This window comes from uncultured Tateyamaria sp. (assembly GCF_947503045.1).
In the GTDB taxonomy this organism is placed as follows: domain Bacteria; phylum Pseudomonadota; class Alphaproteobacteria; order Rhodobacterales; family Rhodobacteraceae; genus Tateyamaria.
On record NZ_CANNCF010000001.1, the window covers coordinates 54,864 to 494,070 of the forward strand.

The window sequence follows — 439,207 nt, forward strand, 5'->3', positions numbered from 1 at the left end:
CAAGATCGGGCGTCTGGCCGGACTGAGTGCGGATACAATTGACGGCTGCCTGAACAATGCGGATTCCCTGCGCACGCTGGTGGCGTGGTATCAGGAAAACGCAGCCGAGGACGGCATCCGCTCCACCCCCAGCTTTGTCATCAATGGCACCACCTACAACAACATGGCCTATCCCGAGATGGCCCGCCTGATCGACGAAGCGGCTGGCAGCTGATGACGAACGAGGGCTTGCCGCACCCCAAGTCGGGCGCGGCAGGGCCTCTGGCCGGGCTGCGCGTCATTGAAATGGCGCGGGTGCTGGCGGGCCCATGGGCAGGTCAGACGTTGGCCGACCTCGGTGCCGAAGTGATCAAGGTCGAGGCCCCGCGCGGCGATGATACCCGCCAGTGGGGCCCGCCCTTTGTGACGAGGGGTGAAGATGTCTCGGCCTCGTATTTTCATTCCACCAATCGCGGCAAGGCCTCGGTCACCATCGATTTCCGCGACGCAGCGGGCAAGGCGCGCCTGTTCGAGCTGCTGGATGGCGCCGATATCCTGATCGAGAACTACAAGGTCGGCGGCCTTGCGAAATACGGGCTGGACTATGACAGCCTCAAGGACCGGTTCCCGCGGCTGATCTATTGCTCGATCACCGGGTTTGGCCAGACTGGCCCCTATGCCCGCCGGGCGGGCTATGATTTCATCATTCAGGGCATGTCCGGGTTGATGTCCGTCACCGGCGATCCCGAGGGTCAGCCGCAGAAATCCGGCGTGGCGATCACCGATCTGTTCACCGGGGTCTATGCGACCACCGCTATTCTGGCGGCCGTCCATGCGCGCGCCACCACGGGCAAGGGGCAACAGGTGGACATGTCCCTGCTGGACACGGCGGTCGCGATGACGTCGAACCAGGGGATGAATTACCTGACCAGCGGCACGGTGCCGGGGCGGATGGGCAATGCCCATGTGAACCTCACCCCCTATCAGGTGTTTGACTGCGCCGACGGGCATATCATCATCGCGACCGGCAATGACGGTCAGTATCAGCGTCTGTGCCATCTGCTGGGATTGGAAGAGATGGCAGAAGCGCCGGAGTTCCTGCGCAACTCCGACCGCATCGCGAACCGGGCCGAGATGACCCGCCGACTGACCGAAGCGACCCTGCAGCGCAGTCGCGCCGACTTGCTGGCCGCCTGCGAGGCCAGCGGTGTGCCCGCAGGGCCGATCAACGATATGGCCGAGGTGATGGCGGACCCGCAGGTCATTGCCCGGGGCATGCAGATCGACACGGATGGCGTGCCCGGCGTGCGCACACCGATCCGGTTTTCAGACAGTGATCTGGTGCTGGGTCGACCCGCGCCGAAACTGGGCGAAGACGACGCCTGAGCGATCTGTTGAAATGAGGCGCTGACGCGCCACGCGTTTTTTTGCAGCCACCTCCGGCGGCTGCGCCCTCCGGGGGGGATTTTTTTCAATCAGAGAAGCTCAGGGTTTGGGTAGGGAGGCCAGTGCTGTGTCCAAAGCTGTAGCGTCATCGAACGCGAGCCGCACGGGCAGTGTGATGACCTTTTGGCGAAAGGCCGGGGGCAGGCGCACCGCGTCCTTTTCGGTGGTGACCAGTTGCGCGCCTCTCAGCTTGGCCTCGCCTTCCAGTCGGGTGAGAAAGGTCGCTGACAGCGGTTGATGATCAGCCAGGGCCTCGGCCCGGATCAGGGTCGCACCCAGACTGTGCAGGGTGTCAAAGAACTTTTGCGGGCGACCGATCCCGGCAAAGGCAATGATCGGTGCATCGGCCCAATCCATGCCGGTCTGCAAGGGCGCGAGATGGGCGCGGATGCGAGGCAAGCCTGCTGGCAGGGGGGTGGCATCGAATGCGACCTGCGCTGCCTCAGGCCCGATGGAGATCAGCAAGTCGGCCCGTTGCAACCCCACCTCGGCTGGTTCGCGCAAAGGGCCTGCAGGCAGGCACAGCCCGTTGCCAAAGCCTGTTTCGGCGTCCACCACCACGATAGACAGGGCATGGGTCAGGGCCGGGTTCTGGAACCCGTCATCCAGCACGATGACGCTCGCCCCGGCCTCTTTCGCGGCCTTGGCCCCGGCTGCGCGATCGCGCGCCACCCAGGTGTGGGCAAAGGCCGACAGCAGCAGCGGCTCGTCCCCGACCTCCGCGGCGCTGTGTTTGGCCGGATTGACTTCGACAGGGCCGGTCAGGCTGCCGCCATAGCCCCGGCTGACGATATGAGGTGTATGAAAGGCGCCCTGCAACCGTTCGATCAACGCAATCACGGTGGGGGTCTTGCCGGTTCCGCCCGCATTGATGTTGCCCACGCAGATCACCGGCACGCCGGGATCAAGACGCGCGCCCGTCGCAAGACGGCGTGCCGTTGCCCGCCCATAGAGAAGCCCCAGCGGCGCCAGCAGCCGCGCGCGCCAATCCCGCGCGCCCCGGTCCGAAGCCCAGAAGGCGGGTGTGCGCATCAGGCCGCGCCGCCGTCGATGGCATCCAGATGCGACTGGGTCAGATCAATCACCCGATCAAGGCTGAGGGCGGCCTGCGTGACCACATCCCATCCCGCCATCGCCATCATCGCCGCCTGATCCGGGGCGGTCATCTGGCTGACGGCGCGGCCCAGCGACTTTTTGTCGTTCACCATGCGCGCGGCGCGGGCCTTGACCAGCCGGGCAAAGGCATCGCCGTACTTGCCGACATGCGGGCCATAGATCAGGGCCGTGCCGTGGCTGGCGGCGATATAAGGATCGTAAACCTCATTGCCCGGATGCATGGACCCGCCCAGAAAGGTGACGGGCGCAATGCGCAACCACAGGCCAAGCTCGTCATCGGCGTCTGCCACCAACACCTGACAATTGTCATCGGGCAATTGACCTTCGCCCCAATAGACCGCGCGCATGCCCGCCGCGTGGGCCAGATCCATGGAATGGGCACTGTCGGCGGCAGATGTGGCGTGCAGGATCAGCAGCAAGCGGTGCGATGTGCTCACCGCCAGTTTGTGCGCGCCCAGCAAAACACGCTCTTCGGCGCGGGTGGTCTGGGCGGCAAGCCAGGTGGGGCGGCCAGCCAGGGCCTCGGTCACGTCCGCGATATCGCTGTCATTGGCCAGCAGCATCCGCCCCGAAGGGTGCAAAGGCGCGGCCAGCTCAACGCGCGAGGCCGGGCGGCCCAATTGGATCAGCCGCGCGCGCGAGTCCGCATCGCGGGCAATCACATGATCAAACGCCCCAAGAAGGCGGCGGGGCACATCCGGCAACCAGCGGTCGCGGCGCCCGTCGAACCCGTCGCTGGCGGCATCCACCAGCAACATGTGGGCGCCGGACCTGTCGGCCTCGTGCACGAGGTTGGGCTGCAGATCGCCCCAGGCCCAGATCACCACATCAGGTTGCCAGTGGTGGATAAAGGCGCGGGCGGTGGCCGGGTGATCCTCGGGGGCTGCGTCGACCAGTATGCCGTCGACACAGAACGGGTCAAACCCGCCCTCGGTGGCGGTCAGCACCACATGGGTGCCGTGGCGCACGGTGATCAGACGCTGTGCAAGGTCAGCGATGGCGCGGTTGTTGCCCGCTTCGGCGGCGTGGATCCAGACGACTTCGCCGGAGGGGCGGGGATGCGCGGGTGCATAGGCCGGGACAGCGCGCCGACCGGACAGGCTCCGGTATGCGGCCAACCCGATGGACTCGCGCATCGGTCTGCTCAGCCCAGTTCTTCGGTGGGCGTGGCGGCGTTTTCCTCGTCTCGCAGACGGTGCAGGTGCGCGATGAAATAGCGCATATGGGCGTTATCCACGGTCCGCTGGGCCTCGGATTTCCACGCATTGTAGGCGGTGGCGTAATCGGGAAAAATCCCCACGATGTGCAGCGCGTCCACATCCTTGAACACGTTTTTCGAGGGGTCCACCAATTCACCGCCAAAGACGAGGTGCAGGCGCTGGGTCATGGGAAATTCCTTTGATGACAGGGGTTGAGACCGACAAGCGACAGTTTGCCTATATGGCCCGGAGGGTCAAGAAGACTGCGGGATCAGCCTGTCGACAAGAGCGCCGTGCAGGCTGTGCCCACCGGCCACAACACCGTTCAGGGTCGGGTGCGGATTGTTGAACTGCAAGGGTGCGCCATTGCGGTCAGTGATAGTGCCCCCCGCCTCGGATACGATCAGCGCACCGGCCGCAATGTCCCATTCCCAACTGGGGCGCAGGGTCAGCATCCCGTCAAAGCGGCCCTCGCCCACCAGCGACAACCGATAGGCCAGTGACGGGCGGTAGTGGCGGTCGATCTCAGGCGCGCCGCCCTGCCAATGGGCGGCCTCGAAATTGGGACGCGCGGCCAACACTTTGCTGCCCGGGGACATCGGCGAGGCACTGGCGCTCAGGGTTGCACCGTTCAGGGTGGCCCCGATCCCGTGCCCTGCGGCATACAGCTTGTCGCGCCGGGGCAAGTACACCGCCGCAGCCGTCACCGTACCGCGATGGGCCACGGCAATGGAAATGGCCCAGGTCCGCCCGCCTTCGACAAAACTGCGGGTGCCATCGATCGGGTCGATGATGAACACGGTGTCCTGCGCCAGGCGCTGCGCGGAATCCTCGGTCTCTTCGGACAACCAGCCATAGTCGGGCCGGGCGGTGCGCAGGGTCGACATCAGCACATCGTTCACCGCCAGATCGGCCTCGGTTACCGGGCCTGCGCCACCGGGCTTGTCCCAGCGCTGCGCGGCGGGGCCAGTGAAACTGGTCGCCACACGGCCCGCGACCCGGGCCGCGTCGATCAACAGGGGAAGGTCAGCTGCCGGCAAGGGTCATTCCCGACACAAGCAGGGATGGGACAACGCGGCTGAGGTGGGTGCGCGCGTCATTGGCAGGCACGATGCTGCGCAGCATGTCGGGCAGGCTGCCTGCGATGGTGCATTCGTTGACCGGATAGGCGATCTCGCCGTTCTCGATCCACAAGCCGGAGGCACCACGCGAATAATCCCCGGTGTTGTGGTTGATGGTCGAGCCGATCATCGACGTGACCAGCAGACCCGTGCCCATATCGCGGATCAGGTCCATCCGGCTGGCCGTGCCCTGATCCAGCGCCACATTCCAGATCGACGGGCTGGGCGGAGAGGCGGTGCCGCGCGCCGCATTGCCGGTCGATTCCATGCCCAGCTTGCGCGCGGTGGCCAGATCCAGTGTCCAACCGGTCAGAATGCCACCGTCAACGATGGTGCGCGGTCGTGTGGGCAAACCTTCGGCGTCAAAGGGGCGCGTCCCGGCGGCGCGGGGGCGGTGCGGGTCTTCGATCAGGTTCAGACCTTCGGGCAGGACCTGCGTGCCCAGACGGTCGCGCAACCACGACGCGCCACGGGCGATGCTGCTGCCGTTGGCGGCCACCAACAGATGGCCGATCAGCGAGGACGAGATGCGTTCGTCAAACAGAACAGGGTAGGACCCGGTGGGCGGTTTGCGCGCGCCCATACGTTCGACCGCGCGGGCGCCGGCGCTGCGGCCAATATCCTCGGGCGCGCGCAGATCGGACTGAAAGATGCGGCTGTCGCCGTCATAGTCCCGCTCCATATCGGTGCCGACGCCGGAGATGGCCACGCAACTCAGCGCCCGGTCGGTGCGGCGGTAACCGCCGGAAAACCCGTTCGACGCGGCCAGCCAGATGTCGCGGGCGCCATAGGCCCCGGTGGACTGCTGGACCTGTGCGACGCCGGGAACGGCAAGGGCGGCGGCTTCGGCCTCAAGCGCGTCACGTTGCAGATCGGCAGGCTGCGGTTCGGGACTGTCATCGGACAGTTCCAGCACGGCCACGTCCCACTCGGTGGCCAGTTGCGACGGGTCGGCAAGACCGGCATGCGGATCATCGGGCGCCTCGCGGGCCATGGCCACGGCGCGGGCGGCCATTTCGGCCAGTGTCCGCTCCGAAGCATCGGACGAAGATACATTGGCCTGTTTCTGTCCCACAAACACGCGCAGCCCCAGATCGATCCCTTCGGACCGTTCGGCCTGTTCCAGCGCCCCGGCGCGCACATCCACGGACACGGACGTGCCCTGAATCGCGATGGCATCGGACGCATCCGCGCCCGCATCTTTGGCCGCAGCCAGCAGGCGGGCCGTAAGGTCGGAAAGATCGGATGGGGTCATTGGGCTGCTCCGCACGATTGAGCCCTCAGGTAACGGCGCGGGCAGCCCTGTGCAAGGGCAGGCCGGATCAGCCTGCCCTGCAAGGTCAAATCAGCGGATGCGCTGCCCGTTTGCGAGCACATGGCCCTCGTTATTCACCTCGATGCGGGAATTCAGCGTGTCAGGCGCCTCGCCGGGGACGGCAAACAGACCCATCATCATGCGCGCACCCATGGCCTGATCCTGCGGCACGAGGCCCATGCCCACCAGCTTGTCCAGCAGCCCGTTGCCGCCCACCAGCTTGAGGTCGATCCCACCCTCGGGCCGTGGCATGCCATCAAAGGTCACCACATCGCTGTTGTCAAAGGTGAACTCGCCGGCCCCGGTCAATTGCGCACCAACGGCGTTCAGTTCCAGCTTGTTCAGGGTCAGGGCGTTCAACTCACCCGGCGCGGCCCCGGTGGTTTCCAGAATGGCGGCCTGCGAGGGGTCGAGAAAGTTGAACAGCACCTTGGCCTGCCCGCTCAGATCAACGATCAGCGTGGCGGGATCACGGGGCAACTGGCCCGTGGGGTCAAACAGGCCCCAGATCATGTCGGACATGGTGAAATCACTCAGCGACACACCCAGCCCGAACGGCTGATCTTCGGCGGATTTCTGAACCGGCATCAGGAAACTGGTCCCGATCTCGGCTGCGGAAATGGACAGGGGCAGCGGAAATTCCGTAATCAGCATGTTGAAGTCAACATTGCGCTGCAACACGTCGTAGCTGAGGCCGGCCATGCTCATCGCAAAACCAAACTCGCCGCCTTCAGAGGTGCTGTTGGCTGTGCCGCTGCCGTCCGGGCCGTTGAAGGTCAGCTCGTAATTGCCGCCGGTCGAGGTGAAAGTCCCGTCAAAGTCGAGGCCCGCGTTCAGCATCGCGTTCATGTCCTGCGGGTCGCTGTCCAGCGGCAAATCACCGCTGGCGTCCATCGCGATGCCCGTCATGGCGCCAAGCAGTTTGAACGACCCTTCGCCTTCGGGATCGGTAAAGGCGATATCGTAGTCCATTGCGTCCACCGTGATGTCCTGCTGGATGGTGCGCAAGGTGCCGACCGTGGTTTGAACCACGTAAGCCATGTTCGACATCTTCAGATCAAACTTGGCAATGTCCTGCGGGATGGGCAGGCCGTTGACGGTCAGCCCGTCCATCGCCATGACGGCGGATGCGGACGCATAGGTATAGGTCAGATCGCCCGGATCACCTGCCGCACTCATCACCGGGTCTGTCTGATCAAAGCGGATGGTCAGATCGACCTTTTCGCCATTTGGCGGCGTCATGTTCACCACAATCGAGGTTTGCGTGGGCAGTTCGATGGACACCGACCCGTCCCCCTGCTCGACAAAGGTGATGTCGGGCATGACGATGCGTGCCGTGCCTTCTCCGACATCCTCACCCAGTTCCATCGCCATGTTCAGGTTCGTCACTGTCAATGTGCCGCCATTGGTAGCCTCGGATGCGGTAAGATCATATCCGGCCGAGGTCATGTAGGATTTCCAGTCTGACCAGACGTCGGCGCTGGTCAGGTCGGCGAAAGCGGCAGACGCCGGCAGACACAGCGCAATGGCGCTGCTGCGGATCAAAAGAGAAATGCGAGGCATGACAGAATCCTTAGGGTCAGAATAGGCCCCTTATCGTCTGGCAGCGCGCCAGAGGCGTCAAGGGCTTGTGCTGAACTGTAGGTATCTGCAATTGACGTCAGTGCAAGACAGCTCAATGCGAAAGGGGTGCAACATGCAGGACATGACAGGACAAACGGTGCTGATCACCGGGGCAAGCCGGGGGATCGGGGCGGACACGGGCCGCATCTTTGCCAAGGCCGGGGCCAATGTGGTGCTGCTGGCACGCTCGGCTGATGCCATCACCGACCTCGCGGCCGAGATCGGAGAGCGCGCACTGGCCCTGCCCTGCGATGTCAGCGACTATGACGCGGTGGCCGGGGCGGTTCAGCAGAGCGTCGATCGCTTTGGCAGCCTCGACGTGCTGATCGGCAATGCCGGTGTCATCGAACCCATCGCACACCTTTCCGAAGCTGACCCCGCCGCATGGGGCCACGTGATCGACATCAACCTCAAGGGCGTCTTTTACGGAATGCGCGCCGCCTTGCCCGTGATGCTCAAGGCCGGGCGCGGCACGATCCTCACCATCAGCTCGGGGGCGGCGCACGGCCCGGTCGAGGCATGGTCGCATTACTGCGCCTCCAAGGCGGGGGCCGCGATGCTCACCGCCTGCGCGCACAAGGAAAACGGCGATGCGGGCATCCGCGCCATGGGCCTCAGCCCCGGCACCGTCGCCACCCAGATGCAGCGTGAGATCAAAGCCAGCGGCATCAACCCGGTCAGCCAGCTCGACTGGTCCGATCATATCCCTCCCGACTGGCCCGCACGAGCGCTCTTGTGGATGTGCTCGGACGGCGCGGACCCATGGCTGGGGCAGGAAATCTCGTTGCGCGATCCCGAGATTCGGACAGCCGTGGGGCTGGCATGATCGACGTCACAACCGATGGCCCCGTCACCACCCTGACCCTGAACCGCCCCGACAAGGCCAACGCCCTGACCGAGGCGATGCTGCGCGACCTGCACGATGCGGTGCAGGACGCCAAAGACGCCGCCGCCCTCATCCTGACCGGCACAGGCAAGGTGTTCAGTGCAGGTGCCGATCTGGATGCCGCGCGCGCAGGCCTTGCCACCTCGCCCCTGTGGGAGGAGCTGTCCGGCGCCATCGCTGCCCATCCGGGGCTGACCATCGCGGCCCTCAACGGCACGGTGGCGGGCGGGGCCAACGGCATGGTGCTGGCCTGCGATCTGCGCATCGCCGTGCCGGGCACCAAATTCTTTTACCCGGTGATGAAGCTGGGCTATCTGCCCCAACCCAGCGATCCGGTGCGCATGGCCGCCCTGATCGGCCCGGCACGGACCAAATGGATGCTGTTGGCCGGGCAAAAGATCGCCACGGATCAGGCGCTGGCCTGCGGCCTGATCGACGAGATAGTGAGCGCAGAGACGTTGATGGACCGTGCCCGCGCGCTCTGTGCTGACTGCATGTCGGCGGACCCGGAAACCGCACAGGCGATCAAACGCCTATGCAACGGCGCGGCGGCCCCCGATACAGCTTAAGGGAATCGCGCGTCCATGCTAGGCTCGGCCTCGAACCATGGCGCGCGACAGTTTCATAATCAGACCTGACCGTCAGCCCCAAAAACCAGTGGCGACGATCAAGGCCCTCACCCGAAACGAGCGGGTGACCCTGCTTGTGCGGCAGGTTTTGCCCCGCGTCATCGCCACACTCGAGGCCAAAAGCCCAAAACCTCCCTCGGCCCGCAAGCGCTAACGCGCGCGCCGCTTGCCTGGAATTTTCGACGCAAAGCCGGGCGGACGCTTGGCGATCCATGCCGCAAACTTGGCAAGACGGGGATGGGCACGCAGCGCTTCGGGCGTGTTGTAGGTGCGGGCCAGGTCCGCCTCACTGAGGGTGGCATGCACCTCGCGATGGCAGATGTGGTGCATCAGCACAGTTGGCCCACCCTTGCCGCCTTTCAGCTTCGGTATCAGGTGATGCAGGCTTTGCGGGACATCTTCAGGGATCGGACGGTCACAGAGCGGGCAAATCGGATCCGGCATATCGCGTCCTCCCTTGCGCTACGGGCCACCCTCATGACAATTGAACCCCATCGGGAGCAAGGCAAGGGTGGCCCATGGAATTTGATCTGGAAAGCCAGCCGGAGATCGTTCAGACGATCGCCGGTTACGCCATCCAAGGCTATGAACTGGCCCTGTCCTGGCTGCTGAGCCCGGCAGCGTGGTCGCAATTCGGGCTGCTGATCGTCGCCTATGTGGCGGCGGTGCTGGTGACCCGTCGGCTGCGCCCGACACTGGCCAGCCTGCTCGATCCCGGTGAAAGCGACAGCATCATTGCCCAGTCCCGGCGGTTTATCGCCCAGTTCCTGCCGCTGCTGCTGCCGGTGCTGGCCTATGCGTTCACCGGCATCGGCGAAAGCGTGGTGCGCTCGATCTTTGACAGCGGCGCGGTGATTGCATTCGGCAAGCGGGTGTTCCTGTTTCTGGCGGCGCGCGCGCTGGTGCGCGACATCATCCACGACCCATTCCTGAAACTGCTGGGACGATTCGTTCTGGTGCCCATCGCGGCCATCTACGCGCTGGGCCTGCTTGATACGGTGTCGGCGACGCTGACGGAAACAGTGGTGGGTGTCGGCAACATCCGCTTTTCGCTGATGACCATCGCACGCGGGGTGATTGCCGGGTCGCTGCTGTTCTGGCTTGGCCAATGGTCCAACAGGCAGACGGCCACCATCATCGCCCAGCAAGAGGAAATGCGCCCCTCGATCCGGCAATTGCTGATCAAGACAGTCGAATTCGCGATCTTTGCCGTCGCCTTTCTGCTGCTGATGAACATCATGGGCATCAACCTTTCGGCCTTGGCGGTGATCGGGGGTGCGATTGGTGTCGGCCTTGGGTTCGGCCTGCAAAAGATTGCGTCGAACTTTATCTCGGGCGTGATCCTGCTGGTCGAAGGGCAGGCAACCGTGGGCGACTATGTCGAGCTTGACGGGGGCGAGGCCGGGATCATCGTCAAGATGACGGCCCGCGCGGCGATCCTTGAAACCTACGATGGCCGCTGGATTGTCGTCCCGAACGAGGATTTCATCACCACCCGCGTGGTCAACTACTCCGATTCCGGCTCGGCCAACCGCTACGAGGCGCCGTTTTCGGTCAGCTATGACACCGACATCAACACCATTCCGGCCATTATCGAGGCGGCGGTGGCCAAGCATCCGGATGTGCTCAACGAACCCTATCCGCCCGATTGCGAATTGCGCGGCTTTGGCGACAGCGGCATCGATTTTGCCGTCGAATTCTGGGTGAACGGCGTCGATGACGGGCCGAACAAGTACACATCCGACGTGCTGTTCCTGATCTGGAACGCGCTCAAGGACAACGACATCACCATCCCCTATCCGCACCGCACCATCGAGGTGTCGGGTGAACTGCGCACGCGCACAGAATGAGCCACGTTGCCGTCATCGGCGGTGGCCCGGCGGGGCTGGCCGCAGCCGAAGTGCTGGGCACGGCGGGCCTGCGCGTCACCATCTACGACGCCAAGCCGTCGCTGGGGCGCAAGTTCCTGATGGCGGGCAAATCGGGTCTGAACCTCACCAATGCAGGCGAGATGGACCATGTGATGGCGCAATATCGCGAGGCCGCCCCGTGGCTTGCCCCCGCGATGTCGGACTTTGACAATCAGGCCATCGTCGACTGGGCGACGGGCTTGGGTCAGGACATGTTCGTCGGCACCACCAACCGCGTGTTTCCGCGCGCGATGAAGGCCTCGCCACTGCTGCGCGCATGGCTCGCGCGCCTTGATGGGCTGGGCGTTACCCGCCGCACCCGCTGGCGCTGGACCGGGTGGGATGACGCAGGCGGTTTGCGATTTGACACGCCGGACGGGCCTGTCGTGGAACCGCATGACGCGTCCATTCTCGCGCTGGGCGGGGCGAGTTGGGCACGGCTCGGCTCGAACGGGGCATGGGCGGATGTGCTGAAGGATACCGGCGTCGATCTGACCGCCTTCGCGCCCGCCAATGCGGGCCTGTCGGTGATGTGGTCCGAACACATGTTCCGCCTGCTCGGCCAGCCGCTGAAAGGCGTGGCGTGGCGGGCAGGCGGGTACAAATCGCGGGGCGAGGCGGTGCTGTCCAAACGTGGGCTCGAAGGCGGTGGCATCTATTCCGTCTCGCGCGGCGTGCGTGAGGGCGCGCCGCTTTATGTCGATCTGCTGCCCGACCTCAGCGTGGATGATCTGGCCGCACGCCTTGCCCGGCCCCGTGGCAAGGCGAGCTTTGCCAACCACTTTCGCAAGGTTGCAAAACTCGACCCGCTGCGCCTTGCACTGGCGCAGGAATGGGGACGGCCCTGGCCCGAGGACGCCACAGCCATCGCGCGGCGGTTGAAAAAGCTGCTGGTGCGCCATGACGGGCTGCGCCCGCTGGACGAGGCAATCTCGACCGCCGGGGGGGTGCCGGCCACGGCGCTCGATGATCAACTGATGCTGAGGGCCAAACCGGGCGTGTTCTGCGCCGGCGAAATGCTCGATTGGGAGGCGCCGACCGGGGGCTATCTGCTGACGGCTTGTCTTGCGACCGGGCGGCATGCAGGGCAGGGCGCGGTGCATTGGCTGGCGAATACGGTGGGGTGAAACCCCACCCTACCGATCAATGATCCTGCGCCGCTCGGAATTGCGGGCGGGCACGCAGGCGCTTGGAATAGGCCTTGACGGACTCCGGCAGCGCCGGGAATTGCGCACCAAAGGCCCAGCCGAAACAGTGGACCGCCAGAATGTCGGGCAGGGTGATCTGATCGCCCATGATGAAGTCGCCGCCCGCCTGTTCCAGCATGCCCGCAAACGTGTCGGCATTGCGCGAGAATTCCTTATGCAGGGTCGGGGCAAAGCCGGACACACGCAGCTTTTCAGGCAAAACAAACGTATGCTTGGCATTGAGCCAGAGGGGGGCGTCCATCTCGTCGATCAACCAGCAGGTCATCGCATCCTGCCGCGCGCGGGCGGGCGTGCCAGCCGGGGCCGTCACTGCGCCGTGCTTGTCCGCAAGATAGGTCATGATCGCCACGCTGTCGGTCAGCACCGCATCGCCGTCCACAAGGGCCGGGATCTTGCCCAGCGGATTGTACTGACGCGCTTCGTCCGTGCGCGGCCCTGCGGGCACAAGCTCATAGGGCTGGCCAAGCTCTTCGAGCATCCACAGCACCCGAAAGGCGCGGCTTTTGACGGTTCCGATCACGCGGTACATAGTGGCTCCTGTCACTTGGGTCGGGCCGACGATTGCAGCCCTTGCGGGGCGGCGCAATGTGCAAACCACACTGCTGCCAGAAATTGTCACCTATACCCGTCAGCCTGAACCCAACACAGAATCGGCAAAAGGAGAACATCATGGCCAGAACTGGATCCTGCATATGCGGCGCTGTTTCCTACACGGTCACATCCGACATCGACAAAACAGGCGCCTGCCACTGTTCGATGTGTCGCAAATGGTCGGGGGGCGTCTATTTCGGCGTCAAGGTGCCCAGCGACGGGATGGAGATCACGGGCAAGGATCGCCTCGGCATCTATGCATCCTCACCCTGGGCCGAGCGGGCGTTTTGCGCCACCTGCGGCAGCAGCATGTATTACCGCGTCACCGCCGAGGGGCCGATGCAGGGCGAATACCACATCGGGCTGGGCACGCTCGACGATGTGAGCGGCATCGACTTTGACGGTGAGTTGTTCATCGATCTCAAACCGGACGCCTATGAATTTGCCGGAGAGGGACGCACGCAGCTGACCGACGCGCAGGTGATGGCCATGTTTTCCGGCGAGGGTTGATCCAAAGGACGCTGGCGCGACGCCATTTTGTGAGGGGGCTTTGCCCCCATCGCCTATCGGCGATTCCCCCAGGATTTTTTTAAATCAGAGAATGAGCAGGCTTCTCGGAAGCCTTTCGGGGGAAGGTTGCGCTGGCGAACGGGCGGAGCCCCAGGACCGTCTCGGAAAGCCTCCGGCCAGAGCCCCAAGGCCGCTCAGCGCTGCGCCAGCATCGCCAGCCGGATGAACGTCCGCTCAACCAGCGCCAGCGCGGGCGCGTGCTGACCGGCCGAGCGCAATTGCAGATCCGTGTCGGTCAACTCGCTCAATGCCTGTTCGAGCTTGACCGCCCCCCATTTGCGCGCCTGTGCCATCATCTTGTCCCTGTTCGGCCCCCAGATCTGGGGCCGTCCGCTGGTGTCCACCGCCACCCGGTGCAGGGCGCGGAAATGGCGCATCGCCCCGATACACAGGGTCACCGCGTTCACCCCTTGCGCGGCAAGGCGCTGCATCACCGGGCCGATCTCGCCCGCTTGCCCGTCACCCACCACAAACAGCACATCATCCACCGCCGCCTCGATTGAGGCCGGGGCGCAGGCGGTGATGTCTTCGGCACTCAGCGGCGCGGGATCGTTCAGCTTGTAAAGCCCGATCTTGGTCAGGGTCTGGCGAAAATCCCCCGGCTCAAGATCGCGCGCCAGACCCAGCAGCAGTTGCATCGCATCCTGCGGCGGGTCGGCTATCCCGGCGGCCTTGAGGTCACGCTCGATCTCGTCGCGGGTGGGGGGCGTGTCGTAAATGCCAGCGGCATAGGCCTGCGCATGGCCCTCAAAGGCCTTGCGCAGCTTTGATGTGGGTTTGAGCGCGCCTGCCGTCACCACGATCTGTGCATCCCCCGGCGCCCACGCGCCAAGGGCCTCGATCACCGTGGCGGCCACCGTTTCGTTGGCATCCTCGATCAGGGCGACGCGGGGCCCCGGAAAGAAACCCATCGCCTTGACTGCATCAAGCGCAAGGGCCGGTGTCTTGCGCAATTCGGCGCTTGCGATCCGGGTCAGGCGCATCTCTTCCTCGCCCGATGGGCCGATCAGGGCTGCGATCACCTGTTTGCGTTTCAAGGCGATGCGCATCGGATCAGCGCCATAGATCAGCACCCCCGCCGCATCCGGATCGGGCTTGGCGAAATAGGCCCCCGCCTGTCCGGTCGACAGTTTCACAGCGCGCTGCCCTGCAGTTGCAAGACGATCTGGTCGGCCAGAATGGTCATCAGCCGCTCTTGCGCGTCGCGCCGGGCGGCGAGCGTGGCGACCGTGGTGCCGGTGGCGGAATAGCCGACAAAGGTGTCGACCACATCCCCGACCAGCACCGTACCGGTGTCAGCGGAAGTGAGAGAGTAGGCCGCCGTGCCGATCAGGTGAAAGCGGCGGATATCGCCATCCGGGTCGATGGCCCGCGCCTCTTCGCGCACTGCCAGATCGACGGCGAGGCGAAAGGCGGGCGTGTCGGCCCGGCCCAGCCGTTCCTCCAATCGCCGCACCAGCAAGAATCCGATGCGATCATCGGGCTTGTCCACCAACACCCGGTTCTGCAGCACCGTGCCCGCCCCGCTGGGGCCATAAACGGGGGTGAACCCGCAACCCGACAGAGTCAGGCACAAAAGCAGCGCGCAGATGCGGGTCATGAACTATACCACCACGTTGACGATCCGGCCCGGCACGACGATCACCTTTTTGGGCGAGCCGCCGTCCAGCGCCTTTTGCACAGCATCCGTTGCGAGGCTCAGTTTTTCAACCTCTGCCTTGTCCATGTCCGCAGGCACGGTGATCTCGCCGCGCCGCTTGCCATTGATCTGGATGGGCAGGGTGACAGTGTCAGAGACCAGCATCGCCTCATCCGCCTTCGGCCACGGGGCGGTGGTGACAAGGCCCACACCACCCTGTTGCGCCCAGATGTCTTCGGACAGGTGCGGAGTCATGGGTGCCATGAGCTGCGCAAGGGTCATCACGGCGGCGCGCTGGGCAGCAAAGCCGGCCTTGGATTTCTGCAAAGTGGCGGTAAAGCCATAGAGTTTCGCAATGGCCGCGTTAAAGCCAAAGGATTCCACGCCCATGGTCACGTCATGGATCGTCTTGTGCATGGCGCGCAGCAGGTCGTCATCGCCGGTTCCGGGCGCGTCCTTGTCCATCTCGGCAATCCGGTCGCTGATGGTGTGCACGCGGGTGAGATGCTTATAGGCGGCCTCGGCGCCGCTGGCGGTCCATTCGACATCCCGTTCGGGCGGAGAATCAGACAGCACAAACCACCGCGCCGTATCCGCGCCGTAGCTTGCGATAATGCCCAGCGGGTCGACGACGTTTTTCTTCGACTTGGACATCTTGGCCGACGGGATAATCTCGACCTCGGATCCATCCGCAAGTTTTCCGTCCGTCACATCCTCGGGCAGGTGATAGACAGGCCGCCCCTTGGTGTCGCGGGTCTGATAAATCTCGTGCGTCACCATCCCTTGGGTGAACAGCGCGTCAAAGGGCTCGATGGCAGAGGCAGGCAAATGCCCAGTAATCCGCATCGCGCGGGCAAAGAAACGGGAATAGAGCAGGTGCAGGATCGCATGCTCGATCCCTCCGATATATTGATCGACATTCATCCAGTAGGCGGCGTCGCCCAGATCGGTGGGCGTTTCGGCACGCGGTGCGGTGAAGCGGGCAAAGTACCAGGACGAATCGACAAAAGTGTCCATCGTGTCGGTCTCCCGCTTGGCTGGCTTGCCACAGGACGGGCAGGGCACATCGCGCCATGTCGGGTGACGGTCCAGCGGGTTGCCGGGAATATCAAAACTGACATCGTCAGGCAGCACGACAGGCAGGTTTTCCTTTTTCTCGGGCACTACGCCGCAATCATCACAATGCACCACGGGAATCGGGCAGCCCCAATAGCGTTGACGGCTGAGGCCCCAGTCGCGCAGGCGATACTTCTTTTGCCCTTTGCCAAGGTCGCGGGCTTCGAACCAGTCGATGGTGGCGTCGATGGCCTCCTGGCTTGTGACCTCACGCACCCCGGCGAAATGGTCGATGAAGACCACCTTTTCCGTCTTTGCAGGCACAAGCGCGTCGTTTTCCACCTCGACCTCGTCTCCGGGCATGTAAAAGGCGTTGCGCACATCCAGATCGTATTTGCGCGCGAAATCCAGATCGCGCTGGTCATGGGCCGGACAGCCAAAGACAGCGCCCGTGCCGTAATCCATCAGGACAAAGTTGCCGATCCACACGGGCAGCTCCTGATCCGGGTACACCGGGTGCTTGACCCGCAGTCCGGTGTCCATCCCCTTCTTTTCAGCCTTTTCCATCGCCGCTTCGGTCGTGTCCATGCGGCGGCATTCGTCGATAAAGGCGGCAAGGTCGGGGTTTTCAGCCTCCAGCGCCTTGGCAACGGGATGGTCGGGCGAGACGGCAACAAAGGACGCACCGCGCATCGTGTCGGGGCGGGTGGAATAGCACAGGATCGTTCCATTCCCATCCGTACGGACAAAGGGAATGTCGATGCCGCGCGACTCGCCGATCCAGTTCTCCTGCATGAGGCGCACCTTGGCGGGCCAGTTCTCCAGACCATCGAGGGCCTCTTTCAATTCTCCGGCCATGTCAGAGATTTTGAAAAACCACTGCGTCAACTCGCGCCGCTCGACATCCGCGCCGGAACGCCAGCCCTTGCCGTCGATCACCTGTTCATTGGCCAGCACGGTCATATCGACCGGGTCCCAGTTCACCTGCGCGTTCTTGCGATAAACAAGTCCCGCCTCAAGCATATCGAGGAACAAGGCCTGCTGCTGGCCGTAATATTCAGGATCGCAGGTCGCGAATTCGCGGGACCAGTCGATGGACAGACCCAGCGGCTTCATCTGGCCGCGCATGTCGGCAATGTTGCCATAGGTCCAGGTCTTGGGGTGGCCACCGATGGCCATGGCGGCATTTTCGGCAGGCATTCCAAAGGCATCCCAGCCCATCGGGTGCAGCACGTTATGGCCCGTGGACATCTTGTAGCGCGCGATCACGTCGCCCATCGTGTAGTTGCGCACATGGCCCATATGGATGCGGCCCGAGGGGTAGGGGAACATCTCAAGCACGTAATATTTTGGCTTGTCCGCGCTGCGCGTGGCGCGAAAGATACCGGCCTCGTCCCAGGCGGCTTGCCAGCGGGCTTCGATTTCGGACGGTGAATAAGTGGCCATGAGCAACGATCCTGGTCTTGAACATGAAAACGCCGGGCGTGAGGCCCGGCGCATGTCTTAGTGCGGAATGGTCTGCGCCGAAAGGCCCCTAAAGGCGGTTGTCGGCAACGCGAAGCTGGCGGGCGCGGGTCAGGATCGCATCCTCGACAGCGCGCACGGTGGCTGCACTGGCCGGACCGCCCTGTGTTTGAAGGGCGACATTCAGCGATCTGGCATCCAATGCGGGGTCGCTGATCAGCACCGTGGCGCGATAGGCGCGGCCACCACCTGGCGGTGTGCCAAATCCGGTCACGATCACCCCGGTGAACGGATCGACCGACTGGATCGGCAAAAAGTCGAGAACCTGCAGGCTGGCGGACCATATATAACGGTTGACCTGCACGATTGATTCTTGGTTGCGGCCGGCGCGCAATGCGTCACGCAGGGTCGTATCCGAAGATGATTGTGTCCCGCGTGATGTCGTTCGGTCATCATCTGTCCCTGTTGGCGGCCCCAATCGGAACGACTGGCCGCAACCACTCAACAAGACTGCGCAAAGGAAAACAACGGCATAGGTTGCTGTGCGCGGCGCTGACGGAATGCTTTTCATATGCTGGCCCCAACGTTTGTTATTTAACTCCAACTCATAGCCAAGTTGAATTGGGCCCGCAAGACATCGGTCGCTGGCGCGGGTTTGCCACGCCAAGAACACGAGTGTGGCAAAGCTGCACCAACATCGCCGGAATTCAAGCGCATCGCCATGCGTCGCTTGAGATGAGCGCGCAAATGAACGAAACACCCAGCATCCCCTCACTAGATTGGCTGGTAAGGGCGTGTGAATAGAAACCCGAGGGAAAACACATGAAAAAATTTCTGATCGCTTCGACAGCCTTGGTTGCGACGGCTGGCGTAGCAGCAGCAAACGGGATCACATTCGACGGCGAAGCCCGTTTTGGTCTTGGTTATAACGAAAGCAACGTCGCTGGCGCAGATGAGACGCGCATCGAACAGCGTTTCCGTTTTAACATCCGCGGTACAGCGACTTCTGACAACGGCATCGAATTCTCGGCCCGTATCCGTCTGGAAGCCAACGAGAATGCCGACAGCTCCATCGATGGACGTGGTCCAGGCGCTGCTGAATTCTCCGTTGAAACAGGTGGCTTCCGTCTTGACGTTGGTAACACTTCCGACGTTGCAGACTCCGGCGACGTAATCAACTACTACGGCGCAGGCATCGGCCTCACAGCATTCCTCGAGCAGAACTCCGCGTTCTACGACGCCGGCGATGTTGCAGGTACTGGCCTGGGTCAAACTCTGCCAATCGGCGGCTTCGGCGCTGGCTTTGCTGACGCGACAACCATTAAGTTGCGTTATGCTGTCAACGACTTCACAGTTGCGGTTTCGTACTCCGAAGACAACGTGAATGATCTGGACGAGTTCCAAATCGGTGCCGGTTACAACTTCGGCAACTACTCTGCCGGTATCGTGTTCGGTGACGAAGACGGCCCAACAGGTGTGGGCGAATTCGTCATTGCATCGTTCTCCGGTGATCTCGGCGCATTCGGCTTCTCGATTGTTGTCGGCGACGCGGACTCGTTTTCCGACGTAGCATACGGTGCATCGGTGACATACGATGTGGGCGCTGCAACTGAACTGCGCTTTGTTGTATCCGGTGGTGGCGCTGACGTTGTCGACGTAAGCGACGACACAGCCTACGGGCTTGGCTTCCGTCACAGCCTGGGCGGCGGTGTATCGCTGCGCGGTGGTATCGGTTCCAACACTGCTGGTCTGACACAAGCTGACCTGGGTGTGTTCTTCAGCTTCTAAGTTGATCCACATCTGACAGATTTGGGGCGGTCCTTCGGGGCCGCCCCTTTTCATTTGGCCCCACCTGATGTTTCCTGCGCCCAGCACGTTACAGTTCACGGTGGCCCGCCCATGTCCCTCTCCGACATCTCCCAACAGATCGCCGCAGCCGAAGCCGATGCAGGCCGCGCCGCAGGCTCGGTCAAGCTGATCGCAGTCAGCAAGGTGCAGCCCAATGAACGGGTCTCTGCCGTTCTCGATCAGGGACACCGGCTCTTTGGCGAAAACCGGGTGCAGGAAGCGAGCGACAAATGGTCCGCCTTCCGGGAAACCTATGGCGACATCGACGTGCACCTGATTGGCCCGCTGCAAACCAACAAGGCACGCCAATCCATGGCCCTGTTCAACGCCATCCACACGCTCGACCGACCCAAACTGGCCAATACCATCGCCCGCCTCGCCCAGGAAATGGGGCACTGTCCGGAGCTCTTCATTCAGGTCAACACCGGGGAAGAGGACCAAAAAGCCGGGGTCCTGCCCGCTGGCACGGACGCGTTTGTGGCGACCTGCCGCGATCTGGACCTCACGATCTCTGGCCTCATGTGCATCCCGCCCATCGACGAAGAACCCAGCCTGCACTTTGCGCTCCTGAAAAAGCTCGCTGACCGCAACGGGCTGACAGGCCTGTCGATGGGGATGAGCAGCGATTTCAAATCCGCCATCGCGCTGGGGGCCACCCATGTGCGCGTCGGCTCTGCTATCTTTGGTGAAAGAAAGGCAACCTGATGCGACATCTTCTCGCCCTCCTTCTTCTTTGCCCCACGCTCGCCTTTGGCCAGTCGGTGCAGCCCGGGCCAATAACCCCAACGGCGTGGACGGATTACCAACGCGCCGCCGAACTGTTCAATGCAGGCGAACGGGTGCAGGCTGGCTGTGTCATGTATCGCGGCCAGTTCCGGGCCCGCCTGTTGCTGCTGGCCAACCCGAACCAACCGCCCGACGGCGCCCCGGCCCTGTTCGCATCCCTCAGCGAAGTGGTCGCGCGTCCCATCAACGAATGGCTGGGCGGTGACCGCAGGGACTGGATCGCCGCCATGGAATGCGCACGCGACTGGGCGCAGAACAACAGCGACCCGGACTATCCGCGCCGCCGCTACGGCAAGCAACACGCCGAGGTGCTGAGCGGGCTCAACCAGCTGATCGCCTCGATCCCGCCCGCCGCCGAATTGCGCAAACAGCGCCGCGCCAACGGGCTACCAAACCGCTAGGCGACAATCAGGCGGGTGGAAAACCGGATGCGCCCGGCCATCCAGCGCAAATCCGCAGGCGCCAAGGCCACGCAGCCCTCGGTGGGATAACCGGGCCTGCGCCAGCGGTGAATGAAGATCGCCGACCCACGCCCCGGCACCGCATAGGGCCAGTTCCAATCAGTGAGAATCACCAGATCATACAAAGGATCGGCGCGGCACAGCACTTCATGGCTGAACGGGTAGGGGGCGCGGACCATCTGGTTGTAATCCTCGGCCTGCCCATCATCGGACCACAAATCGCCCGGACGGATCGGCACCGCCCAATCGGTGGGGCGCGCCATCCGGTCAGGGCGATAGAGCATGCCAACGATGCGATGCACGCCTTTGGGCGTCGCCCCATCGCCCTCGCGCTTGTGCGCACTCAACCCGCCCTTGCCAATCGAGCAGGGCAGAACCCGCCCGAACGCGCGCAGCCCGCGCGGGGTCAGAACCAGATCGGTGGGCTTCATTTGCGGGGCGGGACCGACTCTTGAAATTGCGGCTTATCTTCGGGGACCAGATGAAACGGCTGACTGTCTTTCATGAAAATCGCCATGTCCGGGCCACCGAAATCCCCTGCCGGATCGTCCAGAGTACCGATCTTGATCACCGTCAAACCGCGCCCGGGCAGAATCGTCGTCAGATGGGTGCCGCAATTGCCGCAGAACTGGCGCGTACGCGGCTTTTCAAGATCGCTGCGGGTAAACGAGCTGGGTGTGCCCTTGGTGATCGTGAACCCGGCATCCGGCACAAGCATCGCATAGTTCGGACCCCCACCGCTGATATACTGGCACTCCCGGCAATGGCATTGCAGTTTGAGAACCGGATCCTCGGTCACCTCATATGTAATGTCGCCGCAATAACATCTGCCCTTCATGTGCTCTCCTCCTGTTATAGTAAATGGCCGGACTTCGCGGCCTTGGTCGCCAGATAATCGGCGTTTTGCGGCGTCTGCCCCACCTTGAGAGGGACACGCTCGGTCACGGACACGCCGCTTTTTTCCATCATCGCGATCTTTGCCGGGTTGTTGGTCAGCAATCGGACCGATTTGAACCCAAGCGATTTCAGAATGTCCGCGCCAAGGCGGAAATCACGCTCGTCATCGTCAAAGCCAAGGCGGTGATTGGCCTCGACCGTGTCGAATCCCTGATCCTGCAGGGAATAGGCGCGCATCTTGTTGGCAAGGCCAATGCCGCGCCCCTCCTGATTTAGGTACAGCAGCACGCCCGTGCCCTCAACGCCCATCTGGGCAAGGGCGGCGCGCAGCTGCGGACCGCAATCGCACTTGAGGCTGCCCATCAGATCACCGGTGAAACAGGCCGAATGCAGGCGGGCCAGCACCGGGGCCGCGCGATCCGGGCGGCCAATTTCGATGGCATAATGTTCTTCTCCACCATCTTCGGGGCGGAATACATGCAGGCGCCCGGCCTCTGACACCTCCATGGGCAGGCGGGCGGAAACAACCGCATGCAGCGGGCTCTGCGCGCCCAGCAACGGGGCGGCAAGGGCCAGCGGCACCGCCGTCAGCCCGTTTTCAGCGGCAAAGGCCAAACCATCTGCAACTTCGGCGCACAGGGCGGCAGGCAACAGCCGGGCAGCCTTGCACATCTGCACAGCCGCGCGGTGCGGGGCCGCATCGCCCTCGCGCACGGAATTCAGGGGCCCCTTCATCGGGGTCGACAGATCATCCGCGGGGTCGGCCAGCGCCTGCAACCAACCCAAGGCCACGGCATCGGGGACAGCGATGCGCGCCACGTCCCCGTCATAGGCCCGCGCCTTGAGGGTCTGGGCCCGCCACCCGGTCAGGGCCAGCACCACATCCGACCCAAGGGCGCGAATGGCAGCCAGCCGCTCGGGCGACAGCGTTTCGACCGCGACGGCGATCACCGACACCGGCCCGGTCAGCACAATCGGCACCCCCATGCGCAGATCAGCCCGCGCCCGGGCCAGGGTTTCAACGATGTCCGGCGCAAGGCCCATGTTACAAAATCCAAGCAGTGATCCGCCCGACATAAGCAAAACGGGCCGGAATTGAAACATTTGCCGCACAACCCACACATGGGCGTGAAACAAAACTCACAAAACTTGCCCGCAGCCCGCAATGCGCACATCTATGCTGCAACGAAAAGGGAGATGACCCATGGCACAGCTAAAGAAAATCCTACTGGTCGACGATGACGAAGACCTGCGCGAAGCGCTCAGCGAACAGCTGATCATGACCGAGGATTTCGACGTCTTCGAGGCCGGTAACGGTGGTGATGCGCTCGTCAAAGCCAAGGAGGCGATCTACGACCTCGTCATTCTCGACGTGGGCCTGCCCGACACAGACGGGCGCGAATTGTGCCGGGTGATGCGCAAGCAGGGGGTCAAATCCCCGATCCTGATGCTGACCGGGCACGACACCGATGCCGACACGATCCTCGGCCTTGATGCGGGCGCCAATGATTACGTCAGCAAGCCCTTCAAATTCCCCGTCCTTCTGGCCCGCATCCGCGCCCAGCTGCGCCAGCACGAACAGTCCGAAGACGCGGTGTTCACCCTCGGGCCCTACACGTTCAAGCCAAGCGTCAAGATGCTGATCACCGAGGACGACAAGAAAATCCGCCTGACCGAGAAAGAGACGAACATCCTCAAGTTCCTCTATCGTTCGACCGATGGCGTGGTGGCACGCGACGTACTGCTGCACGAGGTCTGGGGCTATAACGCAGGGGTCACGACCCACACGCTGGAAACCCACATCTACCGCCTGCGCCAAAAGATCGAACCCGATCCCTCCAACGCCCGCCTGTTGGTGACCGAATCCGGCGGCTACCGACTGGTGGCCTGAGTTTGACCTGCATCAAGGCGGACCCGTATCGCCCTGATGTATCAAACCGGAAACACCCGCACATGTCGGGGCCCCAGCGGCAAACATGTACCTCCCTGTTGGACTTGCCCGGGCCCGTGTGCCCGGGTTTTTTTGGGCCGGACGGATGTGTGTTCGAGGCCCAATCCACAAGTGCTGCTGGGTGCATCAATCGCGTCGCCGGGTCAGGACATCAAACAGTGCGCAAGCGTCCTGAACGATCTTGATTCGCCTTTGCGGTCTCAAGAGCAGTTCCGATTGCCTGCAACCGCCAAAAAACAAGACGCGCGGGCGATTGTTGGTCTAAGGTCGGTGGAACGCGTTAAGAACGAAGGGCGGCGACATGCGCAACAGTCTTTGGATCATTGCATTGGCGATCATGAGCCTTGCGGCCTGTGTGTCCGCGCCCCCACCAGGGAAAATCAGCGATACTCCCGTCGCTCAGGGCACCCTCTCGGTCGCTGAGCAGGCAGTTGATATCTGTGGCCGTACCTTCCCGAACGTGAACCGCGCGCTCGATGGGATGCTGGGCGCCGGATTTGAAGAGACCGAAGAGAGATATGAAGATGGCGGCAAGGAGTTGGATGATGCCAGCCGTCAGGTCCGCGTTCAACTGGGGGAACAGCGCGCAGACCGTGGTCGCAAATCGTACGTGTGCCTGATCTCGGTTATCGGAATGACGCCAGAACAAGGCTTTGCGTTGGTTCAGCCGTGGGTACAGCGGTACGGCGCGATTACCAACGCCGAGGCGGGTCAGGGGCTGTCGCCACGTGCAGTGCAGGCCTGGCAAAGCATGACGCCCGCCCGCATCGCCTTTATTTCGGCAAGCAAGGCAAACGAGACATTTCGTGAGGCCGGGGCATCGGTCCGTTTGATCATTATCCAATAACCTGCCGATGGCAGTGGTGTCATGTCGCGGGCTATGCCCTAGGAGTGCGGCACGGTTCGATACACAAGCCCGGCCAAAGCGTCATTCCGCAAACCAGACCCACCGCACCAGTTAGGCAAACCAACAGAAAAAAGGCCCACCGTCACCGATGGGCCCTTCTCAAAATTCTGTTCGCTTCGCCCCGAAAGGCGCAGGCTTACGCCAGTGCGATGTTGGCAGCGCTTTCGCGGCCGTCGCGACCAGCTTCGATGTCGAAGGTCACTTTCTGGTTGTCGGCCAGACCGGTCAGGCCTGCGCGCTCAACGGCAGAGATGTGCACGAACACGTCTTTGCTGCCACCGTCGGGTGCGATAAAGCCGAAGCCTTTAGTAGTGTTGAACCATTTGACTGTGCCTGTGGCCATGTCATTTTCTCCTAGATATGCTGCCCGCAGGATGCGGCAGGTCGGCTAAGTCAGTGCAAGATCGAGAGACTGTGCCGTTAGGAGCAGTAAGGCCGATAGTGGTAACGTCGCCCGTTCCCTCTACGCGCGAGTCGTCTCAATAGCAAGCGCTTCGCCGCAGGGCAGCGAAACCCCGCCTATTGGGGCTGGCGGCCAAACAGACCCGCCGCTAGGGTTCGCGGGCTTGCAAAAGGAACCGCGCCCATGCCCTTCACACTTGCCACCTGGAACATCAATTCTGTCCGCCTGCGCGAACCCATCGTGCTGAAACTGCTGAAAGAACAGGGGCCGGATGTGCTGTGCCTGCAAGAGTGCAAAAGCCCGGTCGACAAGATCCCGCGCGAGGGTTTTTCGGCCCTTGGCTACACCCACATGGTGGCGCGCGGCGACAAGGGCTACAACGGCGTGGCGATCCTGTCCAAGCTGCCGATGGAAGAGGCAGGCGCGATGGACTTCGCGCGCCTCGGCCACGCCCGCCACATCGCCGGACGGCTGGAAAACGGCGTGACCATCCACAATTTCTACGTCCCTGCAGGCGGCGATGTGCCCGACCGGACCAAAAACGAAAAGTTCGGCCAGAAACTCGACTACCTGACGGACATGCGCGACCATTTCGCCGCCAATGCCCCGGAAAAGTCGATCCTCGTGGGCGACCTCAACATCGCCCCGCGTGAGGATGACGTCTGGTCCCACAAGCAGCTGCTGAAAATCGTCAGCCACACGCCGGTCGAGGTCGACCACCTCGCGGCGGTGCAGAATTCCGGCAACTGGGTCGACATCACGCGGCAGGACATCCCCGAAGGGCTGCTCTATTCGTGGTGGTCCTACCGGGCCAAGGACTGGGACGCTGCCGACAAGGGCCGCCGCCTCGACCATGTCTGGTCCACCTCCGACATCGCACCAAAGGCGCACAGCAGCCGCATCCTGCGCGACGTGCGCGGCTGGGAAAAACCCAGCGACCACGCGCCGGTCTTTGCTACATTTGACGTGTGACCAACACCACGTAGGGTGGGCATTCTGCCCACCAAGGCTGCAAAACCCGCTACGGCAACCCTGCAAACGCGCAACAAAAGTTGCCTTTGGTGCTGTGCCGTCACGGTGACGCCGACACCCGGTCAGCCGTTGCCCTCACGCGATTTCGCCAAACAGCAGGCGCCGCAGGACCCCCAACGCAAGGTTGCCAAAATGCGCCCTCGCGAAAAATCCTTGGGAAACGCCAAAGCACCTCGTACAACTTATCAAAACAGGGGGACATATGCTTACTTCAATCATCTCATTCGGGGTCATTCTTGCGTTTGCGCTGGTGATCTTTTGCGTCATCAAATGGTGGGACCTTCCATTGACAGGGGTGACGCCGGTACCGCTTTTCACCTTCATTGCCATCCTGTTCACATCAGGGCTGGATGTCGGTCTGATCATGTTTCCCCTCGCGTTCGACTATCCGCTTTATGCAGATACGGCGGCAGAACCGGCCTATGCTTTCACCAACCCGCTGGCACTCGAATTCGGGTTCTGGGGCTTTTTGATCTGGGCGTTCTATTTCCTGACGACGTTCTATTTCTGCGCGATTGAGCCGCGCGTGGGCTTCTTCAAAATCCCGGCCGTCAAAATCCTCAACAACATCGTGATCATCACAACCTGTGCCTTCACCGGGGCGCTGTTCCTGATCTACATGCCATATTACATCGCAGAAGTCGGCGATGGAGAAACCATCCTGCCGGTGTTCTACCTGATCTGCTTCCTCGTCATTCTGGTTGCAGCCTTCAGCTCGACAGACTTGAAATTCGTCAAGCTGCTCTCGGTCAGCTCGACTGTCCTTTTCCTGTTGTTGATCCTCTACATGTTCCTGAACGCAGGGATGAGCGTGGGTGATCTGGCCTCGACGTCCAGCAACATCGGCGGCTATTTCGCCAACATTCACAAGTTCATCATCCCGCTGACCGACTACCACGAGTTCTATCTGTTCTGGTGGTTTGCATGGTCCATCATGATCGGACAATTTGTCAGCCGCTTTGTCGGGGGGCTGAAAACATGGCAATTGCTTGCGTCTTTGCTGGTGTTCCCATCCATCCCGTTGGCGCTGTGGTTCTCGGTTCTGTACTACTACCACCTCAACGGGATCGGCACGGCAGGTCTGCCAAACTGGGCGATGACAATTGTCGGGATCGTGTTTGTGATCAACTCGTTTGATTCACTGATCCGGCTCTATACCGACAACCTGAACCTTACGACGGAACGCTTTGGCACCGCATCCTATGTTCTGGCAAATACCGTCGGCCTCTTTGTGCTTACACTCCTGTTTCAAAGCCAGTGGCTGCAAATCCAGTGGGTCGGCACAATTGTCATCGGCATCTATCTGTTGGCGTTGGCGTATATGTTCTTTGGCAAAAGGGACAAGTTGTCCCAACTGGATGGCAACCCGGCGGTCGTCGCGGAATAAAGCCGTCCATCAATATGGACCTGCCCCAAAAGGTGGCAGGTCCATAGCAACAGTTTCAGCAGCAGGGGGCCCATCGGATCTGCTGACAAACCGACCGTGGCTTTGTGCGCCGCAAAAAGGGAACTGGGCTGAAAACAGGTCTGCGCTGCACCTAGACGTATGACCAGATCAAAGCCAAGGCGCGGGTGGCAAACCCCGGATCGGGACGTGTCCTGCCCTGCATTCGACGGGCTTAAGTCCGCGCGCAATTCCAATGTGCAAGGCGTGTTTTGCCACCACAAACCACCGCGTCCCCGCCCCAGACCGGCATGAGGCAGCGCACCGGTCCCCCTCAATTCCTTAACAAACCCCTAAACCGCCTCTGTAAGCCCTTGATTTTCCATGGGCCCCCACCTGTCCCAGCGTGGGACACTTCCACACCCCCTTGGCAGCCCCTCCATTCCCATCCATATAACGCCTGAGAATTCACAAAAGGATCAGAACCATGGATTTGGGATTGTCCGCCGCCCCCGCCCCCGCCGACCTGATCAAGGACAGCACCGAAGCAACCTTCATGGCCGACGTGGTTGAAACCAGCCAGACCGTGCCGGTGATCGTCGATTTCTGGGCCCCGTGGTGCGGGCCGTGCAAGACCCTCGGCCCGATGCTCGAAGACGCGGTCAAAGCCGCCAAGGGCGCGGTCAAGATGGTCAAGGTCAACGTGGACGAGGCCCAGATGCTGGCCGGACAGCTGCAGATCCAGTCGATCCCGACCGTCTATGCCTTTTGGCAGGGCCAGCCCGTGGACGGGTTCCAGGGCGCGCAGCCCGGCTCTGAAATCACCGCCTTTGTCGAGCGTGTGATCAAGGCCGCAGGCGGCGAAAGCCCCGAGGACGGCCTGAACGAAGCCGTCGCCGCTGCCGAGGAAATGCTGGGCGAAGGGGCGGCGGTCGACGCCGCCCAGACCTTTGCCGCCATCCTCGAAGAACAACCCGACCACGCCGCCGCCTATGGCGGGTTGGTGCGGGCCCACATCGCCATGGATGACCTCGATCAGGCCGAGGCGATCCTGAACGGGGCACCGGCCGAGATCTCGGAAACACCCGAACTGGATGCAGCCCACGCGCAGCTCGAACTGGCGCGACAGGCAGCGGACGCAGGCCCGGTGGCCGAACTGCGCGCCAGCGTCGAGGCGGACCCGGACAATCACGAGGCGCGGCTTGAACTGGCCAAGGCCCTGCATGCCAGCGGTGAGACGTCCGCGGCCGTGGACGAATTGCTCGAATTGTTCCGCCGGGATCGCGACTGGAACGACGGGGCGGCCAAGGCGCAGATGTTCACAATCTTTGACGCGCTCAAGGCCAATGACCCGATTGTGCTGAACGGCCGCCGTCGCCTCAGCTCAATGATATTTGCCTGATCGCATTGGCGGGCTAGCTGGCATCATATGATCAAGGTGACTGACCTTCCCGGAACGATCCCGGTGTTTCCATTGCCGGGGGCGCTCCTGTTGCCGCGCGCACGCCTGCCTCTGCACATTTTTGAACCGCGCTACCTGCAAATGCTGGATGACGCGCTGAAGACGCCGGGCCGCCTGATCGGCATGGTGCAACCCAACGAGGTAGCGGGGCGCGGCGGCAATGGGCTGCACACCATCGGCTGCGCAGGGCGGATCACCCAGTTTTCCGAAACCGAAGACAATCGCTATCTGATCACGCTCAGTGGCATTTCGCGGTTTCGGGTGCTCAAAGAGATCGAAGGGTTCACGCCCTATCGGCGCTGCGACGTGGCCTGGGACGGGTTTGAACGGGATCAGGGCAAGACCGAGGATGACACGGCCTTCAATCGGCCCGCCTTTCTCGACCTTTTGGGGCGCTATTTCGAGGCCCGCGCCCTGTCTGCGGATTGGGAGACGCTGAAAGAGGCGGATGACGAATTGCTGATCAATTCGCTGTCGATGATGCTCGATTTCGACCCCGAGGACAAACAGGCGCTGCTTGAGGCGCCATCGCTCAGCACGCGGCGCGAAACACTGGTGACGCTGATCGAATTTGATCTGGCCGGCGGCGAAGGGGACATGTTGCAATGAATACAAACGCGGACCGCCGGATGCTCGAGGCGCTGATTTGCCCGCAGACCCACGCCACGCTGCGCTATGACGCCGAGGCGCAGGAATTGATCTCGGAAAGTGCGAACCTTGCCTATCCCATCCGCAACGGCATCCCGGTGATGCTGGTGGACGAGGCACGCAAGATCGACTGACCCGGGCGTACGAGAGGTCCGCCTTACAGGGGCACACCCCGCATCAGCCGCGGCAGATCGCCCGTCAGTCCCGCAGCCTCGCGAATAAAAGCACGGCGTAGGGTGGGCAATTTGCCCACCACCCCCATGCCGAGGTCTCGGATACCTCGCACCAGGGCATTGTCGTTCGAAAAAAGCCGGTTAAAGCTGTCCGTGGCGAGCGCAAGCGCAGTGTTGTCAAAACGCCGCCATTCCTCGTACCGGGTCAGCACAGCGATGCTGCCGGGATCTTCGCCCCGGCGAGTGGCGTCGGTGATGACTTCGGCGAGGGCGGCAATATCACGCATACCCGCGTTCAGCCCCTGGCCGGCGATGGGGTGCACCCCGTGGGCGGCATCCCCGATAAGTGCTGTGCGGTCCGCCACCAGCCGCGCGGCCAGCGACAGGGACAGCGGGTAGGTGAAGCGTTTGCCGGTCAGACTGATCTCCCCCAGAAAATCGCCAAAGCGGGGGCGCAGCATAGTGAGGTATTCATCCTCCGGCAGGGCGTGAAAAGCGGCTGCCGTCTCGGCCCGCTCGCTCCAGACGATTGAGCTGACATTGCCGGGCAGGGGCAGGATGGCCAGTGGCCCCGGCGGCATAAAGAACTGATGCGCGATGCCGTGATGTGGTTTTTCATGGGCGATGGCGCAGACAAGGGCCGTCTGGCCATAACCCCAGCCCGTGCGCTTGATGCCGGCACGCGTGGCCGTGCCACTGCCGCGCCCATCGGCGCCGACCAGAACGGCACCGCTCAGGGTCTTGCCCGAGGCCAATGTCACCGTGATCCCACCGGGCGTCGCCTGTTGCGCGGTCACCGTCTCACCGGCCAGATGGGTGACGCCGTCGCTGGCGGCCATCGCGTCGAGCAGCGCGCGGCGCAAATGGCGGTCCTGCACCATATGGCCCATCGGTCCTTCCTCGATCTCGGCATGGTCAAAATGCATGAAAAACGGCGAGGGCCCTTCGCCCGCGCGACCGTCTGACACCTTGATTTCAAGGATCGGCTGGCTGTGCTTGGCCACCGCGTCCCAGACGCCAATGCCCGCCAGCAGGCGCTGCGAGGTCAGCGCCACGGCATAGCTGCGCCCGTCAAACGCGGCGTCCTTGCGGATCTCTTCGCTCAGGGCGTCAATCACCGTCACGTTGTGCCCGCTTTGGGCCAGCGCAAGGGCGAGGATCGGGCCCGACAAACCACCGCCGACAATCAGGATATCGCTGTCTCTGCTCATGGGCCGCACTATGGCGCCTGACTTGGGATTGTCCATGCGTTGCGACGTCGCTACCGTCAGGACCAACGAGCAGCGGAGAAGTGATGATGCAGGACTGGCTGAGCAAAAGCGCGTGCGATCTGGGGCGGGCGATCGGCGCAGGCGAGGTGGACCCGGTCAATCTGGCCCACGCCTTTTTCGACAAGATCGAGGGCCACGCGCTCAAGGACCGCATCTATGCCCGCCTGACCAAGGATCGCGCGATGGCCGAGGCCCACGCCGCCTCTGAGCGCGCCCGTTCGGGACAGCGCCTGTCGCTGCTCGATGGGGTGCCGATCAGCTGGAAGGACCTCTTTGACACTGCCGGTGCGGGGACCGAGGCGGGATCAAAGCTGCTCGCCGCCCGCGTGCCGGAGGCAGACGCCGTGGTGGTGCAATATTCCAGCGCCACAGGGCTTGTCTGTCTGGGCAAGACGCATATGAGCGAACTGGCCTTTTCGGGCCTCGGCTATAACCCCTCCACCGCCACACCGCCTTGCGTGAACGATGCCGACGCAGTGCCCGGGGGCTCGTCCTCGGGGGCGGCGGCCTCGGTCGCGTTCGGGCTGGCCCCGGCTGCCATCGGGTCGGATACGGGCGGGTCGGTGCGAATTCCGGCGGCGTGGAATGACCTTGTGGGCATGAAAACCACCCATGGCCGCCTGTCGCTGGAGGGCTGCGTGCCGCTGTCGCTCAAATTCGATACGGTGGGGCCATTGACCCGTTCGGTCGAGGATGCGGCGCTGTTGACGGCACTGATGCAAGGGGCACCTGCGCCGGATTTGCGTGGCGCCACGCTGAAGGGGCGTCGCTTTGCGGCGCTGCAGACCTCGGTGCTGGAGGATGTGCGCGACGCGCCTATGGCGGCCTATGAAACGGCCATCGAACGCCTGCGCGCGGCCGGGGCAGAGATCGAACCGCTCGAGGTGCCTGCGGTGGCTGAGGCCTTGGCGCTTGCCGGACCCTTGTTGCCGGGCGAGGTCTATGGCCTCTGGCGCGACGTGATCGAGGCCAATCCGGAGGCAATGTATGTCGAAATCCTCGAACGGTTCAGGCTGGGCAAGGGCTTTAGTGCGCCGGACTACAGTGCGGCATGGGCCAAGCTGGACGCCGCCCGCGCCGCATGGGACGCCGCCACTGTCGCCTATGACGCGGTGCTGGCCCCCACGGCTCCGATCCTGCCACCCAATCTGGAGCGGCTGAACGCGGATGGGGACTACTACAAGACGGAAAACCTGTTGGCCCTGCGCAACACGCGGATTGGCAATCTGCTTGGCATTTGTGCGCTGACCCTGCCCACAGGGGTGGCCAGTTGCGGGATCATGTTGTTCGGTGCGCGGGATTGCGATGCGGCGCTGTTGCGGGTGGGCGTTGCGGCCGAAGCGGCACTGGCGTGATCCAATGGCCGCCTTGCGGCGACACCATGTTTTAGGGGGCTTTGCCCCCGTCCTTCGGACCCCCCATGGTATTTTTGGTCAGAAGAAACGGGTGGGCTGGCCGAATTGCCACGACTGGCCGACTTTGGCGTGGTTTTTCTGGACGCGGGAGTCCTGCTTGGGGTAACCTGATGGAAACGGGGCATGAATGATCCCGAACCTGAGGCAGTTTGATGAAGTTTCCCGAGCGGTTTTCGAACCTTCCGGCTTATGCGTTCCCGCGTCTGCGCGCGCTTTTGGATCATCATCCTGCGGGCGGTGACGTCGTTCACATGACCATCGGAGAGCCCAAGCACGCCTTTCCGGCGTGGGTGACGGATGTGATTGCCGAACACGCCGCCGGGTTCAACCGCTATCCCCCGAACGAAGGTATCCCCGAATTGCGCGGCGCCATTTGCGACTGGCTGGCGCGCCGCTACGGCGTCGACAAGGACCCGGACGTGCACGTGATGCCTCTGAACGGCACGCGTGAGGGGCTTTACAATGCCGGCATGGCCCTGTGCCCCGAAACGAAGAACGGGCAGCGCCCGGTCGTGTTGATGCCCAACCCGTTTTACCAGGTCTACATGCTGGCCGCGATTTCAGCCGGAGCAGAGCCTGTGCTGGTGGCCGCCACGGCCGAGACCGGGCATCTGCCCGATTTCGCAAGCCTTGATCCCGGCATCCTGAACCGGGCGGTTGCGTGCTACATGTGTTCGCCCGCCAACCCGCAAGGCGCGGTGGCCAGCGCTGACTATTGGCGTGATCTGATCGCACTGGGCGAGCAATATGATTTCCAGATATTCGCCGATGAATGCTATTCCGAGATCTACCGCGACACCCCCCCGACCGGCATCCTGGAATGCATGGACGGGGTCGATCCCGAACGGGTTGTGGCGTTCCATTCGCTCTCCAAACGCTCGAACCTGCCGGGGCTGCGCTCAGGCTTTATCGTGGGTGGGCCAAAGACGATGCGCGAAGTGCGCCAGTTGCGCACCTATGCAGGCACGCCGCTGCCTGCACCGCTGCAACACGCCGCCGCCGCCGTATGGGCCGACGAGGACCACGTGATCGACAACCGCGCGCAATATCACGAGAAATACGAGATGGCCGACCGCATCCTTGGCAATGTGCCGGGTTATGTCGCGCCCGAGGCCGGGTTCTTCCTGTGGCTTCCGGTTGCCGATGGCGAGGCGGCGGCCCTGAAACTCTGGCAGGCGACGGGCGTGCGGGTGCTGCCCGGCGAATATCTGTCACGCAATATCGACGGGGTGAACCCCGGTGATCCATATATCCGGGTGGCTCTGGTCGCCCCAAAGGCAGAGACGGAGCGGGGGTTGATGGCCGTTCGCGACACGCTCTATGCCGCATAAATAACGAGAGGCAAGGTATGGCATATCAAACCCGGCGGGACCCACTTTTTGACCAGAACGTGCAGGCAGCGATTGAAAAACGCGGCCGCGAGTTGATCGGTATCGCCCTGCTGATGGTGGGGCTGATGGCGGCAGCGATGATGCTGAGCTACACGCCGCATGATCCCAACTGGATGGCCTCGACCGATGCACCCGTACAGAACTGGATGGGCCGGACGGGGGCGGCGCTGGCGGCACCCATGTTCATGATCGCAGGCTGGGGCATCTTCGGCATCGCTGTGGTGCTGATCGTCTGGGGCGTGCGCTTTGCCCTGCATCTGGGGCGGGAACGGGCGCTCGGGCGGTTGATCTTTGCGCCGATCGCGATTGCCTTTGGTTCGATCTATGCCGCCACACTGCAGCCGGGTCCGGAGTGGAGCGCGACCCACGGGTTCGGCCTTGGCGGGCTGTTTGGCGACACCGTCATGGCGTTTTTGCTGACCGCCCTGCCGATTGGATCGACCTTTACGGTCAAGCTGATGTCGCTGATGATGGGCGTCGGGATCGTGGTGTTCGGGGCTTTTGTGCTTGGTTTCACCAAGGCCGAAGTGGCACGTCTGGCGCGCTTTTTGCTGGTCGGACTTGTGGTCGCCTATGCCGCACTGATGACCGTGCTGGGCCGTGGTGCCAGCGGGGCGGTTCAGGCCGCACGCGCGCTGCAGGACCGCCAGGCCGAGCGGCGGGCGCAGCGCGAGTTGGCCGCGCAAGAGGCCGACGCATATGCAATCTCGATCCCGCTGACGGACGAACGCGCACCGGAGTATGAGCCGGATTATGAACCGGCCCGCACCGGTCTGTTGGCGCGCATGCCTGCGCTGATCAAACGGGCCGAGCCTGCGGTGCAGACCATGCCTGACATGGAACTGGTCGAAACCTACCCGAACGCAGATATCGCATATGAGGACGGGCAGGGCGACGCGCGGATTCGCAACAAGATTGCGGACGTGATCAAATCGCGTGTCCGTGCCGCACCTGCCGGGCAACCCAACCCGCACGCCCCGCTGACCAGGGGGCGCGGGCGTGGGCCCGACCCGCTGCTGGTGCACGGCGCACCCCATCACGCGCTGCCGCCCGAACCGCCCCTGACAGGTGGGCTGGTGGCACGCCGGGCCGAACCGCCGTTGACCGCGCCCGAGGGCTACGAGGACGTCATCGAACCGGTTATGCCCGACATGCCGATACCCGACCCGATTGTGGCCAGCCCCGTGGCCGAACCGCGCAAGGTGGTCCAACAGCCCGCCCGCAAGCCCGTGCAACCCAGCACCCGCGCGCGTGAAGAGGCCCAGCCCAAACTGGCCTTCGAGGACACGCATCCCGGCTTTGAACTGCCACCGCTGAACCTGCTGGAAACCCCGACCGAGGTGCAGCGTCACCACCTCAGCGACGAGGCACTCGAAGAAAACGCGCGCATGCTGGAATCGGTGCTGGATGACTATGGCGTCAAGGGCGAGATCGTTTCGGTCCGTCCGGGTCCCGTGGTCACCATGTACGAGCTTGAACCCGCGCCGGGCCTCAAGGCCTCTCGCGTGATCGGGCTGGCGGACGATATCGCGCGCTCCATGGCGGCCCTGTCCGCACGGGTCAGCACCGTGCCCGGTCGCTCTGTCATCGGTATCGAATTGCCCAACGAAAACCGCGAAAAGGTGGTGCTGCGCGAAATCCTCGCCTCGCGCGACTTTGGCGACAGCAACATGCGCCTGCCGCTGGCTTTGGGTAAGGATATCGGCGGTGACAGCATGGTCGCCAACCTCGCCAAGATGCCTCACCTGCTGATCGCGGGGACCACCGGCTCGGGCAAGTCCGTGGCGATCAACACGATGATCCTTTCGCTGCTTTACAAGCTCACGCCCGAAGAGTGCCGCCTGATCATGATCGACCCCAAGATGCTGGAACTCAGCGTCTATGACGGCATCCCGCACCTGCTCTCCCCCGTTGTGACCGACCCGAAAAAGGCTGTGGTCGCGCTCAAATGGACCGTGGGCGAGATGGAAGAACGGTATCGCAAGATGTCCAAGATGGGCGTGCGCAACATCGAGGGCTACAATGGCCGCGTGCGCGAGGCGCTGGCCAAGGACGAGATGTTCTCCCGCACTGTGCAGACCGGATTCGATGACGAGACGGGTGAACCCATTTTCGAGACCGAAGAGTTCGCACCCGAGGCGCTGCCCTACATCGTCGTCATCGTGGACGAGATGGCCGACCTGATGATGGTGGCTGGCAAGGAAATCGAGGCCTGCATCCAGCGTCTTGCGCAGATGGCGCGGGCCTCAGGCATCCACCTGATCATGGCCACACAGCGCCCCTCGGTCGATGTGATCACCGGCACGATCAAGGCGAACTTCCCCACGCGGATCTCCTTCCAGGTGACCAGTAAAATCGACTCGCGCACCATTCTGGGTGAGATGGGGGCCGAACAGCTTTTGGGCATGGGCGACATGCTTTACATGGCAGGCGGCGCCAAGATCACGCGTTGCCACGGCCCCTTCGTGTCGGATGAAGAGGTCGAAGAGGTTGTGAACCACCTCAAGGCCTTTGGCACCCCCGATTATGTCAGCGGCGTGCTCGACGGGCCGGACGAGGACAAGGAAAGCAGCATCGATCAGGTGCTGGGCCTTGGTGGCAATACGGACGGTGAGGACGCGCTTTATGACACCGCCGTCGCCATCGTGATCAAGGACCGCAAATGCTCGACCTCCTACATCCAGCGCAAGCTGGCCATCGGCTATAACAAGGCCGCGCGGCTGGTCGAGCAGATGGAGGACGAGGGCGTCGTCAGCAGCGCCAACCACGTCGGCAAACGCGAGATTCTGGTGCCCGAACACGGCTAAGGCACACAATCGGTGCACAGCCTGTGCACAGTGTGTGTACGGGGTGTGCATCGCCTGATTTGGGTCGCAGTTTTCAAATCTTGAAAACTGTTGGCCTCACGCGGGCGGTGCGTTCAGCAGGGATTAGCCGGGGTTGGACGGCGTGCTATCGCATATCACCGCGCCGCGCTCTATATCAGGATCAACGACACTGATCCCAAGGACGCACGCCACAATGATCCGCATGACACGTATCGCCACTTTCGCACTGGCCCTGCTGACCGGGCAGGCGGCATGGGCTGACAAATTGCCGCTGGGCACGATCTCTGGCTATCTTAATGACCTGAAAACCGCGCAAGGGTCATTCACACAGATCAACGACGATGGCTCGATCAGCACCGGCACGATCTACATCAAACGACCCGGTAAAATGCGGTTCGAATATAACGCTCCGGACTCTGCGCTTGTCGTGGCGTCGGCCAACGCGGTCTACGTCGCGGACTCAAAATCCAACCAACCGCCCGAGACCTATCCCCTGCGGCGCACCCCGCTGTCCCTGATCCTCGCGCGCAATGTGAATCTGGGCAAGGCAAACATGGTGGTGGGTCACGATTTTGACGGCACAGCCACGATTGTGACCGCGCAAGACCCTGAAAACCCTGAATATGGCAGCATCCAGATGAAGTTCACCGACAACCCTGTGCAGCTGCGCCAATGGGTGGTGAACGATGACGGCGGCGGTCAGACCACCGTCATTCTGGGCGAGATGAAGGTCGGCGGCTCGCTCTCCAACCGCCTGTTCGATGCGCCGCGCCGCAATACGGACTAGGCGCTCGCCTCAGGTGCAGGACCGCAGTTGCACCGCATACATGTCAGCGCGCTGATCAACTTCTCCGGCGACGCGGACAAGCCACGGCTTGGAGTTGTATGACCCGCGGGTGAACCCGGTGCGGCCCTCGTGATAGGCCAGATACTGGTTGCGCGCGTCCGATACGGGCACGCCCAGCCGCGACTGGGTTTCCAGCATGTACCAGCCCATGAAATCGGTCGCATCGCGGATGCGGTCACGGCGGGCCGAACGCTTGCCGGTCTGATCCAGGTATTCCTCCCACGTGCCATCGAGGGCCTGCGAATAGCCATAGGCGCTGGACTGACGGCCCAGTGGGATCACCCCGGCCGCATAACGGTAGGGGGTGCGCGCATCAGAAATGAATTTGCTTTCCTGATAGATCGTCGCCATTTGCACGTGCACAGGCACGCCATATCTGCGTTCCACTGCACGGAATGCGTTCAGGTATCCGGGACGCTCGGACAGGATCGAACAGGCGTTGTCCAGCTGACGGGGGGCCGTGCCCGACCCGCCACCACAGCTGGCAGCCAAAAGAACCAATGCCAAAGCGCGAAAGAGTCTGCTCATCTGCCTCACTCGCTTTTGTTTTTTATTTTGCGAGGACTATAGCGAAAAACAGCGCCCGTGGAAATCACGAATTGTTAAAGGACGGCTGCAAGGATCAGGGGAAGGGCCGCGACAGACATCAGGGTCGAGGCAACAACAAGCCCCGCAACGGACGGCGCATCTGCCTCGTACTTTTCAGCAAGCAAATATGAGGTGACGGCGACCGGGGTGGCGACTTGCAAAACCAGCACTCCAAACGCAACCCGGTCGAGGCCGAACAGCGTCCCGACGCCCCAGGCGATGCCGACACAGAGGCAGAGCTTAACAAAGGATAAACCCACCGCGCGCGCCATCCCCTTGGCCGACAGGCGGGCCACCGCGACCCCCAGCGTGATCAGCATAACAGGGATCGCGATTTGCCCGATCAGTTCCAGGGTGTTGGTCAGAAAGGTCGGTGTTTCCCAGCCCTGCCACATGAACAGCGCGCCCAGCACCGTGCCCCAGACCAGCGGTTCGCGCAGCACCTTGCCGATGGAACCCGCCCCCGCCACCAGCCAGATGCCATAGGTGTAGGACCACAGGGCCATGATCGCAAAGACGATGATCGCATAGCTGAGACCGACGTCGCCGAACGCAAACAGCGCCAGCGGCAGGCCCAGATTGCCGGTATTGCCGAAAATCAGCGGCGCCGTATAGGTCCGCCGCTCCAGCCTCAGCAGTTTGACCAGCATCAAAAAGGCCAGCGTGACAAACCCATAGGCCATCACCGAGGCCAGCGACAAAGCGGTCAGCGCGGCGGGGTCGATTCGGGTCTGCATGAGCGAGACAAAGATCAGGCAAGGCAGCGACAGCGTCATCGCCAACTGGGTGACAAACTGGATCCGGTACTCGAGACCCACCTTGACCCAGACGAAACCGATGCTGGCCAGCAAAAAGACGGGGGCGACGATTTGAAGGACTGTTACTGTCAGGTTCACAGACTGTTTCCAGCAAAAATGCGCTCAATTATTGGACAAATGTCCCTTGCACCGTGTAGTCACGGACGGTAGGGGGCGCAACGCCATGCTGAGAACTCGCGCAAAATACCACCTGGGCCAAGTCGTACGGCACAAGAAACACCCCTTCCGGGGCGTGGTCTTTGACGTGGACCCCGAGTTTTCGAACACGGACGAGTGGTACGAGGCGATTCCCGAAGACAGCCGCCCCAAGAAAGCGCAGCCGTTTTATCACCTGCTGGCCGAGAACGATCAAAGCTATTACGTGGCTTACGTCTCTGAACAGAACCTTGTTGCGGACTACTCCGGTGAACCTGTGGACCACCCGGACATCCCTGATCTGTTCGGCCCGTTCCAGGACGGCACCTACCCGCTGCATTTCCAGCTGAACTGAGGGAAGATGGGCAGATTGCCCATCCTACTTGGCGCTCCGTAGGTTAGGCTGTCTGCCCACCGCACCTCAATACCCCAACGCACAGCCATCCTTGCGCGCATCGCTCGCCCCTTCCAGCACGCCGTTGTCATGCATCTCGATCGCCTGCGCGCCGCCAATGGCCGTTTCGCGGATCACGACGTTATGGCCCAGATCGGACAGTTCGGCACGCACAGCCTCGCTATAGCCCCGCTCGATCTTGAGGTCCCCCTGATCCGTAAAGGTGCGCGGTGCGTCGATGGCGGCCTGCGGGTCCATCCCGTAATCCACAAGGTTGGTGACAAAGCGGGCATGGCCCATCGGCTGATATGCCCCGCCCATCACACCAAATGGCATGATCGGTTTGCCATCCCGCGCCAGCATGCCGGGGATGATGGTATGCATGGGGCGCTTGCCACCCTTCAGCTCGTTCGGATGCCCTTCTTCGAGGGTAAAGCCTGCGCCGCGGTTTTGCAGCAGGATGCCGTATTTCTCGCTTGCGATGCCCGACCCAAACCCGTTGAAGATCGAATAGATCAGCGACACAGCCATCCGGTCCTTGTCGACCACGGTGATATAGATCGTGTCCTTGTGCACCTGCTCGGACAGCTCCGTGGCGCTTTGAATTGCACGGGTCGGGTCGATCAACGCGGCCAGTTTTGCCGCTGTGTTCGGGTCCAGCATGTGATCCAGGCGGGTGGTATATTCCATGTCCGCCACAAAGCGATTGCGCGCGTCATAGGCCAGTTTCGCCACCTCGGCCTCGATATGGGCACGCTGGCTGCCAAACGGGTCCATGCTCGCAAGGTCGAAATGGGTGAGCATGTTCAGCATCAGATTGGCCGTTGCGCCATGGCCGTTTGGCGGATGCTCGAACAGTTCGGTGCGCTTGTAAGTGCTGCTGATCGGGTCCGTGTCGGTGCAGGCGGTTGTCGCGAAATCCTCGGCCGTGTGCTTGCCACCAAGGGCTGAAAGGGCCGCCAGCATGTCGTCGGCCACTTCGCCAGTGTAAAACCCGTCGCGCCCGTCCGCTGCGATCCGGCGCAGCACTTCGGCCTGTCCGGGCGCGGCGAACACCTGTCCGGCCGAGGGCACCTTGCCATTCACGAGGTAGTAATCCCGCGCCGCACCTTGCAAAACCTCGGCATCGCGCACCCAGTCAAAGGCGACGCGATCCGACACCGGCACGCCGTGCTCTGCATAGTGGATCGCGGGGGCAAGGACGCGGTCGAGGCCCAGCGCGCCCACCCGCTCGGACAGGGTGCAAAAGGCGTCTATGGCGCCGGGGATGGTCACGGCATGCGGGCTTTGGATGGGAACCACGCTCTGACCCTTTGCGCGCAGGTCTGCGGCATCAAGGGCGACTGGGGCGCGACCCGACCCGTTGAGCGCGTTGATCTTGCCGCTGGCATCGGACCACAGCACGAAACAGTCGCCGCCGATCCCGGTCATTTGCGGCTCGCAAATGCCCAGCAGTACAGCGCCCGCAATGGCCGCATCCATCGCATTGCCGCCCGCCTTGAGCGTCTCGACGGCGACCTGCGCCGCCAGCGGGTGCGAGGTTGCGCACATGCCAGAGGTTGCCAGAACGGGCGAACGCCCCGGAAAATGGAAATCACGCATGTCGGAAGGCCCCTTTGCTCAGCGCAGTGCCCCGCAACCTAGTTGCGTCAGCGGCCATGTCTACTGGATTATGGGGGGAGTAAGTTCCTCGGTGCCGCGCACTGGGTGGGGGCAATTAAACGCGACACCGAGGGAAGCCATATGCAGCTACAAGGAATGGTATGCCGTTTGATCAAGGCATGAATGTGGTCGCTGCGCGGCAGTTTTGCGGAATCTGGCGGATGGGTAAGATTGCATGGCCGAAGGTGCGCATCCGAATAGGCAGGCAGAAGGTGCGCGGGGCCTTCAGCGGCAGATCACCTCGACGGCCATCTCCGCAAGGAAAATACGAAACACCAAAGGATCAATGCGAACCCAGCACACTCCACCCGCGTACCGCCCTGCGGGCGATCAGCTGATGGCGACGGCCAGACGCAGGCTCAGGTGGTTTTCTGAATTGATCCGGTCATAGGTTACATCCTTGGCCAGGTCCTTGATCAGGAACCAGCCAAACCCGCCCTCGGGCATGTCATTCAGTGCGACATCGGTTTCCACAGGGGTCCCCAGCGGCGTGCGCCCGTCCGGCATCGCGCGGCCCGCATCGATCACCGTCATATGCAGACCGTCGCGGGCGTGGCTGCAGGTGATGTTGATCGGCCCCTCAGGGTCGCCTTCGGGGTAGGCATGCTCGACAATATTGTTCAGCGCCTCGGCCATGACCAATTCCACTGTTCCGGCTTCTTCGACGTCCAGCGACAATGGCGTCAGCCCCTCCATCAGCTTTTTCAGGGCTTCGCGCACGGCCATTGTGCCGCTTTGGATCGAGATGTTGAAGGCAGGGAAGGTTGAGACGGCGGACATGGAGCAGTCTTTCATAAGGAGCGACAAGTCAGGTCTTCAATGCGTCAAGGGCCCCGTCGAGGGTCGAAAACACACTGAAAACACTGTCCATTCGGGTCAGGCGAAACACTTTTTCCACCGTTGGCGTCAGTCCGGCCAGCGCAAGCTTTCGCGACGCACCCATATGTTTCATTGAGGCCACGATCGCCCCCAACCCACTGGAATCGATGAATTGTACCTCGCTCAGGTCCAGTACCACTGTGTCGCTGCCCCCTTCGGTCGAGGCGCGCATCGCATCCTTGAATTCGATGGCAACAGCGGCGTCGATCCTGTTATCCAGTACGGAAACCACTTGCAGGTTGTCTTCTGATCGGCTGCGAAGATCCATGTCCGCCCTCATGCAGGTTCAGGTTACATTGCGTGTCTAAAAGCCAATCCTTACTATTAGGTTGCCACCTGCCCACAAAGGAGCCCGCCTCATGAAACCAGTTGTCATCGCCGGTGCCGCGCGCACCCCAATGGGCGGATTTCAGGGCGCCTTGTCCGATATGCCCGCCGCAACTCTGGGCGGGATTGCCATCAAGGCGGCAATGACGGCGGCAGGGGCCGCATCCGTGGACGAGGTGTTGATGGGCTGTGTGCTGCCTGCGGGACAAGGTCAGGCCCCCGCGCGTCAGGCCGGATTTGCTGCCGGACTGAGCGAGGATGTGCCTGCGACGACGCTGAACAAGATGTGCGGCTCTGGCATGAAGGCGGCAATGATGGCCTTTGACCAGATCGCCCTGGGCCACGCGGACACGATGATCGCAGGCGGGATGGAAAGCATGTCAGGCGCGCCCTACCTGCTGCCCAAGATGCGCGGCGGCGCGCGGCTGGGCCATGCACAGGTTGTCGATCACATGTTTCTTGACGGGCTTGAGGATGCCTATGACAAGGGCCGCCTGATGGGCACTTTCGCCGAGGATTGCGCGGAGACCTACCAGTTCACCCGCGACGTTCAGGACGAATACGCCCTCGCCTCGCTGTCGCGCGCGCAGGCCGCGATTGAAAGCGGCGCGTTTGAGGGTGAGGTGACCCCGGTCGAGGTCACCTCGCGCAAGGGCACGACAACCGTCGCTACGGATGAACAACCCGGCAGCGCGCGTCCCGACAAGATCCCCCACCTGAAACCCGCCTTTCGCGAGGGCGGGACGGTGACGGCGGCCAATTCCTCGTCCATTTCGGACGGGGCCGCGGCCCTGTTGCTTGCCTCCGAAGAGGCGGCCGTGGCGCAGGGCCTGAGCGTGCGGGCGCGCATCCTCGGCCATGCCAGCCATGCGCAGGCGCCGGGTCTGTTCACCACGGCGCCTGTGCCCGCCGCGCAAAAACTGCTGGCGCGGATCGGGTGGACCAAGGAGGACGTCGATCTGTGGGAGGTGAACGAGGCCTTTGCCGTGGTGCCGCTCGCCTTCATGCGGGAAATGGGGCTGGACCACGATGTGGTTAACGTCAACGGCGGGGCCTGCGCGCTGGGGCATCCCATTGGGGCCTCTGGCGCCCGGATCATGGTGACGCTGCTGAACGCACTGGAAAAACGCGGCCTCAAACGGGGTGTTGCCGCCATCTGCATCGGCGGGGGCGAAGGCACAGCCATCGCCATCGAGCGGGTTTGACCTTCTCTGTTTTCAAAAATCCTCGGGGGAGTCGCGCCAGCGACGGGGGCAGACAGCCCCCCCCGCGACCCCGTCCAGAAAGACCAAACCTATGCCTGACTACCAAACGCTTGCCAAAACCATCGCCGCACTGACCGAGGGCGAAGACGACGCCGTCGCGCTCATGGCCACCATCGCCTGCGAAGTACACCACAGCGATCCGCGTTTTGACTGGACCGGGTTTTATCGGGTGACAGGGCCGGAGATGCTCAAGATCGGACCCTATCAGGGGCGGCATGGCTGTTTGCACATCCCATTCTCGCGCGGGGTCTGCGGGGCGGCGGCGCGCAGCGGTGAGGTGCAACTGGTGCCGGATGTCGACGCCTTCCCCGACCATATCGCATGCGCATCCTCAACCCGTTCTGAACTTGTGTTGCCGGTGTGGAACGGTGCGGGGGACCTCATCGCGGTGTTCGATATCGACAGCGACCAGCCGGATGCGTTCACACAAGAGGACGCCACAGCACTCGCGCAAATTCTGGCGGATAGCTTCGCCCTCACGTGAAAAAATGGATTGATTTTTCACCGATTCTGCATTTACCTGAAAATCAGCCAAGGATTTTCACGGACCATGCTGCAATCCGACCCTTCTACCGCCACCAGCCTCGGGGCTGACCTGCGTGCATTGCGCAAGGCGCGGGGGATGACGTTGCAGGATATGGGGGCGGTGCTGGGGCGCTCGGTTGGCTGGCTCAGCCAGGTAGAGCGGGATCTGTCCGAACCCTCAATCACCGATCTGCGCCACATCGCAGCAACGCTCGACATCGCGGTGTCAACGCTGTTCCGGCGCGGCGCCGCCCCGGTCGAAGAAGAAGGTTACGTGGTGCGCAGCGCCGCACGTCGACCCATTGGGTCGCGCACCGCCGGGCTGGTCGAGGAACTGCTGTCCCCGGACCTCACCGACGACTTTGAAATGGTCCACTCGACCTTTCAGGCCCATAGCGAGATTCCCGTGGCCGTCACACGCCCCACGCAAGAGGTTGGTTACCTGATCTCGGGTCGGCTGGACCTCGAAATCGCGGACCGCGTTTTCACCCTCTCCCCCGGCGACAGCTTTCGCGTGCGGGGCGAGCCGTTTCGCTGGATGAACCCCTATGACGCCCCGGCCGTGGCGATCTGGGCCATCGCGCCCCCGATCTACTGATGTCGCTGGAGGGGTGGATCATATTCGCGCTGTTCTGGACGGTGTTTGTGACCACACCGGGCCCCAACGCAGTCAACTGCATCACCAACGGCATGACCATCGGCTTTCGCCGGGCGATGATCGGGGTGCTGGCGATCCTCACGCAGGCCACGCTGTTCCTGATCCTGTCGGCGCTGGGGATCACGGCACTGATCGCGGCCTCACCGACGGCATTCTGGGTGGCCAAGCTGATCGGGGCCGGGTTTCTGGTCTATCTCGGGATCCGGGGCTGGATGAACGCGACCAAGCCGCCGAAAATCGCGCCCGTATCCGGCAGATCGGTCTATCTGCGCGCACTCGCCATTGCCACGATCAACCCCAAAAGCGTGGCAGGCTACCTCGCCGCCTTTTCGCAATTTGTCCAACCCGACGTCCCGGTCTGGGATCAGATGTGGCTGATTGTGCCCACTGCGCTGACGATCACTGCGCTCAGCTATACCGGGTTCACCGCCCTTGGGGCCGGGATCGGCAAGGCCGCACTCGGAGCCGTCTTCAACGCATGGGTGCGCCGGGTCATGGCGGTCTGTTTCATTATCTACGGCGTCCTCTTGGGGGCCGCCGCAACCCCGGGGAGGGCATGATGCAAAAGGGCAGCTGCCTGTGCCGAGGGGTCACGTTTCACCTGACCGGGCCATTGCGCCCATCCGTTGGGTGCCACTGCATCCAGTGCCGCAAAACCAGCGGGCACTATGTCTCGGCCACGCAGGTTGGCCCGGATGATCTGCACATCACCAACGATGACACCTTGGCATGGTATCAATCGTCACCCGGTGCGGCGCGCGGTTTCTGCAAGGTCTGCGGATCGTCGCTGTTCTGGCGCTCGGATGCTGACAACGGGGCAACATCGGTCATGTCCGGCACGCTGGACGGGGCCACCGGTATGGTGACCGGCGAACATATCTTCACCGCCTTCAAGGGCGACTATTATGAAATCGAAGCGGGCGTTCCGCAACGAGAGGACTGACATGAGCGATTTTCCAACAACGGCCCGCGTGGTCATCATCGGCGGCGGGGCCGTCGGCACTTCGACCCTGTACCATCTGGCCAAGGCAGGCTGGAAAGACTGCGTTCTGCTGGAAAAGAACGAGCTAACGGCGGGTTCGACATGGCACGCGGCGGGCAACTGTCCGAACTTCTCCGGCTCCTGGGCCGTGATGAACATGCAGCGCTATGGGCTCGAAATGTACCGGACCCTTGGCGATGACGTCGACTATCCGATGAACTACCACGTCACCGGCGCGCTGCGTCTGGCCCATTCCAAGGAACGGATGCAGGAGTTTGAGCGGGTCGCGGGCATGGGCCGTTATCAGGGCCTCGAGATGCAGATGTGCACGCCCGCCGAGCTCAAGGAATTCAACCCGTTCATGGAAACCCACGACCTTGCGGGCGGTCTTTGGGACCCGCTGGACGGGGATATCGACCCGGCCCAGTTGACTCAAGCGCTGGCAAAAGGCGCGCGCGAGGCTGGCGGGCGGATCGAACGGTTCTGCCCGGCCACAGGGATCGAGCGCGATGGCGACGAGTGGATCGTGAAGACGCCCAAGGGCGATATTCGCTGCGAGTTTGTCGCCAACTGTGCAGGCTACTACGCCCAACGCGTGGGCGAGATGTTCAAACCATTCGGCGGGCGCACCGTGCCGATGGTCGTCATGTCCCACCAGTATTTCCTGACCGAACCAATTGCCGAGCTAGAGGCGTGGACCAAGGAAAAGGGCCACAAGATGCCGATGATCCGCGACGTGGACATCAGCTATTACCTGCGGCAAGACAAGTACGGCCTGAACCTCGGCCCCTACGAGCGGAATTGTAAGGCACACTGGGTCACGCCCGACGATCCGATGCCCGAGGATTTCTCGTTCCAGCTCTATCCCGACGATCTGGAACGGCTGGAGTTCTACATCGAAGACGCGATGGAGCGTGTGCCTGCACTTGGGACTGCCGGTGTCGGGCGCAACATCAATGGCCCGATCCCTTATGCGCCTGATGGTCTGCCCCTGATCGGCCCGATGCCGGGTGTCAAGAACGCGTTTGAGGGCCACTGCTTTACCTTCGGGATCGCCCAAGGGGGCGGCGCGGGCAAGGTGCTGTCCGAATGGATCATGCATGGCGAGACCGAGTGGGACATGTGGGCCACCGACCCGCGCCGTTACACCGACTATGCCGATCACGACTATTCGCTGGCGAAGGCGCTGGAAACCTATGGCCACGAATATGCGATGCACTTCCCGCATCACGAATGGCCCGCGGGGCGCGACAAGAAATTGTCGCCGGTCGATGATCGTATCCGCGCGATGGGCGGCCAGATGGGCGCCTATAACGGTTGGGAACGGGCCAACTGGTTTGCCAAGGACGGCGACGACACGTCCGAGGAATCGACCCACACTTGGGATCGCAACGGCCCATGGGCCCCCCGGGTGAAGGAAGAGGTTGAGGCGGTGCGTGACGGCGTTGGCGTGCTGGATCTGCCCGGGTTCTCCCGGTTCAACCTCGAGGGCGAAGGGACCGCCGAATGGCTGCGGGGCCGCATTGCCGGTGCGCTGCCCAAGGCGGGCCGCATGACGCTGGGCTATTTCCCCGACAGCCGGGGGCGTATCCTGACCGAGATGTCGCTGATCCGACACGGCGAGGATCACTTCACCCTGATCACTGCTGCGCCTGCGCAATGGCACGACTTTGAAGTGTTGAAAAAGGACCTGCCCGAAGGGCTGAGCCTGACCGATCACACCACCGAGTTCTCTACCCTGATCGTGAGCGGACCGAAATCGCGCGCGCTGTTCGAAGGGCTGGGAACCGAGGCAGACCTGAGCCTTGGCTGGCTGACCCATCAGGACGCCGTTGTGGCGGGCAAGGCGTGCCGGATGCTGCGCGTGTCCTTTGCGGGCGAACTGGGCTGGGAGGTGCACGCGCCGATGGCTGACATCCCTGCGATTTACGACGCGATTGTCGGGGCTGGGGCAACGCCCTTTGGCATGTACGCGCTGAACTCCATGCGTCTCGAAAAAGGGTACCGCGCATGGAAAGGCGACCTGAGCACGGACTACACTCTGTTCGAAGGTGGTCTGGACCGCTTCATCAAGCTGGACAAGCCTCAGGACTTCCCCGGCAAGGCCGCCTTGCAGAACGAAAAACAACGAGGGCCCAAGAAACGCTTTGTCACGCTGCTGGTCGAGGCGGGTGATCAGGACGCGCCTTACATGTCCACGATCTGGAGCGGCGATACGGTGGTTGGTGAAACCACGTCGGGCGACTGGGGCTACCGCATCGACGCGTCCATCGCGCTGGGTGTGGTGCGCACCGATCTGTCCGAACCGGGATCCGAACTCGAAGTCGAGATGTACGGCAAACGCTACAAGGCGACCGTGCAGCCCGACCAGCCCCTGTGGGACCCTGCCAACGAACGGCTGCGGGCGTGACGACGCGCGCGCAGCCCGAGGGACGCAGCCATGGCTGATATCACCCTGCTGGATGGCGGGATGGGGCAGGAACTGGTGCACCGCGCCGGGGACAAACCCACGCCGTTGTGGTCGACACAGATCATGCTGGATCACCCCGGTCTGGTCACGCAGGTGCATGCGGATTTCTTTGCCGCAGGTGCCACCATCGCGACCACCAACAGCTATGCGATCCACCATGATCGCTTGACCGGCACGCCGGTCGAAGGCGCGTTTTCAGCACTGCACCAAAGCGCACTGTTCGAGGCGCGTACTGCGCGACGCGAACACGGATCGGGGCGGATTGCAGGGGCCATTGGGCCGCTCAGGGCCAGCTATCGCCCTGACCTGCACCCGGCCCCGGATGTGGCGGTGCCGCTGTTCGCTGAGGTGGCTGGCTTGCTGGCACCGGCTTGTGATCTGTTGATTTGCGAAACCGTGGCGTCATTGGCCCATGCGCGTGACGTTCTGGCCGCCAGCGTTCCGCTGGGTCTGCCCGTCTGGCTTGCCCTGTCCGTCGATGATCTGGATGGATCAAAGCTGCGTTCGGGCGAGCCGGTCGCCGATGCCGTACCCGTGGCGCACGCGGGCGGGGCCAGTGCGCTGTTGATCAATTGCTCCACCCCCGAAGCGATCCCTGCGGCCCTTGCAGGCATCCGCGAAACGACGCTGCCTTTCGGCGCCTATGCCAATGGGTTCGAACAGATCAGCGACGGCTTTCTGGGCGACAAACCCACCGTCGACAGCCTGTCCGCCCGCCGTGATTTCACGCCCGAACTCTATGCCGACCACGTCATGCGCTGGGTCGCGAGCGGCGCCACCATTGTCGGGGGCTGCTGCGAAGTCGGCCCGGCCCATATTGCTGAAATCGCCCGTCGCCTGCGCGACGCTGGCCACACCATCGTCTGAGGACCCAATATGCCTGATCTTCCCTCCTCTGCCCGCGTTGTCATCATTGGTGGCGGCGTCATTGGCTGTTCTGTTGCCTACCACCTGACCAAGCTGGGGTGGAAAGACGTGGTGCTGCTGGAACGCAAGCAGCTGACCTCGGGCACCACGTGGCATGCTGCGGGCCTGATCGCACAACTGCGTGCAACGGCGAATATGACCAAGCTCGCGCGCTATTCCCAAGAGCTGTATGGCGAACTCGAAGCCGAAACTGGCGTGGCCACGGGTTTCAAACGGGTGGGGTCGATCACCGCCGCTCTGACCGACGAACGGCTCGAAGAGTTGCGCCGCCAAGCGGGCATGGCCCGCGCCTTTGGCGTCGAGGTCGAAGAAATCTCGCCCAGCGAGGTCAAGGCCCGCTATGAGCATCTGAACATCGATGGTGTGACCGGGGGCGTTTACCTGCCGCTCGACGGGCAAGGCGATCCGGCCAACATCGCGCTGGCACTGGCCAAGGGCGCGCGCCAACGCGGGGCCAAGGTTCAGGAACGGGTTGCTGTGACCAACATCGTGCGTGAAGGCCGCAAGGTCACCGGCGTGGACTGGAAAGGCGAGGATGGCAGCGACGGCCACATCGCCTGCGATATGATCGTGAACTGCGCGGGCATGTGGGGCCACGAGGTTGGGCGCATGGCGGGCGTGAACGTGCCGCTGCAGGCCTGCGAACACTTCTATATCGTGACCGAAGCGATCAAGGACCTGACGCAATTGCCGGTCCTGCGCATCCCGGACGAGTGTGCCTATTACAAGGAAGATGCAGGGAAAATCCTGCTGGGCGCGTTTGAGCCCAACGCCAAACCATGGGCCGTGGACGGCATCCCGCGCGACTTTGAATTCGACCAACTGCCCGAGGATTTCGACCACTTCGAGCCGATCCTTGAGGCGGCCGTAAACCGTCTGCCGATGCTGGCAGAGGCGGGGATTCACACGTTCTTCAACGGGCCGGAATCCTTCACCCCTGACGACGCCTACCACCTTGGCCTTGCACCCGAGATGGACAATGTCTGGGTCGCGTGCGGCTTCAACTCCATCGGCATCCAGTCGGCGGGCGGCGCGGGCATGGCATTGGCGCAGTGGATGGAAGATGGCGACAAACCCTTCGATCTGGGCGATGTTGACATCTCTCGCATGCAGCCCTTCATGGGCAACAAAACCTACCTCGCCGATCGTTCGACCGAGACTCTGGGCCTGCTTTATGCCGATCACTTCCCCTTCCGCCAAAAGGTCACGGCACGCGGCGTGCGGCGCACACCGTTCCACAACCACCTGATCGAACGTGGGGCTGTCATGGGCGAGTTGGCGGGCTGGGAACGCGCCAACTGGTTCGCCCATGAAGGGCAGGAACCGGCCTATGACTACAGCTGGTCGCGCCAGAATTTCTTTGACAACGTGCGCGAAGAACACATGGCCGTGCGCCAGAACGTTGGCATGTATGACATGTCATCCTTCGGCAAGATCCGCGTCGAAGGGCGCGATGCCGAAGCGTTCATGAACTATGTGGGCGGCGGCAACTATTCGGTGCCAAATGGCAAGATCGTCTATACCCAGTTCCTGAACAATTCCGGCGGGATCGAGGCGGATGTGACCGTGACCCGGCTGAGCGAGACCGCCTATCTGGTGGTGACCCCGGCGGCGACTCGTTTGGCCGACCAGACGTGGATGATGCGCCATGTGGGCGACTTCAACGTGGTCATCACCGATGTGACGGCGGGCGAGGGTGTTCTGGCCATCATGGGTCCGCGCTCGCGCGAGTTGCTGAACGCGGTGAGCCCTGCGGATTTGTCCAACGAAAACAACCCGTTTGGCACCGCGCAAGAGATCGAGATCGGCATGGGCCTCGCCCGTATCCACCGCGTGACCTACGTGGGTGAGCTGGGCTGGGAGGTCTATGTGGGCGCCGATATGGCAGGCCATGTGTTCGAAACGCTGCACGAGGCGGGCCAAGGCATGGGCCTGAAAATGTGCGGCATGCATATGATGGACACCTGCCGGATTGAAAAGGGCTTCCGCCACTTTGGCCATGACATCACCTGCGAGGATCACGTGATGGAGGCGGGCCTCGGCTTTGCCGTCAAGAAGGACAAACCATCCTTCATCGGGCGCGAGGCGGTTCTGCGCAAGCAGGAGGAAGGGCTGAGCAACCGAATGCTGCAATTCAAGCTGACCGACCCGGAGCCGCTGCTGTATCACAACGAACCGATTGTGCGGGACGGCGAGATTGTCGGCTACCTCAGCTCTGGCGCCTATGGGCACCATCTGGGGGGTGCGATGGGCCTTGGCTATGTGCCTTGCAAGGGCGAGACGGCAGCGGATGTTCTGGCCTCGACCTACGAGATCGACGTGGCGGGGACGCGGGTGCGGGCCGAGGCGTCATTGAAGCCAATGTACGATCCGAAATCCGAGCGTGTGAAGGCGTGACGCGCCTCTAAACCGGTGCTAGGGAGGGATCGAAAGGACCCCTCTTCATGTCTCAGGATTCCGGTGATACGCCTGCGGGCCTTGGCTTTGCGATGGGGGCCTATGTTCTGTGGGGCTTTCTGCCGCTCTACATGAAAATGCTGAGCCACGTTGGCCCGGCCGAGGTTGTCGCGCACCGCATCATCTGGTCGGTGCCCTTGGCCGGTATCCTGTTGATTTTGCTACGCCGCACGCGCGATCTACGAGCGGCTTTGACCAGCCCGCGCACATTGGCGATGGGCTGTGTAACGGCGGCGCTGATCACCGTGAACTGGGGCATCTACGTCTGGGCGATCGCGTCCGATCGCACGCTGGACGCTGCGTTGGGGTACTACATCAACCCGCTGTTTTCCGTGGCTTTGGGCGCCATCCTGCTGCGGGAAAAGCTCACCCGCGCGCAATTGCTGGCCATCGCATTGGCCGCTTGTGCGGTGGTGGTCCTGACCGTGTCGGCAGGCACCTTGCCCTGGGCCGCGATTGGCTTGACGGTCACCTGGGGATTTTATGCGCTTGCCAAAAAGCAGCTTCCGATTGGGCCGAACCAGGGGTTCTTGCTTGAGGTTTTGATCCTGCTGGTGCCAGCTCTTGCCTATGTTGCGTGGCTGGGGTGGACCGGGAGCGGGGCATTTCTGGTGGCAGACGCATCAACCGATTGGCTGTTGCTGGGCTGCGGTGCGGTCACGGCCATCCCGTTGATTCTATACGCAAACGGGGCCAAGGGGCTGCGCCTGAGCACCATCGCGGTCCTGCAATATGTCGCCCCCACGATGATCTTTCTGTGCGCGGTGATCGTGTTCAAGGAACCCTTTGGACAGGCGCGCATGATCGCCTTCCCGATGATATGGGCAGCCCTCGTGATCTACTCGATTTCGATGTTCCGCCAGATGCGCGCGGCGGCCTAGCGGCCCTCGAACCAGTCGCGGGCGAGGGTGGTCCAGCCGCGCGGCATGCCGTGGCCGCCATCGTGTTCGCAGAACCGTATCGCGCCCGCTTCGCAGCTGTCATTCCAGTCGCGACAGCGAAACTGCGCGCCGATGGCGATGGTGTCGGGATGGCTGCGGCACTGGTTGGCGCGGCGCGCAAGGGCGAGGCTGTCCCACAGGCTGCCCTGATGCCAGTCGCGAATCGCGCGCCCCTCGAACGGCACCTGATTGTCGCCAAAACCGTGGATTTGCAGGAACTTAACCGGCCCGGAGGGGCAGTCGGCCGTGTCATTGGGCTGGCGCAGCGCACCCGAGATCGACACGAACGCGGCGAACTCGTCCGCCGCCTTGCACGCCATCAGCCACGCCATCGACCCACCGGCCGAGAACCCGGCCACATAGATGCGCTCCGGGTCGATGGAGGCCTTTGTGCGTGCATCCGCGATCACATCGAGGGTAAAGGCGACGTCGTCGCGCGTACCCCCCTCGCGTCCGGCCCATCGCAGCGTGCGGCGCCCCTGAATGGGCGTGCCGTTGGGCGCGATCACCACATATCCGGCACCCGCAAATTCCGAGCGGATACCACCACGAAAGATCATGCCGCCGGTCGCATTGTGGCCGTGATAAAACACCAGCGCAGGCATGTTTTCCTGAGCGTTTTCAGGGACAAGCATATGGTAACTGCCCCCGTCAATCTCACAGGGCGCATCCGCCCCGCAGGCGGATTGCGCCACGGCGGGCAGGGCGAAAAGGGCAAACAAAGCAATGATATATCTCATGGCGCCGACACAAGCCGACTGCGCCGGGATTGCCAAGGGGGAAGGGGGCACATCGCCGGATCGTGAAGCCCGGGCTTGCACGTGCGCGCGGTTTTTGACAGGCGGGGGCATGGATGACGCCTACGCCCCCCCGGATGTCCCGCTGGACGTTCTGCATGACGATGCCGAGATGCTGGTGGTCGCCAAGCCCTCGGGTCTGCTGAGCGTGCCGGGCAAGGGTGAACATCTGTCCGATTGCCTGATCGCGCGGGTGCAGGCGGTCTGGCCGCAGGCGCTCTTGGTGCACCGGCTGGACCGGGACACAAGCGGGGTGATGGCGTTCGGCATCACGCCCCATGCGCAGCGGTTCCTGTCCAAGCAGTTTGAGCTGCGCGCGGCGAAAAAGACATATATCGCAAGAATTTGGGGGCGGCTGACCCCCAAAACCGGGCGCGTCGACCTGCCCCTGATCGTGGACTGGCCGAACCGGCCCAAACAGCATGTGGACCACGAAAACGGCAAGCCGGCAGTGACCGACTGGCGCGTCTTGCGCGACAGCGCGACGGAGACCCGCGTGCGCCTGATGCCGCAGACCGGGCGCAGCCACCAGTTGCGGGTGCACATGCAGGCCCTCGGCCACCCGATCCTCGGCGATCCGTTTTATGCGGACGGGGAAGCGCGCGCATTCGAGCGGCTGATGCTGCATTCCGAAGAGCTGAAGATCAAACACCCGGATTCGGGCCGGATGATGCGGTTTCGGCAAGGCGCGCCGTTCTGATCACGCAACGCCCGGTGGTCCGGATTTTCCGATGGGGCCGAATCAATGCGTCAAGGGCATGAAAACAAGGGGTTTGGGTGATGCACAACCTGTACACAGGGCGTGCACAACCTGTGCACCGATTTGTGCGCTTTTCACGGATTTTCGAAAGTTAACGCAGCGCGCGGTGGGGTTTGTTAAGGAGAGGTTAATGTCCGTTTTGCGGGACTTTCCCGACTTTCGCTGCACCTGCTCCAACGTCTTCTTTGTAAGCTTCTCGACCTGTGCTACTTGGGCAATATGTTGATTGAGTTTTTTAAGAAGCTAGGAAAGTCGAAGTGGTTGCATTGGGTTGGCACAGCACCGTTCATTCTCATTCCTATCGTTATTTTTTTCGGCGGTGACGTATCGCGAGGAGTGGGAATCCTCGCAGTCCTTGCCAGTATGTGGATAGGGGTCATCCTAGGCGGCAAGTTCGCCCTCATCATTTCTACTTTTCTCCTGAAATCCTCCGAGGACATTGGCAAACGGTTGGAAGTTGCGTTCTGTGCCTTCGGCTTCCTGTTCCTTCCTGTGCTCGTAGGTACGTTTACAAATGCCAACCTGGGTACCGACATAGAAATGAGCTCTATGGCCGCTCATTTTCTGGGGGCTTGCATTGGAGCTGGAATATTCTTCTGCATTAGCCCCGAGGACTCTGATAACGTCAGTTGAAACCGGACGTTTGATCGCCGCTCGCCAACAGTCGCTCAGGGCTCCAGACCGGACATCCGACGATTTTCGTCAGGTTCGGAGCCGCCGTGAATGGCCCCAAGGTCGGCTGTGCGCGACAAAGCTGCCCTTCGCGTGACTTCCTCTCTAATGTTTCAAGAACGGAGGAACGGCGATGTCAGAGCGAGTTTCTGGTGGATGTAAATGTGGATCAGTTCGTTATGAAGGCACCCGTTTGGATGCCCCCATGTTTCGCTGCCACTGTCGTGATTGCCAGCAACTTACCGGCTCGGGTCATTCCGAGATGATGCCGCTCGCACTTGAAGGTTTTACGATCACCGACACCTGCAAGACATACGAGATGTCGGGCGGATCGGGTCAGTCAACCTTCAGCGGTTTCTGTCCGACATGCGGGTCTCAGATCACGCGGAACAGCCAACGGATGAGTGACCGGATATACGTACACGCGTCTTCATTGGACGACCCAAACATGTATGAACCGGAAAAATCGATTTGCGCGAACTCTGCACCGATGTGGGATGAAGCCTCGATAATCAAAGGATAGTTTGGGCCCCGGACATACCTATGCTGCACTTGCAATGGGTTCCAATCGGATGATGAAATGGGTCATACCCGGGCTGCTTTGACAAGAATGGGGCGCTCATTTCTCGGCTCGGCTTTCGACTGACAATGCGTGCCATTTGACTGGATTCATTGAAGCCTTGTCGAATGCTGTCAGTGGGCTTCTCAAGAAAAAATTTCACTAATTTCAATATACTTTGGTGGGCTCAAAGGACCAGCATTCAAAGAACTTTAGTGGCTCCATCAGTAGAACACCCATGCGTCCAAGGAGGGCGGAAAAAGGTGGGTTTGCGATAACCATGACACTAAGGTCTGTTCTTTCAAATGCGTACCATGCGCTCGGGTTGAATGAGATTGCCCCGGAGAACCTGCCCAAGGGCGCGGCAAGTCGCCTGCGAAAACTGCAAATCCGCGGCGCGATCGAACAGATGCGCGTGTTTGTTATCGGCAATACGCTGTTTGCACCAACCCTGGCATTTCAGGCTTGGGGTGCGGGCGTGAACGGGGTTGTTATCGCCTGGACCAGTCTGATGCTCGCGTTCTCATGGTGGCTGTTTTGGACGTGGCGCACCAGTTATCTAACGGACGGACAAGCCTCGGACATGACCCGGTTTGTCAACGAAACAATAGTCAACTCGTTCCTTTGGTGTCTGGGGTGCGCGCTGTTTTATCCATTCGTCGACGGAAACGCGAAAACCGTTCTGGTATCTGTTATGGTGGGCAGCCTTGCACTGGGCACGGTGGGGTTTTCTCAGGCCCCAAAGGCCGCGTTCTGGTATCTTGCCATCCAGGCCAGTACGCTTGTCCTTGTCCCGACCTTGTATGCGTTCACCGTTGGCTCATCTCAGGATCTTTTGCTTGGAGTTCTTGCGGTGGTCGTGTCAGCCGCTGTTTTCAACGCCGTGTTAGAGCGCGCGAAGAACCAAATGCGGGCGTTTAGAAACCACGAAGCTCTCGCACAAAAAACCGAAGTCGTTGACCTTCTTCTGAAGGACTATGAAGAACAGGGAAACGAGTGGATATGGCGAACGGATGCCGATGGGCGTTTGATCAGTTGCCCGCGCCAGGTTCTCGAGCTCATGTCGTTGAGTGAGGATGATCTGCACGAAACAAGCCTTGTTCTGGCCATCGATAAAACGGTCGAAGAAGAGGGCCAAAGCGAAATCAGCAAGATCAGCAAGGCATTTGACGAGCAGATTGACCTCTACGATATCACATTGCCGCTGCGCAATCCTTCGGACAAATCCGTGAAATGGATCGTAATGAAAGGCCGCCCACAATACGAAGATGACAGATTTGCGGGCTACAGAGGTATTTTTGCGGATGCCAGTGCCGCAGTCGAGGCCAAGAAACACATCGAATTCCTCGCCACGCATGATCCTCTTACAAGAACGTACAACCGCAATTATGTGCACTCAAAACTCGAGGCGCTGGATGCCAAGCAACATAAGGCATTGATTTTCCTGATCGATCTTGATGGCTTCAAACAAGTCAACGATGGCTACGGGCACTTTGTCGGGGACAAATTATTAAAACTGGTGGCCGAAAGACTGCGTGCGGTCGTCGGGAAAACGGGCATGGTCGCCCGGCTGGGAGGCGATGAGTTTCTGGTCTTGTATGTACTCGAAGCCGACGAAACGCACATTCTGAGTGACAAATCAGGGCACGAGATACTCGAAAGCCTGTCAAAACCGTTTGTCATAGATCATTTGGACATCGGGATCTCTGGATCCGTTGGAATCGCCAAGTTTCCAAACGATACGGACCACGGTTTGACCCTGCTCAATCAGGCTGATCTCGCCCTTTATGCGGCAAAGCGGAGTGGACGCAATAAATGCGTCACCTTCGTCAAAAAGATGATGGATGGGTTGCAAAAGCGGATCATTTTGACCGAAAGGCTGCGCAAAGCCATTCAGGAGGGTGAGATCTTGCCCTTTTACCAGGCACAACACTGTGCCCAGAGCGGGAAGCTTGTTGGTGCCGAGGCTCTTGCAAGATGGACTGATGCCGAACTTGGTTTCGTTGGCCCGGATGTATTTATCACCATCGCAGAAGAAACAGGCCTTATTCACGACCTTGGTGAACAAGTTTTGCGACGCGCGTGTTTAGACGCCCTCGACTGGTCACCGGGGATAGATGGTGAACCTTTGATGCTTGCTGTCAACCTGTCCCCTGTTCAGGTGATGCGTGGAAATATCGCGAAAACGGTAAAACGCATCTTGAAGGAAACCGGGTTTCCTCCGGAACGCCTTGAAATCGAGATCACAGAAGGCGTGCTTATCGATGATGTCCCCGCGACGCGTTTCCTTTTGGAAGAGCTGGCCGACGCTGGCATTGCCATCGCCTTGGACGATTTTGGAACGGGGTATTCATCGCTCAGCTATGTGCGTGCCTTGCCACTCAATCGACTCAAGATCGACCGTTCCTTCATTTTCGAGATCGAAGAGCCCGAGGCGCAGTCAATCGTTTCTGCCATTGTCAGCCTGAGTAAGCGTTTGAATCTGGAGGTTGTTGCGGAAGGTGTCGAAACGCAACGATCCGTTGAAATACTTGCCGAGTTGGGGTGTGACGTGTTGCAAGGCTATTTCTTTTCGCGCCCCGTCACAGCGAGCGATTTTCAGAATTTGACTTTGGGCAACAGACGACAGGCATCCGGCTAGTTGTCACACAAGGCGTGCTACCTTGCGGCTTTCAGGCCGGGATTGCCTTGCCGTCTTGAAACGGCGCCACCATCCCGCTTGATCCGCAGACACCAAACGACGCCTACTGGCGCGGTTTTGCGCCACCGCACCCCGCCTGCCCTACCCGTGGTCTCGGATATAGAGGGCTCCAACCCGCCCTTCGCTACCCTTCCCTTTAGAACCCGGATCGGACCCAAGCCAAAAGGCGCCGCTCCATCCACCGCTCAGCCGGCGATTTGGTTGAGCTTGGTGCGACAGGTTTGCGTTGCGATATCCTCGATCCAAAAACTGCCCGGGAAATAGCGTTTTGTCGTCACCCAGTGGACTGGCAATTGAGCGGCGCGGCGCCGTTTCAAAGTCTGCTTTTAATAGCGTCTGTGCTATTCGGTCGGGCATGCGCGCAACAGAAAACCTTCGGTCTGCTTTGTCACACGTGTGCTGGATTGGCGGCGGCAGCGGTGCGGGCAAGTCCACCGTTGCGCAAGAGTTGGTGGTGAGGCGCGGTGCTGTTCTTTACGATACCGATGCCGCCATGGACGAGCATGTGAGCCGCTGCCACATGGCGCGCTGCCCCAAGCTGCGCGCGTTTATGAACATGGACATGGACGCGCGTTGGGTTCACCGGACGCCGCAGGTTATGCTCGACAGTTTTCATTGGTTTGAGGGCGAAGGGTTTGAGCTGATCGTGGACGATCTCCTGGCGCTTCCGCGCGACAGGCCGGTGATTGCCGAAGGGTTCCGGCTGTTGCCGAAACGTGTCGTACCGCTTCTGCAGGCACCCCGCCGCGCGATCTGGTTGCTGCCGACTCCGACCTTCCGCCGCCGCGCCTTTGATGCGCGGGGGACGACGTGGGATATCGCGCACAAGACCAATGACCCCGAGAAAGCGCTGGCGAACCTGCTTGCGCGGGATGCGCTGTTTACGGCGCGCCTGCGTGCGGAGATTGCGGAGCTTGGGCTGCAGGCGATCAGGGTGGACGGGAGCCTGAGCCCGGATCAACTGTGCAAGGACGTCGATGATCGGCTGTTTGGTTAGGTGCCGCACACGGGCTCCGGAGGGAGGAGCGTCAGGTGTCAAACCCTGCAACCAGATCAACCTCGTGATCGGAAAAGCCAAAGCTCGCGGCTATTGCGCGATGTGCGTCGGTTCCGAGGTAGTGTGAGAGTACGGCATTCACGTCCCGCAAAAACGCGGTGTCGTCCAGACAGAAGGCGAATGAGCCAAAGGCTGGAGGTTTTTCGCGCGGCGGCACCGGGACCAATTCAATCGGCCATGCGCTGTTTTGCGCGATGAAGCCTGCATGGGCCATACCGACGCTGGCATAGGCGTCGACGGCTTGGTCTTTCACCGCCTTGGCCGCCTCGGTGTAGGTTTCAAACACGGCGATGCGGTCCTCTGGAAGGCCAAATTCCACGGCCGAGCGGTGCTGGAATTGGTCGCGAATGACGGCCAATCGGGCGTGCGGATGATCTGCCAGCGATTGATAGCCGCTTAGGCCCAATGGATTGCCTTTTGCCACCAGCAACCCGTCCGGCAACGCCCATATGGGGCGACTGAATTGCGCGGTTTGCCTGCGTTCGTCTGTCCCGAATAGGCCGGTTGTCATGCGCCAGCGTCCCTGCGCTAGCCCGGGCAGCAACGCGCCGAACTCGGTTTCGACGGGTTCAAACTCCGCAATTCCGAGTTCGCAAAACACATGCCGCGCAAGTTCCACATCGCAGCCGGTAACGCGGCCCGTGGCATCGATGCAATTGAACGGAGGCTCGATCAGGTAGGCAAATTTCATGGGTCCTCCGTGGGGCCGTAGCTCGCGATCTTGATGGCGAGGATGCGTTCGCATTTTTCGAGCGTTGCGCGCTTGGCCCTGAGCGTGTCCGCGTGATCGGCGAGGATTTTGCGCCGCTCGGGCATCCCGGCATCCCCCGCTTTGGCAAGGGCCGTGAATTGGCGCATCTGCGCCAGCGGCATGCCGGTTTCGCGCAGCCAATAAAGCAGCGTCAGCCATTCGATCAGCGGCGGCGTGAACCGCCGATGCCCATCCGGGCCGCGCTCGATCCGGGGCAACATGTCCGATTTTTCGTAAAACCGGATTGTGTGCGCGGACAGTCCGCAGGCCTTGGCCGCCTCTGCAATTTTCATGGTTGGATGCCTTCCTTAGATCGTTGCCTAGCGGGTTAGAGCAACTCTAAGTCAACGCCGAGTTATGAAAAAGTGACCCTGCACCGCCACGGTCAGTACCGCGTTTTCCGGAGATGCCCGACATAACAGTTTCAATTGCAGGTTTAGCGAATCGGAATTCAGCACTAGGCTCGGTTGTGACGTCTATCAGGAAATTCGATGGCCACTCTCACCCAGCAGCAACGTGAATTCATAGAACGCTATATTTTACGGGCTCCGAGTCGCATCGAAGAAGTACTGACAGACCAGTTGCAGCCCGAAAGCCCGAGCGCTGCGGTGCGGGCGGAAGATACCAAGTTCCTGATGGACGAAATCGTGCGGCTTGCACCGCCTGCCGCAGCCTCGGACACGGAAATCAAGGACATCAACGATCAACGCCGCGAATTGCGGCGCATGGTCGACGCCGACATGTCGCAGGCGGATTTGCGCGCCGCGTCGGTCGGGCTTGAAGCGCTTGTGGAACTGCACGAGCAGGTCGCCAGTGCCATCGCGGGTCGGGTTACGCAACGGACCAAGCTGTTGAAAAGTGCCTCGGATATTGAAGAAGACATTGAGGAGGCATTCCGCAAAGAAGATCGCGCGGCGATTGAGACAAAAATTGAAGCGATCAGAACGGCCCTGCCAGATCCCAGCAGCATTGAAAACATCGCAGAGGCGACCGGCCTTGAGCCCGAGCTTGCCCCGCTTCTCAAAACGGCGCAGGACAATCTGGCCGCCGACTGTGCCGAACGTCGCACTGCGATCCTGGGTGAAACCCAAACCCTCGCCGAAAGCCTGAAAGAAGAGGATTTTATCGAGAGCGAAGGCACCAAATTGAGCGATGCGCAGGAGGCGGTGCGATCCGCGCTGCCCGACCCCTGTGGACCGGGTGACATTGGCCGCGCGGAAGACAAGCTGAAGGCGCTTGGCACCCTTGTGACGGCCATCAAGGCGGCGATCCTTGAACGCGCAACCAAACGGGCAGAACGGCGCGCCGAAATGCTGAAGACGGTCGAGGATGCCATGGAAACCTTGCCGCAGGACGTGCGCAGCACCGACAAGAAGACCGCCGGGGATATGGCGGAGTCGATCCGCAAGGCCCTGCCGGACCCCTGCAGCGACTCTGACTTGGAGGCGGCGGCCCTGCTTGCTCCGCAACTGCCCCCCCTTGTCAAAACGGCCATCGAAAACGCCACCACCGACCGCGAAGAACGCGCGACATTCCGGGCCGAAGCCATTGTCTATCGCGACGAGATACAAGACAGCCTCACCACCAAGGATATGAGCGAAGAAGAGCGCAAATCCCTCGAAGACGGTATTGCTGCGCTGACCACTGCCTTGCCTGAACCGGTGCTGCCCGCAGGTTTCGAAGCGGCGCAGACCGCGAAAAAAGCCCTTGAAACGCTGGTGAGCGACGTCGATGCCGCCATCGAAAAACGGGTGCTGGAACGTGCGGCCAAGCGGCTGGCGCTGTTGCAGGAGGGCCAAGACCTTGTCGACTCGGTCGATGCCGAATGTGCAGGCGACGACACGGCGCTGGTCGAGGCTGCCCAAAAAAACCTGAGCGACGCTTTGCCGGATCCATCGTCCGAGGCCAATCTGGGCACGGCTGGCGATCTGATCGCACCTCTGCGCACGGCAGTTGAAAACGCCAAAAAGTATCTGGAGCAACGACAGGATCTGCTGAAAAAGGCGGCCGCTGTGGTTGCGCGGTTGAAATGGGGTGAAGGTAAACTTGCCCCGCATGCCAAGGCACCGGCAGGCAAGAGCGATCCGCTGAAACTGGAGGCTGAGGGCATTGCCGGCCCGCTGGCAGCACTCGCGGACTGGGCGCAACTCAAGGAATTGCCGGCGGCCGAAATCGCCGCCAAAACCAAAATCGTTGAAGACGCGGACACGGCGACGACCACGCTGGAAGGCAAGCTTGAAACCCTGAACGAAGAGATAACACAGGCGCTTGCGGATCTGGCGCTGCTTGTCACCTCCGCTCGGGACGCGGTTGGGGAGAGTTCGGTCACCGCATTGACCGATGTGCAGAAACAGCCCTTTCTGGATCGCATCACGACCGCCGAAACGGCGGGTGAGGCGTCTCTGGACGATCTTTCGGCGGTCACCACGACGCTGGCTGACATTGCCAAAGAGGCGCGCAAGCTGAGCGCGGCCATCCGCCCGTTGCGGGCCCGTTTGGGCAAGGTGGGGCCTGCCCCCGGCGCTGCGTTGGCGGCCGAAGCCACCATGCTGCTCAAGCTGCGCAAGGCGGCTGAGGATGCGTTGAATGGAGCGTTGGAACCATGAAGCTGACCGCCGCCGAAGCTGCCGTTGCCGCGCTGGAACGCTATATGTTGCAAGTGGCCCGGAACATCGCGGATCGCGAAAAGATCAAGACCGACCATGATCAGGCAACGCTTGATTCTCTGGTGGGCGCGTTTCCCGATCCGGACAAACTGAGCGCCTTTGCCGATGCCATGCCAGCGACACCCGACCTGAAGGCGCTGATGGCGGCCTTCCCGAACCCGGTTGTTCTTGGGACGATGGTGAATGACACGCTGGGAGGTGACATCAAGCTGTTTGCGGTTCTCGCCGAAAAGGGCTGCAAACGCGATCCGGCGCTTTTGAAGACACTGGCGGATAAGCTGCAAAGCGATCCCGGGATTCTGGCGAATTTCAAGTCCATGCTGAGCGAAGGGGGTTTGGCCAAGAACCCGGATGCGCTGGCGGCCATGCTGCAAGGCGGTTGTGACGGCAACGCGGACAGGTTCGCCACCGTCTGCGGCAAGTTTGCAAACCCGGGTGAACGGGCCGCCCTGGACGCCGTGTTGTCGGCAGGTGGCATGGGCACGGCGCCAGAAGCGTTTGGCGCGCTGGCCGGGCGTGGGGACGGGGACGTGCTCAAGCAACTGACTGTCGATTTTGCCGCACCCGCCGATCAGGCCAAGCTGAGTGGGCTGATGACCAAGGGCGGCATGGACGGGCGCGCCGCCGGGCGGCCTGACATGTTGGCGGATGTGATCGAACATGGTCTGGGCAACAACCCGGCAAGGCTTGTCGAGCTTTACGACGGGTTTGCCCCGTCGCCGCCTGCCGCCGAGGATCTGGGCAGTCTCGAGGCGATGCTGACCGCATTTGACGGCACCGATAAACGGGCAGGGCAGCGGCTGAACAGTGCGATCACCGGGTTCCTGAACCGCTACAATACCGGACCACCCCCGCCGGTGCCGCTGATGACCGAAGCGCAGGCGGCAGCCAGATTGCGCACCCCGTTCATGACGAACCTCAACGCGCTGTGCGGCACGGCGGGTGCGCCGGATGTCGTGGCCAATGCCGCCAGCAGTGGCGCAGGAGTGGCCAGCGCAAGGCCGCTGCCGCCGCAACAGGTCGGCACGGGCGCGGTCGAGGCGAGCCTTGACGGACCTGCCGCCGCACGCCTGCTTGACGGAGCACTGGCAGAGCCGGACAGAACGCAAGCCGCGATCCTGTCGGACGCCTCAACCATCCTGAAGGGCGCCGCCGACGACCTTGGCGCAAGTGTGGCCGGTGATGCAGATGCCGAACGCACGACGCAAACCACTGATGCGACAGCCGCGTTGAAGGATTTGACCGATGCGCTGGTGGCCAAGCTTGAGGGGGCCACGCTGGCCGAAATCGAGGCGGTGCGCGTGGCCACGCGCCAACTTCTTCCGCTTGCAGACACGGAGCCGAATGTCGCCGCACGGGACGCGGCGATTGTGCAGATCAAGGCGTCCGGGGACGCCATTGACCTCGCTCTCAAGCGGCTGGCGGCGGCCACGGCAACTGCGGCTGGCCCGGCAGGTGTTGCAACCCAGGCCCTTGGGCTGACGCTTGCCCGCGCCGCAGGTGCCCCCGCCGCGGAACAGGCCGCACTGAAGGGTCTGATGGAGACGGCTCAACTGGCTGCCGGTGCCAGCGCTGCCTCTGCCGGTGACCCGGCTGCCCTGGCGGCGGCGGCGAAAAAGGGGGTGGACGACGTCACACCCGGTGGGGATCGCGCCGCCGCCTACAAGGTACTTGATGACGCCGCAGAGCGGTGCACCGCTGCCGCAAATGCAGCCACCGCGACCCTGATGGCGGCACCGCGCCCGGTTGAGATTGCGCTGATCGATCATGCCGCGCGATGTGCGGATGAGGCCGCCCGCGCCGGGCAAGCCGCCGTTGATCAGACCAAGGGGCAGGCGGCACTGAAGGCCGCCAAGGCCGCCGCCGACGCGGTTGCACTGGCCGTGCGCACAACAGCGGCGGCTGCGGACACGGCGGCTGCCTTCCGGTCGGCCACGGCCAAGCCCATGATGGCCGCAGCGACGCAAGCCAACGCCGCGCGCGACGCGATTGAACGTATGCCTGCCAACACGGTGGGGCGTGACGATATGCAACTCGCCGCCGATGTGGCCGCGGCCTCTGCCCGGTTCGCGGCTCTCACCGAGGCTGATCGTGCAGCGCTTGTCGCCACAGGTGACCCGGCGCTGGAACAGGCGGCCAAAGACGCCGCCTACCGCAAAGCGGCCGAAACAAAAGGCAGCCCGCCTGATGCGGGCGAGGTCACGGCACAGATCACCACGGCCAATCTGGCCGCCGTCACTGCGGCCACTGCGGCAGACACAGCGCGCGTTGCGTTGACGGCGTCTGCCCTCCCGGCGGTTCTGCCTGCGCTCTATGAGAATCTGATCGAGGCCTGTGCCGTGGCGGCAGAGGCCGCACTTGGCGCAGCACGTGAGGCCGAGAACAAGGTGAACCGGGATACCGCGCTTACGGCAGCCGGTGCTGCGGCAACCGCTGCAGCGGAAGGCGCGCGCAAGCTGGCCGAGTATCAAATCACCCAGGCCAAGACCATCCTGTCTGCCCAGCAGGGCACTGCCAATGGCGTCACAACCGCTGCCCGCACAAATGGCGAGGCGGATCTGGTCGCGGGCAATCCCGTCTCACCGGCCCACAAGTCTGCGCTGATCACGAGCACCGGAAACGCGACGCGGGCCATGGCTGACAGCGGGGCAGCACTTTTGTCCGAACTGATGGCACCGCCCGTTCCGCCTGCCGCAGCCTCCGCGATCCATACTGCATTTTCCGATGCGGCGGAAAAAACAGCCCTGGCCGCCGCGCCCGGCGCCTCGTGCATTGCGCAGATCGAGGCGTGCGAGGCCTATCGCGCCGCTCAGGACGCGCTGTCTGCCAAAGCGATCACCGATTTCGGGGTGGCTGTCGGCGTTGCCGCATTGACGCCCCCGGGCGGAGCAAACGCCGGGGCGATCCAGCCCGCCGCCCGCGCCATCGAGGCCGGGCAGGCCGCCGCCAAAGCCGCAACCTCGTCCTGCACGGCCTTCAAGGAAGCGGCGCGGAAAGTGAAAATCGAGATTGCGCGGCACGTGGCACGGTTGCAGCAAATTGACGTGGCCAAGCGCACCGTCACAGAAACCGCTGATCTGAATGCCCTTCAGAACAGGCCGGTGGGTGTGGACCAGAAGATCGCTGATGCGGATGCCCGCCAATTGGCGTGCACGGCCAGCCTCACGGCTCTGGACGCCAGATGCCGGGACCTGATGATGTGGATCAACCAACATCACCAAGGTGCCGCCAACAGCGAAGAAGTTGTGACAGCCGCAGGGATGACCAATATCCTGAAGGGCGAAAAACACAAACATGCCGGGGCCATGGGTAAGGATGACCTGATCCGAAATGCAGCATCCCTTGTGGCCGCGCCCTACACCGGGGCTGCCGCGGCGCAGACACCGCATGCGGCCGTTTTGGCACCAAACCCAAACCCGTATCCGGCCGAAACCACGAGCGCCGACCTTGCCCACATCGCCGAACGTCACGTCTATGAAACAATGGAGCGCAATGGGCGGTCCTTCCCGCCGCAGGAAGAGTACATCGTCGGCGCGCTGTCCAAGGCGGACTGGATCGGTGCTCAGCACCCGCGTGTCAGGCCGCAAGCCGTCAAGGACCTCGCCAAGGCCACGGACGCCGCCAAGACGACGTCGATGCTGCCCGAAACGATCACGGGGGCCAATATGGCGGCATTTGTGACGTCAGCCATTCAAAAGGCAAAGGAAGCGGCCAACCCGAACACGCTTTTGGCGGCAATGACGGCCGGACTGCCGCCCGTGCCGGGAGGGCCAGCCGTCCTGCCAAACGCATATCAAACCGCCGTGAACGGCGTTTGGGATGAATATGACGTGAATGTTGACGTGCCCTCACCGCCCCCGCCAACGATTAGCATCCATCTCGGGTTCGAGCTGAATACCCGCAAGTGGACCCCGCCACCGGGGCCACCGCCAGCGCCGCCCCAAGCCGTCCCGACCGAGGCCGTTCTGGGCCAGATGTATCCAAATCCGGGACCTGACGTTGATTCCATAATCCCCAGCGATATGTTGACCATTGGTCGCGCAATCGGCATCTAAGACAAAAGGACTTCAAGTCACCATGACAGACCCCGCCTCGCTGCTCGAAGTTTACCTGCGTGTCCCCGGCCCGGACGGTCGGCTCACCTCGGACGAAGCACTGCTCGATGTTCCGGACTTTGTGCGTGACATGGGCCTGAACAGTGTCGGCACCGGGGGGATCGTGTTTGATGATGAGAGGGACAGCGTCGTGGTGACGGATGATCTTTTCTCGGTCTATCAGGCGCTGGTGATCGACGCCCCTGCCGCGCTGAAAGCAGGCGAGACCGTACGCTATCGTCTGCGTGGTGATCCGTCGGAACTGGTCATGACACCGAGCGGGGACCAGACCGTCATCGTGCTGGACGATGATGAGACAATCACCATCTCGACCGAGCTGCTGTTGGACAAGCTTGCGCAGACCGCAGAACGGTTTGAACGGCTGCAAAAGATGGCCGCTGGCGAGGGGTGAGAGGGCCGCCGTGTAACGGCGCGCTTCAGATCCCGGTTGGTCGTGGCCCCCTCGTCGGCGCGGGCGGCTTGCACCTGCAGACCTCAGCCAAGGGCACAGGTGTTTGCGGAACCGCCAGCCTGTCGTAGGGTCACGTGGATCATACGGAACGAGGTGCCCAATGACCGATCCATATTCCGATCTCGGCGCGCAAGATATCGCCCTTCAGGAGCGTATTGCGGCGGCCATGGAAGCCCGCTGCCTGGAGCCTGCCCAGATCGCAATTCGCAAGGCCTACATGGAAGACCTGCACCTGCCCGAAGGCGCCCGTGCGCTAGAGCTTGGGTCGGGCACCGGACACGTCACACGCGATTTGCTGGAGCTTGCAGGTGCGGCCACCGCGCACGGGCTCGAACCATCGCCCGTCATGGTGGACCGGGCCAGGAACAGCTTTGACGGTGATGACCGGCTGAGCTTTGACATCGGTGACGCCAAGGCCACGGGGTTTGCGGATGAAAGCTTTGACCTCGTGTTGATGCACACATTGCTGTGCCACGTTCCGGGGCCCGAAGACGTGGTGCGCGAAGCATTCCGGATTCTGAAACCGGGTGGCGTGCTGGCGATCTGCGATGGTGATTACAGCACCGCGACGGCGCAGATCGCGGATTTCGATCCGCTCGATCAGCTGATCAAGTTCATGATCCATCAGAATGTGACCAACCTCTGGATCATGCGGCAAATCTCAGGGATTCTGGCAGAGACCGGGTTTCAACTCGGCGCCCGGACGGGCCACGGATATGTGGCGGAGGGCGAGGCAGCCTACTTTCTCACCGTGATTGACCGGGGTGCGGATCGCATGGTTGAGGACGGTTTGCTGTTTGCCGAAACCGCAGAGGCATTGAAATCGGAAGCAAGGCGCAGGGTGGCTGCCGATACGTTTTTTGGTTTCATGTCCTATGTGAGCCAGATCGCAACAAAACCACATAGCCTATGATTTGGCCTCCGCCAAATCTGCCGAGAAGGACCAGCCCGTCCCGTCGCACCACAGGTGCGCCAACAACAGGTCGGCATGCCTGTGGCATGACGGGATGGCGATATGGTATCCGTCGCAAACAATGGGTCGCGAAGATGTCCTTGGCAGCCATAAAGCGCAGTAGCCGTTGGTTCGGATCGCCCTCCCACGGGCTGTCGATCACCCGTCTCGCGTCAGTGCGAGGCCAACGTCGCTATTCCGCCGCCCAGCCGCTCACCGCCTTCACTTCGAGGAAATCCTCGATGCCCCAGACGCCGCCTTCGCGGCCATTGCCGGACTGTTTCATGCCACCAAAGGGCGCGCCCGCCGCGCGGGATGTGCCGTTCATTTCGACCATACCCGAGCGCAGTTGCGTGGCCAGCCGGTTGGCGCGGCCCGTGTCCTGCGTCTGAACATAGTTCGTCAGCCCATAGGGCGTGTCATTGGCGATCTCGACGGCCTCTTCCTCGGTCTCGAACGGGATGATCGACAGCACGGGGCCAAAGATTTCCTCGCGCGCGATGGTCATGTCGTTGCGCACATCCGCAAACACCGTGGGGCGCACATAAAACCCCTTGTTGAAGCCTTCGGGGCGACCCGGACCACCGGCGACAAGGCGTGCGCCCTCACTGATGCCCTTGTCGATCAAGCCCTGGATCTTGGTCCATTGCGCCTCGTTCACCACGGGGCCGATATGGCGGCCCGCGTCGCTGGCAGGGCCCACGGTGACCTTGCCTGCAATCGCCGCCGCCTCGTCCACCACGCGGTCATAGATGCCGCGCTGCACCAGCATACGGCTGGGTGCGTTACAGGACTGGCCGGTGTTGTTCATCATGTGCAGCACGCCGCGTTTCACCGCCTTTTCGTCGGCATCTTCAAAGATCAGATTGGCGCCCTTGCCGCCCAGTTCGAGGTGTACGCGTTTCAGCGTGTCGGCGGCATTTTTGGAGATCAACGTGCCCGCACGGCTTGATCCGGTAAAGCTGACCATGTCCACGTCCTTGTGCCCGGACAGGGTGGTGCCCACACCGGCGCCATCGCCATTCACGAGGTTGAAGACACCGGCGGGAAAGCCCGCCTCGTCCATCAGCTCGGCAAAGATCATCGCGTTAAGCGGGGATTCCTCGCTGGGTTTCAGCACCATGGTGCAGCCCGCGATGGCGGCGGCCCCGACCTTGAGACTGACCTGGTTCATCGGCCAGTTCCATGGCGTGATCAGGGCGGCGACACCGACAGGTTCATAGATGATCCGGTCGTTCGGGGCGTGATCGCCTAGCGGACGGTTGAACTGGAACCCCTTGGCCGCACGCACGAAATTCTTCAGATGCCATGTGCCTGCACCCACCTGGCTGCTGCGCGACATGTCGATGGGGGCGCCCATTTCGGCGGACATGGCCTGGGCCAGATCCTCGGCCCGGGTCTCGTAGATGGCGATCAGTTTTTCGACCAGCGCGATGCGTTCGGCCGGGTCGGTGCGCATCCATGCGGGCAATGCGGCCTTGGCGGCAGCAATCGCCGCCTCAGCATCTTCGGCCCCGCCCAGCGAGATCGTCGCGCAGGGCTCTTCGGTTGAGGGGTCGATCACGTGATGGTCGGTGCCGCCGCGCGGGGCGACCCACTGGCCGTTGATGTAAAAGTCGCGTTTGACGAGCATGGTGATGCCTCCCGAAAGAACTGAGTCGCGCGGACTGTGACACCGAGTTTCAGCAGCAGCAAGACGGGGGATGAAACTGCGCTTCGGATCGATTAGGTATGTGTTAACGCCAATCATCCCTCAGGAGGACACCATGGGTTTGCGCATCAACGACACGATCCCCGATCTGACAGTGACGACGGATCAGGGCACTTTTTCCCTGCATGAATGGATTGGCGACAGTTGGGCCATCCTGTTTTCCCACCCCAAGGATTTCACCCCCGTCTGCACCACCGAATTCGGAGCCGTCGCGCAACTGGCGGACGAATGGGCCAAGCGTGGCACCAAGGTGCTGGGCGTCTCCGTGGACGGGGTCGAGGACCACAAGAAATGGAAGGGCGACATCGAAAAGGTCGCCGGGGCGCCTGCCGGTTTCCCGATCATCGCCGATGACGGGCTGGAAATCTCCAAAGCCTTCGACATGCTGCCCGCCGAGGCCTATCTGCCCGATGGCCGCACCCCTGCCGACAGCGCCACGGTGCGTTCGGTGTTCATCATCGGCCCGGACAAGCAGCTCAAGCTGAGCATGACCTACCCGATGACCGTGGGGCGCAACTTTGCCGAAGTGCTGCGTGCGCTGGACGGATTGCAGATGTCGACGGGCAACGGCGTGGCCACACCTGCAAACTGGGTGCCGGGTGACGACGTGATCATCCCGCCTGCGGTCTCGAACGAGGACGCCAAGGCGAAGTTCGGCGAATTCACGACCGTGCTGCCCTACCTGCGCACGACAAAGGCGCCGGGCTGATCTTTGGCCACGTTTCTGAAACTCGATACCGGCGTCATTGGCAACTTTGACGCCGCTTTGGGCGATTGTGTCACGGTGGTGGACACTGCCCTACTGCGTGTCTTGCAGCGTTTGGCCCGTGGGCGGGGGTGGCCTGCCGCACTGGCGCTGTGGGTGCGTTCGAAACTAGCACCCGGTTCCGCGGCCCGCGCTATGGTTGCGGGCAATGTGGACCGCAAACGCATCCGCTTGCCCGCCGTCTTCGGCAATTCTGTGGTGTCGGGGATCTATGAGCATATCAAGGCAGGTCAGGCAATGCTGTTGCACGCAGCGCTACAGGATACCTTGGCGACCACCGAGCCCGATATCGTCATCGTATACAACGGGTCGGTGTACCCTGAATCCGTGCTGGCCGACGTCAGCGTGGGGCGCACCCGCGTTTTTGTCGAGGGCGGTTTTTTCCCCGGGACTTTGCAGATTGACCCTGCGGGGCTGAATGGCGCAAATTCCGTGCCCCGCGATCCGGCATTCTACCTTGAAACTGCAGATGACTTTGCTGCGGGGGGCCTGCCTGACGCCGTCAACAACCGCGCCTCAAAAGCGTCCGGGGATGGCGCTATCGTGCTTGAACCGGGCTTTGTCTTTGTTCCGTTTCAGGTGCCGTCTGATATGCAAGTGACACTGCATTCGCCATGGGTGCGGGATATGGAGATGTTTCTGGACGTGGTCATTGCTGCGGCTGAACGGAACCCTGACGATACTTTCGTGATCAAGGAACATCCAAGCTTCAAGCGGTCGGTCAAGGGGCTGCGCCCCGGTCACCCCCGCGTGATTTTTGCCAATGACAACGTTACATCGGACCTGATTCGCGATGCGCGCGTTGTGGTGACGCTGAATTCGACTGTCGGTATCGAGGCGTTATTGTTTGATCGCCCCGTCATCACGCTGGGCAAAGCATGTTACAATATTGAGGGTCTGGTCCTGCACGCCGAGGGGCCCGAGGCTTTGGACAAGGCTCTGACGCAGGCGCGCGGCTGGAGCCATAACGAAAGGCTGCGCCACCAGTTTCTGGGTTATTTGTGGCAACGTTACCTTGTGCGCGGGCGCTACGATGATCTGCCCGACGACCTTGCCACTCAGGTAGAGGCCCGCGCCGAGATGGGCGGAAACCTGTTGCTTTCTGGGAGCCCAGGCGTGCCTGTGTCATTCCAACCCAAAAGCTCTGCCTGAACAATAGGGTCAAAGCCCGTGTGATAGGCCCCGGCGATGACGGCATCACGTTGAAAGTAATAGTGATATTCGCGGCTTTTCTTCAGGAACGGCGCGTCGAGATATTTGAACAAGACGAGCGGATGCGCGTCGATGAAGTAGTAGCGAAAACGGCTTTGCGTGATGGCCTTGTTGCGGATCTGTTGCCAGTCCGGCTGTGACGGGTCACTGGCCAGGACGGGTGCAAAGATGGTTTGCCCGCGCAGCGTCGTCTGGCCGTGATAGGTCGCCACCGCAAGCAACTCGTCGTCGCTGAGGGCCATGCCTGCGGCCATCACTTGTTCGGGTGTGATCCGTGCTGCCACGGAATAGCCCATCGCGGAAAAGGCCCCTGTCAGCTTGACCTCAAGCTGGCGGATGATCAGGTGTTTGGTGTCGAAAAATGGCATATTACGCCAAAAATCCTGAAACCGAACGTCGGCGACCACATGCCCTTTGAACCGGTAGAAATAGGATTGCAGGTGGTGATGTTTGGCCTGTCGGTTCTTGGTGTTCTGGAAAATGCCGTAAACGTCTGCGGATGACTCCTTGGCCTGATCGATTAATTGGCATGTCCGTGTCAACGGGAACCAGACACTATCGTTGAGCACAAACAGCGTGTCAGGGGTTATCCCGCGATCCAGAATCGTCAACACCCCTTCGCGGTAACCTCCGAAATCATACCCCACATTTGGGCGTTGCACGATAAGGGAGCAGTGCGGCGTTAGCCGTCCGATATCAGCGTCGGAAAGTGGGTGATTGGCGACCAGAACCACCGCGACACCCTTTTCGCCCAAATGTTCCAACGTCAGAAAAAGCGAATTCAAAAGTCCGTCCGGCTGATAGATCAACAGAATGGCGACGTCCTTGCCCACGCTGATGGCCCCGTCGGTTGTGATAACCTTGGGCCGCTCGAACCGGTCATAACGTTTGCGATTGGCAGGCCCTTTAGACAACCGTCTGAGTTCGCGCACTTGCGATACAAGGCGGCGCAGCTCTCGTTTGATTTTCCACATCTTGGGCATGCGTAGGGATCTTTGTTAGTCGGGTTGTGCCGACAGACATGCGTCGCCCTTCGGCCCCTTAACACAATTGAACTGGCCCGGGGACTATCCACCCGGGCCAGTTCAGCATTTTTCGACCGGCGCTTAGCCTTCTGCCGCTTCTTCTTTCTTCACTTCTTCGCCGGTTTCCTGATCGACAACTTTCATCGACAGGCGGACCTTGCCGCGATCATCAAAGCCGAGCAATTTGACTTTGACTTCCTGGCCTTCCTTCAACACGTCCGAAGGATGGTTCAGGCGGCGGTTTTCGATCTGGGACACGTGCACCAGACCATCACGCTTGCCAAAGAAGTTCACGAACGCACCGAAATCGACAATCTTGACGACTGTACCGGTGTAGATCGCGCCTTCTTCAGGCTCAGCCACGATGGACCAGATCATGTCATAGGCTTTCTTGATCGAGTCGCCGTTGGGCGAAGCAATCTTGATGATGCCATCGTCGTTGATATCAACCTTGGCGCCCGACACTTCGACGATTTCACGGATCACTTTACCGCCCGAGCCGATGACTTCGCGGATTTTATCCGTTGGCACCTGCATGGTTTCGATACGGGGCGCATGTTCAGAGAATTCGGCAGCACCTGTGATGGCTTTGTTCATCTCGCCAAGGATGTGCATCCGGCCCTCTTTGGCCTGTGCCAGCGCTTTTTCCATGATCTCGGGCGTGATGCCGGCGATCTTGATGTCCATCTGCAGCGAGGTGATGCCGTTTTCGGTCCCTGCCACTTTGAAGTCCATGTCGCCAAGGTGGTCTTCATCCCCAAGGATGTCGGACAGGATCGCGTATGATCCGTCCTCTTCGAGGATCAGACCCATGGCCACACCGGCCACCGCGTTTTTCAGCGGCACACCGGCATCCATCATCGACAGCGAACCGCCGCAGACGGAAGCCATCGAGCTGGAGCCGTTGGATTCGGTGATTTCCGACACCAGACGCACGGTGTAGGGGAAGTCGGTCGAGGCGGGCAGCACGGCTTGCAGCGCGCGCCATGCCAGTTTGCCGTGACCGATTTCGCGACGGCCGGGAGGGCCCACGCGACCCGCTTCACCCACCGAATAGGGGGGGAAGTTGTAGTGCAGCAGGAAGTTGGATTTGAAGTTGCCGTGCAGGGCGTCGATGAACTGTTCATCATCGCCGGTGCCCAGCGTTGTGACCACGAGGCCTTGGGTTTCACCACGGGTGAACAGGGCCGAACCGTGGGTCCGGGGCAGAAGACCCGTCTGGCACACGATGTCACGGATTTCATCCGTTTTACGACCGTCGATGCGCTTGCCGGTTTTGACAACATCACCGCGCAGGATGGACGCCTCAAGACCTTTGAGGGCGGAACCGAGGTTTGGATCTTCGGCCTGCTCTTCGCTCAGGGCCTCAAGGATCGCGGTGCGGGCAGCGGCAACAGCCGACGTGCGCTCTTGCTTGTCCGAAATCGCAAATGCGGCGCGCATCTGCGTTTCACCGGCGGCTTTGACAGCTGCGGACAACTCCGAATAGTCAGGCGCCTGGAAGTCAAACGGCTCTTTCGCGGCATCTTCGGCAAGGCTGATGATCAGTTCGATCACCGGCTGGAACTGCTCGTGGGCGAATTTCACCGCACCCAGCATCTCTGCTTCGGACAGCTCATAGGCTTCGGATTCCACCATCATCACGGCGTCCTTGGTCCCGGCAACAACCAGATCAAGGCGCTGTTCAGGGTTCAGGCGCAGGTCCTGCATGTCGTCGACGGTGGGGTTGAGGATGTAATCGCCATCTTCAAAACCAACACGGCAGCACGCGATCGGGCCCATGAAGGGGGCACCGGAAATGGTCAGCGCGGCGCTCGCCGCAATCATCGCCACCATGTCGGGGTCATTGACCAGATCGTGGGACAGAACGGTACACATCACCAGCACTTCGTGTTTGAAGCCGGAGACGAACAGCGGGCGGATCGGACGATCGATCAGGCGGGCTGTCAGGGTTTCCTTCTCGGTGGGCCGCGCCTCACGCTTGAAGAAGCCGCCGGGGATCTTGCCCGCAGCGTAGTATTTTTCCTGGTAGTGGACGGTCAGGGGAAAGAAATCCTGACCCGGTTTTGGTTTCTTGGCGAATGTCACGTTCGCCATGACGCTGGTTTCGCCCAGCGTGGCAATGACGGATCCGTCCGCTTGACGGGCGACCTTGCCGGTTTCCAGTGTGAGCGTCTCTTCGCCCCACTGCATCGATTTTTTCACTTCGTTGAACATCTAGGTTTCCTGTGTTGGCCCGTTTGGCCATTTGCATAGGGGGCGTATTCCCCCTGACCTCTCTCATCTTCTTTTGCGGGCGCTGAGGTCCGGGCGCCATGCTTTCAGATTGTGCGCGCATACAGGAGTTTGAACTCAATTGAAAGCGTTGTGGCCTGTGACCATTGCGCGCCGCGCACCACGGCTTTTTCGGGGGTTTGGCAAAGGCGATGGAGCATTTGGGCAAGCCAATCGGGTCAGGGCTGGTCCACGGCCTCGGACGATGTATGTTTGCGCCAACAACCAAAGGATCAGACCATGCGTATCTTGTTTACAGGCGGCTCAGGCAAGGCAGGGCGGCACGCCTGCGCCTATCTGCGGGATCAGGGCCACCGGGTGGTGAATTTCGACCGGGTGCCGCTGAATATGGAAGGGGTCGATGACCGCATCGGCGACATGACGGACCTCGGCCAGGTCTATGACGCGCTCACCAGCATCGCCAATTTCGACGACTTGCTGGCAGGCACCGGCGTGCCGCGCTTTGACGCGGTGGTGCACTTTGCCGCCGTGCCGCGCATCCTCGTGACAGGGGATGCGGAATGCTACCGCACGAATACGCTGGGCACCTACAACGTGATCGACGCTGCCCTGAAAACGGGGGTGCGCAAGATCATCTTTGCCTCGTCCGAAACCACCTACGGCATCTGTTTCGCGGATGGAGAGCGCAAGCCCGACTACCTGCCCATCGACGAAGAGCACCCCGTGATCCCCGAAGACAGCTATGCCATGTCCAAGGTCTGCAACGAGGTGACAGCGCGCAGTTTCCAGCGCCGCTCAGGCGCGGATATCTACGGCTTGCGGATCAATAACGTGATCGAACCGCACGAATACGAGGCCAACTTTCCCGCCTATATCGACAATCCCGACCTGCGGCTGCGCAACATCTTCGCCTATATCGACGCGCGCGATCTGGGGCAGATGGTGCAATGCTGCCTCGACACGGACGGGCTGGGGTTCGAGGTGTTCAATGTGGCCAATGACGACCACTCGGTCGCGCTGGACACGGACGCATTGGCCTCCCGCTACTATGACGGCGTGCCAATGGCCGACATGGCCCCGCGCGAGACGTTCTATTCCAACGCCAAGGCCAAGCGGCTGGTGGGGTTCAAACCGGCACATCACTGGCGGATGTACCTGCCGGACTGACCCCACCGTGTCAGCGCGTCAGGCGGTGTGATGCACCTCCTGCAGGCCATAGACGGGGGTGGGAATCCCCTCCATCCGGGCCTTGATCTGCAGGGACAGGAACTGCGAATAATGGCGCGATTGATGCAGGTTGCCGCCATGCATCCACAGGTTTGGCACCTGCGTGGGCTTCCACATGTTGCGCTGCTCGCCTTCCCACGGGCCGGGGTCCTTGGTGGTGTCTGATCCCAGACCCCAGCATTTGCCCAGCCGGTCGGCCATATCCTGCCCCATCAGGTCCGCCACCCAGCCATTCATCGAATTATAGCCCGTGGCATACACCACCAGATCAGCCTCCAGATGGGTGCCATCGTCCAGCAGCACCCCCGTTTCATCCAGCGCCGTCACCTGACCGCGTTTCAGCTTGATCTTGCCATCGATGATCAACTGGCTTGCGCCCACATCGATGTAATAGCCCGATCCGCGGCGCAGGTATTTCATGAACAAACCGCTCTCGTCATCCCCCCAATCCAGCCAGAACCCGGCCTTTTCCAGACCGTCATAAAACGCCTTGTCCTGCTCTTTCATCGCCGCATAGGCCGGGATCTGGAATTCGTGCAGAATGCGATAAGGCAGCGAGGCAAAGACCAGATCGGCCTTTTCCGTGGTCATGCCCGCGCGCACTGCGCGTTCCGAATACAGATCACCCAACGCGACCTCCATCAGCGTCTCCGAGCGCACGATATGGGTCGAGGAACGCTGCACCATGGTCACGTCCGCGTCGCCCTCCCACAGCGCGGCGCAGATGTCATGGGCCGAGTTGTTGGACCCCACCACAACCACCTTCTTGCCCGCCCATTTGTCTGGCCCGTCATGTTCGGACGAATGCTGCTGCACCCCCTTGAAGGTCTCCATGCCGGGAAAGTCGGGCATGCGTTTCTTGCCGGACATGCCGGTGGCCATGACCAATTGCTTGGGTTTCAGCACCACCTCTTCGCCGTCACGGTCCACCACGATCGTCCACTCGCCCTTGGCCTCGTCAAAGCTGGCGGATTTGGCGGTGGTGCGGGTCCAGTAATTCAGCTCCATCACCTTGGTGTACATTTCCAGCCAGTCGCCGATCTTGTCCTTGGGCGAGAACACGGGCCAGTTTTCGGGGAACTTGATGTAGGGCAGGTGGTCGTACCAGACCGGGTCATGCAGGCACAGCGACTTGTAACGGTTGCGCCAGCTGTCGCCGGGGCGTTCGTTGCGCTCGACGATAATGGTGGGCACACCAAGTTGGCGCAGGCGCGCGCCCATGGCGATACCGCCCTGCCCACCGCCGATGATGACGCAATAGGGTTGCGTCTTGTAGCCCAGCTCCGCCTCTTGGCGCGCGCGCTCTTCGGCCCAGGTTTCGCGGTGCTTGGCCGCCCCATGCTTGGCGCCCATGGGCCGGTTGAACCCGGCGGGTTCCTCATGGCCTTTCAACTCAACGAGGGTGGTCAGCAGGGTCCAGATCTTGTCCCCCTTGAGGCGCAAAAGGCCATAGCCCCGGCCGACCTCTGTCTCGAATTCGATCCAGACTGTCGTGACACCACCGTCCTCGGCCGGAACCTCGCCTTCAGCGATTTTCCACGCCTCGGGCTTGGTTATGGCAAGCTGTTGGGTCAGCATGTCAGCGACCTGGTCCTTGCCCTCCACGGTCTTGATATTCCACGTAAAACTGACAAGGTCGCGCCAGTAGCAATCCGCGTCGAACATGTCACAGGCCGCCGCGATATCCCCTTTGGACAGGGCCGCGCCGAACTCGTCCAGAAACGCCTGAGTTTGGTCCGTAAGTGTGGTGTCGAGCATGTGTTCCTCCCAGATTCACTTTATAGTTGTCCGAGCCTAGCACACAGCGCGATTCGATCTACTTTGGCGCGAATTGATCAGCACAGAGCCGCGCGTGTCGGCCTTCTTGCAGTGGGGCGCGCTGCGGTCTCGTAACAGGGCTGCTCCGTATGATTTGGGCGCGCCGGGTTGCTGTGGATTACGGGTCGAAACCGGTGGCGATCATAAATGACTGAGCAGTCTGTCGTATAAGTTCGCTTCGGCAAGAGGTGACCTGCACAAAGCCGTGCCCGTCAGCCACTCCGATGAGGGGCGCATTGCGGTCCTGTCGTTGTGTTGTTCGATGCGATTTGGGTCCGCCATGTCGCCACCGATTTCAGGCCGGAACACGCGATAAGCACGAACGACTGGGCAGTCCGTCGCGAGTGTCATTGGAATTTGCCAGTTCGATCCACATCGGCGCTAGATGACCAGTTCGAAGTGGTGCCCGTCGGCTGCTCAGAGGCGGGGCGTTCTGCCGTCCTGCAACAGGTCTGTTCGATGCGAATTGGATGCGCTGGATTGCCATGGATTACGGGTCGAAAGCGGCGGCGGACATGAATGAAAGCTTAACCCTCCGCTGCAAGCCGTCAAAATAAAAAAGCTCGATCTTCTTCGGCACGAAATGACCCGTACAAAGCCGTGTCCATCGGCTGCTCAGAGGCGTGTCGCTATGCGGTCCTGTCGTTGTGTTGTTTGATGCGATTTGGGCGCGCTGTGTCGCCGCGGATTTCAGACCGGAACCCGCAGCAAGCGTGAACGAATGGTTAATCCGCCGCTGTAAGCCATTGAAATATATGAAGCAGAAAGCTGTCCCAGCGTGGGACACCCAACAGACCCGCCCAGCGACGGGTCACAAAAAAACCGCGCCTCAGGGGCGCGGTTTTTCCGAAATTCTCTCTGGCAGGCCGGGTTAGCGGCGCAGGCCCAGACGCTTGATCAGGTCCTGATAGCGGGCCTCGTCCTTGGCTTTGGTATAGTCCAGCAGCTTGCGGCGCAGGGCGACCATTTTCAGCAGGCCACGGCGACCGTGGTTGTCTTTTTTGTGGGTCTTGAAGTGCTCGGTCAGCGTCGCGATTCGCGAGGACAGGATGGCAACCTGGACTTCGGGCGAACCGGTGTCGCCTTCCTTGGTTGCGAATTCTTTCATGATGCGGGCTTTTTCTTCAGCAGTGATCGACATCGGGATCTCCTTTTCAACTAGAGTGAGACGCCGCCGGCCGGGATGTCGTCCAGCACGGGGCCAAAAATCTCCGGATCACTCCGGAAGTGGGGCATATAGGAAAGAATCACCGGGATGGCAAAGCCTATTTTCGCGAACACGGAGCCTTTGCGGCCGCCCGGTCAGGCCGGGGCCATTCCCGCGGACTGAGCAAGGCTGAGCGGCATGATCGAAATATCCTCGATCGTGATGCCTGCACTGTTCAGGATGTTGGCCACGGCCACACCGTCCATGAGCACCTGTGTGATGTGCGGATTGTCTGGATCGGACAGCAGCTGGATATCTGGAATCTCGGTGTCGTCCTCGTAGATCAGTAGGATATTGTCGTCTTCGGAATCAAAATCGATGATGTCCATCGCGTGGCCTTCGGTGATCCAGCTGCCACCGACAATGGTGTCTGCCCCGTCGCCAGAGGTCACCACGTCGTCATTGCCCGCAATGATGATGTCGTCACCACCGCCGCCATTGAGGTAATCTGCCTCGTCGGTGTCATCGATATCGTCTGTATCGGGATCGTCCTCAACTCCGTTGACCAGATCATCGCCCCAGCCGCCAAACAGCGTGTCGCTGCCCGCACCGCCCGAGAGTGTGTCATCGCCCAACCCGCCCTGCACTGCGTCGTTGCCCGCGCCGCCGTTGATCACGTCATCCCCGGCAGAGCTCTGCAGTGTGTCATCGCCGGCGCCGCCGTTCAGCGTGTCGTCGCCATTGCCGCCGAATATCGTGTCATCGCCATCCTCGCCCGACAGCAGGTCATCGCCGTCTTCGCCATTCAGGCTGTCATTGCCGCCACCTGCCGCGATGGTATCTGCGCTGTCGGTGCCGTGCAGAATATCATTCCCGTCAGTACCTTCGGGGGCATCGTCGGGCGTTGAGGACTCCAGCGCCGCGGCGGTGATTTCACCGTCCTCGTCTTCCACGCTTTCAGGAGTCTCGTCGTTTTCCGACTCATCCTTGGGGTCGCCATCCAAGTCGATCACGCCAAGCGCGCCGACTGCCAAAAGTCCCATCAATCCCGCAAGCCACAACATTGCGCTATCCCATCACCGGGCGAACTGCCCCAAGCGAGGTATAAATGGATTGGACCTCTCAAATCAAAGTGTTTTAGATCAAATGGTTAACGCCCGCTTAAGCCCTTGGGGTCGGCGGCGTCCACGGCTCGGGCGATTGCGTGTACGGCAGGTAGAGCGGGTGTTTGGGGTGGCCCGCCTTGGACAATCCAAGGTGAAACAGGGGCCGTGCGACGCTTGCGAGCGCCTCCGCAACCTGTGCCCCGCGGTCCAGATGGGCGCCATGGGTGCCCCAGGCGGCGATGACGTGATCTGCCCATGTGGCCCGTTCGCGAATGGCCGCGTCATTGTCCGGGCCAATCGGGTCCGCGGCGGCCCGCATCGCCTTGGGGTCGGTGTCGCGCCAGGCAAAGATGTTGGTCACTGCAAAGCTGCCAAATCCCAGCGCCCTTGCGCGCCGCTCGCAGCGTTCGACCGTCGGGTCGTTCTGCACCTCGGTCGCGGTCGAGGGGTTGAGCATAACGAAATTCACCCGTTTTCCATCGGCATCCCACACCCGTGTCAGGCTGTAGCGATAGCGTTCGCAATCCGAATAGATGGCGGTCGAGGGCGCGTCGCCCTTGGTATGGGTGCGGGTGATCATGGGTGCGTTGTGCCAGCGGTGCCAGGTTTGCGCAACGCAAAGAAGCGGGCCGCCCCGGCGTCGGGACGGCCCTGCAGTGCGATTACTCGGCAGGCACGGCCACGGGGTCGCGGCGCAGGTCGAGCACGGCGCACTTGGCCTCCATGATCGCGGCGGCGACAAGGGCGTAGACGATATGCCCCCAAAGCGCGACCCAGGTGATCCCGGTCCAGCCGAGGAACGGTTTGTTGCCGGTCACCAGATGCGCCATCACATACAGCGCAAAGAACCAGAGGGTGATGCCGTAAACCACCGCCGTCACCGACCAGTGCAGACGCGGGGCGACCATCAACTGGACCGGGCGGGCGATGGCGAAATAGCCCACCGCGTAAAAGACGAGGCCAGTCAGGGCGTGCAGCAGGTGTGCCGCACCCGACGGGTTGGCACCAAAGATCGCCTTGAGCGAGGAGCCTGCCAACCCGACAGGGGCCAGCTTGGCATAGCCGAACAGGGGGCTCAGGGCCTGGCCGAAAGCGTCAAAGGCGATGGTGGCAAAGGCCCCTGCGGTGAGGACGGTGCCGACGGTGCGGAGTGTGATCTGTGTCATATCTGTCAGTCCCTTTGGATTGGGTTCGGGTGTGATGACCCCGATATGGACTGGGCAGTTCCCAACTGAAAGGGACCTCACGCAGGGCTGATCCGCCCCTGCTTTTTTGTAACAATTTGTTTGCTCTAGAGTCGTAAGACGCACCTCATGGTGCGCCGGGGTCAGAGGTTGAACACCCGGGCCGGGTGCAACTCACCCGCCTTGTAGCGGCCCACGGCGACCGGGATCCCATCCAGCGAGGCCCAGCATTCGTCGCCGTATTCGACGTCGCTGGCCAGCACCATGCCGGGATTGCCGTTGCGCATCCGCGTGGCCCCCTCGGGTGTGGCGCGCAGTTCGGGCAGGTCGGCGAGGCCTTCGGCCACCGGGCGCAAATGGGCATCGAGTTCGGGCGTATGGGCGAGTGCTTCGACCTCCTCCAAGCTCAGCCCGTCCTCGGCAACAAACGGCCCGGACCAGATCCGGCGCAACTCGCGCACATGGCCAAAACAGCCCAGTGCCTGCCCAAGATCGCGGGCAATGGCGCGCACATAGCCGCCCTTGCCGCAGGTCATTTCCAGCGTCACGTGATCGGGATCGGGGCGGTCGATCAGCAGCAACTCCTCAACCCACAGGAGGCGGGCCGCGATCTCGACCTCTTCCCCACCGCGCGCGAGCTTGTAGGCGCGCTGGCCGTCAATCTTGACGGCGGAGAACTTGGGCGGGACCTGCATGATCTCGCCAACAAAGCCGCCAAGGGCGTCCTTGATCTGTGCATCCGTGGGGCGCGCATCCGAAGTGTCGATGACTTCGCCCTCGGCGTCATCGGTGTTGGTGGATTGGCCCAGCCGCACGGTGAACCGGTAGGCCTTGAGCGCGTCGGTGATGTAAGGCACCGTTTTGGTCGCCTCACCCAGGGCCACAGCCAGCACGCCGGTCGCATCCGGGTCCAGCGTCCCCGCATGGCCTGCCTTTTTCGCGCCAAACGCCCAGCGGACCTTGTTCACCACGGCCGTCGAGGTCGGACCCGCCGGTTTGTCGATGATCAGCCAGCCGGAAATGTCGCGCCCTTTGTGTGTGCGGCCCATGGGATACCTTTTCGCTCTTGATGAAGGCTGCCGCCTAGCGCAGGGCCTGCGCCCTTGTCAATCAGCCGCCCGGACTGTGCCGATGATCGGACCAAGGGAAAAGCCGAAATCACTGCGGTTCAGCTGCGGCGCATAGAGGCGCGAGATATTGCCATCCAGAAACAGCGCATTGGGCAGGGAGAGGTGGTCGCGAAACAGCCGCCCGAACTGGTGAAAGGTCACCGGGCTGTCCGAGATCGCAAAGACGGCCGTTTTGCCATCTGCGCTGGTGCCCACCCCGTTGCGCACATAGCGCGACGTGCTGTCCACCAGAAAGCGTGGATGCAGGTCGCCGTCGATCACCAGCATCGGCCCCGATTGTGTGGCGTGGAGGCATTCGGGTGCCTGATCCACAAAACGCAGCGTTTCGATGACGTCCGCACGGCCCTCGCGCAGGCACAGGATGCCGTTGGGCAGCAGCCCGAAATTGCCGGGCCCCGCATTGGGGATCACCCGCATGACCTCTTTGCCATCTTCAACATAATGGCCCACCGGCGCGCGGTCGTCGTGATACATCCCGGCATTCATGGCAAAGCCAAGTTGCTGGCCCTTTTCCTCAAGCGCGCGGTCAATGGCGCTGAACTGGCCATAGGGCGCGCCGCTGTCATCATAGAGAAACAGGCGCAGCGTGTCCGTGCTCAGATCAACGGTGCAGATGGTATAGCTTGCGCCGTCATGGTCGATGTTTTCGCACTCCTCCGCCCATGCGGGTGCCGCCCAGGCCAGCAGGGCCAACAGGGCGGCGCGGATCATGCGTCGGTGTCCCTGCGCACGTCGTCCTGATCCAGCATCCGGCGCGTGTCGTCCATCCGGTCAAAGGTTTCATCCAGTTGAAACCGCAGATCGGGCGCGAATTTCAGCGCCAGTTTCTTGGATACGGCGCGACGCAGCTCGCTCTTGTTGCGGGCCAGCAGCTTCAGCACATCCTCTTGCCCGCGCCCGCCCAGAGGCAGCACATAGGCGGTCGCGATCTTGAGATCGGGCGAGGTGCGGACCTCTCCCACCGTGATCGACATTGCATTCAGCTCGGGGTCATGCACGTCGCCGCGCGCCAGCACTTCGGCCAGCGTCCGCCGGATCAGTTCGGCCACGCGCAGTTGCCGCTGCGAGGGGCCGCTGCCCTCATGAAATCTGTTCTTTCCCATATCCCCCATCTAAGGGGGCCGCGCCCCTTTGCCAAGCGGGCCTGCGCAGGCTAGGACAGCGGGATATTGCCAAGCGAGGGCCAGAGACATGTCAGAATTGCCGGGGATCGTGATTGCAGGGGCGTCGGGCCGTATGGGCCAGATGCTGATCCGCTCTGTTCAGGACAGCGACAAGATGCGTCTGGTGGGTGTGCTGGAGCGTGAAGGGCACGACTGGGTTGGCCGCGACGTGGGCGAGGCCATGGGCGGACAGCCCATTGGCGCGCAGGTCTGGGATGACCCGCTGGAACCCATGGCCCGCGCCCGCGCCGTGATTGATTTCACCGCCCCCGAGGCGACCATCGCGCTGTCTCACACCGCCGCGCAGGCCCGCGCCGCCCATATCATCGGCACCACCGGCATGACGGAGGACCAGATCGCACAGCTGGAACCCGCCTCGCGCCACTGCGCCATCGTGCGCGCCGGCAACATGAGCCTTGGCGTCAACCTGCTGGTGCAACTCACCAAACAGGTGGCCGCCGCACTGGACGAGGATTTCGACATCGAAGTGATCGAATCCCATCACCACCACAAGGTCGACGCGCCTTCGGGCACCGCGCTGATGCTGGGCGAGGCCGCCGCCGAAGGGCGGGGCATTGCGCTTGCGGACGTGCGCGATGCGGCCCGGGACGGAATCACCGGCGCGCGCAAACGCGGGGACATCGGCTTTTCAGCCATCCGGGGTGGGGACATCGTGGGCGAACATGACGTGCTCTTTGCAGGCGATGGCGAGCGGATCGTGCTGCGCCACATGGCCACGGACCGCGCACTGTTTGCCAAGGGGGCGCTCAAGGCAGCCCTGTGGGCGATGGACCGCGCGCCGGGGCAATATGACATGCTCGATGTGCTGGGACTCAAGGGCTGAGTATCTGCGTGTAAAAAAATTCCACACGAAATGTGAACCAATCCCGGCGCTGCTGCGTAAGCGTTCATAGACCAGCCAAAGCCACGGGAAACCTGTCCATGCGTATGATGATTGCTGCTGCTTGTGCCGCCCTAGTAGCAAGCCCTGTCTGGGCCGAATTGCGACCCATCACGGATCAAAGCCAGTTTGTGCAGTTGATCAACGGCAAGACGCTGACGCGGCCCATGGTCAAACTGACCGTTTCGCCCAATGGTCAGATCGCCGGGCGCGGATCGTTCTGGGATGTCGAGGGCACGTGGTCCTGGCAGGACGGCTATTTCTGCCGCGACCTGTTCTGGGGCGGCGATGCGCTGGGCTATAACTGTCAGGAAGTGCAGGCAAGCGCGGACGGGCAGATCAAGTTCACGTCTGACCGTGGCGCGGGCGACAGCGCTATGTTCAGTTTGCGGTAGGACCGCGCGCGCATCTGGCTGGCCAGCCGCAATCCGAGATGCCATGTTGATCCCGAACAACGGGATGACACCATGATTGAACGCCTCGACTACGTGTCCATAAACGGCACGGCCATCGCGCATATGGCGCAGGCTAAGGACGATATGCCGTCCATTGACCGCAAACTACGCGCTGTCATCGAACTCAGGGTGTCGCAGATCAACGGCTGCGCCTATTGCGTCGACCTTCACACACACGAGGCACGGCAGGCGGGAGAAACCCGGCAGAGGCTGGATTGCCTGACCGTCTGGCGCGAGGTGCCGTTCTTCGATGCAACAGAAAGGGCAGCACTCGATTGGGCCGAGGCGGTCACGTTGATTGCAGACAAGGGCGCGCCGCCCCGTCTGTTTGACGCGCTCTCGGCGCATTTTTCGGAACAGCAGATTGTCGACCTGACGCTGATTGTCGCACAGATGAATGCGTGGAACCGGTTGGCGATCAGCTTTGGTCACAAGCCCGAAGCAAGAGACGAATAAAGCGGGATCGTTTTGGCCTGATCAATTTGCCCTCATTGATATCTGCGGGCGCGAAGATCACAGCAGCAGGGGAAACACGTTTAGATGGAGGAACACGCGCGCCTCATTTTCATCGTGATGCTTGTGTGCGGGTTTGTACCGATCCTGCTGATGGCTCTGTTCCTGGTTCTGACGGGACGCGCGCGGTTGTTGTTTTCCAAGACCGATGACGCGGAAAAGCTATTGAACGACTCCCCAACGCTCAGGGCTCTCGGAAAGCTGACACTGTGGCTGTTTCCGGTCTACGTGATCCTGCTGGGGGTCTTTGCATGGCTAGGCACGAGTTGACGGCTTAGGGTACGATCGGACGCCGCGCGCATTCAGACGGCGACGGAGCGGCCCACGCCCCCTCAAAAATCCACCGCAATCCCCTTCTTCTCCCAATCGCCATAGCGCACAGGCTCGGGTCCGTCGCGCCCGCCCAGCTCCTTTGGCAGGTCCAGCGCCTTGGCGGCCTTGCGCCGTTCTTCGGCCTCGGCCAGTGCGCGCCGGGCGGCGGGGGGCAGGTCAGTGTGATCGGGATCGTCGCTCATGGGCTTCCTCTTGGGCTATAGCGTTGATATACGCCCGATCCTGATCCCGGCAAGGTGCGGGCGAGATATCAAGGACCCTTCCATGAGCGACATTGGCTTGGCCGCACGGCGCAGCGCGATCTATCTGCTGGATCAGATCATGGGCGAGGGCAAGCTGATGTCCGAAGTCATCGGGGCAGGGGCGCTTGATCGCCTCGACCCAGCCGACCGCGCCCGCGCCCAGCGTCTCGCGACCGAAACCCTGCGCAGCATGGAACGCATCGACCGCCTGTTGCAGCGCCATTTGCAGAAATACCCCGCCACAACCGTGCGCAACGCCCTGCGCGTCGGCACATACGAGCTGTGTCAGGGCGAGGCCGCGCATGGCGTCGTCAACGCGATGGTCACCCTCATTTCGAAACACAAACGTTATGGCCACCTCAAGGGGCTGGTAAACGCGGTGCTGCGCAAAGTGGCCGACAAAGGCCCCGAACAGTGGCCGACCCTGCGCACGCCCCGCCTGCCGTCCTGGCTGCGCAAGCCACTGGTGCAGGCCTGGGGGGCTGAGGCCGTATCGGGCATGGAGACTGCGTTTTTCGCCGCCACCCCGCTTGATCTGACACCAAAGGCGGATGCAGCGGCGGTGGCTGCGGCAACAGGTGGTACCGTTCTGCCCACCGGGTCCGTGCGGCTGGTCGATGCGGGCCAAGTCTCGACCCTGCCCGGTTTCACCAGCGGCGACTGGTGGGTGCAGGATGCCGCCGCTGCGGTTCCGGCGCGGGTTCTCAATGCGCAAAACGGCGAGGCGGTGCTGGATCTGTGCGCCGCGCCGGGCGGCAAGACGATGCAACTCGCCGCCAGTGGAGCAAACGTCACAGCCGTCGATATCTCTGCCGGACGGATGGAGCGGGTGTCGCAAAATCTGATCCGCACGGGGCTGAGCGCCGAAACACAAGTGGCGGATGTGTTCGACCTCACTGGCCAATATGACGCCATCCTGCTGGATGCACCCTGTTCGGCGACGGGCACGATTCGGCGTCACCCCGACCTGCCCTTTGCCAAGGATGGCTCGGAGTTCGGGATGCTGATCGAATTGCAGGGGCGGATGATCGATCACGCGCTGACCCTGCTGAAACCCGGCGGGCGGCTGGTGTTTTGCACTTGCTCGCTGCTGCCGGACGAGGGCGAAGTGCAGATCGAAGAGGCGCTCGAACGCCACTCCGGCCTGCAGGTTGAGCGCACCGCACTGGACCTGCCCGGCATCGATCCCGACTGGATCACAGAAGAAGGTGGCCTGCGTTTGCGCCCGGATCTATGGGCGGAACTCGGCCACATGGACGGATTTTACGTCGCGGCCCTGCGCAAATCTCCCTGAGGTTGCGTGACTCGGGCCGTGGTGCAAGTTATGGTGCGCGCAAACGCGCATGAAGACGCATCGAGGCAGTGACCATGACCACCATCTACGGGTTTTCCGCAAGAAAGGCCCGGTTCCTGAACCGCTGGCATGCGGCACGCTCGACCCGCGCAGGGGCGGTCACGGCCTTTGTCTCGGCGCCGGAACCGCGCACCATCGGCAGTTTTGCGCGCGGACGTCAGTTGGTGGCGGGCAATTACCTGTTTGCAGGGGCGCTGGTCGAAGCGCCGGACACCGATCTGTGGGACGTGCGCGCACCTGATCGCGCTTATGAGGATGCGCTGCACGGATTCGCATGGCTCGACGATCTGGCGGCTGTGGGCGATGTGCGCTGCCGTACAGTGGGGCAACGCTGGCTGTGGGGCTGGATTGACCGCTATGGCAAGGGGCGCGGGCCGGGTTGGACGCCTGATCTGACAGGGCGCCGCCTGATCCGCTGGATCAACCATGCGCTGTTCCTGATGCGTGGGCTGGACGGGCAGGAACCGGATGCGTTCTACCTGTCGCTGGGCCAGCAGACCCGCTTTTTGTCCAAGCGCTGGCATGCCGCCGCCCCCGGATTGCCCCGGTTCGAGGCCCTGACGGGGCTGATCTATGCCGGGCTGTCGCTCGAAGGGATGGAAGACCTCGCGCCACCGGCCATCGCCGCTCTAGCGCGCGAATGCGAACAGAAAATCGACGCCGAGGGCGGTCTGCCCACCCGCAATCCCGAAGAGCTGCTTGATGTCTACACGTTGCTCACCTGGGCCGCCGCCGCGCTTGAGGATGCCAGCAAACCTGTGCCCGAGGCCCACATGGCCGCCATCGAGCGGATCACGCCGACCTTGCGCACCTTGCGCCATTCGGACGGGGGGCTCGCGCGCTTTCACGGCGGCGGGCGCGGGCAGGAAGGGTGGCTCGATCACGCACTTGCCTCCTCCGGCGTGCGCACGCGGCAGGCGGACGGTCTGTCGATGGGCTATGCGCGCCTGAGCGCCGGGCGCACCAGTGTCATCATCGATGCGGCCAAACCCCCGGCCCCCGAGGCGAGCCACAACGCCCATGCCTCGACCCTCGCCTTCGAGGTGACATCGGGGCGGCGTCCGCTGATCGTGAACTGCGGCTCGGGCGCCAGTTTTGGCGCGAACTGGCGGCGCGCCGGGCGGGCCACGCCCTCGCATTCGGCGCTGACACTGGATGGCTATTCCAGCGCGCGGCTGGGCGATGCGGGGCGTACTGCCTCCAGCGACATCCTGATCGACGCGCCGGATCATGTTCCGATCGAGGTCAGCCAGGCCCCGGATGGGATGCGGTTTCAGGGCGGGCACAACGGCTATAGCCGCACCCACGGCCTGACCCATGCCCGCCAGCTGGAACTGACCTTTGACGGGCGCGGCATGGCGGGCGAGGATATGCTGCTGGCACTGGAAGAACACGAGAAACGGCAGTTTGACCGGGTGATGGATGCCAAGACGCTGGGCGGGATTCCCTATGACATCCGCTTTCACCTGCACCCCGAGGTGGACGCGGAACTTGATATGGGCGGCACCGCCGTATCCATCGCCCTCAAGAGCGGCGAGATGTGGGTGTTCCGCCATGACGGGACGCAGGAAATGTTCCTTGAACCAAGCGTTTACCTCGAAACCGGGCGGCTGAAACCGCGCGCCAGCCAGCAAATCCGCCTGTCGGGGCGGGCAATGGGATATGCAACCCGCGTGCGCTGGTCCTTGTCCAAGGCGCAGGAAACTGCCATGGGCATCCGCGACCTGAACCGGGATGAACCGGCCGAGATGTTCGACTGAAAAGGATTGCTGCCCACCATGACCGACCTGAGCCCCGTGCGCCGCGCGCTTATCTCCGTATCCGACAAGACCGGGCTGGTGGCCTTTGCCACGGCCCTTGCCGGACAGGGCGTCGAATTGCTGAGCACAGGCGGCACGGCGCGCGCCCTGCGCGAGGCGGGTCTGACGGTCAAGGATGTGTCAGAGGTCACCGGTTTCCCCGAGATGATGGATGGCCGGGTCAAGACACTGCACCCAGTCGTCCATGGCGGCCTGCTGGCGCTGCGCGACAATGACGACCACGTGGCGGCGATGACCGAGCACGCCATCGCGCCCATCGATCTGGTGGTGGTGAACCTCTATCCGTTTGAAGACACCGTGGCCAAGGGTGCGCCCTACGCCGAGGTTATCGAAAACATCGACATCGGCGGCCCCGCCATGATCCGCTCGGCAGCCAAGAACCACGGCTTTGTCACCGTGGTGGTGGATGTGGCCGACTACGACGCGGTGTTGGCTGAATTGAGCGCCAATGACGGCCATACCACCTACGCCCTGCGCCAGCGCCTCGCCCAGACTGCCTATGCCCGCACGGCCGCCTATGACACCGCCGTCAGCACGTGGATGGCGGGCGAGGCCGAAGGCACACCCCGCCGCCGCACCTTTGGCGGGGCACTGGCCCAGACCCTGCGCTATGGCGAAAACCCGCACCAGGCGGCGGCGTTCTACACTGATGGTTCGGCCCGTCCGGGTGTGGCAACGGCCACCCAGCATCAGGGCAAGGAACTGTCCTACAACAACATCAACGACACCGACGCGGCCTTTGAACTGGTCAGCGAATTTGCAGGGCAGGGCCCGGCCTGCGCCATCATCAAACACGCCAACCCCTGCGGCGTGGCAACCGGTAAAACGCTGGCCCAGGCCTATACCCGCGCCTTTGACTGCGACCGCACCAGCGCATTCGGCGGCATCATCGCGCTGAATCAGCCGCTTGATGGCGAAACGGCAGAGGCAATTTCCGGCATCTTTACCGAAGTGGTTATCGCACCCGGCGCGGACGCGGATGCCATTGAAGTCTTTGGTAAAAAGAAGAACCTGCGCCTGCTCACCACCGACGGGCTGGCCGACCCTGCAGCGGCGGCACTGGCCGTCAAACAGGTGTCGGGCGGGTTTCTGGTGCAGGACAAGGATGTGGGTCGCATTGCCCGTGATGACCTCAAGGTCGTGACCAAACGCCAGCCCACCGAACAGGAACTGGCAGACATGCTGTTTGCCTGGACCGTCGCCAAACACGTGAAATCCAACGCCATTATCTATGTCAAAGACGGCGCGACAGTGGGCGTCGGCGCCGGGCAGATGAGCCGGGTCGACAGCACCCGCATCGCGGCGCGCAAGGCAGAGGACATGGCCGAGGCGATGGACCTGCCCGCGCCGCTGACCCAAGGCTCGGTTGTGGCCTCGGATGCGTTCTTTCCCTTTGCCGATGGGCTGATCACGGCGGCCGAGGCGGGGGCGACTGCCCTGATCCAGCCGGGCGGGTCGATGCGCGATGACGAGGTGATTGCGGCGGCGGACGCCGCGGGGCTGGCCATGGTCTTTACCAGCATGCGCCATTTCCGGCATTAGGGACGACATGAAACTTCTGTGGATCAGCGCAATACTGGCCTTTGGCCTCGATCAGATATCGAAATATCTGGTCATCCATGTGCTGGGCGTGTCGCAGTTCAAGCCGATCGACGTGCTGCCACCGATCCTGAACTTTCGCTATGGCGAGAACCGGGGGATCAACTTTGGCCTCCTGGGGGACGGCACCAGTGTCTGGGCGCTGATCGGGATCGCGCTGGTGATCTGTGTTGGCGTGCTGTGGTGGGTGATCAAACATCCGCAACCGCCACTGGCGCGCGTCAGCGCGGGTTTGCTGATTGGCGGAGCGCTGGCCAATGTGCTCGACCGGCTGATTTACGGCTATGTTCTGGATTTCCTGAATATGTCCTGCTGCGGCATCGACAACCCGTTTGTGTTCAACGTGGCGGATATTTTCATCTTTGCCGGGGCCATCGGCCTTGTGTTCTTTGGGCAGGAAGGGTCGCCTGCCAAAAAGAAACCGACCAAAAAGGGCACGTGACAAGCGGGCCCAAGCTGCGATAATGCGGCACGAGTTGAGGAGAGTTCGTCCATGCGTGTGATCGCCTGTGCCCTGATTTCAGTTCTTGTGCTTGCCGCCTGCGAGAACAAGGGGCTGCGCCAGATCCAGCCACGCGGCGAGGGACCGGATGAATTCATCATCGTTCCGGCCAAGCCGCTGGAAGAACCCGAAAGCTTTTCTGCCCTGCCCGAACCGACGCCAGGCGGCTTTAACCGCACTGACCAGCGCCCGCTGGAAGACAGCGTGGCAGCCCTTGGCGGGCAGCGCACTTCGCCCAACGGGCCGATCCCGGGCGGTGACGGGGCCCTTGTGAACCATGCCAGCCGCTTTGGACGCGACGCCAATATCCGCGCCACGCTGGCGGCAGCGGATGCACAGTTTCGCAAGCGCCAGGCCCGACTGACGCAGATCCGGATCTTTCCGGAAGACAGCTACGCACAGGCCTATCGCCGCGAAGCGATCAAGCCGGGACGCGTCGCCGAGCAGTTCCGCCGCGCTGGCATCCCCGTGCCCACGGCGCCGCCATCGGGCCGTCGGCGCTGACCACTTATCACTTTCGTTTCCTCACAAAGCCGACAGCGTCGCTTGAAGGGGGGGCCTGTCGTCGTATCTGTTACACACATTCTTCCTAATCAGGATTTGCCATGACCCGTTTGCGTGCCGCACTTGCCGCCATTGCCCTGACTGCCACTGCTCTGCCCGCCTCGTTGCGCGCGGAACAGGACGGGGTGACGACCTTTGAACTCGACAACGGGATGCAGGTGGTTGTGGTCGAAGACAACCGCGCCCCTGTCGTCCAGCACATGGTCTGGTACCGCGCGGGGTCCGCGGACGAACCTGTCGGGTCCTCAGGCGTGGCCCACTTTCTGGAACACCTGCTGTTCAAGGCCACCGACACGCTGGCCGATGGCGAGTTGTCGGCCACGGTCGCGGCCAATGGCGGACGCGACAATGCATTCACCAGCTATGACTACACCGCCTATTTCCAGCGCGTCGCTGCCGACCGGCTTGAGTTGATGATGCGGATGGAGGCGGACCGGATGCGCAACATCCGTTTCACCGAACAGAACGTCGCCACCGAACGCCGTGTGATCATCGAGGAACGCAACCAGCGCACCGAGAACAACCCGCGCGCCCTGTTTGGCGAGCAGATGAACGCCGCCCAATACCTCAACCACCGCTACGGCGTGCCGATCATCGGCTGGATGCACGAGATGGAAAGCCTCGACAAGGCGGACGCGCTGGGCTTTTACAACACCTACTACTACCCCAATAACGCGATTCTCGTGGTGTCCGGTGATGTGGATGCAGACGAGGTCAAGCGCTTGGCCGAGACTTATTACGGTGTGATCCCGGCCAATCCCGACCTGCCCGAACGCATCCGCTCCGAAGAGCCACCCCAGACCGCCGAACGCCGCGTGATCTTTCGCGATGCGCGGGTCGCACAGGAATATGTGAGCCGCTCTTACCTCGCCCCGGAACGCGATCCGGGGGATCAGACGGCCGCCGCCGCCCTGACCCTGCTGGCCGAAGTGCTGGGCGGTGGGCAGACCAGCTACATGACCGAAAAGCTGCAATTCGAAGAGCAAAAAGCCGTTTGGTCCGGCGCGTTCTATCGGGGCACATCGCTGGATGACACGACCTTCGACGTGGTGATCGTGCCGGTGCCGGGGCTGAGCCTGCAAGAGGCCGAAGACGCAATGGACGCGGTTCTGGCCCAGTTCCTGATCGACGGCGTGGACCCCGAACAGCTTGAGCGGATCAAGTACCAGCTGCGCGCCAACGAGATTTACGAACGCGACAATGTCGACCGCATTGCCCGTCGCTATGGCGCCGCGATGTCCGTGGGGCTGCGGGTCGAAGACATTCAGGCCTGGCCCGACATTCTGCAGGCCGTGACCGCCGACGATATCATGGCCGCTGCCCGCAGCGTGCTGAACCGCGATGCCTCGGTGACCGGGTGGCTGACCCGGCCCGTGACCCCAGAGGAGGTGAGCCAATGATCCGCTTTGCCATGGTCCTTGCCATTGCCTTTGCCGCCGCATTGCCCGCCCGCGCCGAAGTGCAGATCGAAGAAGTGGTCAGTCCCGGAGGCATCACCGCATGGCTGGTGCGCGAACCCTCGATCCCGTTTCTGGCGCTGGAGCTGCGCTTTCGCGGTGGGGCCTCCCTTGACGCGCCCGGCAAGCGCGGGGCCATCAACCTGATGACAGGCCTGCTTGAGGAAGGGGCCGGGGATCTCGATGCCCGTGCCTTTGCGCGCGCGCAGGAAAGCCTTGCGGCCTCTTTTGGTTATGACATCGGGGATGATGCGCTGTCGGTGTCAGCCAAGTTTCTGACCGAGAACCGGGATGAAGCCATCGAGTTGCTGCGCGCCTCGATCATCGAACCCAGCTTTGCCCCCGCCGCTCTTGAGCGCGTGCGCGAGCAGGTGCTGACGGGTCTGCGCTCGGATGCCAAGGACCCTGACGAGATCGCCCGCCGTACCTTTGATGCGATGGCCTATGGCGATCACCCCTACGGGTCGCAATATGAGGGCACGATTGACAGTGTCGCCGCCCTGACGCGCGAGGACATGCTGGCCGCCCACGGCGCGGTCTTTGCCAAGGACCGCCTTTACGTCGGCGTGGCCGGCGATATCACGCCCGAAGAGTTGGGCCCGATGCTCGACGCGCTGCTGGGCGCTTTGCCCGAGGAAGGCGCGCCCATGCCCGAACGGGCGCCGATCCTGATCAAGGGCGGGACAACCGTGGTGCCGTTTGAGACCCCGCAATCGGTTGCGATCTTTGGCCAGAGCGGTATTGCGCAGGACGACCCGGACTATTTCGCGGCCAGTGTACTCAACCAGGTGATCGGGGCGGGTGGATTTGAAAGCCGCCTGATGACCGAAGTGCGTGAAAAGCGCGGGCTGACCTATGGGGTCTATTCCTTCCTTGTGCCGCAGGACTATGCCGAAACGGTGCAGGGGCAGGTGGCATCGGCCAATGACAGCATTGCCGAGGCGGTGTCGGTGATCCGCGACGAATGGGCGCGTGCGGCGGATGAGGGCATCACCCAGGAAGAACTGGACGCGGCCAAGACCTATATCACCGGGGCCTATCCGCTGCGGTTCGACGGCAATGGCCCGATTGCCCGCATCATGGTCGGCATGCAGATGCTGGGCCTGCCCATCGACTATATCGCCACCCGCAACGACAAGGTCGAGGCGGTGACGCTGGACGATGTGGCCCGTGTGGCAGGTGAGTTGCTGGACCCCGAGGGGCTGCATTTCGTCGTGGTGGGTCAGCCTGAAGGACTGGAAAGCTCCGTCGCCAATTGAGTGCTTGCGCACACGCGATTTCAGGTGGAATGGGGGCTCTGCCCCCAAACCCCCGTGGTATTTCTGGTCAGAAGAAACTCTATTCGCCGTAGGGCACCCAGACGGTCTTGACCTCGGTTGCGGCTTGCAGAAAGGCGCGTCCTTCGCCCTGCGCGCCGACCCAGTCACGGGCCTGTCCGTTGTTCACCCAAGTCCGTTTGAGGTTGCCTGCTGCGGCGCTTTCGATCTCTTTTGACAGGTCTTTGCTCGAAAAGGACCAGACCGCATCGACGTTCAGGTGTTTGGCCATGTGCGGTGCAAGCTCGGCGTGATCGCCGGTCAGGATGTTGATCACCCCGGCGGGGACATCGGAGGTTTCCAGCACCTGATAAAAGTCCGTCGCCGCCAGCGGGAAGGGTTCCGAGGCCGCCAGCACAATCCGGTTGCCCATGGCGATGGCAGGCGCAATGCACGAGATCAGCCCAAGCAGTGGCGCATCATCCGGGCACAGGGCCGCGATGATGCCGGTGGGTTCGTTCATCGCCAGCGCAATGCCGCGCAGAGGCACGCCCTTGGCAGCACCGTCGTATTTGTCAGCCCAGGCGGCATAGGTGAACAGGCGCCTGATCGACGCCTCGACCTCTTTCTGCCCGAACTTGCCCCCCTGCAGCGCGTCGATCCGGGCGGCGAATTCGTCGCCCCGGGCCGAGAGGTTTTCGGCGATGTAATAAAGGATCTGCGCGCGCAAGTGCCCCGTGGTCTTGCCCCAGCCCTTGGCCGCCTGCGCCGCCTCGACCGCGTTGCGCACGTCCTTTCGGTTGGCCAGACTCGACTGGCCCAGCAGCGCGCCATTCTTGCCATAGACGTTGCGCGAATAGCCCCCATCCGGGCGCGCCTGCTTGCCGCCGATATAGAGCTTGGCCGTGCGATCCAGCGGATCGGTTGGTTCATCCTTGCCCGCAAAGGCGGCGATCGGTTTGATCGCTCTGGGGGAGGCAACGGGCTTGGTATAGGCCATCAGCCCTTCCCAGCCGCCCTCGCGCCCGAACCCGCTTTCGCGCACGCCGCCAAAGCCTGCGGCGGCGTCAAAGAGGTTCGTGGCGTTCACCCAGACCACCCCTGCGGCCAGTTTCGGTGCGATGTCGAGGGCGAGGTTGACGTTCTCGCTCCACAAGGTGGCGGCCAGCCCGTAGCGGGTGTTGTTGGCGAGTTCCACCGCTTCGGCTGGCGTGCGGAATGTGGTGGACACCAGCACGGGCCCAAAGATCTCCTCCTGCATCAGCGTATCGGCGCTGTTGAGGCCGGTGATGAGCGTGGGCGGGTAATAGCAGCCCGTGGCGGGCAGCGGTGTCTTGGCCTGATAGGTCTCGCCACTGCTGTTGTCGGCGACCATTTTGCTGATCGTGTCCAGCTGGATCGGGTCCACCACCGCGCCCACGTCGATGGATTTGTCCAGCGGATCGCCGATACGCAACTTGTCCATGCGGGCGCGCAGCTTGGTGTAAAAGGCGTCGGCCACCGGTTCCTGCACCAACAGGCGCGAGCCCGCGCAACAGACCTGCCCCTGATTGAACCAGATGGCATCCACCAGCCCTTCGACCGCGGAATCGAGATCAGCGTCGTCAAAAACGATGTAAGGGGATTTGCCGCCCAACTCCAAGGTCAGCGCCTTGCCGGTGCCAGCCGTCGCCTCGCGGATGCGACGGCCGACAGCGGTGGAGCCGGTGAAGGCGATCTTGTCCACATCCGCGTTCACGATCATCTCGCCCACGGCACCATCGCCGGTCACGATGTTGACGACCCCCTTGGGCACGCCCGCCTGACGGCAGATGTCGGCGAACAGCAAAGCGGTCAGCGAGGTATATTCAGCCGGTTTCAACACCACCGTGTTGCCCATGGCCAGCGCTGGCGCGATCTTCCATGCGAGCATCAGCAAGGGGAAGTTCCATGGCACGATCTGGCCGCACACGCCAAGGGGCGCACGGTCGGGCAGTTCGGCCTCCATCAACTGGGCCATGCCCGCGTGATAGTAGAAATGGCGTTGGGCGAGGGGGATGTCGATGTCGCGGCTTTCACGGATCGGTTTGCCGTTGTCGAGCGTTTCGAGGACCGCGAACAGGCGGCTGTGTTTCTGCAAGGCACGTGCGATGGCGTAAAGGACGCGGGCGCGGGCGTGGCCGCCGGATTTGGCCCATTTGGGCTGGGCAGCGCGGGCGGCTTTGACGGCGGCGTCGATGTCGGATTGCGTGGCCTGGCTGAGGGTGGCGAGGACCTCGCCTGTGGCCGGGTTCTTTGACTCGAAATCCTTGGTGGGCTTGGTGAAATCGCCGTTGATGAAGTGGCCAAAGCTGGCGCCCTGATCGACGATCCACGCCAGCGCGTCGCCTGCCGCCTCGGGAGCGAGGCCGTAGTCCATGGTTTCGAAGATGTCTTTGACGGTCATGGATTATCTCCTGAATTTCCCGGTTTCGCACCAGTACCTTACTTGAACGCCGGGCTTGTCTTGGAACAGCTCCGCAGCAATCCAGCAGTTTTCAAAGTTGTATTGTTTGCCGTCTGAGGCATCGAAGGTCGCAACATGTATTCGCATCAGAGGATGAAGCGGGGAGTTTCGGTACAGTGTGAATACTGGGCTGTCGGTTTCCGCGCCAACCGGAGCGGCGGAAATTACAAACACACCAAGGCAGTGAGCATAAAACGCAGATGCTCGCACGAGCACGCCTACCCTATTCGCAATACGGCCGCGCGCTTGTCGAATCGCCTCATCCGATCGCATGGCGGTATCCGGAGGAATAGGCGCCGGTCAGGTGGTGTTCGAGTTGCCGTTCGATATCGCCCAAGAGGGACGAGGCGCCAAAGCGGAACAGGTCCGGCTGCAACCAGCGGTCCCCCAGCTCTTCCTTGATCAGCGACAGGTAGACCAGCGCGTCCTTGGCCTTGGAAATCCCGCCCGCAGGTTTGTAGCCCACGCGGTATCCTGTCGCCTCGTAATAGTCGCGGATCGCGCGGATCATCACGAGACTCACGGGCAACGTGGCATTGACGCTTTCCTTGCCGGTCGAGGTCTTGATGAAATCCGCTCCGGCCATCATGCACACAAGTGAGGCGCGCGCCACATTGCGCAACGTGCCCAACTCGCCCGTGGCGAGGATCGCCTTGACATGCGCCGCCCCGCAGGCCGCGCGCATCTGCGCCATTTCGTCGTAAAGTGCGGCCCAGTTGCCTTCCAGCACGTGGCGGCGCGAGATGACGATGTCGATCTCGCCCGCCCCTGCCGCAACACTTTCGCTGATTTCCTGCAGGCGCAGGTGGAACGGGGACAATCCGGCCGGAAAACCGGTCGAAACCGCCGCCACCGGAATGCCCGATCCTTGCAAGGCGGCGACCGCAGCCGTGATCATCTCGTGATAGACGCAGACCGCTCCCGTGGTCAGTCCCTCCATCCCCAATGCCTCCAGCATCTCGGCCCGCACCGGCTGACGCGCCTTTGCGCACAGCCGCTGTACGCGGCGCACCGTGTCGTCGCCCGACAGGGTGGTGAGATCGATCAGGCTGATCGCCTTGAGCAGCCACGCGGCCTGATGCTGCTTCTTGATCGAGCGTCGCCCGGGCAGGGTCGCGCAGCGCCGCTCAATGGCCGAAGTGTTCGCCTGCACCCGTCGCACCCAGTCCATATCCAGCGCCATGCCGGGATTGCGTGGCTCAACCGCCTGCGGCAGTTGCGTCGAGGTCTGGGTCGGTGACTGTGTGGTCGTCTCGTGCATCTTTTGGGGATCCTTTCGGACTTGCGCGGGTCTCTGACGTGGCATGGCGCGCTGCGTTTGGCAAGCACTGCCGCCGCGCAAAGCCCTGCACATCTTCTGCACAAACGGGGTGCGACCCTCTGCACGCGGGCCTGTCAGCCTCGCATTCAAACGAGGCCGACAACAAAGGGACAGGCAATGACGACACGGATTTTTCGCGGTGTGCCGCTATCGATGCAGCAGGACGGGTGGTGGCTGGACGGGCCCAAAGAGCCGTCCGAAGACAGGCAGCGCAGCCGCCGCCGGGACGGGATCAAGGCGGGCCTGCTGGTGGCCCTGATCGCGTGCGGCGACATGCTGGTCTGGTCGGTGGTGCCCGCGCTCAGCTTTGCCCTGCTTGCGTTGCTCATCGTGTTGGCGGGGCTGGCGCTGGCCTGGCCGCGCCTCAGCACACGCGCGCGGTTTGGCATCGGGGCAGGCGCGGTCCTGGCTGTCCTGCCCCTGATCGAGTTGGTACAACCCCTCTCGGTCCTGATCGCGCTGCTTGGCCTGTCGGGTGTGTGCGCGGCCCTGGCAGGGCTTGCGCGCGGCGATCTGCTGCGCGGCGCGCTGCGGCTATGGTGGGTGGCCCCGGCCCAAACCGTGTCAGACGCGGCCCTTGGCGCGCAACGGCTTGGACACATAGGCCGCGGCCCCATCGATATCCGTGCCCTTCTCCTCACATGGGCACTGCCCGTCGCCGCCACTGCTCTGTTCGCGTTGCTGCTGATCGGAGCCAACCCGGTGCTGGATCAAGCGCTGTTGCACATAATGACCTGGCACCCGCCCGTCCCGAACATGTGGCGGCTGTGGTTCTGGGTGACCCTCGGGATACTGATCTGGCCCTTGCTGGTGGCCCCGGCCATGCGCGAACGCCTGCGGGCGCGCCGCGCCACCCGCGCCACTGTACGGCGGCAGGGGATCATCAATGCAGGCTCCGTTGCGCGTTCGCTGATCGCCTTCAACGCGCTGTTTGCCGTGCAGACGGTTATGGATGTCCTGTTTCTCTACGGCAATGTCGGCCTGCCCGAGGGGATCAGCCCGGCCACTTACGCCCATCGCGGGGCCTATCCGCTGCTGGTCACGGCGCTGCTGGCGGGGCTGTTCGCGGTGCTGGCGCGCCCGCATCTGGCCGGACGGCCGGTCTTGCGCTGGCTCATGTTGCTGTGGCTCGCGCAAACACTGGCGCTGGTGGCCGCCTCGCTCTTCCGGCTCGACGCTTATGTCGATGTCTACGGCCTCACCCGGCTTCGGGTCGCGGCCTATATCTGGATGGGGCTGGTCGCGGCCGGGCTTGGCATCGTGCTGTGGCAAATCTGGCGGGACAAGCCTGCCGCATGGATGCTGTTGCGCAGCGGGGTGCTCGGGGCCGGGGTGCTCTACGTCACAGCCTTCATCAACATAGACGGGTTGATCGCGACGCATAACCTGACCCATCCGGTGGTCGAGGATCGGCGCACCATCTGCGCCCTCTCCGAAGGGGCACTGCCCGCGCTGCACCGCCATCTCGACATCCCGCCGCACAGGTACTGCGCCAGCAGCAGCCCCCACCTGTCCCACCCCACAGACTGGCGCGAATGGGGCTTTCGCAACTGGCGGGTGCGCCGTAGCCTTGTGGCCATGACCACAGACGCCCACGCCCCATGAGCACACACCATTTGCTGATCGTCGATGACGATCCCCACATCCGCTCGGTCCTGCGCATCGCCTTGCAGCGGGCAGGCTATGAGGTGAGCGAGGCAGGCGACGGGGCCGAAGGGCTCAGCAAGGCACGCTCGGGCCGGTTCGATCTGATCGTGCTCGACATCGGCCTGCCGGAAATAGACGGGCTCGCGGTCTGTCGGACCTTGCGCGCCAATGACGAAACGCCAGTGCTGTTCCTGACCGCACGGCAGGACGAAATCGACCGGGTGCTGGGGTTTGAACTCGGCGGGGATGACTATGTGACCAAGCCGTTCTCGCCGCGCGAGCTGGTGGCGCGGATCGGGGCGATCCTGAAACGGGCGCGACCCGCGACCTCAAGCGCACCCACCCTCAGCCGCGGCGTGCTCAGCGTCGATCCCGCCGCCCATCTGTGCCGGGTGAATGGCGCGCCGGTGACCCTGACAGCGCGCGAGATGGATATCCTGTCCCACCTGATTGCCCATCCCGACCGGATCGCGGCGCGCCCGGCGCTGACGGATGCGGTCTATGGCCACCACGCCGGGGTCAGCGACCGCACCCTCGACAGCCATCTGCGCAACCTGCGCTCCAAACTGGCCGAGGCCGGATGCGGCGACGCCATCGAAACCGTGCATGGCATCGGCATCAGGATGGGCCCATGCACCGGCCCGTAAAACCTATTAGGCAAAAATGGCGCCCCCCCTTGGCGCTGGTCATTGGCGGCACGCTTGCGGCTGTGTTGTTGCTGCCCCTGTTCGGCATCACGTATCTGCGGCTCTGGGGCAATATTCTGGGCTGGGGCGAGGCGGCGTGGCTTGTCGGCTGGATGGCCGTTGTGGCCACCTGCGTGCTGGGGTTTCTGCTGTGGCGGCTGGTGCTGCGGCCGATCTATGCGCTGACCGCCTACGCCCGCGCGATGAAGGCGGGGCAGGCGGCCCCCGCTCCGGCCCATTTCGGCACGCCGGAACTGGGCGCGCTGGGGGCGAGTGTGATGGCCATGGGCGACAGTTTGAACAGCCGGGCCGAGGGGATGAAGGCCTATGCCGATCATGTCGCGCACGAGCTGACCTCGCCCCTGACAGCGATACAAGGCGCTGCCGAATTGCTGCAGGCCGGGGCCAGCGGCGCAGACGCGGCCGAGTTGCAACGCACCATCACTGAGGCCACAACACGGATGCAGGCGCTGCTTGATGATCTGGGCCATCACGCGCAGGCCGCCAGCAGTGCCGGGGTCGGCACCTGCCTCCTTGGCGAGGTCGCAGCGCTTTTGGATGTGGGCCTGACAGTGGACGTGGCTCAGGACGGTCAGGTGCCACTTCTGGCCGCCGATCTTGCAACCATCCTGACCCAACTGGGGCGCAATGCGGCGGAACACCGGGCCCGGACCCTGACGCTCAGCGCGCTGCGGGATGGGGTGCGCATCGCCGATGACGGGCCGGGGATCAGTGCAGGCAACCGGGATCGCGTGTTCGATCCGTTCTTTACCACCCGGCGCGAAAACGGCGGCACCGGCATGGGTCTGAGCATTGTGCGCAGCCTTGTGCAGGCCCGTGGCGGGCGGATTTCGCTGCTTGAGGACGGTCCGGGCGCCGTTTTTCTCATCGATTTCGGCTGAAACCCCCTAAATCACGCGTCTGTTATTGCGAGTCATTCGCATTCTCATTGACTTTCTGCGAATGACTCGCATATACAACTAAGTCATTCACAGCCAAGCCATCCCGAGAGGATCCAATGCCCGTTTCACGTCGTTCTGTTCTGGCCGGACTTGCCGCTATGGCGGCCACACCGTCTTTTGCGGCGTCGCGGATCAATGCGGTGGCAAGCACGGCCATGATCGCTGACCTTGTGCGCCAGATCGGTGGCACCGGGGTCGAGGTGCGCGCGCTGATGGGTCCGGGCGTCGATCCACACGCCTATCGCCAGACCCGCAGCGACATCGTCGACATGACCCGCGCGGACACGGTGTTCTGGCACGGCCTCTATCTCGAGGCGCAGATGGAAGAGTTCCTGCTGGACCTCTCCCGCAAGCGCCCTGTCCATGCCGTCGCCGAAAGCGTGGATCAAAGCCTGCTGATCGGCAGCGAAGATTACGAAGACCGCTTTGACCCGCATATCTGGATGGATCCGGAGTTGTGGGTGAAATGCGTGCCAGCCGTTGTGCGCGCGCTGACCACGCTGCGCCCCAAGGGCAAAGAGATGTTCGAGGCCAACGCAGCCGCCTTCATTGCCGAGGCCGAGGCGCTGTCGATCTACAGTCGCGATGTGCTGGGCGCCGTACGGCCCGAGGCGCGCGTGCTGCTGACCGCCCATGACGCATTCGGCTATTTCGGCGCAGCTTACGATTTCGAAGTGCTCGGCATCCAGGGCATCTCCACCGAAAGTGAGGCGGGGCTGAACCGCATCGGCACGCTGGTCGACATGCTGGTCGCACGTCAATTGCCCGCCGTATTCGTCGAAACCTCCGTCTCCGATCGCAACATCCGCGCGCTGATCGAAGGGGCGGCCGCCCAGGGCCACAGCGTCAGCATCGGCGGGTCGCTGTTTTCCGACGCCATGGGCCCCGAGGGCACCTATGAAGGCACCTGGCTCGGCATGATCGATCACAACGTCACCACCATCGCCCGCGCCCTGGGTGCGGATGTGCCAGCCACAGGCCGACTGGGCCTGTTGAAGGGGGCCGCATGAGTATCCAACTCGTCACCGACGCCGCACAGGCCGAAGCCGAAGCGACACGGGTCGCAAGCCCGCTTGCGGTGCGCGGCCTGACGGTCTCTTACGGTCAGACGCCTGCGATCTTTTCGGTCGACATGACCCTGCGCGCAGGTGCGATGACGGCCATTGTCGGCCCAAACGGCGCGGGCAAATCCACGCTGCTCAAGGCCGCGCTGCAAGTGATCACACCGCTTGCGGGCACCGTCACCGTCTTTGGCCAGCCGCTCGAGCGGATGCGCGACCGCATCGCCTATGTGCCGCAACGCGCGAGCGTCGACTGGGATTTCCCCACCCGCGTCATCGACGTGGTGCTGATGGGCATGTACCGCCAGCTCGGCCTGCTGGGCCGGGTGCGGGCCAAACACCGCGCCCAGGCCATGCGCGCGCTTGAGCGGGTCGGCATGACCGACTTTGCCACCCGCCAGATCGGCCAGCTTTCGGGCGGGCAGCAACAGCGGGTCTTCCTCGCCCGTGCGCTGGCGCAAGATGCCGATATCTACGTGCTGGATGAACCCTTTGCCGGGGTCGACGCGGCCACCGAAAAGGCGATCATCGCGGTGCTCAAGGACCTGCGCGACACAGGCCGCACCGTTCTGGCCGTGCACCACGATCTGGCCACCGTGCCGGACTATTTCGACGATGTGGTGCTGCTCAACACCCAAGTGATCGCCGCAGGCCCGGTCGCCGAGGCCTTTACCGAGGACAACCTGCAAGCCGCCTACGGTGGCCGTCTAACCACCGCGCGGGTCGACCCAGAAAGCGCCGTGGGCTAGGCCATGCTCGCCGAGGCGCTGTTTCTGCAGCTGGGCTATAACGCAACGCTGGTCACGCTGGGCGCGGCCCTTCTGGGCATCGCGGCAGGGGTGGCGGGCACCTTCCTATTCTTACGCAAACGGGCACTGGTCAGCGACGCGATCAGCCACGCGACCCTGCCGGGGGTTGGCCTTGCTTTCGTGGTGATGGTGGCACTTGGCGGGGACGGGCGCTGGCTGCCTGGCCTACTGATGGGCGCGGCGGTCTCCGCCGCAATCGGCCTCCTCTGCGTGCAATGGCTGACGACACGCACGCGGCTGGGCGAGGACGCGGCGATCGGCGCGATCCTGTCGGTCTTTTTCGGCCTCGGCATCGTGATCCTGACGGTGATCCAGACCATGCGCGTCGGCCAGCAAGCGGGGCTCGAAGGGTTCCTCCTCGGCTCCACCGCAGGCATGCTGCGCAACGATGCGATCCTGCTTGCGGTTTCGGCGGCGGCCGTACTGGCACTGGTCCTCATCTTGCGCCGCCCACTGGAACTGGCCGCATTCGATCCGGGCTATGCCGAGGCGACGGGCTGGTCGCTGGGGCGCATTGATCTGGCGATGATGGGCATCGTGCTGGTGGTCACGGTGGTAGGGCTCAAGGTGGTAGGGCTGATCCTGATCGTGGCCCTGTTGATCGTGCCTGCGGTCACCGCACGGTTCTGGACGGACCGGGCCGGGCACGTGGTCATCATCGCGGGCGCCGTGGGCGGCGTGTCAGGCTATGTCGGCGCGGCCACCTCGGCCATCGCCCCGGCCCTGCCCACAGGGCCAATCGTGGTGCTGGTGGGCTTTTCCATCTTCCTGATGTCACTGCTCTTTTCACCGGGGCGGGGCGTGCTGGCGTCGGTCCTGCTGCACCGCCGCTACCAGCGCCGGGTGCATATGCGCCAAGGGCTGCTTGCACTCGCACAGGGCCAGCCGATCTTCGAGGCGCTCACCCGGCGCCTCATGTGCCGCGACGGGCTGATCCTGCCTGACGGCGTCGCCACAGCCGAGGGTCAGGCGGCCGCCGCCAAGGCGCTGCTCGATGAAACCCGCTGGTCGCTGGTGCGCGCCGATAACAGCTTTGCCGTGGCCGCAACCCGCTATGACGGCCTCACCCCGATCGAAGACGTGCTGACCCCCGACCAGCTACGCGATGTGGACAGCCGCATCGCCGCACCCAAGGCGGTGACGTGATGGGGCCCGAATTCGTCGCCCTGTCGCTGACGCCATTGCTGATCGGCATTTGCGTCGCCGTGGCCTGCGCCCTGCCGGGGAATTTCCTGTTGCTGCGCCGTCAGGCCCTGATCGGCGATGCGATCAGCCATGTGGTTTTGCCGGGCATCGTCGTGGCCTTCCTGCTGACGGGCATGGTCGCAACAGGGCCGATGCTGCTGGGGGCCGCAGGGGCGGCGGTGCTGGCAGTGATCGCGATCGAGGCGATCCGCCGTCTGGGCAAGATCGAGGCGGGCGCGGCCATGGGCGTCGTCTTTACGGCCATGTTTGCAGGCGGCGTGCTGCTGCTTGAACGCTCGGACACGTCCAGCGTCCATCTCGACGTCGAACACGCGCTGTATGGCAATCTGGAAAGCCTGATCTGGCTGGACGCAAATGGCTGGACATCGCTCACCGACCCCGCCGCCCTTGCAGGCCTGCCGGTGGAGCTGCCACGCATGGCGCTCGCCCTGCTGGTCGTGGCGGCGTTCATCTTTCTGTTCTGGCGACCACTGGCCTTGTCCACCTTTGACGAAGGGTTCGCACGCGGAGTCGGTCTGCGCACAGGGCCGCTGGGTCTGGCGCTGGTGGTTGTGTCGGCGATTGCAGCGGTGGCGGCGTTCGATGCTGTGGGCTCGATCATCGTGATTGCGATGTTCATCTGCCCGCCCGCCGCGGCGCGGATGATGACCAACCGGTTGGGCCATCAGGTGGCATGGTCGGCAGGCTTTGCCGCGCTGGCCGCGATCCTTGGCTATGTGCTGGCAGGCTACGGGCCGCTTTGGGTCGGGGCCTCGGCCTCGGTCAGTGCGGCGGGCATGATTGCAACGGTGTCAGGGATCATTCTGGCGGTGACGGCAGTTGCCGGGCCACATCGCACGCGCGGCAGCTGATGCTTGGGCGGATCGAGATCCGCCCTGTTCAGCCTTCAAAACGTGGGATGAAACTTGCCCGTGGGCGAGGGGGTAAAGATTTCGACCCCACTTTCCGTCACACCAACCGAGTGCTCGAATTGCGCCGACAGGGACTTGTCCCTCGTCACGGCAGTCCAGTCATCGGCCAGTGTCTTGGTCTCGGGGCGACCCAGATTCACCATCGGCTCGATGGTAAAGATCATGCCCGGTTGCAGCACGGCCCCGGTGCCGGGACGGCCATAATGCAGCACATTGGGCGGCGCGTGAAACACACGGCCCAGCCCGTGCCCGCAGAAATCGCGCACCACGGACATGCGGTGGCTTTCCACGAAACCCTGAATGGCGTGGCCGATGTCACCAAAGGTGTTGCCGGGTTTGGCTGCCTCGATGCCCAGCATCAGCGCGTCATGGGTGACCTGAATCAGACGCTCGGCCTTGCGGGGCAGTTTGCCAGCCACATACATCCGGCTTGTATCGCCAAACCAGCCATCGACGATCACGGTCACGTCGATATTGAGGATATCCCCATCCTTCAGCACCTTGTCCCCGGGAATCCCGTGGCACACCACGTGGTTGACCGAAATACAGCTCGCGTGCTTGTAACCCTTGTAGCCAATGGTGGCCGATTTCGCGCCCGCATCATCGACCATTTCGGTGATCACGCGGTCGATCTCTCCCGTTGTCTGGCCCGGAAAGACCAGCGGCGCCATGGCGTCCAATATCTCGGCTGCAAGCTTGCCAGCTGCGCGCATCCCGGCAAAGTCGGCGTCGTTGTAGATGCGGATCCCGTCCTTGGTCAGACGGGCGCGGCTTTCGTGTTTCACGCTGTGCTCCATTGGCGGCCCTTCGCCTGCGATCATACTGCAGTGCGGCGTGAAGGGCCAGTGGGTGTCAGATGTGGATCGCGATGGGGTGACCCACCGTGACGGCTTTGGGCGTGATGTAGGTGCCCAGACACATCGTTTCCACCCCTGCGCGCGTTGCGGCCTGATATGCGGCGGCATAGGCAGGATCAATGTCACCCGCCAAAGTGAAGCGGTCGCAATCCGTGCGCTGCACCAGATAGAGCATGACGGCCCGGTGCCCCAGCCCCACCATCTTTGCCAATTCACCCAGATGTTTCGCGCCGCGCGCCGTGACGGAATCCGGAAACTCGGCCAGCCCCGCCGCGCGGCTCAGCGTCACTGATTTCACCTCGACATAAGCGTCGGGCAGGCCCTCCCCTTGCAACAGGAAATCGATGCGGCTGTTTTCGCCGTATTTCTGTTCGGGCCGCACGGTGGTGTATCCGTCAAAGCCCGGCACCTCACCCACCTCGAACGCCGCACGCAGCGCGCGGTTCGGCACCGAGGTATCCACCCCCGTGAAATGCCCGTCCCCATGCTCGACCAGCCGCCAGCCAAATTTCAGCTTTTTCTTCGGATCGTCATTGGGCTCCAGCCAGATGCGCGCACCCGGTTCCGCCAGCCCCATCATCGAGCCGGGATTGGCGCAATGGGCCACCACTTCGCGCCCATCCGCCAGCCGACAATCGGCCAGAAAGCGTTTATAGCGGCGGATCAGCTCGGCAGGGACAAGTTCGGTTTGAAAGCGCATGAGCGCAGCCCTATACCGTGACAGGTTCATGCTCAAGGAGGCCCCGACATGCCCAATCCCACCGCAGCCATGCTGGTGATCGGCGACGAAATCCTGTCCGGGCGGACGCGCGACGCCAACATGCACCACCTTGCAGGCGAACTGACCCGCGCAGGCATCACCCTGGCCGAAGTGCGCATCGTCAGCGACGAGCCACAGGCGATCATCGGTGCCGTGCAGGCGCTGTCGGCCGCCCACGACACCCTCTTCACCTCCGGCGGCATCGGGCCCACCCATGACGACATCACCGCCGACTGCATCGCGGCGGCCTTCGGCACCCATATCGACGTGCGCGAGGATGCGCGGGCGCTGCTGGCCGCGCATTACGCCAAGACCGGCAGCGACCTCAACGCAGCGCGCCTGCGCATGGCACGCATCCCCGACGGCGCCACCCTGATCGACAACCCGGTCTCGGTGGCACCGGGCTTTACCTTGCGCAACGTCCACGTCATGGCCGGCGTGCCTGCCGTCTTTCAGGCGATGGTCGCCACCGTCCTGGCCACGCTGACAGGGGGCGACCCGCTGGTCTCCAAAACCCTGCGGATCGAGCGGGGCGAGGGGGACATCGCAGGCCCTCTGGGCGAACTGGCGGCCACCTATCCGGACCTCTCCATCGGCTCCTACCCGTTCCAGAAGGACGGCAAGTTCGGGGCCAACATCGTGATCCGGGGCACGGACGGCGCCATGGTGGACACAGCCCTCGCCGCCCTTGAAACCCGGTTCCCCGGATGATCAAGGCGCAGGCCCTTTACGACGCGATTGACGGCACGTGGCCTGCGGCAACGCTGTCGCATGCGGGGCCCTGGACCATCCGCGACGGGCAGGGGGGCGGCAAACGGGTCAGCGCGGCAACCGCCAACCAACCAACACAAGACAGCGATATCCCGATGGCCGAGGCCGCGATGCGCGCACTGGGACAAGACCCGCTTTTCATGCTGCGCCAAGGCGAAACCAGGCTGGACGCACAACTCGCGGCGCGGGGCTATGACATCGTCGACCCGACCAACGGCTACGTGACCCCGGTCGAAACGCTCACCGACATCCCCATCCCCCGCGTCACCGCCTTCGCCATCTGGGAACCCCTCGCGATCATGGCAGAGATCTGGGCCAAAGGCGGCATCGGTCCCGCCCGGCTGGCGGTCATGGCGCGGGCACAGACCAAAACGGCGATCCTCGCGCGGTGGAACGAAAAACCCGCCGGGGCCGGTTATGTGGCAATCCACAACGGCCTCGCCATGGTCCACGCGGTCGAAGTGCTGGAACACCAGCGCCGACAAGGCGTTGCACAATGGATCATGCGGCGCGCGGCCTTCTGGGCGCGGGACAACGGTGCTGAACATCTGGCCCTTCTGACCACCGCCGACAACATCGCGGCCAATGCGCTCTATCAACGGCTGGGTTTTGCCAGCATTGGTGGCTATCATTACCGCAAGCTTGCCAAACAGGACACCAGCGCCCCATGAGCGACCAGCCCACTGCCCTCGATCTGCCCATGGTCGATCCACTGCCTGCTCAGACGCAAAAATACTTTGATATCTGTCAGGAAAAACTGGGCATGGTGCCCAATGTGCTCAAGGCGCACGCCTTTGACATCGACAAACTCAATGCCTTCACCACGCTCTACAATGACCTGATGCTGGCTGACAGCGGACTGACCAAGCTCGAACGCGAGATGGTCGGCGTTGTGGTCAGCGCCACCAACCGCTGCTTTTACTGCCTGACCGCGCACGGGGCGGCGGTGCGGCAGCTCTCCGGCAACCCGGCCTTGGGCGAGGCGTTGGTGATGAATTGGCGCGTGGCCGAGGTGACGGAGCGGCAACGGGCGATGCTGCACTTCGCCGAAAAACTCACCCTCGCCTCCGCCCAGATCGAGGAGGGCGACCGCGAGGCCTTGCGCGGCCACGGCCTCAGTGATCGCGACATCTGGGACCTGATCAACGTGGCGGCCTTTTTCAACATGTCCAACCGGGTGGCGAGTGCGACAGCGATGCAGCCGAACCCGGACTATCACGCGCAGGCCCGCGAGGGATGACGCAGGCGGGGCGCTGTCTGGCGATATTTCTGTTTTGCATGGCCGGGCCGCTGGCGGCGCTTGAATTGGCCTTACCACCCAACGCACAGGCAACAGCGTCGCGCGACCGGGCACTGGCGCAAGAGGCGGTGCCCGACGGCCCTTACGTCGATGGCAACCTGTCCACGCGCCTGTTCGAGGGGCCGATCACCCACCGCGCCTATCGCATCCCGTCCTCTGGCCTCACGCCGCTGCAAATCCTTGCGCCACTACGCGCGCAACTGGACGATGCGGGCTATAAGGTGCTGCTTGATTGCGACGATGATCGTTGCGGCGGCTTCGATTTTCGCTTTGCGATCAATGTGCTGCCCGCGCCCAATATGTATGTGAACATCCGCGACTACCATTTCCTGAGCGCCGAAACGCCCGATGGCAAAACGGCCGTGGCCCTGCTGGCCAGCGCCGCCGCCGGGTCAGGATATCTGCAGGTGATACAGGTGGGCACAGCCCAAGTGGTGGTGCCGGATGTGGCGCCAAGCGCCCCGGTCGCAGCACCATCCCCGCCCACCGGTGATCTGGCCGCGCGGCTGCTGCGCGACGGTCACGCCGTGCTGCAAACGCTGGATTTTGCGGTGGGGTCCACAGCGCTCAGCAGCAGTCAAAGCCCGGAACTGGCCGCGATTGCCGCCATCATGCAGGACCGCCCGGCCCTGCGGATCGCAGTGGTCGGGCACACCGACACGGTCGGCGCGCTCGAGGCCAACATCGCCGTGTCCCGCGCCCGCGCGGCCTCGGTGCGCACGGCGCTGATCAACGGCTACGACGTCGCGCCCGACAGGATCGAAGCGGGCGGTATGGGCTACCTCGCCCCCATCGCCTCGAACCTCAGCCGCGAGGGGCGCGAAGCCAACCGCCGGGTCGAGGTTGTCGTCATCGGCGAGGACGGATAGGCGCACGGGTCCGCGCCTGCGCTGACAGCTGCTCCGGGCGGTGTTAGCATTGGGCGCAGGAAGGGCCAAAACTGTCACGATACTGGCCCTCACGGACATTGGGAGCGCACCGACATGACGGGATTTTCCGGACTTTCCAAAACAAGCAGCCTTTCGGACGTCTTGCAGCGCTTTCCGCGCCATTCGGAACGGTTGCTGCGCCTGTTGGATGTCATCATGTGCGACGACGGCGCGCTGGGCCGGGGCGAGCGCGAGGCCATCGCCGCCTTCGTGTCGCAGCAAACCACGACGCCTTATTGCGTGATCTATCACACCGTCTTTTCTGAGGCGTTTTCCGGCCCGATCGCGGCAACAAACGAGTCGATCCGGCCGCTCCTGACCTATGCCGGGGCCGTGCTTGGCCCGGACAGGGATCGCATCAGCGCGGCGTTTGATGCGGCCCGACATGCGGGCTGGAGCGAGGATGCGCTTCACGAGGTGGTTGAAGTGTGCGGCCTTTTTTCCTTGATCAACACGATTGTGCGCGCCGCCGGGATCGACCCGCCCAAGGCGATCTCGCCACAACCCACCGCGGACGGGCTGGCCCGGGCCTATGCCGCCATGGCGGACGCGATCCCAACCCAAGACACGACGTGAATTGGGGGGCTGGTCGTTCTGTCCGGCACAGGCAGAGGGACGCCCGCTGGTCCTTGGACCCATTGAAAAAGTCCGGGCAAAACCGCGCCCTGAGCCTGCGCGATTTGTGAACAGGTCGTTAATTCGCCTCTGTAAGCTATTGAAATTGTTGGGGTGGCGATGTGTCCCAGCGTGGGACACCATAAAAAATGCCCCGATGTTTGCACACCGGGGCAGGTAACCGACTGATCGGTCTGGGGAGAAATCGTTACCAGTCCGCCGGACCCTTATCGGCGAAAGTGTGAACTAGAAAATCGATGAATGCGCGGACCTTGGGCTGGGTAAACCGGCCCGGAGGATAGACGGCATAGATGCCCTGGGTTTCCATTGGCAGATCAGGGATCGCGTCCACAACCAGCCCTTTTTCCATGGCGTCCGCATAAAGAAAGCTGGGCAGGTAAGCGATGCCAAGCCCCGAGATGGCGGCATTCAGCAGGGATTGCCCGTCATTGACACTCAGCCAGCCCGCGGTGCGGACCTGACGTTTTTCGCCCGAGGGTGCGGTCAGCTTCCACATATTGCCCGAAGACTGGTTGGAATAATGCAAGAGCTTGTGTTCGTTCAGATCGTCGATCTTTTCCGGTCGACCATACTGTTCGAAATATTTCGGTGCGGCGATCATCCGCTTGGTGGTTTCGGTCAGCTTGCGGGCGCGCAGAGTGCTGTCTTCCAGCTCGCCGATGCGCACGGCCATGTCAAAGCCTTCAGAGATCAGCTCTACATAGCGGTTGTTGAGGACCATATTGACGGTGATGTCGGGAAAGTCGGCGAGGAATTCAGAAAGGCAAGGAGACAGGTGATTGACGCCGAAATCCGTCGCAACCGAGATGCGCAGCAGTCCGGACGGGGCCGATTGCATGGAAGTGACCAGCGAATCCGCTTCGCCTGCGTCGTTCAGAACGCGGCGGGCCCGGTCGTAATAGGCCAGGCCAATTTCCGTGGGCGACACCCGGCGCGTCGTGCGATTGAGTAGACGCGCACCCAGACGGGCCTCAAGCGACGATACGTGTTTCGAGACGGCGGATTTTGAAATCCCCATCTTCTTGGCGGCGTCCGTAAACCCGCCCTGGTCCACGACCATCGCGAATGCTTCCATCTCGGTGAGGCGGTCCATGCCCGTCCCTTTCTGCTCTTTGCTTCGAGGAACAGGTATCGTGCCCAATCAGGGCACAAACAGGGCAGGGATGGGATAATATCGGGGTGATTGTGGAATCGTTCATGGCATGGAAACGACCAAATCGGGCTCAGATGGCGATATCCTGCGACCATTCCTGGAACGTCTGGGCCTCGCGTTCCAGTGGCTCACCCTCTTGTCCGCCAATCAGAAGAAAGCCGTAGCCCGGCGTATTCCAGCGTGCCACATCCAGCCCTTCGGCCGATCCCATGTTCAGCCCTTTTGAGTCCGGACCAGCAGGGATGATGCACAGGGCCACGGGCGTGCCGTCCTCGCGCAGATAAGAAATCTGCACCAGCGGCTTGCCGTTAAAGCCAAGCAGTTGCGCCCGTTTGAAGGTCAGCCCCTCGGCCTGTGGCAGGTTGGCGAGATCAATGCCGATGCTTTCGGACACAGATGCCAATTGCAGGGCGGCCTCTTGCTGGCTTGGGTTGACGTCCGTCAGCGTGGCCGTCGTGTATAGCGTCTGATAGCTGGCCACAAAGCTGACCCAGCCGCGCGGCGCCGGTTCGGGGGTTCCAAAGCCGGTAAAGAGCGCAACAGCGAGACCGGCGGCAAGGCCGGTGCCGAAGGTACCAAAACCCCAGGCCCAGCTGAGCCGCGCATTGGTATTGGCCGGTTCGGGCATCGCAGGGGGGAGTGCGGGCATCGGCGGGGCGTTGGCAAGCAATTCTTCGAACGCGCCGGCAATCGCGGCCATAGGGATTTCCAGCCCGGCCATGCGGTCGGCCAGCGCCTCGTCCGTTTCCAATGCCGCAGAAATCTCCGCCTCAAGCGACGCATCCGCCTCGCCATCGAGGAAGGCGGTGAGTTCTTCGTCGCTGAAATCGCGCACGGTACTCATTGCTGGCCTCCCGCCGGGTCGGCCATCACTGTGTTCAGCTTTTTGCGCGCGCCAGCCAACCGGCTCATCACGGTGCCCACGGGGATCTCCATTATCTCTGCAGCTTCCTTGTAGCTGAACCCCTCCACATAAACGAGCAGGACGGACTGTCGCTGCGCCTCGGGAAGGGCCTTCACATGAGATAACACCTGTCGGGCTAAAATATTCACTTCGGTTCCGGGGGCATTGTCAGCGAGGTCAATTTCCTCGACAGGCATCACCCCGGCCCCGGTCCGGACCTTGCGCGATCGCAGTTCGTTCAGCCAGACCCGTTGGCACATCCGGAACATCCAGCGGTCCAGATGTGTGCCGACTTCGAACTGGTCCGCCTTGTCCAGCGCCCGCAAACAAGTCGTTTGCGCAAGGTCATCCCCCCAGTCACGCCGACCGGTCAGGGCAACCGCATAACGCCAGAGGCGCGGGTATACCTCACCCATGCCATCGCGCACGACAATTTGAGCAGAAGTTGAAATGAATACGATCCCGTTGCGCTAAGTTCTTCAACACACAATCTTTAACTGGAGTAAATGTACAATGAAACCATTTGTGATCACCCTGAGCGCGACTTTGCTAATGGCAACGTTCGCCCAGGCGCAGGACACGCCCGCCCCGGCGGACGCGCGCGTCTATTTCGTCAACCTTGCCGACGGCGATACCGTACAATCCCCGGTGACGGTTGTGTTTGGCCTTGAGAATATGGGCGTGGCCCCTGCTGGCACCGAAAAGGAAAACACAGGCCACCATCACCTGCTATTGAATCGTCCACCCCTTGGACAAGGCGAAGAAGGGGCGGAAGAGCTGGAATATGGGCTGCCTGCCGATGACAACCACATCCACTTTGGTGGCGGCCAGACACAGGTGACCATCGATCTGCCTGCCGGAGAGCATACGATGCAACTGGTCATGGGTGACCTCAATCACGTCCCCCACGCCACGCCCATCACCAGCGACGTGATCACCGTCACTGTGAAATAGGCAATATAGTGCGTCAGATCCGGTCCAACGAGTCTGGCGCAAAACACACAACAGCATCCGCGCGGCCCATCAGATCAGTATGGGCTGCGCAGTTTTCCCGCCACCGAAGTTGAAAAACCCGCGCAGGCTTACAGCGTGGCGGCCAACCGCGTGCCCTGATCAATCGCGCGTTTGGCGTCGAGTTCTGCCGCCACATCCGCGCCACCGATGATGTGATGCGATATGCCGGCGGCCTCCAGCGCCTCGGCAAGGCTGCGATCGGGCACCTGTCCGGCACACATCACGATATCATCAACCTCGATCAGCGTCGGATTCTCGCGCGCCTCACCAAAGGAGACGTGCAGGCCTGACTCATCGATCCGTTCGTAGTTCACGCCGCCCACAAATTGGACGTCTTTCATGTTGAGTGCGGCGCGGTGGATCCAGCCGGTGGTCTTGCCCAGCCGCTTGCCATGTTTCTCGGCCTTGCGTTGCAGCAGGGTGACGGCGCGCGCAGGCGCTTCGGGCTTTGGCCCGTCCGGGGCCAGACCGCCCCGGTTTACGGCCGGGTCGCTGACACCCCATTCGACCATCCATTCGGGCAGGTTCTCGGTCGGGCTGTCGCCTTCGTGCACAAGGAACTCGGACACATCAAACCCGATGCCGCCCGCGCCGACCACGGCCACACGTTTGCCCGGCGTTTTGCGCTTTTTCAGCACGTCGATATAGGAATGCACATTGGCCCCGTCCTGCCCCGGAATGCCCGGATCACGCGGCAGCACGCCGGTGGCGATGATCACGTCGTCAAAGCCACTGAGGGTGTCCACGCTCGCTTCGGTGTTCAGGCGCACGTCGATGCCCACTTCGGCCACCATGGTACGATACCAGTCGACCAGTCCCCAGAACTCTTCCTTGCCCGGCACTTGCTTGGCCATGTTGAGTTGCCCGCCGATCTCGTCGGCTCGGTCAAACAGGGTGACCTTGTGCCCACGTTCGGCAGCGGTCATCGCTGCGGACAGACCGGCAGGGCCTGCGCCAACCACGGCAACGTTTTTGGGCGCGTCGGCAGGCGTAATCACCAGTTCGGTTTCCGCACAGGCACGCGGGTTCACAAGGCACGAACTCAGCTTGCCCGAGAATGTGTGATCGAGGCACGCCTGATTGCACGCGATGCAGGGCGCGATCTGGGCCGCCTTGCCCGCCATCGCTTTGGCCACGAAATGCGCATCGGCCAGCATCGGTCGCGCCATCGACACCATGTCCGCACAGCCCGTGGCCAGCACATCCTCGGCCACCTCGGGCGTGTTGATCCGGTTCGATGTGATGACCGGGATCGACACCTGCCCCATCAACTTTTTCGTCACCCATGCAAAAGCGGCGCGGGGCACCGAGGTCGCGATGGTTGGAATGCGCGCCTCGTGCCAGCCGATGCCGGTGTTGATGATGGTCGCACCAGCCTTTTCGATCTCGCGGGCGAGTTGCACCACCTCGTCAAAAGTCGAGCCGTTGGGCACAAGGTCGATCATCGACAGGCGGTAGATGATGATGAAATCGGTGCCCACGGCCTCGCGCGTGCGGCGCACAACCTCGATGGGCAGACGCATCCGGTTCTCGTAAGTCCCGCCCCAGCGGTCGGTGCGCTTGTTGGTGTGGGTGACGAGGAACTGGTTGAGGAAGTACCCCTCGCTGCCCATGATCTCGACCCCGTCATAACCCGCTTGTTTGGCGCGCGCGGCAGTGGCCACGATGTCACTGATCTGTTTCTCGATACCCTCTTCGTCCAGCTCTGCCGGAGGGAAGGGCGAGATCGGAGACTTCACAGGCGAGGGCGCAACGCATTTCGGCCCATAAGCGTAGCGCCCCGCATGCAGGATCTGCATCGCGATCTTGCCGCCCGCGGCGTGGACCCGGCTGGTCACGATCGCATGGTTCTCGACATCCTGATCCGTGGTCATCATCGCCGCACCGGGCAGCACGGAGCCTTCAAGGTTGGGCCCGATCCCGCCGGTCACCATCAGCCCCACTTCGCCCCGCGCGCGTTCGGCATAGAATTCGGCCACGCGGTTCCAGTCCTTCGTTTCCTCGAGACCGGTGTGCATCGACCCCATCAGCACGCGGTTTTTCAGCGTGGTAAAGCCAAGGTCAAGAGGGGCGAGCAGATGTGGGTACGCGGTCATGTTATCCTCCCGAACGCATTTGGTCTTGGTGTCATGTATAAGGTGCGCGATGTCACGTGCAACGCGGCGTCATGGGGACAGGCGAGATGGTAGACGTGAGGCGGATGGGCGCTGGCGAGGCAGAGGCCTTGGGTCGGGTGATGTGGGACGCGATCCACAACGGGCCCAGCCTGTATACGCAGGCCCAGCGGAACGCGTGGCTGCTCGCCCCTCCGCAAGGCAAGGCGTGGGAGGACAAACTAACAGGGCCAGAGGTCTGGGTGGCGCAAGACGGGGCGCTTCTGGTCGGTTTTGTGACGCTCGGCGAAGGTGGCTATGTCGATCTGGCCTTTGTCGCCGCTGATGCACAGGGGCAGGGCGTGTTCTCCGCCCTTTTGGCGGTGCTGGAAACCTACGCTCTCGCGCAATCCTGCCCGCGCCTCTGGACCCATGCCAGCCTGATGGCCGAGGGCGCTTTCGCCGCGCGCGGCTTTCATGTTATCGCCCGTGAAACGGTCGAACGTGCAGGGCAGATGCTGGCACGCGCCAAGATGGAGAAGGTGCTAACATGACCCCCGAAGACATCGCCAAACTGCCCTATCGCCGCAATGTGGGCGTCATGGTGATCAATGCTGCGGGCGACGTCTGGGTTGGTCAGCGCAATGACCGCTACCGCGATGCCTGGCAAATGCCCCAAGGCGGCATCGACAAGGGCGAAGACGCCCGCGCCGCCGCCCTGCGCGAGTTGGAAGAAGAGACCGGGATCACCCCCGATCTGGTCGACGTGGTCGCCGAATCCGCCGACTGGATTCCCTACGAACTGCCCCACGACCTGATCCCCAAGCTGTGGAACGGCAAATATCGCGGGCAGGAACAGAAATGGTTCCTCTTGCGCTTTACCGGCGCCGACGCACAGGTGAACATCGAGACCGAGGATCCGGAATTTTCGGCCTGGCGCTGGATGCCGCCCGCCGAGTTGCCCGACGCCATCGTGCCGTTCAAACGTGACGTCTATGTTGCGGTGCTCAAGGCCTTTGCCGATCACCTCTAGCGCCCTGCCACCCCCTGTTATTGCATAACAACAGCCCCCATATCAGGTTGGAACACGGTTGAATGGACCTTACTCCGTTCCAGGGTGAAGGAAGGTGAAGTATGCGTTTTTTGGTTCTTGCGTTGATGGTTTTGCCCTTGCCGGCCTTTGCCCTGTCTTGCATGTCCCATGGGGTCAGCGATGCCTATCTTGAGGCGGCCAATGCCGAAGAGGGCTATGTGCCGGTGCTGGGCGAGCTGAGCTTTGATCCCGAGATGCTGCCTAAAGTCGATTGGGAAAAGCAGACCGAAGTGCCACCTACAACCCTGATCCCGGCCACCTTCAAGGGCAAGGCTCTGGGTCCGCGCGGCGTACCGCAGATCTTTGAGACCGATGTCGTGCTTGAGGTGCAGTGCGCAGGTCCGTGGTGTCCGTCGCCCGCGCCGGGCGAAATGCTCGGCTTTTTGCGCAAAACCTCGCACAGCTATGTGCTGCACACGAATGCCTGCGGCGGGTTCCTGTTTGGCAATCCCCAAGAAGAACAGATCACGGAATTGCAGGACTGCCTCGCGGGGCGGCAATGCGAATCCTCGGCTCTGCGCTAGGGGTCGATGATCGGCACATGCGGCGCGAGGCTGCGGTCATAGCCATGCGCGACCCTTGGGTCGTCATCAATCTCGATCTTTTGCATGACGGGGACAAACCCGGATCGCTGATAGAACGAAAGTGCCTGCGGGCTGTCGATGCTGCAGGTGTGGACGTGAAACCGTTCGATCGGCGCGGCAAAGGCGTGTTCCACCGCGCGGTCCATCAGATAGGCCCCCGCCCCTGACCCGATCAGCGCCGGGGTCAGCCCGAAATAGGCCAACTCACAGGCGCCACCTTCGCGAAAATCAAGCTCGAGAAGGGCCTCGGCCCGTCCGTCTTTCATCAAGGTAAAGAGGCGGACGAGCGGATCTTCAAGAATCGCGGCCAAGGCAGCATCAGACAACAACGTGCGCCCGTACCACAGCCAGTCCTCGCCAACCCGGCGAAACAGATCGCGATAGGTGGCGACGTCCGGCTTTAATTCGACGAACTCCAACCCGGCGGGCAAGGATGCGCCCCGGCTCTGCGGTGCACGCATCTCCAGATAAGTGACGACCATCGCCACCTTGCCCGGGGGAACGTCGTGAAACCCGTCACTCAGCATCGCTTCATTGTTCCAAAAATATGCAAATCCAACCGCGCAGCTTGGCTGACCCGCGCCTATTCCAGACCGGCCGCCGCGAATTGTTGTCTCATATCGATTTGCGGGCGTGGGCCGACATGGCTGATCACCTCGGCCGCACACAGGTTGCCCATCCGCCCGCAGGTGGCCAGATCGCGACCCGTTGCGAGGCCATAGATGAACCCGGCGGCAAACTGGTCGCCCGCGCCGGTGGCATCAACAGGGGTGACCGTCTCGACCGGGATGTCATGGCGTTCGCCGCGACCCATGATCGTGACGCCATCGCCCGAGCGGGTGCAGACCATCAGGTCGATCATGCCTGCAGTCTTGGCCATCGCGGCCTCAAGGTCGTCGGTCTCGAACAGGGACATGATCTCGTGCTCGTTGCCGATCACATAGTCAAGCTCGTTGCCGATCATGTCGAGGAAGTCCGCGCGGTGACGGTCTACGCAGAACGGATCGGAAATGGCGATCCCCGCCTTGCCACCCGCAGCGCGGGTCAGGCGCGAGGCCTGACGGAAGGCCTCTTTGCCCTTGTCCTTGTCGAAGAGATACCCTTCGAGAAACATCATCTCGGCGTTTGAGGCAACCGCATCCGGCACGTCCTCGGGACCGAGTTCGGTTGAAATGCCCAGATAGGTATTCAGAGACCGCTCGCCATCCGGCGTGACAAAGATCATGCAGCGCGAGGTGGGCAATTCGCCGCCCGGCACGGGGGCGTTCACGAAGTCGGTGCCGCTGTCCTGCATGGATTGGGCATAGAACTTACCCAGCGTGTCGTCATGCACGCGCCCGATAAAGGCCGTGGGCAGACCCAGCGCGCCGACGCCCGCCACGGTGTTGGCCACCGCGCCACCCGGAGTCTGCAACCGGTCGTCCATCGCACCGTAAAGCACCTCACCCCGGTCCCGTTCGATCAGTTGCATGATCCCTTTTTCGATCCCCATCAGGTCCAGAAAGGAATCGTCGGCATGAGAGATCACATCGACAACGGCATTGCCGATGCCCACCAGCGTGTATTTGGTCATTCAGTTTTATCCTCAAAGGGGCAGAGATCGCGGATGATGCAGGCGCCGCATTTGGGCTTGCGCGCCACGCATGTATACCGGCCGTGCAGGATCATCCAGTGATGGGCGTGCAATTGAAAATCGGCCGGGATGTTGTCTTCGATGGCGCGCTCGACCGCGTCCACGGTCTTGCCCGGCGCGATGCCGGTGCGGTTGCCGAGGCGAAAGATGTGGGTGTCGACGGCCTGCGCGGGATGGGACCACCACATGTTCAGCACCACGTTGGCGGTCTTGCGCCCCACGCCGGGCAGGGACTGCAGGGCGGCGCGGGAGTTGGGGACCTCGCCGCCGTAGTCATCCACCAGGATCTGGCTCAGCTTCATCACGTTCTTGGCCTTCTGGCGGAACAGACCGATGGTCTTGATGTGCTCGGTCAGCCCTTCAAGTCCGAGGTCCAGCATTTTCTGCGGCGTGTCGGCCACCTGGAACAGGGCGCGGGTGGCGTTGTTGACGCCGGCATCGGTGGCCTGCGCGGACAGGGCCACGGCCACGACGAGGGTGTAGACGTTCACGTGCTCCAGCTCGCCCTTGGGTTCGGGGTCGGCGGTCTGGAACCGGGAAAAGATCGCGCGGATCGTGTGGTAATCGAGTTGCTTGGCCATGGGGCGTGGTATGGGGATTTTTGCCCCGCGCGGCAAGAGAGGGCTGCTGCGGCACGTCAAATGAGGTGTCCCACGCTGGGACATGAGGTGGGGTAAGCAATTTCAAGGACTTACAGAGGCGGATTAGTCATTTGTTCATAATTGCCCCGCCAGCCAGCGCGGATACCCCGGCCATATGGCGAATTCTCAAGGCAGGTATATGCCCAGAGCGGGGGTCGTGAAATCCGCCTGTGTTGCCCGAAACGATGGGTAGACACCCGTGTCGTTTGGGCGGGCGTGTCGTGGCTCAGAGAGCGCGCACGCACGCGCGCGATGTATCGGGAGAACCGGCGTGTCTTGGCGTGTCGCGATGCAGCGCCTTCCCGCAGGGCGCGAATGCAGACGTGTGACTGTTTCGCAACCGCTGATCCGCGTTAACATTGTTTCGTAAACAATCATTGCGTCACGCGGTTCAAGTCGTGTACCGATCATAGACTATGGTAAACAAAGGGTTACAATTAATGGGTTATTTCAGAACACTTAGCGCAACCGTTTTGGTTTCTGCCGCAATGGCGACCTCCGGATTTGCAGCAACTCTGCTTGCGGTCAACGACGCGTCGAACACGTTGGTTTCCATCGATACGGACACCAGCGCAGTCACCACAATTGGCGCATTGGGCACCGGCCTCAGCTTTGGCGGTCTTGCCTATGACGGCAATTCGGGCACGCTTTACATGGTTGGCGGGCGCAGCAACAACAGCCTCTATACCGTTGACACCGGGACTGGTGCAGCCACGCTGGTTGGATCGCATGGCATCACGGATATGTTCGGGTTGGCCTTCGACACCACGAACAATGTGCTTTACGGGTCCGTATTCGGCGGAAACACTCCGCTATACACAATCGACACAGCGACCGGTGCAGCGACTGCATCTACACCTGCAATGTCGGCGCGTATCGGTAGCCTTGGCTACAACTCGACAAACGACACATTGTACGGCCTGTCCGCGGGCTCGGGCGATCTGTTTGAAATCGACCGTACATCCGGCGCACAGACCCTGTTGGGGAATGGCGGATTTGTAAACAATGCGGGTCTGGCTGTTGATGATTCCACTGGTATCGTGTTTGCGGCGGATCATTCGGGCAACCTGTTTTCCTATGACCCGAACAACGCCTTCGCGCGGACAACTCTGGCGACGGGTCTTGGCCAATTGACAGGCCTGACCGTTCTGGCCGAAGCGCCACCTGCGGTGCCACTGCCTGCCGGTCTGCCCCTTCTGATTGGTGGCATTGCCGCCTTTGGCTTTATGCGCCGTCGCAAGACCGCCTGATCGCCTTACAGCTTTGAAAAGACGCCCGGAGGTTTGCCTTCGGGCGTTTTTCGTTTGTGCGCCATTGGAGCAGGTACGTGATGGATGTCTGCGGGACCCGCTGCGCGTATGGTGCCGATCCGGGCGCCCCGCCGCCGTTGCGAGGCCAAGGACGGCGCGGCCTCAAGTTTGAGGGATGGCGTGCACAGGACGGCTGTTCGCGCCCATGCCCATCGGGAGCCTTGCGCTCGCCAGTTTTGGGCAGCGAAACGGCCCCTCTGCGCTGAGCGACAGTTCCGTCCGGTTTCGGCCGTGTACGATTTGGGCAATCTTGCCCAATCCCGAAAAGCGAATCTTTCCTAACGTCAATCCATCGACACTTTGACAGGGAAAAGACCAATGACTCATTTCACAAAGAACATTCTTCGCATGATTGCAGCGACATGCATCGTTTCGGTTTCGGCGCTTAGCGCGCCTGCTTTTGCACAAGGTTACGGCAACCCGTTTCCGCCAAATTTGACCTTCCCCGAACCAGTGGCCTTTGAGGGCAAAACCTTCTGGTGCATGCTCACGCATTGTCAGTCTGCCGCCACCTCCACCGTGACAAAGGCCCGCACGCCGCGCGTGCCCAAGGCCGGAGAATGATCATGAAGATGTCTTTCTTTATCGCAGCCGCTCTGATCGCCACAGGCGCAAGCGCAGATACGACAATTGACATGACGACGGCGCTGAAAGGCACAACCGCGCGTCAGATGACCGTGTTTTCCGAGGGCCACATGGCTGGGACGCTGGCCAGCACATATGAGCGTATCGAGGCCGGAGACGGCCATCCGATGACAGGGATGACAGGCACATGCACGGGCCACATGATCGTGCAGCTGCCGGCGGGGTCGGGCGGCGGTCTGTGCGCGTTCAGCAATGACGCGGGCGACCGGATGGTGATCACCTATGATATCACGGGTCTGAACCGCGATGGCGGAGTTTCGGGATCATGGATCGCCCATGGCGGCGGCGGCACGATGGCAGGCGTTCAGGGCGGCGGCAGCTTTGTGAACGGGCCGGACGCGGAGGACGGGACATTTGATCAACAGGTGACAGGGGCCATCACGCTTCCCTGAGCAGAGGTCGCGACCTTTGCGGAGTTGCCGGGACCTTAGGGACCCGGCAATTTTTGTGCTTCGAACAGATGCGGGTCGTCGCCGTCGAACATTGCCCCCACCGTGCGGAAGACCGACAGGGCCTCGGACAGTTCGCGGGTCGAGGACACGCCGACCTTGTCATGCACGGCCTGAATCTGGTTGCGGATGGTTTTTTCTGCCCGGTTCTGGGCTTCGGCGATCCGGGCCGGGGATTGGCCTGCGACCAGGGCGCTGCACACTTCGGCCTCGCGTCCCGTCAAGCCAAAGACATCCTGCAGAAGGCCGGTATTGACCGCTGTTTCGCCCATTGTCCCGACGAATACAGCGTAGAGTTGCCCGCATTCGAAAACGTCCTGCTCGCTTTTTATGTTCGTCATCATCGAGGGGCTGAATGGCGTGATGCACAGCGACACAGGTCCCTCCATAAGGTCCACGCGCAGCCCGCGCGGTTCGCGGTCGCGGTCGGCATCGCGCAGAGCCCTTTGGAAATCAGTGTTGTCATGATCCTCGATCATGGCGATGCGGTTCACAGGCGAGCAGGCAAACAAGGACATGCGATCAATCAGTCGTTGCCCCGCCGCATTTGTCATTTGCAACACACCGCCCGCGTCGATGATGATCAGCGGCAGCGCAATTGCGTCAAGGAACCCCTTGTAGGTTTCGGCCACTTCCTTGGCCATGTAGAGCGCCCGTGCAATCCGTGCACCGCGCACGATATGGGGGGAAAGCAATCTGAGCAGCTTGGTCAGCCCGTCGTAATCAGGCGCGGGCTCTGCATGTTCGATCTCAAAAAAGTTGAGCGTGGCATAGCGGCTGCTGCTGACTGCGAAAATGACGCCCGTCCAGTGGCTGCATCCCATGTGCTTGAGGCCGTTTTTGTAGAGTGCCGAGTTTCGCAATTCCTCGTCTGTCATGACATTGCGGGAGATGCGCGGAGCGCCCGGAGCAGGTGTGTCGTTTCGCGTGATTTGGCGAAATGACTCCGTCATGTCATCGGGCGCCTCGTACCGTCCATCGTCTGTCAGCGTTTCGTAGACGCTTTGCAATGGCTGCGCGACGAAGTTGCCGGGGCTGTAGGCCCCGATGACTTTTGGCCCGTCAAATGTCTGGCACATGCTGAGGAAACCGGGAAAGAGGCCGTGGATACGCCGTTGCAGGCTCGACCATTGGTTCGTCTCAAGCGCGCTGTCATAGACGAGGCCGATCAGGTCGCTGAGATCTTGGTGTGAGAGGGTGTTCATGGATCGCAGTTTTTCCTGATGCCCGCAGCGTAGCGAGGACGCCGTCGTCTTGTCCAGTCTTGAGCCCGTTTGGTGCTGTGGCATCCGCCGCGTGCGCTGATCTCGTGGGCCCGGTACATTTGGCGCAGGAATCGGGTCGCACGAGGGCTGGGCGTGGCATAAGTATGGGGCATGGAACAGTCTGCATATCTCACCCCCGATCAGGGCTATCATTTCAACGTCATGCGCCGTGCCATCGACCTGATCGATGCTGCCGAGGACCCGCTGAGCCTTGATGCGCTGGCGAGTGAGATGGGCATGAGCCCGGCCCATTTTCAGCGCATCTTTTCCCGCTGGGTGGGCGTGTCGCCCAAGCGGTACCAGCAATATCTCGCGCTGGGGCACGCCAAGGCCCTGTTGTCGGAACGTTTCACCACGCTTGAGACCGCCCATGCCTCGGGGCTGAGCGGGTCGGGGCGGCTGCACGATCTGTTCCTGCGCTGGGAGGCGATGAGCCCCGGTGAGTTTGCCAAGGGCGGCGCGGGTCTGACCATCTATTGGGGGTGGTTTGACAGCCCCTTTGGGCTGGCCCTCGTGATGGGCACCGACAAGGGCATCTGCGGCCTCGGCTTTGCCGCCGAGATGGGCGAGGACTGGGCCATGCAGGACCTTGTGCGCCGCTGGCCCCGCGCCGATTTCGTCGAGGACCCGATGCGGCTGCGCCCTTGGGTGCTGGCCGCCTTTGGCGCGGAGGAGGCCGAGTTGAGCCATGCGCCGCTCTACCTGATTGGCGCGCCCTTTCAGATCAAGGTCTGGGAGGCGCTGTTGCGCATTCCAAGCGGCCACGTGACCACCTATTCCGAGATCGCAGGCTCCATCGGCAATCCCCGTGCCGTCCGCGCCGTGGGCACCGCCGTGGGCCGCAACCCGGTCAGCTGGCTGATCCCCTGCCACCGCGCCTTGCGCAAGTCGGGCGGCCTTGGGGGCTATCATTGGGGGCTGCCGGTCAAGCGGGCGCTGCTCGCCTATGAATCGGCGCGCGCCGAGGCCTGAGAGGCCAGCATAGATGCGCATCCGCACCAAATTTGCGTGCGCAAGATGCCGCTTATGTGAAATTCCCCCTATTTTGTGGGAACCTGTCATGCCTATCTTGTGTTCATCATAAGGTGCCCCGCCCGAACGGGGCCCGTTTTCGAAGGCAGTAGGATAGACCAATGATGAAACTTCCCTTTTCCCTCGCCATGGGCGCCGTTCTGGTGCTGGGCGCATGTACCGAACCGGGCGCACTGGGCACAGGCCCGGACAATCCCAACCAAAAGCGCAATCAGGGTGCCATTATTGGCGCGACTTCGGGCGCTGTGCTGGGCGCGCTGATCAAGGATGACAACCGCGGTGACGGAGCCCTTGTCGGCGCCATCGTGGGGGGCGCTGTGGGCGCGGGCATCGGGTACAACCTCGACCAGCAAGAGGCCGAGCTGCGCCGCGATCTGGACAATGGCGTGACCATCACCAACACCGGGGACCGGCTGATCGTGTCCTTCCCCGAGGCGATCCTGTTCGCCACCAACAGCTTTACCGTCCGTCCCGGTCTGAACAACGACATGGCCGCACTGGCCCAGAGCCTGCAGCGCTATCCGCAATCCACGATCCAGATCGTGGGCCACACGGATTCCGATGGCGATGCGGCCTTTAACCAGCAGCTGAGCGAGCGCCGCGCCAATGCGGTCGCCGACGTGCTGCTGAACCAGGGCGTGCCATTCAACCGCGTGCGCACCTTTGGCCGTGGCGAAAGCCAGCCCATCGCGTCGAACTTTACCCCCGAGGGCAAGGCCCAGAACCGGCGGGTCGAGATCGTGATCCTGCCCAACGCCTGAGGCACAAACGATCCTCAAAATGATGCAAAGGCCCGCGATATCCTCGCGGGCCTCTTGCTTTGGTGGGGCAATGCATCATCTTGGCGGGCAAGCATGGGAGAATGATGATGACGACACTGCTGGGCCTGTCCGGATCGCTGCGCAAGGCCGCCACCAACCGCAAGCTGTTGCGCGAAGCCGCCCGCCTATTTGGCCCCTGCACCTATGTCGAAGCTGACTTGCAGATGCCGCTTTATGATGGTGATCTGGAACAGGCCGAAGGGGTGATCCCGCAGGCCGCCACCCTCGCCGAACAGATCGCAACTGCGGATGCGGTGCTGATTTCGACCCCGGAATACAACAAGGGCCCCTCGGGTGTTCTGAAAAACGCGCTCGACTGGATCAGTCGGGCCGAGGGCAATCCCTGGGCGGGCAAGCCGGTTGCGGTCATGTCCTCGGCTGCGGGTCGTGCGGGCGGTGAACGCGCGCAACTGATCCTGCGCACCTACATGGTGCCCTTTCGCCCCCGTCTGCTGATGGGGCCAGAGGTGCATCTGGCCGCCGCACAAAACCAGTTTGACGAAGACGGGCACCTGACGGGCGAGATGTATATCAAGGACCTTACGGCACTGATGGAGAACTTGCGCGCCGAGATCAGCCGCTGAGCGTGCTGACCTCGATCAGGTTGCCGTCCGGGTCGCGCAGATAAAGCGATGTGATTGGCCCCTGCGCGCCAGAGCGGGGCACGGGGCCGTCCTCGATTGCAACACCTTGGGCGCTCAGATACGCCTGCCAGATGTCCAGCGCGGTGTCGGTGAGAAAGCACAGGTCTGCACTGCCGGGCACTGGGGTTTGCGCCTTGGGCTCGAACTCCGCCCCGGCCGCATGCAGGTTGATCTTGGAAGCGCCAAAGATAAGCGCGTGCCGCGTGCTGCCATCCGCCACCTGAAAGGGCGTGTGTGTCATGCCAAGCACTTGGGTGTAGAACGCAATCGTTGTGTCGATATCCGCCACGGTCAGGACAAGATGATCGAGGCTGGTCACTTTGGGCTGTTCCACGCGGTGTCCTTTGCGCATGATCCGACCTATGCAGGATGACCTTTCCCTCACGGCGCGTCAAAGCGATGTGCTGGACCCCGCCCGCGCGCGGGCGATGCAAGTGGCGTTGGGCCAAGCCGCGACGCTGGGGCCGGGCGATGCGTTGCCGCCGTTTTTCCATCAGCTTTATTTCTGGACGCCGGTGCCTGCTGAGGGTCTGGGCCGGGATGGGCATCCCCGCGTCGGCGGGCTGATCCCCGATATGGGGCTGCCGCGCCGGATGTGGGCCGGGGGGCGGTTGCGGTTTGATACGTCTCTGCGCCTTGGGTTCGAGGCTGAGCGGGTTTCGGTCTGCGAGGCCGCGACCCGTAAGGAGGGGCGCACCGGGCCGTTGGGTTTTGTCACACTGCGCCATGAGGTCTGGCAGCACGGTGCGCTGTGTCTGACGGAGTGGCAGGATCTGGTTTATCGCGCGGATATGGGCGCGGACGCGCCCCGCCCGGTGCCGCCTGTTGCTGAGAGTGATGAAGAGGTGGCGCAGGTCGTGCAATTCGATGCGACGCTGCTGTTTCGCTATTCCGCGCTGACCTTTAACGGGCACCGCATTCACTATGATCAGCCTTATGCGCGCGCGGTTGAGGGCTATGACGGGTTGGTAGTGCATGGTCCGTTGCTGGCGCAGCATCTGATGCTGATGGCCGAAGCTGCGCTGGGGCCGTTGACCGCGTTTTCGTTCCGCGCCACAGCCCCCTTGATGCATCACGAGGCGGCCACGCTGTGCCGCAGGGGGCGGGAGTTGTGGGTGCGCGGCCCTGATGGGCGGATGTGCATGAGCGCTCGCGCCTAGAGCGAGTCGGCGACGTCAAAGCCCGGTGGGATGGTGTTGTGTCCCTCAAGGATCAGGTCGGCCATCACGTAGGCGACCTTGGGGGCCATGCCAAAGCCGATCTTGAACCCGCCATTTGCGATGAAATGCCCCGGGCGGTCGGGCCATGCACCGAGCATTGGTGCGCGGCTGCGGCTGCGCGGGCGCAGGCCGGCCCATCTTGCGATCACTTGGGCATCACGCAGGGCAGGCACGGCGGCGCGGGCGCGGGTGATGATGTCGTCGAGTTGCGCGTCGGTGGTGGTTGGGTCGTCGTAGTCCCGCTCGGTCGTGGAGCCGATGGCGGTGGTCCCGTCCGCGTGCGGGATGATGTGCAGCGTGTCGGCAAAGAGTTGCGGGGCGTCCGGGGCGGAGATGTCGAGCAGGGCGGCTTGCCCTTTGATCCCGGTGCCGATGAGGCGAGGGTGCTGCGCGTTGAGCGCCTCAAGCCCCGCGACGCCGGTGGCGTGGATGGTGATGGCGGTTTCGGGTGCGTCGGCCTGCACTGTGACGCCTTGGGTGGCCAGCGCGGCGGCGAGCGCTGTGCAGGCCTGCCTTGGGTGGATGCGGGCGCTGAGCGTGTCGTGGATTTCGAAGCCTGTGGGGCTGTGTGCGGCCCAGTCTGTGTTTTGGGTGGGCCGAACGGTCCATGTGGCGGCGTCGCGCCAGAGCGTTTTGGCCGTCTCGGCGCGCGCATGGGCGAGCGTGAGTGCGGCGTCATCCGCGATGGGTTGCAGACGGCCGGTGCGGGCATAGCCCGGCGATTGGCCTCCGGCCGCTTCGACCTCGTCCCAGAAGCTCTGCGCCATCAGGAGGCTTTCCAGTTGGAACTGCTTTTTGGGGTTCCAGTTTTCCGGCACATGCGGGGCGAGCGCGCCGACGATGCCGCCCGAGGCTCCGGCCGCCAGCCCGTGCGGGTCGATCAGCTGGACCGGCGCGCCGCGCCGGGTCAGCACCCACGCGATGGAGAGGCCGAAAATGCCCGCGCCGCGCACTGTGATCTTGTCCGTTGCCAAGGGTGGGCCCTTCCGCCAATGTCGCCTCATTCAGGCGCACTTCTTACAGGGACAGGCGATGCGGGACCAGCGGGCAGAACTGGAATGGCGCGAGGGTGCGGTCCCTGTTTCGTTACGCTTTGACGATCCCTATTTCAGCCTCGACAACGGGCTGGCCGAAACGCGGCATGTGTTTCTGGACGGCAATGACCTGCCGGTGCGGTTTTGTGACGGGTTTCATGTGGCCGAGTTGGGGTTCGGGACAGGGCTGAACTTTCTGACCACATGGGCAGCGTGGCGGGTGGCAGGTGTACCGGGGCGGTTTCATTTCACCAGTTTCGAGGCCTATCCGATGGAGCGCGGCGACATGGCGGTGGCACTTGCGGCCTTTCCCGAACTGGCGGAGCTGGCTGAGGCCTTGGTGGTGGGCCTTGATGATGATGGCTGTGCCGCGTTCGATGATGCGACCCTGCGCGTGATTGCGGGGGATGCGCGAGAGGCTTTGCCCGCATGGGACGGACAGGCGGATGCGTGGTATCTGGACGGGTTTTCCCCGGCCAAGAACCCCGAGATGTGGGGCGAGGCGTTGATGGCCGAGGTTGCGCGCCATACGGCACCAGATGGCACAGCGGCGACCTACACGGCGGCGGGGTTTGTGCGCCGGGGCCTTGAGGCGGCGGGGTTCGCGGTGACCCGGGCACCCGGCTTTGGGCGCAAGCGTCACATGACCCGCGCGGCCTTGCGATGAGCGCGGGCAACAACACGCGCCTTGGCATTGCGCTGATGATCGCGACCTCGGTTGTGTTTGCCGCACAGGACGGGATCTCGCGCCATCTGGCGGGGGAGTACAACGTCTATATGGTCGTGATGATCCGCTATTGGTTTTTTGCGGCCTTTGTCATCACCATCGCGGCGCGCAAGGCCGGGGGGATCATGGCCGCCGCGCGCACGGCGCGCCCGGTGATCCAGATCACGCGGGGGACGCTGCTGGCGGCGGAGATTTGCGTGATGGTGACCGGGTTCACCATTCTGGGTCTGGTGGAAAGCCATGCGGTCTTTGCCGCCTATCCGCTGCTGGTGGCGGCCCTGTCCGGGCCCATTCTGGGCGAACGGGTGGGTTGGCGGCGCTGGGCGGCGATCGGGGTTGGATTTGTCGGCGTGCTGTTCATCCTGAAACCGGGCTTGGGCGTGTTCAACCCGGCGGCCATTATCCCGCTGATCGCGGCGGTGATGTTTGCAACCTATGGCCTGCTCACCCGTTACGTGGCGCGGGATGACACCACCGCCACCAGCTTTTTCTGGACGGGCACCACGGGGGCGGTGATGATGACCGCCGTGGGTCTGTGGTTTTGGGAGCCGATGACCGGGCGCGACTGGCTGCTGATGGGGGCCTTGTGCCTGACGGGTTCGCTGGGCCACTGGCTGCTGATCCGCTGTTACGAGGTGGCCGAGGCGAGTGCGGTGCAGCCGTTTGCGTATTTCCAGATGGTGTTTGCCGCGAGCGTCGGCATCCTGATCTTTGGCGAGGCATTGCAGATCAATGTGCTGATTGGCGCGGGCATCGTCGTGGCGGCGGGCCTATTCACCCTGTGGCGCGAACGGCAGCAGGGTTGAGCCGATGAGTTCTTCGCTGAACGGGATCGGCAGCGCCTCTTTGCCCAGCCGCGCGCGGTAGATCGGCAGGCTTTCGGCGACCCGCATCACGTAGTTTTGGGTTTCGCGAAAGGGGATGTGTTCGATCCAGTCGATCATGTCGAAATCCTGCGCCCCCTCGCGCGGATCGCCAAACAGCCCCATCCAGCGGATCGGGCGGCTGGGGCCTGCGTTATAGGCTGCTGACATCAGCACTACGTTGCCGTCAAAGCGACCGGCAAGCTGGCTGAGGAAGGTCGCGCCAAGTTCGGCATTGTAGACCGGATCGGCGGTCAGGCGGTCGGTTGTATGTTCGGCGCTGCGCCCGAGCGAGGCGGCGACCTCTTTGGCGGTGGCGGGCATGATCTGCATGAGGCCGCGCGCGCCGACGCCGGATTGCACCACCGGGTCAAATTCGCTTTCGCGCCGGGCAATGGCGAGGTTCATTTCGGCGGCCATGGGCAGGTCGGCCTCGGCCAGCGGGTGCAGGGCGTAATAGGGCGCGTGCAGGGTCAACCCGCGGCGCGCGGCACGTTTGCCGATCATCACGGCCAGATGGGGCTGATCCATGTCGATGGCGGCCTGTCCCAATTGGCCGAGTTGTTCCCGATCAAGGCTGTCGGCGAGGTGGGTCCAGAACCGTTCGGCGACGCTGATCTCGCCCGAGGCCTGCAGCAGCATGCCCGCCTCGAACAGGTCGCGGGCGGCAAGATCGGAGTCGCGCCAGTCGGGGAAGGGTTCGGACCCGTCGAGATAGGGGTCGACCGGCAGGCCGCCGCGTTCAGCAGCGAGGAGGCCATAGAAGGCGGTCTGGTATTGTGCGCCGTCTGTGTAGGCGGCAAGCGCGGCCTCTTCGTTGCCCATCGCCTCGTGGGCGCGCCCGATCCAGTAGCCTGCGCGGCCCCGCGAGATGGGTGACGCGGTGGCATCGCGGTGGGCGGTGAAATGGCCCAGGGCCAGTTCGGGATCGTTCAGCTTGCGCAGGGCGATGTAGCCCGACAGCCATTCCAGATCGGCAAAGTCGGAGCCTTCGACCAAAAAATGCTGGGAGGCGATGGCATAGGCGCGGGCCGCGTCGCCCTCGCGCATTTCGTCGCGGGCCATGGCGCGGCGGCGGTTGCCCCATTTGTCGGGGCGCCCGAGTGCGTCGGCCGAGACCGAGCGTTCAAGCAGCAGCGCCTTGGCCTCGGCCCAGCGTCCCTTGCGGATGCGCCATTCAAAGCGGTCATGGGCGAGGCCTGCATCCTCTTGCAGCGGTTTTGGCACGGCCTCGATCAGCGCATCCACATTGCCCGCGCGTTGTTGCAGGCCGATGCGGGCGCTGGCGAGGGCGACCTGATCTTTGTCGAGCAGATCGAACATATCCTGCGCCTCATCCCGCGCGCGCGCCCAGAGCATCGCGGTTGCGCGGGCCTCGTGATGCGGGGCGAGCAGGTCGCGGTAGAGGGTGATGTAGATGCTGCGGGTCGCATCCCGCATCGGCAGGGTGCGCCAGGCGAGAACGACGCTGGCATGGGCCTCGCCGGTGTTGCCCGCGCCGATCTGTGCGGCGGCATATTCGAGCACACCCAGCGGGGTTTGCGGCGGTTGGTCGGCGTAAAAGGCAAGGATGGCGTCCTGTCCCGCCTCGGCCACAGCCGGTGCGGCGCGGCGGCGCAGCGCGGCCTCGCCCGGCCAGTCGGGGCGACGGTCGAGAAAGGCGGTGATGTCGGCATAAGTGCCCCGCCCGGCGCGCAGGCGATGCCATTCGATCACGTCAACAGCCACCGGGCCGTCCCGTGCGGCCAGCGTCGCTGCGATGTCCCAATCGCCATTGCGCATCGCCTCCATCGCCCAGCCGAGGGGGCGGGGGCGTTCGGCCAGCGCAGCCACAGCTGTCAGGAAAAGCGCGATCAGGGCGGCGGCACATCGGCTCATCTCTTGCAATTCCCTCATCTGCACGGGTAGAGGCACTTAGCTTATCCCGGCATGGTGACGTTTCAACTGAACTTTCCGGGATCAGCGGAAATTCATCCCAGGCCCTCTGCCTGCCACACGTAAAAAAGGAGCGTGAAAATGCTAAAAGGTTCCATACCTGCCCTCGTCACGCCGTTTCGTAACGGCGCTTTGGATCTGGACACGCTCAAGAAGCTGGTCGAGTGGCATATCGAGCAGGGCAGCCATGGGCTGGCCCCTGTCGGCACCACCGGCGAAAGCCCCACGCTGAGCCATGAGGAACATGAGACGGTCATCGAGACGGTTGTGACAACCGTTGCGGGCCGTATCCCGGTGATTGCCGGGGCCGGGTCGAACAATACCGCCGAGGCGATCCGTTTCGTGCAGTTTGCAAAGAAGGTGGGGGCGGATGCGGCCCTTGTCGTGACCCCCTATTACAACAAGCCCACGCAACGCGGGTTAATCGCGCATTACACGGCCCTGCACGAGTGTGCCGAAATTCCGATTGTCATCTACAACATCCCGCCCCGTTCGGTCATCGACATGAGCCCGGCGACGATGGGCGAGCTGGCCAGGATGCCCCGCATCATAGGCGTCAAGGACGCCACCGGCGATCTGGCCCGTGTGTGCGACCAGCGCATCTCATGTGGTCGGGATTTCATCCAGCTGTCCGGTGAGGATGCGACGGCCCATGGGTTCAATGCCCAGGGTGGGACGGGCTGCATCACGGTGACGGGCAACGTCGCCCCGGGCTTGCTCAGCCGCATGCAAGAGGCCTGTCTGGCAGGCGACTACGCCACGGCGCTGGAGATTCAGGACAAGGTGATGCCGTTGCACAAGGCGGTCTTTACCGAGCCGGGTCTGGCGGGTGTGAAATACGCGATGTCCCGTCTGGATCTGTGTTCGGACGAGGTGCGTTTGCCGCTGACGACCCTGACGGATGAGACCAAGGCGCTGGTGGATGACGGGTTGCGGCACGCAGGTTTGCTGAACTGAGCGGTGGTGGGCAGATTGCCCACCCTGCGCCTGTGCGAAAAGTAGGGTGGGCAATCTGCCCACCTTTGCCCTAGCGTTTGCCGTAGTAGAGGCCAACCACGTGCTCTGCCTCGGCAAAGAAGAGCCAGCGTGAGGCCAGCACACCCGCCACATGGCTTGCCACCGCAAGGGCCGCAAAGATGTGCGAGAACGGCAAGAGCAGCAGCACGATGGGCAGGCCTGCCATCAGGCCGATCGAGATCAGCCGCAGTTTCTGGCTGTGTTTGCGCCCGACGGTAAAGGCAAATTCGCGCAGCAGGTAGTTGGTGCCGGTATGGGGCGGTTCAAACGCCTTGACGCTGCCCCGTGGGCCGAGGCCTGTGGCCGTGGCAAGCGTCGTCCCTGACCCGGCCAGTGCGCCGTCGCCTTGCGCCCACAGCAGCACCTGCACCACGGCCGCAATAGACAGCAGCAACAGCGCCCATGTCACCTGACCCGACAGCAACGCGCCGCCTGCCAGGGAAAAGCTGAGGAACATGACGGGTGTCAGCGGTGAATTCCAGCGCGGGATGGTCTTGAGCTGGGTGTAGATCATCGATGTGGTGAACACGGTCAGCACCGAAAACACCGACCCGACCAGCCCCAACAGCGTCCAGCGCTGGTCAAAGAACACAAGGCCAAGCCCGTAGAGACCCATGGTGATCAGTGCGATCACGGCGCACCAACCCTCGCGACTGAGCCAGGATGAGCGCCACTGGGTGAAGGCCTTGAGCGCCCGTTCGGGGTGGCCGAGGTGGAAGGTCGAGGAGATCAGACCGCCCACAGCTGCCAGAAAGGCGATGGCAAAGAAGGCAAAGGCGGTAAAGCCGGTCACGGCGGGAAAGCCAAGGCCAAGAAAGGTCAGCAGACCAAAGCCAATGCCGCTGAACACGGTAAAGAAGATGACAGACGGAGCAGGATGCATCAGAGCTTCTCCAGCGTTTTGTCGAGCCAGCCGAGGAAGCCCTTGGCGTCCTGACCGACCGGTTCGAGATAGGGGGCGAGAATGTCGATGTCGCCTGCGGGCGCGGACAGCGTGTCCTTGGGCCGGGGCGGCAGGTACTTGTTCACCGGTTTGGTGCCCTGTTCGGGCATGAGGTTCATGCCACCGCGCTCGGCACTCAGCTTGGACACGTTGCTTTCTGGATCGGCGAAGTCACCAAAGTGACGCGCGCCTGCGGGGCAGGTGCGCACGCAGGCCGGTTCGCGGTCAATCTCGGGCAGGTTTTCGTTGTAGATGCGGTCGACGCACAGCGTGCACTTCTTCATCACCTTTTCGACCGCGTCCATCTCGCGTGCGCCGTAGGGACAGGCCCAGGCGCACAAGCCGCAACCGATGCAGTCGCTTTCGTTGACCAGCACGATGCCGTCCTCGACCCGCTTGTAGCTGGCGCCTGTGGGGCAGACGGTAACGCAAGGCGCGTCCTCGCAATGCAGGCAGGATTTGGGGAAGTGGATCAGCTGCGCCTCGGGTGCGGGCTGATCGCTGGTCGGGGTCGGCTGCACCTCGTAGCTGTGCACGCGGTTCAGGAAGGTGCCCGACGGGTTGGCCCCGTAGGCATCCGTATCTGACAGGGCGGCACCGTAGTTTTCGGTGTTCCAGCCCTTGCACGAGATCACGCAGGCATGGCAGCCCACACAGGTGTCAAGATCGATGACAAGCCCGAGCTTTTTTTGGGTCTTTTCAGGAAGTGTCGTCATGGTCGGCGGTCCTCCGCTGAGCGTATTTGGCGAGTCAAAGTGAAGTTGCTAACGTTATAAGTGCGTATTTTGAAAGGATGAGCATTATGACTTTGAAGGCAATGGTCGCGTGTGCGGCATTGATGATTGCTGGGGGTGCGGCGCAGGCCAGCACCCTTTCCGAAGACTTCAACAACGGGATGCTGAACGGCTTTGGCGTGATCAATGTCGGCAGTGGGTCTATCGTCAATGGCGGCCCCGGCGGCGACACTGATCCCTACCTGAACGTGGTGGACGATGGCAGCGGGTTTATGGCTGTCACCTTTGGTCCCAGTTGGGTCGGCGATCTGAGCGCCTTTGATGGAGCGACCTTTTCCGTGGACTACATCCAGACCGAACAGGCTGCGGGTGGCTATATCGAGAGTTTCGGCACGCTGCTGCTGACGGGCGCGGGCCGCACCATCGGTGCGGATGTGATCGGCCCCGATCCGATTGCCTCGTGGCAGTCCGCCTCGGCGGTGCTGGATGCGGCACTGTTCGGCGTCACCCAGGAGATCTGGGAAGAGGTGCTGGCCGACATCACCGAATTCAACATGCGCGCCGAAAGCTGGAGCAACCCAAGCGAGACCGTCGGCTTTGACAACTTCTTGCTGGTCGGCGCGATGCCCCCGGCTGTGCCCCTGCCCGCGGGCGGTGTGCTGTTGCTGACTGGTCTGGGCGCCTTTGCGCTGACCCGGCGCCGCAAGCGTTGAGCCGTTCAATCGGGGGGCGGTTAGCGCCCTCCGGTCCTGACGGTGTGAACCCGTCATTTGCCGATTTGCTACGCCAGAGCGCCCGGCTCCTTGCCCACGGGTGACAGCACGGGCGGTCAGACAGACCAGACAGGTCGTTCCATTGCAAAATAGTGGTAATTGGTCTCGTTCACCGCGGCGCGATAGACCATCGGCAGCCCTGCCACATGTGCGGCAAGCTTGGTCAGGTGCCAGGCCTCGTGCGCATTGACCAGCAGCATCCGTTCGGTGCCCGGTGTCCAGCCCTGCGTGGCGCAGTGGTCGTGACACTGCTCGGCAATCCGCAAGACGGACTGCGGCATCCAGTCCTCGGGAAACCCCCAGCCCCAAAGCCAGCTGTGCGTGTTCTGATTGTAGGACCCGATCACGCCGTAGCGGGCAAAGCTGGTGGTTCCGTCGGCTTGCGTGAACTTGAACAAAGCCTTTTCCGGATCGACGTTCCAGAACCCGTCCGGCTCGCCGATGCGGAATTCCTTGTAAAGCGCATCCGAGCTGTTGCCGATCTCGCAGCACAGCTGTTCGATCAGGATGCGAAACTGCGCGGATTCTTCGATCTTGTGCACGGTGCCACAGTCCAGACACTCGCGCCACATCCCGTCCCCGTCGTAGTCCGACCGGTCCATCCGGGGTGGGGATTTGGGTTTTCCAAACCCTGCGAAGCTCTTGCGAAACTGAAACATCTGGCCGCCTTTGGTCTGCCGTGACGGCAGCCACAGTGCCTTGCAAACTTGGCAAGACTGTGGCGCAGGCAGGGATATCTTGGCGGCGGTGGATCACTTACCCACCTTCCAGACCAGATCGCCGGGGTCCTTGCCAACCGGGGATTTGATCGGCGGCAGATTTGGCTGGCTTTCGGTGGGCGCGTCGGTTTTCTCGATCCGCACCTTGAGGTCGAACCACGCCGCCTGGCCGGTGATCGGATCCGAGTTGGCCCAGCGCAGCCCGTCGCCCTTGGGGGGCAGCAATTCGTGGATCAGGTGGTTGAGCAAAAAGCCCTTGGTCGCCTCGGGTGCCTTTTCATCCAGCGCCCATGCGCCTTTGCGCTTGCCGATCGCGTTCCACGTCCAGATCGTGTTTTCGTTCAGCGCGGCCATTTCCAGCACCGGCACGGTGATTTCGCCGTGCGGCGAGGTGACCCGCGCCCAGTCGCCGTCCTTGAGGTTGTTGTCGCGCATCAGTTTGGTCGGCACATAAAGCGGGTTGTGCCCGTGCAACTGCCGCAGCCATGCGTTCTGGCTGCCCCAGGAGTGGTACATCGCCATGGGCCGCTGGGTGAGTGCGGTGATGGGATAGTCATCGACCCGGTTTTCCGGCGCCGGATCGTACCAGATCGGCAGAGGGTCCATCGTGTCCTTGATCCGCTGGCGCAGATGTTCGGGCGGCTGGCGGTCGCCATGCCCTTCGGCGGCCAGCTGGAAGCGGCGCAGCGGTTCGACATAGAGCGAGAACAGGTAAGGCTGAGGCGCATCAAACAGCCCCATTTTCACCGCCCAGTCCTGATAGGCGGCGTTCCAGGGCTTGTAGTACTGCGCACCGTCCGGGATGTGTTCGACGAAAAAGCCGCCGTTCTTGATGTAGCTGTCCAGTTGCCCTTCGTTCACGCCACCACGGCCCGAAGTCAGCCCCTTTTCGCCCATGCGCCAGCCTGCAAGCGGGCCGATGCCGGGGCGGCGTTCGTGGTTGACGATGTAGTCGGCGTAATCGGCATATTTCTGGCTGCCATCGTCGTTGGTGAAGGCCGGCAGCTTCAGCTTGGCCCCCAACTCGCACAGCACAGACTGGAACCCGCGCACATCGCGGTCTGGTTCGATCACCGGCCAGCGGATCGCGTCTGCCGCCGCATCCGCCTCGCAGATGGGCCGGTCAAGCAGCGAGATACAGTCGTGGCGTTCCAGATAGGTGGTGTCAGGCAGGATCAGGTCCGCATAGGCCACCATTTCCGAGCTGTACGCATCCGAATAGATGATCCGGGGGATGATGTACTCGCCGCTGTCATCCTTGTCGGTCAGCATCTTCATGACGCCGCCGGTGTTCATGGACGAGTTCCACGACATGTTGGCCATGTACATGAACAGCGTGTCGATCTTGTAGGGGTCCCCCGCATACGCGTTCGAGATCACCATGTGCATCAGCCCATGGCTGGACATCGGGTTTTCCCATGTGAACGCCTTGTCGATGCGCGCGGGCGTGCCGTCTTCGTTCAGGGCCAGATCGTCGGGGCCGTGGGTAAAGCCCAGGTGCGGGCCGTTGAGCGGTGCGCCCTTGGTCACGCCCACGTGGGGCTTGGGGTGAGCCGTCGCAGGCTTGGGGTAGGGTGGTTTGAAGCGGAAGCCGCCGGGCACTTCGACGCTGCCCAGCAGGATCTGCAGCACGTGCAGCGCGCGGCAGGTCTGGAAGCCGTTGGCGTGGGCCGACACGCCGCGCATGGAGTGGAAAGACACCGGGCGGCCTTGCATTTTCTTGTGCTTTTCGCCGCGGAAATCGGTCCATTCCTGATCAAGCTCAAACGCCTCGTCAAAGGCGACGCGCGCGATTTCGCCTGCGATATTGCGGATGCGCTTGGCCGAGATGCCAACCCGTTCGGCAACCGCCTCGGGGCTGTATTCGTCCTTGAGGTAGCGTTCGGCCATGTGCTGCATCACGGTGCGATGGCTGATTCCTGCGTGACGGTGCGTCGCCGACAGGTCGGGTTTCACGCCTTTTTTGTCGAACGGCGTCAGCTTGCCGGTCTTGCGGTCGATCACCAGTTCCTTGCCCGCATCATCGCGCAGCAACAGGCCGAACTCGGGCGATTTTTCATCGCCGTTCACAAGGCAGGGGGCGTTGGTGTATTGGGCGAGGTAGGTGAGGTCGATCTTGCCCGCTTTCATCAGGCAGTGGACAAGAGCGAGGATGAACAGCCCGTCGGTGCCGGGGGTGATCCCGACCCAGTCGTCGGCCACGGCGTTATAGCCCGTGCGGATCGGGTTCACCCCGATCACACGCGCGCCGCGCGCCTTGATCTTGCCGATGCCCATCTTGATCGGGTTGGAGTCGTGATCTTCGGCAACGCCGAACAGCATGAACAGCTTGGTGTGGTCCCAATCGGGCTGGCCGAATTCCCAGAACGCGCCGCCCATCGTGTAGATGCCTGCGGCGGCCATGTTGACCGAGCAGAACCCGCCATGGGCTGCGTAGTTGGGGGTGCCAAAGCTTTGCGCCCAGAGCGAGGTGAAGGATTGCGACTGATCGCGGCCCGTGAAAAAGGCCAGCTTTTCGGGGTTGTCACGGCGCACGGGTTCCAGCCAGTCGGTGGCGATCTGCAGCGCCTCATCCCAGCTGATTTCCTCGAATGCGCCCGATCCGCGCGGGCCGACCCGTTTCAGCGGGGCCTTGAGGCGCGAGGGGGCGTTGATCTGCATGATCCCCGCAGAGCCCTTGGCGCAGAGCACGCCCTTGTTCACCGGGTGATCGCGGTTGCCTTCGATATAGGCGACCTTGCCCGACTTGAGGTGCACGTTGATGCCACAGCGACAGGCGCACATGTAACAGGTCGTCTTGCGGATCTCGTCAGAGACCTTGGGCGACAGATCAAGCTTGGGCTGGTTCATGTGCTCTCCTTTAGCGCGGCGGCTTGCAGCGCGGTCACGGCGATCATGTGCACCACATCATCGGCAGTGCACCCACGTGACAGGTCATTGGCGGGCTTGGCAAGGCCTTGCAGGACCGGGCCGATGGCCGTGCAGCCGCCGATGCGCTGCGCGATCTTGTAGCCGATATTGCCCGCATCGAGGTTGGGAAAGACCATGACATTGGCATGGCCTGCCACGTCTGATCCCTTGGCCTTGGATGCGCCGACCTCTGGCACAAAGGCCGCGTCGAACTGCAATTCTCCGTCCGATGCGAGGCCGGGGTGGGACTGTTTCAAAAGCGCTGCGGCCTCTGACACTTTGGTGACGGCGGCGTGGCGCGCGCTGCCCATGGTGGAAAAGGACAGCATGGCGACCTTGGGTATGTCCCCCAGCAGTGCGGTGAGGGATGCGGCCGATTGTGCGGCGATGGCGGCGAGTTCCTCGCTGCCGGGGTCGATGACCAGCCCGCAATCGGAAAAGATCATCGCCTCACGCCCCGAGGCATGCCCCTCGGGCAGAACCATCAGGAAAAAGCTGGAGACAAGCGCGGCATCCTTGGCCTTGCCAATCACCTGCAAGGCGGCGCGCACCGTGTCGGACGTGGTGGCCACAGCACCGCCGACCGTGCCATCTGCGTGGCCCTCGCGCACCATCATGGCGGCAAAGACAAGCGGGTCGGGTACGATTTGCGCGGCCTTTTCGGGCGTGACGCCCTTGTGCTGGCGCAGGGCGTGGAAGGCGTCGATGAACCCGGCGGTGAGTTCGGATTGTGCGGGGTCGGCGATCTGCAGGGCCTCTGACGGGGCGGCGCCTGCGGCAGCCAGCGCATCGGTCAGGGTTGCGGTCTCTCCGACAAGGGAAATGCGGGCCAGTCCTTCGGACGAGGCCTTGATGGCGGCGGCGATGATCCGGGGATCACCGCCTTCGCTCAGCACAATATGTGCGGGTTGGGCCGCTGCGCGGCTCTGGAGGGTGTCCAGTACGCTCATGCGGCCCATCCTGTTCGTTCAAGAAAATCCACGTGGATCAAACAACCTGCGGACGCATGTCGTCTTTGCTGATGCCAGCGACCTGAACCGGCTTCTTCATCGCGTCGCGACGGAAGGGGTCACCGAGTTCCTGGTTGATCATGGCTTCGATCAGGGTGGTGATGCCATTTTCCATCTGGTCCTTGATCGCCTGATCCAGCGCCGCAGTCAGCTCTTCCTGTGTGCGGGCAACGACGCCTTTGAGGCCACAGGCATTCGCGATCCCCGCATAGGAGACATCCTCGTCCAGCTCGGTGCCGACAAAGTTGTCATCAAACCACAGGGTCGAGTTCCGCTTTTCCGCGCCCCACTGGTAGTTGCGGAAGACGATCTGCGTGATGGCAGGCCAGTCGCCGCGACCAATGGCGGTCAGTTCGTTGACCGAGATGCCAAAGGCGCCGTCACCGGCAAAGCCGACAACCGGTACATCGGGCTTGCCGATTTTCGCGCCCACGATCGAGGGCAGACCATATCCACAGGGGCCGAACAGGCCTGGGGCCAGGTACTTGCGGCTTTCGTTGAACGACGGATAGGCGTTGCCGATGGCGCAGTTGTTGCCGATGTCGGAGGAGATGATCGCCTCGACGGGCAGAGCGGCCTGAATGGCGCGCCATGCCATGCGGGGGGCCATCCAGTCAGGCTTGGCCGCGCGCGCACGCTCGTTCCAGTTGGTGCCCGGATCGTCCTGTTCCTCGGTCATCGAAGTCAGTTCCTGCGCCCATGCGGATTTCTTGGTCGCGATGGCATTCTTGCGCTCGGCGCGGTTGGTGTCTCCTGCGTCATCGCTGAGTTGCGCGGTGATGCCCTTGGCGACCTTGGCCGCGTCGCCGACGATGCCGACGGTGACCTTTTTGGTCAGGCCGATACGGTCGGGGTTCAGGTCAACCTGAATGATCTTGGCGTCTTTGGGCCAGTAGTCGATGCCGTAGCCGGGCAGGGTCGAGAACGGGTTGAGGCGTGTGCCGAGGCACAGAACCACGTCCGCCTCGCTGATCAGCTGCATGCCGGCCTTGGAGCCGTTATAGCCCAGCGGACCTGCGAACAGCGGGTGGTTGCCGGGGAAGGCGTCGTTGTGCTGGTAGCCAACGCAGACCGGGGCGTCGAGACGCTCGGCCAGAATGCGCGAGGCTTCGATGCCACCTTTGGACAGAACCGCACCGGCGCCGTTCAGGATGACAGGGAATTTCGCTTCGCTCAGCATCTTGGCGGCTTCGGCCACGGCGGCGTCGCCACCCTGGGGCAGTTCGAAGTCCACGATGACGGGCAGTTCGATGTCGACCACTTGGGTCCAGAAGTCGCGGGGGATGTTGATCTGTGCGGGGGCCGAGGCGCGCTTGGCCTGCATGATCACCCGGTTCAGGGTTTCGGCGATGCGCGACGGGTCGCGGACCTCTTCCTGATAGGCGACACAGTCGGCGAACAGGTTCATCTGCTCCATTTCCTGGAAGCCACCCTGACCGATCGTTTTGTTGGCGGCCTGTGGCGTAACCAAAAGTACAGGAGTGTGGTTCCAGTATGCGGTTTTCACGGCTGTGACGAAGTTCGTGATGCCGGGGCCGTTTTGCGCGATCATCATGCACATCTTGCCAGTGGCGCGGGTAAACCCGTCGGCCATCATGCCGCCGGATGTTTCATGGGCACAGTCCCAGAATTTGATTCCGGCATCGGGGAAGATATCGGAAATCGGCATCATGGCCGAGCCGATGATCCCGAAAGCGTTATCGATGCCATGCATCTGCAGTGTTTTAACAAAGGCTTCTTCGGTGGTCATTTTCATGACGGCGCTCTCCCAAAATGAAAAGGGGGAGTCGAATCCCCCCGGTTGTGTTGTGCTCAGGGTAGTGTTCCATGCGACGTGGCGTTAGGGCCAGTTGAAATCGCCGTTTAGGTCCAGACTAGTTACCGATCACTTTGGCGATGCGGGCAATTCCCTCGGCGATGCGGTCCGACTGGATCGAGGAATACCCAAGCCGGTAGTAATTGCGCGGCGTGTCCTGACCGGAAAAGAACGCATTGCCCGGTTCGATCAGCACGCTGGCCTCTTGCAGGTCGGTGGCGAGTTGGCGGGCATCCGTTCCGGCGGGCCCCCGCATCCAGAAGGACGAGCCGCCAAACCCGCCCAGCCCCGCGATCTCGAGCCCATGGGCGTCGATGGCCGTCTGCATGGCGGTGCGCCGAGCGTGCAGGGCGGCCCCCATCTTGCGGATCTGGGAATCGTAGTGTCCCATCGACAAAAAGTAGGCGGCGGTGCGCTGGATATGTCCGGGCGGGTGGCGCAGCACCGAGGCGCGCAGGGCCCGGGCTTCACGGATAAACGGTTCAGAACCCACGAGAAATCCAAGGCGCAGGCCCGGAAACAGCGACTTGGAAAAGCTGCCCACATAAATCACGCGCCCGTCCACATCCATCGACTTGAGCGCGGGCGAGGGCGGGTCGAGAAAGGACATCTCGAACTCGTAATCATCCTCGACAATCAGCGCATCAAGGCTGCGGGCCTGATCCAGCAGGTCCTGCCGCCGCTCCATCGGCATGGTCGAGGTGGTCGGGCACTGGTGGCTGGGCGTGGCAAAAATCACGTCTGCCTGGGGCGGGATCGCATCCGGCGGCAGCCCTTTGTGATCCACCCGCACAGGCGCCATATGGCACCGGGATTGCATCAGAATTTCACGCAAGGCCGGATAGCACGGGTCCTCGAATGCAGCCGTGCGGCGCTGGGTCAGCAGCACCTGCGCCGTCAGCCAGAGCGCGTTCTGGGCGCCCATGGTGATCAGAATCTGATCAGAATTGGCCGAGATTCCACGCCGGGGCAGGGTATTGCGCTGGATAAACTCGATCAGTTGCGGGTCGTCGCGGTCATAATAATCAGCCGTCAGCGCGGAAAAGTCGCGCTGCCCGAGGGCCTGCAGGGCGCATTGCCGCCAGTTGGCGTGGTCAAAGAGCTGCGGGTCGGTCTGTCCGTAGATGAAGGCATAGCGGAAGCGGGCCCAGTCCTTGGGTTTGCTGAGGGTGCGACCACCGGAATAGCGCTGCCCGATGGCGCGGGCCCAGTCCACCGACTCGGCCGTCATGGGCTGGGGCTGGTAGATCGGCGGCACCGGCGCGTTGTCCGACACGTAATAGCCTGACCGGCCCCGCGCGGTCAGATAGTCCGACGCCACCAGCTCGGTATAGGCGAGGGTCACGGTGATCCGGCTGATGCCCAGATGGGCGGCCAGTTTGCGGGTCGAGGGCAGCTTTTCCCCGGTGCCGAAACGGCCCGACAGGATGCCATGCGCGATCATTTGCTGCACCTGGCTTTGCAACGTGCCCTGATGGTTGGGGGACAGAAAGAATGTTTCGATAGGCAGCGCCATAAGGGCACTGTAATCTGGACTTATCAACAATTCAATCTGGTAATATTTGCGGCCAGAAACTGCCCAGTCCGGCGCGGGCAGACTGAGTCGTTTTCATCGGCTCCTGATGATTAGTGAGACGTTTTGTATCAAAAAAACGCGCGATTGCAAGACCTGTTTTGAAAAAGAGCGATACACCATGCGTACACACACTGTGCACAGGCTGTGCACCGTTCTGTCACATCATCCGCTCTTAACCTTGAAAACGCAAAATTGCCGGGTGCCGAGACATGACAGGAGACACCCCGAGATGACCCATTCCACACGCACCGGCCACAAGGCTGACATGACAACCGAGCTGGAGCGTCTGCAGGACGATCTGTTTGTGAACTGGATCGACCGGAGCCTGCCGGACGATTGGGACGGTCTGGACTATCGCGAGCCGGTGGCGCGCCACAGGACCCGGATCACCATGCGCGTGGACAGCGACATGCTGCGCTGGTTTCGCAAGCTGGGCCCCGGATATCAGGCGCGAATGAACCGGGTGCTGCGGATCTACTGGACGTCGCTGCTGGCCGGGCACATCAAGGGCTATCCCGATGACAACGTCTTTCCCCGCGTGCATGCCGAAGCGATGCGCGTGCTGGAAGGGATGAAGGCGGACCGGGGCGGGCGTGACCTGACGGAGTGAGTGCGCACAGGCCTTGAGCGGCGAGGCCTGCCGCCCTGCGCACAATGACACCCATATGCAGACCCAAGTGCGCGCCCTTCGCCCGACCGCTTGCGGGACGCAAAGAAAAACGGGTGACCGTAAGGGGCGCCCGTTCAAAACCGATGGGTCACATGGGTTTGGTCAGTTGGCCTTGCGGGGTTCGCGGACCACAAGGCCAAAGATTCCGAGCACCGTCCGCACCAGAGGCATGGGCTGAGATGTTGTTCCTTGCGTCAGGTCGAGGTTCCTGAACACGCCGGTCTGGCTGTCGGCATAGACACCGGCGCGGCCATCGCCGGAACGTGTCGCCATGATGGTTTGCGCCCCTGTGGCCGGGGTACTGTGTGCCCCCTGTTTCCTGCGGTTTCGAAGGGGTGCGCCTATTGCGACTTGAGCGCGTCGATCTGCTCTGCCGCCTTGTCGGTCGGCACGAACTGGTCTGGCCTTTGAACGGAATAGAGCCCGTCCCGCTGGGTCTTTTGCAGATACCAAAGGCCTGACTGGCCGTCCGCGATCTGCACATCCGCGCTGGAGATCAGCCCGCCCGGCCGGGTTGGCGCAAGCAGGACACGCACGCTTTGGCCTTGCGTGCTGCCCTTGAGGACCTCGCCGATGTCCACTGTGCCGATGGTTTCAAGATTGTCAGACCCGGCGATCTCATGGGTGGTCCGCCCGGTCAGGACGCCGGTCACGATCAGGTCGGACGCCGCCTGGATTTCGGTAGGTGTGCGGTATTCCCAGTCACCCATCGCGGTGCTCGCTGTGCTGACAAGGGCAAGGCACAAAAAAAAAGACGCCAGAAGGCGTCCAATGCGTGAGGGTCCCATTTGTTTTGTGATCAAACGGGGCCCTCGCATGGTTCGGTTCGCCCTCAGGCGGCCTTTTTCGTGGACCGGCGGCCATAGGCACCAAAGCCTGCGCAGACCGCCAGCAGCGCCCAGCCCATTGCGGGCAGTGGCACGGGGTTTGGATTTGGCGTGACCTGCACATCGCGCAGACCGACGGCACCAATCAGCTGGCCGAACTTGGCATATGTGAATTCGCGATCCAGTACGCGCTGGCTGTTCGGCATGGATGTCGCGCCGGACCCCATCACGCCCCAGGCGGACTCGCCGGGGTTCGCGGCTTGGGCACCTGCGTGCTCAAGCGACAGGGCGTGGGCGATTTCGTGCGAGGTTGTGCCCGCGATCAGGTTGAAGAGCTGGTCGTTGTCGGCGGCAAGGCCGGCAATGCTCGAAATGGCGTCGGTGTAGATGGAGCCGACAACTGCGCCTGTTGTCACACCGAAGTTTGGGCCAGAGCCGGCAGCGTTGCGCACGCAGGACAGGCAAGCCTGACCAAAGAGCCCGGGGTTGGCCGGAACGGCGGTCCCGATTTGCATGAAGTAGTATTCGGTGTCCATGTTGGACGGCGCATTGCCGATGGAGCCGATCACGAAGTCAATGTCGAGTTCCTGGCCGACGGGCAGGGGGCTGCTGGGATTGAGGCCAACAGTCGGGTACTGGCGGAAGTGGTTTTCGACCTTCTGCAGAACGCCGTTCTTGATCTCGGTGTCGTTCAGGCCGGAAAAGCCGAACGGGGTCGAGTTGAAGGCGTTGGTGGTTGATCCGAAGATGTCACTGCTGCCGATGGTGTCGAAATCCAGCACGAATGTCAGTGCAGACGCAGGGCTGGACAGAGCGATGAAAACGCTCGCTGCCGCTGCTTTGAGAAAGTTGCGTTTCATAAGTTTACTCCTAATGACCTTAACAAATAGCCGTGGTCGGGACAGAATCCCACATTTCCGTTACCGGGATAGGGTGCCAGCCAAACGCCTTCAAAGCAATCCCAGACTGGGTGGTGGCTGAAATTTTCAATGCATTTCACTACAATTGCGCGAAATTTTTGGAAATTGTCCCGGCCCTGGCGCTAATAATCGGACGTCGGGCGTGTTTCTTGCAACTTTGTAACGCTGCGCGACTCACCCTGCGGTGCCGTCTGGTCCGTCCTTTGGGCCCGATTGTGCAGGTGAGGTCAGAGGGGCGCGCAACCCTTGCCCGCCTTGATTGAATCGTCGCAGGATGAGCCATGGGCAAGCATCTGTCATTCTGGATCGGGTTCTTTGCGGCGGCCTTGCTGATTGTCCCCATCGCTGCCGGGATCATGGGCGTGGCCGAAGAGCGGTTGCGTCAGGCGGCTGTCTTTATCTTTGCCGGGGTGTCGGCGCTGGTCGTGGTTCTGGTCATCGCACTGTTTTTTCGCGACCGGATCCTGCGCCGTCTGGTCGGGCGTGCCGAAACCACGCTGGAAGAGGTGAGCGGATCGCTGGTGGATGCGGTGACGGCGGCCAGCAAGGGCGACGCGGACGCGGCGGCGCGCCATGCCCGCGCCTTGGTGCAGGGCGGAGTCGGCTGGTATGCGTGGTCTAACTTTTACCGCTGGGTGATTGGTGCGGCCCTTGGGCTGTTGCTGGCCTTTGGCGCCTTTGTCGGCACTGTGCTGCTGTTTGAACAGACCCGCACCCTGCGCGTGCAGACCGAACGGATCGGCGAACAGACCGAGGTGATGGCGGCGCAGACCAGATGGTTGAGCGAGCAAACCGCAGAAGCAATAACGCAAAATGAGATATCTACCATAGAGCTGGAGAATGATCTCCGAAATCAGATGCTTGCTTCGATTGAAACCCGGTCTTTGACAGAATGGTTAAACACGATTGGCCGCCGCGGAGTTGGCAAGCCAATCGTCACTTACGCTGCGGAGACTGAGGCCTGCGGGTTGGGCTTTCATCCAGTGCATGTTCTGTTTTCCCGTCCAAGTGATGCAACTTTGGGTGCAATCGCGAATCTGGCCAAAAGCCCGGCACTTGGTGAACGAACGAAAACTGCCTTGGAGCTACTTACACAAGACAGAAATGGTGGCGTAGCGCTCGGTGCACTTTTGGTGCTTGAATCGATTGATCAACCCTACATGGACGAAGTGACGCTCAGGCAAGTTATGCTGGCTGAACCGTTTTCGTTTCGATCGCAGGGGTATCGATTGGTGTTCGCCGGCTCTTACATCCATGATCTGGATTGCGACGGCTGCACAATTCATTTGGCGGCGTCGGTGATGCTGACGCAAGGTTCTGAATCTGTTTCTGGGTTCGCCAGTGTTTTGGCCAATCGCAAAACTGTTCAGCGAAAGGCAGAAGAACCGTGGGACGGACTGTTATTGGCGCGAGATGAAGACATGTCCCAACTTGATCAAGGCGCGGTGTCTTTGAAGAATGGCCCGTTTTTTTCACAAACGATGAAGGCTTGGACAACACCAGACGAAGGCGCGACCATCTGCGACCAGTTTGAGAAACTGGCCCGAATTAACCCCATGCTCAATGCGGTTTCACTTGGTACGACAGGCGGCGGGACTGAGTAAGGCGGGCGTGTCGCCCGCCCGTTTGGCGCGCTGTCCGGATCGTGGACTTCAAATTCAGCGCGAAACCCGTTACGGTCGCATCATTAGGAAAACTGAATTTGGGGACTGTTATGACTATTCTGACGCATAATTTCCGTCTGCTGGCCTTGGCCGCATCACTGTCACTGGGATTGGGAAGCACGGCCTTTGCGGCCAGTACCACCGTCCTTTACGATCAGGATTTCGAGAATCCGAACGCCTTTATCGGCAGCAGGCGATCCGATGTGGACGCCCAGAAGGTCAACGTGAACTATGGCAACCAGCCTGCCGGGTTCACCTTTGGCAACACGTTCACGGTCGAGACCATCAACGTCACCGACAGCACAAATCCCGGCGGTGACCGGCAGTTCAACTCGATTGGCGGTTACACCGGCGATCTGGCCCAATCCGGAGATTTTGTGATCGGGATGCTGTCGACCGCACAGGACGATCTGCTGGGCCTGACCTTTGATGTCACCGGGTTTGATTTCCTGAACGTGCAGATCGATCTGACCAACCTTGATCTGGAATGCTGTGGTGCGCCATTTCATTCCGGCAGTTTTGACACCACGCCCGATTTCCAGTTCTCGCTGTTTGACGGGCAGGGCACGGGCGGGATTGGTGGCGGCACCTTGCTGGACCGCAAGGTGTTTTCCCCGGACGCCTCGGCGCGGCACGTGATCGACTTTTCGACCTTTACCTTTGGGCTGGATGCCAAGGACACCACCGACGGTCTGGTGACCCTGCAGATTGACCTGTTGTCGGGGGGCTATGCGGCCTTTGACAACCTCCGCATCGCGGCCTCGGACACCGAAGGCAATGTGGGCGTCGTCCCCCTGCCCGCGGCGGCGTGGTTCCTGTTGGCGGGGATTGGAATGCTGGCTGGATTGCGCAGACACGCGGTCTGACGCACCTGCCCCGATTATGCAAAAAGGCCCCGGCGATGACCGGGGCCTTTTTCATTGCGTTTCAAGCTGTTGAGGCTTAACCGAAGACCTCTGTCAGCGCCTTGTCCACGGCGCCCACAATGTGGTCGATGTTGTCCTTGGTGGCGATCAGCGCAGGCGAGAAGCACAGCGTGTTGTTCCGACCCGGCAGGGACCGGTTGGTCGCCCCGATGATCACCGCCTGCTTCATGCAGTTGCCGACCACCGCCTGCACCAGTTTCTCATCCGCCGGTTCGCGGGTGCTGCGGTCTGCGACCAGTTCGGCACCGAGGAACAGGCCCTTGCCACGCACGTCGCCGATGGCTTCGTGCTTGTCCTTGAGCGCGCGCAGTTGGTCGAGCATGTAGTCGCCCATGGCCACGGTGTTGCCCAGCAGGTCCTCGTCTTCGATGATCCGCATGTTTTCGATGGCCGCTGCGGGCCCGGCGGTGCAGCCGCCAAAGGTCGAGATGTCGCGGAAGTAGTTCATGTTGTCCGAGGTGTCGTCCTTGAACATGTCGAACACGTCGTTGGTGGTGACCATGCAGGCAATCGCCGCATAGCCCGAGGCGACGCCTTTGGCCATCGTCACGAAGTCGGGTTTGATGCCGTAGTGCTGGTAGCCGAACCATTCGCCGGTCCGACCAACGCCACAGACGACCTCGTCGATATGCAGCAGGATGTCGTATTTCTTGCAGATTTCCTGCACCCGGGGCCAGTAGCCGTCGGGTGCCTCGATCACGCCGCCGCCTGCGGTGACCGGCTCAAGGCAGAGCGCGCCCACGGTGTCGGGGCCTTCGCGCAGGATGATTTCCTCGATCTGGTTGGCCGCCCATTCGCCGTAGTTCTGATCGGGCGCGCCGTCCTGTTCGTGCTTGCGGTACTCAAGGCAGTGCGGCACGCGCACGAAACCCGGTGTGTAGGGCCCGTATTGTGCGTTGCGTTCGTCCTGGCCACCTGCAGACAGGCAGGCAATCGTGGTGCCGTGATAGTCGCGGTCGCGGTAGAGGATCTTGTGTTTCTTGCCGCCATAGCGCTTGTGCGCGATCTGGCGCACCATCTTGAAGGCTTTCTCGTTCGCCTCGGAGCCGGAGTTGCAGTAATAGACCCGGTCCATGCCCGGCATCTTGGTCAACAGCTTTTCGGCAAAGAGCGCGCCGGGGATCGAGCCCACGGTGCCGCCAAAGAAGTTCATCTTCACAATCGCGTCGCGCACCGCGTCGCCGATCGTTTCACGGCCGTAGCCGACGTTGACCGTCCAGACGCCGCCGGACACCGCGTCGATATGTTCGATGCCCTTCTGGTCCCAGACATTGATTCCCTTGCCCTCGACGATGATCTTGGGGTCGGCGCCCGTAAAGAAGGGCTGGTGCTGAACCAGGTGGTGCCACACATTCGCGCGATCCGCTTCGATCACACGGCTGATATCGTTTTCGTTGAACGTGCCGTCCATGGGTTTGGAACCTTTCGATGAAGAGCGGGGCCAATGTTCAAAAGGAATCTGGCCCCCGCGTGGCGGCATAATCGCTGAGAATCTACGCGCCACCATAGGGCCAGTTTAGGCCAGTTCATACGGCCAGATGACACCCTTTGGAGCGGTGCTTTTGCGGGTGTATCGGACAAATCGCCTTATTTTCAGGCACCTGCCATCCTTTTCGATATTCCAAAGGTTCACATCACACCTTCGTCATTGTGATCGTTTCTTTGAATAAACATTGATCCTAGGCGCATTATCGGCTCGGATCGCGCCAGCGCTACAAGCAATTGTGTGCCACGAGAGGCGGATCACCGCCCGAAACCTAATCCAGAACGCGCGGTCCAACGGGCTGTGCGAACCACGGGAGTAAACATATGACCTTCAAATCCAAGCTGATGGGTGCTGTTGCAGCCACTGCAATGCTGGCAGGTGCGCAGGGCGCATTTGCCGACGGCCACGGTGAAATCACTGTTGGCTATTTCCTCGAATGGCCCATGCCGTTCCAGTTCGCCAAAGAAACCGGCATGTATGACGAAGCCATGGGCGTCAAAGTCAACTGGGTCAGCTTTGACACCGGTACGGCGATGTCTGCGGCGATGGCCTCGGGCGACGTTCAACTGTCTGTAAGCCAGGGTATCCCACCCTTCGTCGTCGCCACATCCGCGGGTCAGGACCTGCAGGTTGTCGACGTGGCCGTGTCTTATGCGGACAACGACAACTGCGTTGTGCGCGCCGATCTCGAGATCGACAAGTCCTCGGCCTCTGAACTGGCGGGCAAGAAAGTCGCCGTGCCGCTGGGCACCGCCGCCCACTACGGCTTCCTCAAGCAGATGGAGCACTTCAACGTCTCTATCGACAGCCTTGATGTTGTCGACATGGCGCCTGCCGAAGGTGAAGCGGCCCTGAGCCAGGGGTCCGTGGACATGGCCTGTGGCTGGGGTGGCGCGCTGCGTCGCATGACCGAGTCCGGCAACGTGCTGCTGACCGGCGCGGAAAAGACCGAGCTGGGCATTTTGGTGTTTGACGCGACAACTGCGCCGACATCCTTTGTCGCCGAAAGCTCTGATCTGGTTGCGGCCTTCCTTGACGTGACGGCAGAAGCCAACGCGATGTGGGCGGACGAAGCCAACCGCGCCAAGATGCTGCCCGTGATCGCGAAAGACGCCGGTATGTCCGAGGATGACGCGGCATCGACCCTGTCCACCTTCGTCTTCCCGACTGTCGAAGAGCAGCTGTCCCAAGCCTGGCTTGGCGGCAACGCGGCCACCTTCATGAAAGGTGTCGCCGACGTCTTTGTGGCGGCAGAATCCATCGATGCGGCCAAGGCCTCTTACGAGGACAACGTGAACACCGGGCCTCTGTCCCAGTAAGCACGATCTACTAACGCGGGCGCCCCTTGCGGGCGTCCGCACCTTATGGCGCCGCACAGCCAGTGGCAGACCATCCTGACAAGAAGGGGACACCCGTGGGCGGGCTTTCAATAAACAATATTTCAATGCGGTTCGATCTGCCGAATGGCGGACACGTGCAGGCCTTGCAGGGCGTATCGCTGGACATTCAGTCCGGAGAACTGATGAGCGTCCTAGGCCCTTCGGGCTGTGGCAAAACAACATTGCTGAACATCGTGGCGGGTTTTCTCGCCCCCACCGAGGGCGAGATCGTGCTGAACGACCATCAGGTCTTTGGACCCAGTCCCGAACGCGGGATGGTGTTCCAGCAGGGCGCGCTGTTTGAATGGATGAACGTCAAGGAAAACGTGTCCTTCGGCCCTGACATGAAGGGTGTGTCCCGTGCCGAAAGCCGCGAGAAGGTGGAGCACCTACTTGAGGTGGTCGGTCTGCAGGACTTTCATGAAAAGGCCATCTACGAACTGTCCGGCGGGATGCAGCAGCGTGTGGCCCTGGCCCGCTGCCTTGCCAACGATCCGGACGTCATCCTGATGGACGAACCGCTGGGCGCGCTGGATGCGCTGACCCGCGAAAAGATGCAGAGCCTTGTCCTCGATCTGTGGAAGGACACCGGCAAGACCATCATCCTGATCACCCACTCGGTCGAAGAGGCGTTGCTGCTGGGCGAGCGTTTGCTGGTCATGGCCCCGCGTCCGGGCCGCGTGCACAAGGAATACCGTCTGCCCTTTGCGGATCTTGGTGTGGGCAATGACTTGCGCGAAGTGAAGAAACACAAGGATTACAACAAGACCCGGGAAGAAATTCTCGAAATGATCTGGAACATGGAAGAAGAAATCATGGGCCGGACGGAGGAAAGCGCATGATTGGCCTGCTTGTCATTGTTCTTTATGTCGGTGCCTTTTTCGGCTCGTTCTTTCTGGCGCGGATGGCGTTCAAGAGCGCCTTCGAAAAGAAGGGTTTCAACAAGCTGAAAACCGTCACCTTCGGGGACGAAAGTGCGATCACCGCAAACCGCGTGGCCTCGGTCATCTCGGTCATCACGGTGTTCTGGCTGTGGGTGGCCTTTACCAACTCGGCCATTCCGCTGCCCAAGTTTCCGGGTCCGTTTTCCGGCGACATGAACTTTACCTACACCGCGCAGCTTGAGGATGGGTCGACCGACGATGCCACCGTCACGATGCGCGTCTATCGCGAAGACATTCAGCTGACCCTCGACGAAGAGGGCAATCCGGGCCGTGAACCGGATGAGGCCGAGGTCGAGCCCGGCGACGGGTTTGCCAAGAACGACACGCTCACCGTGGCCCGCTATGGGTTCAAGGTGGTCAATGTCTGGCAGAACGACGATGTGTCCAAGGCCGATGGTTCGTCCATCATTGCCCTGAATGGCCAGCCGGTGGAGCCGGGCGACAAGATCAAGGTGCCTGAGGGCACCATCGGTCTGACCGACAAGGGCACGCCCACCTTCGAGCCAGCAGTTGGTCTGCGCATGGCCCGCCTGTACCTGCCCGCGCCGGAGGTCGTTTTCCAGCGCTTTATCTGGCTGAACAAGGAGGGCTATCAGGGCTACACCCTGCTGGAGCACACCCGCTATTCGTTGCAGCGCGTTTTGCTGGGCTTTATCATCGGGGCACTGGTTGGCATTCCCATCGGCTATGCGATGGGTCTGACAAGCTGGTCGCGTGGCTGGTTCGATCCGATTGTGGAATTCATGCGCCCCGTGCCGCCCTTGGCCCTGATCCCGCTGATCATCATCTGGTTCGGGATCGGAGAGGTCGGGAAGGTCGTGCTGCTGTTCCTGGCTGCCTTGTGGATCATGATCATTGCCGCCCGCTCCGGCGTGTCCGGGGTGGCCATCACCAAGGTTCATGCCGCTTATTCGCTGGGGGCCTCCAAGTGGCAGATCCTGAGCAAGGTCATTGTTCCCAACTCGCTGCCTGACATCTTTACCGGTGCCCGCGTGGCCATGGGTGTCTGTTGGGGTACGGTTGTGGCCGCCGAGCTTGTGGCTGCCAACGTGGGCTTGGGCAAGATGATCGTGACCGCCTCCAAGTTCCAGCTGACCGACATCATCATCGTCGGCATCATCGTGATCGGCGTCATCGGCTTTGCCATCGAAGTCGGCATGCGCAAGCTGGAAAACTGGCTGATCCCATGGAAGGGCAAGGTCTGATCCGGGCTTGGCCCGGCAATCGCTCCGGGGGAGCGATTGAAGACCTTGCGCCCGACTTCGGCAAACGCATTTGCCTCTGTCGGGTGACGCGCCGCGATTTGGCGCGACGCTGAGGCGGAGCCCCGGGGGTCTGATCCGGGCTTGGCCCCGGGGGGTGCGACCACCCTCAAACTGAACACCAAAGCGGCACCTTCGGGTGCCGCTTTTTCGTTGTGCGGTGCAGCGGAAATGGGATCATACGGGCCTGTGTACAGGCGGCATACTCATCTGGCTGGCCATATCATCTGCGCCCCTCTAACGTGAAGCAAATTTGTATGAATTTGGATGACCAGTGGCAAAGCAAGGGGACATCGCCGACAGCCACGCGCTGCATGATGCGCGCGCGCATCTTGCGGCGACCCATGAGATTCTGGACGTCATGGCCAGGAACCGCGACGACGAGGCGCCCGTCTTTCGCGCCATTCTAGAGCGTGCCGAGCGGCTGTGCGATGCCGAAGGGAGTGGTCTGCAACTCCTGAATGCCGCAGGCACTCATCTGGTGATCATGGCCATTGGCAGTAAGGACTCGGACGGATCGTTCCCGGTCGACACCACCTTTGCCATTGATGAGCCGGCGGCCATGTGCGTTGCCGTGCGCGAGGCACGCGTCGTCCATGTCGAGGACATGCGCGAGACCGAGGAATACAAGCAGGGCCAGCCCGGGCGCCGCAAATTCGTGGATGAGGACGGCGTGCTGGCCCATCTGTGTGTGCCGCTGCTGCAGGACGGCGTAGCCTTTGGCAACATCACCTTGTCACGCCGCGCGCCGCGCCCGTTTTCGCCTTCCGAGATCGCGCTGGTCGAAACCTTTGCCGCCCAAGCCGTCATCGCCATCGAAAACGTCCGTCAGTTCCGCGAGGTGCAGGAGCGGCTGGCGCGCGAGCGGGCTTCGTCCGAAATCCTTGGTGTTATCAGCGAAAGCCGTGAGGATCAGGGCCCGGTGTTCGATGCGATTCTGCGCAATGCCTGTGCCCTGTGCAACGCCCCGCTGGCCGGGCTGATCCTGGGCACCGCGCAGGACGCAGCGCAAGAGCTGGCAGCGCATGTGGGCATGTTCCCCGAGGCCATCGAGCTGTTCCGGACGGGTCAGATGAAAATGGACGCCGATCTGTCCTATGCCGCCCGTTCGATCATAGAAGGGCGCCTCATCGCCTTTGACGACATGCAGCAAAGTGATCTCTATGCGGCGGGCAGCCCCGTGGTGCGGTCGATGGTTGATTCGTCGAATATCCGCAGCGTCCTGTTTGTGCCCTTGTTGCGGGACGGGATGGCCATCGGCAACCTGACCCTGTTCCGCCGCGACGTTCAGCCGTTCGATCCATCCGAGATTGCGCTGGTCGAAACCTTTGCCGCACAGGCCGTGATCGCCATCGAGAACGTCCGCCAGTTCCGCGAGGTGCAGACCCGGCTGGAGCGTGAGCGGGGCATGGCCAAAGTGTTGAGCCTGATCAGCCGGTCGCGCGAGGACGAGGTGCCGGTCTTTGATCTGATCCTGAAACAGGCCGCCGAGTTGTGCGGAGCGGATGCCGCCGGGCTCGCCATGGGCCGCACAGGCGAGGCGCACCAGTCGCTGGTGGCGGGCTATGGAATCGAGGCGGCCACCCAGAAGGTCTATGATGACGGGTTGGTCAGCATGGACCCCGACGTGTCGCTGGTCGCCCGCGCCATTGTGACGGGTGAACCGGTTCATGTGCACGACATGGCCGATACCGATGGCTATCGCGCGGGCGTGTCTCATTTTCTAAGCGTGGTCGAGGACTCCGGCATTCGAACCAACCTGTTTGTGCCACTGATGACCGATGCGGGAGGGATCGGAGCCCTGATCCTGTTCCGCAAGCAGGTCAAACCCTATACCGACGATGAAATCGCGCTGGTCGAAACCTTTGCTGCCCAAGCCGTCATTGCCATCGAGAACGTGCGCCAGTTCCGCGAGATCGAGGCGCGTCTTGAGCGTGAGGCGGCGGCGCGCGAGGTGCTGGGTGTCATCAGCCGCTCGCGTGATGATGAGATGCCGGTGTTCGAGGCGATCCTCGAAAACGCGTCGCGTCTCTGCAAGGCGCCGCTCGCCTTTCTGCCCATGGCCAATGCCGAACGCACCCATGTGAGCGTGCCTGCCTTTCGCGGCGTCAAACCGGATTTTGCGACCGCCCTGAACGAGTTCAACGAACCCATGGCCGATTCCGGGCTGGTTGCCGTGCGCGCCGTCGCCGAGGCCCGCATCATCCAGAGCGCTGATCTGGTCAACGACCCTGAATTCCCGGCCTCGGGGCGATGGCGGTACGAATTGGTCGAGACCGAGGGTGCCCGCTCGGTTCTGCTGGTCCCGCTGATGCAAGGCGACATCGCCATCGGGGCGATCATGCTCTACCGGCGCGAAATTGCGCCCTTTGGTCCGGACGATGTGGAACTGGTCAAGACCTTTGCCGAACAGGCGGTGATCGCCATCGAAAACGTTCGCCAGTTCCGTGCTCTTGAGGCGCTGAATGCCGATCTGGGGGATCGGGTCGAGGCGCAGGTGGGCGAGATCGAGCGGATGGGCCTTCTGAAACGCTTTTTGCCCGCAGCGGTGGCCGATACGGTGGTCAGTCAGGGGTCGGAATCGCTGCTCAAGAGCCATCGCGCGCTTCTGGGCGTGTTGTTTTGCGACATCCGCGGCTTTACCGCCTTTTGTGAAACTGCCGAGCCCGAAGAGACCATCGAGGTGCTGCAATCCTATCACGAAGAGATGGGGGTGCTGATCGCCGAACACGGGGCGGGTGTGGACACGCGCGCCGGTGACGGGATCATGGTGCTTTTCAATGACCCGCTGCCTTGTGATGATCCGGCGGGCGATGCGCTGCGCCTTGGTCTCGCGATGCGCGCCCGCATGGCGGAGCTGTCCCAGAAGTGGCGCAGGCACGGGCATCGGCTGGGCTTTGGCGTCGGGATATCGCTGGGCTATGCGACCGTCGGCATGGTCGGATCGGCGGGGCGTTATGACTACACCGCCAGCGGCACGGCGGTGAACCTTGCCGCGCGCCTGTGCGATCAGGCCAAGGACGGTGAGATATTGCTGAGCCCGCGCGCCTACACGGCTGTCGAGGACAGTTTTGCCGCTGAAACGGTGGGCGAATTGTCCCTCAAGGGCATCCATGCCCCTGTCGAGGTGTTTCGGGTTGTGACCGGGGACTGAGCCCGATGGGCGGCTGCTGAATATAATTCCCGGCTGTGGGGTTATCTGTTAGTGTCGCTCGCAGGTTGGCCCATGTGCCGGTCAGACGAATTTGAACACTGAATAGAATCCGCATTCACGGAGCCAAGATGACTTGTTTTTGCCCACCTCGCGTTGCGCCTCTCGGGGCTTTGACTGCGCCCAAGGCCAGTCTGGCTGTCGGCGCTGTGCCGATACAGATGCCAACCATGGTTGCGATGCTGGGCCTGCCGATGCCGGAGTCTGCACCCGCCCCGCGCATCGACATGAAGATGGCCGCCGTTCTGACCCCGATGGTAGGCCAGTCCTGGGTGCCCCCCAAGCCGCCGGCGCTGATGGGCAAGATGGCGTCCCTGTCTTCTTTGGCGGCCCTGTTGCCGCTGACGGATATTGCCGCCCTGATGCAGGAATTGCAGGAGATGGTGTCGTCCCTTGCCGAGAACGTGCAGCCTGTTTTGAGTGCGGCGGCCTATATGCCCAAGAAACCCATGTTCAACATGGTGATGGCGGCGCGAATGACCTTGTCCATGCGCGCCCAGGGTTTGTGCCCGATGGATTTGTCCGGCCTTGACAGCACCTTTGCTCAGGCCGAGGGGCTGCCGCCCGCACCCGGCAAGTTCAACGCGACCATGGGCGCTGTGCGCGGCATGGGTCCGATCCCGAAATTTGCACTGCCGATTCCGATGCAGACCATGGCCATGACACTGGCGAGCCTTGGCCCGCTGGAAACGATCCCCACGTCTCTGGCCATGCCGCCGGTGAGTTCGACCAGCTTTGCCGGGGCCGCAATGGCCTTGCTGGCAAAGCTGGCGACCCTGCCACCCTTGCCCATTGATGCCAGCAAGCTGTTGTCCGAATTGGCCACGCTGACCGATCTGGCCGCCATTCAGGCCGCCTTTGGCGAAGGGGCCATGACCACGGCCGGTGTGGGCAAGGTGCAGGCGATGCTGAATTACATGGCCCGGTTGCCTTTGCCACCGATCCCGCCTTTGGCGCTGGGCCTGCAGCCCAAGCTCGACATGCTGCCCCCGCTTCCAGCGGTCGAGGCCGGGGCGCGGGTTGCGAGCCTGAACGTGCAGACCTTCAACCAGACAATGTCCCTGAGCCCACCGCGCGTTCCGATCCTGACGCCCCTGATGGCGCTGAATGCGCTGAAAAATGTCCTTGCGGATATTCTGGGTGTTGAGCCGCATTCGGGGTGTCCGGTCTGTATGGGGTGACACGCGGGTCGCTGTGTGGCTGTACGGAGACTGGCGTTGGTGTAGGATGACGCCTCTTGCTGGGGTTCGTGGCGTTCTTTTCCAAAAATCCGATCCACTGGATCGAATTTTTTTTGCTGCGCAGAACGGAAAAGAATGGTGGAGCATAGCGGGACGTTCGCCGCAGGTTTAAGTCCGAGAGAAGGCGTCGAAAAGTGGTGTGCGGTTGGTTGTGCGGCTCGATTTTTGTGTCAGAGTCTTCGGGATATCCACTCCCCGGCAGGGTATTGCGCAGCAATGTTCCGAGAGGGGCATCCTCAAGGCCTACGACCTGATCACCAATCTGGCCTACGCGGTTTGGTCGGCGGCAGACGATTTCAGGCAAAAGACAACACAGCCAAACCAGCTCTTGCAGACTGTCTTCTCCTACCTGAATCATTGGCTGGGGCTGGGGCTATCTCAGCATGATCTTGGGCGGACGCCGCCGTTAAAAGATAAGGATGCCGCTCGCCCCTGCATCTCAGGCGCTGCTTGTGCGGCGATATGGCCAAACTCGGCAAATCTTGAACGTGTTCTGGATCGAGCCATTCGTGTTGTTCGCGACAGGATGCAGCAAGATTTCCCGGCCCGAAACGGCGAAGCGGAGCGCTCCGCAAGGAACGCTCCGCTTTCAGAAATTCAGCGTCTTCAGTTGCTGATTTTTTCGGCCAGTTTTGTCATCGGATCCTGAACCCAAACCTCCACGCGGCGGTTCACGTTCCGGCCGGGGCGGGTTTCGTTGCAGGCCAGAGGCGACAATTCACCATACCCGATGGAGCGAGCACCGACACGGTCGGCAAGCTCGGGGTAGCGCGACACCAGGGCCTGGCGCACGATCTCAGCACGTTGCAGGGCAAGGAACTGGTTCAGTTCAGCGCTGCCGATCGAGTCCGAAAAGCCCATGAAGTAAAAGTGCGAGCGCTCATATTCGGGCGAGCGGATCAGCGTGGCCAGCTCTTCGAGGTCTTCGTAATCCGTGCTGTCCAGATCGGTCGAGCCATTGTCGAACCGGATCGTTGTGGACAGACGATCAGAGCGCGACATCAGTTGCAGCATGCTCTTTGTGCCCGAAATGTTGTCATAGGCTTCGTCACGCATGATGGTGTGCGATACCCGCAGACCCTGATCGTTCAGCGGTTTGGAGATCACTTCGCGGTCCACGAAACCAGCCTCGCGGATCACCTTGCGGGCCTCGGGCGAGGTCAGGAAGTTGGCAAAGCCGGTCACGCCGTCATGTGCGATTTCAGTGTTGTGGTAGAAGTAGACCGGACGGGACAACAGGTATTCACCGGTCTTGATGGTGAATTCGTTGGCTGGGATGCGAATGCCGCAGACCCCTTCGATTTCCAGCGCATTGACACCTTCGCGGTGGACAAAGCTGGTCAGACCAATCGCATCTGGGTTGTCACGGACCGCGTCCGCAATCTCGGCATCAGAGCCCAGAACAACCACATTCTGCGAAAGCGTCGTCTTGTGCGGCTCCAACAGAACCTGCCGCAGCAGATCACGCGAGTTGCTGGCTTCTTCGCGGGCATAGACCATGATCGGTCCGGGTTCGCGTCCGAACGCGTCCCAGTTGTCGATCTCGCCGGAATAGACCTTGGCGATGTCCATCTCGGTCATGGCGCGCACGGGATTGTCCGGGTGGGTCACCATCATCAGCCCGTCATAGGCAATGACACTTTCCTGTGCTTCGGTGCGCAGACCCTTCATGCCGGCATCCTTGGCGGCAACCTGTTCCTCGTCGTTGGCAGGCCGCGTGGTAAAGGCCGCGTGCAAATCGCCTTTGACCAGCTCGGCAAAACCCTTGGACGAGTTGGAATGCACCAGCGTCATCAGCAGATCGCTGCCTTCTTCGCGACCGATCTCGAAATATGTGGTGCCGCCTGATGCGTCCTCGCGTTGCAGCGAGTCGCCGATTTTCCCAAAGTAGGCTTCGGTGAGCTGCGGGATCAGATTGGCGGTGACCGTGCCGGAACCGGCAATCGAAAGGTTGGTGGTTTCCGCCACAAGGGCAGGGCAGGCGTCGCCTTCGCAGATCGCTTCGCTTGCGCCCAGGATGAGATCACCTAGCGACGTGCGCAACGTATAGTTCTGACCATCATAGTCCAGCAATTCGCCACTAAGCGTTGTGCGTCCATCGATGGTGCTGAGCATGACCGTGTCGGCAAACGATACCTGTGCGGCCGCGATAGCCACGGTCGAAACCGAAAGTGCCTTGAGTGCCGTTTTCGAAAGCTGTTTCATATTTCTGTCCTCAATTGCAATCTTAGTTGCTTACTTTGTTCCACAGCGACTGCGCGCGCTGTCTGGCATTCAACGAATGCGCATAGATTCGAACGTTCGGGATTTCGGCGATTTCGCTGGCCATGAACCAGTCGACAGCGGCCAAAGCCCCGTTGTTGCAGTAGGTGATGACGTCTGTGTACTGCCAATCCAGATCCGCCTTCTTGATGCGCATGAAGATTGAATTGTCATCAACTGCAGTGGCGCCTGCGCCGGCGACCAGTTCTTCGGCGTTGAGCGCGAAAGAACCGTCAAGCGACGCGTTTTCCATGATCTGATGCAAAGGGCGCGCATCCAGAAGCTGCGCAGAACTCGTACCGTCCAACACCGCATCCACGTCTTCATGCGTTGCCAGCCACTCGGTGTTCAAAGTGACCTGGGTCGCGGATGGTGTAATCTTTGTCGCCTTCTTGGTGACGGTCAGCTTGGCGTCTTTCCAGCCCTTGATGCCGCCGTTCAGAATGGCCAGGTTCTTGAAACCCGCTGATTTCAGCGTCCAATACACAAAAGCAGCCGAACCAAAGTTACCCTTGCCCGCACTGGAATGCACGATCACGATCGGAGCACCGTCCGATTGCAATCCCGCGCGCTGAATGAGAGCCGAAAGATCCGCGTCGCTGGGTACGGAAAGCGGATCGTTCCAAAGGGCGCGAAACTCGCCATAGGGTACATTGACCGATCCCGGAATGTGACCCGCGCTATAGCTGTAGAGCGCGCGCTTGGCCTTTTTGTTGCGAATGTCCAGCACGTAGGGTGTGCTGACGCTCATCAGGCTTGTCAGGTCATTGGGACCCAAAAGCGGCGGCACCTGCACCTGTGGAACAACGGGAGCCACGGGAACGGCCTCAAAACTGATAGCGGCGCGGCTTTGTGCGAATGCTGGCATTGTGGAAATCGCAAGACTGCTTGCGAACAGGGCCAGGAATTTTCGTTTTTGCACGTTCGGCACTCCTTGGAATGTGTCTCTGCTAGGAACAACTTGCCGTTGAAAAGCGGTGGAATTCAGGCAAGGGCGCAGAGATTTTAAGACTTTGTTAATGTTTTCTTCGGGCGAGGTTGGCCGGGGCGGTCACTATGTGCATTGCACGCGACCGCCCCGATCAGATTACGTTGGCTTCAGAGACCGAGTTTGGAATCGTCGTTGTACATGCCGACGATCTTGTTCATCTGCCCGGTCAGGCTGTTCATCGCGTTGTACGTCGTGGCCAGCTGCGTTTCGCCGATGTCTTCACCCGCCTTGACGCTGTCAAGAATGGGTTGCACGTCGGCCCACAGGGCAAGCACGTCGTCCAGCTTGGCCAGAATTTCGGCGTTCTTGGTCGCTGTGATCCCCGCTTCGGGCATGCCAAAGCGCAGGGCGTTTGCAGAGGCGTCATAGATGCCACGCGCACCTTCCAGCTCTTTCATCGCCCGTTCGGTGTCAAAGCCGGAGCTGATCAGACAGACGTTTTTGGAAATCCGCTGGGCGAGCATGCGCTGGCGACCGGCGATGTCGATTGTCAGGGCGTCCGCCTGCAACAGCGCTGTCGGATCGGCATATTCGCCGACCAGAACCGACACGAGGTGTTTGGCGATATCGAGTGCCTGATGGCTCTCGTCGGCGATATGAACCACCTCTTCGTCAGTGCCGCCATTGTCGACGATATGCGCAATTTTGACGTGCAAACTGTCCCAATGCTCGTACATTTTCTCCAGGTCGACCAAGACCTTGCGGTCTTTTTCCGGACCGATGATGCCAAGGCTTTCTTCGCCGTATTGCAGACCATTCAGGATCAGGTCGAACTCGGCGGTCGCGGCTTGCAGCAGTTTTGCGCTGGCCTCTGTTTCGATCCCGGCATGGGAATAGCAGGCGGCGGCGGGGATACGTTGGCTGAGCATCCGGAGCTTGCCGGAATAATTGATACGCTCACTTGCGCCAACTTCTTCAATAAATCCAGCTTCCACAACCATTTCTGCGGTGTCTTCGGCTGTGGCAAAAGAAGCGGCACCCATCAAAAGAGCGGCTCCGAGGGCGAGGGGTTTGCAATCAAAAGGCATGTTGTCTCCAGTCGAAAGGCCAGCGGCACATCAGCGCCAGGCTTGAAAATTTGCGTCAAGGTCACGGGACCTTGGTGGCTCTTCGCGGGGACAACGTCGGCGGGGGTTTCGATCAGGATGATCTGGCGAAAATGCGACGACATGTGTGCGGGGGGCACAAGGCATGACGATGGTGAACGCGGCGTTGTGAACCTGCGAAATGGTAGGGGGTCGTAGCAGGGGGAGAGCAAACCCTCCCCCCATGGTCACAGGCGGATCAGCTGTTTGTTGGAACAGAGATCCACACTTCGACACGGCGGTTGATGCCGCGACCGTTTTCGCTGCTGTTGCAGGCGGACGGTGCGATTTCACCGTAACCGGCGGAGGCCAGCTTGATGCCTTCCAGACGTGTGCCAGCGGCGTCAACCATCTGCTGCATCACGCTGTTTGCGCGGCGCTTGGACAGGTCACGGTTGCTGTCAAAGGCACCTACATCGTCGGTGAAGCCCACGAACAGAACCTCGGTGCCCTTGGGCGATTGTTCGAGGAAATCTGCCAGACGTGCCATGTCCAGGCGCGCCCGCTCGTCCAGACGCGAAGACCCGGATCTGAAACGGAAGGTTGAGGACAGACGATCATAGTCCGACATCATGCCCAGCATGTCTTGAACAAGGCTGCCTTCATAGGCGTCGTAATCACCTGCCAGCAATGTGCGCGCACGGTTGCTGTCGGCGGTTTGCTCGACCTGATCGATGCCAAGGCTGATGAACCCCGCCTTTTGGATGACGTCATCCGCGTCGGTCGATTTGGCAAAGTCCAGCAGAGCCTTCGACGTGTCGCTGATCGCATCGTCGCGGTTGTAGAGATACAGGCGACGCTGCAGAGCGTATTCCTCGGTCCGGGCCGAGAACGCATCAGGTGTCATTGTGATGCCGCACTCGTTGACCAGCGGCAGCGCCTTGGCACCGCGCTGGAACGCATAGGACACGTAGCCGATGGCGTGGGGGTCCGCGTTGACGGCAATTGCCATTTCAGTGCTGTCCGTGATGACAGTTGCAGAGGCCGCAACGGGTGCTTCCTCGCCGCGGTTCACGGCCTTCTGGAACACCGACCGGGTGTCAGACCCTTCTTCGCGGTCATAAAGCTTGATCTCGGCATCTGTGCCGCCCAGATCTTTCCAGTTGGTGATTTTGCCAGCAAAGATGTCAGCCACCTGTTGCGTGGTCAGTTCCTGAACACTGTTTTCGGGGTTCACGATGACGACGAGGCTGTCGACCGCCACGATGTGTTCCTGGGAGGGCGAGATCATGTTGCCCGCACCATCCTTCTTGAGCGCACGCGCTTCGTCAGGAGTGATCCGGCGCGATGCCATGCCAATCTCGGATTCTTTTTTCATCAAAGCCTGGAAGGCGTCGTTCGAATTTGTCGACGAGACAAGGAACGAACCCATCGGGTCGCCAAAGCCTTGGTCGCCAATCATTTCGGCGATGATTTCGCCGACGTTCACGGTCGATGTTACGGTGCTGTCCGCATCGTTGAAGGCTGCATAGCCTTCGAGAAGCAGCGGCATCATGCCCAGACCAATAGTTTCCGAACCGGCGATGACGACGTCTGCGGTGGCTGTTTCAAATACGGGGCATGCCTCGCCTTCGCAGCGGACACGTTCCGCCGAAATGCGCAGATCGCCGAGGCCCGTCTTGATGAGATAGGCGTTTTCCTCAAAGCCCATGAACTCACCAACAATGTTGACGGTGCCGTCTGCTGATTTCAGCGTGACGTCTTCTGCAAATGCAAATGTGGGCGCAAGAAGTGCGCCGGTAATGGCCAGTGCGCGCAGGGCGGTTGTGCCCTTGAGTGCGGTACTCTTGATCATGACGGTCTCCTCTAAATTTGCTCGACACAGGCGACGAGCGGACTCCATCCAGAGGCCTACCCAGCGCATTGCGCGTTCAAGATCAATTTAACTCGGTCAAGTTCACCGCGAGGTGGGGCGAATTTGAGGCAAATTGTCGGTTAATAAAGGATGAATGCGGGCATTTTTGCGGAGCGCCGGCCTTTGGCCAGGTCGCTTTTGCAGATCGAGTTGCGGCGCTGGCTTGCGCTCAGAGCACTTGGGAAAACGACTGGCTGGCCTTGGCCACTTCGCTCGTGGGCAGCGAAAAAAGAACGGCCTGTTCGCCGAAAATGGCGAGACCCAGGGTGACCCCGGGTGCGGTGACGTCCCTCAGCAAGGTCAGCGACGGATCGCTGTGGGAGGGGCAGTTTTCGCTCCGCGCGTCGATAAATGCGGACAGTTGGGTGCTGATCACGATCTTGAGTTGCGCGAGGTCCGCACTGCTGCCCGTCATGTCCTGGGCAGCCTTGTTTTTCAGATGGATCGCGGCCGTTATGTCGCCAGTCATACGGGTCAGAAACCGGTCATAGGGCGAGGCGTCAGGATCATCTATGTACCGCCCGAGGGCGGCATTGAGTTTCTGCACGGACACACGGCCCGACATGCTGGCCTCGTGCGCTGCCACGGGCGCATGGGCCACACGCAATTCAACAGCATCGGCTGCAAAATCCTGCAGGGTCTGCGCGGCAGACTTGATCAACGCCCCATCGTCGGGGTCCAAAGCGCGGTCCAACACGTCATCCGGCGCGCCCGCAGTGATCATGTGCAACCGCCGCCCGGTCACCAGAACACTCAGGGCGCCGCGCTCTGTGTGAAATGTCATCGCCGTGGACAAGATGGCCGCGTCGATCTCGTTCAGGATTGCGCCAAGGGCGTCGGAATGGTCGAGCACCCGTGCGCCGTCGACAAATGTGGGCTCTTCGCTGCTGAGCGCTGCGAGATGGGCGGCAAAGGCTGCGTGGGTCATGCCGTTCCCTCCGCCGAAGGGTCCGAAAGACAGGCGCGCGCGGCCTTCAGGAAGGGTGTGATTTCAACCGTCGGGCGGCACATGCAAATCAGCGCATCTGTCGCCTCGTCCGGCGCGCGCAGATAGAGAAACAGCGCTGTGTCATCCACCTTGATCGCCTCGTTACACGGCATCCCGCCAAGGGGCGGGGCGTCCGGCGTTCCAAGTGTCAGCGCGGCCTCGACACATAATTCGTCCAGCGCCTCGCGCGGGAAAGAGAGATTGGAATTGGTTAGAAGTGTGACACCTGTTTCGATGTCAGCATAGGCTGCAATAATGCAGTCCGGGTGCGTTGATGTCAGTCCGTCCAGATCTTCGGTCCGCATGGATGTGCTCTTGCCTCGGCCGTGTTTTTTCCTTGTCTACGGCATCAAACGCGGCAGGGCCAGAGAAACAGATCGGATCATGCACTGATGGCAGTCGGCCGCGCGCGGCGGGGTGTTCCGCTAAGGGTGACCCGACGTGGCAAAACCCTTGGTCCGCTTGGTGTTTCGGGCGTTTCGTCCTTGACCGGTTGCGCAGGTCCAACCGTTTTGACGGACACAGGTGCTGGGCGCGGGGTAAGGGTTTTGTCCCCATCTTCCGAGGCTTCGGGTGCATCTGCCGTCGCGAGATCGGTGATCAGGTCGGTCAGGTGATCCATCACCTCGACAACACCGCTTGCCGCCCATTTGTCATAATCATCCCGCGCCGCCATCGCATTGGTCAGCGAAATCGGGAAAACGCCGGCAAAATGCGGTCCGGCCTCTCTGTTGAGACGCTGCATGACGCGGGTGCGGTCCTGTTCGGACACAACCTTGTCAAAGCGGGTGGCCAGCAGAATGCTTTTCTTGCGCACCTCTTCGGGGACGATGTCCCAGACGGCGGCTTCGGACTGGCGCCAGGCCTGGGTGGCGTGGGTCAACCAGATCACGGCATCCGCCTCGACCAGCACACGGGCCCAGACGTCGGGATCCATGTTGGGGTCGGAAATACCGGGAAAATCAATGAAATCGCAATGATCCAGAATGTCAGCCTCAAGGCGCAGGCGGATATAAAGCGTGTCCTCGAACGGAATCTCGCCGAGTTTGCCGATCGTCACCGGTTCCTCGGTGCCATCGGTGGTGACGCGCATGTGCTCGCCCGGCCCTTTGGTCATCCAGACCGGGGCAAGGCGGGTCGCCGTCACCTTTTCAGGCAGGGCGCGCATGTTCATCAGCAGGTTGCACAGGGTGCTTTTGCCTGCACTGAATTCGCCCATGATCGCGATGCGGGGCGTGCGCTCGGTGCTGTCTTGAGAAGAAGTCATGCGTCGTCTCCCGCGTCTTCGTCCAGATCAATGTCCAGTTCTTCAAAAATGATGTCGAACAGTTCTTCGCGCTCTTCCTGAGAGGTCACGCCGAACAGGCCGTGCAGGTCTTCGGTCTTGATCTGCGCCTTGTCGCAGATGTCAGACAGGACACTGCGCTGTTCGCTGAGAAATTCGTTGAGGTTCTCGTGCGCGAGGGCGCGAATATCCTCGAGTTGCGTGACCTTCAGGTCCTGGACCATGGGCAGTGTTTCAGCCTCGATCAGCTCGCGAAATCCGTCCGAATGGGCGCGCCAGCCTTTACGCTGACCCCACCAGCTTTTCCACCACGAGGTTTTCACATCCAGAATGATCATCTGGGCGATGGTCACAGGTTGGGGCAGGTCGGGCAGGGTGGGAGTTTCCACGCTGAAATTCTCGGGCGCGACGTTGAAGATCCGGCCATAGGCCTCTGTCAGATCCGCCGCCGTCGCCTCGAGTGCCTTGGTGCATTGCTTGTTAAACCGCGAGCGCATCACCTGATAGGCGGTGCGCATCAGCATGCGCAGCCCGTCGGCACTGTAGCTCCAGACCTGGTCGTCGCCATTGTTTTCGAAATGCTGCAACAGCGCGTCAATCGCCCGCTCCACAAAGCGGTAATGGGCCTGATCGACACGTTCGCCAAAGCTGGAAAATACTGTGTTCAGAGACGCATTCAGCCGTTCCGTGGCATCGCTGGCAATGCGCGACATCAGCAGTTCGATTTCGGTGTCTTCCATGTTGCGGATCGTGTCGCTGGTGGCCTTGATCGTCACAATCGAGGACGAGGCGCGCAGTCCCGACACGATGTTTGTGGCGCGGCGGCGTACGCTGGAAATGGCCTTGCGACCCGCCCCTTCGGCAATGCGTTCGCCAAGGGCCGTATACAGCGCAGGCACACCAGACAGCGCCCATACGGCACCACGTTCATCCATGTCCTCGATACCGGGAACCGTGGCGTAAGAGCCGTAATCCTCAAGCGCGGCAATGCTGTCGGGCGGCAAATCCGCGATACAATCGCGCTGTGCCGCATCGCCCCAGATTGCACTGCCAAAGATGATTTGCGGCCCCTCGGGGTCGTCCCTGTTGGTCAGGGTCTTGAGCAGGCTGGCGTGAATTTCGGGGATCTGTTCGTGCGGGCAGGACAATTCATCCACGCGGTTCACAAAGATCACGACTTGCCGGGATTTCACGCTCGAAATCATCCGGATGATGCCCATGTCAACGGCGTTCAGCGCCTGATGGGCCGACAAGACCACGCAACAAATCTTGCTGTCGCGGATCGATCGGATGGTGATCTGTTCGCGCATCATGAACGTGTCGTTCATGCCGGGTGTGTCGCGCAGCGTCAGGGCCACCGGCAGGTGCGGGGCGCTCAGATACAACTCGGCCGAGCGGGTGATATCGGCAAACTGGCCCTTGCGCTCACGCGACGACGCGGTTTCGAAATCATCGCCCAAGCAGACGTAACGCTGGATCAGGTCATTGGCCATCGTCTGATAGCTGTGGGTCTGGCCCAGCAGCAGTTCGAACTTGCGCCCCAACCGTTCCTTGGTCTTTTCGCGCATCTCGGCGATCTGGACCCGCAGGCGCTCGGCCTCTTTCTCGGCACCGGTCCGTTCGGACAGTTCGCCGATGCGACCCCCGTTCTTGACCAGGTGATCCCACTCTTCAGCGTCGAAAAAGCTGAAAGTGGCCACGGGCGCGTCCTTGCTGCGCGGGTGACCCAGATGCATCGAGGTTACCACTGACGTCCACGGATTAACGTCCGCCGGCAACAGGCCGGGCCGCCCGGACATGGTGTTGACCAATGTCGTCTTGCCCGATTTGACCTGACCGATAAAGGTGATCGCTGGTGCAAATGCGTCCAGTTCATGCATCATGCGTTGCGTTTTCTTGGCGACCTGTGTGCCGCCGATGGCCTGAATGTCGGCCAGCGATTCCTGAAGGTCTTCGATCTGCGAGCGCAGGGTTTCAAGCGGTTCCAGACCCTGGCGCATGAATGCAGGCCACGTGGGTTCAACCTGAGCCGCGGCGACGGACTCTGCCTCGCTCTCTTGAATTAAGTCCTTCATCCTGCTCGCTGCCCTTTGTTTCGGCCCAGTCCCTAACGGGTGTCGCCGCATGTCCTTTGTTTCGAAAACACCACATCAATTCGTCGAAAATGTGTCGTGCAATTGAATAAACTTTGGTGGGTCTTATGCCGCCAAAGTTGTCTGGAACCCGCGTTTGAGTTGCAAAAGCGCAAGAATCGCGTCGGTACGCGCCGTCTGTGTGCCCTCGATCCGCATCAGTTGAACCAGATCTTCGGCGTCCTGAGTCATCGCCACCGCCTGAGACACCGCCGGTGTGTCAGGCAGATCGGAATCCTCAAGATGCGCGCCAAGCCAGCCAAGGGCTGAAATGCTTGCATCCAGAACGGTGTCTGTGTCCGGCTCTTCGGTTTCGCTCAACTCAGCGCCAAGTTTCGACAGCCGCGCAACGGCGGCTTTGAAGGCGACAACAACTGTATCAGGCGTCGCTTCGACGACTGGTTCCGGCTGGACCTCGGGTTCAGGTGCGGGCGCGGGTGTCTCCACCGGATCGGCCGTGGCGGCCCCAGAGGTCGGAAATTGGGTTACTTCGGGATGCATGCGCAGCAGAACCTGCGCCTGATCGATCATGTTCTGACGACCGTTCTCGATCTCTTTCAGAATGGTCGAAATCAGCTTCATTCCACCCGAGGCGCGCATCATCTCCTTGTCGATGCTGCCTTGCGCGGCGGCGGCATTGGCCTCGTGCACCGATACGCCAAGCACATAGGCAAATTCCGAGCCCGCCGCTTGGTGCAGTTGTGCCAGCCGCTCGTTACGCTCTGCGTCCAGACGGTCGGTCTGGGTCAGCAACAGGAAGCCGTGGTCGCGCATCCGGTCGGGGGTGGTCTGCCACAGCGCATCCTCGGCTTGCGTAAAACCGGTCGTACACCAGATGGCCATATCGGTCTGTTTCGCCGCCCACTTGATGGCGCGGGCCTGACCGGTGGGATCGGTGCCAAAGCTGACTTCCATCAGGTTGATCTGGGTCAGGGCGGGCATCGGCAGAAATACCTGCGTCAGCGCCGGCTGCATACCGGACAGCGCGTCAGGATCAGGTAGACCGTCCATCGCCAGCGTTTCACCGCTGGCCAGGGTCACTTCGGTCTTTTCCTGTTCACCATAGGCGACGCGAACGGTCCCCAGAGCCATGTGATCGGGCACCGCACGGCCGCCCGCCAACAGGTTGAGAACGCCAGTCTTTCCCGCGCCCGGCATCCCGAACAAGGTGATGCGTGCAGGCGATGTCAGTGTCTCGCACAGACCTTGGGCCTGCGGCACGACACTGGCCGGAAATCTGTCGGCCGCAATCGCAGCCGACAGGTCCTCGTATATTGTATCCAGCGTCATGGTTTAACTTGCTCCGACGGCCTTTTTGGGAACCGGAGTATCCAGTTCGGTGTCTTCGTCCTCTGTTTCCGGCTTCAGCGGAATGACGCGGCTCAGACTTGCGTTGCCTTCGCCGGATTTACCAATCGGCTTCGGCTTGATCTTGCGCTCCACGGCTTTCATGTGGTTCAGCTTGATCACGGAAAAGGACAGGTTGTCCTGATCGGGATGGTTCAGGGCCGCGACCGCTTCCAGCAGGTGGCCTGCGATTTCGGCGCTTTTGCGGCGGCGATACCGGTGCAGAACCTTCTGGATCTTGTCTTCGCCCAGATATTGCAGCCCATCCGAAGACAGCACCACGATATCGCCCATCTTCAACTCGAACGGCTTGAGCGGGCAGTCGATCTTTGGAATGCGACCGCCGATGATGACCGATGTCAGGCAATGACGGTCCGGGTGATCGCGTCCGGCCTCTTCGCTCAGCACGCCTTGTTTGACCATAAAGTCGATCTGGGGCGCCATCGAGTGATCCTCGTTCAGTTGGATCAGCGCGCCGTCCCGCAGGACGTAAAGAGGGCTGTCACCCACAGACATCCAGAACATGCGGTTTTCCATCAGAATGACAGAGCAAAGCGTTGCGCCCATGCTGTAGGCGTCGGGATTTTCCTTGACGTAGTCCCGGATCGTCGCGTTCGCGCCAGCCGTGGCCTGCGCCAGGTACTGAGGGATATTTGTTTCGTCCTCGGCAAAGTTGGCCGAGCTGAACTTGAGTTCGGAATAGACTTCGGTCACCACGATTTTCGAGGCAACGTCGCCTGCTTCGTGACCGCCCATCCCGTCGGCAAGGACGGCAATGCCGCTGTCCATCCCAAAAGGAAAATCGGTGACAATCGCGTCTTCCTGGTAGTCGCGCGCGCCCTGGCTCAGGCCGGAGGCGACGTCGTAGCGGGGCTCAGGCGATCGCCACATCTTCACGCTCCTTGTTTCCGTCATCGTCGGACCAGTCAAAGGACTCGCCACACAGTGCTTTCAGTTGGATCAGGGTCTCGCCGATCTTGATCTGGTCACCATCCGACAGGTCTTCGTTCGAGATCACCGGCTGGTTGTTCAGGCGCACGATGTTTGCCTTGCCGCCATGGCCCAGAATGAACTTGCGGGTTTCGGAGTCGTAAACGATAGCGGCGTGGTTGGTGCGCGAAATCGTGTTGTCGCCAAAGTCGAGGCGCACGGCCTGATCTTCGCCACGTCCGATCTGTGACATGCCTGCGACCAGCGGGATCGCGTGACCACGGCCCGGTCCCTGCACAACCAGCAGCCAGCCCACGGGGAACTGAACGGTGCCGGTTGAAGCTGCCGCTTGCGGCGTGTCTTCGAACAGATCGACCACATCGCCGCGCGACGTGTCAAAACCGATCAGGCGGGTGCGATTGCGTCGCTCGCGGGATGTCGTGCGGTCCGGTGCTGCGGCAACCGGGGCAGCCGGGGCAATGGCTGCGTCCTCTTCATCGTCGTCGAGTTCCCAGATGTTGACCACGGCCGGGGCGGCTTCCTGAGGTGTTTCGACCTCGGACTCCACGTCGGCTACAGCTTCTGATTCCGATTGCTCCTCAAGCGGAGCAGGCTCCGGCACGCTGTCGACTTCGTCGACTTTCAGCATGTCGACACGATTGGGGCCTTCCCGCATCACCGACAGATCGTATTCGACCTCATCGGCGACACTGGCCTTTGCTTTGCGACCAAAAAGTCCTGAGAAGATTTTCATTTCCTGCCCTTTCTTGATGTGATGGGCCTGGCCCGATCTTGCGTCATTTCTGTGGTTCTAGTTCGAATTTGAGTCGCCCAGCATCAGGCCAAGCCCAAGTGTGTTGCCGTCCCGGTTGACCGCGAAACTGAGGTCGATCTCGCCCCGAGCGGCCCGTTCCGCCAATTCAGGAAGCGTCGTGCGACCATTCATCAGCGTCGTGGTCTGGATATGTCCGAACAGGACATCACCAACTGCGACGCCGGTTGCGTCTGTATCAGGCACGGACACAACCGTTGTTGCCCATGCCCCGTCCTTCTGGCGTGCTTCAAAGCTGAGGCCACCCGGGAACGTTGTTTTCTGAATGACGGGCAGAACCCAGTCTTCGACCTGCGCGTCAGCTGCTGTTTCACCGATGCTCAACGTGACGGTCAGTTCGCCACTTTCGGGGCGTTCGATGGTCTCGCGCAGCAGCGCGTCAACCGCATCAACCGATGCAACCGGGGTGCCGTTGACGGCAAACACGGTGCCTTGGTCTGGCAGCGCAACCGACCACGCCGATTGCATGCCCGGCACGTCAAATGTTTCGAGCACAATCGCGGGCTTTGCCGCTTCGGGGGCCGGGGCAGGCGGTACAACCTGCGATGTGGCCTCGATCTGTGCAAATGCGGCAAGCGCCGCTTCGATTTCTGGTTTGACTGCTTCCGTCACTTCGGCGGGGGCCTCGACGATGGCGGCCGCCTCGATGCGGGCAAAGGCCGCCAGGGCTGCGGCAACCTCGGGCTGCACGACTGGCGCCGCCTCTGCGGGTGCCTCGACAGGTGCAACCTCTGTCACCGCTTCAATTTCGGCGGTGGCCATAACTTCGGCGACGGGCGCTGCGTCGGCAACAGTTGCCTCGGGGGCAATGGTTTCGACCTCGGGAATAGCCTCGGCAACAGCCGGGGCGGCCACTACGGCAGAAGATGCGTCAGGGGCAACCTCAGCTGCATCCACTGCCGGTGCGCTAGGTGCCTCGATTTGTTCAGGTGCAGCGACCACGGATTCCAGCAAGCTCAGTGCGGCACTTACATCAAGTGCGTCCGCATCGGCCACGACCGGTTCGGCACTGACAACAACCGCCGGCGCGGCATTCCCGGAAACCGATGCGTTCACCTCGGGTGTCTCGGCCGCCACGGCAGATGTTTGCGCGCCTTCGTTGGCAAGGAACATATCGCTTTGCGACACAACCACTCCGGTTGCGATCACGGCAATGATCGCGCCAGAGGCAAGCAAAATCGACTTATTGGACTTTGGAGCCGCCTCCTGTTTTTTGGATGCACCACCTTTGGCCACAGCCGCTGGCTTGGCCGCAGGGGCGGCGCCATCCAGCATCAGCAACCACTGTTCGGCATCGGCGATGCGGTTTTTCGGCAAGATTTCCATCGCCTTATCGAGGCTTTCGAGAAAGCCTTTTCTGTAGGTCGGTGCGCGATTTGCCAGCGGGCGATAAGGATCCGGATCGCCTGAAGCGACGGCAGACAAACGAGTCTGCGCATCCGGGGGCAACTGACCCGTGATCAGGTGATAAAAGGTCGCGCCCAAAGCATAGAGATCGCTGTAGGGGCCCTGTTCGCTGCCCGAGATATAGAATTCCTGCGGGCTGTAGCCGTCTTTGACGACGCGCAGGGCGGACAACACACGGCTTTTCTTGGAGGCCTGCTCGCGCGCCGCGCCGAAATCGATCAGCACGGGGTTCTTGTCCTTGTCGATCAGAATGTTGTCTGGCGAAATATCGCGGTGCAACAGCCCCTGCGTGTGCACAAAACCAATGGCATCCAGGATCTTGCGCAAAATGGATTCAACTTCGGGCGGGGTCAGCGTCAGCTTGCCAGCCTCGATAACGTCCAGAAGGTCGCGGCCCTCAACGAGATCAAGCGCCATATAGGCGGTGTTGTTTTCCTCAAAGACCTGATGCACGCCCACGATGTTGGGATGGTTCAGCTTGGCGAGGCTGCGCGCCTCTTGCACAAACAGACGCACAATCGAGGCCAGCTCACTCTGGTGCGCGCGGCTGCGGGCCGTGACCAAAGCGGTCGAGCGGCGACAAAACGCGCCGGGAAAGCACTCCTTGATGACAACTTTACGGTCCAGACTGTCGCGCGCGCTGTATGTAATGCCGAACCCGCCAGCGTTAATGAACGCTTCGATTGTGTATTGCCCGTGCATCAGCTTGCTGCCCGGGGCCAGTTCGTCCGAAAAGCTCAGACTCTCGTCCAGATCATCTTTTAGCTTTGCATTGCCCATCTTGCGCTTCCAAATCCCTATGCCAATTGCGGCGTGCTCGTTGTCGCCATATGAGTTTGGAAAATTGTCCTAAAAATGGCGACAAATGGGTGATATTCAGCAAATTGGTCAGTCGGGACACGGCATTACGCTCTGTTCTTAAAGGTAAATTTGCCAAACGGGGTCCACTGCGACGCATGCCCAGAGGAGACAAAAGCGATTTTGTCGCGTCCGTGCGCCTGAATGTCGGATTGGATAATTCATTGTTTGGACCGGCCGAAAAATGGGACGCATCTTGTCACCCGGCGGCGTCGTGCTGGTTTCAGATTGTCAAATTTTAATACGATTTTGCATTCGCAACTCTGACATTCGTGGGAACACTTGCGGGCACAACTGGGTGACTAGGCCAAATGTCAAGCGACAACTGCTGGCTAACACGTTGCTTTACAATGGACAGCACAACCGCGCATCCAATCAATTTTCCTACCATTGATATCAAAGCTTTCTATGTCATTGGCCGCAGTTCCTTCAACCTGAGCTAGGGGTCAGATCATGATTTCCGCAATCAATCATAAGATTAAAACGATGCATTGCTTCGATCGGTCATACTGGCGGGAAGATGCAGAATGAAAAATGAAGGTTTGTGAAGTACTATGGGTCTTCGACAGATGGATTGGAGACCGTTACTGTGTCCTTGCATCTAAAATGGATAGTCCACTTTGTCCGACAGAGGGTCGGTTTGGTAAGGCGCGGTCTGTGTCCTTTTTACCGAAAAACAGGTCTTCGAACCGCTAAAATAACTATATTTTGCAATAATTTAGTTGGTAATGCCACCGCTGGATGCGGTATGGCGGAGCATAGCGGGATCGAACCACTGCACTCAGCGTAGCGGCACAAGCCGATGCGCGTCAGTCAGCGCCCGGCTTTGCAGGCAGCGCGACGTTTCGTTGGGAAGATCAAGAAGAATGGTGGAGCATAGCGGGACCGAACCGCTGCACTCAGCGTAGCGGCGCAAGCCGATGCGCGTGAGTCAGCGCCCGGCTTTGCAGGCAGCGCGCGACGTTTCGTTGGGAGGATCAAAGAGAATGGTGGAGCATAGCGGGATCGAACCGCTGACCTCCTGCATGCCATGCAGGCGCTCTCCCAGCTGAGCTAATGCCCCATTCTTCAGGGTCGGCTGTTGCCAGCCGTGCGCCGCTGATTAGGCGCTTTGCCGAACGGGATCAAGTGAAAAAGACCCCGTTCGGATCGACTGTATTACTCGTCGTCGTTTGTGGTGACGTCGGCGATTTCTTCGAGGGGGACTGTATCCTCGTCATCCTCGTCATCATCCAGCAGGTCGTCATCCAGATCCACATCGACGTCATCGTCATCAACCACTTGGTCGTCATCTTCCGTGGCTGTTGCGGCCTTGGCCTTGGCTGTCACGGCATCTTCGGCGTCCGCCGCGATCATGCGTGTTTTGGAGCTGTCCAATTCCACAACGTCGCCTGTGTAGGGGCTGACGATGGGCGAACGGTTCATGTCATAAAACCGTTTGCCCGTGGTGGGGCAGAGGCGTTTCGTGCCCCATTCTTCCTTTGGCATCGGGTATCCTTGTCTGTCTGGCGGACCGGCGCGCGCAGGCGTGCAGGCCGTCTTATATTGCAGCGATTCTGGGCAAGTGCCATAAGGCCGGGACGGAGTCAAAGCCTTATGGCCAGATAGGGGAAATGGGATGTCGATGCGAGTCCTGCAAGGGGATCCGGATATCGCGCTGACCTTGCGCCGCTCGGCCCGGGCCCGGCGCATGACTTTGCGCATTTCCCGCATTGATGGCCGGGTGACGCTGACCCTGCCCACACGCGCCTCCGAACGCGAGGCGCTGGCCTTTGCCCGCCAGAAACAGGACTGGATTCGCGCCCACCTGGCCGATTGGAACGGCAATGTCCCTGTCGGTCCCGGTGTAGCACTGCCTGTTGAGGGCGAGATGTGCCAGATCACGCCCGGTGCGGGCCGGTCCGTGCAGATGTCGCCAGGTCTGCTGGCTGTGCCGGGCGCCGAGGACCGTGTGCCTGCGCGTGTGCTTGGCTTTCTCAAGACCCGGGCGCGGGACCGTCTGGCGGCGGCCAGTGACCATTACGCGGCCCGGCTGGGGCGCAGCTATAGCGGGATCAGCCTGCGCGACACCCGGTCCCGCTGGGGGTCCTGTTCCAGTGCGGGGCGGCTGATGTTCTCGTGGCGCCTGATCATGGCCCCGCCGCCGGTGCTGGATTATGTCGCCGCCCACGAGGTTGCGCATCTGGCGCAGATGAACCATTCGCCCGCCTTCTGGGCCGAGGTGGCCCGCATCCACGGCCCCTATGACGCCCCCCGCGCATGGCTGCGCAACGAAGGCAATGATCTGCACCGCTACCGCTTTGGTGATTGACCGAAGCTGGCGGATGTGATCACAAATCCTTATGCAACCTGCCCTGCGCACCAAAGAGGCGGTGTCCTCCGCCCATGACCGCGTTTATCGCCGCTTGCGCACGCGCATCATGCATGGCGACATTGCCCCCGGCACAGCCCTGACCCTGCGCGGAATCGGCAAACAATATGATGTGTCGATGACCCCGGCCCGTGAGGCGGTGCGGCGTCTGGTCGCCGAGGGCGCACTGACCCTGTCTCCGTCGGGCCGCGTGTCGACGCCGGAACTGTCCAACGAACGGATCGAGGAATTGGCCGCCCTGCGCGCCCTGATCGAGGTGGAACTGGCCACCCGCGCCCTGCCACGCGCCCACCTGGCGCTCATCGAACGTTTACAGACCATTAACGGTGCTGTGGCCGAAGCGGTCGCCCATCGGGACGGGGTGAGCTATCTGCGCACCAATCTGGAATTCCACCGCACGCTTTATCTGCGCGCGCAGGCGCCCGCGATGCTGGCCATGGCCGAAACGGTCTGGTTGCAGATGGGGCCTACCATGCGGGCGCTCTATGGGCGTTTGCGCCGGACCGAGCCGCCGCAATACCACCGCCACATCATAGCTGCCCTGCGTGCGGGGGACGAGCCGGGCCTGCGCATTGCCGTGCGCTCAGATGTGACCCAGGGATTAAGGATGTTGGCAAGTTAGCCAGCCCGCTTAAGACTTTGGTAGCGCAGGATGGTTTAGATGGGCCGTGCTCGAAGGGAACGGCTATGCGTTGGGAAGATTTTTCCGTTTTTGATTATGTGAAACACCCGGTTTTTGTGCTGGTGGCAGACAGTGAGGATCGCCCGGTCTATCAGTTTGTGAACAAAGCCGGTCGCGAACGTCTGGGCAAGACGCGCGAAGAGATCGTCGGGCGCCCGGTGTACGAGGTGATGAGTGGACGCACCGCCTATTCGATGTATCGCCGTCAATGTGCGGCATGGGCCGCGGGCGAGGAAATCGAGTTCGAGACCACCTTGCAACTCGGCTCTGATACCATCTGGATTCGCACCAACCTGGTCCCCGTCCATGACGAAAACGGGAAGTTGACCCATATGGTTGGCGCCGCGCAGGACATCACAAAAGAACGCGAAAAGCTCTATGACCACGTTCTGTCCGCCGCCGTGGCCCAGGACATGGAAGACATGATTTGCATGGCTGCTCACGACCTGCGCAGCCCGCTGTGCAACCTCAAGACACTGGCGGCCATCATGCGCGAGGATTTCATCGACCATGGTGACGGCAAATCCGAGTTGATCGACATGATCGACGCGATTTCCGACAAGGCCTTGTCGGTGGTGAGCGGCATCATGGGCCAGGCCATGGCCGTTGGGTCGGGTGGCGGTGTTGCCGCATTTGATATGGGAGAGATGTGTGACGAGATCATGGTCCTGCTTGACCCGACCGGCGCACACAGCGTGTCCTATCCGCGCCAGGGGGTTGAGGCGGAAATGACTGTGGTGCACATCGTCTTGCGCAACCTGATCGACAATGCGCTCAAGCATTCCGGGCAGTCCACGGTCAAGATTTCGATCGAGCTGGTGGCGATGAATGCAGAACGGTTGCAGTTCAAGGTGCGCGACAATGGCGTCGGCTTTGAAAGTGCCGCGCTACAGGATCAGCGCAGTGCTGGCGGCCCCGGGTTTGGCGGCTTTGGCCTGCGCGGTGTTGGGCGGTTGGTGCGCTCCCGCGGTGGACAGCTGATCTTGTCCAAGCCCGCTGATGGTGAAGGCGCCGAGGTGTTCGTTGAACTGCCGGGTCGGCTGGTTCAATCGCAGGCTATGCCCGCGCCGACTCTCAGGGTCGGATAAAGGGTTTCGACTTCACATCGAGACGCACTTGATCCTTTGTCGCGCACCCGAAGAACGCGGCCGCAAACAATTCAGTTACAGTTCAGTCGAAACGCGACAGGCGTCAGGCCGCGAGCCCTGACTGTCCGAGGTTCATGAACTTTTCGCGCCGCTGGGTGATCAGGGCCTTTGCGTCCATCTGGTCCATCTCTTGCAACATCGCGGCTATGGTCTTGCCCACCGACGCCATGGTTTCAGCCGCAAACCTGTGCGCCCCGCCCAGAGCCTCAGGGATGATGCGATCAATCACGCCCAGTTGCTTGAGATCCTGCGCGGTCAGGCGCAGCGCCTCGGCCGCTTCGCGCATTTTCTCGGAATCCTTCCACAGGATCGATGCACAGCCCTCGGGGCTGATTACCGAATAGACCGAGTGTTCGAGCATCGCGACCTTGTTGGCGGTGGCAAAGGCGACGGCCCCGCCGGATCCGCCTTCACCGATGATGACCGAGGCGATGGGCACGCCGATCTGCAGGCACTTCTCGGTCGAGCGGGCGATGGCCTCGGACTGGCCGCGTTCTTCGGCGCCCTTGCCGGGATAGGCGCCGGGCGTGTCGACCAGCGTGATCAAAGGCAGGCCAAAGCGGTGGGCGATGTCCATCAGGCGGATCGCCTTGCGATAGCCTTCGGGCCGGGCCATGCCGAAATTCCGCGCAATGCGCGATTTCGTGTCATTGCCCTTTTCGTGCCCCAGTACCACGACAGGGCGGTCATTGAACCGCGCAAGCCCGCCCATCACCGCGTGATCATCGGCAAAGTTGCGATCCCCGGCGAGCGGCGTGTATTCGGTGAACAGCGCGTCGATATAGTCAACGCAATGGGGCCGGTCGGGATGGCGCGCCACCTGACATTTGCGCCACGGCGTGAGGTTCTTGTAGAGATCCTGCAACAGGGCGGTTGCTTTGCCGTCAAGCGCTGCGGCCTCGTCGGCCACATCCATGTCCTCGTTTTGCCGTGCCAGGGCGCGCAGTTCCTCTGCCTTGCCCTCGATCTCTGCCAGCGGCTTTTCGAATTCCAGATATTGCGTCACGCGCGCACTCCTGATGCGGTTTTCCGGGTTATGGCCGGGTGTCGCAGCATTTGCAATGTTCAGGGAAAGAGGACGGGGTAGAGCGAGGCGACCAGAAGGGCGGCCATGGTCCAGTTGAATGCGGTGAGCCGTGCGGTGTTTGTCAGAATCCGCGCCATCTGCTGGCCCAGCAACGTCCATGAACTGACCGCAGGCAAATTTATCGCCCCGAACACCAGAGCAACCAGTCCGATGGCCGCCAGCGTTGTATCCGGCGTGTAGGCGGTGACGGCCGTCAGCGCCATGCTCCACGCCTTGGGATTGACCCATTGAAAGGCCGCCGCCTGCAGAAAGGTCATGGGCGTGCCCTTGCCCTCGCCGCCCTTGATCGGGGCCGCATTGGCAATTTTCCAGGCCAGGTACAGCAGGTAGAGGACCGAGAATACTTTGAGGATCTGGTGGCTGATCGGATAGGCGTCAAAGACCTGCACGAGCCCCGCGCCGACCAGCAGCACCATGAGGCAAAAGCCGATCCCGATGCCCAGCATATGCGGAATGCTGCGCCGAAAGCCAAAATTCGCGCCGGACGCCATCAGCATCAGGTTGTTCGGCCCCGGCGTGATCGAGCTGACAAAGGCAAAGGCGGCGAGGGCAGGGAGAAGATCAAAGCTCATGCCGCAATGATTGACGTGTTTTTTACGGAAAAAGATTGCAAAGTTGTCGACTCCGTGGCTATTTTTGCAACGAATGAGTGAAATTGATCAAATAAGTGAACGAATCCTGCACGAGCTGTCGCGCGATGGCCGTTTGAGCAACATTGCTTTGGCCGAGCGCGTCGGTCTGTCCCCCTCGGCCTGTCTGCGCCGGGTGCAGGAATTGGAGCGGCAGGGCATCATCACCGGATACCGTGCGGTGCTGGACCGCACCAAGCTAGGGGCCGGGTTTGTCGCTTATATCGGTGTCGGGTTGAACGAGCATTCTAAGGCGTCTCAGCTTGCCTTTGAGCGGGCCATATCGCGGGCCCCCGAGGTGCGCGAGTGCCACAATATCACCGGCACGATCGAATACCTGTTGCGCGTCGAATGTGCGGATATTGCCGCCTACAAGTCCTTTCACACGGATATGCTGGGCGCCTTGCCGCACGTGAACAGCATCACATCCTATGTGGTGATGGGGTCGCCCAAGGACGAACGGGCCTAAGGGTCGATGCAGTGCAAATGCATATTTTGGGAACAATGAAGGGTCACCGGGTCGCCTGATCTGAAATTGCGGCGAAGATGGCATCGAGCTCGTTTGCCAGTGTGGCGAGCTCTGGTCCTGCCTCTTCCATGTAGGGCGCAAAGACGGTTGTGGGCAGTTTGTAGCTGAGCGTGGCGGTGCCGTCCGCGTTTTCGGTGACATACATCCGAATGGGTGCTTCGATCATCGCAGCCGTGGACAGGTTCAGGATGTTGACCGCATAGACGTTGTTGAAGAGGCCAATGACCCGATTGCCGGGGATGGTGATGCCGCGTTTGGCCGCAGCAGCTGTGGGGCCGGCCTGTGTGACGACGCCCATCTTGTTGGCCTTGGCCGCTGATTTCACGTCCGCCACCAGCTGGTCATGGGATTTGCTTGTCTGGGTGACGGACCAGCCGTCGCGCGGCGCCATCTCGGCCAGAGCCAGTTGGGGTGAGAGAAGCAGCAGGAACAGAGCAAGGAACAGGCGCATGGGGACCTCTTTGGAGAATTTTGCAGACGATGCATGACGTCGCCGTTTTTTCCCAATCACGTCTATGTGCGCGGCGGATTGCCGATTTGCGTCGCTCCGCTCGCATCCGGGCTGGGCGCGCACGCCGGATTCGGTGTAGGCGGGCAGGCAATTGCAACAACCGTGGCGCCTGTTTGATGAGACTTCTAATCCTGATTGTGGCCCTTGCCCTTGCTGCCTGTTCGCAACCAGCGCCTGAGGTGGTGGCACCACTTGTTCCGCTTTATCCCAACGAGACGCCCCAGTTGCGTGCGCAGATCGAAGCGGCCGCAGCAGAGAACGACATCCCCGTCGCCCTTGTGCAGCGGGTTGTCATTCGCGAAAGCACCCATCGCCCCGAGGCCCGCAACGGCCCCTATTATGGTCTGATGCAAATCCTGCCTGCCACCGCGCGCAGCATGGGATTTCGCGGACAGCCCAATGATCTGCTCGATGCAGAGACCAACCTGCGCTATGCCACCCGCTATTTGCGTGGGGCGTGGCTGGTGTCGGATGGGGATATGGATACGGCGGTGATGTGGTACGCGCGCGGCTATTATTTCGAGGCCAAGCGGCGCGGTCTGATCGCCGAAACCGGCGTGGACGGGCGCAAGGTCTGGCCATCCTGACCCGCGCCCGATCCTTGTTCAGTTGCCTGCAAGCATCTCGGATTGCTTTACAATCACTTCGGCCTGTTTGATCGAGGCGATGTCGACCAGTCGCCCTTTGTAGACCGTGGCCCCTGCGCCCTTGGCCTTGGCCTCTTCCATGGCGGCGAGGATTTCGCGGGCCTCGGCGACGGCGGCGTCTGAGGGGGTGAAGACCTCGTTCGCGATGGCGACCTGTTTGGGGTGGATCGCCCATTTACCGACCATACCCAGCGTAGCCGAGCGCCGCGCCTGTGCGCGAAAGCCGTCATCATCCGAGAAATCGCCGAACGGGCCGTCAACCGGCAGCACTCCGTGGGTGCGGCAGGCGGCGACAATGGCGGTTTGTGCCCAGTGCCAGGGATCGGACCAGTGTTTCTGGCCCTCATGCAGCATGTAGTAGTTTTCCTGCGTGCCGCCGATTCCGGTGGTTTGCATGCCCATGGAGGCGGCGAAATCTGCGGCCCCGAGGCTCATCGCAGCCATGCGGGGCGAGGCAGCGGCGATCTCTTCGACATGGGCGACGCCTGCGGCGGATTCGATGATGACCTCGAAGGTGATCGGCTTGCTGCGCCCCTTCGCGGTCTCGATCGCCGTGACCAGCGCGTCGACCGCGTAGACGTCGGCGGCGTTGCCCACCTTTGGGATCATGATCTGGTCCAGCCGGTCGCTGGCCTGTTCCAGCAGGTCCACCACATCGCGGTACCAATAAGGGGTGTCGAGCCCGTTGATGCGCACTGACAGCGTCTTGGTGCCCCAGTCGATGTCATGGGTGGCGGCTATGATGTTGGCGCGCGCGCTGTCCTTGTCCGAAGGCGCCACCGAATCCTCAAGATCGAGGTTGATCACATCCGCTGCCGAAGCCGCCATCTTTTCAAAGATGGCCGGGCGCGATCCGGGACCGAACAATTGGCAGCGGTTGGGGCGGGCCGGAGGCGTGGGTTGCAGGCGGAAGGACATGGGGCGCAGCCTTTCAGTAAGATTATTGCGTCAGAACTTATGGGGTGGTTATTAAATTACTCGCCCGCCCACAAGCCGCATTGTGCAGTTGCAGCATGGTTGTGTTTGCGGCCCGAAATTGCCCCATGTGGCCAAGATGGAGCGCATCGGCGACACTTTTCTGCGCAAAACTGTGCCCGGATGCCGGATTTGCACTGTCCTGTCCGCGAAATTTCGCCATTTTGCGCCAAACTGTTCGATAGAAAGACTGATCCATGATTCAGACACCTTACCTCTTGTTTCTGGGCGATGCCCCGGATCAGCTTGCCGCCAAGGTTGCGCAGGGCATAACCGACTGGCGTCCCGAGAACGCCGTGGGCCAGTTGCGGCTGCCCGGATGCGGTGCCGATATGGGCCTGACCGACATGACGCTTGAGGAAGGTCTGGCCGCCGGCGCCAAGACCGTCGTCATTGGTGTGGCCAACCGCGGCGGCATCATCTCGGACGAATGGAAGGTCGTTTTGGTCGAGGCCCTGAAGATGGGCTATGATCTGGCCGCAGGCCTGCACAATCTGCTGCGCGACGAGAACGAATTGCAGTCGGCCGCCAAAGTGAATGGTGGCACATTGCATGACGTGCGTGTGCCCACGGTGGCCTATCCCATCGCCAACGGCGTCAAGCGCAGCGGCAAGCGGGTGCTGGCCATCGGCACCGATTGTTCCTGCGGCAAGATGTACACGGCCATGTCGATGGATGCCGAGATGCAGGCGCGCGGCATGAAGTCCGATTTCCGTGCCACCGGGCAGACCGGCATTCTGATCACCGGGCGCGGCGTGCCGCTGGACGCGGTCATTGCCGATTTCATGGCCGGTGCGGTTGAATATCTGACTCCCGACAACGACGACGATCACTGGGATCACATCGAAGGGCAGGGCAGCCTGTTCCACGTGTCCTATTCCGGTGTGACCATGGCGCTGATCCATGGTGGTCAGCCTGATGCGCTGGTGCTGTGTCACGAGCCGACCCGCACCCATATGCGCGGTCTGCCCCATTTTGGTCTGCCGACCCTTGAGACGTTGCGCGACACCGCCCTGCCGCTGGCCCGGCTGGCCAACCCGGCCTGTCAGATCACCGGCGTGTCGGTCAATACCAAGGCGCTGGACGAGGCAGAGGCCAAGGCGTGCCTTGCCGAGATCGAGGATCGCATGGGTCTGCCCGCGACCGACCCTTACCGGTTCGGCGCTGGCAAGCTGGTGGATGCACTTGTTTCCTTGTGAGGCATTGGGTCTGGGGCTGTCCCTGATGGGGCGGCCTGCGTCACGAAATGAAGGTGGATCATGCGCATAGAAGTAAGCCGCGATGTGTTTCGGCTGGCACAGGTGTTTACCATCTCGCGCGGGTCACGCACCGAGGCGCAGGTGCTGAGCGTGTCGCTGAGCGATGGTGCGCATCGTGGCTGGGGTGAATGTGTGCCCTATGCCCGGTACGGCGAGACCTTGGACAGTGTGACGGCCGAGATCGAGGGCCTGCCTGCGGATATCACACGTCAGGCGCTCTATGATCTGCTGCCTGCGGGGGCGGCGCGTAATGCGGTGGATTGTGCGCTTTGGGATCTGGAGGCAAAACGGGCGGGCAAACGGGCCTGGGAACTGGCCGGGCTGGCAGCACCGGGTCCCGAGATCACCGCCTATACCCTGTCGCTGGACACGCCTGAGGCGATGCAGGCGCAGGCCGCGCAACATGGCCATCGCCCGTTGCTCAAGATCAAGCTGGGCACACCCGATGACATGCCCCGCCTTGAGGCCGTGCGCAAAGGTGCGCCTGAGGCCCGCATTATCGTGGATGCAAACGAGGGCTGGTCCGCCGAAGTCTATGCCGATCTGGCCCCGCATCTGGTCCGTTTGGGCGTGCAACTGGTTGAACAGCCATTGCCTGCCGGTGAGGATGATGCGCTGATCGGCATGGAGCGTCCGGTGCCCGTATGTGCCGACGAATCCTGTCATGACCGCGCGAGCCTGCCGGGGTTGAAGGGCAAATATGATGTGGTGAACATCAAACTCGACAAGACCGGCGGTCTGACCGAGGCTCTTGCCCTGCGCGAGGCGGCCCTTGCCGAAGGGTATGGCGTAATGGTCGGCTGCATGGTTGGATCAAGCCTTGCCATGGCGCCTGCGACCTTGGTGGCGCAGGGTGCGGCGGTTGTGGACCTTGACGGGCCGCTCTTGTTGGCCGAAGACCGCGACGAGCCTTTGATTTTTGATGACGCCGGGGTGCATCCGCCCCGCGCAGAGCTTTGGGGATGACCATGCGCACAGTTTACGTGAACGGCGAGTACCTGCCTGAGAATGAAGCCAAGGTGTCGATCTTTGATCGCGGGTTTCTGATGGCCGATGGCGTCTATGAGGTGACATCGGTGCTGGACGGCAAGCTGATCGATTTTGAGGGTCATGCGGTGCGCCTGCAACGCTCTCTGGACGAGCTGGACATGGCCTCGCCCATTGCCAAGGATGATCTCTTGGAAGTGCATCGCGAGCTGGTGCGTCTTAATGGGGTCAACGAGGGCATGATCTATCTGCAGATCACCCGTGGTGCGCCTGCGGATCGTGATTTTGCCTTTCCCGACCCTGAAACGACGGCCTCGACCATCGTGCTGTTCACCCAGAACAAACCGGGTCTGGCGGACAATCCGGCGGCGAAAAAGGGCATGAAGGTCATCAGCATCGACGACATCCGCTGGGGACGGCGCGACATCAAGACGGTACAGTTGCTGTACCCGTCGATGGGCAAGATGATGGCCAAGAAGGCAGGCGTGGATGATGCCTGGATGGTGCAGGACGGGTTCGTGACCGAAGGCACATCGAACAACGCCTATATCGTGAAGGGCAACAAGATCATCACCCGCGAGGCCTCGCCCGACATTCTCAAGGGGATCACCCGCACCGCCGTGCTACGCTTTGCCCGCGAGGCGCAGATGGAAGTCGAAGAGCGCAATTTCACCATTGAAGAGGCGCGCGGGGCGGATGAGGCGTTCATCACCTCGGCCAGCACATTCGTGATGCCCGTGGTCGAGATTGACGGTGTGGCGCTGGGCGACGGCACGCCGGGCCGCGTGGCCCCGCGCCTGCGCGAGATCTACCTCGAAGAAAGCCTAAAAACGGCTGTGTGAGGCGGGGGCGGGGTGAACCCCGCCTTACGGTTTGTCCCCAACGTTGTCTTTAAAGGCGGTGTCAAAGGCCGCTTTTTTCGCGTCTGACGCATCGGTCTGATAGTTGGCTTTCCAGTCGTCCATGCTCATCCCGTAGAACTGCTCGCGGGCGGCGTCCTTGCTGATTTCGATCCCCTTTTCGGCGGCGGCCTCTTGATACCAACGCGACAGGCAGTTGCGGCAAAAACCTGCCAGATTCATCATGTCGATGTTCTGGACGTCCGTGCGGTCCTCCATCAGGTGCTTGCGCAGGCGGCGGAAGGCGGCGGCTTCGAGTTCGATCTGTGTCTGGCTGTCCATGGGTGTGGTCCTTGTTGTGCCGGCAGATTGGGGCGCTGCCCCAAACCCCGTGGTATTTTTGGTCAGAAGAACGGTTTGTTCAAAGATTGGCCTGCGCGTGCGCCGCTTCAAGATGTGGGGCGAGGATATCTGCCCAGCGTCGTTGACCGTCCGCATCGCCGATCAGGTCCTGACGGATTTCGAGGATCACGTTGGGGCGGCCCGGCCCGTGTGCATGCTGGCTGAGCGCGTCGCCCGGAAAGAAACCGGCATAGGGTTCGTTGTCGCCCACAGGGCTTTGCAATGTGGCGCTGAGACCGCCGATCAGCGGGTTGGCGATGCGCCGGTCATGCGCGGACAGCACCCCGATTTCCCATGGTCGTTTGGGTCGGTCGGTCAGTTGCGGAGTAAAGCTGTGGATTGAGAGAAAGGCGATATCCCGTGCGCGAGCCAGGTCGGCAATCGCGTCGTGATAGGGTTGGTATAGCGTTTCGATCCGTCGCGCCCGCTCATTCGACGTTATGCGCCGGTTTCCTTCGATGATGGTGCCGTCATAAAGTTGCGGGATCAGCGTCGGGTCGTCCGCGCCCCGGTTCGGGTCGATCACAAGTCGCGAAAAGTTCGAGCAGATCACCGGCGCGCCAAGCGCCTCGCCAAGGGCCAGTGCCGTGTCCATCGCGCCGATATCATAGGCGATATGGCGCCCCATATCCGCGTGATCGAGCCCAAGCGAGCCACCTGCGATAAAATCAGGCACCACGTTGGTTGCATGATCACATGTGATCACCCAAGGCCCCTGCCGGTCTGGACCATGGATCGAAAAGGGGGAGTATGTCATAGAGGCGTCACCATATTCGGGTCAGGTTTAGGCCAGTTGCTTCGGAATGTGAATTGAGCAATAACCGCGCCTGATAGCGGTAACGCAAAAGGGACTTTTTCGCGATGAAACGCATGCGCAACGTAAAGATCGTGGCCACTCTGGGCCCGGCATCAGACGACTACGACATGATCCGGGCGCTGCACGAGGCGGGTGCGGATGTGTTTCGCCTGAACATGTCTCATGGCAGCCACGACGAGATTGCCAAGAAACATGCCATCATCCGCCAAGTCGAACAGGACACCGGATCGTCCATCGCCATTCTGGCCGACCTTCAGGGCCCCAAGCTGCGCGTCGGCGTCTTTGCCGGGGACAGCGAGATGCTGGAGGAGGGCGCCAAGTTCCGCCTTGATCTGGACACCGCCGATGGCGACAGCTCGCGCGTTTGTCTGCCCCATCCGGAGATTTTTGCTGCACTTGAGGTGGGTAAATCCCTGCTGGTCAATGACGGCAAGATCCGTCTTCAGGTCGAGGACTGCGGCCCCGACTATGCCAATTGCGTGGTCATCGCGGGCGGTGTGATTTCCAACCGCAAGGGCGTAAACGTTCCGGATGTGGAACTGCCGCTGGCCGCCCTGTCCGAAAAGGACCGCGCCGATCTGGAATTCACCGCCAAGCTGGGCGTGGACTGGATGGCGTTGAGTTTCGTGCAACGCCCCGCAGATGTCGAAGAGGCCCGACAACTGGTCAAAGGCCGTGCCGCCATTCTGTCCAAGATTGAAAAGCCCAACGCGGTCGAACGATTTGACGCCATTCTGGCGGCCAGTGACGGCATCATGGTGGCCCGTGGTGATCTGGGCGTGGAATTGCCCGTGCAAAACGTCCCACCCATTCAGAAACGTCTGGTGCGCAAGTGCCGCAATGCCGCCAAACCCGTGATCGTGGCCACCCAGATGCTGGAAAGCATGATCGAAAGCCCGATGCCGACCCGCGCCGAGGTCAGCGACGTCGCCACCGCGATCTATGAAGGTGCGGATGCGGTGATGCTGAGTGCGGAAAGTGCCGCAGGCAGCTATCCGATCGAGGCTGTGACCACGATGGATCGCGTTGCCGCTGAAGTTGAGCAAGACCCGACCTATACCCAGATCATTGAGGCCAGCCGGACCGCCAATCGCGGATCGGTCGCAGACGGCATCGTTGCTGCGGCCCGTGAAATCGCAGAGACCACCAATATCAAGGCGATCTGTTGCTTTACTCAAAGCGGCACCACCGCCTTGCTCGTGTCGCGCGAACGTCCCCGTGTGCCGATCATTGCACTGACCCCGCTGAGCGGAACGGCACGCCGTCTTGCGCTGAGCTGGGGGTGTTATTGCGTGATCACCCCCACGATGGATCGGTTCAAGGGGGCCGTGGTCAGCGCGGCCAAGGCCGCGCTCGAGGGTGGCTTTGGCACCGTCGAGGACCAGATTGTGGTGACCGCCGGTGTGCCCTTTAACGTCACGGGAACGACCAACATTCTGCGTGTTGCCCCCTGCGATGAGCGTTTGATTTTCGCGACCGATCCGGAGTAACTTTGCCCCAGGGAAAACTGGGCGAGAGTTGAGGTGGGCACGTGACGCCGGATATGTATTTGGTGCTCGGCATTGTGATTGCCGGGTTTTCAATCCCGTCGATATTGTCGGCGGTATCGGATGGTCGCGCGCCGCGCGCCTCGGCTATCACCATTCTGATCGCAGGCGGGTTGATCCTGCTGGCCATTCAGACCCAGCCGGGCGGGTACACACTTCAGGAAATTCCTGATGTGTTTGTGCGGGTGATTGCGCCATTCGTTTCCTGAACGGCTTGGTCAAAAACTGCGCCCGCACCGCCATTGCTTGCGGGCCGGTCTGCCTTATCGGTTTTGGCACCCGCACGGCAGCATACTCCTTGCGGGAAAAAATGGCTTGCACTTGCGCCATCACCGTCCTATCTGGCGGCTTCGTTCCCGTGCGTCCGGCCACAGTGGCATGCCGAGTCGCGCGATCACCGAACTCGAACTATGGAGACGGAAATGCCCAAGATGAAGACCAAGTCGAGCGCCAAGAAGCGCTTTAAAGTGACAGCGACCGGTAAGGTCCTGGCAGGTCAAGCCGGCAAACGCCACGGCATGATCAAACGCACCCGCAAATTCATCCGTGACGCCCGTGGCACCACGACCCTGTCGGCCCCCGACGCCAAAATCGTCAAGGGCTTCATGCCCTACGACCGCTGATAGGAGGATATACATATGTCCCGTACCAAAGGTGGAACAGTCGCCCACGCCCGTCACAAGAAGGTCATCAAGGCCGCCAAAGGCTATTACGGCCGCCGCAAGAGCACCTTTAAGGTCGCGCGTCAGGCCGTCGACAAGGCCAACCAATACGCAACCCGTGACCGCCATAACCGCAAGCGCAACTTCCGCGCGCTGTGGATTCAACGGATCAACGCCGCTGTGCGCGCCCATGACGAAGCGCTGACATATAGCCGTTTCATCAACGGCCTGTCGCTGGCCGGGATCGAAGTGGACCGCAAGGTTCTGGCGGATCTGGCCGTGAACGAGCCCGAAGCGTTCGCAGCGATCGTGGATCAGGCCAAGGGCGCACTGCCTGCCTGACCCGCACTCTGGTTGAAGAATTGAGAAAGCCGCCCCAATCTGGGGCGGCTTTTTTGTTTCTGTGCGAAGCCTTCGACTTGCTCAGTTTTCGCTGACTTGTACCGGTGCCCGGCGCGGCGCGAGCGCGAATTGCACCCGCCGATTGACCGCCTCGCCCGATATTGTGCCGGACAGGTTGATGGGCCGTGTCGCACCAAAACCGCGCGGCTGCATGGCAGAGATATCAAACCCTTCGCGTTGCAACTGGTCGATCACGGATTGCGCGCGGAACCAGCTGAGCCGCATATTCAGGTCTGCGTTGCCGCGGCGGTCGGAATGGCCCTCGACGATCACCTTGACTTCGTCACAGGTGGCCACGGCTGTGGCGATGTTGCGTGCGCGGATCATATCGGTTTGCGACGGCACATCGCTGCCAAGCGGAAAGCGCACCGTGGTGATCTTGACCAGCGTGTCGAGGTTATCAACACAGCTTGGCACCCTATAACGATGCTCGGCGCCGAGCCCCAGTTTTGGTCGCGTTACGGCCGCGACTTCGACGGATTTTGGCGGCTGGACCACAGGCGTCACCTGTGGGTCTGCGATCTGCACCGGGTCTGCAAGACCGGGCGTTTCCACTGTGTCGCCCGATTGCAGCAGGCTGACCTCTTGGCGGGTCACGGTGTTGGCCAACTCGGGCAGGGCCGGCTCGTCCAGGGCTTGCGCAATTTCGCGTGCGAGCGCTTCGGACCGGTTGGTTTGCGAGATCAGAAGCGTCGTTGTCACGACCAGCCCCGTGAACATCGCCAGAAACAGCGCCCCACCGCTGATCATCATCCATTTCGGTATCGTGTTGCGTTTTTTTGGCGGCGCAAATTCCGCCTGCCGGGGTGAGTCACGCCCCGGTGTATTCATCGTCAGTTTCGCCATTGCGCTGTCCCCCAAGACCAGTCAATGTATCCGTCCGAACGACAGCCATGGGCGATTTCTTACAAATAATCCCACACATATGGCAGTTGTGTGGCCCAAACCATCTATCCGTAGGCCAAACACAAACATATCGCGGCTCGTTTCTCAATAGTGTCAACATACGGTGTCTCAATTTTTCTGCACCTGACGCCGATTTGCCGACGGAAGCGTATGCCACAGGTTGAATCGTGGGTGATGGCTTGCACTGTGGTGGTTGAAAGACTACTCCGCCTCAGAGCCGGAGCGGAGCCGACACGATGGATGATCTCAAAGCCAAATACCTGACCCAGATTGCCGACGCAGGCGACGAAAGCGCCCTTGAGGCGATCCGCCTTGCCGCCGTGGGCAAAAAGGGTGAAGTGGCGCTCAAGATGCGCGAGTTGGGGCGCATGACGCCCGAGGAACGCCAGGTGGCGGGCCCCGCACTGAACGCGCTCAAGGACGAGATCAACAGCGCACTGGCCGCCAAGAAGGCCGCGTTGGCCGATGCCGCTTTGGATGAACGTCTGCGCAGCGAATGGCTGGATGTGACCCTGCCGACGCGCCACCGCCCTGCAGGCACCATTCACCCGATCAGCCAGGTCAGCGAAGAGGTCACCGCCATTTTCGCCGAGATGGGGTTTTCCGTGGCAGAAGGGCCGCGTATCGACACCGACTGGTATAACTTTGACGCGCTGAACATCCCCGGGCACCACCCCGCGCGGGCCGAGATGGACACGTTTTATATGCACCGGGCCGAAGGCGACAACCGCCCGCCCCACGTGCTGCGCACCCACACAAGCCCCGTGCAGATCCGGTCGATGGAAAAGACCGGCGCGCCGACCCGCATCATCTGCCCCGGCGGTGTGTACCGCGCCGATTACGACCAGACCCACACACCGATGTTCCACCAGGTCGAGGGCCTTGCCATCGACAAGGACATCAGCATGGCAAACCTCAAATGGGTGCTCGAAGAGTTCGTGAAATCCTATTTCGAAGTGGATGGCGTCGATCTGCGCTTTCGCGCCTCGCATTTCCCATTCACCGAACCCTCGGCCGAGGTCGACATCCGCTGCAGTTGGGAAGGCGGCACGCTGAAAGTAGGCGAGGGTGACGACTGGCTCGAAATCCTCGGCTCCGGCATGGTGCATCCCAAGGTCCTGCAGGCCGGTGGGATCGATCCCGAGGAATGGCAGGGCTTTGCCTTTGGCATGGGGATCGACCGGATCGCGATGCTGAAATACGGCGTGCCAGACCTGCGTGCGTTCTTTGACAGCGATCTGCGTTGGTTGCGCCATTACGGCTTTGCTGCGCTGGATGTGCCGACGCTGCATGGCGGGTTGAGCCGGTAGAGCGCCCGACCATCTCTACTCATAGCCCGCCATCGCGCTACATGATGTGCGATGAAAACCTATCTTGTCGCTGGCATAGTTGTCCTGATTGTCATCGCCCACATCTTTTTGTGGCGTTCGGACATGGCGCCGGGACTCAAGCTGACGTTCACGCTGATCAATACGGTGGCGTGGACGATCATTCTTGCGCCTATCTTTCTGATTGACCGCTGGCTCGACGCGATCAAGCGGCGAAATGACAAGAAACCACGATAATTTGACGTGACACCGCGGCGCGAATCCATAGCGTGCGTTTCATGAAATATGTGTTTGCTTTGCTGGCCCTGTGGGCCACACCCGCCTTTGCCATGGGTCCGTGGCAGCGCGATTGTGTGCTGGATGTGCCCTGTGCCGTTGGCGACCGATCCTATCACGTCAAGGAACCCGACGACTGGGATGGCACCAGCCCGCTGCCCGTTCTCATCCACTTTCACGGCTGGCAACGCACTGGCGCGCTACCCGTACAGCACCAGCGGATTTCGGGTGCCACGCGGCGGCGCGGTGTGTTGCTGATCGCGCCCAACGGCAATCGCAAGACGTGGGACATGTGGTCACCGGAAACCGAGGACGTGCAGTTTGCCGCTGACGTGCTGGCCGATGTGGCCAAACGCTATCCCATCGATCCGGACAATATCCTTGTGTCAGGCTATTCCTACGGGTCGATCATGGCCTGGCGCGTGGCCTGCGACCGAGGGGCAGAGATGAAAATCCGTGCCCTGCTCGGCATTTCGGGAACGCTGCGCGGCACAGAGGAATGCGCCGAGACCCCCGACGAGGTGCGCCACGTGCATGGTCTCAAGGACAACGTGCTGGATTTTCCCTTCGGGCCGGGCAACGACACGACCTATCCGGTCAAGCTGTGGCGTGACGCGCTGGGCTGCACGGATGTGGCGGATACGCCCTATGACTGGGCCGTGGTCGATTTCCTGACCCTGACCCGCAATTCGTGGGCCGATTGCTCAGGTGGCAGCCGGGTCAGCCTTGATATCCATCCCGGTGGCCATTTCATCCCCCATGGCTGGATCGGGCGGCAGTTGGACGAGTTGCTGGGGCGTACACCCACCTATCCCTGACCCATAAGGCGCAGGTGTCCTGCGCCATGCTTGCACCTTGGCGCGATCTTTGCCATTGCAGGGCCACCGCGTATCCAAGGGCACATGACCGATGAAATTCACGCTCTCCTGGCTGAAACAGCACCTCGACACCACCGCAACCGTGGACGAGATTACCTATGCGCTGACCGACCTCGGCCTCGAAGTCGAAGAGGTCGAGGATCGCGGGGCCAAGCTGGCCGATTTTACCATCGGTCACGTGATCAGCGCCGAAATGCATCCCGATGCCGACCGTCTGCGTGTCTGTCAGGTCGCCACAGACGAAGGCACCAAGCAGATCATTTGCGGAGCACCCAACGCGCGCGAAGGAATCACGGTTGTCGTGGCTAAGCCCGGCGTCTACGTGCCCGGCATCGACACCACCATTGGCGTGGGCAAGATCCGCGGCATCGAAAGCTTTGGCATGATGGCTTCCGAACGCGAGATGGAGCTGTCGGACGAGCATGACGGCATCATCGAACTGCCCTCTGGCGAGGTGGGTGAACGCTTTGTTGACTGGCTGGCGACCCATGACCCGGCCAAGGTTGACCCGGTGATCGAGATCGCCATCACCCCCAACCGCCCCGACGCGCTTGGCGTGCGTGGCATTGCGCGCGATCTGGCGGCACGTGGTCTGGGATCGCTGAAACCCATGCGTGAACCGAGTGTCGAGGGGGCTTACCCGTCACCCGTGACCGTCACAATCGATGACGACACGCTGGATCAATGCCCCGTCTTCTTTGGCCGCCATATTCGCGGTGTCCAGAACGGGCCAAGCCCGTCGTGGCTGCAGGATCGCCTGCGCGCCATCGGGTTGCGCCCGATTTCCTTCCTTGTGGATGTGACCAACTATTTCACCTTTGACCTCAACCGCCCCCTGCACGTCTTTGACGCGGACAAGATCGAAGGCAGCACCTTGCGCGTGCACCGCGCGGCGGGCGGCGAGACCCTGATGGGCCTTGATGACAAGGAATACACGTTCGGCCCTGACATGACCCTGATTTCGGACACCCAAGGTGTCGAAAGCATCGGTGGCGTCATGGGTGGTGCCCGCACAGGCTGCACCGAAGAGACCGTCAACGTCTTTGTCGAGGCCGCCTATTTCGATCCGGTCCGCACCGCCTATACGGGCCGCGCGCTCAAGATCAATTCCGACGCGCGCTATCGTTTTGAGCGGGGGATTGATCCCGCGTTCACGCCAACTGGCCTTGATCTCGCCTGCGAGATGATTGTCGAACATGCAGGCGGCGAGGTGTCGAGCCGCGTGCAGGCGGGCGAGGTGCCCAACACGGCCCGCGCCTACCGTCTGAACGCCGCCCGCGTTCAAAGCCTTGTGGGCATGGACATTCCCGAGGCCGAACAGCGCCAGACGCTCACGGCACTTGGGTTCCGCCTTGAGGGCGACATGGCGCAGGTGCCCAGCTGGCGCCCGGATGTGATGGGCGAGGCCGATCTGGTCGAAGAGGTGGCGCGCATTGCCTCGCTGACCAAGCTCAAAGGCCGTCCCTTGCCCCGTATCGGCGAGGGTGTCCCCAAGCCGGTGATGACGCCAATGCAACGCCGCGAACAGATCGCGCGGCGCACGACAGCGGCGTTGGGCTACAACGAATGCGTCACCTACAGCTTTATCGATCAGGCCTCGGCCGCACTGTTCGGCGGGGGTGACGACGCCACGATGCTGGAAAACCCGATCTCGTCGGACATGAGCCATATGCGCCCGGCGCTGTTGCCTGGCCTGTTGCAGGCCGCCGCGCGCAACCAGGCGCGCGGTTCGATGGATGTGGCTCTGTTCGAGGTCGGCCCCGCCTTTCACGGCGGCGAGCCGGGCGAACAGCACTTGCTGGTCTCCGGCCTGCTGGTGGGCCGCACTGGTCCCAAGGACGTGCAAGGTGCCTCGCGCGCGGTCGATGTCTTTGACGTCAAGGCCGATGCCGAGGCGGTACTGGCCGCGATGGGTGCCCCGGCCCGGGTGCAAATCCTGCGCGGTGCTGCCGGGTGGTGGCACCCGGGCCGGCACGGCATGATCTGCCTTGGCCCCAAGAAGGTGCTGGGCGTGTTTGGCGAGTTGCACCCGCGCGTGGTCGAGGCGATGGACATCAAGGGGCCCGCGATGGCCTTTACCCTGTGGCCCGGCGAAGTGCCGATGCCGCGCAAGGCCGGTGCCAACCGCGGTGCGCTGGAGATCAGCGACCTGCAGGGGGTGGAGCGCGACTTTGCCTTTGTGGTGGATGCCGATGTCGAAGCGCTGACACTGGTCAACGCGGCCCTTGGGGCGGACAAGGCGTTGATCACGGATGTGCGCGTGTTTGATGAGTTCATCGGCGGATCGCTGGGTGAGGACAAGAAATCCCTTGCCATCACCGTGCGCCTGCAACCGCGTGACGCGACGCTGAAGGATGCCGATATCGAAGCCGTCGGTCAGAAAGTGGTCGAAAAGGTCACCAAGGCGACGGGTGGTACCCTGCGCGGCTAGACCTCGCGTTCGCCCAGCATCTCAGCAAGAAGATCGAACACCAGCCGGATACGGCGGCTGGTGTGCAGGTCGCGGTGCGTGACCAGCCAGACCGGAAAGGACAGGTCGGTGACCTCACCCAACACAGGCTCGACATCATCAAACTGACCCGCGATGTCCTGCGACATCGGAAATATGCCGAAGCCTTTGCGCACCATCTCCCAAATGGTGATGCCGCTGGTGGACCCGGACCGCAGGTTTTCGGCCCGCACCGGAATCCCGCGCTCATGCATGGCCTGCATGAACAGCGTATCATCACCCATACTGATGAAATCATGCTGTTCCAGCTCGGACAGTTGCGCTGGTCGGCCACGCGCAGCGAGATAACCCTTTGAAGCGTAAAGGTTGGCAGGGGCGTCGCCAATGCTGCGCGCGATCAGATCGGATTGGTCTGGGCGCACATGACGGATGGCGATGTCGGCCTCGCGTTTGAGGATATCGCGCACGTCATTGCTGGCGATCACGTCCACCCGCAGCCGCGGCGCAAGAGCGCGCAGTTTCAGCAACGTGTCGGGCAGAACATAGGCGCTCATCATGTCGCTGGCGGTGATGCGGACGGTCCCCTCGAGCGTTTGCCCGCGCCCGTAGGCCAGCATCGCGATCCGGTTGGCAGCGTCGCCCATGGCCCGCGCGTCCGTTAGCAGGTCGCGTCCCGCATCCGTTAGGGTCATGCTGCGCGCTGTGCGTTCGAACAGGGCAAGGCCCAACTCTTCTTCCAGGGCGCTGACCTGGCGACCGACTGTGGGCTGGGTCAGGCCCAGCTTGCGCGCCGCCGCCGACAGTGATCCCGTCTCTGCCGTGGCCAGTAACGCCCGCATGCGGTTCCAGTCAAACATGTTATCCATGCGATTTTGTATACCTTCCCTGCGAAATTCGCTAATTTTCAGCGCTGGTCACGGTCATTATATGCGCGCATGAAGGAGACATACAATGAAATCAAATCCGGACTTCTGGAGCAAAATTTCCGAGAAATACGCAGCCTCGCCCATTTCCGACATCGGGGCCTATGAGGCGACGATGGATCGTGTTCTGGTCCATCTGCCAAAGGACGCGCGGGTTCTCGAGCTTGGATGCGGCACCGGTTCCACTGCGCTGCGCCTTGCGCCGCATGTCCACAGCATCGTCGCAACGGATTTCGCAGACGGCATGATCGCGCAGGCCAAGGCCAAGCCGGGGGCCGATAACGCGCAGTTTCTATGTGCCGACGCCTTTGATCCGGCGCTGGAGGATGGCGTGTTCGATGTGGTGATGGGGTTCAACCTGTTTCATCTGGTCGAGGACACGCCTGCTGTCATGGGCCGCATACACGATCTGCTGGTGCCGGGCGGGCTGTTCATCTCAAAATCTGTTTGCCTCGGGGAACGTTCGCTCGGCCTGAAATTCGGGCTGATGAAACGGCTTATTCCTGTGTTGCAATGGGTTGGCAAAGCCCCTTTTGTCCGGTTCGAGACCATTGCGGGTCTGGAGGCCGACATTGTCGCGTCGGGGTTCGAGATCATCGAGACGGGGGACTATCCTGCCCGTCCGCCAAGCCATTTTGTCGTCGCCAAACGGGTCTGACCCTTGCCTCATCTGTGCAACCTGACAGGATGGGGGCGAACCGAACCCAAGGGAGCAGGCGCATGCTGAACGTTTACCTATCTGGCGAAATCCACACGGACTGGCGCGAGCAGATCATTGACGGGGCACAAGGTCTGGATGTGACCTTTCACGGGCCGGTCACTGATCATGGGGCCAGCGATGATTGCGGTGTCGTGATCCTTGGGGCAGAGCCGGACAAGTACTGGCACGACCATAAGGGCGCCATGGTCAATGCCATCCGTACCCGCAAGGGGATTGCGGAGGCCGATGTGGTCGTTGTCCGCTTTGGCGATCAGTACAAGCAGTGGAACGCCGCCTTTGATGCGGGATATGCGGCGGCCTTGGGCAAGTCGCTGATCATCCTGCACGGGCCTGACCATGCCCATGCCTTGAAAGAGGTGGACGCCGCCGCGCTGGCCGTGGCGCGGGAGCCGGCGCAGGTGGTTGATATCTTGCGGTATGCGATGACCGGGGCGTTGCCGAAATAGCGGATAGGCCGGAGTCCGACGCGGACTCCGGCTGATCTTTGTCTCAAAGACCGTTTTTGGGGGCGCTGCCCCCACACCCCCGTGGTATTTCTGGTCAGAAGAAGATCAGGGACGTTGCGGGATATTCTTGCCCTTGTCCACAGCCGGGCGCGCCATGAAGCGGTCGAGGTAGGCAACGAGGTTCTTGTGGTCGTCCCAGCCCACCATGTCGCGCGCTTCGTAAAAGTTCAGCGCGTTGAGCCATGGAGCGATTGCGATATCGGCAATGGAGAATTGCCCGGTCACCCAGTCCTGCCCGTCCAGCTGTTTTTCCAGCACGGCCAGCAGGCGCTTGGCCTCGTCCACATAACGTTGCTGGGGCCGTTTATCTTCCCACTGGCTTCCCGCGAATTTCACGAAAAAGCCCATCTGCCCCAGCATCGGCCCGAGGCCGCCCATCTGGAACATCAGCCACTGGATCGTGCGCGCCTTGTCACTGGCGGTTTCGCCGATCAGCTTGCCGGATTTCTCGGCGAGATAGATCAGGATCGCGCCAGACTCAAACAGGCCCACAGGCGTGCCATCCGGACCGTTCGGGTCAATGATCGCCGGGATCTTGTTGTTGGGGTTGAGCGACAGGAATTCGGGGCTTTTCACATCTGCATCGGACAGGGTGACGAGGTGGGCCTCGTAGGGGATCTGCATCTCTTCAAGGGCGATGGAGGCCTTGACCCCATTGGGCGTCGGAAACGAAAAAAGTTGCAGGATGTCCGGGTTCTTCGGAGTCCATTTCTGCGTGATCGGGAAGGCGCTGAGGTCGGCCATTTGGGTCTCTCCTGTTTGTGCTGTTTAAGACATAGGGGAAAAGTGCGAACAAAATACCCTTTGAGATGTCTGGCCATGTGTTATCTGCTGTTCATCAGCGCACAATGCCGCAAGAAGCGTGCTGCGCAAGACTGAGTGAGGGACAACATATGCTAAACGAATTCAAAGACTTCATCGCCAAGGGCAATGTCATGGACATGGCTGTTGGTATCATCATTGGTGCGGCGTTCACGGCGATCGTGTCGTCGCTGGTTGCCGATTTGATCAACCCGTTCATCGGATTGTTCATGGGCGGCATCGACTTTACCAACATGTATGTCGTGCTGTCGGGCGAGGTTGCCGCCGGAACATCGCTTGAGGCCGCACGCGAGGCCGGGGCAGCGGTGTTTGCTTATGGCTCTTTCATCATGGCCATCATCAACTTCCTGATCATCGCCTTTGTGGTGTTCATGCTGGTGCGCAACGTCAACAAGATCAAGGAAGCAGCAACCGCAGACGAGCCCGAGGCCGAAGAGGCCCCAGCTGGTCCAAGCGAGCTGGATGTTCTTTTGGAGATCCGCGACTCGCTCGCCAAACAGGGCTAAGCCACATCGCTGACAATATGCGCCGCTCCGGACTTCGGGGCGGCGTTTTTTTATGCGCGGTTCAGCCGGGCAGGTGCCAATAGTCCTCTCCATCTTTGGACAAGACACGATAGGCGACGGTGCGCGCATCTGGTGGCCGCGTGCCAAAGCGCATCAGATTGCCCAGATCGGTCAGGATTTCGCGGTCCTCGGCGAACAGCGAATGGTCGAGGAATGAATCGTCTCCGAGATATTTCTGCAGAGAAAAGACGCGATTGCCCACGGCGCTGATGTCGATGGTATCAATGCCTGCCACCACCACAGGGCCGGTCTGCCCAGGTACATCTCCGGCGCGCGGATAGTCGTTGCGCAGCTTTTTCGACGCGATCAGCGCCAGATCGGTGGCGCAGGCATAAAGCGTGACGCCTTTGGCGAATTTCTGCATGTAGTCGCTGACATCGCGAAAGGTGCCCACGTCGATGTCGGGAGCCGCCAGGATCAGCTGGTCGATAGTCTTGGTGTTGCGCGCCTGTATCTTGGTGCCGGCCTTGTCGAACCATTCCGCCAGCAGCTTGTTGCCCATGGAATGGGTGATCATGTGCACTCGCTCGACCCCCCGGGTTTGCAACACGAGGTCCACGAATTCATCCAGATGGGTCGCGGCCTGATCCGCGCTTTCGATGTCCGTCACATAGTTGATCGTGCCCTTGATCCCGCCGCCCATTGCGGGCCAGGAATAGAGGAACGCAGGCCCGTCAAAGCCGATGTCTTCGGCCATCTGCGCACAACGGAACAGGGCCGCGTTGAACTGGACGTTGAACCCGTGCACGAAGATGAACGCAGATTTGTCGAACCGGGTGGCACTTTGCGCTTCGGCCGCAGCGGCGGTGGTGAAGGTGTTGGCATCCACGGGGCGGCAATCGGAGATGGTGAAATGCTTGGCCGCTTTTTCCCGTTCGATGGTAAAGCCCAGGATTGGCATCGTGCGCGGGCGCGGGATTGTCCCCCACGGGCGTTTGCGCGGCACGGTGATATGGGCAATGCCAAGGGTCAGCTCACCACTGCGCTCATGACCAAAGTTTACGACGTCTTTCGACATCGTCGCCGCGCGCCGGTCGGTGCCAAAGAACACCCGGCGCATGTCGTAGTCCGGGTGATCTTCGGGCATGGTCGGAATGGACATGGGGCTGACCGGTGGCGGTGCCGCAGTTGCCGGACTGCCTGTTGTTTCGGTGTGATCGGGCGGCAGTTCGAACGGGTCGGAAAAATCCGAGCTGAAGGGATCGTCGAGGTTGGTCGCTGCGGGTTCCTGGCGTTCTTTTGTGGTCAGGTCCACGTCTTCGGGGATATAGGGCGGGGGCGGCGATTCCTTTGAGGTTTCGGGCTTGCGGTTCGGGCGCGGCGCGCCCTTTGGCTGAATATACCGGTCAAACCGCCGCTCGACGTGAAGCTTGCGCTGATAGCTACGGCCGATCACCCGGTAGATTAGATAGGCGATCGCAAGGACGCTGATCCCAACCAGCAGCGGCCCAATCCAGCCAATCTCCAGAACAAGACGGATATCATCAACAACAATTTCCATGACCCACCAATTGCTTTGCTGAAACAACTGCAGGTTAGCGAACTCCGTGGTTCTGGCAAAAGGTTAATCGCACAAAAACAAACCCCCGCGGCGGGGCCACGGGGGTTGAAACTGTGTCAAACAGCGCGGGCTTGGACTTACATCATGCCTTCGCGTTGCGCTTTTTTGCGTGCCAGCTTGCGGGCACGGCGGATCGCTTCAGCTTTCTCGCGCGCTTTTTTCTCGGACGGTTTCTCGAAATGTTGCTTGAGCTTCATTTCACGGAACACGCCTTCGCGCTGGAGCTTTTTCTTCAGAGCCCGGAGGGCCTGATCGACATTGTTGTCGCGAACACTAACCTGCATGTGGTTGTCACCACCTTTCTAGTTTCGAGTTGCAAGGATTTGCAGGAAGTGGCCACATAGCAAGAGCGCCCTAGTTTGTCCAGTGCCTTGCGGAACAGGAGACCGTTATGACCACCCCCTATGAAACGACCAAGGATGCACTGCTGGATGCGGCCCTGATGCATGTGCCGTTCGATGGCTGGTCCGAGACGACGTTCAAGGCGGCGGCCGCTGATGCAGATGTCGATCTGGCCATGGCCCGCGCTGTTTGCCCGCGCGGCGCGCTTGATCTGGCGCTGGCCCATCACGCCCGCGGCGATGCAGCGATGGTGGCCCGTCTCAAGTCTGACGAGCTGCCCGACCGCTTTAGCGACAAGATCGCCGCCGGGGTTCGTTTCCGGATCGAAGCGGTCAGCGACAAAGAGGCGGTGCGCCGGGGCACGACCCTCTTTGCCCTGCCCATGCATGCCGCCGATGGCGCCAAAGCGATCTGGGGCACGGCGGACAAGATCTGGGACACGCTGGGTGACACATCCGAGGATGTAAACTGGTACACCAAACGCGCTACGCTTGCGGGCGTGTACAGCACCACAGTACTCTACTGGCTGGGCGACGACAGCACCGACAATCAGGCCACTTGGGCCTTTCTGGACCGTAGGATCGCCGATGTGATGCAGATCGAGAAGGTCAAGGCGCAGGTGCGCGACAACAAGCTGCTCAGCACCGTGTTTGCAGGTCCGAACTGGCTGCTCGGTCAGATCAAGGCCCCGCCGCGTATGCCCAACCCGGACCTTCCCGGTATGTGGAATTCACGCGGCGATTAGACCTGCACGCAGCGCGGTGATGCAAACGGTGAGTTGGGCGACAACCACCAGCACGTTTGTGATGACAACCGGATTGGCGATGCCCACCACCCAGACCGTTCCCAGCTTGTAGGTGATTTGCACGGCAAACAGCGCAAGGGTCATTGGGATGGCCCAAGGGTGCCCGTCGACATGCAGACCGATCAGCGCGAGGCTCACCGGCGCGATCGATGCGTAAATACAGGCCAATATCCGTCGCGCCGGGCTGTCTAAGCCTAAGGCTGCTTGCAGTCCCGCGCTGTCCCGACCCAATGACCAAAGCACGGGGACCAGCACGGCAACGTTCAGCATCAGCGCAGTGATCTGCATTTGGATTCCTTTCCCGTTCTCAATAGGGATACGATGCCGGAAAAGGAGTGGATGCCATGGCCCAGAATATGCGAGCAGTTGAAATCAGTGCGCCCGGCGGGCCGGATGTGTTGCGGGTGACCGAGCGCCCGCGTCCCGTGCCGGGCCACGGGCAGGTGGTAATCAAGGTCGCATGGGCCGGGGTCAATCGTCCCGATGCGTTGCAGCGCGCCGGCCTATACAACCCGCCCCCCGGCGCAAGCGATCTGCCCGGGCTGGAAGCCTCCGGCACAATTGAGGCCATTGGCTCCGGCGTTAGCGGCTGGGCCGTGGGTGATCAAGTCTGCGCCCTTTTGCCCGGCGGCGGCTACGCCGAATATGTCGCTACCCCGGCGGCCCACTGCCTGCCGGTACCCGACGGCATGGGGCTGAAAGAGGCTGCCTGCCTGCCCGAGACCTATTTCACGGTCTGGTCCAACGTCTTTACCCGGGGCGGTCTGAAAGGCGGCGAGCGATTCCTGATCCATGGCGGGTCCAGCGGCATCGGCACCACGGCGATCCAACTGGCCAACCATTTTGGCGCGCGTGTGTTCGTGACCGCCGGGTCGGACGAAAAGTGCCAGGCCTGCCGCGATCTCGGGGCCGAGGTGGCGATCAACTATCGCGATGCGGATTTTGTCGAGGTGATGAAGGAACAAGGCGGTGCGGACCTGATCCTCGACATGGTGGGTGGCCCTTACATCCAGCGCAATCTGAGCGCGCTGGCCGATGACGGGCGTCTGGTGCAGATCGCGTTTCTGCAAGGGCCCACGGTCGAGCTGAACATGGTGCAAATCATGACGCGGCGCCTGACCGTGACCGGCAGCACCCTGCGCCCACAAAGCGATCTGGCCAAGGCCCGGATCGCACAGGACCTGCGCGAGGCGGTGTGGCCATTGCTGGCAGCCGGGCGGATCGGACCTGTTATGGATTCGGAATTTCCGTTGGATCAGGCGGCCGCCGCGCATACCCGGATGGAAGGCAGCGGCCACATAGGCAAGATCGTTTTGGAGGTGGCAGGCGGGTAGGGGGCCAGCCCCCTCGGCGCGGCGCGCCTCACCCCCGTGGTATTTCTGGTCAGAAGAAACGGTTTATTAAGGTTAATCAGCGTTCATGCCCGCACGGTACGGGCTGTGGAGCCGATGGCCGCGTCAGGAGAAGCTTTGCTTTTCCCTCGCCCGCAGTGCTCACAGGATGGGTGGTGCGGGCGATTTTGTCTCTTCTGACCAAAAACACCACCGCCGGAGGCTCCCACGCTGGCAACTCTGACAGAGCAGACGCGCCTTATCGCACCGGTGCAAACCGCGCATCCCGCGCTGTGCAATCGCGCACCACGTCCTGTCCGCACGGCACCGGGTCCAGATCACGCGACAGGCATATGCGCGCCTCCTGAATAAACCCGTCCCGACAGGTGATCGTGATCCCGTCCCGTTCCATGCCCGGATTGGCTTTCAGAAATGCATCCTCAACCACCGATGCAGGCAGTTTGACCTCGCGATCCAGCTTGCGAAACACCTCTGGACGGACAACGCGCCCGTAGGCTTCGCGCGACAGGGCGTAGTAGTCTGACGCTGACAGGCCAGAGCAGACCCCGTGTTTCTTCCACTGGTGCCAGGCCAGCCCGCCTGTCCCCATGATATCCGCCATTTGGGTCGTCATCGCGCGCGACGGGGATCGCTCTGACGTGCGACAATAGGATGGATAGCCTTGGTGAAACTGCGGCCAGAGCCCGTGCATGATCCAGCCGTGATCGTGGCGCGCATCACATTGGTCTGATCCGCGCGCGTCCCCTTCATAGGCGCACCAGTTCGGCGACCAGCTGAGGCTGAGCACAAAATAGTCGAAGGTGCCGGCCTTTTCCCCTTCGGCCCAGAGGGGCGCGGCCAGACACAGCCAGATCAACAGTGCACGCATTGGGCTTTCCTTTTTCTGCGATGCCACTTATACGCCACCCAAGTTCCCCCACAACGGAAACCCGCCTTGCACGCCAAGGCCGCCCAATCCGGGCGACGGGAAAGATATGCGCGAAGGAGCACAAGAAATGGCAAAACCGATCATGGCACGGGCCACCGCCGTCTGGCTGGTGGACAACACGACCCTCAGCTTCAAGCAGATTGCCGACTTTGTCGAAATGCACGAGCTGGAGGTGCAGGGCATCGCTGATGGTGATGTGGCCGCCGGTGTCAAAGGCTTTGATCCCATTGCCAACAACCAGTTGACGCAGGAAGAAATCGACGCAGGCGAGAAAGATCCGCTGCACAAGCTGAAGCTGAAATTCTATGCCGCCGCTGCGGGCGAGGAAAAGCGTCGCGGCCCCCGCTACACGCCGCTGTCCAAACGGCAGGACCGTCCGGCGGCAATCTACTGGCTCGTGAAATTCCACCCCGAGCTGACCGATGGCCAGATTTCCAAACTGGTGGGCACAACCAAGCCGACAATTCAGTCGATTCGCGACCGCTCGCACTGGAACATCTCGAACATTCAGCCGGTCGACCCTGTCGCTCTTGGTCTGACCAAGCAGTCTGAATTGGACGCCGCCGTGCAAAAGGCGGCCGCCAAGAAGGCCGCCGATCAGCCCGTCATGTCCGACGACGAGCGCCGCAAGCTGGTCAGCACCGAACAATCCCTCGGCATGGAAGCTGAACCCAAGATCCCCACCGCAATCGAGGGGCTCGAAACTTTCTCGCTCTCCATGGATGTTGAGGGGGATGATGAGGATGAAGACAAATCGACACTCGTGGACGCCGACAGCCTGTTCAATCTGCCCAAAGGCGACGGCAAAGACGAAGACGAACAGCCCTGATCGTCGACACGGCCTTTTACATTTCGACGGGCGCGCTTAATCTGGGCGCGCCCGTTTTCGTTTTCCCGAGGATTTGTCGATGAACCAGTATGCCACGATGCAGGATGCGCCTGCCGTTCCGATCCTTTGCGATTTGCGCAGCGACACGGTAACCGCTCCGGATGCTGCCATGCGCGCTGTGATGGCGGATGCCGAGGTTGGCGATGACGTTTACGGCGAGGACACCACCGTCAATCGACTTGAGGCGATCCTGGCCGAGCGTCTGGGCAAAGAGGCGGGCCTGTTCCTGACCTCGGGCACCCAAAGCAACCTTGTCGCCATGCTCAGCCATTGCGCTCGGGGCGAAGAGATCATCACAGGGCGCGGTTATCACATCTGGACCTACGAGGCGGCGGGGGCGTCGGTGCTCGGGGGCATCGCGCTGGACCCGCAAGGGGTGGCGCAAGACGGAGCATTGGAGCCTGACGCCATCCGCGCCGCCATCAAGGAAGACGATTCGCACCATCCGATCACCCGTCTGCTGACGCTGGAAAATACGCATAACGGCATGGCTGTCCCGCTGGCGCGGTGTCAGGCTGCTGTCGATGTCGCCCGCGCTGTTGACCTGTCGGTGCATCTGGACGGGGCGCGATACTTCAACGCCATTGAAGCGCTTGGATGTGCCGAAACCGACCTTGCCGACCTGTTTGATACCGTATCGATTTGCCTGTCCAAGGGGTTAGGCGCACCGGTCGGCTCTGTCCTTGTCGGTCCGCGTGACTTGATTGATCGTGCCCGGCGCTGGCGCAAAATGCTGGGCGGCGGCACCCGGCAGGCCGGCGTACTGGCTGCGGCAGGTCTGCACGCGCTGGATCACAACGTGACCCGCTTGGGCGAAGATCGCATGCGGGCTGAACGTTTGGGTCAGGTGCTGTCTGCATATGGCGATGTAACGCAAGCGACGAACATGATCTTTTTCACACCCAAGGGTGGGGTCACACCCGCGTTACAACAACACATGGCAGCCCATGGCGTGCGCCTGAGCGGTGCAACCGGCACCACCCGGCTTGTGCTGCACAAGGACGTCACGGACGAAGGCCTAGCCGCCGCCATCTCGGGGTTCGAGGCCTATTTCGCCTGACTGGCTCCGCGCGCCTTTTGGCGAGCGTTCGCTACTTGCGTACGCACCTTCCAGATTGCCTGTCCACCGGGGGGTCAGATTGCTTTACGCGCCCGCATGGCCGCCGTGATCGTGCCGTCATCTAGGTAGTCCAGCTCTCCACCTATCGGCACGCCTTGTGCGAGCGACGTCAGTCGGACCCGTCCGTCGAGCTGGTCCGCGATGTAGTGTGCCGTGGTCTGACCGTCGATCGTGGCGTTGAGGGCGAGGATGACTTCGCTGATGTTTTCTGTCTCGACCCGGTCGATCAGGCGGGGGATTCGCAGCTCGTCCGGGCCTACGGCATCCAGCGCGGAAAGGGTGCCGCCCAGCACGTGATAGCGGCCCTTGAACACGGCCGAACGCTCCATTGCCCACAGGTCGGCGACGTCTTCGACCACGCACAACTCTCCGGTCGCGCGCTTTTCCGAGGCGCAGATGTCGCACACGTCCGTCGTGCCCACATTTCCGCAATTCAGACATTCGCGCGCGGTGGCGGCGACGATCTGCATCACATCGGCCAGCGGGGTCAGCAGCAATGCGCGTTTGCGGATCAGGTGCAGCACGGCGCGGCGCGCCGAGCGTGGGCCAAGGCCGGGCAGTTTCGCCATCATCTCGATCAGGGCGTCGATGTCTTTGGTGCTGCTCATGTCTTTGGACTCTATTGCCGTTTCCGCGCGACAGAAAGTGCAGAATGTAGCTGCGTGATTTACACGTTCTCAATACGTTCCGTGCATGGTGAGCCGGAATTTTCCTGTTTGTCGAGGGAACATGAGCCGCGCCGCCTTGCTTTTTTGGGTTTTGATCGTCTGGACGATGACGTCCATGGCGGCGGCGGCTTGCGCCTATCCAGCTTCTTTGCAGATGGTGAACAAAACGATGATCGCCCAGCTCAAACGGGGTGGTGAGGTCAGCATGTTTGTGCGCAACAGCCTGCGCCGGTCCCTTGATCGCATGCCTGCCGATGCGATGTTGACGACCTTGTCCGGCGAGGTCGGGTGGCGCGATCTGCGCGCTGCACGCACGGTGCTTGAGGTGGCAACGGCGCTGGCGGATGGTCGCGGGTTCACTATTGACCCGGATTTGCGCCAGCACACGTCGCGCCTGAACGATGCGGTGCAGGCGGCCTGTTCAGACGGCACACAAGGCGCCAGTGGAGCGGCAGAAACCAATGCTGTCGAACGGAGCGATGCGCGCAAAGAGGTTGGCACAAGCGTTGGGCTGACCTTTGGCGAGGGGATGGCCCGACTGAGCGTGGCCTTTTCCATATATGCGGTGTTTCTGGCGTTCCTTTTCGCGTTCCGCCAGTTTTACCACCACAATTATGTGACGCGCCCGGGTGGTGCATCGGACGAGGCAATTGGCCCGATGGCGGAAATACCGCCGGACCTGCGCCGCACCCGTTAAAAGGGCAACTTCATACCCGCAGGCAGGCCCATGCCTTCGGTCAGCTTGCTCATCTCTTCCTGTGCGCGTTCGCCGGCCTTGCTCTGGGCGTCCTTTATCGCGGCGAGGATCAGGTCCTCGACCACTTCCTTGTCATCGCCGTTAAATATGGATGGGTCGATATCGAGGCTGGTCAATTCGCCCTTGGCGGTGGCCGTGGCCTTGACCAGACCCGCTCCGCTTTCGCCGGTGACCGTGATGCCGTGCAGGTCGTCCTGCATCTGCGCCATCTTGGTCTGCATTTCCTGCGCCTTTTTCATCATCCCGGCCATATCGCCGAGCCCGCCTAGTCCTTTGAGCATGTCATTCGTTCTCCGAGTGTCGGTCGCGACCAAAGGGCGGTGCGACATATAAAATCATCCCGATACATATTGCAGCGGCAGCAGCGATGAACAAGGTCGGCGGGCCAATGCAGCCTTCCTGGGCTGCCAAAACCTGCACCTCGTCGCCTGCGCCATAAAACACGATGATCGACACCCAGGCCGTCCACAAAAGCACAACAACCAGCGCGCCCCATTCATGGCGAAATCGCACAGCAACGGCGGACATGAGCAACAGCGCAAGGGAAAAGGGCGTGCCCATCAAGGCGATCATCTCGCCCCACGCGCTGGCCTCGGTGCCGGGCGTCCACAACGGACGCACCTTGTCACAGACTTCGGCCCATGCGACCCCCGGCAGCAGGGTCAGGATCAATCCTCCTCGAAGGGGTCCCATTCGTCGTCCACTTCGGGCAGGGCCTCGATATGCGCCTCTTGGGCGATGTCGGCGGCGGTGCGGATGTCGGTTATCTTGGCCTTGGGGAACTGCGCGATCACGGCCTGGACCAGCGGGTGGGACATCGCCTCGGCCTCGCGGGCGTATTTTTCGGCGTTGCGCACCTCGTCAATCGTCTTGCCGCCGCCTACGGAGACAACGGTGACTGCCCAGCGGTTTCCCGTCCAGAGTTGCAGGCGCTGGCCCAGCCGTTGGGCCAGATCGCGCGGCGCCCTTTCGGTTGGTTCGAATTCGATGCGCCCGGGTTCATAGCGGGCCAGCCGCAGGTCGGTTTCCACATCCACCAGCAATTTGCCGTCCCGGTTGGCGCGGATCAGTTCAAGCACGTGATCAAAGGTGGGATACCGGGCGAGTGCGGCTTCGCGATCTTGCGCAAGGGCCGTGTTTTGCCCACTGGCGTTTGGGTTGGCAGCCATCCGGGTCTGCGCCTGCGCGACGGCCTGCGCGCCACTTGACGACGGAGCCGCGCTCCCGCTTTGGACCGGCGCGGCCGGTGGCGGCGTGGCGTTTTGCAATTTGCGTACCAGTTCGTCCGGGCTGGGCAGGTCAGCCACATGGGTCAGCCGGATGATCGCCATTTCGGCAGCCATCATCGCGTTGGGGGCCATCCCGACTTCGTCCAGTGCCTTGAGCAGCATTTGCCACAACCGTGTCAGCACCCGCATCGGCAGGGTTTCGGCCATCGCCAGCCCCCGGCTGCGTTCGTCCGGAGAAATGGTCGGATCATCGGCGGCTTCGGGCGTGATCTTGACCACCGAGACCCAATGCGTGATCTCGGCCAGATCGCGCAGCACGGCCATCGGATCAGCCCCGTCAGCATATTGCGCGCCCAACTCGGTCAGCGCACCAGCCGCGTCGCCCTTGAGAACCATGTCAAAGAGATCAAGCACGCGGCCCCGATCTGCCAGCCCCAGCATCGCGCGCACCTGATCGGCGGTCGTCTCGCCCGCACCATGGCTGATCGCCTGATCGAGAAGTGACGTGGCATCGCGCGCGGACCCTTCGGCGGCGCGGGTGATCAGCGCCAGCGCGTCGTCGGCGATTTCGGCGCCTTCGGACGTGGCGATCTTGCGCAAAAGGCCAATCATCACCTCGGGTTCGATCCGGCGCAGATCAAAGCGTTGGCAACGCGACAGTACCGTCACCGGCACCTTGCGGATTTCGGTGGTGGCAAAGATGAATTTGACGTGCTCTGGCGGCTCTTCGAGCGTTTTCAGCAGCGCGTTGAAGGCGCTGGTGGACAGCATGTGTACTTCGTCGATGATGTAGATCTTGTAGCGGGCCGAGGCGGCGCGATAGTGCACCGAGTCGATGATTTCGCGGATGTCGTTGACGGATGTGTTCGAGGCAGCGTCCATTTCCAGCACGTCCACATGCCGCCCTTCCATGATCGCGCGGCAGGGTTCGCATTGGCCGCAAGGCTCGGTGGTAGGTCCGCCATTTCCGTCCGTGCCAACGCAGTTCATCCCTTTGGCAATGATGCGCGCGGTTGTCGTCTTGCCCGTCCCACGGATGCCGGTCATCACAAAGGCCTGCGCGATGCGGTCGGCCTGAAACGCGTTTTTGAGCGTGCGCACCATCGCATCCTGCCCCACCAGATCGGCAAAGGTCTCGGGGCGGTATTTGCGCGCAAGCACCTGATATTTGGGGGCTGTGTCTGACATGGGCCTTCGGTCGGATTCGCTGTGACCTGACAAGACTAAGGGCCGCGTCGCGCGGCGTCCACCGCTAGAGTCGGCCCTCGGCATTTCATTTTGCGCGCGGATGCAACTATTATGGCGGGGCCGCGTTATGCGGGGACACACAGTGAGGAACGGCATATGCGCCTGCGCGGGATCACCAGAAGCCGGAACATCGAAGATCGCCGTGGGCGCAGCGGACGTCGCGGGCGACGGGGCGGCGCTGTCGGTGGCCTTGGCATCGGTGGCATCCTTATTGTGCTGGTCATCGGCTGGCTCACCGGCGTGGACGTGATGCCGCTGTTGTCCGGCGGTTCTGCACCCGCCACAGCCAGCCGCCCGTTGACCGAAGCTGATGCGCGTGAAGGCGAATTTGCCGCCCGCGTTCTGGCTACGACAGAGGCCGTCTGGTCACGCGAATTCCCCGCGCAGGTGGGCCGGGCCTACACCCCTCCGGTCATGGTGCTGTTTTCCGGCACAACCACCAGCCCATGCGGCGGTGCCTCAGGCGCGACGGGCCCGTTTTATTGTCCCGCCGACAACAAGGCCTATCTCGACACAGCATTTTTCACGACCATGCGTGACCGCCTTGGCGCCGGTGGTGATTTTGCCGCCGCTTATGTGATTGCTCATGAGGTTGCGCATCATGTTCAGAACGAATTGGGCGTGCTGGCGCAGGTCCAGCAGGCCCGGCGGGGGGCGAGCGAGACGCAGGCCAACAATATCACCATGCGGTCGGAGTTGATGGCCGATTGCCTGTCCGGCATCTGGGCGCGCAATGTGGGTGAGTTGATGGAGCGGGGTGATCTGCAAGAGGCGCTGAATGCGGCCCGGATGATCGGGGATGACCATTTGCAACGGCAGGCGGGCCGCGTGCCCCAACCTCACACCTTTACCCACGGCACGTCCGAACAACGCGCGCGTTGGTTCGAGCGGGGTTATGATTCGGGCAACATGCGCGACTGCGACACGTTCGCGACCGACCGCCTCTAAAGCTGGCTGGTGAGCGTGCGCAGCACGTCCGAACTGCGCCGCGCGCGGGCCAGCATCCACCCGCCCTGGATCAGGACAAAGAGATGCTCGGCCTTGGCCTTTGCATGGTCTTCGGACAGGCCAAGGCGCCCGGCATGGTCAAGCACTTCGGCGATCCACCCCTCGTAGATGTGGCTGGCATGGGCGCGCATGTCCGTGCTGTCTGGTCCCTCGAACAGGGTGGCGGCGATCGGGCAGGTGTCCCAACCGGTTTTGTCGAACAATTTGGCCAGCTTATAACACAGCGTGGTGGCCCCGGCCTCGAACGTCTTGGCCCCGTCAAAACTGGCCGCGATAAGGCGCAGCATTTCATCCGAGGCCCATGTCGCTGCTGCAATGGCGAGGTCCGATTTCCCGTTCGGAAAGTGGTGATAAAGCGATCCCTTCGGGGCCTGCGCGTCCGCCAGTACATCCGCCAATCCAACCCCATGATAGCCGCGCGTGCGAAACAACGTGGCGGCAGAGTGGATCAGGCGGTCTTTGGTCGGGCGTGGGGTATCAGTCATACTTGCATCTTGACAGGAGTAGACCGATTGGTCCAGCGTGCGGAATAGACCGATTGGTCTAGGGCGTGACAGAAACGCAGGAGCCGACGATGTTTGACGACAATGCCATCCAGCACCCCGTTGCAGAGACTTCTCTGACGTTCAAAACACAGGATGGCGCAGAACTGGTTGGCCGTCTCTACCGTACTGAAACGCCCCCCGTAGCTGCGGTGGTTCTGAACAGCGCAACCGGCGTACCACAGCACTTTTATGCGCATTTCGCCCGCTGGCTGGTCGAAGAGTGTGGGATGGCGTGCCTCACCTATGACTATCGCGATGTCGGGCGGTCCTGGTCGGGGCCGTTGCGGGCCTCCACAGCCGATATGTCCGATTGGGGCATCCGCGATCAGGTCGCGGCCCGCCGCGCTATGGTCCGCACATTCCCGGATGCGCCATTGTGGGTCGTTGGCCACTCGCTGGGTACCATGCTGCTGCCCAATCAGCCCGAGACAGACAACATCGCACGCGTGATCGGTATCGCGACTGGCATGGTGCATCACAGTGATCACCCGTGGCCCTATCGTGCCCTGGCGATGAATTTCTGGTTTCTTGTCGGTCCACTGGCGACCGCCTTGTGCGGATACCTGCCCGGCAGGCGGTTGAGGTTTGGCGAGGATTTGCCAAGCGGCGTGTTCTGGCAGTGGCGCAAATGGTGCACATCGCGCGGCTTCAATACTGGCGATTTCGGACCGAAGCTGCCTCCGCCGAACTGGACCAGCCGTGCGCCCGTGCGCCTGCACGCCTTTATGGACGATGATCTGATCCCGCCGCATTGCGTCGAGCGTTTGGCGCGGAACTATGGCGACGGGGCCGAGGTTGTGCGGATTGATCCAAAGGATCACGGGCTGGATGCGGTCGGACACCTGAGCGCGTTTTCACGACGCAACAGCGCCCTGTGGCCGGTGTTGTTGGAAGTGTAGGTGGGTGTAGCCCTCTTGGCGCTTTCTTTGAACACGCCTGCCGGGTTGCGCCAGAGCCTGTCGCTTTGGACTTGGGTGAGAGATTGACAACGACCCAAGCGGGGCTCGTTACGGCTGCTTCCTTCCGGATCTGACCGGGTTGGCGAGGCGCCTGCCCGCGCCAACCTCTCGAGTCGTGATATAGGCGCGGTGCCCTTCGGGTGCAAGCATCTGTTCAGATCAGGACGCTGAGCTCAAGAAAGCCCTGATCGTTTCGCCCGATCTCCTGCGGATCAAATGCTGCGATCTCATTCAGATGCGCCATCGCATTGGGTGATGTTTCGATGACCACCCGTTGATGCCGCGCGGGCGCAAAACGCCACACAGACGGACAAAGCTCCGGGTCCGGAGGGCCTTGCATCGCGGTTCTGTGCAGCGCCTCGGTCAGATCGTGATCGGTGCGCAGCACTTCGCGCGCGCCCGAAAGACCCGGAAAATTCCCGCCCCCCGCACCGCGATAGCTGGTCATGGCCACAAGAAAGGACGCGTCTGCATCGACCGGCTCGCCCTGATGCGTCAATGCCCGGACCCGCCGGGCGTGGCGATCGATGCGCTGTCCGGCCGGGTTGAAACCCGGCGGAGCAAATGGGTCAATTCGCGCCTCAAGCCCATGCAGCATGTCAAAATGAAAGGCGGGTGCGTCCGGATTGACCAGCCGCGGGCATCCTTGCAAGTCATCGGCGAAAAAGGTGGCGGACCGTTCCACCCAACACATCAGGTCTGCACCCGTCAGGACGACGGCCCAGATCGCGTTTGGAAACGGGGCCAACATCGCGATATGGCGCGCGCGCACCGGTCCTGCGGGGACTTCGACATAGTTGCTGGGACCGCCAAGCCCGCCCATCGACATCGGCGCAACCGAAGCGAGCAGGGGGAGGTTGGCCAGATCTGTACCTGCGACCTGGGCGGCAATGACTTGCGTCATCGCCTTTGCGATCAGGGCATCCGACGGGCCCGACTTGAGCATGCCGAAATAGGTGTGAAACCCGTTGGGGCAGTGCGTTAACGTGCGATCCAGCGCCGTCTTTGTTTGCGCAAGGGCGGGGGCCGCAAGGGCGGTGATGAGGGGCACAGGGTTGTCGTTGACTTGGGGAATGCGCAGCGTTGCGTCATGACCGGCGACATGCCAGCCGTTGTCGGTCCAGCCAAGGTGCAGGTCGATCTGCCCAAGGACCTCTGCAGCATGGCCGGGCATCACCACAGGTACGCCGTTCAATGCCTGAGGGCCGTCCGGCGCAGGCAGCCGCTGGTGCGTGTGGCCCAGCACCATGGCGTCGATCCCTTCGACCTGCTGGGCGAGGAATGCTCCGAAATTTTCACCATCATCTGTGTCCGGTAGGCCGACTCCGCTGTGACACAGCAGCACAATAACGTCCGCGCCCTGTGCCTGCAGCGATGCGACCGCGCGCTGCGCCGCCGCCGCTCCTGCCTCAAATTCAAGCACGCCCGCGAGATAGCGGTTGTTCCAGATCGCGGTACTTGGCGGCAGCACCGACGTGATCCCCACCAAAAGGGTGCGCACTTCGGAATCTGAACGTGTGACTCTGCGCTGCAACAGGGCGGTTTGCGTCACACCAACCACACGGCCCGAGGAGATGTTCGCGCACAAGGTAGGTGCGTCTGTTTGGGCCACGCTGCGTTCCAGAAACGGGACGCCAAAATCGAAATCGTGGTTGCCCAGCCCGACGGCATCGTAGGACAAGGCGTTCAAAACGTCCGGCCATGGATGGGCGAAGCCAGGGGGCTGGTTGGCGCAGATGGTGCCCACGGGTGTGCCCTGCAATGCATCGCCGTTGTCGAGCAACACGCAGGCCCCTTTGGCCGACATGCGTGCGGTCTGGATTGTGCCTGCCAGCAAATCCATGCCGCGTCCCGCGACCCGGTGGTCGTGCAAAACATCCCATCCGGTCAAATGCATATGTACGTCGCTTGTGGCGAGTATGCGCAAATCAGCAAAAGCACGAGGCGAACTCATACCTATAGTTGCCCCCATAGGTAGAGCAAACGCAACCCTGTACGGTGCAGTAGGGTGCAATGTGGGTCGGAGGCCACCATTGCGTCCATGTCGCGCCCGTGCCACTCCTGCGCGTCTGAATGCCACGGATGTCACAGGGAAAAGGGCCATGCGTCACGCCGAAACAGTCACCTTCGGAGGGTCCGCGCTGGATCGTGCGGGCGAGTTGCGCGCAGATGCAGCAGCTTTGGCTGCGGCAGCCGCTGATCCTGCTGCCCGCACCATTCTGATGTGGCGGGGCAAGCCGCTGATCAATCGCGCCCGCCCTGCATCGCTGCTGCGTTTGCCGCTCGATCACCCAGCACTGGCCGAGGCCGACCCCGCGTCGATCTTTCTGGGTCGCGAAGATGGTGCCCCGCGTTTTGCCCATGATCTGTCGGGCTGGCAGCCCGAAGACCTTGATGCCAGCCAGCTTGGCGGCTTTCTGGACCCCAGCGAACAGCGCCACCCGGCCTTTGCGGCGGACGAGGTGTTTGTGGAACTCAGGCGCGTGATGACGTGGCTATCGCCTCGCGATGCAGAACTGGCAGCCACGGCCAAGGCGGTGTTCGGCTGGCATGACAGCCATCGGTTCTGTGCCAAATGCGGTGCGCCGTCAGAGATCAGCATGGGCGGCTGGCAGCGCACCTGCCCGGCCTGCCACGCGCATCACTTTCCGCGCACGGACCCGGTGGTGATCATGTTGATCACCCATGGCAATGCGGTGCTAATGGGCCGCTCTCCGGGTTGGCCGGAGGGGATGTATTCGCTGCTGGCCGGTTTCGTGGAACCGGGCGAGACGCTGGAGGCGGCAGTGCGGCGCGAAGTCTTTGAAGAGGCGGGAGTGCGGGTTGGCGCGGTTGACTACCTCTCGAGCCAGCCATGGCCTTTTCCCGCTTCGCTGATGTTTGGCTGTCAGGGCGAAGCAACCAGCCACGAGATCACCATTGATCCGGCGGAAATCGAGGCGGCCATGTGGGTCAGCCGCGAAGAGATGATGACCGTGTTCGCAGGCGATCACCCGGCCATCCTGCCTGCACGCAAGGGTGCAATCGCGCACTTTTTGATTGAAAACTGGCTTGCGGACACATTGGATTAATCCGAAACTGCGTTCCACAAAAGCAAACAGGCACCCTTCATGAAATTCTCGGCAAGAGAAGACATTTCCGGCCCGATCGAACAGGTGTTTGACGCCTTGTGCGATTTTGAAGCGTTCGAGCGGCTGGCGATGCGCCGTGGCGCCGAATTGCAGCGGGTCGATTCGATTGCGCAGCCCGGTGTTGGCATGCAGTGGCGGGTGAAATACCGCATGCGCGGGCGCAAACGGGAATTCGATCTGGCGCTGATCGAGTTCGACCGGCCCAACCAGATGGTGTTTGACGCTAAGTCCTCGGGCATCGAGGCGAAGTTCTCCGTTGATCTGCTGGCCCTGTCCCGTAGCCGCACGCGGATGGCGGTTGCGCTGGACATGACGCCGCTGAACCTGTCCGCCCGTCTGCTGATTCAGTCGTTGAAACTGGCCAAGTCGAACCTCTCCAAGCGGTTCAAGGATCGGGTGGCCGATTATTGCAAAGGCCTGGGCGAGCGGTTGCAGCGCACGGCCTGACGCTCTGGCCACCGGGCGGCTCTGTTTGACCCTGTCGGGTCAAAGGCGCCCGCCCGCCGACCCTGGATCAGTCCCGTTTGGCCGCCGCCGGGTACACGCCCAGAATATCCAGCCTGTTGGTGAAAAAGGACAACTCGTCCAGCGCGCGCGCCAGTGCCGGGTCGTCCGGGTGCCCTTCGACGTCCGCATAGAATTGCGTGGCGGTAAAGGCGCCGCCGACCATGTAGCTTTCCAGCTTGGTCATGTTGACCCCGTTGGTGGCAAAGCCGCCCATCGCTTTATAAAGCGCGGCTGGAATGTTGCGCACCTCAAAGACAAAGGTGGTGATCATCGTCTCGCCGCGCCGGGACGTGTCGTCCTTGGGCGACATCAGCAAAAAGCGGGTCGTGTTGTGCCCCTGATCTTCGATGTCACGGGCCAGAATATCGAGCCCGTGGATATCTGCGGCCACGGCCGAAGCCAGCGCACCGACACCCATTTCGCCCACCTGTGCGATGGCGGCGGCCGCCCCGGCACTGTCAGCTGCCGCTTCGGAGGTGATCCCATGCGTATCCAGAAAGGCGCGGGCCTGCGGGATCAGCACAAGATGGGCGCGCACGTGTTTGATGTCACTCAAGGACTGGCCCGGCATCGCCATCAGCGCAATGCGCACCCGGATAAAGGCCTCGTCGACAATATGCATACCGCTTTCGGGCAGTAGGCGGTGGATGTCGGCCACCCGCCCGTAGGTGGTGTTTTCGACCGGCAACATGGCCATGTCCGCCCGGCCCTCGCGCACGGTCGCAAAGGCGTCTTCGAAGGTGGTGCAGGGCACCGGAATGGCATCCGGACGGGCCTTGACCACGGCCTCGTGGCTGTAGGCTCCCAATTCTCCCTGGAACGCAATTCGGTCTGCCATAGTCTGGTCCTTGTAAGCAGCCCGGCATATTGCGCAGCGCAGGCAGGGCGATTGGTCGCGCTATCTATACCTTGCCAGTGGCAAGGGGAAGCCGTAGATACCCGCGGACAGCAACTGGCGACACGAGGCAACGATTCCAAATGTTCGACACGATGACCTTCACCAAGATCGCGAGCAGCCTGTGCGGCGCTCTGCTTATTTTACTGTTGGGCAAATGGGCCGCTGAAGAGCTTTATCATGCAGGCGGGCATGGTGATCAGTCCTATGTGATCGACACCGGTGCCGACGAGGCAGAAGAAGAAGTGGTCGAAGTGCCCTTTGCCGAAGTATTGGCCGCTGCCGACATTGGTGACGGCGCCAAAGTGTTCCGCAAGTGCAGCGCCTGCCACAAGGTCGAACAGGGTGCGAACGCCACCGGTCCCTATCTTTATGGTGTCGTCGGTCGCGACGTGGACGCGGCATCCGGCTTTACCTCTTACTCCGGCGCGCTGGAGCAGGTCGTAGAGGTGTGGACGCCCGAAGCGCTGAATGATTTCCTTGAGAACCCCAAAGGCTACGCGCCCGGCACCTCCATGGGCTTTAACGGCCTGCCAAAGGTCGAAGACCGCGCTGACGTCATTGCCTATCTCGATAGCCTCGACGACTAGGTCCAAAGGTCACTCCAGACAAGAAACAGCCGTTCGCACCCCGCGAGCGGCTTTTTTCTTGCCGGTTTGGGCGTCCGATCACGCACAAGCGCGCCACATCACATATTCTCAAGTTGCATATTGGCAGCGGGCATCATTAGCTTATGTCACCAAAGACAAGACGGCCCAGAATGCCACGAGACGGAGGATCATCCATGCACAAGACCCGGGATCAGCACCATGCACAGGCCCGCGTGACCACGGCACGTGAACGACACACGCGATGGGGGGCCTTGGGTGTTCTGGGGTTGATTGCCACATTTGCGCTGGCCAGCCTTGTCCGTGCCGACGGGCATGAGAATATCATCGAGTCGCACGGCTTTTCCTTCTACGGGGATCTGAAATATGCAGAGGATTATCCGCATTTTGAGTATGTGAACCCGGATGCACCCAAAGGGGGCGAAATCTCGCTGGGGACGGTTGGGACGTTTGATTCCCTCAACCCCTATTCCCGCAAAGGGCGTGGTGCGGCGCTGTCGACGGTCATGTACGAAAGTCTGCTCGGTGAGGGTGTAAATGGTGCGCCAGCCCCTGCGGATGTCTATGGTGAATATTACGGCCTGCTGGCTGAGCGTCTCGAATATGACGAGGGCAAGAACTGGGTCATCTTCCACATGCGCCCCGAAGCCCGGTTTTCCGATGGCACCCCGGTCACAGCCCATGACATCGAATTCAGCCATAACCTGCTGCTGGATCAGGGCCTGAAATCCTATGGCGATGCGGTGCGCAAACGCATTCCCAAGGTCGAAGTGCTAAGCGATCACAGCATCAAGTTCTACTTTACCCCCGGCATCTCGCGCCGCTCGCTGATTGATCAGGTTGGCTTTGTCCCGGCATGGTCCAAGAAGTGGTACGAGGAATCCGGCGCGCGGCTGGACGAAAGCCGCCTGACGACCTCGCCCGGTTCCGGCCCATACATGCTGGACAGCTTCGATGTGAATCGCCGCATCATCTACAAGCGCAACCCCGACTACTGGGGCAACGATTTGCCGCTCAATGTGGGGCGCAACAATTTCGACACCATCCGCATCGAGTATTTCGGTGACGCCGAAGCAGCCTTCCAGGGCTTCTTGGCGGGTGAATTCACCTATCGGACGGAAAACGACTCCAAAAAATGGGCCACCGGGTACACGGCACCCAAAGTCGAAAGCGGCGCGATTTCAAAGCGCGAATTGCATGATGGCACACCTGCCACACCGTCGGGGATCGTGTTCAACCTGAACCGACCGGTGTTCGCCGACAAACGCGTGCGCGAAGCAGTGTCGCTGGCCTATAATTTCGAGTGGACCAACGCATCCTTGCAATACGGCCTGTTCAAACAGCGCACATCCTTCAGTCAGGACACGCCCGTGATGGCCAAGGGCGTGCCCGAAGGGGCCGAGCTTGCGTTCCTGCAGAACCTTGGCGACGTCGTCCCGGCGGGTATGCTGACCGAGGAGGCACGTTTGCCACATACCTCGAACGAGGCCCGCCTGTTTGACCGGCGCAACGCGCGCAAGGCGATGGCATTGTTGGACGAGGCAGGCTGGGCGGTTGGCGATGACGGTATTCGTCGCAATGCCGAAGGCACGCCGCTCAAGATAAACTTCCTGTTCAACTCCTCCTCTCCGGACACGCTGTCTGGCGCGATGGAAAACTTCGTCTCCAACGTCCAAAAGCTGGGGATCGACATCACCTTGGAAAAGGTCGACCCCTCGCAATACACCTCACGTGAGCGGGACCGGGACTATGATCTGGTCTATGACAGCTACCCGGCGATCCTGGGTGTCGGCACAGGTTTCCGCCAGTTCTTTGGGTCCGAAGCGTCTGAGTTCTCGCTGTTCAACCCCGCAGGTTTGGCCAGCCCGATGGTCGATGCGATCATCGACGCCGCCCTTCAGGCTGAAACGCGCGAAGAGGAAACCACGGCCGTCATGGCGCTGGATCGTGCCTTGCGCCACGAACTGATCATGATCCCCCTTTGGTACAAGCCCAACCACTGGGTCGCCTTTTACGACATGTACGAATTCCCGGATGTCCTGCCAGCCTATGCGCTGGGGCAGCTGGATTTCTGGTGGTACAACGAGGAAAAGGCCGCCGCTCTGAAAGCCTCTGGCGCGCTAAGGTAGATCCATGGGCCCCTATATCCTGCGCAGGCTGCTCTTGGTCATTCCGACCTTGCTGGGCATCCTGCTGGTCAACTTCACCCTCACCCAATTTGTGCCCGGCGGCCCGGTCGAACAGGCCATCGCACGGGCGCAGGGCGGCGGGGACGTGTTTGGCGGCTTTGCCGGGGGCAACAATGATGCAGGCACGGACGAGCTGAACAACGCCTCTGACAGCACCTATGTGGGTGCGCGGGGTCTGCCGCCGGAGTTCATCGCTGAGCTGGAAAAGGAGTTCGGGTTCGACAAACCCCCGGTGCAGCGGTTCCTCAATATGGTCTGGAACTATGCACGGTTTGATTTCGGCGAGAGCTATTTCCGATCTATCGGGGTCATAGACCTCGTGATCGAAAAGCTGCCCGTTTCGATCACCTTGGGTCTGTGGTCAACCCTGATTGCCTATGCGATTTCGATCCCGCTGGGCATTGCCAAGGCGGTGCGTGATGGGACGGCCTTCGATACATGGACGTCCGGTGCGATCATCGCCGCATATGCGATCCCCGGCTTCCTGTTTGCGATCCTGTTGCTGGTGCTCTTTGCGGGCGGCTCCTATTGGCAAATCTTCCCGCTCAGGGGCCTGACCTCGGACAATTTCGATGACCTGACCCTGCTGGGCAAGGTCGGCGACTATTTCTGGCACATCACCCTGCCGGTGTTGGCAGGCACCATCGGGGCCTTTGCCACGCTGACGCTGCTGACCAAGAACAGCTTTCTGGACGAGATCAAAAAGCTTTACGTGATGACCGCCCGCGCCAAGGGCCTGTCAGAGCGCCGCGTGCTTTATGGTCACGTGTTTCGCAACGCCATGCTGATTGTTATCGCAGGCTTTCCGGCCGTGTTCATCGGCGTGTTTTTCGGCGGCTCGCTGATCATCGAAACCATCTTTTCGCTCGACGGCCTCGGCCGGCTCGGGTTCGAGGCGGCGGTGGCGCGGGACTATCCGATCGTGTTCGGCACGCTCTACATCTTTGGGCTGATGGGGCTGCTGGTCGGCATCATTTCCGACCTCATGTATGTGCTGGTCGACCCTCGCATCGACTTTGAGCGGAGGGAAGGCTGATGGCCGTGCAAGAGGCAGAGCTGGACACGCCCGTTGTCGCGCCCCCGCGCAAGCGCCGCATGTTCCAGTTGTCGCCGCTCAACCAGCGGCGCTGGCGAAATTTCAAGAAAAACCGGCGCGCCTTCTGGTCGTTGTGGATTTTCGCGATCCTGTTTGGCGCGTCCCTGTTTGCCGAATTCCTCGCCTATGACAAACCCATCGTGGTGCGCTACCAGAACGAATTCTATTTCCCGATCTGGAACTTCTATGCCGAAACCGACTTTGGCGGCGATTTCCAGACCGAGGCCAGCTATCGCGACCCCGAGGTCGAATGCCTGATCGTGTCGGGCGGGTTGATCGATTGCTTTGACGACCCCGAGGGTGTGATCGAAGACGCTCAGGACGGTGAAGTGAATGGTGAGGCGATCACCAAGGGTTGGACGATCTGGCCGATCATTCCCTACAGCTTTGACACCGCCGTGGATCGCCCCGGTGCGGCGCCGCTGGCCCCGAACGAGGAAAACTGGCTGGGTACAGACGGCACCAAGCGCGACGTGATGGCTCGTGTCATCCACGGATTCCGCCTGTCGGTGTTGTTCACGCTGCTGGTCACTGGCGCCTCGGCTGTGATCGGCGTGATCGCGGGCGCGGTGCAGGGCTATTTCGGGGGTCGGACGGACCTCATTTTCCAGCGGATCATCGAAATCTGGTCCTCTACGCCCAGCCTCTATGTGATCATCATCATGTTTGCCATTCTGGGACGAAGTTTCTGGCTGCTGGTGTTCCTGTTGGTGCTGTTCGGCTGGACTGGCCTTGTGGGTGTGGTGCGGGCCGAATTCCTGCGTGCGCGCAACCTCGAATATGTACGCGCCGCACGCGCCCTTGGGGTCGGCAACCTCACCATCATGTTCCGCCACATGCTGCCCAATGCGATGGTGGCGACGCTGACCATGCTGCCCTTCATCATCACGGGCACAATCTCGTCCCTGGCCGTGCTCGACTTTCTCGGCTTTGGCCTGCCGTCCTCTGCACCCAGCCTGGGCGAGCTGACCCTGCAGGCCAAACAGAACCTGCGCGCGCCATGGATCGCCTTTACCGCGTTCACAGTGTTCGCGATCATGCTCAGCCTGCTGATCTTTATCTTCGAAGGCATCCGCGATGCGTTCGATCCGCGAAAGACGTTTTCCTGATGGCATTGCTTCAAGTCAAGAACCTGAACGTCGGCTTTCGCCAGGACGGAAAGCTGACGCAAGCGGTGCGCGGCGTGTCTTTTTCCGTGGACCGCGGCGAAACGGTTGCCCTTGTGGGGGAATCCGGGTCGGGCAAGTCTGTTTCGGCGCTGTCGACCGTGTCCCTGTTGGGCGACAGTGCGGAAGTCTCAGGCTCGGTCACCTATGACGGGCAAGAGATGATCGGTGCCAGCGAGAGTCTGCTGCGCAAGGTGCGCGGCAACGACATCTCGTTTATCTTTCAAGAGCCGATGACCTCGCTCAACCCGCTGCACACCATTGAAAAGCAACTGGGCGAAAGCCTGGCGCTGCATCAGGGGATCGCCGGGTCTACGGCCCGTGCCCGCATTCTGGAACTGCTCGACAAGGTTGGAATCCGCGACGCCGAAAGCCGCCTTGGCGCCTATCCCCACCAACTCTCAGGCGGGCAACGCCAGCGGGTTATGATCGCTATGGCGCTGGCCAACCAGCCCGACGTTCTGATCGCGGATGAGCCGACGACGGCGCTCGATGTGACCATTCAGGCGCAGATCCTCGACCTGTTGGCCGGGTTGAAACAGACCGAGCGGATGGGTCTTTTGTTCATCACCCACGACCTTGGTATCGTGCGCCGCATCGCCGACCGGGTCTGCGTGATGCAGAACGGCGAGATCGTGGAAACCGGCCCCACGGCCGAGATTTTCGCCAACCCGCAACACCCCTACACCCAAAAGCTGCTGGGCGCGGAACCTACGGGTCAACCCGCCCCTGTGCCCGCCGATGCGCCGCTGATTGCTGAAACGCAAAACCTGAAGGTCTGGTTTCCGATCACCGCAGGCCTGCTGCGCCGCACCGTGGGCCATGTGAAGGCCGTCAACGATGCCACCCTTCAGATCCATGCCGGAGAGACAGTTGGAATTGTCGGCGAAAGCGGGTCGGGCAAGACCACACTGGCGCTGGCCATCATGCGCCTGATCTCTTCTGAGGGCGGCATCGTCTATATGGGGCAGGACATTCGCGGCTGGAAAGTGCGCGAGCTGCGCCGCCTGCGCAAAGACATGCAGATCGTGTTTCAGGATCCCTACGGCTCGCTGTCGCCGCGGATGACGGCCGCGCAGATTATTTCCGAAGGGTTGGCAATCCACGGCGTCGAAGACGGGCGGGACACCCGCACCGTTGTCGCCGAGATCATGGCCGAGGTTGGCCTCGATCCGTTGTCGATGGACCGCTATCCGCATGAATTCTCGGGCGGGCAGCGCCAGCGCATCGCCATCGCGCGCGCCATGGTGCTGCGCCCCAAACTGGTGGTGCTGGATGAACCGACCTCTGCGCTGGATATGACGGTGCAGGTGCAGATCGTTGAGTTGTTGCGCGGCTTGCAGCAGAAATACGGATTGGCCTTCCTGTTCATCAGCCACGATCTCAAGGTCGTGCGTGCCATGTCGCACAAGGTGCTGGTGATGAAACAGGGGGACGTTGTCGAACAGGGCACAGCGGACGATCTGTTCGAACGTCCGCAGTCGGATTACACCCGCACGCTGTTGCAGGCGACGCACTAAGGGCAGCGGTCAGGGCATTCAACAACGCCCTGCCCACCGTTCCTATGGGGCCAACAGTCCGATCAGCATCGCGGCGGCGGCGACGATATGGATCAGCATGATGGCCCGGTCGTTCCAGTGTAGGCCCACGATGAACCACCCCATCAGCCCGATTGTGAAAAAGTACAGGTTGAGAGGGTGCGCGCCCATTGCCGTGGCGCCATAGCCAAGGATCTGTGCGATGGACGCGCCCCATTTGATCGTATCCGTCCCGAACGGCAGACGTCGCGCGCGGATCACAGCCGTTCCAGATTGATGCAGACGGTCTGGCGTGGCTGCCACCACTTGCGCTTGCGGCCATCGTCAACGCGGGTGCAGCGAGTCTCGTTCCGGCTCGCCGTCATGAAAGTATGAGCATAGATGTTCAGCATGGTACACCTCTTGGGGTTGTCGTCTATTGGTGCATTCAATATTGATCGTTAGCCGGTTTCATGCGAGTCAAAGAGAATACTGTTATGTAAGTTGAGATGACATATGGAATGGCGCGAACTTCCCCCGCTTGCCGCATTGCGGGCCTTTGCGGCCTATGTGGACACCGGCAGCGTGGTGGCTGCGGGCGATGCGTTGTCGGTCAGCCATGCGGCGGTCAGCCAGCAGTTGCGCGCGCTGGAAACCTATCTGGGGGTCAGCCTGTTGGATCGGTCCGGGCGTGCGTTGCGGTTGACCAGCGATGGTGAAATCCTCGCGCAGGGCTGCGCAGATGGTTTTGGCCAGATCGCCCGCGCCATTGCTCTGGTCAGCGGTGCCGAGGCCTCGCGCCCGCTACATATCTCGCCCACGCCCAGCTTTGCCGCTGCATGGCTGATGCCGCGCCTGCCGGAATTCCGCGCCGCACATCCGGGTCTGAACATGGTGCTCGACCCGACGCCGGAACTGGTCACACTGGACCCCGGCGGCGTCGATCTGTCGATCCGTTATGGCGACGGTGATTGGCCGGGTCTCGACAGTGAGTTGCTGCTGGAAAGTGCGATGGTCGTCGTGGCCGCGCAGTCGCTGGTTGACGGGCTGGACACGTCCGATCCGGGCAACCTCAGCACTTTACCCTGGCTCGAAGAGGTGGGCACCACGGAAAGCACGCGCTGGCTGGATGCGCGCGGCGTGGCGCGGGGTATGCGCGGCACGCTCATGCAGGTGCCTGGCAACCTGCTGCTGGACGGCGCGCGAGACGGGCAGGGGGTGGCGGTGACCGTGCGCCATTTCGTCGAGGCGGACATCCAGTCGGGTCGTCTTTGCATCCTGCACGAAGATGCGACAGCCGGCATCGGATATCACCTTGTGACGCGTCCGGGTATTCAGCGCCCGCCGCTCAAAGCGTTCCTGCGCTGGATCCGAAAAGCGGCACAGGTCTGAGCCGCAACGTCCCTTCGACAGCGCCACAAGTTCGTGCTATGCTAGAGAAATTGATACGACCCATTTTTTAGATACCATTTCAGAAGGAACACACATTATGCCCGATCTTATTCCGGCTGCTGCCAAGAAAAAGATGGAAGGCGCTTGCAAGAAGGTTGCCAAAAAGGTCGGCAAGGCCGTCAAACCCATCGACGACAAGGGCAAGCTTGAAAAGGCCATCAATGAGAAGTGCAAGAAAGAGATCAAGTCGCTCGACAAGACGGTGGTGAAGTTCTTTGTCGAGCAGTTGAAAAAGGAACTGGCCAAGAAAAACAAGAAGATTGACGGTGAAGGCGTTGTGCCCAAGATCGACAAGAAATGGGTGCCCAAACCGCCCGGGTCGGGTGTGCCATCCCTCACCATCCCGATCACCGAACTGGTGCTGGATCAGCAGAACGACGTGAAGGGCAAATTCTCGATCAAGGTCTGGGCCGACCCGCGCGCCTTTGAAAAGAAGGACAAGGGGGTGATGGTTAATTTCACCCTTGTGAACTGGTAGAGCGTCGGGCCGTTCAGGACGGCCCGATCATAAAGCAGGTCACATTGCGCGCCTGAAGCCGACGGCAGGCAAGGTCCGCGCCGTCCCGCGTCATGCCCATGAAATTGGCGTCAAACCCGGTGGGTCGCCGCACGACTTTGCGCAGGGACCCGTCCAGCGTCGACATCTCGGCCAGCGCCGTTTTGAGCAGAACCTTCTCCGCCTTGTAGCGGCTGGTATAGCGGCCGATGTTCACGCCCCAGTGGCGCCCGCCCGAGGTGGACACACGGGTGACGACCTCGGGTTCGAGGCTGGCAAGGACAACGTCCTTGGGCCGTGCGGCAGGGCGTTTGACCGGGGGCACGACATTGCCTGCCTGCGTCGCCGTTGCGACGACATCTGCAACCGTGGTGGTTTGGGCCGCCTCAAGTGCGGTCTGGATATCATCAGGCAGAACGCTTGAGGCCGCAGGCGCGGCCGCCACAAGCACGGGTGCCTCTGCACCAGGCCGCATCTTGGGCCGGGCCGAGGTTTTTACCGCTCCGCTCAGGCGGATGATCTTGCCCGCAGCGCGCGGGCCGGTTTTGCTGCCCGCCACCACGATCGGTTCATCCCCCGGCACATAGGCTGGTTTGTTGGGACGACGCAGAGGTGCGCGGCTGGGTGCGCGACGAAAGCCGAGGTCAAGCAATTCGGCGACCTTGGCGTTGCGGTTGGCGGTCGATGTGCCGCCAAAGACGGTTGCGATGATGCGCTCCTGGCCCCGCTCGGCGGACGAGACGAGGTTGAAGCCTGCGGCCCGCGTATAGCCCGTCTTGATCCCGTCAGCGCCCTTATAAGCGCCGAGAAAGCGGCGGTTGGTGTTGGCCACTTCGCGCATGCCTGCATCGGTCGAGATGCGCGAGAACAGGTTATAATATTGCGGGAAATCATAGATCATGTGCCGCCCCATGGTGGACATGTCGCGGGCAGTGGACAAATGCCCGCTTTCGGTCAGGCCGTGGGCGTTCTTGAATGTTGTGCGGGTCATGCCCAGCGACGCCGCCGTTCGGTTCATGCGTCGCGCAAAGGCGGCCTCTGAGCCGGAGATCGCTTCGCCGATGGCCGTTGCCGCATCATTGGCTGACTTAACGGCCGCAGCGCGCACCAGAAAGCGCAGCTTGATCTTTTGCCCCTTGCGAAGGCCCAGCTTCGAAGGCGGTTCGGCGGCGGCATTGCCCGAGATGGTCACCACCGTGTCCATGCTGATCTCGCCGCGCTCGACCGCCTGAAACGCGACATAGAGCGTCATCATCTTGGTCAGCGATGCGGGATGCAGCCGGGTGTCGGCGTTGCGCGAGTGCAAAACCTCGCCGGTGCGCGCATCCATCACGAATGCGGCGTAGGGGGCGGCAAGCGCAGACAGTGGCGCAATGACCAACATCCAGAATGCCAATAATACGAATAGCCCGAAACGGGCCGGCGTTATGTGCCGAACCTTCACGATGAACCTGCCTATGTCTGCCTCTGGCCGCCGATTATTCGACTGACCTTTTTATTGTTGCCGACACGCTAACATGGTTCGGATTTTCGATAAAGTGTTGATGCTGTTAACGATTTGATTTTTCTGCGCTGCCAATTCCCACATGTGGGGGCGTGGCTCAGTTGACCCCCAAGACAGGCGATTGTGGCAGGAATGTGGCATCACGGTTCGTGGCGATTGGTCACGTATGTCTCGCTGCTGAAGTGCAGGTTCAGGGAAAAGAAACAGGCCACCGGGATCATCGCCTTGATCGCCACCTCCAGATCGTCGGTGAGGGCGCGCATGAAGGCCGCATCGCGGTGCGACTTGCGCAACAGGGAGATGTCGGCAAGGAGGTGAGAGTGATGGAACTCTGCCGCCGGATAGGCCCGCCCCTTGCATTCACCGGACCCTGCGTCGCGGGTCTGAATGATCGCCTCGATCCGCGCCAGAACGGCCGGTGCATCAATTCCAAGATCGGCGGAAAATTTCAGTTCGGCATGGGGCATTATCGGACCTCGTTCAGAAAATCAGGCAGCGCACCAAGGTCGCTGAGTTCGGCATAGCGTGGATGGCCTTCGGGGGCTTCGGCGGATTCGAATCCCCATTCCAGATCATGGGGCACATAGACGCCGAATCCACCGGCATCGATCATCGGGCGCACATCCGATTTCATGGAATTGCCGATCATCATACCCACTGACGCCCCACCGAAGGGCGCGAATATGCGTGTGTAAACATGGGCTTGCTTGTCCGACACGATCTCGACCCCGTCAAACATTTCGCCAAGGCCGGACTGGGCCAGCTTGCGTTCCTGATGCAGCAAGTCGCCTTTGGTGATCAGCAGCACAGGCCCGCGAGATTTGGCGGCGGCCACGGCCTCGGCGGCGTGAGGCAGCAGATCGATGGGATGTTGCAGCATGTCCTGCCCCGCTGCGATCAGATCAGCGATGACGTGGCCGGGCACGCGCCGGTCCGTCACGTCCAGCGCAGTTTCGATCATCGACAATACGAAGCCTTTGATCCCAAAGCCATAATGTCCAAGGTTGCGTCGCTCTGCGGCCATCAGGGCTGCGTCCAGATCAGGGGCATCGGTGTGCGGGGCCAGCAGCTCGGCGAACCGTTCCTGGGTCAGCTTGAAAAACCGTTCGTTGTGCCAAAGTGTGTCGTCCGCATCAAAGCCAATGCACTCGATTGTGTCGGACATATCCAAAGGCCCTCTTTTCTAACGCCCCATCTGCGTTATATAGACCACCCACAGCACCACCACAGGATTCTAGGATTGATGAGGACGCAGATGCATCCAGATGTGCATATGATGGCGGGTCCACAGGACGATGACAGCGATACCGTTGTCATCACCGACGTCAAACCCAAGACCAAGCGCCCGCCGCTCTACAAGGTGCTGCTGCTGAATGACGACTACACGCCGATGGAATTTGTCGTCCATGTGCTGGAACGGTTCTTTGGCCTCAACCACGCCCAGGCGTTCGAGATCATGCTGACCGTCCACAAAAAGGGGCTGGCCGTGGTTGGCGTGTTCAGTCACGAGATTGCCGAGACCAAGGTGGCCCAAGTCATGGACTACGCCCGGCGCCACCAGCACCCCCTGCAATGCACCATGGAAAAAGAAGAGTAAGTGATCACTGATCGCCTGCCTCTTGCGCTCGAAGCGGTAACGCTGCCGGGCGACGGCCCCGTGGCCGTGTTGCACCCGGCTGTTGGGGTGGACCTGTCTGCCCTGCCGCAGGACCGTGTGCTGGTCGTCTCGCCCATGGCCACGGTCTGTGCCGGCTTTGCCGCGCGGGGGTACGATGTGCGCGCCGATATGCCCGACGATGTGCGCTTTGCCGCCAGCATCGTGTGCCTGACCCGTGCCCGGGCCGAGGCGCAGGCGCTGATCGCTGCGGCCATGGCCCGTACAGATGGGTTGGTGATCGTGGACGGTCAAAAGACCGATGGCGCGGATTCGATGCTGAAGGCACTGCGCAAACGGGTCGAGATCAGCGCGCCGATCTCCAAGGCCCATGGCAAGATCTACTGGACTCAAGGCGGTGCGGATTTCACCGACTGGGCCCGTGGGCCCGAGTTGCATCCCGGCGGGTTCTGGACAGCACCGGGTGTGTTTTCCGCCGATGCGGTCGATCCGGCTTCGGAAATGCTGGCGCAGGCCTTGCCCGATGTCATGGCGGGCACCGTCGCCGATCTGGGCGCGGGTTGGGGGTACCTGTCGGCCCACATCCTGACCCGCGACGTCAAGGCGGTGCATCTGGTCGAGGTCCATGACATGGCCCTGCAATGCGCACGTCACAACGTGACCGACCCGCGCGCGCAGTTTCACTGGGCGGATGCGACCACCTGGACCCCGCCAGAACAGGTCGATGCAGTGGTGATGAACCCGCCTTTTCACGCCGGCCGCACGGCGGACCCATCGCTGGGCCGCGCCTTTATCGCCGCAGCAGCGCGGGTGCTGAAACCGCATGGCGCGCTGTGGATGGTGGCCAACCGGCACCTTCCGTACGAGGCAGCACTGGCCAAGGCATTCACCAAAACTGTTGATCTGGACGGCGATGCGCGGTTCAAACTGGTGCGGGCCGAACGACCCAAACGGAAACGGGGATAGCAATGTCATTTTCCATCAGCGGCAAGACCGCCATCGTGACAGGGGCCGCCAATGGCATCGGACTGGCCATCGCCCGCCAATTTGCGGATCGTGGCGCGAACGTCATGTGCGCGGACATGGATGAAAAGCGGCTGGCCGCCGAACTGGGTGACATGCCCGACGATGCCAACATCCGCTACTTTGCCGGTGATCTGCGGCAACGGCTGACCATCGCCAACCTGATTTCGGCCACCATCGACGCCTTCGACCAGATCGACATTCTGGTCAACGCCTCGCGTCAGGTGATGGAAACCGATGCGCTGGACCCCGAGGATATGTCCGTCGACGCCCTGTTTCAGCAGAACGTCATGACCGCCCTACGCCTCACCCAGCAGGTCGCGCGGCGCATGATCAAGCAGAACGCAGGCAACGAAAGCGAAGGCGGCAAAGGCTCGATCATCAATCTCAGCTCGATTGCAGCGCATCAAACGCGGCCTGAACTGCTGGGCTATTCCATCGCCTCGGCGGGTTTGGAGCAGATGACGCGGTCCATGGCGCTGGCGCTGGCACCCGAGGGCATCCGTGTGAACGCCGTGGCCTTTGGCTCAGTGATGTCGGCTTCGCTCAAATCCTCTATCGGCAACCACCCCGACTGGCGCGATGAGATCGAGCAGCAGACACCCCTGCACCGGATCGCAAGCCCGAACGAGTTGGTGGACGCGGTGCAGTTCTTTGCCTCGGACGGGTCCGGCTTTGTCACCGGCGATGTGCTGACGGTGGATGGCGGGCGCAGTCTGCTGGACGCGGTCGAAGCCCCCGCGCACTGAGGCGTTTTGCCCTTGGCCCGCAGGTCGGCATTGGGCTAGAAAACTGTCAACCTGACAGGACAGTGCCAATGACCGAACAGTTCGACACCCAGAAAACCCGTGCCGCTGCGTGGTTTCGCACATTGCGCGATGACATCGTCGCCGCCTTCGAGGGGCTGGAGGCCAGCCATGATGTCGGCCCGATGGCCGATTCCGCCCCCGGCGCCTTTGAAGTGAGCGAGACCAAGCGGACTTCGGATGACGGATCGGACGCGGGTGGCGGCTTGATGAGCGTGATGCGCGGCGGTCGCGTGTTTGAAAAGGTCGGCGTCAATATCTCGACCGTTTACGGCACATTGGGCGAGCGTGCGCAGATGGCCATGGCCGCGCGCAAGGGCATTCCGGGGATGAAGGATGACCCGCGCTTCTGGGCCTCGGGCATCTCGCTGGTTGCCCATATGCAGAACCCACATGCCCCTGCTGTGCACATGAATACCCGCATGTTCTGGACCCCCCATGCGTGGTGGTTCGGTGGTGGCTCTGATCTCAATCCTTGCATCGAATATGCGGAGGACACGACTCATTTCCACGACCAGCAGCGATTGCATCTGGACCCGCACGGAACGGATTTCTACCCTCGGCTAAAGGAATGGGCAGACGAGTATTTCTATGTGCCCCATCGGGGCCGGGCGCGGGGCGTCGGGGGCATCTTTATGGATGATCACTGCACGGGAGACTGGGAGGCGGATTTTGCGCTGACCCAGGACATTGGCCGCGCCTTCCTGCCCGCCTATCTGCCGCTGGTCGAAAAACGCCGTGTGCAGGATTGGGACGCGGCCGACAAGGATGCGCAACTGGTCCATCGCGGGCTTTATGCGGAATACAACCTTGTCTACGACCGTGGCACCAAGTTCGGTCTGGAAACCGGCCATGACGCCAATGCGGTACTGATGAGCCTGCCGCCGCTGGCCAAATGGGTTTAGGCCCGCTGGCTGGTCTGTTTTCTGCGCAGCGGCGCTGCACCTAAAAGGCGCCCACCCACCGACCCTAGCGCCAGCCTGCCTCGGCCAGCGCGGCGCGGTAGCTTGGCGCGATGTTCATCTTGTCCCCCAGACCCTTGGTGACCAGCAGATCATGCATCTTGGGCAGTCGCCAGCAGGGCACATGCATGATCAGGTGATGTTCCAGATGATAGTTGACCCAATAGGGGGCCACGAAGGTCTTGGCAATTGGCCCGGCGCGCGTGGTGCGCACATTGCGCAGTGGGTCCTCGGACATCTCGGTCGCGCCATGTTCGGCGATGTTGCGCACCCGCAGCACAAACTGGAACCACGTCAGGTAAGGTACGATCCAGAACACGATGCCCCACCACCAATCTCCGATCAGGCTGATCACCAGAGCGATGCCGAAGAACACCGGGAATGCTGTAAAGATCGTGTTGGATTTGAAAGCCTGCGCGGCGTCGCCCTCGGCTGCCTTGATGGCATCGTCATCCCCGGCCAGAAGCACAAATGCCATGATCTGGCTGATCAGTTGTTTGACCCCCGTCTGCCCGGTCAGGTCGCGGAGGAATTTTCGACGCAGCGAGGCCCGCGAGGTCGGGAATTTCGCGCTGAGCACCAGGTCGGGGTCCTTGTCGGTCTGGGTAAAGCGGTGATGGGTCAGGTGGTAGTGCCGGTAGGCCGCGAGGTCGGCCATGATCGGCCAGCCACACAGCCAAGTGCCGACAAATTCGTTCAACGCGCGGGTCTTGAACATCGCATTGTGCGCCGCCTCGTGCATCAGGATCGCAAGACCCAACTGGCGCGAGCCGATCAGAAGGATGGCCAGAAGCGCCGTTACCGGGTTGGGCCAAATTGCGAAGAGCGCGATCGCGCCTGCAATCACGCCCCAGCAATGCAGGATCAAGAGCGTGCCTGCGAGGTCAGAACGTGCCGCAAGCGGGCGAATGTCGTCGGGATCAAGAAAGGCTTTGCCGGGGGTCATGGCTATATCCTCCAACTGCAAGATGGGGATTGAGGGCCCGTCGCGTCAAGAAAAACGCCGCGTCCTTTGGTCCGTCGGGGCAGGGGCTTTGCCCCTCGGCGCTTGCGCGCCTCACCCCATGGTATTTTCAGTCAGAAGAAACATGCCAGTCGAAAAAGGCCGGTCCTGCGCGGTTGAGCAACGTCTTGGCAAGCTCAGTGCCCATGGCGGAGCCGTCTGTGATGGGGCCCGAGATGCTGTCTGACAACGCCTCTGATCCATCCGGTCGCAGCACTTCGCCTGTCAGGGTCAGCGTGGTGCCGTCAAGGGTCGCAAGCCCCGCAATGGGCGTTTCGCAAGAGCCATCAAGCGTCAGCAGAAATTGCCGTTCCGCTGCGAGTCGCTGCCCGGTTGCACCATCATGGATAGCTGCCAGCATGCCGGCGGTGTTGGTATCATTCGTGCGCCTCTCGATCCCGATGGCGCCCTGCGCAATGGCGGGCAGCATGTCGGTTGTGGCGACGGGTGTGGCGGGCACATATTTCATATCCAGCCGGTTGAGGCCCGCGCAGGCGAGGAAGGTGCAGGCGGCCACGCCATCCTGCAGCTTTTTCAGCCGGGTCTGCACGTTGCCGCGAAATTCGACCACGTTGAGGTCGCCCCGTTTGTTCAGCAATTGTGCGCGGCGGCGCAGCGACGAGGTGCCGACGATAGCACCCTCGGCAAGGTCGGCGATTTGCGACGCCGAGGGCGACACAAACGCGTCCCGCACATCCTCGCGCGGCAAGTACGTGTCGAGGATCAGGCCGTCGGGCTGGACAGTCGGCATGTCCTTCATCGAGTGAACCGCGATGTCGATCTTGCCTGCCAGCAGATCCTCTTCGATCTCGCGGGTGAAAAGGCCCTTATTTCCAATTTCCTTGAGCGGACGGTCGGCTGCGACCATCGAACGGTCATCGCCCATGACCTTGATCACGATGATCTCGAACGCCTCAAGCGGCAGGTCAAAAGCCGCCGCGAGACGGGCCCGTGTCTCGTAAGCCTGGGCCATCGCCAGAGGTGAGCCGCGCGTACCGATTTTCATTGGCGCGGTTGTGTTTGGAAGTCGCACTGTCATGGGTTTATCTTTTAGGTGTGTCAACTTATCCTGACAACTGGAAACGACGAGTCAAAGGCGCGCGGCGATGAAAGATGCAGTTCAAACCAAGACGATACTGAGGGCGCTGGCCGGAGAGACCCTGCCGACACCGCCCATCTGGATGATGCGTCAAGCGGGTCGCTATCTGCCCGAGTACAAGGCGACGCGCGCGCAAGCCGGGGACTTCCTGTCGTTGTGCTACAATCCCGAACTGGCCGCCGAGGTGACCCTGCAACCCATCCGTCGCTATGGGTTTGACGCTGCGATCCTGTTTGCCGACATTCTGCTGGTGCCGCAGGCGCTGGGGGCGGATTTGTGGTTCGTGACGGGTGAGGGGCCGCGACTGTCCACGATCACCGCGCAGTCCGATTTTGACGCGTTGAAGCCGGTGGAAGCCATCCATGACACGCTGAACCCGATCTATGAGACGGTGAAGATCCTGCGCCATGAATTGCCCGAAGAGACCACTTTGATTGGCTTTGCTGGTGCGCCGTGGACGGTGGCGACCTATATGATCGCGGGGCAGGGCACGCCGGATCAGGGGCCTGCGCATGCTCTGATGCAGGGCAATGTGGCGCTGTTTGAGGCTCTTTTGGCGCGGATCACGGCTGCTACAATCGAATACCTCTCTACCCAGATCGAGGCGGGGGCGGAAGTGGTGAAAATCTTTGACAGCTGGGCCGGGTCGCTGAAGGGCGAGGCCTTTGAGAAATACGCCGTCGCGCCCTGTGCCGAGATCACGGCGGCGATCAAGGCGCGCCATCCCGGCATTCCGGTCATTGGGTTTCCGCGCGAGGCGGGGGACGGGTACATCGGGTTCCATGGTAAGACGGGCGTGGACTGTGTGGCGCTCGACAATTCGGTGTCGGCGGAGTGGGCGGCCAGACACGTGCAGGTCGATGGCTGTGTGCAGGGCAACCTCGCCTCATCCCATATGGTGACCGGCGGACAGGCGCTGGTGGACGAGACGCGCGCCATTGTGAAGGCGCTGTCGGGCGGGCCGCACATCTTCAACCTTGGGCATGGGATCACGCCGGATGCGGACCCCGACAACGTCACGCTGATGATCGAGACGGTGCGTGGAGGCTGAGGCCGGATTTCGGCCTTGACGAGTCGCGGGGGCTGACATAGGTCACGCCTCCAATGGCGCGGTAGCTCAGTTGGTTAGAGCGATCGACTCATAATCGATAGGTCGGGAGTTCAAGTCTCCCCCACGCCACCATCGCTCCACCTTTTGTGCCGGTTGACAGGTCCCGCTGAGCGGAGGACCCGACGGACGCGCGTCCGCTGGCGCGGCCACTCTGGGTCGGGAGTTTAAGTCTCCTCCACGCCCCTGCGAGGGGCCCTGCAAAACAGGTGTCCCGCGCTGGGACGCTTCCCCGCCCACGTGATTTCAAGGGGTTACAGAGGCGGATTTACTTCTTGTTCATATATTCTCGGCAGAACGCTGGCAGTCTTGCAGCGCGGCCAGTGCCCTTTCGGCATCCGTTTCCGGGACAAACACATGGTCATGGTGATAGGCCGCCACCACATTGCAGGAGATACCCGCCTGCGTCAGGGCCTGCGCTACGGCGGCCGTGAGGCCAATGCCTTCGAGGTCCGAAAACACGTTCAGCGTAATCAGGCGCATCGAAAGGGTGCAATCATAGCCTGCTTCTGCCGCGACGGAGGTGGGCAGAATCAGAGTGATCCCCTCGGCCTCGCGGATCATGGCAAAGGCGTTACGGATCAGAGGTGTGCTGCGCGCCGGGTCGGGCTCAACGCAATAGACCCACAACCCCTCCGTCAGCACGGGGGTCATGGACGCGATCATGGCATTGGTGTCTTTGACGGTCATGAGCGCATCTGATGCGGCGCAAGGGTGCATGTCAAACAGGCATCGCTGGTCGCGCGACAGGGCAAGCGGTGTCGCCTGCTTTTGGCGTCAGCAAATGCATGTTTTCAGAACAATGAAGATGCAGGGCGGAGATTGACCCAGCGTGTCTGTTCTTCATTGTTCCGATAAATATGCAAAATCCCGAGGTGTGCCATGAAGACCCAGACCAGAGCCGTTGTGATCGGCGGCGGCATTGCAGGCTGTTCGACGCTTTATCATCTGACCCAGGAGGGCTGGAGCGATGTGGTGCTGGTCGAGCGGGATGAGTTGACCAGCGGCACCACCTGGCATTCGGCGGCGCAGGTGACGAATTTTGGCATGACGCAGACGATGGTCGGCCTCAAAAGCTATTCGATCAAACTGTATCAGGAATTGCGCGACGATCCGGATTATCCAGTGCAGTACGATCACGGGGATGGCGGTATCCGGCTGGCCAACACCGAGGCGCAGATGGACGGCTATCGCCATTTTGCGTCGATGGCGCGGGGAATGGGGGTGGAGTTCGAGGTGATTGATGCCGCTGAATGCGCGCGCCGCCATCCGCTGATCTCGACCGAGAACCTGCTGGGCGGGTTGTGGGATGGCAATGACGGGGACATTGACCCGGCCTCGCTCTGTCAGGCGCTGGCGCGCCGGGCGCGCAAGGCGGGCGCGGAGGTGTACCGTCAGACCGAGGTGACGGGGCTGACCCAGCACAAGGATGACAGCTGGACCGTGCATACCAGCAAGGGTGATATCGATTGCGAGGTGGTGGTGAACGCTTGCGGTTACCGGGTGAACGAGGTGGGCGCGATGATGGGAGTGCATCACCCTGTCACCTCGATGGAGCATCAGTATTTCGTCACCGACGAAATCCCCGGCATTGTCGCCGCTGGCCACCGGATGCCGCTGCTGCGCTGCCCGATCAGCGACTATTACTGTCGGCAGGAAAAGAACGGATTGCTGCTCGGGTTTTATGAACAGGACTGCAAGACCTGGGGCATGGACGGGATTTCGCCCGACTTTTCCAACGATCTCTGCCCCGACGATCTGGACCGGATCACGGATGTGCTGGAAGGCGCGTTTGAGCGCATGCCCGCGCTGACCGAGGTGGGCATCAAGAACGTGGTGAACGGGCCGATCACCTATACGATTGACGGAGCCCCTCTGGTCGGGCCGATCCCGGGCAAGCGCAATGCGTTTTGCATCATTGGCCTGCGCGCCGGTCTGGGCGAGGGCGGTGGCCATGGTTGGCTGCTGGCGCAACAGATCGTGCATGGCGAGGCGTGCTATGACACCTGGGTGATCGACCCGCGCCGCTTTACCGGCCACGCCAATGTGGAACTGACCGCGCTGAAGGCGATCGAGGATTACCAGAACGAGTTCCGCTTTCATTTCCCCCACGAGCATCGCCCCGCCGGACGGCCGATCAAGACGACTCCGTTGACGCCTGTGTTGGCCGGTGAAGGGGCGGAATTCACTGTGGTGAATGGCTGGGAGCGGGTGGAGTATATAAAGCCTGCGCCGGAGTTCGAGGTCACCCACGGCTTCCATTTTGATGAGGCTTTTGAGGTGGTTGCAGGAGAAGTGGCCGCCGTGCAGAACGCTGTAGGTCTGTGCGAAGTCAACGGGTTTAACCGGATCGAAATTGACGGGCCGGACACGCATGCCTTTCTTGATCACATGATCTGCGGACGGGTCAGCCGCAAGGCGGGGCGCGTTGGTCTGGGCTATTTGCTCAACCATCATGGCTGCATCAAGGGCGAGGCGACGGTGGCCAATATTCCTGGCGGGCCGGTCTGGTATGGCTCGGCTGCGGCATCGGAATGGCACGACATGGATTGGCTGGCAGCCCATGCGGACGGGTTTGACGTGACTTTGAAGTCATTGACCAATGATCACACGATCCTTGTGCTGGCAGGCCCCAAGGCGCGCAATGTGTTGAGCGCGGTCAGCCGGGGGGATTGGTCGGCGGCTGCGTTCCCGTGGTTGTCCGTGCGCCGGGCTTTTATTGGGATTGCGCCTGCGGTGGTGATGTCGGTGAGTTTTTCGGGCGAATTGGCTTATGAAATCCACGTGCCCAACGCGCAGCTTTATGCCGCCTATCTGGCCTTGCGCGCCGCCGGTGAGGCCCATGCCTTGCGCCTGTTTGGCGCGCGGGCGGTGGAGTCGATGCGGATGGAAAAGGGCTATTTGCACTGGAAAGCCGATCTGATCACCGAATTTGACCCGTTCGAGACGGGGCTGGGGAAGTTTGTGAAGATGGACAAGGACTTTGTCGGGAAGGCGGCGCTGGAGGCGCGGCGTGCCAAGGGGCCGGGGGTGCAACTGGTCAGTTTGCAGGTTGCCTCCACCACCACGCCCGCCCACCCCGGCGCGTCGGTGATGCTGGACGGGGCGGTTGTGGGCACTGTCACCTCGGGCGATTGGGGCCACCGTGTGGGCATGAACATCGCCTATGCTTTTGTCCGTCCCGATCAGGCAGAGATCGGGGCAGCGCTGGCCATCGACATGCTGGGCACGCCCGTTGACGCAAAGGTGATCGCGCCCGGCCCTTACGATCCTGAAACGACATTGCCCCGCGGCTGAGCGGGCCCGGAAAAGTTACAAACGCGCGTGACAGGACTGGCGCTGTTGCATAACACTTTGCCTGAACAATCGAGTCAGGCGGTCAATGCCTGGCCGCACCTCGGGAGAAAACCACATGTCACTGACACGCAAATCCTTTCTGAACATGGTGGGGGCGGCGGCCCTTGCGATCACCAGCGGCGCGGCCGCGCAGGCCCAGGAGGTGGTGCTGTCGCTGCACCAGTTCCTGCCTGCACAGGCCAATGTGCCCAAGCTGATCCTCGATGTCTGGGCGGACAATGTCGAAGCGGCAAGCGATGGCCGCATCAAGATTGACCGCTATCCGTCGATGCAGTTGGGGGGCCGTCCGCCCGAGCTGATGGATCAGGCCATCGATGGTGTCGCTGACATCGTGTGGACCGTGGTCGGCTATACGCCCGGTCGCTATCCAAGCACCGAAGTGTTCGAGCTGCCTTTCATGATGACGGACGCGCGTGCGATGTCCTCGGCCTATTGGCAGATGTTTGAAAAACACATGAAGGATACCGAGTTCAAGGACGTCCATATCCTTGGCACTTGGGTGCACGGCCCCGGCATGCTGCACGTGAACAAAGAGGTGAACACCCCGGCTGACATGGAGGGCATGAAGATCCGGGGCGGGTCGCGTACGGTGAACATTCTGCTCGAGAAGATGGGTGCGACGCCTGTCGGGATGCCTGTGCCTGCGGTGCCCGAGGGGCTGAGCAAGGGCGTCATCGACGGCACCACCATTCCGTGGGAAGTCACCGCGGCCCTGAAGGTGCCTGAGCTGGTCGGCAACCATACCGAGTTCGAGGGCAATGCCCTTTATACGCTCACCTTTGTGCTGGCGATGAACAAGGACCGCTACGAGGGGCTGCCTGCCGATCTGCAGAAGGTCATCGATGACAATTCCGGCCTTGAGTTCAGCATCTTTGCAGGTGGCACGCAGGCGGATTCCGATGGCCCTGCCCGCAAGCTGGCTGTGGAGCGCGGCAACAACATCGTGACCGTAGCGGGCGCCGATCTGGATGCGTGGAAGGCCGTGTCCGAGCCGATCTTTGCCGAGTGGGTCGCGGATATGGAAAGCAAGGGCATCGACGGTCAGGCGCTGATCGACGAAGCCCGCGCGTTGATGGACGCCTATGACGGCTGAGCCAATCCGGGGTCGCTGCCCAATGCAGCGACCCCATTTTATTCCATGACATGAGGCGTTTATGCACCGTTTGGTGAAATGGCTGTCGCGCGCGTCGGCGGTGATCGGTGGCATTGTGCTGGTGGGTCTGGTCGTGCTGACCACCCTGTCGATCATCGGGCGCGAGCTGTCCAAGCTGGGCCATGCCTGGCCAGAGGGATGGCTGGGCCAGATGCTGATCGCGAGCGGCGTGGACGAGATCAACGGCACTTACGAGTTGACCGAAGCCGGCGTCGCCTTTGCCATCTTTGCCTTTTTCCCGGTCTGCCAGTTCCACGGCAACCACGCGACGGTGGATGTGTTCACCTCGGCCCTGCCGCGCCGCGCCCTGGGATGGTTGCGTGCCTTTTGGGAGCTCGTGCTGGCCGCCATCATCGTCTTTATCTCTCTACGCCTTTACGAGGGCATGCTGCGATATCTCGGCAATGGAGAGACGACGCTGTTCCTGCAATTTCCTGTCTGGTGGGCCTATGCGGCCAGTGTCGGTGCGTCCATCATCGCCAGCCTGACGTCCCTCTATTGCGCCTGGGCGCGGATCGCCGAGGCCGCGACCGGCCGTGCGATCCTGCCCAAAGGATAGGGCGATGGAGTGGATCCGCGACCTTGTACAATTTGTCGGCCTGAGCCGTCTGGAACTGGGGTTCTGGTCCTTTCCGATCCTGCTGGGGCTGATCTTCCTGCGCGCGCCCATTGGGCTGGCCATGTTCCTGTGCGGCCTTGTGGGCTGGATTTTCGCGATGAACGGCAACCCCACACCGATCCTCGCCAAGCTCAAATCCGAGACCTACACCACCTTTTCCAACTACTCGCTCACCATCATCCCGATGTTCCTGCTGATGGGGCAATTCGCGACCCTGTCGGGCATGTCGAGCGCGCTGTTCAAGGCGGCCGAAAGCTGTCTGGGCCACCGCAAGGGCGGTGTGGCGATGGCGAGCGTGGGGGCCTGCGCGGGCTTTGGCGCGATCTGTGGATCGTCGCTGGCCACCGCCGCCACGATGAGCCGCGTCGCCCTGCCGGAGCTGAAAAGATACGGATATTCAGGGGGATTCTCGACCGCGACGCTGGCGGCGGGGGGCACGTTGGGCATCCTGATCCCGCCCTCGGTGATCCTTGTGATCTATGCGATCATCACCGAGCAGAACATCGCCAAACTGTTCCTGGCGGCCTTCATCCCCGGCATTCTGGCCGCGATCGGCTATGTCATTACCATCTCGATCTATGTGCGCCTTTACCCCGGATCGGTGGGCACGCGGGCCCCTGTGCCGATGGGTGAACGCTGGCGCGCGCTGGCCGAAACATGGCCTGTGCTGGTCATTTTCAGCATCGTGGTCGGAGGCATCTATGCGGGCTGGTTCACCCCGACCGAGGGCGCGGCCATCGGCGCGGCGGGCACCGGGATCGTTGCACTTGTGGGGGGCAACCTGAGCTGGCGCGTGCTGGGCGAGGCACTGATCGGCACGGCCAAGACCACGGCCATGATCTTTTTTATTGTGTTGGGGGCCGCACTTTACAACAACTTTCTCGCGCTGTCCGGTGCGCCGCAATACCTCGCGGATTTTGTTCTGGGGCAAGAACTTAGCCCGTTTTTCGTGCTGTCGATTATCCTGTTGTTCTACCTGATTTTTGGGTGCGTGATGGACAGCCTGTCGATGATCCTGCTGACGGTTCCGATCTTTTTCCCGGTCATCTCGGGCCTCGATTTCGGGATGACACCAGAACATGTGGCGATCTGGTTTGGCATCCTTGTGCTGATCGTGGTCGAGGTTGGACTGATCACGCCGCCAGTGGGCATGAACCTCTTCATCATCAATGCGATGGACCGCGAAACACCGATGACCGAGACCTATAAGGCGGTCATGTTCTTTGTCGGATCGGACATCGTGCGGGTCATTCTGCTGGTCGCCTTCCCGGTTATCACGCTGTTCCTGATCCCGGCCTGATGAGGGGCGCGGGCTTGTACGTGCGCGCCGAATCAGCGTTGATCTGCCTGTTGCATAACCAAAGGCCAAGATATGGGTGACGCCCTTGAGATCGGGATTGATGGCGCGATTGCTGTTCTGACCCTGAACCGCCCGGATAAGCGCAACGCCATGTCCGATGGATTGCTGGCCGAGATTGACGGGTTTTTCCGCAGCCCGCCCGAAAGCGTACGGGTTGTCGTGCTGCACGGGGCGGGCGGGCATTTCTGTGCTGGTCTCGACCTCAGCGAACATGTGGCGCGCGATGCGGAAGGCACCCTGCACCATTCGCGCGGCTGGCATTCCGTGATGGACCGGGTGCAGGGGTCGGGCCTGCCGGTGGTGTCGGCGCTGAACGGTGCGGTGATTGGTGGCGGGCTGGAGCTGGCCACCTCGACCCATGTGCGCGTCGCCGAACCCGACTGCATCTTTCAACTGCCCGAGGGGCGGCGCGGCATCTTTGTCGGTGGTGGGGCCACGGTGCGGGTGGGTCGCATTCTGGGCGCGGACCGCATGACCGAGATGATGCTGACGGGTCGCAAATATGGCACCGAGGACGCGGTTGCGCTGGGGCTGGCCCATTACGCGGTGAGCACGGGCGAGGCCTTGCCCCGCGCGATGGAGATTGCCACGCAGATTGCGGGCAATGCGCCGCTGAGCAATTACATGATGATCCAGGGCATTGCGCGGATTTCGGATATGGGCCGCAGTGACGGGCTGTTTGTGGAGTCGCTCTGTGCGGCGCTGGCGCAGACCAGCCCGGATGCGCTTGAGGGGTTGGCGGCGTTTCTTGAAAAACGCCCGCCGAGCTTTCGCTGATGTTTTGCGGTGTGGTTGATTTCGTGGTGCGGCCATGACGGAGCATCTGGGACTGCGCCCGCATCAGGTGCGCCGCGAGGACCGCGCCGATGGCAGCATTTTGCTGCAGTCGGGATATGCGCTGGGGCCTGTGGATCGCTCGACCGGCGTCTGGCTGGATCGTTGGGCCAATGCGACGCCCGAGGCGCTGTTTCTGGCCGAGCGGTCGGGGCCGGGCTGGCATACGCTATCGTATACCGAAACACGCGACCGCGTCCGGGCACTGGCCGCCGGGTTGCTGGCGCGCCGTCTTGAAGGGCCGATCCTGATCCTGTCGGGCAATTCGGTGGATCACGCGGTGCTGTCACTGGCTGCGCAATATGTGGGCCTTGTGACCGTGCCGGTGGCTGAACAGTACAGTTTGATCCCCGCGGCGCATAAGCGATTGAAATACGTGGCTGATCTGGTGAAACCTGCGCTGGTTTTTGCCGCGGACGGGGATGCCTATGGCGAAGCGCTGCGCCTTGTGGGTGGCCCGGCGGTCTGTTCGAACGTCGGCAACAGCGGGGCGATGCCTCTGGCCGATTTGCTGCGCGACGGCGGGGATGTGGAGGCCGCCCACAAGGCGGTGGGGCCCGAAACGGTGGCGAAGCTGTTGCTGACCTCGGGGTCGACCTCGGAGCCGAAAGCGGTCGAGACGACCCATGGCATGATGACCGTCAATCAGGCACAGGTGCGTGACAGTCTGCCCTTTCTCGACGCCCGCCCGCCGGTTCTGGTCGACTGGCTGCCGTGGAACCATGTCTTTGGCGGGTCGCACAATTTCAATCTTGTGCTGGCCAATGGGGGTGCGCTCTATATCGACGATGGCAAGCCGCTGCCCGCGCTGTTTCCCCGCACGCTTGAAAATCTGGGGCTGGTGTCGGGTACGATTTCGTTCAACGTCCCCGTGGGTTTTGCGCAACTCGCCGCAGCGCTGGAGGCGGACTCGGGTTTGCGTGAGACCTACTTTCGCGACCTCGACATGATCTTTTATGCGGGTGCCTCGCTGCCACAGGAAACGTGGACCAAACTGGAGCGTATGGCGCTGGATACTGCCGGGCGCATGCCGCTGATCACCTCAAGCTGGGGCCTGACCGAGACGGCACCCGCCACGTTCCTGCAGCATGAACCGGCCAAGGGCGCGGGGATTGTCGGGGTGCCGCTGCCGGGCGTGACGGCCAAGCTGCTGGACGACGGGACGGGCCGGATGGAGGTGCGTGTGAAGGGACCGAACGTCTTTGCGCGCTATCATGCGAACTCCGAGAAAACCGCCGAAGCTTTTGATGATGAGGGGTTTTTTCGCACGGGTGACGCCATGCGCTTTGTCGATGCGGAGGTGATGGAGCGGGGTTTGCAATTTGACGGACGTCTGAGTGAGGATTTCAAACTGAGCAGTGGGACGTGGGTGCATGCGGCGCAAATCCGGCTGGAGATGCTGACCTGCCTTGGCCCCTTTGCGCAGGACGTTGTGGTTTGCGGGCATGGGCGGGACGCGCTGGGCATCCTGATCGTGCCCGGACCAGAGGCGCGGGGTGGGCAGGTTGATAATGGCGCCTTGCTGAGTGATGTGACCTCTAACATACGAGAGCGTATGCAAGAAATCGCAGAAGTCACCACGGGCTCGGCCCGCTGCGTGGTGCGCGCACTTGTGCTGGCCGACCCGCCCGACATCGGTGCGGGTGAGGTGACGGCCAAGGGGAACATCAACTTTGCCCGGTTGCTTGAGCGGCGCGCGGAGCTTGTTGCGCGGCTTTACGATGATGATGACCCGGCGAGTATTCTCATATGATCGATCTCGACAACATCCGCGCCATCGACATCCACACCCATGCCGAAGAACCGTGCGGGTGCCACGCGGATGATGGCTATGACGATCTCCAATCGACCATGGCCGAGTACTTTCGCGCACCATGGAAACACCCGCCCACCGTGCCGGAAACCGCCGCCCATTATCGTGCCCAAAACATCGCCGCCGTGATCTTTCCCGTCGATGCAGAGCGCGAGACGGGCTATCGCCGTTACGCCAATGAGGAGGTGGCCGAGATTGCCGCCGAGAACAGCGATGTGCTGATCCCGTTTGCCAGCATTGATCCATGGAAGGGCAAGATGGGCGTGCGCGAGGCGCGGCGTCTGATCCGTGACTTCGGCATCAAGGGGTTCAAGTTTCACCCCACGATGCAGGGCTTTTATCCCAATGATCGCATGGCATATGCGCTGTACGAAGCCATCGAGGCCGAGGGCGGGATTGCCCTATTCCATACGGGCCAGACTGGAGTTGGATCAGGCATGCCGGGCGGCAATGGGATGCGTCTTAAATACTCGAACCCGATGCATATGGATGATGTGGCGGTGGACTTCCCCGACCTGAAAATCATCCTCGCCCACCCGAGCTTTCCCTGGCAGGAAGAGGCGCTGGCCGTCGCGCAACACAAGCCCAACGTCTATATCGACCTCAGTGGCTGGTCGCCGAAATACTTCCCCGACATCCTCGTGCGCTACTGCAATTCAATCCTGAAAAAGAAGGTTTTGTTTGGCTCGGACTGGCCCATGATTGCGCCTGAACGCTGGCTGAATGATTTCGAGCAGATCGCCATCAAGGATGAGGTTCGCCCTGATATCCTGAAACAAAACGCGGCGCGGCTGCTGAGTTTGCAGTAAACTGCGCAACGAGCGGTGATCCATTGCGGCGGGATGTCGCGGGTCGCAGTATAACGCAAAATCCGCGCCTTTGGGAGGAGTCGCATGAGCAACGCTGCCAGCTATTTCGTGGACCGTCATGTGGACGAAGGGCGCGCGCTGAAGGTCGCCTTTCGCGAGGCCGGGACCGGGCGCACGCTGACATATGGCGCGCTGTCTGACGCCTCCGGCCGGGCGGCGACGGCACTGGCGACCCATGGCATCGCGCGCGAGGAACGCATGGCGATGCTGGTGCTTGATCAGGTCGAATTTCCGGTGTTGTTCTGGGGCGCGCTCAAGGCCGGGGTGATCCCGGTGCCGCTGAATACGCTGCTTGCGACCCCGGTGTATGACGCGATCCTGCGCGACAGTCGCGCGACGATGCTTGTGGTGTCCGAGGCATTGTTTGACGTCGTAGCGCCAGTTCTGGCGGACAACCCTTACCTGCGCAGTGTGGTTGTGATCGGGGCGGCGCAGCCGGACACGCTGGATTACGCGTCCTTCATGTCGCTGGGGGCGGAGGTCACCGCGCCTTTCGAGGCGAGCGATGATGAGACGGCATTCTGGCTTTACTCGTCGGGCTCGACCGGGCAGCCCAAGGGTGTACATCACGTCCATTCTGCGCTCCGCGCAACGGCGGATACCTATGGTGCGCAGGTCCTGGGGATGCGTGAGGATGATGTGGTTTTTTCCGCGGCCAAGTTCTTTTTCGCCTATGGCCTCGGCAATTCGATGACCTTTCCCATGGCGGTTGGGGCGACGGTAGCGATCTTTGGTGGTCGTCCCACGCCGGAGGGGATCGTGGACATTATCGCGGCTGAGCACCCAACGGTATTCTGCGGCGTACCAACACTTTACGCAGCCATGGTGGCACATATGCAGGCCAATGGCGCGCCGGATGCGCCGTTGCGTGTGTGTATCTCCGCAGGCGAGGCGCTGCCGGAATCGGTGGGCACAAGGTGGCGGGATCTGACCGGCGTCGACATTCTGGACGGGGTCGGATCAACCGAGATGTTGCACATCTTTCTCAGCAATGCACCGGGCGACGTGGTCTATGGCACCTCCGGCGTGCCGGTGCCGGGCTATGACGTGCGCCTTGTCGATGAGGCGGGGGCCGATGTGGGCGTCGACGAGGTGGGCGAATTGCTGGTCAATGGCGCTTCGGCGGCGGCGGGGTACTGGAACAAGCGCGACAAGACGCGCGAAACATTCCAAGGCGTATGGACGCGGACGGGTGACAAGTATGAGCGTCGCGCCGATGGCCGGTTTGTCTATTGCGGGCGGACGGATGACATGTTCAAGGTCTCGGGCATCTGGGTCAGCCCGTTTGAGGTGGAGCAGGCCATCGCGAGCCATCCTGCGGTGCTGGAATGTGCCGTTGTCGCCGCTCGGGACGAGGATGATCTGGACAAACCCAAGGCCTTTGTCGTGATGCAGGGCGAGCGCCCCGATGATCTGGAAGAGGTGCTGAAGGAGCATGTGAAAGACCGCATCGGCAAGTGGAAATACCCGCGCTGGGTTGAGTGTGTGGAGAGCCTGCCCAAGACGGCGACGGGCAAGATCCAACGGTTCAAGCTGCGGGAGGGCGCGTGATGGAGTGGGCATCGGGCGCGTTGGAAATTGGCGGCCATACGTTGGAGTATGCATGCTGGGGGCCGCCGCCGGGTGAGGCCCCGACGCTGGTCATGCTGCATGAGGGATTGGGGTCTGTGGGCCTGTGGCGCGACTGGCCTGCTGTCTTGGCAGAGGCGACGGGCATGGGGGTCTTGGCCTATGCGCGGGCGGGGTATGGCCGCTCGTCCCCTTGTGCGTTGCCCCGTCCGCTCGACTATATGAGCCGCGAGGCGACGGAGGTGCTGGGCCCGGTTCTGGATGCTGCGGGTGTCGGGCCTTGCGTGCTGCTGGGCCATTCGGATGGCGCGAGTATTACGGGCCTTTATGCCGGGTCGGTGTCGGATATGCGCGTGCGTGGCCTGATCCTGATCGCGCCGCATTTCTTTGCCGAAGCGCAGGGGTTGAAGGCAATCCGCGCGGTGGGCCGCGCCTATGAGGGCGGCGATCTGAAAGCCAAGCTCGCCCGTCATCACGATGAACCGGATGTGGCCTTTCGCGGTTGGCATGACGCCTGGACCGATCCCGGATTTGCTGACTGGAACGTGGCGGATGCCATTGATCACTGGCGCGTGCCGTCGCTGATCATTCAGGGCACGGCCGATCCTTATGGCACCCTTGCGCAGGTCCGCGAGATTGAAGAGCGGACCTATGCCCCGGCGGAAGTGCTGGTGCTGGAGGGCTGCGGGCATGCGCCGCATCAGGAGCGGGCGGATGAGGTCACCGCAGAGATCGCGGCCTTTTGCCAACGCCTGCAGGCATTCGAGACGGCGGACGTTCACATCCCGGAAAGCGTTTGAGCTGCATTAAATTGCAGTATTTTTCCAATTTTTGCGTCTTCTCTGCCTGTGACGCTCTATGTGTTGTAAAATACTGCGTAATTCCTCGCAAATGAGCCTGTCTGATTCATGCCCAAGATCATCGATTTCCAAACCGATCCGTCGAACTATCGCCACTGGCGGGTCGAATATGACGGGCCGGTGGCCAACCTGTTCATGGATGTGGACGAGGATGGCGGGCTGTTCGAGGGCTATCAACTCAAGCTGAATTCCTACGATCTGGGTGTGGATATCGAGCTGGCGGACGTGGTGCAGCGCATGCGGTTTGAACACCCCGAGGTCAAGGTTGTGGTGATGCAATCGGCCAAGGACAAGGTATTCTGTGCGGGCGCCAATATCCGGATGCTGGGCGGCGCGGCGCATGCCCACAAGGTCAACTTTTGCAAGTTCACCAACGAGACCCGCAATTCTTTTGAGGCCGCCGAGGCGGACAGCGGCCAGAAATACATCGCAGCTGTCAAAGGCGCCTGTGCGGGGGGCGGCTACGAATTGGCGCTGGCCTGCAATCACATCATGCTGGTCGACGATTCATCGTCTTCGGTGTCGCTGCCGGAGGTGCCGCTGTTGGCCGTGCTGCCTGGCACCGGCGGGCTGACCCGCGTGACCGACAAGCGTCATGTGCGCCGCGATCTGGCGGATGTGTTTTGCTCGACCGAAGAAGGCGTGAAGGGCAAGCGCGCGGTGCAGTGGAAGCTGGTGGACGAGGCGATCCCCAATTCGAAATTCGACGCGGTGGTGGCCGAACGGGCGCGCGCCTTTGCCGATGCGTCGCCCAAGGCGGATGTGGCGCAGGGGATCGCGCTGGGGCCGCTCGACAAGAGCATCGGCGATGACGGGTCGGTGACCTATTCGCTGGTCGAGGTGGCCGTGGATCGCGCGGCGCGGCGTGCAACACTGACTCTGAGCGGCCCGTCCGAGGCGGCACCCGCGGATATGGCTGCGTTTCAGGCACTGGGTGATCAGGCCTACACGCTGCGGCTGGCGCGTGAGCTCGACGATGCCATCCTGCATCTGCGTCTGAACGAGATCGAACTGGGCCTGCTCGTGTTCCGCACGCAGGGCGATCCCGAGATGCTGCTGGCCCACGAGGCACAGTTGTTGGGCAATGCGGATCATTGGCTGGCCAATGAGGTGCTGAAATACTGGAAACGGGTGTTGAAACGGGTCGATGTGACCTCGCGCTCCATGGTCGCTTTGGTCGAACATGGCAGTTGCTTTGCCGGAGTGCTCGCCGAATTGCTGTGGTCGGTCGATCGCAGCTACATGATGGAAGACGAATTCGAGGGCGACAATCGACCCATCGCGACGGTGACGCTGAGCGCGGGGAATTTCGGCACGTACCCAATGGGCAACGACCTGACGCGGTTGCAGACGCGGTTTTATGGCGGTGCCGGGGGCGACGGTCTTGAGGATCAGATCGGCGAAGCATTGGAAGCCGAAGAGGCCGAAGAGCTGGGGCTGGTCACCATGATCCTTGATGACATCGACTGGGAGGATGAAATCCGCATCTTCATGGAAGAACGCGCGTCGTTCTCGCCCGATGCGATGACGGGGATGGAGGCAAACTTGCGCTTTGCCGGACCTGAGACGATGGAGACGCGCATATTCGGGCGTCTGACCGCCTGGCAGAACTGGATATTCAACCGCCCCAACGCGGTTGGGGATGACGGCGCGTTGCAGCGCTATGGATCGGGCCTGCGGGCGGACTTTGATATGAAACGTGTGTGAGGGGCCGGGTTTTTAAGGAAAAATCCGACACGCAAAATTTCTGAATTTTGCGTCCCGCGCCAACAGGAGATGAAAGATGGATTTGGTCAACGTCAGTTATGACTCGCAGATTCCCAACAATGTGGGGCTGAGCCAGGACCGCAAGGTGCTGAAGGCGCTGGAAAAATGGCATCCCGGTTACATCAACTGGTGGAATGAACTGATCCCGCAGAACTTTCAGGAAAGCATGGTCTATTTGCGCACTGCCGTCAGCGTGGATCCGAAAGGCTGGGCCAAGTTCGACTACGTGAAGATGCCGGAATATCGCTGGGGTGTGCTTCTGGCCCCTGCGGTCGAGGATCGTCGCATTCCCATGGGCGAGCATTATGGCGAGCCTGCGTGGCAGGAAGTGCCGGGCGAGTATCGCAACATGCTCAAACGTCTGATCGTGATTCAAGGCGATACCGAGCCGGGCTCGGTGGAGCAACAACGCTTTCTCGGGCTGACCGCGCCGAGCCTTTACGACATGCGCAACCTGTTTCAGGTCAATGTCGAAGAGGGCCGCCACCTTTGGGCGATGGTGTATCTCTTGCAGAAATATTTCGGCAAGGATGGCCGGGAAGAGGCGGATGACATGCTTGTTCGCTCTTCCGGCTCGGATGAGGCGCCGCGCATGTTGGGGGCGTTCAATGAGGAAACGCCCGACTGGCTGTCCTTCTTCATGTTCACCTATTTCACCGATCGCGATGGCAAGATGCAGTTGGAAAGCCTCGCGCAATCCGGCTTTGACCCGCTGTCACGCACCTGCCGTTTCATGCTGACCGAAGAAGCGCATCACATGTTTGTCGGCGAGACCGGCGTCGGGCGCACCATTCAGGCGACGCTGGAGGCGATGCAGGCCAATGGCATCGATGATCCCTATGACATCGACAAGATCCGCGCCCTTGGAGTGATCGACCTGCCCACGATCCAGAAAAAGCTGAACTTGCATTATACCCTGTCCCTCGATCTGTTTGGGCAAGAGGTCAGCACCAACGCGGCCAATGCGTTCAGTGCAGGCATCAAGGGCCGTTATCTGGAGCAGCGGATCGAGGATGATCACAAGCTGCAAAGCGACACCTATGCGGTGGCGAGCATCAAGGACGGGCAGATCGTAACCGAAGATGTGCCCGCGCTGACGGCCATCAACATGCGTCTGCGCGATGATTATGTGCGCGATGCCTCCGGCGGTCTGCGCCGCTGGAACAAGCAGATCCAGCGCACCGGGATCGAATTCGAGTTGAAGCTGCCGCATGAAGGGTTCCATCGCAAGATTGGCGTCTTTGCCGGTCAGCCGATCACACCCGAGGGCACCTTCATCAGCGCCGAGGACTGGGCCGCGCGCGAGGCGGACTGGTTGCCCACCAAGGCGGATGGGGATTTCATCCAGTCGCTGATGAAGCCCTGTTTCGAGCCCGGCAAATACGCCAGCTGGATCGCCCCGCCCCGCGTCGGGATCGACAACAAGCCGGGCGACTTCGAATATGTCAAACTGCACATGGCCTGAGGGAGAAACGCGATGCAGATCAACCGTTCCACCCTGTCAACGGACACGACGCCGACCCGCGCGTTTTGTCCGCTGGAATGCGAAGAATGTAGAGGGATGTGTTTGCCGCTCTATATGATGTTGACGCGCGACGAGCAGGACGAGATGTGTCGCCGTTATGGTTTGGGCGCGCAGCCGGTCACACGGCATTGAGAAAGAGGGTAAGGTCATGAAAGTAGGACTGTATTACGGCTCGGAAACCGGTAATTCCGAAATGCTGTGCGAGGATATCGAGACGGAACTGGGTGGTGAATACGACTGCCACATCTCGAGCCTTGCGGATGTGAACCCATCCACGCTTGCCAAGGACACGTTCTATATCTTTGTCACCTCGACCTATGGCAATGGCGATCTGCCCTCGACCGCGTTGCCGTTTGAAGAGGCGATCCTGGGTCAGGCGCCTGACCTGAGCGGGGTGCGTTTTGCGATCTTTGGCCTTGGCGATCAGGTTTTTGCCGAGACGTTCAATCACGGATCGCAAAAGCTGATGCAGATGCTGCTGGACCGCAAGGCCGAGATGATCGGGGTGCGGGGGCTGCATGACGCGTCCGGCTTTGACATGCCCGAGGACGTGGCCCTGCCCTGGGTTGCGGGTATCATGGAGCAGTTGCAGGCGGCCAAAGCGGCCTGACGTGACAGACCCTTTTATCCACGACATCCGCGTCACATGGGGCGATTGTGATCCGGCGCGCATTGCCTATACCGCGCGCCTGCCATGGTTTGCGCTCGACGCCATCAATGCCTGGTGGGAGGCCCATCTGGGTGGGGATGGCTGGTATCAGCTGGAGCTGGACCGCAATATCGGCACCCCCTTTGTCCATCTGAGCATGGATTTCCGCAGCCCAGTCACCCCGCGCCACCGGTTGATGTGCGAGGTTTGGCCCAGCCGCTTGGGCGAGACGTCGATCACCTTTTCCATGTGCGCCCGGCAGGATGGCACCTTGTGTTTCGAGGGGACGTTTACCTGCGTGTTCGTTGTGGCGGACCAGTTCAAACGCCAGCCTCCGCCCCCCGACCTGCGCGATATCATCGCACCCCTTGTTCGTCTCACGTGAGGCCTTGAAGCAGCGCATTCGAGGACTAGAACCTTCTGTTAACCGTAAGAAATCACATATGACATCACCTAAACCGATCCCCGGTGCTTCGGTGCCGCTTATCTCCCGACTCGCCACACGTGTGCGGGCGGCCCGCCTGAACATGGGATTGCCCCGTCGCGCGCTGTCGGAACGGTCGGGCGTGTCGCCCCGTTATCTCGCGCAGCTTGAGGCGGGCGAGGGCAATATCTCGGTCCTGTTGCTGCACCGCGTGGCTATGGCGCTGAACATGAACATCGAGGATTTGCTGTCCGAAACGCCGCCTTTTGATGCGGATGTGACACGGGTTGCGCAGCTGTACGAGCAGGCGTCGGTGACGGTGCAGGGCAGGGTCCGCGCGCTGCTGGCCCCGGAGAACCCGGCCACGTTGCGCGCGCAGCGCATATGCCTTGTCGGGCTGCGCGGGGCCGGGAAATCGACGCTCGGCCGGATGGCGGCGGACAAGCTGAAGATCCCCTTTGTCGAGTTGAATGACGAGATCGAGACCGAGGTCGGCATGCCGTTGAGCGAGGTCATGGCCCTGTACGGGCAGGATGGTTATCGCGCGATGGAGGCCGAGGCCATCGACCGCGTGGTGGCGCGCCATGACAAGCTGATCCTTGCCGTGGCGGGCGGCATCGTGGCCGAAACCGCCACTTACACGCAGGTGCTGGAGCGGTTCCACACTGTGTGGGTGCGCACCAGTCCGGCCGAGCACATGGCCCGTGTCCGCGCGCAGGGCGATCTGCGCCCGATGGAGGGCAACCCGGCGGCGATGGATCAGCTCAAGAGCTTTCTGACGACGCGCACCCCGCTCTATGAGCAGGCGCTGGCGCAGGTCGATACAAGCACCAAGCCGGTACAGACTTCGGTCAACGAATTGCTGGCCGTGATCGCCACCAACCGCTTTCTGGAGAGCATCGGAACGCAATGACCGAGCTGGTCGCGCCACTGCAGGACGCGCTCTGGCAGGCCTGCGAGCAGATGTTGATGGACCACACCAACCCGTGGGAACTGGACGAGGCGCTTGTGGCGTGGGGATATAGGCTTGGCCCGTGCGAAGCGCAGGACCTTGTTGGTCTGGACGTCGTGCTGGCGGGTCGGGCCGGATCGACCCCGGCCCCCATCCTTGGCCGTATGGTGGCCGAGGGACGGCTCGGCAAGAAGGGGGGCTGGGGGTTTTATCGTTACCCCGGTGGCGGTGGCGCGGTGATCGACCCGCTGATCGAAGATCTGATCCGCGAAGAGGCCCATTTCGCGCAGCGTGCCCGGGAAGAACTGGAGGGTGCGCCGCTGGTCGACCGTCTGCACGGGATGATCGCGGCGGCGCTGCGGGCTGATCCTGAGGGTGCCGTGGCGCTACTGCATTTTCCGCGATCCAAAGTGCATCTGATCTGAACCGCCGGTCGGACGCTCTTTGCCGCCTTGCGGCGTCAAAGACGCCCCACCCGCCGTCCCTTACCCCATCGCCAGAAGGATCAGCGTGCCGATCCCCCAGAGTGTCATCTGGTAATGGGTGTTCTGTGCCCCCTCGTGGCAGAACCAGTAGCAAAAGTGGTTGCCCACGATCAGGAATCCGGCCCAGACGGCGGTGAACATCATCGCCCCGCTCATTGCGATGCTGCGCCCGGCCTCGGCGCTGGTGGTGCCTGCGATAGCCATCAACAGCGTGATCACCCCGGCCCAGAGGACAAGCGTGGCGACAAGTTCGACACCGACCACTAGCCGGAAGGCGAGTTGCTGCACCCGTCTGTTCGTGATCGCGCGATGCGCAAGACTGGCAAAGGCGTCGGGGTATTCGGACCGCAGACGCGTCATTTCCATGACCTCGGCGGTGTAGGTTTCATTGACGGACGGGTGCAGGATGTTGTCGCGCACCCCGAGGGTGAGCCATGCAGCGATCAGCGATGTGCACAGGGCCTGCGCGGCCAAAAGCGTCGTTTCCATCCGGTTCCTTCCGGGTTTCGGGCCTTCCATAAAAAAAGGGGCCGCCCAAGTCTGGCGGCCCCGATCATGTTCACCCTGTCGTCTGGATCAGGTCCAGGCGAGTTGCTCTGGGCGGATTTCGAACGAGATGTGGTGACCGCCGCCAACCAGACCATCTTTGGTGTGGTTGTAAAGCGAGCGCCAGTAGGGCTGGATCGTCACACCGTCGTTCTGCAGGATCGCCTGACCTTCGGCCATCAGGGCGCGACGCCCTTCGAGGTCGGCCGTGGCCAATGCCTTTTCCAGGATCGCGTCGAATTCGGCGCTGGAATAGCCAAACTCGTTCCAGGCTTCGCCCGAGCGATAGGCCAGGGCCCAGATCTGAACGCCGAGCGGGCGGTGGTTCCAGTTGGTGGAGCTGAACGGGTACTTGACCCAGTCGTTCCAGAAGGTCGACCCGGGCAGGATGGTCCGTTTGACCTTGAACCCTGCATCACGCAATTGCGCTGCCACCGCGTCGGTGGTGTCCTTACGCCATGCATCGTCGATCGAGAACAACTCGTGCTCGAAGTCGAGCATTCCAGCCTCTTCCATCAGCGCCTTGGCGGCTGCTGGGTCGACCTTGCGCTCTGGCATTTCGGCGTATTCGGGGTGCATCGGGCCGACATGGTGGTTTTCGGCTGGCACGCCGCGACCGGCATAGCCCAGTTCCAGCAGGACCGAGTTGTCCACGGCCATGGTGATCGCCTGACGCACACGTGCATCGGCATAGGGCTTTTTGCCATCGACTTCGGCCAATTGGTTGGGCCGGATCACGATGGTCGCCGCTGTGACGATTTCGTTGTTCACCCAGCCATCCAGCGTGTCGAAGATGTCGATGAATTCGCCTTCGATCGAATAGGTCATGTCGATCTCTTCGGCTTCGGCTGCCGCCACGAATGCCGACGGGTCGGTGCCGTAGTCGATATATTCGACCCGGTCCAGATAGGCGCCGTTGCCTTCGTTCCACCACGTGTGCTCTTCATTGCGCACGAGGACGGCGGACACACCCACTTCGAGCGATTCAGGCAGATAGGGGCCTGTGCCGATGGGGCTGTCGATGCTGTCGATGGACGTGTCGGCGTGGATGATGGCCGCCGGATAGTCGGCCATGCCGGGGATCAGCGAGATGTCCGAACCGGGTAGGTTCAGTTTCACCGTGTGGCTGTCGACAACTTCGATGGCGCCGTCGATGGCCTTGTTGGTGTCGGGGTCGATCAGGATAGCGAAACGACCGGCCATCGAGTTGCCCTCGACGTCCTTGTCACACCAGCCGGTGATGTTGCGCGCCACGTCTTCGGCGGTAAAGTCCTCGCCGTTGTTCCACTTGACGCCCTTGCGTACGTTCAGTGTGTATTCGGTGGCGTCGTCGTTGATTTCCCAGCTTTCCAGCAGTTTGCCGGTGAATGTGCCGTCGTTCTCGTAGTGGACGAGGTATTCCTGCCAGCCGCGCGAGAAGTTCGCGATTTGCGACCAGTCATAGGTGCGCGGATCCTTGAGGCCACGGACTTCCATCTGGATGCGGACGGTGCCGCCTGCCTTGTGGGCCGCCGCTTGTGCGGGCGCGGCAAGGCCAAGCATGCCATAGGCTGTCGCGGCCGTCGCGCCGAACGCGCTGGCCATGGCCAGGAACTCGCGACGGTTCACGGGATCAGTGCCGACCTTGCCGGCCGAATCCACGACGGATTGCGGCAGCGGTTTGCCGGTACGGGTCAAAAATGTCATAATCTTCCTCTCTGTTGGTGTCGCGAAATCTTGTTCGCGCTCTTATAGGGCGGGTGAGTGTCCGCCATTTGGTGTTGCAGTTGTTCTGCGTTACTCCGACGCCCCTCTTTCTTGCGGGGGGACGGGCAGAGTTCAAACGATCAAGCGCATGGCGTCAACCCCATCCGATGTCGTCGCGGATACACAAATACTCGATAAGACGCGGGGTTTTTTGTAATTCCACGGCGTCCCACGGTGCAAAACCGCCCTTTGGTCCCAAATCAGCACGTCTCCGACCTGCCAGTGGTGGGTGTAGACATAAGGTGGCTGCGTGACCCATCCGATCAGTTCGTCGATCAGTTGCGCGCCTGCTTTGGCCTCCATCCCGTCGACAGCAAAGGCGTGGCTGGCGATATAAAGGGCGTCGTCTTGCGTGACTGGGTTGCGCCATACCGCCCGCCACAGCTGATCGGGCCATTTGTGAAACATCGGCAGCGCGGCAAGCTCCGGGCTGATCCGCGCGCGCGAATGGGCATAGCGGTGCCACAACCCTTTGTCGCGTATCCGGTTGCGCAACCGGTCCGGCATGTCGGCCCAGCCTGCCCGGGTCGAGGCCAGTTCGGTTGCCCCGCCCGTCTCTGTCACCACCCGCCCGATCAGGATATTGGCCAGCGCCGGGGTGGGCAGAAAGGTGCTGTCGGCGTGCCAGAGCATGTTGGCCTTGAGGTGCAATGTGTGCAGGTCCAGTTCCTCGGTGACGGTGCCATCCGCCCGCAGGTTGCTGACCTGCGGCACTTTGAACGCCTCGCCTTCGTCGCGCTCGTCCGCGGTGCGATCCTCGATCGGGCCAAAAAGCCGCGCCAGCCGCATATGGGCGTCGTCGTCGATGGTCTGGTTGCGGAACAACAGGGCAGAGTGTTGTTCGAACGCCCGCCGGACGGATGCGTATGTTTTGGCGTTGATGGTGCTCAGGTCGATGTCGTGCAGCTCGACTCCGAACCTGTCGGTGAGGGGGCTTGTGCGCATCGCGTCACTCTCCTGTCTGTCCCAGCGCTTCGATCTCGTCCGGGGTCATGTGTGCGACATCTGCCCAGAACCGTGACTTGGCCGCGTTCAGCAGCCCCTTGGGGTCCATCCGTTTCTTCCAGGCCAAATGCACATAGTCGGCCTTGAGCCCGCCACCTTCGACATTCCATGTATGCGCGTCGTAGACGGGAAAACCGTTGGCGGTGTAGGTCGCGTTGATCTCTGCCAGCCGTTCGGGAGTGGAAAACCAGATGACCGGCAGATCGAAGGTCACGATCTCGCCCCCCACGCGCGCGAATTCGTGGTGCATCCAGGCATCGTCCCCCAGTTTGGGACGCAGGGCTGCGATGGCGTCGGGGTCGGGCGGGATCGGGCAGCCCACCTGCTGGTACGTGGCAGAGCGATCCGCTTTGAGCACCTGCAACGTGGTGTGATTGTAGCTGAAATCGTAGACATGGGGCAGGCCCGCGGCCTGTCGTTCGGTGTCGGTCAGCATCAGGTCCACGTGGCCGCCGTGCCCTTCGATCAGCGCGCGGAAGGCGGCACGGTCCTCGATTGGGATCATCGAGACCAGCAAGTGCTTTTCCGGGCGAATGTGCCCTTTGAGTTTAGGGAAATAGGTGCAGATGCGCGCATCGACCGTGGTCAGCAGTTTGCGCGCGATGTCAGGGGCTTGCGCCACGGCAAGGCCCGCCCGGTAGGCGGCCTCGTAGGTGTCGAAGGTGACGATGCAGCCGACCCAGTCGCGCCGTGGCACGGTGCGCAGGGTCACATCGAGGATCACGCCGTTCAGCCCCCATGCGTGGTGGATTTGCAGGGCTTCGGGTCCGTCAAAGGTGCGTATTTGCGGCTGTGCTTCGACGCTCATGGCGGTGAGCGAGACGATGTTGCCCGGATCGCGCAGCGCGCCGTTGGCGATCGAGCCGATCCCGGCGCTGCCCCCGGCGACAAAGCCGCCGACAGTGGCGATGTCCTGCGTCGAGGGGAACATGGCCATTTCCTGACCTGAAGCCTGCAGGGACGTGTTGATGTCGGCCATCAGCGTACCGGCCTCTGCCCGCACAAAGCCATCCCCGACCTCAATCACTGCGTCCATCGCTGTGGTGTCGATGATCAGCCCGCCGTCCATCGGCACGGATTGTCCGTAATTGCCCGTGCCCCCGCCGCGCATGACGATGGGCGCGTCATGGGCGTAGGCGACGGCCAGTACGTGCGCCATTTCTTCGGGCGATTTGGGTCGCGCCACCAGATCGCCGAAACAGCGTTTCAATTCCCTGTTCAGAATGGGTGAGTACCAGAAGAAATCGCGGCTACGTTTCTTGATCAGCACCGGCTCGGTGATGACCTCGACCGGTGCGAGGGCGGTGGCAAAGGCGGTCCAGTCGATGTCGGTTTTGCCGGAAAGGGAGGTCATGACACTGTCTCCGTCGCGGGACGCAGGGGCGTGCGTCCCGAGATGAGGTTGGCGGTGTGGGTCACGTCACATGTCAAGAGATCCGACAGTTGCGCGCCGTCCACGGTGACGGGCGCGCGCCCGATGGCGTGGGCGGAGTCGGTTGTAATGGTGGCCAGCCAGTCCCCCAGCGGCGGGTCGAGATGGGCGGTGACGCAGGCCAGCGCAAGGGCGGCGCGCGGGTCATGCGCCCCCAGCGGGCAAAAGGCGTCGCCCACATTGTCCGAGCCGACGACCACCCGCACCCCTGCATCGCGCAATTCGCGCAGCCGGGTGATGCCGCGCCGATCGGGCGTGCCGTCGGTGCGCCCCTGCAGGTAGAGGTTGGTGACCGGGAGCGTGCAGATGGTGATCTGGGCCCGCGCGCATTTGTCGGCAATGCGGGCGAAATCTGCGGGCGAGCGGTCCATCAGGCTGACGGCGTGTCCGCACATTATGGGCCCTTCGAACCCGGTGGCGCGGGCGGTGTCCGCGATGGCCTCAAGCCCGTTGTAGGCCCCCAGCCCCTCGTCCACATGGAAATCGAGCATCAACCCGTGGCGTGTGGCGATATCAAAGATGTGGTCGAGCCCCGCTTGCATCTGCTCATGCTCCAGCAGAAAGGCCCCGGCGACCCCTTGGCTGGCGGCGAGGGTCTGGCCCATGGCTTGTGCAAATTCTGTATCGGCCCATGCGGTGATCCCGGTCAGGGCGGCCAATTGCAGGCCGGGCGTGTCCTGGGCGCATTCGTTCAGCACGGACCAGCTGAGGGGCGGATCGGCGGTGTCACCCCAGTCCACATGGCTTCGGATGGCGCGACAGCCGTTGGCATGTGCTTCGCTGAGGCCTTGGCGGGCGCGCGTGCGCAGGTCGGTTTCGGTCCAGTTGCCCTTGTCTTCGGTCTGGCGGGCGATGGCGTGGCGCAGGTCGCCGCCAACCTGGCCAAGCCGCGCGATAGTATGGCATTTGTCGAGGTGGCAGTGCGGTTCGATGAGATGCGGGATAAGCATCTGTGCGGTGTCCCCGGCTGGCGAGTCTAGCGCCACGAGACGGCCGTCGCGCAGGATTGGCGTGCCGCGCAGGCAGTCCCCGACCGTGGTGCCACCAAAGCGGGCAGGGTCGGCGACAAGGGCCGTCGGCACCAGAACGTCACTCATTCCGCTACGCCCACATCAAAGGTTGCGAAATCCTCGAGCCAGCGGGCGAACCGGGCGCCGGCGCTGTCCAGCAGTTCTTGTCCCTTGTTCGGCGTCGCGCTGGCGGCGTCACCAAGGGCGCCTTCCGGGTTCAGATCGTCGATGATCCAGCCGGGGCGGGCGGGTTGGCCCGTGAGCCCGGTGAGGTGGCCCGCGCTTTCCCACGTTGCGATTCTTGTTGTGAAATTGAGTGCGTGTTCCATGCGCACAAGGTCGGGGCGCGCGGCCAGCATGGCGCTGGTTTCGACGTCCCCCGCGTGCAAATCGTGTGCCAGCGCGGCGGGGTCAAAGCCTGTCAGATCGGCAAAGGCGAGCCAGCTTGTATGGGCCGCGATCAGCCCGTGATCGATGCGTGCGGCGCGCACGGCGACCTCGAGCAGAGCGGTGTTGCCACCGTGGCCGTTGAAATAGACGAGCCGCCTGACACCCGCGCGTGCGACGGAGGCGGTGATGTCGCTCAAGGTGGCCAGCAAAGTCTCGGCGCTTAGCGTCAGCGTGCCTGCATGGGCGGCGTGTTCGTCGCTTTTTGTGATCGACAGGGTCGGCAGTTGCAGGGCGCGGGCGGTGGTTTCGGTGCGCGCCAACACCGCCTCGGTCAGCGCGCTGTCGACGGAAAAGGGCAGGTGGGGGCCGTGCTGTTCCGTGGCCCCAAGCGGCAGGACTGCGATGGCGGTGTCGGGCAACGCGTCGAAATCGCCGCGCACCTGTTCGGACCAGAGCGGGATCATGGCGCACCTCCAAAGAAGCCTTCAAGAAAGCCGGAAAACCAGGCCCCTTGCGCGGCGTCATGTTCCAGCATCAGCGCGGTCTGCTGATCGCGGGTTTGTACACCGGGTTCGGAATACCGCCCCGAGTTTTCGCCGCGCGTCTGCCAGCGCTGAAAGCCCGCAATCGTCTGTTCGGGGTGGAACTGCACCCCCACGACCCGCGCGCCGATGGCAAAGGCCTGATTCTCGAACAGCGCGCTGCGTGCCAGATGGCGCGCACCTCCGGGCAGATCGAAGGTGTGGAAATGGGACTGCGCAAAGTGCAGGGGCTGAGGGAAGATGTCGCGGCCGTCGTCGGTCGGGGTCACCTCGTACCAGCCAAATTCGTGATTGCCATGGGCCGGGGCGCCCGCCCATGCGCCGAGGTGGTGGGCGATCATCTGCGCGCCCTGACATATCCCCAGCAGCGGCACATCCGCCTTCATCGCGGCGTCGATCATGCGGTATTCTTCGTTCAGGAACGGGTGCAGCGACGTGTCATAGGCGTTGTAGATGCCGCCATAGATCACGACACCGGCCAGATCGTCGGTGACCTCGCCCAAGGCGTCCCCCTGCCACGGACCGCGGGCATCAAGGCGCACATTACGCGCGCCGCACCACGTGGTGATCCTGTCGTCAATAGGGCCATCGCCGTGGCGCACGCATAGCAGTCGCTTGTCCATTGCTTTCCCTTTCGGTGGAAAGTGGATGTCAGCGGCCCTTGAGATGCGAAATCTGTGCCAGAGATGTGCCTTCAGGCTTTCAAATTTCGCGCGCGTGCGCAAGGATTCGCATATGAAAAGCCTGAACCCCGCCGCCATCGCCCCGCCCGTTGCCCGCTATTCCCACGGGATCGAAGTGCCGCCGGGCTGGCGGATCGTGCGCACGGCGGGGCAGCTGGGGCAGGCGCAGGATGGCACGGTCCCTGACGAGGCGGAGGCGCAGGCGGAGCTCTGTTTTGCCAATATTGCGGCCATTCTGGATGCGGCGGGCATGGCGGCGGCGGACGTCTTTCACGTCAGCGCCTACGTGACGGAGCGCGCGCATATGCAAGGATATATGGCCGCGCGCGATGCGTTTCTGGCCACACGGGCGGTGTTGCCAAGCTCGACGCTGGTCATCGTGTCGGGCTTTACCCGTCCGGAATTCGTGGTGGAGGTCGAGGTCTGGGCCGCAGCGCCCTAACTGTGATCGCCCCGGATCAACTTGCGCAGCGTCCAGATCAACGTGCCGCCGAAAAAGAGGGTGCCGAGGCCGATGGCTTCCCACCCGCCGGGGCCCTGCGGCCAGCCGCGGTAGATCAGGGCGACTGCCACGAGCGTGAGGCCGACAAGGGAAAAGCCAAGCCGGAACTTGAGACCGCCGCGCGTGGGGCCGTGTTTGTTGCTCATTCGGTTTATCTGCTGAAAGGTACGGGGATCATCGCGCGTAAGGATCCTTGAGCGCAGGCTGCAGGGTGCCGGTGCATGTGCCAAAGCCAATCCGGTACCCATCGCCCGTGGCATGACCAGCGAGGGTCAGCGTGTCTCCATCCTCGAGAAAGGTGCGGGTCTCGCCGGTGTCGAGGGTGAGGGGTTCCTTGCCGCCCCAGCTGAGTTCCAGCAGGCTGCCGCGTGCGTGCTTGCTTGGCCCCGATATGGTGCCGGACCCAAGCAGGTCGCCCACATTCATCGGGCAGCCCGATGTTGAGTGATGGGCGAGTTGCTGGGCGCTGGAGTAATACATTTCCTTGAAGTTGGTCTGGGCAATGGTGGTCGCGGGTTTGCCATCAGGCGCAAGGGTCACGGTCAGGTCGATGTCATAGAGCATCGGCCCCGTGTCCTTGAGATGGTCGAGCAGTTCGAACTCACGCTCGGGCGTGGAAGTACGAAACGGATCAAGCGCGGCCTTGGTCACGATCCAAGGGGAAATCGATGTGGCGGTTGCCTTGGCCTGAAACGGGCCAAGGGGCTGGTATTCCCAGGCCTGAATGTCGCGCGCGGACCAATCGTTGAGCAGCACATAGCCAAATATCGCCGCATCCGCCTCGTCCACGGTGATGGGCCCATCCGAGGACATGCCGACAATCGCGCCCATTTCCAGTTCCAGATCAAAGCGGCGCGAAGGCAGAAAGGCGGGTGTGTCATGATCGGGGGATTTGAGCTGCCCCCACGGGCGACGGATATCGGTCCCCGACACAACCACGGACGAGGCGCGCCCGTTATAACCGATAGGGATGTGCAGCCAGTTCGAAGGCAGCGCATTTTCGGCGCCGCGAAACATGGTGCCCACATTGGTGGCATGATGGCGACCTGCGTAAAAATCGGTGTATTCGGACACCACAAGCGGCAGATGCAGCGTCGCCTCACCCATCGGCACCAAGTGTGGCTCGATCAGTGCGCGGTCGCGCGTCCCCTCGGCCAGCAGATCGCCAAGTCGGTTGCGCAGCGCGGTCCAGACGGCGGGCCCTTGTTCCATCAGCTCGTTCCAGAACGGCACGTCAAACAGCGGCTCGTCGGTGAGGTCGATGATCCCCTGTTCCTCGCAGGCCTCCATGTCCAGGATCATGTCCCCGATAGCGACGCCACAGCGGGCCTCAAGCGACGGGGTTGAAAACACGCCGTACGGCAGGTTGTTCAGGGGAAAGTCGGTGTCAGCAGAATTGGCGCTGGCAACCCATGAGGATGTGAGGGGCATGGACGGTCTTTCGTTGGGGTCACCACCAGCGCGGACCGCTGGCGGGGGCTTTTGACCCGGGTGGAGGTGTTATTGATCGCGCGGGCCGCAGGATTGCGGGCGATTGCCAAAGGGTACAGGCCAGCCATGAGGTCAAAGTGAGAAAGGTCAGCACGGGTCTGTCAATTTCCTTGCAGGGCGCATATCCGGACTGGTGCCCGGCCCCAGTTACGTGTCGTCGTCACTCTTGTTCTTCTTCTTGCTCTGGAACCAGCGCAGCACGATGAAAAACGCGATGAAGAAGACCGCCCAGGACAGCAGGTCAAAGAGATAGTCGGGCATCCTAGTTCCCGCCCGGACAGTGGGCACAATGGATCATGCGATGGGGCGGAGTTTGCGGTTGGTACATTTTGAACATGGGGCGCATTCTATTGGCTATTGCGACCGCTTCAAGCACTGCATTGCGAACCCGTGTTGGATCGAGGCTATGATCGCAAATCCGCAGCCTCGCCGAGGTCATGGTATCGTGATTTGCCTGCCGTGCTGCGACGGCTCAATCTGGCGCAATGGCCGCCCCTCAAAGGATGATTGAATGCGCTTGTTTGCCCTGCCCCTGATTGCGGCCCTCAGCCTGTTTGCAGCCCCTGTGGCGGCCCAGTCGCTGAACTGCGGCGATGCCGACACGCCGTGCACTGTGCAAAGCGGAAATTACCATATGGCAGTGCCTGACGGTGTGGCGCCAAAGGGCCTTGTCATCCACCTGCACGGGGCCGGGGCGAAGGCCAGCGGCTTGCTGAATTCAGGGCTCGCGCGCGGGGCACTGGCGCGCGGCTACGCCTTTGTCGCGCCAGAAGGCTACCATCCCGAATCGCGCTTTATACGCAACTGGTCGGTGCGGGCGCGCGGGTCGTCTTTTGAGCGGGACGATGCGGTGTTTCTGCGCGAAGTCCTGGCCGATGTGCAGGGCAAGACCGGGCTTGCGGGCGAGCCCGTGCTGCTGGCCGGGTTCTCGCGCGGTGGATCGATGGTGTGGGACATCGCCTGCCACGATCCTAGTTTTGCGACCGCCTATGCGCCGTTGGCAGGTGCGTTCTGGGACGACCTGCCTGAGACATGCGCGGCCCCTGTGATGCTGTATCACACCCATGGCTGGAACGACCGAACCGTCCCGCTTGAGGGGCGATCCTTTGGCGGTGGGCGCGTGGTGCAGGGCGATGTCTGGGCCTCGCTCAAGATCCTGCGCGAGACCAATGGCTGCGATGCCCGCCAGCCCGAGCGCAACAGCTATGATGGTGAGTTGTGGTTCCGACACTGGACGGATTGCCAGTCGGGCAAGATCGAATTGATGCTGCACAAGGGTGGCCATGGCGCCCCCAGCGGTTGGGCCGGGCGCATGCTCGATTGGTTCGAGGCACAACTGTCCTAAGTGCGTTTCAGGGCCTAGATGTCGACCACGACCCCGGGCAGCTCCAGCGTCTTGAGCAGCTCGCGCAGCTCTTGCCGGGCCGCGACGTTCGAGATGTTGAGCTGTTTGACGCCGATATCCTTGAGGTCCAGCAAGGTGAGACCGCGCGGGAACAACTCGCGGAAAATCACCCGCTCAGAAAAGCCTGCCGCGATGCGGAAGCCGACGCGCTTGGACAGCATCTTGATGGCGCGTTCCATCTTTTCCTTGTTGACCATGCGCTGGGCGCCCATGCGGTTGCGCACCACGATCCACTCGATCGGTTTCAGGCCCGCCTGCGCCCGCAATTGCCGCGCGTTCCAGACCATTTCGGAATAGACCGACGGGCCAAGAATCTTTTCGCCCGATGCATCGATCCGCGCCAGCAGGTCAAAGTCGACAAAACTGTCATTGAGCGGCGTGATCAGCGTGTCGGCCAGCGAATGGGCCACCTGTGACAGCCGTGTGTGCGAGCCGGGGCAGTCGATCAGGATGAAATCGTTATCTGCTTCCAGTTGTGCCACCGCCGCACTGAGGCGGTGATCATAGATGTTTTCGCCCGGTTTCAGGGCCGAGGCGTCGATTTCGGGAAGGTCATGGGCATCGGGCGATGGCAGGCTGAGGCCGGAGGAGACCAGAAATGCCTTTCGGTTTTCCACATAGCGCCCAAAGGTCCGTTGCCGCAGGTCAAGATCAAGCGCGCTGACCTTGTGTCCCATCCGGGCCAGCGCCGTTGCGACATGCATGGACACGGTCGATTTGCCCGCGCCGCCCTTTTCGTTGCCCACGACGATAATATGCGCCATTGCTGCCCTCTTGCCCTCATCCGCTTGCCGGATTTTCCGCCACTATATGTTGTGGGATTCCCCTTGGAAAGCGGCCTCGGTCCTTTTCCTGCGTCAGCGTGGCGCGGGGGACTCAGTCACCTACTTGTTAGCGCTATCAGAAAAGATGTGTTAAGCTGCGCCCAAACCAGTTTCACATAGGAGAGCACAATGCCCCTTCACCCCGTCATGACCCGCGTAACGACGCGCGTGATCGAACGCAGCGGCCCCTCCCGGCGCCGCTATCTGGACCGGATGGCCAAGGCGAAATCCGATGGTCCGGCGCGCGCGCACCTGTCCTGCAGCGGGCAGGCCCACGCCTTTGCCGCCGCCGGGGACGACCAGACCCGGCTGGCCGAGGCAAGCAGCGGCAACCTTGGGATCGTCACCGCCTATAACGACATGCTGTCGGCCCACCAGCCGTTCGAACGCTATCCCACCCTTATCCGTGACGCGGTGCGGGCCGCCGGGGGCACGGCGCAGGTTGCGGGCGGTGTGCCTGCGATGTGTGATGGCGTGACACAAGGCGAGGCGGGGATGGAGTTGTCCCTGTTTTCGCGTGACGTGATTGCGCTGGCCGCCGGTGTCGCGCTCAGCCACAACACCTTTGATGCGGCCGTGTTTCTGGGCGTCTGTGACAAGATCGTGCCGGGCCTGATCATCGCGGCGCAATCCTTTGGTCACCTGCCTGCGGTGTTTCTGCCTGCGGGGCCGATGACCAGCGGCCTGCCCAATGATGAAAAGGCCAAGGTCCGTCAGCGTTTCGCAGCCGGTGAGGCCACGCGCGAGGAACTGCTGAAAGCAGAGATGGCCGCCTATCATGGCCCCGGTACCTGCACGTTTTACGGCACCGCCAACACCAACCAGATGCTGATGGAGTTCATGGGCCTGCACCTGCCCGGCTCGTCCTTTGTCAATCCCAACACCGACCTGCGCGACGCGCTGACCATCGAGGGCGCCAAGCGCGCGCTGTCCCTGTCGGCGCTGGGCAACAGCTATACGCCCGTGTGCGATATCCTCGACGAAAAGGCGTTTGTGAACGGAATTGTCGGGCTGAATGCGACGGGCGGGTCCACCAACCTGCTGATCCACCTCATCGCCATGGCGCGTGCGGGCGGTATCATTCTGGACTGGGAGGACTTCAGCGACCTGTCCGAAATTACCCCACTTCTGGCACGCGTCTATCCCAACGGGATGGCGGATGTGAACCAGTTCCACGCGGCGGGCGGTCTTGGCTTCATGATCGGGCAACTGCTGAATGCAGGGCTCTTGCATGACGACACCAAGACGGTCGCCGGTGAGGGGCTGGAGAATTACACACACGAGCCCAAACTGGACGGCGGTGCGCTGACCTGGACACCCGGCAGCGGCGAGAGCCTGAACACCGGCATCCTGCGCCCCGCAACCGATCCGTTCCAGGCGACCGGGGGCCTCAGCCGTTTGGTCGGTACCCTCGGCACGGGCGTGATGAAGATCTCTGCCGTCGCACCTGAGCACCGGATTGTCGAAGCACCTTGCCGCGTGTTCCACGATCAGGACGAGGTCAAGGCCGCGTTCAAGGCAGGCGAGTTCGAGGGCGATGTGATCATCGTCGTGCGGTTCCAGGGCCCCAAGGCGAACGGGATGCCGGAACTGCACAGCCTGACACCACTGCTGGGCATCATGCAGGGGCGCGGGCAGAAGGTGGCGCTGGTGACCGACGGGCGCATGTCGGGCGCTTCCGGAAAGGTGCCTTCGGCGATCCATGTCTCGCCCGAGGCGCTGGATGGCGGCCCCATTGGCCAGCTGCAGGACGGCGACATCCTGCGGGTCGATGCAGAGGCTGGCGTGCTCGAAGTGCTGACCGAAGGTGTGCTGGAGCGGCCCCACGCGACGGCCGATCTGAGCGACAATCACTGGGGCGCCGGGCGTGACATGTTCACGGCCTTTCGCTCAAACGTCGGCTCTGCCAATACTGGCGCGACTGTATTCGGAGACTTTTGATCATGATGACTGCCAAAGCTGCCGCCCTGCGGGCCCGTGAAATCTGTGCGCTGGCGCCGATCGTACCTGTGCTTGTGGTCGAGGACGTGGCCCATGCCCGCCCGCTGGCCGAAGCGCTGGTGGCGGGCGGGCTGCCTGCACTCGAGGTGACCCTGCGTACCCCTGCGGCCCTCGACGTGATCGCCGCCATGGCCGCGGTGCCGGGCGGGGTCGTCGGGGCTGGCACGCTGGTGACGCCGGATGATGTCTATGCGGCCAAGGAAGCGGGCGCTCAGTTCGGGGTCTCTCCGGGGGCGACGGACGCGCTGATCGCGGCCTGCGAGGCGGAGGAGCTGCCCCTGCTGCCGGGGGCAGCCACCGCGTCCGAGGCGATGTGCCTGCTGGAGCGGGGCTATGACATGCTGAAATTCTTCCCGGCCGAGGCGTCGGGCGGGGCACCGGCCCTCAAGGCGATCGGCGCGCCGCTGCCGCAGATCTCGTTCTGCCCGACGGGTGGGGTGAGCATGGGCAATGCGATGAGCTATCTGAGCCTGCCAAACGTGGTCTGCGCCGGGGGGTCCTGGGTGGCCCCCAAGGACAAGGTTCTGGCCGGGGACTGGGCCGGGATCGAGGCCCTGGCGCGGAAGGCGGCGGGCCTGTCCCGCTGAGGTGTCCCACGCTGGGACGCGGGTACGGTTTATAGATATCAAGGGGTTACAGAGGCGGATTCAGGGTTTGTTAGGATTTGGGGGTCGGTTGGTTGGGTGAATTCGCTGCGGTGTGTTGGGGATAACAAGGTAGCTGTCTTTGTATCAAACTAGACTGAACTAAGACTATTCGTTTCATTTCAACGGAAGCAACGACTGTTGTCAGCCCAAACCGGACATCGGTGTCTTGTAGAAGGCTAAAGGTCTATTTCGTATTCGTTGCCTTCGAGAACATCCAAGAGCAAGTCTGCGCCCTGTTGCGACCACTTACGAGTGGAGCTCGTTTCCCTAGTGCCAGTCTTGATCCGGCAGTGGTAACGATTGTCGGTAGAGCGCAAATCGACTCCCTTCTCGTCCTTGATCCGGTGCAAAAGTTTGTTTGCAGCTTGCCAGTTTGGAAGTCCTATGCGTCCAGCCAATTGCGTTAACGTAAATGGGTGTGATTGGTTTGGATTGTTGATGCTAGTTATACCAAGCAATGACGGCAAGTGATCTTGTTCGTCTGAAACGCGTTCAAGGACATCATAATTTACTTCGACACTACCAGATGGAATGTCATGTCTGATCAGCTTCATCATCCTAGCTGCGAGTGCTCGGACCAGTTTTGGATTTATGGACGTCAATGCTGATTGGCTTTTCAGAGCTGAGAACACCCACTTCAAATCCTTGGTATGAATCGCCTTAGTTCGATACTCTTTTCCGTCCACCGCAAACAGTGCTTGATCTGGTGGATTTTCTTCCAGTTCACCACTTCGCCAAACGACTTGATAAACGTTTCTTATCAGTCCGCTTTCATCGGCAACCAGCTCCCCGATATCTCGCATTATGGACTTTACGTTTTCGTCGCCAAGTCCGTATCCAAAGATAAACACAGGGTGCTCCGCGAAGTATGTAAGCAGTTTTGCTGAGACATACTTCTTTTTTTTACTCCATTCGTCGTAGTCACCCTTTGTCAGAACAATTGTCGATGGCTCTGTTACGTCACCATGTATGTGGTAGATTTCGCCAAAGCTGTTCGTATTGTACCGAATGATGCTCTGACCAGTTATCGTTTCATAACCTTCGAAAACCTGTTCCAAGAACAGATCATAATTGGTTGTAATGATTGCATGAGGCTTGATTTCCGCCAAGGCAGCAAGTTCCGATAAGTATTCGGCAGAAGCATCGTCTACTAACGGCGTTAGCTCCTCTAGGTGTCGGCAGGCTAGATATTTTACGAAGCAATCCTTGCTCACCGTCGAAGCATAGAACTCTTCCGGAAACTCTGAGCGCCCTTCTGCCCATGCCCACTCAAAAACCTGATCAGCAAGCTCACTACCAATGGCGATAGGATCATCGTCTAGCTTCTGGCGGGTGTATTCGTACCGTTGCGTCCCGTTCGGCATCATGGAGAAAACTGCTTCTAGCAGCTCTCGCCATGTTGGTGCGCCAAAATACCTTTTGGACAGCCCACTTCCGATGAACAAAATTGGTTGGCATTCGTATTCGAGGAGAAGATCTCGGATAGATGCGTCTGCCACCTGCTTGTAAGACGCATGTGCTGTCACAGAAATCAGTCCTCGTTGAGTTGTTCGACCTTATGGCGACTGATTTCTTGGGGTCAATGGCCTAGCCAAACTGTACATTGAGCTGATGGTACTTGCACCCGTCTTTCTCCATAACTTCCAACTTTGCAAAGTCCGCTTTCTGCGCGGTGCAGTCACTCAAGATTTCCGTGGCATCGGTCAAATCGGACTCGGAGCAGTTATTCGCAACACCACCACTAAGCCCCCGGATCGGAACCAAGCGCGCAGCGCGCCGGTCCATCGCCAGTCCGCCCGACCGGGCTGGCGAATTGGCAAAGTTTGGTGCGACAGGCGGACGGGGCGATATCCTTGATCCATAAACCGTCTGGGAAGGGGCGTTGCGTCGCCATCCCGCGGACTGGCGATGGATCGGTGCGGTGATCTTGGCGAGGGGATGCGTCTCGGGAGAGATATCCTTGGACTATAAAGTGCTTGGGCAGCGGTGTACCTTCGCCATCCTGCGGACTGGCGAAGGAACGGTGCGACGGCGGTTTCGCCTCCCCCAAACGCAAAAGGCCGCCCCATAACGGAGCGGCCTTTTCCAGTTTCGCAGCGCAGGTGCTTACAGAGTAAGACCTGCATACTTGTTCTTGAACTTGGACACGCGCCCACCGGTGTCCATCAGGCGCGAGGAGCCGCCCGTCCAGGCGGGGTGCACCGAGGGGTCGATGTCGAGCGACAGCTGGTCGCCTTCCTTGCCCCATGTCGATTTCATTTCCACGACCGTGCCGTCCGTCATCTTGACGTTGATCATGTGGTAGTCGGGATGCGTATCGGCCTTCATGCCTTGGCTCCTTCGGCTTTCGGTTTGTAGTTGGACACTTCTGCGATACGAGCGGATTTGCCGCGACGCGAGCGCAGGTAGTAGAGCTTGGCCCGGCGCACGCGGCCCCGGCGCACCACTGTGATGCTGTCGATGTTGGTCGAATAGAGGGGGAACACACGCTCGACCCCTTCGCCGAAGGAAATCTTGCGCACGGTGAACGAGCCGGCAATGCCGTGGCCGTTGTTGCGCGCGATGCAGACACCTTCGTAGTTCTGGACCCGGGTGCGGGTCCCTTCGGTCACTTTAAAGCCGACACGGATGGTGTCCCCGGCTTTGAAATCGGGGATGTCTTTACCCAGGGCGGCAATTTGCTCCGCCTCGATCTGTGCGATCACGTCCATTGACGCATCTCCTATATATGCTCGCGGTTATCCCACGAAGGTTATGTGCGCCTCAGAGCTCTGCGTCTTCACCGGGTCCGCCGTGGCGCCCGCCAGAGGTCAGGTCATCGTTCCTTGCCTTGCATCCCTTGTCGCCGCGTATCGGTGCCGAAGAAGCCACCACAGCAAAAAGGGTCCGGTCGGGACGGACCCGAGTCGGAATGAGCGGTGTATAGGGGCGGTGTGGCGGGTGATCAAGTGTTCAAACGCGCCGCTTTTGCCGGCGCGTGGCGGGGTGTGCTCAGTGCGACGCCTGCATCCGTCCCTGTTCGCGCAATTCATTGCGCATTTCGGCAAAGCGCTGTGGCAGGGCCCGGCGCAGGATCGACACGGGGATCTGTGCTTCGGACTCGAGGTGGTCGGTTGTGTCGAGCAGTTTCCGGGCGGGCACTGCGGCCTCGCGCACAGGTCTGCGCTCTGCCACGGGGGTCGGGCGCGCGGGGGCCGTAGTTGTCTCGGTCGGGCCGAAACGGGTGAATTTCTTGTCGGAGTCGGGTGTCCATGCCCCGCCTTCGGGGGCGTCCTGAAACCGGGTGAACCGTTTGGGTTTACCCTTGGATGTGTCTTGTGTCGGTTTCTTGCCAAACACGCCGAATAGCTTGCTCATGTCGTGACTCCACTGCTTGCCTATACTCAAAGCTCTCCGAGGAATCTGTCAAAACTTGGTTAATTTTTGGAATTCGGCACGTTTTTGCTCAAAATTCGGGCGCTAGCTTTGAGGCTTGCGCTTTTGCCACAGGTCTGGCCGCCGCTCTTGCGTGAGTTGTTCGGCCATCTGTTGGCGCCATGCGGCGATTTTGCCGTGATCGCCGGACAGCAGGACGGGCGGGATGTCGCGCCCTTCCCAGCTTGCAGGTTTGGTGTATTGCGGGTGTTCGAGCAGGCCAGAGGAATGGCTTTCCTCGACCGCGCTTTGGGCGTTGCCCAGCACGCCGGGCAGTAGCCGCACCGTCGCATCTAGCATCGCTTGCGCTGCAATTTCGCCCCCGGTCATGACGAAATCGCCCAGGGACACCTCGGTCACGCCCCAGTGTTCGAGGACGCGTTCATCCACCCCTTCGAACCGTCCGCAGAGCATGGTGACCCCGTCGCAGCGCGCCAGATCCCGCGCCAAGGCCTGATCGAAGGGCCGCCCGCGCGGGGACATGTAGAGGATCGGCCAGCGTCCGCGGGCGTGGGCCTGCGCTTCGCTGAGGGCCGCGCTTACCACGTCCGCGCGCAGCACCATGCCCGCGCCGCCCCCGGCAGGGGTGTCATCGACATTGCGGTGCTTGCCCACACCGTGGGCGCGCAATTCGTGGGTGTGCAGCTGCCATTTGCCGTCCTGCAGCGCCTTGCCGGTGAGTGACGCCCCGAGCACGCCGGGAAAGACTTCCGGAAACAGGGTCACGATACGGGCTTGCCAAACGCCCACCAGATCAGGCGCTTCGTCCATCAGCGAAGAGGGTTTGAGCGTCGGCCGGATCGCCTTGCGTCCGTGGGATTTCTTTGGTGCACTCATTTGTCTTGGCCCCTGGCGCGGATCGCCGGTGTGGCGGCCTTGCGGGCCGCTCGATCCGGGTATGCGCGGTTTGCGGCCAGAAGTTCAAGCGGCAGGTGCTGTCGCATGCCCGGGCAAGAGGGGTTGAGAATGGCTTCAGGGCATCGTCAAGCGGCGGTGCATCGTGCCTTTCAGCAGCTTTCGCCCGCTTGCCATCGCGCAAGGTCCTGTTTCCCGGCATATTGCGCGCGGGGCACTCTGGTCGCGGTGTCCGACTGTATCGTCCCGGAAATGCTGGCGTAGCATTGGCAATCGATGTCCTCGGGCTGGCTTTGGCAATGGGACATTTCCTGCGCAAAGATGGCTTCAAATTGAACTTGATCAGCCCCTGTTCCGCCTCCGCCGTCCGGTGTCGTCAGGGACGGAAACGAAAAGACGACGGCAACGATGGCGGCACCTGCCAATACCGCATAGATCAGGATGCGAAGGTTATCGGGCATGCGCGTGTTCCTCTGGTTGAAACGGAATAGTCGCAAAGAAACCTTAAGGTCCGATTGAATGGGATCGGCGGGGCCTTGGTCAGTGCAAGCAGAACGCACCACTTGGAATGGCCGCCACGGGCCTCAATGGCCCCGGTTCAGCAATGCGGTGCGTGCCGCGCGCCAATCCGCATGAGACAGGTTTGAGCGGTTGAGGTCGAGCAAGGCCGTGATCCTGTCCGGGTCGGGCGAGGTGTTGGCCGCTTTGACCTGCCGCACTTGAGCGCGGACCGGTGCCGGGATGTCGGCACAGCGCAGAAGCTGGTCTACAAGGGTGTCGCCATGTTCCTCGATCGGGAGTGCGGTGACGTCGGCCCCGGTACGGCGCAGTTGCGCGACGATGCCGTCCAGATCAGCAGAACCCGCATAGGCGGTCGCATAGCCCGCTGCATCCAACGTCATTCGCACCGCGCGCAGGTGCTGCACATGGCAACTGGCCAACCACGGGCCCGGCGCGCGGGTGGTGTAGACCCATGTGATCCGGGCCTTCGGGCAGGCGGCCCGCCAGGCGTCCGTCATCGACGCAACCAACCGGGGCGCGGCGCTGTAATCCATCAGACCGTGACGCCCGGGCATGTGGCCACTGAGGTCTTCGGAGGACAAAAGGACAGTGTCTTGCGTCCAGTCCTCGGCCAGCAGGGCGGCCTCGTAGGCGACAAGCCCCAGGTCGAATTCGGTACCGGTTTTGGAATAGTGCCGCGCCGCTTCGCACAGGCCCTTCATTTCGGCGCGCAGCAGGATGTGGGCGTGGGGTGCGAGCAATTCGCTATGGGCGGCGAGCGTGTTTTGCAGGGTTGTCGTGGCAGTCTTGTGAAAGCCCGCATGGACAACCAGACGCCGCACCATCGCCTAGAACAGGCCCTCTGGCGGGTCGGCCACGATGCGACCCGCGCTCAGATCGACCGTGGGCACAACGGCCATGGTGAAGGGGACAAGGACGGTTGCGCTGCCGCCGGGCAACTGCACTTCGAGCAGGTCGCCCGCGCCGTGGTTCTGCACCGATTTGACCTGTCCCAAAGGCGCGCCACCAGTGTCGAACACCTCAAGCCCGGTGAGGTCGGAATAGTAGTATTCATCATCCGGCAGGCTGGGCAACTGGACACGCCGCGCAAACAGTTGTGTGCCCTTGAGCGCGTCGGCCTGTTCCTTGGTGGCGACCTCGGCGATGCGGGCGACAAAGCCGTTTTTCATCGGCCGGATCAGGGCAAGGGCAAAGCTGCGCGCGCCGTCCTGCGTGGTGAGCGGGCTGTAGGTTTCGATGTCGTCCGGCACGGCGCAAAAGGATTTCACCCGCACTTCACCGTTCACCCCGTAAGAGCCGCTGATGGCCCCGACACAGATCAGATCATCACTCATTCCAGCACACTCCGTCATGCATCTTGCCGCCCGAGCCTTCGCAGGCTTCACCGGCCTGATGGCGCTCATAGAGCAGCCCCGCTGTAAAGGCGATAAGGACCAGAATGGGCGTGCGGATCAGGCCGAACATGGGCACCTTTCAAGGCTTGCGATTAGGGGTGCATTTGCGCCGGAGGGGGTGGGTTTGTCCAGAGCGGGGAAGCCTGGGCGCATGGGACGGGTTTTTTTGCACCGCCCGCGTCTTGTGAAGTATCCGCGATGTTGGCTCTCAGCGATTGGACCTCATTGGCTTTGTGTTGCGCCAAAAGCCTGTCAGTGGAGCTGGCAAACTCGCCTGTGAAGTGCCTGCGCGGATTCAAGGTCGTAGGCCGTCGCGCATCGACGGGCCGCCCCCCGGCACGGCGATTTGGCGGATGGCAGCGCCAAGCGGACAGCGAAGAAGAACTTGGCTGCCATAAAGCGCGCCCGCATCACCACTTGATCGCCATACCGCGGCCCGTCGATGCGCGGCTTTGTGCTGGTTGTTTCGGAAGAAAACGCCGCCCAGCCGGTGCGCTGGCAAAAAAAGCCCGCCCCGAGTTGTGTCGGGGCGGGCGTCGTTTTACGCGAAGGCGTGCTGCTTACTCTGCGGCTGCTTCTTCTTCGGCAGGGGCCTCGGCGGGCGCTTCTTCTGCTGGAGCGGCGGCGGCTGCGACCTTGGCGGCTTTTTCTTCAGCGCGCTCTTTGGCTTTCTTGCCGGGCTCGCCTTTTTTCAGGTTGGCGCGCTCTTTCTTGGGCAGAACGTCGGCGGCTTCGAGCATGCGGGCGATCCGGTCGGTGGGCTGTGCGCCCTGGCCGAGCCAGTACTGGATGCGCTCGACATTCATCTTGACGCGCTCTTCGCTGTCCTTGGCGAGAAGTGGGTTATATGTGCCCAGTTTCTCGATGTAGCGCCCGTCGCGGGGCATGCGGCTGTCGGCAGCAACGATGCGGTAAAAGGGGCGTTTCTTGGAGCCGCCGCGGGCGAGGCGAATTTTCATAGCCATGGTGTATTTTCCTTTGTTTTCAGTTTTGTGGGGCGGTTGGCCCCGGCGTTAGGTTTGGTGACTTTTGTGATGCTGAATGACTTCAGCGATGATGAAGTTCAGGAACTTCTTGGCAAATTCCGGGTCCAGATCGGCCCGGTTTGCCAAATCTTCAAGCCGCGCGATCTGTGCCGCTTCTCGGGCGGGATCGCTTGGTGGAAGGTCGTGTGTGGCCTTGAGTTTCCCCACGGCCTGCGTGTGTTTGAACCGCTCGCCCAGCGTGTAGACGAGGATCGCATCGAGCCTGTCGATGCTGTTGCGATGCTCGGCCAGCACTTCGGCTGCTTTGGAGACAACGTCAGTCAAGCGCCCATCCTTTCGGTGTGAATTTCGGGTCGGCGTAGTGGCCGATTTCCATTTCGATCCCGTGGCTCAGTTGTGTGTCGTTCAGCTGGGCCGGGGCGGGGTGGCGGTAGACGGCATCGGAGCCGTCGATGTTGGGTGCGTCCGCGTCCTTTTTCGCGCCGAGCCTTTCGGCCAGTCGGATGCTGTCGAGGTTCTTGGGGTCGATGTAGCTGACGGCTGTGTCCCAGCCGTTGGCATAGTAGTGTTTGCGTACCGCATGCGTGGCCTCAAGCGCGTAGCCCTTGCCTGCCTTGTCCGGCCAGATGATCCAGGCGATTTCCCGTTCGGGCCAGCCAGCGGGTTTCCAGCCTCCGGCCATGCCGTAGGTTTCGTCCGTGCCTTTGTCGTGGATCATCCACATGCCAAAACCGCGGATTTCCCAGTGCCCCATTTCGGCGGCGTAGAGCATCCACGCCTCATACGGGTTGAGCGGGCCGCCCATGAAGCGCGAGCGGTAGGAGGCGAAGGTGGCCTTGAAGTTCGGATAATCCTCGGCGCGGGGGCCGCGTAAGGAAAGCCGCCGGGTCTCGATCGTGGGGATGCGGAGCGATGTCATCGCGCACCGCCTGTGGGTGATCCTGCGGACGCGCTGGCGCGCGACGACACATTGGTGCTGGTGGCACCCTGAGCCCCCTTGGTTGAGGGCTGAGCTTGTGGCTGTCCGGCCCTTCGGGGAGGATTTTTTGAAATCAGAGAAGGAGACAGGTGGCGATAGACCAGGGCCGGTATCGTGCTGGGCGGCGGCGTTGCCTTTGTGTCGAGGCTTGCGCCAAGCCGTTCTGCAAGCGCGATGGAGGCGGTGTTTTCAGCCGCGATATAGCTGACGGCGGTGGTCCAGTTCAGCGTGTCATAGGCATGGGAGATGCAGGCCTGTGCGGCCTCGAACGCGATGCCTTGTCCTTCGTCTGCCGCATCGAACAGGACCCAGCCGATTTCCCGTTCGGGCCATGTGTTGGGGTGCCAGTGGCCGACAATGCCGAGTGCTGTGTCATCGCCCGTCCGCGTGAGGACGAACATGCCATAGCCGCGCATGACCCAGTGACCGATTTGGGTGCCAAAGTAGTTCCACGCCTCGCGCAAGGTTTTGGGCCCACCGGTGAAATGCGACCGGTCGGTGGCGTAAAAGGCAATGAAGGCGGCCAGATCGCCCGGGTGCGGCGCGCGCAGCGTCAGGCGGTCGGTCGTCAGGGTAGGTGTGCCGGTGACGGTGATCATGCCGCCCTCCGGTGCCGGTAGACGGCGGTTTCTTCGGCATTTTCGCCCTCGGGGCGTGCAGCACTCGCATCGAGGCGCGCGCCGAGCCGTATTGCCAGTGCTTCGGAGCGTGTGTTGCCCGGGGTGATGTAGCTGACCACGCTTTGCGCGTCGGTGTTGGCCCAGTACCAGTCGCGCGCGGCTTGTGCGGCTTCGCGGGCATAGCCGTGGCCTTCGAAGGCGTCGAGCAGGACCCAGCCCAGTTCGGGTTCGGGGAAGTGATGTGGTTTGTTGATCCCGACCTGACCGATGAAGGCCCCGTCTTCGCGTCGTTCCACACCCCAGCTGCCAAAGCCCTGCAGCGGCCAGCTGCCGACTTCGGCGGCGATCCAGTACCACATCTCTTTCGCCGGCACAGGGCCGCCCATGTATTTGGCGCGGTCCGTGGCGAACAGCGCATAGAGCGGCGCAAAGTCCGACATGACATGCGCGCGTAGCGTCAGACGCTCGGTGGTGAGGGTTGGGGCGAGGCTGTGGGTCATGCGCGCGCCTGTGGTCCGGGATGGCGGTAGACTTCCATGGCGCCATGGACGGGGTGGTGATGATCCTCCACGCGCACGGCCCCCATTTGCGTCGCGACCCGCACGGAGGCGTCATTGCCGCTGACGATCATGCTGACCAGGGTGTCCCAGCCCAGCGTGTCATAGGCATAGTCCCGTGCGGCGCGCCCGGCCTCGGTCGCATAGCCCTTGCCGGTGCCGGACCAGATGTACCAGCCGACCTCGGGTTCGGGCCAGTCGAGCGGATTGTGCAGGCCGACAAGCCCAATGGCTGCATCGTCGTCTTTCAGGGTCACCATCCAGCGCCCGTATCCGCGCATGGACCAATGCCCGATGACCTGACACTGGTAGCGCCAGGTTTCCGCCTCGCTCAACGGGCCGCCGACAAAACGGGCCGCATCCGATGCATAGAACGTGGCAAAGGCCGGCACGTCCTTTGGTGCAGGCGCGCGCAGGATCAGGCGATCCGTTGTCAGCGTTGGAATAGATGTCATAGCCCGAGGTCCTCGGGCGCGGTCCCTTCCAGCACAGGGCGGGTGAAGGTGCGGTCATAGCTGAGGATGCAACCGGTGTCGGTGGCGTGGCGGAAGGCCTTCTGGCAGTCGCCGTCCTGCGCCATTTCGTGGCGATAGTCTTCGTAAGCGGCAAGCGAGGGAAAGGAGAACATCGCCCACGCCTTGTTGTTGGCCCCTTCATGCGGCAGGAAATAGCCGTGATGCGTGCCGCCCATGCGGTTCACGAGGTGAATCCACGCGCGTGCGTAGACCTCGAACGCATCGACCTTGGCCGGGTCGATCACATATGTGATCAGCGCCGTAATCATTTCTTTTTACCGAACCCCGACAGGCCCGGAGGCAGGGCCATGCCGCCGCCGCCCAGACCGGGCATGCCGCCGCTGCCCAATTGCTTGGCCGCCGCTTCGAGTTGCTTGGGGTCCATGCCTGCAGTCGGGTCCATGCCGCCCTTGCCGCCCATCATACCCGCCAGCGCTTTTTTCATCATGCCGCCTTTGCCACGTCCAAGCTTTTTCATCATGTCCGACATCTGGCGGTGCATTTTCAGCAGCTTATTGAGGTCAGAGACCTCCATCCCCGACCCGCGCGCGATCCGTTTCTTGCGGCTCGCTTGCAGGATTTGCGGCGCGGCGCGCTCCTTTTTCGTCATGGATTGGATCATGGCGATCTGTTGTTTCAGGATCTTGTCGTCAAAGCCTGCGTTTTTGACCTGTGCGGCCATTTTGCCCATGCCGGGCATCATGCCCATCATCCCTTCCATGCCGCCCATCTTGAGCATTTGTTCGAGCTGCATGCGCAGGTCGTTCATGTTGAACTGACCCTTGGCCATGCGCTTTATCATGCGCTCGGCCTGTTCGGCCTCGATGGTTTCCTGCGCCTTTTCGACGAGGGCCACGATGTCGCCCATGCCCAAGATGCGGCCCGCGATCCGCTCCGGTTCGAAGGTTTCGAGCGCGTCCATCTTTTCGCCGAGGCCCACGAACTTGATCGGCTTGCCTGTGACCGCGCGCATCGACAGGGCCGCGCCGCCGCGCCCGTCGCCGTCCATCCGCGTGAGCACGACGCCGGAGATGCCGATGCGGTCGTCAAAGTTCTGGGCGGTGTGCACAGCGTCCTGACCGGTCAGGCCATCGACCACCAGCAGGGTCTCGCGTGGATTGGCGACATCGCGGACCTGTTCGACCTGCGTCATCAGCTCTTCGTCGATGCTCAGGCGGCCTGCGGTGTCGAGCATATAGACGTCATAGCCGCCCATGCTGGCCTGGGTCTTGGCCCGTTTGGCGATCTGGACGGGGTTTTCGCCCTTGACGATGGGCAGGGTGTCGACGCCGATCTGGGTGCCGAGGATGGCGAGTTGTTCCATGGCCGCGGGGCGGTTCACGTCGAGGGACGCCATCAGCACCCGTTTGCCGTCGCGGTCCTTGAGCCGCTTGGCGAGTTTGGCGGTGGTTGTGGTTTTACCACCGCCCTGCAGGCCAACCATAAGGATCGGGGCGGGCGGGCTGTCGATGCGCAAGGCACCCGGTTCGCCTTCGCCCTTGAGCGTGTCGATCAGGGCGTCGTGCACGATCTTGACGACTTGTTGGCCGGGGGTGACGGATTTGGTGACGGCCTGACCTGTGGCCTTGTCCTGCACCGCTTTGACGAAGTCGCGGGCCACGGGCAGCGAGACATCCGCCTCAAGCAATGCCACGCGGACCTCGCGCAGGGCGGTCTTGACGTCCTCCTCGGACAGCGCGCCCTGTTTCGTCAGCCGGTCAAAGACACCGGAGAGGCGTTCGGATAGATTTTCAAACATGGGCCATGCTCCTGTGCGACCATTGACGTTGACCTGACAGGTAGGGTCAGGCGGTGATGTTCCCAAGGCGGCAAACGAAAATCACCCCCGTGGGCGCAACGCGCTGACGGAGGTCGATCCCGGGTGATCCCAAGGGACCGGAAACTGTGATGCTTCCGGGTGTTGTGCGCGGATTAGGGGGTTGGGGGGCGCGAGTCAAGCGTGGGATGCGCGCGCTGCGCGATGCGCGTGGCCCTGCCGAAACGGGTTGTGTGCGGTCCTGTGGCCTTGCCAAGCGCAGGGTCGGCGGGCAGAGTTCCGTGCATTATTGCGCATTCCGGACCAATCCGCTGATTTTAGGTATCAAAACCAAGGCAAAGCATATGAATTTCAACGAAGTGATTATGGCCAGCGGCGACGAGACATCGCCTATGCCGGGAGAGATGGCGTGATCGATGGCGCGCTGCATGCGCGCGATGCGGGCAATGCGCGAGACGCAGGCGCCATGCGTTGGAGACGGTTTCGAAGACATCCGAGGACGCGATCGCATCGACATGTGGGTCGAAGCTCATGCCAGCGACCCATTCCTTTCATGGGCCACAGAGAGCAGATGATCCGGACCCCGCATCTTAATTTCACGAGGCTCGGTTGACGGGCTGGAACGCGCACTTGGACGAACACAGGAGATAGAACATGAGTTTGAACATAGGCAACCTGATCAAGGCCAGCGGCAAGGAGTCCGCAAATTTTGCCAAGAAGAACGCGATGAAATTCGCCATTGTCGGCGATTTGCAAACTGCGCGAGATGGCTGCAAGACAAAGGAGGCCAAGGCGCTTGTCAACACGCTGATCGGACCTTTGCAAAAGGAGTTGCAGAAGGAAGCGGCCGCCTATGACAAGAGAATGTCCGGTATCTGGAAACAGGCCAAGGGCGAGGAGATTCCCAAGGACGCCCAGAAGGAGCTGGACAACGCGCTGAAGAAGTCGGCCGATGCGATCAAATCAAAGAGCGGCAAGGACGTGAAACCCAACAGTGATCCCGGTCACAGTAAGTGGATTGATATCATGTCAAACTCGTGGGGGACGTGACGGTCAGATTTTGAGTGTGAGGCTGAAAGGGCCGGGACTGTCAGCCCCTCATTTGGTCCTCTGTTTTAAGGCCCGCCTTGTCTCGACATCCGCCGATAGCTGCGGATCCGGTCGTTGATTGTGTCCGCGGCCTGCCGGGGGCCGTGGCCGCAGACATGACCCTCACCCTGCAGTTAGGGTGGTGTCGTGAAAGGTCAGCTGGCGCGCTCATTTGATCTTGAATGCCTTTTTGATTTTCTTGATCACCTCGCCTGCTTTCATCTGAATTTTGTTCTTTTTGACATAGGCTTTAGCGCTGCGCGGCCCGTCCGACTTCTTGCCGGCTTTGAGCATGGCGGCGACGTTGGCGAGGGCCTTTTTGTCCGAGACGCCCAGTTCAGCCATCAGATCGGGATGTTTCTGGCGATGAAACTGCTTAAAAATCGCACCGACATGGTGTGCCTTAAAGGCCGCGTCTTTTTGATAGAACAGTTCCACGAACTCACCGCTGACAAAGTTGTTGGTGTCGGCAATCGAGATATCGTAGACCTTCTTCCAATCCTTGGATTTCCAGTCCTTTGCCTTGCCCAGCCGTTTGGCCGTGACCAGAGCATCGGATTGTGCATTGACGGGCCATGTTGCGTTGTCTGCAAAGAAGAGTTTGAATTGGGATTTGGGATCCCGCTTTTTGCTGGCTGCATCCAGAAACTGGTATTTTTCGGGGCACATTTTTTTGTCCAGAAACGCCCGAAACATGGGCCCCAGAGTCTGGTCTGCAAGAACCTCAGTGGATTGGTCGGGGTAGCTAATTCCATCGTATTTAAACATGTCGTCCTCGTGTGTCTGGTTTCTCAAATTGGGTTCTGAAGAGGAAACACGGGACTTCGGGGTCTTATTCGAATTGGGGACGGATTTTTGTTTGGACAGGGTGTCAGGCCCGGCCCTGATGGGGGCGATCCGGGTGGTGCGGAATAGGGTCGTGAGGGACAGGCGTTGGCCGATCTAGCCTGAGATCCGCCGATAGCTGCGCATCCAGTCGTTGATTGTGTCCGCCGCCTGACGCGGGCCGTTGCCGGAGACGTAAGCCTCGACCAGCGGGTAGGGCGGGGTGGTGTCGTGAAAGGTCAGCGTCGCGCGGGCGGTGTCTGAAAACTCTTCGACCTCGGCCCGGCGCACCACGTCCAGCGGATAGGTTCTGGACTTGTAGGCCAGCAAGGTGCGCCGTTGCACCGTGACCGTTCCGGCGCTTGCGTCAAAGATCACCTGATCGCGTTTGATCGCCAGCGCGAATATGCCCAGCGGCACGCCTGCGCCTGCGGCCACGGTGATCAGTCCTGCAACCTCACCCTGCGCCAGCAATGCCAGCCCGGCGGCTGCACAGGCCACGATACACACGATCACTCCACCCCCCAGCACCCAGGGCGCGTGGGCAAGGATCAATTGCGAGGGCAGATTGCGCAGCACGGTCATGCACCAAGTCTAGGCGTCGATTGTGATGATCGTCCAGCCGGTCCGCTACCCTCGCTGGCCTTGCGACAGCGAAAACCCCTCTGACCGGGATCAGAGGGGCGATGAGTGGTGGTCTTTAAGAATTGAAGTGGCTCAGGCCGCCAGTTTGCCGATGGCGTCCTGAGCGGTTGCGACCGCCTCGGCCCCTTTTGCCATCACGCGATCGGCGGCAATGATTTCGACGTCATGGATGCCGATAAAGCCCAGCACGTGCCGCAGGTAACCGGTGGCAAAGTCGATGTCGCTGCCCACCTGCGTTCCGCCCGAGGCAACGGCGAGAATGGCGCGTTTTCCATCCAGCAGTCCCACGGGGCCGGTGTCGGTATATTTGAAGGTCACGCCCGCGCGCGCGACCAGGTCGATCCACGCCTTGAGCGCGGTGGGAATGCCGAAATTGTAAACGGGAACGCCGATGACGATTGTGTCGGCGGCCTTGAGTTCCTCGATCAATGCGTCGGACAGGGCCAGCGTGTCGATCTGGACGGCATCGCGCTGATCGGCGGGGGTAAAGTTGGCGTTCACCCAGTCTTCGGTGATCTGGGGCAGCGCGTCTCTGAGGTCGCGGCGGATCACGGAGCCGCCGAATTTGGCGACGATCTGGGACGAGAGGTCACGTGTGACAGAGCCTTGCAGGCGGGCAGAGCTGTCTATGTGCAGAGTGGTCATGGTCAGGTCCTTTCCAGGGAGGATGATTTTTGTCTCTGCCCTCATATTTGACCCTTGCAAATTCGAACGCAATTACTGAAACTCAACAGTATCTGTTTGCATTTGCACATGAGGGCGCTGCATGGACAACTGGGACGAGATCAAAACGGCCTATCAGGTCGCCCGCATGGGCACCGTCAGCGGCGCCGCCGAAGTGCTGGGCGTCCACCACGCCACGGTGATCCGCCATATCGACGCGCTTGAGGGCCGTTTGGGGGTCAAACTGTTTCAGCGCCACGCGCGCGGCTACACCCCGACTGAGGCCGGGGATGATCTGTTTCGCGTCGCCCAGGCCACGGATGACCAGTTCAGCCAGTTGGTGGGCCGTATCAAGGGCCGCGGCACCGAAGTGTCGGGCGAGTTGGTGGTGACCTCGCTGATCACCATGGCCCCTCGGCTGGCCCCGGTGTTGACCGCCTTTCAGCAGCAGCATCCGGATGTGATCGTGCGCTATCTGACCGGGGATCGCCTGTTTCGCCTAGAATATGGCGAGGCCCATGTGGCGATCCGTGCAGGCACGGCACCCGACCAGCCCGACAATGTGGTGCAGCCCTTTGTGCGGCTGACCGTGGGGCTTTATGCCACCAAGGACTATGTCGCGCGTCACGGCCATCCGGACCTGCTTGGCGACACAAGCGGGCACCGCTTTATCTGCCATGACGAAGCGGACAGCCGCGCCCCGTTCAACAAGTGGCTGCGCAGTCAGGTGTCCGAAGACACGATCACCTTTCGCTCCACAGATGTGCGCGCGCTGGAACAGGCGGTGCTGGCCGGGGCGGGCGTCGGGTTCCTGCCGGTGATGGAGGCGCGTGCAAACCCGGATCTGGTCGAGATCATGCCCCCGAACGAGGATTGGACAGCCCCTATGTGGCTGGTCACCCATGTCGATCTGCACCGCACCAACAAGGTGCAGGCGTTTCTGACCTTCCTCAAGGACCGCTCGAAAGACTGGAAAGTTCTGTGAGGGACCAGCCGCGATGAGCCCGGCCCTGCGCGGCCATGCCGCGATGCTGTGTTTCTCCGCCCTTGTGGCGGGATCATTCTCGCTGGGCTCTCTGGCCGCGAACGAGATTGCGCCGACGGCGCTGAATGCCATCCGCTTTGTGATCGCGGCGGCCATCATCGGGGCAGCGGTGCTGGCGACGGGCGGGTTGACCCGGTCGGCTTTGGTCGCTCCGTGGCGCTATCTGGTGCTGGGTGGGCTATTTGCGATCTATTTTGTGCTGATGTTCGAGGGGCTCAAGACAGCCCCGCCCGTCAGCACGGCGGCAGTGTTCACCCTGACCCCGGTGCTGGCCGCGGGGTTCGGCTGGCTGCTGCTGCGCCAGATCACGACCCCGCGGATGGCGGCGGCCCTTGCCATCGGGGCGGTCGGGGCGCTGTGGGTGATCTTTCGCGCAGATCTCGCGGCCTTTCTGGCCTTTGAGGTCGGGCGCGGCGAGATGATCTATTTCATTGGCTGCGTGAGCCACGCGCTGTACACGCCGATGGTGCGTCGCCTCAATCGGGACGAGCCTGCGGTCGTGTTCACCTTTGGAATGCTTGTGGCAGGGGCGGTGATCCTGAGCGTTTATGGCTGGTCCGATATCCGCGCCACCGACTGGACGGGCCTGCCCGCAATCGTGTGGGTCACCATCCTTTATGTTGCGATCATTGCCTCGGCGGCGACGTTCGTGTTGCTGCAATTTGCCACCATGCGCCTGCCGAGCGCCAAGGTGATGGCCTATACCTATCTCACTCCAAGCTGGGTCATCGGGTGGGAGGTGGCGCTGGGCAATGACGTGCCGGGGGCCTTGGTGCTCGCGGGCATAATGCTGACCGTGATCGCGCTGGTCATGTTGCTGCGCGATGATGAGGTGGCGCGCTAGCGGGCGGCGCTGGAGCTCAGGGCTGATCCCCGCCGGGCAGTTCGGCGGCCAGAAACCGCTCGAACGCATCAAGGTTCACTGGCTCAAACTGGCCAAAACCCTGCATCCAGACCAAAGCGGCGCGCATCGCGTCGGGCTGCAGCTTGCACCACTTGACCCGACCGCGCTTTTCCTGCGCGATCAGGCCTGCGCGGGTCAGGATGACGAGGTGTTTGGAAATCGCGGCCAACGACATCTCGAACGGTTCGGCCACGTCCGTGACGGCCATGTCATCCTCAAGCAGCATCGTCAGGATCGCCCTCCGGGTCGGATCGGCCAGCGCGGCAAATGTGGTGTCGAGGGGATCGGCCATGACACCGTCTTAAGCGCAGTTCGAGGCCAAGAAAAGCGCTCACAGGTACGGATGCCGCGTGGTTTCGGACGGCCAGCGATGGCGCATCTCGGCCAGTTCGCCGGGGGACAGGCCGATATCCCGGGCGATATGCGACGTCAGCGGGGGCAATGTCGCGCCTTTGACTTTGGGCTTGGGCTGCATCTGCTGCCAGATTTTGGCACAGAAGGATTGTGCGCGCAAAAGCGCGTTTGAGCGTGTCAGCTGCATGATTTACCTCATGTTTCAGGGGTTGATGGCTCATTCTCGCAGATGCGCTGCACGGCCACAAACAGAGTTCTTTGACATCTCTTGTGCAAAAAGTGCACAAGTGAGCCATGTCCCGCACCTTGCCCCCGCTCAATGCCTTGCGCGCCTTCGAGGCGGCGGCCCGCTATGAAAGCTTTACCCGCGCGGCCGAAGAGCTGGGCGTGAGCCATTCCGCCATCAGCCGCCATGTGCGCGGACTTGAGGCGCGGCTGGGGGTGCAGCTGTTTCGCGATGCCGCGCGCGGCGTGGCGCTGACGGCCGAGGGCGGCCACTATCTGGGGCGCATCACCCCGGCCTTTGACGTGATCAGCGAGGCGACCGAGGGGCTGGCTGACACCCCTGCGGGCCGGGTTGTTCTGAACAGCGAACCGGTTTTCGCCGCCAAGATCATAGTGCCGCTCTTGGCCAAGTTCCAGCGCGACCTGCCGGATGTCGAATTGCGGCTGATCGGCTCAAACGAGTTGGCTGATCTTGACCGCTACGAGGCCGACCTTGCGGTGCGCTATGCCAAAACCGGGCAATTGGACGAACCCTCCGATCTGTTGAGCGATGCCGCGATCTACCCCTTTGCCGCGCCCGGGTACCTGAAGGGCGATGTGTTGCGCCCCGAAGATTTGAACACTGTGCCTCTGCTGCGGGATCGCGGTGGCAACATCTGGATCGACTGGGTCAAACATGCCGGTTGGGACGTGACCGTGCCAGACCCGCCCTGGCGGATGCGCGCGGCTCTCGCGCTGGAGGCGGCGGTGCATGGGGCGGGCGTCTATCTTGGCGCCGCGGATGGCACCTATCTGGACGAAACCGCAGGGCGCTTGGTGCGGGTGTCGCAGGTCGGCCTGCAACAGGGCGCATTCCACTTGCTGACCAGCGGGCAAGCCGGGCGGCGCAAGGCCGTGCGGGCGGTGCGCGCCTGGCTGCTGGATCACACGCAGGCCCTGCGCAGCGCAAAAGATCAACCAATCGGTTGAATAACCAGAACTGGCCCACAAGGGCAGGATCGGGGTCAGCGCGGGCGCCCTCCCGTCCTTCATTGTTCTAAAAATATGCAAAAAAACAGTAGGTTAAGGTGCGACATCCCGCACCTATACGCCGGTTGACTCATCCGGCCCTCCAACATATCCACCACCCTATCCAAAGGACGGGACAACGGCACGTGACCGACCCTGATGACAAGGCCAAGATGGAGGCGCTCAATGCGCGTCTGGAGGCTGTCAAAGAGGTTCACGCACCCAAACCCCGCACGCCGGATCATCATTCTCAGGCGCAACTGGCCTGGCGCATGGTGATCGAGTTGGTGGCCGGTCTGGGGATCGGGTTTGGTATGGGTTACGGGCTGGATGCGCTGTTTGGCACCTCTCCGTGGCTCATGATCGTGTTTATATTTCTGGGCTTTGCCGCCGGTGTCAAAACGATGATGCGCAGTGCGGAAGAAGTCCAAAGCAAGCAGGCCGCCGAATTGGCCGAAGAGCAAGATGACCGCCCGCAAGGGTGAGATGAGACGGAGAGAGCCTGATGGCAGATGAAGCAAAAAGCGGCGGCGGGTTGGAATTCCACCCCATGGATCAGTTCATCGTCAAGCCGTGGTTTGGCGAGGTCGGTGATCCGGTGCACTGGTACACGATCACCAACGTGACCGTGTGGCTGGCGCTGGCGGTTCTGGCCATTCTGGGCCTGATGGTTCTGACCACATCCAAACGCGCGGTTGTGCCCGGCAAGGGCCAGTCGATTGCCGAGTTGATGTATGGCTTTGTCTACAAGATGGTCGAAGACGTCACGGGCAAGGACGGGATCAAGTATTTCCCCTACATCATGACTCTGTTCATGTTCATCCTCTGCGCCAACTTCCTTGGCCTCATCCCGATGTCCTTTACCACCACATCGCATATCGCGGTCACGGCGATCCTTGGTTTTGGCGTGTTCTTTGCGGTCACGATCCTTGGTTTCGTCAAGAACGGTGCGTCGTTCCTGGGCCTGTTCTGGGTGTCGAGCGCGCCGCTGCCGCTGCGTCCTGTACTGGCGATCATCGAAATCATTTCCTACTTCGTGCGCCCTGTCAGCCACTCCATTCGTCTGGCGGGCAACATGATGGCCGGTCACGCCGTTCTGAAAGTGTTCGCAGGCTTTGCCCAGGTGGCGGCGATTGCCCCTGTCGCGATCATCGGCGTGATGGCGATCTACGGGCTCGAAGTTCTCGTGTCGGCCATTCAGGCCTACGTCTTTACCATCCTCACATGCGTCTATCTCAAGGACGCATTGCATCCGCATCACTAATGTATGGCGGGGCTGATCCCGCCGGACACATCTACTAACTTCCAATCGTAAGGAGAATTCTCATGGAAGGTGAACTCGCACACATCGGCGCAGGCCTCGCAGCAATCGGTTCCGGCGCAGCCGCTATCGGTGTTGGCCACGTGGCTGGCAACTTCCTCGCTGGCGCTCTGCGCAACCCATCGGCAGCCGCCGGTCAGACAGCGACACTGTTCATCGGCATCGCCTTTGCAGAAGCCCTGGGGATCTTCTCGTTCCTCGTCGCTCTGCTGCTGATGTTCGCCGTCTAAGACTTCTGAGACGCATTCCTTACGGTCGGGCGGCGTGATATCATCACGCGGCCCATCCGTGACGGCTTCGCATTCTGGCCTTGCTGGCAGGGCCCACTCAGGGGAACGACCGATATGGCAACCGATACAAATGCAGCTGCAGAAGTTGCAGCAGGGGCGGCGCCCGGTATGCCGCAACTGGACGTAGGGACGTTTGGCAACCAGATCTTCTGGCTGCTTCTGGCCCTTGTCGCCATCTATTTCGTGCTGTCGCGCGTGGCCCTGCCACGGATCGCGGCCATCCTTGCTGAACGGCAGGGCACGATCACCAATGACATCGCCGCCGCCGAAGACCTCAAGGCCAAGGCCGAAGAGGCCGAAGCCGCCTATGAAAAGGCGCTGGCCGATGCCCGCGCCGAAGCGCAACGCATCGCAGGCGAGACCAAGGCGAAAATCCAGGCCGATCTGGATGTGGCCATCGAAAAGGCTGACGCCCAGATCGCCGCCAAGGCTGCCGAAAGCGAAAAGGCCATTGCCGAAATCCGCGAAGGCGCGATGGAAGCCGTTGCCGAAGTCGCCAAGGACACCGCGGGCGAGATCGTGGCCGCCATGGGTGGCAAGGCCGATGCCAAGACAATCGGTGCGGCTGTTTCCGCCCGGATGAAGGGATAAGGCCATGGGGATCAAAACCATCACATCCGCACTGGCTCTTGGCCTGATGGCAAGCCCGGCATGGGCGGCAAAGGGTCCCTTTGTCAGCCTTGCCAACACGGACTTTATCGTCCTGATCGCCTTTATCCTGTTTGTCGCCGTCCTGTTCTATTTCAAGGTGCCGGGGATGTTGTCCAAGATGCTGGATGACCGCTCATCGGGCATTCAGTCGGAACTGGACGAGGCCCGCGCCCTGCGTGACGAGGCACAGGCCCTGCTGGCCTCTTACGAGCGCAAGCACAAGGAAGTGCAGGAACAGGCCGACAAGATCGTGGCACAAGCCAAGATCGACGCCGAAGCCGCCGCCGATCAGGCCCGCGCCGATCTGGCCCGCTCGATCGAGCGCCGCATGGCCTCTGCCGAGGACCAGATTGCCTCGGCCCAAGCCGGTGCGATCAAGGAAGTGCGCGACAGTGCCGTGACCGTGGCCATCTCGGCCGCCCGCACCGTGATCGAAAAGCAGATGTCGGCCGCAGACGCCAACAAGCTGATCGAAGAGTCAATCGCACAGGTGGATGCAAAGCTGCACTAGGCCTTCGCTCAAGTGAATTACCAAGCCCGGCCCGTCGCGTGACGTGGCCGGGTTTTTTATGCCTGATCACAACATTCGCATCGTTCCGCGTTTGTGGGGGGGCCAGCCCTAGCCGCCGGTTTCGTGATCCAACCTCTGACGCGCGATGTTCTCGTTGCTTTCGGCCTTTTTCTGGTCCTGCAGGGCGCGTTCCACATAGTCGAGATGCGTGTGCACCGCTGCCCGCGCCGCATCCGGATCACGGCTCTGAAGCGCGTCGTTGATGGCCCGGTGCTGGTCCAGCAGGGACTGGCGCGTGGTGCGCTGTTTGAACATGACCTGACGGTTGTAGAACACGCCGTCGCGCAGCAACTGGTACATCGAGCGCATCATGTGCAGCATGATCACGTTGTGGCTCGCCTCGGTGATGGCCATGTGGAACTGCGCATCCAGCCGCGCCTCTTCATCGCTGTTGCGCTTGGGATGGGCGGCCTCCATCTTTTCGAACACGGTGTTGACCACGGCCAGATCCGTGTCCGAGGCCAGCCGCGCTGCCCGTTCGGCGGCCAGCCCTTCGAGGTCGCGGCGAAAGCTGAGATAGTCGAACACCGCCTCGTCATGGCGCGCGAACAGCTCGGTCAGCGCGGGCGCAAAGGCCGAGCCCAGCACGTCGGCGACAAAGATCCCCGCACCCGGGCGGGTGGCCAGAAGGCCCCGTTCCTGCAGGGCACTGACGGCATCGCGCAAGGACGGGCGCGAGACGTTCATCCGCTCGGCCATCTCGCGTTCGGGCGGCAGCCGTTCACCGGGGCGCAGGATGCCGCGCAGGATCAGCTGTTCGATCTGCCGGATCACGGCAGAAGAGAGTTTTTCGGGCTGCACGGGTCGAAAGGGCATCGGGGTTCCTAGATGAATTGGTAAAGTCATATGACCAATTCGTTTCGGGTGCAAATGCGACGCAGCCGTGTTGCATTAAGCCCGTGTTAACCAAGCTGCGCCAAGGCTGGGACCATGCGAAAGTCTCTTGCCCTGTTCTCTTTTGTCTTTGCTGTCGCTTGCAACACCGCAGGTCCGCATTTTCGCGGCCTGCCTGCGACGACGGTGACAGTGAATGGGTCGACCTTTGATGTCCGGGTGAACGGCAGGCTGGCCGAGGCGATCCGCACCAATCCCGAATACGCCCCCCGCTTTGGACCGATCCGCGACCGTGCGGGCAAGGCGATGCAGATCGTGAGCGGCTGTGCCGTCAAGGAGGTGCGCGGCGATCAGGCACAGGCGACCGGAATCCTCGATTGCGGCAAGGGCGGACCTGCGCCGGACCGATTGAAGCCGCAGGGCGAATATGACTGCCTCACCCTCGATTCCCATATCAGCCCAGCCACGCACGAGCTTGTCCTTGATCTCGATTGCACCCTGATTTGAGCGGTTGATCGCAATATCTTGTGGATAAACTGCGTACTTGCGCTGATTGTGGTGACATCGCGTTGACTCGTGTAGGGTGTCCGGCCACTCTGTGACCCCAGAATGAGTTAACCAAACGGGTCGTGCGTGCGCTTTTCCAAACTGAGACTGACGGGGTTCAAATCCTTTGTTGATCCGACTGATCTGATCATCGCGGATGGTCTGACGGGCGTGGTGGGCCCCAATGGATGTGGCAAATCCAACCTGCTGGAAGCGCTACGCTGGGTGATGGGCGAAAACCGCCCCACGGCGATGCGTGGCGGGGGTATGGAAGATGTGATCTTTGCCGGGGCCGCCACCCGCCCGGCGCGCAACTTCGCCGAAGTGTCGCTGCATATCGACAACTCCGAGCGCCTTGCGCCGGCGGGTTTTAACGATGCGGATGCGCTGGATATCGTGCGCCGCATCACACGCGATGTGGGCAGTGCCTACAAGGCCGCCGGAAAGGATGTGCGCGCCCGCGATGTGCAGATGCTGTTTGCCGATGCCTCGACCGGGGCGCATTCGCCGGCCCTTGTCCGGCAGGGTCAGATCGCCGAGTTGATCAATGCCAAACCCAAGAACCGTCGCCGCATACTGGAAGAGGCGGCGGGGATTTCGGGCCTCTATCAGCGCCGTCACGAGGCGGAGCTGAAGCTGAAAGGGGCTGAACAGAACCTGTCCCGCGTCGATGATGTGATTGAACAACTGGCGGCACAACTGTCGCAGCTCGCCCGGCAAGCCCGGCAGGCAGCGCGCTATCGCGAGATCGGCAATGAGTTGCGCCGCGCTGAGGGGCAGTTGCTGTATCGTCGCTGGCGTGAGGCGGATATCGCGCGCGGCGCGGCGGACGACGAATTGCGCGCCCGCACAACCGCTGCCGCACAGGCCGAGGCGATGGTGCGCGAGGCTGCCAAGGCCCGCCAGAGTGCCGAAGAGGCGCTGCCGCCCCTGCGCGAGGAGGATGCCATTGCTGCCGCCGTTCTTCAGCGTCTTGCCGTGCAACGCGACACACTGAGCGATCAGGAAGCGCAGGCGGCCCAGACCATCGAGACGTTGAGCCAGCGCATCGCCCAACTGGCCCGCGATATCGAACGCGAGGGCGGGTTGAACCGCGATGCGGGCGACACGATTGAACGTCTGGAATGGGAGGCGGCCGAAATCGCCAAGGCCAGCGAGGGTCACGAAGACCTGCTGGAGGCTGCAGCCGTGGCGGCCCGCGAGGCCGGTCAGGTCTTGCAGGCCCGCGAGGCCGATCAGGGCGACAAGACCGAAGACGTCGCCCGTCTGGCGGCGCGTCATGGCTCTGCCCAGCGGCTGCTGGAGGACAACCGCAAGGTCGAGCAACGCTCGGAATCCGAAGCCGTGAAGGCGCGCGAGGCGGTGGCGACCAGTCAGGCGGCCCTCGACAAGGCGGGCACGGATTTTGCGACCGCCCAAAGTGCTGTGGCACAAGCCGAGGCGACGGCCCTGCGCGCGGATGAGACCCTGATTGCCGCAGAAGAGGCGCGCGCCGAAACGCAGGCCCGCGAGGCTGATGCCCGCGCCGAACGCTCCGAAGCCGAGGGCGAGATGAACGCCCTGCGCGCCGAGGCTGGCGCGCTCGCCAAGCTGGTCGAACGCGACACGGCCGAAGGTGGCCAGATCCTGGACCGGTTGCAGGTGCAGCAGGGCTTTGAAAAAGCCTTGGGCGCGGCGATGGCGGATGATCTGCGTGCCCCCGAAGTGGACGCTGATGGCCCGTCCGGATGGGCCATCTTGCCCGCCTATCACGAAGTGCAGCCTCTGCCCGAGGGCGTCACGCCACTGACGCAGCACGTGTCGGTGCCGGATGTGCTGAACCGCCGGATGAGCCAGATCGGCCTGTGCGATGCGGATGATGCGCCGCGTTTGCAACCCTTGCTGAAACCGGGTCAGCGCCTTGTTTCCCCCGAAGGTGACTTGTGGCGCTGGGACGGGTTCCGCGCCTGGGCCGAGGACGCGCCAAGTGCGGCCGCTTTGCGTCTGCAGCAGCTCAATCGGTTGGAAGAGCTGAAACAATCGCTGGAACGGGCGACGGCCCATGCGGATGGCGCGCGACAGGCCCATGAGGCCTTGACGCAGCGACTGACCGAGCTGACCGAGGCCGACAAACAAGCCCGCCATGCGCGCCGCGAGGCCGACCGGATGGTGGCCGAGGCCGCACGTGCCCTGAGCCGGGCCGAAGCGGATCGCAATCTGGCAGCGGGTCGCCTGGAGTCGCTTGGTCTGGCCGTGACCCGCCACGAAGAGGACGCGATGGCGGCGCGCACCCGCGTGGCCGAGGCCGAAGCCGCCCTTGCCGATCTGCCTGACCTCGACACCGCGCGTGCCGAGGTCGAGGATCTGCGCATGACGGTCGAGGCCTCGCGTATCATGATGATGTCGCGCCGGTCCGCCCATGACGATCTGCGCCGCACCGGCGAGGCGCGCACCAAGCGTGCCCAGGAGATCACCAAGGAGATCAGCGGCTGGCGCCACCGCCTTGAAACGGCGGAAAAGCGCAGTGCGGAATTGGTCGAGCGCAAAACCGCCTCGGAGACCGAACTGGCGCTGGCCGAAGCCGCCCCAGCCGAACTGGCCGCAAAACGCGATGCGTTGGGGCAAGAGATTGCCGTCGCTGAATCGCGTCGGGCCGAGGCCAACAACGCGCTGTCCGGGGCCGAGGGGCATTTGCGCGAGACCACGCGGCAAGAGCGCGAGGCTGAACGTCTGGCTTCTGAGGCCCGCGAGGCCCGTGCCCGGTCGGAGGCCCGCGCCGAGGCCGCCCGCGAAACCGTGGCCATCGCCGCCGAGCGGATCGCGGATGATCAGCAGATGACGCCAAACCAGTTGTTGAATGCATTGGATGTGAACCCGGACCAGATGCCCGCTGCGGGCGCATTGGAGGCGGACGTGAACCGCCTCAAACGCCAGCGCGACGCGTTGGGTGCCGTCAACCTGCGCGCAGAGGAAGACGCCAAGGAGGTGCAGGTCGAACATGACGGGCTGGTGTCGGAAAAGGCGGACCTTGAGGAAGCGATCAAGACCCTGCGCAGCGGCATCGCCAGCCTGAACCGCGAGGGGCGCGAGCGGTTGCTGACGGCCTTTGAACAGGTCAACTCGAACTTTTCGTTGCTGTTTACCCACCTCTTTGGCGGCGGCGAGGCGAATTTGGTCATGGTCGAAAGCGACGACCCGCTTGAGGCCGGTCTTGAGATCATGTGCCAGCCGCCGGGCAAGAAGCTGAGCACGCTGAGCTTGCTGAGCGGGGGGGAACAGACGCTGACGGCCATGGCGCTGATTTTTGCCGTTTTCCTCGCCAATCCGGCCCCGATCTGCGTGCTGGACGAGGTCGACGCGCCGCTGGATGATGCCAACGTGACCCGGTTCTGTGACCTGCTGGATGAGATGTGCCGCCGCACCGACACGCGGTTTTTGATCATCACCCACCACGCGGTGACCATGGCCCGCATGGATCGTCTGTTTGGCGTGACCATGGCCGAACAGGGCGTCAGCCAGCTGGTGTCGGTGGATCTGAAAAAGGCGGAGACGCTGGTGGCGTAAGGCGCGTTCCGCGGAAGCGATTCGAATTGAATAAATCTTTACCCAATACGTCTGAACCGTGGCTCATCCCGAGCCACGGAAGGAGGTGATTGACCTGAGTGACAGAAACTATCGAAAATGGATGGTGGCCATTGTCATCGCGATGCTTTGCCATCATTCGCCTCTTGATCGGGATATGACCTGAAAAAGAGTGACCCGGCAGAGTAGCAGCTCTGCCGGGTCGTCTGTTCGGTGACTGCACTGAACGGAACTATCGGTGCTCGGAATACAGTCCAAACCTTACCAAATTACAAACGTGGAACGCGCTCAAAGCCGATCCAGCAACGCTCGCGTGGGCCATGCATCCGCTGCCAGCCCCAGCCGTTTCTGTTCGGCCTGCACCGCTGCGCGGGTGCCCGCGCCAAGGATGCCGTCAATCTTGCCTACATCATATCCACGCGCCTGCAGCCGGGTCTGCAGTCGCTTCATCTGGTCTGGTCCCAGCCCGGCATCGGGGTTGCCTGCGTCATAGACCGGCGCCCCTGCCAGTCGGGTGGCGAAATAGGCGGCTGTCAGAACGTAGGTAAAAGACTGGTTCCACTCGAAATATACATTGAAGTTCGGATAGGCGAGAAAGGCGGGCCCCTTGTGCCCCTGTGGCAGGATCAGCGAGGCGGGCAGGTTTGCCAGCCTGCCATTGCGCGCGCGCACGCCAAGGGCTTGCCATTCGCTTGTCGCTTTAGTCGTGCCAAGGCCACTCAGCGACCAGTCCATCTGGGCGGGCACCGTCACCTCTTGCAACCATGGCTGCCCGGCTTGCCAGCCCAGATGCTGCAGCATCTTGCCGCCTGACATCAACGCGTCAGGAGCGGATGTCTTGAGCCGCACCGCCCCGTCGCCGTCCCCGTCGACGCCGTTGATCAGGATGTCCTGCGGCAGCATCTGCACCATGCCGATTTCCCCGGCCCATGCCCCCGTCGTGCGGCGCGGATCGAACCCGCCTTGGGCGAAAAGTTCCATCGCGGCAAAGACCTGCGGGCGGAACAGTTCGGGTCTGCGACAATCATGGGCGAGGGTGACGAGGGCGTTGGCGGTGTTGAAATCCCCTTGAAACGCGCCGTAATCCGTCTCGAACGCCCAAAAGGCGAGCAACACGTGCCGGTCCACGCCGTAGCGCTGTTCGATCCGGTCGAAAATGCCATCGTAGGTGCGCGCATTGGCCCGACCCGCATTGACGCGGTTTTGCGAGATCAGACGGCGGGAAAAGTCGATGAAAGGGCGCTGGAACACGCCTTGTGCCCGGTCCGCACGCAGCACTTTGGGATCACTCTTGACGCCCGACAGGAACGTGTCGACGGTGGATTTGGAGATGCCACGGGAAACCGCCTCGCTGGCCAGCCCGGCCTTGAATGCGGAAAACGAGCCGCCACATTGCGCCTGCGCGCCGGCGGGCAGCACAATGGCCACGCACAGCGCCGACAGATTTTTCAATATACCCATACCAATCCCCCGATACCCACACAGATGGCCACACTCAGCCCCCATGCTTTCCATACGATTGCGATGGCGGCGTCAATGTCGGGTGGGCCAAGATCGCGTCGTCCCGCGCCATTGACCCAGGCCAGATCGCGGACCTGCCCGTGATAGCTGCGCGGTCCGGCAAGCGCGATGTCGAGCGTGTAGGCCATCGCCGCCTCGGGCCATCCGGCATTGGGTGAGCGATGCAGGCGGGCGTCGCGTTGCGCGTTGCCAAGCTGGCTGGTGCTGCGCCCCACGAGCGCAATCAGCAATGCCGTCAGCCGCGCGGGCACCCAGTTCAGAACATCATCCAGACGTGCCGCCGCCCAACCAAATTCCGTGTGGCGCGGGGTCAGGTAGCCGATCATGCTGTCTGCCGTGTTCACCACCTTGTAGATCGCGATGCCCGGCAGGCCCGCGATCAGAAACAAGAAGGCAGGGGCGATGACGCCGTCGCTGAAATTCTCCGACAGGCTTTCGATGGCAGAGCGGGAGGTGGCCGAGGCGTCAGAGGTGGAGACGTCGCGGCTGACGATTTGTGCAACGGCATGGCGCCCCGCTTCGTCCGATTGGCGCAGGCCGGATGCTACGGCAGCCACGTGCTGAACCAGTGATCGTTGCGCCAAAAGGATCGCGGCGGCGATGATGCTGACAACGGGACCAAGCTGTTGCAAGACCCAGCCTAGGCCTCCGGCGCCGCTCACGAGGATCAGCACGGCCAACACGCCTTTGAGCCGTTGTGACGCACCGCCGTTCAGGGCCCGATCCAGCCCCGCAACTGCGCGTCCCATCAGCACGGCAGGGTGGGGCAGACGCGCCCACAGCCAGCGCGGTTCGCCCATCAGTGCGTCCAGCGATAACGCGAGGGCAAGAAAGATCGCGCCGTTCAAAGGGCCGCCTCTAGCCGGTCCCAGCCATCGGGTCCGGGCAGTCCCAGCCTGATCCAGTTGTCGGCATAGGGAAAGATACGCGACCAGATGTGGTGCTGCGCCAACCTGTCTTGCCACGCATTGGCATCATCGACGCGGTAGAGCCGGAACAGAGTCGTCCCGCCCAAGAGTGCCGCGCCGTGTTGGCACACCATGGCGTCCAGCCGCACAGTGTCAGCCGCAAGGCGGCTGCGCGTCTGATCGGCCCAGGTGGGGTCGTTGAGGGCGCGCGCGCCGATGTCGAGCGCGACGCCTGACACGGGCCATGGGCCCAGCATGTCCCTGAGCCGTGCGATCAAGGCCGGGTCTCCGATGGCAAAGCCGAGCCGTACACCGGCCAGTCCCCAGAATTTGCCGAAACTTTTCAGCACTATTCTGCCGGGCTGCGCGGCATGTGCGATCAGGCTGCGATCTGGAGCCACGTCACAAAAGCTTTCATCGATGATGCAGAGCGGTGTGGTGAGATCCTGTTCCGACCACATTCGTCCATCGGGATTGTTGGGATGCACAAGCACCTGCCCCTGCGCCGCGCCTTCCGAGTGCACCTGCCAGTCATGCTGGGCAAAGCTGGCGGCGTGTTCGTTATATGTCGGCGCGGGAATGGACACGGTTGCGGGCGCGGCCAGGCGCGGGATTTGGGCGATCAATGCCGACGCACCCGGTGCGGCGAGAATCTCCGCACTTTCGGGGACATGCCAGAAGGTCCGGGCGGCCTGAGTGAGGTCTGCGGCCATTTGCGTGTCGGGCAGCGCGGTCCAGGCATCGGCAGAAAGCGCGGGAAAGGGATAGGGGACAGGGTTGATTCCGGTCGACAAATCGAGCCATTCGGCGCGACTGCCCCCGAAGGTTTTGATCGCAGCATCCAGTCCGCCGCCGTGATCGCGTTGTGAGGCCAAATGCAAGGCTCCTGATCAATTTGTGCCAAAATAGGCGATTTTGCGCCCGCAAAGAGCGGATAACCGCGTGAAAGACAAGCCAATGCGCTAGCGTTAAGCTATTAAGCCGGTCATTAACGAATTGTTAAGAGAATACGCGACACTAACAGAGAATGGAGCCTGAAGTCTGCTGGCTCTGGAGAGACCATGAAAGTTTTGATCGTAGAAAGCCGACCCGAGCTAGGCATGCTTTGGACGCGCCACCTTGAAAGGCAGGGCTATGCTGTGACGCAGGCCCATGACCAGGATGATGCGGTTGCGCATTTGTCCACCGATCAGGCTGATATTATCGTTCTCGATCTTGTCCTGAAACAGGGCAGCGCGCTGGCCGTGGCGGATTTTGCAAGCTACCGCCATCCCGATGCACGGGTCATTTTTGTGACCGATACGACCTTTTTTTCAGACGGTTCGATCTTTAACCACGCCAGCAATGCCTGCGCATTCTTGCCAGCAGGCACCCCGCCCGAAGACCTGGCGGCGATGGTGGCACATTACGGCGGGCACTAGGCCCGCGCTCTAGCCTCGCACGTGTGGCGCGTCAAAGCCGATCTCTGGATTGATCGGCACGATGCGGTGCGGATTGATGCTTTCGTGGCTGTAGTGATAGTGGCGCACGATGTGGTGCATGTTCACGGTTTCAGCAACTCCGGGCCATTGATACAGCTCGCGCGTGTAGCCCCAAAGGTTACTGTAATCGACCAGCCGTTTACGATTGCACTTGAAGTGCAGGTGATAGACCGCATCAAAACGCACCAGCGTCGTGAACAGCCGCCAGTCGGCCTCGGTGATCCGATCCCCGATCAGGTAGCGGTGATCTGACAGGCGGGCATCGAGCCAGTCCAACGTGTCAAACAGGGGGTGCACGGCGGCGTCATAGGCCTCTTGCGTGGTGGCAAAACCGGACTTGTAGACCCCGTTGTTGAGTGTGTCGTAGATCCGGTCATTCACCGGTGCGATGGCATCGCGCAGTTCCTCTGGCCAGTAGTCATCGCTGTTGCCGGTGATTGCGTCAAAGGCCGAGTTGAACATACGGATGATTTCCGAGCTTTCATTGCTCACGATGGTGTTCTGCGCCTTGTCCCACAGGATGGGCACAGTGACCCGACCGGTGAATTTCGGATCGGCGCGGGTGTAGAGATCGCGGGCGAAAGGCAGGCCAAACAGGTCATCCCCGCTTGCACCATGCGCGTCCGTTTCAAAGGTCCAGCCGTCGGACAGCATGTCGGGATGCACCACGGACACGCCGATATGCGCGTCCAGCCCCTTGAGCGCGCGAAAGATCAACGCGCGGTGTGCCCACGGGCAGGCATAAGAGACATAGAGGTGATAGCGCCCGCTTTCTGCGGCGAACCCTGCGGTGCCGGATGGTCCTGCGCTGCCATCAGCGGTGATCCAGTTTCGGAACACCGCCTCTTTGCGTTTGAACGCGCCGCCCGTCGATTTGGTGTCGTACCATTGGTCTTTCCAAACGCCGTCGATCAGCAATCCCATCGTGGTTCTCCGCCTTGTGAACTAGGCCGCACATAGAGCACGGATGGCCGCAGTTCCACAGGGGTACTGACGCGCATATCCCCTGCGCGCCCGCACATCCCAAGAGTCACGTGAATGCCACAGCGCAAATGAGTCCGAATGCGACGGGGGCTAATTTACTGGACTGAAACCATTTTTGCCGCATGTTCGGTAAATTGAACGCAAAGGAATGAGTGCCATGACAACTTTTGTCCCCAAAGAGGTGCAGGCCGGATTGGACAGCGCGCGCATGCAATCGCTGAAATCCGGATCGCGTTTGCGTCTGTCTGCTGATGGTAAATTCCACCCCGTGCTGCGTATGTGGGCGACCGGGTTTTCCCTGGATGCCGCTGATGCGCCGACCTTGCGTGGGTTCATCGACCTCTACGATGGTGCCCTGCATTTGTTTCAATGTCTGATCGTCGCTTCAGAAGAAGACGCCGGCGAGATGAAGTACGAATTCAAGCGCATGACGGCGGTGTCAAACACCGCGCCGCTTGATTTTGAACAGGCCGCAGATGCCCCGGTTGCTTTGATCGAAGTGCGCAACTGACCCAACGCGGGGCCTTACTGCAAATCGCCAAATGCCACGGCCAGCCGTTCGACCGCTTCTTGCACACGGGCGCGCGGCGTTGCGATGTTGAAGCGGAGCCAGTTTTCCCCGCCCTTGCCAAAGCTTGGTCCGTGGTTGACGGCGATGCAGGCGTCCTGTTCGACACGGCGGGTGAACTCGGCCCGCTCCATGCCTGTGTCTTCAAAGCTGATCCATGACAGGTATGTCGCCTCAAGCCCCATGGATTTGAGACCCGGGATCGCGTTCACCCCGGCATCGAACAGGCGTCGGTTGCCGTCGAGATAGGTCACCAGCTCATCCACCCACGCCGCCCCTTCGGGCGAATAGGCTGCGGTCACCATGAACAGGCCGAACGAATTGGCCGACATGCCGAGTGCCGCCATGCGGTTCGCGAATTTCTCGCGCAGGTCGGGATCGGCGATGATCACGTTGCCCGTGTGCGATCCGGACAGATTGAAGGTCTTGTTGGTCGAGGTCATCATCACCAACCGTTCCTCGATCCCGTCGATCGCCGTCATCGGGATATGAGTGTGGCCGGGCATCACCAGATCGTGGTGGATTTCGTCTGACACAAGAATCAACTCGTGCCGCTTGGCAAAGGCCGCGACCGCCTGCAATTCCGCACGGGTCCAGACGCGGCCGCCCGGATTGTGCGGTGAGCACAGGATGACCATCCGTTCCGAGCCGTCCATCTGCGCATCATAGGCGTCGAAATCCATCTCGTAGCGCCCGTTGTCCTGCGTCATCTCGCATTCCACGACCCGCCGTCCATTGGCTTTGATGACCCTCGCAAAGGCATGGTAAACAGGCGTGAACAACACGACCCCGTCGCCGGGATTGGTGAACGTGTCCACACACATCGCCGTGCCGTTCACCAGCCCGTGGGTGGTGAAGATGTGATCGGGGTTGAGATCCCAGCCGTGCCGGGTTTGCATCCACCACTGGATCGCGGCGCGGTAGTCACTGTCATCCCCAAAATAGCCCATGACTCCGTGATCGACCTGTGCCTGCACCGAATCCAGAACGCATTGCGGCGGGCGGAAATCCATGTCCGCCACCCACATGGCAAGGCCCTTGTCCTGCGGGACGCCATAGATTTTCTCCATCATGTCCCATTTAACGCAATGTGTTCCTTGCCGGTCGATGATGTCGTCGAAACTCATTGGGGCCTCCTGATCTGTTCCCGCGCACGCTACCAAGGCCGGGTCTGAGCGCAAGGGGACATTGCGGGTCTCGGTATCTTGTCCTACATCGGGGTGCATGAAACGACAGATCATCCTGCACCCCGACCCGCGCTTGAAAAAGACGTCCGATCCCGTGGTGGATCTGTCGGACGATCTGCGCGCGCTTGCCAACGATATGCTTGAGACGATGTATGACGCACCCGGCATTGGCCTTGCGGCCCCGCAGGTCGGGTTGCTGACCCGTCTGATCGTGCTGGATTGCGTCAAGGCCGAAGGGGAAAAGCCCCGCCCGCTGATTATGTTCAACCCCGAAGTGATCGCGTCCTCGGACGAAACCAATGTCTATGAGGAAGGGTGTTTGTCGATCCCCGAACAGTTCGCCGACGTCACCCGCCCGGCCGAGGTCGAAGTGCGCTGGCTTGACGAGAACGGCAAAGAACATTCCGAGGGTATGGACGGTCTGTGGGCCACCTGCGTCCAGCACGAGATCGATCATCTCGATGGCAAGCTGTTCATCGACTATCTCAAACCACTCAAGCGTCAGATGATCACCCGCAAGATGGTCAAGTTCAAACGTGAAAAGGCCCGCGAAAAGGCATGACCCTGCATCCAATTCTGACATGGCCCGATGCCCGCCTGGGCGTGATCAGCACGCCACTTGAAACCATCACCGATGATGTGCGCGTGCTGGCGGCCGACATGCTCGAGACGATGTATGCCGCGCCGGGCCGCGGTCTTTCGGCCCCGCAGATCGGGCAACTGCTGCGCATGTTCGTGATGGACGCAACGTGGAAAGATGGCACGCCTTCGCCCACGATATGCATCAACCCCGAGATCATTTCGCGCAGTGACGACGTCTCAACGGGGATCGAAGGGTGTTTGTCCATTCCCGGCGTCGAGGCCGAGGTACGCCGCCCAGCCAGTGTCCGCATGGTCTGGACCGATCTGGCCGGACATGTGCACGAAGAGGACATGACCGGCTTTTCCGCCCGCTGCGCCCAGCACGAATTGGATCATCTGGACGGGATCATGACGCTGGACCGCGTGGATGACGACCAGCGCGCCGCGCTTTTGGCCCGTTACGAGGCACGCTGATGGCCGTGCGCCCGATCCTGCGCTGGCCGGACAGGCGTCTGCGCACGCCCGCCGCCGATGTCGACACAATCACCGATGAGATCAAGGCGATCTGGAACGATATGGTCGACACGATGGATGCGATGCCGGGGCAGGGCATTGGCCTTGGCGCGCCGCAAATCGGCGTGATGTTGCGGCTTGCCGTTGTCGACGTCACGCCAGACCGTTCGCGCCGCATCCTGCTGGCCAATCCTGAAGTTCTGTCTGCCAGTGACGAGATGGAGGCGGGCGTTGAAGCCAGCCCCTGCCTGCCCGGTGTGCATGCCGAGATTTCCCGCCCCAAGGCCATCGCTGTGCGGTTTTTGAACGTTGATGGCGTCTATGATCGCCGCGACTTTGTCGATCTCGAGGCCCGTTCGGTCTTGCACCAGATCGACCATCTGGCGGGTCGGATGTATTTCGACAATCTGGGCCGGGTCAAACGCGACATGCTGCTGCGTCGCGCGCGCAAGGTCAGCTGATATGCGCGTCATCTTCATGGGCACGCCCGACTTTTCCGTACCGGCGCTTGAGGCGCTGGTCGCCGCTGGTCACGACATTGCGTGCGTTTACACCCAGCCCCCGCGCCCCGCTGGGCGCGGAAAAAAGGAACGTCCGGGCCCGGTTCAGACCCGCGCGGAGGCGCTGGACCTGCCGGTCCGCCACCCTGTTTCATTGCGCGATGCTGATGCGCAGGCGGAATTTGCGGCCCTCAACGCCGATATCGCCGTTGTCGTCGCCTATGGGCTGATCCTGCCGCAGGTCATTTTGGACGCCCCCAGGCACGGCTGCCTCAATATCCACGCCAGTCTCTTGCCTCGGTGGCGCGGGGCGGCCCCGATCCACCGTGCGATCATGGCCGGTGATGCGCAGACTGGTGTGTGCATCATGCAGATGGAGGCGGGGCTGGACACAGGCCCCGTATTGCTGCGCGGCGAGACGCCCATCGCAGCAGACGATACCACGGCCAGTCTGCATGATCGGCTGGCGGATATGGGGGCAAAGCTGATTGTGGACGCACTCGCGCGCCTGCCGTCCCTTACGCCAAAGCCGCAACCGGAGGCGGGCGTAAGCTATGCCCACAAGATCGACAAGGCGGAGGCCGCTATCGACTGGACCCGCCCTGCAGTCGAAGTGGACCGTCAAATCCGGGGCCTTTCGCCCTTTCCCGGCGCATGGTTTGAAATCGACGGCGCGCGGATCAAGGCGCTGGGGTCGACCCTTACCAGCGGCAGCGGGGCGCCCGGTCAGGTGCTGGATGACGCGCTAAGCGTGGCGTGTGGGGACGGGGCAGTGCGCCTGACCCGCTTGCAACGGGCAGGCAAAGGCGCGCAGGATGCAGATGTCTTTCTGCGGGGCATGCCTGTTCCGTCCGGCACCCGGCTTTAACAAAGGATCGCCCATGTTTCCCACCATTATCGGCACTGTCGTGATCGCAGGCATCGTCGGCTATATGGCGGAAAAGTCCGGCTTTACCCGCAACGGCATCTTGCAGTCGATCATCATCTGCGTGGGCGGGGCGTTCCTGTTCTACTTTGTGCGGTTGATGTTCGGTTTTGGGTTCAGCAGCCCCGGTCTGAACGCGATTGTGTCGTCCGTCGGGGCGCTGATCATCGTGCCAACCCACTGGCGCAAACGCTGAACCGACCCCGAAGGGCCGGTGTCGCGGGCTTGTCTCAGAACAGCTTTTTCAGGATAAGCTTTTTCTTGAGACCGTGCGATTTGTAGTGCTTTTTCTTGACCCCATGCTTGTAGTGGTGGCCGTGGTAGGGCTTGGCGTGGTGCGGTTTGTGGTGCTTGAAGCTTTTGTGCTTTTTGATCTTCACCTTGAAATTGGCGTCGATCACCTGCGCGCTTTCAGCTTCGGCGCTGGCCCAATAGACCTTGGCGTTTGCAGGCAGAAAGGTAGTCAGCGTGACGGCGGTGGCCATCGCGGCGATCAAGAGCGGGGTTTTGCTTGCCTTGAGGTTCATGTCTGTTCTCCTGTTCCGTGTCATCTGTCTTGGGAAAGAGATAGCAGAACAGGTCTGTAACAATAAGGGACCAAGCGGTCACAAATAGTCATGGAAATGGCAGGGATCGGTGAGGTTTTCAGCCACCATCATGGAAAGTCTTCATGATAACAGTGGGTTGCGTGCACACATCTTGTAACACTTTGCGTGTAGAGGCACTCTATTTCGGCTTGAACGGAGCCATCCCTGCGCGCGCCAGCTCGTCCGCGCGTTCGTTTTCGGCGTGGCCTGCATGCCCTTTGACCCATTTCCACGTCACGGAATGGCGCGCCTGCGCCTCGTCCAGCCGTTGCCACAGGTCTGAATTTGCGACGGGTTTCTTTGCCGCATTCTTCCAGCCATTGCGCTTCCAGCCGTGAATCCAACTGGTGATCCCGTTTTTGACGTAGTTGCTGTCGGTCACCACGGTGATGGTGCTGGCGCGTTCGAGCGCTTCGAGGGCGGCGATGGCGGCCATCAGCTCCATCTTGTTATTGGTGGTCAGCGCCTCGCCACCTTTCAACTCGCGTTCCTTGATGATCTGCCCGCCTTCCATCGCGCGCAGCAGGGCCCCCCAGCCGCCGGGCCCGGGATTGCCGGAACAGGCGCCATCGGTATAGGCGAACAGCTCAGCCATCGGTGCGGGCCTGCAGCACGATGAACGGGGCGATTTCACCCGACAGCCCGGCCTCTTCGCCGGTGCGCGTGTAGTCGATGGTGAACCCGGTTTGCCCCAGCAGGTCCGCCAGCGCGCTTTCGGTCATGTAGGAATAAAGCCGCCCGATACTGTCGCGCTTTTCGCCCACACCCAGCTTGGTGCCGAAATGCAGCAGGCCGCCGGGTTTCAAAGCACGCGCGATGGCGCCGAACTGCCCCGGCCAGTCGGTGAGCGGTGTGTGCAGCATGGAGAAATTGCACCAGATGCCGTCATAGGCGGCAACCTCGGTTAGATCGGCATAGACCGCCTCGCGCGCGATCACGCCGGGCCGTGCGGCGGCCATGGCAACCATTTCGGGCACCGGGTCCCAGGCATGTGCCTCCATCCCTGCTGCCGCCATCGCACCGGCAGCAAAGCCGGGCCCGCAGCCCAGATCAAGAGTGCGCCCGCCCTCAGGCAGTTCCGAGATAAAGCGCAGCAGGCTGGGACTTGCTTCTTCGCCGCTGGTCAGTTTGGCGTATTCGGCAGCCTTGGCGGCATAGACGGAAAGTGTTTCAGCATCGCTCATGTCAGATCACCGTGAGGGTCAGGCAGGCCACGACAATGGCCGTCAAAAGGGTGCGCAGGGCCATCCACCATGGCGGTGTCAGACCCCAACGGGAAAAGGCGAAATCGAGCATCAGCACGCCCAGAAAGCCAAAGATCAGGTTCATCGCCGCACTGGACGGCCCGCCCCCGGTCATGAAAAACGCCCAGAGCGCGGGCAGCACCGACAGGGTGTAGCCGGTCGCGGCCTGCACGCCTTCGGCCTTGGTCGCAAAGCCCCAAAGCACGCCGGACATGAAGGACAGAATGACCGACCCGTAGAACAGCTGCACGTAAGGCCCGATAAAGCGTGGGCCCAGATAGGCCGCGCCAAGGGCCGCCAGATCGTCCGACATCACCGTGGCCGCACCCCAGACAAAGGGGATGAGGCCGAGAAGGCCAAGGATCAGGGGTGCGCGTGGGATGTGTGTCATGGCTTTGCGATCAGGTGGCATTGCATCGCGCGTGGGTGTCGGCCCTTTTGGCCGCGTTGACAAGGTGCAAACGCAAACAAGACGGCGGCAGGTTCATGCACGTTCCAGCGCAAGGCGACCCGCGAGGGCGGCAAAGATCGCAGCAAAGCTGCGCGACAGCCATCGCATGACCCGCTCTGATCCAAGCACCCATTGGCGCGCCGCCGCGGCGAAGGTGCCGTAAAGAACAAACACGACAAATGTCATTGCCATGAAGACTAGCCCAAGCATCGTCATTTCCGCCGTGGCTGTTGCTGCTGTGCCGGACAGAAAGGGCGGCAGGAGTGCGAGAAAGAAGATCGATAGTTTCGGGTTCAGGATATTGATCAGCGCGCCACGCCGCGCGATGCGCCATCCGGCCTCGACCTTGGTTTCGGACGAGATGGCCAGCGCCCCACCTTGCCGGAGTGACCCCCATGCGAGGTACAGCAGATAGGCGACGCCTGCGAATTTCACGATGTTGAAGAGCAGGGCCGAGGTATGCAGGATCGCTGCCAGCCCCAGCGTGGCGGCGGCCAGATGCGGCACGATCCCGACCGTACATCCCAGGGCCGCCCAAAGTGCGGCCCGCCTTCCCTGACCAAGCCCCAGGGCGAGAGTATAGATGACGCCCGTACCCGGGGCGATGACAACGACCAAAGCCGTCAAAAGGAATTGAAGTGAGATCACGGGCCAAGATCCTTTTGCGTACACACATCAGGGTAGTCCGTGACAAGGCCATTCCGATCCACGCTCAGCAAGGCCTGATACCCGCTTTCATTGTTTCGATACAGCCATCCGCCATCCTGGAGCGTATAGGTCTGTTCAACCACGCGGATGTTCAGACCAGGTTGCGCGATCATGAGGACAGGGAATGTCGCCGTCGCTTGCTGCGCCGCCGTCAGGCGTCTGATTGGAAAAGTGTTGGTCAGCGCGCTCCAGCCCAGGTCCAGATCGCGGCAGCGGGCGCTGCCGGAGATCAGTCCGGTCTCGGTCCCGAGCCACCCCGCGTCGGTCCTGTTCAGGGTCAGCCCATCTGCCCCGCAAGACACTTCGAGGCTGCGACAACAAAAGTCGGTGTCCACACTGATCAGATATCGCGTGTCGCCGTGACGGCCCGAAACAGTCCATCCTTCTGCGCTTGCGTGGATGCGGGCGCGGTCATAGCTGCCGTCGTGCCATTCCCACACGACGGAGATGTTTCCTGTTTCAAGCAGGCTCACGCAGCACCCGTGGCACTTTGAATTCCACGTTCTCCACCGCCGTTTCGACAACTTCGACGGTCATGTCATAGCGTGCACCAAAGGCGTCGATCACCTCGTTGATCAGCACTTCCGGGGCCGAGGCCCCGGCGGTGATCCCGACAGACGCGATCCCCTCAAGGCTGCGCCAGTCGATGTCCGTTGCCCGCTGGACCAGTTGGGAATAGGCGCAGCCCGCGCGAGCACCCACTTCGACCAGCCGTTTGGAGTTTGAGGAGTTGGGCGCCCCGACCACCAGCATCGCGTCGCATTTCGGGGCCATCGCCTTGACCGCCTCTTGCCGGTTGGTGGTGGCGTAGCAGATGTCTTCTTTATGCGGGCCGACAATCGCGGGAAAGCGGGCTTGAAGCGCGGCCACGATATCGGCGGTGTCATCCACCGACAGCGTGGTCTGCGTCACAAAGGCGAGCCGTTCGGGATCGCGGACTGTCACTTGCTCTACATCCTCGACTGTTTCGACCAGCAGCACGTCGCCCTCGGGCAGTTGACCCATGGTGCCGACGGTTTCGGGATGGCCCGCATGGCCGATCATGATCATCTGCAGGCCCGCATCTGCGTGTCGCTGCGCCTCGATATGCACTTTGGAGACCAGCGGGCAGGTGGCATCGACAAAGACCATCTCGCGGGCCTGCGCGGCCTGGGGCACGGATTTGGGCACGCCGTGGGCGGAAAAGATGACGGGACGATCGTCGGGGCAGTCCGAGAGTTCCTCGACAAACACCGCCCCCTTGTCACGCAGACCGTCGACCACAAATTTGTTGTGCACGATCTCGTGGCGGACATAGACAGGCGCGCCCCATTTCTCGATCGCCATTTCGACGATCTTGATCGCGCGATCAACACCTGCGCAAAAACCGCGCGGGGCGGCGAGGTACAGGGTCAGGGGGGGATTGGGCATATGCGTCTCTCCGGGCGGCGTTGGTCGTCCCAGAGGTAAGGCGTTCGGCGGGCCGGGTCCAGCCCGCCGAAAGAGTGTGAAGCGTGCGGACCTAGCCCTGCGCTTGCAGCCGTTCGTTCGGTTCGGTCACGACTTCGCGCGGTGGGCGACCGATCACGTCCTTGAGTTCGTCGAGTTCGATGAAATTGTCGGCCTGACGGCGCAGATCATCGGAAATCATCGGAGGCTGGCTGCGGATGGTCGATACCACAGACACGCGCACGCCCTGACGTTGCAGGCTTTCGACCAGCGGGCGGAAATCGCCATCCCCCGAAAACAGGACGATGTGATCGACGCGTGGTGCAAGTTCCATCGCATCCACTGCCAGTTCGATATCCATATTGCCTTTGACTTTGCGCCGACCCATGGAATCCGTGTATTCCTTGGCCGGTTTGGTCACCATGGTGAAACCGTTGTAATTCAGCCAGTCCACGAGTGGGCGGATGGGTGAGTACTCGTCATTCTCCAACAAGGCGGTATAGTAAAAGGCTCTGAGCAACTTGCCGCGGCGCATGAACTCCTGGCGCAACAACTTGTAGTCAATATCGAACCCAAGCGCTTTGGCTGCGGCGTAAAGATTCGAACCGTCGATGAACAGCGCGAGCCGTTCGTCTTTGTAAAACATAAAGCATCCTTCCGAAAATTCGGGTCACCGCCTGCGTTTTCCGTGAGTGTTGTGAGTGAGAGGGTAAAATCTCGAGCAAGTGGTTGTCTGAAAATAGGTCATTTTGAATATGTCGCAAGACACTAGTCAGAGGGAAACGGGCGAAAAGCTGCCGCAAAACCGGTCACTTTCGCTTGTTGCCCTAGGGTCAAACATGCAGTCTGACGTTGGGTCACCCGCCGAAACGTTGGATTTTGCCGTTTCTACGTTGGAAACAATGGGTGCAGTGATTCGCGCCAAGAGCCGCTTTTATGCCACCCCGGCGGTGCCGGTCGGGAACGGTCCGGACTTTGTAAATGCCGCAGTTGTGATCGAAACCGGTTGGTCTGCGCGCGAAATGATCGCCAATTTGCACGACATCGAGGCACAGTTGGGACGGCGCCGGGCCGAACGTTGGGGTGCCCGGATCATCGATCTTGATCTGCTGGCGATGGACGACATGATCCTGCCCGATGTCGCGACCCTGCGCAGCTGGATGAACCTGCCCTTTGATCAGCAGCAGCAAAAAGCGCCCGGCCAGCTGATCCTGCCCCATCCGCGCATGCACCAGCGCAGCTTTGTTCTGGTGCCGCTTGCGGAAATCGCACCGGACTGGAAACACCCCATCACCCGGCAAACCGTCGCACAGATGTGTGCGGCCCTGCCTGAGGCCGATCGCGCACCCATTCGGGCACTGGAATAGCGACTTGTCATTTCGCTGAATCGCCCCTAGATAAGCGGCTTGTCGTTTCTTTTTGCTGATCTGGAGCACCCTGATGGCCCGCGTGACCGTTGAAGACTGCGTTGACAAGGTTCCCAACCGTTTCGAGCTGGTGATGCTCGCCGCCCATCGTGCCCGCGAAATTTCCGCAGGCGCACCGATCACCGTGGATCGTGACAACGACAAGAACCCCGTCGTGTCGCTGCGTGAAATCGCCGACGAGACGCAAAGCGCCGAAGAACTGCGCGAGCGTTTGATCGAGTCCAACCAGACCCAGATCGAAGTCGACGAGGCCGAAGAAGACGCCATGGCGCTTCTCATGGGCACCGAAGCCGACAAGCCCGACGAGGACAGCATGTCCGAAGAGATGTTGCTGCGTCAGCTGATGGCCGCGCAAGGTCAGGGTTAACCCTTAGAATTCAGGTTTTGGGCCGCATGATCTCTGACGACGATCTGATCGCACTGGTCCGAAACTACAATCCCAAGACAAACGAGGCGCTGATCCGCGCCGCCTACAAGTATGGCGGCGAGATGCATGAGGGTCAGTTTCGCCACTCGGGTGAGCCCTATTTCACCCACCCCGTGGCCGTCGCCGCGATCCTGACCGAACAGCAACTGGATGATGCCACCATCATTACCGCACTGCTGCACGACACGATCGAGGACACCAAGGCCAGCTATAAAACCGTGTCCGACACCTTTGGCGAAGAAATCGCCAAGCTGGTGGACGGCGTCACCAAGCTGACCAACCTGCAACTCAGCAGTGTCGAGACCAAGCAGGCCGAGAACTTTCGCAAACTGTTCATGGCCATGTCCAAGGACATGCGCGTCATTCTGGTCAAACTCAGCGACCGTCTGCACAACATGCGCACGATCCGCTCGATGCGCCCGGACAAGCAGTTGCAAAAGGCCCGCGAGACCATGGACATCTTTGCCCCCCTTGCAGGACGCATGGGGATGCAGTGGATGCGCGAAGAGCTGGAGGATCTGGCCTTCAAGGTGCTCAACCCCGAGGCCCGTTCGTCCATCATCCGCCGTTTCATCACCATGCAACGCGAAACCGGCGACGTGATCCAGCGCATCACCGGCGACATGCGCCGCGAATTGGAAAAGGCGGGCATCGAGGCCGAAGTCTTTGGTCGCGCCAAAAAGCCCTATTCGATCTGGCGCAAGATGCAGGAAAAGGATCAGTCCTTTTCCCGCCTGTCCGACATCTACGGATTTCGTGTCATCACCGGCACCGAAGAGGATTGCTATCGCACCCTTGGTGCCATCCACCAGCGCTGGCGCGCGGTGCCGGGCCGGTTCAAGGACTATATCAGCCAGCCCAAAACCAACGGCTATCGCTCGATCCACACCACGGTGTCGGGGCGCGATGGCAAACGGGTCGAGGTGCAGATCAGGACCGGGCAGATGCACGATGTGGCCGAAACCGGCGTGGCCGCCCACTGGTCCTATCGCGATGGGGTCCGGGGCAAGAACCCCTTTGCCGTTGATCCGGCCAAGTGGATTGCCCAACTGACCGAACAATTCGACGGCGAGGACGATCACGAGGATTTCCTCGAGGCGGTCAAGCTTGAGATGTATTCGGACCAGGTGTTCTGCTTCACCCCCAAGGGCGAGGTGGTCAAGCTGCCGCGCGGGGCGACGCCAATTGATTTCGCCTATGCCATCCACACCCGCATCGGCAACGCCTGTGTCGGCGCCAAAGTGGACGGGATGCGCGTGCCCCTGTGGACGCGGGTCAAGAATGGCCAGTCGGTGGACATCATCACCGCCGAAGGGCAGACGCCACAAACCACGTGGTTGGAGATTGCCACCACGGGCAAGGCCAAGACGGCGATCCGCCGTTCCTTGCGCGAGGCGGATCGTGAACGCTTTATCACGTTGGGCCGTGAACTCGCCCGCTCTGCCTTTGCCCATGTGCGCAAGAAGGCCACGGACAAGGCCCTTGAAGCGGCGGCCAAGCAATTGCGCCTTGGCAGCGCGGACGAAGTGCTGGCCCGCCTCGGCTCTGCCGAGTTGACGGGCAAAGAGGTGGTGCAGGCGATCTATCCCGACCTCACCGCGAAACCGGGCAAGGTGGTGGATGCGCGCCGCGCCGTGATCGGCCTGCTGCCAGGGCAAAAGTTTCAGCGCGCCACCTGCTGCGAACCCCTTCCGGGTGAGCGGATCGTTGGTATCACTTTCCGAGGTGAAGGGGTGGTGGTGCACGCCATCGACTGCGCGCGCCTCGTGGAATACGAAAACCAACCCGACCGCTGGCTGGACCTGCACTGGCACGACGGCAGCCACGCCGCCGTTTACGGAGCGACACTGGATGTGACCATCGGAAACGATGCCGGGGTGCTGGGACGTATTTGCACATTGATCGGCGAGACGCAGGCCAATATCTCTGATCTCGAATTTATGGATCGCAAACCTGACTTTTACCGTTTGCTGATCTATGTGGAATTGCGGGACGCGCAGCATCTGCATACATTGATGGGTGCGCTGGAAGCAGAAAGTGACGTAGCAGCCATTGAGCGCCATCGTCGGACCGTGCCTTCACAGGCGCATCCGGCGTCTACACCTCAGACTGCATAGGAAGGCGAGACATTGGTGTTCAAACGCCGCGACCCCAAGCCGTTCTTTCGGTCGATGCTGGAATTTGTCTGGCCGCGCGGCGGTTGGGCACGTGCGTTCCAGTATGTGAACCACCGAATGCGCCGTCTGCCGGATACCCCGGAAAAGATTGCGCGGGGCATCTGGGCCGGGGTCTTTACCGCCTTCACTCCGTTTTACGGCGTCCATTTCGTGGTGGCCGCAGTGCTGGCCACGATCATGCGCGGCAATATTCTGGCGAGCCTCATGGCCACGTTCTTTGGCAATCCGCTGACCTATGTGCCCATTGGCCTCGTATCCCTGCAGACTGGCCACTGGCTGCTGGGTTCGGAAATGAAGGAAAGCACCGAACGCTCGTTCGGGGGCAAATTTGTCGATGCGGGTGGTGATCTCTGGCTCAATCTCAAACATGTGATCATGGGTGAGCCACGGGATTGGACCGGACTTGCGACCTTCTCGGACGAGATTTTCTTTCCCTATCTTGTGGGCGGCATCATTCCCGGGATCATCGCGGCCACCGTTTGCTACTATCTGGCCGTGCCGGTGATCCGCGCCTATCAGCACCGTCGCAAGGGCGCGATCAAGGCCAAGTTCGATGTCCTCAAGGCCAAGGCCGCCGCCAAAACGATCGAGCGCAAGAAAAAGCCCGAGCAATAAGCCCCCCTCGTTTGGTACAATTTATTGGACCTGTCTGCATTTTCAGTCGGGTCTGTCCGCATTAGGTTGGCAGCAAGCGACACGAGAGGAATCTGCCATGACCCATCCAATTGGCAAACTGCGCCTTGGCGTGAACATCGACCATGTGGCTACTGTCCGCAACGCGCGTGGCGGGGACACGCCCGACCCCTTGCGTGCGGCCCGCATTGCAGAACAGGCGGGTGCCGATGGCATCACCGCCCACCTGCGTGAAGACCGCCGCCACATCTCGGATGCCGATATCGAAGGATTGATGGACATCCTGACCGTGCCTTTGAACTTTGAAATGGCCGCCACGGATGAGATGCAGGCCATCGCTTTGCGTCACAAACCCCACGCTGTCTGCATCGTCCCCGAAAAGCGCGAGGAACGCACCACCGAGGGCGGCCTGGAAGTGGCCCGCGAGGAAAACCGCCTTGCCCATTTCATCGCGCCCTTGCGCGATGCGGGCTGCCGGGTGTCGATCTTTATCGCCGCCGACAAGCGTCAGATAGAGGCAGCCCACCGCATCGGCGCGCAGGTGATCGAGCTGCATTCTGGCGCCTACTGCGACGCTCATCACGAAGGCCGCTTTGACGACCGCGACCGCGAGTTGGAAGCGATGCGGCAGATGAGCACCTTTGCCCATGATCTGGGCCTTGAGGTCCATGTGGGCCACGGCCTGACCTATGAAACCGTCAAACCCGTTGCCGCCTTCCCCGAAGCGATGGAGTTGAACATCGGCCATTTCCTGATCGGCGAAGCGATCTTTCGCGGCCTCGATCCGGCCATTCGCGAAATGCGCCGTCTGATGGACGAGGCGCGTGAGGCGACGGCTGCATGAAGGGGTTCGCGTTCCTTCTGGCGCTGGTGATCTGCGTCGCACCTTTGCGCGCACAGGAAGGCTGGCCCGACCTTGATGTGCTTTTGGGCAGCACGCTTGCCCCCGGCGGTCAGTTCGAAGTGTCGTTCTGGTTGCCGGATGCTGCTGATCCGGCACAGGCTCGGCAAGCCATCGGCGTGGTCTATCCCATCATCGTGGGCGCTGCAGGCAACACCGGCATCGCCGTGGGACATTTTGTGCGGGTCGAGGGCGGCTGGGCTTACGCCGGGCTGATCGGCAACCTCTTTGGACACAACCCCCGTGACGCTGCTTTTCTACCGGGGGCTGTGCAACTGACCACCACCATGCTGGGTCCCAATGAACCCCGCTGTTGTCCGACCCTGCCGGTGCGCTGGCAGATTGACCTCGCGACTCGGCAAGCACAGCGGTTGAATTGAGGAGAGATGATGCCCGGATCACGTAAAACGCCCGTGCGCCAGAAAAGGGGTGAATTCGATGGGGCTTGAATTCATCGCCATCTGGATTGCGTGGATCCTCGCCGGGGGGTCACCCGGCCCCGCCACCATGGGCATCGCGGGCACCGCCATGACAGCGGGGCGGGCGTCTGCGCTGGCCTTTGCGATTGGTATTCTCGCCGGGTCAGCCAGTTGGGGTATTGCGGCTGCACTCGGGTTGTCGGCCATCATGCTGACCCATGTGTGGGTGTTCGAGATCATCCGCTATGCGGGCGCGACCTATCTGGCGTGGCTTGCGTTCAAAGCACTCAAAAGTGCGTATGCAGGTGGGGACGCAGCGGCCGGAACCCCGTTCAAAGGCAGCGCGCGTGCCCTGTTCCTCAAAGGGGCAGCGATCCACATCACCAACCCCAAGGCAATCCTCAGCTGGGGGTCGATCTATGCGATTGCGCTGCCTGCGGATGCGGCACCCCCAATGGTCTTTCAGTGTTTCGGGCTGCTTTACGCGGGGTCCATAATGATCTTCATCGGTTATGCCTTCCTGTTTTCCAATCCGCGCATCGTCGCCGTCTATGGGCGTGCGCGTCGCTGGTTTGATCTGGCATTTGCGGGCTTCTTCGGCTTTGCCAGCTTCAAAATCCTGACGGCGCGGTTGCAATGATCCTCGGTATCGGCACGGATCTGGCCAATATCGAGCGGATCGAGCGCACGCTGGACCGCTTTGGTGATCGGTTCCGAAATCGGGTGTTCACAGAGATCGAGCAGGCCAAGGCCGAACGGCGCGCCGACACACCCGGCACCTATGCCAAACGCTGGGCCGCGAAAGAGGCCTGTTCCAAGGCGCTGGGCACCGGCCTGCGCATGGGCATCGCGTGGAAAGACATGGCTGTCACAAACCTGCGCTCAGGCCAGCCCGTGATGCACGTGACTGGCTGGGCCGCCGAACGTCTCGCGGACATGACCCCGCCCGGCCACGAGGCCATTATCCACGTCACCCTGACCGACGATCACCCATGGGCGCAGGCCTTTGTGCTGATCGAGGCCCGCCCGAAAGGGCCGGATGCGTCCTGACGTCAGGGCCCACCGCCTTGACAGCGATAGCGCGCACCCGCATGTACCCTTGAAAACTTGACCGAGCAGGAGCGCCCAATGGCCGCCAAGGAAAAATCAGAAGGTGGTGTGATCGACACGATCAAAACCATCGTTTACGCGCTGCTGATCGCGGGTGTGTTCCGGACCCTGTTTTTCCAACCCTTCTGGATTCCTTCCGGGTCGATGAAGGAAACGCTGCTGATCGGTGATTTCCTGTTCGTGAACAAAATGGCCTATGGCTATTCCTACGCCTCTTGCCCGTCGATCCCCATCATTGGTCTGGATGCCAAGGCGATCTGCGGGTTCCTTGATGGTGACAACACCCGCATTCTGGCGGGCGAGCCTGAGCGGGGCGATGTTGTTGTCTTTCGCCACCCCATTTCAGGGTCGGACTTTATCAAGCGCCTTGTCGGGCTGCCGGGTGACACTGTGCAGGTCAAAGACGGTATCGTTATCCTGAACGGCAAACCCTTGCCGCAGGAACCGGCGGGCACGTTTTCCGAGGTTTTTGAGCCGCAAGGACCGCAAGGACTGACGCCGCGCTGCGAAAGCGGCGCCGTGGGGCAGGGCGCGGCCTGTTCAAAGTCGCGCTTTGTCGAAACCTTTCCGGACGGCTCCTCGCATGTGGTGTTGAATGTGGGCGTGCAAGGCTCTGACAACACGTCCGTGTTTCAGGTGCCCGAGGGGCAGTATTTCTTTATGGGCGACAACCGCGACAACTCGTCTGACAGCCGTCTGGCACAACTGGCGGGCGGCGTCGGCTTTGTCCCCTACGAAAACCTGATCGGGCGCGCGGATCGCATCATGTTCTCGTCGGCGGGCCGCTCGATGCTGTTTTTCTGGACGTGGCGCTCTGATCGGTACTTTAAGGGGATCGAGTGAAGCTGGGCGCAGATCTGCAAGCCTTTGAGGCGCGCATCGGGCATCACTTTGCCAAACCCGATCTGCTGATCGAAGCGGTCACACATGCCTCGATGTCCACACCCACTCGCAGTGACAACCAACGGCTGGAATTCCTGGGCGACCGGGTTCTGGGCCTTGTGATGGCCGAGGCGTTGCTGGCGGCGGATACTGGCGCGCCAGAGGGCACGCTGGCCCCGCGTTTTAATGCGCTGGTGCGCAAGGAAACCTGCGCCGATGTGGCCCGCGACATTGGCCTTGGGGACGTGCTGCGTCTGGGCCGGTCCGAGATGATGTCGGGCGGGCGGCGCAAGCAGGCCTTGCTGGGCGATGCGGTCGAGGCGGTGATTGCTGCGGTCTATCTGGATGCGGGATTTGATGCGGCACGTGCGATGATTGTGCGCCTTTGGGCTGAACGTATCACAGGGGTCGAGGATGACGCCCGCGATGCCAAGACCGCCTTGCAGGAATGGGCGCAGGCCCGTGGCCTTGCCCCGCCGGTCTACGTCGAAACCGCCCGATCCGGCCCGGATCACGCGCCGGTTTTTACCATCTCTGCCCAGCTTGAGGGCGGGGCGGAGGCCCAGGCCACCGCCGGGTCGAAACGTGAGGCGCAGCAATCCGCCGCCAAGGCCCTTTTGGCCCAACTGGAGCAAGACACATGAGCACCCGCGCCGGATTCGTCGCCCTGATCGGAGAGCCCAACGCGGGCAAATCCACCCTGCTCAACCGGATGGTCGGGGCCAAGGTCAGCATCGTGACCCACAAAGTCCAAACCACCCGCGCCCGCATTCGCGGTGTGGCGATGGAAGGTGAGGCGCAGATCGTGTTTGTCGACACACCCGGCCTGTTCCAGCCCCGCCGCCGTCTCGATCGCGCCATGGTGGCCGCCGCATGGGGCGGGGCGGCAGACGCGGATGTGGTGGTGCTGATGGTCGAGGCCCATCGCGGGCTCACCGATGGCGTCATCCGCATCCTTGAGGGGCTTGGCGATATCGGCAAAGGCCGCACCGTCGCGCTCGCCATCAACAAGATCGACCGGGTGGAGGCGCAGGTGTTGCTGGGCCTCGCCGACAAGCTGAACAACGCTTACGATTTTGCCGAAACCTTCATGATCTCTGCCGAAAAGGGGCACGGTGTGGACACGTTGCGCCAGTGGCTGGCGAGCGAAGTGCCCGAAGGGCCGTGGCTGTACCCCGAGGACCAAATCGCGGACCTGCCCATGCGCATGATCGCCGCCGAAATGACCCGCGAAAAGCTGACCCTGCGGCTGCATCAGGAATTGCCCTATCAACTGACTGTCGAAACGGAGAGCTGGGAAGAGCGCAAGGACGGGTCGGCCCGCGTCGATCAGATCATCTATGTCAGCCGCGACGGCCACAAGGGCATCGTGCTGGGCAACAAGGGCGAGACGATCAAATCTGTCAGCCAGTCCGCCCGCGCCGAGCTGACCGAGTTTCTGGGCCGCAAGGTGCATCTGTTCCTACAGGTCAAAGTGCGCGAGAAATGGCAGGAAGAGGCGGAACGCTATTCCGAGATGGGGCTGGACTTCAAAGATGGAAACGCCTGAGACATCTGCCAATCGACCCTTCGGGGAGGATTTTTTCAAAACAGAGAAGCGAGGGACGTCGTGACCCGTCTGACCTCTCGGTTCTGGGTGGATGCATATCTGGCGCGGCTGCGATTTGCGGATATCCCCGGTTTTGTTGTGGCCCATGGCGATGACACGGGCGGGGCGGTGCTGGTCAAGCTAAACACGCTGGATGGGCAGGCGCGCCTGTACCAGCGCTCGTTTGATTTGATGTCGGACACGCGGGTGTGGGCGGAGCTGGCCACCGGGGTGGAGGCGGATGTGGACGAGGCGGTCGCCCGCCAGCGCGGGTTTGATCCGGATCTGTGGGTGATCGAGGTCGAGGATCGTGCCGGGCGCCATCTGCTGGATCAGGACGGGTTGGCCTGAGATGGACTGGCGCGGCACAGCCATTTTGCTGAGCGTGCGCCGCCACGGGGAAACCAGCGCGATCATCGATGTTTTCAGCGAGGAACGGGGCCGCCATGCAGGTGTCGTGCGCGGTGGGACCAGCCGCAAGATCGCCCCGATCCTGCAACCCGGTGCGCAACTGGACGTGGCCTGGCGCGCGCGACTTGAGGATCACATCGGGGCCTTTGCCGTTGAACCGGTGCGCAGTCGTGCCGCCCTTGTGATGGGCGATCGCCTGGCGCTGGCGGGGCTGAATGCCGTGACCGGCCTGCTGTGTTTTTGCCTGCCAGAGCGTGAGGCGCACGGGCCGCTTTATCGCCGCACCGAACAGCTCTTGGATTTGTTGGGCCAGAACGAGGTCTGGCCGCTCGCCTATCTGCGATGGGAGGTGGCGCTGCTCGAAGAGATGGGATTTGGCCTTGATCTGAGCACATGCGCGGTGACGGGGAGCAGCGAAGATCTGATCTATGTCTCGCCCAAGTCCGGACGGGCCGTGTCCCGCGCCGGGGCCGGGACATGGGCGCAGCGGTTGTTACCGCTGCCGGATGCGCTGCGCGGTTTTGGGGAGGCTCCGGATGTCGAAGTGGCGCAGGCGCTTGAGACCACGGGTTATTTTCTGACCAACCATCTCGCGCCTGATCTGGGCAACCGACCGCTGCCTGACGCGCGGGCGCGCTTTGTCGACGCCTTCACTCGGACGCTGTAAAAACCATCTCACCGCCCTCATCATTGGCCATGGTCATGTTGCCATCCTCGCCAAGGATCACGCGGGTCATCGCGCTTAGGTTTTTTAAAAACGCACCCTCTGCCTCGAGGTCGGGGCAGGCCATTTTTGTGGCCGCCACCGGGCCGGATTCGAACCATGGATAGGGCAGATCATTGGTAAAGGTGAACCGGTTGCAGGGCGCCTGACCAGAGACCCGACCATCCTCACCAAAGACGAGGGTGGCCCGTGCAGGAAATGGCGCGCCGTTTTGTTCGATGAGTGTCCAGGTGATGCCGGCTGCCCCATATCCAGCGACTGTTTCATCCTTTTGACACGCCGGGATCAGCCCAATCAGGGCAGCCGCAAGCAGGCGCATCACTTGAGCGCCATCACCAGATCAACCAGTGCGGCGAAGGCCACCAATGCGTCTCCGTCATCGTTGTCCATCTGCTTGAGGCCGACCAGCGCGCCATAGGCGGCCTTGGCGAAATCCTCGTTGCTGACGCCGATGTCTTTCATCAACTTGACCAGCCGCTTGAGCCGTGCGGCGTCCACAGAATGGATGGTTTTGGCCACGGACTTGTCCGACTGCGCCCAGGCCCGCAGGGCGGGGCCAGCCTTGTCGCTTTGAACGCTTTGACCAAACCGAATCATCTTGTCGGTGTCGGAACCTTCAAGGGCCGCATCCTCGACGAGTTGAGCCATCGCGCGCTCTTTCCATTCCGCGAGCAGGGCGGCCTGAAAGGCGGGGACATCCTTGAAGTGCCAGTAAAACGATCCTTTGGACGTTTTGAGATGGCGGGACAGGGGTTCGGCGCGCAGTGCCATGGGCCCTGTGGCGGTCAGTTGCGCGAGACCGGCTTCGATCCATGCGGCGGGGGAGAGAGGTGCTTTTGCCATATCCACGCGATACGTCCAAGTATGCTGCAGTGCAATACATAGCCGCACAACCGCAGATTTTGAGCGCATTGCCGCACACCCCTGACGCATGCCCGCCTATCCTGAGGGCGGAAAACAACCTGCGGGGTTGCATTTTCTGGCGGCCGACCTAGGCACCCGGTGGGACGCGTATGTCGGGGGTCAGGGGCTGAATTCCGACCAGACCGCCAGCCCGACGACCAGCAGCATTGATCCAGCCATGGCATAGTTGATCCGCCGTTGCCGATCTGGCGCCAGATCAAGCGCCTTGAGCCGCACCCCGAACCAGACCCATACCACGTGGATCGGCACCCAGATGGCGTTCACAATCAGCAGTTTCCAGATCGCTTCGGCCACCAGAGCGTCAGGCATCAGGGCAAATCCGGAAAACAGGGCCGTGTTGACCGCATAGGCCTTTGGGTTGATCGGTTGCAGCAGGATACCAGCCAGGACTCCGGGTTCTCTGTCGGCCCGAATGAAAGCGAGGTTCGAACCTGCGAGCGCAATGCGCAGCGCGAGGTAGAGCAGATAGGCTGTGGACAACCCAAACAGGAAGGTGCGCACCAGCGGGTCGGCCAGAACCAGCGCGGCAAGCCCGGACACAACGGCCAGAATGACGAGATTATTGCCGATGAACAGACCGAGCACGTAGCGCAGGCCCGACCGCATGCCATAGGCCGCACCGACCCCCGCTGCGGAAAGAACGCCGGGGCCGGGAGTTATGATGAGGAAAAAGACGGCTGCGGCGAAAGTGAGCATGACGCCACTTTGGAGGTTTTGGGCCGCGCGTCAATCAATGCGGGGGCGGAAACTCAATTGAGTTTCTGTTACGTTATCCGGTTTCGGAAAACGGGTCAGCCTGTTTGATCCGCGCATGCAGTTCGTTTCAGCCGAGCAATCGACGCGCAATAACCTGTGCCTGAATTTCCGCTGCGCCCTCAAAGATGTTGAGGATGCGGGCGTCACACAGCACGCGGGAAATCTTGTATTCCAGCGCAAAGCCGTTACCGCCATGGATCTGCAACCCATTGTCCGCCGCTGCCCAGGCCACACGGGCGCCGAGCAGCTTGGCCATTCCGGCCTCGACATCACAACGCCGCCCCTCGTCTTTCTCAAAGGCCGAGAAATAGGTGAGCTGACGCGCCACCATGATCTCGACTGCCATCATCGCCAGTTTGTTGGCCACGCGCGGGAAGGCGATCAGCGATTTGCCGAATTGCTTGCGGTCCTGCGCATATTGCATCGAGATATCGAGCGCGGATTGCGCAACACCAATGGCACGGGCCGCGGTCTGGATGCGGGCGGATTCAAAGGTCTCCATCAGTTGTTTGAAACCCTTGCCTTCTTCGCCGCCCAAGAGGTTCTCGCCCTTGACCGCAAAGCCATCAAAGGCCAGCTCGTATTCTTTCATGCCGCGATAGCCCAACACCTCGATCTCGCCACCCGTCATGCCCTCGGTCGGGAAGGGGTTGGCGTCATCGCCGGGCGTCTTTTCGGCGAGGAACATCGACAGACCCTTGTAGTCGGTCGTCTCGGAATCCGTGCGGGCCAGAAGCGTCATCACATGGGTGCGTGCGGCGTGGGTGATCCATGTCTTGTTGCCGGTGATGGTATAGTCGCCGCTTTCGGTCTTGGCGGCGCGCGTGCGCAGCGACCCGAGATCGGAGCCGGTGTTTGGTTCGGTGAACACAGCTGTGGGCAGGGTTTCGGCGCTTGCAAGCCGGGGCAGCCACTTGGCCTTTTGTTCATCCGTGCCGCCTGCGATGATCAACTCGGCCGCAATCTCGCTGCGGGTGCCAAGGCTGCCGACGCCGATATATCCGCGTGACAGTTCTTCGCTCACCACACACATGGAGGCTTTGGACAGGCCAAAGCCGCCGAATTCCTCGGGGATGGTGAGGCCAAAGACGCCCATCTCGGCCAGTTCCTCGATGACCTCCATCGGAATCAATTCGTCATTGAGGTGCCAGTCATGGGCAAAGGGCTCGACCTTTTCGACCGCGTAGCGGCGGAACTGTTCGCGGATCATCTCAAGCTCTTCGTCGAGCCCGCTGGCGCCCACAGTGATTTCGGCGCTGCGTTCCTGCATCAGTTCAACCAGACGCACACGGGCGGCTTGGGTGTTGCCGCCTTGGGTCAGGGCCATCACAGCCGGGTCCATCATTCCGCGCATGTCATCCTGGGACAGGCCCATGTCCTGCAGGCGCAGCACTTCGCCCTGATTCATCTGGATGCCGCCATAGATCTGCCAGAGGTATTCACCAAAGGCGATCTGCAGGATCAGCGCCTCGACTTCACCGAATCGAGATTGGGATTCGAGGTCGCTTGCCCATTTGTGCATCTGCCGCAACGACTGGGCATATGTGGCAAGCCACGCAAGGCCATGTGCGGCGGTCTGGTGCTCTTCGACCAGGGCAGAGGACACGCGACCATCCACGCTGAGCGCATCGCGCAGGCGGGTGCGGGCAAGCTCTGTGATTGCGTCGACAGGGGCGATTGCGGCCCCGGTCAATGCCAGCAAATCATCCAGCAAAACGGGGGCTGCGGTGCTCATGTCCTGTCCATCATGTGCCATGGTTTGGCTCCTCATCTCGGGTTGGCGCTCTCGTATCTACTTTGCAGGTGCAGCGCAACAAATATTCATTTGGGTGCGTCTATTTGTTCTATTATTTCGCGCAGTTCTTTTGCAGACCCGCGCCGACAGGCGTAAGAGGGCGGAATGGAAATGTTTTTTGACCTTCTCTCTCCGCAGCTTTGGTTGATTGCGCTCAGTATCGCGGTGCTTGGGGGAGTCGTCAAAGGCGTGGTGGGATTCGCGATGCCAATGGTGGTGATTTCCGGCCTGTCCTCGATCATGGAACCGGAAATCGCGCTGGCCGGGCTGATCCTTCCAACGCTGGTTGCCAACGGTACGCAAGCGCTGGGGCAGGGAATCGCACCCGCCTGGGCATCCGCGAGGCGATTCTGGGTCTATCTGACAGTCGGCGGGGTGGTGCTGGTCGCAAGTGCGCAACTGGTCCGGGTGTTGCCGATCAGCGTGTTGCTTGGCCTGATCGGTGTGCCCGTTGTGCTGTTTGCGCTGCTGCAACTGGCTGGCTGGCAGCTGGCACTGGCCCGCCAACGCAAGGATGTCGAGGCCGGGATCGGGGCCTTTGCCGGATTCCTCGGTGGTATTTCGGGCATCTGGGGGCCGCCCACCGTGCTTTATCTGACCGCGCTCAATACCGAAAAAGCCGAACAGATGCGCGTGCAGGGTGTCATCTATGGGCTCGGCGCGATTGCACTTGTTGGCGCGCATATCGGGTCGGGTGTTTTGCGGGCAGAAACACTTCCGCTCAGCCTTGCGCTGATCGCGCCAGCCCTTCTGGGCCAATGGCTGGGCGGGAAAGTGTTGGACCGGATTGATCAGGTGGTCTTCAAGAAGGCCACGTTGTTCATCCTGCTTGTTGTCGGGCTGAACCTGATCCGGCGATCACTGGTGGCTTAGGACGCCCGGCGCGCGACGGTCAGGCCAGAGACGTCTTCGATGAAGGTCACGATCCGTGTCTTGATCTTTTCGTCCTCGATGGCGGCCAGTGCATTGACGATATCAAGGCTGTTGTCACGCTCGACGGCCGCTTCGGGTTCGGCGATGCCTTCGAAGAAGTACGATGTGGGCACGTCGAGGATGCGCGACAGTTCAAACAGACGGCTGGCGGCGATGCGATTCGAGCCGATTTCGTATTTTTGGATTTGCTGGAACGACAGGTTGAGACGCTTGGCAACATCCGTTTGCGACATACGGCGCAACGTGCGGATTTGCTTCAGGCGTTTTCCAACGTGGACATCTACAGGATGGGACATGAACTGGTTACCTCTGGTTGTTTCTCCCAAAGTGATCCGCGATCCGCGAATTCGGTTCAATTGAGTAGATTTTTACATATACTACACGTCAATGTTGCATTATTGTATGATTTGTTTAACCGTGACGTATTATTTATCATCCATAGAACGGCAAAATGTCCGAATCGAAAGACAGTCTTGAAACTCTGAATCAGCCTCTCTTGTTCGAGATGATACGCTCATTCACGACTTTGGCGGAAACGCTGAATTTGTCCCATGCTGTCGCCGAACTCAACAGCACCCGCCAGACCGTCCGCCGCCACATTGCGCAACTGGAGGCTGTAAAGGGCGAACCGCTGTTCACATTGGAAAGCCGCCAGTACCACCTGACCGAAGCAGGGCGTCTTGCATTACCCGAGGCGCGGGATTTGCTGGCACGGGGGCGGTCATGGCTGCTCGGTCAGATCAGCCACCGCAACGGGTTGGAACATGTGCATGCCGAGCTGCCCGAGGGGCGCTGTTTCTGGATGCAGCAACGGCCCATGGGTGATTTGTGGGCGTTGGAGCGACCCCTTCTCAAGGCCGCGTTCCGCGCCTGGGCCTTGTCAGACGGAGAGCTGGAGTCCGAAATCATGCAGGAGGTACGCCCCTTTTTCATGGTCTACCGTGATTCGCCAAACGGCTGGATTTGCATCGAAATCGGGGATCAGTCTTCTTATGTGACCTGGTCGGGCTGGGTGGCCGCCCGCTCCAGCCTCGGCCGCAACATGAATGTTTTGCCCGGTGGAGACGATTTCGCGCACCTTATGATCTCGCCGTTTGAGGATGCCGCAACCCACGAGAACACCCGCCTTGATCACATCTATACCCAGCTCAAGCGGGAAGATGACGGACCATATCTGCCAATTTATTATCAGCGTCTCTTGCTGCCGGGCCGTTTCCCCGATGGCACGTTCGCCCTGATATCCGTCGTGGACCGGCACCATGACGTGGAAATCATCGGCCTCGATCCGAACGACCGGCCCCGTATGCCAGACGACGCGATCATGAAAGAAATCTCAATTTTACCAAAATTCGACTACAAATAGAAATTCTGATTTATAGTTATCTCTGTAGGTTGCCACGGAGATTAACCATGACGTTCCAATACAATTCAAAGGCCCACTTCCTCTATGCGGCCAGTCACAACGAGCTGCAGAGCATGGGCGTGACAATCACGAGCGGGTCCGACTTCGAGGAATATCGTGAGTTGCTTGCAACAGCGCGCCCGGATCACGCCTTGGGCGAGCCGTTTGAGCCGGCAAGGTACGAGCTGACCGAGCAAAACGCGATTTGGATGGTGGGCCGCAACGAGGCTGGCGAGATCATTCATACCCAGGCGATGAAGACGTTGCCGACCCTGCATCTGAGCCTTGCCGAATATCTTTCGCGCAACCTACGCGAGTTTGAGCCATCGGGCATGGACATCGATTATGGCCGGACAGTCTATCGCGCGGGCCCTGGTGCCAGGCGTATGAAAGGCACCATCGTCTATCACGGTGAATTCTGGGTTGGAGGCTCGCCACGGCGCGGTGCGCTGCTGTCTCCTGCGCTTGGGAAACATGCATTCCTGACCGCTCTGGATCACTGGCGCCCGGATTTCACCTTTGGCTTCATTGCCAAAAGCCTCGCGTTCAAGGGCTTTTCCGCGCGGTTCGGGTTCATGCACAACGAACCGGATGCGATCAACTACGTGCTGAAAAACTCAGAAGACACCTTCGCGGGCACCATGGGCTATATGTCGAGCGAGGACCTGCACTACGCCCTTGACCTGCCCTATGCCGAGCAGATCGCAAGTGCTGCGTAAGTACCGGTAAAAGTGGTCAGCCGATGGCGGCCGCTTTTACGTCTTCGTCGATGTGGGGCAGATACTGTTCGAAGTTGTTCGAGAACATGTCGACAAGTTTGGCCGCCTGCCGGTCATAGGCCTCGACATCATCCCAGGTCCGGCGTGGATCAAGCAGGATGTCAGCCACGCCAGGCACGGACACAGGAACGTCAAAGCCAAAGTTGGGATCCTTGCGGAATTCTCCGGCCGCAAGTGTCCCGTCAAGGGCTGCAGTCAACAGGGCGCGGGTGGCGCGGATCGGCATCCGACTGCCCGTCCCATAGGCCCCGCCGGTCCACCCCGTATTGACCAACCAGCACGAGGCGCCATGTTTGGCGATCTTGTCCTGTAGCAGCTTGCCATACTCTTCGGGACGGCGTGGCATGAAGGGCGCACCAAAGCAGGTCGAGAATGTTGGCTGGGGTTCCGTCACGCCGCGCTCTGTGCCCGCCACCTTGGCGGTGAACCCGGACAGGAAGTGATACATCGCCTGCGCCGGTGACAGCCGTGCGATGGGTGGCAGCACGCCAAAGGCATCGCAGGTCAGCATGATGATATTCTTGGGATGTCCCCCAAGGGCCGAAGCCGACGCGTTCGAGATATAGTGCAGCGGATAGGCGCAGCGCATATTGGCCGTCAGGCTGTCATCGTCGAAATCGAGGTCCTTGGTGTCGGGATCAAAGACCATGTTTTCAATCACAGTGCCGAATTTCTCGGTCGTGGCATAGATCTCGGGCTCCGCCTCGCGGCTGAGGTTGATTGTCTTGGCATAGCAGCCGCCCTCGAAATTGAACGTCCCGCGGTCAGACCAGCCATGTTCGTCATCCCCGATCAGGGTCCGGCCCGGATCGGCCGACAGCGTGGTCTTGCCGGTGCCCGACAGGCCAAAGAAAACAGCCGTGTCCACAGGGTTGCCATGGGCATGGTTGGCCGAACAGTGCATCGGCATCACGCCGCGTTCGGGCAGCAGGTAGTTCAACAGGGTAAAGACCGATTTCTTGTTTTCGCCTGCATATTCGGTGCCGCCAATCAGGATCACCTTGCGGTCAAAGTTCATCGCGATCACGGTTTCGGACCGGCAATTGTGCCGCGCCGGGTCGGCCTGGAAAGACGGGCAGTTGATGACGGTGAAATCGGCGATGAAATCCGCGATGTCTTCGGCATCCGGGCGGCGCAGCAGATGGCGGATGAACAGGCCATGCCACGCCATTTCCGTGATCATGCGCACATTGATCGCATAGCTCGGGTCGGCCCCGCCCACGAGGTCCTGCACGAAATAGTCGCGCCCCTTCATGTGGGCCAGCATGTCCTCATAGAGTGTGTCGAACCCTTCGGGCGACATGGAGGCGTTGTTTTCCCACCAGATGTGATCAGCGACACTTGGCGTGTTCACCACATGCTTGTCCTGGGGCGAGCGGCCCGTGAACTTGCCGGTGGTCACGAGAAACGTGCCACCCTTGCCCAATGTGCCTTCGCCCCGCTCGAGGGCGCGTTCGATCAGGGCTGGTTCGATCAGGTTGTAATAGACATTGCCCAGACCGGTGAATCCTTGATCATCGAGGCGAAAGTTCGGGTTGACCCGTCCAAATGTCATGTGAGTGCTCCTGCTGCCGCGCTGTGGCGTTTCTGGTCAGAGGGTGGCCAATGGCCCGACGCGACGACGCCGCATCGTTGGGCGGTGATAACATGCGGATTCCAAAGGTGAACAGCCAACCGGCACAGGTTAGCGCCATCATCCGGGACGGTTGCGCAAACAATGCCGTCCGCCACCGGACTTGGGCGGGAATGTGCGGCAATTTAGCCATTCCTAACCATTTTCTGGCGACAGTGTGGGGGCATTCGGCATGTGATTCGCAGTTATTGATTGATTCGAAAGGCCAAAACCGGAACAATGGCGGAAAATAACTAAAAAACGAGCAGCACAAGGAAACGGGCAATGTCAAAAATTGCATTAGTGGACGACGACAGGAACATCCTGACGTCGGTATCCATGACGCTTGAAGCCGAAGGGTTTGAGGTAGAGACTTATAACGACGGGCAGGCCGCACTCGATGCGTTCAACAAGCGTCTGCCGGATATGGCGGTGCTTGATATCAAGATGCCGCGCATGGACGGAATGGACCTGTTGCAGCGTCTGCGTCAGAAAACGACGATGCCGGTGATCTTCCTGACCTCCAAGGATGACGAGATCGACGAGGTCCTTGGCCTGCGCATGGGCGCCGATGATTACGTGAAAAAGCCGTTTTCGCAGCGCCTGCTGGTCGAACGCATTCGCGCCTTGCTGCGCCGCCAGGATGCGGTGGCCTCGGATGAGGTCGGCACAACCGAAGAAACCAAGGTGATGGAGCGCGGTGATCTGCGCATGGATCCGCTGCGTCACGCCGTGTCCTGGAAGGGCAAGGATGTGTCGCTGACCGTGACCGAATTCCTGCTGTTGCAGGCCCTTGCACAGCGTCCCGGTTTCGTGAAATCCCGCGACCAGCTGATGGACGTGGCCTATGATGATCAGGTCTATGTCGACGATCGCACAATCGACAGTCACATCAAACGTCTGCGCAAGAAGATGCGCAGTGCGGACGATGATTTTTCCGCGATTGAGACGCTCTATGGCATCGGCTATCGTTACAACGAAGAATAAAAGACGCCAGAACTGGCATTGGCCGAGGGGACAATCGTGCGAGACATGAGCACCCCACCATCGCATGACGGCGACGTCGTGCTTGGGGAAGACTGGGTTGCGCCCGATACCGCAGCCTCGTCAGAATTGCGTGACGACCGTGCGCGGCGCAGCCTGATTTCGCTGCGCGGCTCGCCGTTGGCGCGCAAGATCATCACGTTCAACCTGATTGCCCTCAACGTTCTCGTTGCGGGCATTCTTTACCTCAATTCAACTCGCGACAGCCTTGCCGTGCAGCGCATTTCTGCGCTTGTGGCGCAGGCTCAGCTGGTGGCTGACGTGATCGAGGCGCAGTTGCCCGAGGGTGCGCCGGTGAACCTTGCCACCGGTGATGGCGTAGATGTGCCCGGCACTCTGGCCGATCTGGATTTGCGTCGCGGCCACGAGGTTTTCGTCTTTGACACAGGAAAAACCCTGATCGCGCAAAATCAGGGCACGCTCGCGCCGATGCAGCCGGAGCGCACGTCCGGCGAAGACCTGGCACTGCTGACAGACGGGTTGAGCTGGTTGTGGAACGCGGTGTCCGGCCCCTTTGCGTCCGAACCCACCGCCCCACCTGCGATCGAAGAACAATTGCGCCCCCTGGTGGCCCGCTCACTCAGCGGCGAGACGCAAGTGAGCGAAGCACTGGATGGCGCCGGTGGCGCGCTGTTCAGCGTGGTCACACCCATCGAACAGGGGGACGCAGCCGTTGGCGTCGTGGCGCTGATCAGTGCCTCGGGTGAAATCGATGCCATGGTGCGCAGCGAACGAGAGCGCGTCTTGCAGATGTTTGTCATCGCCACGCTGGTTTCCATCGGGCTGAGCCTTGTGCTGGCCTCGACCATTGCCAATCCGCTCTCCGACCTGGCGACCGCAGCCGAGCTGGGCCGGGACAAAAACGCACGCAAGGTCAATCCCGGTCGCATCCGCATCCCGGATCTCACCGCGCGCCCGGATGAAATCGGGCGGCTTTCGGGGGCACTGCGCGGCATGATTGCCGCTCTCTACAATCGCATCGACGGCAACGAACAGTTTGCCGCTGACGTGGCCCACGAGATCAAGAACCCTCTGGCCTCCCTGCGTTCGGCGGTCGGGACATTGCGAATGATCAAACGCGATGATCAGCGCGAAAAACTGCTGGATGTAATCGACCACGACGTGCGCCGCCTCGACCGGCTGGTCAGCGACATTTCCAACGCCTCGCGCCTGGACAGTGAACTGGTCAAGGAAGAGGAAGAACCGTTCAACCTGTTGCATATGCTCAGCAATCTCAGCGAATACCTTGGTGAGGATGCACGCAGCAAGGGCATCGAATTCATCTCTGACCTGCCCGCCAATCCGATCGAGGTGCAGGGGCTTGAGGCGCGTTTGGCGCAGGTGTTTGTAAACCTGATCACCAACGCCATCTCGTTCTGCGAGGACGGCGACGCCATCCGCATTTGGGCCCGCAAACGTGAAAACCGTGTGTTGATTGTGGTTGAGGATACAGGCCCCGGCATCCCGGATCAGGCGCTGACAAAAATCTTCAAGCGCTTTTACTCGCAGCGCCCAGACGAGCATTTCGGGAATAATTCCGGCCTAGGCCTTGCGATTTCAAAGCAGATTGTCGAGGCCCATGGCGGCGTGATCTGGGCTGAAAACATCCGTCCGACGGATGCCGATATCACGTCCGAACCGCTTGGCGCACGATTTGTCGTGGGTTTGCCGGTCTGACCGGCGATGGCCGACCGCACCCGCCTGCACGCCTCGTCCGTCGCGCTTGATGGCAAGGGTGTGCTGATCACTGGCGCATCCGGCAGCGGAAAATCCTCGTTGGCTCTGCAGCTTATGGCGATGGGCTGCACTTTGGTAGCGGATGATCAAACGGAACTGGCCCGCCAAGACGACCTGCTCTGGGCCTCCGCACCGACGGCAATCCTGGGCGTGATCGAAGCGCGCGGGGTAGGGCTTTTGCACGCTGACACCACTGTGGCCGCCATCGACCTTGTCATTGACCTTGACCAGAAAGAGCGCGACCGTCTGCCGCAGCGCCATGAGGTGACGATCCTTGGATTGACGCGACCATGCCTGCACAATGCCGCAAGTGATGCCTGGCCCGCCGCCATAATCCAATACCTCCAACGAGGAAGACAAGAACCGCAATGAGCACGCCCCCAGCAGATGCGCGACGATTTGTGCTTGTCACCGGCCCGGCGGGTGCAGGGCGCTCCAGCGCGATCCGGGCGCTTGAGGATTTGGGCTATGAGGCCATCGACAACATGCCATTGCGCCTCATCGCGGCGCTGCTGGAAAACCCGATCCCGGACAAGCCCGTCGCCTTGGGCATCGACCCCCGCAACCGGGATTTTTCACTCGCCACTGTCATGGACACATTCGGACGGATTGCCGCTGTCAAAGGCCTCGTGCCGGAATTGCTTTATCTTGATTGCCGCACCGATGTCCTGCTGAACCGGTTTTCCGAAACCCGCAGGCGGCATCCGCTGGCCGAAGCGGACAGAGTCGAGGCAGGCATCCAGCGCGAGTTGGAGTTACTTGAGCCCTTGAAATCCGGCGCAGACATCCTGATCGACACATCTGATCTGAACGTTCACCAGCTGCGCGCGGAAGTCGAACACTGGTTTTCCAAAGGCGATCACAGCCAGTTGGCGGTGTCGGTGCAAAGCTTTAGCTACAAGCGTGGTCTGCCGCGCTCGGTCGATATGGTGTTTGACTGCCGTTTTCTAAAAAATCCCTATTGGGAACCGTCCCTGCGCGCCAGCACCGGGCAGGATGCGGCGGTGCGCGACTATATCCGGACCGACACGCGCGCGGCGGAGTTCGAGGCGAAACTGGCCGAGATGATGTTCTGGCTGCTGCCGGCCTACCTCGCTGAGGGCAAGTCTCACCTGTCGGTTGCACTGGGCTGTACCGGCGGGCAGCATCGGTCGGTTGCAATGGCCGAAACCTTGGGTGCAGCCCTTGCAGCGGCGGGCTGGCAGGTGTCTATTCGCCACCGCGAACTGGATCGCCACAAACGCAAAGAGGCATAAAGCTTGATCGGCATCGTGATCGTGGCCCACGGAGGGCTTGCAGGCGAATACCTACGTGCCATCGAACATGTCGTTGGCCGCCAGCCCGGCATGCGCGCCATTGCGATCGAACCCGATCACAACCGCTCTGAAAAGGAACTTGAGATCTGCGAGGCGGCTGATGCCGTGGACAGTGGTGGCGGCGTGGTTGTTGTGACTGATCTGTTTGGCGGCTCGCCCTCGAATCTCAGCCTGCTGGCTTGTCGCCCGCACAACCGCCGGATCGTTTACGGCGCGAATTTGCCCATGCTCATCAAACTCGCCAAAAGCCGCCAACTGGACATCGCGGACGCCGTGCGTTTGGCGCTGGATGCAGGCAAGAAGTATATAGACAGTCAAAATATAAGTGCAGACAGATAATCCATGACTCAAGCCAAACTGGAAATCGTAAATATCAAAGGTCTGCATGCACGCGCTTCTGCCAAACTGGTCGAAGTGGTCGAGGCATTTGACGCCCGTGCAACGGTCAGCAAGGATGGCATGTCTGCATCAGGGGACAGCATTATGGGCCTTTTGATGTTGGCAGCGCCGATTGGAAGTTTTATTGACGTTGAGACCTCCGGTCCGGATGCAGATGCATTGGCGGAGGCGCTTGCCGCTCTGGTGGCGGACAAGTTTGGGGAGGACGCCTGAGCCAATCCGGCTGGGTTGGACAGGTCATGTGAGGTGGCGAAACCTTGGTCGAAAGCACGCAAAATATGACCAAAGTTGTTGAACCGGAAACGGTCAGCTTTGCCAAATATGACAGGCGCAGTCTGTCCTATGCGTCCACATTCGAAGACCCCTGGAAGGCCACCTTTATTCGCGTGATGGAGGCCTTTACCGGCAAGCTGACCATTCTGCGCCTGATCCGCAAATTCGAGCGCCAAGGCGCACCGTCCGGGCAGGCGTTTTGGCGCGCTGCGCTGGATGTTATGGGCATCAACCTCACCACGCCGCAGGAACAGCTGGATCGCATCCCCAAGGAGGGGCCCGTGATTGTCGTGGCCAACCACCCGCACGGGATGGTGGACGGGATGATCTTTGCCGACCTGATTGGCCGCGTGCGCCCCGATTACCGTATTCTGACGCGCTCGCTTTTGACGGCGATTGACGAAGTGGCCGGCAGCTACATGATCCCGGTGCCGTTCCCGCATGATCAGGACGCGCAGCGCAAAGGCGTGGAAATGCGCGCCAAGGCGATGGCCCATCTGAAAGAGGGGGGCGTTGTGGCGCTGTTTCCCTCAGGCGGAGTCGCGGCCTCTGAAACATGGTGGGGCGACGCGGTTGAAGGCGAGTGGGCCGTGTTTACGGCGCAGTTGATCCGCCGGTCCGGGGCGACGGTTGTGCCGATGAAATTCAAGGGCCAGAATAGCCGCGCCTATCAGATCGCCAACCAGGTCTCTCCGATGCTGCGTCAGGGCCTGTTGCTGCATGAAATCGTGCATTCCTGCAACAAACCGCAGGGACCGATCGTGGGGCATCCGCTGCCGCAGGAAGACGTGGAAAAGTGGAAAGACGACCCGCGCGGGTTCATGGCGTGGCTGCGCGCGCACACATTGGCACTTGATAACTGACGACCTGACCGAGGCGCGGAAAACGCGCCTAGCGGGTCGGTACGGGCGTCTCGCCGCGATAATCGTAGAATCCGCGCTGGGATTTGCGCCCCAACCATCCCGCTTCGACATATTTGGTGAGCAGGGGGCAGGGGCGGTATTTGGTGTCCGCCAGCCCGTCATGCAGCACATTCATGATGGCAAGGCAGGTGTCGAGCCCGATGAAATCGGCCAGCTCTAGCGGGCCCATCGGGTGGTTGGCCCCCAGTTTCAAGGACGAGTCGATGGACGACACCGATCCGACGCCTTCGTATAGGGTATAGACCGCCTCGTTGATCATCGGCATCAGAATGCGGTTGACGATGAAGGCCGGAAAATCCTCGGCCGTCGCCGCCGTCTTGCCCAGTTTGTCGACGACCGCCTTGCAGGCGGCAAAGGTTTCGCTGTCCGTGGCGATCCCCCGGATCAACTCGACCAGTTGCATCACCGGCACCGGGTTCATGAAGTGAAAGCCCATGAACTTTTCGGGCCGGTCCGTCCGACTGGCCAGACGTGTGATCGAAATGGACGAGGTGTTAGAGGTCAGGATCGTATTCGGCTTCAGATGCGGCAGCAGGTCTTCGAAAATTGCCTGTTTCACTGTTTCGCGTTCTGTTGCGGCCTCGATCACCAGATCGCTTTGCCCCAGATCAGGCAGCGCCCCGGTGGTCTTGATCCGGGCCATCGCGTCGGCCTTTGCTTCGGCGGTGATCTTGTCGCGGCTGACCTGCCGTTCGAGGTTGCGGTCAATGGTCGCGATGGCTGCATTAAGCGTTTCTTCAGACACGTCATTCAGCAGCACATCATAGCCCGCAAGCGACATGACATGCGCGATGCCATTGCCCATTTGACCTGCACCTACGATTCCAACTGTTTTGATGTCCATGATCGCCCCTTTTGCTCGCCGCTGCACCATAGGGGCAGCCCAAGGGCAGGGGCAAGGGGCGGTCTTTGTGGCACGCAAAGGTTACCGATGCCCCAAAATCGTCATGTTCCATTAGGGAATTGGCAAGCTGCACATGCGAATGTGCAGGTGGGAAATTTATTGAGAGTGGGTTTCATGAGTTACGAAGCGCTGAGTCCGGGGGGACTCGACTACCTGCCGTGCAGGTATGGCAATTCAAGAGTACTGTTTCGCGGCCCCCGCCGGTCGCTGACCGACCCGTTCATCGCATTTTTCGGGGGCACGACGACCTATGGCAAGTTCATCCAGACGCCGTTTCCGGACGTGCTGGAACCTGACCTGGGCATGACTTGCGTGAACTTTGGCAGCCTCAATGGTGGTGTCGACGTGTTCGCCACCGACCCGTTCCTGCGCGAGGTGACGACAAAGGCGGCGGTGACCGTCATCCAGATCACCAGCCCGCGCAATATGTCGAACCGGTTCTACCGCGTGCATCCGCGCCGCAACGACCGCTTTGTCGATGCCTCGGCCCTGCTGCGGGCGATCTACCGCGATGTGGACTTTGCCGAGTTCAACTTTACCAATCACATGCTGCAGCGCCTGATGACGGTTTCGCCGCAACGGTTCGAGCCAGTCGCTGACGAGTTGCGCACGGCGTGGGTCGCGCGGATGCGCCTTGTGCTCAGCCAGATACCGGGCAAATCCGTCTTGCTGTGGGCCAGCGATCAGACGCCGGACGAGGCTAATGGGGACATGGACTCGGACCTTGCTTTTGTCAGCCGCGCGATGCTGGACGAAGTCAAACCGCTGGCGACCCGTTATGTCGAGGTTGTCGCCTCGGACGAGGTCAAGGCCGCGGGCATGGACGGGATGGTGTTGTCTGAACTTGATGTTCCTGCAGCCTCCAGAATGCTGGGGCCCGCGATGCACAGTGAAATCGCCTCAGCACTCAAACCCGTGCTGAAAGAGATGATCTGACATCAAAAAGGCCCGCCGCATCCCTGCGCCGGGCCTTTTCTTTGATTGCCAATAAATTACAGCTTCTCAATCAGTTCCGGCACGGCCGTGAACAGGTCTGCCACAAGGCCGTAGTCCGCCACCTGGAAAATGGGGGCTTCTTCATCCTTGTTGATTGCGACGATCACCTTGCTGTCTTTCATACCCGCAAGGTGCTGAATCGCGCCGGAAATCCCGACTGCAACATAAAGGTCAGGGGCCACAACCTTGCCGGTCTGACCCACTTGCCAGTCGTTGGGGGCATAGCCTGAATCGACCGCCGCGCGGGACGCGCCAACCGCGGCGCCCAGCTTGTCAGCCAGCTTTTCAATCAACGCAAAGTCATCTTCGGAGCCGACGCCGCGCCCACCGGACACAACCACACCTGCCGATGTCAGTTCGGGACGGTCGCTGGCAGCGACCTTGTCTTCGACCCAGGACGACAGGGCGGGATCCGCCGCTGCCGAGATCGTGTCGACCGAAGCCGAGCCACCCGTTTCTGCGGCATCAAAGGTCGATGTACGGAAGGTGATGACCTTTTTGCCATCGCCCGATTGCACCGTCTGGATCGCGTTGCCCGCGTAGATGGGCCGCTCAAACGTGTTGGCGTCGATCACGGCAGTTGCGTCCGAAATCACCATCGCATCCAACAGGGCAGCCACGCGTGGCATGACGTTCTTGGCGTCCGTGGTCGCAGGGGCGACGATGTGTTCGTAATCCCCGGCCAGCGACACGATCAGGTCGGCCACAGGTTCTGCCAGACGCTTACCATAAAGCGCATCTTCGGCGCAGAGCACCTTGGACACACCGTTGATGGTCGCAGCCTCGGCAGCGGCAGCGGCGCAGGTCGCACCTGCGGCAAGAACGACAACATCGCCCAGAGAGGATGCGGCGGTCACGGCCTTGGCGGTGGCGTCCATCGCCAGTTCGCCGTCATTGATCTCTGCAAGTAGAAGGACTGCCATTACACTGCTCCTGCTTCTTTGAGTTTCGCCACCAGCTCGTCCACCGAACCAACCTTGATCCCGGCGGCGCGCGCCTCGGGCTCGGTTGTTTTCACGATTGTGAGGCGCGGGGCTGCATCAACGCCGTAATCCGCGGCTGTCTTTTCATCCAGCGGCTTTTTCTTGGCCTTCATTATGTTGGGCAGCGACGCATAGCGTGGTTCGTTCAGGCGCAAATCGACGGTGATAACCGTCGGCATGGTGACCTCGATGGTCTGCAAACCGCCGTCCACTTCGCGTGTGACTTTGGCCTTGTCGCCCGAAATCTCGACTTCGGAGGCAAAGGTCGCCTGGCTCCAACCCATCAGGGCCGACAGCATCTGGCCAGTGGCGTTCATATCGTTGTCGATCGCCTGCTTGCCGCACAGCACGAGGCCGGGCTGTTCTTCGTCGATCACACCTTTGAGGATCTTGGCGACGGTCAGGGGCTCGATGTCGTTGTGCACATCATCGGCCGCAATCACGAGGATCGCACGGTCCGCACCCATGGCCAGCGCCGTGCGCAGGGTTTCCTGCGCCTGCTTGACACCCACGGAGACGGCGATGATTTCCTCGGCCTGACCCGCTTCTTTCAACCGGATGGCCTGTTCGACTGCAATTTCGTCAAACGGGTTCATCGACATTTTCACATTGGCGAGATCCACACCCGATCCGTCCGCTTTGACGCGCACTTTCACGTTGTAGTCGATCACGCGTTTGACGGGCACAAGCACCTTCATGAGCGTTCCTCTCTTCAAAATTCGACTCGTCTTTTGCAAGGCGAGATAGTTTGTCTGTGTCCCTTTACCTAAAGCGCCGTTACGGAAACAGGTCAAAATCGTCGCGTCACGGCAAATAGACGCCGCGTTTCGTCCCTAGAGCGCGCCAATGGGAAACATGCTAAGCTGTTGGCAAGGAGGATAGTGATGGAACAGGTTCTTGGGTTTGGCGGATTCTTCTTCCGCGCGGAACGGCCAGACGAGTTGGCCAAGTGGTATCGCGACATGCTGGGCATCGATTTTGTGCCCACGGATGCGGATCAGAAACCATGGTCGCCTGAAGGGGGCGCCACCGTGTTCGCGCCTTTTTCGGCCGACACGACATATTTTGCGGCGGACAAGGCGTTCATGCTGAATTTCAAGGTCCGCGACCTTGGTGCCATAATCGCACAATTGGAGGCCGCAGGCATCTCGGTCACACGGCTGGATGACATGCCGGGCATTGGCAAGTTTGCCCATCTGGCCGATCCCGAGGGTACGCCGATTGAGTTGTGGGAGCCTGAGTGAGGCGGGCGATAGGGCTGTCGAACCTTACCGGTTCGCGCCCGGAACCCACAACACATCGTCTTTGCCGCCGTTGTTGGCGATCCGGGCGGCGACAAAGAACCAGTCGCTCAGCCGGTTGAGGTATTTGACCGCCGCAGGGTTCACCGCCTCCATCGTTGCCAGTTCGACGGCCAGCCGTTCGGCGCGACGCGCCACGGTGCGGCACACGTGCAGATGGGCTGACAGGGCCGACCCGCCGGGCAGGATGAAACTGCGCAAGGGCTCCAACGCGTCATTCATTGCGTCAATCTCGGTCTCCAGCCGCAAGACTTGGGCGTCGGCCATGCGCAGCGGCGGGTATTCGGCTTCGGCGTCCTTTTCCATGTCCGGGCGGCACAGATCGGCGCCAAGATCGAACAGATCGTTCTGGATACGGCTGAGTGCTGTATCGACGTTACCGCTGGCCTCAAGCCGCGCCACGCCGACAAAACAGTTCAACTCGTCCGAGGTGCCATAGGCTGTCACCCGCATCGCGTGCTTGGCCACCCGCGCGCCGTTGCCAAGGGCCGTTTCGCCCGCATCCCCGGTCTTGGTGTAGATCTTGTTCAGTACAACCATGCCCTATTCCCCTCCGGACTGACGAAAATACACATAGGCCAGGATCAGCAGCACCGCGACGAACTGCGCCGCAATCCGATACTGCATCAGCTTGTTGGAGTTCTTCTGCGCCCATCCGGACCCTTTGGCGAAACCACCAAGCCCCAGCATCAGCACCACCACAACCGCAAGGCAGGCCAGCACGATCAGAATGAGAAACGGGTCCGACATGTCCTATCCGTCCTAATTGTTATTCCCTTACCGCCCCACTTAGCGGGCCATCGCAGAAAAGCGAAGCGGTTGTGCCATCAAGTGCGCGACAACACCCAATCAAGTGCGCGGGTTGGCAGAATCCGGCGTAGGAATGCCATTGCGTAGGTGGGCGTCGTGACAAAATACCGCGGGCGGGGGCGCGGGGATTCGATGGCGTGACGCAGCTTTTTGACCACCGCCTCGGGCGGCAGTTCAAATGTGTCGGGCCCTCGATCCTCATAGAGCCGCTTGCACAGTCCCGTGCGGTATTGATCGGCGCGGGGCGAGACTTCCCAATCGATCCAGCGTTCGAAATGCGGGATCGAATTCACGCGGATGTCGCTGGTCACCGGCCCCGGTTCGATCAGGATCACGTGGATCGGGGTATCGCGCATCTCGAGGCGCAGCGTGTCGGTCAGCGCCTCAAGCGCGAATTTGGTGCTGTTATAAGCCCCCCGCCAGGGCAGGGTGACAAAGCCAAGCACGGACGAGCATTGCACGATCCGCCCTTGCCCGTGCGCGCGCATCACCGGGATGACGGCGCGTGTCAACTCATGCCAGCCAAAGAAATTCGCCTCGAAAATGGCGCGCAAGGCGTCCGTAGGCACATCCTCGACCGCGCCGGGCGTGCCAAATGCGCCATTGTTGAACAGGGCGTCAAGCGTGCCCCCGGTGGCCTCAAGAACTTCGGCCAGGCCTGCGTGGATGCTGGCCGTGTCGGCATAGTCGATCAGGGGGCTGTCAAATCCTTCAGCGCGGAGGCGTTCGCAATCCGCAGCCTTGCGGCACGAGGCAAAGACCCGCCAACCGGCCTCGCGCAACCCGATGGCTGCGGCATGGCCGATGCCGGACGAACAGCCGGTGATGAGGATGGATTTCTGTGACATGAGCGCCTTCGTTCGACCTGAGGCGCAGTCATAATCGCGTCAGGGTGCACAGCGCAATGGCCGCGCGTCGATCAGCCGTCGCTGAGAAGGAAATCGGCCATCCAGCCCACGGGGCCCCCGCCAACCGGGCGCAGTTGCACCCAACCGTCACCGGGGTTCTGCAGGATTTCGACCTTGTCGCCGCGCACCATGCGATTGACCACCGCATAATTCGTGCCCGGACCGCCGCGTACGTTCACGCTGTTGCCGGTGACCGCACGAACGGCGAAGTCACCCGACGCGACCGGTGTGACCTGTTCGACCTCGTCATCTTCGCCAAAGGTAACGGGCGTGATCACAGCGCGATCCACGATCAGGCTCGGCAGGATGATGACGGGTTCTTCTTCGCTGACGGCCACCTCTTCTTCGATTGGTGGGGTCTCTTTGGCCAGCTGGGTGCGGAGGTTGGTCGGGCGCAACACGTCATTGACCGATGTGAGGCTCAGGGAGACGCGTGTGACGTTCTCAGGCGCAGGCTGTGGGAGGGGCGCCAGATCTGCGCGTTGCAACGGAGTGGTTTCGACTTCGGCAGGCGCGTCGATCCGCGACAGACGCAGTTCTTCTGCATCGAAATCAGCGCCACCGCTCATCTCGTAAAAAACGAAGGCAAGAAACGCAAAACTGATCAATATGAAGCGCAACATCGTTTGCGATCCCCCAAAAACTACACAATGCCGTCCCAGCAGCCCACCGACGACATGATTGATCCATAACAGGCGCGGCGATTCCCATCACTGGTAAAAAACCAAAGAATTTCCCCATCGCGGTGGGTTGTTGTGTCAGAGCAACTCCGGAAGGGGCCAAACGGTTCCCGAATTTCGCCAAATGGACGGGTCACAGCTTGTCGGAGCATGTTGCGCCCGCTACACAGCATATATGTCAGATCAGGCCGACACCCCCAACATGGACCTATCCGAGCCGCTGCGCCGCGCGCTCGGCGATCGGTATCTGACCTATGCGCTGTCCACCATCATGCACCGCGCGCTGCCGGATGCCCGCGATGGTCTGAAACCCGTTCACCGCCGCATTCTCTACGCTATGCGGGAATTGCGCCTGTCCTCGACGGGCGGTTTCCGCAAGTCGGCCAAGATTTCCGGCGATGTGATGGGCAACTATCACCCCCACGGGGACGCGGCGATTTACGACGCGATGGCCCGTCTGGCGCAGGATTTCAACGTCCGCTATCCGCTGGTTGACGGGCAGGGCAACTTTGGCAACATCGACGGCGATAACCCCGCCGCATCCCGCTATACCGAGGCCCGCATGACGGCTGTGGCCGAGGCGCTGCTGGACGGGCTGACCGAGAACGCGGTTGATTTCCGTGACAATTACGACGGCACGCTGACCGAACCTGTGGTGCTGCCCGCGCAGTTTCCGAACCTGTTGGCCAATGGTTCCAGCGGTATTGCCGTGGGCATGGCCACCAACATCCCGCCGCACAATATCGCCGAGCTGTGTGATGCCTGTCTGCATCTGATCAAGACGCCCGATGCACGCGACGACACGCTCCTGAACTACGTGCCCGGCCCTGATTTTCCCACGGGCGGCATCATCGTTGAACCCGCAGATCAGATCGCGCTGGCCTACCGCACCGGCAAGGGCGGGTTCCGCCTGCGCTGCCGTTACGAGGTCGAGGATCTGGGACGGGGCCAGTGGCAGATCGTGGTCACCGAAATTCCCTATCAGGTCCAGAAATCCAAGCTGATCGAAAAGCTGGCGGAACTGATCCAGACCAAGAAAATTCCGATTCTGGGCGATGTACGTGACGAATCCGCCGACGATATTCGGCTGATCCTCGAACCCCGCTCCAAGAATGTGGACCCGGACGTTTTGATGGGGATGCTTTATCGCAACTCGGACCTCGAGGTGCGGTTCTCGCTGAACCTCAACGTGCTGATCGACGGGGTGACGCCCAAGGTTTGCTCGATGAAGGAGGTGCTGCGCGCTTTCCTCGATTTCCGCCGCGAGGTGCTGATCCGCCGCAGCCAGCACCGGATGGAAAAGATCGACCATCGCCTTGAGGTGCTCGAAGGGCTGATCGTCGCCTTTTTGAACCTTGACCGCGTGATCGACATCATCCGCTATGATGACGATCCCAAGGCCGCGCTGATGCGCGAGGACTGGAGCAAGGATCACCCGCGGGCCATGAACGAGGCCGACTATGTTGGCCCCGCGCCCGGTGAGGGCGAGTTGAGCGACGTGCAGGCCGAGGCGATCCTGAACATGCGCCTGCGCTCCTTGCGCCGCCTCGAAGAGGTCGAGTTGCTGCGCGAACAATCCGCATTGATGGAAGAACGCGCGGGCCTCGAGGACCTACTGGAAAGCGAAGAGTTGCAGTGGGATGCCATCGCCACGCAATTGCGCGCGACGAAAAAGCAGTTCGGCAAGGATTGGGAAGGCGGCGCGCGGCGCACCACTTTTGCCGAGGCGGGCACCTTCGAGGACGTGCCCCTTGAGGCGATGATCGACCGCGAACCGATCACCGTGGTGTGCAGCCAGATGGGCTGGATCCGCGCCATGACCGGCCATATCGACCTCGCCCGCGAATTGAAATTCAAGGACGGTGACGGTCCGCGCTTTATCTTTCACGCTGAAACCACGGACCGGCTGGTCGTGGTGGGTTCCAATGGCCGGTTTTACACGTTGTCAGCGGCCAACCTGCCCGGCGGGCGCGGCATGGGCGAACCCCTGCGACTGATGGTCGATCTTCCAAACGAGGCGCAGATCCACTCGATCAGGATCCATGTGCCGGGGCGCAAATTGCTGGTCGCCTCATCGGCCGGGGACGGGTTCATCGTGCCCGAGGACGAGGTGATCGCCCAGACCCGCAGCGGCAAACAGGTGCTGAACGTGCGCGGCGACACCGGCGTTGCTGTGTGCAAACCGGTGCAGGGCGACAGCGTCGCGGTGGTCGGCGAAAACCGCAAAGTGCTGGTCTTTGGTCTTGACGAACTGCCCGAAATGGCACGCGGCAAGGGCGTAAGGCTGCAAAAATACAAGGATGGCGGGCTGAGCGACGCCACGACATTCACCCGCGCAGAAGGCCTCAGCTGGAATGATCCGGCAGGGCGCACCCGCACCGAAACCGAATTGACCGAATGGCATGGAAAGCGCGCAGGCGCCGGGCGTATGGCCCCGCGCGGCTTCCCGCGCGATAATAAATTTAATTGACCCAACCGAGTCGGGCCTCTGCGCCTTGATCGGTAACAACCAAGACAGGACACGAGGCAGACATCATGAGCGCGCAAATTCAAGGACAGTATTTCGGCAAACGCGGACCCTTGTTCCGCCTCTACATCGTGACGGCCCTTTTGACCCTCGTGACGCTGGGCATCTACCGGTTTTGGGCCAAGACCCGTATCCGCAAATACATCTGGTCGGCCACCACGGGGGACGGCGACAGTTTTGAATATACCGGCACCGGGCTTGAGAAATTCCTCGGCTTTCTGGTCGCCATTGTCATCCTTGCAATCTATCTGGGCATCGTGCAGATGGCGCTGTTTTTCTTTGGTCTGAACCTGTTTGTCGATCCGCAGACCCAAGGTCAGGAGCTGGCGCAGATCGGCGCCATCTATCTGACATTGCTGGCGGTTTTGCCACTAATGCTGTTCGCGCAGTACCGCGCGCGGCGCTACAAGATGGCGCGTTCACGCTGGCGGGGTATCCGCTTCGGGATGGAGAACGGAGCCTGGGGCTTTGCCGCCCGCGCACTGGGCTATTACCTTCTGAACGCAATCACGCTGGGCCTGCTCAATCCGCTGGCGACCTTCAAACTCGAGAAATACATGGCCGACCGCAGCTGGTACGGCGATGCGCAATTTGAACAGACAGGGCGCTGGCAGGACCTTTATGCCGGGATGAAACACGTGTTCATCGCGCTTGCTATCATGATTGTCGGAGGGATTTTGGGTTTTGCGACCGGGTCCCCATTGCTGGCCGGGATCGCGATTTTTGTCGGTTACATCTGGTTCCTGATCGGGCTGCTTTACTACCGGGTCTATGCGTTCAACTATCTGACCGGGCACAAGATTCTTGACGGACAAGTGACCTTCGAAGCAAAGGTCGAGACCGGTCGGGTCGCGTTTATTGTGATCGTTGGCACGATCATCATCGGCGTCCTGATGGCCGTGATCTTTGGGGTGATGGGCTTTGTCTTTGCGTCCAGCATGGACGTCTTTATCGGCGGCGGATTGTCTCAACCGGGTGCCGCGCCAAGCGCACTTGCTTTGGTGACCAGCGCTGTCCTTTACGTTCTTGCGTTGCTGGTTGCGGGCGGGTTGAGCCTTGTCATCATCACCCAGCCGGTGATCGAACATGCGGTCAACAACGTCTATGTGCACAACGCCGATCACTTGAACACCATTCAGCAGCGCGCTGCAGATGAGGGCGCGGATGCCGAAGGGTTCGCGGACGCGCTTGATGTGGGTGGTGCAATCTGATGCAGGCGCAGGCGCGCTTTTTCGACGGTGAAAGTGGCCAGCGACTGGATGTCGATCTGGCCGTGGACACGGCGGCGGAAACGCTGCGCCTGACACATCCGGACTTGCCTATGGGGTCGCAATACTGGCCGCTGGATGCGATCCGGGCACTGGCCGACCATGCCCGCACCGATCAACTGGTGCTGAGCCTGCGCGCGGATGCGTCACTGGACAGCGCGTTGATCAGAACGGCGCGGCTGACGGTCGATGACGCCGACATGATCAGCATCCTCACCCGCCTGTGCCCTGATCTGCGCCGCCGCGACGTGGAGCGGGGCACCGGGCGCAAGGTCGTGACCCGCATCGGGTTGGCCGTCGGGGCCGTGGTGCTGATGATCTTTGTCATCCTGCCCGCCATGGCCAATACGCTCGCCACCCTGATCCCGATCGAGCGCGAGGTCGCCTATGGCAAGACCGTCGTCAACCAGATGGAGCGTTTTCTGGGCGGCAAGCGGGTCGGGGGACTGGCCTGCACCAACCCGGCGGGGCGCGCAGCACTCGACAAGATGACGGACCGCCTGACCGAGGCGGGCGATCTGACCTATGACCTCAATATCGCGGTGTTCGACCACAAGATGGTCAATGCCTTTGCCGCACCCGGCGGGCAGATCGTGATCATGCGCGGGCTCATTGATCGCGCCAAGACCCCGGACGAGGTTGCCGCCGTCCTCGCCCATGAAATCGGCCATGTGGAGGCGCGTGATACCACCCGCAACGCCCTGCGCGCGGCAGGCTCGGCGGGCTCGGCGGGCTTGTTGGCGCTGGTTCTGGGTGATTTTGCCGGTGGCTCGGCGGTGGTTGTGGTGGCTGAATACACCCTCAACGCCTCCTACACCCGCGAGGCAGAGGCGGCGGCGGATGTGTTTGCCCTCAACATGCTCGACGCGTCGGAAACGGATGCCGAGGCGCTCGCCACCTTCTTTGACAGCCTCGACGGGATCGAGCGGGCCATGCCCGACCTGCCCGTCTATCTGTCCAGTCATCCCGAAACCATTGAGCGGGCCGAAGCCGCGCGCGAATTTGCCAAGGCACAGGGGCGCACCAGCCCGATCCTGAACGACGAGGACTGGGCGGCACTGCGCAATATTTGCAAGGACAGTCCCGAAAAGGACACGGCCGAGGACGGCTAGGCAGGCTCTGCCATCAGCCACACGCCGCCCTCGGGGCGGACGGTCAGGATCATCACCGGGTCCGGATCGCGCCCCGGCACAGGGCGTACGCGAAACCGGGCCAGCATGGTGGCCAGAATGATCACCGCCTCTTGCAGCGCAAAGGAGGCCCCGATGCAGATGCGCGGCCCGTCCCCGAACGGCAGATAGGCATAGCGGTCAATGGCCTTGCGATCCGCAAAGCGGGAAGGGCGGAACGCATCCGGATCGTCCCAATGCAGGTGCGAGCGGTGCAGCGCATAGATCGGAAGCATTACCGTATCGCCCTTGCGCACCTCGCGCCCGCACAGCACATCATCGGCCATCGCCGTGCGCGACACGATCCCGGCAGGTGGATAAAGGCGCAGCGCCTCGTCGATGATCTGGCGGATCAGGGGCAGGTCTTCGACATCTGCGCCGGTGGCGGCGCGATCCCCCAACACGGATTGTGCCTCGGCGCGGGCGGCATCCTGCACGTCCTGGTCAAAGGCCACCAGATACATCGACCACGCCAGTGTCAGCGCCGTCGTTTCGTGCCCGGCCACGATAAACGTCAGCAGGTTGTCGCGCATCTCGGACGTGTTCATGCGGCGCCCCGATTTCGGGTCCTCACCCGCCATCAGCAGATCGAGCAGGTCCGGCACACCTTCGGGACCACGCGCCGCGCGCTCATCAATGGCCCGGTCGGCCACAACCTTCATGTCGCGCATCGCCTGCCCTGACATCACCCGGCCCGGACGCGGCACCCAGTCGGGTGCACCCAGTACGTCAAACAGCGAAATCTTGCCCGCCTCGGAAATGTAGTCGTCTATGGCATGATGCACCGCATCGCGATCAAAGGTGTCGCCGCCGGAAAAGGTCACATCCGCGATCACGTCAAAGGTGGTGGTCACCATCTCGTCCAGAAAGTTGACGGCGCGCGGGCCTGCAGTGGCCACCCGTTCAGTGGCACGTTCGGCGGCGCGGGTCATGATCGGGGCGAGGTTCATCATGTTGCGATGGGTGAAAACCGGGGCCGCCGTGCGCCGTTGCCAGCGCCAATGCGCGCCTTCGGCGATGAACAGGGACTCGCCGATGGCGGGTTTCAACAGGTTCTTGGTCACCAGCGATTTGGGATAATCCTCCAGCCGATCCAGCAGGATGTGCCGGATTGCGCCCGGATCCATCACCATGTGCCAGCGCTTGCCGGTTCTGCCAGAAACGATGGGTTGGGAGGTGGCCGCTTCGGGGATGATGCGCAGCAGGTTGGTGCGTGCCACCGACAGGCTTTTCCAGAGGCCCCACACCTCGTTCACGAGGGCAGCGCGCACGGGCAGGCGCTGTGGCAGGGCGATTGCGGGCATGATGGCCTCCTTGGCTCTGGGTAACATATATGTACGCCTTCAGCGCTGGCAATTGCGTCCACGCGGCGGCTACGGTATCGAATTGCAACAGTAATGTCGGGAGACAACGGTGATGGTGCGAGCAGTTCTGGGCGTGATGATGATGGTCCTTCTGGCGGCCTGCAGCAGCAGCGCCGATCTTGAGGACACCCCGGTTCCGCTGGGCGATTTCCGGCTGGAGCACAACATTGTCGTGGCCTCTAAGGCGCAGCGCGGCCCGCTGAGCCGCCCGGCCACCGAAGAGCAATTGCAAGAAGCGGTGCGCAGCGCCATGGCCGAACGGTTTGGCCGGTATCAGGGCCCCAGCCGCTATCATTTCGGCGTGTCGGTCGAGGGCTACGTGCTGGCCCAGCCGGGCATTCCGCTGGTCTTGGCCCCCAAATCCGCCCTGATCCTTCTGGTCACCGTCTATGATGATGCGGCGGGCAAAAAGCTGAACGAAAAGCCCGAACAGATCACTGTGCTTGAAACTTTCGGCACCGCCCCGATCATCGGCACCGGCTATACGATGACAGCCGAAGAACAGCTCAAGGAACTGAGCCAGAACGCCGCCAAGGCGGTCGAACGCTTTCTTGTGCGCCAGCAAAAGGAAGAAGGCTGGTTCACACCGGACGTCGCAACAACCTTGGACGAGACACAAGACCCCGCAACCAACTGATCAAACCAAAAGGATGACCCGATGCCTGTCGCTGCGACTGAAACGAATGAAGTTGGCACAGGCGGCGGCCTGATCCATCTGGGACGCGTGATGCTGGCCGCTCTGGCCTTTGTCGGCCTTGCCGCCTGCGATGTCCCCTCGATCCGCACATCGGGCGATGTGTCGGCCCTGAACGTGCAATCCGTCGAAGTGGACACATCCCAAATGGCAGTGGCCGTTGAGGGGCGCGCCTTTGCCGTGACCCGGGAAAAGCTGGATGCGGATCTGACGGCAGCGATCACCGCAGCCCTCGCCTCCAAAAGCGATCCGGAGGGGCGGCCCGTACGCGTCGATATCACGATGGAGCAGTTGCGCCTTGCCCCGCCGATTGAACGGGTCGCTGCGGGGACCAGTGCCGCCACGGGCGTGGTCTCGGTGATCGAAGTAGGAACCGGGGCTGTGGTGGTGCCGCCGACCCGCGTGACTGGAAACTCCGAAAGCATACGTGCGGCGTGGATCCTGGGGCTGGCAACCACACAGACCGTCGACAAGGACTATGGGGGCACCGTGAACGGTTTTGCCGCCACCACCCGCGCAGCTCTGTTTGGCCCTGACGAATAGCGCGGCCCGTGCGCACCCCGACATAAGCCCATGCCGGTTCTGCCACACAGATCGCACCGCGCCGCAGTCCCCGTGCTGCCCAATGACGCTTGATTTTCCCGGTCAGGCGCAATAAATGCGCCGCGGAGTAAAACCGGGTTCTCATCCCGCACAGACCACAGAAGGGCGTCCTTAAAGATGGCAAAGGCAAAGTTTGAACGTAACAAACCGCACGTTAACATCGGCACGATTGGTCACGTTGACCACGGCAAGACGACGCTGACGGCGGCGATCACGAAGTATTTCGGCGATTTTCAGGCATATGACCAGATTGATGGCGCGCCCGAAGAGAAAGCCCGTGGCATCACCATCTCGACCGCGCACGTGGAATACGAGACGGAAAGCCGTCACTACGCCCATGTCGACTGCCCCGGCCACGCCGACTACGTCAAGAACATGATCACCGGTGCGGCGCAGATGGACGGCGCGATCCTGGTTGTGAACGCGGCCGACGGCCCGATGCCGCAGACCCGCGAGCACATCCTGCTGGGCCGCCAGGTCGGCATCCCGACCATGGTTGTCTACATGAACAAGGTCGACCAGGTGGACGACGAAGAGCTGCTCGAGCTGGTCGAGATGGAAATCCGCGAGCTGCTGTCCAGCTACGAGTACCCCGGCGACGACATCCCCGTCATCCCCGGCTCGGCTCTGGCCGCGATGGAAGGCCGTGACAACGCGATCGGCGAAGACAGCATCCGCGCGCTGATGGCGGCTGTGGACGAGTTCATCCCGACGCCCGAGCGCGCCGTGGACCAGCCCTTCCTGATGCCGGTCGAGGACGTGTTCTCGATCTCCGGCCGGGGCACGGTTGTGACCGGTCGTGTCGAGCGTGGCGTGATCAACGTCGGCGACGAGATCGAAATCGTGGGCATCCGCGACACCAAGAAGACGACCTGCACGGGCGTGGAAATGTTCCGCAAGCTGCTGGATCGTGGTGAAGCGGGCGACAACATCGGCGCCCTGCTGCGCGGTGTTGAGCGTGAAGGCGTTGAGCGCGGCCAGGTGCTGTGCAAGCCCGGAAGCGTGAAGCCCCACACCAAGTTCGAAGCCGAAGCCTACATCCTGACCAAGGAAGAGGGTGGCCGTCACACGCCGTTCTTCGCCAACTACCGCCCGCAGTTCTACTTCCGCACCACGGACGTGACCGGCACGGTTCAGCTGGCTGAGGGCACGGAAATGGTGATGCCGGGCGACAACGTGTCTTTCGGGGTCGAGCTGATCGCCCCGATCGCGATGGAACAGGGCCTGCGCTTTGCCATCCGCGAAGGCGGCCGCACCGTCGGCGCCGGCGTGGTGTCCAAGATCACCGACTGAGTTGCGCGGTAGGGCGGGGTTTCACCCCGCCGTTTCGATGAAGTATTAAGGCGCTGCCTGCATTGGCAGCGCCTGTTTTGTTGGACAAGGATGTATTCCGGCCAGAAAACCGGGATAATCGGGGCAAATGGATCGGTTTTTCGGAATCAAGCTACTGAACGATGACACGACGCCGATGGACGCTGTCGTGCGTATGCTTCGCGAGACGTTGGACTTATCCGAAGCGGTTGCGTTCGAGCGCATGTTGCGTGTCCATCAGAACGGTCAAGACACCGTCTTTATGGGCACGGTAGACCAGCAAGACCTGATCCTGAGAAAGATCGAGGCCTGGACGCGGTCCAACGCATGCCCGGTTGCTTACCGTGGCACCGGACCCCATTCACATCAGGACTATTCGGCGTGGCTGGACGATCACAAAAACGAAGCCGCAGCACCAGACGCTTCGTCGTCAACAGCGTTGATTGTCGTTGTCGCAATCATCTTATTGGTCTTTGCTGGTGTTGCCGTGCCGGTGTTCTGGTGAGTATTGTGGGATTTCCGAGGGCAATAGGACTTGCCATCAAGAAACGGTGAGAGTAATCAGCACACCGGCCTTAGGGGTATAGCTCAGCTGGTAGAGCGACGGTCTCCAAAACCGTAGGTCTCGGGTTCGAACCCTGATGCCCCTGCCAAATCTCCAGATTTCGACTGATAGCACCGCGATGCTGCACTGCGCGAATCGTGCACGGCGGGACGGCGCGATGGCCTGCATTCGGCGGAATCTCGCCTTGGTTGTGCCCTTGTTTCGTGCAGAACGCGGACAATTTCCAGACGGACCCGAATATTGTCGTCGCCCCGTCGACAGTGCCCCATTCTCGCCACAGTTTTGACACGCGACCCGCACGGTTGAGGCGCATCTTTGCCTCATATGGGCGCGCACCCAGTTGGTGATGCGCACAAGGCCCAAGGCCCCGCGGGGGCCAGAGTATTTGAAGAGTTAAGGACGCAGCTGATGAAATATGAACCTATTCCCGGTCAGCCCCAATACGCCACCGAAGAAGAAACCATGTCCGTCATCCGCGCGGTCCTTATCGAAGACGCCGCGCCCGCTCCGACCCGCAAGGAGGCCCGCGCCGAACGCCGTGCCGCCCAAGCCCGTGGCGCTGAGGCGGATGCTGAAACACCGGTGAAGGAAGACATTCAAGGCTTCAAGGCCTTTGTCGAACGCACGCTTGAAGGCAATCCACGCCGGCGCGCGGACGACCTGCCCGTTTTGCAGGACCCTGCACCGGTTGCCGCCAAACCGGTCCGTAAGCGCCGGACCAACCACGTCGCGGGTCTGGTGGCGCGGGTTGTGCGCCCCGTGCGCGATTTTCGCCCAACCACGCGGCACCTTGCGCTGGCCAGCCTTGCCCTGTTGGTTGTTCTGCGCCCCCATTGGTTTGTCATAAGCGGCGTTCTGATGGCCGCGCTCGCCATTGCCGGATTCCTGCTCATCGGATCGGACCGGATCTGGCGCGGCGTTATGGCTTACCTCACCCGGGTTGAGGGGCGCGACCCCGAACGTGCCGCGCAGTTTCGGGCCCGCCTTGATCGGTTTGCCTGCCGCTGGGACGGGTTTCTCGACATGTTCCCGGACGGGATGGTCGACAGTCTCTATATGCCCGACTTTCAGGACATTCAGAATGGCGATGCAGCCCACATGGACGCGATGAGCGAACGGCTAGCGCGTATGGTACACGACACCTGATCAATCGCCCTATATGGGTCGACACCGGGCGGGATGCGCTGCAATCCCGCCTTGAATTCGCCCATGCGCGCCGTTATGTGCCTTTCATCCGCAGACAGGGACACGAAATCACGCCATGGCCACAACCAACCCGCTTCAGTTCATCCAGCAAGTCCGTTCGGAAGTGTCCAAGGTCGTTTGGCCGACCCGGCGCGAGGTGCTGCTGACAACCGTAATGGTTTTCATCCTGGCTGCGCTGACTGCGGTCTTCTTTGCGATCGTCGATATCCTGATCCGTGGTGGGCTTGAAATGGTGCTGACCTATTTCGGTTGACAGGCCGTTTAGGGACCCGCCTCTTGCACTTTGAAAATGTGCAGAGTATCCCCCAATCCTGACCTAAGCTGAGGCGCGCGGCGATTCGAAGCCCCGCGCCGATTTTCATTCGGGTCGGCGCGTGTTCAGACACGTGACCTAAGAAACGACATATCGGGCAAGGGACCAGACGCACATGGCAAAACGGTGGTATTCGGTCAGCGTTCTTTCGAACTTTGAAAAGAAGATCGCCGAGACGATCCGGACTTCGGTTGCAGAACACAACCTTGAGGACGAAATCGACGAAGTGCTGGTTCCGACCGAGGAAGTCATCGAAGTGCGTCGCGGCAAGAAAGTCACGACCGAGCGTCGCTTTATGCCCGGATACGTGCTGGTCCACATGGAAATGTCCGATCAGGGCTATCACCTGATCAACTCGATCAACCGCGTCACCGGGTTTCTTGGTCCGCAAGGTCGCCCGATGCCGATGCGCGATGCCGAGGTGAACCAGATTCTCAACCGCGTTCAGGAAGGCGAGGACAGCCCACGCACCCTGATCCATTTCGAGATCGGCGAGAAGGTCAAGGTCAACGACGGCCCGTTCGAGGATTTCGATGGCATGGTCGAGGAAGTGGACGAAGACAACCAGCGCCTCAAGGTCACCGTGTCGATCTTTGGCCGCGAAACGCCAGTCGAACTGGAATTCACGCAGGTCAACAAACAGACCTGACCACCCGACACAACGCATTCAATACACAGGCCGGGACCCGCAGGGGCGCCCGGCCTTTTTGCATTTATGACCCAGAGTTGAGAATCGGCGCGCCCATCAGACAGCCTATTCGAACAGGGCAGGCGGGGCATCCGCGATCCCGCTCTGAATCCGGGCTGTCGGGTCTCAATTGCCGAGATTTGCGTCACGGCAGTCCATTATGTCGGGGATAACTGGGCAATCGCGGTTGACCCTGTTTGCGGATTCACGCCAAATTGTATGGTGAACCACAGCATTTAGTGAACTCACACAGTTTGAATGGCGTATCTTGGGGGACGCAATGTATTTGAAAAGCATCAAGGAGAGTTTGCCTTGGCTCGTGCCGTCGGCCGCGATTGTCTTTGCAGGAACCGGGTTCCTGATGAATGCCAACAGTCCCAAGACCCCATCTGACGCGGATCAGGCAACGATGTCTGCGGCCACAACCGAACAGCAGATTGCCTCGCTGCAGGCCGCGCTGAATGCGGCATTGCGCGCCAATGCCGAAGAAGAAATCGTGGCCCGTCAGGCGACCGGCACAGATGCACTGTCGGCCATGCCGACACGTGCACAGCCAGATGTCGCCGCAACAGCACCCGTTGCCACCCCCGTACCAGAACCGGCCGACGACCGCGTCGCCGCGTTGACCATGCCCCATGCGGCGGCCAAGCAGTTCGCCTCGGGAGAGGCCGCAATTGAGGATGCGGCGCGTTGCATGGATGACCTGCGCAGCCTGACAACACAGGCGGTTGTCTACTTTCCGAATGGTGGCATCGACGCGGACGAAACTGGGGTCGAACAGGGCCGCCTGATTGGCCTTGTGGCACAGTCCTGTGAAGGCGTGCGGATCAAGGTCGAAGGCCACACGGACGCAACGGGCGATCCGGCGACCAACCTCGCCCTCAGCAAATTGCGCGCCGAACAGGTGATCGAACGGATCGCCGCGTCTGGCATCAACACCAGTATGTTCTTTGCGGAAGGTGCCGGGCAACAGCGCCCCTCGGGTGTGGTGGGCCCGCAATCCACGGCCTTTTATGACCGCCGCGTCGAATTTTCGGTGGTCAATCCGATCACCCGCGTTGCGGCCCGCGCGCCAACGGCGATCAGACCCTGGGCCAATGCGCCCTGCGTTGCGGCCTTGGAACAGGCGACGGCGAACGCGTATTTCTACTACGGCCCACGGTCGGTGTCGCTGCCCTCGCAGGATGTTGAGGCGGTACATGACATTGCAACGCTCGCCGCCAATTGCCCGCATGCGCGCCTGCGCATTGTCGGTCACCACTCCGGCGACGCGTCTGCGCGCGAAGACGTGCAAACCGGCATGCTGCGCGCCCGGGCCCTGATGGCCATGCTGGTGGGCCGTGGCATCGCGCCGGAGCAGATCATCGTCTCGGCCCCATCTCGTTCGGTGAGTGACCCGACCCGTCCCGATGGGCGTGTGAGTTTCGACGTTCTGCTGGAAGAAGGCTAAGCCCGGCACTCCGAAAACGGGCAATTCCCCCATATTTTTACTTGCTACTGCAACAGAGGCGCTGTATCCGGCGCCTCTGTCACGTTAGGTGACATCCCATGTGGGAGGCGAGGGCAACGCGTTGTCCAGACCGGACCACATCAACCATATCTCGGCGTCGCGACGTGCGGGAGTTGAAAAGGAGATTGGCACATGGCCAAGAAACTCGTCGGGACGATGAAGCTGCAAGTTAAAGCAGGTCAGGCAAACCCGTCCCCACCCGTCGGCCCCGCACTGGGTCAACGCGGCATCAACATCATGGAATTCTGCAAGGCGTTCAACGCCAAGACCGCAGATATGGAGCCCGGCGCGCCGTGCCCGACCGTGATCACGTATTATCAGGACAAATCCTTCTCGATGGATATCAAGACGCCACCAGCGTCCTACTATCTCAAGAAGGCCGCCAAGGTGAAATCCGGCGCCAAGACGCCGTCGCGCGAAACCATCGGCACCGTCAGTGTCGCGCAGGTGCGTGAAATCGCCGAAGCGAAAATGGCCGATCTGAACGCCAACGACGTTGAAGGCGCAATGAAGATCATCCTGGGCTCTGCCCGTTCCATGGGCATCGAGGTGAAGTAAGATGGCAAAATACGGAAAACGCACAACCGCCGCCCGCGAAGCATTCGCAGGCAAATCCGATGTCACCGTCGAAGAGGCCGTGGCGCTGGTCAAAGGCAACGCCAAGGCCAAGTTCGACGAAACCATCGAAATCTCGATGAACCTCGGTGTTGACCCCCGCCACGCGGACCAGATGGTCCGCGGCGTTGTTGGTCTGCCCAACGGCACAGGAAAGGACGTGCGCGTCGCTGTCTTCGCCCGTGGCCCCAAGGCTGAAGAGGCTGAAAAGGCCGGTGCGGACATCGTCGGCGCAGAGGACCTGATGGAAACCATTCAGGGCGGCAAGATTGATTTTGACCGCTGCATCGCCACACCCGACATGATGCCCATCGTGGGTCGTCTCGGTAAGGTGCTGGGCCCACGCAACCTGATGCCCAACCCCAAGGTCGGCACCGTGACCATGGACGTCGAGACTGCGGTCAAGGCGGCCAAGGGCGGCGAAGTCCAGTTCAAAGTGGAAAAAGCCGGCGTGGTTCATGCCGGCATCGGCAAGGCCTCCTTTGACGAAGCCAAGCTGATCGAAAACGTCCGCGCCTTTGTCGGTGCGGTCGCCAAGGCCAAGCCAGCGGGTTCAAAAGGGACTTACATGAAGAAAGTCTCGCTCAGCTCGACCATGGGCCCCGGTGTCAGCGTCAACGTCGACAACGCCGTCGCCGAATAGGCGAACCTCTCTTTTTCGAAGACCGGAAAACCGGGCTGTTCACGCAGCCCGGTTTTTTCATGGCCGAAATGCATATTTTCACCCGCGTGCCAAATTTCATGTACTGTCGATCAACAATAATGATGGGGAGATCAACGTGATGGCCGATGCCAAGCCGTGGGAGCAGTATTTTTCAGATGAGGCCAAGGCGCCAGGCGCGGGCACGCCATCGGCCGTGACCATTCCGGCGATGCTGGACGAGGTTGTCGCGAAATTTGGCGCCAAACCTGCGATGACAACGATCCTGCCCACCGGTGCGGACACCACCGTCAGCTATTCCGAACTCAAGGATCATGCCGCGGACTTTGCCACCTACCTGCGCGAGGATCTGAAGCTGGGAACCGGGGACACGGTGGCCATCATGTCCCCCAACTGCATCGGTTTCTGTGTGGCCTCCCTTGGCATCGCACTGGCTGGATGTATCGGCACCAACGTCAATCCGCTCTACACTCCCAACGAGCTGGAACATCAGCTCAACGACAGCAAGGCCAAGGCCATCGTCATCATCGACCTGTTCGGCGACAAGCTGGACAAGGTGGTCGCCAACACCGGGGTGAAACACGTGATCACCCTGTCCATCGTCGATTTCTTTCCGACGCTGAAAAAGATGTTGCTGGGCTTTGTGCTCAAGCGCGTGCGCAAAGTCATTCCGACGATGGCGACCGCGCATACGCGGCTAACCGACGCGCTGGCGATGGGCCGCGCGCACACGGGACGCGATGTGGCGGCCTATACCAAGGGAGTCACGGGCAGCTCCGTCGCACTTTATCAGTACACAAGCGGCACGACGGGGCGCAGCAAGGGGGCGGGACTCACCCATCAGGCGATCCTGACCAATGCCGAACAGGGCCGGTTGATGACATCCGCGGTGGTGCGGGAAGGGAAAGAGGTCGCGCTGGTGGCCCTGCCGCTCTACCACATCACTGCCTTCACCCTGCTGTTCATCTCCGGGCTCAAGGTCGGCGGGCACGGCATCCTCGCCCCGAGCCCGCGCCCGCCCTCCAATCTCAAGGCGGCGTTTGAAAAGTACGAGATCACCTGGTTCACCGGCATCAACACCCTGTTCGCGGGCCTGATGGCCGAGCCGTGGTTCGACCGGAAACTGTTCCAGCACATCCGCTTCTGCGGATCGGGCGGGGCGGCGCAGCAGACCGGGGTGGCACAGAAATGGCAGGAGGCGACGGGGGTGGAGATCTTGCAGGGCTATGGGATGACGGAAGTGTCCGGCATCCTCACCCTCAACCCGCCGGGGGAAAACCGGCTGGGCAAGGTCGGCGTGCCGGTGCCGGGGGCCGAAGTGCGGATCGTGGATGACGCGGGGCAGGATGTGCCGCACGGGGAGCCGGGCGAAGTGATCGCGCGCACGCCGTCGCTGATGCAGGCCTATCTCGACAACCCGGACGCGACCGAGGATGTGCTGAAAGACGGGTGGTACTATTCGGGCGACATCGGGGTGATGGACGCGGATGGGTTCATCGAGATTGTGGACCGCAAGAAGGACATGATCCTGGTGTCGGGCTTCAATGTGGCGCCGAACGAGATCGAGGACGTGATCTCGACCTTGCCGGGGGTCGTGCAGGTGGGGGTCGTGGGGATCGCGGACGAAAAGACGGGGGAGGTTCCGGTGGCTTTCGTGGTGCGGTCCGATGACAGCCTGACGGAGGAGGCGGTGGTGGCGGCCTGCCGGGAGGCGCTGACCAACTACAAGATTCCGCGGCAGGTGAGGTTCGTGGAGGACGTCCCGGTGACCCTCTCGGGCAAGGTGCTGCGGCGGCAACTGCGGGAGGATCACTTTGGGTGAGGGATTGGGGTGTCCCACGCTGGGACATTTTTGCGCCATAGGAAAATCAAGGGGTTACAGAGGCGGTTTTACCCTTTTGTAACCTTTGGGCCCCGGAGAGGGGGGACGCGGAGGTCGGTGCCCCTTGGGTTTTTGGGGTGAAGGGTGTGATGGGCAGATTGCCCATCCTACGTGGTAATAGCGGACGGAATCAACGAAGTAGAATAGGGCATACGAGGCAAGAAATGAAAAACAGCGAAAGCTTGGCTGAATTAGTAGTAGAAAATAGTGTTTCAGCTCCCGCACCACTAGATCCTGCCATCGCATCAATTAATCTGGCGACAAGATCAAATCGATTGACAGAGGGATATGATCTTTCCGTTTCGGCCTTTTTTGGTAGTGAGCGTATCGAACTGACCGGTGGAGATTTCGGAGTCAGTGTACAAATCTCGATTGAGCGTGCCCAAATTGACTTGGAGTTTGTTAGATGCCGAGCTTCGCTTGTGGACGATCCGACGTCACAGTTGTCTGACGAACGATTAGTTGAAGAGCGTACAACAATGCGTCGCGACAAATCGAGCAGCGCAGGTTTTCTGCTAGGAGCTTCGTCCAAGGCTGATGCGCAGCTAGAGGCTGGTTTCGACGTAAAGGGGCAAGTTGCAGGGTCCGGCGCGTATGAGAGAAATGTTGTACGCAACAGAAAGAACTGGCAACGTCTAAATGCCCAAACAATTCTCATCGGAACAATTCCAGGAGACTTAGATGGCATGGAACTCGATAATTTTTTAGGTTGGCGGGTATTTCCGGAAGTTACGGACGAACCCTCGGGAGTAATCGGCACCTTAAAAGTAAGAGAAGCATGGATAAACTTTATTAATGTCAAAAACACATCATTTAAAGGCCGTATCGGCCATAAGGCCAGAAAACTATTTGAGTCAAACGATCAAAACCGAAAGAGAATGTTTGCACTTTTACTTCGGCATTTGTCGACAACGGGGTTGAGCACAAGGTCGTCACGTCCAGATGAAGCGGTCTTTGCGATCTTTCCATTTGTAGTTCGACCGGAAATAGACAAAGCCGTTGCCGTTAACGCGCCCGCGTCGTCTGGCCGTGTCCAACTAGAAAGTGAAAAATTAGAAGCGTTCTTGGTATCACCACCAGGCACTGAGGAAGAAACACTTGTGTCACTTGGCGTGTCACATGACTTAATTCGAGAAAATACTCGTAAAGCTAAGAGCAAGGGAAAAAGCCAAGGTCGTTTTCTAGGTTACACATCGCCGGTAGTTTGCGCGAGGGCATACTCACAACTTGTTAAAAGACAAAGAGTGGACGAAAAAGATTGGTCTGGCATAGCAAACAATCGGGTTCTAAGGGATTTGATAAACTTGGACTTGGTTAAGAAAATTGACGATTCTATTGTACCGGTTGAAGACTCTGTATCAGACGCAGATGCGATGTTTAGGCACTCAATTGCCCGTTGTGACACAGTGCAGTTAGCCCGAGGAATGCTAGTCGAGAACCCAAGTGTTTCTAGTACAGAAGTCGCAGAGATGGTGGATACAAAGTTCGGGAAGAGCTACAGCACCCACGGAACGAAGGTTCGCGTAGGTCAAGCGCTCAAACGATGGGCACGTTGGGTAGAGCCACATCTGATCGATCCAAAGGGGGGCGCAAAGTCAGACGCACTTCTCGAGGTGGCCAAGAGCAAGGTGGCCCAAGTTGGAGCGCGCACCTACGCAACTCCAAAAAATATTGCGATTGCTAAGGCGGGGTATGCTGCGGGAGATTCCGGCAAGGTAATTGCAGAGAGAATTGGTATGAGTTACGCGACACTGAAGCGTTGGAAAGACAGTGGAAAATTGGATTAGCCTGTAGCTTTCGGAAAAAATCGCAAATTATGCTTTGGCGCACAATCTCGCGACAGAACCCATATCGCCATCCCGCCGGGACGGGCTGGCGATGGCCCGGCGCCTTCGGCTTGATTCCGGGCGAGTTGGCGCCAACCTTCCCCCTTCACAAACCCCCCCAAACCCTCTAACTCCCACCCAAGGTCGCTCCCGTTGATTCGGGCGCGTCCTACTTTCGTCCGAGACGGTGGGTGAGGCGTACCTCATAAATCCTGCCCGAGGCGGGAACAGACCTGTTTCTCCAGAAGCTCGCCGTTTTGAGCCTCTGGCGGTCTTGGACCCCCTGACTTTCGAGGACCAAACCGCCGGAGTGATCCGGTGCTACTAGAGCCGGGGACCCCGCACAGGGCCCCCACAAATGGAGTGAAACTGTGGATAGAGCCCAGAAAGAGAAAGTGGTCGAGGAACTCGGCCAGATCTTTGAAAGCTCTGGCGTCGTTGTGGTTGCCCACTACGCCGGTCTGACAGTTGCCGAAATGCAAGACCTGCGTGCCCGTGCACGCGACAACGGGTCGAGCGTTCGTGTCGCCAAAAACAGGCTCGCCAAAATCGCCCTTGAGGACAAGCCCTGCGCAAGCATTGCTGATTTCCTGACGGGCATGACCGTTCTGACCTTTTCCGAAGACCCCGTGGCCGCGGCCAAGGTGTCCGAGGACTTTGCCAAGGAAAACGACAAGTTCGTGATCCTCGGCGGGGCCATGGGTGAGAACGCGTTGGACCGGGCCGGTGTGACGGCTGTGTCCAAGATGCCATCGCGCGAGGAGCTTATCAGCACCATCGCCGGCATGCTTGGCGCACCTGCATCCAATATCGCCGGGTCCATTGGCGCACCTGCAAGCAACATTGCGTCCATCCTGTCCACGATCGAGGACAAGGCGGCAGCGTAAGCAAACGTCTGAGCGGCGTGTGAGAATTGCACACGTTGGAACACACATATCGAAACGGAAAGAGCTGATAAAATGGCTGATCTGAAAAAACTGGCAGAAGAGATCGTTGGTCTGACCCTGCTGGAAGCACAAGAACTGAAGACAATCCTCAAAGACGAGTACGGCATCGAGCCTGCAGCCGGTGGCGCAGTCATGATGGCGGGCCCTGCAGATGCCGGTGGCGCTGCTGAGGAAGAGAAGACAGAATTCGACGTCGTTCTGAAGAACGCAGGCGCGTCGAAAATCAACGTCATCAAAGAAGTCCGCGGCATCACAGGCCTGGGCCTGAAAGAAGCCAAGGATCTGGTCGAAGCTGGTGGCAAGATCAAAGAAGGCGTCGACAAGGCCGAAGCCGAAGAAGTCAAAGCCAAGCTGGAAGCAGCTGGCGCCGAGGTCGAACTGGCCTAAGCATTGGTGGGCAGATTGCCCATCTCACGCTTGAAGGGCGCTCCGGTCATCGGGGCGCCCTTTTTTCGTGCCCCGCGCGCCGCTGTGCGTAACATCAGTCACCACGAAGTGAAGCGCCGTTTACGGCCGGGGACTGGTAATCGAGCGAAAAATAGCGACATCTGGCCGCATACGCAAAACGCTAGGAGCTCGTTCATGTCCCTCTCTCGTCGTCAATTCACCCAACTGTCTTTGGCGGCCGCATTGGCCACCGTTGCGGCCCCGTCCTTTGCCGGCAGCGCAGAACGCACCGGCAGCCTTTCGGGGCGTCAGGGTTACAAAGTATCCGGGACCGTCAAGGTCAAGAAAGTCGACGGCAAGACCAAGGTCGTGCTGGGCGATGACTATCTGTTTGATCCCTCCAAGAACCCGCCGGACATCAAGATCGGCTTTGGCAATGGCGGCAAATATGCCAAAGGGTCCAAGATCCACGACGCCCTGACCGTCAAGAAGGGTGCCGCCACGTTCGAGGTGCCTGCCAGCATCGACACGGACAAATACAACGAGCTCTATATCTATTGCGAGCAGTTCACCGTCATCCTCGCGGTTGCGCCGCTGAGCTGATCACCGCTGTGGCAAAGAGCCCGCAAGCCGCCGGTCTCCGGCGGCTTTTGGCGTTTTTGGGGCCCCGGGGTATAGACGCACCGCAAAAGGGGAGCGGCGATGTACAGTCAGGATTCGTTCTTTGATTTGTCCGCGATAGGGCAGGTGGGGCTGGCGGCGCTGAGCCTGACGCTTTTTGTTCTGACGGTGACGCTTGCGCATCTGCTGCTGCGCAGGCGTCCGGTCTGGCTACGCCTGCTGGGAGCGGCGGCGATCTTCTGGGCCTTTGTGTGGCTGTCGCCGCAGATCTATTACATGTATTACCGCGTGCTGATCCCTGATCTGCCGCTGCAATGGGTGATCAAGGTGCCGCCCGTCGGAGCGCAGCGCCTGTTTGAGTTGTTGACCTTTCAATGGCGCGCCAACCTGTCGGCGCACAGCCAGGGGGTGTTGGGCTGGTGCGTCCTGCTTGCCCCGTTCCTGCGCTGGCCGCGGGCCACACCTGCGCCCCGAGACACGCTGTGACCATCACCTGAGCACCAGAAACCGGAAAGGATGCCTTGTGCTTTGTGCTGCGTCGGCCTGACGCCCGGCCTGCGTCCGGGTCCTGCGGTGGGATGCCGTTTTTGCGCAGACCAGAACCGCACCGAGACGGCGCTGAAACTGCGCCTTATTTTTTGGAATTGTCAGGGCGGGGCATCCTGTTCTAGGGTGAAGGCAGCATACTGGTGCGTTACGCGCTGGCGCGAGAGGTGTTTTGCGACTTTTCTCGGAACGCCCTGTTGTGCTTTCCTTAAGCAAGGCCTATGTCGAAGCCTCCGCTGGGAGCGATGATTCGCGCCCGGCTTTTTGCGTATTCGACATGACAGGAGCAGGCACCTTTCAGTTAATCCTTCAAGTCTTTCGCAAAGAGCCGCCGCTGATCACACCATGACGGTTCTTTAGGAAAGATTGAGATCGGGCGCGCACCTTGGGCCGGTGTGCAGGTATAGATCTTCTTTTCGGTCTTTGAGAGTTCGCACCGGACCGCCCCCCCGGACTGTGAACGCCACAAAGATGGAGTGCGAAAATCGCATGGCAAATACGTTCCTTGGCCAAAAACGACTGCGTAAATATTACGGCAAAATCCGCGAAGTGCTGGAGATGCCAAACCTCATCGAGGTTCAGAAATCCTCTTACGACCTGTTCCTGAATTCCGGCGATGCTGAGACCCCCACGGATGGCGATGGCATCCAGGGCGTGTTCCAGTCGGTTTTCCCGATCAAGGACTTCAACGAAACCTCCGTTCTGGAATACGTCAAATACGAGCTGGAAAAGCCCAAGTACGACGTCGAGGAATGTCAGCAACGCGACATGACCTACAGCGCACCCCTGAAGGTGACGCTGCGCCTGATCGTGTTTGATGTCGACGAGGACACGGGCGCCAAGTCCGTCAAGGACATCAAGGAACAGGACGTGTTCATGGGCGACATGCCCCTGATGACCCCCAATGGGACGTTCATCGTGAACGGCACCGAGCGTGTCATCGTGTCCCAGATGCACCGCTCGCCCGGTGTGTTCTTTGACCACGACAAGGGCAAGACCCACTCGTCCGGCAAGCTGCTCTTTGCCTGCCGCATCATTCCCTACCGTGGCAGCTGGCTCGACTTTGAATTCGACGCCAAGGACATCGTGTTCGCCCGCATCGACCGCCGCCGCAAACTGCCTGTGACCACCCTGCTTTATGCGCTGGGTCTGGACCAGGAAGCGATCATGGAGGCCTATTACGAGACGGTCACCTTCAAGCTGAAGAAGAACAAGGGCTGGGTCACCCCGTTCTTCCCCGATCGCGTGCGCGGCACCCGCCCCACCTATGATCTGGTGGACGCCAAAACCGGTGAAGTCATCGCCGAAGCTGGCAAGAAGGTCACCCCCCGCGCCGTCAAGAAGCTGATCGACGAGGGCAAGGTCAAGGAACTGCTGGTGCCCTTCGAGCACATCGTCGGCAAGTTCGTGGCCAAGGACATCATCAACGAAGAAAACGGCGCGATCTATGTCGAAGCCGGTGATGAGCTGACCCTTGAATATGACAAGGACGGCACGCTGATTGGTGGCACTGCCAAGGAACTGATCGACGCGGGCATCACCGAGATCCCCGTTCTCGACATCGATAACGTCAATGTCGGCCCCTACATGCGCAACACCATGGCCAACGACAAGAACATGAACCGCGAAACCGCGCTCATGGATATCTACCGGGTCATGCGTCCGGGCGAGCCGCCCACCGTTGACGCGGCCTCGGCCCTGTTTGACACGCTGTTCTTCGATTCAGAGCGTTACGATCTGTCGGCCGTTGGTCGTGTGAAGATGAACATGCGTCTGGCGCTGGATGCCGAAGACACGCAGCGTACCCTGCGCCGCGAAGACATCGTCGCCTGCATCAAGGCCCTCGTGCATCTGCGCGACGGCAAGGGCGATATCGACGACATCGACCACCTCGGTAACCGCCGTGTCCGTTCGGTTGGTGAGTTGATGGAGAACCAGTACCGCGTTGGTCTGCTCCGTATGGAGCGTGCGATCAAGGAGCGGATGAGTTCGGTCGAGATCGACACCGTCATGCCGCAGGATCTGATCAACGCGAAACCTGCCGCTGCTGCTGTGCGCGAGTTCTTTGGCTCGTCCCAGCTGTCGCAGTTCATGGACCAGACCAACCCGCTGTCCGAAGTGACGCACAAGCGTCGCCTGTCGGCCCTTGGGCCCGGCGGTCTGACCCGCGAACGTGCCGGTTTTGAAGTCCGCGACGTGCACCCGACCCACTATGGCCGGATGTGCCCGATTGAGACGCCGGAAGGGCCGAACATCGGTCTGATCAACAGCCTCGCCACTTTTGCCCGCGTGAACAAGTATGGCTTTATCGAAACGCCATACCGCGTTGTGACCGATGGTCAGGTGACGGACGAAGTCCACTACATGTCGGCGACCGAGGAAATGCGTCACACTGTGGCGCAGGCCAACGCCTCGCTGGATGTGAACGGCAAGTTCAACAACGAGATGGTCAACACCCGGAAATCGGGCGACTATACCCTGTCCCCGGTGGACAGCGTGGACCTGATCGACGTGTCGCCAAAGCAGTTGGTGTCTGTTGCCGCCTCGCTGATCCCGTTCCTTGAAAATGACGACGCCAACCGCGCCCTGATGGGCTCGAACATGCAACGTCAGGCGGTTCCGCTTCTTCAAGCCGAGGCGCCGCTGGTCGGCACCGGTATCGAAGAGGTTGTGGCCCGCGATTCTGGTGCGGCCATCATGGCCAAACGTGCCGGCATCATCGACCAGGTGGACGCCACCCGGATCGTGATCCGTGCGACCCATGACCTTGAGCTGGGTGACGCGGGTGTGGACATCTACCGCATGCGCAAGTTCCAGCGGTCGAACCAGAACACCTGCATCAACCAGCGCCCGCTGGTGAAGGTGGGTGACACGGTTCAGAAGGGCGAGGTGATTGCCGACGGGCCAAGCACCGATATGGGTGAACTGGCGCTGGGCAAGAACGTGGTTGTCGCGTTCATGCCGTGGAATGGCTATAACTACGAGGACTCGATCCTGATCTCCGAGCGTGTGTCGCGCGATGACGTCTTTACCTCGATCCATATCGAGGAATTCGAAGTCGCCGCCCGTGACACCAAGCTTGGGCCAGAGGAAATCACCCGCGACATCCCCAATGTCGGCGAGGAAGCCCTGCGCAACCTCGACGAGGCGGGCATCGTCTATATCGGTGCGGACGTCGAACCCGGCGATATCCTCGTGGGCAAGATCACCCCCAAGGGCGAAAGCCCGATGACGCCAGAAGAAAAGCTTCTGCGCGCCATCTTTGGTGAAAAGGCCTCGGACGTGCGCGACACCTCGCTGCGCGTGAAACCCGGTGACTTCGGCACCGTTGTCGAAGTGCGCGTCTTTAACCGCCACGGTGTGGAAAAAGACGAACGTGCGCTGCAAATCGAGCGGGAAGAGGTCGAACGCTTGGCGCGTGACCGCGACGACGAACTCGCGATCCTCGACCGCAACATCTATGCCCGTCTGGGCGACATGCTGCTGGGCAAAGAGATCGCCAAGGGCCCCAAAGGCGTGAAAGCCGGCGCAAAAGTCGATGCCGACACGCTCGAAGCCTTCCCCCGCTCTGCCTGGTGGCAGATTGCCCTGAAAGACGAGCAATCCGCACAGGTGGTCGAGGCCCTGAACGAGCAATACGAGGCGCAAAAGCGCGCCCTTGATGCCCGTTTCGAGGACAAGGTCGAAAAGGTCCGTCGTGGCGACGATCTGCCCCCCGGCGTGATGAAAATGGTCAAAGTGTTCGTGGCGGTGAAGCGCAAGCTGCAACCGGGCGACAAGATGGCTGGCCGTCACGGCAACAAGGGTGTGATTTCGAAAGTGGTGCCGATGGAGGACATGCCGTTCCTCGCCGATGGCACCCCGGTCGATTTCTGTCTGAACCCGCTGGGCGTGCCGTCGCGCATGAACGTCGGGCAGATCCTTGAAACCCACATGGGCTGGGCCGCACGCGGTCTGGGTGTGAACATCGACGAGGCGCTGCAGGAATACAAACGCTCCGGCGATCTGACTCCTGTGCGCGAGGCGATGAGCCTGGCCTATGGCGAGGATGTCTATCAAGAAGGCATCACCGGCATGGATGAGGATCAGCTGATCGAAGCCGCTGGCAACGTCACACGCGGCGTTCCCATCGCCACGCCCGTCTTTGACGGTGCGAAAGAGGCCGATGTGAACAACGCGCTGGAACGTGCCGGTTTCTCGACCTCGGGTCAGTCGGTGCTGTTTGACGGTCGTACGGGTGAGCAGTTCAGCCGCCCCGTCACGGTCGGCATCAAGTACCTGCTGAAGCTGCACCACCTTGTGGACGACAAAATCCACGCCCGTTCGACCGGTCCGTACTCCCTCGTTACGCAGCAGCCGCTGGGTGGTAAGGCACAGTTCGGTGGTCAGCGCTTTGGTGAGATGGAAGTCTGGGCTCTGGAAGCTTACGGCGCCGCCTACACCTTGCAGGAAATGCTGACGGTGAAATCGGACGACGTGGCGGGCCGGACCAAGGTCTATGAGAGCATCGTCAAGGGCGAGGACAATTTCGAGGCCGGCGTGCCGGAATCGTTCAACGTTCTCGTCAAAGAGGTCCGCGGTCTGGGCCTCAATATGGAACTCCTGGATGCGGAGGAAGATGAATAACGGCGCATCAGTAAGGCGGGGTTAACCCCGCCCTACGGCTCCAATCTTCCCTCTGCTCCCCTTTCAAGGATTTGAAAATGAACCAGGAACTGACAAACAACCCGTTCAACCCGCTGACGCCGCCCAAGGTCTTTGACGAGATCAAGGTATCGCTCGCGTCGCCCGAACGCATCCTCTCGTGGTCGTTTGGCGAGATAAAAAAGCCCGAGACCATCAACTACCGGACGTTCAAGCCCGAGCGTGACGGCCTGTTCTGCGCCCGTATTTTTGGCCCGATCAAGGATTACGAATGCCTGTGCGGCAAATACAAGCGCATGAAATATCGCGGCGTTGTCTGCGAGAAATGCGGTGTCGAAGTCACGCTGCAAAAGGTCCGCCGCGAGCGGATGGGTCACATCGAACTGGCGGCCCCCGTCGCCCACATCTGGTTCCTGAAATCGCTGCCTTCCCGCATCGGTCTGATGCTTGACATGACGCTGCGCGATCTGGAACGCGTGCTGTACTTTGAAAACTACGTCGTGACCGAGCCGGGTCTGACCGATCTGTCTTATGGCCAGATGCTGTCTGAGGAAGAGTACATGGACGCGCAGGACGCGTTCGGCATGGACGCCTTCACCGCCAATATCGGTGCCGAAGCGATCCGCGAGATGCTTTCGCAAATCGACCTCGAGGCCGAAGCTGAAACCCTGCGCGCTGATCTGAAAGAGGCGACAGGCGAGCTGAAGCCCAAGAAGATCATCAAGCGTCTCAAGGTCGTGGAATCCTTCCTTGAATCCGGCAACCGGCCTGAGTGGATGGTTCTGACCGTGATCCCCGTGATCCCGCCGGAACTGCGCCCGCTGGTGCCGCTGGATGGCGGTCGTTTTGCGACCTCTGACCTCAACGACCTCTATCGTCGTGTGATCAACCGGAACAACCGTCTGAAGCGTCTGATCGAGTTGCGCGCGCCTGATATTATTGTGCGCAACGAAAAGCGGATGTTGCAGGAATCCGTTGATGCGCTGTTTGACAACGGCCGTCGTGGTCGCGTGATCACGGGTGCCAACAAGCGCCCGCTGAAATCGCTGTCTGACATGCTGAAAGGCAAGCAGGGTCGCTTCCGTCAGAACCTTTTGGGGAAACGCGTCGACTTTTCTGGCCGGTCAGTCATCGTGACCGGTCCGGAGTTGAAGCTGCACCAATGTGGTCTGCCCAAAAAGATGGCGCTGGAGCTGTTCAAGCCGTTCATCTACTCGCGGCTTGAGGCCAAAGGACTGTCGAGCACCGTCAAGCAAGCCAAGAAGCTGGTGGAAAAGGAACGTCCCGAAGTTTGGGACATTCTGGATGAAGTCATCCGCGAACACCCGGTCATGCTGAACCGTGCGCCCACGCTGCACCGTCTTGGCATTCAGGCGTTCGAACCCGTTCTGATCGAAGGTAAAGCCATCCAGCTGCACCCGCTGGTCTGTTCGGCCTTCAACGCTGACTTTGACGGTGACCAGATGGCCGTGCACGTGCCGCTGAGCCTTGAGGCCCAGTTGGAAGCGCGCGTTCTGATGATGTCCACCAACAACGTGTTGTCGCCTGCCAACGGTGCGCCGATCATTGTTCCTTCGCAGGACATGATCCTCGGCCTCTACTATGTGACGCTGGAACGTGAGGGCCTGAAAGGTCAGGACATGGTGTTCGGTTCGATCGAAGAGGTTGAGCACGCGCTGGACGCCGGTGTTGTGCACCTGCACACCAAGATCAAAGCCCGTCTGCCGCAGATCAACGCCGAAGGTCTTGAGGTCATGGAACGCTTTGACACGACCCCCGGTCGTGTGCTGCTGGGCGCGCTTTTGCCGCTCAACAACAAGGCGCCGTTTGAGCTGGTCAACCGTCTGCTGCGCAAGAAAGAAGTGCAGCAGGTCATCGACACTGTTTACCGCTATTGCGGGCAGAAAGAGTCCGTCATCTTCTGTGACCAGATCATGACCATGGGCTTTAAGCACGCGTTCAAGGCGGGCATTTCGTTCGGCAAGGACGACATGCTGATCCCCGACACCAAATGGCCCATCGTCGAAGAGACGCGGGAACAGGTGAAGGATTTCGAACAGCAGTACATGGACGGCCTGATCACCCAGGGTGAGAAGTACAACAAGGTGGTCGATGCCTGGTCGAAGTGTAACGACAAGGTCACCGACGCGATGATGGGCTCGATCTCGGCGGCGCAAGTCGATGCGGACGGGTCCGAGCGTGAGCCGAACTCGGTCTACATGATGGCCCACTCGGGTGCGCGTGGTTCTGTGACGCAGATGAAACAGCTGGGCGGGATGCGTGGTCTGATGGCCAAGCCGAACGGCGACATCATCGAGACACCGATCATCTCGAACTTCAAGGAAGGTCTGACCGTTCTTGAATACTTCAACTCGACCCACGGCGCGCGGAAAGGTCTGTCTGACACCGCTCTGAAAACGGCGAACTCGGGGTACCTGACCCGTCGTTTGGTGGACGTCGCGCAGGACTGCATCGTGCGCGATCGCGACTGCGGCACCGACATGGCGATCACCGCCGAAGCGGCTGTGAACGACGGTGAGGTGGTTTCGCCCCTGTCCGAACGTGTTCTGGGTCGTTTCACGGCCGAGGATGTGCTCAAGCCGGGCACGGATGAGGTGCTGATCGCAAATGGCACGCTGATCGACGAGCGCATGGCGGATTCGGTTGACGAGTTTGCGGTGCAATCGATGCGCATCCGCTCGCCGCTGACTTGTGAATCCGAAGAAGGCGTCTGCGCGACCTGCTATGGTCGTGACCTTGCGCGCGGCACCATGGTCAACACTGGCGAGGCTGTCGGCATCATCGCCGCCCAGTCCATCGGTGAACCCGGGACCCAGCTGACGATGCGGACTTTCCACATCGGCGGCGTGGCCCAGGGTGGCCAGCAGTCGTTCCTTGAGGCCTCGCAAGAGGGCAAGATCGTCTTTGAGAACGCGCAGTTGCTGGACAACTCTTCTGGTCAGACCCTCGTCATGGGTCGGAACATGAAGCTGATCATTCAGGACGAGAATGGCGACGAGCGTGCCAGCCACAAACTGGGTTACGGCACGAACCTTTTCGTCACCGAAGGCCAGAACGTGAAGCGCGGCGACAAGCTGTTCGAGTGGGACCCCTACACCCTGCCGATCATCGCCGAGAAAGCCGGTACTGCGAAATTCGTCGACCTTGTCAGCGGCATTGCCGTGCGCGACGAGACGGATGACGCGACAGGCATGACCCAGAAGATCGTGATCGACTGGCGCTCGGCCGCCCGCGGCAACGAGCTGAAGCCGGAAATCATTCTGGTGGGTGCGGATGGCGAGCCGGTCCGCAACGATGCGGGCAACCCGGTGACCTATCCGATGTCCGTTGATGCGGTTCTGTCCATCGAAGAAGGTCAGGAGGTCGCCGCCGGTGACGTTGTGGCCCGCATTCCGCGCGAAGGTGCCAAGACCAAGGACATCACCGGGGGTCTGCCCCGTGTGGCCGAACTGTTCGAAGCCCGTCGTCCAAAGGATCACGCCATCATCGCCGAAATCGATGGGTATGTGCGCTTTGGCAAGGACTACAAGAACAAGCGCCGCATCGCGATCGAGCCATCCGACGAGTCGATGGAAAAGGTCGAGTACATGGTGCCCAAGGGGAAACACATCCCCGTGGCCGAAGGCGACTTTGTCCAGAAGGGCGACTACATCATGGACGGCAACCCGGCCCCACACGACATCCTGTCGATCCTGGGTGTCGAGGCGCTGGCGGATTACATGATTGACGAAGTGCAGGACGTCTATCGCCTGCAAGGTGTGAAGATCAACGACAAGCACATCGAAGTCATCGTTCGCCAGATGCTTCAGAAGTGGGAGATTAGCGACTCCGGCGACACCACGCTGCTCAAAGGCGAGCACGTGGACAAGCAGGAGTTCGATGCCGCCAATGCCAAGGCCGTGTCCAAAGGGGGCCGTCCAAGCCAGGGCGAACCGATCCTGCTGGGCATCACCAAGGCGTCGTTGCAGACCCGGTCGTTCATCTCGGCGGCGTCCTTCCAGGAAACCACCCGCGTTCTCACCGAAGCCTCTGTGCAGGGTAAGAAAGACAAGCTGGTTGGTCTCAAGGAAAACGTCATCGTGGGCCGTCTGATCCCGGCGGGCACCGGTGGGGCAACCCAGGCCGTACGCAAGATCGCCACAGATCGCGACAGTGTCGTGATCGAAGCACGCCGCGAAGAGGCCGAGGCCGCAGCCGCACTGGCCGCACCGACGCCAGAGGATGTGGTCGGGGGCGATGTGTTCAACACCGTTATCGACACATCCGAGGAAAGCCGCGACTGAGTCAAGCGCTTGATATGAATTGGAAAACCCCGCCCTTTGTGGCGGGGTTTTTTCGTATTTGAGGGCGCTTGGGCCCCATAAGTTTGGCGTTCGTGTCGGGGTGTGGTGGGGTGAAACCCCACCCTACGGCGGGATGGGATGCGTGGCGTTTGACAGGGTCCGGCGTGAGGCGGGACGTGGTCAAGCTCTGGTAAAGTCTGAGGGGCTTGGCTAGCGTGGTGCCAAATTGACTGGCGGTTTTTCAGATGTCTCCCAACACCCTTGGTGCGTTGTTCATGATGGCGTCGATGGCGTCCTTCACCCTCAACGACACGTTGATCAAGCTGACGGACGGGGCCGTGCCGCTGATGCAGTTGCTGTTTCTGCGCGGGGTGCTGTCCTCGGTCTTGATCTACGGGGTGGCGCGGGGCCTTGGCACCTTGCAGTTCGACCTTGCGCGGCGCGATTGGGGTTTGGTCGCCCTGCGCTCGGCGGCGGAAATCGGGGCGGCCTATTTCTTTCTCACGGCCCTGTTCAACATGCCGCTGGCCAATGTGACCGCCGTGCTGCAGGTCCTGCCGCTGACCGTGGCGCTTGGGGCCGCCTTTTTCTTTCGCGAGCCCTTGGGCTGGCGGCGCATGGCCGCGATCCTGTTGGGCTTTATGGGGATGTTGCTGATTGTGCGTCCCGGGCCTGAAGGGTTCAGCCTGTGGTCGGCTTACGCGCTGATGGCGGTTGTCTGTGTGACGATCCGTGATCTCGCCACCCGCCGCCTGTCGCCCGGGGTGCCGTCGATGACGGTGACCTTTGTGGCGGCGGTGACCGTCATGGGGTTTGCCGGGGTCGCCTCGGCGGCCACGCCTTGGGTGACCATCGATTTGTGGCTGGCCGCGCTGATTGCCGGGTCTGCTGTCTTCATCATCGGCGGCTATTGGTTTTCGGTGCAGGTGATGCGTGTGGGCGAGATCAGCTTTGTCGCGCCGTTCCGTTATACCGGTCTGGTCTGGGCGTTGTTGCTGGGTTGGCTGATCTTTGGCGACTGGCCGACCAACCTGACCCTCGTGGGGGCCGGGATCGTGGTGGCGACGGGGCTGTTCACGCTCTACCGCGAGCGCGCGCTGTCACAGCGCTGAAAAGGCGCGCCGCACCGCGTCTGCGTCAATGGCAAAGCGTTCGCGCAACAGCACCTCGCCGGCCTCATCCATCAGCGTCAGCTTGTGAGGCCTGGCCGATGGACCCTGGCGGGAGTCGTTATAGTCGTTGTGCCCGCGCAGCATCATGATGCTGTCCGTGACCGTAACCGTCGTCATCTTTTCCGCCAGTTTGTGATGGGCGAAGTTCATGATGGTCTGGCGCGATCCGGGCGCGACCATCATTGCCAGCGCCGCGGTCTGGTAGGGCACGGCCGTTTCGACCGCGGCGATCCCGTCTGCACCGGGGCGCACGATGAAACCGCGGTTGAAGTCGATGGCGAGCAGGTTGTCCCGTGCGGCCAGATCCGCCACGTCGCCTGCCACCTGCCGCAACCTTGCGACGAAGTCGATGGCCACCGCATCATCGTCATCCATGCGGAACTGCAGGCAGGGCGTGTCGCTGTCCACCCGGACCGAATTGATGATCTGTTTCATGATGGGGCGGTGCTGTGCGGGCGGATGGGACTGGATCACCGCCTGCGGCATATCGGCCAGCAGGGCCTCTAACCGCGTGCGGTATGGGGCGGGCAGGCTGTCGCCGATCACCACGACAAGGGTGAAATCGGAGTCACTCTGGGCGCGCAGCGGGGGCAGGGTGATGGTCTCAAAGGTGGCAAATCGCTCTTCCATCCGTGTGGGCGCGTAGAGATAGGCGAGCTTTTCTGCAAAGTCCTCGAAATCGACCTGAAAGCCGCCCACGGCAGGGTAGGAAAAGCGACAAAGACCGATAACCTGCATTGCGAAAAGACCCTGAAAACACGACTGGTTGACGCGCTGACCATGCCCGAGCCACACGGGTCTGCGCAAGCCGCCTCTGGCTGTTGACAGTGTCTCCGACTCCCCCTATACGCCCGCTATCTCGGACCGGGTTAATGCCCGAAACCGAAATCATAACCGAAGTGGACACGATCCGGCCCCTGCATTGGCCCGATCCTCTGGAAACCCACCGCGTCGCCCCTCACGGGAGCGATTGCGGTTTTTGCGCTTTTGTGGACGCACAGGGGCGATTGAATTGAAACCGCGGGGCCGCCCCGCACGACATATGTTGATGAGACGGGGAACATACCTGCAATGCCAACGATCCAACAGCTGATCCGCAAACCGCGGCAGCCCAAAGTCAAACGCTCAAAGTCCCTTCACCTTGAGGGGAACCCGCAAAAACGCGGTGTGTGTACACGCGTTTATACAACGACACCGAAAAAGCCGAACTCGGCCATGCGGAAAGTCGCCAAGGTGCGCCTGACCAACGGCTTTGAAGTCATCAGCTACATTCCCGGTGAAAGCCACAACCTGCAGGAACACTCGGTTGTTCTGATTCGTGGCGGCCGTGTGAAAGACCTTCCCGGTGTGCGTTACCACATCCTGCGCGGCGTTCTGGATACCCAAGGCGTCAAAGATCGTAAGCAACGCCGTTCGAAATACGGCGCCAAGCGCCCCAAATAAGGAGAGCAGCAGATGTCACGTCGTCACGCCGCCGAAAAACGCGAAGTCCTGCCCGACGCCAAATATGGCGATAAGGTTCTGACCAAGTTCATGAACAACCTGATGGTCGATGGTAAGAAATCGACTGCTGAGCGCATCGTCTATTCCGCGTTCGACCGGGTTGAATCCAAGATCAAGCGCGCCCCCGTGGAAGTGTTCCACGAAGCGCTGGACAACATCAAACCCTCCGTCGAAGTGCGTTCGCGTCGCGTCGGGGGTGCCACCTACCAGGTGCCCGTCGAAGTTCGCCCCGAGCGCCGCGAAGCGCTGGCCATCCGCTGGCTGATCATCGCGTCGCGCAAGCGCAACGAGAACACGATGGAAGAGCGCCTCGCAGGTGAGCTGATGGACGCTGTTCAGTCCCGCGGCACCGCTGTGAAAAAGCGCGAAGACACACACAAGATGGCCGACGCCAACAAAGCGTTCAGCCACTACCGTTGGTAAACCAGATACCCTGAGGACCATACCCCATGGCACGCGACTATCCGCTTCAACGCTACCGCAACTTTGGCATCATGGCACACATCGATGCCGGCAAGACCACATGTTCGGAACGCATCCTGTTCTACACAGGCAAATCCCACAACATTGGTGAGGTGCACGATGGTGCGGCCACAATGGACTGGATGGAGCAGGAACAAGAGCGTGGGATCACGATCACCTCTGCTGCGACCACCACATTCTGGCAGCGTCAGGAAGAGCCGACAGCCGATGCCACATCCGACACCAAGTACCGGATGAACATCATCGACACGCCCGGCCACGTGGACTTCACCATTGAAGTCGAGCGTTCGCTGGCCGTTCTCGATGGCGCGGTTGCGGTTCTGGATGCCAATGCGGGTGTTGAGCCTCAGACGGAAACCGTCTGGCGTCAGGCCGATCGCTACAAGGTGCCGCGCATCGTGTTCGTCAACAAGATGGACAAGATCGGTGCCGACTTCTTCAACTGCGTGAAGATGATCAAGGACCGCACAGGTGCGACACCTGCGCCCGTGCAAATTCCGATTGGTGCCGAAACCGAGCTGGAAGGCATGGTCGATCTGGTCACCATGAAAGAGTGGGTCTGGGCCGGTGAAGATCTGGGTGCCTCCTGGGAACAACGCGAAATCCGCGACAGCCTGAAGGCGCAAGCCGAAGAATGGCGCGCGCACCTGATCGAGACCGCCGTCGAAATGGACGACGACGCGATGGAAGCGTATCTGATGGAAGGCCAGGAGCCCGACGTCGACACGCTGCGCAAGCTGATCCGCAAGGGCACGCTGGCCATCAAGTTCATCCCCGTTCTGTGTGGCTCTGCCTTCAAGAACAAAGGCGTGCAGCCGCTGCTGAACGCCGTGATCGACTATCTGCCTAGCCCGCTGGACGTTGTCGACTACATGGGCTTCAAACCCGGTGACGAAACAGAAACCCGTAACATCGCCCGCCGTGCGGATGATGACATGGCGTTCTCGGGCCTTGCGTTCAAAATTATGAACGACCCCTTCGTCGGCTCGCTGACCTTTACCCGCATCTACTCGGGTGTGTTGAACAAGGGCGACACGCTCCTGAACTCGACCAAAGGCAAGAAAGAGCGCGTCGGTCGCATGATGATGATGCACTCGATCAACCGCGAAGAAATCACCGAAGCCTATGCGGGTGACATCATCGCGCTGGCCGGTCTCAAGGACACAACCACAGGCGACACCCTGTCGTCGGTGAACGATCCTGTCGTGCTTGAAACGATGAACTTCCCCGATCCGGTGATCGAGATCGCGGTCGAGCCCAAAACAAAGGCCGACCAGGAGAAGATGTCGCAAGGTCTGGCCCGTCTGGCCGCCGAAGACCCGTCTTTCCGTGTGGAAACTGATCTGGAATCCGGTCAGACCATCATGAAGGGCATGGGCGAACTTCACCTCGACATTCTGGTCGACCGCCTCAAGCGTGAGTTCAAGGTCGAAGCCAACATCGGTGCCCCGCAAGTGGCGTATCGCGAGACCATCGGTCACGAGGTCGAGCACACCTATACCCACAAGAAACAGTCGGGTGGTTCGGGTCAATTTGCTGAGGTGAAACTGATCATCTCGCCGACAGAGCCAGGCGAAGGCTATTCCTTTGAATCGCGCATCGTAGGTGGTGCCGTTCCCAAGGAATACATCCCCGGTGTGGAAAAAGGCATCAAGTCCGTGATGGATAGTGGCCCGCTGGCTGGCTTCCCCGTCATCGACTTCAAGGTGGCCCTGATCGACGGTAAATTCCACGACGTTGACTCCAGCGTTCTGGCCTTTGAAATCGCCGCTCGCATGGGCATGCGCGAAGGCATGAAGAAGGCCGGCGCCAAGATGCTGGAACCGATCATGAAGGTCGAGGTTGTGACGCCCGAAGAGTACACCGGTGGCATTATCGGCGACCTCACATCGCGTCGCGGTCAGGTGCAGGGTCAGGACACACGCGGCAACGCGATTGCCATCGACGCCTTTGTGCCGCTGGCCAACATGTTCGGCTACATCAACACGCTGCGGTCGATGTCCTCGGGTCGTGCGAACTTCACCATGCAGTTCGACCACTACGAAGCCGTGCCGCAGAACATCAGCGACGAGATCCAGGCAAAATTCGCTTAACGGGATGGCGGGGTGAACCCCGCCCTACCCACCAACCGTAGGGCGGGGTTCACCCCGCCATCCAATGCAAGGAGGCCATCATGGCAAAGGCAAAGTTTGAACGTAACAAACCGCACGTTAACATCGGCACGATTGGTCACGTTGACCACGGCAAGACGACGCTGACGGCGGCGATCACGAAGTATTTCGGCGATTTTCAGGCATATGACCAGATTGATGGCGCGCCCGAAGAGAAAGCCCGTGGCATCACCATCTCGACCGCGCACGTGGAATACGAGACGGAAAGCCGTCACTACGCCCATGTCGACTGCCCCGGCCACGCCGACTACGTCAAGAACATGATCACCGGTGCGGCGCAGATGGACGGCGCGATCCTGGTTGTGAACGCGGCCGACGGCCCGATGCCGCAGACCCGCGAGCACATCCTGCTGGGCCGCCAGGTCGGCATCCCGACCATGGTTGTCTACATGAACAAGGTCGACCAGGTGGACGACGAAGAGCTGCTCGAGCTGGTCGAGATGGAAATCCGCGAGCTGCTGTCCAGCTACGAGTACCCCGGCGACGACATCCCCGTCATCCCCGGCTCGGCTCTGGCCGCGATGGAAGGCCGTGACAACGCGATCGGCGAAGACAGCATCCGCGCGCTGATGGCGGCTGTGGACGAGTTCATCCCGACGCCCGAGCGCGCCGTGGACCAGCCCTTCCTGATGCCGGTCGAGGACGTGTTCTCGATCTCCGGCCGGGGCACGGTTGTGACCGGTCGTGTCGAGCGTGGCGTGATCAACGTCGGCGACGAGATCGAAATCGTGGGCATCCGCGACACCAAGAAGACGACCTGCACGGGCGTGGAAATGTTCCGCAAGCTGCTGGATCGTGGTGAAGCGGGCGACAACATCGGCGCCCTGCTGCGCGGTGTTGAGCGTGAAGGCGTTGAGCGCGGCCAGGTGCTGTGCAAGCCCGGAAGCGTGAAGCCCCACACCAAGTTCGAAGCCGAAGCCTACATCCTGACCAAGGAAGAGGGTGGCCGTCACACGCCGTTCTTCGCCAACTACCGCCCGCAGTTCTACTTCCGCACCACGGACGTGACCGGCACGGTTCAGCTGGCTGAGGGCACGGAAATGGTGATGCCGGGCGACAACGTGTCTTTCGGGGTCGAGCTGATCGCCCCGATCGCGATGGAACAGGGCCTGCGCTTTGCCATCCGCGAAGGCGGCCGCACCGTCGGCGCCGGCGTGGTGTCCAAGATCACCGACTGAGTTGCGCGGTAGGGCGGGGTTTCACCCCGCCTGACCGACACGTCGCGGCGGGGTGAAACCCCGCCCTACGGCTAGACATAAAGACGCGATGAGGGGTGTCGATGCGCGGCGCTCCTCCTCTCCGCTCTAAAGACCCGAATAAGGGAAGCTGAGACATGGCCATCCAAAGCCAAAACATTCGCATTCGGCTGAAGGCGTTTGACTATCGTGTGCTGGACGCGTCCACACAGGAAATCGTCAACACCGCCAAACGCACCGGTGCCTCCGTGCGCGGGCCCATCCCGCTGCCGAACAAGATTGAAAAATTCACTGTTCTGCGTGGCCCCCACGTTGACAAGAAATCCCGTGACCAGTTCGAGATCCGCACGCACAAGCGTCTGCTCGACATCGTTGATCCGACCCCCCAGACCGTGGACGCGCTGATGAAGCTCGACCTTGCCGCTGGTGTGGACGTCGAGATCAAGCTGCAATCGTAAGGAGGGTATGGATATGCGCTCTGGAATACTCGCAAAGAAAGTCGGCATGACCCGGCTGTTCATGGAAGACGGCAAGCAGATCCCTGTGACCGTGCTCCAATTGGACGGTCTGCAGGTTGTCGGCCAACGGACATCGGACAAGGACGGCTACACCGCTGTCACACTTGGCGCAGGTTCGCCAAAAGTGAAACGTGTGAGCAAAGCCATGCGCGGCCACTTCGCCGCTCAAAAGGTTGAGCCCAAGCGCAAGCTGGTCGAGTTCCGCGTCTCTGAATCCAACATGATCAACGTGGGCGAAGAAATCATCGCCGACCACTACTTTGAGGGTCAGTTTGTCGACGTGACAGGCACCTCGATTGGTAAGGGTTTTGCCGGTGCCATGAAACGCCACAACTTTGGTGGTCTGCGGGCCAGCCACGGTGTGTCGATCTCGCACCGTTCGCACGGCTCCACCGGTCAGTGTCAGGATCCAGGCAAGGTCTTCAAAGGCAAGAAGATGGCCGGTCACATGGGTGCTGCCCGTGTCACAACGCAGAACCTGCAGGTTGTGCGCACGGACTCTGACCGTGGTCTGATCATGATCAAGGGCGCTGTGCCCGGGTCCAAAGGTGGCTGGGTCACCGTCAAGGACGCGGTGAAAAAGCCGTTCCCTGAAAATGCGATCCTGCCCGCTGCTCTGAAATCCGCAGCTGAAGAAGCCGCAAAAGCCGCTGAAGAAGCCGCAGCAGCCGCTGCCGCCGAAGCAGAGGCCGCCGCAGCCGCAGCCGCCGCAGAAGAGCAGGCCGCAATGGAAGCCGCCGAGGCCGACGAGGCCAAGACGGATGCCGTGGCCGAAGCGCAAGCTGCTGAAGAAGCCAAGAAAGAAGGTGACGCATGAAACTCGATGTCATCAAACTCGACGGCGGCAAGGCCGGTTCGGTAGACCTGGACGAGGCTCTGTTCGGCCTCGAGCCACGCGCCGACATCCTGCACCGCGTCGTCCGCTGGCAGCGTAACAACGCGCAGGCCGGTACGCACAAGGTCAAGACACGGTCCGAAGTCAAATACTCGACCAAGAAGATCTATCGCCAGAAAGGCACCGGCGGCGCACGCCACGGCGCGCGCTCTGCTCCGATCTTCCGCGGTGGTGGTGTTTACAAAGGCCCCGTTGTCCGTTCGCACGGCCACGACCTGACCAAGAAGTTCCGCAAACTGGGGCTGCGCCACGCGCTGTCCGCAAAGATGGCGGCCGGTGAGCTGGTGGTGATCGAGGATGCGAGCACGTCGGGCAAAACCGCCGCTCTGGCCAAGCAGGTCAAGGACCTGGGCTGGAAACGCGCGCTGGTCATCGACGGGGCTTCGGTCAACGAAGACTTCCTCGCCGCGTCCCGCAACATCGAAGGGCTGGATATCCTGCCGTCGATGGGCGCAAACGTATACGATATCCTGAAACGTGACACTCTGGTGATCACGAAGGCGGGGATCGAAGCACTGGAGGCTCGACTGAAATGAGTGCCAAGGCAGAACATTACGACGTGATCCGCAAGCCGATCATCACCGAGAAAGCGACCATGGCGTCCGAGAATGGCGCGATTGTCTTTGAGGTGGCGATGGACAGCAACAAACCCATGATCAAAGAGGCCGTTGAGGCGCTGTTTGGTGTGAAGGTGAAGGCTGTGAACACGACCATCACGAAGGGCAAAGTGAAGCGCTTCCGTGGGGCGCTCGGCAAGCGCAAGGACGTCAAGAAGGCGTATGTGACGCTTGAAGAAGGCAACACGATCGACGTGACAACCGGTCTTTGATCGGGTGGCGGGGGTGACCCCGCCCTACGGAGAGATTGAGAACCCCGGCTGCGTGAGCGGTCGGGGTTTTTTGCTTGAATGGGAGTAAAATTTCATAGGCAACTAACAACAAAAAAGACCCGCCTACTAGGCGGGCCTTTCTTCAATGAGGCGGGGGGTCCGTAACCACCGAAGTGGAACTGCCGACCTTATCCCCAGCCTTTCAATTCTGAAGGTAGCAACCTATCGTCGAATATTCAAGTGAAAACTCAAAGGTTATTGCATGGATATCGTAAGTTATATTTCGCCAGAGCGTCTAAAAACTTTTGAAAATCATACAGATAGACAAGAAAAAGCTATAGCTTTGCACAACTACACTCTGCAGTTGGGTTCTTCATTAATGTCTCTTATCGCACTGCTGGAATTATCTTTGCGCAACAGCACTAATGAGCGCATCATCCGCCACTTTGGCGATCCCAACTGGCTTCTTCCAGGTAAAACAGCTGTTCCGTTGGAAGGATATGAGCGCAAAGCTATAAGTTCAGCTACGTCCCACGCGAGGAAAGCTCTATACTCCAAGCTGGCTTACAAAGAAAAGACTTGGCTTGATGCGTTTGCATTCCCGACCGGAAAACCGGCAGGGACAACGCATAAGACCATCGCAAAAAAAGACAGTCACTTTTTGTTGTCTCACACGGGCAAATTATTTCTCAGACAACATTTTCTTTTTGGAAGCGGCTGTACTCGAGAGACTATGAACAGGAATTGTGGAAGCCTTCATTAAAAGCCGTTTTCCCAAACAAGAAACTTAGGCGGTCAAGTGTCGCTCAATCTCTTGAAGTCATATATGCAACGCGAAACAGGGTAGCCCACCACGAGCCGGTCTATGGTGAAAGACTAGAGGCTGCGATGGAAGCTATTGACTTCATACGAGATACGCTGGGAGCCAACCGCGAGGACGATGATACCACCTTCAAGAAATTATCTAGAATTCAGTACCTTAGACTAAGAATGGATTACGAAACGTTTTGCGAAGCTTGGCGGACACTTACAAAACCCGTCTCATAGTAAATGGATCTATAGCGCTGAGCCTTTTCTGTCTTCACCCTTGACCCCACCCCAAACCCCTAATACACGCACCCATCGGCAGCGCCCCGGATTCGTCCGGGGCTTTGTCTTTGGCCGTAAGGCGGACGTGTCGTCCGCCCCACGCCGCACCATCTCGGGCACCTACGGGGGCCTATAACCAGAGCGGTCCACGGGCCGCAGACAGCAAAACGGAAGACAGCAATCATGGCACTCAAGTCGTATAAGCCGACGACGCCGGGCCAGCGTGGGCTGGTACTGATCGACCGTTCGGAGCTTTGGAAAGGCCGCCCGGTCAAATCCCTTACACAGGGTTTGACCAAGTCTGGCGGACGGAACAACACCGGACGGATCACGATGCGCCGCACAGGCGGGGGCGCGAAACGCCTCTATCGGATCGTCGATTTCAAGCGGAATAAAATGGATGTTTCGGCAGTCGTCGAACGCATCGAATATGACCCCAACCGGACTGCGTTCATCGCGCTGGTGCGTTACACGGACGGCGAGCAGGCCTATATCCTGGCCCCCCAACGTCTGGCGATCGGGGATCAGGTGATCGCATCGGCCAAGGCCGACATCAAGCCCGGCAACGCAATGCCTTTCTCCGGCATGCCCATCGGCACGATCATCCACAACATCGAACTGAAGCCCGGCAAGGGTGGTCAGATCGCGCGCGCCGCCGGCACATATGCCCAGTTCGTGGGCCGCGATGGGGGCTACGCCCAGATCCGCCTCAGCTCGGGTGAGCTGCGTCTGGTCCGTCAGGAATGCATGGCCACCGTTGGTGCCGTGTCCAACCCCGACAACTCCAACCAGAACTACGGTAAAGCGGGCCGCATGCGTCACAAGGGCATCCGCCCCAGTGTTCGTGGTGTCGTGATGAACCCCATCGACCACCCCCATGGTGGTGGTGAGGGCCGTACTTCGGGTGGTCGTCACCCTGTGTCCCCATGGGGCAAGCCCACCAAAGGTGCCCGTACCCGCAACAAGAACAAAGCGTCGCAAAAGCTGATCGTCCGCTCGCGTCACGCCAAGAAGAAAGGACGCTGATAGATGTCTCGTTCTGTTTGGAAAGGCCCTTTTGTCGACTCTTATGTGTTGAAAAAGGCCGAAGCGGCCCGTGAATCGGGTCGCAATGAAGTCATCAAGATCTGGTCCCGTCGGTCCACCATTCTGCCCCAGTTCGTGGGTCTGACCTTTGGTGTGTACAACGGCCAGAAGCATATTCCCGTGAACGTGTCCGAAGAGATGATCGGCCAGAAGTTCGGTGAATATTCGCCCACGCGGACCTATTACGGTCACGCCGCTGACAAGAAGGCGAAACGCAAATGAGCAAGGATAAGAACCCGCGCCGCGTGGCGGACAATGAAGCGATGGCGAAGACCCGCATGCTGCGTACCTCTCCGCAAAAGCTGAACCTGGTTGCCCAGATGATCCGCGGCAAGAAGGTGGACAAGGCGTTGACCGACCTCACCTTCAGCAAAAAGCGCATCGCGCAGGACGTCAAGAAGTGCCTGCAGTCGGCCATCGCCAATGCTGAAAACAACCATAACCTGGATGTCGACGAGCTGATCGTCGCCGAAGCCTGGGTTGGCAAGAACCTGACCATGAAACGTGGCCGCCCCCGGGCGCGCGGTCGTTTCGGCAAGATCATGAAGCCCTTCGCGGAAATCACGATCAAGGTGCGTCAGGTAGAGGAGCAAGCCTAATGGGAAATAAAGTTAATCCGATTGGCATGCGCCTGCAGGTGAACCGTACATGGGACAGCCGCTGGTATGCCGACACCAAGGATTACGGGAACCTTCTGCTGGAAGACCTGAAAATCCGTGATTTCATCAAGGAAGAGTGCAAGCAGGCCGGTGTGGCCCGTGTGATCATCGAACGCCCTCACAAGAAGTGCCGCGTCACGATCCACACAGCCCGCCCCGGTGTCATCATCGGCAAGAAAGGTGCGGACATCGAAGGTCTGCGCAAGAAGCTGGCGAACCTGACGGATTCCGAACTGCACCTCAACATCGTTGAGGTCCGCAAGCCGGAGCTGGACGCTGCGTTGGTTGGTGAGTCCATTGCACAACAGCTGGAGCGACGGGTGTCTTTCCGCCGTGCCATGAAACGTGCCGTGCAAAACGCCATGCGTATGGGTGCCCTCGGCATTCGTGTGAACGTCGCGGGCCGCCTTGGCGGTGCCGAGATTGCGCGGACCGAATGGTATCGTGAGGGCCGTGTGCCTCTCCATACCCTGCGTGCCGATATCGATTACGCCCATGTCGAAGCGACAACGGCCTACGGTATCATCGGGATCAAGACCTGGATCTTCAAAGGTGAGATTATGGAACACGATCCGCAGGCGCGTGACCGCAAGGCACAAGAACTCCAAGACGGCCCAGCACCTCGCGGTGCCGGCGGTCGTCGCTGATAGGAGGGCATAAGGATGCTTCAACCAAAGCGCACCAAGTTCCGTAAGCAGTTCAAGGGCTCGATCAAGGGTCTCGCCAAAGGCGGGTCCGATCTGAACTTTGGCACTTACGGTCTCAAAGCGATCGAACCCGAGCGGATCACCGCCCGTCAGATCGAAGCCGCCCGTCGGGCCATGACGCGTCACATGAAACGTCAGGGCCGTGTCTGGATCCGTATCTTTCCGGATGTGCCGATTTCGGCCAAGCCGATTGAGGTCCGGATGGGTAAAGGTAAAGGCTCGGTCGACCGTTGGGCGGCCAAGGTCAAACCCGGCCGCGTGATGTTCGAGATCGACGGCGTGAATGATGACATCGCCCGCGAGGCCCTGCGTCTTGCAGCGATGAAACTGCCGATCAAGACACGGGTGGTCGTTCGCGAGGACTGGTAAGTCTTCTCTGAGTGCGCGGCACGGTATTTGCGTAGCAAATGCACGAGAGCGGCACCCGGTGGAGATTGAACGCTGTCTTTGACAAGGACTGGTGAGCGGTGGGGTGAAACCCCACCCTACGGTGAGAATTGAAGCCCCCGGCGTGAGAGCGTCGGGGGTTTATTTTACTCCGGAATATTTCTGTAGATTGAAAATAGAACTGCTGGTTTTTCTTGCGTGCTTACTCCGAAAGCTTTAGCTGCGGAGCTAGGAGCTTCATTCATCTTTCTATAGCGAGGAATGTGTATGGAGTTCTGGACCACCCTTAGAAATGCTGAATTGAAGCTGTTTGGAATGTCAGGCAAAGGCTTTGGCGCCGTTTTGCTGGCGGTTATTGTGCTCTTTGGTCTTTATCTCAGTGGTCACGGTGATTTTCTGGTATCGCTTGTTGACGCAATGTCTGAAGACAAGCGCCGCGACTAAGTTGTGTCCCCAGCCGGGCGCCAAGCCCGGCCAGCGCCCGACCGACCTCCCCCCGGAGGGCGGGCGCTATGTCGATACCTGCGCTGAACGGTTACGCTGTGCTTGACGGCCATGGAACGCTCAGATCAACAGCCCTCCAGATCGGTCGGGCGCTGGCCTATCCGACAGGTTGAGGCTTGGCAGCATGCGGAACTCTGACCAAATCCAAGATGTATTTGGCTGCCATAAAGAGCTTTAGCAGTATTGGCGGATCGACACGCCGCGGCCTGTCGATGGCGGGGCTTGGCGCTCTGAAGCATCGGGAGCGGCTTAACAGTAGCTATTGCCCCACACATCGCTAGGCTGAACCTGCACCCCGGAGAGCGAGGCCACCCCATGAAACACGTCCCCAAACCCACCACTGACGAAGATCTGATCCAAGAGTTCCTCAACAAGGGCGGCGAGGTCAAGAAGGGCAAGACCAAGCCGATGCCGGATGGGTTGGGGCTGTCCAACAATCAATGGGGCAACAAACTGACCAAAGAGGAAAAGGCGGCCAAGAAGGCCGCTGAGGCGGCGGCAGAGACGAACAAGAAGGCGAAGAAAGTCGAGAAATAGCGCGTCCGGCAGCGCTCAGAACTGCTCGACATAGACGCCGATGGCAGCTTCCAACTCACGCTCTTCATAGCCGAAATGGCTTTGGATCGCGCGGTGCAGGGCGGCAAAGACTGCGCGGGTTTCGGCGAACCCCTCGGCATCGGGTGACCGGGTCAGCCGCGCCGAACACGCCGCCAGCCGATCCAGCAATTCATGCACCACTTTATGTTCCTCGCGCAGCCGCGCGATGAGGGCCGCAAAGGGCGTGGCCTTGCCCTCGATCTCGGGGAACATGTGCTGTTCCTCGATATTGTGGTGCATCGTCAGCATCTGGCAGCCTTGCCCGCACAGGTTGCCGAAGGCCGCAAAGTTCTGCGCCATGTCGGAGGCCAGAACGATCTGCGCGAGATGGGCGGGGGGCGCAACTCCGGCCTCGATCCGGTCAATCACGGCCGCCAGTCGCGCCATGTCCTGCAGATAGTGGGCGTGGATCGACGCCAGTTGCCGCCCCTTGGCGCGCTGTGCGCCGGTTGCGTTGGGCAGGGCAGGGGCGTGGGGGCGCGTGCCCGCCTCGACCGACAAGTTCTCAAGCGGGACTGCGCTCAGGTCGCTATTCCCAGCCATAGTTGAATGACACCGACAGGCGGTCGTCCTCGCTCATGTTCATCGGCACCTCGTGGCGCAGCCAGCTTTCCCACAACAGCACATCGCCGACGGAAGGACGGGCGTAGTGGAAGGTCTGTAGGTCTGTGGCGGCGTCTTTCAGCCGGGGCGGGGCGGCCATCATCATGGCCAGCCGCGGGTCTTCGAGTTTGAGCGCATTGGTGCCTTCGGGCAGGGCCACGTAGGTGGTGCCGGAGATCACCGAGTGGGGGTGGATGTGGCCGGTGTGGATGCCGCCCTCGGGCAGGATGTTGATCCAGATGCTGTCGAGTTTCAGCGCCTTGTCGCCAAGGTCAAAGGCGAGGTCGCGCGCAAAGGCGGCGACATGGGCGTCGAGCGCCTTGACGACGTCGCCAAAGATCGGAAAGCGCCAGGGCAGGTCGGCGAGCGAGGCATAAGAGGTATAGCCCGGAAAGCCCTGTTCCTCGCACCATTCCTGCCCGGCCTCGTCGTCTTCGGCGATGGCATAGCAGGAGGCTTCGAGCTCGTCCGGGTTGATGTGTGGATCAAAGGCGGAGAGCGGGGCGTGATAGAGGCGGGTGGCAAAGAGAGAGGTGATGTTCATGTCGTGTTGATAACCGAGCGATACGCGAATGGCGATATTGTTTCAATGCGCTGAAGGTCCCGTCGGCCGCTGTGGCTTTGGACCGCTGTTATCAGGCCATATACCGCAAACATTATCACGATATCCCAAGGAAAACCGTGCACTTGGCCAGCATCCGCTGTTCCCGGTGCCGGGGCGGGGGTTCCCAATTGACCACGCAATTGCCCCGTAGAAGTTCATCGAGATGGCGATTGACCCGATGGTAACTTTGAACCATTAAAAATTATGTCAAAAAAAGAACACATTGACAGGGCATCCATAGAGGCTGTCGCAATTTACTTTGTTGAAGTTCAACCGTTTCAGGATGCAAAAAAATGAAAACCAAATTTCTCGCGGCCGTCGCCGCCGCTGTGATCGCCACTGCAAGTTCCGCAAATGCAGCGTCTTTTACATTTAACTACACCGCCAGCTTTGGCACAGCGTTCGGCACGTTCGATGGTGACCTGACTGGAGATATCATCTCGAACATGACCAATTTCGTTGTCGAACTTTCGACGCAACCCGGTGTCCAGAACACAGGAAACCAAGCGCTGACCAATTCAAGAACATGGTCGCTTTCAGGTCTTGTCGCAGACTTCAGAACTCAAAATCCGGTTCCAGCAGGCTTTGGCGTTCTGGGAGGGGAGGTCTTTTTCGGCGATCCCACCATTGTGAGCGAAGTCTATGACCCTTCTGCGGCAAACGTCCAATTGGTTGGTGCCGTGCCACTGCCGGCGAGCGGGTTCTTGTTGCTCGGCGTCTTTGGCGGGATCGCCGCATTCGGACGTCGCAAGACAGCCGCCTGAACAGACGCATTGAATTTGGATGAGGGCCCGCCGATGCACGGGCCCTTGCCGTTTTTTGTGATGCGTCTGGAATGCGCCCAGTGACGACGTTCCCGAGTGGTAAGGAATAAGGCTTGCCATACCCGCGCACCCCCCCTATACGGCGCACTTCACCACCCACTCCACGGGAATCAGGGTGACGCATATGCTGCGGCCCTCTCGTGATGTTGAAAGGATATGGCGCATGAACGCCCAAGAACTTCGGGACAAGACCCCCGACCAGCTTCGCGATGATCTCGCAAACCTGAAAAAAGAAGCCTTCAACCTGCGTTTCCAGCAGGCCACAGGGTCGATCGAGAACCCGGCGCGTCTGCGCTCGGTCCGTCGTGATGCCGCGCGCGTCAAGACGATCCTCAATGAAAAAGCCAAGTCGGCAGCGGAATAAGGAGCCTTTAGATGCCCAAGCGTATTTTGACCGGCACCGTGACATCCGATGCCAACGCCCAGACAGTGACCGTTTCCGTGGAACGCCGTTTCACGCACCCGGTTCTGAAAAAGACCATTCGTAAGTCCAAGAAGTACCGGGCGCACGATGAAAAGAATGCCTTCAAGGTTGGTGACTCCGTTCGCATCATCGAATGCGCGCCAAAATCGAAGACAAAACGCTGGGAGGTGCTGGAAGCGTAAGTTTCCGGCATTTGCCACATTAATCGAAACCCTGGGGATCAGGCACGCATCGCCCCCCAAAGGTCGGGAGAAACCAAATGATCCAGATGCAAACCAACCTGGATGTTGCTGACAACTCCGGCGCTCGCCGAGTTCAGTGCATCAAGGTCCTGGGTGGTTCCAAGCGTAAATACGCATCCGTCGGCGACGTCATCGTCGTGTCGGTCAAGGAAGCCATCCCACGCGGCCGCGTAAAGAAAGGTGACGTCCGCAAAGCCGTCGTCGTGCGCACCGCCAAGGAAGTTCGTCGTGACGATGGCACAGCCATCCGTTTTGACCGCAACGCCGCAGTCATCCTGAACAACGCAAACGAGCCCGTGGGGACACGGATCTTTGGCCCCGTTGTTCGCGAACTGCGCGCCAAGAACTTCATGAAGATTATCTCGCTTGCTCCGGAGGTGCTCTGATGGCTGCGAAACTGAAAAAAGGCGATAAGGTCGTCATGCTGGCCGGCAAGGACAAGGGCAAAGAGGGCACGATTTCCTCGATTGACCCGAAATCCAACAAGGCCGTGATCGATGGCATCAACATCGCCATCCGCGCCACACGCCAGACCCAGGATAGCCAGGGCGGCCGCATCCCCAAAGCGATGCCCGTTGACCTGTCCAACTGCGCGCTGCTCGACTCCAACGGCAAACCCACCCGCGTGGGTTTCAAGATGGACGGCGACAAGAAAGTGCGCTTTGCCAAGACAACAGGGGACGTGATCTGATGCTTGACACTGCAAACTACACCCCCCGCCTCAAGGCTGTGTTCAAGGACACGATCAAGGCCGCGATGAAAGAAGAGTTCGGTTACAAGAACGACATGCAGATCCCGCGTCTGGATAAGATTGTCCTGAACATTGGCTGCGGTGCCGAAGCTGTTCGTGACAGTAAGAAAGCCAAATCGGCACAGGAAGATCTGACGGCCATCGCCGGTCAGAAGGCCCTGACCACCACGGCCAAGAAATCCATCGCCGGTTTCCGCGTTCGCGAAGACATGCCACTGGGTGCCAAGGTGACGCTGCGCGGCGACCGGATGTACGAATTCCTCGACCGTCTGATCACCATCGCGATGCCGCGCGTCCGTGACTTCCGCGGCGTGTCCGGCAAGTCCTTTGACGGCCGTGGCAACTATGCCATGGGTCTCAAAGAGCACATCGTTTTCCCCGAGATCGACTTCGACAAGGTCGACGAGACCTGGGGGATGGACATCGTGATCGCGACCACAGCCCAAACCGATGCCGAAGCAAAATCTTTGCTCAAGCATTTCAACATGCCCTTCAACTCGTAAGCGCAGGAGAGACTAGATATGGCTAAAAAATCCATGATCGCGCGGGAAGTGAAGCGCGAAAAGCTGGTGAAGAAGTACGCCGCCAAGCGTGCTGAGCTGAAAGCAATCATCAGTGACGAAACCAAACCGATGGAAGACCGTTTCCGCGCGTCCCTGAAGCTGGCCAAACTGCCACGCAACAGCTCCGCCACACGTCTTCACAATCGTTGCCAACTGACCGGTCGTCCGCATGCGTATTATCGCAAGCTGAAAATCAGCCGGATCGCGCTGCGGGAACTCGGCTCTGCCGGGCAAATCCCCGGCATGGTCAAGTCAAGCTGGTAAGGGAGAGAGAGTTATGACCGATCCTATCGCAGATATGCTCACCCGCATCCGCAACAGCCAGATGCGCGGCAAATCCGTGGTCTCGACCCCTGCGTCGAAACTGCGTGTCCGCGTTCTCGAAGTGCTTGCGGACGAAGGTTACATCCGTGGTTTCGAAGAAATCAAAGGTGAAGATGGCCACCCCGCCATCGAGATCAGCCTGAAATACTACGAAGGCGAACCTGTTATTCGCGAATTGAAGCGGGTCTCCAAACCCGGTCGTCGCGTTTACATGGGCGTCAATGACATCCCGTCGGTCCGTCAGGGCCTGGGTGTGTCGATTGTCTCCACCTCCAAAGGTGTGATGTCGGATGCAAATGCACGCAGCCAGAATGTTGGCGGCGAAGTGCTCTGCACGATCTTCTAAGGAGAAGCAGATGTCTCGTATTGGTAAAAAACCGGTCGATCTGCCCTCGGGTGTTTCCGCATCCGTCTCTGGTCAGCAGATCGAAGTCAAGGGCCCCAAGGGCACCCGTTCGTTCAAGGCAACGGATGATGTGACCCTGTCGGTTGAAGACAACGCCGTCACCGTGATGCCTCGTGGCAAGTCCAAGCGCGCGCGCCAGCAGTGGGGCATGAGCCGCACCATGGTCGCAAACCTGGTCACAGGCGTGACAGACGGGTTCAAGAAAGAGCTGGAAATCCAGGGTGTTGGTTATCGTGCCAGCATGCAGGGCAACACGCTGAAACTGAACCTCGGCCTGTCGCACGACGTCGATTATACACCGCCCGCCGGTGTGACCGTGACAGCCCCCAAGCAGACCGAAATCATCGTCGAGGGTATCGACGAGCAATTGGTCGGCCAAGTGGCTGCAAACATCCGCGAGTGGCGCAAGCCCGAGCCCTACAAGGGCAAAGGCATCCGCTATAAAGGCGAATTCATCTTCCGTAAGGAAGGCAAGAAGAAGTAAGGACCAGGAACATGGCAAACACAAAACGACAGCTGTTCCTCAAGCGCCGTATGCGCGTCCGGAACAAACTTCGCCGCGTCAACGCAGGGCGTCCCCGCCTGAGCGTGCACCGCTCGTCCAAGAACATCAGCGTTCAGCTGATCGACGATGTGAATGGCGTGACATTGGCCGCGGCCTCGACCCTCGAAAAGGGTCTGGGCGTTGTGGGCAAGAACAACGTCGAAGCCGCCGCCAAAGTTGGCGCTGCGATCGCGGAACGTGCGAAAAAGGCCGGTGTGACCGAAGCCTATTTCGATCGTGGCGGTTTCCTCTTTCACGGCAAGGTCAAGGCAGTTGCCGACGCGGCCCGTGAAGGCGGTTTGAAAATATAGGTGGGATGAAATCCCACCCTACGGCGGCGTTGTAGGGTGGGGCTTCGACCCACCATGTATGAAGGCGGTCAGTGGCCGTCTCGATGATCCGGGGGCATATCGCCCACCGCGATTGACCCAAAACGGCGAAAGCCACCTAAGAAAGGCAAGTTCTCATGGCAGAACGTGACAACAACCGCCGCGGCCCACGTCGCGACCGGGATGAAAACCCAGAATTTTCCGACCGCCTGGTCGCGATCAACCGTGTGTCCAAGACCGTCAAGGGTGGTAAGCGCTTTGGCTTTGCCGCGCTCGTCGTTGTTGGCGATCAGAAGGGCCGCGTTGGTTTCGGCAAAGGTAAGGCGAAAGAGGTCCCCGAGGCCATTCGCAAAGCCACCGAGCAAGCCAAGCGTCAGATGATCCGCGTGCAACTGCGCGAAGGCCGCACGCTGCACCACGACATGGAAGGCCGCCACGGCGCCGGTAAGGTTGTGATGCGCACAGCCCCTGAGGGTACCGGGATCATTGCCGGTGGTCCAATGCGTGCCGTTTTCGAAATGCTGGGCGTGAAGGACGTTGTGTCCAAGTCCATCGGCTCGCAAAACCCCTACAACATGATCCGCGCAACCATGGACGGCCTCAAGAAAGAGCAGTCGCCCCGTGGTGTGGCCCAGCGTCGCGGCAAGAAAGTCGCCGACATCCTGCCCAAGCGCGATGAAGCCCCCGCTGCTGAAGCGGCAACTGAGGAGGCCTGAGACCCATGGCAAAAACGATTGTCGTCAAACAAATCGGCTCCCCCATCCGTCGCCCCGCAAAACAGCGTGCGACACTGATCGGTCTGGGCCTGAACAAGATGCACAAGACCCGCGAGCTGGAAGACACACCTTCTGTGCGCGGCATGGTGAATTCGATCAGCCACATGGTCGAGATCATCGAAGAAAAAGGCTGACGTTGTGGCGGGGTGAAACCCCGCCCTACGGATGGTCAAAAAACGCCTCGCGAGAAATCGCGGGGCGTTTTCGTTTATCCCCGCGCTATTCCGCCGCGAAGAACTGTGCTTCCTGCCGCACCGCACGGCCCAGCATGATGGCCATGACGATGGCACCATTCAGGACAAACAGGTAGATCGGGTAGGCCAGCAGGATCCAGTTCACGCCGCCCACGGACAGGATGGCAAACCACGCCGCGATGCAGGATGTGAACCACATCGACAGCGTCTCGGAGTCCGGGTCGCGGTACGCCTTGAGCACCGTCACCGACCCGCCCATCAGCGAAATCGAAATGGTGATCGCCAGCGCGTAGACCGCCGTGTCGGTCAGCGCCCACAGGACAAGTCCGGCGGCAGCCGCGCACAGAATGTAGATGTCGACTTGGTTGAAAAACACGCCCTGACCCTTGCGGATCGACAGGGCCAAAACCGTGATCGTGCCGCCGACCTGAAAGCCTGCAAACCACAGCGACTGCATCGCGCCCTCATAGACCTGCGAGGCCAGCGCGATGCTGCCCAGCACGGACCAGATCAGCCAGGAAGCCCGTTGGGGCCGTGTGCGCCCGGCCAGCATGTCGCGGATATAGGGAAGAAAGGCACAGATGCTCAGCAGGGCGGAAACAAGCCCGAACAGGCGCAAGACATCTGTGCCTTGAAAATGGACGTCGATCAAAAGGGGTACTCCGAAAAAAAAGCCTGTTGGGGGCAGCCTTTGAAAAATTTGCGCCGGTAATCCGGTCCGGCATGCACTGCTTATGAAGGTAGGTTAGCCGCGCATCTCACGTTTGCGCGAGTCTGGAATTCCATACCTCGCGCCCATTGGTCAGTGCTTAATTTCTTTGCAGTTCAACGCTTTGCGCCCTAACCTTGGGGCATGCGCGAGTTGATTTATTACTATTCTGCCCATTCGGCCTTTGCCTATCTCGGCTCTGCCTGCCTGATGGAGATGTGTGCCGCCCACACCCTGACCCTTGTGCATCGCCCGATCCCTCTGTCTCCGGTGGTCGAGGCGCAGGGCAGCCTGCCGTTTCGTGCGCGCACGCAAGGCCACGTGGACTACTTCTTTGGTCGCGAGATCGAACGCTGGGCCGAGTGGCGCGGGGTCGAGGTGGTGCCGTTCCGCCCGACCTTTCACGATGCGGATTACACGCTGGCGAGCGGAATGATCATGGCCCTAGGGGATCGCGGGGAAGCGGTAGATGCAATGGCCCATGCGTTGCTGCAGGCCCATTGGCGCGACGATGCGGACCTGTCGGATGTGGCGACGCTGCGCGCATTCGCTGAAGGGTTGGGCCATGATGCGACAGCCCTGATGGCGCAGGCGCAGTCGGACGAGATAGCGGCGCGCTATGCGCAAAACGCGCAAGACGCGCTGGCCGCTCAGGTGATGGGGTCGCCCACCTATGTGCTCGACGGCGAGGCGTTTTACGGGCAGGACCGGTTGGAGATGCTGGAACGCGCGCTCACGCAACCATTCAAGCCGACGCGTTGGGTCAATCCACCTGTGGATTGAGCGTGGATGTAAGGCGGGGATAACCCCGCCCTACTGTTGTCTGATAGTGCGCGGCTTTACGACGTGTGGTCGTAGGCGCGTTCGCCATGAACGGCCAGGTCCAGCCCTTCCTGTTCGACATCGGCGCTGACCCGCAGCCCCACCAGTGCCTTGCAGATCAGCGCGATGACGATGGTCGCAACAACCGAGAACACACCGACAATCACGAGGCTGCCGGCTTGGGCAACAAAGCTGCCCGCGCCGAACACCGCGATCATTAGCGTGCCAAAGATGCCGCCAACGCCGTGCACCGCAAAGACATCCAGCGTGTCGTCGATGGACAGGGTGTTGCGCACCAGTTTGACCGCTTCCTGACACAGCACACCCGCGACCGCGCCGATGACCAGCGCCTCGACCGGGCCGACAAAGCCCGAGGCCGGTGTGATCGACGCAAGCCCCGCGATTGTGCCGGTGACGATGCCGACGAGCGATGCCTTGCCATATTGGATCCGCTCCCACAGCGCCCAGGTGAGCGAGGCGGTGGCTGCCGAAATATGCGTGACGGTCAGCGCCATTGCGGCGCCGCCATCTGCGGCCAGTTGCGAACCCCCGTTAAAGCCGAACCAGCCGACCCACAAAAGGGCGGCACCGATCATCACGTAACCGGGGTTGTGGGGGGGCTTGGTCGCGTCCTTGCGTGGCCCGAGCATCACCGCCAGCACAAGCGCGGCAATGCCTGCGGTCTCGTGAACGACCACACCGCCTGCAAAATCCTTGAGGCCCGTGTCGCCAAAGATGCCGCCATCCGCGAGAAAGCCGCCGCCCCAGACCCAGTGGACCACCGGCGCATAGCAGAGCAGCATCCAAAGGCTTGAGAACAAAAGTACAAAGCCAAAGCTGACCCGTTCTACATAGGCCCCCACGATCAGCGCGGGGGTGATGATCGCAAAGGTCATCTGAAAGGCAAAGAATAGGATTTCGGGCAGGGTCCCGGCCAATGTGTCGGCATCGACCCCGTTCAGGAACATCTTGCCCAAGCCGCCCCAGACCCCCGAGGTGCCAGGCCCAAAGGCAATCGAATAGCCCGCAACCAGCCAAAGTACGCTCATCAGGCATGCGATCGCATAACAATGCATGAAAACGCTCAGCACATTGCGCGACCGCACCAGCCCGCCATAAAAAAGCGCAAGCCCCGGCAATGTCATCAACAGCACAAGCGCGGTTGCGACAATAATCCAAGCTGTGTCCGCTCCAACCATTCTAAGTTCCTCCCCGAAATTATCTTGCGGCCACAAACCGGGCTTGGGCTGCAAGAAAAAGAGGCAACTGGATTGAGGGGCGCTATAAATTGCGGCAAACGGGAAAAGATGAAAAAATAGGCAAATCTGCACCTGTATCGGGCTAAAAATGTGCGGTTTGTGGATTTGGGTACAGGCGGGGTCTGACGTCGTTCATCTGGACACGCCGGGCGAGCCCTCGGGGTTGGGCGTGCAGGTTGACTCAATGGAGAGATGAGGATGCTCTGCGCGCATGGGGGCACACTTCGCGGTCAGGCGCTGCCCTTGGGCCATGGCCGAACTGATCCCTTGATCCCGCACCACACCCCGTCTATACGCCCCCGGTGGCGCCTTGAGCCCCACAGAATCAAAACCAAAGACACGCCGCGTTCACCCATTCCGCTTCGGGGGTGCTTCCGGCTTAGGAGAAGCGACATGAAACTCAATGAACTGCGCGACAATCCCGGCGCAACCAAACCTCGCAAACGCGTGGGCCGTGGCCCCGGCTCCGGCACCGGTAAGATGGGTGGCCGTGGTATCAAGGGTCAGAAATCCCGTTCGGGTGTGGCCATCAATGGTTACGAAGGCGGCCAAATGCCTTTGTACCAACGTCTGCCCAAGCGCGGCTTTAACAAGCCAAACCGCAAGGCATTCGCCGTCGTCAACCTCGGTCTGATCCAGAAATTCATCGATCTGGGCAAGCTGGATGCGAAATCCGCCATCACCGAAGACGCGCTGGTCGCGTCCGGTCTGGTCCGCCGCAAGCTGGACGGTGTCCGGGTTCTGGCCAAGGGCGAGATCACAAGCAAAGTTGATCTGCAGGTGACCGGCGCGTCCAAATCCGCTGTCGAAGCGGTCGAAAAAGCCGGTGGCAAACTGGCCGTTGCAGCCGCAGCCGCCGAGTAAGCCGGATTGACGCCTTGTGAGCCGCGTCCGCGCGGCTTACATAAGGCCTCAAGTTTTCTATAGCGCCGCCCGCAGGTATACGACCCGTCGTGGTCATCGTGTGCGGTGTTTTGTTCAAAGGACATCGCCCGCATGGTATCTGCCGTCGAGAACATGGCCGCCAACACGAGCTGGAGCGCTCTGGGCAAGGCCACTGACCTGCGCAACCGCATCCTGTTCACCCTTGGCCTGCTGATCGTCTATCGCCTTGGCACCTTTATCCCTGTGCCGGGCATCGATGGCGCTGCCTTGCGCACGTTCATGGAGGACGCGGGGCAGGGCATCGGCGGCATGGTGTCGATGTTCACCGGTGGTGCGCTGGGTCGGATGGGCATCTTTGCCCTCGGGATCATGCCTTATATCTCTGCCTCGATCATCGTGCAGCTTCTGACCTCGATGGTGCCCCAGCTTGAGCAACTCAAGAAAGAGGGCGAGCAGGGCCGCAAGAAGATCAACCAATACACTCGCTACGGCACCGTGGCGTTGGCCACATTGCAAGCCTATGGCCTTGCCGTATCGCTGGAATCCGGTGACCTTGTGACCGATCCGGGCCTGTTTTTCCGGGTCTCGTGCCTGATCACCCTTGTGGGTGGCACGATGTTCCTGATGTGGCTGGGTGAGCAGATCACCGCGCGCGGCATCGGCAACGGCATCTCGCTGATCATCTTTGTCGGCATCATCGCCGAAGTGCCTGCGGCCATCGCCCAGTTCTTTGCTTCTGGCCGGTCCGGTGCGATCAGCCCTGCGGTGATCATCGGCGTGCTGGTTATGGTGGTTGTGACCATCATGTTCGTGGTGTTCATGGAACGCGCCTTGCGCAAGATCCATATCCAGTACCCCCGCCGTCAGGTGGGCATGAAGGTCTATGATGGCGGGTCTTCCAACCTGCCGGTCAAGGTGAACCCCGCAGGCGTGATCCCGGCGATCTTTGCCTCGTCGCTGCTGTTGCTGCCGATCACCATCAGCACGTTCTCGGGCAACTCGACCAACCCGATCATGAGCTGGCTCTTGGCCAACTTTGGCCCCGGGCAGCCGCTGTATCTCGCGTTCTTTGTGCTGATGATCGTGTTCTTTGCCTATTTCTACACGTTCAATGTCAGCTTCAAACCCGATGACGTGGCTGACAATCTCAAGAACCAGAATGGCTTTGTCCCCGGCATCCGGCCCGGCAAGAAGACGGCGGAATACCTCGAATACGTGGTCAACCGCGTGCTGGTCCTCGGTTCGGGCTATCTGGCGCTTGTCTGTCTGCTGCCCGAAATTCTGCGCGGCCAGTTCGCCATTCCGTTTTACTTTGGCGGTACATCCGTGCTGATTGTTGTCTCTGTAACGATGGATACGATCCAGCAGGTGCAAAGCCATCTGCTTGCGCATCAGTACGAAGGTCTGATCGAGAAATCACAGCTGCGCGGCAAAGGCTCCAAGGGCCGCCGCAAACGGAGCCCTGTGCGCCGCTAAGGCCTCACAGGGAGGGGGACAAGAATGAACATTATCCTGCTGGGCCCGCCAGGTGCGGGCAAAGGAACACAAGCGCGTTTTCTCGTGGAAGAGCGTGGCATGGTGCAGCTGAGCACCGGTGACATGCTGCGCGCGGCCAAGGACTCGGGCTCTGAGATGGGCAAGATCGTGGCTGACGTGATGGCGCGCGGCGCTTTGGTCACGGACGAGATCGTGATTGGCCTGATCCGCGAACAGCTGGAAACGGTCAAGGCCAACGGATTTATCTTTGACGGCTTTCCCCGCACGCTGGCGCAGGCTGATGCGCTGAACGATCTGTTGACCGAAGAGGGCGAGACCCTGGACGCGGTGATCGAGATGGAAGTGGATGACGAGGCACTGGTGGCCCGCATCACGGCCCGGTCGACCTGCGGCGCCTGCGGTGAGGTCTATAACGATCTGACCAAGCCGATCCCGGCAGATGGCAAATGCAGCAACTGCGGCAAGGAAAACGACTTCAAACGCCGCGCGGATGACAACGAAGAGTCCCTGCGCACACGCCTGATGGAATACTACAAAAAGACCTCTCCGCTGATCGGCTATTACTATGCCAAGGGACAGTTGACGAAGGTCGATGGGCTGGGCGAAATCGGCGACGTTAAGGCGGCGATCGCGGGTGTGCTTGGTTAGCAGTTCCGCCAAACGCCTTTCCTTGGCGGGTCCGGTATTGCTGGCTGTGGTGTGTGGATTTGTGTGGTTGAGCACACCGATAGAATTCCACCCTTGTACCGTCGATCAAGATGGTAAAGTCATTATTGACGAGCACACAAACTCGCCTGTGTGTCTGTAGGGGTGAGAAGGGGTTGACGCCCCCTTTTTCTAGGCCTATCTCACGCCATCTCTGACGAGAATCAAATGGTTGGAACGCGTCCGACCAGATCACCTGATCAGCTGCAAGCCCGGGGGCAAAATCCTTGGGCTTTATGTTGTGAAAAAAGGGCCCGGAATTACGGGCTCGCAACGAAAAGGAATACGCCAAGTGGCACGTATTGCAGGGGTCAACATCCCCACAGCCAAACGGGTTCCGATTGCTCTGACCTATATCACAGGCATCGGTAACACCTCCGCCCGCGCAATCTGCGAAGCGGTCGGCATCGAACAATCCCGCCGGATCAACGAACTCAGCGACGCCGAAGTCCTGAAGATCCGCGAGCACATCGACGAAAACTACACGGTCGAAGGTGATTTGCGTCGCGACACGCAGATGAACATCAAGCGTCTGATGGACCTTGGCTGCTATCGCGGTCTGCGCCATCGCCGGAACCTGCCCGTTCGCGGTCAGCGTACCCACACCAACGCTCGCACCCGCAAAGGCCCCGCAAAGGCCATTGCCGGCAAGAAGAAATAAGGGGACGCACAGATGGCACGCGATACACGCAAGACCAAACGCAAGGTCTCCAAGAACATCGCCGCAGGTGTGGCGCATGTGAACTCTTCGTTCAACAACACCAAGATCCTGATCTCGGACGTGCAGGGCAACGCAATTGCATGGTCTTCGGCAGGCACCATGGGGTTCAAGGGTTCGCGCAAATCCACACCTTACGCCGCCCAGATGGCGGCCGAAGATGCGGCACGCAAGGCGCAGGAACACGGCGTCAAGACAATCGAAGTCGAAGTGCAGGGCCCCGGTTCGGGTCGTGAGTCGGCTTTGCGCGCCTTGGCTGCTGCCGGGTTCAACGTGACATCCATCCGTGATGTGACGCCGATGGCCCACAATGGCTGCCGCCCGCCCAAACGCCGCCGCGTCTAAGCGACATATGAATTTCTACCGGGGCCGCGTGTTTTTGCACGGCCCCAATCCGCTTTTTTGAAACCTCGGGCGCTTGTTTTTTAGGACATGGAGAACGAGCAGGAATGGAGGGACGCATGATCCACAAGAATTGGGCTGAACTGATCAAGCCGCAACAACTGGAAGTGAAACCGGGCAATGAACCCGCGCGCCAGGCCACTGTTGTCGCCGAACCGCTGGAGCGCGGCTTTGGTCTGACGCTGGGCAACGCGGTGCGCCGCGTGCTGATGTCGTCCCTGCAGGGCGCGGCCATCACATCCGTACAGATCGACAACGTGCTGCACGAGTTCTCGTCCATCGCCGGTGTGCGCGAAGACGTGACCGACGTGATCCTGAACCTCAAGCAGGTGTCCCTGCGCATGGAAGTCGAAGGCCCCAAGCGCCTGTCGATTTCGGCCAAGGGCCCCGGCGTTGTGACGGCTGGTGATATTTCGGAAAGCGCGGGCATCGAGATCCTGAACCGCGATCTGGTTATCTGCCACCTCGATGACGGTGCCGACGTGTTCATGGAACTGACCGTCAACACCGGCAAAGGCTATGTTTCGGCTGACAAGAACAAGCCCGAAGACGCGCCCATCGGCCTGATCCCGATCGACGCGATCTATTCGCCCGTCAAGAAGGTCAGCTATGACGTCCAGCCCACCCGCGAGGGCCAGGTGTTGGATTATGACAAGCTGACCATGAAGGTCGAAACCGATGGCTCCATCACGCCGGATGATGCCGTGGCCTTTGCTGCGCGCATCCTGCAGGATCAGCTGGGCATCTTTGTGAACTTTGACGAGCCTGAGTCGGCCAACCGTCAGGACGACGACGATGGTCTCGAGTTCAACCCGCTTCTGCTCAAGAAAGTGGACGAACTGGAATTGTCCGTGCGTTCGGCGAACTGCCTCAAGAACGACAACATCGTCTATATCGGCGATCTCATCCAGAAGACCGAAGCAGAAATGCTGCGCACGCCGAACTTTGGCCGCAAGTCGCTGAACGAGATCAAAGAGGTGCTGTCGGGCATGGGTCTGCACCTTGGCATGGATGTCGAGGACTGGCCGCCTGACAACATCGAGGACCTCGCCAAGAAGTTCGAAGACAACTTTTGAGCCGTAAGGTGGGCAGGATTGCCCACCCTACATCACGACTGGGTGGCGACACCCCAAGGAGAGCCGCGGACACGCATCCAAGGCCGGACAAAGTAAAACAGCCCGTAGAGGGCACCAAATCGGAGACTAGAAAATGCGTCACGCACGTGGATACCGCCGCCTGAACCGCACCCATGAACACCGCAAGGCGCTGTTCAGCAACATGGCCGGCTCGCTCATTGAACATGAGCAGATCAAGACAACCCTTCCCAAGGCCAAGGAATTGCGCCCGATCATCGAAAAGCTGGTCACGCTGGCCAAGCGCGGCGATCTGCACGCCCGCCGTCAGGCCGCCTCCAAGCTGAAGGAAGAGCAATACGTTGCCAAACTGTTCGAGGTGCTTGGCCCTCGCTATGCCGAGCGTTCGGGCGGGTATGTGCGCGTTCTCAAGGCGGGCTTCCGCTATGGTGACATGGCGCCCATGGCGATCATCGAATTCGTCGACCGCGACCGCGACGCCAAGGGCGCTGCGGACAAGGCCCGCGTTGCAGCCGAAGACGCCGCCGAAGAATAAGCTCAGCTTACGTGCTGTTCTGGTCAAACCCCTGCCTCTGGCGGGGGTTTTTCATTTCCGGGGGTCTCACCTGACCATCTGTGTCCCTTGCAATCCCACGTGGTCATTTGCATATTTTTGGAACAATGAAATACCTCATCACCTTTCTTTTTTGCGTGTTTCCCATATTGGTTGTGGCACAAGCCCGCCTGCCTGAAAGCAGGTCCGAGATTTCGCTGAGCTTTGCGCCACTGGTGCGCGACACCGCCCCTGCGGTTGTCAACATCTATGCCAAGGTGATCACCCAGACCCGCCAGCGCACGCCCTTCATGAACGATCCGTTTTTCGAGCGGTTTTTCGAAGGCTTTGGCCAGCCCCAGCCGCGGGTGCAGAACTCGCTTGGTTCGGGCGTGATCCTGTCTGCGGACGGGATCGTGGTGTCGAACTATCACGTGGTTGGTCAGGCGACCGACATTCGGATCGTGCTGAACGATCGGCGCGAATATACTGCCCGCGTGCTGTTGGGGGATGCCGAAAGCGATCTCGCCATCCTGCAGATTGATGGGGTCGAGGGCCTGCCGTTTCTGCCCCTGCGCGACAGTGACACCGTCGAAGTGGGCGAGCTGGTGCTGGCCATCGGCAATCCGTTTGGCGTGGGCCAGACAGTGTCGTCGGGCATCGTGTCCGGCCTTGCGCGCTCAGGCGGGGCCAATGGTGGCGGCCTTGGTTATTTCGTGCAGACCGACGCGCCCATAAACCCCGGCAATTCGGGCGGCGCGCTTGTGGGCATGGATGGGCGGCTGATCGGGGTGAACACGCGTATCCTCAGCCGCTCGGGAGGCTCGAATGGCATCGGCTTCGCCATTCCGTCCGATCTGATCGCTGCGTTCATGCGACAGGCCGAGGCGGGCAATGACCGTTTTGTGCGCCCTTGGGCGGGTGCCACCGGGCAGGTGGTCGATGCTGATCTGGCGCAGATGCTTGAACTAGATCGGCCCGGCGGCATCATCCTGTCGGGCCTGCATCCCGCCAGTCCGCTGGCTTCTGCAGGGTTCGAGGTTGGTGACGTGGTGCTGGCCGTGGACGGGGCCGAGGTGCACAGCCCCGGCGAGATGTTGTTTCGCATGGGGCTGGCCAGTGCGAGTGATACCGTTACCATGACGCGCCTGCGCGAGGGTGACACTGCGGAACTGACCGTCACGATGATCCCCCCACCCGAGGACCCGCCGCGCGGCGAGATCACCCTGTCCGAAGATGCAAGCCTGCCGGGGCTCAGCGTGGCCCGCGTGAACCCGGCCGTGATTTCTGAATTGCGGCTGCCGCTTGTGTCGGACGGTGTCGTTGTCACCGGCCTGGGCACGCTTGGTGCGCGCGTTGGTCTGCGTGTCGGGGATATCCTGCAGGTCATTGATGGGCGCGAGATCGTTGAACCTGAGGATGCGGCAACTGCGCTGGAACGCGCCCGCCGGGGCACCCGCGTGCAGGCCTTGCGCCGGGGTGGCCGCGTCATGTTGCGCTTTTAGATGGCGGACCTGTTTGCCTCTGAGCCGAGCATTGATGCAGGCCACCGCCCGTTGGCTGACCGTCTGCGCCCCAAGGTTCTGAGCGAGGTCATTGGCCAGCGGCAGGTGCTCGGCCCCGATGCGCCGCTCAGCGTGATGCTGGCGGCCGGCGCGTTGGGCTCGCTGGTCTTTTGGGGGCCGCCCGGTGTGGGCAAGACCACCATCGCGCGCCTTCTGGCGCATGAGACCGACCTGCATTTTGTGCAGATCAGCGCGATTTTCACAGGCGTGCCGGACCTGAAAAAAGTGTTCGAGGCCGCACGCATTCGTCGCCAGAACGGGCAGGGCACCTTGCTGTTCGTTGACGAAATCCACCGCTTCAACAAGGCCCAGCAGGACGGTTTTCTGCCGCATATGGAGGACGGGACGATCCTGCTGCTGGGTGCGACCACGGAAAACCCCAGCTTTGAGCTGAACGCCGCTGTTCTGTCCCGCGCGCAGGTGCTGGTGCTGGAACGGCTTGACCTCAAGGATCTTGAGTTGATGGCGCAGCGCGCGGAACAGGAGCTGGATAAAGCCCTGCCGCTGGATGAACCGGCCCGCGAGGCGCTGCTGGAGATGGCCGATGGGGACGGGCGTGCGCTGCTCAACCTGATCGAGCAGGTCGCGGCCTGGAGGATTGAGGGCAAGCTGGACAGGGATGCGCTGGCCACCCGCCTGATGCGCCGGGCCGCGCAATACGACAAGTCCGGTGATGCCCATTACAATCTGATATCGGCCTTGCACAAATCGGTGCGCGGATCGGACCCGGATGCGTCGCTGTATTGGTTTGCGCGCATGCTTGAGGGGGGCGAAGACCCCCGTTATCTCGCCCGGCGCATCACCCGCATGGCGGTCGAGGATATAGGCCTAGCTGACCCGCAGGCCCAAGCGGTGTGCCTGCAAAGCTGGGAGACCTATGAGCGTCTCGGCAGCCCCGAGGGCGAGTTGGCATTGGCGCAGGCCCTTGTCTACATCGCGCTCGCACCCAAATCGAACGCGGCCTACAACGCCTATAAGGGCGCGCGGCGGGCGGCCAAGCAGACCGGATCGCATCCGCCACCCAAGCATATCCTGAATGCGCCAACCGCGCTGATGAAGGATCAGGGATACGGTGCGGGCTATGCTTATGACCACGACGCCGAGGATGGGTTTTCCGGGGCGAACTACTTTCCTGACGGGATGGAGCGCGCCGACCTCTACCAGCCGGTCGAACGCGGGTTCGAGCGCGACCTGAAAAAGCGGCTGGAGTACTTTGCGCGGTTGCGGGCCAAGCGGAACACCTGAGCGCGCTTGACTCTGCTGGCCGAAGGGACGACAGACCGCGCATGTTTACAACCCTTTCTCTTGTGGCCCTTGGCGGGGCGATTGGCGCGTCCTTGCGCTGGCTGACGGGCGTGGCGATGCTGCGCGCGCTGGGTCAGACTGATTTTCCACTGGCCATCATCAGCGTCAACGTCATCGGGTCCTTCCTGATGGGTGTTTTTGTTGTGGCCGCCGCGCAAAAGGGGCTGACGCATCTGTCGCCTTTGGTGATGACCGGCATTCTCGGCGGGTTCACCACCTTTTCGGCCTTTTCGCTTGAGACCATGACGCTGATCGAACGGGGGCAGGTCGCCTCGGCCAGCCTTTATATCCTGTTGTCGGTCGGCCTGTCCGTGGGCGCATTGGCGCTGGGCCTGATCCTCGCGCGGGGGGTGTTTGCATGAGTGGTGTTCAGACGATCACCGTGGGCGAGGACGAGGGCGATCAGCGCCTTGATCGGTTCCTCAAGCGCCGCTTTCCGCAGTTGTCCCAGGGCATGGTGGAAAAGATGTGCCGCAAGGGCGAATGTCGCGTGGATGGGGGCCGGGTCAAATCCAACTCGCGCGTGGAAGAGGGCCAGCAGGTCCGGGTGCCGCCTATCCCCGACAGCAAGGCGCCGCCGGTTGAGCGCACGGGCGTGTCCGAGGCCGACACCAAGCTGATCCAATCCTGCGTCATTTACCGCGACGATCATGTGATCGCGATCAACAAGCCGGCGGGTCTGCCGACCCAGGGCGGTTCGGGCCAGACCCGCCATGTGGACGGCATGGCCGAGGCGCTGATGTTCGGGTTCGAGGACAAGCCGCGCCTTGTGCATCGTCTGGACAAGGACACATCCGGCGTGCTGCTGCTGGCCCGCACGCGTCTGGCCGCCAAGGCGCTGACAGCGGCGATGCGCCACCGCGAGACGCGCAAGATTTACTGGGCCTTGGTGGCCGGTGTGCCCACGCCCTATCTGGGCGAGATCAAATATGGGCTGGTCAAGGCCCCCGGTCGCGGCAAGGGCGGCGAGGGCGAAAAGATGATCGCCGTCCACCCGCGCGAGGTCGAAAACACGCCCGGCGCCAAACGGGCGGCGACGCTTTATGCCACGCTATACCGCGTCGCCTCGCGTGCGGCATGGGTCGCGATGGAGCCGATCACCGGGCGCACCCACCAATTGCGCGCGCACATGGCCGAGATTGGGCATCCGATCATTGGCGATGGCAAATATGGCGGCTCGGGGCAGGAAAACCTTGGCGATGGCTGGGGCGCGCAACTGGGTGGGATCATCTCGAAAAAACTGCACTTGCACGCCCGCATGATGCGGTTCGAACATCCTCATACCCGCAAGGTTATCACGGTCACCGCGCCGATGCCCGATCACATGGCCGCCAGTTGGGACACCTTTGGCTGGACTGAGGATCTGGCCGCCGAGGACCCGTTCGAGGACATCTGATGCGGCTGGTGATCTTTGATGTGGACGGCACGCTGGTCGACAGTCAGGGCGACATCGTGGCCAGCATGACCGCCGCCTTTGAAGATGCCGGACTGCCTGTGCCGGTACGCTCCAGAATCCTCAGCATCGTGGGCCTGTCGCTGGACGTGGCCATGGGCGAACTGGCGCCGGGTGCGGACACAAACCGGATGGTGCGCGTCTACAAGGACGCCTATGCGCAGCTGCGCGTGTCCAAGGGGGCGGCGTCTTCGCCGCTATATCCCGGGGCGCGGGCGGCGCTGGATCACTTTGCGGGCCGCAGCGATCTGGTGATGGGTGTGGCCACGGGCAAATCCAAGCGTGGCCTTGATGGTCTGATCGAGGCGCATGGGTTGGAGGATATGTTTGTCACGCGGCAAGTCGCAGATTTCCACCCCTCCAAACCGCATCCGTCGATGATCCACACTGCGCTGGACGAGACGGGGGTTGCGCCGGGCGATGCGGTAATGATTGGCGATACGCGATTTGATATGGAGATGGCGGCCAATGCCGGTGTGGCGGGCATTGGTGTGACGTGGGGGTACCATCCGCGCACGCAGCTTGGTGCGGCGCGGCACATCATCGAGGACTTTCGCGATTTGGCAGGGGCGGTCGACGCCCTGTGGGAGGGGCGCATATGAGCGAGTGGAAACAAAAGCGATTCTGGACAACCGTGGCGACCAAAGAGGGCGCAGAGGGCTGGACCATCGAGCTGGACGGACGCGCGGTCAGGACACCGGCCAAGGTTGCGCTGCTGTTGCCCACATCCGCACTGGCGCAGGCCGTTGCCATAGAATGGGACGCGCAGGAGGGCGAAATTGACCCCCTGTCGATGCCTTTCACCCGCTCGGCCAACGCGGCCATCGACAAAGTGGCGATTCAGCACGGTGAAGTGGCCGATATGCTGGCCGGTTACGGGGATGCGGACCTGCTGTGTTACCGCGCGGGCAGCCCGACCGAGCTGGTCGAACGCCAGTCCGCGGCGTGGGACCCCTACCTTGACTGGGCGGCAGAGGCGCTGGGCGCACGTCTGCACCCGCGCATCGGGGTGATCCACGAATCACAGGACGCCGAGGCGCTGAACCGGCTGTCAGAGCGGGTGCATGCCATGAGTAATTTCGAATTGGCGGCGTTTCACGACCTTGTCAGCCTGTCCGGATCGCTGATCCTGGGTTTCGCCGCCGCTCAAGACTTGAACCCCGCGCCCGAGATTTGGGCGGCCAGCCGGGTCGATGAAATCTGGCAGGAAGAGCAATGGGGCGCGGACGAAGAGGCGCAAAGCGTTGCAGAAATCAAGAAAGCCTCTTTTTTGCATGCCAAATCCTTCTTTGATGCGGCGCGCACGCCGTAAACGGCTTTGGGGGGAAGGGCTTTTGCAAAGCGCCCAATAATTCAGCAAAAGCCATCGGGTTTGGTGATGCTGCTCTTGACGTTTTGGCATGAATCCTAGCAAACTACGGCCCACTAGGTGGGGATGAACCCCTCTGGGATCACGTCCGGCATGCCTGATCACTCTGCATGCATCGGTCGAACCGCCAAAACATGGCGGAAAATCAGGAAGAGGTAAGTAATGAAAAAATCCGTATTCTTAGGCGCGCTCACTGTTGCCGGTGTCGCAGCCGGTGCTGCGGCAGCTGGCACGCTTGACGACGTCAAGGCACGTGGCACGCTGAACTGCGGCGTGACAACCGGTCTGGTCGGCTTTGCGGCGCCAGATGCGAACGGTGAATGGAAGGGCTTTGACGTCGCGGTATGCCGCGCTGTTGCCGCTGCCGTTCTGGGTGACGCATCCGCCGTTGAGTTCGTTCCAACCACAGGCAAGACACGCTTCACAGCACTTGCTTCGGGTGAGATCGACATGCTGGCGCGTAACACCACATGGACATTCTCGCGCGACGTCGACCTCAAATTCGAATTCGTCGGGATCAACTACTATGACGGCCAAGGCTTCATGGTTCCAAAAGAACTGGGTGTGTCCTCGGCCAAGGATCTGGACGGCGCGACTGTCTGCATCCAGACCGGTACAACAACAGAGCTGAACCTCGCGGACTTCTTCCGCGCCAACAACATCAGCTATGAGCCTGTGCCAATCGAAACCAACGCCGAAGGCAACCAGCAATACCTTGCCGGCGCCTGCGACACGTACACCACGGACGCGTCCGGTCTGGCCGCTTCTCGTGCAACATACGAGAACCCGGGCGACCACGTCATTCTGCCCGAGATCATCTCCAAAGAGCCTCTGGGCCCGCTGGTACGTCACGGTGACAACGAATGGGCGGACGTCGTGCGCTGGACTCTGAACGCACTGATCGCAGCTGAAGAGCTGGGCGTGACATCGGCCAACGTTGCTGACCTGTCGTCTGCAGCCGGTGACAACCCTGAAGTGAACCGCCTGCTGGGTACCGAAGACACCCTGGGCGAGATGCTGGGTCTGGACGCTGACTGGGCGTCCAAAGCGATCACCGCAGTCGGCAACTACGGCGAGATCTTTGAAGGCAACATCGGCGAATCCACTCCGATCGGTCTGGCCCGTGGCCTGAACGCTCAGTGGACCGAAGGCGGCCTGCTTTACACGCCTCCTTTCCGCTAAACACAATCGCCAAGGGGCGCAGGGTCAAACCTGCGCCCCTTGCACATCAGGGGCAATAGATCGCTGATAACAGCGGCACCCAGCCTCTAAAATAGCCAGCAACAAACAGCCCGGTCCTGCGCATTACGCGCGAAAAATCCAAAAAAGACCGGCACACGGGGACCATCCAAATGACGACGATCACCGACCCGCCACAGGGTGCATTCCGCCTGTCGATGCTGATCAATGACACGCGGTACCGATCCTATACGTTCCAGTTTATCGCATTGCTCGCGCTGATCTCGGCTTTTGCCTATCTTGGCTCGAACCTGTTCAGCAACCTCGCAGCGGCCGGTCTCAACATCTCGTACGGCTTTCTGGGGACCCCGGCCGGGTATGACATCAACCAGACGCTGGTTGAGTATAACAGCCAGTCCACCAATGCACGGGCGGCCCTCGTCGGCATCCTGAACACGCTGCTGGTCGCCTTTCTGGCCTGCGTCACGGCCACTGTCTTCGGCGTCGTCGCAGGTGTCTTGCGCCTGTCCAACAACTGGCTCGTCAGCAAGCTGATGTCGTTCTACGTCGAAATCTTTCGCAACATTCCGGTCCTGATCTGGATCATCATCATCTTCACCATCATGATCGCCGTCCTGCCCGGGCCGCGCGCCTTTCGCGGAGACGAGCCCGAAGCGAGCATGTTCCTGAACGCCATCGCGTTCACCAACCGGGGGGTCTATATCCCCGCACCGGTCTGGGGGCCGGGGTCGATGCTGGTTGTGGCCACGTTCATCCTGTCGGTGATCGGCGTGTTCGCCTATCGCCGCTATGCCACCAAGCTGCTTTATGACACGGGCCGTCTGCTGCCCATGGGCTGGCCAAGCCTTGCAATCCTGTTTGTCCCGACCCTGCTGATCTATTTCGTAATGGGCATGCCCATCGGTCTGGATTATCCCGAACTCAAGGGCTTTAATTTTGCCGGTGGGATCAAGGTCGGTGGACCGTTGATCGCGCTGTGGTTCGCCCTGTCGATCTACACCGGAGCCTTCATCGCCGAAAACGTGCGCGCGGGCATTCAGGCCATCTCCAAGGGTCAGACCGAAGCCGCCGGAGCGCTGGGCCTGCGGTCGGGTCGGATCATGAACCTTGTGGTGCTGCCCCAGGCGCTGCGGGTCATCATCCCGCCGCTGATCTCGCAATATCTCAACATCACCAAGAATTCGTCGCTGGCGATTGCGGTGGGCTATGCCGACATCACGGCGACGCTGGGCGGGATCACCCTGAACCAGACGGGGCGCGCAATCGAATGCGTCCTTTTGCTGATGTTGTTCTATCTCACGATCTCGCTGTCGATCTCGGCGGTGATGAACGTCTACAACAACTCTGTTAAGCTGAAGGAGCGCTGAACCATGTCGGACTCACAGACAAATTCCGTCGCCTTCGTACGCACCGATCCGATCCCACCAGCGGCGCCGCCCTTCACCACCTCCGGGCCAGTCAAATGGGCCAAGGACAACCTGTTCTCTACCCCCGCCTACACCCTGCTGACCGTCGCCGCGCTTTATGTGATCTACCTGATCCTGTCCAACACGCTGCCGTGGATTTTCAACGGGGTCTGGAACACCTCCAGCCTCGCGGAATGCCGTGAAGTGCTGCAGGGCGTGTCAGGCGGGTGCTTTTCCGTTCTGACAGAGCGGTGGAACCAGCTGATCTTTGGGTTCAAATACCCGGTCGAAGAATACTGGCGCCCCTCAATGGCCTTTTTGCTGTTGTTCGTGGCCGCCGCCCCGGTGCTGTTTTATAAACTGCCACGCCAGTTGCTGATCATAACGGGCCTGTTTCCCTTCGTCGCCTTCTGGCTGATCTGGGGCGGCACCATCCTTGCGCCCCTCATCGCGCTGGCGGGTTTTATCGCGGGCTACCTTGTCTACACCCGCCTTGTGACGTTCAGCTTTGCCGCCGGGTTCTTTGGTGGCATTGCGGCCGCGTTCGTCGTGTGGATCGTGGGGGGCGAATTGATCCCCGAAGGTGCAAGCGAGAATGCGTGGCTGGCGCCTGTGGCCAGCCGGGATCTGGGGGGCTTTATGCTCAACATGATGCTGGGGGTCACCTGCGTGTCCCTGTCCCTGCCCATCGGGATCGCGCTGGCGCTGGGGCGTCAGTCGGACATGCCGCTGATCAAATGGATCTGCGTGGTCTTCATCGAGTTCATTCGCGGTGTTCCGCTGATCACGCTGCTGTTCGTGGCAAGCGTCATGCTGGCCTATTTCTTTCCACCTGAATCCTCGACCGACCTGTTTGTGCGGGTGGTGATCATGATCACCATGTTCTCGTCGGCCTATATCGCCGAAGTGATCCGTGGCGGGCTTGCCGCCCTGCCGCGCGGACAATACGAAGCAGCGGATTCACTGGGACTGGACTATGCGCAGGCCATGCGCCTGATCATCCTGCCGCAAGCGCTCAAGATTTCGATCCCCGGGATCGTCAACATCGCCGTGGGCCTGTTCAAGGACACCACGCTGGTGTCGGTGATTTCGATGTTCGACATCCTTGGCATGATCCGTGGTCCCATTCTCGCCGCGACCGAATGGAACGGGGTTTATTGGGAACTGCTCGGCTTTGCCGCACTTCTTTTCTTTGTCGTTTGCTACGGCATTTCACAATATTCGCAGTGGCTCGAACGCCAGCTCGCGACCGATCACCGCTGATAAGGAGTGGCTGACATGAACACACAAGTTGCACAGAACATTTCGACCGAGGTCGCGATTTCCATCGAGAACATGAACAAGTGGTATGGCACATTCCACGTGCTGCGCGACATCGACCTGACGGTGTATCAGGGCGAGCGGATCGTGATTGCGGGCCCGTCGGGCTCGGGCAAGTCCACCTTGATCCGTTGTATCAACGCGCTTGAGGAACACCAGCAGGGCAGCATCACCGTGGACGGCACGTTGCTGTCTTCGGACCTCAAGAACATCGACAAGATCCGGTCCGAAGTTGGCATGTGCTTTCAGCACTTCAACCTGTTCCCGCACCTGTCGATCCTCGAGAACTGTACGCTGGCCCCGATCTGGGTGCGCAAGACACTCAAAAAGGAAGCCGAAGAGATCGCGATGCACTTCCTTGAAAAGGTGAAGATCCCGGATCAGGCCGACAAGTATCCGGGTCAGTTGTCCGGTGGTCAGCAGCAGCGTGTGGCAATCGCGCGCTCACTGTGTATGCGCCCGCGCATCATGCTGTTTGACGAACCGACATCTGCCCTCGATCCCGAGATGATCAAAGAGGTGCTCGACACCATGGTGGAGCTTGCCGAAGAAGGCATGACCATGCTGTGCGTGACGCACGAAATGGGCTTTGCCCGTCAGGTGGCCAACCGCGTGATCTTTATGGATGAAGGTCAGATTGTTGAGCAGAACGAGCCTGAAGAGTTCTTTAACAATCCGCAGTCCCCACGGACGCAACTGTTCCTGAGCCAGATCCTCGGGCACTGATCCCCGTAGGGCGGACCTGTGGTCCGCCTTACAACATCATCTCGCGCGGTATCGCGAAATCGATTGGCTGGCCACTGCGCCAGCCAATGTCGTTCCAGCCTTTGGCCTCAAATCGGATCACGGTTGTGGCGCCGGTCGGGTAGTCGACAAAGCGGGGATGGCGCGGCGGGTGTGCCACAAGGCGCTGCGCGAAATCGGCAATCCCCGGGTTGTGGCCAAGCATCAACAAGCAAGGGCTGGTCTGGTCGCGTAGCACGTCCAGCATCACCTCAGGACCCGCATGAAAAAGCGTGCGCGTGTAGCTGACCGGCACAACAAAGCCGAGCCCGGCAAAAGTCTGGCCCGTGCGGGTGCTGCTGGAACTGACCACCTGATCAGGCACATGTCCCTGCGCGCGCAGCCAATCACCCATGGCTGCGGCCGAGGCGTGGCCGCGAGGGTTCAGGGGGCGGTCGTGATCAGCGAGGTTTGGATTGTCCCAACTGGATTTTGCATGACGCATCAGGATCAGGGTAAGGCTCATCCGCGAAAGGCCTCCATGTGAAAGGCGCTTTGGGCGGCTGGCCGGGCAAAGCGCTGACTGACAGGGCAGGCGCGGCGCACCTCGCAGCCCATGGTCATGCATTGCCCGCCGCCGGGCGTATCAAGATACGCCTTACAGGCCGGCACATCGTAAAGCTCCGTAGCCGAAAGGGCACCGACAGGGCAGGCGGTGACGCAGGGGCGATCGGTGCAGGTCGCGCAGGGGCTTTGCCCTGCCTCAGGTGCCTCCAGCGGCGCGGGCAGTGTCAGCGCCCCCCGGATCGAGATCATCAACCCAGCAGTGTCGTGGATCATCATGCCCGTCGGACTTTGCCAGAAGCGCCCCGTTGCCAGCGCCCATGCAATGAACGGCGCGTAGGGTGGTCCGTCGGATGGATAGGTCGCCTTGGCCCCGATCTGGTTTGCCAATGCGTTCAGGATGCGCTTGGACCAGCGATCCACAGGATCCTTGGCCTGATCATGATATTCCGGGCTATGCGTAAAGACGTCCCACCACCCCGCATCTGTGCCGATCAGCACCCGCGCTGTGTCATGTCCCATGACCGTCAGACCATGGGGCGCCACAGCCTCCGCGATCTGTGTCAGGGTCATTTTCGTGCAAAGGGCAGGCTGAGGGACCAGCCGAGGCGGGCGGGCCGGTCGTCCTGCCATTCCAGACCCACGGTCATGCCATCATGGCCTTCGCGGGGTTGGGCGATATAGGTGCCGAACATCTGGTCCCAGATCGACAGCGCAAAGCCGTAATTGCTGTCATGCTCGTCCCTGTGCACCGAATGGTGCACCCGGTGCATGTCCGGCGTGACCAGGACGCGGCGCACAATCGCATCCAGCCACAGCGGCAGGCGGATATTGGCGTGATTGAACATGGCCGTGCCGTTGAGCATGATTTCGAACAGGATCACGGCGATGGCGGCGGGACCCAGCAGGTAGACGACGCCGATCTTGAGGATCATCGACAGTGCAATCTCGACCGGATGAAAGCGGATGGCGGTGGTCACATCCATGTCCACATCGGCGTGGTGCACGCGGTGCAGACGCCACAGCAGCGGCACCTTGTGGGTGATCAAATGCTGCGCCCAGATCACGAAATCAAGGATCAGGATGACCGCGATAATTTCGATCCAGCCGGGCAGCATCAGCGCGTTGAACAGACCCCAGCCCTGCGCCTGTGCATCAACGGCCGCCCCAACGGCCAGCAGCGGCAAGACGATGGCCATGAGCCGCAGCAGCGCGGCATTGGCAATGGTGATGCCCCAGTTGGTGACCCAGCGCATGCTGCGTTTCTGACTGCGCACACGGCGGGGCGCAAAGGCCTCGGCGGCCGCCAGAATTGCAAACAGGCCCAGAAAGATGATCAGGCGTATCGTGGCTTCGTTTTCCATGGGCCGAATGTATTGCCTGTGCGCGCGGACGCAATGTGGCCGATAGACACGTTTGTGTCACCGGGGGCGGATGATCGACCCTGCGCCGTGGTTGGTAAAAAGTTCGAGCAAACAGGCATTTGGGGCGCGCCCGTCCAGAATGACCACAGCGCGCACACCGCTTGCAATCGCATCAAGCGCGGTTTCCGTCTTGGGGATCATGCCGCCCGCGATCACGCCGTCATCGGTCATCTCGCGAATCTGGTCGGCGGTGATGTCGGTGACCACGTCCCCGGCGGCGTTCTTGACGCCCGAAACATCCGTGAGCAGCAGCAAGCGATCCGCTTTCAGTGCGCTTGCAATCGCCCCGGCAGCCGTGTCGCCGTTGATGTTGAATGTCTCGCCATCGCGCCCGGCCCCCAAGGGGGCAATCACGGGGATCATCGACTGTTCAAACAACGTTCTGAGGATCGAGGGGTCCATTTGCGACGGCGTGCCGACCAGACCCAGTTGCGGGTTGGTCTGATCGCAAATCATCAGGTTGGCATCCTTGCCCGACAGGCCCACCGCGCGTCCGCCCGCGCGGTTGATCGCCTGCACGATGCGTTTGTTCACCACGCCCGACAGCACCATTTCCACCACTTCCATGGTGGCCGCATCCGTGACCCGCTTGCCGTTCACAAAATCGGAACGGATGTCGAGGCGTTTGAGCATGTCGTTGATCATCGGCCCGCCGCCATGCACGACCACCGGGTTCACCCCGACCTGACGCATCAGGACAACGTCGCTGGCAAAGCTCTCCATCGCCTCGTCGCTGCCCATGGCGTGGCCGCCCAGCTTGATGACGACGGTCGCTCCCGCATAGCGCTGCAGGTAGGGCAGGGCCTGGTTGAGGGTGCGTGCGGTGGCGATCCAGTCACGGTTCATGTCTTGGGTTTTCATCTTTGCGTCACTGTGTGCGGGTTGGATAGTGTCATGCCCGACCTTGCCGCGCGCGCCAAGATTTTTTGCGCTGATGGCGTCCGCGCGTTACGTGAGCGTGGCGATTATGGCGCGCAAGGTTGCGATCCCATCGCCCTTTTCGCTTGAGGTCAGCACGATTTCCGGAAAGGCGGCGGGGTGCTTGGACAAGGCCGTCCGGGTCAGGTCGAGCACACGTTCGCGATCGGCGGCCTTGACCTTGTCGGCCTTGGTCAGAACGCATTGAAAGGCGACCGCCGCACTGTCGAGCAGCGACATGATTTCCTCGTCCACCTTTTTGACGCCATGACGCGCATCAATCAACACAAAGGCGCGGCGCAGGGTCTGGCGTCCTGAAAGGTATTGTTTGAGCAGCCTTTGCCATTTTTCCACCACCGGCAGCGGCGCATTGGCATAGCCATAGCCGGGCAGGTCGACCAGGTAGTGACTATCGCCTGCGGTGAAATAATTGATTTCTTGCGTACGGCCCGGCGTGTTCGAGGCCCGCGCGAGGCCCTTGCGCCCTGTCAGTGCATTGATCAGCGTCGATTTACCGACGTTCGAGCGGCCCGCAAAACAGACCTCGAGCCGGTCTGCTGGTGGCAGGCCGGACATAGCAACCACGCCTTTGACGAACTCGGTTTCGCCCGCAAACAGCAACCGCCCGCGTTCTTCGGTCTGGGGATCGGGGGCCTCGGCGATGGGGAAGGGCAATTGCATCACAAAACCTCGACACGTGCGCCAACGGTGACGGTTCCGGGGGTGATCACCTCGGCATTGACGCCAAAATCCTTGTGGCCAAAGTGGGTGTCGAGCACGGACAGGATGTCGATGTCACGCTCGCCCGTCATTGGGTTGGTGTGGGTCACGGTGCAGCGTTCGATCCGTTCGCGCACCCGCAGGGTTGCCTCGCCGATGCGGACATCACGGCCCAGCCACTCCAGTTCGGCCCAGGCTGGAGTATCCTCCAGAAAGATGTTGCCACGCCAGCGTTCCATCTCGAGAGGCGTGCCGACGGCGTCGGCGACAGCGTCGTGGCTGGCCATGTTCATGATCGAGATGCAGGGCAACGCACTGTCGGTCATGCCGCGTCCCGGGGCGCTGACGATGCCCGTTGGTCCGGAACGGTTGTCCGGACACAAGGGTGCGACCCAGTCCAGAAATCGGGCCACGTCCTCTGACGCGTCGGGACGAAACGTGATGTCACCCAAATCTTTGTGGCGCAGCGTCAGTGTCGCCGCCGCTTCATCCAGACTGGCCCAGATGCCAAGCAGGCCAGGGGTGCGCGCGCCGATCATGAAGTTTCGGCAATGCGCCCAGGCCGGTGCTGCGGCGTCGAATTTGGTCGCCTCATGGGTCACGGCCCACACCCGATCCCAGGGCATTGTCTGCCCTTTGACCAGCGTGACCGTTTCTATCTGTTCGCGTCCGTGGCTTTTGATGGGATGCCGGTTCAGCGACGCGACGCGCATGCTCACTTCCCGCCCTTTTTGGTCGGTGCCTTGGAGCTGTTGGCCGCATCCGGTTTGGCGCTTTTCTTGAAGCTGCCTTTGATGTTGCCCAACAAGTCAGGTTTGTAGCCCTGACTGCGCATGATCAGATACTGCTGTGTGAACGTGATCGTGTTGTTGGCGATCCAGTACACCACAAGCCCGCTGGCAAATCCGCCAAGCATGAACATGAACACCCACGGCATCCACGCAAAGATCATCTGCTGCGTCGGGTCAGTGGGAGCCGGGTTCAGTTTTTGCTGCAGCCACATCGAGATACCCAGAAGGATGGGCAAGATACCGATAAAGATCAGGGCCATGATCGAATTGGGGTCCGGCGCGTCCAGCGGCAACAACCCAAATAGGTTGAAGATCGATGTCGGATCAGGCGCGCTGAGATCGCGGAACGGGCCAAAGAACGGCGCGTGGCGCAATTCGATGGTGACGAAAATCACCTTGTAGAGCGAGAAAAAGATCGGAATCTGCAGCAGGATCGGCAGACAGCCCGCGGCCGGGTTCACCTTTTCCTTCTTGTAAAGCTCCATCATCCCCTGCTGGAGCTTTTGCTTGTCCTCGCCGGCGCTCTCTTTGAGCTTTTCCATCTGCGGCTGAAGCTCTTTCATCTTGGCCATGGAGACGTAGGATTTATAGGCCAGCGGGAACAGGATCGCCTTGATCACAAGGGTCAGGCCGATGATCGCCCAGCCCATATTGCCGATGATCTTGTTCATCTCGTGCAGCAGCCAGAAGATCGGCTTGGTCAGGAAAAAGAACCAGCCCCAATCGATGCTGTCGATGAACCCCTCGACGCCGCTGCGCTGGTATTCGCGGATTGTTTCCCATTCCTTGGCCCCGGCAAACAGTTGCGTGGTGACGCTGACGGTGGCCCCTGCGGCGACGTCCTGCGTGGGCAGGCGGGTCACGGCGCGAAACACGTCCGTACGCGGCGCATAGGTCAGCGCCTGCTCGAAGCTGGGCACGCCTGTCGGGATCAGGATGGATTGCCAGAAGTGGTCGGTGAACCCGATCCAGCCTTCGCTTACGTCGCTTGTGACGATGGCGGGGCGGCCCCAGTTCGGGTCAACTTCGGCATCGGGCATGTCGTCCCAATCGGTTTCGGCCAGTTCGCCGTTGGCCATGGCCACAGCACCTTCATGCAGGATGAAGAAATTGCGGATATCCGTCGGTATACCGTGGCGCGTGATCATTCCGTAAGGTGCCGCGCGCACTGCGGTTCCGGATGTGTTCGTGATCGACTGGGTCACAGTGAAAAGATAGTTTTCGTCGACGCTGATATCGCGACGGAACACTTGGCCCACGCCGTTGTCCCATTGCAGCGACACGGGGCTGGTGGGGGTCAGCACCTCGCCTTCGACAACTTGCCAGATGGTGTTGGGGTCAGGCACGGCGGACGGATCAAGACCGCTGCCTGGCGCCCAGCCATGCAGGGCATAATAGGCACCCGGCGTGCCAACGGGCGAGAGCATCGTGACGATATCGGCGTCCGGTTCCAGACTTTCGCGGTAGTCCTTGAGACGCAGATCGTCCAGACGGCCACCGGCAAGAGAGATCGAGCCCGAGATGCGGGGCGTGTCGATGTCGATGCGGGGGGCATCGGCGGTCGCGTCCGCCTCATTGGTGGACTGCAGGGCGGGGGCCGTTTCGCCCGTGACGGGGGCCGCGGGCACAATCGCGTCGCCCGCATCAGCGGTCTCGGCTGCAGGCGCGTTGAGGGGAACCTCGGGCTCTGGTGGTGGGAACAGCACAAACCAGACCAGGATCACAAGGAAACTGAGCGCTGTTGCAAGAATGAGGTTCTTGTTCTGATCGTCCATCGGGGACTGCCACCTGCTGTCTGAAACGTTGGTCGGGTTCAACAGAGTGCAGACCCAAAGGTCAAGCGGATTCGGCCTGTTTTGGCCGTGTCGCCGTGGCGCAAGGGCATGTGGCATTGCCCGCGCAACGTCTTGGTCGGTGAAGTCGGGTGCGACGCGGGTTGCGATCCTTGGGCAGAAGGTTCAGCCGTCAGGAAAAGTCGCTGCCAAGGGGCTTAGTTCGAACGCCGCAGTGGAATGGGCGGCGCATCCTGCACCTTGGCGTCATGCGCGCGGATCCAGTCCAGCGTTTTTTCAAACGGCATGGGGCGGGCAATGCCAAAGCCCTGGACATAGTCGCAGCCCAGTTGCGCCAGCAGCGCATGTTCGCCGACGGTTTCGACCCCTTCGGCAAGGGTTTCGATACCCAGCCGTTCGGCCATCGTCAGCACCGCACTGATCATCCGCTGCTGTTCGGGATCGCGATCCGCTTTCATCACGAAAGACCGGTCAATCTTGATCCGTCCAACCCCAAAGCGGCGGATCGCGGACAGCGACGCATGTCCAGTGCCAAAGTCATCCAGATCAATCTGGCAGCCGAGCTTGGTCAATGCGTTGATATTCAGAGTGATCGTGTCGTCCAAACTGTCGGTCACCACGGTTTCCAATATCTCCACGGCCAGCCTGTCGGGTGTCAGACCAAAGCGGTCCAATTCCCAACTGATCTTGTCGACAAGACGCGGATTGCTCAGTTCGGAGCCGCTGAAGTTCACACCAACCTGTGGCACTTTCACCCCGGCAGCGTCCCAAGCCTTGAGGGCCGTAAACGTGTGATACATCATGACCTCTGCCAGACGCTCCAGCAGGCCGGCTTCTTCGATCGCGGGCAGGAATTCGGCCGGAGAGATCGCCCCCCGTTCCGTGTGAATCCAGCGCGCCAGCGCCTCGAATCCCGTTACCTTGCCCGTGTCAGTCGAGATTTGCGGTTGGAACCATGGCTGAATCTGTCCCTGTTCCAGAGCCACAACCACCTCATCCCGCAAGGTTGCACGGTTTTTCAGGCGCGAATGCAGTTCAGTGGAATAGGCGCGGACCGAAGCCGGGCCGCGTTGCTGCGCCTCGTTCAGGGCGGCGATTGCGCCATTGACCCAGTCATTTCCCGTCGTGCCCGGCGCGCGGTTCAGCAGGCAAAAGCCAACGCTGCTGGTCACGTAGATGGCCGTTCCATCAAGCGCAATCGGGTCCTCGATCGCGTTCTGGATACGGCTGCTCATCTGGATACAGCTTTCCAGGTCGAGATGCTTGACCGGACCGAGGCACATGGCAAAGCGGCTGTCGCCAATCCGACTGATCGCGTCGCTTTGGCGGGCGGCAGACTGGATGCGCTGTCCGATGGTTTTGAGAACACGGTCGACTGCGGCAGGCTCAAACCGCGACGTGAGCGTCGAAAATTCATCGATTTCCAGCACGAATACGGCGCTGGTGCGGTCCGTATCGGCAACATCCTCGCGCACTGTATGCACTTTGGGACGGAAGGCATCCGGTGCCATCAATCCCGAGACGGGAACCCGTGCCATCCGGCGTCTGACCAGATTTTCCAGCCCTCCGAAGATTATCCAGACAAAGGGGATGGACAGGGCAATAACGACAAGCGCAGGTTCACCCCCGACCCAGAATCCGGCAAGACACAGGGCCGGAACAAAGGCCAGCATTTGCGGACCGGAAAGCGCAGTCGTTATTCTGTTTCGAAATTCAGACGCGGAGTTCGGTAAGCGAAAGCGCATGTTCGGACCTCTTGAATGGAGCCTGCCGGATCATCGACACGCTTCCACACAGCTACGAGGCCTTGGTAAGCCGCTCTTTAACGCAAAGCGGGAATATCCTTCGAATTTTCCTCAACTTCGCCCGTTCTCAACGCAAGGCCCTGAAAATCAAAGAGTTTCGGATCAAGCAGGTGAGACGGTCGTGCATTCATCAATGACCGGAACATGACCTGCCGCCGCCCGGGGTTGTTGGATTCCCAACCATCGAGGATCTGTTTGACCTGCTGGCGCTGCAATCCGTCCTGGCTGCCGCACAGATCGCAAGGGATGATCGGGTAGTCCATCGCGCGCGCAAATTTTTCGCAATCGGCCTCGGCCACATGGGCCAGCGGACGGTAAAGAAACAGATCGCCCTCTTCGTTCACCAGCTTGGGCGGCATGGTGGCCAGTCGCCCGCCATGGAACAGGTTCATGAAGAATGTCTCAAGAATATCGTCGCGGTGATGACCCAAAACCACGGCAGAACAGCCCTCTTCCCGCGCGATCCGGTATAGGTTGCCGCGCCGCAGCCGTGAACAGAGCGCGCAGAACGTGCGCCCCTCGGGGACCTTGTCCATGACGATGGAATAGGTGTCCTGGTATTCGATCCGATGCGGCACACCCATCCGATCCAGAAACTCGGGCAGAACAGTTGCCGGGAATCCGGGCTGACCCTGATCCAGATTGCAGGCCAGCAGATCGACCGGCAGCAGACCGCGCCATTTCAGCTCGTAAAGCACTGCAAGCAACGTATAGCTGTCCTTGCCCCCGGACAGGCACACCAGCCAGCGCGCACCGGGTTCGATCATCCCGTATTGCTCGATCGCCTCGCGGGTGTTGCGCACGATCCGCTTGCGCAGTTTTTTGAATTCGGTGGTCGAAGGCGCACCGGCAAAAAGCGGGTGGATGTCGTCGCTGTCATCTAGCATGGGGGCCCTCTTGGGATGCTCGTTCCCCGCTCTATAGCACGCCTCTTGTGAACCAAAAGGGGTGGGCGCGCGTAACCCTGACAGACTGCGAAGGGATCTTTGGGATGTTGCGTATCGTTCTTGTGCTGGGGTTTGGCCTTTTGGCCGCCTGTACCGGCAAACCCGCCCTGCAGGATGAGAAGCTGTCAGGTGCCAAGCTGAACCTCGAAGAGTTCTTTGACGGCCGTGTGCTGGCCCATGGGCAGTTTCAGGACGTCTTTGGCACGGTCCGCCGCCGCTTTGAGGTTGAGATCAACGGGACGTGGGATGGCGAGACGCTCACGCTGGTCGAGGATTTCGTTTACGAGGATGGCAGTACCGAACAGCGCATCTGGACCCTGATCAAGACCGGTCCGGATACGTGGCGCGGCACCGCCCCCGGTGTGATCGGAGAAGCCACGGGCGAAGAGCGTGGTGACACATTCAACTGGCGATACGAGATTGATCTGCCGGTGCCCGATGGCACATTGCGTGTGACTTTTGATGATTGGATGTGGCTGCTGAGCGAAGACCGCGTGTTGAACCGCGCCTATGTGAAGCGGGCCGGAATCGACATCGGTGACGTCATCATCACCTTTGAAAAGCAGTGATCAGGGATCGTCCCGCTCGGGCACCGGATCATATCCGGTGCCACCCAGCGGATGGCAGCGCCCGATGCGGCGCAGGGTCAGCCAGGCGCCCTTGAACCCGCCGTGCTTGTGCAAAGCCTCAAGCGCATAGGCGCTGCAGGTGGGCTGATAGCGGCAGTTGAAACCCACCCACGGCGAGAACACGAGCCGATAGGCGCGCACGGGCAGGGACAGGACAAAGGCCAGGGGGCTCATATCGCACGCGCCAAGGCATCGCGCAGATCGGCCAGCATCAGATCGAAGGGCCGCGTGGCAGTGATGTCGGCCCGCCCGATCAGCACATAGTCGGTGCCCTTGACCCCATGTTCGGGAATTCCGAGGCGCGCGATTTCGCGCAGGCGCCGCTTGGCCCGGTTGCGCGCGACGGCATTTCCGACCTTTTTGGAACAGGTGAACCCGACGCGAATGGTCTCGTCGTCCCCGCGCAGTCGGTATTGAAGCACGAACCCCGGGGTCACAACGCGCCGAGCGCGTGCAGCTCGCAGAAAATCGGAACGGGCCTTGAGGGTTTCAATACGCAAATGCCCCGCCAAAGGCGTGCCCTGACCAACGGTGTCGTTGGGCAAAGGGGCCTCGGACGGGGTCATTTTGTAACCTGTTGTGGCGCGGTTTTAGGCGCTGAGCGACTTCCGGCCGCGCGCGCGGCGGGCGTTCAGGATTTTGCGGCCGGCTTTGGTTGCCATGCGTGCACGGAAACCGTGACGCCGCTTGCGCACGAGGTTCGAAGGTTGAAAGGTGCGTTTCATCGCTTTGGCTCCGGATCTATTGGCCCTTGCCCCGCGGATTCGGGATCAGGCAGTATTCGAAGCCCGTCCTCTAAAGCGCGCCACGGGGCAAGTCAAACCCTTGGGCGGGAAAAATGCGCGCATCTGCAACAATTCGACGCCATGTCGCCTTCTTTGTTTCACTAACCCCGATTTAACTCCGATTTCCGACACATCCGATCAACCGAGCGTGATGCGCCTGTTTTGAGGGGTGTGAAACGCACAGTTTGGGGTCACAACAGCGCCAGGCGATGGGGCTGAGCCATGAATGATGACGAAAAGGAAGACCAGATGTCCGATACAAGCCAGCCCGGCAACACCAGTTTGATGCGCAAGCTGCCCTTGATCATCATTTTGGCGGTTGCGGCCATCGGGGCGTTTACGCTCAAGGATTATTTGAACTTTCAGACGCTTGCGGACAATCGCGAGGCGCTGTTGTCCTTTCGTGACAACAACTACCTGCTGACGGCTCTGGTCTTTGTGACAGCCTACGCGGCTGTGGCCGGCTTCTCGCTGCCGGGTGCAGCGGTGATGACGCTGACCGGCGGGTTCCTGTTTTCAACCTTTCCCGGTGTGCTGTTCAATGTGACCGGCGCCAGTATCGGGGCCATTGCCATCTTTCTGGCGGCCCGTTGGGGTCTTGGTGAACGGCTGGCCGCAAAAATGGACACAAGCGACGGGCTGATCAAGAAGATCAAGGCAGGGATCGACGAAAACCAGTGGTCCATGCTGTTCCTGATCCGCCTTGTGCCTGCGGTACCGTTCTTTGTCGCCAATCTGGTGCCTGCGCTGGTGGGTGTGCCCCTCAGCCGCTACGCGATTTCAACCTTTATCGGTATTATCCCCGGTGGGCTGGTCTATACGTCGGTGGGCGCAGGCCTTGGCGAAGTGTTCGATCGCGGCGATACGCCGAACCTGGGCATCATCTTTGAGCCTGCGATCCTGCTGCCGATCCTGGGTCTGTGTGCACTGGCCGCCCTTCCCATCGTCCTCAAGGCCGTGCGCGGCAAAAAAGGTCTCTGATCCAAATGAAACGTATCAAGACGGATATTCTGGTCATCGGCGCCGGGTCAGGGGGGCTGTCCGTGGCCGCCGGGGCCAGCCAGATGGGGGCCGATGTGGTCCTGCTGGAAGGGCACAAGATGGGTGGGGACTGCCTGAACTATGGCTGTGTGCCCTCCAAGGCCCTGATCGCCAGCGGCAAGGCCGCTTATGGCCAAAGCCATGCGTCAGCCTATGGCGTCGCCGATGTGGTACCGAAAGTGGATTATGCCGCCGCCAAGGATCACGTGCAGGGGGTCATCGCCCAGATCGAGCCTGTGGATTCGCAAGAACGCTTTGAAGGGTTCGGGATCAACGTGATCCGTGAATTCGGGCACTTCATCTCCGAAACCGAGGTGCAGGCCGGCGACAACATCATCACCGCACGCCGCATCGTCATCGCCACTGGATCAAGCCCATTTGTGCCCCCGATCGACGGGATCGACACGGTGCCGTACCTCACCAATGAAACCCTGTGGGAGCTGCGCGAGCAGCCCAAACACCTGCTGATCATCGGCGGCGGACCCATCGGGATGGAGATGGCGCAGGCCCATGTGCGACTGGGATCAAAGGTCACTGTGATCGAAGGGGCCACGGCGCTGGGCAAGGACGACCCGGAAATGGCCGCCGTCGTGCTGGACAACCTGCGTGCCGAAGGGATCGAGATCGCCGAGGGTGCGCAAGCCGCCAAGATCGAAGGCTCGGACGGCAACGTCACCGTGCACACCGAGGACGGGCGCAGTTTTACCGGCTCGCACCTGCTGGTCGCAGTGGGGCGAAAAAGCAACACAAGCAGCCTGAAACTGGACGTGGCAGGCATCGACACCACCCGCTCAGGCGTCAAGGTCGACGACGCGCTGCGCACCACAAACAAGCGCGTCTACGCCATTGGTGACGTGGCGGGCGGACTGCAATTCACCCATGTGGCGGGCTATCATGCGGGGGTCATTATCCGCTCGATGCTGTTTGGTCTGCCCTCAAAGTCCAAGACCAGCCATATCCCATGGGCCACCTATACCGATCCAGAACTGGCGCAGGTCGGCCTGACAGAAGCTCAGGCGCAAAAGGAGCATGGAGACCGGCTTGAGGTTGTTCGGTTCCACTATGAACACAACGACCGCGCCATTGCCGAGCGCAAGACCAAGGGCCTGATCAAGGTCATGGTGGTCAAGGGACGGCCCGTTGGGGCCTCCATCGCAGGATACCAGGCGGGCGAGTTGATCAATCTCTGGGCGCTGGTGCTGGCCAACAAGATGAAGATGAGCCAGGTCGCGGCCATGGTCGCCCCCTATCCCACCATCGGAGAGGTCAATAAACGTGCCGCCGGGGCCTATTTCAGCCCGCGCCTGTTCGAAAGTGATCTGGTCAAACGGGTGGTGGGGCTTGTGCAACGCTTCATTCCCTGAACAGACTACGCCATGTTGAATTCCCTCTCTGGCCGTTTCTTGATCCTGACGACGATCTTCGTGATGCTGGCCGAAATCCTGATCTTCGTGCCGTCCATTGCGCGGTTCCGCGAAGATTACCTGCAGAACCGTCTGGAACGGTCGCAGATCGCCTCGCTGGCGCTGCTGGCCGATGACATGATCGACAGCGATCTGGAAAACGAGCTACTGGAGAACGCGGGCGTGTTCAACGTGGTGCTGCGCCGTGACGAGGTACGCCAACTGATGCTGGCCACGCCGATGCCGCGCCCGATCGATGCCACCTATGATCTGCGCGAAGGCACGGCCATGGTGCTGATCCGGGACGCCATGATGCGCCTTTTGGAGCCTGAGAACGAGGTGATCCGCGTGATTGGTGCGCCGGTGCGCGAGGCGGGTCTGCTGATTGAAATCACCATGGAAACCGCGCCGATGCGCATGGCCATGCTGGACTATGGTGTGCGCATTCTGGTGCTGTCCGCGGTGATTTCGGTGTTCACCGCCTTTTTGCTGTTTATCGCGGTGCAGGCCATCATCGTCAAACCCATCCGCGGCGTTGTTGGGCACATGCAGCGTTATGCGATCGCCCCTGAGGATGCGCGCCGCATCATCACCCCCAATGCCGGTGTGACCGAATTGCGCGAGGCCGAAGAGGCGCTGCGCAGCCTGCAGACCGAGCTGATCTCGGCCCTGCGGCAAAAGGATCGGCTGGCCCAGCTTGGTTCGGCCGTGTCCAAGATCAGCCACGATTTGCGCAATATCCTGACCTCGGCCCAGCTGTTCACCGACCGCATCGGCTCGTCCGAGGACCCGCTGGTGCGGCGCATGGCGCCCAAGCTTGTGGGTTCGATCACCCGCGCCGTGCATCTGTGCGAAAGCACGCTGGCCTTTGGCAAGGCCGAAGAACCGAGCCCGACCCTGACCCTGCTGACGCTGGATGATCTGGTGGCTGATGTGCTGGACAGCGAACGGCTTGCAGTGGGCGAGAGCGACCTGTCACTCAGCGAAAACATCCCGCCGCTGTTTACCTTGCGCGCCGATCCGGAACAGCTGTTCCGCGTGGTGTCCAACCTCGTGCGCAATGCACGCCAGGCCATTGTAGCCAGCGGTAAACCCGGCGAAATCAACGTCTCGGCCTATGAGGACGATACCAACTGGTGGATCGAGATCGCCGATACCGGCCCCGGCCTGCCCAAACGGGCGCAGGAACACCTTTTCACACCGTTTCAGGGTGGGGTGAGCAAGGGCGGTACAGGCCTCGGCCTTGCCATCGCCTCCGAGCTGATCCGCGCCCATGGCGGCGCACTGGAACTGGACCGCACTGGCCCCTCGGGCACGGTGTTTTCGATCCGCCTGCCCAAGGGCGACGCGATTTGAAGACGCGCGCCTTTTGGCAAAAAGAAGCCCTTGCAAAGCCTCGCGCGCACGACTAAACCGCCCAAACACGGACCGATAGCTCAGCTGGATAGAGTACCTGACTACGAATCAGGGGGTCGGGGGTTCGAATCCTCCTCGGTCCGCCACTACCCAAACTCAAAGACTTCGAGTGGGCCACACAAAGCGTTCCTTTTTGTTGTGTTTCAGCTTTTTGATGTCCGCATGGCATTTTGCGTTAATTCTCCCTGATTACATGCGCTTCTGCTCTTTGAGCGGTATGTAATGGGATTTTTTTGCATGACCTTATCCGGAAAGTAGACAAAGAAGCTTGTTGAGAATCTTGCGCCGGGTCGGCACGGGGATGGGAACGGGTTGTACCTTGTTGTCGATCCGTCCGGGGCGCGGCGGTGGATCGTACGGGTGGTTGTGAAGGGGCAGACGAACCGCAAGGGCGGGCCACTTCGGACGGATTTCGGGCTGGGGGGTGCAGATGTCGTGCCTTTGCCGCAAGCGCGGGAGCGGGCTATAGCTTACCGACGCATGGCCAAGCAGGGGCTCAATCCGCGATTCAATGCGCAAAGGGAAGTGCCTACGTTCGGAGACGTGGCGCGCCAGGTGCATATTGAGCTGTTGCCGGCATGGAGGAATGCCAAACACGGCCTACAATGGCTCAACACCTTGTGCGACTATGCGTTCCCAAAGATCGGACGCATGCCCATCGACAGCATCGGCCAGCCGGAAGTCATGATGTGCCTCATTCCGGTCTGGTCCGAGAAGCATGAGACCGCCAAGCGTCTGGCACAGCGGATCAAGACCGTACTCGACGTGGCCCGATCCATAGGTCTGCGGTCGGGCGAGAACCCCGTCACGGCGATTAAGGAGGCGGGAGCGCTGCCCAAGGTCAAAACTCGGCCGGTCCATCACAAGGCGATGCAGTGGCAAGACGTGCCGGAGTTTTATGCAGCCCTGAGCACGAAGACTGCCATGGCTGCGAAGGCGCTGATGTTCACCTGCCTGACCGGTGCACGTACCGGCGAGGTGCTTCGCATGCGCTGGGCTGAGATTGATTGGGAGGCGGGCGTTTGGACCTGTCCACCCGATCGTATGAAGGCGGGTGAAGTGCACAGGGTGCCGCTTACCGAAACGATAATCGGCATCCTGGAGCCTCTGCGCGCCCTGGAGTCTGTTTTATCTTCGAAGGAAAGAAACGCCACCAGCCGCTGTCGAACATGTCGATGCTGATGCTCCTGCGTCGCATGAAAGTTGAGGGTGTCACGGTGCATGGTTTCCGCTCAACTTTTCGCGACTGGGCAGCGGAAGAGGCCGGTGCGTCCCGCGAAATGGCTGAGATGTCGCTCGCCCACAAGGTCGGCTCTGATGTCGAGCGGGCCTAAGCACGATCGGATTTGTTGGACCGTAGGCGCACTTTGATGGAGGCGTGGTCGGAATTTGTGACAAGCGATGGGCGAGCAGGGGGTGTTTGGTGTTTACTCTAGAAGGCTACACTCCGCTCTCAAGTCTTTGGGGTATGTTTGAGGAACGGTATCTCAAGTGGTGCTGCGCTCGTGCCTGCGAGTTGTATACTGCGGAACACTTCAGTCGTGATGATCACTTCGGGTCACCGCGGGACCTCTGTGAAGACATGTTTCTAGCATCACTTTCGGAGTTGCGCCTCGCGCTTTGCACAACCAAAGGATCTGTCCTGGAAATTGACGCAAGTTTGTCCGGAACAAACGCGAAGCTTCTCCAGAAGACGGCTGTGATGGAAAGCTTTCACATTGCTATGTTCGAGGATGAGGCTGGCCCTCAAAACGAATGGCTCATTCGCATGGGATCGCCGCAATTTCGGGAGGCAGGTCATACCGATGGCGAGGTCAAACAGTGGATCGTCGAATATGCCTTGCTTGTTGAACTAGAGGCCGATTTTCACGCCGTGAACATTCCGTTTCACACATTACCTTATCTATTTGAACGGCAATCCTACGTGATCGCCCGCAACTTTCCACCTTGGTCAAAAGACATGTGGGATGATCACTATGAGCGTAATTTGCCAGAGCATTATCGGGGTGCATCCATTTGCTTGAAGGAGGTATTGGCACAGCACTGGCAGGACAGTCTGAGCGAAACGGCACTACGCAAGGGTCTTGGGCGTCTGATCCCTAGTGTGATTTTGGAAGACAGTTCGCATTCCCTTCGGAAGAGCGGCAGGCTGGCGAAAGTTCCGGAAGCTAAGCAACTCATTCAATCCTTCGAAATCGAACTCGAAGATCTGACCGCGAAAGAAAAATTGAAATTTTTGCAAGAACGGCACGGCCTCAAAATTGGCCTGACTACTTTGCGAGCTGCTTATCGCAAACTGCGCGACGGCAAATGAGTACGAAACAGTTTTCAAAACTGTATTGAGCGCGTTGCGTCGAAAACCGCATCGAAAGTCATCGTAAAGCCCGTCGTAAACCCATCGTAAAGCTCGAAGCGGTTTGCGAAGTTTATGCACTCTGCAAAACCTTGGCATCCCACGACATCCTCCATGGCCAAAGACTAACCAAGGAGAACACTTGATGCCTGATATCTTTGAAAACAACCGGAACTACGCCCTAGGGGATCCCGAACTTGAGATCCTTGGCAACCGCCAAAAGCTTGCGCGGTGGCGTCACGCGAACATGGGTCCCGCATACTACAAACTCGGGCGCAAAGTCATTTACCGTGGTTCTGATCTTAACGCCTGGGCCACAAAGCATCGTAAAGACGCGAGCGCTTTTTAGGCCCGGCTGCTCAGCAGTATTCACCCAAAATTGTAAACTGGCTTACGTACCTCGGTAAGATCGCCGGGGCGGGGAGGGTGCAGAGACATGACCCGTTCCTACAAGGGCATTCGCGCAAAGAAACACTGGGTCTATTCCGTGGAAGACCTCATGCTCTCCTATGGTGTGACTCGGAACACAATCAGCAATTGGGTCAACGAAGGTCTGATGCCCTCGAATAGTCGTAGGCCGTATGTGTTTCGCGGGGCCGCAGTCCAAGATTTTCTCCAAAGACGACTAGAGCGAAGACAAGTAAAGCTCAGTCTATGTGAATTCTACTGCTTCACTTGCAAAGTGCCTGTGACACCGATCAAATTTGACCGTGAACCGTTAGCAACAAAATCCGGCGCGCAGGTTCTGCAAGCAACGTGCCCGAGGTGTAAAAGGACGGTCACCAAGTTCGGGAATCTGGAAGAACTGGACGTCCATAGGTTAATGGGCGCTACAAATACCAACGGGGACCAAACGGACGAAGGAGTAATTCAGGCGTCCGGTGATATTTGGATTTGGCACAACAGAAATGATCGCATAGTTCACAAATGGCAGATCAGTGCGGGCCGTTTCGCTGATGCGACCGTTGATGCCCACCTGCGCGCCATTCGTTTTCTAGAGGATGTTCTCCAAGGGAAATCCTTCACCTCATTGAGTACAGTGGACATCGACAGAGTGCGATCCGAGTTGAAATTACAACTCTCTGGTGCTCGCGACGCACCCAAATCGCGCTCGAGTGTCAGTCACACCTCATCCCACATTCGCAAGTTTCTAGTATGGCTTTTGAAGCAAGACTTTGCCTCTGACCTTCCCAAGGATCTGCCAGACTACATCGAGTTGCCCAAGGCTGTGTACGCCCAGTGTCTGCCGCGACCCCAAAAGGAATATCCTCTCATAGAGGAGGCCGAAGCCATGCTCGAACGCATGCCGTCCCAGACCCTTCCCCGGAAGCGGGATCGCGCGATGTTCGCGATCGCTTTTCTTGGCGCGTTGAGGGCAGACACGCTCGTCTCGCTGCGGCTGAAACACCTAAGTGTCGCTGAAAAAATGATCATTCAGGATGGTACTGTCTCTCGTACGAAAAACGGCAAAAGTCTGGAGATATGGTGGTTCCCAATTTCTGAAGCTTTTTCTGCTGAAGTAACCAAGTGGGAAGCACTTATACGCGACCTTGGCTTCCATGACGACGATCCGCTGTTCCCGGATCTAAAGTACCTCCTGAATGGCTACCCCAAGCGATACCCAAACGCGCCACCGATCGAGCCGATGAAGACAAAGACGGCCGTAAACAAAACCTTCGCGATAGCCAGCAGCGGTGCCAAAGCGCATTACACGCCACACTCTGCAAAGCACACGATGGCAGCAGAAAGGGACCGTCGACACCTCACCGCGCGTGAACGCAAAGCGTGGCTAGAAAACATAGGACATGACACAGAACAGATCACTGACCGTCATTACGGCCAACTCTCAGGAGACGAGCGGAGACGTGCGTTGAAAAATATCGGCGATGGCTCAGAGCAACTATCGGTGCTCGAAAGACTGACCAATGATGAGTTGGGCGCCGGATTGCGAGAGTTTCTGATGCGCCACGTTGTAGAGATAAACAACGAATAGTGGTTGAGTTGGGCGTGTTTTGTTGAAAAACTCTTCCTTGATTGGTGCATGAACTGCTAATTCAATTCCCCCAACAAACCGGAGGATCAGCGATGATGGGACCGAGGCGGGAAGCACAGACGGCGCTGTTTTACGAGTTCTCGTTGGAGGATCACATCCCTCAAGATCACCTACTGAGGTCGATTGATCGGTTTGTCGATCTAAGCAGCATCCGCGCCCATCTTGCAGATTTCTACAGCCATACAGGCCGCCCATCGATCGATCCGGAATTGCTGATCCGGATGCTGCTGGTTGGCTATTGCTTTGGTATCCGCTCTGAACGACGGCTGTGAGAAGAGGCCCATTTGAACCTCGCATATCGCTGGTTTTGTCGTCTCGATCTGAATGATCGGATCCCGGACCACTCCACATTCTCAAAGAACAGGCACGGTCGTTTCCGGGACAGCGAACTACTCCGCCATCCGTTCGAGACAACCGTGGCGCGCTGCATCGCGGAAGGTCTCGTAAGTGGTCAACGCATGGCCGTTGATGCCAGCTTGATCGAGGCGGATGCGAACAGGCAGTTCTCAGCCTCCAAAGAAGAATGGGACATCAATCGCATTGATGTCGCTGCCGCGCCACGTGCTGTGCGCGAGTATCTCGACACATTGGATGAGGCAGCGTTTGGTGCCGCCAGTGAGGTGCAACCAAAGTTCACCTCGTTCTCGGATCCCGCCAGCCAGTGGACCGCTGCGCGCAAAGGCCCTGCGTTCTTTAGCTATTCTGACAACTACCTGATCGACACGGATCACGGTGTCGTCGTCGACGTGGAAGCGACGCGGTCAATCCGGCAGGCTGAGGTGGGATCAACCAAGACCATGTTGGACCGGGATAAAGATAAGTTCGATCTAGATCCAGAACGTCTGATCGCGGACACCGCCTATGGCTCTGGCCAGATACCAACAGACGGATTCTCCCAAAAGCTGGAGGGAAATCGGGTCTCAGGTCACTGCGAAAGAAGGTGGAAATGCTCTTCGCGCACCTCAAGCGCATACTCGGGCTCGGGAGGTTACGACTACGTGGCCCATGCGGCGCAAATGACGAATTCCTCCTCGCCGCCACCGCCCAGAACCTCCGCAAACTGGCGAAGATCTTTCCTGCGCCGCAGCAACCGCGCAAAGCCTGATCAGAAAGGCGCCCGCGCACCGTTCAGTTGCCCACTTTCTGCGCTCGCAACACGTTGTTTTTCAACAGAATGGGCGGGAGGACGAAGCCGCTATCGCGGCAATGGCGCTTGTGGTTGAGGTTTTGAGCCGCCTCTTACGGTGCGCGTTTTGTGATTTTGCTGACCTGTCTGACGATTGAGGTTTCTCAATCTGATGACAGGAGGCTCCCATGAAGGAGGAGAAGACCACCCCGCTGCGCGCGCGGATGATCGAATATATGCGTATTCGTGGAATGTCCCCGAAGACCCAGCAGGCCCATATCAGAGCAGTCAGGTACTTTGCCGAGTTTATAGGGCGCTCACCTGATACTGCCACGCCGGACGAGTTGCGCGCATATCAGCTTCACATCACAGATACCGGGGTCTCGACGGGCGTGTTCAATGCCAGGATCGTGTCGCTACGGTTCTTCTTTGGCATGACCTGTGGGCGCGAAGAGATGAAGCGTTACATGCAGTTCGGACGCAAGGCGAAGAAGTTGCCCGTTGTCTTGAGCGTCGAGGAGGTCGGCGATCTTCTGGCGGCGGTTCCGGGACCGGGCTTGAAATATCGCGCAGCCTTGGGGATCAGCTATGGCGCTGGTTTGCGCGCATCTGAGGTCTGCAATCTCAAGGTCTCGGATATCGACAGCGACTGGATGCTGATCCATGTCGACGAAGGCAAGAATGACAAGGACCGCAAGGCCATGTTGTCGCCCGCTTTGCTCGATCTGCCGCGCGACTATTGGCGCGAGGCACGGCCCGAGGGATGGCTGTTTCCGGGCAAACCCAAGATCATGGCCCTGTCCCCGCGCCAACTGAACCGCGCGTTCACGTCTGCCAAGCATATGGCAGGCATCAACAAACCCGCGACCCTGCACACCCTTCGGCACAGCTTTGCGACCCATCTTCTCGAGGCTGGTACGGATGTTCGGGTGATCCAGGTGCTTCTCGGTCATTCAATGCTCTGCACGACAGCGCGCTATACGCATGTCGCGACCAAGACCATTCGTGGCACCGTCAGCCCCTGCGAGATGTTGGAGACGCTGCAGGATCATACTGTCAGACGGGGATTGGAGTAGCGGCTCGGGCGGTTGCCGCGCCCAAAGCTGGAGATTGCAGATATCTTTCGGAAGTATGGCCCAGCATATCGCCGGGCCAATGCAGGTCATGTCAGTCTCGGCCAACTGAAGGTGATGTCGGCGATTGAAGCCTGCCGAACCGAGGCGCTCGGCGGGCATGTAGCGGGATGTGCCAAATGCGGCCACCATCACATCGCGTACAACAGTTGCAAGAACCGCCATTGCCCCAAATGCCAGGGACCTGCCGCACGTGACTGGATGGAGGCACGCACCGAGGACCTGCTACCGGTCGAGTACTTCCACGTCGTCTTCACAATGCCCGCAGAGATCGCTCGCATTGCGTATTGGAACCCAAAGGCGGTCTATGGCCTGTTGTTCAGCGCATCAGCGCAAACCGTGATGACCATCGCCGCCGACCCCAAGCGGTTCGGTGCAAAGGTCGGCATGACCAGTGTGCTTCATACTTGGGGATCCGCGCTGACGCACCATCCCCACATCCACATGATCGTGCCGGGCGGCGGCCTGTCACCCGACGGCACGAGGTGGGTAGCCTGTAGACCGGGGTTCTTCCTGCATGTGCGCGTTTTGGCGCGACTGTTCAGACGTCTGTTCCTGGAAGGGTTGATAGAGTTGCATCGAGCGGGAGCTCTTATGTTCTTTGGTGACAACGCAGGACTGGCGGATGCCGTTGCCTTCACCAAATGGCTCGCCCCGTTACGCAAAACCGACTGGGTCGTCTATGCCAAGCCTCCGTTTGGCGGGCCAGAGGCGGTGCTGGCACATCTGAGCCGCTATACCCACCGGGTCGCGATCTCGAACCATCGGTTGATCAACGCCGATGCCGATACCGTAGCTTTCCGCTGGAAGGTTTACCGGATCAAACGTGGTGACCGCCAAAAGGTCATGCGCTTGGCCACACCCGAGTTCATCCGCCGTTTCCTGATCCACGTTCTGCCTGACGGATTCCACCGTATCCGCCACTTTGGCTTGTTGGCCAGTTCGGCACGCAAATCAAACATCACGAAGATCGGAGCTTTGCTCGGCGATCAACGCACCGACCAAAACGATGAACCAGAGCCGGCGCCCGAGATCGCCCCTCATACTTTACGCGAGCCATGCCCATGTTGCGGTGGCGATATGCGCATCATCGAGATCTTCCGCCGTGGCCAGAAACCAATGTCACGCGCGCCACCACAGGAGCACGCCGCATGATCAGATGCGTCACCACTCACCTCGATACGCTCCGATCGTCTTCGGATGATCTGTCCAAACCGCTTGTGGCAATCATCCGAATTGGTGGTCTCTATCGCATCGTCAGCACTCGATCTACGCAATACTCACAATCAAGCTGGCGAAAAACGAATGCGGCAAGCGCTTCAAGCACAGTCGACCGCGCGCTCGTGGCTAAGTCAGTCTCAACCGCCAGCGCTCTTTCCCCATAGACAGATCCCAGATCCCCGCAGCTTCCTCCTTCCGAGGTTTGTCAACGCGGGCCGCCCGCCTCGCGAGTAGGAAATATTGCACCTCGGCCCGCATCGAAAAATCTTCAGGGAAGCGGAAGTTCGCTGCGACAGCGGCGGAAGCTTCCTGGCTTTCAAAAAGCGGGCATTCAGTTGTGGCGATTGGTCAAACCAAGACCGCTGCCCGAGATTGAACCATCGCAGCAATCGCCGTTTGTACTTCGGCACTGAGTTCCGTTTGCTGTTCTCCTGCGTCGATTTCGACGATTAGCGAAAACCTGATTTCTGGCAGCCTGTCTTGAAGGAGATTCTTTGACTTCCACCAGCCGGTGACTGAGTGGACAGCAATCAAGTTTAGGCGCGCTAAGTCAGACGCCTTGCACGTAATCTGATCGATATGTGGTGATCCCACATCGCGTCGGTCGCTTTCGAAAAGCCAAAGATCTTCCTCCACACTTAATGGCCCAACGGGAGGTTCGGCAACTTTGCTGACATTGGCCATGAAACGGTCAGCTTGTTCGTCTGCGCGATTTACCTTGAACCGCAGATTGTGAGACGCGTAGCGGTACCGGGACCCACGCGATGTCTCCGACGGGTTGGGAGCGACAAAGGTGCTTAGTGCCGCGCGCATTGTCACTTCGGCGCTCCCCAGCGCCCGCAAAAGCGGCAACCGGCCACGGCAAGGTGAAGAGTTTCATCTCGTTGTGAACATCGCTTCCGGTCTTCTCAGAGGCATTGCCAACTTGCCGTCGCTTTCGGTGGAGCTTAGGCGGCCTTCATGAACATACCAACTGGGATGCACGCCTGAAAGGTTACGGGTTCCCACGTGAAGTCGTTGCCTACGCCGTGTGGGCCTACCACCGGTTCGCGCTGAGCACAGTGGATGTAGAGGATCTGCTCGCCGTGCGAGGCGTTGTCGTCAGCCGGGGAACCGTTCGCGAATGGGTGAACCGGTTTGGTCGGCATTTCGCAGATTGCATCAAGCGCGACCGGCCCGCTGCAGCAGATAAGTGGCACCTCGATGAAGTTGTCGTGCCAATCAACGGGGCGAAGATGTGGTTGTGGCGGGCCGTGGATGGGAACGGGGATGCGCTCGACATTCTGGTTCAGCCAAGGCGAAACGCCAAAGCGGCCAGGCGCTTCTTGCGGCAACTGTTCGCCCGTTTTGGCCGGCCCCGCGTTATCATAACGGACAAATTGCGAAGCTATATCAAACCGATCCGTCAGCTGGTGCCAGAAGCCGGCCACCGCGCGCACAAAGGGATCAATAACCGGATCGCGGGGCCGCACCGACCTACGCGGAAGCGAGAGAAACTCATGGGCCTATTCAAATCGCCCTGGCAGGCACAGAGATTTTTGGCTGCCCATGATCAAATCAACACCGTCTTTCGACCCCGTCGCTACCAACTCTCCACAATCTCGTATCGCCACGCCAGGGCCGACGCTTTCGGCCTCTGGAAAGACTATGCTGCCGAAATGACCGCTTGAACGGCAAAGACCCCAATCCCCTCAATCAGGCGAAAACAAGTTGGAAATCCCTACGATACACCAAATTCTACCGCTAATATATTCACCCAAAATCGTAATTTCTGAATCTCTCAAATCGCAACTCAAAAAAGCTGAAATACGCCACTAAGTCTCTCGATCAACCGTGACAATGAACAGCCTACTATTGCCCGAAAATTGTGAGCACAAATTTCACTTCGCTTTTGGCGCATTATCTGAATTGAAAAGGTCATTGGCTGTGTGCCAATCGAATAGTTTCACGAGTTTGTCGCGCTGTTCGATGGGTTGGGTATTCTCGCGATTTATGGCCTTGCGCTTGTCTTCGGGGATCAGGCTGACGATCCCGGCGGCGATGGCGACCGAGGCGGATGTCCCCGCAAAGCGGGTAAAAAGTGACCCGATTTCATAGTATTGATCGTTATCGTATTGATCGTTTTCGTCCTCCTCCGGATACTGATAGGGGGATGGATTGTACCCTGCTTGACGGGGTAGGTCCGTCGTGACGATATCGCGGGCAGGGAATTCCCTGCCTGTCAATCTCGGTGGGTCCAAATCCTTGTCAATCGCGGCCCATGGGTCGATCTTGCGCTCCCCGTCCTCGCGGTCAAAACGAGGCAATTCCGTGCTCAGCGTTTTGATCATCCAGCCATGGTGACCGATGACGGTGGTCTGCGTGGGTGAATAACTCAGGTCTTCGCCCTTGTCGTCGCAAGCCCCCACGGCCCAAGGGCCATGCGGGTCGGTGCATGCCGATGCGGGGTAAACCGGGTGGGACAAATCCTCATTTCCGGCGGCGCAAAGCACGATAGTTTCCTGGCACAGATCCATGAAGTCTTCATGCAGACGATCCCACAACTTGTTTTCCTCTTCCTGCATTTGTTGCGCGTCCTTGGACAGCGGTTTCGCACGATCACGCGGTCGATCCCACGAATCCGCGATCACCACGATATCCGGTTCGACCAATTTCGCGTATTCCACGGCGGATCGTAGCATCGAAGCGCTCGGGGCGGCGGAAATGGAGATCGGGACAATTCGGCAAAACGGATTGATCCCGCAATAGGGAAGCGGCAGCCAATCGGCAGAGGAAAGAACAACATCGTCTATGATTTCGCCGTTTTCGTGTTTCAAGCCGCGCAGAAATGCAGGCTCACGAAAACAGATGCTGGTGGGCCGCGCTCCGATCAGCCCGGCGACGGCCGTTCCATGGGCGCCGAACACGCGAAAGGGTCGTTCTGAACTATGCCCGTGCTCGATCTCGGCAACGATGGCCTTGGCAAGGTCGGTGTTTTGCTTGCTCGCCTTGTCCCCCAGCCACGCGCGGGATTTGACATCCGCGTCTAGAAAATACTTGTCGCCCTTGTTTTCGTTACCGTCCTTGAAACGCAGAAACTCCCCATGTGCGGTATGACTGAAATCGCGCATCAACCCGGTATCCATGGCCCCGCATAAATTCGGGTGCTTATAGTCGACAGGCGTGTCGATCAACGCGATGCGCGCCGGGCGAGGCGGAACCGGAACCTGCGTGTCCGTGTCGCCCTTGTCTTTACGCTGCGAAACCGCCTTTTTGCCGGTGTTCTTGTTGCCCATCGCGACGCTAGCGGCACCTTCCCAGGGCTCGCCTCCATATTCCGACAATTTGTCGACGATTTGCAGCACGTGAAGGTGCCACAGTGCGTGGAAGGCCGGGCGAAACCCCGTTCCCAGCGGGTGGCAGTAACGTTCATCGTCCTGCTTGGGCTTCTGATAAGAGGGATGCGGATGACGTCCATGGGGGTGTTTTTGACTATGTGCCATCTTTTTTCTCCCTATTGCAGCCATTCCGCGCGGACGAGGCGGATTTGATCTTGCAGAATATCTTCGAACATCGGGGCACACAGGCGCGCCAGTGTTTCGCCGCCCTCGGTGTCCGATACGATGTGCAACCCGGCCCATTCCCGGTTCTTCGCCACCTCGGCTGCAGCACGGAACAGGGCAGCCCCGCCCGGATGCTCGGGGGCCGCGCGCGCAAACACTTCGGCGATCAGAAAGGACTGGAACGCGTGGTTGGACGGATAGGACGAATAGGCGGGCACCGGGATGAACGGTTCCAGCGTGGGATCCAACACGTGGGGGCGCGGCGCGTTGAAACGTTCCTTGTAGATCAGCCCGATCAGGCTGCCCAACCACAGGATCGTCTGAAACATCACCGCCGTCGCACTGCCGGGCGTGGTGACATCCGCACCCAGCGGCAGCATATAGGCCGTCAAGTCGTTGCCCGCCTCACGCCGGATGCGTTCCCGGCGAAAGGCCTCTTCGGGTTCTCGCAGTTGTTTCTGGTAGTCGTGCAGGGGCTCTATCTCAGCCAGCCTGTCGCGCACAGGCAGAGGCGCGGGCATTTCGTGCAACTCGAACCTGTCCCACCGATAACTGTCGCGGCGATCATATAGCCGGTGCAACTCCCGCCACGGGACCTCGATCGTGGGCCAATCCAGCTCGGGTCCGCCGCCATATCCGCTGGACATTCCCGCAGCCGCCTGAAGGCCCTTGTGCAAGCCTTTGTGCAGAGATTTGTGGAGGCTCTTGTGCAGGGATTTGTGCAGCGCCTTGTGCAGCGCCTTGTGCAGCAGCCCACTAGTATACCCGGCCACGGCACTTTGGGCAAATCTGAATGCTTCGTCAGCATCGTCCTGGGCGGTCAATTCCACCATGATCCGGTCATTGTTGATTTTCAGAAATGCGGACTTGAGAATGTTTTTGACGTCATCCAGTGTTTGCTGCGGCCCGCTATGGTCAGGACGGTCGTTTTCGTAGCATTTCGTCGGGTCCGTTTTTTTGTCTTTTGGCATTTGGATAACCTGTCGTCTAAAGGGATTAAATCAGTCCGTTTTGTTCAAAACTGCGCACCAGTCGTCGGCTTAGATCTATGGGCGTGCGCTGAACCATGCGGTCGGTCCATTCCGCCAAGTCGTAATCCGGGCGCAATTGCCGAATCCGCGCCCGCAGGCGGCGCGCATCCCCCGTATTTCCGGCCAGGGCGGATCCGGCCATGGCATAGCGCAAGGCGCCGATGAACCGCGGTTTACGAAACAGCGCGCGATTGGCAAAGGACAGGGCCAGTTTGTAATCGCCCTTGGCCATGAAAATCATCGCACCGGTTACGTCATAGGTATATCGCCACGGGCTGTGCGCGCCGTTCTTCTGGCACCGCCAGAACGCGGATTCCGCCTGCGCGAAATCGCCCTGCATCATGCGAATGACGGCCAGATGATCCAAGTTCAAAGATAATCCCGGTGCGGAGCTATGGGCGCTCTCCAACAGCATGTCCGCCAAGTCGTTTTGCCCCAGCAGCATATGGGCCGAATAACCCGCAACACTGTGCCAAAGCGGCAGTAACGGGCTGGATGCCGATATCTCCGACAGCAATTGGCACAATCGCTCGCTGGACATTGGGCGGACCGCCTCGACACCTTCATTCTGCTTGAAGACTTGGGCAAACAGCAAAAGGCACTCCAGTTCCGCCGGGGCGCCGTTCTGGATCATGTGATCTATCTGCGTTTCCACCGTAGAGATCATTTGCGGATCCAGTGAGAACAGCCCGGCAATTGCCGTCCAAGGAAACAGGTTCGGAGACTCATCTGGCAAGGAAACAGTGGCCAGATTGCGCAGGATTATTTCAGCCGTCATTGCGGCCAATTCCTCCGGTTCAAGATCGCTGGCGTTCACCGGATCGGAAATCCAAAGAATGCGCTGGTTCACCGCTTCTGTCAGGCGAAACCGCATCATGAGATTGCCATCCCGCCGCTCGGCCACGGCTTGCAACAGATGGCTGGGGCCATTGCCGTTCCGGATGGGCAATGGCACCACGGGAACGTCCCTGTCGCGCAGGTCATGAAGGGACAGAAAGGTGGTCAGCGACACAACGCGGATCGTGGCATCAACGATCCCGTCGGCCTCATTGATGCAGGATTCCGAGAGGTTCGCCTGCAGCAGGGGCAGCACCCCAAGCTCAATCCGTTGTGCATTCCGTGCCGGTGACGAGGCATTCCAATGGGTCTTGGAGACCGGCGGCGCGTCCGGCTGAACGTCGGCTGCGCGGCTGTCGCGCAGCCATTCTTCAAACCCGTCGCAGCCGGGCAAAGATAAATCCACCCCTTCTAGAAACATCCCGTCCGCAGCGCCGGGGTCCTGGACTTTCAGACGCTCCGGGCACAGCGCTACCCGGCTTCGATTGGAGGTCAGAACTCCCTCTCCCAAAACCGCAAGATCCTGTTTCAACAGATACAATGCCGTGCGCAAATTGGCCGACGCCTTGGCGGGCGTTTCGCAGGACCAGAACATGTCCAGCAAACTGCGTCTGGCTTTGCACAATTCGGGTGCCGAAAGAAGAACGGCAAGGATGGCAATTCTAAGCGGACTGGTGGGGGTGATGTCCGTGCCATCGGACAGGTGCAATCGAAATGGCCCATGCAAACGGGCAAACGCACATGGCCTGGGGATGAACGGATCATCGGCGACCGAATTACCGGAGTGTAGCTGTCCGTCATTCATCACGTTTACACGCCCCATACCTGCTTCAACGCTACCACCTGTACGTGAAACGACATAACAAAAATATTCACGCACCAATTCAAAAGGCAATGACACGCCAGCGCCCGGGCAATTGATGCCCACGAAATGGCGCGATGACGTTTCGATGACGGTACTGCTTTAGCTCTTTCTGAAGCCCGCAAATCCCAGCGGCGCATTCAGGAGGAAACAATGCCCGAAGCGATCGCATTCACTGCACAATTCAAGGGCGTACGGTGGCAAACAGCCCTTGGCATGGCGGCCTGCCTTTCCATCGCCACGGCCTTTCCGGCCATTGCCCAAGATCAGGACAATCCCCACAACCCGCTAAGTTCCGACGGCGTCAGCGTCGCCGAAATCATGGGCCCCTTCAACGCCGAACCCGGCAATGAAGGCGACCCGGGCAAGACCACAGGCACCCAGGGCGAATCCATCCCGACCGAATCTGCTGAAGACTTTTTCGACCTGCTGGAGCTGGAACCGGCGGTCGCGGACCCCATTGAAGACGAAATCGGAATCCGCAGCATCTTCAGACCCGACACGCGCAAGCGCAACAAGACAACCACCTACCCCGAGCGCACCAGCGTCCTTGTGACTTACAACAACAAGCGCTGTTCCGGCGCGATGATTTCCAAGGACACGGTGCTGACGGCAGGGCATTGCGTGCATGGTGGCGGTTCCGCGGGAAGTTGGTCGCAGAACGTGCGGGTCTATCCGGGGCGCGATGGGCCATCCTCCCCCTTTGGATCGTGCCGCGCCCGCAGCCTTCATTCCGTGACAGGCTGGGTGCGCAACCGCGATGAACGCTACGATTACGGCGCCATCAAGCTGGATTGTACCGTGGGCGAACGCACCGGATGGCTGGGCTTTTTCTGGCAAACGGCCAGCCTTGTGGGGCTGCCCACCATCATCGACGGCTATCCCGGTGACAAGAACCTGACCCAATGGCGCTCGACCGACCAACTGCGCGCGAACGACACCCGCCAGGTCTTTTACCGCAACGACACGGTTCCGGGAAACAGCGGCTCGGCCGTCTACACCACCGCCTCCAGCGTATGCCGGGGCCCCTGTGCCCTGGGGGTGCACAGCATGGGCGTCCACGGCGGCGGCGTTCACGCCAGCAACAACCACGGCGTGCGCATCACCAAGGCGGTGTTCGAGAATCTGAAGCGCTGGACCCAATAACCGGCCTCTCAGACCCATCCGGATGCCCCTGACGGGCCTCTGGCTAACTTTGACAAGGAGATTTGAAATGACCAAGAAACCCAAAAAGAAACCCGCGCCGCAACCTGCTTGCATGTCCCTGTCGTCCTCGGTCGATGAACTTCTGGCGGATGCGCTGAAAACGGAACCCGGCGCGCAGAACACAGGCCGTACGGTTCTGACCTTCAAGGACGGTGCCAATGGCGACATGGCGGCGATGTTCCAGGCCTCCGGCGCCCGTGTGGCCGATGCGCGCGACTATGTGGATCAATCCGTAGATCTCTCGCAACTGAGCGATGCCGATGTTCTGATGCTGCCGGAAATCAACGTGGCCGTGATGACACCGCGCGCGGTCGAGGCCAGCGCCGTGGGCGAGATGTCCGCGCTGTCCAGTGACAGTCCCATAGCCAGCATTGACCCCGAACATTTCGTTCATGCCATCGACAAAAGTTCGGAATTCATGCGTGGCTTCCTGCAGGCGACGCGGGCCATCGCCGAAGGTCAGGCCCTGCTGGAATCGGAACCGGATTTGATGGTTGAGGCCGAGGCAAGCGGCGTCACCTGGGGTCTGGCAGCCTGCAAGGTCCCCGAAAGCAGCCGCAGCGGCGCGGGCATCAAGGTTGCCGTGCTCGATACCGGTCTGGATTTCGGACATCCCGATTTCGTCGGACGCCGGATCACCGGAAAGTCCTTTGTGGGCGGCACGGAACAGGACGGCAACGGCCATGGCACCCACTGCATAGGCACCGCCTGCGGCCCGCAATCCCCCACCGGCCCCGTGCCGCGCTACGGGATCGGCTATGGCGCCCAGATCTATGTGGGCAAGGTATTGGCCGACAATGGCTCCAGCGTGGGCACCAGTGTTCTGCTGGGCATGAACTGGGCCATCGCGAACCGGTGCGAGGTCATCTCCATGTCTCTGGGCGGGCGCACCTCAACCGTCTATCAGCCCTATGTGCGGGCCGGTCAAAGGGCGCTGGACAACGGGCTGCTAATGATCGCGGCGACGGGCAACCAAAGAAGCCTCACCGCCGCCCCCGCCAATTCGCCCACGATCATGGCGGTGGCCTCGCTGGATCCGAACCTCAAACGATCGAACTTCTCGAACTATGGCAAGGTGGAAATCGCGGCCCCGGGCCGGGACGTGCTGTCATCCGCTCCCCGCCCCGAGCTTTACCGCGAAGCGGCAGGTACCAGCATGGCCACCCCCCATGTGGCGGGCTGCGCCGCGCTCTGGGCACAGACCGATCCCCGCTTGCGCGGTAAGGCGCTTTGGGATCGGTTGCAACGCGCGGCCCGTCCGCTGAGCGAGCCGGCAAAATTCGTTGGCAGCGGCCTGGTTCAGGCGCCATCCTGATGCCAGCGGCAGTGATCCTGACCTCAACAGAAGGAAGTGAGCCCATGGACGACACGCAAAGATGGATCGTAACAGTGGAGCCAAGCGCCGATCTCGCCGATCTAAGCCAGCGCCTGCAGTCCCAGGGCTGCGCCGTCGAACACGCCCTTGAAGAACTCGGGATGTTGGTGGGCGTTTGTAGCCAGACCATGGCCGACAGCATCGCTGCCCTTCCCGAGGTCAAGGACGTCTCGCCGGAGATCAGCACCAGCATCGACCCACCCGATCTGGACGACGCGCCCTAAAGCTTCATGCGAAAGACCTGACGCGACCAGCGTTGCCTGACGCCAAAGATTTCAAGGCGCTAAGTGATGCGAAACGTTTCGGGTACGTCGCCAGAGGCTCGGAGGTACGAATCCGATCACAACAACATCATTCGGGCGCAGCACTTGCGCCCGGATCCCCCCGTTTTGGCCAAAAGAGCAGAGGTTTTCATCATGACACCTTCGATTGCAATCCGCTTCCTACACCGCACCCCGTTGCTATGTTTGCCCCTACTGGTGGCAGGCTGCGCCACATTATCGGCGCTGACCTTGCCCGAATCTCGAGGCACAGCAGGGGCCCAGACCAGCCTGACATCCGGCCCCTGCGCCAGCGCACGGGAAAGTGCCGCCGGATTGATCGCGCCCGGGGTTCTGCCCAGTATCCTATTCGATCAGGCCGCCAGCCTTCTCAACTCCGCATTGGAAGCCAAAGCCGCGCGCTTCACGGCAACCTATGTGGCGCGGATCTCGCTGGATCGGTTGGTTCCCGGTCACTGTCTGCGCATGCAGCGCCTGACGCAAGATGGCGAGGTTCTCAGCGATCTCGAAATAAAGGTGGCCAGCCGCGGGGGTTCGTCCCTAGAACTGGTCCCTCAAAGGCTGAACATGACCGCCTTTGCCGCCTCCTCTTCTGCGCAAGACGGGACCGTCAGCGCCGCCGTATCCGTGTCCGCGTCGATTTCCTATGTGAACCGCCGCCAGATCGACGGGCCCGCGCCGATCACAAGCTTTTCGCTGCCCATTGCCGCGGCCCGCGTCACGCTGGACCGCACCCCGTCCGACGTACTGAATGGACAGCGTTCTCCGTTCTTTCCCGATACCGGAGACCGGCCCGTGAACATCGCTATCAGTGTCACCGAACATGGCGACGGCGGCGATACTGTACAGGGCGGGCTTGACGGCTTCGCTGCAAATGCCGCCGCGCTGCGCACGTTGCTGGGGATATGATGCTTCGCCGCCACGGGTCCGGCGTGCGTCCCCCTTCCCGCATCAAAAACCCGTGCGGCCCCGCCAGTGTCGGGGCCAAACCTCCAGAAACTGGCCAAGATCTTTCCTGCACCGCAGCAAAAGCGAAAAGCC

The 439,207-nt window shown here is 61.2% G+C and carries 463 protein-coding genes, 4 tRNA genes, 1 other RNA gene and 3 pseudogenes (1 of these 471 running past the window's edge); 282 read left to right on the forward strand and 189 right to left on the reverse strand.

Translation table 11 applies throughout. The features are described from left to right. Positions 1 to 214, forward strand: the 3' portion of a protein-coding gene (locus Q1A89_RS00285; RefSeq protein ID WP_299722043.1) for a DsbA family protein. 485 nt of this gene lie to the left of the window's left edge; 214 of the gene's 699 nt are visible here — the last part of the coding sequence; its start codon lies beyond the left edge, outside the window; the stop codon is at positions 212 to 214. Beyond that, complete coding sequence (locus Q1A89_RS00290) at positions 214 to 1,365, forward strand: CaiB/BaiF CoA-transferase family protein (protein ID WP_299722046.1); 1,152 nt, start codon at positions 214 to 216, stop codon at positions 1,363 to 1,365. Before Q1A89_RS00285 ends, Q1A89_RS00290 begins: the two co-directional genes overlap by 1 nt. Before the next feature lie 99 nt (positions 1,366 to 1,464). Here the strand turns inward: Q1A89_RS00290 and lpxK are convergent, their stop codons facing one another. The 6 genes from lpxK to Q1A89_RS00320 form a co-directional block, all read right to left on the reverse strand. Then, complete coding sequence (gene lpxK / locus Q1A89_RS00295) at positions 1,465 to 2,457, reverse strand: tetraacyldisaccharide 4'-kinase (protein WP_299722049.1); 993 nt, start codon at positions 2,455 to 2,457, stop codon at positions 1,465 to 1,467. Then, on the reverse strand, positions 2,457 to 3,677 hold the full coding sequence (locus Q1A89_RS00300; RefSeq protein ID WP_299722052.1) for a glycosyltransferase N-terminal domain-containing protein: 1,221 nt from the start codon (positions 3,675 to 3,677) through the stop codon (positions 2,457 to 2,459). Before Q1A89_RS00300 ends, lpxK begins: the two co-directional genes overlap by 1 nt. Before the next feature lie 8 nt (positions 3,678 to 3,685). Continuing rightward, complete coding sequence (locus Q1A89_RS00305; RefSeq protein ID WP_299722055.1) at positions 3,686 to 3,928, reverse strand: DUF4170 domain-containing protein; 243 nt, start codon at positions 3,926 to 3,928, stop codon at positions 3,686 to 3,688. A 66-nt stretch (positions 3,929 to 3,994) separates the two neighbouring features. Further along, complete coding sequence (locus Q1A89_RS00310) at positions 3,995 to 4,780, reverse strand: 3'(2'),5'-bisphosphate nucleotidase CysQ (protein WP_299722057.1); 786 nt, start codon at positions 4,778 to 4,780, stop codon at positions 3,995 to 3,997. Further along, positions 4,767 to 6,116 (reverse strand): metallopeptidase TldD-related protein, encoded by a 1,350-nt coding sequence (locus Q1A89_RS00315; protein ID WP_299722060.1) that lies wholly within the window; start codon positions 6,114 to 6,116, stop codon positions 4,767 to 4,769. Before Q1A89_RS00315 ends, Q1A89_RS00310 begins: the two co-directional genes overlap by 14 nt. Positions 6,117 to 6,206: 90 nt before the next feature. Next, a complete protein-coding gene (locus Q1A89_RS00320; RefSeq protein ID WP_299722063.1) occupies positions 6,207 to 7,739 on the reverse strand; it encodes a DUF2125 domain-containing protein in 1,533 nt (510 codons plus the stop codon). Positions 7,740 to 7,872: 133 nt separating this feature from the next. Between Q1A89_RS00320 and Q1A89_RS00325 the strand changes: the two genes are divergently transcribed. Next, positions 7,873 to 8,625, forward strand: a complete 753-nt coding sequence (locus Q1A89_RS00325) for an SDR family oxidoreductase (protein WP_299722066.1) — start codon at positions 7,873 to 7,875, stop codon at positions 8,623 to 8,625. After that, positions 8,622 to 9,254, forward strand: a complete 633-nt coding sequence (locus Q1A89_RS00330; RefSeq protein WP_299722069.1) for an enoyl-CoA hydratase/isomerase family protein — start codon at positions 8,622 to 8,624, stop codon at positions 9,252 to 9,254. Before Q1A89_RS00325 ends, Q1A89_RS00330 begins: the two co-directional genes overlap by 4 nt. A gap of 210 nt (positions 9,255 to 9,464) precedes the next feature. Here Q1A89_RS00330 and Q1A89_RS00335 read toward each other — a convergent pair whose 3' ends face one another. Continuing rightward, a complete protein-coding gene (locus Q1A89_RS00335) occupies positions 9,465 to 9,758 on the reverse strand; it encodes an HNH endonuclease (protein WP_299722072.1) in 294 nt (97 codons plus the stop codon). Between the two features lie 74 nt (positions 9,759 to 9,832). On the opposite strand from Q1A89_RS00335, the gene Q1A89_RS00340 reads away from it, so the two are divergent. Both Q1A89_RS00340 and Q1A89_RS00345 read left to right on the forward strand, forming a co-directional pair. After that, the gene (locus tag Q1A89_RS00340; protein WP_299722074.1) at positions 9,833 to 11,164 is read left to right on the forward strand and encodes a mechanosensitive ion channel domain-containing protein; all 1,332 of its coding nucleotides are present in this window, start codon (positions 9,833 to 9,835) and stop codon (positions 11,162 to 11,164) included. Next, entirely contained in the window at positions 11,161 to 12,351 is a 1,191-nt protein-coding gene (locus tag Q1A89_RS00345) for a TIGR03862 family flavoprotein (RefSeq protein ID WP_299722076.1), read from the forward strand. The genes Q1A89_RS00340 and Q1A89_RS00345 overlap by 4 nt, the downstream gene beginning before the upstream one ends. A gap of 16 nt (positions 12,352 to 12,367) precedes the next feature. On the opposite strand, the gene Q1A89_RS00350 is transcribed toward Q1A89_RS00345, so the two are convergent. Continuing rightward, a complete protein-coding gene (locus Q1A89_RS00350; protein WP_299722079.1) occupies positions 12,368 to 12,961 on the reverse strand; it encodes a glutathione S-transferase family protein in 594 nt (197 codons plus the stop codon). Positions 12,962 to 13,101: 140 nt separating this feature from the next. Here Q1A89_RS00350 and Q1A89_RS00355 point away from each other — a divergent pair, with 140 nt between their 5' ends. Then, positions 13,102 to 13,533: a GFA family protein gene (locus Q1A89_RS00355; RefSeq protein WP_299722082.1), complete on the forward strand. Its 432-nt coding sequence runs from the start codon at positions 13,102 to 13,104 to the stop codon at positions 13,531 to 13,533. Positions 13,534 to 13,727: 194 nt separating this feature from the next. Here Q1A89_RS00355 and holA read toward each other — a convergent pair whose 3' ends face one another. The 4 genes from holA to Q1A89_RS00375 all read right to left on the reverse strand — a co-directional run bounded on the left by holA (position 13,728) and on the right by Q1A89_RS00375 (position 18,323). After that, complete coding sequence (gene holA / locus Q1A89_RS00360) at positions 13,728 to 14,729, reverse strand: DNA polymerase III subunit delta (RefSeq protein WP_299722085.1); 1,002 nt, start codon at positions 14,727 to 14,729, stop codon at positions 13,728 to 13,730. Continuing rightward, a complete protein-coding gene (lptE, locus tag Q1A89_RS00365) occupies positions 14,726 to 15,193 on the reverse strand; it encodes an LPS assembly lipoprotein LptE (protein ID WP_299722088.1) in 468 nt (155 codons plus the stop codon). The genes holA and lptE overlap by 4 nt, the downstream gene beginning before the upstream one ends. Before the next feature lie 3 nt (positions 15,194 to 15,196). Further along, positions 15,197 to 17,734, reverse strand: a complete 2,538-nt coding sequence (gene leuS, locus Q1A89_RS00370) for a leucine--tRNA ligase (RefSeq protein WP_299722091.1) — start codon at positions 17,732 to 17,734, stop codon at positions 15,197 to 15,199. Between the two features lie 88 nt (positions 17,735 to 17,822). Beyond that, positions 17,823 to 18,323: a DUF3576 domain-containing protein gene (locus Q1A89_RS00375; protein ID WP_299726001.1), complete on the reverse strand. Its 501-nt coding sequence runs from the start codon at positions 18,321 to 18,323 to the stop codon at positions 17,823 to 17,825. Between the two features lie 251 nt (positions 18,324 to 18,574). On the opposite strand from Q1A89_RS00375, the gene Q1A89_RS00380 reads away from it, so the two are divergent. The 3 genes from Q1A89_RS00380 (at position 18,575) to Q1A89_RS00390 (ending at position 20,787) form a co-directional block, all read left to right on the forward strand. Then, positions 18,575 to 19,540, forward strand: a complete 966-nt coding sequence (locus Q1A89_RS00380; RefSeq protein ID WP_299722094.1) for a porin — start codon at positions 18,575 to 18,577, stop codon at positions 19,538 to 19,540. Between the two features lie 111 nt (positions 19,541 to 19,651). Continuing rightward, positions 19,652 to 20,305 carry a YggS family pyridoxal phosphate-dependent enzyme gene (locus tag Q1A89_RS00385; protein WP_299722097.1) on the forward strand — a complete coding sequence of 218 codons (654 nt, stop codon included), beginning with the start codon at positions 19,652 to 19,654 and terminating at the stop codon, positions 20,303 to 20,305. Next, the gene (locus tag Q1A89_RS00390) at positions 20,305 to 20,787 is read left to right on the forward strand and encodes a hypothetical protein (protein WP_299722100.1); all 483 of its coding nucleotides are present in this window, start codon (positions 20,305 to 20,307) and stop codon (positions 20,785 to 20,787) included. Before Q1A89_RS00385 ends, Q1A89_RS00390 begins: the two co-directional genes overlap by 1 nt. On the opposite strand, the gene Q1A89_RS00395 is transcribed toward Q1A89_RS00390, so the two are convergent. Genes Q1A89_RS00395 through ribA form a run of 3 tightly spaced genes read right to left on the reverse strand, consistent with a single transcriptional unit; the run spans position 20,784 to position 22,788 of the window. After that, the gene (locus Q1A89_RS00395) at positions 20,784 to 21,278 is read right to left on the reverse strand and encodes a L,D-transpeptidase family protein (RefSeq protein ID WP_299722103.1); all 495 of its coding nucleotides are present in this window, start codon (positions 21,276 to 21,278) and stop codon (positions 20,784 to 20,786) included. The genes Q1A89_RS00390 and Q1A89_RS00395 overlap by 4 nt on opposite strands. Beyond that, complete coding sequence (locus tag Q1A89_RS00400; protein ID WP_299722106.1) at positions 21,275 to 21,685, reverse strand: GFA family protein; 411 nt, start codon at positions 21,683 to 21,685, stop codon at positions 21,275 to 21,277. Before Q1A89_RS00400 ends, Q1A89_RS00395 begins: the two co-directional genes overlap by 4 nt. 14 nt (positions 21,686 to 21,699) lie before the next feature. Then, on the reverse strand, positions 21,700 to 22,788 hold the full coding sequence (ribA, locus tag Q1A89_RS00405; protein WP_299722109.1) for a GTP cyclohydrolase II: 1,089 nt from the start codon (positions 22,786 to 22,788) through the stop codon (positions 21,700 to 21,702). Between the two features lie 160 nt (positions 22,789 to 22,948). Between ribA and Q1A89_RS00410 the strand changes: the two genes are divergently transcribed. Continuing rightward, complete coding sequence (locus Q1A89_RS00410) at positions 22,949 to 23,635, forward strand: response regulator transcription factor (RefSeq protein ID WP_299722112.1); 687 nt, start codon at positions 22,949 to 22,951, stop codon at positions 23,633 to 23,635. A gap of 361 nt (positions 23,636 to 23,996) precedes the next feature. After that, positions 23,997 to 24,542: a hypothetical protein gene (locus tag Q1A89_RS00415; protein WP_299722115.1), complete on the forward strand. Its 546-nt coding sequence runs from the start codon at positions 23,997 to 23,999 to the stop codon at positions 24,540 to 24,542. A 196-nt stretch (positions 24,543 to 24,738) separates the two neighbouring features. On the opposite strand, the gene Q1A89_RS00420 is transcribed toward Q1A89_RS00415, so the two are convergent. Further along, positions 24,739 to 24,945: a cold-shock protein gene (locus tag Q1A89_RS00420; RefSeq protein ID WP_108836582.1), complete on the reverse strand. Its 207-nt coding sequence runs from the start codon at positions 24,943 to 24,945 to the stop codon at positions 24,739 to 24,741. Between the two features lie 243 nt (positions 24,946 to 25,188). On the opposite strand from Q1A89_RS00420, the gene Q1A89_RS00425 reads away from it, so the two are divergent. The 5 genes from Q1A89_RS00425 (at position 25,189) to Q1A89_RS00445 (ending at position 29,665) form a co-directional block, all read left to right on the forward strand. Further along, positions 25,189 to 25,977 (forward strand): exodeoxyribonuclease III, encoded by a 789-nt coding sequence (locus tag Q1A89_RS00425; RefSeq protein ID WP_299722121.1) that lies wholly within the window; start codon positions 25,189 to 25,191, stop codon positions 25,975 to 25,977. Positions 25,978 to 26,239: 262 nt separating this feature from the next. After that, positions 26,240 to 27,424 carry a BCCT family transporter gene (locus tag Q1A89_RS00430; protein WP_299722125.1) on the forward strand — a complete coding sequence of 395 codons (1,185 nt, stop codon included), beginning with the start codon at positions 26,240 to 26,242 and terminating at the stop codon, positions 27,422 to 27,424. A gap of 484 nt (positions 27,425 to 27,908) precedes the next feature. Next, positions 27,909 to 28,823 carry a thioredoxin gene (trxA, locus tag Q1A89_RS00435; RefSeq protein WP_299722129.1) on the forward strand — a complete coding sequence of 305 codons (915 nt, stop codon included), beginning with the start codon at positions 27,909 to 27,911 and terminating at the stop codon, positions 28,821 to 28,823. A gap of 27 nt (positions 28,824 to 28,850) precedes the next feature. Continuing rightward, a complete protein-coding gene (locus tag Q1A89_RS00440) occupies positions 28,851 to 29,492 on the forward strand; it encodes an LON peptidase substrate-binding domain-containing protein (protein ID WP_299722132.1) in 642 nt (213 codons plus the stop codon). Beyond that, positions 29,489 to 29,665 (forward strand): Trm112 family protein, encoded by a 177-nt coding sequence (locus Q1A89_RS00445; RefSeq protein ID WP_299722135.1) that lies wholly within the window; start codon positions 29,489 to 29,491, stop codon positions 29,663 to 29,665. Before Q1A89_RS00440 ends, Q1A89_RS00445 begins: the two co-directional genes overlap by 4 nt. 23 nt (positions 29,666 to 29,688) lie before the next feature. Here Q1A89_RS00445 and Q1A89_RS00450 read toward each other — a convergent pair whose 3' ends face one another. Further along, the gene (locus tag Q1A89_RS00450) at positions 29,689 to 30,915 is read right to left on the reverse strand and encodes an FAD-dependent monooxygenase (protein WP_299722138.1); all 1,227 of its coding nucleotides are present in this window, start codon (positions 30,913 to 30,915) and stop codon (positions 29,689 to 29,691) included. 86 nt (positions 30,916 to 31,001) lie between these two features. On the opposite strand from Q1A89_RS00450, the gene Q1A89_RS00455 reads away from it, so the two are divergent. The 4 genes from Q1A89_RS00455 to Q1A89_RS00470 all read left to right on the forward strand — a co-directional run bounded on the left by Q1A89_RS00455 (position 31,002) and on the right by Q1A89_RS00470 (position 37,396). Then, a complete protein-coding gene (locus Q1A89_RS00455) occupies positions 31,002 to 32,330 on the forward strand; it encodes an amidase family protein (protein ID WP_299726003.1) in 1,329 nt (442 codons plus the stop codon). A gap of 212 nt (positions 32,331 to 32,542) precedes the next feature. Continuing rightward, a complete protein-coding gene (locus tag Q1A89_RS00460; protein WP_299722141.1) occupies positions 32,543 to 33,721 on the forward strand; it encodes an aminotransferase class I/II-fold pyridoxal phosphate-dependent enzyme in 1,179 nt (392 codons plus the stop codon). A 17-nt stretch (positions 33,722 to 33,738) separates the two neighbouring features. After that, positions 33,739 to 36,588, forward strand: a complete 2,850-nt coding sequence (locus tag Q1A89_RS00465) for a DNA translocase FtsK (RefSeq protein ID WP_299722144.1) — start codon at positions 33,739 to 33,741, stop codon at positions 36,586 to 36,588. A gap of 223 nt (positions 36,589 to 36,811) precedes the next feature. After that, positions 36,812 to 37,396 carry an outer membrane lipoprotein carrier protein LolA gene (locus Q1A89_RS00470; protein ID WP_299726006.1) on the forward strand — a complete coding sequence of 195 codons (585 nt, stop codon included), beginning with the start codon at positions 36,812 to 36,814 and terminating at the stop codon, positions 37,394 to 37,396. Between the two features lie 9 nt (positions 37,397 to 37,405). Here Q1A89_RS00470 and Q1A89_RS00475 read toward each other — a convergent pair whose 3' ends face one another. Continuing rightward, positions 37,406 to 37,984: a lytic transglycosylase gene (locus tag Q1A89_RS00475; protein ID WP_299722147.1), complete on the reverse strand. Its 579-nt coding sequence runs from the start codon at positions 37,982 to 37,984 to the stop codon at positions 37,406 to 37,408. Between the two features lie 74 nt (positions 37,985 to 38,058). Next, on the reverse strand, positions 38,059 to 38,940 hold the full coding sequence (locus Q1A89_RS00480) for an AEC family transporter (RefSeq protein ID WP_299722150.1): 882 nt from the start codon (positions 38,938 to 38,940) through the stop codon (positions 38,059 to 38,061). Between the two features lie 85 nt (positions 38,941 to 39,025). Between Q1A89_RS00480 and hspQ the strand changes: the two genes are divergently transcribed. Beyond that, positions 39,026 to 39,352 (forward strand): heat shock protein HspQ, encoded by a 327-nt coding sequence (hspQ, locus tag Q1A89_RS00485; RefSeq protein ID WP_108838100.1) that lies wholly within the window; start codon positions 39,026 to 39,028, stop codon positions 39,350 to 39,352. A 66-nt stretch (positions 39,353 to 39,418) separates the two neighbouring features. Here the strand turns inward: hspQ and Q1A89_RS00490 are convergent, their stop codons facing one another. From Q1A89_RS00490 to Q1A89_RS00500, 3 genes are all read right to left on the reverse strand, one after another. Further along, positions 39,419 to 40,993 (reverse strand): gamma-glutamyltransferase family protein, encoded by a 1,575-nt coding sequence (locus Q1A89_RS00490; RefSeq protein ID WP_299722156.1) that lies wholly within the window; start codon positions 40,991 to 40,993, stop codon positions 39,419 to 39,421. A 390-nt stretch (positions 40,994 to 41,383) separates the two neighbouring features. Beyond that, complete coding sequence (locus Q1A89_RS00495; RefSeq protein ID WP_299722159.1) at positions 41,384 to 41,833, reverse strand: ATP-binding protein; 450 nt, start codon at positions 41,831 to 41,833, stop codon at positions 41,384 to 41,386. 28 nt (positions 41,834 to 41,861) lie between these two features. After that, positions 41,862 to 42,200 (reverse strand): STAS domain-containing protein, encoded by a 339-nt coding sequence (locus Q1A89_RS00500; RefSeq protein ID WP_299722163.1) that lies wholly within the window; start codon positions 42,198 to 42,200, stop codon positions 41,862 to 41,864. Positions 42,201 to 42,291: 91 nt separating this feature from the next. On the opposite strand from Q1A89_RS00500, the gene Q1A89_RS00505 reads away from it, so the two are divergent. The 9 genes from Q1A89_RS00505 to rarD all read left to right on the forward strand — a co-directional run bounded on the left by Q1A89_RS00505 (position 42,292) and on the right by rarD (position 52,424). Continuing rightward, positions 42,292 to 43,464 (forward strand): thiolase family protein, encoded by a 1,173-nt coding sequence (locus Q1A89_RS00505; protein WP_299722165.1) that lies wholly within the window; start codon positions 42,292 to 42,294, stop codon positions 43,462 to 43,464. 91 nt (positions 43,465 to 43,555) lie between these two features. Then, positions 43,556 to 44,008: a GAF domain-containing protein gene (locus Q1A89_RS00510; protein WP_299722168.1), complete on the forward strand. Its 453-nt coding sequence runs from the start codon at positions 43,556 to 43,558 to the stop codon at positions 44,006 to 44,008. 66 nt (positions 44,009 to 44,074) lie between these two features. After that, the gene (locus tag Q1A89_RS00515; protein ID WP_299722172.1) at positions 44,075 to 44,647 is read left to right on the forward strand and encodes an XRE family transcriptional regulator; all 573 of its coding nucleotides are present in this window, start codon (positions 44,075 to 44,077) and stop codon (positions 44,645 to 44,647) included. Then, positions 44,647 to 45,267 (forward strand): LysE family translocator, encoded by a 621-nt coding sequence (locus Q1A89_RS00520; RefSeq protein WP_299722175.1) that lies wholly within the window; start codon positions 44,647 to 44,649, stop codon positions 45,265 to 45,267. The genes Q1A89_RS00515 and Q1A89_RS00520 overlap by 1 nt, the downstream gene beginning before the upstream one ends. Further along, positions 45,267 to 45,650: a GFA family protein gene (locus tag Q1A89_RS00525; protein WP_299722178.1), complete on the forward strand. Its 384-nt coding sequence runs from the start codon at positions 45,267 to 45,269 to the stop codon at positions 45,648 to 45,650. Before Q1A89_RS00520 ends, Q1A89_RS00525 begins: the two co-directional genes overlap by 1 nt. 1 nt (position 45,651) lies before the next feature. After that, a complete protein-coding gene (locus Q1A89_RS00530; protein ID WP_299722181.1) occupies positions 45,652 to 48,099 on the forward strand; it encodes an FAD-dependent oxidoreductase in 2,448 nt (815 codons plus the stop codon). 30 nt (positions 48,100 to 48,129) lie between these two features. After that, complete coding sequence (locus tag Q1A89_RS00535) at positions 48,130 to 49,026, forward strand: homocysteine S-methyltransferase family protein (RefSeq protein WP_299722184.1); 897 nt, start codon at positions 48,130 to 48,132, stop codon at positions 49,024 to 49,026. Between the two features lie 9 nt (positions 49,027 to 49,035). Continuing rightward, the gene (locus tag Q1A89_RS00540) at positions 49,036 to 51,483 is read left to right on the forward strand and encodes an FAD-dependent oxidoreductase (protein WP_299722187.1); all 2,448 of its coding nucleotides are present in this window, start codon (positions 49,036 to 49,038) and stop codon (positions 51,481 to 51,483) included. Between the two features lie 47 nt (positions 51,484 to 51,530). Continuing rightward, complete coding sequence (rarD, locus tag Q1A89_RS00545) at positions 51,531 to 52,424, forward strand: EamA family transporter RarD (RefSeq protein ID WP_299722190.1); 894 nt, start codon at positions 51,531 to 51,533, stop codon at positions 52,422 to 52,424. Here the strand turns inward: rarD and Q1A89_RS00550 are convergent. After that, positions 52,421 to 53,224, reverse strand: coding sequence for a PHB depolymerase family esterase (locus Q1A89_RS00550; RefSeq protein WP_299722193.1), 804 nt, complete (start codon positions 53,222 to 53,224; stop codon positions 52,421 to 52,423). The genes rarD and Q1A89_RS00550 overlap by 4 nt on opposite strands. A gap of 109 nt (positions 53,225 to 53,333) precedes the next feature. On the opposite strand from Q1A89_RS00550, the gene Q1A89_RS00555 reads away from it, so the two are divergent. The 5 genes from Q1A89_RS00555 to Q1A89_RS00570 all read left to right on the forward strand — a co-directional run bounded on the left by Q1A89_RS00555 (position 53,334) and on the right by Q1A89_RS00570 (position 58,970). After that, on the forward strand, positions 53,334 to 53,981 hold the full coding sequence (locus Q1A89_RS00555) for a pseudouridine synthase (protein WP_299722196.1): 648 nt from the start codon (positions 53,334 to 53,336) through the stop codon (positions 53,979 to 53,981). A 279-nt stretch (positions 53,982 to 54,260) separates the two neighbouring features. Continuing rightward, positions 54,261 to 54,674: a hypothetical protein gene (locus Q1A89_RS00560; protein ID WP_299722199.1), complete on the forward strand. Its 414-nt coding sequence runs from the start codon at positions 54,261 to 54,263 to the stop codon at positions 54,672 to 54,674. Positions 54,675 to 54,918: 244 nt separating this feature from the next. Then, on the forward strand, positions 54,919 to 55,236 hold the full coding sequence (locus Q1A89_RS23475) for a GFA family protein (protein WP_366524457.1): 318 nt from the start codon (positions 54,919 to 54,921) through the stop codon (positions 55,234 to 55,236). A 361-nt stretch (positions 55,237 to 55,597) separates the two neighbouring features. Next, positions 55,598 to 57,913 carry an EAL domain-containing protein gene (locus Q1A89_RS00565; RefSeq protein ID WP_299722202.1) on the forward strand — a complete coding sequence of 772 codons (2,316 nt, stop codon included), beginning with the start codon at positions 55,598 to 55,600 and terminating at the stop codon, positions 57,911 to 57,913. Positions 57,914 to 58,367: 454 nt separating this feature from the next. Further along, a complete protein-coding gene (locus Q1A89_RS00570; protein WP_299722205.1) occupies positions 58,368 to 58,970 on the forward strand; it encodes an AAA family ATPase in 603 nt (200 codons plus the stop codon). A 31-nt stretch (positions 58,971 to 59,001) separates the two neighbouring features. Here Q1A89_RS00570 and Q1A89_RS00575 read toward each other — a convergent pair whose 3' ends face one another. Together Q1A89_RS00575 and Q1A89_RS00580 are read right to left on the reverse strand one after the other, a co-directional pair. Further along, positions 59,002 to 59,721 (reverse strand): transporter substrate-binding domain-containing protein, encoded by a 720-nt coding sequence (locus tag Q1A89_RS00575; RefSeq protein ID WP_299722208.1) that lies wholly within the window; start codon positions 59,719 to 59,721, stop codon positions 59,002 to 59,004. Beyond that, the gene (locus Q1A89_RS00580) at positions 59,718 to 60,074 is read right to left on the reverse strand and encodes a MerR family transcriptional regulator (RefSeq protein ID WP_299722211.1); all 357 of its coding nucleotides are present in this window, start codon (positions 60,072 to 60,074) and stop codon (positions 59,718 to 59,720) included. The genes Q1A89_RS00575 and Q1A89_RS00580 overlap by 4 nt, the downstream gene beginning before the upstream one ends. A 198-nt stretch (positions 60,075 to 60,272) precedes the next feature. On the opposite strand from Q1A89_RS00580, the gene Q1A89_RS00585 reads away from it, so the two are divergent. The 4 genes from Q1A89_RS00585 to Q1A89_RS00600 all read left to right on the forward strand — a co-directional run bounded on the left by Q1A89_RS00585 (position 60,273) and on the right by Q1A89_RS00600 (position 67,926). Next, positions 60,273 to 62,387 carry a hypothetical protein gene (locus Q1A89_RS00585; protein ID WP_299722214.1) on the forward strand — a complete coding sequence of 705 codons (2,115 nt, stop codon included), beginning with the start codon at positions 60,273 to 60,275 and terminating at the stop codon, positions 62,385 to 62,387. Further along, positions 62,384 to 66,502 (forward strand): hypothetical protein, encoded by a 4,119-nt coding sequence (locus tag Q1A89_RS00590; protein WP_299722217.1) that lies wholly within the window; start codon positions 62,384 to 62,386, stop codon positions 66,500 to 66,502. The genes Q1A89_RS00585 and Q1A89_RS00590 overlap by 4 nt, the downstream gene beginning before the upstream one ends. Before the next feature lie 22 nt (positions 66,503 to 66,524). After that, positions 66,525 to 66,953 (forward strand): hypothetical protein, encoded by a 429-nt coding sequence (locus tag Q1A89_RS00595; RefSeq protein WP_299722220.1) that lies wholly within the window; start codon positions 66,525 to 66,527, stop codon positions 66,951 to 66,953. 160 nt (positions 66,954 to 67,113) lie between these two features. Beyond that, on the forward strand, positions 67,114 to 67,926 hold the full coding sequence (locus tag Q1A89_RS00600; protein ID WP_299722223.1) for a methyltransferase domain-containing protein: 813 nt from the start codon (positions 67,114 to 67,116) through the stop codon (positions 67,924 to 67,926). Positions 67,927 to 68,158: 232 nt separating this feature from the next. Here Q1A89_RS00600 and Q1A89_RS00605 read toward each other — a convergent pair whose 3' ends face one another. After that, positions 68,159 to 69,598: an aldehyde dehydrogenase family protein gene (locus Q1A89_RS00605; protein ID WP_299722226.1), complete on the reverse strand. Its 1,440-nt coding sequence runs from the start codon at positions 69,596 to 69,598 to the stop codon at positions 68,159 to 68,161. A 133-nt stretch (positions 69,599 to 69,731) separates the two neighbouring features. Between Q1A89_RS00605 and Q1A89_RS00610 the strand changes: the two genes are divergently transcribed. Both Q1A89_RS00610 and Q1A89_RS00615 read left to right on the forward strand, forming a co-directional pair. Beyond that, the gene (locus Q1A89_RS00610; RefSeq protein ID WP_299722229.1) at positions 69,732 to 70,385 is read left to right on the forward strand and encodes a peroxiredoxin; all 654 of its coding nucleotides are present in this window, start codon (positions 69,732 to 69,734) and stop codon (positions 70,383 to 70,385) included. Between the two features lie 3 nt (positions 70,386 to 70,388). Continuing rightward, entirely contained in the window at positions 70,389 to 71,594 is a 1,206-nt protein-coding gene (locus Q1A89_RS00615; RefSeq protein WP_299722232.1) for a nitrogen fixation protein FixF, read from the forward strand. On the opposite strand, the gene Q1A89_RS00620 is transcribed toward Q1A89_RS00615, so the two are convergent. Together Q1A89_RS00620 and pnp are read right to left on the reverse strand one after the other, a co-directional pair. Beyond that, entirely contained in the window at positions 71,501 to 72,637 is a 1,137-nt protein-coding gene (locus Q1A89_RS00620; protein ID WP_299722235.1) for a rhamnan synthesis F family protein, read from the reverse strand. The genes Q1A89_RS00615 and Q1A89_RS00620 overlap by 94 nt on opposite strands. A gap of 123 nt (positions 72,638 to 72,760) precedes the next feature. After that, positions 72,761 to 74,896: a polyribonucleotide nucleotidyltransferase gene (gene pnp / locus Q1A89_RS00625; protein ID WP_299722238.1), complete on the reverse strand. Its 2,136-nt coding sequence runs from the start codon at positions 74,894 to 74,896 to the stop codon at positions 72,761 to 72,763. 297 nt (positions 74,897 to 75,193) lie between these two features. On the opposite strand from pnp, the gene Q1A89_RS00630 reads away from it, so the two are divergent. Then, positions 75,194 to 76,081, forward strand: coding sequence for an NAD(P)-dependent oxidoreductase (locus tag Q1A89_RS00630; RefSeq protein WP_299722241.1), 888 nt, complete (start codon positions 75,194 to 75,196; stop codon positions 76,079 to 76,081). 18 nt (positions 76,082 to 76,099) lie between these two features. Here the strand turns inward: Q1A89_RS00630 and Q1A89_RS00635 are convergent, their stop codons facing one another. From Q1A89_RS00635 to rbfA, 9 genes are all read right to left on the reverse strand, one after another. Further along, entirely contained in the window at positions 76,100 to 77,899 is a 1,800-nt protein-coding gene (locus Q1A89_RS00635) for an NAD(P)/FAD-dependent oxidoreductase (protein ID WP_299722243.1), read from the reverse strand. A gap of 931 nt (positions 77,900 to 78,830) precedes the next feature. Next, positions 78,831 to 79,100 carry a 30S ribosomal protein S15 gene (rpsO, locus tag Q1A89_RS00640; RefSeq protein ID WP_299722246.1) on the reverse strand — a complete coding sequence of 90 codons (270 nt, stop codon included), beginning with the start codon at positions 79,098 to 79,100 and terminating at the stop codon, positions 78,831 to 78,833. A 17-nt stretch (positions 79,101 to 79,117) separates the two neighbouring features. Continuing rightward, complete coding sequence (locus Q1A89_RS00645) at positions 79,118 to 79,240, reverse strand: hypothetical protein (protein WP_299722249.1); 123 nt, start codon at positions 79,238 to 79,240, stop codon at positions 79,118 to 79,120. Between the two features lie 21 nt (positions 79,241 to 79,261). Then, positions 79,262 to 80,170, reverse strand: a complete 909-nt coding sequence (locus tag Q1A89_RS00650) for a calcium-binding protein (protein WP_299722252.1) — start codon at positions 80,168 to 80,170, stop codon at positions 79,262 to 79,264. A 97-nt stretch (positions 80,171 to 80,267) separates the two neighbouring features. Next, on the reverse strand, positions 80,268 to 80,792 hold the full coding sequence (locus Q1A89_RS00655) for a DUF1643 domain-containing protein (protein ID WP_299722255.1): 525 nt from the start codon (positions 80,790 to 80,792) through the stop codon (positions 80,268 to 80,270). 82 nt (positions 80,793 to 80,874) lie between these two features. After that, on the reverse strand, positions 80,875 to 81,378 hold the full coding sequence (locus Q1A89_RS00660) for a hypothetical protein (RefSeq protein ID WP_299722258.1): 504 nt from the start codon (positions 81,376 to 81,378) through the stop codon (positions 80,875 to 80,877). A gap of 161 nt (positions 81,379 to 81,539) precedes the next feature. Next, positions 81,540 to 82,445, reverse strand: coding sequence for a tRNA pseudouridine(55) synthase TruB (gene truB, locus Q1A89_RS00665; protein WP_299722261.1), 906 nt, complete (start codon positions 82,443 to 82,445; stop codon positions 81,540 to 81,542). A gap of 57 nt (positions 82,446 to 82,502) precedes the next feature. Further along, positions 82,503 to 83,237, reverse strand: coding sequence for a phosphodiester glycosidase family protein (locus Q1A89_RS00670; RefSeq protein ID WP_299722264.1), 735 nt, complete (start codon positions 83,235 to 83,237; stop codon positions 82,503 to 82,505). Further along, positions 83,234 to 83,629 carry a 30S ribosome-binding factor RbfA gene (gene rbfA / locus Q1A89_RS00675; RefSeq protein ID WP_299722267.1) on the reverse strand — a complete coding sequence of 132 codons (396 nt, stop codon included), beginning with the start codon at positions 83,627 to 83,629 and terminating at the stop codon, positions 83,234 to 83,236. Before rbfA ends, Q1A89_RS00670 begins: the two co-directional genes overlap by 4 nt. A gap of 88 nt (positions 83,630 to 83,717) precedes the next feature. Between rbfA and dapB the strand changes: the two genes are divergently transcribed. The 4 genes from dapB (at position 83,718) to Q1A89_RS00695 (ending at position 85,828) form a co-directional block, all read left to right on the forward strand. Continuing rightward, the gene (gene dapB / locus Q1A89_RS00680; RefSeq protein WP_299722270.1) at positions 83,718 to 84,533 is read left to right on the forward strand and encodes a 4-hydroxy-tetrahydrodipicolinate reductase; all 816 of its coding nucleotides are present in this window, start codon (positions 83,718 to 83,720) and stop codon (positions 84,531 to 84,533) included. A gap of 98 nt (positions 84,534 to 84,631) precedes the next feature. Further along, the gene (locus Q1A89_RS00685) at positions 84,632 to 84,985 is read left to right on the forward strand and encodes a dihydrodipicolinate reductase (protein ID WP_299722273.1); all 354 of its coding nucleotides are present in this window, start codon (positions 84,632 to 84,634) and stop codon (positions 84,983 to 84,985) included. A gap of 72 nt (positions 84,986 to 85,057) precedes the next feature. Continuing rightward, a complete protein-coding gene (locus Q1A89_RS00690) occupies positions 85,058 to 85,501 on the forward strand; it encodes a carboxymuconolactone decarboxylase family protein (protein WP_299722276.1) in 444 nt (147 codons plus the stop codon). An 84-nt stretch (positions 85,502 to 85,585) separates the two neighbouring features. After that, entirely contained in the window at positions 85,586 to 85,828 is a 243-nt protein-coding gene (locus tag Q1A89_RS00695) for a hypothetical protein (protein WP_299722279.1), read from the forward strand. A gap of 62 nt (positions 85,829 to 85,890) precedes the next feature. On the opposite strand, the gene Q1A89_RS00700 is transcribed toward Q1A89_RS00695, so the two are convergent. Next, positions 85,891 to 86,073 (reverse strand): DUF1674 domain-containing protein, encoded by a 183-nt coding sequence (locus tag Q1A89_RS00700; RefSeq protein ID WP_299722282.1) that lies wholly within the window; start codon positions 86,071 to 86,073, stop codon positions 85,891 to 85,893. Between the two features lie 82 nt (positions 86,074 to 86,155). On the opposite strand from Q1A89_RS00700, the gene Q1A89_RS00705 reads away from it, so the two are divergent. The 7 genes from Q1A89_RS00705 to Q1A89_RS00735 all read left to right on the forward strand — a co-directional run bounded on the left by Q1A89_RS00705 (position 86,156) and on the right by Q1A89_RS00735 (position 94,688). Next, a complete protein-coding gene (locus Q1A89_RS00705) occupies positions 86,156 to 87,427 on the forward strand; it encodes a transcription antitermination factor NusB (protein WP_299722285.1) in 1,272 nt (423 codons plus the stop codon). Between the two features lie 74 nt (positions 87,428 to 87,501). After that, a complete protein-coding gene (locus Q1A89_RS00710) occupies positions 87,502 to 89,247 on the forward strand; it encodes a heparinase II/III family protein (protein WP_299722288.1) in 1,746 nt (581 codons plus the stop codon). Between the two features lie 18 nt (positions 89,248 to 89,265). Then, positions 89,266 to 90,849: a bifunctional phosphoribosylaminoimidazolecarboxamide formyltransferase/IMP cyclohydrolase gene (purH, locus tag Q1A89_RS00715; protein ID WP_299722291.1), complete on the forward strand. Its 1,584-nt coding sequence runs from the start codon at positions 89,266 to 89,268 to the stop codon at positions 90,847 to 90,849. A gap of 7 nt (positions 90,850 to 90,856) precedes the next feature. Continuing rightward, positions 90,857 to 91,348 carry a signal peptidase II gene (gene lspA / locus Q1A89_RS00720; RefSeq protein ID WP_299722294.1) on the forward strand — a complete coding sequence of 164 codons (492 nt, stop codon included), beginning with the start codon at positions 90,857 to 90,859 and terminating at the stop codon, positions 91,346 to 91,348. 51 nt (positions 91,349 to 91,399) lie between these two features. Then, positions 91,400 to 91,912 carry a DUF3035 domain-containing protein gene (locus Q1A89_RS00725; RefSeq protein WP_299722296.1) on the forward strand — a complete coding sequence of 171 codons (513 nt, stop codon included), beginning with the start codon at positions 91,400 to 91,402 and terminating at the stop codon, positions 91,910 to 91,912. 101 nt (positions 91,913 to 92,013) lie between these two features. Then, the gene (locus Q1A89_RS00730) at positions 92,014 to 93,372 is read left to right on the forward strand and encodes a pitrilysin family protein (protein ID WP_299722299.1); all 1,359 of its coding nucleotides are present in this window, start codon (positions 92,014 to 92,016) and stop codon (positions 93,370 to 93,372) included. Then, the gene (locus Q1A89_RS00735; protein WP_299722302.1) at positions 93,369 to 94,688 is read left to right on the forward strand and encodes a pitrilysin family protein; all 1,320 of its coding nucleotides are present in this window, start codon (positions 93,369 to 93,371) and stop codon (positions 94,686 to 94,688) included. Before Q1A89_RS00730 ends, Q1A89_RS00735 begins: the two co-directional genes overlap by 4 nt. Before the next feature lie 79 nt (positions 94,689 to 94,767). On the opposite strand, the gene Q1A89_RS00740 is transcribed toward Q1A89_RS00735, so the two are convergent. Then, positions 94,768 to 97,110 carry an aldehyde dehydrogenase family protein gene (locus Q1A89_RS00740; RefSeq protein ID WP_299722305.1) on the reverse strand — a complete coding sequence of 781 codons (2,343 nt, stop codon included), beginning with the start codon at positions 97,108 to 97,110 and terminating at the stop codon, positions 94,768 to 94,770. Between the two features lie 319 nt (positions 97,111 to 97,429). Next, the gene (deoC, locus tag Q1A89_RS00745) at positions 97,430 to 98,431 is read right to left on the reverse strand and encodes a deoxyribose-phosphate aldolase (protein WP_299722308.1); all 1,002 of its coding nucleotides are present in this window, start codon (positions 98,429 to 98,431) and stop codon (positions 97,430 to 97,432) included. Between the two features lie 177 nt (positions 98,432 to 98,608). On the opposite strand from deoC, the gene Q1A89_RS00750 reads away from it, so the two are divergent. The 7 genes from Q1A89_RS00750 (at position 98,609) to Q1A89_RS00780 (ending at position 105,713) form a co-directional block, all read left to right on the forward strand. After that, a complete protein-coding gene (locus Q1A89_RS00750) occupies positions 98,609 to 100,096 on the forward strand; it encodes a DUF4173 domain-containing protein (protein WP_299722311.1) in 1,488 nt (495 codons plus the stop codon). Beyond that, positions 100,093 to 100,785 carry a response regulator transcription factor gene (locus tag Q1A89_RS00755; RefSeq protein WP_299722314.1) on the forward strand — a complete coding sequence of 231 codons (693 nt, stop codon included), beginning with the start codon at positions 100,093 to 100,095 and terminating at the stop codon, positions 100,783 to 100,785. The genes Q1A89_RS00750 and Q1A89_RS00755 overlap by 4 nt, the downstream gene beginning before the upstream one ends. A 29-nt stretch (positions 100,786 to 100,814) precedes the next feature. Continuing rightward, positions 100,815 to 101,726: an ATP-binding protein gene (locus tag Q1A89_RS00760; RefSeq protein ID WP_299722317.1), complete on the forward strand. Its 912-nt coding sequence runs from the start codon at positions 100,815 to 100,817 to the stop codon at positions 101,724 to 101,726. A 116-nt stretch (positions 101,727 to 101,842) separates the two neighbouring features. After that, positions 101,843 to 102,796, forward strand: a complete 954-nt coding sequence (locus Q1A89_RS00765; protein WP_299722319.1) for a zinc ABC transporter substrate-binding protein — start codon at positions 101,843 to 101,845, stop codon at positions 102,794 to 102,796. Beyond that, the gene (locus Q1A89_RS00770) at positions 102,793 to 103,596 is read left to right on the forward strand and encodes a metal ABC transporter ATP-binding protein (protein ID WP_299722322.1); all 804 of its coding nucleotides are present in this window, start codon (positions 102,793 to 102,795) and stop codon (positions 103,594 to 103,596) included. Before Q1A89_RS00765 ends, Q1A89_RS00770 begins: the two co-directional genes overlap by 4 nt. A 3-nt stretch (positions 103,597 to 103,599) precedes the next feature. Next, positions 103,600 to 104,802 (forward strand): metal ABC transporter permease, encoded by a 1,203-nt coding sequence (locus tag Q1A89_RS00775; RefSeq protein ID WP_299722326.1) that lies wholly within the window; start codon positions 103,600 to 103,602, stop codon positions 104,800 to 104,802. Then, complete coding sequence (locus Q1A89_RS00780) at positions 104,799 to 105,713, forward strand: metal ABC transporter permease (RefSeq protein WP_299722329.1); 915 nt, start codon at positions 104,799 to 104,801, stop codon at positions 105,711 to 105,713. The genes Q1A89_RS00775 and Q1A89_RS00780 overlap by 4 nt, the downstream gene beginning before the upstream one ends. Before the next feature lie 35 nt (positions 105,714 to 105,748). Here Q1A89_RS00780 and map read toward each other — a convergent pair whose 3' ends face one another. After that, entirely contained in the window at positions 105,749 to 106,570 is an 822-nt protein-coding gene (gene map, locus Q1A89_RS00785) for a type I methionyl aminopeptidase (protein ID WP_299726009.1), read from the reverse strand. Between the two features lie 55 nt (positions 106,571 to 106,625). Continuing rightward, positions 106,626 to 107,330 (reverse strand): DNA/RNA nuclease SfsA, encoded by a 705-nt coding sequence (gene sfsA, locus Q1A89_RS00790; protein WP_299722332.1) that lies wholly within the window; start codon positions 107,328 to 107,330, stop codon positions 106,626 to 106,628. Positions 107,331 to 107,378: 48 nt separating this feature from the next. Between sfsA and Q1A89_RS00795 the strand changes: the two genes are divergently transcribed. From Q1A89_RS00795 to Q1A89_RS00815, 5 genes are all read left to right on the forward strand, one after another. Continuing rightward, positions 107,379 to 108,101 (forward strand): molybdopterin-binding protein, encoded by a 723-nt coding sequence (locus tag Q1A89_RS00795; RefSeq protein ID WP_299722335.1) that lies wholly within the window; start codon positions 107,379 to 107,381, stop codon positions 108,099 to 108,101. Continuing rightward, entirely contained in the window at positions 108,098 to 108,832 is a 735-nt protein-coding gene (locus Q1A89_RS00800) for a GNAT family N-acetyltransferase (RefSeq protein ID WP_299722338.1), read from the forward strand. Before Q1A89_RS00795 ends, Q1A89_RS00800 begins: the two co-directional genes overlap by 4 nt. After that, positions 108,829 to 109,401, forward strand: a complete 573-nt coding sequence (locus tag Q1A89_RS00805; RefSeq protein WP_299722341.1) for a peroxidase-related enzyme — start codon at positions 108,829 to 108,831, stop codon at positions 109,399 to 109,401. The genes Q1A89_RS00800 and Q1A89_RS00805 overlap by 4 nt, the downstream gene beginning before the upstream one ends. 38 nt (positions 109,402 to 109,439) lie before the next feature. Then, positions 109,440 to 110,330: an OmpA family protein gene (locus tag Q1A89_RS00810; protein WP_299722344.1), complete on the forward strand. Its 891-nt coding sequence runs from the start codon at positions 109,440 to 109,442 to the stop codon at positions 110,328 to 110,330. Between the two features lie 114 nt (positions 110,331 to 110,444). Further along, a complete protein-coding gene (locus Q1A89_RS00815) occupies positions 110,445 to 110,966 on the forward strand; it encodes a hypothetical protein (RefSeq protein ID WP_299722347.1) in 522 nt (173 codons plus the stop codon). Between the two features lie 247 nt (positions 110,967 to 111,213). On the opposite strand, the gene Q1A89_RS00820 is transcribed toward Q1A89_RS00815, so the two are convergent. The 3 genes from Q1A89_RS00820 to Q1A89_RS00830 all read right to left on the reverse strand — a co-directional run bounded on the left by Q1A89_RS00820 (position 111,214) and on the right by Q1A89_RS00830 (position 113,499). Beyond that, entirely contained in the window at positions 111,214 to 112,119 is a 906-nt protein-coding gene (locus Q1A89_RS00820) for a LysR family transcriptional regulator (protein ID WP_299722350.1), read from the reverse strand. 130 nt (positions 112,120 to 112,249) lie between these two features. After that, positions 112,250 to 113,023: a hypothetical protein gene (locus Q1A89_RS00825; RefSeq protein WP_299722352.1), complete on the reverse strand. Its 774-nt coding sequence runs from the start codon at positions 113,021 to 113,023 to the stop codon at positions 112,250 to 112,252. Beyond that, positions 113,020 to 113,499, reverse strand: coding sequence for an RNA polymerase sigma factor (locus Q1A89_RS00830; RefSeq protein ID WP_299722354.1), 480 nt, complete (start codon positions 113,497 to 113,499; stop codon positions 113,020 to 113,022). Before Q1A89_RS00830 ends, Q1A89_RS00825 begins: the two co-directional genes overlap by 4 nt. Before the next feature lie 136 nt (positions 113,500 to 113,635). Between Q1A89_RS00830 and Q1A89_RS00835 the strand changes: the two genes are divergently transcribed. Continuing rightward, the gene (locus Q1A89_RS00835) at positions 113,636 to 114,037 is read left to right on the forward strand and encodes a DUF4399 domain-containing protein (RefSeq protein WP_299722356.1); all 402 of its coding nucleotides are present in this window, start codon (positions 113,636 to 113,638) and stop codon (positions 114,035 to 114,037) included. Between the two features lie 128 nt (positions 114,038 to 114,165). On the opposite strand, the gene Q1A89_RS00840 is transcribed toward Q1A89_RS00835, so the two are convergent. Next, positions 114,166 to 116,193 (reverse strand): NADPH-dependent 2,4-dienoyl-CoA reductase, encoded by a 2,028-nt coding sequence (locus tag Q1A89_RS00840; RefSeq protein WP_299722358.1) that lies wholly within the window; start codon positions 116,191 to 116,193, stop codon positions 114,166 to 114,168. An 86-nt stretch (positions 116,194 to 116,279) separates the two neighbouring features. On the opposite strand from Q1A89_RS00840, the gene Q1A89_RS00845 reads away from it, so the two are divergent. From Q1A89_RS00845 to Q1A89_RS00855, 3 genes are all read left to right on the forward strand, one after another. Then, positions 116,280 to 116,744 carry a GNAT family N-acetyltransferase gene (locus Q1A89_RS00845; RefSeq protein WP_299722360.1) on the forward strand — a complete coding sequence of 155 codons (465 nt, stop codon included), beginning with the start codon at positions 116,280 to 116,282 and terminating at the stop codon, positions 116,742 to 116,744. Continuing rightward, on the forward strand, positions 116,741 to 117,223 hold the full coding sequence (locus Q1A89_RS00850) for an RNA pyrophosphohydrolase (RefSeq protein ID WP_299722362.1): 483 nt from the start codon (positions 116,741 to 116,743) through the stop codon (positions 117,221 to 117,223). Before Q1A89_RS00845 ends, Q1A89_RS00850 begins: the two co-directional genes overlap by 4 nt. Before the next feature lie 101 nt (positions 117,224 to 117,324). Then, complete coding sequence (locus Q1A89_RS00855; protein ID WP_299722364.1) at positions 117,325 to 117,807, forward strand: hypothetical protein; 483 nt, start codon at positions 117,325 to 117,327, stop codon at positions 117,805 to 117,807. On the opposite strand, the gene Q1A89_RS00860 is transcribed toward Q1A89_RS00855, so the two are convergent. Genes Q1A89_RS00860 through nth form a run of 3 tightly spaced genes read right to left on the reverse strand, consistent with a single transcriptional unit; the run spans position 117,804 to position 120,081 of the window. Next, positions 117,804 to 118,394 (reverse strand): GNAT family N-acetyltransferase, encoded by a 591-nt coding sequence (locus Q1A89_RS00860; RefSeq protein WP_299722366.1) that lies wholly within the window; start codon positions 118,392 to 118,394, stop codon positions 117,804 to 117,806. The two genes, Q1A89_RS00855 and Q1A89_RS00860, sit on opposite strands and share 4 nt — an antisense overlap. Before the next feature lie 56 nt (positions 118,395 to 118,450). After that, the gene (locus Q1A89_RS00865; RefSeq protein ID WP_299722368.1) at positions 118,451 to 119,440 is read right to left on the reverse strand and encodes an adenosine kinase; all 990 of its coding nucleotides are present in this window, start codon (positions 119,438 to 119,440) and stop codon (positions 118,451 to 118,453) included. After that, positions 119,437 to 120,081 (reverse strand): endonuclease III, encoded by a 645-nt coding sequence (gene nth / locus Q1A89_RS00870; RefSeq protein WP_299722370.1) that lies wholly within the window; start codon positions 120,079 to 120,081, stop codon positions 119,437 to 119,439. The genes Q1A89_RS00865 and nth overlap by 4 nt, the downstream gene beginning before the upstream one ends. Positions 120,082 to 120,629: 548 nt before the next feature. Between nth and Q1A89_RS00875 the strand changes: the two genes are divergently transcribed. Beyond that, complete coding sequence (locus Q1A89_RS00875) at positions 120,630 to 121,391, forward strand: VPLPA-CTERM sorting domain-containing protein (protein ID WP_299722372.1); 762 nt, start codon at positions 120,630 to 120,632, stop codon at positions 121,389 to 121,391. A 626-nt stretch (positions 121,392 to 122,017) separates the two neighbouring features. Continuing rightward, positions 122,018 to 122,488, forward strand: a complete 471-nt coding sequence (locus Q1A89_RS00880) for a hypothetical protein (protein WP_299722374.1) — start codon at positions 122,018 to 122,020, stop codon at positions 122,486 to 122,488. A gap of 35 nt (positions 122,489 to 122,523) precedes the next feature. On the opposite strand, the gene Q1A89_RS00885 is transcribed toward Q1A89_RS00880, so the two are convergent. Beyond that, positions 122,524 to 123,750, reverse strand: coding sequence for a helix-turn-helix transcriptional regulator (locus tag Q1A89_RS00885; RefSeq protein ID WP_299722376.1), 1,227 nt, complete (start codon positions 123,748 to 123,750; stop codon positions 122,524 to 122,526). Between the two features lie 171 nt (positions 123,751 to 123,921). On the opposite strand from Q1A89_RS00885, the gene Q1A89_RS00890 reads away from it, so the two are divergent. The 3 genes from Q1A89_RS00890 to Q1A89_RS00900 all read left to right on the forward strand — a co-directional run bounded on the left by Q1A89_RS00890 (position 123,922) and on the right by Q1A89_RS00900 (position 126,247). Then, complete coding sequence (locus tag Q1A89_RS00890) at positions 123,922 to 124,782, forward strand: bifunctional helix-turn-helix domain-containing protein/methylated-DNA--[protein]-cysteine S-methyltransferase (protein ID WP_299722378.1); 861 nt, start codon at positions 123,922 to 123,924, stop codon at positions 124,780 to 124,782. A 164-nt stretch (positions 124,783 to 124,946) separates the two neighbouring features. After that, complete coding sequence (locus Q1A89_RS00895; protein WP_299726012.1) at positions 124,947 to 125,603, forward strand: OmpA family protein; 657 nt, start codon at positions 124,947 to 124,949, stop codon at positions 125,601 to 125,603. Positions 125,604 to 125,704: 101 nt separating this feature from the next. Continuing rightward, positions 125,705 to 126,247 (forward strand): NADPH-dependent FMN reductase, encoded by a 543-nt coding sequence (locus Q1A89_RS00900; protein ID WP_299722380.1) that lies wholly within the window; start codon positions 125,705 to 125,707, stop codon positions 126,245 to 126,247. On the opposite strand, the gene Q1A89_RS00905 is transcribed toward Q1A89_RS00900, so the two are convergent. Next, complete coding sequence (locus tag Q1A89_RS00905; RefSeq protein WP_299722382.1) at positions 126,237 to 126,641, reverse strand: VOC family protein; 405 nt, start codon at positions 126,639 to 126,641, stop codon at positions 126,237 to 126,239. The two genes, Q1A89_RS00900 and Q1A89_RS00905, sit on opposite strands and share 11 nt — an antisense overlap. A 28-nt stretch (positions 126,642 to 126,669) precedes the next feature. On the opposite strand from Q1A89_RS00905, the gene Q1A89_RS00910 reads away from it, so the two are divergent. Beyond that, complete coding sequence (locus Q1A89_RS00910; protein ID WP_299722384.1) at positions 126,670 to 127,467, forward strand: acyl dehydratase; 798 nt, start codon at positions 126,670 to 126,672, stop codon at positions 127,465 to 127,467. On the opposite strand, the gene Q1A89_RS00915 is transcribed toward Q1A89_RS00910, so the two are convergent. Beyond that, positions 127,464 to 128,501, reverse strand: a complete 1,038-nt coding sequence (locus Q1A89_RS00915) for an FAD-binding oxidoreductase (protein WP_299722387.1) — start codon at positions 128,499 to 128,501, stop codon at positions 127,464 to 127,466. The genes Q1A89_RS00910 and Q1A89_RS00915 overlap by 4 nt on opposite strands. Positions 128,502 to 128,559: 58 nt before the next feature. On the opposite strand from Q1A89_RS00915, the gene mnmD reads away from it, so the two are divergent. Then, entirely contained in the window at positions 128,560 to 129,228 is a 669-nt protein-coding gene (mnmD, locus tag Q1A89_RS00920) for a tRNA (5-methylaminomethyl-2-thiouridine)(34)-methyltransferase MnmD (RefSeq protein WP_299722390.1), read from the forward strand. Next, positions 129,225 to 130,094, forward strand: coding sequence for a DMT family transporter (locus Q1A89_RS00925; RefSeq protein ID WP_299722393.1), 870 nt, complete (start codon positions 129,225 to 129,227; stop codon positions 130,092 to 130,094). The genes mnmD and Q1A89_RS00925 overlap by 4 nt, the downstream gene beginning before the upstream one ends. Here the strand turns inward: Q1A89_RS00925 and Q1A89_RS00930 are convergent. Continuing rightward, positions 130,059 to 132,029 carry a lytic transglycosylase domain-containing protein gene (locus Q1A89_RS00930; RefSeq protein WP_299722395.1) on the reverse strand — a complete coding sequence of 657 codons (1,971 nt, stop codon included), beginning with the start codon at positions 132,027 to 132,029 and terminating at the stop codon, positions 130,059 to 130,061. The genes Q1A89_RS00925 and Q1A89_RS00930 overlap by 36 nt on opposite strands. 138 nt (positions 132,030 to 132,167) lie before the next feature. Here Q1A89_RS00930 and dapA point away from each other — a divergent pair, with 138 nt between their 5' ends. After that, positions 132,168 to 133,043, forward strand: a complete 876-nt coding sequence (gene dapA, locus Q1A89_RS00935; RefSeq protein WP_299722398.1) for a 4-hydroxy-tetrahydrodipicolinate synthase — start codon at positions 132,168 to 132,170, stop codon at positions 133,041 to 133,043. Between the two features lie 70 nt (positions 133,044 to 133,113). Here the strand turns inward: dapA and Q1A89_RS00940 are convergent, their stop codons facing one another. Then, positions 133,114 to 133,986 carry a DmsC/YnfH family molybdoenzyme membrane anchor subunit gene (locus Q1A89_RS00940; protein ID WP_299722401.1) on the reverse strand — a complete coding sequence of 291 codons (873 nt, stop codon included), beginning with the start codon at positions 133,984 to 133,986 and terminating at the stop codon, positions 133,114 to 133,116. Next, positions 133,986 to 134,762: a 4Fe-4S dicluster domain-containing protein gene (locus Q1A89_RS00945; RefSeq protein WP_299722404.1), complete on the reverse strand. Its 777-nt coding sequence runs from the start codon at positions 134,760 to 134,762 to the stop codon at positions 133,986 to 133,988. The genes Q1A89_RS00940 and Q1A89_RS00945 overlap by 1 nt, the downstream gene beginning before the upstream one ends. Before the next feature lie 86 nt (positions 134,763 to 134,848). Between Q1A89_RS00945 and Q1A89_RS00950 the strand changes: the two genes are divergently transcribed. Continuing rightward, positions 134,849 to 135,493: a VPLPA-CTERM sorting domain-containing protein gene (locus tag Q1A89_RS00950; RefSeq protein WP_299722407.1), complete on the forward strand. Its 645-nt coding sequence runs from the start codon at positions 134,849 to 134,851 to the stop codon at positions 135,491 to 135,493. A 116-nt stretch (positions 135,494 to 135,609) separates the two neighbouring features. Here the strand turns inward: Q1A89_RS00950 and Q1A89_RS00955 are convergent, their stop codons facing one another. The 5 genes from Q1A89_RS00955 to Q1A89_RS00975 form a co-directional block, all read right to left on the reverse strand. Beyond that, positions 135,610 to 136,212 (reverse strand): DUF6882 domain-containing protein, encoded by a 603-nt coding sequence (locus Q1A89_RS00955; RefSeq protein ID WP_299722410.1) that lies wholly within the window; start codon positions 136,210 to 136,212, stop codon positions 135,610 to 135,612. A gap of 93 nt (positions 136,213 to 136,305) precedes the next feature. Continuing rightward, positions 136,306 to 139,122, reverse strand: coding sequence for a molybdopterin oxidoreductase family protein (locus tag Q1A89_RS00960; RefSeq protein ID WP_299722413.1), 2,817 nt, complete (start codon positions 139,120 to 139,122; stop codon positions 136,306 to 136,308). Continuing rightward, complete coding sequence (gene pta / locus Q1A89_RS00965) at positions 139,119 to 140,132, reverse strand: phosphate acetyltransferase (RefSeq protein WP_299722415.1); 1,014 nt, start codon at positions 140,130 to 140,132, stop codon at positions 139,119 to 139,121. The genes Q1A89_RS00960 and pta overlap by 4 nt, the downstream gene beginning before the upstream one ends. A 37-nt stretch (positions 140,133 to 140,169) precedes the next feature. Beyond that, positions 140,170 to 141,948 (reverse strand): sulfoacetaldehyde acetyltransferase, encoded by a 1,779-nt coding sequence (gene xsc / locus Q1A89_RS00970; RefSeq protein ID WP_299722417.1) that lies wholly within the window; start codon positions 141,946 to 141,948, stop codon positions 140,170 to 140,172. Between the two features lie 118 nt (positions 141,949 to 142,066). Further along, entirely contained in the window at positions 142,067 to 143,524 is a 1,458-nt protein-coding gene (locus Q1A89_RS00975) for a PLP-dependent aminotransferase family protein (protein ID WP_299722419.1), read from the reverse strand. Between the two features lie 289 nt (positions 143,525 to 143,813). Here Q1A89_RS00975 and Q1A89_RS00980 point away from each other — a divergent pair, with 289 nt between their 5' ends. Further along, positions 143,814 to 144,194: a BrnA antitoxin family protein gene (locus tag Q1A89_RS00980; RefSeq protein ID WP_299722421.1), complete on the forward strand. Its 381-nt coding sequence runs from the start codon at positions 143,814 to 143,816 to the stop codon at positions 144,192 to 144,194. A 162-nt stretch (positions 144,195 to 144,356) separates the two neighbouring features. Here Q1A89_RS00980 and Q1A89_RS00985 read toward each other — a convergent pair whose 3' ends face one another. The 3 genes from Q1A89_RS00985 to Q1A89_RS00995 form a co-directional block, all read right to left on the reverse strand. Continuing rightward, positions 144,357 to 144,527 carry a hypothetical protein gene (locus tag Q1A89_RS00985; protein ID WP_299722424.1) on the reverse strand — a complete coding sequence of 57 codons (171 nt, stop codon included), beginning with the start codon at positions 144,525 to 144,527 and terminating at the stop codon, positions 144,357 to 144,359. Positions 144,528 to 144,595: 68 nt separating this feature from the next. After that, positions 144,596 to 144,964 (reverse strand): hypothetical protein, encoded by a 369-nt coding sequence (locus tag Q1A89_RS00990; RefSeq protein ID WP_299722427.1) that lies wholly within the window; start codon positions 144,962 to 144,964, stop codon positions 144,596 to 144,598. 122 nt (positions 144,965 to 145,086) lie between these two features. Next, complete coding sequence (locus tag Q1A89_RS00995) at positions 145,087 to 145,941, reverse strand: hypothetical protein (RefSeq protein ID WP_299722430.1); 855 nt, start codon at positions 145,939 to 145,941, stop codon at positions 145,087 to 145,089. A gap of 341 nt (positions 145,942 to 146,282) precedes the next feature. Between Q1A89_RS00995 and Q1A89_RS01000 the strand changes: the two genes are divergently transcribed. Both Q1A89_RS01000 and Q1A89_RS01005 read left to right on the forward strand, forming a co-directional pair. Next, positions 146,283 to 147,605, forward strand: a complete 1,323-nt coding sequence (locus Q1A89_RS01000; RefSeq protein WP_299722433.1) for a hypothetical protein — start codon at positions 146,283 to 146,285, stop codon at positions 147,603 to 147,605. A gap of 110 nt (positions 147,606 to 147,715) precedes the next feature. Further along, on the forward strand, positions 147,716 to 148,531 hold the full coding sequence (locus Q1A89_RS01005) for a VPLPA-CTERM sorting domain-containing protein (protein WP_299722436.1): 816 nt from the start codon (positions 147,716 to 147,718) through the stop codon (positions 148,529 to 148,531). Positions 148,532 to 148,607: 76 nt separating this feature from the next. Here Q1A89_RS01005 and Q1A89_RS01010 read toward each other — a convergent pair whose 3' ends face one another. Then, on the reverse strand, positions 148,608 to 150,002 hold the full coding sequence (locus Q1A89_RS01010; RefSeq protein ID WP_299722439.1) for an aminotransferase class III-fold pyridoxal phosphate-dependent enzyme: 1,395 nt from the start codon (positions 150,000 to 150,002) through the stop codon (positions 148,608 to 148,610). Positions 150,003 to 150,400: 398 nt separating this feature from the next. Between Q1A89_RS01010 and Q1A89_RS01015 the strand changes: the two genes are divergently transcribed. From Q1A89_RS01015 to Q1A89_RS01040, 6 genes and pseudogenes are all read left to right on the forward strand, one after another. Further along, entirely contained in the window at positions 150,401 to 151,396 is a 996-nt protein-coding gene (locus Q1A89_RS01015) for an ABC transporter substrate-binding protein (protein ID WP_299722442.1), read from the forward strand. A gap of 95 nt (positions 151,397 to 151,491) precedes the next feature. Then, positions 151,492 to 152,298 carry an ABC transporter ATP-binding protein gene (locus Q1A89_RS01020; RefSeq protein WP_299722444.1) on the forward strand — a complete coding sequence of 269 codons (807 nt, stop codon included), beginning with the start codon at positions 151,492 to 151,494 and terminating at the stop codon, positions 152,296 to 152,298. Next, positions 152,295 to 153,605, forward strand: a complete 1,311-nt coding sequence (locus tag Q1A89_RS01025; RefSeq protein WP_299722447.1) for an ABC transporter permease subunit — start codon at positions 152,295 to 152,297, stop codon at positions 153,603 to 153,605. Before Q1A89_RS01020 ends, Q1A89_RS01025 begins: the two co-directional genes overlap by 4 nt. 331 nt (positions 153,606 to 153,936) lie before the next feature. Next, a complete protein-coding gene (locus Q1A89_RS01030) occupies positions 153,937 to 156,816 on the forward strand; it encodes a GAF domain-containing protein (RefSeq protein WP_299722450.1) in 2,880 nt (959 codons plus the stop codon). Positions 156,817 to 156,986: 170 nt separating this feature from the next. Next, positions 156,987 to 158,054, forward strand: a complete 1,068-nt coding sequence (locus Q1A89_RS01035) for a hypothetical protein (RefSeq protein ID WP_299722453.1) — start codon at positions 156,987 to 156,989, stop codon at positions 158,052 to 158,054. Between the two features lie 292 nt (positions 158,055 to 158,346). Beyond that, a pseudogene (locus Q1A89_RS01040) lies at positions 158,347 to 158,506 on the forward strand (IS3 family transposase); the annotation flags it as partial. A 214-nt stretch (positions 158,507 to 158,720) separates the two neighbouring features. Here the strand turns inward: Q1A89_RS01040 and Q1A89_RS01045 are convergent. From Q1A89_RS01045 to Q1A89_RS01110, 14 genes are all read right to left on the reverse strand, one after another. Next, entirely contained in the window at positions 158,721 to 160,319 is a 1,599-nt protein-coding gene (locus tag Q1A89_RS01045) for a phosphate ABC transporter substrate-binding/OmpA family protein (RefSeq protein WP_299722456.1), read from the reverse strand. Between the two features lie 22 nt (positions 160,320 to 160,341). Continuing rightward, positions 160,342 to 161,307: a rhodanese-like domain-containing protein gene (locus Q1A89_RS01050; protein ID WP_299722459.1), complete on the reverse strand. Its 966-nt coding sequence runs from the start codon at positions 161,305 to 161,307 to the stop codon at positions 160,342 to 160,344. 167 nt (positions 161,308 to 161,474) lie between these two features. Then, a complete protein-coding gene (locus Q1A89_RS01055; protein WP_299722462.1) occupies positions 161,475 to 162,350 on the reverse strand; it encodes a type IV pili methyl-accepting chemotaxis transducer N-terminal domain-containing protein in 876 nt (291 codons plus the stop codon). 301 nt (positions 162,351 to 162,651) lie between these two features. Next, entirely contained in the window at positions 162,652 to 164,247 is a 1,596-nt protein-coding gene (locus tag Q1A89_RS01060) for a phosphate ABC transporter substrate-binding/OmpA family protein (RefSeq protein ID WP_299722465.1), read from the reverse strand. Between the two features lie 229 nt (positions 164,248 to 164,476). Further along, on the reverse strand, positions 164,477 to 165,235 hold the full coding sequence (locus tag Q1A89_RS01065) for a hypothetical protein (RefSeq protein WP_299722468.1): 759 nt from the start codon (positions 165,233 to 165,235) through the stop codon (positions 164,477 to 164,479). After that, positions 165,232 to 165,600: a hypothetical protein gene (locus tag Q1A89_RS01070; protein ID WP_299722470.1), complete on the reverse strand. Its 369-nt coding sequence runs from the start codon at positions 165,598 to 165,600 to the stop codon at positions 165,232 to 165,234. The genes Q1A89_RS01065 and Q1A89_RS01070 overlap by 4 nt, the downstream gene beginning before the upstream one ends. 77 nt (positions 165,601 to 165,677) lie before the next feature. Further along, positions 165,678 to 166,562, reverse strand: coding sequence for a dynamin family protein (locus Q1A89_RS01075; protein WP_299722473.1), 885 nt, complete (start codon positions 166,560 to 166,562; stop codon positions 165,678 to 165,680). Continuing rightward, positions 166,559 to 168,655, reverse strand: coding sequence for a dynamin family protein (locus tag Q1A89_RS01080; protein ID WP_299722476.1), 2,097 nt, complete (start codon positions 168,653 to 168,655; stop codon positions 166,559 to 166,561). Before Q1A89_RS01080 ends, Q1A89_RS01075 begins: the two co-directional genes overlap by 4 nt. A 123-nt stretch (positions 168,656 to 168,778) precedes the next feature. Continuing rightward, positions 168,779 to 170,002, reverse strand: coding sequence for a hypothetical protein (locus Q1A89_RS01085; protein ID WP_299722479.1), 1,224 nt, complete (start codon positions 170,000 to 170,002; stop codon positions 168,779 to 168,781). 3 nt (positions 170,003 to 170,005) lie between these two features. Next, the gene (locus Q1A89_RS01090; protein WP_299722482.1) at positions 170,006 to 170,950 is read right to left on the reverse strand and encodes a protein phosphatase 2C domain-containing protein; all 945 of its coding nucleotides are present in this window, start codon (positions 170,948 to 170,950) and stop codon (positions 170,006 to 170,008) included. Beyond that, entirely contained in the window at positions 170,934 to 171,743 is an 810-nt protein-coding gene (locus tag Q1A89_RS01095; protein WP_299722485.1) for an FHA domain-containing protein, read from the reverse strand. Before Q1A89_RS01095 ends, Q1A89_RS01090 begins: the two co-directional genes overlap by 17 nt. A 57-nt stretch (positions 171,744 to 171,800) precedes the next feature. Continuing rightward, complete coding sequence (locus tag Q1A89_RS01100) at positions 171,801 to 174,008, reverse strand: serine/threonine protein kinase (RefSeq protein ID WP_299722488.1); 2,208 nt, start codon at positions 174,006 to 174,008, stop codon at positions 171,801 to 171,803. 1,065 nt (positions 174,009 to 175,073) lie between these two features. Then, a tRNA-Ala gene (locus Q1A89_RS01105) sits at positions 175,074 to 175,149 on the reverse strand. Between the two features lie 95 nt (positions 175,150 to 175,244). After that, positions 175,245 to 175,574, reverse strand: a complete 330-nt coding sequence (locus tag Q1A89_RS01110) for a TIGR02300 family protein (RefSeq protein ID WP_299722491.1) — start codon at positions 175,572 to 175,574, stop codon at positions 175,245 to 175,247. 130 nt (positions 175,575 to 175,704) lie between these two features. Here Q1A89_RS01110 and Q1A89_RS01115 point away from each other — a divergent pair, with 130 nt between their 5' ends. The 3 genes from Q1A89_RS01115 (at position 175,705) to Q1A89_RS01125 (ending at position 178,227) form a co-directional block, all read left to right on the forward strand. Beyond that, a complete protein-coding gene (locus tag Q1A89_RS01115) occupies positions 175,705 to 176,397 on the forward strand; it encodes a SprT family zinc-dependent metalloprotease (RefSeq protein WP_299722494.1) in 693 nt (230 codons plus the stop codon). A 31-nt stretch (positions 176,398 to 176,428) separates the two neighbouring features. Then, positions 176,429 to 177,079, forward strand: coding sequence for a GntR family transcriptional regulator (locus Q1A89_RS01120; RefSeq protein WP_299722497.1), 651 nt, complete (start codon positions 176,429 to 176,431; stop codon positions 177,077 to 177,079). Positions 177,080 to 177,144: 65 nt separating this feature from the next. After that, positions 177,145 to 178,227, forward strand: coding sequence for a PAS domain-containing sensor histidine kinase (locus Q1A89_RS01125; RefSeq protein WP_299722500.1), 1,083 nt, complete (start codon positions 177,145 to 177,147; stop codon positions 178,225 to 178,227). 103 nt (positions 178,228 to 178,330) lie between these two features. Here Q1A89_RS01125 and Q1A89_RS01130 read toward each other — a convergent pair whose 3' ends face one another. Together Q1A89_RS01130 and Q1A89_RS01135 are read right to left on the reverse strand one after the other, a co-directional pair. After that, positions 178,331 to 179,293, reverse strand: coding sequence for an acetyl-CoA carboxylase carboxyltransferase subunit alpha (locus Q1A89_RS01130; protein WP_299722503.1), 963 nt, complete (start codon positions 179,291 to 179,293; stop codon positions 178,331 to 178,333). Positions 179,294 to 179,352: 59 nt separating this feature from the next. Next, positions 179,353 to 179,946, reverse strand: coding sequence for a LysE family translocator (locus Q1A89_RS01135; protein ID WP_299722506.1), 594 nt, complete (start codon positions 179,944 to 179,946; stop codon positions 179,353 to 179,355). A 73-nt stretch (positions 179,947 to 180,019) separates the two neighbouring features. Between Q1A89_RS01135 and Q1A89_RS01140 the strand changes: the two genes are divergently transcribed. After that, entirely contained in the window at positions 180,020 to 180,472 is a 453-nt protein-coding gene (locus Q1A89_RS01140; protein WP_299722509.1) for an Lrp/AsnC family transcriptional regulator, read from the forward strand. 43 nt (positions 180,473 to 180,515) lie between these two features. On the opposite strand, the gene Q1A89_RS01145 is transcribed toward Q1A89_RS01140, so the two are convergent. Beyond that, on the reverse strand, positions 180,516 to 180,983 hold the full coding sequence (locus Q1A89_RS01145; RefSeq protein ID WP_299722512.1) for a DUF302 domain-containing protein: 468 nt from the start codon (positions 180,981 to 180,983) through the stop codon (positions 180,516 to 180,518). Between the two features lie 176 nt (positions 180,984 to 181,159). Here Q1A89_RS01145 and Q1A89_RS01150 point away from each other — a divergent pair, with 176 nt between their 5' ends. Further along, positions 181,160 to 181,630, forward strand: a complete 471-nt coding sequence (locus Q1A89_RS01150; protein ID WP_299722515.1) for a transglycosylase SLT domain-containing protein — start codon at positions 181,160 to 181,162, stop codon at positions 181,628 to 181,630. 18 nt (positions 181,631 to 181,648) lie between these two features. On the opposite strand, the gene Q1A89_RS01155 is transcribed toward Q1A89_RS01150, so the two are convergent. Together Q1A89_RS01155 and Q1A89_RS01160 are read right to left on the reverse strand one after the other, a co-directional pair. Then, positions 181,649 to 182,608 (reverse strand): L-malyl-CoA/beta-methylmalyl-CoA lyase, encoded by a 960-nt coding sequence (locus Q1A89_RS01155; RefSeq protein WP_299722518.1) that lies wholly within the window; start codon positions 182,606 to 182,608, stop codon positions 181,649 to 181,651. A 37-nt stretch (positions 182,609 to 182,645) separates the two neighbouring features. Then, positions 182,646 to 182,864, reverse strand: coding sequence for a hypothetical protein (locus tag Q1A89_RS01160; protein WP_299722521.1), 219 nt, complete (start codon positions 182,862 to 182,864; stop codon positions 182,646 to 182,648). On the opposite strand from Q1A89_RS01160, the gene dgcN reads away from it, so the two are divergent. Genes dgcN through Q1A89_RS01175 form a run of 3 tightly spaced genes read left to right on the forward strand, consistent with a single transcriptional unit; the run spans position 182,863 to position 185,753 of the window. Beyond that, entirely contained in the window at positions 182,863 to 183,864 is a 1,002-nt protein-coding gene (dgcN, locus tag Q1A89_RS01165) for an N-acetyltransferase DgcN (RefSeq protein WP_299722525.1), read from the forward strand. The genes Q1A89_RS01160 and dgcN overlap by 2 nt on opposite strands. Positions 183,865 to 183,924: 60 nt before the next feature. Then, positions 183,925 to 184,890 (forward strand): N-acetyl-D-Glu racemase DgcA, encoded by a 966-nt coding sequence (gene dgcA / locus Q1A89_RS01170; protein ID WP_299722528.1) that lies wholly within the window; start codon positions 183,925 to 183,927, stop codon positions 184,888 to 184,890. Next, complete coding sequence (locus tag Q1A89_RS01175; RefSeq protein WP_299722531.1) at positions 184,887 to 185,753, forward strand: D-amino-acid transaminase; 867 nt, start codon at positions 184,887 to 184,889, stop codon at positions 185,751 to 185,753. Before dgcA ends, Q1A89_RS01175 begins: the two co-directional genes overlap by 4 nt. 24 nt (positions 185,754 to 185,777) lie before the next feature. On the opposite strand, the gene Q1A89_RS01180 is transcribed toward Q1A89_RS01175, so the two are convergent. Both Q1A89_RS01180 and Q1A89_RS01185 read right to left on the reverse strand, forming a co-directional pair. After that, a complete protein-coding gene (locus tag Q1A89_RS01180) occupies positions 185,778 to 186,092 on the reverse strand; it encodes a DUF1244 domain-containing protein (RefSeq protein WP_299722534.1) in 315 nt (104 codons plus the stop codon). 79 nt (positions 186,093 to 186,171) lie between these two features. Continuing rightward, positions 186,172 to 186,909 (reverse strand): N-formylglutamate amidohydrolase, encoded by a 738-nt coding sequence (locus tag Q1A89_RS01185; RefSeq protein ID WP_299722538.1) that lies wholly within the window; start codon positions 186,907 to 186,909, stop codon positions 186,172 to 186,174. A gap of 104 nt (positions 186,910 to 187,013) precedes the next feature. Between Q1A89_RS01185 and pyk the strand changes: the two genes are divergently transcribed. The 4 genes from pyk (at position 187,014) to rplT (ending at position 189,520) form a co-directional block, all read left to right on the forward strand. Continuing rightward, positions 187,014 to 188,459: a pyruvate kinase gene (gene pyk, locus Q1A89_RS01190; RefSeq protein WP_299722541.1), complete on the forward strand. Its 1,446-nt coding sequence runs from the start codon at positions 187,014 to 187,016 to the stop codon at positions 188,457 to 188,459. A 41-nt stretch (positions 188,460 to 188,500) separates the two neighbouring features. After that, on the forward strand, positions 188,501 to 188,725 hold the full coding sequence (locus Q1A89_RS01195; protein ID WP_299722544.1) for a hypothetical protein: 225 nt from the start codon (positions 188,501 to 188,503) through the stop codon (positions 188,723 to 188,725). A 213-nt stretch (positions 188,726 to 188,938) separates the two neighbouring features. Beyond that, positions 188,939 to 189,139, forward strand: coding sequence for a 50S ribosomal protein L35 (gene rpmI, locus Q1A89_RS01200; protein ID WP_014873788.1), 201 nt, complete (start codon positions 188,939 to 188,941; stop codon positions 189,137 to 189,139). A 15-nt stretch (positions 189,140 to 189,154) separates the two neighbouring features. Then, positions 189,155 to 189,520, forward strand: coding sequence for a 50S ribosomal protein L20 (gene rplT / locus Q1A89_RS01205; RefSeq protein WP_299722547.1), 366 nt, complete (start codon positions 189,155 to 189,157; stop codon positions 189,518 to 189,520). A gap of 81 nt (positions 189,521 to 189,601) precedes the next feature. On the opposite strand, the gene Q1A89_RS01210 is transcribed toward rplT, so the two are convergent. Continuing rightward, positions 189,602 to 190,426 (reverse strand): OmpA family protein, encoded by an 825-nt coding sequence (locus Q1A89_RS01210; RefSeq protein ID WP_299722550.1) that lies wholly within the window; start codon positions 190,424 to 190,426, stop codon positions 189,602 to 189,604. A 296-nt stretch (positions 190,427 to 190,722) separates the two neighbouring features. On the opposite strand from Q1A89_RS01210, the gene pheS reads away from it, so the two are divergent. From pheS to pheT, 4 genes are all read left to right on the forward strand, one after another. After that, positions 190,723 to 191,796 carry a phenylalanine--tRNA ligase subunit alpha gene (gene pheS, locus Q1A89_RS01215; RefSeq protein ID WP_299722553.1) on the forward strand — a complete coding sequence of 358 codons (1,074 nt, stop codon included), beginning with the start codon at positions 190,723 to 190,725 and terminating at the stop codon, positions 191,794 to 191,796. Between the two features lie 51 nt (positions 191,797 to 191,847). Further along, complete coding sequence (locus Q1A89_RS01220) at positions 191,848 to 192,051, forward strand: phenylalanyl-tRNA synthetase subunit beta (RefSeq protein ID WP_299722556.1); 204 nt, start codon at positions 191,848 to 191,850, stop codon at positions 192,049 to 192,051. Positions 192,052 to 192,092: 41 nt separating this feature from the next. Next, positions 192,093 to 192,908, forward strand: a complete 816-nt coding sequence (locus Q1A89_RS01225; protein WP_299722559.1) for a polyhydroxybutyrate depolymerase — start codon at positions 192,093 to 192,095, stop codon at positions 192,906 to 192,908. A gap of 91 nt (positions 192,909 to 192,999) precedes the next feature. Next, positions 193,000 to 195,399, forward strand: coding sequence for a phenylalanine--tRNA ligase subunit beta (pheT, locus tag Q1A89_RS01230; RefSeq protein ID WP_299722562.1), 2,400 nt, complete (start codon positions 193,000 to 193,002; stop codon positions 195,397 to 195,399). On the opposite strand, the gene Q1A89_RS01235 is transcribed toward pheT, so the two are convergent. Then, positions 195,396 to 196,283: a LysR family transcriptional regulator gene (locus Q1A89_RS01235; RefSeq protein WP_299722565.1), complete on the reverse strand. Its 888-nt coding sequence runs from the start codon at positions 196,281 to 196,283 to the stop codon at positions 195,396 to 195,398. The two genes, pheT and Q1A89_RS01235, sit on opposite strands and share 4 nt — an antisense overlap. Before the next feature lie 85 nt (positions 196,284 to 196,368). Between Q1A89_RS01235 and Q1A89_RS01240 the strand changes: the two genes are divergently transcribed. Together Q1A89_RS01240 and Q1A89_RS01245 are read left to right on the forward strand one after the other, a co-directional pair. Continuing rightward, positions 196,369 to 196,998 carry a class I SAM-dependent methyltransferase gene (locus Q1A89_RS01240; protein ID WP_299722568.1) on the forward strand — a complete coding sequence of 210 codons (630 nt, stop codon included), beginning with the start codon at positions 196,369 to 196,371 and terminating at the stop codon, positions 196,996 to 196,998. Between the two features lie 62 nt (positions 196,999 to 197,060). Continuing rightward, positions 197,061 to 197,507, forward strand: a complete 447-nt coding sequence (locus tag Q1A89_RS01245) for a YtoQ family protein (protein WP_299722571.1) — start codon at positions 197,061 to 197,063, stop codon at positions 197,505 to 197,507. 105 nt (positions 197,508 to 197,612) lie between these two features. On the opposite strand, the gene Q1A89_RS01250 is transcribed toward Q1A89_RS01245, so the two are convergent. After that, positions 197,613 to 198,311, reverse strand: coding sequence for a glutathione binding-like protein (locus Q1A89_RS01250; protein ID WP_299722574.1), 699 nt, complete (start codon positions 198,309 to 198,311; stop codon positions 197,613 to 197,615). Between the two features lie 149 nt (positions 198,312 to 198,460). Between Q1A89_RS01250 and mscL the strand changes: the two genes are divergently transcribed. Continuing rightward, the gene (gene mscL, locus Q1A89_RS01255; RefSeq protein WP_299722577.1) at positions 198,461 to 198,895 is read left to right on the forward strand and encodes a large conductance mechanosensitive channel protein MscL; all 435 of its coding nucleotides are present in this window, start codon (positions 198,461 to 198,463) and stop codon (positions 198,893 to 198,895) included. Between the two features lie 61 nt (positions 198,896 to 198,956). Here mscL and Q1A89_RS01260 read toward each other — a convergent pair whose 3' ends face one another. Further along, complete coding sequence (locus Q1A89_RS01260; protein WP_299722580.1) at positions 198,957 to 200,456, reverse strand: alpha/beta hydrolase; 1,500 nt, start codon at positions 200,454 to 200,456, stop codon at positions 198,957 to 198,959. A gap of 137 nt (positions 200,457 to 200,593) precedes the next feature. Beyond that, positions 200,594 to 200,800, reverse strand: a complete 207-nt coding sequence (rpsU, locus tag Q1A89_RS01265) for a 30S ribosomal protein S21 (RefSeq protein ID WP_007118112.1) — start codon at positions 200,798 to 200,800, stop codon at positions 200,594 to 200,596. Positions 200,801 to 200,907: 107 nt separating this feature from the next. Here rpsU and Q1A89_RS01270 point away from each other — a divergent pair, with 107 nt between their 5' ends. Next, on the forward strand, positions 200,908 to 201,603 hold the full coding sequence (locus Q1A89_RS01270; RefSeq protein ID WP_299722583.1) for a COQ9 family protein: 696 nt from the start codon (positions 200,908 to 200,910) through the stop codon (positions 201,601 to 201,603). On the opposite strand, the gene Q1A89_RS01275 is transcribed toward Q1A89_RS01270, so the two are convergent. Beyond that, a complete protein-coding gene (locus Q1A89_RS01275; protein WP_299722586.1) occupies positions 201,589 to 201,951 on the reverse strand; it encodes a hypothetical protein in 363 nt (120 codons plus the stop codon). The genes Q1A89_RS01270 and Q1A89_RS01275 overlap by 15 nt on opposite strands. A gap of 56 nt (positions 201,952 to 202,007) precedes the next feature. On the opposite strand from Q1A89_RS01275, the gene Q1A89_RS01280 reads away from it, so the two are divergent. After that, the gene (locus Q1A89_RS01280) at positions 202,008 to 202,997 is read left to right on the forward strand and encodes an NAD(P)H-quinone oxidoreductase (protein WP_299722589.1); all 990 of its coding nucleotides are present in this window, start codon (positions 202,008 to 202,010) and stop codon (positions 202,995 to 202,997) included. Positions 202,998 to 203,253: 256 nt separating this feature from the next. On the opposite strand, the gene Q1A89_RS01285 is transcribed toward Q1A89_RS01280, so the two are convergent. Then, positions 203,254 to 203,883, reverse strand: coding sequence for a ribonuclease T2 (locus tag Q1A89_RS01285; RefSeq protein ID WP_299722592.1), 630 nt, complete (start codon positions 203,881 to 203,883; stop codon positions 203,254 to 203,256). Between the two features lie 127 nt (positions 203,884 to 204,010). Between Q1A89_RS01285 and Q1A89_RS01290 the strand changes: the two genes are divergently transcribed. Next, positions 204,011 to 204,772, forward strand: a complete 762-nt coding sequence (locus Q1A89_RS01290; RefSeq protein ID WP_299722595.1) for a DUF1013 domain-containing protein — start codon at positions 204,011 to 204,013, stop codon at positions 204,770 to 204,772. A gap of 79 nt (positions 204,773 to 204,851) precedes the next feature. Continuing rightward, complete coding sequence (gene ltaE / locus Q1A89_RS01295) at positions 204,852 to 205,892, forward strand: low-specificity L-threonine aldolase (RefSeq protein ID WP_299722598.1); 1,041 nt, start codon at positions 204,852 to 204,854, stop codon at positions 205,890 to 205,892. A gap of 74 nt (positions 205,893 to 205,966) precedes the next feature. Here the strand turns inward: ltaE and recR are convergent, their stop codons facing one another. Then, positions 205,967 to 206,560, reverse strand: a complete 594-nt coding sequence (gene recR / locus Q1A89_RS01300; RefSeq protein WP_299722601.1) for a recombination mediator RecR — start codon at positions 206,558 to 206,560, stop codon at positions 205,967 to 205,969. Positions 206,561 to 206,681: 121 nt separating this feature from the next. On the opposite strand from recR, the gene Q1A89_RS01305 reads away from it, so the two are divergent. Then, the gene (locus tag Q1A89_RS01305) at positions 206,682 to 207,317 is read left to right on the forward strand and encodes a hypothetical protein (RefSeq protein ID WP_299722606.1); all 636 of its coding nucleotides are present in this window, start codon (positions 206,682 to 206,684) and stop codon (positions 207,315 to 207,317) included. Here the strand turns inward: Q1A89_RS01305 and Q1A89_RS01310 are convergent. The 3 genes from Q1A89_RS01310 to Q1A89_RS01320 are packed head-to-tail and all read right to left on the reverse strand — an operon-like array spanning position 207,314 to position 209,794. Further along, on the reverse strand, positions 207,314 to 207,658 hold the full coding sequence (locus Q1A89_RS01310) for a YbaB/EbfC family nucleoid-associated protein (RefSeq protein ID WP_299722609.1): 345 nt from the start codon (positions 207,656 to 207,658) through the stop codon (positions 207,314 to 207,316). The genes Q1A89_RS01305 and Q1A89_RS01310 overlap by 4 nt on opposite strands. Before the next feature lies 1 nt (position 207,659). Further along, positions 207,660 to 208,070, reverse strand: coding sequence for a hypothetical protein (locus tag Q1A89_RS01315; protein WP_299722612.1), 411 nt, complete (start codon positions 208,068 to 208,070; stop codon positions 207,660 to 207,662). After that, positions 208,046 to 209,794, reverse strand: a complete 1,749-nt coding sequence (locus Q1A89_RS01320) for a DNA polymerase III subunit gamma/tau (RefSeq protein WP_299722615.1) — start codon at positions 209,792 to 209,794, stop codon at positions 208,046 to 208,048. The genes Q1A89_RS01315 and Q1A89_RS01320 overlap by 25 nt, the downstream gene beginning before the upstream one ends. 156 nt (positions 209,795 to 209,950) lie before the next feature. Between Q1A89_RS01320 and Q1A89_RS01325 the strand changes: the two genes are divergently transcribed. Continuing rightward, positions 209,951 to 210,802, forward strand: coding sequence for a neutral zinc metallopeptidase (locus tag Q1A89_RS01325; protein ID WP_299722618.1), 852 nt, complete (start codon positions 209,951 to 209,953; stop codon positions 210,800 to 210,802). Here Q1A89_RS01325 and Q1A89_RS01330 read toward each other — a convergent pair. Next, the gene (locus Q1A89_RS01330) at positions 210,799 to 211,347 is read right to left on the reverse strand and encodes a TetR/AcrR family transcriptional regulator (protein ID WP_299722621.1); all 549 of its coding nucleotides are present in this window, start codon (positions 211,345 to 211,347) and stop codon (positions 210,799 to 210,801) included. The two genes, Q1A89_RS01325 and Q1A89_RS01330, sit on opposite strands and share 4 nt — an antisense overlap. 89 nt (positions 211,348 to 211,436) lie before the next feature. Between Q1A89_RS01330 and Q1A89_RS01335 the strand changes: the two genes are divergently transcribed. Then, complete coding sequence (locus Q1A89_RS01335) at positions 211,437 to 212,306, forward strand: alpha/beta fold hydrolase (RefSeq protein WP_299722624.1); 870 nt, start codon at positions 211,437 to 211,439, stop codon at positions 212,304 to 212,306. Positions 212,307 to 212,379: 73 nt separating this feature from the next. Here the strand turns inward: Q1A89_RS01335 and ffs are convergent. Together ffs and Q1A89_RS01345 are read right to left on the reverse strand one after the other, a co-directional pair. Further along, positions 212,380 to 212,477: signal recognition particle sRNA small type (ffs, locus tag Q1A89_RS01340), an RNA gene on the reverse strand. A gap of 43 nt (positions 212,478 to 212,520) precedes the next feature. After that, a complete protein-coding gene (locus Q1A89_RS01345; protein WP_299722627.1) occupies positions 212,521 to 214,209 on the reverse strand; it encodes a 5'-nucleotidase C-terminal domain-containing protein in 1,689 nt (562 codons plus the stop codon). 259 nt (positions 214,210 to 214,468) lie between these two features. Between Q1A89_RS01345 and nudC the strand changes: the two genes are divergently transcribed. Both nudC and Q1A89_RS01355 read left to right on the forward strand, forming a co-directional pair. Beyond that, positions 214,469 to 215,437 carry an NAD(+) diphosphatase gene (gene nudC / locus Q1A89_RS01350; RefSeq protein ID WP_299722630.1) on the forward strand — a complete coding sequence of 323 codons (969 nt, stop codon included), beginning with the start codon at positions 214,469 to 214,471 and terminating at the stop codon, positions 215,435 to 215,437. A gap of 39 nt (positions 215,438 to 215,476) precedes the next feature. Continuing rightward, positions 215,477 to 215,944, forward strand: coding sequence for an SRPBCC family protein (locus Q1A89_RS01355; protein WP_299722633.1), 468 nt, complete (start codon positions 215,477 to 215,479; stop codon positions 215,942 to 215,944). 67 nt (positions 215,945 to 216,011) lie between these two features. On the opposite strand, the gene Q1A89_RS01360 is transcribed toward Q1A89_RS01355, so the two are convergent. Beyond that, the gene (locus tag Q1A89_RS01360) at positions 216,012 to 216,842 is read right to left on the reverse strand and encodes a prephenate dehydratase (protein ID WP_299722635.1); all 831 of its coding nucleotides are present in this window, start codon (positions 216,840 to 216,842) and stop codon (positions 216,012 to 216,014) included. Between the two features lie 140 nt (positions 216,843 to 216,982). Between Q1A89_RS01360 and Q1A89_RS01365 the strand changes: the two genes are divergently transcribed. From Q1A89_RS01365 to Q1A89_RS01385, 5 genes are all read left to right on the forward strand, one after another. Beyond that, on the forward strand, positions 216,983 to 217,489 hold the full coding sequence (locus Q1A89_RS01365; protein ID WP_299722637.1) for a c-type cytochrome: 507 nt from the start codon (positions 216,983 to 216,985) through the stop codon (positions 217,487 to 217,489). Positions 217,490 to 217,683: 194 nt separating this feature from the next. Next, positions 217,684 to 219,636 carry an extracellular solute-binding protein gene (locus Q1A89_RS01370; RefSeq protein ID WP_299722639.1) on the forward strand — a complete coding sequence of 651 codons (1,953 nt, stop codon included), beginning with the start codon at positions 217,684 to 217,686 and terminating at the stop codon, positions 219,634 to 219,636. Positions 219,637 to 219,640: 4 nt separating this feature from the next. After that, positions 219,641 to 220,732 (forward strand): microcin C ABC transporter permease YejB, encoded by a 1,092-nt coding sequence (locus Q1A89_RS01375; protein WP_299722641.1) that lies wholly within the window; start codon positions 219,641 to 219,643, stop codon positions 220,730 to 220,732. Positions 220,733 to 220,791: 59 nt separating this feature from the next. Beyond that, positions 220,792 to 221,901 carry an ABC transporter permease gene (locus Q1A89_RS01380; RefSeq protein ID WP_299726015.1) on the forward strand — a complete coding sequence of 370 codons (1,110 nt, stop codon included), beginning with the start codon at positions 220,792 to 220,794 and terminating at the stop codon, positions 221,899 to 221,901. Continuing rightward, a complete protein-coding gene (locus Q1A89_RS01385; RefSeq protein ID WP_299722644.1) occupies positions 221,901 to 223,478 on the forward strand; it encodes an ABC transporter ATP-binding protein in 1,578 nt (525 codons plus the stop codon). The genes Q1A89_RS01380 and Q1A89_RS01385 overlap by 1 nt, the downstream gene beginning before the upstream one ends. 42 nt (positions 223,479 to 223,520) lie before the next feature. On the opposite strand, the gene Q1A89_RS01390 is transcribed toward Q1A89_RS01385, so the two are convergent. Both Q1A89_RS01390 and Q1A89_RS01395 read right to left on the reverse strand, forming a co-directional pair. Continuing rightward, the gene (locus tag Q1A89_RS01390; protein WP_299722646.1) at positions 223,521 to 223,757 is read right to left on the reverse strand and encodes a DUF6552 family protein; all 237 of its coding nucleotides are present in this window, start codon (positions 223,755 to 223,757) and stop codon (positions 223,521 to 223,523) included. Further along, the gene (locus Q1A89_RS01395) at positions 223,754 to 223,888 is read right to left on the reverse strand and encodes a hypothetical protein (RefSeq protein ID WP_299722649.1); all 135 of its coding nucleotides are present in this window, start codon (positions 223,886 to 223,888) and stop codon (positions 223,754 to 223,756) included. Before Q1A89_RS01395 ends, Q1A89_RS01390 begins: the two co-directional genes overlap by 4 nt. A gap of 103 nt (positions 223,889 to 223,991) precedes the next feature. Between Q1A89_RS01395 and Q1A89_RS01400 the strand changes: the two genes are divergently transcribed. Then, positions 223,992 to 224,867, forward strand: a complete 876-nt coding sequence (locus Q1A89_RS01400) for a LysR family transcriptional regulator (RefSeq protein ID WP_299722652.1) — start codon at positions 223,992 to 223,994, stop codon at positions 224,865 to 224,867. A gap of 97 nt (positions 224,868 to 224,964) precedes the next feature. Continuing rightward, a complete protein-coding gene (locus Q1A89_RS01405) occupies positions 224,965 to 225,405 on the forward strand; it encodes a hypothetical protein (protein ID WP_299722655.1) in 441 nt (146 codons plus the stop codon). A 13-nt stretch (positions 225,406 to 225,418) separates the two neighbouring features. Here Q1A89_RS01405 and Q1A89_RS01410 read toward each other — a convergent pair whose 3' ends face one another. The 3 genes from Q1A89_RS01410 to Q1A89_RS01420 all read right to left on the reverse strand — a co-directional run bounded on the left by Q1A89_RS01410 (position 225,419) and on the right by Q1A89_RS01420 (position 228,092). Next, positions 225,419 to 226,807, reverse strand: a complete 1,389-nt coding sequence (locus Q1A89_RS01410) for a D-alanyl-D-alanine carboxypeptidase family protein (protein WP_299726018.1) — start codon at positions 226,805 to 226,807, stop codon at positions 225,419 to 225,421. A gap of 260 nt (positions 226,808 to 227,067) precedes the next feature. Continuing rightward, complete coding sequence (locus tag Q1A89_RS01415; protein WP_299722658.1) at positions 227,068 to 227,394, reverse strand: hypothetical protein; 327 nt, start codon at positions 227,392 to 227,394, stop codon at positions 227,068 to 227,070. Beyond that, complete coding sequence (locus Q1A89_RS01420; protein WP_299722661.1) at positions 227,394 to 228,092, reverse strand: HAD family hydrolase; 699 nt, start codon at positions 228,090 to 228,092, stop codon at positions 227,394 to 227,396. Before Q1A89_RS01420 ends, Q1A89_RS01415 begins: the two co-directional genes overlap by 1 nt. A gap of 90 nt (positions 228,093 to 228,182) precedes the next feature. On the opposite strand from Q1A89_RS01420, the gene clpS reads away from it, so the two are divergent. From clpS to hemF, 4 genes are all read left to right on the forward strand, one after another. Next, positions 228,183 to 228,524 carry an ATP-dependent Clp protease adapter ClpS gene (gene clpS, locus Q1A89_RS01425; RefSeq protein ID WP_299726021.1) on the forward strand — a complete coding sequence of 114 codons (342 nt, stop codon included), beginning with the start codon at positions 228,183 to 228,185 and terminating at the stop codon, positions 228,522 to 228,524. Then, positions 228,525 to 229,508 (forward strand): methyltransferase, encoded by a 984-nt coding sequence (locus Q1A89_RS01430; RefSeq protein WP_299722664.1) that lies wholly within the window; start codon positions 228,525 to 228,527, stop codon positions 229,506 to 229,508. A gap of 2 nt (positions 229,509 to 229,510) precedes the next feature. Beyond that, positions 229,511 to 230,314 (forward strand): SDR family oxidoreductase, encoded by an 804-nt coding sequence (locus Q1A89_RS01435; RefSeq protein ID WP_299722667.1) that lies wholly within the window; start codon positions 229,511 to 229,513, stop codon positions 230,312 to 230,314. A gap of 68 nt (positions 230,315 to 230,382) precedes the next feature. Then, positions 230,383 to 231,276: an oxygen-dependent coproporphyrinogen oxidase gene (hemF, locus tag Q1A89_RS01440; RefSeq protein ID WP_299722670.1), complete on the forward strand. Its 894-nt coding sequence runs from the start codon at positions 230,383 to 230,385 to the stop codon at positions 231,274 to 231,276. A gap of 64 nt (positions 231,277 to 231,340) precedes the next feature. On the opposite strand, the gene Q1A89_RS01445 is transcribed toward hemF, so the two are convergent. Then, a complete protein-coding gene (locus Q1A89_RS01445; RefSeq protein ID WP_299722673.1) occupies positions 231,341 to 232,279 on the reverse strand; it encodes a fatty acid desaturase family protein in 939 nt (312 codons plus the stop codon). Between the two features lie 127 nt (positions 232,280 to 232,406). After that, positions 232,407 to 233,375 carry a hydroxymethylbilane synthase gene (hemC, locus tag Q1A89_RS01450; protein WP_299722676.1) on the reverse strand — a complete coding sequence of 323 codons (969 nt, stop codon included), beginning with the start codon at positions 233,373 to 233,375 and terminating at the stop codon, positions 232,407 to 232,409. Between the two features lie 67 nt (positions 233,376 to 233,442). Here hemC and hemE point away from each other — a divergent pair, with 67 nt between their 5' ends. Together hemE and Q1A89_RS01460 are read left to right on the forward strand one after the other, a co-directional pair. After that, the gene (gene hemE, locus Q1A89_RS01455; RefSeq protein WP_299722679.1) at positions 233,443 to 234,486 is read left to right on the forward strand and encodes a uroporphyrinogen decarboxylase; all 1,044 of its coding nucleotides are present in this window, start codon (positions 233,443 to 233,445) and stop codon (positions 234,484 to 234,486) included. A gap of 55 nt (positions 234,487 to 234,541) precedes the next feature. Continuing rightward, positions 234,542 to 234,618, forward strand: a tRNA-Met gene (locus tag Q1A89_RS01460). A 204-nt stretch (positions 234,619 to 234,822) separates the two neighbouring features. On the opposite strand, the gene Q1A89_RS01465 is transcribed toward Q1A89_RS01460, so the two are convergent. Next, complete coding sequence (locus Q1A89_RS01465; protein ID WP_299722682.1) at positions 234,823 to 235,233, reverse strand: ACT domain-containing protein; 411 nt, start codon at positions 235,231 to 235,233, stop codon at positions 234,823 to 234,825. 192 nt (positions 235,234 to 235,425) lie between these two features. On the opposite strand from Q1A89_RS01465, the gene Q1A89_RS01470 reads away from it, so the two are divergent. The 16 genes from Q1A89_RS01470 (at position 235,426) to Q1A89_RS01545 (ending at position 252,719) form a co-directional block, all read left to right on the forward strand. Next, the gene (locus tag Q1A89_RS01470; protein ID WP_299722685.1) at positions 235,426 to 237,840 is read left to right on the forward strand and encodes an FAD-dependent oxidoreductase; all 2,415 of its coding nucleotides are present in this window, start codon (positions 235,426 to 235,428) and stop codon (positions 237,838 to 237,840) included. Positions 237,841 to 237,985: 145 nt separating this feature from the next. Then, positions 237,986 to 238,993: a TRAP transporter substrate-binding protein gene (locus tag Q1A89_RS01475; protein WP_299726024.1), complete on the forward strand. Its 1,008-nt coding sequence runs from the start codon at positions 237,986 to 237,988 to the stop codon at positions 238,991 to 238,993. A gap of 61 nt (positions 238,994 to 239,054) precedes the next feature. Next, the gene (locus tag Q1A89_RS01480) at positions 239,055 to 239,612 is read left to right on the forward strand and encodes a TRAP transporter small permease (protein WP_299722688.1); all 558 of its coding nucleotides are present in this window, start codon (positions 239,055 to 239,057) and stop codon (positions 239,610 to 239,612) included. Between the two features lie 40 nt (positions 239,613 to 239,652). Further along, the gene (locus Q1A89_RS01485; RefSeq protein WP_299726027.1) at positions 239,653 to 240,972 is read left to right on the forward strand and encodes a TRAP transporter large permease; all 1,320 of its coding nucleotides are present in this window, start codon (positions 239,653 to 239,655) and stop codon (positions 240,970 to 240,972) included. Between the two features lie 72 nt (positions 240,973 to 241,044). Next, positions 241,045 to 241,809, forward strand: a complete 765-nt coding sequence (locus Q1A89_RS01490; protein ID WP_299722691.1) for a crotonase/enoyl-CoA hydratase family protein — start codon at positions 241,045 to 241,047, stop codon at positions 241,807 to 241,809. Positions 241,810 to 241,843: 34 nt separating this feature from the next. Beyond that, the gene (locus Q1A89_RS01495) at positions 241,844 to 243,619 is read left to right on the forward strand and encodes a feruloyl-CoA synthase (RefSeq protein WP_299722694.1); all 1,776 of its coding nucleotides are present in this window, start codon (positions 241,844 to 241,846) and stop codon (positions 243,617 to 243,619) included. Further along, complete coding sequence (locus Q1A89_RS01500) at positions 243,616 to 244,488, forward strand: amidohydrolase family protein (RefSeq protein ID WP_299722697.1); 873 nt, start codon at positions 243,616 to 243,618, stop codon at positions 244,486 to 244,488. The genes Q1A89_RS01495 and Q1A89_RS01500 overlap by 4 nt, the downstream gene beginning before the upstream one ends. Before the next feature lie 84 nt (positions 244,489 to 244,572). Then, on the forward strand, positions 244,573 to 246,099 hold the full coding sequence (locus Q1A89_RS01505; RefSeq protein WP_299722700.1) for a benzoate-CoA ligase family protein: 1,527 nt from the start codon (positions 244,573 to 244,575) through the stop codon (positions 246,097 to 246,099). Next, complete coding sequence (locus tag Q1A89_RS01510) at positions 246,099 to 246,917, forward strand: alpha/beta hydrolase (RefSeq protein ID WP_299722703.1); 819 nt, start codon at positions 246,099 to 246,101, stop codon at positions 246,915 to 246,917. The genes Q1A89_RS01505 and Q1A89_RS01510 overlap by 1 nt, the downstream gene beginning before the upstream one ends. 108 nt (positions 246,918 to 247,025) lie before the next feature. Further along, a complete protein-coding gene (gene boxC / locus Q1A89_RS01515; protein ID WP_299722706.1) occupies positions 247,026 to 248,684 on the forward strand; it encodes a 2,3-epoxybenzoyl-CoA dihydrolase in 1,659 nt (552 codons plus the stop codon). A gap of 76 nt (positions 248,685 to 248,760) precedes the next feature. Beyond that, the gene (boxB, locus tag Q1A89_RS01520; RefSeq protein ID WP_299722709.1) at positions 248,761 to 250,209 is read left to right on the forward strand and encodes a benzoyl-CoA 2,3-epoxidase subunit BoxB; all 1,449 of its coding nucleotides are present in this window, start codon (positions 248,761 to 248,763) and stop codon (positions 250,207 to 250,209) included. 12 nt (positions 250,210 to 250,221) lie between these two features. Continuing rightward, positions 250,222 to 250,401, forward strand: coding sequence for a hypothetical protein (locus Q1A89_RS01525; protein ID WP_299722712.1), 180 nt, complete (start codon positions 250,222 to 250,224; stop codon positions 250,399 to 250,401). A 16-nt stretch (positions 250,402 to 250,417) separates the two neighbouring features. Further along, positions 250,418 to 250,879: a flavodoxin domain-containing protein gene (locus Q1A89_RS01530; RefSeq protein ID WP_299722715.1), complete on the forward strand. Its 462-nt coding sequence runs from the start codon at positions 250,418 to 250,420 to the stop codon at positions 250,877 to 250,879. A 1-nt stretch (position 250,880) separates the two neighbouring features. Next, positions 250,881 to 251,303: a thioesterase family protein gene (locus Q1A89_RS01535; RefSeq protein ID WP_299722718.1), complete on the forward strand. Its 423-nt coding sequence runs from the start codon at positions 250,881 to 250,883 to the stop codon at positions 251,301 to 251,303. Positions 251,304 to 251,361: 58 nt separating this feature from the next. Beyond that, positions 251,362 to 252,255, forward strand: coding sequence for a helix-turn-helix transcriptional regulator (locus tag Q1A89_RS01540; RefSeq protein ID WP_299722720.1), 894 nt, complete (start codon positions 251,362 to 251,364; stop codon positions 252,253 to 252,255). After that, entirely contained in the window at positions 252,252 to 252,719 is a 468-nt protein-coding gene (locus Q1A89_RS01545; protein WP_299722723.1) for a 3-hydroxyacyl-CoA dehydrogenase family protein, read from the forward strand. Before Q1A89_RS01540 ends, Q1A89_RS01545 begins: the two co-directional genes overlap by 4 nt. A gap of 60 nt (positions 252,720 to 252,779) precedes the next feature. On the opposite strand, the gene Q1A89_RS01550 is transcribed toward Q1A89_RS01545, so the two are convergent. The 7 genes from Q1A89_RS01550 to Q1A89_RS01580 form a co-directional block, all read right to left on the reverse strand. Continuing rightward, positions 252,780 to 253,268: a DUF2165 domain-containing protein gene (locus Q1A89_RS01550; protein WP_299722726.1), complete on the reverse strand. Its 489-nt coding sequence runs from the start codon at positions 253,266 to 253,268 to the stop codon at positions 252,780 to 252,782. A gap of 87 nt (positions 253,269 to 253,355) precedes the next feature. Further along, entirely contained in the window at positions 253,356 to 255,011 is a 1,656-nt protein-coding gene (locus tag Q1A89_RS01555; protein ID WP_299722729.1) for an ABC transporter substrate-binding protein, read from the reverse strand. Between the two features lie 132 nt (positions 255,012 to 255,143). After that, a complete protein-coding gene (locus Q1A89_RS01560; protein WP_299722732.1) occupies positions 255,144 to 256,016 on the reverse strand; it encodes a TauD/TfdA family dioxygenase in 873 nt (290 codons plus the stop codon). Positions 256,017 to 256,020: 4 nt separating this feature from the next. Further along, positions 256,021 to 257,430: an FAD-binding oxidoreductase gene (locus tag Q1A89_RS01565; RefSeq protein ID WP_299722735.1), complete on the reverse strand. Its 1,410-nt coding sequence runs from the start codon at positions 257,428 to 257,430 to the stop codon at positions 256,021 to 256,023. Continuing rightward, positions 257,427 to 258,605 (reverse strand): amidohydrolase family protein, encoded by a 1,179-nt coding sequence (locus tag Q1A89_RS01570; protein ID WP_299722738.1) that lies wholly within the window; start codon positions 258,603 to 258,605, stop codon positions 257,427 to 257,429. Before Q1A89_RS01570 ends, Q1A89_RS01565 begins: the two co-directional genes overlap by 4 nt. Next, positions 258,602 to 259,372, reverse strand: coding sequence for a creatininase family protein (locus tag Q1A89_RS01575; RefSeq protein ID WP_299722741.1), 771 nt, complete (start codon positions 259,370 to 259,372; stop codon positions 258,602 to 258,604). The genes Q1A89_RS01570 and Q1A89_RS01575 overlap by 4 nt, the downstream gene beginning before the upstream one ends. Then, positions 259,369 to 260,073, reverse strand: a complete 705-nt coding sequence (locus Q1A89_RS01580) for a glutamine amidotransferase (RefSeq protein ID WP_299722744.1) — start codon at positions 260,071 to 260,073, stop codon at positions 259,369 to 259,371. Before Q1A89_RS01580 ends, Q1A89_RS01575 begins: the two co-directional genes overlap by 4 nt. 112 nt (positions 260,074 to 260,185) lie before the next feature. Between Q1A89_RS01580 and Q1A89_RS01585 the strand changes: the two genes are divergently transcribed. Further along, positions 260,186 to 260,575, forward strand: coding sequence for a RidA family protein (locus tag Q1A89_RS01585; RefSeq protein WP_299722747.1), 390 nt, complete (start codon positions 260,186 to 260,188; stop codon positions 260,573 to 260,575). On the opposite strand, the gene Q1A89_RS01590 is transcribed toward Q1A89_RS01585, so the two are convergent. Both Q1A89_RS01590 and fahA read right to left on the reverse strand, forming a co-directional pair. Next, on the reverse strand, positions 260,572 to 260,781 hold the full coding sequence (locus Q1A89_RS01590) for a hypothetical protein (RefSeq protein WP_299722750.1): 210 nt from the start codon (positions 260,779 to 260,781) through the stop codon (positions 260,572 to 260,574). The genes Q1A89_RS01585 and Q1A89_RS01590 overlap by 4 nt on opposite strands. Before the next feature lie 28 nt (positions 260,782 to 260,809). After that, entirely contained in the window at positions 260,810 to 262,066 is a 1,257-nt protein-coding gene (gene fahA, locus Q1A89_RS01595; RefSeq protein WP_299722753.1) for a fumarylacetoacetase, read from the reverse strand. Between the two features lie 571 nt (positions 262,067 to 262,637). Here fahA and Q1A89_RS01600 point away from each other — a divergent pair. Next, positions 262,638 to 263,471: a polyhydroxybutyrate depolymerase gene (locus tag Q1A89_RS01600; protein WP_299722755.1), complete on the forward strand. Its 834-nt coding sequence runs from the start codon at positions 262,638 to 262,640 to the stop codon at positions 263,469 to 263,471. Positions 263,472 to 263,485: 14 nt separating this feature from the next. Here the strand turns inward: Q1A89_RS01600 and Q1A89_RS01605 are convergent, their stop codons facing one another. Further along, positions 263,486 to 264,295: a division plane positioning ATPase MipZ gene (locus Q1A89_RS01605; RefSeq protein WP_299722758.1), complete on the reverse strand. Its 810-nt coding sequence runs from the start codon at positions 264,293 to 264,295 to the stop codon at positions 263,486 to 263,488. 189 nt (positions 264,296 to 264,484) lie between these two features. Between Q1A89_RS01605 and edd the strand changes: the two genes are divergently transcribed. Both edd and eda read left to right on the forward strand, forming a co-directional pair. Further along, complete coding sequence (gene edd, locus Q1A89_RS01610; protein WP_299722761.1) at positions 264,485 to 266,296, forward strand: phosphogluconate dehydratase; 1,812 nt, start codon at positions 264,485 to 264,487, stop codon at positions 266,294 to 266,296. A 5-nt stretch (positions 266,297 to 266,301) separates the two neighbouring features. Beyond that, positions 266,302 to 266,943, forward strand: a complete 642-nt coding sequence (eda, locus tag Q1A89_RS01615) for a bifunctional 4-hydroxy-2-oxoglutarate aldolase/2-dehydro-3-deoxy-phosphogluconate aldolase (protein ID WP_299726029.1) — start codon at positions 266,302 to 266,304, stop codon at positions 266,941 to 266,943. Positions 266,944 to 267,179: 236 nt separating this feature from the next. Here the strand turns inward: eda and Q1A89_RS01620 are convergent, their stop codons facing one another. The 17 genes from Q1A89_RS01620 to ffh all read right to left on the reverse strand — a co-directional run bounded on the left by Q1A89_RS01620 (position 267,180) and on the right by ffh (position 278,604). Then, a complete protein-coding gene (locus tag Q1A89_RS01620; RefSeq protein WP_299722764.1) occupies positions 267,180 to 268,529 on the reverse strand; it encodes an SIR2 family protein in 1,350 nt (449 codons plus the stop codon). Between the two features lie 580 nt (positions 268,530 to 269,109). Next, the gene (gene rpmE, locus Q1A89_RS01625) at positions 269,110 to 269,331 is read right to left on the reverse strand and encodes a 50S ribosomal protein L31 (protein WP_299722767.1); all 222 of its coding nucleotides are present in this window, start codon (positions 269,329 to 269,331) and stop codon (positions 269,110 to 269,112) included. Beyond that, positions 269,328 to 269,714: a 50S ribosomal protein L19 gene (gene rplS, locus Q1A89_RS01630; RefSeq protein ID WP_299722770.1), complete on the reverse strand. Its 387-nt coding sequence runs from the start codon at positions 269,712 to 269,714 to the stop codon at positions 269,328 to 269,330. Before rplS ends, rpmE begins: the two co-directional genes overlap by 4 nt. A 280-nt stretch (positions 269,715 to 269,994) precedes the next feature. Continuing rightward, positions 269,995 to 270,360 carry a hypothetical protein gene (locus tag Q1A89_RS01635; protein ID WP_299722773.1) on the reverse strand — a complete coding sequence of 122 codons (366 nt, stop codon included), beginning with the start codon at positions 270,358 to 270,360 and terminating at the stop codon, positions 269,995 to 269,997. Positions 270,361 to 270,462: 102 nt separating this feature from the next. After that, on the reverse strand, positions 270,463 to 271,254 hold the full coding sequence (gene trmD, locus Q1A89_RS01640; protein WP_299722776.1) for a tRNA (guanosine(37)-N1)-methyltransferase TrmD: 792 nt from the start codon (positions 271,252 to 271,254) through the stop codon (positions 270,463 to 270,465). Positions 271,255 to 271,424: 170 nt separating this feature from the next. After that, entirely contained in the window at positions 271,425 to 271,733 is a 309-nt protein-coding gene (locus Q1A89_RS01645) for a hypothetical protein (protein WP_299722779.1), read from the reverse strand. Positions 271,734 to 271,856: 123 nt separating this feature from the next. Then, a complete protein-coding gene (locus tag Q1A89_RS01650; RefSeq protein WP_299722782.1) occupies positions 271,857 to 272,618 on the reverse strand; it encodes a hypothetical protein in 762 nt (253 codons plus the stop codon). A gap of 3 nt (positions 272,619 to 272,621) precedes the next feature. After that, positions 272,622 to 273,128 (reverse strand): ribosome maturation factor RimM, encoded by a 507-nt coding sequence (gene rimM, locus Q1A89_RS01655; RefSeq protein ID WP_299722785.1) that lies wholly within the window; start codon positions 273,126 to 273,128, stop codon positions 272,622 to 272,624. Continuing rightward, positions 273,121 to 273,258 carry a hypothetical protein gene (locus Q1A89_RS01660; protein ID WP_299722788.1) on the reverse strand — a complete coding sequence of 46 codons (138 nt, stop codon included), beginning with the start codon at positions 273,256 to 273,258 and terminating at the stop codon, positions 273,121 to 273,123. Before Q1A89_RS01660 ends, rimM begins: the two co-directional genes overlap by 8 nt. Positions 273,259 to 273,748: 490 nt before the next feature. Further along, on the reverse strand, positions 273,749 to 274,153 hold the full coding sequence (gene rpsP / locus Q1A89_RS01665) for a 30S ribosomal protein S16 (protein WP_299722791.1): 405 nt from the start codon (positions 274,151 to 274,153) through the stop codon (positions 273,749 to 273,751). Positions 274,154 to 274,201: 48 nt separating this feature from the next. Further along, complete coding sequence (locus Q1A89_RS01670) at positions 274,202 to 274,498, reverse strand: chorismate mutase (protein WP_299722794.1); 297 nt, start codon at positions 274,496 to 274,498, stop codon at positions 274,202 to 274,204. Further along, positions 274,491 to 275,093: a GNAT family N-acetyltransferase gene (locus tag Q1A89_RS01675; protein ID WP_299722797.1), complete on the reverse strand. Its 603-nt coding sequence runs from the start codon at positions 275,091 to 275,093 to the stop codon at positions 274,491 to 274,493. The genes Q1A89_RS01670 and Q1A89_RS01675 overlap by 8 nt, the downstream gene beginning before the upstream one ends. Continuing rightward, positions 275,090 to 275,752, reverse strand: a complete 663-nt coding sequence (locus Q1A89_RS01680) for a GNAT family N-acetyltransferase (RefSeq protein WP_299722800.1) — start codon at positions 275,750 to 275,752, stop codon at positions 275,090 to 275,092. Before Q1A89_RS01680 ends, Q1A89_RS01675 begins: the two co-directional genes overlap by 4 nt. Continuing rightward, entirely contained in the window at positions 275,749 to 276,273 is a 525-nt protein-coding gene (locus tag Q1A89_RS01685) for a GNAT family N-acetyltransferase (protein ID WP_299722803.1), read from the reverse strand. Before Q1A89_RS01685 ends, Q1A89_RS01680 begins: the two co-directional genes overlap by 4 nt. Next, a complete protein-coding gene (locus Q1A89_RS01690) occupies positions 276,270 to 276,785 on the reverse strand; it encodes a GNAT family N-acetyltransferase (RefSeq protein WP_299722805.1) in 516 nt (171 codons plus the stop codon). The genes Q1A89_RS01685 and Q1A89_RS01690 overlap by 4 nt, the downstream gene beginning before the upstream one ends. Further along, positions 276,782 to 277,114, reverse strand: coding sequence for an NIPSNAP family protein (locus Q1A89_RS01695; protein ID WP_299722808.1), 333 nt, complete (start codon positions 277,112 to 277,114; stop codon positions 276,782 to 276,784). Before Q1A89_RS01695 ends, Q1A89_RS01690 begins: the two co-directional genes overlap by 4 nt. Next, on the reverse strand, positions 277,111 to 278,604 hold the full coding sequence (gene ffh, locus Q1A89_RS01700) for a signal recognition particle protein (protein ID WP_299722811.1): 1,494 nt from the start codon (positions 278,602 to 278,604) through the stop codon (positions 277,111 to 277,113). The genes Q1A89_RS01695 and ffh overlap by 4 nt, the downstream gene beginning before the upstream one ends. Before the next feature lie 206 nt (positions 278,605 to 278,810). Between ffh and Q1A89_RS01705 the strand changes: the two genes are divergently transcribed. Together Q1A89_RS01705 and Q1A89_RS01710 are read left to right on the forward strand one after the other, a co-directional pair. Beyond that, positions 278,811 to 279,035 (forward strand): hypothetical protein, encoded by a 225-nt coding sequence (locus Q1A89_RS01705; RefSeq protein WP_299722814.1) that lies wholly within the window; start codon positions 278,811 to 278,813, stop codon positions 279,033 to 279,035. Between the two features lie 241 nt (positions 279,036 to 279,276). Continuing rightward, positions 279,277 to 279,672, forward strand: coding sequence for a hypothetical protein (locus Q1A89_RS01710; protein WP_299722817.1), 396 nt, complete (start codon positions 279,277 to 279,279; stop codon positions 279,670 to 279,672). 207 nt (positions 279,673 to 279,879) lie between these two features. Here Q1A89_RS01710 and Q1A89_RS01715 read toward each other — a convergent pair whose 3' ends face one another. The 3 genes from Q1A89_RS01715 to Q1A89_RS01725 form a co-directional block, all read right to left on the reverse strand. Continuing rightward, the gene (locus Q1A89_RS01715; protein WP_299722819.1) at positions 279,880 to 280,479 is read right to left on the reverse strand and encodes a hypothetical protein; all 600 of its coding nucleotides are present in this window, start codon (positions 280,477 to 280,479) and stop codon (positions 279,880 to 279,882) included. Positions 280,480 to 280,653: 174 nt separating this feature from the next. Next, a complete protein-coding gene (locus Q1A89_RS01720) occupies positions 280,654 to 281,121 on the reverse strand; it encodes a hypothetical protein (RefSeq protein WP_299722822.1) in 468 nt (155 codons plus the stop codon). A gap of 132 nt (positions 281,122 to 281,253) precedes the next feature. Continuing rightward, positions 281,254 to 281,832, reverse strand: coding sequence for an NAD(P)H-dependent oxidoreductase (locus Q1A89_RS01725; RefSeq protein ID WP_299726032.1), 579 nt, complete (start codon positions 281,830 to 281,832; stop codon positions 281,254 to 281,256). 115 nt (positions 281,833 to 281,947) lie between these two features. Here Q1A89_RS01725 and Q1A89_RS01730 point away from each other — a divergent pair, with 115 nt between their 5' ends. Further along, positions 281,948 to 282,829 carry a LysR family transcriptional regulator gene (locus Q1A89_RS01730; RefSeq protein ID WP_299722825.1) on the forward strand — a complete coding sequence of 294 codons (882 nt, stop codon included), beginning with the start codon at positions 281,948 to 281,950 and terminating at the stop codon, positions 282,827 to 282,829. 13 nt (positions 282,830 to 282,842) lie between these two features. After that, complete coding sequence (locus tag Q1A89_RS01735) at positions 282,843 to 283,733, forward strand: DMT family transporter (protein ID WP_299722828.1); 891 nt, start codon at positions 282,843 to 282,845, stop codon at positions 283,731 to 283,733. 16 nt (positions 283,734 to 283,749) lie between these two features. On the opposite strand, the gene Q1A89_RS01740 is transcribed toward Q1A89_RS01735, so the two are convergent. Beyond that, positions 283,750 to 284,085 carry a metalloregulator ArsR/SmtB family transcription factor gene (locus tag Q1A89_RS01740; protein ID WP_299722831.1) on the reverse strand — a complete coding sequence of 112 codons (336 nt, stop codon included), beginning with the start codon at positions 284,083 to 284,085 and terminating at the stop codon, positions 283,750 to 283,752. 39 nt (positions 284,086 to 284,124) lie between these two features. After that, entirely contained in the window at positions 284,125 to 284,334 is a 210-nt protein-coding gene (locus Q1A89_RS01745; protein ID WP_299722834.1) for a hypothetical protein, read from the reverse strand. 107 nt (positions 284,335 to 284,441) lie between these two features. On the opposite strand from Q1A89_RS01745, the gene Q1A89_RS01750 reads away from it, so the two are divergent. The 6 genes from Q1A89_RS01750 (at position 284,442) to Q1A89_RS01775 (ending at position 288,153) form a co-directional block, all read left to right on the forward strand. Then, complete coding sequence (locus tag Q1A89_RS01750) at positions 284,442 to 285,341, forward strand: LysR family transcriptional regulator (protein WP_299722837.1); 900 nt, start codon at positions 284,442 to 284,444, stop codon at positions 285,339 to 285,341. A gap of 185 nt (positions 285,342 to 285,526) precedes the next feature. After that, entirely contained in the window at positions 285,527 to 285,865 is a 339-nt protein-coding gene (locus Q1A89_RS01755) for an AtpZ/AtpI family protein (RefSeq protein WP_299722840.1), read from the forward strand. A 20-nt stretch (positions 285,866 to 285,885) separates the two neighbouring features. Further along, positions 285,886 to 286,644 carry a F0F1 ATP synthase subunit A gene (locus Q1A89_RS01760; RefSeq protein ID WP_299722845.1) on the forward strand — a complete coding sequence of 253 codons (759 nt, stop codon included), beginning with the start codon at positions 285,886 to 285,888 and terminating at the stop codon, positions 286,642 to 286,644. Between the two features lie 62 nt (positions 286,645 to 286,706). Further along, complete coding sequence (locus Q1A89_RS01765; RefSeq protein WP_015496525.1) at positions 286,707 to 286,931, forward strand: F0F1 ATP synthase subunit C; 225 nt, start codon at positions 286,707 to 286,709, stop codon at positions 286,929 to 286,931. A 114-nt stretch (positions 286,932 to 287,045) separates the two neighbouring features. After that, the gene (locus Q1A89_RS01770; RefSeq protein ID WP_299722848.1) at positions 287,046 to 287,582 is read left to right on the forward strand and encodes a F0F1 ATP synthase subunit B'; all 537 of its coding nucleotides are present in this window, start codon (positions 287,046 to 287,048) and stop codon (positions 287,580 to 287,582) included. Between the two features lie 4 nt (positions 287,583 to 287,586). Then, on the forward strand, positions 287,587 to 288,153 hold the full coding sequence (locus tag Q1A89_RS01775) for a F0F1 ATP synthase subunit B (protein ID WP_299722851.1): 567 nt from the start codon (positions 287,587 to 287,589) through the stop codon (positions 288,151 to 288,153). Between the two features lie 108 nt (positions 288,154 to 288,261). Here Q1A89_RS01775 and Q1A89_RS01780 read toward each other — a convergent pair whose 3' ends face one another. Beyond that, complete coding sequence (locus Q1A89_RS01780; RefSeq protein WP_299722854.1) at positions 288,262 to 289,029, reverse strand: FCD domain-containing protein; 768 nt, start codon at positions 289,027 to 289,029, stop codon at positions 288,262 to 288,264. 114 nt (positions 289,030 to 289,143) lie between these two features. On the opposite strand from Q1A89_RS01780, the gene Q1A89_RS01785 reads away from it, so the two are divergent. Continuing rightward, on the forward strand, positions 289,144 to 289,554 hold the full coding sequence (locus Q1A89_RS01785; protein ID WP_299722857.1) for a hypothetical protein: 411 nt from the start codon (positions 289,144 to 289,146) through the stop codon (positions 289,552 to 289,554). A gap of 126 nt (positions 289,555 to 289,680) precedes the next feature. Next, positions 289,681 to 293,136, forward strand: a complete 3,456-nt coding sequence (smc, locus tag Q1A89_RS01790; protein WP_299722860.1) for a chromosome segregation protein SMC — start codon at positions 289,681 to 289,683, stop codon at positions 293,134 to 293,136. Positions 293,137 to 293,442: 306 nt separating this feature from the next. Here the strand turns inward: smc and Q1A89_RS01795 are convergent, their stop codons facing one another. From Q1A89_RS01795 to cobD, 3 genes are read right to left on the reverse strand one after another with little or no spacing between them, the layout of a single operon-like run. Next, on the reverse strand, positions 293,443 to 294,615 hold the full coding sequence (locus tag Q1A89_RS01795; RefSeq protein WP_299722864.1) for a lytic murein transglycosylase: 1,173 nt from the start codon (positions 294,613 to 294,615) through the stop codon (positions 293,443 to 293,445). Continuing rightward, positions 294,603 to 295,523, reverse strand: coding sequence for an adenosylcobinamide-phosphate synthase CbiB (gene cbiB / locus Q1A89_RS01800; protein WP_299722867.1), 921 nt, complete (start codon positions 295,521 to 295,523; stop codon positions 294,603 to 294,605). Before cbiB ends, Q1A89_RS01795 begins: the two co-directional genes overlap by 13 nt. Beyond that, positions 295,520 to 296,458, reverse strand: a complete 939-nt coding sequence (cobD, locus tag Q1A89_RS01805) for a threonine-phosphate decarboxylase CobD (RefSeq protein ID WP_299722870.1) — start codon at positions 296,456 to 296,458, stop codon at positions 295,520 to 295,522. The genes cbiB and cobD overlap by 4 nt, the downstream gene beginning before the upstream one ends. A 186-nt stretch (positions 296,459 to 296,644) precedes the next feature. Here cobD and Q1A89_RS01810 point away from each other — a divergent pair, with 186 nt between their 5' ends. Further along, positions 296,645 to 297,004, forward strand: coding sequence for a response regulator (locus Q1A89_RS01810; protein WP_299722873.1), 360 nt, complete (start codon positions 296,645 to 296,647; stop codon positions 297,002 to 297,004). A 9-nt stretch (positions 297,005 to 297,013) separates the two neighbouring features. Here the strand turns inward: Q1A89_RS01810 and Q1A89_RS01815 are convergent, their stop codons facing one another. After that, positions 297,014 to 297,988, reverse strand: a complete 975-nt coding sequence (locus tag Q1A89_RS01815) for a glutathione S-transferase family protein (protein WP_299722876.1) — start codon at positions 297,986 to 297,988, stop codon at positions 297,014 to 297,016. Positions 297,989 to 298,205: 217 nt separating this feature from the next. Between Q1A89_RS01815 and Q1A89_RS01820 the strand changes: the two genes are divergently transcribed. Next, complete coding sequence (locus tag Q1A89_RS01820) at positions 298,206 to 298,559, forward strand: hypothetical protein (protein WP_299722879.1); 354 nt, start codon at positions 298,206 to 298,208, stop codon at positions 298,557 to 298,559. Between the two features lie 14 nt (positions 298,560 to 298,573). On the opposite strand, the gene Q1A89_RS01825 is transcribed toward Q1A89_RS01820, so the two are convergent. After that, positions 298,574 to 299,743 carry a MalY/PatB family protein gene (locus Q1A89_RS01825; protein ID WP_299722882.1) on the reverse strand — a complete coding sequence of 390 codons (1,170 nt, stop codon included), beginning with the start codon at positions 299,741 to 299,743 and terminating at the stop codon, positions 298,574 to 298,576. Between the two features lie 97 nt (positions 299,744 to 299,840). On the opposite strand from Q1A89_RS01825, the gene def (Q1A89_RS01830) reads away from it, so the two are divergent. The 5 genes from def (Q1A89_RS01830) to Q1A89_RS01850 are packed head-to-tail and all read left to right on the forward strand — an operon-like array spanning position 299,841 to position 302,519. Then, a complete protein-coding gene (gene def, locus Q1A89_RS01830; RefSeq protein ID WP_299722885.1) occupies positions 299,841 to 300,365 on the forward strand; it encodes a peptide deformylase in 525 nt (174 codons plus the stop codon). Continuing rightward, complete coding sequence (def, locus tag Q1A89_RS01835; protein ID WP_299722888.1) at positions 300,362 to 300,859, forward strand: peptide deformylase; 498 nt, start codon at positions 300,362 to 300,364, stop codon at positions 300,857 to 300,859. The genes def (Q1A89_RS01830) and def (Q1A89_RS01835) overlap by 4 nt, the downstream gene beginning before the upstream one ends. Then, positions 300,859 to 301,359 (forward strand): peptide deformylase, encoded by a 501-nt coding sequence (def, locus tag Q1A89_RS01840; RefSeq protein ID WP_299722891.1) that lies wholly within the window; start codon positions 300,859 to 300,861, stop codon positions 301,357 to 301,359. Before def (Q1A89_RS01835) ends, def (Q1A89_RS01840) begins: the two co-directional genes overlap by 1 nt. Before the next feature lies 1 nt (position 301,360). Next, a complete protein-coding gene (fmt, locus tag Q1A89_RS01845) occupies positions 301,361 to 302,266 on the forward strand; it encodes a methionyl-tRNA formyltransferase (RefSeq protein ID WP_299722896.1) in 906 nt (301 codons plus the stop codon). Positions 302,267 to 302,279: 13 nt separating this feature from the next. After that, positions 302,280 to 302,519 (forward strand): hypothetical protein, encoded by a 240-nt coding sequence (locus Q1A89_RS01850; RefSeq protein ID WP_299722899.1) that lies wholly within the window; start codon positions 302,280 to 302,282, stop codon positions 302,517 to 302,519. Between the two features lie 34 nt (positions 302,520 to 302,553). Here the strand turns inward: Q1A89_RS01850 and Q1A89_RS01855 are convergent, their stop codons facing one another. The 8 genes from Q1A89_RS01855 to Q1A89_RS01890 all read right to left on the reverse strand — a co-directional run bounded on the left by Q1A89_RS01855 (position 302,554) and on the right by Q1A89_RS01890 (position 307,387). Next, complete coding sequence (locus tag Q1A89_RS01855) at positions 302,554 to 302,850, reverse strand: hypothetical protein (RefSeq protein ID WP_299722902.1); 297 nt, start codon at positions 302,848 to 302,850, stop codon at positions 302,554 to 302,556. Between the two features lie 199 nt (positions 302,851 to 303,049). Then, a complete protein-coding gene (gene rnhA, locus Q1A89_RS01860) occupies positions 303,050 to 303,505 on the reverse strand; it encodes a ribonuclease HI (RefSeq protein WP_299722905.1) in 456 nt (151 codons plus the stop codon). Then, positions 303,498 to 304,094: a class I SAM-dependent methyltransferase gene (locus Q1A89_RS01865; RefSeq protein WP_299722909.1), complete on the reverse strand. Its 597-nt coding sequence runs from the start codon at positions 304,092 to 304,094 to the stop codon at positions 303,498 to 303,500. The genes rnhA and Q1A89_RS01865 overlap by 8 nt, the downstream gene beginning before the upstream one ends. A 1-nt stretch (position 304,095) precedes the next feature. After that, positions 304,096 to 304,545, reverse strand: coding sequence for a DUF3429 domain-containing protein (locus tag Q1A89_RS01870; RefSeq protein WP_299722911.1), 450 nt, complete (start codon positions 304,543 to 304,545; stop codon positions 304,096 to 304,098). Positions 304,546 to 304,638: 93 nt separating this feature from the next. Beyond that, positions 304,639 to 305,253, reverse strand: coding sequence for a LysE family translocator (locus Q1A89_RS01875; protein WP_299722914.1), 615 nt, complete (start codon positions 305,251 to 305,253; stop codon positions 304,639 to 304,641). After that, the gene (locus Q1A89_RS01880) at positions 305,250 to 305,786 is read right to left on the reverse strand and encodes a putative glycolipid-binding domain-containing protein (RefSeq protein ID WP_299722917.1); all 537 of its coding nucleotides are present in this window, start codon (positions 305,784 to 305,786) and stop codon (positions 305,250 to 305,252) included. Before Q1A89_RS01880 ends, Q1A89_RS01875 begins: the two co-directional genes overlap by 4 nt. Beyond that, positions 305,773 to 306,723, reverse strand: coding sequence for a 4-hydroxy-3-methylbut-2-enyl diphosphate reductase (gene ispH, locus Q1A89_RS01885; protein ID WP_299722920.1), 951 nt, complete (start codon positions 306,721 to 306,723; stop codon positions 305,773 to 305,775). Before ispH ends, Q1A89_RS01880 begins: the two co-directional genes overlap by 14 nt. A 91-nt stretch (positions 306,724 to 306,814) precedes the next feature. Next, on the reverse strand, positions 306,815 to 307,387 hold the full coding sequence (locus Q1A89_RS01890) for an NYN domain-containing protein (protein ID WP_299722923.1): 573 nt from the start codon (positions 307,385 to 307,387) through the stop codon (positions 306,815 to 306,817). A gap of 109 nt (positions 307,388 to 307,496) precedes the next feature. Here Q1A89_RS01890 and folK point away from each other — a divergent pair, with 109 nt between their 5' ends. The 13 genes from folK (at position 307,497) to recO (ending at position 317,383) form a co-directional block, all read left to right on the forward strand. Beyond that, positions 307,497 to 308,108: a 2-amino-4-hydroxy-6-hydroxymethyldihydropteridine diphosphokinase gene (folK, locus tag Q1A89_RS01895; RefSeq protein WP_366524437.1), complete on the forward strand. Its 612-nt coding sequence runs from the start codon at positions 307,497 to 307,499 to the stop codon at positions 308,106 to 308,108. A gap of 73 nt (positions 308,109 to 308,181) precedes the next feature. Next, on the forward strand, positions 308,182 to 308,535 hold the full coding sequence (gene rpoZ, locus Q1A89_RS01900; RefSeq protein WP_299722926.1) for a DNA-directed RNA polymerase subunit omega: 354 nt from the start codon (positions 308,182 to 308,184) through the stop codon (positions 308,533 to 308,535). A 26-nt stretch (positions 308,536 to 308,561) separates the two neighbouring features. Next, the gene (locus Q1A89_RS01905; RefSeq protein ID WP_299722929.1) at positions 308,562 to 310,712 is read left to right on the forward strand and encodes a bifunctional (p)ppGpp synthetase/guanosine-3',5'-bis(diphosphate) 3'-pyrophosphohydrolase; all 2,151 of its coding nucleotides are present in this window, start codon (positions 308,562 to 308,564) and stop codon (positions 310,710 to 310,712) included. A gap of 12 nt (positions 310,713 to 310,724) precedes the next feature. Further along, entirely contained in the window at positions 310,725 to 311,387 is a 663-nt protein-coding gene (locus tag Q1A89_RS01910; RefSeq protein WP_299722932.1) for a DUF2062 domain-containing protein, read from the forward strand. Positions 311,388 to 311,484: 97 nt separating this feature from the next. After that, a complete protein-coding gene (locus Q1A89_RS01915; RefSeq protein WP_299722935.1) occupies positions 311,485 to 312,249 on the forward strand; it encodes a pyridoxine 5'-phosphate synthase in 765 nt (254 codons plus the stop codon). Next, entirely contained in the window at positions 312,246 to 312,686 is a 441-nt protein-coding gene (locus tag Q1A89_RS01920; RefSeq protein WP_299722938.1) for a hypothetical protein, read from the forward strand. The genes Q1A89_RS01915 and Q1A89_RS01920 overlap by 4 nt, the downstream gene beginning before the upstream one ends. Positions 312,687 to 312,744: 58 nt before the next feature. Then, entirely contained in the window at positions 312,745 to 313,365 is a 621-nt protein-coding gene (locus Q1A89_RS01925) for a LysE family translocator (protein ID WP_299722940.1), read from the forward strand. Continuing rightward, positions 313,362 to 313,775 (forward strand): holo-ACP synthase, encoded by a 414-nt coding sequence (acpS, locus tag Q1A89_RS01930; protein ID WP_299722943.1) that lies wholly within the window; start codon positions 313,362 to 313,364, stop codon positions 313,773 to 313,775. Before Q1A89_RS01925 ends, acpS begins: the two co-directional genes overlap by 4 nt. 78 nt (positions 313,776 to 313,853) lie before the next feature. Beyond that, positions 313,854 to 314,678: a signal peptidase I gene (gene lepB, locus Q1A89_RS01935; protein ID WP_299722946.1), complete on the forward strand. Its 825-nt coding sequence runs from the start codon at positions 313,854 to 313,856 to the stop codon at positions 314,676 to 314,678. Beyond that, positions 314,675 to 315,361 carry a ribonuclease III gene (gene rnc / locus Q1A89_RS01940; RefSeq protein WP_299722949.1) on the forward strand — a complete coding sequence of 229 codons (687 nt, stop codon included), beginning with the start codon at positions 314,675 to 314,677 and terminating at the stop codon, positions 315,359 to 315,361. The genes lepB and rnc overlap by 4 nt, the downstream gene beginning before the upstream one ends. Continuing rightward, on the forward strand, positions 315,358 to 316,266 hold the full coding sequence (era, locus tag Q1A89_RS01945; protein ID WP_299722952.1) for a GTPase Era: 909 nt from the start codon (positions 315,358 to 315,360) through the stop codon (positions 316,264 to 316,266). Before rnc ends, era begins: the two co-directional genes overlap by 4 nt. 60 nt (positions 316,267 to 316,326) lie before the next feature. Then, positions 316,327 to 316,656, forward strand: coding sequence for a DUF1491 family protein (locus Q1A89_RS01950; RefSeq protein WP_299722955.1), 330 nt, complete (start codon positions 316,327 to 316,329; stop codon positions 316,654 to 316,656). Position 316,657: 1 nt separating this feature from the next. Continuing rightward, positions 316,658 to 317,383, forward strand: a complete 726-nt coding sequence (recO, locus tag Q1A89_RS01955; protein ID WP_299722958.1) for a DNA repair protein RecO — start codon at positions 316,658 to 316,660, stop codon at positions 317,381 to 317,383. On the opposite strand, the gene Q1A89_RS01960 is transcribed toward recO, so the two are convergent. The 4 genes from Q1A89_RS01960 to Q1A89_RS01975 form a co-directional block, all read right to left on the reverse strand. Beyond that, entirely contained in the window at positions 317,367 to 317,759 is a 393-nt protein-coding gene (locus tag Q1A89_RS01960; RefSeq protein ID WP_299722961.1) for an META domain-containing protein, read from the reverse strand. The genes recO and Q1A89_RS01960 overlap by 17 nt on opposite strands. After that, positions 317,759 to 318,283: a TetR/AcrR family transcriptional regulator gene (locus tag Q1A89_RS01965; protein ID WP_299722964.1), complete on the reverse strand. Its 525-nt coding sequence runs from the start codon at positions 318,281 to 318,283 to the stop codon at positions 317,759 to 317,761. Before Q1A89_RS01965 ends, Q1A89_RS01960 begins: the two co-directional genes overlap by 1 nt. Positions 318,284 to 318,463: 180 nt before the next feature. Beyond that, positions 318,464 to 319,060: a LysE family translocator gene (locus tag Q1A89_RS01970; protein WP_299722967.1), complete on the reverse strand. Its 597-nt coding sequence runs from the start codon at positions 319,058 to 319,060 to the stop codon at positions 318,464 to 318,466. Between the two features lie 127 nt (positions 319,061 to 319,187). Further along, a complete protein-coding gene (locus tag Q1A89_RS01975; RefSeq protein WP_299722970.1) occupies positions 319,188 to 320,876 on the reverse strand; it encodes an acyl-CoA dehydrogenase family protein in 1,689 nt (562 codons plus the stop codon). Positions 320,877 to 321,020: 144 nt separating this feature from the next. Here Q1A89_RS01975 and Q1A89_RS01980 point away from each other — a divergent pair, with 144 nt between their 5' ends. After that, positions 321,021 to 321,788 (forward strand): sulfite exporter TauE/SafE family protein, encoded by a 768-nt coding sequence (locus tag Q1A89_RS01980; RefSeq protein WP_299722973.1) that lies wholly within the window; start codon positions 321,021 to 321,023, stop codon positions 321,786 to 321,788. Here Q1A89_RS01980 and Q1A89_RS01985 read toward each other — a convergent pair. Beyond that, positions 321,785 to 322,144: a helix-turn-helix transcriptional regulator gene (locus tag Q1A89_RS01985; RefSeq protein WP_299722976.1), complete on the reverse strand. Its 360-nt coding sequence runs from the start codon at positions 322,142 to 322,144 to the stop codon at positions 321,785 to 321,787. The two genes, Q1A89_RS01980 and Q1A89_RS01985, sit on opposite strands and share 4 nt — an antisense overlap. A gap of 209 nt (positions 322,145 to 322,353) precedes the next feature. On the opposite strand from Q1A89_RS01985, the gene Q1A89_RS01990 reads away from it, so the two are divergent. Both Q1A89_RS01990 and Q1A89_RS01995 read left to right on the forward strand, forming a co-directional pair. Further along, positions 322,354 to 323,211: a LysR family transcriptional regulator gene (locus Q1A89_RS01990; RefSeq protein ID WP_299722978.1), complete on the forward strand. Its 858-nt coding sequence runs from the start codon at positions 322,354 to 322,356 to the stop codon at positions 323,209 to 323,211. 47 nt (positions 323,212 to 323,258) lie between these two features. Further along, positions 323,259 to 323,969 (forward strand): hypothetical protein, encoded by a 711-nt coding sequence (locus tag Q1A89_RS01995; protein ID WP_299722981.1) that lies wholly within the window; start codon positions 323,259 to 323,261, stop codon positions 323,967 to 323,969. Between the two features lie 16 nt (positions 323,970 to 323,985). On the opposite strand, the gene Q1A89_RS02000 is transcribed toward Q1A89_RS01995, so the two are convergent. Then, the gene (locus tag Q1A89_RS02000) at positions 323,986 to 325,584 is read right to left on the reverse strand and encodes a phosphoenolpyruvate carboxykinase (RefSeq protein ID WP_299722984.1); all 1,599 of its coding nucleotides are present in this window, start codon (positions 325,582 to 325,584) and stop codon (positions 323,986 to 323,988) included. Between the two features lie 342 nt (positions 325,585 to 325,926). On the opposite strand from Q1A89_RS02000, the gene Q1A89_RS02005 reads away from it, so the two are divergent. The 7 genes from Q1A89_RS02005 (at position 325,927) to Q1A89_RS02035 (ending at position 331,273) form a co-directional block, all read left to right on the forward strand. Further along, entirely contained in the window at positions 325,927 to 326,628 is a 702-nt protein-coding gene (locus Q1A89_RS02005) for a response regulator transcription factor (protein ID WP_299722987.1), read from the forward strand. A gap of 45 nt (positions 326,629 to 326,673) precedes the next feature. Beyond that, the gene (locus Q1A89_RS02010) at positions 326,674 to 328,362 is read left to right on the forward strand and encodes a sensor histidine kinase (RefSeq protein ID WP_299722990.1); all 1,689 of its coding nucleotides are present in this window, start codon (positions 326,674 to 326,676) and stop codon (positions 328,360 to 328,362) included. Between the two features lie 6 nt (positions 328,363 to 328,368). After that, positions 328,369 to 328,794, forward strand: coding sequence for an HPr kinase/phosphatase C-terminal domain-containing protein (locus tag Q1A89_RS02015; protein WP_299722993.1), 426 nt, complete (start codon positions 328,369 to 328,371; stop codon positions 328,792 to 328,794). Next, a complete protein-coding gene (gene rapZ / locus Q1A89_RS02020) occupies positions 328,791 to 329,678 on the forward strand; it encodes an RNase adapter RapZ (protein WP_299722996.1) in 888 nt (295 codons plus the stop codon). Before Q1A89_RS02015 ends, rapZ begins: the two co-directional genes overlap by 4 nt. Before the next feature lie 3 nt (positions 329,679 to 329,681). Further along, entirely contained in the window at positions 329,682 to 330,077 is a 396-nt protein-coding gene (locus Q1A89_RS02025; protein ID WP_299722999.1) for a PTS fructose transporter subunit IIA, read from the forward strand. Positions 330,078 to 330,080: 3 nt separating this feature from the next. Then, on the forward strand, positions 330,081 to 330,350 hold the full coding sequence (locus Q1A89_RS02030; RefSeq protein WP_299723002.1) for an HPr family phosphocarrier protein: 270 nt from the start codon (positions 330,081 to 330,083) through the stop codon (positions 330,348 to 330,350). Between the two features lie 65 nt (positions 330,351 to 330,415). Further along, entirely contained in the window at positions 330,416 to 331,273 is an 858-nt protein-coding gene (locus Q1A89_RS02035; protein ID WP_299723005.1) for a lysophospholipid acyltransferase family protein, read from the forward strand. A gap of 28 nt (positions 331,274 to 331,301) precedes the next feature. Here Q1A89_RS02035 and Q1A89_RS02040 read toward each other — a convergent pair whose 3' ends face one another. Continuing rightward, complete coding sequence (locus Q1A89_RS02040; protein WP_299723008.1) at positions 331,302 to 332,177, reverse strand: 3-hydroxybutyryl-CoA dehydrogenase; 876 nt, start codon at positions 332,175 to 332,177, stop codon at positions 331,302 to 331,304. Positions 332,178 to 332,351: 174 nt separating this feature from the next. Here Q1A89_RS02040 and Q1A89_RS02045 point away from each other — a divergent pair, with 174 nt between their 5' ends. Further along, on the forward strand, positions 332,352 to 333,173 hold the full coding sequence (locus Q1A89_RS02045) for a DUF6473 family protein (RefSeq protein ID WP_299723010.1): 822 nt from the start codon (positions 332,352 to 332,354) through the stop codon (positions 333,171 to 333,173). A gap of 56 nt (positions 333,174 to 333,229) precedes the next feature. Here Q1A89_RS02045 and Q1A89_RS02050 read toward each other — a convergent pair whose 3' ends face one another. Further along, positions 333,230 to 334,156: an FAD-binding protein gene (locus Q1A89_RS02050; protein WP_299723013.1), complete on the reverse strand. Its 927-nt coding sequence runs from the start codon at positions 334,154 to 334,156 to the stop codon at positions 333,230 to 333,232. Next, entirely contained in the window at positions 334,156 to 334,914 is a 759-nt protein-coding gene (locus Q1A89_RS02055) for an electron transfer flavoprotein subunit beta/FixA family protein (RefSeq protein WP_299723016.1), read from the reverse strand. The genes Q1A89_RS02050 and Q1A89_RS02055 overlap by 1 nt, the downstream gene beginning before the upstream one ends. A gap of 186 nt (positions 334,915 to 335,100) precedes the next feature. On the opposite strand from Q1A89_RS02055, the gene Q1A89_RS02060 reads away from it, so the two are divergent. Beyond that, positions 335,101 to 335,460 (forward strand): VOC family protein, encoded by a 360-nt coding sequence (locus tag Q1A89_RS02060; RefSeq protein ID WP_299723019.1) that lies wholly within the window; start codon positions 335,101 to 335,103, stop codon positions 335,458 to 335,460. Between the two features lie 24 nt (positions 335,461 to 335,484). Here the strand turns inward: Q1A89_RS02060 and Q1A89_RS02065 are convergent, their stop codons facing one another. From Q1A89_RS02065 to Q1A89_RS02080, 4 genes are all read right to left on the reverse strand, one after another. Next, positions 335,485 to 336,057, reverse strand: coding sequence for a cob(I)yrinic acid a,c-diamide adenosyltransferase (locus Q1A89_RS02065; RefSeq protein WP_299723022.1), 573 nt, complete (start codon positions 336,055 to 336,057; stop codon positions 335,485 to 335,487). A 3-nt stretch (positions 336,058 to 336,060) separates the two neighbouring features. Then, positions 336,061 to 336,267, reverse strand: a complete 207-nt coding sequence (locus Q1A89_RS02070; protein WP_299723025.1) for a twin transmembrane helix small protein — start codon at positions 336,265 to 336,267, stop codon at positions 336,061 to 336,063. Between the two features lie 77 nt (positions 336,268 to 336,344). Next, a complete protein-coding gene (locus tag Q1A89_RS02075; RefSeq protein ID WP_299723028.1) occupies positions 336,345 to 337,175 on the reverse strand; it encodes an SDR family NAD(P)-dependent oxidoreductase in 831 nt (276 codons plus the stop codon). Positions 337,176 to 337,246: 71 nt separating this feature from the next. Further along, positions 337,247 to 337,858 carry an SH3 domain-containing protein gene (locus Q1A89_RS02080; RefSeq protein ID WP_299723031.1) on the reverse strand — a complete coding sequence of 204 codons (612 nt, stop codon included), beginning with the start codon at positions 337,856 to 337,858 and terminating at the stop codon, positions 337,247 to 337,249. Between the two features lie 232 nt (positions 337,859 to 338,090). Between Q1A89_RS02080 and Q1A89_RS02085 the strand changes: the two genes are divergently transcribed. The 3 genes from Q1A89_RS02085 to Q1A89_RS02095 all read left to right on the forward strand — a co-directional run bounded on the left by Q1A89_RS02085 (position 338,091) and on the right by Q1A89_RS02095 (position 342,822). Beyond that, the gene (locus Q1A89_RS02085) at positions 338,091 to 340,385 is read left to right on the forward strand and encodes a DNA topoisomerase IV subunit A (RefSeq protein WP_299723034.1); all 2,295 of its coding nucleotides are present in this window, start codon (positions 338,091 to 338,093) and stop codon (positions 340,383 to 340,385) included. Positions 340,386 to 340,450: 65 nt separating this feature from the next. Beyond that, positions 340,451 to 341,653, forward strand: a complete 1,203-nt coding sequence (locus tag Q1A89_RS02090) for a DUF898 family protein (RefSeq protein ID WP_299723037.1) — start codon at positions 340,451 to 340,453, stop codon at positions 341,651 to 341,653. Next, the gene (locus tag Q1A89_RS02095) at positions 341,653 to 342,822 is read left to right on the forward strand and encodes a M48 family metallopeptidase (RefSeq protein ID WP_299723040.1); all 1,170 of its coding nucleotides are present in this window, start codon (positions 341,653 to 341,655) and stop codon (positions 342,820 to 342,822) included. The genes Q1A89_RS02090 and Q1A89_RS02095 overlap by 1 nt, the downstream gene beginning before the upstream one ends. Here Q1A89_RS02095 and Q1A89_RS02100 read toward each other — a convergent pair. Continuing rightward, positions 342,819 to 344,183: a cytochrome P450 gene (locus Q1A89_RS02100; protein WP_299723043.1), complete on the reverse strand. Its 1,365-nt coding sequence runs from the start codon at positions 344,181 to 344,183 to the stop codon at positions 342,819 to 342,821. The genes Q1A89_RS02095 and Q1A89_RS02100 overlap by 4 nt on opposite strands. Before the next feature lie 112 nt (positions 344,184 to 344,295). Between Q1A89_RS02100 and Q1A89_RS02105 the strand changes: the two genes are divergently transcribed. The 20 genes from Q1A89_RS02105 (at position 344,296) to Q1A89_RS02200 (ending at position 368,678) form a co-directional block, all read left to right on the forward strand. Then, positions 344,296 to 344,880, forward strand: coding sequence for a hypothetical protein (locus Q1A89_RS02105; RefSeq protein WP_299723047.1), 585 nt, complete (start codon positions 344,296 to 344,298; stop codon positions 344,878 to 344,880). Between the two features lie 21 nt (positions 344,881 to 344,901). Then, on the forward strand, positions 344,902 to 345,480 hold the full coding sequence (locus tag Q1A89_RS02110; RefSeq protein WP_299723050.1) for a hypothetical protein: 579 nt from the start codon (positions 344,902 to 344,904) through the stop codon (positions 345,478 to 345,480). 177 nt (positions 345,481 to 345,657) lie between these two features. After that, positions 345,658 to 346,833, forward strand: a complete 1,176-nt coding sequence (gene tuf / locus Q1A89_RS02115; RefSeq protein ID WP_299723053.1) for an elongation factor Tu — start codon at positions 345,658 to 345,660, stop codon at positions 346,831 to 346,833. Between the two features lie 127 nt (positions 346,834 to 346,960). Then, the gene (locus tag Q1A89_RS02120; RefSeq protein ID WP_299723056.1) at positions 346,961 to 347,356 is read left to right on the forward strand and encodes an ATP-dependent Clp protease adaptor ClpS; all 396 of its coding nucleotides are present in this window, start codon (positions 346,961 to 346,963) and stop codon (positions 347,354 to 347,356) included. Positions 347,357 to 347,428: 72 nt separating this feature from the next. Further along, positions 347,429 to 347,504, forward strand: a tRNA-Trp gene (locus Q1A89_RS02125). A 320-nt stretch (positions 347,505 to 347,824) separates the two neighbouring features. Further along, positions 347,825 to 348,562 (forward strand): hypothetical protein, encoded by a 738-nt coding sequence (locus Q1A89_RS02130; protein ID WP_299723059.1) that lies wholly within the window; start codon positions 347,825 to 347,827, stop codon positions 348,560 to 348,562. A 115-nt stretch (positions 348,563 to 348,677) separates the two neighbouring features. Further along, positions 348,678 to 348,875: a preprotein translocase subunit SecE gene (gene secE / locus Q1A89_RS02135; protein ID WP_299723062.1), complete on the forward strand. Its 198-nt coding sequence runs from the start codon at positions 348,678 to 348,680 to the stop codon at positions 348,873 to 348,875. A 175-nt stretch (positions 348,876 to 349,050) separates the two neighbouring features. Further along, positions 349,051 to 349,584, forward strand: coding sequence for a transcription termination/antitermination protein NusG (nusG, locus tag Q1A89_RS02140; RefSeq protein ID WP_299723065.1), 534 nt, complete (start codon positions 349,051 to 349,053; stop codon positions 349,582 to 349,584). A gap of 319 nt (positions 349,585 to 349,903) precedes the next feature. Further along, complete coding sequence (locus Q1A89_RS02145) at positions 349,904 to 351,073, forward strand: OmpA family protein (RefSeq protein WP_299723068.1); 1,170 nt, start codon at positions 349,904 to 349,906, stop codon at positions 351,071 to 351,073. A 192-nt stretch (positions 351,074 to 351,265) separates the two neighbouring features. After that, positions 351,266 to 351,691 carry a 50S ribosomal protein L11 gene (gene rplK, locus Q1A89_RS02150; RefSeq protein WP_299723072.1) on the forward strand — a complete coding sequence of 142 codons (426 nt, stop codon included), beginning with the start codon at positions 351,266 to 351,268 and terminating at the stop codon, positions 351,689 to 351,691. Between the two features lies 1 nt (position 351,692). Continuing rightward, on the forward strand, positions 351,693 to 352,391 hold the full coding sequence (gene rplA / locus Q1A89_RS02155) for a 50S ribosomal protein L1 (protein WP_299723075.1): 699 nt from the start codon (positions 351,693 to 351,695) through the stop codon (positions 352,389 to 352,391). A gap of 139 nt (positions 352,392 to 352,530) precedes the next feature. Beyond that, entirely contained in the window at positions 352,531 to 354,231 is a 1,701-nt protein-coding gene (locus tag Q1A89_RS02160; protein ID WP_299723078.1) for an AMP-binding protein, read from the forward strand. 224 nt (positions 354,232 to 354,455) lie between these two features. Then, a complete protein-coding gene (locus Q1A89_RS02165) occupies positions 354,456 to 356,078 on the forward strand; it encodes a hypothetical protein (protein ID WP_299723081.1) in 1,623 nt (540 codons plus the stop codon). Between the two features lie 410 nt (positions 356,079 to 356,488). Then, positions 356,489 to 357,004, forward strand: coding sequence for a 50S ribosomal protein L10 (rplJ, locus tag Q1A89_RS02170; protein ID WP_299723084.1), 516 nt, complete (start codon positions 356,489 to 356,491; stop codon positions 357,002 to 357,004). A gap of 72 nt (positions 357,005 to 357,076) precedes the next feature. Further along, positions 357,077 to 357,451, forward strand: coding sequence for a 50S ribosomal protein L7/L12 (rplL, locus tag Q1A89_RS02175; protein ID WP_299723087.1), 375 nt, complete (start codon positions 357,077 to 357,079; stop codon positions 357,449 to 357,451). A 195-nt stretch (positions 357,452 to 357,646) separates the two neighbouring features. Further along, on the forward strand, positions 357,647 to 358,054 hold the full coding sequence (locus Q1A89_RS02180) for a DM13 domain-containing protein (RefSeq protein WP_299723090.1): 408 nt from the start codon (positions 357,647 to 357,649) through the stop codon (positions 358,052 to 358,054). Between the two features lie 99 nt (positions 358,055 to 358,153). Beyond that, a complete protein-coding gene (locus Q1A89_RS02185) occupies positions 358,154 to 358,558 on the forward strand; it encodes a hypothetical protein (RefSeq protein ID WP_299723093.1) in 405 nt (134 codons plus the stop codon). Between the two features lie 549 nt (positions 358,559 to 359,107). Further along, positions 359,108 to 363,244, forward strand: coding sequence for a DNA-directed RNA polymerase subunit beta (gene rpoB / locus Q1A89_RS02190; RefSeq protein ID WP_299723096.1), 4,137 nt, complete (start codon positions 359,108 to 359,110; stop codon positions 363,242 to 363,244). A 77-nt stretch (positions 363,245 to 363,321) separates the two neighbouring features. Continuing rightward, on the forward strand, positions 363,322 to 367,566 hold the full coding sequence (gene rpoC / locus Q1A89_RS02195) for a DNA-directed RNA polymerase subunit beta' (RefSeq protein WP_299723099.1): 4,245 nt from the start codon (positions 363,322 to 363,324) through the stop codon (positions 367,564 to 367,566). Between the two features lie 245 nt (positions 367,567 to 367,811). Then, positions 367,812 to 368,678, forward strand: a complete 867-nt coding sequence (locus tag Q1A89_RS02200) for a DMT family transporter (RefSeq protein WP_299723102.1) — start codon at positions 367,812 to 367,814, stop codon at positions 368,676 to 368,678. Here Q1A89_RS02200 and Q1A89_RS02205 read toward each other — a convergent pair. Further along, positions 368,667 to 369,476, reverse strand: coding sequence for a putative rhamnosyl transferase (locus tag Q1A89_RS02205; RefSeq protein WP_299723105.1), 810 nt, complete (start codon positions 369,474 to 369,476; stop codon positions 368,667 to 368,669). The two genes, Q1A89_RS02200 and Q1A89_RS02205, sit on opposite strands and share 12 nt — an antisense overlap. Before the next feature lie 333 nt (positions 369,477 to 369,809). Between Q1A89_RS02205 and rpsL the strand changes: the two genes are divergently transcribed. The 16 genes from rpsL to Q1A89_RS02285 all read left to right on the forward strand — a co-directional run bounded on the left by rpsL (position 369,810) and on the right by Q1A89_RS02285 (position 381,302). Next, positions 369,810 to 370,181, forward strand: a complete 372-nt coding sequence (rpsL, locus tag Q1A89_RS02210) for a 30S ribosomal protein S12 (protein ID WP_024809820.1) — start codon at positions 369,810 to 369,812, stop codon at positions 370,179 to 370,181. A 12-nt stretch (positions 370,182 to 370,193) separates the two neighbouring features. Then, positions 370,194 to 370,664, forward strand: coding sequence for a 30S ribosomal protein S7 (gene rpsG, locus Q1A89_RS02215; protein WP_108839210.1), 471 nt, complete (start codon positions 370,194 to 370,196; stop codon positions 370,662 to 370,664). Positions 370,665 to 370,690: 26 nt separating this feature from the next. Then, complete coding sequence (fusA, locus tag Q1A89_RS02220; protein WP_299723112.1) at positions 370,691 to 372,817, forward strand: elongation factor G; 2,127 nt, start codon at positions 370,691 to 370,693, stop codon at positions 372,815 to 372,817. A gap of 80 nt (positions 372,818 to 372,897) precedes the next feature. Then, positions 372,898 to 374,073 (forward strand): elongation factor Tu, encoded by a 1,176-nt coding sequence (gene tuf / locus Q1A89_RS02225; RefSeq protein WP_299723053.1) that lies wholly within the window; start codon positions 372,898 to 372,900, stop codon positions 374,071 to 374,073. Positions 374,074 to 374,234: 161 nt separating this feature from the next. After that, entirely contained in the window at positions 374,235 to 374,549 is a 315-nt protein-coding gene (rpsJ, locus tag Q1A89_RS02230) for a 30S ribosomal protein S10 (RefSeq protein WP_108838874.1), read from the forward strand. Between the two features lie 13 nt (positions 374,550 to 374,562). Next, positions 374,563 to 375,426: a 50S ribosomal protein L3 gene (rplC, locus tag Q1A89_RS02235; RefSeq protein ID WP_299723115.1), complete on the forward strand. Its 864-nt coding sequence runs from the start codon at positions 374,563 to 374,565 to the stop codon at positions 375,424 to 375,426. Continuing rightward, positions 375,423 to 376,040: a 50S ribosomal protein L4 gene (rplD, locus tag Q1A89_RS02240; protein WP_299723118.1), complete on the forward strand. Its 618-nt coding sequence runs from the start codon at positions 375,423 to 375,425 to the stop codon at positions 376,038 to 376,040. Before rplC ends, rplD begins: the two co-directional genes overlap by 4 nt. Then, complete coding sequence (locus Q1A89_RS02245) at positions 376,037 to 376,333, forward strand: 50S ribosomal protein L23 (RefSeq protein ID WP_299723121.1); 297 nt, start codon at positions 376,037 to 376,039, stop codon at positions 376,331 to 376,333. Before rplD ends, Q1A89_RS02245 begins: the two co-directional genes overlap by 4 nt. Positions 376,334 to 376,595: 262 nt before the next feature. Further along, on the forward strand, positions 376,596 to 377,096 hold the full coding sequence (locus Q1A89_RS02250) for a hypothetical protein (protein WP_299723124.1): 501 nt from the start codon (positions 376,596 to 376,598) through the stop codon (positions 377,094 to 377,096). 509 nt (positions 377,097 to 377,605) lie between these two features. Beyond that, positions 377,606 to 378,448, forward strand: a complete 843-nt coding sequence (rplB, locus tag Q1A89_RS02255) for a 50S ribosomal protein L2 (protein WP_299723127.1) — start codon at positions 377,606 to 377,608, stop codon at positions 378,446 to 378,448. Between the two features lie 3 nt (positions 378,449 to 378,451). Continuing rightward, positions 378,452 to 378,730, forward strand: coding sequence for a 30S ribosomal protein S19 (gene rpsS / locus Q1A89_RS02260; protein WP_076628866.1), 279 nt, complete (start codon positions 378,452 to 378,454; stop codon positions 378,728 to 378,730). Continuing rightward, positions 378,727 to 379,107 (forward strand): 50S ribosomal protein L22, encoded by a 381-nt coding sequence (gene rplV / locus Q1A89_RS02265; protein ID WP_299210808.1) that lies wholly within the window; start codon positions 378,727 to 378,729, stop codon positions 379,105 to 379,107. Before rpsS ends, rplV begins: the two co-directional genes overlap by 4 nt. Beyond that, positions 379,107 to 379,814 carry a 30S ribosomal protein S3 gene (gene rpsC, locus Q1A89_RS02270; RefSeq protein ID WP_299723139.1) on the forward strand — a complete coding sequence of 236 codons (708 nt, stop codon included), beginning with the start codon at positions 379,107 to 379,109 and terminating at the stop codon, positions 379,812 to 379,814. Before rplV ends, rpsC begins: the two co-directional genes overlap by 1 nt. A gap of 15 nt (positions 379,815 to 379,829) precedes the next feature. Further along, positions 379,830 to 380,243 (forward strand): 50S ribosomal protein L16, encoded by a 414-nt coding sequence (gene rplP, locus Q1A89_RS02275; protein WP_108838854.1) that lies wholly within the window; start codon positions 379,830 to 379,832, stop codon positions 380,241 to 380,243. 285 nt (positions 380,244 to 380,528) lie between these two features. Continuing rightward, complete coding sequence (locus Q1A89_RS02280; protein ID WP_299723149.1) at positions 380,529 to 380,705, forward strand: hypothetical protein; 177 nt, start codon at positions 380,529 to 380,531, stop codon at positions 380,703 to 380,705. A gap of 375 nt (positions 380,706 to 381,080) precedes the next feature. Further along, entirely contained in the window at positions 381,081 to 381,302 is a 222-nt protein-coding gene (locus tag Q1A89_RS02285) for a hypothetical protein (RefSeq protein WP_299723153.1), read from the forward strand. 15 nt (positions 381,303 to 381,317) lie between these two features. On the opposite strand, the gene Q1A89_RS02290 is transcribed toward Q1A89_RS02285, so the two are convergent. Next, complete coding sequence (locus tag Q1A89_RS02290) at positions 381,318 to 381,905, reverse strand: hemerythrin domain-containing protein (protein WP_299723156.1); 588 nt, start codon at positions 381,903 to 381,905, stop codon at positions 381,318 to 381,320. Continuing rightward, complete coding sequence (locus Q1A89_RS02295; RefSeq protein ID WP_299723159.1) at positions 381,892 to 382,509, reverse strand: TIGR02466 family protein; 618 nt, start codon at positions 382,507 to 382,509, stop codon at positions 381,892 to 381,894. The genes Q1A89_RS02290 and Q1A89_RS02295 overlap by 14 nt, the downstream gene beginning before the upstream one ends. Before the next feature lie 353 nt (positions 382,510 to 382,862). On the opposite strand from Q1A89_RS02295, the gene Q1A89_RS02300 reads away from it, so the two are divergent. The 12 genes from Q1A89_RS02300 (at position 382,863) to rpmD (ending at position 387,886) form a co-directional block, all read left to right on the forward strand. After that, positions 382,863 to 383,333, forward strand: coding sequence for a VPLPA-CTERM sorting domain-containing protein (locus tag Q1A89_RS02300; protein ID WP_299723162.1), 471 nt, complete (start codon positions 382,863 to 382,865; stop codon positions 383,331 to 383,333). 223 nt (positions 383,334 to 383,556) lie between these two features. Next, the gene (rpmC, locus tag Q1A89_RS02305) at positions 383,557 to 383,757 is read left to right on the forward strand and encodes a 50S ribosomal protein L29 (protein ID WP_299723165.1); all 201 of its coding nucleotides are present in this window, start codon (positions 383,557 to 383,559) and stop codon (positions 383,755 to 383,757) included. A gap of 11 nt (positions 383,758 to 383,768) precedes the next feature. Further along, a complete protein-coding gene (gene rpsQ, locus Q1A89_RS02310; RefSeq protein ID WP_024088546.1) occupies positions 383,769 to 383,999 on the forward strand; it encodes a 30S ribosomal protein S17 in 231 nt (76 codons plus the stop codon). A gap of 77 nt (positions 384,000 to 384,076) precedes the next feature. Continuing rightward, entirely contained in the window at positions 384,077 to 384,445 is a 369-nt protein-coding gene (rplN, locus tag Q1A89_RS02315) for a 50S ribosomal protein L14 (RefSeq protein ID WP_108838846.1), read from the forward strand. Beyond that, positions 384,445 to 384,750, forward strand: a complete 306-nt coding sequence (gene rplX / locus Q1A89_RS02320) for a 50S ribosomal protein L24 (RefSeq protein WP_299723175.1) — start codon at positions 384,445 to 384,447, stop codon at positions 384,748 to 384,750. The genes rplN and rplX overlap by 1 nt, the downstream gene beginning before the upstream one ends. Further along, the gene (gene rplE, locus Q1A89_RS02325) at positions 384,750 to 385,313 is read left to right on the forward strand and encodes a 50S ribosomal protein L5 (protein WP_299723178.1); all 564 of its coding nucleotides are present in this window, start codon (positions 384,750 to 384,752) and stop codon (positions 385,311 to 385,313) included. Before rplX ends, rplE begins: the two co-directional genes overlap by 1 nt. A gap of 18 nt (positions 385,314 to 385,331) precedes the next feature. Further along, the gene (rpsN, locus tag Q1A89_RS02330; RefSeq protein ID WP_299723181.1) at positions 385,332 to 385,637 is read left to right on the forward strand and encodes a 30S ribosomal protein S14; all 306 of its coding nucleotides are present in this window, start codon (positions 385,332 to 385,334) and stop codon (positions 385,635 to 385,637) included. A 13-nt stretch (positions 385,638 to 385,650) separates the two neighbouring features. Then, positions 385,651 to 386,043, forward strand: coding sequence for a 30S ribosomal protein S8 (gene rpsH / locus Q1A89_RS02335; RefSeq protein WP_299723184.1), 393 nt, complete (start codon positions 385,651 to 385,653; stop codon positions 386,041 to 386,043). Positions 386,044 to 386,053: 10 nt separating this feature from the next. Further along, entirely contained in the window at positions 386,054 to 386,587 is a 534-nt protein-coding gene (rplF, locus tag Q1A89_RS02340) for a 50S ribosomal protein L6 (RefSeq protein ID WP_299723187.1), read from the forward strand. A gap of 11 nt (positions 386,588 to 386,598) precedes the next feature. Next, entirely contained in the window at positions 386,599 to 386,958 is a 360-nt protein-coding gene (gene rplR / locus Q1A89_RS02345) for a 50S ribosomal protein L18 (protein WP_299723190.1), read from the forward strand. 155 nt (positions 386,959 to 387,113) lie between these two features. Then, positions 387,114 to 387,692: a 30S ribosomal protein S5 gene (rpsE, locus tag Q1A89_RS02350; protein ID WP_299723193.1), complete on the forward strand. Its 579-nt coding sequence runs from the start codon at positions 387,114 to 387,116 to the stop codon at positions 387,690 to 387,692. A gap of 5 nt (positions 387,693 to 387,697) precedes the next feature. Then, a complete protein-coding gene (rpmD, locus tag Q1A89_RS02355) occupies positions 387,698 to 387,886 on the forward strand; it encodes a 50S ribosomal protein L30 (RefSeq protein WP_013963199.1) in 189 nt (62 codons plus the stop codon). Positions 387,887 to 387,971: 85 nt separating this feature from the next. On the opposite strand, the gene Q1A89_RS02360 is transcribed toward rpmD, so the two are convergent. Beyond that, on the reverse strand, positions 387,972 to 388,598 hold the full coding sequence (locus Q1A89_RS02360) for a hypothetical protein (RefSeq protein ID WP_299723197.1): 627 nt from the start codon (positions 388,596 to 388,598) through the stop codon (positions 387,972 to 387,974). A 201-nt stretch (positions 388,599 to 388,799) separates the two neighbouring features. Between Q1A89_RS02360 and Q1A89_RS02365 the strand changes: the two genes are divergently transcribed. Further along, positions 388,800 to 389,438 carry a DsbA family protein gene (locus tag Q1A89_RS02365; protein WP_299723200.1) on the forward strand — a complete coding sequence of 213 codons (639 nt, stop codon included), beginning with the start codon at positions 388,800 to 388,802 and terminating at the stop codon, positions 389,436 to 389,438. Positions 389,439 to 389,494: 56 nt separating this feature from the next. Here the strand turns inward: Q1A89_RS02365 and Q1A89_RS02370 are convergent, their stop codons facing one another. Next, the gene (locus Q1A89_RS02370; RefSeq protein ID WP_299723203.1) at positions 389,495 to 390,676 is read right to left on the reverse strand and encodes an ammonium transporter; all 1,182 of its coding nucleotides are present in this window, start codon (positions 390,674 to 390,676) and stop codon (positions 389,495 to 389,497) included. A 453-nt stretch (positions 390,677 to 391,129) separates the two neighbouring features. On the opposite strand from Q1A89_RS02370, the gene rplO reads away from it, so the two are divergent. The 17 genes from rplO to Q1A89_RS02455 all read left to right on the forward strand — a co-directional run bounded on the left by rplO (position 391,130) and on the right by Q1A89_RS02455 (position 406,913). After that, entirely contained in the window at positions 391,130 to 391,600 is a 471-nt protein-coding gene (rplO, locus tag Q1A89_RS02375) for a 50S ribosomal protein L15 (RefSeq protein ID WP_299723206.1), read from the forward strand. A gap of 132 nt (positions 391,601 to 391,732) precedes the next feature. After that, positions 391,733 to 393,097, forward strand: coding sequence for a preprotein translocase subunit SecY (gene secY, locus Q1A89_RS02380; RefSeq protein WP_299723209.1), 1,365 nt, complete (start codon positions 391,733 to 391,735; stop codon positions 393,095 to 393,097). 24 nt (positions 393,098 to 393,121) lie between these two features. Next, positions 393,122 to 393,766 carry an adenylate kinase gene (locus Q1A89_RS02385; RefSeq protein ID WP_299723212.1) on the forward strand — a complete coding sequence of 215 codons (645 nt, stop codon included), beginning with the start codon at positions 393,122 to 393,124 and terminating at the stop codon, positions 393,764 to 393,766. Between the two features lie 349 nt (positions 393,767 to 394,115). Further along, positions 394,116 to 394,484 (forward strand): 30S ribosomal protein S13, encoded by a 369-nt coding sequence (rpsM, locus tag Q1A89_RS02390; RefSeq protein WP_299723215.1) that lies wholly within the window; start codon positions 394,116 to 394,118, stop codon positions 394,482 to 394,484. A 12-nt stretch (positions 394,485 to 394,496) separates the two neighbouring features. Beyond that, positions 394,497 to 394,886: a 30S ribosomal protein S11 gene (rpsK, locus tag Q1A89_RS02395; protein ID WP_299723218.1), complete on the forward strand. Its 390-nt coding sequence runs from the start codon at positions 394,497 to 394,499 to the stop codon at positions 394,884 to 394,886. 116 nt (positions 394,887 to 395,002) lie between these two features. Continuing rightward, positions 395,003 to 396,019, forward strand: a complete 1,017-nt coding sequence (locus tag Q1A89_RS02400) for a DNA-directed RNA polymerase subunit alpha (protein ID WP_299723221.1) — start codon at positions 395,003 to 395,005, stop codon at positions 396,017 to 396,019. Positions 396,020 to 396,152: 133 nt separating this feature from the next. Beyond that, the gene (rplQ, locus tag Q1A89_RS02405; RefSeq protein WP_299723224.1) at positions 396,153 to 396,572 is read left to right on the forward strand and encodes a 50S ribosomal protein L17; all 420 of its coding nucleotides are present in this window, start codon (positions 396,153 to 396,155) and stop codon (positions 396,570 to 396,572) included. Positions 396,573 to 396,697: 125 nt separating this feature from the next. Beyond that, the gene (locus Q1A89_RS02410; protein ID WP_299723227.1) at positions 396,698 to 398,074 is read left to right on the forward strand and encodes a trypsin-like peptidase domain-containing protein; all 1,377 of its coding nucleotides are present in this window, start codon (positions 396,698 to 396,700) and stop codon (positions 398,072 to 398,074) included. Beyond that, positions 398,075 to 399,379, forward strand: a complete 1,305-nt coding sequence (locus Q1A89_RS02415) for a replication-associated recombination protein A (protein WP_299723230.1) — start codon at positions 398,075 to 398,077, stop codon at positions 399,377 to 399,379. A 41-nt stretch (positions 399,380 to 399,420) separates the two neighbouring features. Beyond that, on the forward strand, positions 399,421 to 399,801 hold the full coding sequence (gene crcB / locus Q1A89_RS02420) for a fluoride efflux transporter CrcB (protein ID WP_299723234.1): 381 nt from the start codon (positions 399,421 to 399,423) through the stop codon (positions 399,799 to 399,801). Beyond that, positions 399,798 to 400,835 carry an RluA family pseudouridine synthase gene (locus Q1A89_RS02425; protein WP_299723238.1) on the forward strand — a complete coding sequence of 346 codons (1,038 nt, stop codon included), beginning with the start codon at positions 399,798 to 399,800 and terminating at the stop codon, positions 400,833 to 400,835. Before crcB ends, Q1A89_RS02425 begins: the two co-directional genes overlap by 4 nt. Beyond that, positions 400,835 to 401,494, forward strand: coding sequence for an HAD-IA family hydrolase (locus Q1A89_RS02430; protein ID WP_299723241.1), 660 nt, complete (start codon positions 400,835 to 400,837; stop codon positions 401,492 to 401,494). The genes Q1A89_RS02425 and Q1A89_RS02430 overlap by 1 nt, the downstream gene beginning before the upstream one ends. Further along, positions 401,491 to 402,204: an ATP12 family protein gene (locus Q1A89_RS02435; RefSeq protein ID WP_299723244.1), complete on the forward strand. Its 714-nt coding sequence runs from the start codon at positions 401,491 to 401,493 to the stop codon at positions 402,202 to 402,204. The genes Q1A89_RS02430 and Q1A89_RS02435 overlap by 4 nt, the downstream gene beginning before the upstream one ends. Positions 402,205 to 402,423: 219 nt before the next feature. Further along, positions 402,424 to 403,443: an amino acid ABC transporter substrate-binding protein gene (locus tag Q1A89_RS02440; protein ID WP_299723247.1), complete on the forward strand. Its 1,020-nt coding sequence runs from the start codon at positions 402,424 to 402,426 to the stop codon at positions 403,441 to 403,443. Positions 403,444 to 403,613: 170 nt separating this feature from the next. Continuing rightward, positions 403,614 to 404,828 carry an ABC transporter permease subunit gene (locus Q1A89_RS02445; protein WP_299723250.1) on the forward strand — a complete coding sequence of 405 codons (1,215 nt, stop codon included), beginning with the start codon at positions 403,614 to 403,616 and terminating at the stop codon, positions 404,826 to 404,828. A gap of 3 nt (positions 404,829 to 404,831) precedes the next feature. Then, a complete protein-coding gene (locus Q1A89_RS02450; RefSeq protein ID WP_299723253.1) occupies positions 404,832 to 406,130 on the forward strand; it encodes an amino acid ABC transporter permease in 1,299 nt (432 codons plus the stop codon). Between the two features lie 15 nt (positions 406,131 to 406,145). Next, positions 406,146 to 406,913, forward strand: a complete 768-nt coding sequence (locus Q1A89_RS02455) for an amino acid ABC transporter ATP-binding protein (protein WP_299723256.1) — start codon at positions 406,146 to 406,148, stop codon at positions 406,911 to 406,913. A gap of 28 nt (positions 406,914 to 406,941) precedes the next feature. On the opposite strand, the gene Q1A89_RS02460 is transcribed toward Q1A89_RS02455, so the two are convergent. The 9 genes from Q1A89_RS02460 to ttcA form a co-directional block, all read right to left on the reverse strand. Then, on the reverse strand, positions 406,942 to 407,436 hold the full coding sequence (locus tag Q1A89_RS02460) for a histidine phosphatase family protein (RefSeq protein ID WP_299723259.1): 495 nt from the start codon (positions 407,434 to 407,436) through the stop codon (positions 406,942 to 406,944). After that, positions 407,433 to 408,047: a ferredoxin gene (locus tag Q1A89_RS02465; RefSeq protein ID WP_299723262.1), complete on the reverse strand. Its 615-nt coding sequence runs from the start codon at positions 408,045 to 408,047 to the stop codon at positions 407,433 to 407,435. Before Q1A89_RS02465 ends, Q1A89_RS02460 begins: the two co-directional genes overlap by 4 nt. Next, positions 408,044 to 408,838, reverse strand: coding sequence for a sterol desaturase family protein (locus tag Q1A89_RS02470; RefSeq protein ID WP_299723265.1), 795 nt, complete (start codon positions 408,836 to 408,838; stop codon positions 408,044 to 408,046). The genes Q1A89_RS02465 and Q1A89_RS02470 overlap by 4 nt, the downstream gene beginning before the upstream one ends. A gap of 57 nt (positions 408,839 to 408,895) precedes the next feature. After that, a complete protein-coding gene (gene argB, locus Q1A89_RS02475; protein WP_299723267.1) occupies positions 408,896 to 409,759 on the reverse strand; it encodes an acetylglutamate kinase in 864 nt (287 codons plus the stop codon). A gap of 87 nt (positions 409,760 to 409,846) precedes the next feature. Further along, a complete protein-coding gene (yihA, locus tag Q1A89_RS02480) occupies positions 409,847 to 410,497 on the reverse strand; it encodes a ribosome biogenesis GTP-binding protein YihA/YsxC (RefSeq protein WP_299723270.1) in 651 nt (216 codons plus the stop codon). Then, positions 410,497 to 411,249 (reverse strand): MOSC domain-containing protein, encoded by a 753-nt coding sequence (locus tag Q1A89_RS02485; protein WP_299726038.1) that lies wholly within the window; start codon positions 411,247 to 411,249, stop codon positions 410,497 to 410,499. Before Q1A89_RS02485 ends, yihA begins: the two co-directional genes overlap by 1 nt. A 2-nt stretch (positions 411,250 to 411,251) precedes the next feature. Next, positions 411,252 to 413,102 (reverse strand): membrane protein insertase YidC, encoded by a 1,851-nt coding sequence (gene yidC / locus Q1A89_RS02490; protein WP_299723273.1) that lies wholly within the window; start codon positions 413,100 to 413,102, stop codon positions 411,252 to 411,254. A 215-nt stretch (positions 413,103 to 413,317) separates the two neighbouring features. Beyond that, positions 413,318 to 414,793 (reverse strand): bifunctional diguanylate cyclase/phosphodiesterase, encoded by a 1,476-nt coding sequence (locus Q1A89_RS02495; protein WP_299723276.1) that lies wholly within the window; start codon positions 414,791 to 414,793, stop codon positions 413,318 to 413,320. 149 nt (positions 414,794 to 414,942) lie between these two features. Beyond that, on the reverse strand, positions 414,943 to 415,812 hold the full coding sequence (gene ttcA, locus Q1A89_RS02500; protein ID WP_299723279.1) for a tRNA 2-thiocytidine(32) synthetase TtcA: 870 nt from the start codon (positions 415,810 to 415,812) through the stop codon (positions 414,943 to 414,945). 104 nt (positions 415,813 to 415,916) lie between these two features. Here ttcA and Q1A89_RS02505 point away from each other — a divergent pair, with 104 nt between their 5' ends. Then, positions 415,917 to 416,441 (forward strand): DUF3833 domain-containing protein, encoded by a 525-nt coding sequence (locus tag Q1A89_RS02505; RefSeq protein ID WP_299723282.1) that lies wholly within the window; start codon positions 415,917 to 415,919, stop codon positions 416,439 to 416,441. Here Q1A89_RS02505 and yidD read toward each other — a convergent pair whose 3' ends face one another. The 3 genes from yidD to rpmH are packed head-to-tail and all read right to left on the reverse strand — an operon-like array spanning position 416,442 to position 417,226. After that, positions 416,442 to 416,675, reverse strand: a complete 234-nt coding sequence (gene yidD, locus Q1A89_RS02510) for a membrane protein insertion efficiency factor YidD (protein WP_299723285.1) — start codon at positions 416,673 to 416,675, stop codon at positions 416,442 to 416,444. Further along, complete coding sequence (gene rnpA, locus Q1A89_RS02515; protein ID WP_299723287.1) at positions 416,672 to 417,067, reverse strand: ribonuclease P protein component; 396 nt, start codon at positions 417,065 to 417,067, stop codon at positions 416,672 to 416,674. The genes yidD and rnpA overlap by 4 nt, the downstream gene beginning before the upstream one ends. Before the next feature lie 24 nt (positions 417,068 to 417,091). Then, entirely contained in the window at positions 417,092 to 417,226 is a 135-nt protein-coding gene (gene rpmH / locus Q1A89_RS02520; RefSeq protein WP_012177012.1) for a 50S ribosomal protein L34, read from the reverse strand. Positions 417,227 to 417,535: 309 nt separating this feature from the next. Between rpmH and Q1A89_RS02525 the strand changes: the two genes are divergently transcribed. The 13 genes and pseudogenes from Q1A89_RS02525 (at position 417,536) to Q1A89_RS02585 (ending at position 428,966) form a co-directional block, all read left to right on the forward strand. After that, complete coding sequence (locus Q1A89_RS02525; RefSeq protein ID WP_299726041.1) at positions 417,536 to 418,267, forward strand: TVP38/TMEM64 family protein; 732 nt, start codon at positions 417,536 to 417,538, stop codon at positions 418,265 to 418,267. Between the two features lie 5 nt (positions 418,268 to 418,272). Then, positions 418,273 to 419,691: an FAD-dependent oxidoreductase gene (locus Q1A89_RS02530; RefSeq protein ID WP_299723290.1), complete on the forward strand. Its 1,419-nt coding sequence runs from the start codon at positions 418,273 to 418,275 to the stop codon at positions 419,689 to 419,691. Between the two features lie 12 nt (positions 419,692 to 419,703). Beyond that, on the forward strand, positions 419,704 to 421,086 hold the full coding sequence (locus Q1A89_RS02535; protein WP_299723293.1) for a HAMP domain-containing sensor histidine kinase: 1,383 nt from the start codon (positions 419,704 to 419,706) through the stop codon (positions 421,084 to 421,086). A 69-nt stretch (positions 421,087 to 421,155) separates the two neighbouring features. Continuing rightward, positions 421,156 to 421,232, forward strand: a tRNA-Arg gene (locus tag Q1A89_RS02540). Positions 421,233 to 421,458: 226 nt separating this feature from the next. Further along, positions 421,459 to 421,608: pseudogene (locus tag Q1A89_RS02545) on the forward strand (integrase); the annotation flags it as partial. An 18-nt stretch (positions 421,609 to 421,626) separates the two neighbouring features. Continuing rightward, positions 421,627 to 422,328, forward strand: a complete 702-nt coding sequence (locus tag Q1A89_RS02550; RefSeq protein ID WP_299726045.1) for a tyrosine-type recombinase/integrase — start codon at positions 421,627 to 421,629, stop codon at positions 422,326 to 422,328. Further along, positions 422,316 to 422,480, forward strand: a complete 165-nt coding sequence (locus tag Q1A89_RS02555; protein ID WP_299723296.1) for a hypothetical protein — start codon at positions 422,316 to 422,318, stop codon at positions 422,478 to 422,480. The genes Q1A89_RS02550 and Q1A89_RS02555 overlap by 13 nt, the downstream gene beginning before the upstream one ends. A 326-nt stretch (positions 422,481 to 422,806) precedes the next feature. After that, on the forward strand, positions 422,807 to 423,460 hold the full coding sequence (locus Q1A89_RS02560) for a hypothetical protein (protein ID WP_299723299.1): 654 nt from the start codon (positions 422,807 to 422,809) through the stop codon (positions 423,458 to 423,460). Between the two features lie 184 nt (positions 423,461 to 423,644). Then, positions 423,645 to 423,848, forward strand: a complete 204-nt coding sequence (locus Q1A89_RS02565; RefSeq protein WP_299723302.1) for a MerR family transcriptional regulator — start codon at positions 423,645 to 423,647, stop codon at positions 423,846 to 423,848. Positions 423,849 to 423,935: 87 nt separating this feature from the next. Next, complete coding sequence (locus Q1A89_RS02570; RefSeq protein WP_299723305.1) at positions 423,936 to 425,492, forward strand: helix-turn-helix domain-containing protein; 1,557 nt, start codon at positions 423,936 to 423,938, stop codon at positions 425,490 to 425,492. A gap of 92 nt (positions 425,493 to 425,584) precedes the next feature. Next, positions 425,585 to 426,657 (forward strand): annotated as a pseudogene (locus Q1A89_RS02575) (transposase). 209 nt (positions 426,658 to 426,866) lie between these two features. Beyond that, positions 426,867 to 427,754, forward strand: coding sequence for a site-specific integrase (locus Q1A89_RS02580; protein WP_299723308.1), 888 nt, complete (start codon positions 426,867 to 426,869; stop codon positions 427,752 to 427,754). Positions 427,755 to 427,766: 12 nt separating this feature from the next. Next, on the forward strand, positions 427,767 to 428,966 hold the full coding sequence (locus Q1A89_RS02585; RefSeq protein ID WP_299723311.1) for an IS91 family transposase: 1,200 nt from the start codon (positions 427,767 to 427,769) through the stop codon (positions 428,964 to 428,966). Between the two features lie 414 nt (positions 428,967 to 429,380). Here Q1A89_RS02585 and Q1A89_RS02590 read toward each other — a convergent pair whose 3' ends face one another. After that, the gene (locus Q1A89_RS02590) at positions 429,381 to 429,716 is read right to left on the reverse strand and encodes a hypothetical protein (protein ID WP_299723314.1); all 336 of its coding nucleotides are present in this window, start codon (positions 429,714 to 429,716) and stop codon (positions 429,381 to 429,383) included. A 302-nt stretch (positions 429,717 to 430,018) separates the two neighbouring features. On the opposite strand from Q1A89_RS02590, the gene Q1A89_RS02595 reads away from it, so the two are divergent. Next, complete coding sequence (locus Q1A89_RS02595) at positions 430,019 to 430,702, forward strand: IS6 family transposase (RefSeq protein ID WP_299726048.1); 684 nt, start codon at positions 430,019 to 430,021, stop codon at positions 430,700 to 430,702. Positions 430,703 to 430,912: 210 nt separating this feature from the next. On the opposite strand, the gene Q1A89_RS02600 is transcribed toward Q1A89_RS02595, so the two are convergent. Genes Q1A89_RS02600 through Q1A89_RS02610 form a run of 3 tightly spaced genes read right to left on the reverse strand, consistent with a single transcriptional unit; the run spans position 430,913 to position 435,247 of the window. Next, positions 430,913 to 432,538 carry a S8 family serine peptidase gene (locus Q1A89_RS02600; protein WP_299723318.1) on the reverse strand — a complete coding sequence of 542 codons (1,626 nt, stop codon included), beginning with the start codon at positions 432,536 to 432,538 and terminating at the stop codon, positions 430,913 to 430,915. Next, positions 432,526 to 433,545, reverse strand: coding sequence for a phosphatase PAP2 family protein (locus tag Q1A89_RS02605; protein ID WP_299723321.1), 1,020 nt, complete (start codon positions 433,543 to 433,545; stop codon positions 432,526 to 432,528). Before Q1A89_RS02605 ends, Q1A89_RS02600 begins: the two co-directional genes overlap by 13 nt. Positions 433,546 to 433,570: 25 nt before the next feature. Then, positions 433,571 to 435,247: a hypothetical protein gene (locus Q1A89_RS02610; protein ID WP_299723324.1), complete on the reverse strand. Its 1,677-nt coding sequence runs from the start codon at positions 435,245 to 435,247 to the stop codon at positions 433,571 to 433,573. 210 nt (positions 435,248 to 435,457) lie between these two features. Here Q1A89_RS02610 and Q1A89_RS02615 point away from each other — a divergent pair, with 210 nt between their 5' ends. From Q1A89_RS02615 to Q1A89_RS02630, 4 genes are all read left to right on the forward strand, one after another. Further along, positions 435,458 to 436,450 (forward strand): trypsin-like serine protease, encoded by a 993-nt coding sequence (locus Q1A89_RS02615; RefSeq protein ID WP_299723327.1) that lies wholly within the window; start codon positions 435,458 to 435,460, stop codon positions 436,448 to 436,450. Positions 436,451 to 436,517: 67 nt separating this feature from the next. Continuing rightward, positions 436,518 to 437,825 carry a S8 family serine peptidase gene (locus tag Q1A89_RS02620; protein ID WP_299723330.1) on the forward strand — a complete coding sequence of 436 codons (1,308 nt, stop codon included), beginning with the start codon at positions 436,518 to 436,520 and terminating at the stop codon, positions 437,823 to 437,825. Positions 437,826 to 437,869: 44 nt separating this feature from the next. Then, positions 437,870 to 438,109: a hypothetical protein gene (locus Q1A89_RS02625; protein WP_299723333.1), complete on the forward strand. Its 240-nt coding sequence runs from the start codon at positions 437,870 to 437,872 to the stop codon at positions 438,107 to 438,109. A 192-nt stretch (positions 438,110 to 438,301) separates the two neighbouring features. Then, positions 438,302 to 439,075 carry a hypothetical protein gene (locus Q1A89_RS02630; RefSeq protein ID WP_299723336.1) on the forward strand — a complete coding sequence of 258 codons (774 nt, stop codon included), beginning with the start codon at positions 438,302 to 438,304 and terminating at the stop codon, positions 439,073 to 439,075. Positions 439,076 to 439,207 lie beyond the last annotated feature (132 nt).

Excerpts from the sequence above, each read along its gene's own strand:
- Q1A89_RS00290 (WP_299722046.1), top strand. The coding sequence starts at position 214 with ATGACGAACGAGGGCTTGCCGCACCCCAAGTCGGGCGCGGCAGGGCCT.
- lpxK (WP_299722049.1), bottom strand. The coding sequence starts at position 2,457 with ATGCGCACACCCGCCTTCTGGGCTTCGGACCGGGGCGCGCGGGATTGG.
- Q1A89_RS00300 (WP_299722052.1), bottom strand. The coding sequence starts at position 3,677 with ATGCGCGAGTCCATCGGGTTGGCCGCATACCGGAGCCTGTCCGGTCGG.
- Q1A89_RS00305 (WP_299722055.1), bottom strand. The coding sequence starts at position 3,928 with ATGACCCAGCGCCTGCACCTCGTCTTTGGCGGTGAATTGGTGGACCCC.
- Q1A89_RS00315 (WP_299722060.1), bottom strand. The coding sequence starts at position 6,116 with ATGACCCCATCCGATCTTTCCGACCTTACGGCCCGCCTGCTGGCTGCG.
- Q1A89_RS00320 (WP_299722063.1), bottom strand. The coding sequence starts at position 7,739 with ATGCCTCGCATTTCTCTTTTGATCCGCAGCAGCGCCATTGCGCTGTGT.
- Q1A89_RS00325 (WP_299722066.1), top strand. The coding sequence starts at position 7,873 with ATGCAGGACATGACAGGACAAACGGTGCTGATCACCGGGGCAAGCCGG.
- Q1A89_RS00330 (WP_299722069.1), top strand. The coding sequence starts at position 8,622 with ATGATCGACGTCACAACCGATGGCCCCGTCACCACCCTGACCCTGAAC.
- Q1A89_RS00335 (WP_299722072.1), bottom strand. The coding sequence starts at position 9,758 with ATGCCGGATCCGATTTGCCCGCTCTGTGACCGTCCGATCCCTGAAGAT.
- Q1A89_RS00340 (WP_299722074.1), top strand. The coding sequence starts at position 9,833 with ATGGAATTTGATCTGGAAAGCCAGCCGGAGATCGTTCAGACGATCGCC.
- Q1A89_RS00345 (WP_299722076.1), top strand. The coding sequence starts at position 11,161 with ATGAGCCACGTTGCCGTCATCGGCGGTGGCCCGGCGGGGCTGGCCGCA.
- Q1A89_RS00350 (WP_299722079.1), bottom strand. The coding sequence starts at position 12,961 with ATGTACCGCGTGATCGGAACCGTCAAAAGCCGCGCCTTTCGGGTGCTG.
- Q1A89_RS00355 (WP_299722082.1), top strand. The coding sequence starts at position 13,102 with ATGGCCAGAACTGGATCCTGCATATGCGGCGCTGTTTCCTACACGGTC.
- lptE (WP_299722088.1), bottom strand. The coding sequence starts at position 15,193 with ATGACCCGCATCTGCGCGCTGCTTTTGTGCCTGACTCTGTCGGGTTGC.
- leuS (WP_299722091.1), bottom strand. The coding sequence starts at position 17,734 with ATGGCCACTTATTCACCGTCCGAAATCGAAGCCCGCTGGCAAGCCGCC.
- Q1A89_RS00375 (WP_299726001.1), bottom strand. The coding sequence starts at position 18,323 with ATGAAAAGCATTCCGTCAGCGCCGCGCACAGCAACCTATGCCGTTGTT.
- Q1A89_RS00380 (WP_299722094.1), top strand. The coding sequence starts at position 18,575 with ATGAAAAAATTTCTGATCGCTTCGACAGCCTTGGTTGCGACGGCTGGC.
- Q1A89_RS00385 (WP_299722097.1), top strand. The coding sequence starts at position 19,652 with ATGTCCCTCTCCGACATCTCCCAACAGATCGCCGCAGCCGAAGCCGAT.
- Q1A89_RS00390 (WP_299722100.1), top strand. The coding sequence starts at position 20,305 with ATGCGACATCTTCTCGCCCTCCTTCTTCTTTGCCCCACGCTCGCCTTT.
- Q1A89_RS00395 (WP_299722103.1), bottom strand. The coding sequence starts at position 21,278 with ATGAAGCCCACCGATCTGGTTCTGACCCCGCGCGGGCTGCGCGCGTTC.
- Q1A89_RS00400 (WP_299722106.1), bottom strand. The coding sequence starts at position 21,685 with ATGAAGGGCAGATGTTATTGCGGCGACATTACATATGAGGTGACCGAG.
- ribA (WP_299722109.1), bottom strand. The coding sequence starts at position 22,788 with ATGGGCCTTGCGCCGGACATCGTTGAAACCCTGGCCCGGGCGCGGGCT.
- Q1A89_RS00410 (WP_299722112.1), top strand. The coding sequence starts at position 22,949 with ATGGCACAGCTAAAGAAAATCCTACTGGTCGACGATGACGAAGACCTG.
- Q1A89_RS00415 (WP_299722115.1), top strand. The coding sequence starts at position 23,997 with ATGCGCAACAGTCTTTGGATCATTGCATTGGCGATCATGAGCCTTGCG.
- Q1A89_RS00420 (WP_108836582.1), bottom strand. The coding sequence starts at position 24,945 with ATGGCCACAGGCACAGTCAAATGGTTCAACACTACTAAAGGCTTCGGC.
- Q1A89_RS00425 (WP_299722121.1), top strand. The coding sequence starts at position 25,189 with ATGCCCTTCACACTTGCCACCTGGAACATCAATTCTGTCCGCCTGCGC.
- Q1A89_RS00430 (WP_299722125.1), top strand. The coding sequence starts at position 26,240 with ATGCTTACTTCAATCATCTCATTCGGGGTCATTCTTGCGTTTGCGCTG.
- trxA (WP_299722129.1), top strand. The coding sequence starts at position 27,909 with ATGGATTTGGGATTGTCCGCCGCCCCCGCCCCCGCCGACCTGATCAAG.
- Q1A89_RS00440 (WP_299722132.1), top strand. The coding sequence starts at position 28,851 with ATGATCAAGGTGACTGACCTTCCCGGAACGATCCCGGTGTTTCCATTG.
- Q1A89_RS00445 (WP_299722135.1), top strand. The coding sequence starts at position 29,489 with ATGAATACAAACGCGGACCGCCGGATGCTCGAGGCGCTGATTTGCCCG.
- Q1A89_RS00450 (WP_299722138.1), bottom strand. The coding sequence starts at position 30,915 with ATGAGCAGAGACAGCGATATCCTGATTGTCGGCGGTGGTTTGTCGGGC.
- Q1A89_RS00455 (WP_299726003.1), top strand. The coding sequence starts at position 31,002 with ATGCAGGACTGGCTGAGCAAAAGCGCGTGCGATCTGGGGCGGGCGATC.
- Q1A89_RS00460 (WP_299722141.1), top strand. The coding sequence starts at position 32,543 with ATGAAGTTTCCCGAGCGGTTTTCGAACCTTCCGGCTTATGCGTTCCCG.
- Q1A89_RS00465 (WP_299722144.1), top strand. The coding sequence starts at position 33,739 with ATGGCATATCAAACCCGGCGGGACCCACTTTTTGACCAGAACGTGCAG.
- Q1A89_RS00470 (WP_299726006.1), top strand. The coding sequence starts at position 36,812 with ATGACACGTATCGCCACTTTCGCACTGGCCCTGCTGACCGGGCAGGCG.
- Q1A89_RS00475 (WP_299722147.1), bottom strand. The coding sequence starts at position 37,984 with ATGAGCAGACTCTTTCGCGCTTTGGCATTGGTTCTTTTGGCTGCCAGC.
- hspQ (WP_108838100.1), top strand. The coding sequence starts at position 39,026 with ATGCTGAGAACTCGCGCAAAATACCACCTGGGCCAAGTCGTACGGCAC.
- Q1A89_RS00490 (WP_299722156.1), bottom strand. The coding sequence starts at position 40,993 with ATGCGTGATTTCCATTTTCCGGGGCGTTCGCCCGTTCTGGCAACCTCT.
- Q1A89_RS00495 (WP_299722159.1), bottom strand. The coding sequence starts at position 41,833 with ATGTCCGCCGTCTCAACCTTCCCTGCCTTCAACATCTCGATCCAAAGC.
- Q1A89_RS00500 (WP_299722163.1), bottom strand. The coding sequence starts at position 42,200 with ATGGATCTTCGCAGCCGATCAGAAGACAACCTGCAAGTGGTTTCCGTA.
- Q1A89_RS00505 (WP_299722165.1), top strand. The coding sequence starts at position 42,292 with ATGAAACCAGTTGTCATCGCCGGTGCCGCGCGCACCCCAATGGGCGGA.
- Q1A89_RS00510 (WP_299722168.1), top strand. The coding sequence starts at position 43,556 with ATGCCTGACTACCAAACGCTTGCCAAAACCATCGCCGCACTGACCGAG.
- Q1A89_RS00515 (WP_299722172.1), top strand. The coding sequence starts at position 44,075 with ATGCTGCAATCCGACCCTTCTACCGCCACCAGCCTCGGGGCTGACCTG.
- Q1A89_RS00520 (WP_299722175.1), top strand. The coding sequence starts at position 44,647 with ATGTCGCTGGAGGGGTGGATCATATTCGCGCTGTTCTGGACGGTGTTT.
- Q1A89_RS00525 (WP_299722178.1), top strand. The coding sequence starts at position 45,267 with ATGCAAAAGGGCAGCTGCCTGTGCCGAGGGGTCACGTTTCACCTGACC.
- Q1A89_RS00530 (WP_299722181.1), top strand. The coding sequence starts at position 45,652 with ATGAGCGATTTTCCAACAACGGCCCGCGTGGTCATCATCGGCGGCGGG.
- Q1A89_RS00535 (WP_299722184.1), top strand. The coding sequence starts at position 48,130 with ATGGCTGATATCACCCTGCTGGATGGCGGGATGGGGCAGGAACTGGTG.
- Q1A89_RS00540 (WP_299722187.1), top strand. The coding sequence starts at position 49,036 with ATGCCTGATCTTCCCTCCTCTGCCCGCGTTGTCATCATTGGTGGCGGC.
- rarD (WP_299722190.1), top strand. The coding sequence starts at position 51,531 with ATGTCTCAGGATTCCGGTGATACGCCTGCGGGCCTTGGCTTTGCGATG.
- Q1A89_RS00550 (WP_299722193.1), bottom strand. The coding sequence starts at position 53,224 with ATGAGATATATCATTGCTTTGTTTGCCCTTTTCGCCCTGCCCGCCGTG.
- Q1A89_RS00555 (WP_299722196.1), top strand. The coding sequence starts at position 53,334 with ATGGATGACGCCTACGCCCCCCCGGATGTCCCGCTGGACGTTCTGCAT.
- Q1A89_RS00560 (WP_299722199.1), top strand. The coding sequence starts at position 54,261 with ATGTTGATTGAGTTTTTTAAGAAGCTAGGAAAGTCGAAGTGGTTGCAT.
- Q1A89_RS23475 (WP_366524457.1), top strand. The coding sequence starts at position 54,919 with ATGTTTCGCTGCCACTGTCGTGATTGCCAGCAACTTACCGGCTCGGGT.
- Q1A89_RS00575 (WP_299722208.1), bottom strand. The coding sequence starts at position 59,721 with ATGAAATTTGCCTACCTGATCGAGCCTCCGTTCAATTGCATCGATGCC.
- Q1A89_RS00580 (WP_299722211.1), bottom strand. The coding sequence starts at position 60,074 with ATGAAAATTGCAGAGGCGGCCAAGGCCTGCGGACTGTCCGCGCACACA.
- Q1A89_RS00585 (WP_299722214.1), top strand. The coding sequence starts at position 60,273 with ATGGCCACTCTCACCCAGCAGCAACGTGAATTCATAGAACGCTATATT.
- Q1A89_RS00590 (WP_299722217.1), top strand. The coding sequence starts at position 62,384 with ATGAAGCTGACCGCCGCCGAAGCTGCCGTTGCCGCGCTGGAACGCTAT.
- Q1A89_RS00595 (WP_299722220.1), top strand. The coding sequence starts at position 66,525 with ATGACAGACCCCGCCTCGCTGCTCGAAGTTTACCTGCGTGTCCCCGGC.
- Q1A89_RS00600 (WP_299722223.1), top strand. The coding sequence starts at position 67,114 with ATGACCGATCCATATTCCGATCTCGGCGCGCAAGATATCGCCCTTCAG.
- Q1A89_RS00605 (WP_299722226.1), bottom strand. The coding sequence starts at position 69,598 with ATGCTCGTCAAACGCGACTTTTACATCAACGGCCAGTGGGTCGCCCCG.
- Q1A89_RS00610 (WP_299722229.1), top strand. The coding sequence starts at position 69,732 with ATGGGTTTGCGCATCAACGACACGATCCCCGATCTGACAGTGACGACG.
- Q1A89_RS00620 (WP_299722235.1), bottom strand. The coding sequence starts at position 72,637 with ATGCCCAAGATGTGGAAAATCAAACGAGAGCTGCGCCGCCTTGTATCG.
- pnp (WP_299722238.1), bottom strand. The coding sequence starts at position 74,896 with ATGTTCAACGAAGTGAAAAAATCGATGCAGTGGGGCGAAGAGACGCTC.
- Q1A89_RS00630 (WP_299722241.1), top strand. The coding sequence starts at position 75,194 with ATGCGTATCTTGTTTACAGGCGGCTCAGGCAAGGCAGGGCGGCACGCC.
- Q1A89_RS00635 (WP_299722243.1), bottom strand. The coding sequence starts at position 77,899 with ATGCTCGACACCACACTTACGGACCAAACTCAGGCGTTTCTGGACGAG.
- rpsO (WP_299722246.1), bottom strand. The coding sequence starts at position 79,100 with ATGTCGATCACTGCTGAAGAAAAAGCCCGCATCATGAAAGAATTCGCA.
- Q1A89_RS00650 (WP_299722252.1), bottom strand. The coding sequence starts at position 80,170 with ATGTTGTGGCTTGCGGGATTGATGGGACTTTTGGCAGTCGGCGCGCTT.
- Q1A89_RS00655 (WP_299722255.1), bottom strand. The coding sequence starts at position 80,792 with ATGATCACCCGCACCCATACCAAGGGCGACGCGCCCTCGACCGCCATC.
- Q1A89_RS00660 (WP_299722258.1), bottom strand. The coding sequence starts at position 81,378 with ATGACACAGATCACACTCCGCACCGTCGGCACCGTCCTCACCGCAGGG.
- truB (WP_299722261.1), bottom strand. The coding sequence starts at position 82,445 with ATGGGCCGCACACACAAAGGGCGCGACATTTCCGGCTGGCTGATCATC.
- Q1A89_RS00670 (WP_299722264.1), bottom strand. The coding sequence starts at position 83,237 with ATGATCCGCGCCGCCCTGTTGGCCCTGCTGGCCTGGGCGGCACCCGCA.
- rbfA (WP_299722267.1), bottom strand. The coding sequence starts at position 83,629 with ATGGGAAAGAACAGATTTCATGAGGGCAGCGGCCCCTCGCAGCGGCAA.
- dapB (WP_299722270.1), top strand. The coding sequence starts at position 83,718 with ATGTCAGAATTGCCGGGGATCGTGATTGCAGGGGCGTCGGGCCGTATG.
- Q1A89_RS00685 (WP_299722273.1), top strand. The coding sequence starts at position 84,632 with ATGCGTATGATGATTGCTGCTGCTTGTGCCGCCCTAGTAGCAAGCCCT.
- Q1A89_RS00690 (WP_299722276.1), top strand. The coding sequence starts at position 85,058 with ATGATTGAACGCCTCGACTACGTGTCCATAAACGGCACGGCCATCGCG.
- Q1A89_RS00695 (WP_299722279.1), top strand. The coding sequence starts at position 85,586 with ATGGAGGAACACGCGCGCCTCATTTTCATCGTGATGCTTGTGTGCGGG.
- Q1A89_RS00700 (WP_299722282.1), bottom strand. The coding sequence starts at position 86,073 with ATGAGCGACGATCCCGATCACACTGACCTGCCCCCCGCCGCCCGGCGC.
- Q1A89_RS00705 (WP_299722285.1), top strand. The coding sequence starts at position 86,156 with ATGAGCGACATTGGCTTGGCCGCACGGCGCAGCGCGATCTATCTGCTG.
- Q1A89_RS00710 (WP_299722288.1), top strand. The coding sequence starts at position 87,502 with ATGACCACCATCTACGGGTTTTCCGCAAGAAAGGCCCGGTTCCTGAAC.
- purH (WP_299722291.1), top strand. The coding sequence starts at position 89,266 with ATGACCGACCTGAGCCCCGTGCGCCGCGCGCTTATCTCCGTATCCGAC.
- lspA (WP_299722294.1), top strand. The coding sequence starts at position 90,857 with ATGAAACTTCTGTGGATCAGCGCAATACTGGCCTTTGGCCTCGATCAG.
- Q1A89_RS00725 (WP_299722296.1), top strand. The coding sequence starts at position 91,400 with ATGCGTGTGATCGCCTGTGCCCTGATTTCAGTTCTTGTGCTTGCCGCC.
- Q1A89_RS00730 (WP_299722299.1), top strand. The coding sequence starts at position 92,014 with ATGACCCGTTTGCGTGCCGCACTTGCCGCCATTGCCCTGACTGCCACT.
- Q1A89_RS00735 (WP_299722302.1), top strand. The coding sequence starts at position 93,369 with ATGATCCGCTTTGCCATGGTCCTTGCCATTGCCTTTGCCGCCGCATTG.
- Q1A89_RS00740 (WP_299722305.1), bottom strand. The coding sequence starts at position 97,110 with ATGACCGTCAAAGACATCTTCGAAACCATGGACTACGGCCTCGCTCCC.
- deoC (WP_299722308.1), bottom strand. The coding sequence starts at position 98,431 with ATGCACGAGACGACCACACAGTCACCGACCCAGACCTCGACGCAACTG.
- Q1A89_RS00750 (WP_299722311.1), top strand. The coding sequence starts at position 98,609 with ATGACGACACGGATTTTTCGCGGTGTGCCGCTATCGATGCAGCAGGAC.
- Q1A89_RS00755 (WP_299722314.1), top strand. The coding sequence starts at position 100,093 with ATGAGCACACACCATTTGCTGATCGTCGATGACGATCCCCACATCCGC.
- Q1A89_RS00765 (WP_299722319.1), top strand. The coding sequence starts at position 101,843 with ATGCCCGTTTCACGTCGTTCTGTTCTGGCCGGACTTGCCGCTATGGCG.
- Q1A89_RS00770 (WP_299722322.1), top strand. The coding sequence starts at position 102,793 with ATGAGTATCCAACTCGTCACCGACGCCGCACAGGCCGAAGCCGAAGCG.
- Q1A89_RS00775 (WP_299722326.1), top strand. The coding sequence starts at position 103,600 with ATGCTCGCCGAGGCGCTGTTTCTGCAGCTGGGCTATAACGCAACGCTG.
- map (WP_299726009.1), bottom strand. The coding sequence starts at position 106,570 with ATGGAGCACAGCGTGAAACACGAAAGCCGCGCCCGTCTGACCAAGGAC.
- sfsA (WP_299722332.1), bottom strand. The coding sequence starts at position 107,330 with ATGCGCTTTCAAACCGAACTTGTCCCTGCCGAGCTGATCCGCCGCTAT.
- Q1A89_RS00795 (WP_299722335.1), top strand. The coding sequence starts at position 107,379 with ATGCCCAATCCCACCGCAGCCATGCTGGTGATCGGCGACGAAATCCTG.
- Q1A89_RS00800 (WP_299722338.1), top strand. The coding sequence starts at position 108,098 with ATGATCAAGGCGCAGGCCCTTTACGACGCGATTGACGGCACGTGGCCT.
- Q1A89_RS00805 (WP_299722341.1), top strand. The coding sequence starts at position 108,829 with ATGAGCGACCAGCCCACTGCCCTCGATCTGCCCATGGTCGATCCACTG.
- Q1A89_RS00810 (WP_299722344.1), top strand. The coding sequence starts at position 109,440 with ATGGCCGGGCCGCTGGCGGCGCTTGAATTGGCCTTACCACCCAACGCA.
- Q1A89_RS00815 (WP_299722347.1), top strand. The coding sequence starts at position 110,445 with ATGACGGGATTTTCCGGACTTTCCAAAACAAGCAGCCTTTCGGACGTC.
- Q1A89_RS00820 (WP_299722350.1), bottom strand. The coding sequence starts at position 112,119 with ATGGACCGCCTCACCGAGATGGAAGCATTCGCGATGGTCGTGGACCAG.
- Q1A89_RS00825 (WP_299722352.1), bottom strand. The coding sequence starts at position 113,023 with ATGAGTACCGTGCGCGATTTCAGCGACGAAGAACTCACCGCCTTCCTC.
- Q1A89_RS00830 (WP_299722354.1), bottom strand. The coding sequence starts at position 113,499 with ATGGGTGAGGTATACCCGCGCCTCTGGCGTTATGCGGTTGCCCTGACC.
- Q1A89_RS00835 (WP_299722356.1), top strand. The coding sequence starts at position 113,636 with ATGGCAACGTTCGCCCAGGCGCAGGACACGCCCGCCCCGGCGGACGCG.
- Q1A89_RS00840 (WP_299722358.1), bottom strand. The coding sequence starts at position 116,193 with ATGACCGCGTACCCACATCTGCTCGCCCCTCTTGACCTTGGCTTTACC.
- Q1A89_RS00845 (WP_299722360.1), top strand. The coding sequence starts at position 116,280 with ATGGTAGACGTGAGGCGGATGGGCGCTGGCGAGGCAGAGGCCTTGGGT.
- Q1A89_RS00850 (WP_299722362.1), top strand. The coding sequence starts at position 116,741 with ATGACCCCCGAAGACATCGCCAAACTGCCCTATCGCCGCAATGTGGGC.
- Q1A89_RS00855 (WP_299722364.1), top strand. The coding sequence starts at position 117,325 with ATGCGTTTTTTGGTTCTTGCGTTGATGGTTTTGCCCTTGCCGGCCTTT.
- Q1A89_RS00860 (WP_299722366.1), bottom strand. The coding sequence starts at position 118,394 with ATGCTGAGTGACGGGTTTCACGACGTTCCCCCGGGCAAGGTGGCGATG.
- Q1A89_RS00865 (WP_299722368.1), bottom strand. The coding sequence starts at position 119,440 with ATGACCAAATACACGCTGGTGGGCATCGGCAATGCCGTTGTCGATGTG.
- nth (WP_299722370.1), bottom strand. The coding sequence starts at position 120,081 with ATGGCCAAGCAACTCGATTACCACACGATCCGCGCGATCTTTTCCCGG.
- Q1A89_RS00875 (WP_299722372.1), top strand. The coding sequence starts at position 120,630 with ATGGCGACCTCCGGATTTGCAGCAACTCTGCTTGCGGTCAACGACGCG.
- Q1A89_RS00880 (WP_299722374.1), top strand. The coding sequence starts at position 122,018 with ATGAAGATGTCTTTCTTTATCGCAGCCGCTCTGATCGCCACAGGCGCA.
- Q1A89_RS00885 (WP_299722376.1), bottom strand. The coding sequence starts at position 123,750 with ATGAACACCCTCTCACACCAAGATCTCAGCGACCTGATCGGCCTCGTC.
- Q1A89_RS00890 (WP_299722378.1), top strand. The coding sequence starts at position 123,922 with ATGGAACAGTCTGCATATCTCACCCCCGATCAGGGCTATCATTTCAAC.
- Q1A89_RS00895 (WP_299726012.1), top strand. The coding sequence starts at position 124,947 with ATGAAACTTCCCTTTTCCCTCGCCATGGGCGCCGTTCTGGTGCTGGGC.
- Q1A89_RS00900 (WP_299722380.1), top strand. The coding sequence starts at position 125,705 with ATGATGATGACGACACTGCTGGGCCTGTCCGGATCGCTGCGCAAGGCC.
- Q1A89_RS00910 (WP_299722384.1), top strand. The coding sequence starts at position 126,670 with ATGCAGGATGACCTTTCCCTCACGGCGCGTCAAAGCGATGTGCTGGAC.
- mnmD (WP_299722390.1), top strand. The coding sequence starts at position 128,560 with ATGCGGGACCAGCGGGCAGAACTGGAATGGCGCGAGGGTGCGGTCCCT.
- Q1A89_RS00925 (WP_299722393.1), top strand. The coding sequence starts at position 129,225 with ATGAGCGCGGGCAACAACACGCGCCTTGGCATTGCGCTGATGATCGCG.
- Q1A89_RS00930 (WP_299722395.1), bottom strand. The coding sequence starts at position 132,029 with ATGAGCCGATGTGCCGCCGCCCTGATCGCGCTTTTCCTGACAGCTGTG.
- dapA (WP_299722398.1), top strand. The coding sequence starts at position 132,168 with ATGCTAAAAGGTTCCATACCTGCCCTCGTCACGCCGTTTCGTAACGGC.
- Q1A89_RS00940 (WP_299722401.1), bottom strand. The coding sequence starts at position 133,986 with ATGCATCCTGCTCCGTCTGTCATCTTCTTTACCGTGTTCAGCGGCATT.
- Q1A89_RS00945 (WP_299722404.1), bottom strand. The coding sequence starts at position 134,762 with ATGACGACACTTCCTGAAAAGACCCAAAAAAAGCTCGGGCTTGTCATC.
- Q1A89_RS00950 (WP_299722407.1), top strand. The coding sequence starts at position 134,849 with ATGACTTTGAAGGCAATGGTCGCGTGTGCGGCATTGATGATTGCTGGG.
- Q1A89_RS00955 (WP_299722410.1), bottom strand. The coding sequence starts at position 136,212 with ATGTTTCAGTTTCGCAAGAGCTTCGCAGGGTTTGGAAAACCCAAATCC.
- Q1A89_RS00960 (WP_299722413.1), bottom strand. The coding sequence starts at position 139,122 with ATGAACCAGCCCAAGCTTGATCTGTCGCCCAAGGTCTCTGACGAGATC.
- pta (WP_299722415.1), bottom strand. The coding sequence starts at position 140,132 with ATGAGCGTACTGGACACCCTCCAGAGCCGCGCAGCGGCCCAACCCGCA.
- xsc (WP_299722417.1), bottom strand. The coding sequence starts at position 141,948 with ATGAAAATGACCACCGAAGAAGCCTTTGTTAAAACACTGCAGATGCAT.
- Q1A89_RS00975 (WP_299722419.1), bottom strand. The coding sequence starts at position 143,524 with ATGGCGCTGCCTATCGAAACATTCTTTCTGTCCCCCAACCATCAGGGC.
- Q1A89_RS00980 (WP_299722421.1), top strand. The coding sequence starts at position 143,814 with ATGACCCATTCCACACGCACCGGCCACAAGGCTGACATGACAACCGAG.
- Q1A89_RS00985 (WP_299722424.1), bottom strand. The coding sequence starts at position 144,527 with ATGGCGACACGTTCCGGCGATGGCCGCGCCGGTGTCTATGCCGACAGC.
- Q1A89_RS00990 (WP_299722427.1), bottom strand. The coding sequence starts at position 144,964 with ATGGGTGACTGGGAATACCGCACACCTACCGAAATCCAGGCGGCGTCC.
- Q1A89_RS00995 (WP_299722430.1), bottom strand. The coding sequence starts at position 145,941 with ATGAAACGCAACTTTCTCAAAGCAGCGGCAGCGAGCGTTTTCATCGCT.
- Q1A89_RS01000 (WP_299722433.1), top strand. The coding sequence starts at position 146,283 with ATGGGCAAGCATCTGTCATTCTGGATCGGGTTCTTTGCGGCGGCCTTG.
- Q1A89_RS01005 (WP_299722436.1), top strand. The coding sequence starts at position 147,716 with ATGACTATTCTGACGCATAATTTCCGTCTGCTGGCCTTGGCCGCATCA.
- Q1A89_RS01010 (WP_299722439.1), bottom strand. The coding sequence starts at position 150,002 with ATGGACGGCACGTTCAACGAAAACGATATCAGCCGTGTGATCGAAGCG.
- Q1A89_RS01015 (WP_299722442.1), top strand. The coding sequence starts at position 150,401 with ATGACCTTCAAATCCAAGCTGATGGGTGCTGTTGCAGCCACTGCAATG.
- Q1A89_RS01025 (WP_299722447.1), top strand. The coding sequence starts at position 152,295 with ATGATTGGCCTGCTTGTCATTGTTCTTTATGTCGGTGCCTTTTTCGGC.
- Q1A89_RS01045 (WP_299722456.1), bottom strand. The coding sequence starts at position 160,319 with ATGAAACAGCTTTCGAAAACGGCACTCAAGGCACTTTCGGTTTCGACC.
- Q1A89_RS01055 (WP_299722462.1), bottom strand. The coding sequence starts at position 162,350 with ATGGGTGCCGCTTCTTTTGCCACAGCCGAAGACACCGCAGAAATGGTT.
- Q1A89_RS01060 (WP_299722465.1), bottom strand. The coding sequence starts at position 164,247 with ATGATCAAGAGTACCGCACTCAAGGGCACAACCGCCCTGCGCGCACTG.
- Q1A89_RS01065 (WP_299722468.1), bottom strand. The coding sequence starts at position 165,235 with ATGACCCACGCAGCCTTTGCCGCCCATCTCGCAGCGCTCAGCAGCGAA.
- Q1A89_RS01070 (WP_299722470.1), bottom strand. The coding sequence starts at position 165,600 with ATGCGGACCGAAGATCTGGACGGACTGACATCAACGCACCCGGACTGC.
- Q1A89_RS01075 (WP_299722473.1), bottom strand. The coding sequence starts at position 166,562 with ATGACTTCTTCTCAAGACAGCACCGAGCGCACGCCCCGCATCGCGATC.
- Q1A89_RS01080 (WP_299722476.1), bottom strand. The coding sequence starts at position 168,655 with ATGAAGGACTTAATTCAAGAGAGCGAGGCAGAGTCCGTCGCCGCGGCT.
- Q1A89_RS01085 (WP_299722479.1), bottom strand. The coding sequence starts at position 170,002 with ATGACGCTGGATACAATATACGAGGACCTGTCGGCTGCGATTGCGGCC.
- Q1A89_RS01090 (WP_299722482.1), bottom strand. The coding sequence starts at position 170,950 with ATGTGGCGATCGCCTGAGCCCCGCTACGACGTCGCCTCCGGCCTGAGC.
- Q1A89_RS01095 (WP_299722485.1), bottom strand. The coding sequence starts at position 171,743 with ATGAAAATCTTCTCAGGACTTTTTGGTCGCAAAGCAAAGGCCAGTGTC.
- Q1A89_RS01100 (WP_299722488.1), bottom strand. The coding sequence starts at position 174,008 with ATGGGCAATGCAAAGCTAAAAGATGATCTGGACGAGAGTCTGAGCTTT.
- Q1A89_RS01110 (WP_299722491.1), bottom strand. The coding sequence starts at position 175,574 with ATGCCAAAGGAAGAATGGGGCACGAAACGCCTCTGCCCCACCACGGGC.
- Q1A89_RS01115 (WP_299722494.1), top strand. The coding sequence starts at position 175,705 with ATGTCGATGCGAGTCCTGCAAGGGGATCCGGATATCGCGCTGACCTTG.
- Q1A89_RS01120 (WP_299722497.1), top strand. The coding sequence starts at position 176,429 with ATGCAACCTGCCCTGCGCACCAAAGAGGCGGTGTCCTCCGCCCATGAC.
- Q1A89_RS01125 (WP_299722500.1), top strand. The coding sequence starts at position 177,145 with ATGCGTTGGGAAGATTTTTCCGTTTTTGATTATGTGAAACACCCGGTT.
- Q1A89_RS01135 (WP_299722506.1), bottom strand. The coding sequence starts at position 179,946 with ATGAGCTTTGATCTTCTCCCTGCCCTCGCCGCCTTTGCCTTTGTCAGC.
- Q1A89_RS01140 (WP_299722509.1), top strand. The coding sequence starts at position 180,020 with ATGAGTGAAATTGATCAAATAAGTGAACGAATCCTGCACGAGCTGTCG.
- Q1A89_RS01145 (WP_299722512.1), bottom strand. The coding sequence starts at position 180,983 with ATGCGCCTGTTCCTTGCTCTGTTCCTGCTGCTTCTCTCACCCCAACTG.
- Q1A89_RS01150 (WP_299722515.1), top strand. The coding sequence starts at position 181,160 with ATGAGACTTCTAATCCTGATTGTGGCCCTTGCCCTTGCTGCCTGTTCG.
- Q1A89_RS01155 (WP_299722518.1), bottom strand. The coding sequence starts at position 182,608 with ATGTCCTTCCGCCTGCAACCCACGCCTCCGGCCCGCCCCAACCGCTGC.
- dgcN (WP_299722525.1), top strand. The coding sequence starts at position 182,863 with ATGATTCAGACACCTTACCTCTTGTTTCTGGGCGATGCCCCGGATCAG.
- Q1A89_RS01160 (WP_299722521.1), bottom strand. The coding sequence starts at position 182,864 with ATGGATCAGTCTTTCTATCGAACAGTTTGGCGCAAAATGGCGAAATTT.
- dgcA (WP_299722528.1), top strand. The coding sequence starts at position 183,925 with ATGCGCATAGAAGTAAGCCGCGATGTGTTTCGGCTGGCACAGGTGTTT.
- Q1A89_RS01175 (WP_299722531.1), top strand. The coding sequence starts at position 184,887 with ATGACCATGCGCACAGTTTACGTGAACGGCGAGTACCTGCCTGAGAAT.
- Q1A89_RS01180 (WP_299722534.1), bottom strand. The coding sequence starts at position 186,092 with ATGGACAGCCAGACACAGATCGAACTCGAAGCCGCCGCCTTCCGCCGC.
- Q1A89_RS01185 (WP_299722538.1), bottom strand. The coding sequence starts at position 186,909 with ATGACATACTCCCCCTTTTCGATCCATGGTCCAGACCGGCAGGGGCCT.
- pyk (WP_299722541.1), top strand. The coding sequence starts at position 187,014 with ATGAAACGCATGCGCAACGTAAAGATCGTGGCCACTCTGGGCCCGGCA.
- rpmI (WP_014873788.1), top strand. The coding sequence starts at position 188,939 with ATGCCCAAGATGAAGACCAAGTCGAGCGCCAAGAAGCGCTTTAAAGTG.
- rplT (WP_299722547.1), top strand. The coding sequence starts at position 189,155 with ATGTCCCGTACCAAAGGTGGAACAGTCGCCCACGCCCGTCACAAGAAG.
- Q1A89_RS01210 (WP_299722550.1), bottom strand. The coding sequence starts at position 190,426 with ATGGCGAAACTGACGATGAATACACCGGGGCGTGACTCACCCCGGCAG.
- pheS (WP_299722553.1), top strand. The coding sequence starts at position 190,723 with ATGGATGATCTCAAAGCCAAATACCTGACCCAGATTGCCGACGCAGGC.
- Q1A89_RS01220 (WP_299722556.1), top strand. The coding sequence starts at position 191,848 with ATGAAAACCTATCTTGTCGCTGGCATAGTTGTCCTGATTGTCATCGCC.
- Q1A89_RS01225 (WP_299722559.1), top strand. The coding sequence starts at position 192,093 with ATGAAATATGTGTTTGCTTTGCTGGCCCTGTGGGCCACACCCGCCTTT.
- pheT (WP_299722562.1), top strand. The coding sequence starts at position 193,000 with ATGAAATTCACGCTCTCCTGGCTGAAACAGCACCTCGACACCACCGCA.
- Q1A89_RS01235 (WP_299722565.1), bottom strand. The coding sequence starts at position 196,283 with ATGGATAACATGTTTGACTGGAACCGCATGCGGGCGTTACTGGCCACG.
- Q1A89_RS01240 (WP_299722568.1), top strand. The coding sequence starts at position 196,369 with ATGAAATCAAATCCGGACTTCTGGAGCAAAATTTCCGAGAAATACGCA.
- Q1A89_RS01245 (WP_299722571.1), top strand. The coding sequence starts at position 197,061 with ATGCTGAACGTTTACCTATCTGGCGAAATCCACACGGACTGGCGCGAG.
- Q1A89_RS01250 (WP_299722574.1), bottom strand. The coding sequence starts at position 198,311 with ATGGCCGACCTCAGCGCCTTCCCGATCACGCAGAAATGGACTCCGAAG.
- mscL (WP_299722577.1), top strand. The coding sequence starts at position 198,461 with ATGCTAAACGAATTCAAAGACTTCATCGCCAAGGGCAATGTCATGGAC.
- Q1A89_RS01260 (WP_299722580.1), bottom strand. The coding sequence starts at position 200,456 with ATGGAAATTGTTGTTGATGATATCCGTCTTGTTCTGGAGATTGGCTGG.
- rpsU (WP_007118112.1), bottom strand. The coding sequence starts at position 200,800 with ATGCAGGTTAGTGTTCGCGACAACAATGTCGATCAGGCCCTCCGGGCT.
- Q1A89_RS01270 (WP_299722583.1), top strand. The coding sequence starts at position 200,908 with ATGACCACCCCCTATGAAACGACCAAGGATGCACTGCTGGATGCGGCC.
- Q1A89_RS01275 (WP_299722586.1), bottom strand. The coding sequence starts at position 201,951 with ATGCAGATCACTGCGCTGATGCTGAACGTTGCCGTGCTGGTCCCCGTG.
- Q1A89_RS01280 (WP_299722589.1), top strand. The coding sequence starts at position 202,008 with ATGGCCCAGAATATGCGAGCAGTTGAAATCAGTGCGCCCGGCGGGCCG.
- Q1A89_RS01285 (WP_299722592.1), bottom strand. The coding sequence starts at position 203,883 with ATGCGTGCACTGTTGATCTGGCTGTGTCTGGCCGCGCCCCTCTGGGCC.
- Q1A89_RS01290 (WP_299722595.1), top strand. The coding sequence starts at position 204,011 with ATGGCAAAACCGATCATGGCACGGGCCACCGCCGTCTGGCTGGTGGAC.
- ltaE (WP_299722598.1), top strand. The coding sequence starts at position 204,852 with ATGAACCAGTATGCCACGATGCAGGATGCGCCTGCCGTTCCGATCCTT.
- recR (WP_299722601.1), bottom strand. The coding sequence starts at position 206,560 with ATGAGCAGCACCAAAGACATCGACGCCCTGATCGAGATGATGGCGAAA.
- Q1A89_RS01305 (WP_299722606.1), top strand. The coding sequence starts at position 206,682 with ATGAGCCGCGCCGCCTTGCTTTTTTGGGTTTTGATCGTCTGGACGATG.
- Q1A89_RS01310 (WP_299722609.1), bottom strand. The coding sequence starts at position 207,658 with ATGCTCAAAGGACTAGGCGGGCTCGGCGATATGGCCGGGATGATGAAA.
- Q1A89_RS01315 (WP_299722612.1), bottom strand. The coding sequence starts at position 208,070 with ATGGGACCCCTTCGAGGAGGATTGATCCTGACCCTGCTGCCGGGGGTC.
- Q1A89_RS01320 (WP_299722615.1), bottom strand. The coding sequence starts at position 209,794 with ATGTCAGACACAGCCCCCAAATATCAGGTGCTTGCGCGCAAATACCGC.
- Q1A89_RS01325 (WP_299722618.1), top strand. The coding sequence starts at position 209,951 with ATGCGCCTGCGCGGGATCACCAGAAGCCGGAACATCGAAGATCGCCGT.
- Q1A89_RS01330 (WP_299722621.1), bottom strand. The coding sequence starts at position 211,347 with ATGACTGATACCCCACGCCCGACCAAAGACCGCCTGATCCACTCTGCC.
- Q1A89_RS01335 (WP_299722624.1), top strand. The coding sequence starts at position 211,437 with ATGTTTGACGACAATGCCATCCAGCACCCCGTTGCAGAGACTTCTCTG.
- Q1A89_RS01345 (WP_299722627.1), bottom strand. The coding sequence starts at position 214,209 with ATGGATTTGCTGGCAGGCACAATCCAGACCGCACGCATGTCGGCCAAA.
- nudC (WP_299722630.1), top strand. The coding sequence starts at position 214,469 with ATGCGTCACGCCGAAACAGTCACCTTCGGAGGGTCCGCGCTGGATCGT.
- Q1A89_RS01355 (WP_299722633.1), top strand. The coding sequence starts at position 215,477 with ATGAAATTCTCGGCAAGAGAAGACATTTCCGGCCCGATCGAACAGGTG.
- Q1A89_RS01360 (WP_299722635.1), bottom strand. The coding sequence starts at position 216,842 with ATGGCAGACCGAATTGCGTTCCAGGGAGAATTGGGAGCCTACAGCCAC.
- Q1A89_RS01365 (WP_299722637.1), top strand. The coding sequence starts at position 216,983 with ATGTTCGACACGATGACCTTCACCAAGATCGCGAGCAGCCTGTGCGGC.
- Q1A89_RS01370 (WP_299722639.1), top strand. The coding sequence starts at position 217,684 with ATGCACAAGACCCGGGATCAGCACCATGCACAGGCCCGCGTGACCACG.
- Q1A89_RS01375 (WP_299722641.1), top strand. The coding sequence starts at position 219,641 with ATGGGCCCCTATATCCTGCGCAGGCTGCTCTTGGTCATTCCGACCTTG.
- Q1A89_RS01380 (WP_299726015.1), top strand. The coding sequence starts at position 220,792 with ATGTTCCAGTTGTCGCCGCTCAACCAGCGGCGCTGGCGAAATTTCAAG.
- Q1A89_RS01385 (WP_299722644.1), top strand. The coding sequence starts at position 221,901 with ATGGCATTGCTTCAAGTCAAGAACCTGAACGTCGGCTTTCGCCAGGAC.
- Q1A89_RS01395 (WP_299722649.1), bottom strand. The coding sequence starts at position 223,888 with ATGCTGAACATCTATGCTCATACTTTCATGACGGCGAGCCGGAACGAG.
- Q1A89_RS01400 (WP_299722652.1), top strand. The coding sequence starts at position 223,992 with ATGGAATGGCGCGAACTTCCCCCGCTTGCCGCATTGCGGGCCTTTGCG.
- Q1A89_RS01405 (WP_299722655.1), top strand. The coding sequence starts at position 224,965 with ATGCCCGATCTTATTCCGGCTGCTGCCAAGAAAAAGATGGAAGGCGCT.
- Q1A89_RS01410 (WP_299726018.1), bottom strand. The coding sequence starts at position 226,807 with ATGTTGGTCATTGCGCCACTGTCTGCGCTTGCCGCCCCCTACGCCGCA.
- Q1A89_RS01415 (WP_299722658.1), bottom strand. The coding sequence starts at position 227,394 with ATGCCCCATGCCGAACTGAAATTTTCCGCCGATCTTGGAATTGATGCA.
- Q1A89_RS01420 (WP_299722661.1), bottom strand. The coding sequence starts at position 228,092 with ATGTCCGACACAATCGAGTGCATTGGCTTTGATGCGGACGACACACTT.
- clpS (WP_299726021.1), top strand. The coding sequence starts at position 228,183 with ATGCATCCAGATGTGCATATGATGGCGGGTCCACAGGACGATGACAGC.
- Q1A89_RS01435 (WP_299722667.1), top strand. The coding sequence starts at position 229,511 with ATGTCATTTTCCATCAGCGGCAAGACCGCCATCGTGACAGGGGCCGCC.
- hemF (WP_299722670.1), top strand. The coding sequence starts at position 230,383 with ATGACCGAACAGTTCGACACCCAGAAAACCCGTGCCGCTGCGTGGTTT.
- Q1A89_RS01445 (WP_299722673.1), bottom strand. The coding sequence starts at position 232,279 with ATGACCCCCGGCAAAGCCTTTCTTGATCCCGACGACATTCGCCCGCTT.
- hemC (WP_299722676.1), bottom strand. The coding sequence starts at position 233,375 with ATGACAGTGCGACTTCCAAACACAACCGCGCCAATGAAAATCGGTACG.
- hemE (WP_299722679.1), top strand. The coding sequence starts at position 233,443 with ATGAAAGATGCAGTTCAAACCAAGACGATACTGAGGGCGCTGGCCGGA.
- Q1A89_RS01465 (WP_299722682.1), bottom strand. The coding sequence starts at position 235,233 with ATGACCGTCAAAGACACCAATGCCATGATCGCGTCCATGACCCCCGTG.
- Q1A89_RS01470 (WP_299722685.1), top strand. The coding sequence starts at position 235,426 with ATGAAGACCCAGACCAGAGCCGTTGTGATCGGCGGCGGCATTGCAGGC.
- Q1A89_RS01475 (WP_299726024.1), top strand. The coding sequence starts at position 237,986 with ATGGTGGGGGCGGCGGCCCTTGCGATCACCAGCGGCGCGGCCGCGCAG.
- Q1A89_RS01480 (WP_299722688.1), top strand. The coding sequence starts at position 239,055 with ATGCACCGTTTGGTGAAATGGCTGTCGCGCGCGTCGGCGGTGATCGGT.
- Q1A89_RS01490 (WP_299722691.1), top strand. The coding sequence starts at position 241,045 with ATGGGTGACGCCCTTGAGATCGGGATTGATGGCGCGATTGCTGTTCTG.
- Q1A89_RS01495 (WP_299722694.1), top strand. The coding sequence starts at position 241,844 with ATGACGGAGCATCTGGGACTGCGCCCGCATCAGGTGCGCCGCGAGGAC.
- Q1A89_RS01500 (WP_299722697.1), top strand. The coding sequence starts at position 243,616 with ATGATCGATCTCGACAACATCCGCGCCATCGACATCCACACCCATGCC.
- Q1A89_RS01505 (WP_299722700.1), top strand. The coding sequence starts at position 244,573 with ATGAGCAACGCTGCCAGCTATTTCGTGGACCGTCATGTGGACGAAGGG.
- Q1A89_RS01510 (WP_299722703.1), top strand. The coding sequence starts at position 246,099 with ATGGAGTGGGCATCGGGCGCGTTGGAAATTGGCGGCCATACGTTGGAG.
- boxC (WP_299722706.1), top strand. The coding sequence starts at position 247,026 with ATGCCCAAGATCATCGATTTCCAAACCGATCCGTCGAACTATCGCCAC.
- boxB (WP_299722709.1), top strand. The coding sequence starts at position 248,761 with ATGGATTTGGTCAACGTCAGTTATGACTCGCAGATTCCCAACAATGTG.
- Q1A89_RS01525 (WP_299722712.1), top strand. The coding sequence starts at position 250,222 with ATGCAGATCAACCGTTCCACCCTGTCAACGGACACGACGCCGACCCGC.
- Q1A89_RS01530 (WP_299722715.1), top strand. The coding sequence starts at position 250,418 with ATGAAAGTAGGACTGTATTACGGCTCGGAAACCGGTAATTCCGAAATG.
- Q1A89_RS01540 (WP_299722720.1), top strand. The coding sequence starts at position 251,362 with ATGACATCACCTAAACCGATCCCCGGTGCTTCGGTGCCGCTTATCTCC.
- Q1A89_RS01545 (WP_299722723.1), top strand. The coding sequence starts at position 252,252 with ATGACCGAGCTGGTCGCGCCACTGCAGGACGCGCTCTGGCAGGCCTGC.
- Q1A89_RS01550 (WP_299722726.1), bottom strand. The coding sequence starts at position 253,268 with ATGGAAACGACGCTTTTGGCCGCGCAGGCCCTGTGCACATCGCTGATC.
- Q1A89_RS01555 (WP_299722729.1), bottom strand. The coding sequence starts at position 255,011 with ATGACATTTTTGACCCGTACCGGCAAACCGCTGCCGCAATCCGTCGTG.
- Q1A89_RS01560 (WP_299722732.1), bottom strand. The coding sequence starts at position 256,016 with ATGCGCACAAGCCCCCTCACCGACAGGTTCGGAGTCGAGCTGCACGAC.
- Q1A89_RS01565 (WP_299722735.1), bottom strand. The coding sequence starts at position 257,430 with ATGACCTCCCTTTCCGGCAAAACCGACATCGACTGGACCGCCTTTGCC.
- Q1A89_RS01570 (WP_299722738.1), bottom strand. The coding sequence starts at position 258,605 with ATGAGTGACGTTCTGGTGCCGACGGCCCTTGTCGCCGACCCTGCCCGC.
- Q1A89_RS01575 (WP_299722741.1), bottom strand. The coding sequence starts at position 259,372 with ATGATCCCGCTCTGGTCCGAACAGGTGCGCGGCGATTTCGACGCGTTG.
- Q1A89_RS01580 (WP_299722744.1), bottom strand. The coding sequence starts at position 260,073 with ATGGACAAGCGACTGCTATGCGTGCGCCACGGCGATGGCCCTATTGAC.
- Q1A89_RS01585 (WP_299722747.1), top strand. The coding sequence starts at position 260,186 with ATGAAAAGCCTGAACCCCGCCGCCATCGCCCCGCCCGTTGCCCGCTAT.
- Q1A89_RS01590 (WP_299722750.1), bottom strand. The coding sequence starts at position 260,781 with ATGAGCAACAAACACGGCCCCACGCGCGGCGGTCTCAAGTTCCGGCTT.
- fahA (WP_299722753.1), bottom strand. The coding sequence starts at position 262,066 with ATGCCCCTCACATCCTCATGGGTTGCCAGCGCCAATTCTGCTGACACC.
- Q1A89_RS01600 (WP_299722755.1), top strand. The coding sequence starts at position 262,638 with ATGCGCTTGTTTGCCCTGCCCCTGATTGCGGCCCTCAGCCTGTTTGCA.
- Q1A89_RS01605 (WP_299722758.1), bottom strand. The coding sequence starts at position 264,295 with ATGGCGCATATTATCGTCGTGGGCAACGAAAAGGGCGGCGCGGGCAAA.
- edd (WP_299722761.1), top strand. The coding sequence starts at position 264,485 with ATGCCCCTTCACCCCGTCATGACCCGCGTAACGACGCGCGTGATCGAA.
- eda (WP_299726029.1), top strand. The coding sequence starts at position 266,302 with ATGACTGCCAAAGCTGCCGCCCTGCGGGCCCGTGAAATCTGTGCGCTG.
- rpmE (WP_299722767.1), bottom strand. The coding sequence starts at position 269,331 with ATGAAGGCCGATACGCATCCCGACTACCACATGATCAACGTCAAGATG.
- rplS (WP_299722770.1), bottom strand. The coding sequence starts at position 269,714 with ATGGACGTGATCGCACAGATCGAGGCGGAGCAAATTGCCGCCCTGGGT.
- Q1A89_RS01635 (WP_299722773.1), bottom strand. The coding sequence starts at position 270,360 with ATGAGCAAGCTATTCGGCGTGTTTGGCAAGAAACCGACACAAGACACA.
- trmD (WP_299722776.1), bottom strand. The coding sequence starts at position 271,254 with ATGAGTGCACCAAAGAAATCCCACGGACGCAAGGCGATCCGGCCGACG.
- Q1A89_RS01645 (WP_299722779.1), bottom strand. The coding sequence starts at position 271,733 with ATGCCCGATAACCTTCGCATCCTGATCTATGCGGTATTGGCAGGTGCC.
- Q1A89_RS01650 (WP_299722782.1), bottom strand. The coding sequence starts at position 272,618 with ATGGTGCGGCGTCTGGTTGTCCATGCGGGCTTTCACAAGACTGCCACG.
- rimM (WP_299722785.1), bottom strand. The coding sequence starts at position 273,128 with ATGAGTGATGATCTGATCTGTGTCGGGGCCATCAGCGGCTCTTACGGG.
- Q1A89_RS01660 (WP_299722788.1), bottom strand. The coding sequence starts at position 273,258 with ATGTTCGGCCTGATCCGCACGCCCATTCTGGTCCTTATCGCCTTTACA.
- rpsP (WP_299722791.1), bottom strand. The coding sequence starts at position 274,153 with ATGGCTATGAAAATTCGCCTCGCCCGCGGCGGCTCCAAGAAACGCCCC.
- Q1A89_RS01675 (WP_299722797.1), bottom strand. The coding sequence starts at position 275,093 with ATGACATCGCTCCGCATCCCCACGATCGAGACCCGGCGGCTTTCCTTA.
- Q1A89_RS01680 (WP_299722800.1), bottom strand. The coding sequence starts at position 275,752 with ATGATCACCGTCACCGGCACACCTACCCTGACGACCGACCGCCTGACG.
- Q1A89_RS01685 (WP_299722803.1), bottom strand. The coding sequence starts at position 276,273 with ATGACCCACAGCCTCGCCCCAACCCTCACCACCGAGCGTCTGACGCTA.
- Q1A89_RS01690 (WP_299722805.1), bottom strand. The coding sequence starts at position 276,785 with ATGACATCTATTCCAACGCTGACAACGGATCGCCTGATCCTGCGCGCG.
- Q1A89_RS01695 (WP_299722808.1), bottom strand. The coding sequence starts at position 277,114 with ATGATTACGGCGCTGATCACATATGTGATCGACCCGGCCAAGGTCGAT.
- ffh (WP_299722811.1), bottom strand. The coding sequence starts at position 278,604 with ATGTTTGAAAATCTATCCGAACGCCTCTCCGGTGTCTTTGACCGGCTG.
- Q1A89_RS01705 (WP_299722814.1), top strand. The coding sequence starts at position 278,811 with ATGCGCGCGCTGCGCGATGCGCGTGGCCCTGCCGAAACGGGTTGTGTG.
- Q1A89_RS01710 (WP_299722817.1), top strand. The coding sequence starts at position 279,277 with ATGAGTTTGAACATAGGCAACCTGATCAAGGCCAGCGGCAAGGAGTCC.
- Q1A89_RS01715 (WP_299722819.1), bottom strand. The coding sequence starts at position 280,479 with ATGTTTAAATACGATGGAATTAGCTACCCCGACCAATCCACTGAGGTT.
- Q1A89_RS01720 (WP_299722822.1), bottom strand. The coding sequence starts at position 281,121 with ATGACCGTGCTGCGCAATCTGCCCTCGCAATTGATCCTTGCCCACGCG.
- Q1A89_RS01730 (WP_299722825.1), top strand. The coding sequence starts at position 281,948 with ATGGACAACTGGGACGAGATCAAAACGGCCTATCAGGTCGCCCGCATG.
- Q1A89_RS01735 (WP_299722828.1), top strand. The coding sequence starts at position 282,843 with ATGAGCCCGGCCCTGCGCGGCCATGCCGCGATGCTGTGTTTCTCCGCC.
- Q1A89_RS01740 (WP_299722831.1), bottom strand. The coding sequence starts at position 284,085 with ATGGCCGATCCCCTCGACACCACATTTGCCGCGCTGGCCGATCCGACC.
- Q1A89_RS01745 (WP_299722834.1), bottom strand. The coding sequence starts at position 284,334 with ATGCAGCTGACACGCTCAAACGCGCTTTTGCGCGCACAATCCTTCTGT.
- Q1A89_RS01750 (WP_299722837.1), top strand. The coding sequence starts at position 284,442 with ATGTCCCGCACCTTGCCCCCGCTCAATGCCTTGCGCGCCTTCGAGGCG.
- Q1A89_RS01760 (WP_299722845.1), top strand. The coding sequence starts at position 285,886 with ATGGCAGATGAAGCAAAAAGCGGCGGCGGGTTGGAATTCCACCCCATG.
- Q1A89_RS01765 (WP_015496525.1), top strand. The coding sequence starts at position 286,707 with ATGGAAGGTGAACTCGCACACATCGGCGCAGGCCTCGCAGCAATCGGT.
- Q1A89_RS01770 (WP_299722848.1), top strand. The coding sequence starts at position 287,046 with ATGGCAACCGATACAAATGCAGCTGCAGAAGTTGCAGCAGGGGCGGCG.
- Q1A89_RS01775 (WP_299722851.1), top strand. The coding sequence starts at position 287,587 with ATGGGGATCAAAACCATCACATCCGCACTGGCTCTTGGCCTGATGGCA.
- Q1A89_RS01780 (WP_299722854.1), bottom strand. The coding sequence starts at position 289,029 with ATGCCCTTTCGACCCGTGCAGCCCGAAAAACTCTCTTCTGCCGTGATC.
- Q1A89_RS01785 (WP_299722857.1), top strand. The coding sequence starts at position 289,144 with ATGCGAAAGTCTCTTGCCCTGTTCTCTTTTGTCTTTGCTGTCGCTTGC.
- Q1A89_RS01795 (WP_299722864.1), bottom strand. The coding sequence starts at position 294,615 with ATGGGTATATTGAAAAATCTGTCGGCGCTGTGCGTGGCCATTGTGCTG.
- Q1A89_RS01810 (WP_299722873.1), top strand. The coding sequence starts at position 296,645 with ATGAAAGTTTTGATCGTAGAAAGCCGACCCGAGCTAGGCATGCTTTGG.
- Q1A89_RS01815 (WP_299722876.1), bottom strand. The coding sequence starts at position 297,988 with ATGGGATTGCTGATCGACGGCGTTTGGAAAGACCAATGGTACGACACC.
- Q1A89_RS01820 (WP_299722879.1), top strand. The coding sequence starts at position 298,206 with ATGACAACTTTTGTCCCCAAAGAGGTGCAGGCCGGATTGGACAGCGCG.
- Q1A89_RS01825 (WP_299722882.1), bottom strand. The coding sequence starts at position 299,743 with ATGAGTTTCGACGACATCATCGACCGGCAAGGAACACATTGCGTTAAA.
- def (WP_299722885.1), top strand. The coding sequence starts at position 299,841 with ATGAAACGACAGATCATCCTGCACCCCGACCCGCGCTTGAAAAAGACG.
- def (WP_299722888.1), top strand. The coding sequence starts at position 300,362 with ATGACCCTGCATCCAATTCTGACATGGCCCGATGCCCGCCTGGGCGTG.
- def (WP_299722891.1), top strand. The coding sequence starts at position 300,859 with ATGGCCGTGCGCCCGATCCTGCGCTGGCCGGACAGGCGTCTGCGCACG.
- fmt (WP_299722896.1), top strand. The coding sequence starts at position 301,361 with ATGCGCGTCATCTTCATGGGCACGCCCGACTTTTCCGTACCGGCGCTT.
- Q1A89_RS01850 (WP_299722899.1), top strand. The coding sequence starts at position 302,280 with ATGTTTCCCACCATTATCGGCACTGTCGTGATCGCAGGCATCGTCGGC.
- Q1A89_RS01855 (WP_299722902.1), bottom strand. The coding sequence starts at position 302,850 with ATGAACCTCAAGGCAAGCAAAACCCCGCTCTTGATCGCCGCGATGGCC.
- rnhA (WP_299722905.1), bottom strand. The coding sequence starts at position 303,505 with ATGGCTGAGCTGTTCGCCTATACCGATGGCGCCTGTTCCGGCAATCCC.
- Q1A89_RS01865 (WP_299722909.1), bottom strand. The coding sequence starts at position 304,094 with ATGAGCGATGCTGAAACACTTTCCGTCTATGCCGCCAAGGCTGCCGAA.
- Q1A89_RS01870 (WP_299722911.1), bottom strand. The coding sequence starts at position 304,545 with ATGACACACATCCCACGCGCACCCCTGATCCTTGGCCTTCTCGGCCTC.
- ispH (WP_299722920.1), bottom strand. The coding sequence starts at position 306,723 with ATGCCCAATCCCCCCCTGACCCTGTACCTCGCCGCCCCGCGCGGTTTT.
- Q1A89_RS01890 (WP_299722923.1), bottom strand. The coding sequence starts at position 307,387 with ATGTTTTACAAAGACGAACGGCTCGCGCTGTTCATCGACGGTTCGAAT.
- folK (WP_366524437.1), top strand. The coding sequence starts at position 307,497 with ATGTCGCAAGACACTAGTCAGAGGGAAACGGGCGAAAAGCTGCCGCAA.
- rpoZ (WP_299722926.1), top strand. The coding sequence starts at position 308,182 with ATGGCCCGCGTGACCGTTGAAGACTGCGTTGACAAGGTTCCCAACCGT.
- Q1A89_RS01905 (WP_299722929.1), top strand. The coding sequence starts at position 308,562 with ATGATCTCTGACGACGATCTGATCGCACTGGTCCGAAACTACAATCCC.
- Q1A89_RS01915 (WP_299722935.1), top strand. The coding sequence starts at position 311,485 with ATGACCCATCCAATTGGCAAACTGCGCCTTGGCGTGAACATCGACCAT.
- Q1A89_RS01920 (WP_299722938.1), top strand. The coding sequence starts at position 312,246 with ATGAAGGGGTTCGCGTTCCTTCTGGCGCTGGTGATCTGCGTCGCACCT.
- Q1A89_RS01925 (WP_299722940.1), top strand. The coding sequence starts at position 312,745 with ATGGGGCTTGAATTCATCGCCATCTGGATTGCGTGGATCCTCGCCGGG.
- acpS (WP_299722943.1), top strand. The coding sequence starts at position 313,362 with ATGATCCTCGGTATCGGCACGGATCTGGCCAATATCGAGCGGATCGAG.
- lepB (WP_299722946.1), top strand. The coding sequence starts at position 313,854 with ATGGCCGCCAAGGAAAAATCAGAAGGTGGTGTGATCGACACGATCAAA.
- era (WP_299722952.1), top strand. The coding sequence starts at position 315,358 with ATGAGCACCCGCGCCGGATTCGTCGCCCTGATCGGAGAGCCCAACGCG.
- recO (WP_299722958.1), top strand. The coding sequence starts at position 316,658 with ATGGACTGGCGCGGCACAGCCATTTTGCTGAGCGTGCGCCGCCACGGG.
- Q1A89_RS01960 (WP_299722961.1), bottom strand. The coding sequence starts at position 317,759 with ATGCGCCTGCTTGCGGCTGCCCTGATTGGGCTGATCCCGGCGTGTCAA.
- Q1A89_RS01965 (WP_299722964.1), bottom strand. The coding sequence starts at position 318,283 with ATGGCAAAAGCACCTCTCTCCCCCGCCGCATGGATCGAAGCCGGTCTC.
- Q1A89_RS01970 (WP_299722967.1), bottom strand. The coding sequence starts at position 319,060 with ATGCTCACTTTCGCCGCAGCCGTCTTTTTCCTCATCATAACTCCCGGC.
- Q1A89_RS01975 (WP_299722970.1), bottom strand. The coding sequence starts at position 320,876 with ATGGCACATGATGGACAGGACATGAGCACCGCAGCCCCCGTTTTGCTG.
- Q1A89_RS01980 (WP_299722973.1), top strand. The coding sequence starts at position 321,021 with ATGGAAATGTTTTTTGACCTTCTCTCTCCGCAGCTTTGGTTGATTGCG.
- Q1A89_RS01985 (WP_299722976.1), bottom strand. The coding sequence starts at position 322,144 with ATGTCCCATCCTGTAGATGTCCACGTTGGAAAACGCCTGAAGCAAATC.
- Q1A89_RS01990 (WP_299722978.1), top strand. The coding sequence starts at position 322,354 with ATGATACGCTCATTCACGACTTTGGCGGAAACGCTGAATTTGTCCCAT.
- Q1A89_RS01995 (WP_299722981.1), top strand. The coding sequence starts at position 323,259 with ATGACGTTCCAATACAATTCAAAGGCCCACTTCCTCTATGCGGCCAGT.
- Q1A89_RS02000 (WP_299722984.1), bottom strand. The coding sequence starts at position 325,584 with ATGACATTTGGACGGGTCAACCCGAACTTTCGCCTCGATGATCAAGGA.
- Q1A89_RS02005 (WP_299722987.1), top strand. The coding sequence starts at position 325,927 with ATGTCAAAAATTGCATTAGTGGACGACGACAGGAACATCCTGACGTCG.
- Q1A89_RS02010 (WP_299722990.1), top strand. The coding sequence starts at position 326,674 with ATGAGCACCCCACCATCGCATGACGGCGACGTCGTGCTTGGGGAAGAC.
- Q1A89_RS02015 (WP_299722993.1), top strand. The coding sequence starts at position 328,369 with ATGGCCGACCGCACCCGCCTGCACGCCTCGTCCGTCGCGCTTGATGGC.
- rapZ (WP_299722996.1), top strand. The coding sequence starts at position 328,791 with ATGAGCACGCCCCCAGCAGATGCGCGACGATTTGTGCTTGTCACCGGC.
- Q1A89_RS02030 (WP_299723002.1), top strand. The coding sequence starts at position 330,081 with ATGACTCAAGCCAAACTGGAAATCGTAAATATCAAAGGTCTGCATGCA.
- Q1A89_RS02035 (WP_299723005.1), top strand. The coding sequence starts at position 330,416 with ATGACCAAAGTTGTTGAACCGGAAACGGTCAGCTTTGCCAAATATGAC.
- Q1A89_RS02040 (WP_299723008.1), bottom strand. The coding sequence starts at position 332,177 with ATGGACATCAAAACAGTTGGAATCGTAGGTGCAGGTCAAATGGGCAAT.
- Q1A89_RS02045 (WP_299723010.1), top strand. The coding sequence starts at position 332,352 with ATGAGTTACGAAGCGCTGAGTCCGGGGGGACTCGACTACCTGCCGTGC.
- Q1A89_RS02050 (WP_299723013.1), bottom strand. The coding sequence starts at position 334,156 with ATGGCAGTCCTTCTACTTGCAGAGATCAATGACGGCGAACTGGCGATG.
- Q1A89_RS02055 (WP_299723016.1), bottom strand. The coding sequence starts at position 334,914 with ATGAAGGTGCTTGTGCCCGTCAAACGCGTGATCGACTACAACGTGAAA.
- Q1A89_RS02060 (WP_299723019.1), top strand. The coding sequence starts at position 335,101 with ATGGAACAGGTTCTTGGGTTTGGCGGATTCTTCTTCCGCGCGGAACGG.
- Q1A89_RS02065 (WP_299723022.1), bottom strand. The coding sequence starts at position 336,057 with ATGGTTGTACTGAACAAGATCTACACCAAGACCGGGGATGCGGGCGAA.
- Q1A89_RS02070 (WP_299723025.1), bottom strand. The coding sequence starts at position 336,267 with ATGTCGGACCCGTTTCTCATTCTGATCGTGCTGGCCTGCCTTGCGGTT.
- Q1A89_RS02075 (WP_299723028.1), bottom strand. The coding sequence starts at position 337,175 with ATGTCACAGAAATCCATCCTCATCACCGGCTGTTCGTCCGGCATCGGC.
- Q1A89_RS02080 (WP_299723031.1), bottom strand. The coding sequence starts at position 337,858 with ATGTTGCGCTTCATATTGATCAGTTTTGCGTTTCTTGCCTTCGTTTTT.
- Q1A89_RS02085 (WP_299723034.1), top strand. The coding sequence starts at position 338,091 with ATGTCAGATCAGGCCGACACCCCCAACATGGACCTATCCGAGCCGCTG.
- Q1A89_RS02090 (WP_299723037.1), top strand. The coding sequence starts at position 340,451 with ATGAGCGCGCAAATTCAAGGACAGTATTTCGGCAAACGCGGACCCTTG.
- Q1A89_RS02095 (WP_299723040.1), top strand. The coding sequence starts at position 341,653 with ATGCAGGCGCAGGCGCGCTTTTTCGACGGTGAAAGTGGCCAGCGACTG.
- Q1A89_RS02100 (WP_299723043.1), bottom strand. The coding sequence starts at position 344,183 with ATGCCCGCAATCGCCCTGCCACAGCGCCTGCCCGTGCGCGCTGCCCTC.
- Q1A89_RS02105 (WP_299723047.1), top strand. The coding sequence starts at position 344,296 with ATGGTGCGAGCAGTTCTGGGCGTGATGATGATGGTCCTTCTGGCGGCC.
- Q1A89_RS02110 (WP_299723050.1), top strand. The coding sequence starts at position 344,902 with ATGCCTGTCGCTGCGACTGAAACGAATGAAGTTGGCACAGGCGGCGGC.
- tuf (WP_299723053.1), top strand. The coding sequence starts at position 345,658 with ATGGCAAAGGCAAAGTTTGAACGTAACAAACCGCACGTTAACATCGGC.
- Q1A89_RS02120 (WP_299723056.1), top strand. The coding sequence starts at position 346,961 with ATGGATCGGTTTTTCGGAATCAAGCTACTGAACGATGACACGACGCCG.
- Q1A89_RS02130 (WP_299723059.1), top strand. The coding sequence starts at position 347,825 with ATGAAATATGAACCTATTCCCGGTCAGCCCCAATACGCCACCGAAGAA.
- secE (WP_299723062.1), top strand. The coding sequence starts at position 348,678 with ATGGCCACAACCAACCCGCTTCAGTTCATCCAGCAAGTCCGTTCGGAA.
- nusG (WP_299723065.1), top strand. The coding sequence starts at position 349,051 with ATGGCAAAACGGTGGTATTCGGTCAGCGTTCTTTCGAACTTTGAAAAG.
- Q1A89_RS02145 (WP_299723068.1), top strand. The coding sequence starts at position 349,904 with ATGTATTTGAAAAGCATCAAGGAGAGTTTGCCTTGGCTCGTGCCGTCG.
- rplK (WP_299723072.1), top strand. The coding sequence starts at position 351,266 with ATGGCCAAGAAACTCGTCGGGACGATGAAGCTGCAAGTTAAAGCAGGT.
- rplA (WP_299723075.1), top strand. The coding sequence starts at position 351,693 with ATGGCAAAATACGGAAAACGCACAACCGCCGCCCGCGAAGCATTCGCA.
- Q1A89_RS02160 (WP_299723078.1), top strand. The coding sequence starts at position 352,531 with ATGGCCGATGCCAAGCCGTGGGAGCAGTATTTTTCAGATGAGGCCAAG.
- Q1A89_RS02165 (WP_299723081.1), top strand. The coding sequence starts at position 354,456 with ATGAAAAACAGCGAAAGCTTGGCTGAATTAGTAGTAGAAAATAGTGTT.
- rplL (WP_299723087.1), top strand. The coding sequence starts at position 357,077 with ATGGCTGATCTGAAAAAACTGGCAGAAGAGATCGTTGGTCTGACCCTG.
- Q1A89_RS02180 (WP_299723090.1), top strand. The coding sequence starts at position 357,647 with ATGTCCCTCTCTCGTCGTCAATTCACCCAACTGTCTTTGGCGGCCGCA.
- Q1A89_RS02185 (WP_299723093.1), top strand. The coding sequence starts at position 358,154 with ATGTACAGTCAGGATTCGTTCTTTGATTTGTCCGCGATAGGGCAGGTG.
- rpoB (WP_299723096.1), top strand. The coding sequence starts at position 359,108 with ATGGCAAATACGTTCCTTGGCCAAAAACGACTGCGTAAATATTACGGC.
- rpoC (WP_299723099.1), top strand. The coding sequence starts at position 363,322 with ATGAACCAGGAACTGACAAACAACCCGTTCAACCCGCTGACGCCGCCC.
- Q1A89_RS02200 (WP_299723102.1), top strand. The coding sequence starts at position 367,812 with ATGTCTCCCAACACCCTTGGTGCGTTGTTCATGATGGCGTCGATGGCG.
- Q1A89_RS02205 (WP_299723105.1), bottom strand. The coding sequence starts at position 369,476 with ATGCAGGTTATCGGTCTTTGTCGCTTTTCCTACCCTGCCGTGGGCGGC.
- rpsL (WP_024809820.1), top strand. The coding sequence starts at position 369,810 with ATGCCAACGATCCAACAGCTGATCCGCAAACCGCGGCAGCCCAAAGTC.
- rpsG (WP_108839210.1), top strand. The coding sequence starts at position 370,194 with ATGTCACGTCGTCACGCCGCCGAAAAACGCGAAGTCCTGCCCGACGCC.
- fusA (WP_299723112.1), top strand. The coding sequence starts at position 370,691 with ATGGCACGCGACTATCCGCTTCAACGCTACCGCAACTTTGGCATCATG.
- tuf (WP_299723053.1), top strand. The coding sequence starts at position 372,898 with ATGGCAAAGGCAAAGTTTGAACGTAACAAACCGCACGTTAACATCGGC.
- rplC (WP_299723115.1), top strand. The coding sequence starts at position 374,563 with ATGCGCTCTGGAATACTCGCAAAGAAAGTCGGCATGACCCGGCTGTTC.
- rplD (WP_299723118.1), top strand. The coding sequence starts at position 375,423 with ATGAAACTCGATGTCATCAAACTCGACGGCGGCAAGGCCGGTTCGGTA.
- Q1A89_RS02245 (WP_299723121.1), top strand. The coding sequence starts at position 376,037 with ATGAGTGCCAAGGCAGAACATTACGACGTGATCCGCAAGCCGATCATC.
- Q1A89_RS02250 (WP_299723124.1), top strand. The coding sequence starts at position 376,596 with ATGGATATCGTAAGTTATATTTCGCCAGAGCGTCTAAAAACTTTTGAA.
- rplB (WP_299723127.1), top strand. The coding sequence starts at position 377,606 with ATGGCACTCAAGTCGTATAAGCCGACGACGCCGGGCCAGCGTGGGCTG.
- rpsS (WP_076628866.1), top strand. The coding sequence starts at position 378,452 with ATGTCTCGTTCTGTTTGGAAAGGCCCTTTTGTCGACTCTTATGTGTTG.
- rplV (WP_299210808.1), top strand. The coding sequence starts at position 378,727 with ATGAGCAAGGATAAGAACCCGCGCCGCGTGGCGGACAATGAAGCGATG.
- rpsC (WP_299723139.1), top strand. The coding sequence starts at position 379,107 with ATGGGAAATAAAGTTAATCCGATTGGCATGCGCCTGCAGGTGAACCGT.
- rplP (WP_108838854.1), top strand. The coding sequence starts at position 379,830 with ATGCTTCAACCAAAGCGCACCAAGTTCCGTAAGCAGTTCAAGGGCTCG.
- Q1A89_RS02280 (WP_299723149.1), top strand. The coding sequence starts at position 380,529 with ATGGAGTTCTGGACCACCCTTAGAAATGCTGAATTGAAGCTGTTTGGA.
- Q1A89_RS02285 (WP_299723153.1), top strand. The coding sequence starts at position 381,081 with ATGAAACACGTCCCCAAACCCACCACTGACGAAGATCTGATCCAAGAG.
- Q1A89_RS02290 (WP_299723156.1), bottom strand. The coding sequence starts at position 381,905 with ATGGCTGGGAATAGCGACCTGAGCGCAGTCCCGCTTGAGAACTTGTCG.
- Q1A89_RS02295 (WP_299723159.1), bottom strand. The coding sequence starts at position 382,509 with ATGAACATCACCTCTCTCTTTGCCACCCGCCTCTATCACGCCCCGCTC.
- Q1A89_RS02300 (WP_299723162.1), top strand. The coding sequence starts at position 382,863 with ATGAAAACCAAATTTCTCGCGGCCGTCGCCGCCGCTGTGATCGCCACT.
- rpmC (WP_299723165.1), top strand. The coding sequence starts at position 383,557 with ATGAACGCCCAAGAACTTCGGGACAAGACCCCCGACCAGCTTCGCGAT.
- rpsQ (WP_024088546.1), top strand. The coding sequence starts at position 383,769 with ATGCCCAAGCGTATTTTGACCGGCACCGTGACATCCGATGCCAACGCC.
- rplN (WP_108838846.1), top strand. The coding sequence starts at position 384,077 with ATGATCCAGATGCAAACCAACCTGGATGTTGCTGACAACTCCGGCGCT.
- rplX (WP_299723175.1), top strand. The coding sequence starts at position 384,445 with ATGGCTGCGAAACTGAAAAAAGGCGATAAGGTCGTCATGCTGGCCGGC.
- rplE (WP_299723178.1), top strand. The coding sequence starts at position 384,750 with ATGCTTGACACTGCAAACTACACCCCCCGCCTCAAGGCTGTGTTCAAG.
- rpsN (WP_299723181.1), top strand. The coding sequence starts at position 385,332 with ATGGCTAAAAAATCCATGATCGCGCGGGAAGTGAAGCGCGAAAAGCTG.
- rpsH (WP_299723184.1), top strand. The coding sequence starts at position 385,651 with ATGACCGATCCTATCGCAGATATGCTCACCCGCATCCGCAACAGCCAG.
- rplF (WP_299723187.1), top strand. The coding sequence starts at position 386,054 with ATGTCTCGTATTGGTAAAAAACCGGTCGATCTGCCCTCGGGTGTTTCC.
- rplR (WP_299723190.1), top strand. The coding sequence starts at position 386,599 with ATGGCAAACACAAAACGACAGCTGTTCCTCAAGCGCCGTATGCGCGTC.
- rpsE (WP_299723193.1), top strand. The coding sequence starts at position 387,114 with ATGGCAGAACGTGACAACAACCGCCGCGGCCCACGTCGCGACCGGGAT.
- rpmD (WP_013963199.1), top strand. The coding sequence starts at position 387,698 with ATGGCAAAAACGATTGTCGTCAAACAAATCGGCTCCCCCATCCGTCGC.
- Q1A89_RS02365 (WP_299723200.1), top strand. The coding sequence starts at position 388,800 with ATGCGCGAGTTGATTTATTACTATTCTGCCCATTCGGCCTTTGCCTAT.
- Q1A89_RS02370 (WP_299723203.1), bottom strand. The coding sequence starts at position 390,676 with ATGGTTGGAGCGGACACAGCTTGGATTATTGTCGCAACCGCGCTTGTG.
- rplO (WP_299723206.1), top strand. The coding sequence starts at position 391,130 with ATGAAACTCAATGAACTGCGCGACAATCCCGGCGCAACCAAACCTCGC.
- secY (WP_299723209.1), top strand. The coding sequence starts at position 391,733 with ATGGTATCTGCCGTCGAGAACATGGCCGCCAACACGAGCTGGAGCGCT.
- Q1A89_RS02385 (WP_299723212.1), top strand. The coding sequence starts at position 393,122 with ATGAACATTATCCTGCTGGGCCCGCCAGGTGCGGGCAAAGGAACACAA.
- rpsK (WP_299723218.1), top strand. The coding sequence starts at position 394,497 with ATGGCACGCGATACACGCAAGACCAAACGCAAGGTCTCCAAGAACATC.
- Q1A89_RS02400 (WP_299723221.1), top strand. The coding sequence starts at position 395,003 with ATGATCCACAAGAATTGGGCTGAACTGATCAAGCCGCAACAACTGGAA.
- rplQ (WP_299723224.1), top strand. The coding sequence starts at position 396,153 with ATGCGTCACGCACGTGGATACCGCCGCCTGAACCGCACCCATGAACAC.
- Q1A89_RS02410 (WP_299723227.1), top strand. The coding sequence starts at position 396,698 with ATGAAATACCTCATCACCTTTCTTTTTTGCGTGTTTCCCATATTGGTT.
- Q1A89_RS02415 (WP_299723230.1), top strand. The coding sequence starts at position 398,075 with ATGGCGGACCTGTTTGCCTCTGAGCCGAGCATTGATGCAGGCCACCGC.
- crcB (WP_299723234.1), top strand. The coding sequence starts at position 399,421 with ATGTTTACAACCCTTTCTCTTGTGGCCCTTGGCGGGGCGATTGGCGCG.
- Q1A89_RS02425 (WP_299723238.1), top strand. The coding sequence starts at position 399,798 with ATGAGTGGTGTTCAGACGATCACCGTGGGCGAGGACGAGGGCGATCAG.
- Q1A89_RS02430 (WP_299723241.1), top strand. The coding sequence starts at position 400,835 with ATGCGGCTGGTGATCTTTGATGTGGACGGCACGCTGGTCGACAGTCAG.
- Q1A89_RS02435 (WP_299723244.1), top strand. The coding sequence starts at position 401,491 with ATGAGCGAGTGGAAACAAAAGCGATTCTGGACAACCGTGGCGACCAAA.
- Q1A89_RS02440 (WP_299723247.1), top strand. The coding sequence starts at position 402,424 with ATGAAAAAATCCGTATTCTTAGGCGCGCTCACTGTTGCCGGTGTCGCA.
- Q1A89_RS02445 (WP_299723250.1), top strand. The coding sequence starts at position 403,614 with ATGACGACGATCACCGACCCGCCACAGGGTGCATTCCGCCTGTCGATG.
- Q1A89_RS02450 (WP_299723253.1), top strand. The coding sequence starts at position 404,832 with ATGTCGGACTCACAGACAAATTCCGTCGCCTTCGTACGCACCGATCCG.
- Q1A89_RS02455 (WP_299723256.1), top strand. The coding sequence starts at position 406,146 with ATGAACACACAAGTTGCACAGAACATTTCGACCGAGGTCGCGATTTCC.
- Q1A89_RS02460 (WP_299723259.1), bottom strand. The coding sequence starts at position 407,436 with ATGAGCCTTACCCTGATCCTGATGCGTCATGCAAAATCCAGTTGGGAC.
- Q1A89_RS02465 (WP_299723262.1), bottom strand. The coding sequence starts at position 408,047 with ATGACCCTGACACAGATCGCGGAGGCTGTGGCGCCCCATGGTCTGACG.
- Q1A89_RS02470 (WP_299723265.1), bottom strand. The coding sequence starts at position 408,838 with ATGGAAAACGAAGCCACGATACGCCTGATCATCTTTCTGGGCCTGTTT.
- argB (WP_299723267.1), bottom strand. The coding sequence starts at position 409,759 with ATGAAAACCCAAGACATGAACCGTGACTGGATCGCCACCGCACGCACC.
- yihA (WP_299723270.1), bottom strand. The coding sequence starts at position 410,497 with ATGCAATTGCCCTTCCCCATCGCCGAGGCCCCCGATCCCCAGACCGAA.
- Q1A89_RS02485 (WP_299726038.1), bottom strand. The coding sequence starts at position 411,249 with ATGCGCGTCGCGTCGCTGAACCGGCATCCCATCAAAAGCCACGGACGC.
- yidC (WP_299723273.1), bottom strand. The coding sequence starts at position 413,102 with ATGGACGATCAGAACAAGAACCTCATTCTTGCAACAGCGCTCAGTTTC.
- Q1A89_RS02495 (WP_299723276.1), bottom strand. The coding sequence starts at position 414,793 with ATGCTGGCCTTTGTTCCGGCCCTGTGTCTTGCCGGATTCTGGGTCGGG.
- ttcA (WP_299723279.1), bottom strand. The coding sequence starts at position 415,812 with ATGCTAGATGACAGCGACGACATCCACCCGCTTTTTGCCGGTGCGCCT.
- Q1A89_RS02505 (WP_299723282.1), top strand. The coding sequence starts at position 415,917 with ATGTTGCGTATCGTTCTTGTGCTGGGGTTTGGCCTTTTGGCCGCCTGT.
- yidD (WP_299723285.1), bottom strand. The coding sequence starts at position 416,675 with ATGAGCCCCCTGGCCTTTGTCCTGTCCCTGCCCGTGCGCGCCTATCGG.
- rnpA (WP_299723287.1), bottom strand. The coding sequence starts at position 417,067 with ATGACCCCGTCCGAGGCCCCTTTGCCCAACGACACCGTTGGTCAGGGC.
- rpmH (WP_012177012.1), bottom strand. The coding sequence starts at position 417,226 with ATGAAACGCACCTTTCAACCTTCGAACCTCGTGCGCAAGCGGCGTCAC.
- Q1A89_RS02525 (WP_299726041.1), top strand. The coding sequence starts at position 417,536 with ATGTCCGATACAAGCCAGCCCGGCAACACCAGTTTGATGCGCAAGCTG.
- Q1A89_RS02530 (WP_299723290.1), top strand. The coding sequence starts at position 418,273 with ATGAAACGTATCAAGACGGATATTCTGGTCATCGGCGCCGGGTCAGGG.
- Q1A89_RS02535 (WP_299723293.1), top strand. The coding sequence starts at position 419,704 with ATGTTGAATTCCCTCTCTGGCCGTTTCTTGATCCTGACGACGATCTTC.
- Q1A89_RS02550 (WP_299726045.1), top strand. The coding sequence starts at position 421,627 with ATGGCCAAGCAGGGGCTCAATCCGCGATTCAATGCGCAAAGGGAAGTG.
- Q1A89_RS02555 (WP_299723296.1), top strand. The coding sequence starts at position 422,316 with ATGTCGATGCTGATGCTCCTGCGTCGCATGAAAGTTGAGGGTGTCACG.
- Q1A89_RS02565 (WP_299723302.1), top strand. The coding sequence starts at position 423,645 with ATGCCTGATATCTTTGAAAACAACCGGAACTACGCCCTAGGGGATCCC.
- Q1A89_RS02570 (WP_299723305.1), top strand. The coding sequence starts at position 423,936 with ATGACCCGTTCCTACAAGGGCATTCGCGCAAAGAAACACTGGGTCTAT.
- Q1A89_RS02580 (WP_299723308.1), top strand. The coding sequence starts at position 426,867 with ATGAAGGAGGAGAAGACCACCCCGCTGCGCGCGCGGATGATCGAATAT.
- Q1A89_RS02590 (WP_299723314.1), bottom strand. The coding sequence starts at position 429,716 with ATGGCCAATGTCAGCAAAGTTGCCGAACCTCCCGTTGGGCCATTAAGT.
- Q1A89_RS02600 (WP_299723318.1), bottom strand. The coding sequence starts at position 432,538 with ATGGCTGCAATAGGGAGAAAAAAGATGGCACATAGTCAAAAACACCCC.
- Q1A89_RS02605 (WP_299723321.1), bottom strand. The coding sequence starts at position 433,545 with ATGCCAAAAGACAAAAAAACGGACCCGACGAAATGCTACGAAAACGAC.
- Q1A89_RS02610 (WP_299723324.1), bottom strand. The coding sequence starts at position 435,247 with ATGAATGACGGACAGCTACACTCCGGTAATTCGGTCGCCGATGATCCG.
- Q1A89_RS02615 (WP_299723327.1), top strand. The coding sequence starts at position 435,458 with ATGCCCGAAGCGATCGCATTCACTGCACAATTCAAGGGCGTACGGTGG.
- Q1A89_RS02620 (WP_299723330.1), top strand. The coding sequence starts at position 436,518 with ATGACCAAGAAACCCAAAAAGAAACCCGCGCCGCAACCTGCTTGCATG.
- Q1A89_RS02625 (WP_299723333.1), top strand. The coding sequence starts at position 437,870 with ATGGACGACACGCAAAGATGGATCGTAACAGTGGAGCCAAGCGCCGAT.
- Q1A89_RS02630 (WP_299723336.1), top strand. The coding sequence starts at position 438,302 with ATGACACCTTCGATTGCAATCCGCTTCCTACACCGCACCCCGTTGCTA.